Source organism: Mesorhizobium sp. DCY119, from assembly GCF_003590645.1.
Classification (GTDB): Bacteria; Pseudomonadota; Alphaproteobacteria; order Rhizobiales; family Rhizobiaceae; genus Mesorhizobium_M.
In genome coordinates, this window is the sequence record NZ_CP031834.1 from 961340 (window position 1) to 1297500 (window position 336161).

Genomic DNA, 336161 nt, shown 5'->3' on the forward strand with positions numbered 1-336161 from the left:
TGCGCGAGGAGCACTGGCTGCGCTATGGCGTGACGGCACGGCGCAAGCGCAACATGCGACGGCTGGGCGAGCTTCAGACGATGCGCCAGCGCTTTCGTGGCCACCGGGGCGCGGAAGGTGTGGCGACCATGGTGGCCAGCGATGCCGCGGAATCCGGCAAGCTGGTCATCGAAGCCAAGAACATCGAGAAAAGCTTCGGCGATCTTACTGTCGTCAAAGGCTTTTCGACACGCATCCAGCGCGGCGACCGCATCGGCCTGGTCGGACCCAACGGTGCCGGCAAGACGACGCTGCTGAAGATGCTGACCGGCGAGTTGCAGCCGGATTCCGGCTCGGTGCGCCTCGGCACCAATCTGGAGATCGCCACGCTCGACCAGAAGCGCGAGGCGGTCGATCCGCAGGAGACGCTTGGGCATTATCTCACCGACGGGCGCGGCGACAACCTCGTCATCAATGGCGAGGAGCGCCACGTCGTCTCCTACATGAAGGACTTCCTGTTCAAGCCGGAGCAGGCGCGCACGCCGGTGCGCGAGCTTTCCGGCGGTGAGCGGGCGCGGCTGCTTTTGGCGCGGGTGCTGGCGCGGCCGGCCAACCTTTTGGTGCTCGACGAGCCGACCAACGATCTCGACATGGAAACGCTGGAGCTGCTGCAGGAACTGGTCGCCGGTTTCGCCGGCACGGTCATCCTCGTCAGCCATGACCGCGACTTCCTCGACCGCACCGTCACCAGCATCATCGCGCCGGACGGCGAGGGGCGCTGGATCGAATATGCCGGCGGCTATGCCGACATGCTCGCCCAGCGCGGCGGCACGCGGCTGAACGACCGCCGTGCGGTGCAGAAGCAGGCCGGCGACACGCCGCGCGCCGAGAGCGCGTCGGAAGCGCAGAAGGGACCGGCGAAGAAGCTTTCCTTCAAGCAGAAATTCGCGCTGGAAAGCCTCCCCGGAAAGATGGCTGCCGTCTCGGCCTCGATCTCGGCGCTGGAAAACAACATCGCCGACCCGGCCTTCTACGAGCGCGACCCGAAGGGGTTTCAAAAAACCATCGCCGCCCTCGACAAGGAACGCGCGACGCTGGTTGCCATGGAAGAGGAATGGCTGGAACTGGAAATGCTTCGGGAGGAGCTGGAGGGGTGAGACATGTCCGACCGTAGGTCGGCGAAAAGCCAACGATTTGGCTTTTCGAATGTCGAACGCCCGGAGCCCTAGCGGAGGGCCGGGAGGCGTTCGATCGAAGGGCCTGTGCCCCGCCGACGCCTAAGATTCTCTTCCTGATCAAAGGTTCGCGCTGCCCCTCATCCCCCTGCCGGGACCTTCTCCCCGTAAACGGGGAGAGGAAGGCTGGCCGCAACCTTGCCGCTTCTCCCTTCTCCCCGTTTACGGGGAGAAGGTGGCCCGAAGGGTCGGATGAGGGGCAGCGCAAACCTATGCGAGTTCACGCCGTCTCAAGCCAAAAAAGAGTCTGACGCCATCACCCGCTGCGGGCAGCGTCCCAGGCCTTGATGGCCTCGTCGAAGGCCTTCTGGCCGGGAATGCCCTTTTCCATGGTGAACAGCGCGCGGCGGCCGGATTTGTAGACGATCGGCACGTCGATCCAGCTCTGGCGGCGCAGCAGGGCCATGTTGGCGTCCATCTCCTGCTTGCCGTCGTTGAGCGCAACGAGGAAGAAGCCGTCCGCGATCTTGGCCGGAATGCCGATCAGCGGGCTGCCGGCTTCCTGTTCCGACCCCTTCATCGATACGCGCAGGATGTTTTCGATGCCGCCGCCCTCGAAGCCGTCAGGCGTCAGGAAGATGACCTCGATGATGTGGCTCGCCGGCAGCGTCTGGTCCGCATTGCGGCGGATGGTCATGCGCAACTGCAGATCCTTGCCGGGAATGGTCGCCTCGGCGCGGATCGCCGGCTCAGGCGGCAGGTCGCCGCCCGGCGATTCCTGCACCACCGACCAGACGATGCTGCCCGGTTCGGCCGAACCCTCGGCGACGTTGGTGCGTTCCTCGTAGAAGATCGCGCGCTGCCCGACAGCCACGCCCGGCTGGGCGGCCGGCGCGCCGGGAGCGGCAGGTGTCTGGCCCTGCGCGGCAGGTGGCGCTGCCGGGTCCGTGGTTGCGCCGGGTGCTGCGGGGGCGGGCGTCTCCGGCGGCTGGGTCACCGCCGCGACAGAGGTTCCCTCGCCGATGGCGGCAGGCCCGCCGGCGGGGCCCGGGTCGATCTCCGAGCCGTCGGCGTTCAGGCGCTGGGTGAATTTGGGCTCGCTGTCCGTGCCGCCATTGGCCGGAGGCGGTGCCGCAGGCGAGGGTTGCTCCCCGGCCGGCGGATTGGCAGCGGTGTTGGTCTCGGGCTGTGCCGGGGTCGTCGCCGGCGGTGTCACCGAAGGCGTCGTCGTTGCCGTCTCACTTCCGTTCGTGCTGAACAGGTTGGCGAAGGCATCCTTGTTGAGCCAGACGCCGTAGCCGCCACCCGCGATCACGGCAAGGGCGATCACGGCGGCGATCAGGCCGCCATAGCCGCGCTTGCGGGTTTCGCTTTCCCGCTCGTCTGTTTGAATGTCGTCGTCGTCATTTTCCGGACCGAATACGTCTTCGCGGACCGAGGCTTCGCCCCTTGCAGGTGCTGCGGCAGGAGGCGCCGCCACGACAGGCGTGGTTTTGGGCCACAAGTCGCCCTTGGGGGCAGGCTCGGCCTTGGGTTCTGGTTTTGGCGAAGGGTCAAACGCGGCCGGCGCGGCAGGTGCAGCCGGCACGGGCGGCCTTGGCGCGCTGTCAGCCTTGAATGTGTTGTCGAAACGCGGCTTTGGCGGCTCGGTCTTCTGGCGCTCGATGGAGGCGAAGACGTTTTCCAGCTCCTCCAGCGGATCGCTGGAAATCTTCGGACCTGGACGCGGTGGGTATTCCTTCTCCACCGCCTCGATGGCGTCTTCCAGCGCGCGCTTCTGGCGGTCGACGACAGCCTGCGGCGGCGGCGGGTTTATCGCCGCGAGCTTCGCGGCAATTGTTCCGCGGGCCTTGTCGTAGACCTTCTGGCGCAGTTCGGGCGTAGCTTCGCTCAGCCCATCCAGCGTCTTCTTCAGAACCGCAACGAAATCTGCCATGCTTTTGTCGACCTGTGGTTTCCTTCCCGCCTTGCCGCGAAGCGGCGGGAAGGGGCAAAATTAGTCTTGAAAGGGATCGGTCACAAGTATTGTGTCGTCCCGCTCAGGGCTGGTTGAAAGGAGCGCCACCGGCGCGCCGATCAGTTCCTCTATATAACGAACATACTTAACAGCCTGTGCCGGCAGATCGTTCCAGCTGCGCGCGCCGGCCGTCGTTCCCTTCCAGCCTTCCAGCGTTTCATAGATCGGCACGACGCGCGCCTGTGCGCCCTGGCTCGCCGGCAGATAGTCGATCGTCTCGCCGTCCAGCGTGTAGCCGGTGCAGACCTTGATCTCGTCGAGGCCGTCGAGCACGTCGAGCTTGGTCAGCGCGATGCCGTTGATGCCGTTGACGGCGACCGCCTGGCGCACCAGCACCGCGTCGAACCAGCCGCAGCGGCGCTTGCGCCCGGTGACGGTGCCGAATTCATGGCCTTTGGTGCCGAGGAATTCGCCGACCTCATTGTCCTGTTCGGTCGGGAACGGGCCTTCGCCGACGCGCGTCGTGTAGGCCTTGGTGATGCCGAGCACATAGCCGATCGCGCCGGGGCCGACGCCCGAGCCGGGCGATGCCTGGCCGGCAACGGTGTTGGACGAGGTGACGAAGGGATAGGTGCCGTGGTCGATGTCGAGCAGCGTGCCCTGCGCGCCTTCGAACAGGATGCGCGCGCCGGCGCGGCGCTTGTCGTCGAGGATTTTCCACACCCGGTCCATATAGGGCAGGATCGCGTCGGCAACGGAAGTCAGCTCCTGCATGATCGTCTCATGTGCGACTTCCGGGTGACCGAGCCCGCGGCGCAGCGCATTGTGGTGCGTCAGCAGCCGGTCGACCTTCAGGGGCAGCGTATCCAAATCAGCCAAGTCCATCACCCGCACGGCGCGGCGCCCGACCTTGTCTTCATAGGCAGGGCCGATGCCGCGGCGGGTCGTTCCGATCTTCGTTCCGGAATTGGAGGCCGCGTCTTCGCGGAATCCGTCGAGTTCCCGGTGGAGGGACAGAATAAGCGCCGTGTTTTCGGCTATTTTCAGGCGTTCGGGCGTTACTTCCACGCCAAGCGCGCGCAATTTCTCCGCTTCGGCGACGAAGGCATGCGGATCGAAGACCACGCCGTTGCCGATGACGGAGAGCTTGCCGTCGCGAACGATGCCGGAAGGAAGCAGCGACAGCTTGTAGACCTTGCCATCGACGACGAGCGTGTGACCGGCATTGTGGCCGCCTTGAAAACGCACCACGACATCGGCGCGTTCCGACAGCCAGTCGACGATCTTGCCCTTGCCTTCGTCGCCCCATTGAGAGCCGACGACAACCACATTGGCCATGTTTTCTTCCCTTCCAGCACCGCGAAGCAGGCGGCGAACACGTAAAAATGACAGGCCTCTATAGCGTCAAGCGTTTTGGAAGGCGACCATTCTTTGCACGGTTTCTCGGCAGTTGTGGGTAATCAGGCACAACAATTTCCGCGTTTGGCGCTGTTTACGCGAACCCGCATCCATTCTACGCCGGTATCTCAAGCCCGCCGCCGGAAATTCCCATGCATCGAAACGCCTATCTGCTGCTTATCCTGACCACGCTGTTCTGGGGCGGCAATGCGGTTGCCGGCAAGCTGGCGGTCGGCCATATCTCGCCGATGCTGCTCACCACCATACGCTGGGGGCTGGCAATGACAGTGCTGCTCGTCATCGGCCGGGCGCGCCTGAAGCACGACTGGCCGGTCGTGCGCCGGCATCTGTGGCTGCTGACCGCGCTCGGAGGGCTTGGCTTCACCGTGTTCAACATGGCGCTCTATACGGCGCTTATCTACACCACCGCGATCAATGCCAGCATCGAGCAGGCGGGCATGCCGATGCTGATCTTCGCCGCCAATTTCCTGCTCTTCCGCCTGCAAGTCACCTGGGCGCAGATCGTCGGCTTCGTGCTGTCGGTCGTCGGCATTATCTTCACCGCGACCCATGGCGAGCCTCAGCGTCTGCTCGAGCTCGACGTCAATTTCGGCGACGCGCTGATGCTCATAGCGGTGCTGGTCTATTCGGCTTACACGGTGGCGCTGCGTTTCAAACCGGCCATCCACTGGCAGAGCCTGATGATCATGCTGACGGGAACAGCTTTCGTCACCAGCGTTCCCTTCGCGGTCGCCGAATTCTGGACGGGCAATGCGATCGTTCCGGATGGGCAAGGCTGGGCGATCGTCCTGTTCACGGTCGTCTTTCCGTCGCTCCTGGCGCAGATATTCTACATCAGGGGCGTCGAACTGATCGGCGCCAACCGCGCCGGCCTATTCATCAACCTCGTGCCGATCTTCGGAACATTGCTGTCGATCGTCATCCTCGGCGAAGATTTTCACCTCTATCACGCGGTTGCCATGGCGCTGGTGCTGGGCGGCATCGGGCTGGCGGAGCATAGCGGGCGGAAGATGGCGGGTTGAAACTCTCGACCCCCATGTCGATATTTGCTATCATGATAGCAAAGGAGAATTGCCATGGCGCAATTGCTGGTCCGACAGCTCGATGACGACGTAAAGCAGCGCCTTCAGGAGCGCGCGGCAAAGCATGGCGTCAGCATGGAAGAAGAGGTCCGCATGATCCTGCGGGCGACGGTGCTGAAGGATGATGGGCAGGAGTTTGGGCTGGGGACCAGGATAGCCGAATTGTTTCGCGACATCCCCGGCAATGACGAGCCGTTACCGGAATTTCCTCGTCAACCGTTCAAGCCGGTCGATTTCGGCGAATGATCGTTCTGGATACCAATGTAATCTCGGCGCTTATGCGGCCGGACATGAACCCTGCAGTCGTATCCTGGCTTGATCGTCAAACGTCGAGCATCGTCTGGATAACGGCCATAAGTGTCCTTGAGGTTCGATCGGGGCTGTTTCTTCTATCGGATGGCAAGCGCAAAAGCGGTCTCCTTGAACGCTTCGATCAGTTTTTGCGAGATGAGATAGTAGGTCGCGTTCTGCCGTTTGACCGAAACGCTGCCGAAGCCGCTTCGATTTTGAGCGCCAAGCGGATCGCCGTTGGTCGCAATATCGACAGGATGGACACGCAGATCGCCGGCATTGTCGTCTCAAGGCGAGCAGTTCTGGCCACGCGCAATATCAAGGATTTCAATGATCTCGATATTCCGCTGGTCAATCCCTGGCAGGATTGAAAAAGGCGCCGGTTGCCCGGCGCCTTCCAATTTCCTGAACGACTGAACGTCCGTTCTCAGATCCCGTTCACGTCGAACTGCAGCGGCTTGGCCGAATCGATCGACGGGTTGGCGCGGACTTCGGCCAGCGCCTTTTCCGGGAAGGGCGCATCGAGATAGAGCAGCGCGATGGCATCGCCGCCGGGCCGGTTGCGGCCGAGCTGGAAGTTGGCGATGTTGACGTTGTTCTTGCCGCACAGCGTGCCGAGCAGGCCGATGATGCCCGGTGCGTCGGCATTGGTCGTGTAGAGCATGTGCTGGCCGACCTCGGCGTCGAGATTGATGCCCTTGATCTGGATGAAGCGCGGCTTGTGGTCGGAGAAGCAGGTGCCGGCGATGGAACGCTCCTGCTTTTTGGTCTTCACCGTCAGCTTGATATAGCCGTCGAAGACGCCCGACTTGTCGCGCTTGACCTCGGCGACGATGATGCCGCGCTCCTTCACCATGATCGGCGCCGACACCATGTTGACGTCGGAAACCTGCGGCCGGATCAGGCCGGCGAGGGCGGCACTGATCAGCGCGCGGGTGTTCATCGTCGCAGTGGCGCCGTCGAACAGGATCTCAACTTCCTCGATCGGGTCTTCGGTGACCTGGCCGACAAAGGCGCCGAGCACCTCGGCAAGCTTGACGAACGGCTTCAGGCGCGGGGCTTCTTCCGCAGTGATCGACGGCATGTTGATGGCGTTCGATACCGCGCCCTTGACGAGATAATCCGACATCTGCTCGGCCACTTGCAGCGCAACGTTTTCCTGCGCCTCGCTGGTCGATGCGCCGAGATGCGGGGTGGTGACGACGTTTTCCATGCCGAACAGGGCATTCTCGGTCGCCGGCTCGGTCTCGAACACGTCGATGCCGGCGCCCGCCACCTTGCCGCTCTTGAGTGCTGCGATGAGGTCGGCTTCGACCACCAGCCCGCCGCGCGCGCAGTTGATGATGCGTACGCCGTCCTTCATCTTGGAGATGGCTTCGGCGTTGATGATGCCGCGCGTCTTGTCGGTCATCGGCGTGTGCAGTGTGATGAAGTCGGCGCGCTTGAGCAACTCGTCAAGCTCGACCTTTTCGACGCCCAGTTCCTCGGCGCGGCCTTCCGAGAGGAAGGGATCGAATGCCACGACATGCATCTTCAGGCCGACGCCGCGCGTCGCCACGATCGAGCCGATATTGCCGCAGCCGATGACGCCCAGCGTCTTCGAGGTGATCTCGACACCCATGAAGCGGTTCTTTTCCCACTTGCCGGCATGGGTCGATGCATTGGCTTCCGGGATCTGGCGGGCCAGCGCGAACATCAGCGCGATGGCGTGCTCGGCGGTGGTGATGGAATTGCCGAAAGGCGTGTTCATCACGATGATGCCTCGGCGCGAGGCAGCCGGAATGTCGACATTGTCGACGCCGATGCCGGCGCGGCCGATGACCTTGAGGTTGGTCGCGGCAGCGATCAGCTTTTCGGTGACCTTCGTCGCCGAGCGGATGGCGAGGCCGTCATACTGGCCGATGACTTCGAGCAGCTTTTCCTTGTCCTTGCCGAGATCGGGCAGGTAGTCCACTTCGACGCCGCGATCCTTGAAGATCTGGACTGCGGTGGGGGAGAGTTTGTCGGATACGAGAACGCGAGGCATGGTTGGATTCCTTGGCGCTGGTTCCCTCCCCCTTGAGGGGAGGGTGGTCGCGAAGCGACCGGGTGGGGTTGTTGCGGCAGTGCTCGACGTAAGTCCTGTGATGCCGCCTGGATTTTGTTGAGGCTGGCGAGGTGGAGATGACCCCACCCAGCTCACTTCGTTCGCCACCCTCCCCTCAAGGGGGAGGGATGCGCTACGTCAGGCCGCCGCCTTCAGCGATGCCTTGGCCGTTGCAAAAGCCCAGTCGAGCCAGGGCGTCAGCGCCTGAAGATCAGACGCTTCCACAGTGGCGCCGCACCAGATGCGCAGGCCGGGAGGGGCATCGCGGTAGCTGGCGATGTCGTAGGCGACTTTTTCCGCCTCAAGCAGGCCGGTGAACGTCTTCACGAAAGCCTGCTGGCCGGCGTCGTCGAGACCCGAGACCGCCGGGTCGACGAAGCGCAGGCAGACCGACGTGTTCGAGCGCGTGTCTTCTTCAGCAGCGAGGAACGCCACTGCCGGATTGTTCGCAACCCAGTCGGCCAGCACCTTGGCGTTGGCATCGGCGCGGGCGATCAGCGCATCGAGCCCGCCGATGGATTTCGCCCAGTCGAGTGCGTCGAGATAATCTTCCACCGCCAGCATCGACGGCGTGTTGATGGTCTCGCCCTTGAAGATGCCTTCGATGAGCTTGCCACCGGAGGTCAGGCGGAAAATCTTCGGCAGCGGCCAGGCCGGCTTGTAGCTTTCCAGCCGTGCGACGGCGCGGGGGCTCAGGATCAGCATCCCGTGGCCGCCTTCGCCGCCCAGAACCTTCTGCCAGGAGAAGGTGACGACATCGAGCTTGTCGAAATCTAGCTTCTGCGCGAAGGCAGCGGAAGTGGCGTCGCAGATGGTCAGGCCCTTGCGGTCTGCCGGGATGAAGTCGCCATTGGCGACCCGCACGCCCGAGGTCGTGCCGTTCCAGGTGAAGACCAAGTCGCGGTCGAAATCGACTGCTGTGAGATCGGGCAGCGCGCCATAGGGCGCGTCGAAGGTGCGGACGTCCGGCAGCTTCAGCTGCTTGACGACATCAGTCACCCAGCCGGCGCCGAAGGATTCCCAGGCGACCATGTCGACGCCGCGCTCGCCGAGCAGCGACCAAAGCGCCATCTCGACCGCGCCGGTGTCGGAAGCCGGTACGATGCCGATGCGATAATCGGCCGGAACCTGAAGAACTTCGCGGGTGAGGTCGATGGCGCGGGCAAGCTTGGACTTGCCGATCTTGGCGCGGTGCGAACGGCCAAGGGCCGCGTCGCGGAGGCCTTCAAGAGACCAGCCGGGGCGTTTGGCGCAGGGACCTGAGGAGAAATTGGGGTTTGCCGGACGGAGTCCTGGCGCGGAAAGCGTCGTCATCGTGGTTCTATCCTTCCAGATAGCTGGCCCCTCGTTGGGGAGGGGTGGCCCACGGCGGGAAATACAGAAAGGCGCGGAAGTTCGCAAGAGGCAAAAGAGTTTGCGACAAACTGTCTTGCAGATAAACGCAGAACGAAGATGGAAGGCGTCAAAAAAAGCGGCCCGTATTTGACATGCTCAGTTGGAGCGCAAAAAAAACCCGCGTGCTCCAGAATGAACACACGGGCATCAAGGGGCTTTAACAAGTGCTGAATAGCCGTTTCGAGCTATTCCTGCACCCTCCATTTTTGGGTGGAATAAACAGAAAACCCGCCACCCGTGAGGGTGGCGGGTTGTTGCCTGGGCGCTTGCGCGCCGCGGTACTCAATACTTTGCCGCTGGACCCGGAGGATGCATCTCCATGGTCAACGACCGGTTAATTAAACAGCTTGAATCCGACTTTATTTTGCAAGGAAATGTTTGCCGCGGCCAGGAACGGAAAAGGCGGACCGAAGCCCGCCTTTTTGTTGCCGGTAGTGATGTTGTAGCTCACCACAGGTCGTAGCGCAGGCCGACCTTGAGCTGGTGGTAGTCGATGCCTTTGCCGAACGTCGGGCCGTCGGCACCATAGGAAACATAGCGGGCGCCGGGCACGGAATAGTATTCGTAGCCGAGATCGACCGAGGTGTTCTGGCTGATGCGATAGTTGAAGCCGGCGCCGATCGAATAGGCCAGGTTGTACTGCCTTTCCGAGGTGACATCGCCCGAATAGGTGCTGGCGTCGTCGCATTCGAAGATCGTCGTCGTCGTTCCGCCCTGGCCATTGGGAACCGAGGTGCTCGAGCCGTTGCAGTGGCGATCACCCTTGGCGGAGCGATAGGAGGTGTACGCAACGCCGAGGCCGCCGCCGACATAGGGCGTGAAGCCGGCAAATGTGCCGAGATCGAAATAGGCGTTTGCCATGCCGTTATACGACTTGTTCTTGGCGTTGTCGGAACTCGGGCAATCGCGCGTGCTGCGGCCGGCGAAGGCACTGGTGTTGCCTGTGCCGTCGGTAACCGTAACGGTCTGCGTGCCGTCGCAGGAGGCGGTGTAGTTGTTGGAGAATTTGCTGCTCGGCAAAATGCCGAAATTCAGTTCTCCGCGCAGGTAGTCGTTGAAGTGATAGCCCATGCCGATGCTTCCCGACACGGGAATCTCGCTCGAGGTGAAGCCTGCGGGCGTCTCGAAGTAATCATATGGCTTGTTGAGACTGTAGCCGAGGTCGCCGCGCAGGTACCAGCCGGAGCCGACTTCCACGGGAACGTATTCCGGCGCGTTGTCGACGAAGATCGGAGGATCGTAGTCGGCGGCATTTGCCGCGTTGCCAGCCAGCGCCGCTGCGACGGCAAGCGAAAAGATCAAAATGCCATGCGATTTCATCACGCCAAACTCCCGCAAATGCGGCACGACCGACTGTCGTGCAACCGCCACCCGAGAGCATTGTTAACCATAGGGGTTAAGCCACGGTTAAGGATAACGGATGGTTAGCGGATTTATCGTTTTGGCGGCCTTGTTAAGGTTTGGGGCGGGTCATTGATCGTTGTTCAGACCAAGAAAAAACCGCCCGGCGAAGGCCGGGCGGTCGAAGTGGTGGGCAGGGTAATTACTTGTAGACGGGCTCGACCGGGGGCGGCTCGTAGGCCACCGGCTCGGGTTCGGCGCAATCGGCCTTGCCGCCGCCGAACTGGTAGCGCAGGCCGCCGCGCACTTCATGCACGTTGAAGCCCTTGTCGTAGCCGGGGCCGGCGCCCGGGCCGCCGGCCGAGGAGTCGACATAGTCGAACATCTTGCCGCCGTTGACGCGGGTGAAGCGATAGCCGGCGTCGAATTGCAGGTTCTTGGTGATGCAGTAGGAAGCACCGGCCATGAGCGCATAGGCGAAGCGCCATTCCTTGCCGCCATTATGGCTGTCGTCGACGCCCGGGAACTGGTTGCGCAGATTGTCCCACTTGACGTAGGCACCGCCGATACCGGCGCCGACATAAGGCGTCACGCGGTGCCAGGTGCCGAGATCGACATAGGCGTTGGCGAGCAGCAGCAGCGCGCTGTAGGACGAGGTGTCGGTCGAGGTGTTGACGCCGTCAGAGGTCTGGCCGTTGAATTTCGACTTGAACCAGTAGTCGGCCGTCACGTCGGTACGGAAGTAGTTGTTGACCTGGTAGCCGACGCCGCCGCCGAACGACATTGCGCCCTTCAGGTCGCCGAAATCGAACGAGTTCGAGCCGGGAACGGCAACGGGTCCGCAGCCTGTGTCGCAGACGCCGTAGGTGATGTAGTCGGCGCCGCGGAATTTCGACCAGCGATAGCCGAGGTCGCCGCGCAGATACCATCCGCCCGTCTCGACCGGCTGGTAGACGACTTGCGGCTGCGGCTCGACGACCGGTTCATAGAGGTCGGCGGCGACTGCGGGCGCGGCAAAGCCGGTCACCAACAGTGCGGCAAACACCCGCTTGGAAATGTTGAGCATTTTCATTACCCCTGCGAATCCCTCGCACCCCCACCGGGGCGAGATCGGTTGAATTCGACGTGGATAATGGAGTCCAAAGGTTAAGTTGTGCTTAACCCTGTTCCTTAACTATGACGAGCACCCGGCAGGTGCTTCCCGAACGGAAAAAGCCCGCCGGAGGCGGGCTTTTCAAAGGCCTTGTCTGTCGTGAATCAGGCGGCCGTCTTGAGATCCGAAATGACGCCGACGATGTCGTTGACCACGGTCTCGACCAGCTTGGGATCGTCGCCTTCGGCCATGACGCGGATCAGCGGCTCGGTGCCGGACGGGCGGATGACGAGACGTCCGGACTGGCCGAGTCGGTTGCGTGCGTCTTCGATCGCCGCCTTGACAGGGGCTGCTTCCAGCGGCTTGCCGCCGGAGAAGCGGACGTTTTTCAGAAGCTGCGGCACCGGCTCGAACTTGCGGCACAGCTCGCTTACCGGCTTGTTCTGGCGCTTGATGCAGGCCAGCACCTGCAGGGCCGAGACGAGGCCGTCGCCGGTGGTGGAGAAATCCGAAAGCACGATATGGCCGGACTGCTCGCCGCCGATGTTCAGGCCATGGGCGCGCATATGCTCGACGACGTAGCGGTCACCGACCTGGGTGCGGTGAAGCTGCAGGCCGATATCGCCGAGGAAGCGCTCCAGACCGAGATTGGACATGACGGTGGCGACGATGCCGCCGCCGACGAGGCGGTCGTTCTGGTTCCAGGATTCGGCCACCAGCGCCATGATCTGGTCGCCGTCGACCACGGTGCCGTTCTCGTCGACGATGATCATGCGGTCGGCGTCGCCGTCCAGCGCGATGCCGATGTCGGCGCGAACCTCATGCACCTTCTTGGCAAGGCTCTCCGGATGGGTCGAGCCGCAGTCCTCGTTGATGTTGAAGCCGTTGGGGCTGTCGTGAATGGCGATGACCTCGGCGCCGAGTTCCCAAAGGGCTGCGGGTGCTACCTTGTAGGCAGCGCCATTGGCGCAGTCGATGACGACCCTGAGGCCCGACAGCGACATGGAGCGCGGCAAAGTGCGCTTGGCGAATTCGATGTAGCGGTCATGCACGCCGTCGATGCGCTTGGCGCGGCCGAGCGCGTCGGCATCGGCAAGGGCGAGGTCAATGTCCTGATCGAGCATCGCCTCGATGCGCATCTCGATCTCGTCGGAGAGCTTGTAGCCGTCCGGGCCGAACAGCTTGATGCCGTTGTCGTAATAAGGGTTGTGCGAGGCCGAGATCATCACGCCGATGTCGGCGCGCAGCGAGCGCGCCAGCATGGCGACCGCGGGCGTCGGCACCGGGCCGAGCAGGAACACATCCATGCCGGCGGCGCAGAAGCCTGCGACCATGGCGTTCTCGATCATATAGCCCGAAAGGCGCGTATCCTTGCCGAGAACGACGCGATGGCGGTGATTGCCGCGCTGGAAGGAAAGGCCGGCTGCCATGCCGACTTTCATCGCGATCTCGGCAGTCATCGGAAATTTGTTGGCGCGTCCGCGGATACCGTCGGTTCCGAAATATCGTCTGCTCATACTCTACTATCCCCGGCCGAGGACTCATGTCCCGGCGCTGCTCTTGCCATAACAAGCCGGCCGCCCGATATCACATTATGTGATTATCTGTCATGAATCCTTCGAAATTCTTTCATTTTCAGTGACTTTGATTGCATAGACCCTTCACCGCCGGAGCGCCACATCTCCATTCGAATGCGCGAAGGTGTTCAGACACTTGCATTGGCGCATGATCCGGCCGGGAAATCGATTCCGATTTTCGGTGGATGGGCTAACGCATCGAGGCAATCCAGTCGCGCAACAGGGCTACTGCTTCCGGGTCTGCGACATGGCGGCCAAGCTCCGGCATCATGACGCCGGGCTCGGTGCTTTCGACGCGGTAGGGCAGGATCGAGCCGTCGGCATCGCCGGGCTTGATGTCGAAGGAGCGGTCGCCCGAACCCTTGCCGGCCGCCACCGGCCGCTTGCCGACGCCGTAGCGCACTCTGTCCTTCTCGCCCCAGGTCAGGAACAACCCTGAATTGCTGGCCGCCCCTTCCGCCCGATGGCAGTGAGCGCAATTGACGTCGAGCCAGGCGCGGGCGCGGGCATCGAGCGGGGCGGCGGCATCGCGCCAGTCCGGCACAGCGGGGGACGATGCCGGCAGGCCGGACAGGATTTTTGTCTCGGCCCAGTGGGCAAGCTGGTTCTGCAGGCCCGAGGCGTAGGGATAATCACCATTCAGGTTGCGCGCCTTGGGGCCTAGCGGCACGATCTCGCCGTTGAAGGCATGGCAGCCCTTGCACTGGTTCTTGTTGGGCACGGCATAGGTGAAGCTGAGCGGCGTGCCGTCTGCCTTGACCGTTGCGATCTCGACCTTGGCGCCGGTGATCTTCAGCGTCGCCTCGGTCTGCTCGTCGTTCCACAGATAGGCCCAGGCCTGCCAGCCGCCCTCATGCTTGAGCAGCACGCGGGTTTCGATCAGGCGTATGTCCTTTTCGGGCGCGGGGAAAGCAAAGGTTTTTATGAGTGCGGTGCCGATGGGGAAGTCGAAGGCTTCGGTGTCGTCGTAGGTCGCTGACTGGCCTTCGGGAAGGTAGACGAAGCGGTATTTCAGGGCATTGTCGGAGAAGAGCGGCGTTATCGGCGCGAAGGGGGTGACGTTCTCGGCAGCTATTTGCTTCGTGATATCGGTGAAGAAGCCGAATTCGGACAGGAGTTTTGGCGGGGTGTCGGCGAGGATGGCTTCGGGGGAGATGGCGAAAGCGGGGGAGGTGGCGGTGAAGAAGGCGATCGCCAGCAGCAAGAGAATGTAAGGGCTTGCTCGTCTTGCGCTGGCGCTGCCCCTCATCCGCCTGCCGGCACCTTCTCCCCGTATAGTGACGGGGAGAAGGAGGTTGCCCGCAACGTTGACGCTTCCTTCTTCTCCCCGTTCACGGGGAGAAGGTGCCGGCAGGCGGATGAGGGGCAGCGCCAAGCCAACAAACATTGCGCAAATCCTGTGAATCAAGCTTGCGATTGACCGCTTCATCGAGCGAGTTCCGCCTAAGCCCCGTTCTCCTGCGGCAGCTTCACCGCAGCCGGCTCCGGCAAACTCCCCTTATACGCCGAGATATCCGTATCCGGCGATGTCGACCACGGCAGCATCAGCTGCGAGATCATTTTCAGATTGGCAAATGTCGTGCCCTCGGCCTCGTCGACATAGATGCGGTCGGCGGCTGAGACCCAGGTGAGATATTCGGGAATGCGGGTGACGCCGTCCCAGATGATGCTCGGCACCGGCGTGCCGGAGACATCGGAGATGGTCTTGCCGACCTCGCCGTCCGGCGCGTTGCCGCCCTCGCCATAGGTGTTGCCATGGACGAAGACACCGCGCGGCACGAACATGTAGTTGTCGTCTTCGTATTTGTTGGGATAGGCGGCGATCAGCACATGGGTGGTGGCGTTGCCCGACAGGCGGTTGCCGAAGACATGGACGTTGCGGTTGGCCATGACCATGATGCCCATGCCCTTCGGCACCATGGCGACGGTGTTGCCCTTGGGCGCGAAATTGGCTGTATCGTTGTCGACCACGTCATTGTCGAAGACGCGGATGTCGTGGCCGCCCTGCACCGGCAGGTTGGGCAGGTCGAAGATGAGGATGCCGCCGGTGTTGTGGGTGGCGGTGTTCTTGTAGACGTCGGCCTTCATCGAATTCTCGATCTCGATGCCGGCGACGTTGTATTCGGCGCGCGAATTGCGCACCACGATGTTCTCGCTCTGGCCGACATAGATGCCGGCGTCCGCCGCCCCCTTCACCGTCACGCCATCGACCAGAATGTTCTTGGAGGTGACGGGATAGACGCCGTAGGCGCCGTTGTTGGCGTCCGGCCCGTTGGTCCATTCGACGCGCAGGTTGCGGAAGGTAATCTGGTCCGAGCCCTTGGCCTTGACGCCGTCGCCCTTGGAATCCTCGACGGCGAAATCCTCCAGCACCACCCGGTCGGACGTCACCAGCAGGCCCTCGCCCGAGCCGGTCTGGCCCTTGAAGGAGAGGATCGTCGCATCGGGCCCTGCGCCCTTGACCAGCACGTCGTCGACATCGAGCGACAGGCCCTCGGTGAGTTCGAATTTTCCAGCGCCGATGGCAATCGTGTCGCCGGGCTTGGCCATGATCAGCGCCTCGGTCAGGCGTTCGGCGGCACCGTCTCCGGCTTCGACAGGGATCTCTGCGGCCAGAAGCGGGCCGCAGGCGGCAGAGGTCAAAAGCACGGTAAGAAAGGCCGCGCGCGGCGACAATGAACGCATGAAAATCCTCCCTCTTTGCATTGACGATGCTCCCGCGATCCATCAAAGTCAATAAAGATGAAACAGTTTCAGCTTTTGCCGAAGCCGGAAGCCGGCGCACCCGCCACCGGTCCTGTGGTGCCGCGCCAGAAGCGAGCGCAGCGCACGCGCACGGCTCTGCTGGCGGCGGCGGAGGCGCTTGTCGCCACTGAGGGGGCGGACGCCGTGACGACGACGCGGCTCGCCGAGATCACCGGCGTTTCGGTCGGCACGATCTACCGCTATTTTTCCGATCGCGAGCAACTGCTGCTTGCCGCCTATGACGGCACCGTCGTGCGCATCGTCGAGACATGCGGCGAAGCCCTTGCGGATCTCGATCCCGGCATGCCGATGGCGGCGGCAGCAAGGAAACTGCTCGGGCTCTATCTCGATACCGCCGAGACCATTCCTGCGCATTCCGGTCTGTTGGCGGCCATGCGGGCGCTTCGTCCGATCGAGGCCGACCAGGGCGGCGGCAACGAGGCCAGCATCGTCGGCGATATCGTGGCGCCGTTTCTGCAGAAGTTTTCAGCCGGAAGCGGTGCTGTCGATCCTTCTCGCCTGCATTTCCTCAGCGTGCTGATGGGAACGCTGGTCGATCTATACCTCGTGACGCCGGATACTTCGGATCGGACAGGGCTGCGCGAGGAGATTGAAGCGCATATGTTGCTGGCGCTGGAGCGTCTTTCCGGCTGAAACCGCCAAGATCATGCCAGCGAAGTTTTAGTCATAACAACGTCCGAAATAGATAGTATCTGGCGCAACTGTCCGTTGCAGGGTAAAGATTTGCTCAGGGACGTTTTGTGGGCAGCATTTACGGAGAATTGCCATGCTCTTCAACAAACTAGTCACCCTATCGGGCTTCGCGGCCATCGCCCTGTTCATGGCCTCGCCAGCCAGCGCGCTGACCATGAAGGAATGCAGCGCCAAGTATAACACGGCCAAGGACGCCGGCTCGCTCGGCGGGCAGACCTGGAACCAGTTCCGCAAGGCTGAATGCGCGGCCGACGATGCCGCTGCAACCGCGCCGGCCAAGGCCGACACCAAGAAAGCTGCAAAGACGACCAAGAAGGCTTCCGACACGGCAGCTGCCGATGACGAGGCCAAGGGCCTGTCGATGAAGGAATGCAGCGCCAAATACAATGCCGCCAAGGATGCCGACGCGCTGAATGGCATGAAGTGGAACGACTTCCGCAAGGCCCAGTGCGGCCCGGGCGCCAGCACCACCGTAGCCGCCAAGCCGGCCAAGGCTTCGAAGTCGTCCGACACGGCAGCTGCCGGAGACGAGGCCAAGGGCCTGTCGATGAAGGAATGCAGCGCCAAGTACAACGCAGCCAAGGATGGCGACGCGCTGAACGGCATGAAGTGGAACGACTTCCGCAAGGCCGAATGCGGCCCGGGCGCCAGCGCCACGATGGCTGCAAAGCCGGCGGCAGCTTCCGACGACGACGCCAAGGGCCTGTCGATGCAGGAATGCAGCACCAAGTACAATGCCGCCAAGGACGCGAACGCGCTGAACGGCATGAAGTGGAACGACTTCCGCAAGGCCCAGTGCGGCCCCGGCGCCAGTGCCACGATGGCGGCAAAGCCGGCGAAAGCTTCGAAGTCTGACACCGCTGCTGCCGACACCGGCGGCAAGGGCCTGACGATGAAGGAATGCAGCGCCAAGTACAGCGCCGCCAAGGACGCCAATTCGCTCGGCGGCCAGAGCTGGAACCAGTTCCGCAAGTCGTCCTGCAGCGCCTCGGCAGCCGACGACGACACCGTGCCGAACCTCGACCAGGCGACCTACGATGGCGAGCCGGACCAGCCGACCGTCACCGCGCCGCGCGGCGTCAGCTTCCCGAAGGCCGTGTCGAAGAAGTTCGCCACCGAGACCCCCGGCAAGGCACGCATGCACACCTGCCTTGAGCAGTATTACGACAACAAGGACAGCGACAAGCTCGCCGGCCTGCGCTGGATCCAGAAGGGCGGCGGCTACTACAGTCTCTGCAACGCCCGCCTGAAGGCCAGCGTGTCCGGTTAAGCGCCGACCGTTTCAGGACAACGCAAAAGCCCGCGCACCGAAAGGTTCGCGGGCTTTTTGTTGGGTCCGCCCGAACGCAACGCCCTCGAGATCAAAATTCTTGCATAGTGTTTGCTACATCAGGCCGCCATATTCCATCATCTTCCTGGCCGATGAAACGGGAGGTGAAGCTCCAGAACCTATATGGGGCGAGAAGATACTCTCGACGCGATCATGCGTGTCGATCGGCGTCTTCCCGGAAATAGACGGCAGGACGCGGCTTGCGTTCGGCCCTGCACGAGAAGTGTGGTTGAGGCGAGACGCGGATTTCGACGACTTCATCGAAACACCGACCCGGACATTGTTCGTGAGCACTGCAACAGGTGTCGTGCTTGTGATGGGGTTCATCGAGACGGAAATAACGCGCGTGCGAATCTGGCGCAGCCATCCCGATTGGCCGACACGCGTAACGGTTGCCTATGGCTGACGCTGTTCCTTGATTACTTCACGGAGCATCCGCGTCTCTTTCCTCCACCCCCTGCACCAACTCCCGCAGCAGATCGGCAAGGGCGGCGCGCTTTTCCGGGCTGAGCTTTTCGAGGAACTGCATCTCGCTCGCCATGTCGGCGCGGAACGCTTCTTCCGCGCGCGTCTGGCCTTCCGGCGTCAGCGCGACGAAGAAGCTGCGGCCGTCCTCGGGTGATTTTTCGCGGGTGATAAGCCCTGCTTTCTCCAGCCTTCCCAGCCTGTGGGTCAGGCCGCCGGAAGAAATCATCAGCGATGTGTAGAGGTCGGTCGGGGTCAGCCTGTAGGGAGGGCCGGAGCGGCGCAGCGTGCTGATGACATCGAACTCGCCGCGGTCGAGGCCGAAGCCGGCGAAGGTCGCCTCTATGCTTGGGCGGATGAGGTTCGATAGGCGGTAGGCCCGCCCGAGGATCGTCATCGGCGTGGTGTCGATATCAGGCGCTTCACGGGCCCATTGGCCGCGCAGGCGATCGACATGGTCGGGTTTCGGCTTGTCGCTCATGCTTGTCTCCATGGAAAGCCTATAGGCTCATTATATCTTGACGTGAAGATATTTCTTCGCTAGATATCTTCACGTCAAGATAGTTTTGCCGCATCAATCGAACCAACCGGGAGAAGCAAGATGTACGAAGTCATTCGCCGCACCGAACCGAAGCCCGGCGCAAGCCGCACCGTTCTCTTCCAGGGCAACGAGCATGGCTCCGAAGTGTCGTTCTTTCTTGTCGACAACGATCCGGGGCAGGGGCCGGGGCTACATGTCCACCCCTATACGGAAACCTGGGTCGTGCGCTCGGGTGAGGCCGAATTTACCGTCGGGCGGGAAAAAACCCGCGCCACCGCCGGTGATATCGTCGTGGGCGCCGCCAACATCCCGCATAAATTCGTCAATGTGGGAACAGGCCGGCTGGAGATCGTCTGCATTCACGCCAACGACCGCGTCGTGCAGGAGTTTCTGGAAGAGGCGAATGCTTAGTTGAGCAGGCAGGGTTTGTTCGCATAAACCCCTCTCCGTCGCGCTTCGCGCGCCACCTCTCCCCCGCCTTGCGGGGGCGAGGAACCCAAGTTCTGAAATGTCGCGGCCTCGATGGGTACCGGTTCCTCGCCCCCATGAAATGGGGGAGAGGTGGCGCGCGAAGCGCGACGGAGAGGGGGCTGAGCGGCCAAACGAAAAACGCCGCCGGATTTTCATCCAGCGGCGTTTCACATTCCTTAAAAGTATTTAGTTTTGTGGCTGAGGCTCCATGCCGCCCTCGGGCTCCTCGCCCTTCTTGCGGCGGCCACCGGTCGAACCGGCCTTCGGCACGGCCGAACCGCGGCTCGGGGGCGTGTCGTCGCCGAGGTCGCGCGACGGCTTCTTGCCGGCCATCAGCTGCTTGATCTCTTCGCCGCTCAGCGTCTCGTATTCGAGCAGGCCTTCGGCGATCGCGATCCATTCCTTCTTCTTCTTGGTCATGATCCGCATCGCTTCGGCATAGGCCTCGTCGATCAGGCGGCGCACTTCGGCGTCGATGATCTGCGCGGTCTCTTCCGAGACGTTCTGCGTGCGAGCCACCGAATGGCCGAGGAAGACCTCTTCCTGGTTGTCGCCATAGGCGACGCGGCCGAGCTTGTCGGAATAGCCCCACTGGGTCACCATCGAGCGCGCCAGCTTGGTCGCCTGCTGGATGTCGGAGGAAGCGCCGGAGGTGATGTTCTCCTTGCCGAACTTCAGTTCCTCGGCGACGCGTCCGCCCATCATGATCGCAAGGCGCGAGATCATCCAGGTGTAGGTCACCGAGTAGCGGTCGCCTTCCGGCAGCTGCATGACCATGCCCAGCGCGCGGCCACGCGGAATGATGGTGGCCTTGTGCAGCGGGTCGGCCTTCGGCACGTTCAGCGCGACGACGGCGTGACCGGCCTCGTGATAGGCGGTGTTGGTCTTTTCTTCCTGCGTCATGGCCGAGGAGCGGCGCTCCGCGCCCATCATGATCTTGTCCTTGGCGTCCTCGAATTCGGCCATGGTGACGAGGCGCTTGTTGCGCCGCGCAGCCATAAGGGCCGCCTCGTTGACGAGGTTGGCGAGATCAGCACCTGAGAAGCCCGGCGTGCCGCGCGCGACGACCTTGAGGTCGACATTCGGGGCCAGCGGCACGTTGCGCACATGCACCTTCAGGATCTTCTCGCGGCCGACGATGTCGGGGTTCGGCACCACGACCTGACGGTCGAAGCGGCCCGGACGCAGCAGCGCGGGGTCGAGAACGTCGGGGCGGTTGGTAGCGGCGATCAGGATGATCGATTCATTGGCCTCGAAACCGTCCATCTCGACGAGCAGCTGGTTCAGCGTCTGCTCGCGCTCGTCATTACCGCCGCCGAGGCCGGCGCCGCGATGGCGGCCGACGGCGTCGATTTCGTCGATGAAGATGATGCAGGGCGCGTTCTTCTTGGCCTGGTCGAACATGTCACGCACGCGGGAGGCACCCACGCCGACGAACATTTCGACGAAGTCCGAACCCGAAATGGTAAAGAAGGGCACATTCGCCTCACCCGCCACCGAGCGGGCGAGCAGCGTCTTGCCGGTACCGGGAGGGCCGACGAGCAGCACGCCGCGCGGGATCTTGCCGCCCAGCCGCTGGAATTTCTGCGGGTCGCGCAGGAATTCGACGATTTCTTCCAGGTCTTCCTTGGCTTCGTCGACGCCGGCGACATCGCCGAAGGTGACGCGGCCATGCGCCTCGGTCAGAAGCTTGGCTTTGGACTTGCCGAAGCCCATGGCGCGGCCGGAGCCGGACTGCATCTGGCGCATGAAGAAAATCCACACGCCGAGGATGAGGATCATCGGCAACCACGAAAGCAGCATCGAGAACAGCGAGCCGGAGCCGTCGTTCTCAGGACGCGCCTGGATGGTGACGTTCTTGTCCTGCAGGCGCTGCACCAGTGTCGCATCGCCCGGAGAATAGGTCTGGAAGGCGCTGGCGCTGTCGTTATAGGTGCCCGAAATGCGATCGCCGGCAATCGTTACCGTCTTGACGCGGCCCGCCTCGACCTCCTTCAGGAAATCCGAATAGGCGACATCGTTCGATGCGCCCCGCGTCTGCGGCGTCTGGAACAGATTGAACAACGCGATCAGAAGAACGGCGATGATCGCCCAGAGCGCGAGATTACGATAATTCGGATTCATCGATTATCCTGTTCGTGCCCGCAAGCGGACACGCATTGTTGGTGAAAAGCTTGGCTCTAACATAGGCACCGTCTCGGCCAATGCCAAGCAGAAGAGCACGGATCGGTTAAGCTTTAGCTTTGTGGCCTCGCCATGGCGAAGCGGGCAGGGGCTCAGCGCCCAGCAGCGCAACGACGGCGCGGGCTGGTTCGAGATCGAAAGCCGGCAGAAAACGCGCCCACGGAGCCGCAACCGGCGTCGCCCTGAGCCCCCACAAAGCGGCGTCTGCGGCAATCCGGCCGAGGCATTCTTCGTCCTGCCACAGCGCTGGCTCGGCGGCCAGGGCAGGGCGGACAAGGCTTGCCGGCGGGTTTTCCGTCTGTGTCGCCAAGGACTTGGCCTGCAGCAGTCCGAGCGGCGCGACGGTGGCGCCGTCGACCGAAGCGGTGCGCGCGATGCGGTAGCGGCCGTCCCAGATCATGCCGTCATCGGGTATCGATAAGGCCGGCAGTCCGCGCGTCTCGCGGTGGAAAAAAATGCCGGTTCGCCGCTTGTCGATCACCGTCCGCGACAATGTGGCGCAAAAAGTGTCCCGCCCAAGATGGCCGAAAAGTTCGGTGGCGCGCGCTTCGTCGGGCAGGAAAGGCGTGCCGCCGACGACTGCAAGCAGGATGCGCAGCGCGTAGACGGCGGCGTCGCGATTTTTCGGCGCTGCGAAATCGCGGTCGAGCCGCAGAAGCCCGGGTGCCGGGCGGCTGGCAAATGCATCGATCAGGGCGGCGGCTTTGGCACCCAGCCGCATACGTTCGCCGGCAGCTTCACCGGCAATCTCCAGTGCTTCGGCCACCCGCTCGCTATCCTGTCTAAGTTCTGCCCGCATGCGCGGGCGCTCGAAGGTCTCGTTGGTGTTGGTCGGGTCGTCCAGCCATGCAACGCCCAGCGCGCGCAAAAGGTCGCGCAAGGCTTCGCGGCGCGTGCCGAGCAGCGGCCGGGCGATCCAGGCGCTGCTATCGAACAGGGTCGCCGGCGCCATGCCGGCAAGCCCGCGCCCGTCGTCCTGCCGCGCCTTGCGCATCAGCACCGTCTCGGCCTGGTCGTCGGCGGTATGGCCGGTGAGGACAAGGTCGGTGCCTTCGAGCTGTGCTGCCTGCGCCAGCAGCCTGTAGCGCGCCTCGCGCGCGGCGGCGGGAATGCCGGTCGCCGGCTTTTCGCCGGTCCATGTCATGGTGCGGTGGGCGATGCCGTGGCGGGCAGCGAGTTGCGCGACATCGTCGGCCTCGTCTGCCGAGCCCGGCCGCAGTGCGTGATCGACGGTCACCGCCACCAGCCGGGTCGCCGGGTCGGTCCGGTCGAGAAAGGATTTTACCAGGAGAAGAAGGGCGAGCGAGTCGCTGCCGCCGGAAACCGCTGCGATCAGCGCGCGGCGGGGCGCGACATCAAAATTCGAGAATAGCTGAAGCGGGTCGATACCCACCGGAGCGGTCAGCACGCGGCAAGCGCCTGTTCCTGCTTGATGCGCTCCTTGAGGGCGCCGGAAACTTCGGGATAGCGCTTGCCGATTTCGCCGAAGGTGGCGCAGGCAACGTCGCGCTGATGCAGGCCGACAAGCGAGACGCCGAGCTTGAACAGCATGTCGGGCGCTTTCTTGGCCTTGGGGAATTCCTTGTTGGCGGCGAGGAAGATTTCAGCCGCGTCGCGATATTTCTGCTGTCCGAGCAGGGCCTCGCCGAGCCAGTAGCGCGAATCAGCCGTCTTGGGGTCGGCCGGGAAACGCGCAATGTGATCGCGGAAGCCGGATTCCGCCGTGCTGTAGTCGCCCGAAAGAATGAACTGGTAGGAGTTGCGATAGACCTCGTCCGGATCGTCGGTCGCGGGCAATGCTGCGACGACCGTGCCATTCGAAGGTGCCGCGTCGTCGTTGTTGGCTGGCGCGTCCAGGTCGCTGCCGCCGACCGAAGCCTGGTCGCCGACGCTGCCGCTGGTGACGTTGCCATCGGCGTCGAAGGTGATCGTGCCGAAGGTCGTCGGGGCTTTTCCCGTTCCGTTGCTTGGCGGGGTGGTGGCGCCGCCGCCGTTCTCGCCGATGACCTGCTCGACGCTCTGCGATGACGAACCGCCGGTTGCGGCGGTCGTCTGCTTGTCGGAAGACGCCGCGGAATTCTCCGCGACGCTTCTATTGGTCTTGCCCGAGCCCGCGTCGGACTTCTTCTTGCCTTCAAGCTCCTGGAAGCGGAACTCGTTGTCTTCCTGCATCTTGCGGAGCTGTTCCTGCATCTGCAGAATCTGGAAGTTGAGTTCCTCGACCTTGCCGTTCAGCGAACGGATCTGCTCTTCGAGGCCGCTGACGCGTGGATCGCCGGCTTGTGCGACCTGATACGTGCCGCCGCTGCGGTTGCCGAAAACGCCCGGCAGGCCTGCGGCTGGCGATGGTGTGGAAATACCCGCGCCGTCGCTTCTGCCTGGGCCGTGTCCCGGTCCGGCGTCACGCGCAAAAGCCGCGCCTGAAAGCAATAGCACGGCAAGTGTGCCGCTCAGGATGGATCGAAAATACATGTGCCTCTCGCCATTGAAAAACGGGAAATCGCGCGGTTGCGCACCGCCTTTTATCAGGGAGCGAGACTTCGGCCAAATTTTGTTTACAAAATGTGGCAATGAAAAAGGCGGCCCTTGAGCCGCCTTTCCAAAACAGGTGTTGCTAATTTACCGCTTGTGGCGGGATCAGGCTCTCTGCTCGCGCATGATCTTGTCCGTAAAGTCTGCAACTTTACGGGATCAAGCGCTTAACTTCCGGCGCCGGAGAGCGTGGTGACGGCGCGACGGTTCTGCGACCAGCAGGAAATGTCGTCGCAGACGGCGACCGGGCGTTCCTTGCCGTAGGAGATCGTCTTCAGGCGGTTGGAGGCGACGCCGCGGGCGACGAGGAAGTCGCGGGCGGCGGCGGCGCGGCGTGCGCCGAGTGCCAGGTTGTATTCGCGGGTGCCGCGCTCGTCGGCATGGCCTTCGACGACGATGGCGTAGTTGCCATACTTGTTCAGCCACTGGGCCTGACGGGACAGGATGCCCTGCGCGTCAGCGCGGATCGACGAGGAGTCGGTATCGAAGAAGATACGGTCGCCGACATTGACGGTGAAGTCCTGGGCCGAGCCAGGCGTTGCAGCGCCCGCGCCGCCCAGGCCGAGATCGGCTGCGCTGTTAGGGGTTTTCTTGGAAGCACAGCCGGCGATAGCCAGCGACATCATCAAGGCGATGACCACAGGGTTGGTTGCTAGTTTAGCGATGCGGCGCATCCCGCCTCTCCTTCGCATTCGAGTGATTTCGTTGATCGATCAGTAACCACATCGCAGTTAACCGCCGGTCAAGAAACAGGGTTAATGATTGGTTGCCGGCGCCCGTCCGCGCCCGGCATACGACCCACATTCCATTTCCCGCGCACCGTAGGCCGAAATGCGGCGGAAACGCGGCGATCCTATGAACCGCCGCGTTCTGAAGGCTTTCGTTTTACTCAAGCAGCGGCGACCAGGCCGGGTCGGAGGCGTAGTTGGCCGTCGGGATGGCCTGTTCGTTGCGGCCCGTCAGGTCGATCGAGTGGAGCTTCGGTCCGCCCGCACCTGCGGCGTCGCGGAAGAACATCAGCACGCGGCCATTGGGCGCCCAGGTCGGGCCTTCCTGCTGGAAGCCCGAGGAAAGAATGCGCTCGCCCGAACCGTCGGTCTTCATCACACCGATCTGGAACTGGCCGCCTGCCTGCTTGGTGAAGGCGATCAGGTCGCCGCGCGGCGACCATACCGGCGTCGAATAGGTGCCGTCGCCGAAGGAGATGCGGGTCTGGCCTGAACCGTCCGCGCCCATGACGTAAATCTGCGGGCGGCCGCCGCGGTCGGAGGTGAAGACGACCTTGGAGCCGTCCGGTGAATAGGACGGCGAGGTGTCGATCGAGTTCGAATTGGTCAGGCGCGTGGTGGTGCGGCTGCGCAGGTCCATGGCGAAGACGTTGGAATTGCCGTCGTCGCGCAGCAGGCTCATGATGACCTTCTGGCCGTCGGGCGAGAAGCGCGGGGCGAAGGTCATGCCGGGGAAATTGCCGACGAGTTCGCGCTGGCCGGTCTCGATCTGAAGCAGATAGACCTGCGGCTGGCCGCTCTCATAGGACATGTAGGTGATTTCCTGGCGCGTCGGCGAAAAGCGCGGCGTCAGCACGATCGAACGGCCATCGGACAAATAGCGGATGTTCGCGCCGTCCTGGTCCATGATGGCGAGGCGCTTCTTGCGCTGGTTCTTGGCGCCCGATTCGTCGATGAAGACGACGCGGGTGTCGAAATAGCCCTTCTCACCGGTCAGGCGCTCATAAATGGCGTCGGCGATGATGTGGGCGACGCGGCGCGAATTGGCCCGCGAGGAGAAGAACTGCTCGCCGATAAGCTGCTGGCCGGCAAAGGTGTCCCACAGCCGGAACTCCGCCTTCAGCCTGCCGTCCGCTTCCTGGCTGACCCGGCCGGTGACGAGCGCCTGTGCGTTGATGACCTTCCAGTCCTCGAAGCGCGGGGCGGCGTCCGGATTGGAGATCTTTTCGATGAAGGCGCCCTTGTCGATCGGCGCGAACAGGCCGGAACGCTTCAGGTCGGCTGCGACGATGCTGGAAATCTCGGCACCGACTGCATCACCCGACAGGAAGTCGGTGATGGCGACCGGCAGCGGCTCGACCGTGCCCTTGTTGACGTCGATCTCGACCAGCGCATGGGCCGGCAGAGTGGCGACCGCGCTCAGCCCCGTGGCAAGCGCCCCCATCAGCATGATCGTCTTGAAAAAATTCTTCATGAAGTTCGGCCTCTTTGGTCCAGATGCGCGGATGTGGGTCAGAACATCTCGCTGGGGTCGAAATTGACGATGACGTCAGCCCAGGCGTCATATTTATCGGCGGGAAGATTGTAGGGCGAGCAACGCGAGACGGCGCGGCGGGCAGCTTCTGCGGCCGCACGTTCGACGCCGGAGCTGCCGCCACCGGAAATGATCTCGGGGCTGCCTTCCAGCGCGCCGGTGCGGTCGAGCTTGAACTTGACCGAGACTTTCAGCGTGTCGCCGTCGAGCGCGCCGGCCGGAATGTTCCAGCAGCGCTGCACCTGGCCGCGCAGCGCGTCCATTTCGCTCATCGACAGCTTGGAGCCGCCGGTGGTCTTTTCGCCGCCCAGCGATGCCTGTTCGGTCGAGCGCTTGGCGCCGCCACCGGAAGCCTTGTCCTTGTTGAGGAGGGCTGCGACCTCGTCGGCGTTGAATGACTTTTCCGTCGATTTCGGCTTGGCGGCTGCTTCCTTGGCCGGCTTTTCGGCTTCCTTGCGGTCCGGCGTCTTTGCCGTCTGGGCCTGTGGCGGCTGCGGCTTGGCCGCCGGCGAGGGCGCGGTATTCGGCAACTGGACGGTCTCGGCGTCGGGCTTTTCAGCCGCGATCGTCTCGGCCACCGGGTCCGGCTTCACTTCCTGCTTGGGCTGCGGCTGCGGCGTCACTTCGGTGGCGGGCACCGGCGTCGGCTTGGGCTCTTCCTGCTTCACCGGTTCGGGCTTGGGCTGCTCGGGCGCAGGCTTGGGTGTCGGCTCGGGCGAGGGCGGCGGCGCGTCGGCTGCTTCCACCGGCTTGGGCTTGGCTTCCGGCGTCGGCTTCTTGTCGGTGTCGACGGTGTTTTCGCCGACCTTCTGCGCGTCCGGCACGATGTCGGGGCGCTGCGTCGGCTTGGGCGCAGGCTTTTCATTGACGGCGGCGGTCTTGTCGCCCTGCTGGATCTGGGTGATTTCCTCGATCGGAATGATGTCGACCGGAAACGCCTCGACATCGGCGACCTCGAGGGCGCTCGGTGCCGACAGCGTCAGCATGCCGAAGGTAAGGACCGCGACATGCAGGACAACCGATGTGGTGAGACCGGCCTTCATCGAATTCTACTGGTCCTGTTCCTGCAGCGTCACAAGGCCGATCTTGGTGTAGCCGGCCGCCTGGATGCGGGCCATCACCTTCATGACCGTGCCGTAGTCGGCGGTCTTGTCGCCGCGCACATAGATGCGTTCCTCATAGCCGGCCTGCGCGATCGCGCCGAGCTTGGGCACCAGTTCCTCGATCGGGATCTCGGTTTCCTGGATATGGATCTGGCCGGCCTGGTTGATCGAGATGGTGATCGGCTGGGTTTCGGAATTCAGCGCCTTGGCCTGCGTTTCGGGCAGGTCGATCGGTACGCCGACCGTCATCAGCGGGGCTGCCACCATGAAGATGATGAGCAGCACCAGCATCACGTCGACGAAAGGCGTGACGTTGATTTCGGACATCAGGCCGTGATGGCGGCCGCGCCGCCTGTGGCCGCGCCCTCCGCGTCCGCCTCCCGCCGCTCCTACAGACATTCCCATGATTGCTCTACCTCAGGCCTTGGCCGCGACTTTTTCATCGATTTGGCGCGAGAGTATGGCGGAGAACTCGTCCGCGAACCCTTCCATACGCACCGCGATCTTGCTCGCGTCCGATGACAGCTTGTTGTAGGCGATGACCGCCGGGATAGCGGCGAGCAGGCCGATAGCGGTCGCCAGCAGCGCTTCGGCGATGCCGGGGGCGACGACGGCGAGGTTGGTCGACTTCGATCCGGCGATGGCCTGGAACGAGGTCATGATGCCGACCACGGTGCCGAACAGGCCGATGAAGGGGGCTGCCGAACCGATGGTGGCGAGGAAGCCGAGCCGGCCTTCCATGCGCTCCATCTCGCGGGTCAGCGCCAGGTCCATCGCCTTGTCGATGCGGGTCTGGAGGCCCAACGGTGCCTTTGCGCCCTTCTCAAAACTCTTCTTCCACTCGCGCATGGCAGCGACGAAAATCGCGCCCATGCCGGTGGTCTTGCGGTCCGACAGCGTGCGGTAAAGTTCTTCCAGCGACTGTCCCGACCAGAAGATCTGCTCGAAGCGGTTCAGTGCCGAGCGCATCCGGCTATAGGCGATGAGCTTGTCGACGACGATCGCCCAGGTCCAGACGGAAGCGCCGAGCAGGCCGAGCATCACCAGCTTGACGACCCAGCCGGCCTGCCAGAAAAGCGCCCAGATGGACAGTTGTGCGCTCGGTTCGGCGAGTGCGAGATTTTCCATGATAAGACAGTCCTTAATATTTCCGGGCGCCGCTCGCGGCCCGCCCTTGCGCATCATCCCATGTGGTCCGTTCGCGCGAAGCTTCCGGAAGTGCCCCAAAATGCGCCGTTGCCGGCCTTTTCAAGGCGAAATTTGGTCAAAGGAAGGCGTTAAAAAAAGACGCATTCCTAACGATCTTCTTCATGAACTGTTATGGTTAAGGATGAGTTAGTGTTTGCGGCGCGCGAATGCGAAGCTTTTATTTTTCCGCAAGTCGCTCTTCAGACCGCGTGGCTCAGCAATACAGTCAGCCCGATCGCCCCCAGCGCCAGCACCGCCAGCTTCCAGAAATCGCGCCGCTGCCTGAGGCCCGGCAAGCCAAGCGGCTTGATGAGCTGGATTGCCATTATGGCTATGATGACGAGCGACAGCGCCTTGGACATGGCCGTGTTTGAGCAGCAATGCGGGTGGCTGTCAAAGTGGTTGTCTGGTTGTCTCTGAACGCAGGGCAATTGCGCTTGAAGGACCCCCACCCCTAACCCCTCCCGACAAGGGGGAGGGGGACAATTTCGTCGCCATCGCCACGAGAAACAGTGAAGATTGGGGCGGAGCGCGCGGAAAATTTCCCTCCCCCTTGTGGGGAGGGGCTAGGGGTGGGGTCCTTCACCCGCTCAGACCCATCAGAATTCCCCCCGGCGATAGTCCGTTTATCCCTTAGTCAGATGGACGCCTGCCCTGATCTTCATCTAAGACGGCCACAGTCTGTCGCCGCTTGGGAGGTGTTGCGATGCGTTCGCGTTATCATGAAGTCTATGAAAGCTGGCAAAAGGACCCGGAGGCGTTCTGGGCCGAGGCAGCGCGCGACATCGACTGGGTAAAGCCGTGGGACGAGGTCTTTGATGCCGACGCCGGCGTCTATGGCCGCTGGTTCGCGGGCGCCGAATGCAACACCTGCTTCAACGCGGTCGACCGCCATGTCGCCGGTGGCCGCGCCGGCCAGCTCGCGTTGATTTACGACAGCCCGATCACCGGCACCCAGAAAAAATTCACCTATGCCGAGCTTCTGGCGGAAGTCACCGCACTCGCCGCCGTGCTCCAGGATCAGGGTGTGGAAAAGGGCGATCGCGTCATCATCTACATGCCGATGGTGCCGGAAGCGGTCTTCGCCATGCTCGCCTGTGCCCGCATCGGTGCCGTCCATTCGGTGGTGTTCGGCGGCTTTGCCGCGCGCGAACTCGCAACCCGGCTGGACGACGCGACGCCGAAGCTGATCATCTCCGCCTCCTGCGGCATCGAGCCGGGACGCGTGGTCGCCTACAAGCCGTTGCTCGACGGCGCCATCGAACTGGCGTGGCACAAGCCTTCCGCCTGCATCGTCCTTCAGCGCGAGCAGCAGACCTGCGACCTGATCCCCGGCCGCGATGTCGACTATGCCGAGACGGTTGAAGCTGCGAAGGCCTTTGGCCGCGTGGTGCCCTGCGTGCCGGTCGCCGCCACCGATCCGCTCTACGTGCTCTACACCTCCGGCACGACCGGCCAGCCCAAGGGCGTCGTACGCGACAATGGCGGGCACATGGTGGCGCTGAAATGGTCGATGGAAAACGAATACGGCGTCAAGCCGGGCGAGGTGTTCTGGGCCGCTTCCGATGTCGGCTGGGTGGTCGGTCATTCCTACATCGTCTATGCGCCGCTGCTGCATGGCTGCACCACCATCCTGTTCGAGGGCAAGCCGGTCGGCACGCCCGATGCCGGCACCTTCTGGCGGGTGATTTCCGAGCATGGCGTCGTTGCCCTGTTCACCGCCCCGACCGCCTTCCGCGCCATCAAGGGGCAGGACCCGAAGGGCGAGTTCGTGCCGAAATACGACCTCTCGAAATTCCGCACGCTGTTCCTTGCCGGCGAGCGCGCCGACCCCGAAACGATCAAATGGGCAGAGCGCAACCTCAACGTCCCCGTCATCGATCATTGGTGGCAGACCGAGACCGGAAGTCCGATCAGCCAGAACCCGGTCGGGCTCGGGCAGCTGCCGGTCAAATACGGCTCGCCCGGCGTGCCGATGCCCGGATACGACGTGCAGATCCTTGACGATGCCGGCCACCCGGTGCCGCGCGGCACGCTCGGCAATGTCGTGGTCAAGCTGCCGCTGCCGCCCGGCTGCCTGCCGACGCTGTGGAATGCCGGTGAGCGCTTTCGCGAGGCCTATCTCATCGAATTCCCCGGCTATTACAAAACCGCCGACGCCGGCTATATCGACGATGAGAACTACCTCTTCATCATGGCCCGCACCGACGACATCATCAATGTCGCCGGCCACCGGCTTTCCACCGGCGGCATGGAGGAGGTGCTGGCCGAGCATCCCGACGTTGCCGAATGCGCCGTCATCGGCATCGCCGACGCCATGAAGGGGCAGGTGCCCTGCGGCTTCGTCGTGCTCAATGCCGGCGTTTCCCGCGACGCCGCCGACATCGAGAAGGAAGTGGTGGCGCTGGTGCGCGAGCGCATCGGCCCGGTCGCCGCCTTCCGTATCGTGGTGGCAATCAAGCGCCTGCCCAAGACGCGGTCGGGAAAAATCCTGCGCGCCACCATGCAGAAGATCGCCGACCGCGAGGATTGGAAGATGCCGGCCACGATCGACGATCCCGCCATCCTCGACGAGATCAAGGCGGCGCTCAATGCGCGGGGGATCGGCTAGAACGATGGGAAGAACCGACAAGGCGTCTCGCATCGTCACGGCTTCGCCGGCTACTGTCTACAATGCCTTCGTCGATCCGGCTGCCCTGGTGGAGTGGCTGCCGCCCAAGGGAATGATTGCCAGGATCGAAACCTTCGAACCGAAGGCCGGCGGCCATTACCGAATGTCGTTGACGTATGATGCGCCCGATCCTTCGGTGCGTGGAAAGGCCTCCGAAGACACCGATATCGTGGAGGGACGCTTCGTCGAACTGGTGCCGAATGATCGCGTCGTGCAGATCGTGACGTTCGAATCGGACGACCCGGCTTTTGCAGGTGAAATGAAGATGACCTGGAGTCTCAGGCCTGTGGCCGGCGGGACGGAAGTCAGCATCGTCTGCGAGAATGTGCCGGAAGGCATACGTGCGGAAGATCATGCGGCAGGACTTTCCTCCACGCTCGACAATCTAGCGGAATTTGTCCGGCAGCTTGTATAGCGGAAACCCTGTTCCGATCGCCTTCGCGTGGATATAAACCGGCCAAGCGAACGGAGAATTCCATGGCCCTTACCGGCAAGACGGCGATCGTAACGGGTGCGGCGGGCGGCATCGGGCTGGCGATCGCCCAGCGTTTCCTGCATGACGGCGCCCGCGTGATGATCGCCGATGTCGATCACGAAAAGGGCGAAAAGGCCGAACGCGATCTCGCCAAGCTCGGCAAGGTCCAGTTCGTCAAGGCCGATGTCGGCAAGCGCCTCGACATCCACAATCTGGTCGCCGCCACCATCGATGCCTTCGGCGACATCGACATTCTCGTCAACAATGCCGGCATCGTCCACGGCGCCGATTTCCTGGAGCTCAAGGAAGAGGATTTCGACCGCGTGCTGCAGGTCAATCTGAAGGGTTCCTTCCTCGCCGGCCAGGCGGTCGCCCGCTTCATGGTCGAGAAAGTGGAGAAGGGTGGGTCTGCCGGCTCCATCATCAACATGTCCTCGATCAACGCCGTCGTGGCTCTCCCCGATCAGGTCGCCTATTCCGTCTCCAAGGGTGGCGTGAACCAGCTCACCAGGGCAATGGCACTGTCGCTGGCGCCTCATGGCGTTCGCGTCAACGCCATAGGCCCCGGCTCGATCATGACGGACATGCTGGCCAGCGTGAACAGCGACGCGGCGGCGAAGACCCGCATCCTGTCGCGCACGCCGATGGGCCGTGTCGGCGAGCCGTCCGAGATTGCAGCGATTGCCGCCTTCCTTGCCTCCGACGATGCCAGCTACATCACCGGCCAGACCATCTACGCCGACGGCGGCCGCCTGCCGCTGAATTACACGGTGCCGGTGAAGGGGGCCTGAGGACTCCTGCTGCTCAGGTGTCAGATACGCCACCGCAGTTCTGCGCCGATGGCGATGTTCTAACGTTCAGGCATGGATTCCCGACACTCTCCGCTCGTTCCTCGCTCACGAGGTCGAGAATGACGAATGCATTTAGGACGTTCGCTAATCTCCAAACCTTGGCGATCTGCGTAAGGGTCATAAGAAGCGTCATTCTCGACCTCGTGAGCGAGTGAAACGAGCGGAGAGGGTCGGGAATCCATGCCTCGCCGGAACATCACGTCAGAGCCGGTGCAGACATAGACGTCATGCATGAAAAGTCGAAGTGGTGCGGAATACTGCCATCCCCAAAACCCTCCTGACAGACTGCTGTCAGTACGGGTGTGGGATAGTGTCTCCGTTAACGAAGGAGAGCTGTCATGTTTACCACCGATATCTTCCGCACGCTCAAGCACTATGCCGGCAAGGTCCAGACCCTGCATGACGAGATCCGCACCGAGCGTTTCATCAATTCCCTTCCGCGCAGCATCCAGAAGGATATAGGCTGGCCGGATAATTACGCCGCCCGCCGCGCACGTCGCGGTTGAGCGGGGAAGGAGATGCTCATGTCCGCCGGTAAAACGATCGGGTTCCTGTTCATCGAGGGTCTTGCCGACTGGGAATACGGCCTGCTTTCCGGCTCGGCGGTCGAATGGTTCAGCGCGCGCGCCGTGTCGCTGACCCCGACCGGCGAGCCGGTGACATCGATGAGCGGCTTTCGCCTTTCGCCCGATCGGGGCGCCGATCCCGCGGAAAACGCCGATCTTGACGCCATTGCCGTCATCGGCTCCGACGGCTGGGCCTCGAAAAAGGCGCCGGACGTCTCAGCACTTCTGCACACCGTCGAGGAACGCGGCGGGGTGGTCGGCGGCATCTGCGCCGGCACATTGGCGCTGGCGCGTGCCGGCCTGTTCAGGAAAGCAAAGCACACCAGCAACGGCCGCGACTGGATCCTCCACCACGAGCCAGACTATGCCGGGAGAGAAAACTACCAGGACGTGCCGCACGCAGTGGTTGACGGCCGCATCGTCTCGGCGCCCGGTCCGGCGTCCGGCACATTCGCGCTGGAATTCCTGCGCACGCTTTATCCCGAGCGGGCGGATGCGGTCAGCGAAATGCGCTCGCTCTTCGCGCGCGAATATTCCTGACTATCCCGACGAGGCTCCTGACATTATGCTGTCAGGAGGATCATGCCATGTTGCCATTTCGGGATCGTGGAGGATGCTCGACATGAAAAGCTGGACCGACAGGCTCAACGCGCCGGCGAAAGTCGAGATCAAGCCCGCGCCGGTGTCGATTGCCGGCATGCGCAAGGGCGAGGTCATGCTGGTGCCGACGCCGAAGCTGGTCGACGATTTCATTCGCGCCATCCCCTCGGGTCACCATGTCGACGTCGTGACGATGCGCAAGACGCTGGCCCGGGCCCACAAGGCCGAGGTTACCTGCCCGATCTATACAGGCTATCATCTGCGCACGGTGGCCGAGGCGGCACATGAGGCGCTGGAGCGCGGCGTGGGCCTCGACGACATCACGCCGTTCTGGCGGGTGCTCGATGCGAAGACGCCGACCACGAAGCGGCTGACCTTCGGCGCGGGCTTCGTTGCCGAGCAGCGGCAGCGCGAAGGATTGACGGGATAACACCATGCGGCGCGCCGACAGGCTTTTTCAGATCGTTCAGCATTTCCGCGGCGGCCGGCTGGTCACCGCGCAGAAACTTGGCCAGTGGCTCGAAGTGTCGGAGCGCACGATCTATCGCGACATCGCCGACCTTCAGTCGACGGGCGTGCCGATCGATGGCGAGGCCGGCGTCGGCTACATAATGAGGGAGGGGTTCGACCTTCCGCCGCTCATGTTCACAAGAGATGAAATCGTAGCACTCGTTGCCGGCGCGCGCATGGTCAGGGCCTTCGGTGGCGCCACCATGGCGCGGGCTGCCGACGAGGCGCTGGTCAAGATCGGCGCGGTGCTGCCCGACGCCGAAAAGGACCGCATCGCCCGCACGGAAATCCACACGCCGATGTGGGTGGTCAGCGACGCCGACCGCAAGGCGATCGACATCCTCGAGCGCTCCGTCGAAAAGCGGGACGTGCTGACGCTGGACTACCGCGACGAGGCCGGCCGCACCACCGCCCGCGACGTGCGCCCGCTCGGCCTGTGGTTCTGGGGCAAGGTCTGGACGCTGGTTGCCTGGTGCGAAATGCGCGACGATTTCCGCGCCTTCCGCATAGACCGCATCAGCGCCATCACCCCCACCGGCCGCCCCTTCCGCCACGAACGCGGCAAGCAACTAGCGGACTTTTATCGCCGGGTGGAAAGGAACGAGTATGACGGGAGCGGGGCAAGATCGGCGGGCGCGTGAGGCATCTAGGATGTCTGACAAATTCCGCGGCATCATGACTAAATTCGCAGGTAAGTTCTTTTTTATCTGAGCGAGCGGGTGGTAGTAATTGCCGCTACCTCTAAGCAATCTCCGGCAGCGGCTTCGGCGTTTGAATTTCTTTGAGCTTGCGGTAGGCTGCCTTTGCTTTCTCAAGGCGCCCGTCGCTGGCTTTTTCGGGTTTACGGCGAGCGGTTTCCTCCCACGGGTCTCCACCGCCATCTCGGCCAAATCCTTCTTCATCAAAAAGAAAAGCTGCGGTGGCGGCTAACTCAAGCTCAATGGCTCCTACTTTCGCCGCAGCAGAAATAAATGCTATGCGCTCCGGATTAACGGCGTCTCTTTGTTTGACCGCCGTAAAAACTGAATACCAGCCGCCCCAATCAGTTTTACGCTCTTCTTCTGTTACCAGCTTAAGGTCCGTTGCTAACCGCATCGCATCTGCAAGTTCCTCGCTGAACGGACCGTAGTGACGATACTCGAATTCGAATTCATTCGAGAGCCCAGCTAGGTAGCAAAGATACGCGACTTTCTGAAGACGTGTCCGTCCAACTAACTCTCCTCCCGCATCTAAGACTAGGGATGCAGCTCGCTCATGGAGATCATAGGCCATTTATTTCTCTCCCATTGAATTCTGTAGAACTTTCTCGACCATCGCTCTGCCGTCAGCATCGTCTTCGCTTATGTAAATGCGACTAACTTCAAAAGATTCCGCTCCAGAAACCACAGATGAAAGATGAGCCATATCTTCAATAGAGCCTGCTTGTTTTATCAGTATTTGGTTTAACGGGGTCTGAGAGTCTTGAAATTTTTTGTATGGAGATCGCCTGTATTCATCAATTAGTATTTCATGACCATTATTCTTCTGACGATCTGACGCGTGCTCCTCTACTTCTTTGAGTATGGATTTGACCTTTATCGTAATTTTTGCTTCCCGCTCACGGCGATCATCTATTGTCATTCCGCGCCGCACCGGGACTTTTCCTTCGATTAATTGCCGTACGTCGAGGCATTTCAATAGTTGTCTGTTTTGAAGCCGCTTTGCGTATTCAGACACTAGATTGTCTTCTGAGTTGCACAGAAAATGTAAGCTCCCCCAGAAGACCGCGTCATCTAAAAGAAGAGCCTTTTCGATATTATCTGGATCAGAAAGAAACAAAGTTATTGGATGCTCATCTGGAAGGGCGTACGATTTTTTTTGGCCACTCTCGACAAGTTTGTGTATTCTCAAAATCAGAGATGAGAAAATCTTCTCGGCCCCGCGTGTAGTTTTGTGAAGATAGACATTTGGATAAAGTTGAAACAAAGAAAGAACATAATGTTCGGCAGCATGAAACGCTTTAGGGCCTAGAACAAGAGTTTTGACTTCGCCGGCAGCCTCTTCGTCGGCGTTTGTCGGAACCGTGCCAACTTCAAGATTGGCAAGAATCCAAGTGGCATCCACACCACTGCCTTGAACCCCTGTCATCAACCGATCACGTTGCATGTAGTCGAGTCGATCCGCATCGAACTGGCTAGAAACAACGGCGTCGAATAAATTTCCGGGGTTCTTGTTCCGAATTACGTCCGCCACCTCGTCAGAGAAGCTTCGGCCCAGTTCTTTATTAAGGACTTCGCTAACTTCGGAACTACGGATCAAGGCATCACTCACGTTTTCATGAATGGCCATTGACAGATTGAGCTTCTTGCCAACGTCTTCGAATGCGTGACTGAACATTCCGTGCCCCAAATCATGCACAAGGGCAGCGACAAGTGCTACGTGTGATTGATGCGTCCGCTTAGCTGGATCCCTCTCAATTATCGCCATAAGTTGGCGCGCAATGTGGAAGACGCCGACTGAGTGGGCAAATCGAGTATGAGTTGCACCAGGAAATACAAATTCAGAAAAACCGAGTTGGCGAATTCTTCTGAGGCGCTGAAACGGGCGCGTCTGAAGGACGCGCCACATTGTTTGCTCGAATTGCTCGCTGTCAAACTCGATTAAATTATGGAGCGGATCACGAATCCGCTGCGATTTCGATTGACTAGCCATTTCCCAAAAAACCCGCGCCGCCCCTAGCGAATCATATTCGCTTGCATCCTCTTGAATAGGAAATGATCGGCGCAAACGCATTCAAAATCTCTAAGCGTCTTAAATCTCGTAAATTAGTTACCGTCCACAGTATAGCGTCTTGCGAACAAAAGGGGAACATAATTTATTGAGCAATACGCACTACTGCTGTCATCGACCCCTCACCGATACCCCGTAGCATCCGCCGGCTTCCCCGCATCCTGCACCTCCGGCACATAGCGCCAGGCATCAGGCCTTGAGCCGTCGAGGTCTGTAAAACCGTAGACCTGCGCCAGGCCGCCGCTGGACAGCGACTGGCCGTTCCAGCGGGCGCGGTCGGGGTCGGTGGCTAGGGCTGCCACTGCGCGGCCGATGAAGCGCGGGGTTTCGGAGATGATGAAGTGCGGAATGTCTGCGGTGGCGTCGCGCCAGTTTTCTTCCTTCACGCCGAACGCTTCCAGCATCATTTCGGAGCGCAGCCAGCCGGGCGTGAGCGCAACGGACGTCGCGCCGTGCGGCGCAAGGTCCTTGGCATGCGCCCAGGCCATGCGCAGCACGGAGGCCTTGCAGAGGTCGTAGAAGGGCGACAGCCGGTAGTGCTCGGCATTGTACTCGGCGGTGCCGTCCGTCACCTCTACCAGCAGGCCGCCGGGCCGCTCGATCAGCAGGGGCAGGGCGTGGTGCGCGGTGATCAGATGGGTGTCGACGGCCAGCCGCAGCATGCGCAGGCCGTTTTCCAAATCGTGGTCCCACACCGGCTTGTTCCATTCGAACAGCTTTTCGCCGCCCCACACATCGTTGACGAGCACGTCGAGCCGGCCCTGCTCGGCGCGGATGCGCGCAACGAGATCGCGGACTTCTTCGGAAACCAGATGGTCGACGCGCGCCGCGATGCCCTTGCCGCCGGCGGCGGTGACCAGTTCGGCGGTTTCCTCGATGGTTTCGGGCCGGGCATAGTCGGACTGCCGCTCGCGCGTCGTGCGCCCGGTGACATAGACGGTGGCGCCCGCCGCGCCCAGTTCCATCGCGATGCCCCGGCCCGCACCGCGCGTTGCACCCGCGACAAGGGCGACTTTCCCGACAAGCGTCATCGAACTCTCCTGTGATCAACCATCATCGGCACTGGCCTTTACGGTTGGAATTATTTATAAGTGAATATTCGTTTATAAATGGAAGTCAAGATGCCCCGCCGCAAGTTGCTGTCCGACGAGCAAGTGCTGGAAGCCGCGCTGAAAATCATCCACGAGCGCGGGCCGGAAGCGCTGACCTTCGACAGCCTCGGCCGCGCCTGCGGCCTGTCGCCGGCGACGCTGGTGCAGCGTTTTGGCAACAAGGCGGTGCTGAAGCAGAAGGCGCTGCTGCATGCCTGGGACGGGCTGGACGAGAAAACCGAGCGGCTCGCCGCCAGCGCACCGAAGACGCCCGACGGGGCGATTGCGCTGCTGGTCGGGCTGTCGCAGGATTATGGCGGCATCGAAACCTATGCCGAGGGCCTGCTGGTGCTGCGCGAAGACCTGCGCGATCCCGCACTACGGGCGCGCGGTGCGGCGTGGAAAGCGGCGCTTTCCGCAGCATTGGACGATTGCTTTGCCGGCCTTCCCGATGCGCCTTCCGGCATAGGTCTGCTGATGGCCTCGCAGTGGCAAGGCTCGCTGCTGTGGTGGGGGTTTGACCCCAAAGGCGACGTGGCGGCTTTCGTGGAGGAGGGGCTTAGGGGCTTTGTTAGGGCCATCGTCACCGCCAGTCGATGACGATGGCAAGGGCTAGGCGTAGCCCACCCAGCCCCTGAAGCTCAGCCCGGCATAAAACAGGCTGACACCCGAAAACCCCGCCTCGCGCAGCATCGTTTCGTCCTCCTCGGGCGACAGGATGGACAGTTTGGTGCCGATCGCCCGCCGGGCGTTCTCTGCATTGGCAGGGTCGGTTCCGGCAAAAGCGATGTGGCGGTCGATCCATATCGACCGCTCGGGCTCGGCCTGCGGAAAGCTGATATGCGCGACGACGAAGGGCGCGCCCGGCAGCAGGCGGCGATGGATCTGCCTGAGGGTCTCGACGCGTTGCTCGCGAGGCACGAAATGGAGCGTCAGCAGGCAGGCGGCGCCGTCGAACGGCCCCTCTGGTGCTGCGTCGATGTAGCCTTCGTGAAGACGCATGCGGGCAGTGTGCGGTCCCACGATCTGCTCGGCCACCCGCAGCATGTCGGCCGATGGGTCGACGCCATCGAACGTCCAGCCGGAATGATCGTCGGCGAGAGCCTTCAGCTCAAGCCCGCCGCCCGCCCCGAGAACCAGAACACGCCCATTGGTTGGGACGCGCTCCGAAAGCAGCATCGAGGTCATACGATGAAGGCCGGCGAAACCGGGCACCTGACGCGGCGGCCCTTCCGCATAGGAACGCGCATGGGCCGCATCGAAGGCGGCAGCAGCTCTTTGGGAAAAATCGTCGCTTCCATTCATGTAACTTTTATTGTTACATTTCGCATCGCGATGTCAAGCCTCGCTACGGTGGTGGTAGGTTCGGGGCCTGGCTCAAACGGAAATCTGGGGCAGGAATGGGTGAAATCCCGAGCCGTCCTGAGACCCTGGCACCACACGCTCCAACACCGCAAATTTGATCGGTTCGTGATTGTCCCGGCCCCGTCTTCATCACAGTTGAAGCACCATCGAGGCGCATCCTTTGCCTACATCAGGAGGTAAGGACTATGCGTATGGCCTTGCTACTTTCACTGGGGCTGTTGTTGGCCCCGCTGGCGGGCTGCGTGACGGAAGACACCGGCTATTACGGACCGGGTTATGCCGCCTACGCGCCGCTGGGCTATTATGACGGCTATGACGGGTTCGCGTTCGACGGCGGAGGCCGTTGCGGTTGGCGCTGCCATCGCCTGCCACCGCCGCATCATCATGGCTCGGGGTTCCCCGGCCATCCGTTCCAGGCCTTTTCGGCGGGCGGCTTCCACAGCGTCGGCCGCATACCGATGCTGCCGGAGGCGCGCCGTTAGAACAGCGGACCGGAAGGTGCACGGCGGTCCATGCGATCGCCGCGCGGTTTTCGGAACGCGGCGAATCGGACATGCTGTGCCGACCCTGATGGAAATCGCGGATCGGCATGATCTGAATGAAAAACTGGTTTAGAAACTTGCTCGGGCGTACTCCGGTTGATCCCGAAACCCTGCGTGGGCAACAGAGTGACTGGATCAAGCAAAAGTTCGTGGAGTGGCAGGCGGCGTGGCACGATGCGTTCGACAAGGATGCGGCGCTGCGTGCGGCCGGGGAATTTGAGCGTCCCGATCCGCTTCCGAGTGAGGTTCAGACAGACTACCGGCTGATTTTCGGCATCGCTCGGGCGCAGCCCGAGACGCGACGGGTTTGCTTTGCTCTCTTTCCGAACGGAGCGGAGATGTTGCGGCGCTTCGAGAGTTACCTTGCCGGCCCCTCCACGTCGCTCACAGAAGGAGCGGCCCGCGATCTGGTGGCCGAGATTGCAAGACATATCGACAAGGCCGATCCCAACGAACAGGTTGCTTGGTCAAAGATCGAAATTGTGGACACCAACGCTCCCCATGCTCAAGAGGTTCTGGCCCGGACCGAGGCGATATCTATTCTGTTCGAGGGAAACTTGCTGAACCCTGTTCCCGAGAAGGAACTGCCCGCCATTGCCGCCCAACTGTTTCTGACTGAACCGCTCTACAGTTCAGCAGGCAATTGCTATGAGCTGCGCGACTGGGTGACCGCTGCCATGTTCGATGCGCGCCGCGACAATATCTATGAGCTGACCTACCGGCTTTGGCATGCGGGCTGGCGGCTTCATCTCGCGGAAAATGGCGTCGTTCTGGCTTGTAACCGCACGGATTGACGCCGTAGCTCTCCCGTTGAAAACGATGCTTTGCGTCTGATGCTGGCTGTGTTGCAAACCGGATTTTGCGACCATGGGTTTGGCCTGCCCGGTGTCCAAGTCAGGCCAATAAAAAAAGCCCGCTCGAAGCGGGCTTTTAAGGATCAGGGACGGTCGTCTTCGTCCTCGTCGGGGGTCTTCGACTTCAGCGCCGAAAGCTTGGCGAAGACGGCGTTGGCGTCGAGTTCCTTGTCCTCGTCGGCCACGGCTTCGATCTTCGGCTCCAGCCTTTCGGTCATGGATGCCGGCAGCAGCGTGTCGCCGGACGGTGCGGCAGCCGGGCGTCCGCTCGAGGCGCGCTGCACTTCAATGTCGAGGTCGATCTGCGAGCACAGGCCCAGCGTCACCGGGTCCATCGGCTGCAGGCTGGCGGAGTTCCAGTGCTTGCGCTCGCGGATCTGCTCGATAGTCGCCTTGGTGGTGCCGACGAGGCGAGAGATCTGCGCGTCCTTCAGCTCGGGATGGTTGCGCACCAGCCACAAAATGGCGTTGGGGCGGTCCTGGCGCTTGGACAGCGGCGTGTAGCGCGGGCCCTTGCGCTTGCTCTCGGGCACCCGCACCTTCGGCTCGGAAAGCTTCAGGCGATGGTTGCCGTCCTTCTCGCCGCGGGCGATTTCCTCGCGGGTGAGCTGGCCGGTCATGATCGGGTCCATGCCCTTGATGCCCTGCGCGGACTCGCCGTCGGCGATCGCCTTCACTTCCAGCGGGTGCAGGCCGCAGAACTGGGCGATCTGCTCGAAGGAAAGCGCTGTATTGTCGACCAGCCAGACTGCGGTCGCCTTGGGCATCAGAAGCGTGTTGGCCATCAGATAATATCCTCTCGTTCGCCCGCGTCCCTTGTGCGCGGGCGGTGGTTCAGACCACCGGAATTGGGAAATTCGAGGCGTATATAACCTTGTTCGTGGCCGGGAGCAAGAAAACTTCGCATCGGGCCGCGATGACGGTTCGTTGTCATCGAACTGTCACCTGTCCGTCATCGCAGTGAAATATCGATCGCCCAAAGCAGCATGGAACTCAGCAACCAGGAGAGGTTCATGATGCCCCGTCACTCCCGCCTTTTGATACTCACAGCGGCCCTTGCCGCGTCGGTCGCGCTGCCGGCCCATGCCGACAGTTTCTTCAACCGCGTCGCATCCTTCCCGGTCGCCTCGAACCTGCCTTCCGACATTGACCAGAAGTCGCCGACCTCGTCCGAAATCATCAAGGCGAGCGAAGACGGCAAGACACTGGTCTATTCCGACAGCCCGCTCGGCGCGGTCGGTTTCATCGACATTTCCGACGCCAAGGCGCCGAAGGCCGGCGGCATCGTCAAGATCGAGGGTGAGCCGACCTCCGTCGTCTTTGCCGGCACGAAAGTATTGGCCGGCGTCAACACGTCGGAGAGCAAGGCCAAGCCTTCGGGCAACCTCACCGTCATCGACGCCGCCACCAGGAAGATCGAAGCCACCTGCGATCTCGGCGGCCAGCCCGATTCCGTCGCCGTCAGCAAGGATGGCAAGTTCGCGGCCATCGCCATCGAGAACGAGCGCGACGAGGACCTGAATGACGGCGAGCTGCCGCAGCTTCCCGCAGGCTTCCTCAAGATCGTTTCGCTGAAGGACGGCACGCCCGACTGCGCCACCATCAAGACCGTCGAGATGACCGGCCTGTCGGAAATCGCCTCGGAAGACCCGGAGCCGGAATTCGTCGACTTCAACGACGCCAATGAAATCGCCGTCACGCTGCAGGAAAACAACCACATCGCCATCGTCAATGCCGAAACCGGCAAGGTCACGGCGCATTTCTCCGCCGGCTCGGTCGACCTCGAAGGCGTCGACACCAAGAACGACGGCGCGCTGAACTTCACCGGCAGCATGAAGGGCGTGGCCCGCGAGCCGGACGCGATCAAGTGGCTCGACAACGACCGTTTCGTCAGCGCCAATGAAGGCGACTACAAGGGCGGTTCGCGCTCCTTCACCATCTTCGACAAGACCGGCAAGGTGCTCTACGAATCCGGCCCGTCGCTCGAAATGAAGATCGCCGCCGCCGGCCATTACCCGGAAAAGCGCAACAAGAAGGGCGTCGAGCTGGAAGGCGCTGAAGTCGCCAAGTTCGGCGACACACAGTACATCTTCATCGCCAGCGAACGCGCTTCGATGATCGCCGTCTACAAGGACACCGGCGCCGAGCCGGAATTCGTCCAGCTGCTGCCCTCGGGCATCGGCCCGGAGGGTCTGGTCGCCATCCCCTCGCGCAACCTGCTCGTCACCGCCAACGAGACCGACCTGGTCGAAGACGGCGGCGTGCGCTCGCATGTCATGGTCTATGAGATGGGCGAAGGCCCGGCCGCCTATCCGATGATCGTCTCCAACACTGCCGAAGACGGCAAGCCGATCGGCTGGGGCGCTCTCTCCGGCCTCGCCGCCGACCCCAAGGAAGCCGGCAAGCTCTATGCCGTGTCGGACTCGGTCTACCGCTCGCAGCCGTCGATCTTCACCATCGATGCCACCAAGACGCCTGCCGTCATCACCGGCAAGCTGGTCGTGACCCGCGACGGCGCGCCTGCCCAGAAGCTCGACATCGAAGGCATCGCTTCCGATGGCGACGACGGTTTCTGGCTGGCCTCCGAAGGCGACGCCGCCAAGCTGACGGCGAATGCCATCTACAAGGTCAACGCCAAGGGCGAGATCAAGCAGGAGATCCCGCTTCCGGCCGAACTCATCGGCAAGGATGGCCGCTTCGGTTATGAAGGCATCACCACCATCGGCGAAGGCGACGACCTGACGCTGGTCATGGCCGTGCAGCGCGAATGGGCCGACGATCCGAAGGGTCAGGTCAAGCTGCTCGCCTATAAGCCGAAAGCCAAGGAATGGTCAGGCGTGCGCTATCCGCTCGAAAAGACCGAAAAAGGCTGGGTCGGCCTGTCGGAAATCACCGCCCATGACGGCAAGCTCTACATCATCGAGCGCGACAATCTCATCGGCACCGAAGCCAAGCTGAAGAGCATCCAGTCCGTCTCGCTCGACGCCTTCAAGCCGGCGAAGCTCGACGGCGAACTGCCGCTGGTCGAAAAAACGCTGGTGCGCGACCTCGTGCCGGACCTGAAGGCCGCCACCAATGGCTATGTCGTCGACAAGGTCGAAGGCTTCACCATCGACGCCAATGGCGACGCCTATGTCGTCACCGACAATGACGGTGTCGACGACTCGTCGGGCGAAACCCTGTTCCTCCGCCTCGGCAACATCGCTGCCATCAACTGATCGCGCGGAAATTTAGCCGGTAAACGAAACGGCCGTGGCGAAAGCTGCGGCCGTTTTGTTTTAGATTGGCTCAAAACGACAAAACCCGCCGGACAAGGTCCAGCGGGCTCGGAACCGGCGGGATGAACTATCCCAAACTGGCCGGCTCTGCTTTCAATCGACTTTAGATCGAGGTGCGGGCGATGCTTGCGATGTTGCCGCGGTTGATGCCCAGGTCGCCAAGCTGGCGATCGGTGAGACGATTCAGTTCGCGGACGGTTTCGCTGTAGCGGCGCCAGTTACGGAAAGTGCGGATCGGGTTCATGGTAGCCTCCATTGTTTCGGTAACCTATAGATGGGAATGCCCTTATCCGACTTGAACAGACGCTTTTGCATGGCGGGAATGCATTTATTGCATTGCAACATAAATCTCTGGTAACAGGTCCCGACCCTAAACTCGGTTGCGGCCATTTTTATTTGCCTTGCACCAAAGAAAGGGCGGATTAACCATTAATCGTCACAAAGAACAGTGGTTTGGACGCTGACCGCGTCTTGAGTTTGGGTGGGTGGACGTGGCGAATAGTCTTTTGCTGCTGACTGAGGCAGTGCTTTATTTCGGTGTCATGGCCTGCCTGTTTCGCCTGCGGGCCCGCGTCGGCCTCGGCCTGTTCGTCTGCGCGCTCGGCGTCATGCATTTCCTCGAGACCTATCTCGCCAGCGTCTTCTACATCGAGCTGCCCTTCGGCATGGTTTCGCCCGGCTCCACGGTGATGTTTTCCGGCAAGCTGGTGATGATCCTGCTTCTCTACATGAAGGAAGACGCCGCCACCGTCAGGCAGCCGATCTACGGCCTTCTCGTCGGCAATTTCCTGATGGTCGGTCTCGGCCTCATCCTGCGCCAGCATCAGGTGGTCGATCTCCCCAACGGGCAGTCGCCCGACATCGGTTTCCTCGACGAGATGGGCTGGCTGATGGTCTGGGGCACGACGCTGCTCTATATCGACGCCATCGCCATCATCCTTCTTTACGAGCGGCTCGGGCGCAGCCTCGGCCAGCATCTGTTCGCGCGCATCGCCGCCAGCGTCTGCCTCGTGCTCACCTTCGACCAGATCGGCTTCTATTCAGTGCTGCACATCGTCACCGGCGCGCCGCCCTCGGTGCTGCTCGGCGGCTGGATCGCCAAGATGTGCGCCGGCCTCGTCTTCAGCGCCATGACGGTCGGCTATCTGCGCTGGTTCGAGCGGCCCAGCCTGCGGCCGCAGCGCGGCCTCACCGACGTCTTCGAGACGCTGACCTATCGCGAGCGCTACGAAAAGCTCGTCGAGTTCGCCGGCCGTGACAGCCTCACCGGCCTTCTTCACCGCGGCCGCTTCGAGACCATGGGCGAGCAGGCGGTGACGGTAAGCGTCAAGACCGGTACGCCACTGACGCTGCTGATCGTCGATGTCGACCACTTCAAATCCATCAATGACCGCTTCGGCCATGCCGAGGGCGACCGCGTGCTGAAATGGATCGCCGAGAACCTGACGGTTGCGGTGCGCGCGCAGGATCATGTCTTCCGAATCGGCGGCGAGGAATTCGCCATCCTGTGCCCGCTGCCGCACAATGTCGCCCGTCTGCTCGGCGAAAACATCCGCCAGTCGATCCGCGCTGCGAGCGAAACAGGTCCCGTCAGCCTCACCGTCAGCATCGGGGTTGCCACGGTCGACGTTGCCAGGGCGAGCCTCGCCGAACTCTTCGCGGCAGCCGACAAGCGCCTCTACATGGCCAAGGATGCCGGCCGCGACCGGGTGATGGGCGATGTTGCCGAAGAGGCAGCGCCGTCTGGGGCGGCGCGTGCGCCTTCGGCCGGGTCTGCGGCGGGGTAGGGGTGTCATTTTCGCGCTCTGCGCATATCCCCCCTCTCCGTCGCGCTTCGCGCGCCACCTCTCCCCCATTTCATGGGGGCGAGGAATCCAGGTCCTGAAGCGTCGTGGCCTAACAGAATCCAGGTTCCTCGCCCCATGAAATGGGGAGAGGTGGCTCGGCGAAGCCGAGACGGAGAGGGGGCCTTAGTCCAAACCAAAACGGCCGCGATTTTCATCGCGGCCGTTTGCATGTCTTCTGCCGATCTACGCCGACAGGTTCTTGATCAGCGGCAGCTTGCGGATGGTCTTGCCGGTGGCTGCGCGCAGCGCATTGCCGACGGCCGGGCCGATCGGCGGTACGCCGGGTTCGCCGACGCCGGTCGGCGGCTCAGTCGAGGGCACGATGTGCACCTCGATGCGCGGCATCTGGTCGATGCGCAGCGGCGTGTAGGTGTCGTAGTTCTCCTGGTCGACCACGCCACCCGTCAGCGTCAGCTCTTCCTGCAGGATCGCACCGAGCCCGAAGCCGATGCCGCCTTCCATCTGGGCGCGGATCTGGTCCGGGTTGATCGCGGTGCCGCAATCGACCGCGCAGACGACGCGGTCGACGGTGAAGTCGCTGCCGCCCTTGTAGGTGATCTCGACCACCTCGGCGACGAAGGTCGAGAAGCTTTCATGCAGCGCCACGCCACGGAAGCGGCCTTCCGGCAGTGGCTTGTCCCACTCGGCCTTCTCTGCCGCCAGCTTCAGCACGGCGGCATGGCGCGGATGATCGCCCAGCATCGACAGGCGGAACTCGACCGGGTCGCGGTTGGCGGCGGCGGCGAGTTCGTCGATGAAGGTTTCCATGACATAGGCCGTGTGGGTCGAGCCGACCGAACGCCACCACAGGACGGGGATGTTCACGTCCGTCGTCGTCAGCTCGACCTTCATGTTCGGGATCGCGTAGGGCAGGTTCGATGCGCCCTCGACCGAGGTGGCGTCGACGCCGTCCTTGATCATCGCGGCCATGGGCGAGCCACCCAGGATCGACTGGCCGACGATGTGGTCCTGCAGGGCGACGATCTTGCCGTCCTTGTCGAGCCCGGCCTTGATCGCATGGACATAGGCCGGACGATAGCGCCCGCCACGCATGTCGTTTTCGCGCGTCCACTGCACCTTCACCGGCTTGCCGGGGCCGAGCGCCTTTGCGGTTGCCACAGCCTCGACCACCAGGTCGGCGTCCGATACCGCGCGGCGGCCGAAGCTGCCACCGGTCTTCATCACATGCAGCTTCACCTTGTCGGGCGTCGTGCCGCCGACCTGCGCTGCGGCAGCCTGATAGATGTCGGGCATCTGGTGGCCGCCCCAGACATCGATGGTGCCGTCCTCGTTGACGCGGGCGACTGCGTTGAGCGGCTCGATCGAGGCATGGACGAGATAGGGGAACTCGTAATGCCCCTCGATCACCTTGGCTGCACTTGCCAATGCGCCTGCCGCGTCGCCGTCATTGCGGGCGGTGGCTTTTCCCGGGCCGTCGGCTGTCTTGTTGTACTCGGCCATGATCTCTGCGGTGCCGCGGTTCTCGGCCTTGGCCTCGTTCCACTTCACCTCGACCAGATCGCGGCCCTTCATCGCCGTCCACATATTGGTGCCGACCACGGCGATGCCGCGCGGCGTCTGCACCACATCAACAACGCCGTCGAGCGCCTTGGCCTTGGCGGCGTCGAAGCTCTCGACCTCGGCGCCGAATTTCGGCGGATGGATCATCACGGCCGTCACCAGCCCGTCCATCTTCAGGTCGATCGTGTAGGTCTGCGTGCCGTTGGTCTTGCCGTGCGAGTCGTAGCGCTTGAGGCTGTCGGAGCCGATCTGGGTCCATTTTTCACGCGGCTTCAGTTCGACGTTGTCCGGGACGGGCAAGGCGCTTGCTGCCTGCGCCAGTTCGCCGAAGGTGGCGCGCTTGTCGGTGCCATGCGAGACGACACCGCCGGCAACCGTGATTTCACCTGCCGGCACGCTCCAGTTCTTGGCGGCGGCAGCCACCAGCATGGTCCGCGCCGCAGCACCCGCCTTGCGGTAGCGCTCCCATGACGAGGTCATGGAGGTGGAGCCGCCGGTGCCCTGCATGAACCCGCCCCAGGCGAGGTTGCCGTAGAGCGCGGTATTGCCGGCGCCGCCGATGACATCGACCTGCGCCCAGTCACCGTCAAGCTCTTCCATCACCAGCGTGGCGATGCCGAAATAGGAGCCTTGCCCCATCTCGAACTGCGAGGAGTGGATGATGATCTTGTTGTCGGGCGTGACCTCGACATAGGCCTGGAACGGGTTGGCCGCTGCTGCGGCAGGAGCCGATTGCGCGAGTGCAGGATCGGCAGCGATCAGCCGGTAGCCGACGGCGAGACCGGCGGCTGCCGCAGTGCCGATGAGGAACTGACGGCGTGTCGGCTGCACGGCTTCTTTCTTCATACGAAATTGCAACATGGTCATGCCTCCAGCCGGTGCGCGGCTTCGTGGATCGCGGCGCGGATGCGGTGATAGGTGGCGCAACGGCAGAGATTGCCGCTCATCGCCGAATCGATGTCGTCGTCGGTGGGTTTCGGCGTCTCGGCCAGAAGGGCGGTTGCCGACATGATCTGGCCGGACTGGCAGTAGCCGCATTGGGGCACGTCCATCTCGGCCCACACGGCCTGCACCGTCTCGCCGACCTTGCCGGAAACGCCTTCGATCGTGGTGATCGAGGCGCCTTCGATGTCGCTGACGCTGGTCTGGCACGAGCGCGTCGCCGTACCGTCGATATGGACCGTGCAGGCGCCGCATTGGGCCATGCCGCAGCCGAATTTTGTTCCCGTCAGCCCGATGACGTCGCGGATCGCCCAGAGCAGAGGCATGTCCGGATCGACGTCGAGCGTTTTGGCCTCGCCATTGAGTGTGAAAGCGACCATGGCTTGCTCTCCTTGTGTTCTGAGCTGGCTAGCGCGTCGCACCTACGCCGGCAGAAAACCGGGCGTTATTCGAATTAGGCGCAACGCTCACATTATGACTGTGCCGGCATGGCAACAAGCGCCGAGCGCCCCAATCGCGAGATCGTGAAGCGAGGCGTCAAGGGACACGAAAAATGTGATCAGTGTTGGCCGGAGCCGGTGCGCTATTGCCCGTTCACCAGGCGCAGGATGAGCTGGTGGACATTGCCGCCATCGCTCATTTCGACGCGGTCGAAATCGCGGCTGTGCTGACGCTGCGCCTGTGAAGCCGCCGCCAGCAGCTTCGTCAGCTCGACCCTGATCTTCTTGCAGCCGGGGTCGTCGGGTGCGGAAAAACCGACGCTGAAGCCGACGATCTCCGTCACCATGTCCTTGATGCGCTGGCCATGCACCAGCTCGTGCCTGCGCAGGCCCTCGGCGAAGGCGTCCCAATGCTCCTTCATGGGGCTTACGAGCTTTGCGGCCGGTTTGGGCAAGGTGTAGGTGATCACGAGATTGGGCTGCGCCGAGGCGAGCATGCAGCTGCCGTCGCTTTGCGGGCGGTAATCCCGACGCCAGGTCAGCTTGAAATTGGTGAGGGCAATGGTGCGTCCGACGCTGACCTTCGGGCCGTTCTGGCCGATGGATTCATAGAGCTCGGGCCCGGTCTTGCCCGTGACGGCGTAGGTCTGCACCTTTTCCACCGCCCGCCACTCCGCGTGGGCAACCACCGGCGCCGACAGGACGCAGGCCACCGACAGCCAGAACCGGACACTTGTCTTCACGCGAATCCCCGCAGCCGAACTTCGTTGGCGTCAGGCCTAACATATTGGGAATTGCGGGCAACAGCCTCATTCCGGCCGGCAAGGTCGCGATGACAGCTTCGGCCGGCTGAGACGGAAGACTATCTGAGATCGGCGGACGTCAATATATGCCGGTTCTTGCGATCGCGGGCATAGGCCTTCTGTGCGGCCTCATAAACGGAGGTGCGGGCCTCGTCGAAAGCCGCAAGAAGCTCTCTTTCGGTCGCCGCTGCCGTTGGCGGGAAAAATGCGCCTGCTTCCATGAAAAAGGAAATCTCGGCCATGCCGTCATAGCCGCTGAAGCGGATGCGCCGGGCGGCGTCGTCATAGCTCCGGCTGCGGTTGGGGAATTGCAATGCCATGGCAATGAACCCTAAAGTAATCGGCTGTTTTCAACGAGCTGACGCATGCGCCGCAGCGTGCCGTCGCTGTCGGCTCTCTTGCGTCTGGCTGCCGCGTCCTTTTCGTAACGCTTCCACTGCTCGGCCGACATTCGCTGTCCCGCCTCCGGCAGTTTCGTCAGAAACCTCGTCTTCATGACGGGCATCTTCACGACAGGTATCGCGTTCACATCAGGCATCGTTGTCTTTCTTTCGTTAAGGCGAAGCAGTCGAAGGGATCGGACTTTCGCGAGGCTCACATCTTGTGCGGCTTGCGCATGAGATCGCTGGTGGCAGCCTTGACCTGTGAGCCGGGTGCCGTTTCCACCTTCGCCGTCACTTTTTCCTTCTTGGGCTTCCTGGCTTCGCGATTACTGCGTTGTTGTTTCGCCATGGCGAAAATCTCCTTTCATTGCACGGGCTCCTGCGAAACCGGAGCGGCTTCGCATGCCTCGATGCTGTCTTCCGTCGTCACGCGCTCATAACGCTCTTCGTCGTTGCGAATGCGGTATTGAGGCGAATTGTTTCTCTCCGGCAGGGTGCCGGTGATGCGGTAGACTTCCTCGGTCGTCGGTGACAGGCCAAACCTGCCCTTGAGGCGGACCAACTGGTCGACGGCGAAACGATGGTCAGACATGTCCGTGCCCGTTCTTTGTCAGCCGCATGCCAAGCGCATGCGGGGTAGCGAGCAGGTTTGTTCCTTGTCCTGGCGCAATGCAGCGTCGAATTCGCCGGGATCGATCGAAAGCCAAGCGGCCGGCCGAGGATATCGCCGGCTGACCCCGCAGCGCGAAAGGCGCCGAGAAGTGCACGATTGAATGCCTGGTGCGTGTCGAGGCCATTGGTCTGCCCTCGCAAAGAAAAACCCGCGCGGCGATCGTTATCGCCGGCTTACATCTATCGGAAATCTGGAAGAGATTGGCGCGCCGAAGATCTTTGCGCCCGCAAAAGCCGAACCTGGCCCAAAAAAACGATATAATTTTCTTAGTTGTCAATTGAGGTTTAATTGCGGCTTTACATGTTTGAATTTGATTTCGACTTTTTTGGATTTAAAAATATTTGTGAGTTTTCCATCAATATTTGACGGGAATATCACAAAACGAGCTTTTCGTCGGGTGGAAAAGTTTCCTGCGTTTCGGGGTGTTTTCGTTGATTTTTAGCCGACTGCGCCGGCCATCACTTTGAAAATGTTCCGGTTTCTTTGGGGCGTTTTGCCGGCTGGAAGAATCTTTTTCCCCACCCCAAACGACGCCCGCATAATCTTCGCGTCGCCCTCACGGGAACACGGGTCATGAACCGGATGAGCGTGGAGGGGACGGCGTCCGGGCTGGTGGCACTGCGGTGGTGCTGCTGGGTGATGAACCCCTAAGCCCGGGTCTTGAGCTACGGCTGGCCACGCGAATGTGGAGGCGACTGAGCGGGACAAGAGCGTCGGCGGGCGCATGGCAAGCGTCACATAAAACTAAAAAGACAGGCGCAAGCCATGCGTCCGCTTTCCCACTTCATCCCGGCCTCGTTCGAGGCGCGGGCGTGTTCAACCATGTCTGGAGTTTCCCAACGGAGGATTTTTCGCATGACCGAATTTCCCAACATGCATCGCCGCGCCGCGCGCAAGAGGGCCGAGACTCGTCCAGCCGTCATGATCGATGGCAAGCCAGCGCCGAAACCGCTGTCCGATGGGCTGGTGCTTGCCTGGAGCATTGCTGCTTCGCTGGAGGGTGCGCATTTCCGCTGCCAGCGGCGTGAGTGCCGCATCGCCGGGCGCTGCTGCTCGGCTTCAGGGGTGAGCAAGGGTGCGCTGTGCGATGTGCCTTTGCCGGCCAGCGCCGACAATCTGGTGATCGGTATGATCCTCTTCGCGCACAGGCTGGCGAGCGGGAAGCGGTGAGGAGCGCCGGCGTCTTCTCCCCCCTCGAGGGGGAGATGGCGCAAAGCGCCAGAGGGGGTCGTTCATGCAGCACTCGGCGCAAAGGAAGGTCGAGCACTGCCGCAGCGACCCCACCCGGCCCTACGCTTACGCTTCGGGCGTTCGTCGCTTCAATCGACAAATCGTTGTCGATTGATCGCCTTTGGCGACCGCTTCTCACCTCCTCAAGGGGGAGGGGACGCAGCGCTACCCCACATCCAGCACGATCTTGCCGATATGCTCGCCTTCCTCCATGCGCTCGTGAGCGCGCCAGGCGTCGGTCAGGGGGAATATCATGTCCATCACCGGGGCAACGCGGCGGCTGGCGAGAAGCGGCCAGACCTGCGCTTCCAGCCCGGCGGCGATCTGCGCCTTCACCTCGATCGGACGGGGCCGCATGGTCGAGCCGGTATGGGTAAGCCGCTTGACCATCAGCTTGGAGAAGTCGGTGCTTGCCACCGCACCACCCTGCGTGGCGATCTGGACGATACGGCCTTCGATCGCCGCTGCACTGTAATTGCGGGCGACGTAATCGCCGCCGACCATGTCGAGGATGACGTTTGCGCCGCGCCCTTCGGTAGCTTCCTTGACCGCCTCAACGAAATCCTCCTCGCGGTAGTTCACCGCGCGGTCGGCGCCGAGCTTCAGGCAGGCTTCGCATTTCTCGGCACTGCCGGCGGTGGTGATGACATAGGCGCCGAAGGCCGAGGCAAGCTGGATCGCCGTCGTGCCGATGCCCGAGGAGCCGCCATGCACCAGCAGCGTCTCGCCGGCCTTCAGCCCGCCGCGCTCGAACACATTGTGCCAGACCGTGAAGAAGGTTTCGGGCAGGGCGGCTGCTTCCGAGAAGGTGAAGCCGGCCGGCACCGGCAGTGTGTTGGTTTCGTGAACCTTGGCGTATTCGGCATAGCCGCCGCCGGGCGTCAGCGCGCAGACCCTGTCGCCGACGCGCCAGCGCGTCACGCCCTCGCCAAGGGCTGCCACTTCGCCCGCCACTTCGAGGCCGGGAAGGTCGGAGGCGCCGGGCGGCGGTGGATAGGCGCCCTTGCGCTGCTGCACGTCGGGCCGGTTGACGCCGGCGGCCTTGACGCGGATCAGGATCTCGCCGGCTTCCGGCTTGGGCACGTCGCGCCTTTCGGCCTTCAGCACCAGCGGGCCGCCGGGCGTCGAAATCGCCACTGCCGTCATCTTGTCCGGAATTGCCGCCTTGCTTGCCATTTTTATCTCCCTTCCCACTGGTGTGGTGTCGGCCTACGTTCTTGCCCGTCCTTATGGAGCGTGTCGCCGCGACAGGCAAACAGCGATCGGGCAGCGAAAGGCTTCCAATTCGTCACGACTGCCCTAAGCTCTTGTTCCGACGTCCTATCCCGCCGGCAAAATCCGGGCTTTCGGGATCGGACAACAAGGAGACGAGACCATGGCGATCTTCGAGGACGAGCCGAAAATACCCGCAAGCGCCCATGTCATCGGGCAGGATCTTTCGCTGCTGTCGGTGTCGGAACTGTCAGAGCGAATCAGTCTGCTCCAGGCCGAGATCGTGCGGCTGGAGGCCGAACTGAAGACGAAGGACGCCACCAAGAATGCAGCGGAGGCGCTGTTTCGGCTGAAATAGTCGAAAGATGTCGTAAGCGCGCCGTCGAAAAACCCGATTATCGGTATTTTCAGGCAGCGGAAACCAAAGCCGGGGAGACGCATGTTCGCAGCCTACAGACCGATTCTCTCGCTCCTGCGCGGCACGGCCTTTCTGCTGGCGGCCTCGGGACTTCACGGTCTGCTCCTGCCATTGCGCGGGCAGGAAGAAGGTTTTTCGACCGCTGCCCTCGGCCTGATGGGCACTGCCTGGGCTGGCGGTTTCGTCGCCGGCTGCTTCTTTGCGCCGCGGCTTGTGCGGCGGGCCGGGCATGTGCGGGCCTTCGGGGCGTTCGCCGCTTCGGGCGCGATCGTTGCGCTGCTCACCGGGCTGATGATCGACGAATATATCTGGATCCTGCTGCGCGCCTTCACCGGCTTCACCATGGCCGGCGCCTTCATGGTCATCGAAAGCTGGCTCAACGAAAAAGCCACCAACGAGAATCGCGGCACCGTCTTCGGCCTCTATATGATGGTCACCTACGCCTCGATCATGGCCGGCCAGATGATCGTCGCCTTTGGCGACGTCAAATCGGCCTCGCTGTTCATGGTCGCCGGCATCTTCTTCTGCCTGTCGCTGATCCCGACCGCGGTCTCGACCGCCTCGACGCCGCTGCCCTTGCAGGACGTGTCGCTCGACCTGAAGGGACTTTACGCCAATTCGCCGGTGTCCTGCGTCGGCTGTTTTCTCACCGGCGTCGCCAACGGCGCCTGGGGTACGCTGGGTGCCGTCTATGGCGCGCGCATCGGCATTTCCACGCCCGAGATCGCGCTGATGATGAGCCTTGTCGTGGTTGCCGGGGCGGCCATGCAGCTGCCGATGGGCCGCATCTCCGACAGAACCGACCGCCGTTTCGTGCTGGCAGCAGCCGCATTCATTTCTGCGATCGTCGGCGTGCTGACCTTCCTCACCGGCCCCCGCACGGGCGTGCTGGTCATCACCATGACGGCCGCCTATGGCGCGTTTGCCTACACGCTCTATTCGCTGGCGGTCGCGCATGCCAACGACCACGCCCGCCCGGAGGATTTCGTAAAAGTGTCGGGCGGGCTTCTGCTGCTTTACGGCTTCGGCACGATGATCGGCCCGATCATCGGTGCGGCGCTGATGGGCTATCTCAGCCCGGAAAGCCTGTTCCTGGCCACAGCGCTCGCGCATTTCTCGCTCGCCGGCTACACGCTGCTGCGCATCAGCCGCCGCGCGCCGGTGCCGGTGGAGGATCGCGAGGCCTTCAAGACGCTGCCGTCCGAGCGCGGCGTGACCCCGGAAGCCGGCCGGCTCGACCCGCGCACGCCGCCAGAACCGGCGGAATAACAAGGCGGTTGAGATTGGCGGCAGATTGCCGCACAAATAGGGAATGATCCTTTCCGATGCGTTCCTGGCCATTGCGGATCCCAACCGGCGCCACCTCCTGGAGGAGTTGCGGCGCGGTCCCAAGACGGTCGGCGAACTGGCGTCCGGATTGCCCGTCTCCCGCCCCGCCGTCTCCCAGCATCTGAAGGTCCTGCTCGACGCCGGCCTGGTCAACGCAACGGCCGAAGGCACCAGGCGGGTCTATGCCGTCAGCGCCGGCGGCTTCCTCCAGCTTAATGTCTGGCTCGATCAGTTCTGGGAAGCCTGACCGGCAACGCCGTCGCGTCGGCCTGTGAATAACAGGTTGTGAATAGCGGGGAAATCTCAGCCTGAATCAGGATCGGACCGAATGCATGAAGCGGCTTTCGGAGGCTCCAAACAAACAGAGCGGCCGTGCTTCCATCTGGTCGCAGGCCGCTCCGTATTTCTGACAGGGATAAAAAAACCTACTGACCCGGCGGCTAACCGCGCCGCCGGCGGAAGAACGCGCAAAGTGCGCGTCTATGCAAAACTGATTTTAGTGGGTGGTCGGGTTTGCCTTCAGTTTTTCAATCTCGTCCTTGAGTGCCAGCTTGCGCCGCTTCAGATTCACGATTTCGAGGTCGTCCACCGATGGATGGTTCAGCGCTGTGTCGATTTCGCGCTCGATGTCGCCGTGCTTCCGCTGCAACTCTTCAAGATGGTTGGCAAGAGACATGATTGGAGCTCCCTTTCATGGTTTCCTCGATTGCGCGCCACAGACGGTTCCTCCGCAGGTCCCGTACTGTGACGGCACGATGACAGTCTGCCACCAGATGACCGGGATGTCGAATGTGGCGTGGTAGCATTTCCTGAAAGATTGAAATGTGGTATGGGCTTCGCGCCGGGGGGAATTCCACGTCCGGCCTTGCCTCTGGGTGCTTTCGGGCACCCGAAATTTTGCAGACGGTGGACATGTCAGATCAGGAACAGACCGAGATTCGTCTCGAGTTTGCAAAGCTAAAGCAGGAGCACGCCGATTTCGACGCGGCGATCAACGCGATGATTGCGATGGCTTGTGATCCGCTGCAAATTCAGCGCATGAAAAAGAAGAAGCTGCTGCTGAAAGACCGGCTGTCGAAGCTGGAAGATAAAATGATTCCGGACATCATCGCCTAGCGGCAGCGCAGCCGCTTCTCGTCGCAAGACTTCTTGCGGGACGCCGTTCATTTCGCTAATCGGCTGGCAGCAATTTCTATCGTGCCTGTTTCCAGCAAAGCAGAGGCCAGAGATTTGAGCACAGCGCGCGCCGACGTCGCCATCATCATGGGAAGCCAGTCCGACTGGGCGACAATGCGTCACGCCGCCGAGACGCTGGAAGCGCTCGGCATTGCGCATGACACGCGCATCGTGTCGGCGCATCGCACGCCGCAGCGGCTCTACGATTTCGCCAAGGGGGCTAAGGCCGAAGGGTTCAAGATCGTGATTGCAGGCGCTGGGGGTGCCGCGCATCTTCCCGGCATGACCGCGGCTTTGACATCGCTGCCGGTGTTCGGCGTGCCGGTCGAATCGAAGGCTCTTTCAGGACAGGATTCGCTTCTGTCGATCGTGCAGATGCCGGCTGGCATACCGGTCGGAACCTTGGCCATCGGCAAGTCCGGCGCAGTCAATGCGGCCCTGCTGGCTGCTGCCGTGCTCGCACTTTTTGATGAAAAGCTCGCAGAGCGCCTGGATGCCTGGCGTGCCGAGCAGACCGCCAAGGTCGCGGACCATCCCATGGATGACGCATGAGCGGACCTCTCCCCGCCGGCTCGACGATCGGCATCATCGGCGGCGGCCAGCTCGGTCGCATGCTGGCGATGGCTGCCGCCCGCCTCGGCTATCGCACGGTGATCCTTGAGCCGCAGGCCGATTGTCCGGCATCGCAGGTGGCCAACAGCCAGATCGTTGCTGCCTATGACGATAGTGCCGCCCTTGCCGAACTTGCACGCGCAAGTGCGGTCGTGACCTATGAGTTCGAAAACGTGCCGGTGTCCGCCGCCGAGCTTCTTGCGCGTTCGGTGCCGGTCTATCCGCCGGCCCGCGCCCTCGAGGTCTCGCAGGACCGTGTGGTGGAAAAAAGCTTTCTCAACGGCATCGGCATTCCAACCGCCGATTTTCGCGCCGTCGACAGTGACGAAGACCTTGGCGCGGCGCTCGAAGCCTTCGGCGGTGCCGGCGTGCTGAAGACCCGCCGCATGGGTTATGACGGCAAGGGCCAGCGCCTGTTCCGCAACACCCCGCCGGATGGCGCCGACGGCGCTTATACCGCCATGGGCGGCGTGCCGCTGGTCCTGGAAGCCTTCGTGAGTTTCGACCGCGAGATTTCCGTTATCGCCGCGCGCGGCCGTGACGGGGCGCTTTCGGCCTATGACCCCGCCGAGAACGTCCACAGCAGCGGCATCCTGCACAGCTCGACCGTGCCGGCGACGATCTCTTCGCAGACCGCCCGGAGTGCCACCGAAGCCGCTTTCGCCATTCTTGAGGCGCTCGACTATGTCGGGGTCATCGGCGTCGAATTCTTCGTGCTTCCCAATGGCTCGCTGCTCGTCAACGAGATCGCGCCGCGCGTCCACAATTCGGGCCACTGGACGGAAGCTGCCTGCGCCAACTCGCAGTTCGAGCAGCATATCCGTGCGATCGCCGGGCTGCCGCTCGGCGCGGCCGCGCGACATTCGGATTGCGTGATGGAAAATCTCATCGGCGACGAGGTCGAGCGCGCTGAGAGCCTGCTCGCCGAGCCGGAAGTGGTTCTGCATCTCTACGGCAAGGCGGAAGCCCGCCCTGGCCGGAAGATGGGTCATTTCACCCGGCTGAAGCGCTAATTTGACGGACAAGTGGCTGCCGGAGGTTGACATCGGCAAACACTCTCGTCTAAGAGCCAGCTACAAATTTGAGGCGCGCTGTTGGCGCGCTTTTTGATTAGGCCTTCGGGCCGCATTCGACAGGCAAGACCATGAAGATCAAGAACTCGCTCAAGGCCCTGAAAGGCCGCCATCGCGACAACCAGTTGGTTCGCCGCAAGGGCCGCATCTACATCATCAACAAGACTGCCCCGCGCTACAAGGCTCGCCAGGGCTGAGTGACCGACCCCGAAAGCAAAGCTTCTCGGGGATGACCGGTTCACGGCCTAGGCCTTCACGCGAAATTCAGTTTGACGTTCCGATGCGAGGGGATAGATTCTCTCGCATGCGGAACGTTTTTGCGTTTTTTCTCACCTTTGCTTTGGCCGGCGCTTTCGTGCCGGCGGTTTACGCACAGCAGACCGGACCGGCGACAAGCACGCAGGTGGTCGCCAAGCCCGATCGGCTCGACGCGCTCTTTGGCGACCTGAAGCGCGAGCGCAACGAGCGGGCGGCCCAGCGTATCGCCCAGCGCATCCGCGAGGAATGGAACAGGTCCGGCAGCGCCTCCATCGACCTGATGATGCAGTGGTCGCAAAAGGCGATGGGAGATCAGAAGTTCGATGTCGCGCTCGATTTCCTCGATCAGGTCGTGACGCTCGATCCCTCTTACGCCGAGGGCTGGAACCGCCGCGCGACCGTGCATTTCATGATGCAGAACTTCGGCAAGTCGATGTCGGATATCAACCAGACCCTGCGGCTGGAGCCACGCCATTTCGGGGCGCTGGCCGGCATGGCGCAGATCATGAAGGAGAGGGGCAACAAGCAGCTGGCGCTCAATGCCTGGCAGCGCGTGCTCGATATCTATCCGATGATGCGCAGCGCCCAGAACGAGGTTTCCACGCTTTCGGAAGAGCTAGCCGGTGAAGGCATCTGATGCATCGGCCCGCCGGCGATGCTGATTTTATGGTGCCCGTTTTCCACGCCGCCCGTCGACCGTCCCTGAAATGAACCTGCTCTACGCCGCCGCTGCCTTTCTGCTGGCGCTTCTTTTGGTAATGGTCGGCGTGACGCGCGTGGGCTCGTGGCTGATCGAGCGCCGCAACCCGCCGGTCGGAAGTTTCATCGATATCGATGGCGCGCGCATCCACTATGTTCACGTCCCGCCGGGTGCGAATGCCGATCTTCCGCCGATCGTGTTCATCCATGGCGCCAGCGCCAATCTGAACGATCAGATGGTGCCGCTGCGGCCGCTGCTCGAAGGCCGTGCCGAGATGCTATTCTTCGACCGGCCCGGCCATGGCTGGTCAAGCCGAGGGCCGGGAAACAACGAGAACCCTAGCGCGCAGGCTGCCACGATCGCAAAGCTGATGGACCGGCTCGGCATCAGGCAAGCGATCATCGTCGGCCATTCCTTCGGCGGTGCAGCCACCACGGCACTCGGCCTCGAACATCCTGAAAAAACGCGCGGCCTGGTATTCCTTTCGGCGGCTACCCATCCGTGGCCGGGCGGGGCGACGTCCTGGTATTACAGCCTGACGTCGGTTCCGGTGATCGGCCGGCTGTTTGCCGAAACCGTCACCACGCCCGCCGGGTTGATGCAGCTTGATGGTGCCACGACCTGCGTCTTTGCGCCCAACAAGGTGCCGGACGATTATGCGAAGAGGGCGTCGATCCCGCTGGTGCTGCGTCCGAGCGCCTTCCGCGCCAATGCCATCGATGTCGAGGGCCTCTATCGCTACGCCCTGGCGACCGCACCGCTCTATCGCGAGATCAAAGCGCCGACTGTCGTGGTCTCGGGGGACCGCGATACGGTGGTTTACGAGGAAATCCATTCCGTCGGGCTGGCCCGCGATATTCCGAACTCGGAACTCTTATGGGTCCATAATCTCGGCCACAAGCCGGACTGGATCGCGCCGGACCTTGTCGTCGCGGCTATCGAAAAACTTGCCGGGAAACCTGTCGATCTGCAGGCCACCGCGCGGACTGTGGAGGCGCGCATCGCCGGTGACGCCTATGGCGCGGGCTGCATCGACGAGACGGTTATGGACGGTGAACTCGCGCCGGAATGAAAAGCTGGCTGACAACTCGCCCTGCCGATCCGAATGGCCGGCAGGGCGGAGTTAGCGGGCCTCAAGCGCCGCCGCGGCCTTCCGCGCCGATATAGGCGATGCGCAGCATGTTGGTGGCGCCCGGCGTACGCAGCGGCACGCCTGCCGTGATGATGACGCGGTCACCCGGTCTGCCGAAATTTTCCTCGAAGGCGATGCGGCAGGCGCGATCGACCATGTCGTCGAGGTCGAAGGCATCTTCGGTGACGACGCAATGCGTGCCCCACACCAGCGAAAGCCGGCGCGCGGTTTCGACGACCGGCGAGAGCGCGATGATCGGCACTTGCGGCCGTTCACGCGCGGCGCGCAGGCCGGTCGTTCCGGAAGCCGTGTAGGTGATGATTGCCGAAAGCTTCAGCGTTTCCGCGATCTGGCGCGAAGCCAGCGAAATGGCGTCGGCGCCGGTCGCTTCGGGCTCGGAACGCTGCGCATTGATGATGCCGGGATAGGTGGGGTCCTGCTCGACCCGCTCGGCGATGCGGTTCATCATCGACACGGCTTCAACCGGATATTCGCCCGCCGCAGATTCGGCCGACAGCATGATCGCATCTGCGCCTTCGAATACGGCGATCGACACGTCGGAGACTTCGGCGCGAGTTGGCACCGGGGCTGAGATCATCGATTCCAGCATCTGCGTGGCGACAACCACGGGCTTGCCGGCGCGGCGCGCGGCGCGCGTGATCTGCTTCTGGATGCCGGGAACGGATTCGAGCGGCATTTCCACGCCGAGGTCGCCACGCGCCACCATCAGCGCGTCGGAGAGTTCGATGATCTCGGCGAGCCTCGCCACGGCCTGCGGCTTTTCGATCTTCGACATCAGGAGCGCGCGGCCGCGAGCGATCTTGCGCGCCTCGGCAAGATCCTCGGGCCGCTGGATAAAGGACAGTGCTACCCAGTCGACGCCGGTCGCCAGGACGGCGTCGAGATCGGCGCGGTCCTTCTCGGTCAGCGCGCCGACCGGCAGTTCGGTGTCGGGCAGGCTGACGCCCTTGCGGTCCGAGATGCCTTTGCCGGCAATCACCGTGCATACGATGGATTTTCCATCGCATTTGACTGCCTTCAGTTCCAGCTTGCCGTCGTCGATCAGCAGGCGATGTCCGGGCTGGACCGAGGCAAGGATTTCAGGATGCGGCAGGTGGACGCGCTTGGCGTCGCCCGGTGCCGGGCTGTCGTCGAGCGTGAATTCCTGGCCGAGCTCAAGCGCTTCCTTGCCGTTGGCGAATTTGCCGACGCGCAGCTTCGGGCCCTGCAGGTCGGCCAGAATGCCGATCGGCCGGCCAAGTTCGGTCTCTACCGCGCGAATGCGGCGGACGAGTTCGCGCATGAGCGGGTGGTCGGTGTGGCTCATATTGATGCGGAAGACATCCGCGCCAGCCTCGAAAAGCTTTCGGATCATCTCCTCGGAAGAGGAGGCCGGTCCGATCGTTGCGAGGATTTTTACCTTGCGGCTACGTCTCATGGAGAATTCGTTCCCGTGACGGCTGCTGCGCCGCCCGTTGCGGGCTCGTCGGTCAGCTGGACCATCCAGCTTGCCTGCTCGCCCGTGTCATATTCCTGGAAGCCCGCGCGCTGGAACCCGCGGGCGACGCAATCGGTCACGCCCGCAATCTTGAATTCCTTTTCAGCGACGCACATGTTGATCGGACCGTCCCAGCGCCCACCGCGCTCGGCGTCTTCTGCATAAAGATAGTAAAACCGTGATGACAGAGGACCCTCGATCAGGGTCTTGCAGGTCGAACCTTCGATATGCCACCAGCCTTCGGTGACCCATCCGGCCTTGGCGCGATAGCCGATGCCCACGCCGATCAGGCTCTGCGTGGCGTTGCAGACTCGGAAATCGGCGTGCGCATCGCTTGCGGTGGCAATTGAAAAAATAGGAATTGCGAGGAAAAGAAGCAGCGCCGTCCATGCAGAACGCATGCGCGATGCCCCGGCGAAATCCATCCTCGAACCCCTCTTGTCTGCTGTCAGCATTGTCGGATGCCCCTTTTCGGAAAAGTCCGTGCGCATGTCAACGCGCCCAAGCACGTCAATCCAATCGATTTAAGTGGCTTCATGTCGCATCCTTGATCGCTCTCGCATGATTTCTGCCAGAACATTGACCAAACAACGACATTGCACCCAGCCTAACTTCATGAAATGACGGGCCTATCCCCATCAACACCGGCAGACGGGACGTTTGCAAGCCCATGACGCGATCCGCAGTTTTTGCCCCCTATGAAATCATCGAGGGAGACCGCAAACGCGGCGTCGTCCTGCTTGGCGACCATGCAAAACGTGCTTTGCCCGACGAATATGGCGATCTTGGCCTGCCGCCTGCCGAATTCCAGCGTCATATCGCCTATGACATCGGCGTCGAGCAGGTCACGCGCAAGCTGGCGGCCCTTCTCAGCGCGCCGGCGGTGCTGGCAAACTTCTCGCGTCTGCTGATCGATCCCAATCGCGGCGAGGACGACCCGACACTGATTCGCCAGCTCTATGACGGCACCGTCGTGCCCGGAAACTATCCGATGACGCCGGAGGAGCGGGAACGCCGGCTCGATAATTATTATCGGCCCTATCATGACGCGGTCGGCGCCATGGTTTCCTCCGTCGCGCGGGAATCCGGCAAAGCGCCCTTCCTGTTTTCGGTGCATTCCTTCACGCCGGTAATGCAGGGCTATGTCCGGCCCTGGCATATCGGCCTCTTGTGGGACAGCGACGACCGGGCCATTCGTCCGTTGATCGAGCTTCTTGCCGAGGACGGCACCCTGACTGTCGGCGACAATGAGCCTTATGACGGCGCGCTCCGCGGCGATACCATGTTCAAGCATGCCATCGTCAACGGCTATGCCCATGCGCTGATCGAGATCCGCCAGGACCTGATCGCGGACGATGCCACCGCCGAAGATTGGGCAATCCGGCTCGCGCCGATCGTTGACGCGGTCAATGCGCGCGCCGATATACATGAGGTCAAGCTATTCGGCTCGCGCACGGGGCCAGTATGAAGGAGCCTTCCATGACCGATCTCAGCGAAGACCAGAAACGCGATTTCGAAGCCGCCGCCTTTCGCCGGTTGGTTGAGCATCTGCGCGAGCGCGGCGACGTCCAGAACATCGACCTGATGAACCTGGCCGGCTTCTGCCGCAACTGCCTGTCCAACTGGTATCGCGAGGCGGCCGAGGCGGAAGGGGTAGCCCTCTCCAAGGACGCATCGCGCGAAATCGTCTATGGCATGCCCTATGCCGAATGGCAGGCGCTGCACCAGACCGAAGCGTCGGAAGCCAAGAAGGCCGAATTCGAAGCGCGCCGGCCGAAAGACCACTAGATCGCCGTGCGTCCATTCGGACGCACGAAGGACGATCCAGCACTTGTAGTGAGCATCGGAATATTCCGAAAACCGGATTCCGCTTTTCGGTCCGATGCTGTGACGTTCAACTTTGGCAACAGCGACGATACGCTGCTTTTTCCGCCCTTGACCCCTCAGGCTGGGTAAGGCAATCGAACGCGACCCATCCGCGGCCCGAGTCGCCGCCTTTCATTCGGAGCAGGAAAAATGGCCGACGACATCACCGAAACCAGCCAGACCGTTGCCGCAGGCCAGTTGCGCGCCTTCATCGAGCGCGTCGAGCGTCTCGAGGAAGAGAAACAGACCATCGCCGACGACATCAAGGACGTCTTTGCCGAAATGAAGGGCACCGGTTTCGACACCAAGGCCGTGCGCACCATCATCCGCCTGCGCAAGAAGGACCAGGCCGAGCGGCAGGAAGAGGAAGCGATCCTCGATCTCTACAAGGCCGCCCTCGGCATGGAGTGAGCCATATCGCCGCCCGGCTCAGCGGTGAAACGCAGCCGGGAGCGGGACGATGGATGAATTTGACTTCAGCCGCCTCCGGGCGGCTGAATTTCGACATCGGGTCCGGATGCGGAACCCGCTTGATAAAACTTGAGGGCGCTCGAGCGGGAAATTGTGAAACCCGGCTTTGCTTCCATCCTGAACATGGGTAGAAAGTTGCATGCCGAAATTCAACCGCCGCAAGATACTGGTAATGGCTGCGACGAGCGCCGCGTCGACCGCGCTGGCCGCTTGCACGAGTGGTCCTCCACGCCAGGCGGGATCGTTCGTCCAAACCGCAGAACCCGCGCCGCTGCCACAGCCCGTCGTCAGTCCCAGCTTCGGCGATCCTCGCATGATGTATGCCGCCATGTCCGACGACGGTCATGACATTCCTGCCGTGCCTTTCGAAAAGATTAACCCGAAGTTCTATCGACAGGTCGTGCCGGACCCGACCGGAGAGCAGCCGGGAACCGTGGTCGTCGACACGGCAAACCATTTCCTCTTTCTCGTCGGCAACATGGGGCAAGCAATCCGATATGGTGTTGGTCTTGGCCGCCAGGGTTTTGAGTGGTCGGGCCAGGGGGTGATCCAGTGGAAGCAGAAATGGCCACGCTGGTTCCCGCCCAACGAAATGATCGATCGCCAACCCGAGCTGGAAAAATATCGAGCCCGGCAGATACCGCGGACTAACGATTGGGAGGGCGGCATGGAGGGCGGTGTCAGCAATCCGCTCGGCGCCCGCGCGCTCTACATCTTCCAGGACGGCAAGGATACGCTCTATCGCCTCCACGGCTCTCCGGAATGGTCGTCGATCGGCAAGTCGGTCTCGTCGGGATGCGTACGGCTTATGCACCAGGACATCATCGATCTTTATGACCGGGTTCCCGATGGCACGCCTATTGTTGTCACCGGCGGGTTGTCGTCGGCAGTCTAGAACGGTCAGTTCTTAACAGAACGCCAAACCGCTCTAACTGTCCTTGATCCTGTGCTTCGATCGGGCCAGCGCGCCACACCTGGCCTTGCAGGCGTTGAGGGAGCGGCGAGCGATGGAAGAATTCGACTTCGGCCCCCGCCGGGCGGCTGAATTCCGGCATCGTGCCTTCTGGGCGCTGTTCGAGGAGCGGCACCCCGAGGAAAAGTCTCGCCGGGCGCGGCACGGACCGTGGTTCTGGCAGCGCGGGCTGGCTGAATTCGGCCTCGTCATCACGATGTATGTGGCGCCGGAACCCAATCTCGTTGGCGTTTTCTTCGGCCGCAACGAGAAGCTTGGCGCGGTCGATGCCCAAGCGCGGCTGAAGCCTTTCCAGGCCATTATCGAGAAGCGGCTGAAGATCAGGCCCGAGCAGCGCTTCGATGGCACAAGCCTCGGCTGCACATGGCGGGTGAACTGCTTTGCCGAGGACAACTGGCCGGCCATGGCCGACTGGCTGGTGACCGAGGCCTCGCGCTTCGAGCGTGTCGTGACCGAACTGCTCAGCGAGCGCTAAACCTCAACCAAACAGCACTTCACGCAGCACAACGGCATCATTGTGCGTTTCGTCGCGGGCGGAATAGACCAGCGTCACCATGCCGGTCTTAGCCAATTCGCGCAGATGCTCGAGTTGCTCTTGATGCGTTTCGAGTTCCGCAATGTATCGCCGGCGGAATTCCTGCCACTTTGCCGGATCGTGCCCGAACCATTTTCGTAGCTCGGTGCTGGGTGCGATCTCCTTCATCCACTGGTCCAGCTTCGCGTCCGCCTTGCTTACGCCGCGAGGCCAGAGCCGGTCGACCAGGATGCGGATGCCGTCATCGGCGGACGGCGGCTCGTAGGCCCGCTTGAGCCTGATCCTGTCCGCCGCGATCTTGCTGGCCATGCCTCAAGCAGGCTGGAAGTTCAGCGCGACGCCGTTGATGCAATAGCGCAGGCCAGTCGGCGGCGGGCCGTCCTCGAAGACATGGCCGAGATGGCTGCCGCAACGCGCGCAGTGGCATTCGGTGCGCACCATGCCGTAGCTGCGGTCGACGGTTGTTTCCACCGAACCCTCGACCGGGTCGTTGAAGCTCGGCCAGCCGGTGCCGCTCTCGAATTTCAGCTTCGATTCAAACAGGGGCTGGTCGCAGCCGGCGCAGGTAAAAGTGCCGGCGCGCTTCTCGTAAAGCAGGGCGCAGCTTCCCGGCCGCTCGGTGCCGTGACCGCGCATGACCGCATATTGTTCGGGTGTCAGCAGCGCGCGCCATTCTGCGTCGGTGCGGGTGACGGGATAAGTGTGGGTGTCCATGAGGCCGCCTCCAGGGAAGTTTTGTTCCGGCCGAATGTAAGACCGAAAGTCGGGTTTACCAAGTGCATCCTCAATGCTTCCTCGACAGCTCCCTGGTTGCGCTTTCGAGGCCGGAGAGCGTCAGCGGATACATACGACCGGAAAAAATGTCGCCGATCATCTTGATAGAATGGGTGTAGCTCCAGTGCTTTTCGCGCGTCGGGTTGATCCAGATGGCGTTCGGCCATTGCGCGATGACGCGCTGCAGCCAGAGTGCGCCGGGCTCGGGGTTCCAGTGCTCGACGGAACCGCCGGCATAGGCGATCTCGTAGGGGCTCATCGAGGCGTCGCCGACGAAGATGACCTTGTAGTCGTGGCCATATTTGTGGAGCACGTCGTGGGTCGGGATGACTTCGGAATGGCGGCGGCGATTGTCCTTCCAGACGCCCTCATAGAGGCAGTTGTGGAAGTAAAAATATTCGAGCTGGCGGAATTCGGCGCGCGAGGCTGAAAACAGCTCCTCCACCACCTTGATGTGGTCGTCCATCGAGCCGCCGACATCGAAGAACATCAAGAGCTTGACCGCGTTGCGCCGTTCCGGCCGGGTCTGGACGTCGAGATAACCGTGCTCGGCGGTGGCGTGGATGGTGCCGGGCAGATCGAATTCCTCGTCCGCACCTTCGCGCACCCAGCGCCGCAGGCGCTTCAGCGCAACCTTGATGTTGCGGGTGCCGAGCTCGACGGAATCGTCGAAGTTCTTGAACTCGCGTTTGTCCCACACTTTCACCGCGCGGCGGTGGCGGCTTTCGTTCTGGCCGATGCGTACGCCTTCGGGGTTGTAGCCATAGGCGCCGAAGGGCGAGGTGCCGGCGGTGCCGATCCATTTCGAGCCGCCCTGATGCCGGCCCTTCTGCTCTTCCAGGCGCTTCTTCAGCGTCTCCATCAGCTTTTCGAAGCCGCCCAGCGCCTCGACCAGCTTTTTCTCGTCGTCGCTCAGGTGCTTTTCGGCAAGCCGCCGCAGCCATTCCTCGGGCAGGTTCTCGACATCGATTGCGCCTTCGCCGGCCAATGCCTCGATGCCCTTGAAGACATGGGCAAAGACCTGGTCGAAGCGGTCGATATGGCGCTCGTCCTTCACCAGTGCTGCGCGGGCGAGATAGTAAAAGCCTTCGACGTCGTAGTCGACCAGTCCCGCTTCCAGCCCTTCGAGCAGGGACAGATATTCCCGCAGGGACACAGGGACTTTGGCGGCTTTGAGTTCGAGAAAGAAGGGAATGAACATAGCTTGCTTCATGCCTCCTTCAGGGGCGATCGGGCAAGGGTCAACATGCGGGCAGCCCATAGGCCCGCGAACATTGCGGGCAGGAATACCAGCGCTCCGGGTGCGGCCAGACCAAGTGCCGTCAGCGCCGGCCCCGGACAGAAACCTCCAAGCCCCCAGCCAACGCCAAAGATCGCAGCGCCGGCAAGCAGGCGCGCATCCACATCCTTCGCCGTGGGCAGCCGGAATGCATTCGCCAGCAGCGGGCGGTCACGCTTCAGCACGACGCGATAGCCGAGGAACGCGACAAGCACCGCGCCTATCATCACGAAGGCGAGCGACGGGTCCCATGTTCCGGTGAGATCAAGGAAATTGAGCACCTTGGCGGGGTTCGACATGCCCGAGACGACGAGGCCGATGCCGAAGAGCAGGCCGAGCAGCAAATTGACGACGAATGTCATAGGCTCAGCCTCCAACCATGTGACGCACGACGAAGACCGTGATGAAGGCGGTGGCCATGAAGGTGACCGTAGCGACGATCGAGCGTGTCGAGAGACGCGATATGCCGCAGACGGCGTGCCCGCTGGTGCAGCCGCCGCCGAGGTTCGCGCCGAAGCCGACCAGCAAGCCGGCGATGGCCATGAGGGGCAGGTTCGATGAAACCGTCTGCAGGACGGGCTGGCCAGTCACGGCCATCACGACGAAGGGTGCACAGACGAGGCCCGCCACGAAAGCGAGCGCCGACAGGGTGCCTGTGCCATCCCGATAGGGCGGCAGCAGGCGCGCGGCTATGCCGCTGATCCCGGCGATACGGCCGTCCAGAGCCATCAGCAGCACGGCGGAAAGGCCGATGAGGGCACCGCCGATCAATGAAGCGAACGGCGTGAATTCAGTCATGGATACCTCCGATGGAGCCGATGGGCTTGCGTGGCCACGCGGCGGTCGATGCTACAGCAAATCGCATCCAATGAAATCGCCGGTATGCATGCGAGCATCAGTGTCTTTCGAGTTGTCGTGGTTAACGGGGGGATTCAACCTTTCTTGGTAATTTGTCGTTAGGAATTTCCGTCAGTGGGGTTCGATGGCGTTTTCCCTGGCTGTCGACGTGTTTGTTTGCGTGCGGGTGTCTATGCGTTTCTCAGGAGTTTCAGCAATCCTCTTCGCCTGCATGGCTTTTGCCGGCTGCACATCCAGTTCGGGCGTGGGCGACATCTTGGCGCAGCCGTCGCTTGAAACGACAAGTTCCGTCGTCAGGCCAAGCGGCCCGGTGCCGGCGGCTAGCGTGGGTGCGGTCATTGCCGATTCTCAGCAAACGCTGCCGCACCAGGCATTGGCGGCGGCTGCCCCGGTTCCGCCGGCTGCGGTGGCGCTTGCGGTCGAGTCCAAGTCGGCAGGAATGCCGGTGCCCGAGTTGAAGCCGGTCGCGCTGATGGTGCCTGCCAACCCATCGGCCGGTATGGTGCCGCTTGAGCGCAGCCGCATCTACAGCCGCCAGTTCCGCGACGCCAAGCCGATCAATTTCGGCAAGGCCTCGCCCAGGGCGCTGGCTGTGCACGGTGTCGATGTTTCGCGCTGGCAGGGCGAGATCGACTGGCAGAGACTGCGCAGCCAGGGCGCGAACTTCGCCTATATCAAGGCTACCGACGGCGGCGACCATCTCGACCCGATGTTCCGGAAAAACTGGCGCGGCGCCCAGGAGGCCGGGCTGAAACGCGGCGCCTATCACTTCTTCTACTGGTGCCGCACCGCCGGTGAGCAGGCCGACTGGTTCATCCGCAACGTGCCGAAGGTGGAAGGCGCGCTGCCGCCGGTCATCGACGTCGAATACAATGGCGAGTCGAAATGCCAGCGCCGCCTGTCGCGCGCCAAGGTGCTGGAGAAGATGCAGGTCTTCATGGACAAGCTGGAACGGCACTACGGCCAGCGTCCGATCATCTACACCGCGCCGGATTTCTACCGCGACAATCTCAGGGGCGAATTCCAGGATTATCCGTTCTGGCTCCGCGCCGTCGCCCAGCACCCGTCCAAGGTCTATCCCGGCCGCAAGTGGGTGTTCTGGCAGTATTCGGGGTCCGGGCTGTCGCATGGCGTTGCCGGGAAGATCGACCTCAACGTCTTCCACGGCAGCGAGAGCGACTGGCACCGCTGGGTGTCGAACCAGACCGCGGTGCTTACAGCAGATCGTACTCAATGAAGCCGGTGCGCCGCGCGACGTAGTCGTAGAGCTTGCGCGCGGTGGTGTTGGTCTCGTGCGTCATCCAGTAGACATTGGCGACGCCGATCTTGGCGGCTTCCTGCTTGACCGACTCGATGAGCGCCGCACCGACGCCCTTGCCGCGCACGTCAGGGTCGGCGAACAGATCCTGAAGGTAGCAGTTGTTGACCACCGACCAGCATGAGCGGTGGTACATATAGTGCGTCAGGCCGACCGGCTTGCCGTCGAGCAGCGCGATGAAACCCTTGGGCTCGTACTCGCCTTCGGTAAACAGCCGCTTCCATGTGGTCTGGTAGACTTCCTCCGGCACGGTTGCCTTGTAGAAGATCAGATAGTCGGTCCAGAGACGGCGCCATTCGGCATGGTCGGACTGTTCAAGCGGGCGGATGGTGACTTCGGTCATTGGCTGTCGCTTTCTATCGTCGTTGCTGGCGGTGAGCCTGCCCGAGTGCGAAGCTGTTACCAACGGTCCAGAGATGAAAAAGCGTTGTCCGCGCTTCAGCGCCCCCTCTCCGTCTCGCTACGCGAGCCACCTCTCCCCCATTTCATGGGGGCGAGGAACCCAAGTTCTGTAAAGCCGCAACCTCAATGGGTGCCGGTTCCTCGCCCCGCTTGCGGGGCGAGGTGGCTCGGCGAAGCCGAGAGGGAGAGGGGGACTTGCTACCCCTGCCGCCGCGCCATGAACGCCAGCCGTTCGAACAGGTGAACGTCCTGCTCGTTCTTGAGAAGCGCGCCGTGCAGTTTGGGCAGGGCGTTCTTCGGGTCGGCGCGCAGGTCGGCAGGGTCGATGTCGTCGGCGACCAGCAGCCTGATCCAGTCGAGCGCCTCGGAGGTCGACGGCTTCTTCTTCAGGCCGGCCACGTCGCGGATTTCGTAGAACTGGGTGAGGGCGGCGCGCACGAGGTTCTGCTTGATGCCGGGATAGTGGACCTCGACGATCTTGGTCAGCGTGTCGGCATCGGGGAAGCGGATGTAGTGGAAGAAGCAGCGGCGCAGGAAGGCGTCGGGCAGTTCCTTCTCGTTGTTGGAGGTGATGATGACGATGGGGCGCACATCCGCCCGGATCGTCTCGCCGGTCTCGTAGACGAAGAACTCCATCTTATCGAGTTCCTGCAGCAGGTCGTTGGGGAATTCGATGTCGGCCTTGTCGATCTCGTCGATCAGAAGCACGACCTTCCGGCCGGCGGCGAAGGCTTCCCACAATTTGCCGCGCTTGATGTAGTTCTTGATGTCGTTGAAGCGGTCGTCGCCGAGCTGGCTGTCGCGCAGGCGCGACACGGCGTCATATTCGTAGAGGCCCTGCTGGGCGCGGGTGGTCGATTTGATGTGCCATTCGATCAGGTCGAGGCCAAGGGCGGATGCCACCTGCTTGGCAAGCTCGGTCTTGCCGGTGCCGGGCTCGCCCTTGACCAGCAAGGGCCGCTCCAGCGCGATCGCCGCATTGACCGCGACCATCAGATCCTTTTCGGCAACATAGGCCGAGGTGCCTTCAAAACGCATTCCTAACTCCAGATTGGTGTTGGCCGAGACAGTAGGGGCGGGATGGTGACGGGGCAAGGGTTGTGCCCGCGTTTCCCTACCCCTTGAGGGGAGGGTGGCGGCGAAGCCGCAGGGTGGGGTCGCTGCGGCAGTGCTCGACGTTCTTTTTGCGTTGCGCTCGGCATGAACGACCCCCTCTGGCGCTGCGCGCCATCTCCCCCTCAAGGGGGGAGAAAACGCCGGCGCTTTCATCTAAATTTTTTTCCAAGCCGGCAATTCTCTGGCGTGCACCCTCGATGCGTCCTATATTCAGCGACGACGGTCTGTGCTTCCCGGCAGGAGAACATTTTCCCCGGGGCCTTAACGATCCTTAGGGAGCTGTCCCTGGGAAGACCCGTGGGTCTTTTCATACGGCGCCCACCTACTTTGTAGGTTCCCGGGATCGCTCTCTCCACCGGTTGTGTGGATCGTCACTTCCCCCAATTTCGTTGCGCTTTTCAAAAACGTCGCTTCCGCGATGGCATCCTCGAACTGGCATTTTTTATCCTGCCCCGGCATAAGGGGCGCGATGATGGAAAAAGCACTCAAGAAACAACTGCGCCTGGAAGCGCTGGCGCGCCGCGACGCGCTGCCGGTGGTGTGGCGCATCGAGGCGTCGCTGCAGATGGCGGATATGGCAGCTGCGATCCCGGTCGAGCCGGGGCAGATCGTCTCGGCTTTCTGGCCGATGCGCTCCGAGGTCGATATCAGGCCGCTGATGTTTTCCCTGCGCGAAAAGGGTGCGCGGCTCTGCCTGCCGGCGATCCTCGACAAGACGACGATCGTCTTTCGCGAACTGGTGCGCGGCGCCGAGCTTGTCGAGATGAGTTTTGGCACCGCAGGGCCGCCCGAGGATGCGGAAGTGCTCGATCCGTCGCTGATGCTGATACCGCTGGCCGCCTTCGACGCGCGCGGCCATCGCATCGGCTATGGCGCCGGCTACTACGACCGGGCGATTTCACGCCTGCGCGACAAGGGCCTGGACCCGCGCATGATCGGCATCGCCTTCGATTGCCAGGAGGTGCCGCTGGTGCCCGACGAGCCGCATGACGTGATCATCCCGGAAATCCTGACCGAAAGCGGCCTGCGCCGGTTTGGCGACGCTTGACCACCGGACAGAACAACGGTGGTTTACACGGAGCGCGGTGAGCGAATAAGACTGATTTCCAACGCGCCGTGAACAAAGAACATATGATCAGGAACGCCAAGGCTGAAATGAAGAGCGGTTGGGACCGGCTGCGGTCCATGGGCTTTGCCGAGGTGGCGGCTGCCCTCGACGACGCAGACACTATGCTGCTGGACGAAGCGCCGTTGAACACGCCTGGCCGTGTGCCGCGCGTGAAGATCATCAGGCGCGCGCTACATCTGTCACAGGAAGAATTTGCCAGCCGCTATCTGATCCCGCTGGGGACGTTGCGGGATTGGGAGCAGGGCAGGACGGAACCGGATCAGGCCGCGCGCGCCTATCTTCGCGTTATCGCCAAGGAGCCGGAAACCGTATCGCGCGCGCTCGGAACACGGGACGCTGCATGAGACTTCTTTTTCTCGGGGACATGGTGGGTAAATCCGGCCGCACGGCGGTGTGGCAAAAGCTGCCGGGGCTGATTTCCGACTTCAAGCTGGATTTCGTCATCGTCAATGGCGAGAACGCCGCCGGCGGCTTCGGCATAACCGAGGAAATCTTTCGCGAGACGCTGAATGCCGGGGCCGATGTCGTGACCACCGGCAACCATGTCTGGGACCAGCGCGAGGCGCTGACATTCGCACCGCGCGAGGACCGCTTCCTGCGCCCGGTGAATTTTCCGAAAGGCACGCCGGGGCGCGGTTCGGGCGTCTATATCGCCAGGAACGGCGCACGGGTGTTCGTCTCCAACATCATGGGCCGGGTGTTCATGCATCCCGAGCTGGACGATCCGTTCCAGGCGGTTGAGCGCGAGCTTGCCGCCTGCCCGCTCGGCGAGCAGGCGGATGCTGTGGTGATCGACTTCCATGCCGAGGCGACGAGCGAAAAAATGTGCTTTGCGCATTTCGTCGACGGGCGTGCCAGCCTCGTCGTCGGCACGCATACGCACCAGCCGACCGCCGACCACCAGATCCTCAACGGTGGCACCGCCTACCTGACCGACGCCGGCATGTGCGGCGATTATGATTCCTCGCTCGGCATGGACAAGGAAGAGCCGCTGAACCGGTTTCTTTCGAAAGTGCCGAAGGGACGTTTCGAGGCCGCGAACGGCCCTGCGACGATTTGCGGGCTCGGCGCCGATATATCCGACCGCACCGGGCTTGCCGAGAGGGTTGCGCCGTTGCGGCTCGGGCCACGCCTGGAAGAAACAATGCCTTCTTTCTGGTCTTGACGTTGAAGTAAGCCTGTAGCCTACCTACTTCTGCCGGAATATTTTTCTTTCAGATTGTCAGGGGACATTCAGCAGATGCCGATCATCGACTTTCTGGCGCCGCACTTCGCCTTCGTGAACGATCCGACGGCGTGGGTCGCGCTTGTGACCCTTGTGGTCATGGAGATCGTTCTCGGCATCGACAATCTGATCTTCATCTCGATCCTGACCAACAAGCTGCCGCCCGAGCAGCAATCGCGGGCGCGCAAGCTCGGCATTGGTGCTGCGCTCATCATGCGGCTGGTACTGCTGGCGACGATCTCCTTCATCGTGCAGCTGACAACGCCGGTATTCACCGCACTTGGCCACGGCTTCTCCTGGCGCGACATCATCCTCATCGCGGGCGGCCTGTTCCTGGTGTGGAAGGCGACCAAGGAAATCCATCACACGGTCGACCCGACCGACCATAAGGACGATATCGTCGGCAAGACGGTGAACCTGACCATGGGCGCGGCGATCTTCCAGATTCTCGTTCTCGACCTGGTCTTCTCGGTCGACTCGATCATCACCGCCGTCGGCATGACCGACGAGATCGTCATCATGTATATCGCCGTCATCGCGGCGGTGACGGTGATGCTGGTGGCAGCCGATCCGCTGGCGAAATTCATTGCCAAGAACCCGACCATCGTCATGCTGGCGCTGGGCTTCCTCTTGATGATCGGCATGACGCTGATCGCCGACGGCATGGGCTACCATGTGCCCAAGGGCTACATCTACGCCGCCATGGGCTTCTCGGCGCTGGTCGAGGGGCTCAACATGCTGGCGAGGAAGCGCAAGGCGAAAAGCGGCGGCGGGCACTGAGCATTGCTCAAATCCCCTCCAGCACGACAATCGTCGGCTGGCGCGGCAGGGTTTTCAGCGAGACCGTGAACGAGGGACTGTCGCGGAAGTCGACGGCGAAGCCTTCGCCCACGCGGCGGAGGAATTCATCCAGCGGCGTCGCGTGACGGTGCATGGGCAGTACGACTGACGAATAAAGCCGCGTCGTGATCTCGCTGATAGAGCCGATCGACTGGGTCAGGCCGCCGTCGATCGGCACCATGACGATGTCGAGGCGGCCGATCTGGCCATATTGCTGGTCGCTGAGGCGCGTATGCAGATGGCCGAGATGGCCGATGCACAGGTCTGCCACCTCGAAGATGAAGATCGAATTGCCGTCGCGTTCGAGCTCGCCGCCCCAGCTGCGGATGTCGGTCGGGACGTTGCGGATATAGACATCGTCGACGACGATCCTGTGCTTCGCCGGCCCGCCTTCAGGGTTCCAGCCGCGCAGCACGTGCTCGATGCCGGGGTCGGGCGCGTTGGTGTAGTGCGTGCGGTGTGCCTTGTTCATGGTGACGACGCGCGGCAGCGGATCGCTGCCATAGATGCCGCTGAAGTCGGTGGCAATGCGCACGCCGGCGGGGCTTTCGATGACGTAGGTGGAATGGCCGGCATAGGTGATCTTCACCTCGCCGCTGGTCTTGGCCTGCGCCGGCGTGAAATTCGCATAGGTGACGCCGGGCAGCGCCTGCGCGATGGCGATGCAGCGGCTCGGCACCGGGTCTTCCTGCGCGAATGCGGCCAATGGCCAGAGCAGGAAGGCGAGCAGAAAGGCAAGGCGAAAAGCTGGCATTCCAAGGCTCCCGTCGCAGGCGGCGATGAATGATGCGGCAATGCAATATGACCGGCTACGGGGCATTATCGGGAGTCACGTTTTCGCGAGGGCGGCAAACGCCGGTACTTCTGGACGTTCACCGTCATTCTGGTTTATAAGCCGGCCCATTCCAGATAGCCGAGTAAAGACTAAGGGGTCCCATGGCCGGCCATTCACAATTCAAGAACATCATGCACCGCAAGGGCCGTCAGGACGCGGTGCGCTCGAAAATGTTTTCCAAGCTGGCGCGCGAAATCACCGTCGCCGCCAAGGTCGGCGTGCCCGACCCGGCGATGAACCCGCGTTTGCGGCTGGCCGTGCAGAACGCCAAGGCCGTGTCGATGCCGAAGGACAATATCCAGCGCGCCATCAACAAGGCGTCGGCGGGCGATGCGGAAAACTATGACGAAGTGCGCTACGAGGGCTACGGCCCCGGCGGCGTTGCCGTAATCGTCGAGGTGCTGACCGACAATCGCAACCGCTCGGCGTCCAATGTGCGCGCGGCCTTCACCAAGTCCGGCGGGGCGCTCGGCGAAACCGGCTCGGTGTCCTTCATGTGGGACCGCGTCGGCGAGATTTTCTATCCGGTCTCGGCCGGCAGCGCCGACAAGCTGATGGATGCCGCGATCGAGGCGGGCGCCGACGATGTGCAGTCGGACGAGGACGGCCACACCATCCTCTGCGTTTTCGAGAATCTCGGTGAGGTTTCCAAGGCGCTCGAAGCCTCGCTCGGCGAAGCCGAATCGGTGAAGGCGATCTGGAAGCCGCAGAACAACATTCCGGTCGACGAGGATCGCGCCCAGTCGATCCTGAAGCTCGTCGCCACCCTCGAGGACGATGACGACGTGCAGAACGTCTACGCCAATTTCGAGGTCGACGAAGAGACGATGGCGAAGCTCAGCGCGGCATGACCGAAGCCGCGCCAAAAGCCCGCGTAGCAATCACCTACTGCACCCAGTGCATGTGGCTGCTGCGCGCGGCGTGGCTGGGGCAGGAGCTTCTTTCCACCTTCGGCACCGAGCTTGGCGAGGTCGCGTTGGTGCCGGGCACCGGCGGCGTCTTCGAGATCACCTGCAATGGCGCGTTGATCTGGGAGCGCAAGCGCGACGAGGGTTTTCCCGAGGCCAAGGTGCTGAAGCAGCGCGTGCGCGATATCATTGATCCCGAACGCGATCTCGGCCATTCGGACCGCAAGTAGCGGCCCGCTCGATCATTTGCCGCCACGCGGACCAAGTGCTGCGCCAAGGCCGGCGCCGATGGCTATGCCCATGCCGATGCCCATCGCCAGATCATCGAAGGCGATTCCCAGGGCTGTGCCCATACCAACGCCCAGGGCAATGCCGACTGCCATGTTGGAATAGGGGTCTTTCATCGCGAATTTCCTTTCGAGTGCCTTGAAACGACGGCGCCGAAGCAGTCTACCATATCGGCAACCCGTCACCTGATCCCGCACCGCCACAGAAAAGCGCATATAGGCTTTCATTCGATATGCGCCCCTGATTCTGGGGCGGCAATTCATCGTGAGGGGAACCAGGAATGACATCCAGACCACGCATCGCCATTCTCTTTGGCGGCCGCTCGGCCGAGCATGAGGTTTCAATCCTTTCTGCGAGCAACGTGGTCAAGGCGATAGACACCGCCAGATACGAGATCGTGCCGATCGGCATCGGCCGCGACGGCCGCTGGTTCCTGGCTTCGCTCGATGGCGACGGCGCGTTGCCTTCCTCGGTGCCCGAAACCGGCGCCGAGGTGAGCCTCCTGCCGGGCGGCAAGGGACGCCTGGTTGCCGTTCCCCATGCTGCTGCGCCTTTCGAACTGCCGAAGATCGACGTCCTTTTCCCGGTGCTGCATGGGCCGTTCGGCGAGGACGGCGCGGTGCAGGGCCTGGCCGAGACCGCGAATGTTCCTTACGTCGGTTGCGGCGTTCTGGGGTCGGCCAATGCCATGGACAAGGACGCGGCCAAGCGGCTGCTGAAGGCGGCGGGGGTGCCCGTGGCGCGTGGCGTGACCGTTCATGCCGGCGAGCGGCCTTCGTTCGAAGCGGTCAAGGCCGAACTCGGCCTGCCGGTTTTCGTCAAGCCGGCGCGCCAGGGCTCTTCGGTAGGCGTGAGCAAGGCCGAAACGGCTGCCGAGCTGGACAAGGCGCTGGACGAGGCTTTCAGGCATGACCGCAAGGTGCTGATCGAGGAATTCGTGGCGGGGCGCGAAGTCGAATTCGCAGTGCTCGAGCAGGCCGATGGGACGTTCATCGTTTCAGTGCCGGGCGAGATCGAGCCGGCTGCAAGCCACGGCTTCTACACCTATGAGGCCAAATATGTGGATGCCGATGGCGCTGCACTGCGCGTTCCCGCCGATCTGCCGGAAGCGACAACGACCGCGCTGCAGGAGATCGCCCGCAAGGCATTTTTGGCGCTCGGCTGCGAGGGCATGGCGCGCGTCGACTTCTTCGTGCGCACCGATGGCAGCTCACTCGTCAACGAGCTCAACACCATCCCCGGCTTCACCAATATCAGCATGTATCCGAAGACGATGGCCGCCAGCGGTATCGCCTATCCCGACCTCGTCGGCCGGCTGATCGATCATGCGGTGGCGCGCTGGCAGCGGCAGGGCTGACACGGCCCGCCGCAGCCTCCTTCTACCGCAGCGCCATGATGAAGCAGGCGAGCGAGGCTATGCCGCTGACCGTGCGAACATGGTTCCACGGCAGCCATTCGGCAAGGTAACGGGTCCACAGGCTGGCGCCTTCGCTGGTTTCCGGGCCGGCGGCAGCCAGCGCGTCGTTGAGCGGGACGTTGAAGATCATCGTCACCAGAAGAATGCCGACGATGTAGAGCAGGCTGCCGGCAAGCAGCCAGGCTGAGCCGGGTTCGCTCCAGCCGATGATCGCCTTGACGGCGAGGATCGCGCAGATCAGCGCCGTTCCCATGAAGGCTGTCAGGAACAGCGGGTTGAGGATGACGACGTTGATCGCGTTCATTGCCGCTGCGCCATCGCCTGCGGGCAGGCGCGCAAGGGCCGCCATGATGGTGGTCGAGAAGACGAAGAACAGGCCCGCCATGATGCCGCTGCCCAGCGCGGCGGCGAAGGTGAGGGCGATGAAGAGTGGCGCGATCATTTTTTCTCCTCCCAGATGCCGGTGGCGGCGGTGTCGCGAGCATAATCGGAAAAATCCTTCGGTGCGCGGCCGAGAATGCGCTGTGCGCCGTCGGAGACATGGGCGTTCCGGCCATCGAGCACTTCGGTAAACAGTTCCGTCATCAGGCCGAAGAACTCCGACGGTATGCCAGCCTGCTGCAGCGTCTCGAAGAAGACTTCGTGGGAAATCCGCTCATAGTGGATCTCCCTCCCGCTCGCCTTGCCGATTTCAGCGGCGGCCTCGGCGAAGGTCAGCAGGCGCGGGCCGGTCATCTCGTAGAGCTGTCCGACATGCCCGGGCTCGGTGAGAGCGACGACGGCAGCATCGGCGATGTCGTCAGCATCGATGAAGGGCTCCTTCACGTCGCCGACCGGTAGCGCGATCTCGCCGGCCAGGACAGGATCGATCAGGAAGCTCTCGCTGAAATTCTGTGCGAACCATGCGCAGCGCAGGATGGTCCAGTCGGCGCCGGAGGCCTTGAGTTCCTCTTCGGCGCGCTGTGCCTCCGGCTCGCCACGGCCGGAAAGCAGCACCAGCCGCTTCACGCCGTTTTCCACCGCCAGCCGCGCAAAGGCGCCGACAGCCTCGGTGGCACCCGGTACGGCGATGTCCGGATAATAGGTGATGTAGACGGCGCCAACTCCTTCAAGCACTGCCTTCCAGGTCTTGTCGTCGTTCCAGTCGAAGGGCGGCTGGCCGGAGCGCGAGCCGATGCGCACCGGCAGGCCGCGTGCGGTGAGGCGTTGGGCGACGCGGCTTCCGGTCTTGCCGGTGCCGCCGAGAATGAGGGTCGGTTTGGTGGTCTGGTTGATCGTGTTCATCACTTCCTCCATAATGTGAGTAATCCTCATATTTGCAAATGTGATAAACCCTCATATTATAGCTGTCAACCGGAATTGCATCGAGGACACTATGGAGCCGAGCCCAGCCCCTGCCGAAGACACGCCGACCATGCCGCGCCGCGCCCCGACGCAGCAGCGCAGCCGTGAGCGGGTGGAGCGCATATTGGAAGTCGCCTCCGCGCTGATCGCAACAACCGGCAGCGATGCCATGCGCATGAGCGAAGTGGCTGAAAATGCTGGGATTTCGATCGGTTCGCTGTACCAGTATTTCCCCGACAAGGGCGCGATCCTGCGCATGCTGGCCGAGCGCTACAACGCGCAAGGGCGCGAATGCATCGAGGCCGAGCTTGCCGATGTGCGCGATATGGCGGGGCTGCGTGTGGCCTTCGACCGGCTCATCGACATCTATTACGGGCTGTTCCTGGCCGAGCCGGTGATCCGCGACATCTGGTTCGGCACGCAGGCCGACAAGGGTTTGCGCGATGTCGAACTGGAAAGCGGCCGGCTCAACGGCGCGCTGCTTTCTGCCGTGCTGAAGCGGCTGCGGCCCGAGGCGGAGGAAGCGGAGCTTGATCGCTCGGCGTTTCTCATCATGTCGCTGGGCGAATCGACGATGCGGCTGGCGATCTCGGTCGAGCGTGAGGAGGGCGACGCGCTGGTGGAGAATTACAAGCGCATGGTGCTGCGGGAGATGGAGGCGGGGTGAGGGGAAAGGAGGCTTCTTCCGTTACGCCGGTGCTGCCCCTCATCCGCCTGCCGGCACCTTCTCCCCGTATAGTGACGGGGAGAAGAAGGCTGTCATTGCCGCTGGTGCAAATATTCTCAACGTTGATGATTATGCTAGCCGTAGCGGAAGTCCCCTTCTCCCCGTCACTATACGGGGAGAAGGTCGCGGCAGCGGGATGAGGGGCAGCGCCTACCTTTGCGAGTTGGTCCTTCTTGACCAGATCGCTGTTGCTGTGACCTGGGGTCCAAAACAAAAAACCCGCCTCGAAGGCGGGTTTTTCAATCTCGATCCGAAGATCCAGCTTACATGCCGAGGCCTTCGTAGCGCTTCTTGAACTTCGAGAGACGGCCGCCGCGGTCGAGCAGGGTCTGCTGGCCGCCGGTCCATGCCGGGTGGGTCGAAGGGTCGATGTCGAGGTTCATCGTGTCGCCTTCCTTGCCCCAGGTAGACTTGGTCTGGTACTCGGTGCCGTCGGTCATGACGACCTTGATGGTGTGGTAGTCGGGATGGATATCGGTCTTCATCGGTCTGTTCCTGGCTGTCGCGCTGCGGCTCACGGCTTGCGCCTGCGGCGATGCGCCTCTTTTGAAAACTCGAAGCCGCAGCTATTGAAGAGCCACGGCTTCTAAAACGGTCGCGGTGCCTATACATCAGGCGAAAATGAATCACAAGGCCGCACTCGGCGCTTTTGCCAGATGCGGCTGCACAGGGATGGCAACATGGCTGAGACAGGGCGCAGCGCGGAGGAAGATCGCCGGCGTTCGCTTCAGCCGCTGCGACGGCTTTCCCCTTATATCATGCGTTATCGCGGCATGGTGGTCGGCGCCTGTATTTCACTGGCGACCGCTGCCGGTGTGACGCTGGCGCTGCCGATTGCCGTGCGCCGGATGATCGACCACGGCTTTTCGACCTCCGATTCCGGCTTCATCGCCAATTATTTCTCGATGCTGGTGGTGATGGCGGCGCTGCTCGCGCTCGCCTCGGCCTGCCGCTACTATTTCGTCATCACGCTGGGCGAGCGGGTGGTGGCGGATGTGCGCCGCGACGTTTTTTCCCATGTGACCAAGCTTTCGCCGTCCTTCTTCGACACGGCGCAGTCGGGCGAGATCATCTCGCGGCTGACGGCGGACACGACGCAGGTGAAGTCGGCAGTCGGGGCAACCGCTTCGATGGCGCTGCGCAACGTCATTCTCGGCCTCGGCGCGGTCGGCATGATGGTGGTGACCAGCCCCAAGCTTTCCGGCCTCGTGCTGGTCGCCATTCCCGTCATCGTGCTGCCGCTGGTCGCCTTCGGGCGTTCGGTGCGGCGCAAGTCGCGCGCGGCGCAGGACACGCTTGCAGAAGCGACCGCCTATGCCAGCGAGCAGATCGGCGCGATGCGCATCCTGCAGGCTTTCACCAACGAGAAGCTGGTGACCGGGCGATTTGCGAAGGCCGTGGATACGGCTTTCGAGGCGGCGCGCTCGTCCGTCTTTGCGCGGTCGTTCCTGACCTTCTTCGCCATCTTCACCATCTTCGCCTCGGTCGTGGCGGTGCTGTGGTTCGGCTCGCGTGATGTGCTCTCGGGCACGCTGTCGGCCGGCACGCTCGGCCAGTTCCTGCTCTATTCGGTGTTCGCCGCCGGTGCGCTCGGCGCGCTGTCGGAAGTCTGGGGCGAACTGGCGCAGGCGGCAGGCGCGGCTGAGCGGCTGACCGAGATCCTGGCCGAGGAGCCCGCGATCGCAGCTCCTGCGAACCCGCTGCCGCTGCCAAGCCCGGCGCGGGGTCTCGTCGAATTCCGCGACGTTTCCTTCGCCTACCCGGCGCGGCCGGACCGGCCGACGCTGCACGGCGTCAGCTTCACCATCAATCCGGGCGAGACGGTTGCCATTGTCGGGCCATCGGGAGCCGGCAAGAGCACGATCTTCGCGCTGCTGCTGCGCTTCTACGATCCCGTTTCCGGCTCCATCCTGATCGACGGCGTCGATATCGCCAAGGCCGATCCGCAGGCCGTGCGCAACCGCACGGCGATCGTGCCGCAGGACGTCACCATCTTTGCAGCGACGGCGGGTGAGAATATCGGCTTCGGCCGGCCCGGTGCCGCGCAGGCCGAGATCGAGGTGGCGGCCAAGGACGCGCTGGCCGACGAGTTCATCGAAAAGCTGGCGCAGGGCTACAACACGCAGGTGGGCGAGCGCGGCGTCATGCTGTCGGGCGGTCAGCGCCAGCGCGTGGCGATCGCCCGCGCCATCCTGCGCGATGCGCCGATCCTGCTGCTCGACGAGGCAACCTCGGCGCTCGACGCACAGAGCGAGACGCTGGTGCAGACCGCGCTCGAACGGCTGATGAAAGGCCGCACGACCATCGTCGTCGCGCACCGGCTGGCGACCGTGCTGAAGGCCGACCGTATCCTGGTGATGGATGGCGGGCGCATCGTCGAAGAAGGCACCCATCGCAGCCTGGTGCGCAAGGGCGGCGTCTATGCCGGTCTTGCCAAGCTGCAGTTCGAGACGGGGGCGACCGCGTTTCAGGCGGCGGAATAGGATGCGCTGATATTCAGGCCATGACGGCCTGCAAATGGCGGCTTTCTGCGCTTCCGGTACTCACGTACCCAAACGTACGCTCCGTTCCGGTTCTCGAAATCCACCATTTTCGCCTCGTCCTGACCTGAATCTCAACGCATCCTGGGCGCATCCTAAACCTACGCCTTCAAGACGACCCTGCGTCGATCGTGGCGATTGCCTTTTCCATGGCCGGTATGCTTCATTCCGGGGAAAAATTGGCATGGCTTTGCATTTCAGGAAAGATTCGTGGAAAATAATCCTCTTGTTTCGGCGTTTTTCGATGAACGCACGTTTTCGGTCCAGTATGTCGTGGCCGATCCCGCGACGCGCAAATGCGCGATCATCGACCCGGTGCTGGATTTCGATGAAAAGTCCGGCGCGACCGGCACCGGCAATGCCGACCGGCTGCTCGACCATATCGCTACGGAAAAGCTGGAACTGGAGTGGATTCTCGACACCCATCCCCATGCCGACCATTTTTCCGCAGCTGCCTATCTGAAGCAAAAGACCGGCGCACCCATGGCGATCGGGGAGCGGATCGTTGAGGTGCAGAAGCTTTGGCGCGATATCTATAATTGGCCGGAACTGGCGGTTGATGGTTCGCAATGGGACCGGCTTTTCGCTGACGGCGAGCGGTTCAGGATCGGCAATCTCGACGTTTCCGTCATGCATTCGCCGGGGCACACGCTGGCCTCGATCACCTATGTCGTCGGCAATGCCGCCTTCATCCACGACACGCTGTTCATGCCCGACAGCGGTTCGGCGCGGGCGGATTTTCCGGGCGGCAGCGCGAGCCGGCTGTGGCGGTCGATCCAGGCCATTCTGGCGTTGCCGGAGGATACGCGGCTGTTCACCGGTCATGATTATCAGCCCAGCGGGCGCGAGCCGCGCTGGGAAAGCACGGTGGCGGAGCAGAAGCGGGAGAACGCGCACCTGACGCAGAATAGGACCGAGGCCGAGTTCGTCACCGTGCGCGAGGCGCGCGACAGGACGCTGCCGATGCCCAAGCTCATTCTTCATGCGCTGCAGGTCAACATCAACGGCGCGCGCCTGCCGGAGCCGGAGGCGAACGGCAAGCGCTATCTGAAGTTTCCGCTGGACGCGCTGGATGGGGCGGTTTGGTGAGGGAGCGGCCGGGCGGGTAGCGTCTAGGTTCCCCCTCTCCGTCTCGGCTTTGCCGAGCCACCTCTCCCCCGCTTTGCGGGGGCGAGGAACCTAGGTTCTGCGAGGTTGCGACATTTCAGGACTTGAGTTCCTCGCCCCATGAAATGGGGAGAGGTGGCTCGGCGAAGCCGAGACGGAGAGGGGCCTTTGTGCCCCGCTACCGCCCCGCATGCCTCCCGGCATTCCTGCCCGAAAATATGCAGCCGCCCAGAAAAGTCCCCTCCAGCGCGTTGTAGCCGTGATAGCCGCCGCCGCCGAAGCCGGCGACTTCGCCGGCTGCGTAGAGACCGGGGATCGGCTCGCCATTCTTGTCCAGCACCTGTGAGTCGAGGTTGGTGTGCAGGCCGCCCAGCGTCTTGCGGGTCAGCACGTTGAGCCGCACGGCGATCAGCGGGCCGTTGGCCGGGTCGAGGATTTTGTGCGGCTTGGCCGTGCGGATCAGCTTATCGCCGAGATAGGTGCGCGCGCCGTTGATGGCGGTGATCTGCGCGTCCTTGGCGAAGGGGTTGTCGATCTCGCGGTCGCGCGCTTCGATCTGCATCAGCAGATGGTCTTGGTCGATGAGTCTCTCGCCGGTCAGGGTGTTCATGGCCTCGACCAGATCGCTGAGATTGTCCCTGACGATGAAATCCTCGCCATGCTGCTTAAAGGCTTCGACCGGCGGCGGCGCGCCCTTGGCCCGGCGGCTTTTCAGCACGGCGCGCCAGCTTTTCGAGGTGAAATCCGGGTTCTGCTCGGAGCCGGAAAGGGCGAATTCCTTCTTGATTATCTTCTGCGTCAGCACGAACCAGGAATAGTCGTAGCCGGTCGAAAGGATGTGCTTCAGCGTGCCCAGCGTGTCGAAGCCGGGCAGGTAGGGCGCAGGCAGGCGATTGCCGGTGGCATCGAGCCACAGCGAGGATGGCCCGGGCAGGATGCGAATGCCGTGGTTCGGCCAGATCGGCGCCCAGTTCTTGACGCCCTCGGTGTAGTGCCACATGCGATCGCCATTGATGACCGCGCCGCCGGCCTTTTGCGTGATCGCCACCATGCGGCCGTCGACATGATGCGGCACCCCGGCAATCATGTTTTTCGGCGGTGGGCCAAGGCGATCCTTCGGCCAGTTCTTCCTGACCAGATCGAAATTGCCGCCAATGCCGCCGGAAGTGACGATGACGGCATTGGCATTCAGCTCGAACTCGCCGATCACGCTACGCCCGGATTGCTGGCCGCGCTCGACTGTCGATGGCTCGAGTATTTCGCCGGCAACACCGGTGACCGCGCCCCGGGTCTTGATCAGCCGGCTTGCCTGATGGCGGAATTTGAGTTCGATGCGGCCAGTGGAAACATGCTCGCGTACGCGGCGGACGAAAGGCTCCAGAACGCCGGGCCCGGTGCCCCAGGTGATGTGGAAGCGCGGTACGGAATTGCCGTGGCCATGCGCCAGCGCGCCGCCGCGCTCGGCCCAGCCGACGACCGGAAACCAGCGCATGCCCTGCGCATGAAGCCATGGCCGCATCTCGCCGGCGGCGAAATCGACAAAGGCTTCCGCGACTTTTCGCGGCCAGAAATCCTCGGCGCGGTCGAATTGCGCCGAGCCGAGCCAGTCCTGCAGCGCGAGGTCGCGGCTGTCCCTGATGCGCAACCGCCGCTGCTCGGGACTGTCTACGAAGAACAATCCGCCGAGCGACCAGAAGGCCTGCCCGCCAAGAGAGTTCTCGCCTTCCTGCTCGAGGATGATGACGCGCTTGCCGGCATCGGCAAGCTCAGCCGCCGCCACCAACCCTGCCAGCCCGCTGCCGACAATGATCGCATCTGCCTGTTCTGCCATCTTGCTCCCCTCCCAAGGCGGCTTGGTGCCGCGAGCAGTTTGGGGGAATGGGTTTTGAGATCAAGCGGGAAATTCTGGGAGAGGGGGTGACGGTGGGGAAGGGGCGTGCAGAAAGAAAGGGGCGCCTCTCCGTCTCGCTGCGCGAGCCACCTCTTGGATGTTTGAGTTGCGGTATAGACTGGATTGCCGGGTGGGTAGCAGCCCACCCGGCATCCGGTTGTCGGATCGTCCATCTCGAAGTCTTTTGGACTGCGGGGAGCAAGATCGCGACCGGTTCTTCATCAGGCCCGCATGGTTGCGTGAACGCTTCGGTTCGAATCCAAGACAGGGACGAGGAAGATGGTAGAGATTAGCATGATCTGCGCCGGATGCGATGTGTCCAAGACGAAGCTGGACATTGCGCTCTATCCCGGCACTGCGTTCCTGAGCGTGGCCTATGACGCGGCCGGGCTCAAACAGCTCGATGCCTTCCTGAAGAAGCATCGTGTCGCCCGTGTCGGCTTCGAGGCGTCTGGTGGTTATGAATGGCGGCTTTTGGCGCATTTGCGCCGTGGGCCGGTTGCGGCGGCGCGCTTCCAGCTCGGCCAGATCAGGCATTTCGCCAAGAGCCGGCTGCAATGGGCCAAGAACGACCGCCTCGACGCGGCGCTGATCGCCGCCTTCACGGCGAGTATCGAGGAACTGCCGCCGCTGCCGGATGCGCGCTTCGACGAGCTCAATGCCGAGATGACCTATCTTGAGCAATTGGAGGCGCGGATCGCCGTCTTGAAGACGATGGCGGAGACGACAATCCTCGCTCGGCTCAAGCGCCTGCACGAACACGACATCGCCCGCCTTGAGACGCGTCGCAAGGCCCGGATCGCGCTGATCGCCAGGCAAGCGGCCCAGGACGCCACGCTGGCGCATCGCCTCGACTTGCTCGTCTCCATCAAGGGCATCGGCCTGCGCACCGCACTGTCGCTCGCTATCCGCCTGCCCGAACTCGGCAGCATCGGCCGGGGCCAGATCGCCGCTCTCATCGGCGTGGCGCCCTACGACGACGACAGCGGTGGCAGGCGCGGCCGTCGACATATTCGCGCCGGACGCACACGGCTGCGCAAGAGCCTGTTCATGAGCGCGTTCACCGCATCCCAACATAATCCAGATCTCCGGGCCCACTATCAGCGCATGCGCGCCGCCGGCAAACATCACCTCCTGGCAATCGTCGCAGTAACCCGAAAACTCGCCATTCTGGCCAATGCCGTCATCGCAAGGGGAACACCTTGGACACCAGTCCATACGCGATGATGCAAACATGGTTGCTCCCCGCGAGCGGGGCGAGGAACCCAAGTTCTGAAATGACTCGGCCCCGCAGAATCTAGGTTCCTCGCCCCATGAAATGGGGAGAGGTGGCTCGGCGAAGCCGAGACGGAGAGGGGCAACTCCAGCGAGACGCCAGCGCCCGCCGTCTACCTCACCTCCCATACCGCTCCTTCAAATGGCTCGTGAAATACGCCGCATTCAGCTTTTCGCCAGTGGCGTGCTCCATGATTTCCGGCGTCGAAAAGCGCGATGCCTGCGACCAGATGTTTTGCCGCCGCCAGTCGGTAACGGCGTCGAACTTGCCCTTGGCGACATCGTCGTTGATGGAGGGATGCTGCTTTTCAAGTGCAGCCCATTGCTGCGCGGCCATCATGGCGCCGAGCGTGTAGGAGGGGAAATAGCCGAAGGCGCCGCCTGGCCAGTGCACGTCCTGCATCGGCCCATCCTGCGGCGTGTCGATGGTGGAAAGGCCGAGATAGTCGCGCATCTTTGCGTCCCACGCTTCCGGCAGGTCGACGGCGTTGAGCTTGCCGGAAACAAGATCCTGCTCCAGTTCGAAGCGCAGGATGACGTGCAGGGGATAGGTCACCTCGTCGGCGTCGACGCGGATCAGGCCGGGCTTGACCAGATGGACATGGGGAAGGATGTCGGCCTTGCTCCAGTGTTCGCCGAGGTGCTGCTCGACCAGCGGCAGCGCCCAGTCCCAGAAGGCCGGGTTGCGGCCGAGCTGCTTTTCGACGAACAGGCTCTGGCTTTCATGCATGGCCATGCCGCGCGCCTTGCCCAGCGGCCAGTGCGACCATTGCTTGGGCAAGTTCTGCTCATACATGGCGTGGCCGGTCTCGTGCAGCACGCCCATCAGCGACGACAGGAACTCGGTCGTCTTGTAGCGCGTGGTGATGCGCACATCGCTCGGCACGCCGCCGCAGAAGGGGTGATGCGAGACGGAAAGGCTGCCATGGGTGAGGTCGAAGCCGACCGCCGCCATCATGGCAAGGCCAAGCTCGCGCTGGCGCTCAATGGCATAGACGCCGGACAGTGGGCGAAGGGGTGTCTTGGCCAGCCGCTCGTCCTGGACGGCAAGGGCTTCGGGCACGAAGCCCTTCAGGAAGGTCTTGAGCTCGGAAAACACCGGCGTGATGTCGCCGGCGCGATGGCCGGGATCGTATTGCTCCATCAGCGCGTCATAGGGGGCGAGGCCGAGCGCTTCGGCACGCATGGCGGCCTCTTCGCGCACCAGCGCGATGACGCCTTCCAGTGCGGGCAGGAAGCCCGCCCAATCATTCTTGGCGCGCAGGTCGCGCCAGAGCTGCTCGCAGCGCATGCGCGCGGTGGTCTGGCGCTCGACGAACTCGGTCGGCAGGCAGGTCATGTTGGTGTATTGCCGCCTGAATTCGCGCAAAGCCGTCTGCTGTTCCTCGCTCAGCGTTTCGCCCTCGGCCGCTTCGATCCAGTCGGCTATTTCCGGCGCTGTCGCCTGGCGATGATGCATGCCGGCAAGGGCTGCCATCGCCTCGGCCCGCTTCTCGCCGCCGCCGACAGCCATGTGCGTGGCCTCGTCCGCACCGAGAATGGCAAGCGCATGCTCCAGCGCTTCGAGCTTGTGGCCGAGTTGGTCGAGTTTGGCGAAAGACATGGCTGCTCCGGATTTTTTGGAAGGCGGGAGAGGACACCAAGTCGGGGACGATCGCAAGCATCAAGCTTTCTCGTGTGATGCACCAGCTCTCCGCTGGGTCTTGCCGAACCGCTATCCTGCGTGATCATGATGGTGCTGGCGGGACTTGCCGCATGTCGCGAGGGGGAGACAAACGAATGATCGCCAATATTCTGATCGCGCTGGTGGCGGCGCTGCATCTTTATTTCATGTATCTGGAGATGGTTGCGTGGGACACGCCGGCGGGGCGCAAGGCGTTCAACCTGACGCCGGAGTTTGCCACCGCATCGAAAGTGCTGGCGGCCAATCAGGGGCTTTATAACGGGTTTCTCGCAGCCGGGCTGATCTGGGGGCTGTGGCTTGGGGAAGCCGGCTTTGCGGTGAAGACGTTCTTTCTGATCTGCGTCGTCGTTGCCGGCCTGTTCGGAGCGGCGACCGTCAGCCGCAAGATCCTTTTCATTCAGGCGGCACCGGCGGCGCTTGCGCTGGTGGCGCTGTTTGCCGGCTGGTGATTTCTGGCCGGCATTGCGGGCCGCTCCCCGCCAACTGGGAGCGGCCCGCCGTTTTGTATTTGCGCAATTCCGGACGGAAAACCGCTGCACACTTTTCCTGGAATTGCTTTAGCCGTCAGGCGTTGGCGACATCCCGGTGGATGGTGCGGTTAAGGTTTGCGATGCGGGTCTGCAGCCTGTCGAACCGGGCTTCAGGCAGGGCGCCGCGATGGTTTTCGGCAACCATCTGTGCGTCGGTGCGGATCATCCTCGAACGGTTTTCCAGGTTACGCGCCTCGGCGTTGTTCAGATATCCATCCCGCCGATCGAGCATGATGCGGTGGTTGACCCTGCTGATCTCGCGATCGATCCTGGCGAGCCGATCGTGATGGACCGCAGCCGTGGCTTGCGGGGCAGGCATGACCTGCGTTCCCAGGGCAGCGTCGGTTTGTGAGGCGATCGAATCCGGAGTGGATGGGTCGTCCCCGCTGCTGAATCGATCACCATCGAAGTTGTGTTCATGTCCATGGCCGCCGGAGTGATCTGCTGCGTAGGCCCCGGCAAAGGAGGTTGAAGCGAGGGCTGCGGCGAGTGCCGCCTTGATGAGAAAAGAGCGCATGATTTGCGTCCTCTGTTCTGCGCGGGCGGGCAATGTCGCCCGCAAGTCAGGCCGTCCGGTTCTGTCGCGTCGCGAATGGGAGTATCGCCGGCAGTTCCCGACCTGTGCGGCGAAGCTACGCCCGGCCTCCCATCACGCGCAAATTACAAAAAGATAATTCGCGTTTGATGGGAAATGCCGCATTTGCGAACATATTTGAGCGAATATGGCATGAATTCGGCGTTGTTTTCCTGCTTTAGCGCTCTGTCAGCTTCAGCTCGATGCGGCGGTTCTTGTTGCGCGCATCGTCCGTATCAGCGGTGTCGAGGGGCTGGAATTCGCCGAAGCCAGCGGCCACCAGCCGGTTGGCCGGCACGCCGTTTTCGATCAGGAATTTCACCACCGAGGTGGCGCGGGCGGAAGAAAGCTCCCAGTTGTCGCGATAGCGGCCGGTGCCGGAAAGCGGGCGGTTGTCGGTGTGGCCGTCGACGCGCAGCACCCAGTTGATCTCCGGCGGAATTTCCTTCTGCAGTTCGATGATGGCGTCGGCGAGCTTCTTCATCTCACCGCGGCCGGCGTCGTTGATGACCTCCGAGCCGACCGGGAACAGCACTTCCGACTGGAAAACGAAGCGGTCGCCGACGATGCGGATGTTTTCGCGGTCGGACAGGATTTCGCGCAGGCGGCCGAAGAAATCGGAGCGGTAGCGGTTCAGTTCCTGCACGCGCTGGGCAAGCGCGACATTCAGCCGTTTGCCGAGATCGGCAATCTTGACGTTGGATTCGCGATCCTTGGCTTCGGAAGCGCCGAGTGCGTCCTCCAGCGCGCCGATCTGCTTGCGCAGGGCTGCGATCTGCTGGTTGAGGAGTTCGACCTGGCTCAGCGCGCGCTGGCTGACCTGGCGTTCATTGTCGAGCTGGCCCGACAAGGTGCCGATCTGGGCAGTGGCGGCAGCACCCGCGCCGGCACCTTGTGACAGGAGCTGTTCGAGCCGGCTCTTCTCGGCTTCGGCGGCTGACAGGGAGGCTTGCAGATTGGCGAGCGAATCCTGCGCGTCCTGGGTGCTGGATTTCTCCAGCGCCAGAAGCTGCGTCAGCTCGTTGATCTGCGAGTTGAGGCGGTTCAGCACGGCGTCCTTGCCGGTGATTTCGCGGCTGAGCAGGAACTGCGCCAGCACGAACACCGATAGCAGGAACATGATGGCCAGAAGCAGCGTCGACAGTGCGTCGACGAAGCCCGGCCAGTAGTCGATGCGGCGGTCGGTGCGCCTACGACCAAGCGCCATCAGTTATGTTCCCGCTTCTTGAGCGCGTCGGCGATTTTCTCGAGCGTGTTGCGCATCGCCTTTTGTTCCTGCGACTGCGCCTCGACCCAGTCGCGCATGATCTGCTGCTCGGAACGCATGTTCTTGACCAGGCCGGAAATGCCGTCGGCGAGATTTGCCATGGCGGTGGCGACGCGCGGGCTGGAGCCGCCGGTTTCCTGCATGTTGCGCAGCTTCTCCGACAAAGCCCGGATTTCATCCGCCGAGCCGCTGCCGGTGGGCGCGACCACCTGGATGTCGGAGGAAAGGTCGGTGACGGAGGAGAGCCAGTTTTCCAGCTCGGTGTAGAAGCGCGTTTGAGCCCGGCCTGCCTGCAGATCGAGGAAGCCGAGCACCAGTGAGCCGGCAAGGCCGAAGAGCGAGGACGAGAACGCCGTGCCCATGCCGGCCAGGGGGGCGGAGAGACCGGCCTTCAGGGAGTCCAGCACGGCGGCGGTGTCCCCGGTGCCGGGGTCGAGCGACTGGATCGTTTCGCCGATCGAGCCGATCGTCTGCAGCAGGCCCCAGAAGGTGCCGAGCAGGCCGAGGAACACAAGCAGGCCGATGAGATAGCGCGAGATGTCGCGCGTCTCGTCGAGGCGGGTGGCGATGGAATCCAGCATGGTGCGCATCGAACTGGTCGAGAAAGCCATCGACGACGAGCGGCTGAGCAGCGCCTTCATCGGCGCCAGCAGCACCGGTTCTGCCTCCTCGGAGCCGGCGCGGAAGGTGTTTACCCAGCGCACTTCGCGGAACAGCCGCGTCACCTGCAGGAAGGCGAGCAGGATGCCGATGAGAAGTACGCCGAGGATGAGGCCGTTGAGACCGGGATTGGTGGTGAAGGCCGACGAAATCTGCCGCGTCAGGATCGCCGCGATGAAGGCGACGATGGCCAGGAACACCACCATGGAGAGAAGGAAGACCTGCGGGCTCGACAGCTTGTAGGGATCGTAGCCTTCGGCATCGGAGGCTTCGCCTATCCCGAAAATTCTCATGAATGCCATTGCCGCTCCGATTCCGTGCCCGCAATCAACTTGCCCGCGACTCTAAACGGAAATGTGACGAAATTGAAAGACGCAAGGCGCAGCTTGTCGCAAGCGAAGCGCGATATCAGAGCCGATTGACGACCAGAACATCCAATACGGCGGCGAAATGCAGCCCGGCGCCGGTCACCACGAAGCCGTGCCAGACGGCGTTCTGGAAACGCAGGCCCCGCCACGCGAAGAAGACCACGCCGCAGGAATAGACGATGCCGCCTGCCAGCAGCAGCATGAGCGTTGCGGGCGGCAGCGTATGCAGCAGGGGCTGAAGCACCACGACACCGCTCCAGCCGATGGCGAGATAGAAGCCGACGGCGATACGGTCGAAGCGGCCGGGGAAAAGCATCTTGAGGGCGATGCCGAGGGCTGCCGCCGACCAGACGAGAATGAGCATCCGGCGCGTCAGCGCGGTGTCGTTCAACTGGGCCAGGAACGGCGTGTAGGTCGCGGCGATGAGAAGATAGATGGCTGCGTGGTCGAAGCGCCGGAGGATCCATTTCGCCGGCGATATCGGCCACAGATTGTAGGCGAGCGAGATCGACAGGACCGTGAGCAGCGACACGACGTAGAAGACCGCGGCGATATATTCGCCCGGACCGGCGTGGAAGGCAGAGATTGCGAGAAGTGCGGAGCCGGCAGCGATGGCGAGCACGATACCGACCGCATGGACGATGCCGTCGGCGATCAGTTCGGCGCGCGAATAATGAAAGCGCCCGGGGAGAGGGAGGGCGCTTTCTGCATTCCGATCAGTGTTCGGTTGCGCGGCTTTCGTCATACCCGACGATATGAACGACTGAGGCAGGCTTTTTCAAGACGCCAATTGGGAGAAGACGGGGCGACGGTTTGCGCCTTCCGGCGGAGACATGCCGACGTTTCAGCGCGCCGCTACCGGCTTCTTCAGCGTCTTGAGCAGGGCACGATGGATCGTTTCGTTGCCGGCGACGATCGCGCCGGTGTCGAACATATCATTGCCGCCATTCTTGTCGGAGACGAAGCCACCGGCCTCGCGCACCATCAGGATGCCGGCTGCGACGTCCCAGGGCGACAGCGATTCTTCCCAGAAGCCGTCCATGCGGCCCGCGGCGACATAGGCGAGATCGAGCGCTGCCGAGCCAAGGCGGCGGATGCCGGAGACTTCGCCCATGACGTTGCGCAGTTCCACCAGGAAATTGCCGTGGTGACCGCGGCCGAGATGCGGCACGCCGGTGCCGATAACGCAGTCGGTGAGCTTGGTGCGACCGGCGACCCGCAGGCGGCGATCGTTCATGAAGGCGCCGCCACCGCGCTCGGCGGTGTAGAGCTCGTCCATTGCCGGGTTGTAGATGACGCCGGCGACGATCTGGCCCTGACGCTCCAGCGCGATCGAGATCGAGAAGATCGGGATGCCGTGCAGGAAGTTGGTGGTGCCGTCCAGCGGATCGACGATCCAGCGGTGCTGGTCGTCCTCGCCTGCCACCACGCCACGCTCTTCCATCAGGAAAGCGTAACCCGGCCGTCCCTTGGCCAGTTCGGCGTGGATGATCTCTTCGGCCTTGCGATCGGCCTGCGAGACATAGTCGCCGGGGCCTTTCATCGAGACCTGAAGGTTCTGGACCTCGCCGAAGTCGCGCGACAGCGAGCGGCCGGCCTTCATAGCGGCCTGGACCATGACATTGAGGATCGCCGAACGCGCCATCTGCAGGACTCCGAACGCTGCGCTTAGTCGGCGCGGCGGATATAGGTGATTTCGTTGGTGTCGACGACGATGCGTTCGCCCGAGCCGATGAAGGGCGGAACCAGAACGCGCACGCCGTTTTCCAGCACTGCCGGCTTGTAGGACGATGCAGCCGTCTGGCCTTTCACGACCGGGTCGGCTTCGGTGATCGTCAGCGTCACCTGGTCGGGCAGCGCGATGCCGATCGGGCGCTCTTCGTAGAGCTCGACGGTGACCATCATGCCGTCCTGGAGGAAGGCAGCGCGATCGCCGACGAAGTCCTTCAGGAGCTCGAGCTGCTCGTAGCTCTGGGTGTCCATGAACACCAGGGATTCACCCTGCTCGTAGAGGAACGAAAAGTCCTTCTGCTCGAGCCGCACCTTCTCGACGGTCTCAGCCGAGCGGAAGCGCTCGTTGAGCTTGGTGCCGTTGATGAGGTTCTTCAGCTCGACCTGGTTGTATGCGCCGCCCTTGCCGGGCTTGACGTGATTGGTCCTGACCGCCACCCAGAGGCCGCCATCGTGCTCGATGACGTTGCCGGGACGGATTTCGTTGCCGTTGATCTTGGCCATTGTTGTAAAGTTCCGGAGAGGTTTATCCGTCTGATCGACGGTTTCGGCGCTTCCAAGACCACAATTTGCGTGGAGAGGCAAGAGAGAGGCCTGAAAACGCGGTGTTTACGGCCTGAAACCGCCTGTGTCAGCGCAAACGGTTGGCCCGCTGCAGCGCCGTTTTCATCTCCTCGTCGGTCAGGCCGTCGAGAAAATCGTCCATCGCCGCATCCTTCAGCCCGGCCCGGCGGGCGAGCATGTACCATGCGGCGGCGCTGATGGAATCGGGATCGGTGCCCAGGCCCTGCATGTAAAATTTGGCGAGGCGGTTCTGTGCGGCGACGTTGCCGTCGAGCGCGGCGATCCGCATCCAGTTGAAACCGGCCTTGCGGTCGCGGTCGCCGCCGCGCCCGTCCATAAGCCATGTGCCGAGGTCGAGCTGGGCGGTGTCGTAGCCCTGGATGGCGGCGCGCAGCAGCCAGCGCCGTGCTTCGACGTCATCGTGTTTCTTGCCGCCGACGCCGTTGGCGAAGATCTGCGACATGGCATATTGCGCATCGGCCAGTCCGGCGTCCGCGGCACGCTGGTAATAGACGACGGCGTCGTCCATCCCCTTGCCTTCGGATTCGCGCCCGACCAGCATCTGCGCGAAGTTGAACTGGGCAAGCCGGTTTCCGGCCTCGGCGGCCGATTGCATCAGCGCGTAGGCGGCCTGAGCATCCTTTTTGACGAAATCGCCGTCGAGCAGCATCAGGGCATATTGGAACTGCGCTTCGGGAATGCCCTGCTCGGCAGCCAGCGCATACCATTTGGCCGCTTCCTTGTCGTTGCGCGGGACGCCGAGCCCGCGCGACAGGATTTCGGCGACCAGCGTCTGCGCGGCGGCATCACCTGCCGTGGCGCGCGGCAAAGCGAGATTGTAGGCTGTCATGTAGAGGCCGCGCTGGAACGCGCCATAGGCAGGGTCGGTTTTCGCGCCGCCGAAGCGATCCAGATCAGGCTCGCTGCCATTGCCTTTGCCGCCGCCGAAACGCTGCGGGTCGACCATATCGGTGGGCGCCGGCAGGCGTTTCATCTCGGCGGGAGCCGGCGTCGTCGTCGGCAAGGGCTTCGACTCGGTCGGCGTCGTCTTCGGATCGTCCACGGCAAGTGCTGCCGCCGGCGCAAGGCATAAAGCCAGCGTCAGGCAAAGGATGGCGCGGGAAGTCTTCTGGCCCCTCACGGTTCGCCCACTCCTCAATTACCCGCCGACAAGAAACTCGGCGCGGTTTCGTCGAGAATGGCATTGGCGCGGGCGATCGCATCCCGGGGGTCCACGCCTTCGCCGAATACCGCGCTCGACAGTGCGACGAATTCGGCCCCGGTGGCGGCGACCGCCTCGACGGAAGCGACATCGGAGCCGGCCATGACGATGCAGGGGATCTCGATCACCTCCGCCCACCATTGGCCGAGCGACAGGTTGCGATGATGCGGTTCTGGTTTGTTGTCGTAGCCGAAGCGGCCGAAGAAGATGTAGTCGGGGCGCAACTCGCCGAGTTCCAGCGCGTCGTCGCGCGTCTTGGCGCCACCAGCGCCGACCATCATTTTCTGCTGGTAGTGCTCGATCGCTTCTTCGAGCTCTGCCTTCTTCGTTTCCAGATGGAGACCGTCCGCCCCGACGCGGCCGGCGGCGCGCGTGTCATCGGCGATGATGGCCGCAATGCCGGCTTCCTGGGCGATCGGCACGACCTTTTCGGCAAAGGCCTGGAACGAGGCTTCGTCGAGATCATAGGGCGGCAGGATGATCGAGGCGATGTCGCCCCCGGCAATCGCCTGGCGCAGCCGCTCGACGAAATGGTCCGGCTTCTCACCTGACGGGGCGATCAGCACGATGCGGCAGCGATTGGGTGAGGAAGCTTCGGTCATTGTCGTCTTTCCAGAATGCCAGACCCCATGCAGGGTGATCGTGGTTGCATTTGGGCATAGAGGAAGACGGGCTGCTTGAACAGTCGCGAGGCTGGAGCGAGATGAAGCATGATCTTGTCCGAAAAGTCTGCAACTTTTCGGCATCGTGCTTTGATCGATCTCGCCAAGACGAAGGAACCGGGTTATTTCATCCGGCGAAAGGCATCCCTCCCATGAATGCGCTGCTTCTCGATCCGTGGTTCTACGCGGCTGCTCTTCCCGCTGTGATTCTCGTCGGCCTGTCCAAGGGCGGTTTCGGCGGTGCTGTCGGCTTCATTGGGGTGCCGCTGATGGCGCTGGTGATCTCGCCGGTGCAGGCTGCAGCCATCCTGCTGCCGATCCTGGTGCTGATGGACATCGTCTCGTTATGGGCGTGGCGCGGCGTGTTCGACAAGCAGACGCTTTTCGACATGATGCCGGGCGCGCTTGTCGGCATCGGCGTCGGCTGGCTGACAGCCGCGGCAGTGACGGTCGACATGGTGCGCTTCATCGTCGGGGCGGTTGCGATCGTCTTCGTCCTGCGCTGGGCCTGGCAGCAATTTCGCCACGGGGCCGAGTATTCGGCAGCACCCAATCGCGTGGCAGGTGCCTTGTGGGGTGCGATTTCCGGCTTCACCAGCTTCGTCGCACATGTCGGCGGGCCGCCCTTCCAGATTTATACCTTGCCGCTGAGGCTCGACCCGAAAGTGCTGTCGGGTACTGCCGCGATCTTCTTTGCCATCACCAATGCGCTGAAGCTTGTTCCCTACTTCGCACTCGGGCAGTTCGACACGACGAACCTGACCGCCTCGGCAGTGCTGATGCCGCTGGCGCCGCTATCAACTCTTGCCGGCGCCTGGCTGGTGAGGCGGATGCGGCCGGAGGTCTTCTATCCCTTTACCTACGCGACGGTGGCGCTGATCGCGGTAAAACTGATCTGGGATGGCGGGGCGCAATTGTTGCAGCCTTAAAACATTTTTTGACGGGAACCCGTCGAACCTTGCCTTCATTTGTGCATTTCCACGTCATAGCAACAGGTTCGAACTGGCATGCGTTGCGCTATGGGCGCCAGGCTGTCGCAAACCTGTAATACGCAACGAGTTTTATGGCAGCCATGACGAATATCGCATCAAATCAACGGGATACCCGTATAGACGTGTTTCGGGCTCTGGCCCTGCTCACGATCTTTATCAACCATGTGCCGGGCACGATCTACGAATATTTCACGCATAAGAACTTCGGCTTTTCGGATTCGGCCGAAGCTTTCGTGCTGATTTCGGGCATCGCCGTCGGGCTCGCCTACGGGACGAAATTCAAGCCGGGCAACCGGCTTTTGATCGCGCTGAAGGCGTGGCGGCGGGCTGGTGTGCTCTATGTCTCGCACATCATGACGACGGTGGCGACGCTGGCGATCTTTTCGGGTGCCGCACTCCATTTCGCGCGGCCGGACCTGCTCAAGCTGATCAACATCCAGATGATCATCGAGGACACGCCGGAAGCACTCGTCGGCATTGCCACGCTCAGCCATCAGGTCGGCTACAACAACATTTTGTCGATGTATGCGATCGTGCTCCTCATGATGCCGCTGTTCCTGCTTCTCGGGAATATCAGCCTGCTTCTGATGGTCTGCGTTTCAGGTGCCATCTGGCTTGTCGCAGGCGTCTACCAGATCGCGCCGGGCAACTTCCCCGGCGACGGCCTGTGGTTCCTCAACCCGCTGTCGTGGCAGTTCCTGTTCGTCATCGGCATTGCCGCGACCATGCATGTGAAGCGCGGCGGCGAGATCCGCTTCAGCCCCTGGCTGGCCGGTATCGCCGCGTTCTATGTGTTGTTGTCGCTAGCGTGGGTGCGGGTGCCGTTCTGGGGCGTCGATACGTCGCTTGGCCTGCCGATGGTGCTGACCGGCTTCGACAAGACCTTCCTGTCGCTGTCGCGCCTCGCCCATGTCCTGTCGCTGGCCTATCTCATCACGGTCATCCCGGCGCTTTCAAATCTGGCGCGGACCCGTGTGGATCATCCGCTCGCCATTCTCGGCAAGCACTCGCTGCCGGTGTTCATTGCCGGCACCTTGCTGGCAATGGTGGCGCAGGTGATGAAGATGGTCAGCCCCGGCGGGCTGTTCTACGACACGGTGCTGATCTCCACCGGCATCGCCCTGCAGTTCGGCTTCGCCTATTATCTCGAATGGCTGCCGAGGATCGGCTGGGGCGGCAAGGGTGCCGTGCAGCCGGCGAAAGCCGTGGCCGCCGCCCAGCGCCCGATGGGCGGCAAGACGCCGGCAGTTGCGGCGACACGTTCGCCCGATCGATAAAGACTGGCGCCGGATCGCTAAGACCGGAAAAGAAATCCCTTCCGGCCCTCCGGAAGGGATTTGCGTTCTCTGCTTTGACCGCAAGCCCTGCCGAAATCATGTTCCCACCATGCGGGATCATGGTCTAATGTCCGCCCGAATTGAGTGCCTTCGGGAGGTATCGTGGCAAGCATTTATGACAGCGGTCTGGACCGCAACCCCGCCAACCATCAGCCGCTGACGCCGCTGACCTATCTGGAGCGGGCGGCTGCCACTTACCCAAATCACGTAGCGATCATTCATGGCGCCCAGCGCGTCACCTATCGCGATTTCTGGCGCCGTTCGCGCCAGCTGGCTTCGGCGCTGGCCCGCCAGGGCATCGGCAAGGGCGACACGGTGACGGTGATGCTTTCCAACACGCCACCGATGCTGGAAGCGCATTTCGGCGTGCCGATGACGAAGGCCGTGCTGCACTCGCTGAACACCCGCCTCGACGCTGCCGTCCTCGCCTTCCAGCTCGACCATGCCGAGAGCAAGATCGTCATCGTCGATCGCGAATTCTCCGGCGTGATGAAAGAGGCGCTGGCGCTCGCCAAGGTGAAGCCTCTGGTGATCGACTATGACGATCCTGACTATGCCGCCGATGCACCGTATCCGAAGGGCGAGCGCATCGGCACGCTGGACTATGAGGATTTCGTCGCCACCGGCGATCCCGATTTCGCCTGGTCGATGCCGGACGACGAATGGGACGCGATCGCGCTCAACTACACCTCAGGCACGACCGGCAATCCCAAGGGCGTCGTCTACCATCACCGGGGTGCAGCCCTGATGGCCTATGCCAACACGATCCATGCCGGCATGGGCAAGCACGCCGTCTATCTTTGGACGCTGCCGATGTTCCATTGCAACGGTTGGTGCTTTCCCTGGACGCTTGCCGTGCAGGCCGGCACGCATGTCTGCCTGCGCTGGGTTCGGCCCGGCGCGATCTATGCCGCCATCGCCGACCATGGCGTGACGCATCTGTGCGGTGCGCCGATCGTCATGTCGGCGCTGATCAACGCCAAGGACGAAGACAAGCGCGAGTTTCCGCAGGTCGTTACCTTTAACACGGCAGCCGCTCCGCCGCCCGAGGCAGTGCTTTCGGGCATGGCCGAGGCCGGCTTTGCCGTGAACCATCTCTACGGCCTGACCGAGACTTACGGCCCGGCGGTGGTCAATGAATGGCATGGCGAATGGGACGCACTGCCTGCTGCAGAGCGCTCGGCAAAGAAGGCGCGGCAGGGCGTGCGCTATGCCGCGCTCGAGGGGCTGACGGTGATGGACCCGCAGACCATGGAAGAGACGCCGCGTGACGGCGAGACCATCGGCGAGGTCATGTTCCGTGGCAACATCGTCATGAAGGGCTACCTGAAGAACCGGCCGGCGACCGACGAGGCCTTCGCCGGCGGCTGGTTCCATTCGGGCGACCTCGGTGTGATGCACCCCGACGGCTACATCCAGCTCAAGGACCGCTCCAAGGACATCATCATCTCCGGTGGCGAAAACATTTCTTCCATCGAGGTCGAGGATGCGCTCTATAAGCACCCGGCGGTGGCTTTCTGCGGCGTCGTTGCCAAGGCCGACGACAAATGGGGCGAGACGCCCGTCGCCTATGTCGAGCTCAAGCCGGGCAAGGAAGCGACCGAAGCCGAACTCCTCGAGCATTGCCGCAAGTTTCTGGCGCGGTTCAAGATGCCGAAGACGGTGATCTTCGCCGAAATCCCGAAGACCTCGACAGGCAAGATCCAGAAGTTCCGGCTGCGGGACCTGGCGAAGGAACTCTGACGCAGCCGCGCAGGTTCAGGGCCGGACACCCTTTTGGCTGACTGTCTGGCTTTCTGCGCGCGTGCTAATATTTCGCCCCGCCGGGGGACAGGCGTTCTCCGGGCAATCAACCCATTCCCGCTTCGGGAAAAGGCAAATTGAGGGGACCGAAATGCAAGGCGTTGCACGCAATTTCTTCACCTTGGCGATCATCTACGCAATCTGCGGGATGATGCTCGGGCTGTCGATGGCGATGAGCCAGGATCACACCGAAATGCCGACACACGCCCATATCATGGTGGCGGGCTGGCTTATGTCGGCCGTCTTCGCCTTCTTCTATCATCTGTTTCCGGCGGCGCGTGCCTCGCGGCTGGCTGTGGTGCACTTCTGGCTGACGGCTTTGAGCGGTGTCGGCCTCGTGGTCGGGCTTTATTTCCTGCTTGCCGGACATGAGGCGGTAGAGCCTTTCGTCGCGATCAGTTCGATCGGCTTCTTCCTCGGCATGCTGCTGTTCGCATGGATCGCCCTGCCGGTGATCTACGGATCGCGGCCGGCTCGCGAAAATGTGCCCTTATGGGACAGGTAAGGGCGCTATCTCGAAAAATATCGAGCCGGTTAACCGCTCATTAAGCTTTACGGGCGTTTACTATGTTCATCCAGTTTACCTGGATTCTTACCGAGTGGCTGGAGCCACTTCGTTTGACGCCTCCCTGTTAACTTCTGAGAGCCGCTTTCCGCGGCTCTTTTTTTGCCCATTCTTATCCAGGCGTCCACGCTTTTGTCATATTAACCTTTTGTTAAACATGTGCTTGCGTTCGCGCCGGCTCGGGCGCATTTTCCACAGCCAATGAGGATGGGGCACGCGACCTGGGGCAACTTGTTATGGCACCAGTGCGCAGCAAGAGCGTGAGTACAGAGGCGTAATGATGATCGAGCCTTCGAAAGAAAGCGGTAATACAATCAAATTGGCGGAGCGGCGGGTTTTCTCCCACTCCTTCAAGCCGCTTTACGACGAAGGCATGGGGCTGGTCGAACAGACTGCCGAATATCTCGACGGCAAGGGCCGTGCGGAAGCCAAGAAGCTTTCGCGTCTGGCCGCCACGCTCTATGCCGCCGAATCGATGCGCCTGACGACACGGTTGATGCAGGTCGCATCCTGGCTGCTGCTGCAGCGCGCCGCCAATTCGGGCGAGATGACGCGCGATCAGGTCGCGTCAGAAAAATCCAAGGTGCGGCTCGACACGGCTTCCGCCCGCGAGGACGCCGTCGGCTGGAACGAATTGCCCGCCGCGTTTCTCGACCTGGTCAACCGTTCGCTCAGCCTGCAGGCGCTGGTGCGCCGCATGGACGACGAGATCTATGGCGACCGCACTGAGCTTTCGACGGCAGCTTCGATACGCCGGACCAATCCCGTCTCCGACCAGATCAGCCTTCTGAACACGGCCTTCGCCCGCGGCTGAAGAGACCGCTTGCTAACTCTACCTTGCCGGCCATCTGGCTTGCTTGTTTCCGGTTTGTTCACAATTTCCTGACATGCCGGTGCGGTGGAGGTACAGTCACCGCATGAAGCAAGCGATTCGCATCATAGGCATCGATCCGGGGCTTCGGCGCATGGGCTGGGGCATCGTCGAAACACTTGGCAATTCGCTGCGCTTCGTGGCGGCCGGCACGGTGCGTTCCGACGACAAGGCGGCGCTTGCGACAAGGCTCTGCCAGCTGCATGACGGGCTTGTCGATATCCTCCACAGCCAGGCGCCGCACGAGGCGGCGATCGAAATCACTTTCGTCAACAAGGATGCCGGCGCGACGCTCAAGCTCGGCCAGGCGCGCGGCATCGCCATGCTGGTGCCGGCCCGCGCCGGACTGGTGGTTGCCGAATATGCGCCCAACGCGGTGAAGAAGGCGGTGATCGGCGTCGGCCATGGCGACAAGAAGCAGATCCAGATGATGGTGAAGGTGCTGATGCCCAAGGCCGTCTATGACAGCGACGACGCCGCCGACGCGCTCGCCATCGCCATCTGCCACGCCCACCATCGCCAGAGCGCGATGTCGAGACTGGCCGTGCTGGCGGGGTAGTAGCAGCCGATGTTCTTGACTTGTTCTCGCCGCTGACGTAAGTAATACCAACGAGGTATTACCATGCGTGTGACGACCAAAGGACAGGTAACGATCCCCAAGGAGATCCGCGACCGGCTGGGTATCGAGCCGGGCAGCGAGGTCGAGTTTGTCGAGCGGGATTCGGCGGTGTTCCTGGAAAAGCGGGATGCCCCCACCCAGCAGGAAAACAAAACCTTTGAGGAATGGGCTGCAAGTGTAGCAGGCACATTCGATTCAATGGGTATGGACGGCAAGGCTTATATAGACTGGTTGCGGGGGCCGCGTGACGATCTCGACTCTCGTTGATACCAACGTCCTGATCGATATTCTTGGTCCAGCCGAGATGGATGCTCGCCGCTGGTCTCTGGCCGCGTTGAAGCAGACGCTTGCCGATGGACCGATCGTTTTCAGTGCCATTGTTTGGGCGGAGCTTTCGAAGCCGTCCCTCGGCGAGGATGCGCTAGCCCGCGCATTAGCCTGGCTACGGCCTCTTTGTGAAGATCTGCCATTCAGCGCCGCCTATCCGGCCGGGTCCGCTCACAATCTTTACCGCATGCGTGGCGGGCGGCGGGAAAGAACGCTGCCGGATTTTCTTATTGGCGCGCATGCTCTCGTTGCGGGGCATCGTCTGTTGACGCGCGATCCGGCCCGGTACCGATCCTACTTTCCCGGTCTCAACATCCTGAGCCCTGAAACATATCCCCTGGGGGACGACTAGATGATCGGCAAGCTCAAGGGTACCGTCGACGAGATCGCCGAGGATTATTGTGTCGTCGACGTGCACGGCGTCGGCTATGTCGCCTATTGCTCGGCGCGCACGCTGGCCGCACTTGCCGGGCCGGGCGAGGCGGTGGTGCTGTTCATCGAGACCTATGTGCGCGAGGACATGATCCGGCTCTACGGCTTCAAGACCACCCTGGAGCGCGAATGGTTCCGCCTGCTGCAGAACAATGTGCAGGGCGTCGGCGCCAAGGTGGCGCTGGCGATCCTCTCGACGTTGGCGCCGGCCGATCTCGCCAATGCGATTGCGCTGCGCGACATCGCCATGGTTTCACGCGCCCCGGGCGTCGGCAGAAAGGTCGCCGAGCGCATCGTCACCGAACTGAAGAACAAGGCGCCGGCCTATGCCGGCGAGGCCACCGGCACGATCGGGCTGAAGCAGGAACTCGGCGAGGGCGTCGCGCCTGCGCCGATCGCCGATGCCGTCTCGGCACTGGTCAATCTCGGCTATTCGCGCGACATCGCTGCCAATGCGGTCTCGGCAGCGCTGAAGACGGCGGGCGAGGATGCGGATTCGTCCAAGCTGATCCGGTTCGGGTTGAAGGAACTGGCGCGGTGATTCCTTGTTTTTACTCACTCTCCTTGCTATTCTTTGATGGTAAGGAATTTGTGCGAGGGCAATGATTTGGGCCATCAATCCAAGATCACGTCAAAGGGACAGACGACGATCCCGGTTGAGGTTCGGGACCATCTCGGTCTGAAGCCGGGTGACCGCATCAACTATGTCGTCGACGAAACCGGGGTGAGAATTCTGGCCAAGAACAGGCGCGCCGTCGATCTTGCCGCGATTCTTGGGCCGCCACCTCGTGGAGCCGGAGCAAGCATCGAGGAAATCGACGAGGCCATTGGCAGTGCCATTGCACAGGACGATGAGCGGATTGTCCGCGAATGGAACGAGACGCATGGGAACGGCCAGTGATCGGCGTGGATACGAATGTGCTCTTGCGTATCCTCGTGCGCGATGAGCCCGAGCAAACGCGCAATGCCTTGGAGTTCATTGAAAACCGCACTTCCGACGACCCGGCTTTCGTCAGTCTGATCGTGGTGGCCGAGTTGGTCTGGGCCTTGCGGCAGCGCTATGACTACCCCATGAAAGATATCCGCAGGCTGCTGTCGGCCATGCTCGAGGCAAGGGAGTTCATCTTCGAGGAGGAAGCTCTGCTTGTCGATCTGTTCAACAGCGCAGAGTCCGGCAGGGGCGATGTTGCCGACCACCTGATAGCTTACTCCGCGACGCGCGCCGGCTGCACCCATACCGTCACCTTCGACCAGCGCGCAGCAAAGGCCATCCCATCCATGGAACTCCTCGCGTGAACGACCGCCTCATCACGCCCGACAAGCGCGGCGAAGACACCGACACGACGCTGCGGCCGCAGAGCCTCGATGAGTTTGTCGGGCAGGCGGCGGCGCGCGCCAATCTCAAGGTTTTCGTCGAGGCGGCCAAAGGGCGCGGCGAGGCGCTCGACCATGTGCTGTTCGTCGGCCCGCCCGGCCTCGGCAAGACGACGCTGGCGCAGATCATGGCGCGCGAGCTCGGCGTCAATTTCCGTTCCACCTCCGGCCCGGTCATCGCCAAGGCCGGTGACCTTGCGGCGCTGCTCACCAACCTTGAAGAGCGCGACGTGCTGTTCATTGATGAGATCCATCGGCTGAGCCCGGCGGTGGAAGAAATCCTCTATCCGGCGATGGAGGACTATCAGCTCGACCTGATCATCGGCGAGGGGCCGGCGGCGCGCTCGGTCAAGATCGACCTGGCAAAGTTCACGCTGGTCGCCGCAACGACGCGGCTCGGCCTGCTTACCAACCCGCTGCGCGACCGTTTCGGCATCCCGGTCCGGCTCAATTTCTACACGGTCGAGGAGCTTGAGCAGATCGTGCGGCGCGGCGCGCGCATCCTCGGCATGCCACTCGGTGATGACGGCGCGCTGGAGATCGCGCGGCGTGCGCGCGGCACGCCGCGCATTGCCGGCCGCCTTCTGCGGCGCGTGCGCGATTTTGCCAGCGTGGCCGGGGCGGATCACGTCAACCGCAAGATCGCCGATGAAGCGCTGTCACGGCTGGAGGTCGATGCGCTCGGCCTCGACCAGCTCGACCGGCGCTATCTCTCGATGATCGCGCTGAATTTCGGCGGCGGCCCGGTCGGCATTGAGACGATCGCGGCTGGCCTGTCGGAGCCGCGCGACGCCATCGAGGACATCATCGAGCCTTATCTGATCCAGCAAGGTTTCATCCAGCGCACGCCACGCGGCCGCGTGTTGACGGCCAATGCCTGGAAGCATCTCGGGCTGGACGCGCCGAATGATCTGGCGCAGCAGCAGATCAGCCTGTTTCAGGAGGAGTGATGCCGTCCCGTCAAATGCTCATGCTCGACGGGGAGTGGGGCAGGTTCAATTTCCGTGTTGCCGGTATTGCCATCAGCGACAACCATGTGCTGCTCCAGCGTGTGCATTCATATGGTGGCTATTGGGTGCTTCCCGGCGGCAGGCTGGAACTGGGCGAAGACACAAAGACCGGCCTGGCGAGGGAGATGGCCGAGGAGCTTGGAGCCGGCGTGGAAATCGGCCGACTGGTCTTCATCGTCGAGAACTTCTTCGAAGAAGGAATTCTCTGTCACGAAATGGCTTTCTATTACGAGATGCACCTTCCATCCGACGTTCCGGACGCAAGGCAGACAATTGTGAAGCGTGTCGACCATGATGGCACGGAACTGGAGTTTGCGTGGTGGCCGGTCGATGAAGCAACGCTGACCGGCCTTTCGCTCTATCCAGCCTTCCTTCGCAAAAAGCTGACACAGATTCCGTCATCGCCAGAACATTTCGTCTGGCAGGGCTGACGCTACTCCAACCCCCGCACCATCTCCAGCACGTCCGGCTCGGCTGGTTTGCCGTCGAACTGCTCGACCACGCCGAATGCGCCGCCATAGGACCATACCGACCAGGAGAAGCCGTGCGCTTCGGCGCGGGCACTCATGTCGCGGACATAGGCGGCGCGGTATTTGGCCGGCATGACGTAAGGGTTGCCATATTCCTGGCGGATCATTCCGAACTCGCCGAGGAAGATGTTTTCCGGCTTGATGCCGTGTTTCCTGGCCCAGGCGTCCACCGTCTTGAACGGCGCGTCCATGACCGCCAGCAGCTTGTCTTCGGTGTCCATCGTCGCGATCTGTTCGTCGAGATAGGCGAGCATGCCGCTGCGCCGCGTCCACGGCGCCTCGGCCTTGATCTTGGCGCGCACCTTGTCGAGCGCGGCATCGAGCTCAGTGCGCGGCACGGCATAGGGCGGGTAAGGCAGGCCGGTGACATAGGGGATGAAATCGCCGGCCCAGGTCGCGCCCTGATGCGTCAGCAGGAACGGGTCGTAGGAGTGGAAGGTCCAGATGACATTGTCGTCCGGGATCGTCTTCGGATCGAGTTTGGCCAAGCTTTCGGCGTTGGAATAGCAGGCGCCGGTCAGCACCAGCGTCAGCCGCGTGGCCGAAGCGCGGGCGGCGGCAAACAGGCGTTGCAGCTTTTCGGGCCAGAGGCTGGTCTTTTCGTCCTTGCAGTCGATCACCGGCTCGTTCATCGCCTCGAAGGCGACGAGTGCCGGGTCTTCCTTCGACAGGCTTTTCGCCATGGCGCGGGTGAGATCGACATAAGCGTCGAAGAGTTTCGGGTCGTTCATCACTTCGGCCATGCCGAGCGAACGGTTGCCGCCTGCCGGCACGAGATGCATGTCGACGATGACTTTCAGGCCGCTCGCATTGACCAGCCGGACAGATTCCAGCACCGAGGCGAAGAGCTTGTCGCGAAGGCCAGTCGTCTTGCCCGATAGGAAGGGTGAAGGGTCGACCGGCATGCGGACGAAGTCGAAGCCGTTATCCTTCAGGCTTTTCAGGTCGGCCTCGGTCACCGACTTGCGCCATTCGGGAAAGGGCAGGATGGCCTTCTCGTCGCCCCATTGGCTTTCGTCCGGCCAGGTGACCCAGATGTCGAGATTGATACCGCGCTTCATGGAGAAGCTGGCGGCATCGGCGGCTGGTGCGGCGACGGAAAGCAGGGCGAGACCCAGAAGGCCAGCCTTGAACATCGACGCCAATGATGTCATCCGGGAAGTCATCGGGTTTGCCCCAAGCCCAATTCGACGGAATTACCCTCGTGTAATACCTGTCAGGTCGCCGGCGAAAAGGAAAGAGCGATGGACGATCATGGTGAACGCGAAAGGCTGATGGCGGGGCTGTCGGGCGAGCTGACTTCGTTCGGCCACCGCATCATGGCGCGGGTCTATTATGCCGACACCGATTTCTCCGGCGTCGTCTACCATGCGCGCTATCTCGAATTCTTCGAGCGCGGGCGTTCTGATTTCCTGCGGCTGGCAGGCGTCCACCACACCGAGCTTGCCGACGGCAAGCATGGCGAGAAGATCGTCTGGGTGGTGCGGCGCATGGAGATCGATTTTCGCGGACCCGCCCGCATCGACGATATCCTCATGGTCGATACCCGCACGGAAAAGATTTCGGGCGCGCGCATCTGGATGGGGCAGCAATTGAAGCGCGGTGACGATGTGCTGGTCGAAGCCCGGGTGGAAGCCGCCATCATCGGCGAGAGCGGGCGGCCACGTCGTTTCCCGAAGGAATGGATCGAAGCGTTTTTGCCGAAGGGGCAAGCCGGTCTGGATGCCGAATGAAAAAAGCCCCGCCGAAGCGGGGCTTTTTGTTGGTGCTTTTAACTCAGGCGGCCTTTTCGGCCGTCTGCTGCCATTTGCCGAGGGCGGCGAGGCTGTTCATCTGGGCGCGATGGGCGAAGGCGGCCTGGCCGGCGGCGATGTTTTCCACCTTGCCGCTCCATGCCTTCTGCGGGGCTGCCTGCAGCGCGCGGCCATAGGAGAAGGTCAGCTTCCACGGATGCGGGCCGATGGCGTTGATCGCGTTGAGGTTGGCGGTAGCCTCCTCGTCGGACTGGCCGCCCGACAGGAAGGCGATGCCCGGCACTGCGACCGGAACCGTCTCGCGGAAAAGCTTGATGGTCTTTTCGGCAACTTCCTCGGGGCTGTTCTTGATGCCCGACTTCTTGCCGCCGATGATCATGTTCGGCTTGAGGATCGTGCCTTCCAGCGACACGTTGGCGGCATAGAGCTCGGAATAGAGCTGCAGCAGCGTGACCTTGGTGATCTCGTAGCAGGTGTCGATGTCGTGCGAACCGTCCATCAGCACTTCCGGCTCGACGATCGGCACGATGCCGGCTTCCTGGCAGAGAGCGGCGTAGCGCGCCAGCGCGTGGCAGTTGGCGTCGATCGCGGTCGAGGAGGGAACGTTCTCTTCTTCGTTGATGTCGATCACGCCGCGCCATTTTGCGAAGCGGGCGCCGAGCTTGTAATATTCGGCGAGGCGCTCGCGCAGGCCGTCGAGGCCTTCGGTGATGGTGTCGCCCGGAAAGCCGGCCAGCGGCTTGGCACCGGCATCGACCTTGATGCCCGGAATGGCGCCGGTGGCCCGAATGAGATCGACCAGCGGCGTGCCGTCGGCGGCCTTCTGGCGGATCGTCTCGTCATAGAGGATGACGCCGGAAATGTGGTTCTTCATGGCGTTGGTGGCGCGGAACAGCATCTCGCGGTAATCGCGGCGGGAGTCGGCGGTGGATTCGACCCCGATCACGTCGAAACGCTTCTTGATCGTGCCGCTGCTTTCGTCTGCAGCCAGAATACCCTTGCCGTCGGCAACCATTGCGGCTGCGATATCTTCGAGACGTTCGCTCATTCAAAATCTCCTCTGTGATCAGCGGCGAATAACAGAAGTGTGTGACGAACGGAATGCCGCCGAAGTGCTTGAATCGATTGAAACTCGATCACACCTGCCAACGAAGTATTTCACCTCGCCAGAAGGCAGGCCAGCGGATTCTTATATCATGCCTTCAAGACGTCGACGCCGGGCAGGTCCTTGCCTTCCATCCATTCCAGGAATGCGCCACCGGCGGTGGAGACGTAGCTGAAATCGTCGGCAGCACCGGCATGGTTCAGTGCTGCTACCGTGTCGCCGCCGCCGGCGACCGAGACGAGCTTGCCTTCCCTGGTGCGGCTTGCTGCGTGCTTCGCAGCCGCAACGGTCGCGCGGTCGAAGGGCGCGATCTCGAAGGCGCCGAGCGGGCCGTTCCAGACCAGCGTTGCTGCACGGTCGATCCACTGGTTGACGGTCTCGATGGTCTTGGGGCCGACATCGAGGATCATGGCGTCGGCCGGCACCGCGTCGATGGAGACGGTCTCGTTGGCGGCATTGGCCTTGAACTCGCGGGCGACGACGCCGTCCGACGGCAGGATGATGGCGCAGCCCGATTGGGCGGCCTCGATCATGATCTGCTTGGCGGTGGGCGCAAGGTCATGCTCGCACAGCGACTTGCCGACGTCGCTGCCGCGTGCCGCCAGGAAGGTGTTGGCCATGCCGCCGCCGATGACCAGCGCGTCGACCTTCTTCACGAGATTCATGAGCAGGTCGATCTTGCTGGAGACTTTCGCGCCGCCGACGATGGCGACGACCGGACGAACCGGATTGCCGAGGCCCTTTTCCAGCGCTTCCAGCTCTGCCTGCATGGTGCGGCCGGCATAGGCGGGCAGCAGGTGGGCAAGCCCCTCCGTCGAGGCATGGGCGCGGTGGGCGGCGGAGAAGGCGTCGTTGACATAGAGATCGCCATTGGCGGCGAGCTGCTTGGTGAAGTCGGGATCGTTCTTTTCCTCGCCCTTGTAGAAGCGGGTGTTTTCAAGGAGCAGAATATCGCCGTCCTTCATGGCGGCGACTGCGGCTGCGGCCTTGTCGCCGATGCAGTCTGCAGCGAAGGCGACGGGCTTGCCGATCACCTCGCCAGTGGCTTTTGCGATGGGCGCCAGCGAGAGGGCGGGATCGGGACCATCCTTCGGGCGGCCGAAATGGGCGAGCAGGATGACCTTGGCGCCTTTGCCGGAAAGCTCGGTGATGGTGGGCGCGACGCGCTCGATGCGGGTGGCGTCGGTCACCTTGCCGTCGGCGACGGGTACGTTGAGGTCGACGCGGACGAGGATACGCTTGCCTTTGACATCACCGATATCGTCGAGCGTCTTGAAACCGGCCATGGCAATTTGTCTCCTCGCTGAAATCGGCGGAACCTTACCGTGCATTGCGCGCGATGCAAGATTGGCTTTGGTCTGAGGGACGCGGCGAATCGCAGCAAGCTGAGAGACCGCCTGCTAATTCTACCCTGCCGGCCATCTGACGCGGCTTTCTGCGCTTCCGGTGCTCATGGACTCAATGTCCACTCCGCTCCGGTTCTCGAAAATCCACGCCATATGTCTCGGCAGGGCGAATTATCAAACGATCTCTCGATCAGTCTTAAGCTTCTTCGCCAGCTTTCGCCTTCACCGGGCGGCGAAGGAGGCGGTCGAAAAGTCCGCCGAAGCGCTCGCGCAGGTTTTCCGGGATCACCGGCTGCGGGGGTGTCGGCTCGAAGGACAGGCCGACGCCGCTGATCTTGCCCTTCTCGTCGATGTCGCGGACGATGAGTTCGATCGGGCCGAGTGTCAGCCGGTCGGCGTATTCGGCGCGGCCGCCGAGCCGCGACAGCATCAGTTCGCCAATGGTCATCTTCATCTCGGCTTCAGCCAGGCCGGGCCCGTAAGCCGCCTCAAGCTCGGATGCCGGTCTTTCCGGGTCGACTGCGAAGGCGCCGAAGAAATCGGCATCCTCGGGGTCGACTTCGACGCGGCTGGCGAACAAGCGGTCGAGAAGGGCCGGATAGCGATCCGAAACGAAGATGTAGACGCGGTCGCCCGCGACCAGGCGGCCGAAGTCGGGGAATTTCATCGAGCGCCCCTCCCGGACGACCAGCGAAGGCCGCGCCCAGCGCGGCAGCCGCTCACCGCGCAGCACCGGGCTGCCGGGCACGACGCGGTAGCTCAGCAGTTCATGGTGCGCTGAGCCGGGCAGCTCCAGCTCGACCTTTTCGATCGGACCGGGACGCGGCGGCACGATCAGCCCGAGACGACGCGCAAGCGGCCCGACCGTCCAGCCCTGGACGACGAGCGAGACGAGGACGACGATGAAGGCGGAGTTGAAGATATCGCGGCCGTGCTCCAGCCCGCTGAGAAGCGGCGTGATGGCAAGCAGGATGGAGACCGCGCCGCGCAGGCCGACCCAGGAGATGAACGCCGTTTCGGTCTTGGGAAAGCGGAACGGCTTGAGGCAGAGCCACACCGCGAACGGACGGGCGACGAAAATCAGGAACAGGCCCAGCACGATGGAAACGCCGAGGATGGCCGGAAACTGCGACGGCGTGGCGAACAGACCCAGCACCAGGAACATGATGATCTGCGCCAGCCACGACATGCCGTCCTGGAAGCGCTTCAGCACCGAGGCCGCGCGGATGTTGGAGTTTCCGGCGACAAGTCCGGCGAGATAGACGGCGAGGAAACCCGAACCGCCGATCGCGCCGGCCCCGGCGAAGACGAGCAGCGACAGCGTCAGCACGAAGATCGGCAGCAGGCCGTGATCGAGATTGAGCCTTTCGACGAGGCGGACGATGGCAAAACCGCCGAGAATGCCGACGGCGGCCCCCAGGCCCATGGTGAGGAAGAAGCCGACGATGAGGTCGGTCACCAGCACCTTGGCTTCGGGGTCGATGCCCATGGCGATGATCTCGACCAGCGTGATCGTCAGGAAGATGGCGATCGGGTCGTTGGTGCCGGATTCGATTTCGAGCGTGGAGCGCACCCGGTCGCGCAGATGGATGTTGCCGGCGCGCAGCAGGAAGAACACGGCGGCCGCGTCGGTGGAGGCGACGGCAGCGCCGAGCAGGAAGGATTCGAGCCAGGTGAAATTGGTGAGATAGTGGGTGGCAACGCCGAAAATGGCCATCGTCAAGGAGACGCCGACCGTCGCCAGCGTCACGGCGGGCAAGGCTGCCTGCTTCATGACATTGACTGGCGTGCCGAAGCCAGAATCGAACAGGATGACGGCAAGCGCCAGTGAGCCGGCAAAATAAGCGACAGGGGCGTTGTCGAAGCGAAGGCCGAGGCCGTCGACGCCGCTGGCAAGGCCGATGCCGAGGAACAGGAGGAGCAGGGGGGCGCCGAAACGGAAAGCTATCAGGCTCGAAAACGCTGCGGCCAGCACCAAAGCTGTACCGACCAGGGTTGCGAGATAGATAACATGATCCATGAGCCGCCTTTTCTTCCGCCTGTGACTCTCCAGTTCAAGGTACAGTGCGGCGAAGACATGGCCATGCGCAAGCAAGTTGCGCATTTATATGAGAAATTTGTCGGGCTCATGCGGCGCCGGGCGGCTCTCCAGCGCAAACGAAAACGCCCGGCCGAAGCCAGGCGTTCCTGAAATATGAAGTGGACCGCAGATCAGCCGATGAGCTTGCCGACCGCAACCGCCGTGTCGGCCATGCGGTTGGAGAAACCCCATTCATTGTCGTACCAGGACATGACGCGGACGAGGTTGCCCTCGATGACCTTGGTCTGGTCGAGCGCGAAGGTCGACGAGGCCGGGTTGTGGTTCAGGTCGATCGAGACCAGCGGCTCGTTGGTGTAGGCCAGAATGCCCTTGAGCGGGCCGTCGGCGGCAGCAACGAGGGCTGCGTTGACCTCATCGACGGTCACATTCTTCTTGGCGACGAACTTGAAGTCGATGACCGAGACGTTCGGGGTGGGCACGCGGATCGAGACGCCGTCGAGCTTGCCCTTGAGTTCCGGCAGAACCAGGCCGACGGCCTTGGCGGCACCGGTCGAGGTCGGGATCATCGACATGGCGGCGGCGCGGGCGCGGTAGAGGTCCTTGTGCATCGTGTCCAGCGTCGGCTGGTCGCCGGTGTAGGCGTGGATCGTGGTCATGAAGCCCTTTTCGATGCCGAAGGCATTGTTGAGGACCATGGCGACCGGCGCCAGGCAGTTGGTGGTGCAGGAGGCGTTGGAGACGACGATGTGATCTTTGGTGAGCTTGTCGTGGTTGACGCCGTAGACGACGGTGAGGTCGGCGCCGTCGGCAGGCGCCGAGACGAGGACACGCTTGGCGCCGGCGGTCAGGTGGGCCGAGGCCTTATCCTTGGACGTGAAGATGCCGGTGCATTCGAGCGCGATGTCGACGCCGAGTTCCTTCCACGGCAGCTGCGACGGGTCCTTGATCGCGGTGACCTTGAATTTGTCGGTGCCGATGTTGATGGAGTCGCCTTCGACCTTGACCTCATGCGGGAAGCGGCCATGCACCGAGTCGTAGCGCAGCAGGTGGGCGTTGGTCTCGACCGGGCCGAGATCGTTGACGGCGACGACGTCGATGTCCTTGCGGCCGGATTCGTAGATGGCGCGCACGATGTTGCGGCCGATACGGCCAAATCCGTTGATGGCAACTCTGACGGTCATGCTTGTTTCTCCATTGGAGCCAAAGATCAGTTCGACTTCTTGTGAAGACGCGCTTCGGCGGCCTTCACGGTGGCATCGGCAGTGATGCCGAAATGCGGGTAGAGCTGTTCGATCGTGCCGCTGGCGCCGAAGCCATGCATGCCGATGAAGATGCCGTCCTGGCCGATGAAGCGGTCCCAGCCGAGGCGGATGGCGGCTTCGATGGCGACCTTGACCGGGGCGTTGCCGATGATGGCGGCCTGGTACTTCTCGCTCTGCTTCTCGAACAGTTCGAACACAGGAACCGAGACGACGCGGGTCGGGTGGCCATGTGCCTGCAATGCGGTGCGGGCGGCAAGCGCGATCTCGACCTCGGAGCCGCTGGCGAAGATCGTCACGGCTGCGTCGCCGTCGGCGGTCGCCAGTTCATAGGCGCCGTATCCGCAGAGGTTTTCCTCGACGAATTCGGTGCGCACGGCCGGCAGGTTCTGGCGGGTCAGCGCGATGGTCGCAGGCGTCTTGGTGTCTTCCAGCGCAAGCTGCCAGCATTCGGCGGCTTCGGTCGCGTCGGCCGGGCGGTAGACATTGTGGTTCGGAATGGCGCGCAGGGCGGCCAGATGCTCGACCGGCTGATGGGTCGGGCCGTCCTCGCCGAGACCGATGGAATCATGGGTCATGACGAAGATCACGCGGATACCCATCAGCGAGGCAAGGCGCATCGCCGGGCGGGCATAGTCGGAGAAGGTCAGGAAGGTGCCGGAGTAGGGGATGACACCGCCATGCAGCGCCATGCCGTTCATCGCAGCGGCCATGCCGTGCTCGCGGATGCCGTAATAGACATAGCGGCCGTCATACTTGCCGGGCGCGATCGGGTTGGTCTGGGTGGTCTTGGTGTTGTTGGAGCCAGTCAGGTCGGCCGAGCCGCCGATCGTCTCGGGCACCGCGCCGTTGATGACTTCCAGCGCCATTTCCGACGACTTGCGGGTCGCGACCTTGGGTTTGTCGGCTGCGAGCTTCTTCTTGTAGTCGGCGATCACGGTGTCGAAATTGCCCGGCAGTTCACCGCGCATGCGGCGCTCGAACTCGGCGCGGATTTCGCTCTCAGTAGCGGCGAGGCGGGTCTCCCATTCCTTGCGCTTCTTGGCGGCGTTGAGGCCGGACAGGCGCCAGGCGTCGAGAATGTCGGACGGAACCTCGAAGGGCGGGTAGTCCCAGCCCAGCGCCTTGCGGGCGCCGGCGATTTCTTCCGCACCCAGCGCCGAGCCGTGCACCTTGTTGGTGCCGGCCTTGGTAGGAGCGCCGAAGCCGATGGTGGTCTTGCAGGCGATCAGCGTCGGACGGTCGGAGCGGCGCGCGGCTTCCAGCGCGTCGGCAATCGCTTCGGGATCATGGCCGTCGACGCGCGAGGCGTTCCAGCCGGAGGCGGCGAAGCGGGCGAGCTGGTCGGTCGAATCCGACAGCGACACCGGGCCGTCGATGGAGATGTTGTTGTCGTCCCACATGACGATGAGCTTGTTGAGCTTCAGGTGCCCGGCAAGCGCGATGGCTTCCTGCGAGATGCCTTCCATCAGGCAGCCGTCGCCGGCCAGCACGTAGGTGTAGTGGTCGACGAGGTCGTCACCGAACTTGGCGTTCATGATGCGCTCGGCGAGTGCCATGCCGACCGAATTGGCAAGACCCTGGCCAAGCGGGCCGGTGGTGGTCTCGATGCCGGCGGCGTGACCATATTCCGGGTGGCCGGCGGTGCGGGAGCCGAGCTGGCGGAAATTCTTGATCTCGTCGATGGTGATGTCTTCGTAGCCGGTCAGATAGAGCAGCGAGTAGAGCAGCATCGAGCCGTGGCCGGCCGACAGCACGAAACGGTCGCGGTCGGCCCAGTGCGGCGCCTTGGGGTCGTGCTTCATGAAGCGGGTGTAGAGCACGGTGGCAACGTCGGCCGCGCCCATCGGCAGGCCGGGATGGCCGGAATTGGCCTTCTCGACGGCGTCCATGGACAGAAAGCGGATCGCGTTGGCCATCCGGTCGTGTTTTTCGCGTGATGTCATGATTGCTCGCCAAGCCTTGAATTTTGAGGGGGCAGACCCCTGGAGAAAGCACGGGGACACATAGCAGGCGCGCCGCGTGAGTCAACAAAAGCATGGTTTCCGGACACAGAGATGACCGTGATTTGGCATGTCTGCGCACGATAGCGGGGGAAAGGACGAATCGCTTTGTTGACGGTTCGTTTGCACGATGCCTAATGTTTCACTGGTAAGTCGTTCTGAATGCGAACGATTCGGTGATGGGCGGGAGTTTGACGGAGCCATGACCGGGGAAACGACACTCAAGGAAGTCATAAGCCGGCTCGGCAAGGCGATCGATGTGCTTGAGCACAATGTCGCATCGCGACTTGAGCATGAGCAGGATTACTCCGAAGCCGAGGCCGAAGTGCAGCGCATGAATGCCGACCGTGGCCGGCTCGCGCAGGAACTCGACAATTCCGAAGCGCGCGCCGAACGGCTGGAGGAAGCCAACAAGGAAGTATCGCGCAGGCTGGTGACGGCGATGGAAACCATCCGCGCGGTGCTGGACAGGTAGGTACGCCATGGCACAGGTTACGGTTACCATCGACGGCAAGGCCTATCGCATGGCCTGCGACGAAGGCCAGGAAGAACATCTGATCAGCCTGGCCGAGCGGTTCGACCGCTACGTCTCGCATCTGAAGGAATCCTTCGGCGAGATCGGCGACCAGCGCGTCACCGTCATGGCCGGCATCATGGTCATGGACGAGCTGTCGGAGCTTTCGAAGCGCCTCAAGGGCATGGAGAGCGAGATCAGCACGCTGCGCAAGACCCGCGACGAAGCCCTGCTGAAGGCCGACAAGAACGATGCCGCCCTTACCGGCGCGCTCAGCGGCCTTGCCCAGCGCATGGAAGACCTGGCGCAGAAGCTGGTTGCCCGGAAAGTTCAGCCGGAATCTTAAGATACAAAAGGACGTAAAAAAATCGCGCCGGCCGAAGCCGACGCGATTTGATGTTTCTGGCCTATGCCGTTGCCCGAAAGATCAGGCGGCCGGCTGGGCTTCGATGGTGCGCAGCGACTGCATCTGACGCTTGGCTGCCGCCTTGACGGCATCCTGCACCTTTTCGAAGGCGCGAACCTCGATCTGGCGGACGCGCTCGCGGCTGATGTCGAATTCGCTCGACAGTTCCTCAAGCGTCATCGGCTCGTCCGAGAGGCGGCGCGCCTCGAAGATGCGCCGTTCGCGATCGTTGAGCACCGACATGGCGCCGGCGAGCATGCCGCGCCGGTTTTCCAGCTCGTCCTGCTCGATCAGCATGGCTTCCTGGCTTTCGTGGTCATCGACCAGCCAGTCCTGCCATTCGCCCGACTCGCCTTCCGTGGCGCGGATCGGCGCGTTGAGCGAGGCGTCGCCCGACAGGCGGCGGTTCATCGAGACGACTTCCGCCTCGCTGACGTTCAGCCTGGTGGCGATCTCGGTGATCTGCTCGGGCTTCAAATCGCCGTCGTCGAGTGCCTGGATCTTGCCCTTGACCTTGCGCAGGTTGAAGAACAGGCGCTTCTGGTTGGCCGTGGTGCCCATTTTCACGAGGCTCCACGAGCGCAGGATGTATTCCTGGATCGAGGCCTTGATCCACCACATGGCATAGGTCGCCAGGCGGAAGCCGCGCTCCGGTTCGAATTTCTTCACGGCCTGCATCAGGCCGACATTGCCCTCGGAAATGACTTCGCCGATCGGCAGGCCATAGCCGCGATAGCCCATGGCGATCTTGGCCACGAGTCTGAGATGGCTGGTGACGAGCTTGTGGGCAGCGCCGGTGTCCTCATGCTCCTGATACCGCTTGGCGAGCATGTACTCTTCCTGCGGCTGAAGCATCGGGAACCGACGGATTTCTTCCAGGTAGCGGCTGAGGCCGCCTTCGCCGGAAACGATACTGGGTAGTGACTGGGCCATGATAGCGCCCTCCCTATTTGAAGCGGAATGTGCCCCCTGATAAAGGCAGGCATGTGTCGCAGGTGCTTCATGCACCCCTGCGACAGCCACCTTTATACAGGAACAAATCGAGAAACGCATCCATATTGTTCAACACGAAACAGTGTGTCACGCCGAAGTGAACAATGGTTGTCAAGTTTTCACAAAGTGCGGAAACCCCGGACGATCCCGTCCATATCCCCCGGCAGAGGCGCCTCGAACCTCATCAATATATGGGTAGTGGGATGGCGAAATGCCAGTAGCCTGGCGTGCAACATTTGCCGTGAAAGATTGTCGACCAGCAGCTTCAGTTGTTCGGGCAGGCGGTTGGCCTTGGTGCGGAAGGCCTGGCCGTAATCGGGGTCGCCGACGACCGGATGGCCGATATGGGCCATATGCACGCGGATCTGGTGCGTGCGGCCGGTTTCGAGCCGGCATTCGACAAGCGCTGCCTTCACCGTTTCCTTGTCCCGCTCGCCGAAGCGCTCGAGCACGGTGTAATGCGTGATGGCGTGGCGGGCGTCGTCGCGGCCCGCCGGCACCACCGCGCGGCGGACCCGGTCGGAAGCGCGGCCGAGCGGTGCGTCGATGACGCCGCTGTTCCGCGCCGGAATGTTCCAGACAAGCGCTACATAGGCGCGTTCCAGATCGCCGGTCGCTCCGTGGTCGGCAAAGGCTTCCGACAGCGACTTGTGGGCCTTGTCGGTCTTGGCCACGACCATCACGCCCGAAGTATCCTTGTCGAGACGATGGACGATGCCGGGGCGCTTGACGCCGCCGATGCCGGACAGGCTGTCGCCGCAATGGTGGATCAGCGCGTTGACCAGCGTGCCGGTCCAGTTTCCCGCGCCGGGATGGACGACGAGGCCAGACGGCTTGTTGATGACGATGAGCTGGTCGTCCTCATAGAGAATGTCGAGGGGAATATCCTCGCCCTGCGGCTCGGCCGGTTCGGCCTCGGGCATCTCGACGGTCACCGTTTCGCCCGCGGCCATCTTGCGCTTGGTCTCGGTAACGGCCGTACCGTTGACCAGGACCGCACCCTGCCGGATCAGCGCCTGGACGCGGTTTCGCGAGAAATCGGGGCCGAGTGCGGCGGAAAGCCACTGGTCGAGCCGGGTGCCGGCGGCAGCCGCCTCAGTGCTGAGCTCTTTCAATACGCCGCCGGCTTCGCTATCAGGGTCGCTCATTTGCGCTTCAAAAATCCGGAACTGTTGAGACGATGGCATCGCCGAACCTGAACGACGAAGACGAAAAGCCGCTCGACCCTGCGGTCGAAAAGGTCAGGCGCAAGCTGGTGCGCTTCGTCGCCATCAATCTCGGCCTGCTGTTTCTTGCCCTTATGGCCGTGCTGGGGGCGATTGTCTACAAATCCGGTTCGAAGAGCGAGACGCCGGTTGCCGTCAACGGCGCGACCGTGCCCTCTCCTGCCGAGGGCGCCTTCCTGTCGGGCGACATCGCGCTGCCTTTGGGGGCGAAGGTCGTTTCGCAATCGCTGTCGGGCAATCGCATTTCGATCGACGCGGAGCTTGCCGACGGCAGCCGCGCCATCTTCCTCTATGACATCGCCGAGCGCCGCGTCATCGGCCAGTTCAAGATAATAGCGCAATGAGCGCGGCTGTCCGCCGGATCGCAACGGTTGCGGTGGTCGTGCGCGACTATGACGAGGCGATCGCCTGGTATGTCGAAAAGCTTGGCTTCTCGCTGCACCAGGACATCGATCTCGGCGACGGCAAGCGCTGGGTGGTCGTCGGGCCGGGCGGCGAGGGAGCAAGGGTGCTTCTGGCGCAGGCCAAGGACGAGCACGAGCTTTCGCGCGTCGGCGACCAGACCGGCGGCCGTGTCTTCCTGTTTCTGGAAACCGACGATTTCGACCGCGACCATCAAGAGATGCGCGAACGCGGCGTGACGTTCAGGGAGGAACCGCGCCGTGAAGGCTATGGCACGGTTGCGGTGTTTTCCGATCTCTACGGCAACCTCTGGGACCTGATCGAGCCGAAGCAATAGCTCCCGGCCTTGCGAATTCCGGGCTGGATTTTCCGCGTCGCGCGTTGTGTAGCGTCCCTTCCAGAATCGCGGTTGCCTTTTCCCGAATGCTCGCCTATATCGCGGAAGTCTTCCGCGCCCATCGTCTAGCGGTCAGGACACCGCCCTCTCACGGCGGGAACAGGGGTTCGATCCCCCTTGGGCGTACCAACAAAATCAATGACTTAGACGTTTCGCGCGCCGACGCGTCGAATATCCGTCGAATAAACGCCTGCGGACGAAGATAAACAAGCGCGATTGCAGGTGAGCACTCGCCGCGTCGATCTCGCCCCATCTTGCATGGCGATTTGTAGTACGCCTCCGCTTTGTGCCGTGTCCGTCTCGCCTAGAGATGGCAGTTCATTTTCCCTGTGGCGTTCGGGGAAACGGGGCTTTCGCTCGTCGGCGAACTACGGCAAATCTAAGCTTCCTACCACAGGGAAAAATCGCAAGCGGACGGCATCCGAGCTTCGGCCCGGCTGCGTCCGATCGATCGAACCGATGGTAGGACATATGACGAATAACAACTTCCCCGAACTCATCTCCGCTCTGGAGGCCGCCCGGCGCTTTGGCGTCACGCGGCAAGGGGTTGGCCTGTGGGTCAAGCGTTTCCCCGAAATCGTTGCTGACAACGCGCGGCCTCGCCGCTTGCGGGCAGATTTGATCGAAAAGATCGTCGACGCCCGTACCGCCTTCACCCGGCTCTCTCTGTCGTAAATCGACGTTGACGGGACGCGAAGCGTGATGATTTCTACCGCTGCGACGGTGCGTTCGGATGCTGCAATTTTGCAATCAAGCTTCCGATCGCTGGCATCCAACGACAATCGCGATGAAAGCCCGGATTTCCGGCCATTCGTCGCGTCTATCGGAAGCTTCCCTCGCGGGCGGGCGCGTAGTGCGCGTTTGTGTCTACCAACTCTCACCCAAACCACAGCCCCTCATGGCCTGACATCGGCAGAGATTGCGCGCGCCAATAGTGCTGTCAAACACATGCTCGACGGTGGGCATCGGCTGTACTACGCGGTACTAGGCTTTCCGGGTCTGGATTTCACTCGGAAAGACTGCGAAGAGTTTTCCCGAAGCCTCAAAAACCTGCTGACGACAGCACAACGGCGAGCCGGCATCCCTCGCCATTGGGTCGAATTGATTGAGGTCGAAGGCGGCGCACACTTCAACATCATTTTTCCGGCTAACCGGGAGATCGTGGAGAGCCTTAGAAAATCGGAAAAATTCGCGCTCTGTACGCCATTCGGAAAGCCCATCCTGCGCATTGAGCGTGCGCCGACTGCGCTTAATTTAGTGAATGTCTACCTCGCGAAGGAAGCGACACCACAGGCGAAATATGCACTTGGCGCTGCAATCGGCAAGCGTCGGGATGGTTCGCATCGGCTCGAAGGCGGCGGCGATCGGGTCCGGCTCTCCAAAGCCCTGAAGGCTGATTGCAGCGAAGCTGGGCGCATCGAAGATTGGAAGCGGACGTACCGGGATCGGGTTGAGCCGCCGGACAGGCCGCCGCCCAAAAGAAAAACGACCTCACGGAAAAATCCGGAGGCCGTCAAGCGAACAAGTTCCCAAAAATGTTCAATCGCCAATCTAGCAGAAAAGACGCCGGAAAACCAAGGTTTAAAGCCGAAAACGTCGGAAAACCCCAGCCATTCGCAAACCATTGGTCGCCGCATTGCGTGCTCGCTGCCGTCATCGAGACCGAATATGCGTCGCCGGTACGTCTTCGCTCCGCCTGCATGGATGCTGCAACCGCCTGCGGGGCCGCTTGAGCGCGTTCGCCCGCCTCCGGTTCGCGCCACAAACCCGCCGGCATCGTAAACTCTTGAGAGCTATTGCGCTATCATCTACATGGGCGGGCTTCAGGTCACAGGCTGCGGCAAGGAAGGGAAAACGGGGCATGTTTGGGTTTGGTAAGAGGGCAAAGGAGAAGACGCGAGCAAAAGAGCTTTTGAACGTCGCGTTTCAGGTCCGAGAGTATTCCGAAAAGGTATCCGGCCCCGACGCTGTCGACTTCGTCGAGGCCGTCATGTGGGCTTGGAACCTTGTGTCTGGAGACGAGCCTATCGACGGCATTGATACCGATGACGATGTTAAACGCGATCTAAAGCTCGATGCTGCCGCTCGCCTTATCCAGCAGGCGTCCACCACTTCCAGCGTATCCCGCCGACTGGGCTATCTAAGTGTTGCGGTTGAACTTCAGGCACAATTCACGCCTCATCTCAACGCCGATCTCGCCAGAGAGTTCGTGAATGGCGTCATTGAACAAGCTCGGAGGAAGGCCGTCGCCATGGTCGCGGCGTCTGGCGGCAAAAATGAGGGGGAGAACGACGCTAAAGCCGTGATGCGGCACATCGGCTACGCCCGCGCTACGGGGGACCGTGAAAAATCGGCCGCCTTGCTCAAAGCGGCGTCCACCACTTAATCATGCATTGTCGAAATCTTGGAGTTTCGACAAGTTTTTATTCTCGAAACTCATTCGATAAAGAAGCTATTTTTATTAAGCGATTTCAGTTAGTTGCTCCAGGTGAAGACGTTGGAATTAATAGGAGTTTCCACGGTACGCTCGCGCACGCGCGCGAGGAAATTCCCAAAAAGGCGGCCTCTGTCCCTCGTGCGCGTGTCGCGATATACAGAACGGGGCACTCAACGCGCTTTCATCTCTTTGCATTCAGGTTCCACATCATGGCCGCACTAATCCCTGCCCTAGTCGCTCTCATCGGTGGCGTCTGGTACATCTTCAATCGACGTGGCGCGGGCGACAAGGTCGGCATGTGGTGCGGCATTTGGTTCAGCATGGGCGCGCTTATCGTAACCGTTAAGAACATGCCCGATGATGTGAGGTATAGCGCGGCATTCTATGCACCGACGGTCTCACCGAGCGTCAGCATTGGTGAACCAAGGGTTGCACCTAGCACGGCCATCGTGACCATCGATCCACCTGTTATGGGCGTTGCTGGCGTCGAAGTTCCCGCTTCACGTTGATCAGATGCAATCGCCCAGGCGTCGACCTCAACTACTCGGCCCGCGCTAGCACGCGGCTCACCTGTTTCGCCGTCCAGCGACCCCCGCGCGATGTTGGCTGGCCGGTTTCGTTCAAAATCGACGAAATCGCGCTTAGGCTCTGCCCCGCTGCCTTCAACGGTCCGATGATCTTCATCAGCTTCGCCGCTTCCGTAGCTGCCTTGGCCTGAATGGCCGCATTGCGCTTCATGGTCTTGTCGCGAAGGCCACCAATTTGCTTTGTATAGTTAGGGTCTTCCCGGCGCTTCATCTCATGACGATCCTTGGCGGCGGCGAGTGCGGCCTTCGTGCGCGCTGAAATGAAATCTCGTTCTTGCTCGGCAAGGGCGGCGTATATGTGAAGTTGGAATTTGTCGGCAGTCGGCATCTGCGCAACGCGGAGCCGCACTTTCGTATCGTCCATGAGTTGAGCGATAAAGGAAACTTTGCGGCTCAATCGATCGAGCTTGGAGACGAGCAATTCCGCGCCTGTCTTGCGAACCATTTCGAGAGCCAACAAGAATTCGGGACGATCGTTATCGCCGCCGGATTGCACATCACAGAAGCGACCGATCACTTCAAACGGCGCTTCTGAGAAATTGGCAAGGAATATATCGATATCCCGATCCTGTGCCTCAAGGCCGAGGCCGCTATCGCCCTGGCCCTTGGTGCTTACGCGGGTGTAAACGACATACTTCTTCACTGCTTTGTCTCCGCATAAGTGTTGTGCCTGACAAACTATATGAAAGTTCGCTTGTCAAATGTCAACGCTCGTTGTGGGTGACAAATGGATCGCTGACGGCGCGCGCCTGAAAGCTGAGAGTGCATCGGCGGCATTGATTTGTCGGACGGCTCGCGCGTACTGCTATGCGGGGCAATGGGGGGATCGAATGATTGCAATGCTGTTTGTGTTTGGAACGACGATGTCGCTCGCTTACTGGTTGTCCAGAAAGTCACCGCTTGGCTTCCGGTACTCCGTATTGATCGCTGCGATCGTTGCCGTATTCGCGCCCATCATCGGCTTTGCTTGCGGCGGATTGCTCGCCTACACCGGCCCCGCCGAGATCACGCCGAATGAGTATATCGCGAACGGCTTGGTCACTGGCGTCATCGCCATGATCGCCGCGCCGTTTTTCGTTGCCTATTGCCGACGCAAACCGCCCATCAACCGCGCAAAGTGAAATTCTTGCTGCTCTGAAGGCAACGCGCATTGTTGGCACTTCCGTGCGCCGCCATCACGATCTTGACCAGTCTACTTCCTTATGGCCCATTGGGCCTATGGGATAGGGGCGGGGAATTTAGATGAAGAGTATCGCATTCGCGGCAGTGCTCGTTGCGCTGTCGGGCAATTTTGCCGTGGCCGACACGATCACGGCCAAAGAGATTGCAGCCGGCGTTTCCGAAAGCAAGACCGAGCTTGAGCAGGAAAGTTGGTGGGAAGAACACATGGGCGGCAAGACCCATGAAATTAGTGGCAAGGTTGCAGAGGTGGAGAAAGGCACATTCTCCGGATATTGGGTCGGCCTGAACATCGGGCGCAATATTCGCGTGCAGTGTGGTTTCGGCGACGAATTCAAATCAACCGTGCAGTCCCTGCGAAAGGGAGCTAACTTCACCTGCAAGGGGGAAGTATCCAACACTTGGACCTCAATATTCGGCGTCGTGTTCACGATGGAGGGCGGCGCGTGAGGGGCAACCGTGACTATACTCTGCCGGTGGTCGATCGCAGGGGTTGAGCCTTCCTGATACCCCGGCAAGCCTTGCAAAACCGAAGTATGACATGGCAAAAAAGAAAAAACGGGTGCTTCTGTCCAAAGCGGACGCGATAGCTCGTCTCGATAAAATGATGCCGATCCTCTATCGGAACGTCGTCAATGCTATCCGCATAGAAGCTACGATGGAGGCGGGCAATAGTGTCGTACAGGCGATGCCAGATAAGGCGTTTCCCGGTGCAGACGCGTTTAACACCATCATGCAGAGCTTGGCTTTTGACCTCGCCATGCACCTTGCCCGGCTCTACGACGTAGGGAGCCGCAACCGTCCTGTGAATAGCCGGGACGTTGCCTCTATACCTCTCGCTGTTCGCCTCCTACGTCAGAAGCGATGCCAAAGGGAACTCAAAGCTCGCGCGCGAAAGTGGCTGCCCGATGATCGAACCTTCGCGAACATGTTTGAACAGGATTGTGCATCGGCGCTCGCTCGGGCATCCGCTGGCTATGCGGATACCTTCAGGGGTAAGTTTGGCCGAAGCGGCTTGAAGACATTGAAGGTGTTCCGCGACACGTTCATGGCGCATTCGCTGATGACCGACGTAGATGTGAAGCCGATCTACAATCAATTGTTCCGCCTGACCGATTGCGCCCGCGACTTCGTTGGGGATGCGCGACTAGCCGTGAGCGGAACCAATTCGAGCCTTGAGGATCAGGAGCGGATTTTCACAGAACGGGCTAAGAAGTTCTGGCGCATGGCCTTGTTGGGCGAACGCGATGACGATGACGCTCCCGCCGAATGGGCGACGACGCGTTAAAACGTAACGGGTCCAGACATCAAACTACTCCACGTCGCCGTAGGCCCCCCGGAGCGCGGCGCTAACCGAGTGACCTACAGCCGCGCCGATTTCTGCCGGGGCAGCATTGGTAACGGCGTGAACCGTCACGCTTATGACGTTAGCCGGCGGCGGGTTAGTCACCGTCACTTGCTGAATTCCAGACGGAACGGTCGTGACCGGGCCGGAGACGTTGACCGCCTGCGGGCCGGAACTGGAGCCTTGCTTCTGGCCGCCAACCGGCGACGCAAGATCGCGCCAAAGCTGACCCCATGAGAATGGGACCGGCTCTTGCGTAGGGCCGGCCTGTGGTGCCGGCAGTGTCGCTCCAGTCAACGGATTGCCGGTGCGCGCCGCGCTCTCGTTGCGATTGATTGGAGCCTGACCGGGGTGGATCATTCGAGGATCATTCGGACCCTTTTCAATCAGCGCCTTAGCTGTCACGGCGGCAGCGATAGCCGGAATACCGCCCTTGCCAATTGGCGATTTCAGGACGGCCCCAATCCATGGGGCGAGCGCCGCCAACAGGCCGCCGCCCTTGCTCGCACTCTTGGCGATGTCGGGACCGCCGCCCTTGCCGATAACGTCGAACAGCCACTTCGCCGTTCGCAGTCCGGACAGAGTGAGGGCAACGCCAGCGGTTGCCTTCAGCACGGCAAAAATGGCTCGGAGCGGGGAGAGCGCGAGTTTGGCGAGGAAGCCGAGTGCTCCTAGCCCCGCCGCGCCAGCCATGAGCCCGCTACCCAAGCCGCCGAGATCGGTGTTCTTGATGGTGTCGAGCGTCTTCGTGATCGGCGAATTCGCCATCTCTTCGCCGAACTTCCGCCAACTCTCAAAAATATGGAGGCCGCCGACGCCGAAGTTTGCATCACCCTGGACGCCGAAGAGCAAGTCGCGGATCGGAGCCATTGCATCGGCGATCCTCTCCAAAGCATCCGCCGTGCCGCCGGTATACCCAAGGCCGGTGAAAAAGCCGTTGGTCGCTTCGGACAGGCGCTCAAAGATATCGATGCGACCTTCCGCCGTGGCGAAGAAATTGTTGAGGTAGCCGAGGCCGCCATTGATCGCCGGCAGAAGCTTCGCACCCATCGCGGCGGACGCCATCTCGACGTTGTTTTTGAACGTCTTCCACTGGCCTTCGGTTGTCTTCTGGAAGATATCGAAGGTGCGCTGGACGGAGCCGACATAATTGGTGGCGTCGCCCAACTGCTCGACCGTCTGCACGACCTTGTCGATATTGCCGGCGAGCGCGTTCGCTTCATCCTGCGTTTCGAGGCCGAACAACTCCTTGAAGAACCCGGCGCGATCTGGCCGCGACATCTGCTTCGTCACGCGAAGCATGTCGACCAGCGCCTTGCGCGGGTTTTCGAAGAACTGCTTCTGGAGGCGTTTCGAGTAGCCCTTGCCGCCGATCTTGTCGAGGATCGTGCCTTTCTTCCCGACTTCCGTCATCTTGGTCAGCATGGCGTTGACAGCCGTACCGGATCGTTGCGACGACAGGCCGACTTCGGTCATGGCCGAACCGATCGCCAGTAGGTCTTTCGGATCGAGGCCCGCCGCCTTCGCGCCCGCGCCAGTGCGCAGCACGAAGTCGACTAGCTGCCGTTCGCTGGAGCCGTTCTTGTCGGCCACGTAATTGATCGCGTCCGCGTAATGCTCCATCTCGGTCATGGTCAGACCGAGAGCGTTGCGGATTTGCGATAGCGCCTCGCCGGTTTCTTCCGCGCCCATCTGGAAAGCTCCAGACGTTTTCGCGCCGAACTCCGCAAAGCGGGCCAAGTCTTTCGTCGGGATACCGAACTGACCAGCTTGCGCGACAAGACCGGCCATCTCCTTCGAGGCGATCGGCGTCGTGCTCGCGACCTTTTTGATCGCCTTTTCAAGCTGCGCCATCTGCTCCGGCGTGGCCTCGACCAGCTTGGCGACCTCCGCCATCGAGCTTTCGAACTCGATCGCGCCGCCAATCATGCCCTTGAAGCCGATGTACCCCGCCGCGCCGGCAGCAAACGTCATCATCGAGCGGTTGAGCGCAAGCATTGCGCCGTTGGCTGCGCGGGCTGACATGCCGGCGCTGTCGATCTCTCCACCGACGCGCTTGCCGGCCTTGCCGGTGCCGCCGAATATCCGGCCAAGGATGTTTTGAGCGGGACCGCTTGCCCTGTCGACGAGCGAAAGGATCATTTTTACGTCTAAGGCGGCACCCATTAGCGGGCCCCCTTCGGCTCGACAGCCTTCACAATCGACCAGCGGATGAAGGCCGCTCGCGTCATTCCGGCTTTCGCGGCGGCGGCGTCCAGGGCGGCAAGAGTGCTAACCTTAAGGGAAGTCGCGACTTGTTCGATATGGGCTTCTTTCACCATGTAATCCCCGGCCGGCGACAAAATTTTTTGTCGCTAAATCAATAGCTTGAACTTTATCACAAAATCTATTAGTTTCAACTTATATGTTTCATATGTAACTAGTTTGGAGAGCGACAATGAACACGAACGTCTATTGCGCCGAAGCCGAGGCCGCGCAGATCATGAGGATGGATGGAGAGGGATTTCACCGCCAACTTGAGCGCGACCAGCGTTCGCCAGTTGGCTTCACCGGGCCAGACGGCGGGCAGTATTTCGTTCGGGCGCTAATCGAGAACTACCGCAAGACGCTAGACGCACGGTTCGGCCAGCGCCTCTAATGCGCCCCGCATCGATCGCTTCCTATCGGTGCCCGCGATCCGTCCCGGCGATCCGGCTTGACCGGACGCCTTTGCGCCAGCAGACAGCATCGTGGCGCGCCGGCTTCGCCATTGGGTGCGCTGTCGGTCGCGTGCTTCCGTGGGGCTTGCTGGCGATTGCGCTGTTGCTCTGACGGCTGCTGTCGTCGCATTCGGGCAGAAACCGGCTTGTAGCGCGTTCGGCGCTTTGTCGCGCGGTCCAATTGCCGGAGAAGCGGCTTTCGCGCTCTGGCGGCGCTGCCTTCCGGCTTCCTGTGGGTTTTTTGGTTCGAGATCAGTCGAGAAAGTCTTCAGGGTCAGCCCGAGGCCAGTCGATCCGCCGTGCTAGTTCGCTATCGCGCTCCCACATCTCGTCGAACGCGCGATTGAGCGCCGTTTCTGCGGCCAGTTGGATTGCGATTTCCTCGCTAGACGCGTCACTGGGCCAGTCAGAGCCACCGCATCTGCCTCCATCCCTATATAGGGTCTTCACCGCATCCTCCACGCCATCCGCATCGAGAAAGGAGCTTGCACGAATGCGGCTTTCCACGTTCCGAGCCGACAGGAGCGCCTCATCGCTGCGCATTTTCAATCTGGCGAGCACTTCATCCGGCGAAGACATAAACGAGTTCTCAATGAGCCAGCTATGAAGGATGCGCCGGATCATTTCTGGTCGACTGGGAAGTTCCTCTTCCGAGCACTCGTGACGCGCTTCATCGAGCGCAGACCACAACTTGGGATGTATCCGAACGCCGATTAGTTCCCCTTTGCCGGTTGGAGCCGGCCCGCGCTTTTTTCGTGCTATCACAGTTTGCATTGCCTCTATTGTAAAACCGTGATAGCACAGTTTCGGGCCGATAGAAAGTTGCAGCTTTCGCATCGGCCCTAACCGAAACGACGATCGAAGGGATCATCGCATGGCTAATGCATCTGATATCACATCAGCGCCAGAAATTGACGACATCACCATTTCTCAAGGGAATATTATCGACATCCGGGATCGGCTAGCCGCTTCCGTTCGCAATCGCATCGATACCGCGACGAAAATCGAGGCCCTGTCTTTCGGGCCGATCCGCTTCGATACTTCCGGCATGCGGTTGACGCTCGAAGCTCAACTCTCCGCACTTACAGCCTAAGCCCGCATTTCCTGCCACAACGAGCCGCCTTCGGCGGAATTTGACATAGCTGCGAAGAGAAAAATCACATGAGCACTGTCGATATGTTGACCCCTTTCGACCGCGCTTCCGCTCTATGGGCGGAGCACGAAGCAAATCCTTGCGCCGCTGACGTGGAGCCCGGCGACCTTCTCGACATCACCACAGAACTTCAAATTGAGATCATGCGTGAGGCCGCTCGCGCGCCTGCGAAGAACGCCGCTGATCTTGCAGCCAAGAAAAAGATTGCCGACCATGTCGATCGCGTCCTGGCAGGCTTCGAAGACGACAGCGGCGATCCGCTCACCGCCGGCCTTCGCAGGTCCATTTCCGCCGATCTCATGCGCCTCGGTCGCGTCGTGCTCTTCGAGCAAGAGCCCGTCGCCGCTTAGATCGTCATCTCAATTCGCAATATCGAGGCCGGGTGAAGCCCGGCCTTTTCTTTGTCAGCTATATGCTGCGAAGCGCGATCCCGGCTCTATGTGCGAGCAACTGGCACGCGAGCCAGATGTATTTCGGGATAGGACGCCTCCCAGCTTCGTATTCAATGAGGCTCTGCCTTGCGACCCCAAGCGCCTTGGCCGCCCTGTTTTGCGATAGATCGAGGCTGTTACGCCATGCAATCAGATCGCCGGCCTTGAAGTCGTGATCGTGGCGCGGTGTCACCGCTTGGCTCTGGCTTTTCACGATGCCGCCCCGGCGCTGTGATGCTGAAGGCGACCCATTTCGACGCTGACGGCATCGCGTAAGGCGCTTAGCTCCCGTTCGATGGTCGGGCGCATGCTTCCACGTCTTGCCCCGAACGGCATTGCTAATCGCGTCGCCGCCAACACTGAACATGCGAGCGATGTCCCGATATCGCATGACCTCTGCGATGGCGCGGATCGACTTGATGCCCTCCAACGTCAGCTTCGGGCCGCGAGCCACAGTGCCGTGCGCGACGGCGTCGGATGCGTTTCCTTCCGGGGTCTTCCACGACAAGTGCTTCGGATTGATGCAGCCTAGATGGCCGTTCCCGCATGAGTGCGCCGCTTGGTGCTCCGGCGTGGGGCGCGTGCCGTGAGCGCGCTGACAAACGATCACGTGCCCGTAGGCGTGTTTCTCGCCGACACGAAGACGCGCGTAACCGGACGCATTTCGACCGTACGGAAACAGCACACAATCATCAGTGTCGAGTGTAAGGGCACGTTCGATAAAGGCCATAGCAGCGCCCGGAGGCGCAGGCCGTTTTCGAAATCGATAGGGATGATGAGCGTCTATCACCTTCGCCCGCCCGACCTTTCCGGAAGCGGGTTTACGGTTAAGCGGCACGGCGATTTTCACTCTGCAAGCCGTTGAACCATGTCAGCAGATCATCTTTCCTGAAGACGGTCTTCCTCCCAATCTTAGTCGGGCGAAGCCGACCGGCGTTGATCTCCATGTAGAGTTTGCTGCGGCAGATGTTGGCCCACCGAGCGGCTTCCGGCACGGTTAGCACGGCACGGTCGGAATAAGCGTCAAAGAAATTCAAGGGTCATCCCTCTCTGGACAAGGTTAATCATCAGAAGCGGGCCAGCGTCGCCCGTAGATCGCCTTGGAATAAAGGGTGATTTGCACCGAAAATGTCTACAGAAACAGAAATGCAACTTTCATCATAATTTCATTACTTGCCTATATTTAGGCCACAAGAAAGTCGGGTCGCCATCGTTGCACCGTGTGTCAACACCTTGATCGGGTGGCTGAATTCCAAGTTTGGGGCTTTAAGGCAAAAAAATTGCAACCCTTGGGAAATTTCAGTGGGGATTTATCGGGTCCATCACTCGCTATGGGCCGCCTTGCGCCGATGGTCAGCGAGTTGTGTCACGCTGCCGTCTTGCGGCAACAGCGGCACGACGGCCCGAGCCGCAAGCTCATCCAGCCCGTCAACGATCCACTTGGCGTAATGTTTCTCAATCATCGCGACGCTGGTATCATGCATGGCCGCGACTAGCCGGATCGGCAGGTTTGCCCGAATGCCGCGAACAATGCTCGAATAGCGTAGCGCGTAGGGGATCACGTTCGGCAGACCCGCCCTGTTCTTCAACGCGATCCATGGTCGGCGCAATTCGGCACCGTTAAGCCACGGTCCGCGCCCGGTGCGTTCCCATTTTGCCGGCCCAACCTGCTTTTGCCGCCAACGTTCGAGCAGCGGGGCGTCATTCGGACGCCCCGTAGAGGCAGGCAACAGCGCGTCGAGCACGTCGCTTCCAACGGGCACAGGCGTTGCGCCATTCTTGCCCCCACGTCCCTTGCGCGATACGGGGATCATGACCCGACCCTGGGCGCGCTGTACGTCGCCCACCTTTATCCGGACAACCTGCGAAAACCGTGCGCCCGTTGCCGCCAGTGAGACAATGAGCCGGAATAGGTCGCCTTCCCATCCATCTTCGGTATCGATTTCCCTTGCAGCCTTGAGCAGCCGTGAGATGTCGGCATCTGAGAGAATTTGGCCCTCGCGGACAGCTTCGCCATCGGCGACAGGATCGTCATGGTGAGCCGGCGCTGCGAAAGCATGCTTGATTGTTCCTGGCAGAGAAGCGGGCATCCTGGCGCGGTTCGCGTCGTAAGCTGCATTTAGTGCGGCCCGGAGATCGTTCATGAGCCGCCGCACGGTTGTTGCTTTCACGTCGGCAGGCAGGTTCGATCGCCACGTAGCTAGATCGCTGTCGCCTAGAGCATGGAGCGCCACGCCAGAGAGCGGCGAGGCAGGAATTGCGGCTTGCTTGCCTCGCTTCCCTTGGCCTAGCACATACCGGGATAGGCGTCTGTTCGCGTCAGAACGGCCCGCGCGCCCATTGCGCCCTTCGTCCCGCGCATCGCGCCGGGCAACGTAGGCCTCCATAGCCATTCGAACCGTGACGATCGGCCCCTCTGCTGCGGCCTTCGCGTCCGCCCGCGCCTTCTCGACATGCTCGCGTCCGGCCCTCTCGGCTTGCAGGTACGTTAGAAGGCCTTCGGCGGGCTTGTCGTTGATATCGTTCGCCGACCCAATGGGCGCTTGCTTGTAGTTCGCACCCGCCCCCCAATTTCGCCACCGAACAAACCACACGCCCGCCCGGACGCCCTTCCGGTAATAGAGGTGCGCCTCCGCATCGAGCCGCCGGGCATGCTCTCCCATGGGTAACCGCGACCTAGCCTTCGCTGTTGTGAGTTCGGCTTCTTTCAGAACCTTTGCCATTGCGCCTTTCCGGGAATACGTCGAATATTCATCGAATATAAAGCAGCGTACGGCAATGGACAAGCGTGCACGAATTCCCTCTAACCCATTGAGTATATTGGCGTCCACTGACGTTCGTTAATTGGATCGGGGCCCAATGATCACGCTCTCTCACGGCGGGAACAGGGGTTCGATTCCCCTTGGGCGTACCAAAGATTTTCAAGACCTTCGCGTGCTCGATCTCGAAAGCGGCAACAACGTTGCCCTTCGCAGCGCGTTTTTTCGCTTCCTATGTCAAATGAAATAGTCAGGGCTTTTCCACGCGAGTAAACCTTGCGGCAGAATGGCCCTTGGCCCGCTGCCGAACTCTGGTGGCGGGCCTTTTTTTGATGGGTCGAAAATCGAAAGTTTTTTGTCCCGCCACGCCAATCAACGGTTCTGGTAGTAGAAAATCCCGAAGTTCACCAGCAGCAGGGCCGCCAGCGCGGCCAGAAACCCGCGAAGCAACAGCCAGGCCTTCTGGCCTTTCGATCTCTCGCGGTTCTTTTTCGCGAATGTGACGGCAATCGCAACCCCAAAGGATATTCCGACGACTGCCGGGACGGACATGATTTGCATGCTAGGCTCCATTTCTGGAGCCGGGTTAGGAAAACACGGACGCCTGTTCAATCGCTCGATGTCTCTGTCCACATATCGCGCTCTACGTCGTTATCGGCTTCCAGTCGAAAGCCGGCATTTCTCGAAACGCAAAGGGCGCTGCAATCACGAGCGGCAGTCTCTCGAAAAATGGACGCCAACCGGCTGCAAATGATGAGCCCTATCCCTGCCCTTGTGCTGCCTCGCGCACCGTCTTGAGCAGGATGGAGAAGGCAGCCGAGGTTGCGGTGTCGGTGCGCATGGTCAGGCCGACCGGGCCTTTGGTTTCGCTGGTATCGATGGGAAGCGTCGTGAGCACGCCGGTCTTCAGGTCGTCGGCGAGGACCCCGGCGGAGATGATCCAGACGGCGTCGCTCTGGCGAACGAAGGCGCGGCCGAAGGAATCTGAGACGGTTTCGATCTCCGTCGGGATGGCGGCGATGCCATTGGTGATGAAGAAGCGCTCGACGAAGGGCCGGATGATGGAGCCGCGCGTCGGCATCAGCACCGGGTAGTCGCTGAGACGCTCGAAAACGTCCGCGCCGGCGCGCAGCAGGGGGTGCTTCGGCCGCACCGCGAAGACCACCTGCTCCGAATAAAGATGCTCGAAGAAGAAGCCTGTCATCTTGTCGGGCGCGGCCAGGCGGCCGACCACGAGATCGAGCTCGCCAAGACGCAACTGATCGAGCAGCACGGAATTCTCGCCGGTGACGATCTTGATCGTCGCGCCCGTCTTCTCCTTCAGGAACAGGCTCATGGCGCGCGGCATGATATGCGCCGAGACCGTCGGCAGCGCGCCGATGCGGATCGGCGGCCCGCCATCGGCGCCGGCATTGGAAACGGAATCGATGCCTTGCCTGAGTGCGGTGATCGCCATGCCTGCATGCTGCATGAAGATCTCGCCCGAGCGCGTGATCTTGATGCCGCGCCCGTCGCGTTCGAAGACGGCAACGCCGAGGGCCTGTTCCAGTTCTCGGATGGTCTTGGTGACGGCCGGCTGGCTGACATTGAGCAGCCCCGCCGCCTTGACCACGCTTTTCTGGCGCGCGACTTCAAGGAAGGTCTGGAGGTGACGAAACCTGACGCGGCTCTCGATCATGGATTTTCATAACCCCTGAGTTAAGAGAATGCCACAAAATATCATTTTACCAAACCAAACAACTAGGTCATTTTCCGAAGCGAGGAGCCAAGCCATTGCAATTCATCGAAATCGGCGGCGTTACGCTGCACTACCAGCTTATCGGCGGACCTGCGGACAAGCCGGTCATCGTCTTCGCCAATTCGCTTGGTACGGATTTCCGCATTTGGCGCGACGTCATCATCCGGTTTGCCGGCGATTTCCCGATCGTGACCTATGACAAGCGCGGCCACGGCCTGTCGGACGTGGGTGCTGCACCCTATTCGATCGACGATCATGTCGACGATCTTGCCGGGTTGCTCGATCATCTGAAGGTCAAGAATGCCATCATCTGCGGCCTTTCGGTGGGCGGGCTGATCGCGCAGGGGCTTTATGCGAAGCGTCCCGATCTCGTGCGGGCGCTGGCGCTTTGCGACACGGCGCACAAGATCGGCACCGCCGATAGTTGGAACACCCGCATTGCCACCGTCGAAAGCAAGGGCATCGAGGTTCTGGTCGAGCCGGTGATGAAGCTCTGGTTCACGCCGGCCTTCCACAAGGATCGCAAGGACGAACTGACCGGCTACAGCAACATGCTGATGCGCCAGCCCGCGGCCGGCTACACCGGAACCTGTGCGGCACTTCGCGACGCCGACTATACGCAAGCGGCGAAGGCAATCGCGGTGCCGACGCTCTGCGTCGTCGGCGATCAGGACGGCTCGACGCCGCCCGACCTCGTGCGCTCGATGGCCGATCTCATTCCAGGCAGCCGCTTCAAGATTATCCCCGGTGCCGGGCACATTCCTTGCGTCGAGCAGCCCGAAGCGCTGGTCGATCTCATTCGCGGCTTCATCGCCGATCTTCCATCCGGAGACTAAGACCATGCATCAACCGGCTCAGGACTCGGCCAGGTATCGCGAAGGGCTCGCCGTCAGGCGGTCCGTGCTCGGCGATGCCCATGTCGATCGTGCCTCGAAGGCCTCGACCGATTTCGACCAGCCGTTCCAGCAGTTGATAACGGAAGCGGCCTGGGGCACCGTCTGGGCACGACCGGGCTGGAGCAAGCGCGAGCGCTCGATGGTGACGCTGGCGCTGCTGGCAGCCCTCGGCCATGACGAGGAGGTTGCCATGCATGTGCGCGCCACCGCCAATACCGGCGCCACGCGCGAGGATATCTGCGAAGCCTTCCTGCATGTCGCGATCTATGCCGGCGTGCCGGCGGCAAACCGCGCCATCAAGATCGCCAAGGAAGTGTTTGCCGAAATGGACGCGCAGGGCGATAACGCAAAATGACTGCCGATCCACTGTCGAACCGCAAGCCGGAAACCGGCGCCTTCTTCCAGCGCGACCGCGCCTGGCATCCGGCGGCTTTCACGCCGAGCTACAAGACTTCCGTGCTGCGCTCGCCGCAGAAGGCGCTGCTGTCGCTCGACAACACGCTGTCGGAAATCACCGGGCCGGTGTTCGGCCATGATATCCTCGGCGAACTCGACAACGACCTGATCCATAATTTCGCCAGGCCCGGCGAGAGCGCCATCGGCCCGCGCATCGTCGTCTATGGCCGGGTGCTGGACGAGCGGGGCAAGGGCGTGCCCGGCGCACTGCTCGAATTCTGGCAGGCCAATGCCGGCGGCCGCTATCGCCACAAGAAGGAAGGCTATGTCGCCGCCCTCGACCCGAATTTCGGCGGCTGCGGCCGCACTATCACCGACGAGGACGGCGCTTATGCTTTCCGCACCATTCAGCCAGGCCCTTATCCCTGGCCGAACGGCCCCAACGACTGGCGCCCGGCGCATATCCATTTCTCGGTGTTCGGCCATGGCTTTGCGCAGCGGCTTATCACGCAGATGTATTTCGAGGGCGATCCGATGATCTGGCAGTGCCCGATCGTGAAGACCATTCCCGATCGGGCGGCGGTGGAAACGCTGATCGCAGCACTCGACATGCAGGCGACGATCCCGATGGATGCACGCGCCTACAAGTTCGACGTCGTGCTGCGCGGGCGGCGCTCGTCGTTGTTCGAAAACAGGCTGGAGGGCAATTGATGGCGCAGTCACTCGATCGCCTCAGGGAAAGCGCCTCGCAGACCGCCGGGCCTTACGTGCATATCGGCCTGACGCCGAATTTTTGCGGCATCGGCGGTGTCTACGACAACGATCTCGGCATCTCGATGGTCAACGACAAGACCAAAGGCGAGCGCATCAGCGTGCGCATGCGGGTGCTCGACGGCACCGGCACGCCGCTGAAGGATGCACTGGTCGAAATCTGGCAGGCCGACAGCGATGGGCTCTACAATTCGCCCTCGGAAATGCGGGGTGCTGCCGATCCGAATTTCGTCGGCTGGGGCCGCAAGGCGACCGACATGGACACGGGCGAATGCGTGTTCGAAACGGTCAAGCCGGGCCGGGTGCCGTTCAAGGACGGCAGGCTGATGGCGCCGCATATCACCGTGTGGATCGTGGCCCGCGGCATCAATATCGGGCTCCACACGCGCATGTATTTTCCCGACGAGGAAAAGGCCAATGCGGAAGATCCGGTGCTGGCCCGCATCGAACACCGCGTGCGCGTGCCGACACTGATTGCAGTCCGGCAAGCGGACGGTTCTTACGTCTTCGACATCCATCTCCAGGGGGAGAAAGAAACGGTCTTCTTCGATATCTGAATCATGACCGTATCGCCCTTCGATCACCCCTTCCTGTCCGGTCTGCTCGGCGACGAGGAGACCGCGCGGCATTTTTCGGCTGAGGCCGAGATCGCGGCGATGCTCGATTTCGAGCGGGCGCTGGCCGAGGCCGAAGCGGGCGAGGGGATTATTGGTGCGGAAGCGGCGGCGGCAATCGTGGCCGCACTCGGTGCGTTCAAGCCGGATATGGCAGCGCTGAAGGCAGGCGCCGCGCGCGACGGTGTTGTGGTGCCGGAATTGGTGCGCCAGCTTCGCGAGGCTGTCGGCAAGCCGCATGACAAAGCCGTGCATTTCGGCGCGACAAGCCAGGATGTCATCGATACCGGGCTGATCCTGCGGCTGAAGCCGGTGATCGAGCATTTCGACCGGCAGCTTGCGGGGCTGGTCGATGCGTTTGCAGCGCTTGAAGATCGTTTCGGTGTACGATCCTTGATGGGCAAGACCCGAATGCAGGCGGCGATCGAAATATCGGTCGCGGATCGGGTTCGTTCGTGGCGGGAGCCGTTGGTGCGGCATCGCGAGCGACTGGCGCAGCAGAAACAGGATTTGCTCGTCGTCCAATTCGGTGGCGCGGCCGGCACGCTGGAGAAATTCGGCGACAAGGCGCTATCCCTGCGCAAGGCGCTGGCGGCAAAACTCGGACTCACTGATGCGCCGCAATGGCACAGCCAGCGGGATCGGCTGGCAGATTTTGCGGGCTGGCTGTCGCTGGTGTCTGGTAGCCTCGGCAAGTTCGGGCAGGATGTGGCGCTGATGGCGCAGGCCGGCGGCGAGATCGCGCTCAAGGGTGGCGGCGGTTCGTCGGCCATGCCGCACAAGCTGAACCCGGTGGCGGCGGAGGTGCTGGTGTCGCTGGCGCGGTTCAATGCGACCCAGCTTTCGGGAATGCATCAGGCGCTGGTTCATGAGCAGGAGCGCTCGGGCTCGGCCTGGACGCTGGAATGGCTGATCCTGCCGCAGATGGTGGCTGCGACGGCTGCCTCGCTGCGGCTCGGCGGCGAGCTTGTGGGACAGATCGAGAGCTTGGGGACGTAGGGCGGGACCGGGCTCAGGCGGTTGTACCCCCACCCTAACTCCTCCCCACAAGGGGGACGGAAATTGTAGCGGTTGCCGACAGGCGAAGATTCGTGACGGCAGTCCAGCAAAGTTCCCCTCCCCCTTGTGGGGAGGGGTTAGGGGGTGGGGGTAGCCTTCGACCGACTGGATGCAGTGAATAAAGAAGGAAAAGAATGCGCACGCAGGTCGTCATCATCGGCTCCGGTCCGTCCGGCCTTCTGCTTGGGCAGCTTCTGGCCGGCATAGGCGTCGAGAACGTCATTCTCGAACGTGTCGACCGCGACTATGTGCTGGGGCGCGTGCGTGCCGGCGTGCTGGAGCAGGGGACTGTCGATCTTCTCGACGAGGCTGGCGCGGGTGCCCGGATGCATGCCGAGGGTCTGCCGCATGACGGCATCTCACTTGCCTTCGACAACCGCCTGCACCGCATCGATCTGGCCGCACTGACCGGCGGCAAGCGCGTGACGGTCTATGGCCAGACCGAGGTGACCCACGATTTGATGGACAAGCGCGCCGCTGGCGGGCTGCTCACGGTCTACGACGCCAAGAATGTGATGCCGCAGGACTTCGATACGGCGTTTCCGTTTGTCACCTATGAGAAGGACGGCGTCACCCACCGCATCGATTGCGATTTCATTGCCGGCTGTGACGGGTTTCACGGCGTCAGCCGCAAGTCGGTGCCGCAGGATGCGCTGAAGCTGTTCGAGCGCGCCTATCCGTTCGGCTGGCTCGGCATTCTCGCCGAAGTGCCGCCGGCCGATCACGAGTTGATCTATGCCAACCATCCGCGCGGCTTCGCGCTGTGTTCGATGCGGTCCGAGCATCGCAGCCGCTACTATGTGCAGTGCCCGATCGACGACAAGGTCGAGAACTGGAGCGACGAGCGTTTCTGGGACGAGCTGCGCCTGCGGCTGCCGAAGGAAGCTGCCGAAAAAGTCACGGTCGGGCCGTCCTTCGAAAAGTCGATCGCGCCGCTGCGCTCCTTCGTCGCCGAGCCGATGCAGTTTGGCCGGCTGTCGCTGGTGGGCGATGCTGCCCACATCGTGCCGCCGACCGGCGCCAAGGGGCTGAACCTCGCGGCAAGCGACGTGCGCTATCTGTTTTCGGGGTTGCGGGAGTTCTATCTCGACAGATCGTCGGCAGGCATGGACGCCTACTCTGGCAAGGCGCTTTCGCGGGTGTGGAAGGCGGTGCGCTTTTCCTGGTGGATGACGACGATGCTGCATCGCTTCCCCGACACGGACGCCTTCGGACAGCGCATTCAGGAGGCCGAGCTGGATTATCTCGTGCATTCCCAGGCGGCCGCTACGTCACTTGCCGAGAACTATGTCGGGCTGCCTTATTAGACGCGGCCATGACGTAGGGATGTATATCCCAGTGATTATGCATTGCTCGTTTCTTTTCATTTTACATTACCGTTTCGAGCATGACATTTGCGATGGTGGGTTTGGTATGGCTCGGTGGGAGGAGCCGCTGTGATCTGGTGGAGGAAAACATGAAAAAGCTTCTCTTGGCCGCGACTGCGGCACTCGCTCTTTGCGGGTCGGCCTATGCCGACACGATCAAGGTTGGCGTCGTTGGCCCGTTCTCGGGGCCGTTCGCCATTCAGGGCAAGAATTTCAAGGCTGGCATCGACGCCTGGATGGCGCTGAACGGCAGCAAGGTCGGCGACGACGACATCGAGATCGTCTATCGCGATGTGCCGCAGGCCGATCCGGCGCAGTCCAAGGCGCTGGCGCAGGAACTGGTGGTCAAGGAAGGCGTGCAGTATCTCGCCGGCTTCTACTTCACGCCGGACGCCATGGCGGTGACGCCGCTGCTCGAGCAGGCAAACGTGCCGCTGGTGGTCATGAATGCCGCGACCTCGGCGATCGTCACCAAGAGCCCGCTGGTCGTGCGCACCTCGTTCACAACATGGCAGACCTCCGTGCCGATGGCCAAGGTCGCCAAGGAGCGCGGCGTCAAGAAGGTGATCACCGTGGTCAGCGACTACGGTCCGGGCGTCGATTCGGAAAACGCCTTCGTTACGACGTTCAAGGCCGAGGGCGGGGAGATCGCCGAGTCGGTGCGCATGCCGCTGTCGACCAATGATTTCAGCCCGATCATGCAGCGCGTGAAGGATTCCGGCGCGGACGCCGTCTTCGCCTTCCTGCCGTCCGGCCCGACGACGCTCGGCTTCGTCAAGGCCTACAATGACAACGGCCTGAAGAACGCCGGCATAACCCTGCTCGCGCCGGGCGACCTGACGCAGGAGTCCGACCTGCCGGCACTTGGTGCTTCCGCAGAAGGCATGCTCACCACCTTCCATTACGCGATCTCGCACGACTCGGCCGAGAACAAGAAGTTCGTCGAAGCCGCCCACAAGGCTATCGGCAACCCGGCGGAACTGTCGTTCCCCTCGGTCGGCGCCTATGACGGCATGCATGTCATCTACAAGATGATCGAGGCGACCGGCGGCAAGCAGGATGCGCAGAAGGCCGTCGATGCGGTGAAGGGGATGGCGTGGGAAAGCCCGCGCGGCCCGGTTTCGATCGACGCCGAAAGCCGCCACATGACGCAGAACATCTATCTGCGCGAGGTCACCAAGGCCGAGGACGGCACCTATTACAACAAGGAAATCGCGACTTTCGAGAAGCAGCCTGATCCGGGTCTGGCTCACGTAAAGTAGGCGAAGCCGTCTAGGAAACGCGCCCGGTGGCCGAAAGCCGGCTTCCGGGCGATTGTTGGATCAAGCGATGCAGACTGTTTTCAGTGTTGGGGTGGACGCGCTTGCCTATGGCATGGTGCTGTTCGTCATCTCGATCGGACTGTCGGTGACCATGGGCCTGATGCGCGTGGTCAATCTCGCCCATGGTGCGTTCGCCATGATCGGCGGTTATATCGCCTCCTATGCGGCGCGCGACCTTGGCCTCGCCTACGGCTTTGCCATTCTGATCGCGGTTGCCGGCACGATCATCATCGCCATTCCGATCGAGCGGTTTCTCTACCGCCGCATCTACGGCGCGCCGGAATTGACGCAGGTGCTGATGACCATAGGCATCACCTTCTGCGTCATCGGCATCGCCAATTATGTCTTCGGGCCGACGCTGAAGACCATTCCGCTGCCCGAAACCTTGCGCGGGCCGGTCGATCTCGGCTTCCGCTCGATTGCCGCGCACAAGCTGTTCGCCATCGCCTGCGGCGTCGTGGTCGCGGGCGCGCTCTGGTACCTGATCGAGAAGACGTCCTTCGGCGTGAAGCTACGGGCTTCCGTCGACAATGCGGCGATGGCCGCATCGCTCGGCGTGCGCACCAAGATCGTCTATGCCGTCAGCTTCGCCGTTGCGGTCGGGCTGGCAGCCTTCGGCGGCATCGTCGGGGCGGAACTGCTGCCGATCGAGCCATACTACGCCCTGCGCTACATGGTGACGTTCCTCGTCGTCGTCTCGGTCGGCGGGGCAGGGTCCATTCCCGGCGCGCTGCTTGCCTGCCTCGTGCTCGGCGCCATCGACACGACGGGGCGCTATCTGGTGCCGGAATATGGCGAGTTCTTCTTCTATCTCGCGGTGATCGCGATCGTCTGCGTCTTCCCGCGCGGCCTTCTGGGCAGGAACAAATAGATGGCGGCGATCGAAAACACGGCTGCTGCCAGGCCCGAAACGGTGCGCCCGAACTGGCTGCTGCGTGATCTGACCGGCCTTGCCATCATCCTCATCGTTGCCGCGATCGGCTATTTTCTCTTCCCGAATAATCTCGCGCTGCTGACGCGCATACTCGGCATCGCCCTTCTGGTCCTGTCGCTCGATCTCGTCACCGGATATTGCGGTGTGGCGACGCTCGGCCATGCCGCACTCTTCGGCGCGGGCGCTTATGCGTCGGGCATTGTCGCCGTGCATTTCGGTATCACCGACCCGATCGCCATGGTCGGTGTGGGCGCCATTGGCGGGGCTCTAGCCGGGCTTGTTTCCGGGGCGATCATCCTGCGCGGGCATGGGCTGGCGCAGCTGGTGCTTTCCATCGCCGTGATCCACCTGTTCCACGAGGCGGCGAACAAGGCGTCGAGCTATACCGGCGGCAGCGACGGCCTTGCCGGCATTGCGCCCGATCCGGTGTTCGGCCTGTTCGGCTTCGACCTCTGGGGCCGCACGGCCTATGGCTTCGGCGTGGCGCTGCTGGTCATCGTCTTCATCCTGCTGCGCTTTCTGGTGCGCTCGCCCTTCGGCATGCTGTGCCGCGGCATCAAGGAAGACCCGATCCGCGTGAGCGCCATGGGCGCTTCGGTGCAGGGCACGCTGATCAAGATGTATGTCATTTCCGGTGCGGTCGCCGGCGTTGGCGGCGCGCTGAACGCCATCTCCACGCAGGTCGTCGGGCTGGACAGTCTGAGTTTCACCACTTCGGCAGAGGCGCTGGTCATGCTGGTGCTGGGCGGCACCGGCTCGCTCTATGGCGCGCTGATCGGCACGGTCACATTCATGTGGTTCGAGGATTTCGTCTCGGCGGCAAATCCGTTCCACTGGCTGACAATCGTCGGCGCGCTGCTGATCGCGGTGGTGCTGTTCGCGCCGAAGGGCCTCTACGGCACGGCTGCCCAGCTTCTGGATCGCTACAGGGGGCGTTCATGAGCGCGGTCTTCCAGGTCGAAAAACTGTGCAAGTCCTTCGGCGGGCTTGCCGTTACACAGGATGTGTCGATCTCGATGCAGCCGGGCGATCGTGTGGCGCTGATCGGGCCGAACGGCGCGGGCAAGACGACCTTCGTCAATCTGGTCACCGGGCATCTGGAGCCTGATGCCGGCAAGGTGATGCTCGGCGGCGAGGACGTCACCGCCCAGGGCCCGACGCGCCGCGTGCGGCAGGGGCTGGTGCGATCGTTCCAGGTGACGCGGCTGTTCTCGGAGATGACGCCGGAGGAGCATATTGCCATTGCGATCCTGCAGCGCACCGGGCGCTCGGGCCGCGTCTTCGGCAATTTTCATGCGATGCCTGACGTGATGAAGGAGACCGATGCGCTGCTCGCCACGCTCGGGCTCGACCATATCGCAACCCGCAAGGTCAGCGAGATCGCTTATGGCCAGCAGCGCCTGCTGGAAATCGCGCTGGCGCTGGCGCTCAAGCCGAAAGTGCTGCTGCTCGACGAGCCGGCGGCAGGCGTGCCGCAGAGCGATACCCCGCGCATCGAGGCGGCTCTTGCCGGATTGCCGTCGGACCTCGCCGTGCTGATGATCGAGCACGACATGGATCTCGTTTTTCGCTTCGCCAAGCGCGTCATCGTGCTCGCGGCCGGCGCCATTATCTTCGACGGCTCGCCGCAGGACGTGACCAGGGATGCGCGCGTGCGCGAGGCCTATCTCGGAAACTATGCCAATGCCAGCCACGCTGCTTGAAGTCACCGATCTCAGCGCCGGCTACGGGCCGACGCGTGTGCTGGAGGGCGTCAGCTTCTCCGTGCCGGCCGGCTCGCGCCTTGCCGTACTCGGCCGCAACGGCATGGGCAAGACGACGCTGCTCGCCACCATCGCCGGCCAGACCAAGCGCTATGGCGGCGCGATCCGCATGGGCGGCACCGAGCTGACGAGCCTCGAAAGCTCATCGCGCGCCCGAAGCGGCCTCGGCTATGTGCCGCAGGCGCGCTGCATTTTTCCGTCGCTGACGGTCGAGGAAAACCTGTTCGTCGGCCTGAAGGACCGCGACCGCTCGGCGATTTCGGAAGCCTATGAGATGTTCCCACGCCTGGCCGAGCGCCGGAAAAATCTCGGCTCGCAGCTTTCCGGCGGCGAGCAGCAGATGCTGACCACCGCGCGCAGCATTCTCGGCAAGCCGACCGTCCTCCTGCTGGACGAGCCGCTGGAAGGGCTGGCGCCGGTCATTTGCGAAGAGCTGATGGCTGCGTTCTCGAAGCTCGCTTCGGGCGGCGAGATGACGGTGGTTCTGGTCGAACAGCGCATTCAAAGCGCGCTGGATTTTGCTGATCGCGCGATCATCCTGGAGCGCGGGCGTGTGGCGTGGGCGGGAACGCCGGCGGAGCTTGCGGCGCAGCCGGAGGTGGTTGAGAGGCTGCTGGGGGTTGGCGGGCTGCATTGATGCAGATCGTGTAGGGAGCCGCTTCGTATCTCGCTATGCAACGTCGAGAGAATTGAAGAACCCCTCTCCGTCTCGGGCTTAGCCCGAGCCACCTCTCCCCCGCTTCGCAGGGGCGAGGAACCGGCACTCGCCGAGGTCGCGGCTCTCTCAGGACTTGGGTTCCTCGCCCCCATGAAATGGGGGAGAGGTGGTTTGCGAAGCAAATCGGAGAGGGGGTCTTCTGCAGCCCAAACCTATCCATTATTACACGAAAAAATCCTCGATGCGCGCCGCAGTTTCCTGCAACAGCGGCAGGAACTTCCGTTCCATTTCCGCCACCGAATAACGCGCCGACTGCGTCGAGACGTTGATCGCCGCGACGATGGCGCCGGAGCGGTCGCGCAGGGGGACCGCGACCGAGCGCAGGCCGATCTCGAGTTCCTCGTCGACGACGGCGTAACCGTCCTGCTTCACCCCGGCGATGATCGCGGCGAGTTGCTTCTTGTCGGTGACGGTCTTTTCCGTCTTGGGCGTGAGTTTCGCCCTGTCGAGAAATGCGGTCAGTTCTTCTGGCTTCAGACCGGATAGAAGGACGCGGCCCATGCCGGTGCAATAGGCCGGAAGATGCGCGCCGACGTGAAGCTCAAGGCTGACGATGCGCGGGCCCTGGACGCGGGCGACATAGACGACGTCCTCGCCCGACAGGATCGTCGCCGAGCAGGATTCCTGCAACGCCGTCGCCGTCTGCCGCATGAAGGGCTCGGCAAAACCCCACAGCGATGTGCCCTGCAGCCAGGTGCGCGCCACCGAAAGCAGGCGCGGCGACAGCGCGAACTGGCGGCCGGTCTGCGTGGCATAGCCGGTAGCCGTCAGCGTCAGCAGGAAGCGCCTTGCCCCGGCGCGGGTCAGCCCTGCCTTTTCGGCCATCTCCGTCAGCGTCAGCCCGGCCGGGTGCGCGGCAAGAATCTCCATCACGCCGAGGCCGCGTTCCAGCGAGCCGACGTGATCGCGGGCGGTCTCTTCATCGCGCATTGGCGTGGTTCCCGAAGTGGGGCTTCCGGCCAGGGAGCCGGATTGACTTTTCATCATGGTTCATTCACAAAGTATCGCATGTAAAACAAATGTTCGCAATACGAACTTTTTGATTGGTGCTGGCGAGATGCGAACGAGGCGGTAGCGGCGGTTTCCGGCTGCGGTTGTCGCCACTGCCAGTCACGATGGGTGAGGATCGACGATGAGCAAAATCAGTCCAAGCGTGGAGGAGGCGGTCTCCCACATAAGGGACGGCATGGTGGTGATGATTGGCGGGTTCGGTGGCGCTGGCGCGCCGATCGAGCTCATCCACGCGCTGGTCGAGCGCTACAAGAAGACCGGGTCACCGGGCCGGCTTACTGTCGTCAACAACAATGCCGGCAACGGCGCGGTCGGCATCGCGGCGATGATCTATGCGGGCATGGTCGCCAAGATGGTCTGCTCGTTCCCGCGCTCATCCGATCCCAAGGCTTTCACTGAAAAATATCTCGCCGGCGAAATCGAGCTTGAGCTGGTGCCGCAGGGAACGCTGGCCGAGCGCATCCGCGCCGGCGGTGCGGGCATCCCCGCCTTCTACACGCCGACGAGCTTCGGCACGCTGGTCGCGGAAGGAAAGCCGGTCGGCGAATTCGACGGCAGGAAATACGTTCAGGAGCGCTGGCTCAAGGCGGACGTGGCCCTGATCAAGGCCGAACTCGCCGACCGCAAGGGCAACCTCACCTATCATATGGCGGCGCGGAATTTTTCGCCGCTGATGGCGACGGCGGCGGCAGTCACCATCGTGCAGGCAAGCCGGATCGTGGAGCCGGGCGGGATCGATCCCGAACATGTGGTGACCCCGGGCATATTCGTGAACCGGATCGTGGAAGTGCCGAACCCGAAGCAGGAAGAAGCTCTGTTGCGCGAGGTGACCAAGTGATGACCGCCAAACTGACGAATGCGCAGATCGCATGGCGCGCCGCGCAGGACATTCCCAACGATGCCTATGTGAACCTCGGCATCGGCTTTCCCGAGATGGTCGCCAAGTTCAAGCCCAAGGGCCGCGAGGTCATCTATCACACCGAGAATGGCATCCTCGATTTCGGCGAGGCACCGCCCGCCGGCGAGGAGGACTGGGACCTGATCAACGCCGGCAAGAAGGCGGTCACCCTCAATCCGGGCGCTGCTTTCTTCCACCACGCCGACAGCTTTGCCATGGTGCGCGGCGGCCATCTGGATGTCGCCATTCTGGGTGCCTATGAGGTTGCCGAAAACGGCGATCTGGCGAACTGGAGCACGGGCCCGGGCTCGGTGCCGGCAGTGGGCGGGGCGATGGACCTTGTGCATGGCGCCAAGCGGGTTTGCGTCATCACCGACCACACGACGAAGGACGGTAAGCCCAAGTTGCTCAAGCAGTGCCGGCTTCCCCTGACCGGCGTCGGCTGCGTGACGACGGTCTATACCAGCCTTGCCGTGGTCGACATCGTGAATGCTCGCTTCGTTCTTCGGGAAAAACTGCCGAGCATCAGCCTGGACGAATTGCAGGCCTTGACCGAAGCCACGCTGGTGGTCGAAGGCACCGTCAAAGATCTTGTTGTTCCGGAGGTTTGAACATGGCTGACGCTTATATCTGCGACTACATCCGCACGCCGATCGGCCGTTTTGGCGGTTCGCTGTCCTCGGTTCGGGCCGACGATCTTGGCGCTGTGCCGCTGAGGGCCCTTATCGAGCGCAACGCTTCGGTCGACTGGGCGGCGGTGGACGATGTCGTCTATGGCTGCGCCAACCAGGCTGGCGAGGACAATCGCAATGTCGCGCGCATGGCGCTGCTGCTGGCCGGGTTGCCGAAGGACGTTTCGGGCTCGACCGTCAACCGCCTTTGCGGTTCGGGCATGGATGCGCTGACGATTGCCGCGCGCGCCATCAAGGCGGGCGAGGCGGAACTGATGATCGCCGGCGGCGTCGAGAGCATGAGCCGCGCGCCCTTCGTCATGCCCAAGGCCGACACGGCCTTTTCGCGCAATGCCGAAATCTACGACACCACCATCGGCTGGCGCTTCATCAACCCGGTGATGAAGAAGCAGTATGGCGTCGATTCCATGCCGGAAACCGGCGAGAACGTCGCTGCGGATTTCAACGTTTCCCGCGCCGATCAGGACGCCTTTGCCGTGCGCAGCCAGGACAAGGCGGTTGCCGCGCAGGCCAATGGCCGGCTCGCCAAGGAAATCACGCCGGTGACGATCCCGCAGCGCAAGGGCGACGCCATCGTCGTTGCCAAGGACGAGCATCCGCGCGCCGGCACCACCGTCGAGACGCTGGCCAAGCTGCCGACTCCCTTCAAGAAAGAAGGCGGCACCGTGACCGCCGGCAATGCCTCTGGCGTCAATGACGGCGCTGCTGCGCTCATCGTCGCCTCGGAAGCTGCGGTGAAGAAATACGGCCTGACGCCGATCGCTCGCGTGCTCGGCGGGGCGGCGGCTGGTGTCGCGCCGCGCATCATGGGCATCGGCCCGGCGCCGGCAACGCAGAAGCTCTGCGCCCGGCTCGGCATCAAGCCGAGCGATTTCGACGTCATCGAACTCAACGAAGCATTTGCCTCCCAAGGCATCGCCGTGCTCCGCGAACTCGGCATTGCCGAAGACGCGGAGCACGTCAACCCGAATGGCGGCGCGATCGCGCTCGGCCATCCGCTCGGCATGTCGGGCGCGCGCATTGCGGGTACGGCAGCGCTCGAGCTGCGGGAGCGTGGCGGCAGGCTGGCGCTGGCGACGATGTGCATCGGCGTCGGGCAGGGGATTGCGATCGCGCTGGAGCGGGTTTGAGGATTCGGCCGATTAATCTCGGTGGGCAATCGCACCTGAGGAACCCCCACCACTAACCCCTCCCCACAAGGGGGAGGGGAACTTTGTTGCGCTACTCACACCGATCTTCCGCGTTTTGGTCGCCAAGACGACGAAATCGTCCCCCTCCCCCTTGTGGGGAGGGGCTAGGGGTGGGGGTGCATCCGCCCGCTCAGCCCTGTAAGGAAACCTGCGCGGTAGCTTTAGAGCGTCCTAAGCCAGCTCGAACGCCACCGCCTTCTGCTCGCGTGACAGCAGCGTGCGCTTGCGCGTGAAACCCCAGCGATAACCGGACAGCGAGCCGTCCTTCTTCACCACGCGGTGGCAGGGAACGAGGATCGCGATCGTATTGGCCGCGCAGGCTTCCGCGACTTCGCGGGCCTCGCGCGGATTGCCGAGCTTTGCTGCGATGTCGCCATAGCTGGTGGTCTTGCCGGCGGGGATCGCGCGCAGCGCTTCCCATACGCGCTGTTCGTAGTCGCTGCCGTGCAGGTCTAGCGGTAGATCGATATCCTGTTCCGGGTGGTCGATCAGGCCGGCAAGCTTCGCGACTGTACCGCCAAGCCCAGCCGCATCTTCAACGATATCGGCGTTCGCGAACCGCTCACGCAGGGCATCGAGCGATGCCGCACGCCGATCTGAAAACTCGAACATGACGAGGCCGCGCTCGGAGCGTGCGGCGATGAAGTCACCGAGGGAGCTTTGCCCCCAGGCATAGCGAATTGTGGTGTGCATTTTTCCAATCCTTCGAAATTTTCAATGTGACTGGAAGATAAGCCCCTCTGCCGGCACAAACGACCCGATTCATGCGCTCCTGGCATTTGCTTCGTGGTCGAGCAGCCAGCGCTTGCGCTCGAGGCCGCCGCCATAGCGCACCAGGTCACCGCCGGCTCCGACAAGCCGATGACAGGGAATGACGATCGAAAGCGGATTGGCGCCGTTGGCGGCACCGACGGCGCGAATGGCCTTGGGTTTTCCTATGTGTGCGGCAAGGGCCGAATAGGCGAGCGGCTTGCCCGGTTCGACCCGGCGCAAGGCTTGCCAGACCGCGTTCTGGAAATCGGTGCCGCTCAAGTTGACGGTGATTTCGTCAAGGGCTGTTATTTTGCCGGCAAAGTAATCTGAAAATGCTTTTGTGGTTGCCGCCGGGACATGACCGGGCAACAGCACATAGCCATCGGGGCCGAAGCGTCGGCGCAGCCAGCGATCGAGGCGATGGCCGCAATCCTCGAATTCGGCAGCGCACAGGCTGCCGTCACCGTCAGCCAGCAGCACGAGGCGGCCGATTGGCGTGTCGATCGTCTCGGCGATAAGCGCCACCAAGGCTTTTTCGTCTCTTGCGGGTGCCTTTGCTCTCATCATGCTCATTTGGCGTCGTGAAAGATGATGCCAACCGTGTGACGCTTGCCCGAGCGGACCCGGCTGACGCCATGGCGCAGATTGACCCGGTAGCTGCCCTTCGTACCCTGAACCGGCCTGTTGTGCACGGCGAAAGCCACCGCATCGCCCTGGCGCAGCGGAACGACCTCGGCGCGGCTCTGCATGCGCGGGCGCTGTTCGGTCAGCACGAATTCGCCGCCGGTGAAATCCTTGCCCGGTTCCGACAGCAGGATCGCCACCTGCAGCGGGAAGGCGAGGTCGCCACAGAGGTCTTGATGCAGGCAGTTGAAGTCGCCGGGAACGTATTGAAGCAGCAGCGGCGTCGGGCGGGTCTGGCCAGCATCGTGACAGGCTTTCAGGAAATCGGCGTGGTTTTGCGGATAGCGCGCAGCGATACCCATGCGGGCGTTCCAGTCGTTCGCGATGGGCGCGAGACGGGGATAGAGCGCGGTGCGCAGGCCGCCGAGAACGTCCGGCAGCGGGTAGCGGAAGTAGCGGTACTCGCCCTTGCCGAAGCCATGCCGCGCCATATGGATATGGCTACGGAAATGTTCCTCATGCGGATAGAGTTCCGCGATGTCGCGGCATTCCTGCGGTGTCAGCAGTTTTTCCAGCACCGCGCAGCCATAACCGCTCAGATCGCCGGCAAGCGCATCCCAATCATATCCGGCGACGCGGTCCGTGGCGGTATTTGTCGGGGTTCCGGGTTCGGCGATTTTTGCTCGTGCGTTCATGGCCGTTGATCCTGTTCAGCTCGTTTCCGCAAGGTAGAGATCCATCTCGACGGCAACCACCCGAAACCTGCTTTGCCGGACGGCGCAAAAACTCAGAGCGCCTTGCGGAATGTCAGGTTGATGCGCTTGCGGCCCAGCGTTTCGTGGTCACCGTCCTTCAGCGCCAGCACCCCGTGATAGAACAGGCGCGAGGGGCCGCCCCACACGACAACGTCGCCATGGTAGAGCGGCACCTTGCGGATCGGATCGGTCCGTTTCAGGCCGCCGAACTGGAAGGTCGCGGGCAGGCCGAGCGAGACCGAGACAATGGGGTTGGCGTGGTTGCGCTCGTCCTTGTCCTGATGCAGCGAGAGCCGCGCGCCGGGCTCGTAGAGATTGATGAGGCAGGCATCGGGCTGGAAGCTCGGATAACCGGCATCAGCAGCCGCGTCGATCGCGAGCTTCAGGAACGAGGCCGGCATTTCCGGCCACGGCTTTCCCGTCAGCGGGTCGTGAGAATCGTAGCGATAGCCAGTGCGGTCGCTCACCCAGCCGGCATTGCCGCAATTGGTCATCGCCACGGACATCTCGAAGCCGCCCGGCGTCACCAGATGACGGAAGGGGGCGTTGGCAACGACGCCTTCAAGGGCGGCAAGCAGTTCGGCCTCGAATGGCAGTGCGCGCCTTCGCAGCAGGATCGCACCGTCGGCGAGCTGCTCGGTGGGCGGTTCATGAAAAGCTGTGTCGTCGAAAAGATCTCTCATGGCCTGCTCCTTTACCCTGCGTCGGCAGTGCTTAGCGATCATGCGCTGCCGGGCAACCCGTTTCCTGCGTTCCGGCTTCGGGGTCTGGATACGCAACGATAACGCTGTTTTTAATCTTCTGGTGCTGCCGCCGTAGAATCTGATAGCTGGCAGCGATCGATCAAGGCCATGCAAGGCGAATGAACAAAACCGCCGTGAGCGCGTTGAGGTCGACAAACGAGGAGCCTATCCATGCATTCTTTCATTCGTAATTGTGCACTTTCGGCACTCATAGGTGTCGGCAGCCTGTCTTTTGCCCCATCGCTGGCATCGGCCCAGACATTGCAACTCCAGCTCGGACAGGATGGTCCGCGCGTCCTGATGCGGCAGGATTGCGAGGGCCGTAATCGCAACGATCCTGGCTGCCGCGATCGCCGCGACAGGAGAGATCACCGCAGGGACGAACGCTACGGCAGCGATTCTCGCCGCGACGACAGAGGTCCGCGCTCCTGCACGCCGGACCGGGCGCTTGAAAAGGCCGAGCGCATGGGCGTGCGGCGCGCACGGATCATGGATGTCGGCCGTCGCACGATCGATGTCGGTGGCAGGTCGGAGGGCCGGCGGATTGTGGTCACCTTCAGCCGTGAACGCGGCTGCCCGGTTATCCGCTAACAGCCGATAGGCTGTGGCTCCGGTGTGAAAAGGTGCGGCGATCACATTTCTTTTCCAGCGGGGATACTGCGGTTATCATGACGATGGCTGGCCGACGTGAGTCGGCCGGTCATGAAATGGTTTAGGGGATACTTCGTGATGGTAGATCGCGTCTGGTCGATTCTGACTATCGCTGCCTGTTTCGGGCTCCTGGCGGCGGGCGGATGCTCGCGAACGTCCGATGGGTCCATCGAATTCCAAGGGCAGACGACCGACTGGTCCAATATGTTCAAGCGCCGGAGCGCGCCGGAACCGAGCCTGAGCGACGCGGTTGTCTATTCAAGTTTTCCCGCCCGTCCGGCTGAACCAGCAGTCGCCGCCCCGGCCACCAAACCCAAACCACGCGTGAAGGCCGCTCCGCGCAAGAGCAGGCCCGTTGCCCGTCCGGCGTCACAGCCAGCGGCCGCCGCCCCTGCCAAGCCGGTCTCCTGCAGCAATGTGTCCCGGCCGGGCACCCGCGTGAAATATGTCTGCAAGTAGATTTCGGCCTGCGCTGTATTCAAGCGCGGCAGGTCGTGCCTATCGCTGGTAAGGTCCGAAGCAGGCAGGATTGGTCGATACCCGGCAACCGGTATCGAAACGGGCTGAAGTGTCCGATAGATGCACGACGCCTGCGAAGCCGCCGGCAAACAGCGCTGAAATCAGGAAAACCACGCCTAGCCGGGTAACCATTGCCGCACTCCGTTTCGTCAACCGTCCCCAACGGTTTGCAATGTCACTTCGCCCGGATTCACTAAAGATTTAATCTAATTACGAAAAGCTTAACGCGCTGCGTTTCGCCACAAGAAAAAGCCGCCTCGCGAGAGACGGCTTTTCTTTGAGGCGGCGGGATAGGAGGGGACTTCACCCGCCGTTGCTGTCTAACAAGCTTCGGCCCGAAAGGTTCCATCGCGCGCGAAAGAAAGAAGTTCTGCGCCACGGGCCGTGCCGTGGAACTTTCATCGCGCGCTGCGGTTGCTGTGGCACGGGGCGATTTGGTGCCTCAACAATCCAAGGAGAATAATCATGGGTCGCGGAATCCTGCTGTGGCTGCTCGGTATACCTATCCCGATCATCATCCTCATCCTTCTGTTCGTTCGATAAGGGGTGGTCATGCAACAGACAATTTCATCGGCCGAGGCGATCGTTCCGAGCGAATCCTCGTCATCCGCTGTCTCCTGGGCGGCGATCATCGCCGGCGCGGTGGCGGCATCCTCGCTGACGCTTCTTCTGATCGTGCTGGGTTCCGGCCTTGGCCTGAGTTCCGTTTCGCCATGGTCCGGTTCGGGCGTCTCGATGACGACCTTCGCCGTATCAACCGCGATCTGGCTTATCATCGTGCAATGGTTTTCGTCAGCTTTCGGCGGCTATATCGCCGGGCGGCTGCGCACGAAATGGTCGGGCGTCCATGACGACGAGATCTATTTCCGCGATACCGCGCATGGGTTCTTGTCCTGGGCGCTGGCAACGCTGGTGGTCGCCGGCGTGATGGGCTCTGCGCTGACGTCGGTTGTGGGCGGTGGCGTGCAGGCCGCGTCGACGGTGGTTTCCGGCGCAACTTCAGCGGCTGGTGCCGGCGCAAGTGCGGCCAGCCAGAGCGGCATGGCTTCGCAGGCGAACGACATGACCTCCTACTTCGTCGATTCACTGTTCCGTCCGGCCGATCCGGCTGCGGCGAATGCGCAAGGGGCAGAAGGCAGTGCGGCGGCGGCAGGCCAGGCCACGCGCATCCTGCTTTCCAGTGCGGCATCAGGTGAAGTGTCAGCCGAGGACCGCACCTATCTCGCTCAGCTCGTCGCTGCGCGCGCCGGGCTTTCGCAGGCCGATGCGGAAGCGCGCGTCGATGGCGTCCTGAAGCGGATAGAAACCGCCAAGACCGATGCGAAACAGGCTGCGGACACTGCCAGGAAGGCTGCCGCGACATTCTCGCTGGTGACGGCGCTGTCCTTGCTGCTCGGTGCTTTCATCGCCTCGGTTGCCGCACTTATCGGCGGGCGGGGACGCGACGAGAACCCGGACGTTATGATCGTTCGATAACCAACGAGCGAGTGGATGCAAATGCCCGCCCCTTCACCGGGGCGGGCATTTGTTTGAGCAGCGCTCGATCATGAAAACATGAGCTTTTCTGGAACGTTCACTGCTCGGGGCAGTTGTCTTGCGAGTATCGAGTAAGCGTAGGAAGGGACGGATATGCAGGAAGATCGTAGACAGCTACGCGAGACGCTGCGCCAAACCTACGGCACCTTGAAGGAACTGCGTAAATCCCTTGCTGCGGTGGATGCCGACTATGCGCTGCACGACCTTGGCGCCCTGCTTTCGGTGGCGGAACAGGAAGCCTTGAACAGACTGCGCGAAAGCGAAAGCTGAGTTCCGGGACGCTGGCGTTATTCCGCCGCGAACTGGCTGTCGACCGCGTCGTCCGGCAGGTTCGGATCGCCCGGTGCGGTTTCGCAGCCGAGATCGGGGAAAGCCACCACCCGATTATTGCGGAAGTCGGTGCGTACCACCAGCAGGCCGCGTTCCTCGAAATAGGTCAGAAGCCGCCGTGCCCGCCGCGCCGAGTGACTGCCATAGACGCGGGCTATTGCAGCGTCGGAAGGGCAGGGCAAGCCGTTGACGGCTGCCTGTGCGACCGAGAGGAAAACGCCCTGCATGTCATCGGGCACGCTTGCCGATAATTCCAGTGCATGCTGCCAGGTCTCGCTCTCGGCTGTCGCGCCATCGACGCCAGCGCGGGCGACCGCCAGCTTGCGCCGGAAGGCCGGTAGTGCCAGCGGCTCGCCAGCCACGCGCCGGATGCGGCAGCGGACCAGAAAATCCTGATAGAGGATGGCGTCTGAGCGGAAGGAGGCGTCCACGTCCTCAAGAATTTCGCGCAGCACGCCTTCGATCTGCATGTCGCGCTCGGCCTCGTCGATGATGGCGAAGACCGGTTCGGCCGGGGCTTCAGGCGCTGGCTTGGGCTGCGAAAGCTGGGCCAGGATATCGGCGGTCGGGGTGGGAGCCGGCGGCGGAGGCGTGCGCCGCACGATCGGGCGTCGTTCTTCCGGGCCGGGCGTAAAAATCAGCTCGCTGAGGTCTTCGCCGGTTTCGGGAAGCGGCATCAGCTTCGGGCTGGTCGAACGCGGCGCGGTCTCGACCGTGCCGATGGTGACGGGCAAAGGCCGCCGCGCGATTGCGGGCCCGAGCGCCACGAAATGGCCGCGGCCGAGGTCGCGGAACATCTCGGCCTGACGTCGCTCCATGCCGAGCAGGTCGGCGGCGCGCGCCATGTCGATGTCGAGGAAAGTACGGCCCATCAGGAAGTTCGACGCTTCCGCCGCAACGTTCTTGGCGAGCTTGGCGAGGCGCTGCGTGGCGATGACGCCGGCCAGCCCGCGTTTGCGGCCGCGGCACATCAGGTTGGTCATGGCAGCGAGCGAAATTTTTCTCGCCTCGTCGGCAACCTCGCCGGCAGCGGACGGTGCGAAGAGCTGGGCTTCGTCGACGACGACGAGAACCGGATACCAATGGTCGCGCTCGGCATCGAACATGCCGCCAAGGAAGGCAGCCGCAGCGCGCATCTGCTGCTCGACATCGAGACCTTCGAGATTGAGCACGACGGAAACGCGATGCTGGCGGATACGCGCGGCAATGCGGGTGAGTTCGGCCTCGGTGCGCGCCGCGTCAACGACGACATGGCCGAATTTATCTGCCAGCGAGACGAAATCGCCTTCCGGATCGACAATGCATTGCTGCACCCACGGCGCACTCTGTTCGAGCAGGCGGCGCAGCAGATGCGATTTTCCGGAGCCCGAATTGCCCTGCACGAGCAGGCGGGTCGCCAGCAATTCCTCGAGGTCGAGCATAGCCGGCGTCCCGTTGGACGTCGCGCCCATATCGATGCCTACCTTCATTGCGCCTCCTCGACGCGCCGCATGATTCTCTTGTCCATTTTAGGGGTCTAGCACAGCGGGCGGGAACAGGCGTGACGGAGATTCAAGCCTGAATTTTTAATGCTCTTAGCATTGCCGTGACGACGAATGGTGGCGGTTTTGCCGAAACCCACAGATGATCTTTTGCCATGAGCTAGGCGCTGCGCTTGAAGCCTTCGCTGGCGACGAGCAGATTGCGCGTATAATCCTTGGCGACGCGGCGCGCGACGAGATCGGCTGCGGTCAGGCGTTCGACCTCTTCGCCATTCTGCATGACCATCAGCCGGTCGCACATATGGGTGATGACCGCGAGATCGTGGCTGACCATGATGAAGGTCAGCTTGCGGTCGGCGCGAATCTGCTCAAGCAGGTTCAGCACCTCGGCCTGCACCGAGGCATCAAGCGCAGATGTTGGCTCGTCGAGCAGCAGGATCGACGGTTCGAGGATCAGCGCACGGGCAATCGCGATGCGCTGGCGCTGGCCACCGGAAAGCTGGTGCGAATAGCGGAAGCGGAAACCGGAACCCAGTCCGACCTCGTCCAGCGCGCGCAGGATGCGCTTTTCGGTGTCTTCGAAACCATGGATGGCTAAGGGCTCCAGCAGCAGGCGATCGACAGTCTGGCGCGGATGCAGCGAGCCGTATGGGTCCTGGAAAACCATCTGCACCTGGCGGTAGAAAGCCTTGTCGCGCTTTCGCCCCAGCGGCTTGCCGTTGACGATGATGGTTCCGCCCGCGACCGGCGCGAGCCCTGCGACCGCGCGCAGCAGCGTCGACTTGCCGGAGCCGGATTCGCCGACCAGCCCGAAGGATTCGCCCGAAGCGACAGTGAGGCTGACATCGTTCAGCGCGACGAAGCCGTCGAAGGTGACGCGCAGCCGGTCCAGTTCAAGGGCTGCGGTCATAGCGCCCATTCCGGCTTGCGGTCGAGAACGGGCAGCGGGTGCCTGTCGGCGTCGATCTGCGGCATGCAATTGAGCAACCCGCGCGTATAGGGATGCTGGGCGTTGCCAAGCTCGGTCGCCGGCAGCTCTTCGACGATCCTGCCGGCATACATGACGATGACGCGGTCGCAGAAGGAGGAGACAAGCCGCAGATCGTGCGAAATGAAGATCAGGCCCATGCCGCGATCGCGCACGAGGCGGTCGAGAATGCCGAGCACCTCGAGCTGGACGGTGACGTCGAGTGCCGATGTCGGCTCGTCGGCGATCAGCAGTTCGGGTCCGGCGATCAGCATCATGGCGATCATGGCGCGCTGGCCCATGCCGCCGGAAACCTCATGCGGATAGAGCTTGTAAACCCGCTCGGGATCACGGATCTGCACGGCTTGCAGCATGTCCAGCGCCTGCTTGCGCGCCTCGGCCTTGCCGACCTTCTCGTGGGTGCGCAAGGTCTCGACGATCTGCCGGCCGATGGTCATGACCGGGTCGAGCGAATATTTCGGGTCCTGCAGGACCATGGCGATGCGCTTGCCGCGCAAGGTGCGCCGCTCACGCGCCGGCACGCGCAGGAGGTCGATGCCGCTGAACTCCAGCTTTTTGGCCGAAATCTCCGCGTGCTCCGGCGTCAGGCCCATGATGGCTCGGCCGGTCTGCGACTTGCCGGAACCGCTCTCGCCGACGATGCCGAGCCGTTCCTTGCCGAGCGAGAAGGAAACACCCCGCACGGCCTCGATGACGCCGGTTCGGGTCGGGAAGCTGACGCGCAGGTCCTCGACTTCCAGCAGCGCGCTCATTGGCTGCCTCCGCGCGGGTCGAGCGCGTCGCGCAGGCCGTCGCCGAGAAGGTTGAAGCCGAGGCTGACGATGAGGATGGCGAAACCGGGAGCGGCCGCCACCCACCACTGGTCGAGGATGAACAGGCGTCCCGCCGCGATCATCGCGCCCCATTCGGGCAGCGGCGGCTGTGCGCCGAGGCCGAGGAAGCCGAGGCCTGCGGCGGTGAGGATGATGCCGGCCATGTCCAGCGTGACGCGCACGATAAGCGAGGAGACGCAGAGCGGCATGATGTGGCGCAGCACGATGCGCGTCGGCGATGCGCCCATGAGTTGCACGGCGGCGATGTAGTCGGAATTGCGCACCGTCAGTGTTTCGGCCCGCGCGATGCGGGCATAGGGCGGCCACGAGGTGATGGCGATGGCGATGATGGCGTTGCCGATGCCGGGCCCGAGTGCTGCAACGAAGGCCAGTGCCAGCACCAGCTTGGGAAAGGCAAGGAAGATGTCGGTGATGCGCATCAGCACCGCATCGACCCAGCCGCCGGCATAGCCCGCGACCGTGCCAACCAGCAGGCCGATGGGGGCGGCAATGATGGCGACGAGGACGACGACCTGCAAGGTCAGCCGCGAGCCGTAGATGAGGCGCGAGAGGATGTCGCGGCCCTGTCCGTCGGTGCCGAGCCAGTGATTGGCATCGGGAAACAGCAGGCGCGAATTGGCGAGATCGCCGATATAGGGGGAATAGGGCGCCAGCACATCGGCCAGAGCCGCCACAAGGCACAGCGCGAGGATGATCAGCAGCCCGATAACGGCGAGCTTGTTGGCCGTGAAGCGCCGCCACGTCAGATAGGCGCGGCCGAGCCTTGCCTGCAGGCGCGAGGCCGGGCGCTCGGAAAGCAGCCAGTCGCGGCGGGATTGCATGGTTTCGCTCATCGTATCCGCGTCCTTGGGTCGAGTACGCGGTAGAGCAGGTCGGAGAACAAATTGAGCGCGATGAACACCGAGCCGATGACGAGCGTGCCGCCAAGCACTGCGTTCATGTCGGCGTTCTGCAGCGAATTGGTGATGTAGAGACCGAGGCCCGGCCAGGCGAAGACGGTTTCGGTCAGCACCGAGCCCTCAAGCAGGTTGGCATAGGACAGCGCGATCACCGTCACCAGCGGCACGGCGGCGTTGCGCAGCGCGTGGCCCCAGATGATGCGGGTTTCGGAAAGACCCTTGGCGCGCGCCGCGACGATGTATTCCTGCTGAAGTTCGTTGAGCATGAAGGAGCGCGTCATGCGGCTGATATAGGCGAGCGAAAAATAGCCGAGCAGCGAGGCGGGCAGGATGATGTGGGCGAAGATATCGCGAAACGCCGCCCAGTCGCCGCGCAGGATCGAATCGAGGAGATAAAAGCCGGTGATCGGCGTGAAGGTGTATTCGAAGACGACGTCGATGCGGCCGGGTCCGGCGGTCCATCTCAGCCGCGCATAGAATACCAGCAGTCCCAGAAGCCCGAGCCAGAAGATCGGCACGGAATAGCCGACCAGCCCGATGACGCGCACGATCTGGTCGGCGATGCTGCCGCGCCTGACGGCGGCAAGCACGCCGAGCGGAATGCCGAACAGCGCGCCGATGATGGTGCCGAGCGAAGCCAGTTCCATGGTTGCCGGGAAGACGCGCCTTATGTCCGACATCACCGGGTTCGTGGTCAGCACCGAGGTGCCGAAATCACCCTGCAGCGCGCCTTTCACATAGAGGAAGAACTGCTGGTAGTAGGGCAGGTTCAGTCCCATCTCGATGCGCGTGCGCTCGACCACATGGGCCGGCGCGCGGTCGCCGACGATCGCCAGCACCGGGTCGATCGGGATGACGCGGCCGATGAAGAAGGTGACGGCCAGAAGGCCAAGATAGGTCGTCACCACGATCACCACGAAACGGGCGATCGCAGCGGCGCGGGCGGAGGCGCGACCGCTTTCGCGTTTCGCCTCCGCGCGTGTTTGCGTGTTGCTCAACGAACCGATCTTCTCGGTTCTATTACTTCGAGACCGGTGCCAGGAAGTTGCTGTCGAAGCTCGGTCCGAGCTTGTAGTTCTTGACGTTGCCGCGCAGGCCGGCGACTTCCGTCTGCTGGAAGATCATCACGAAAGGGCTGGTCTCCAGCGATTCCTTCTGCAGCTTCTGGTACATTTCGGCGCGCTTGGCGTTGTCGCGTTCCAGAAGGGCTGCCTTGGTCTGCGCGGTCAGCTCCGGCACATCCCAGGAATTGCGCCAGGCCAGCGTCTTGGTGGCGGCGTCGTCCTTGTTGTCGGGATTGCTGGTGAAGGTTTCCGCATTGGAGTTCGGATCCCAGTAATCCATGCCCCACTGGCCGATATAGATGTCATGGTTGCGGGCGCGGTACTTGGTCAGCGTCTGCTTGCCGTCGCCGGGAATGATCTCCAGCTTGATGCCGGCCTGGCCGACGGTCTGCTGGATGGACTCGGCAATGCCGGTGACCGGCTGGCTGCTGCGCACGTCCATGGTGACGGAGAAGCCGTCCTTCAGGCCGGCCTTTTCCAGAAGCTCCTTGGCCTTGGCGACATCGAGCTTGAACGGCGCATCGTCGAGCGAACCGAGCACGCCCTTGGGCTGGTAGGTCTGGCGGATCTCGCCGATGCCCTTGATCAGCGTCGAGCCGATCGCGTCATAGTCGACCAGATATTTGAAGGCCTGGCGCACTTCCGGCTTGGCCAGCGTCTCGTTCTTCTGGTTCAGGCTGATGTAATAGACCGTGCCCTTCGGTGCGCTGGTGGTGGCGAGCTTGTCGTTCTTGGAAACGGCATCAAGATCGCCGGGTTCGAGGTTGCGGGCAACGTCGATATCGCCGGTTTCCAGCATCAGCCGCTGCGTGGCGCTTTCCTTGACATGGCGATAGATGACACGGGCAAGTGCCGGCTTTTCGCCGTAGTAATTGTCGTTGCGCTCGAGAACGAGCAGCTCATTGGCGCGCCAATCGCGGATCTTGAACGGGCCGGAACCGGCAAAGCCGGTCTTGAGCCAGCCATTGCCGAAATCGTTGTCGAATTTGTAGTCGTCGGTCGGCGTCACCGGCGCGACGTGTTCCAGCACCAGCTTCTTGTCGACGACTGCGCCGACGGTGGCGGTGAGGCAGTTGAGCACGAAGCTCGGCGCATAGGGTTTGTCGACGGTGAAGACGAAGGTGTTGGTGTCGGCGGCCTTGGCCTTTTCCGTCACGTTCTCGCCGGTCAGGCCGAACTGGGTGAGGATGAAGGCCGGGCTCTTGTCCATCTTGACGGCGCGCTCGAAGGACCAGGCGACGTCTTCGGCGGTGATGGGGTTGCCGGAAGCGAATTTGAGGCCGGGCTTGAGCTTGAAGGTATAGGTCAGGCCGTCGTCGGAAACGGTCCAGCTTTCGGCAATGCCGCCCTTGACCTTGGTGGTGTCGGCGATATCGAGGCGCACCAGCATGTCATAGGAATTGCCGATGAATTCCGCGGGGCTGATCTCGAAGGACTCACCCGGATCGAGCGTGATGGTGTCGTCGATGGCCCAAGCCAGAACCAGCGTGTCGGCCGGCGTCTCGGCGAATGAAGGAGCGGCGGAGAAGACCAGCATCGACATTGCCGCGCCGGCAAGCAGCGGGCGGAAGCGAGCGTTCATTTTTCCCATCATCATCTTGGTTGTTCCCTGTTTTGTTGACGAAGTTATTATTCTTGTTAGGCGGCTTCAGTCCTCGTGCCAGGCGGAGCGCAGGACACGGAACCAGTTTTCGCGGCATAGTTTCGCCAGTTCCGCGCCACCATAGCCCGCGCCCTGCAAGGCGACAACGAGGTTCTGAAGGCCCGCCGCGGTGCCGATTTCCCTGGGGATCAAGGCGCCGTCGAAGTCGGAGCCGATGGCGACGCCATCGATGCCGAGCTTGTCGACGAGATAGTCGATATGGCGGACCATGTCGGAGATCGGCGTGTCGGCGTTTTCCCGCCCGTCGGCGCGCAGCATGGTGACGGCGAAGTTCAGCCCGACCAGGCCGTTGCTTTCGCGGATGGCGTCGAGCTGTCTGTCGGTGAGGTTGCGCGCGACCGGGACCAGCGCATGCGGATTGGAATGGCTCGCCACCAGCGGCTGGTCGCTCAGCTTGGCGACGTCCCAGAAGCCTTTTTCGGTGATGTGCGACAGGTCGATCATGATGCCGAGGCGATTGCATTCGCGAACCAGCTGGCAGCCGGCGTCTGTCAGGCCGGGGCCGGTGTCCGGGCTCATCGGATAGGCGAAGGGCACGCCATGGCCGAACACATTGTTGCGGCTCCAGACCGGCCCGAGCGAACGCAGGCCGGCGGCGTAGAACACTTCCAGCGCGGCGAGATCCGGTCCGATCGCCTCGCAGCCTTCCATGTGCAACACGGCGGCGAAAGCTTCGTCGGCCAGCGCATTGTCGATATCGGCCATGGTGCGGCAGAGACGCCAGGCGCCGGCGCGCTCAAGCTTCAACGCGACCGCCGCCATTTCCAGTGCGATGTCGAGTGAGGGGGAACGTTCGAGCGGCTTGGAAAGCGGGGTCACATAGCTGCCGTCGGCGCCCGGTTCCTTCAGCACCAGATGACCGGAGGGAATGTAGATCGCGCACAGGCCGCCGGCGAGTCCGCCGGCACGGGCGCGGGGCAGATCGATATGGCCTTTGGCCGTGCCCTTGGCGAACTCGGTGACAGCGTCGCCGCCGTCCTTTTCATGCCGCCAGAGGCGAAGCAGAACGTCGTTGTGACCGTCGAAGACTGCGTGCATGGGCAACCCTTTTTGCATGGATGATGCAAATGGTTCGGGCAAGATCAAGAGATATCGGCGCGCCGCCTTTACTGGCTCGACCGAAACAAGCCGGCTGGTCTCACTGCCGTTGCGTCAATGCCGCGCCGGTATCTGCACGAGCGCGGCAAAGCAAAAGGCTGCTCAGTCCTCTTCATCGTCGGTTGCGGATGCCCAGGAATGTGGGTTGATCTTCTTCTGCGTGCTGGAATCGGTGAATGCCCACCAGCCCACATCGTTCTCGTCTCCCTCGCCGCCAAGCGCCTTCAGCATCTCGGCCGAGCGATACTGGGCGATGGATTCGTTCTCCTGCCCGTCGGCGTCTTTCCAGAAGACGCGGACCTTGCTGCCGTTTTTCGGCGCAGTGGCGATAGGCTTGGGATTCGGCATCTTTGTTCCTCCTGATGTCCGCATGAAGGTAAGGCCGAATTCGCGAATGGCAATCGGGTCGTTCATCACTGTGAAGGCTGGTTAAGGTTAGTCGATCGTTAAAACTTGTCGGGCACATTCCAGCGACGGGACGACCGCGGGGGCGGTCGGCGATGGATTCGCGGTGGGGTAACTATGCTGGATATCGTAGGCGCGGGAGTTTCGCCGGGAATGGGCGAATTGGCGTCAGACCTCGAGCGGGTCCTCGATTCCATGAAGATGGGCGTCGTGCTTGTCGACGCCGACCTCAACGCGCTGGTCGTCAACACGGAATTCTACAAGCTCTGGAAAATGACGCCGGACGATATCGGCGTCGGTTCATCGTTTCGGGCGGTGATGGACTTCAACCGTCACAACGGCATCTACGACGTCAACGACGAGAAGTGGGAAAGCTACGTCGCCTATCGGCTGAATGAAATCCGCGCCGGCGATGTCGCCCCGCGCGAATTCAAGCGCGCCGACGGCTGCACCATGATCTATTCGGTGACGGCACTTTCCGGCGGCAAGCGCCTCGTTTCCTACTACGACATCACCGAGATGAAGGAGCGTGAACAGCGGCTCGCCGAGACGGTGGAAAAGACCCGCCTGTCCGAAGCCGTCATCAACGGCATCAAGGACCCGATCTTCGTCAAGGACGCAGACCTGCGCTTCGTCTTCGTCAACGAGGCGTTTTCGACCCTGTTCGGCAGGAAGCCGCAGGACATGCTGGGAAAGGTCGGCGCTGATTTCTTTGCCGCCGAACAGGCCGAAGGCTTCGAGGACAGCGAGCGCCATGTGCTGCTCACCGGCCAGCCCTACGAAGTCGAGGAGAATTTCGAGTTTCTCGGCAAGGCCAAGTCGCGCATCGTGCGCAAGAACCGCGTCAGCGTCGACAGCGGCAAGAATTTCGTTGCCGGCTTTCTTTTCGATGTGACGGATATCAAGTCGCGCGAGAACGAAGCCGACGAGGCGCGCCGGCGACTGGCCAGTGTGCTGGAATCGCTGCCGGCAGGTGTCATCATCTACGATCGCCACGACAAGTTCGTGCTGGCAAACCGCAAGCTGCAGGCTTCGCTGCCGGGCATGGCGGCTGCCTGGGTGCCTGGCTGCACGCTGCGTGAGGCAATCGAACTGGCGCATCATGTCGGCTATTTCCGGCAAAGCGAAGATCCCGAGCTGGATGCGCTTTATGACAGCGATCCCGACGGCTGGGTGCGGCGTTATATGGGGCGCTACCACGTCAAACATTTGGCGGCAGAGCGCATCAACCCGGATGGGCGCTGGTTCCAGACATTCGACATGCGCATGGACGACGGCACCTATATCGGCGTGCGCGTCGACATTACGGAATTGAAGACGCGCGAAAAGGCGCTGCGCGACAGCATGCGCCAGATCGATCTCTTCCGGCATGTTCTCGATGAATTGCCGGTCTCGACCTACGTCAAGAATGCCGACCTGACTTTCGAGTTCGTCAACAAGGCCTGGAGCACCATCACCGGGGTTTCGCAGCAGGCGGCAATCGGGCGAAGCGACCGCGATTTCTTCGGCGAGGAAGGTGAGGGTTTCGCCGAGCGCGATCTCGACGTTCTGCGCAGCGGCAAGCTGAACGAGACCGAGGAGGTGCTGACCCATTCCGACGGCACCGTGCGCCAGCTTTACGCCAAGAAAAGCCGGCTTGTTTCCATCGATGGCTCCGTGCATCTCATCGGCTCCAGCACCGATGTCACCGAGCTGAAGGAGCGTGAGGCCGAGCTTGAAGAGGCCCAGCGCCGGGCCGTTCTGGCCGACCGTGCGAAATCGGAATTCCTCGCCAATATGAGCCATGAAATCCGCACGCCGATGAATGGCGTGCTTGGCATGGCCGAGCTGCTGGCAAAGTCCGACCTCGACCCGAAGCAGAAGACGTTTACCGACATCATCGTGAAATCGGGCAATGCGCTGCTGACCATCATCAACGACATTCTCGACTTCTCCAAGATCGATGCCGGGCAGCTGGTGCTCGATCCAGCACCCTTCAATCTGGCCGAAGCCATCGAGGATGTCGCCACGCTGGTGTCGACGCGGGCCAAGGAAAAAGACCTCGAACTGATCGTGCGTGTCGCGCCCAATCTCTACGATCTGTTTGTCGGCGACGTCGGCCGCATTCGCCAGATCATCACCAATCTGGTCGGCAACGCCGTCAAGTTCACGGATTCCGGCCATGTGCTGATCGACGTGACCGGCGAGACGGTGGACGGTATCGCCAGTCTGCGCATTGCGGTGACCGATACGGGCATCGGCATTCCGGCAGACAAGCTGAAGCAGGTGTTCGAGAAATTCAGCCAGGTCGATGCCTCGTCGACAAGGCGCCATGAAGGCACCGGCCTCGGCCTTGCCATCACCTCGCGGCTTGTCGGTCTTATGGACGGTGACATCGGCGTCGAAAGCACCGAGGGCAAGGGCTCTACCTTCTGGTTCACGCTGTCCCTGCCCAATGCGGGACGGCCGGAAGGCCGCAAGGTGACGCCGGTCGACGTCACCGGCGCGCGCATCCTCATCGTCGATGACAATGCGGTCAACCGCTCGATCCTGATCGAGCAGATGGCGTCCTGGACCTTCGATGCCTGTGCTGCGCAGAGCGGCGAGGAAGGGCTGAAGGTGCTGCATGCGGCTGCAACCCTCGGCGTTCCTGTCGATTGCGTGGTGCTCGACTATCAGATGCCAAACATGTCGGGCGCTGAAATGGCGCGCATCGTGCGCAACACGCCCGGCCTCGCAAACACGCCGATCGTCATGCTGACATCGGTCGACCAATCGCTCGTCAATGCCAGCTATCGCGATCTGGCGATCGACGCGCAGCTCATCAAGCCGGCGCGTTCCTCGACGCTTCTCGAAGCCCTGGTCTCGACCATACAGCGCCGGCGCAGCGCCTATTTTGCCGGCGAACCAAGGCGCGGCGCCGTTGCCGATGTTGCGGCGAAGCCGGTGTCCCAGCCTGCCGTCAGCCTGCGGACGCGCAGCCGGCCAGTCAGCTCGGCCGAGCACAGGCTCGATATCCTCGTGGCCGAAGACAATGAGGTCAACCAGCTCGTTTTCACCCAGATACTGGGCGAAACCGATTTCACCTTCGAGATCGTCGGCAATGGCAGGAAGGCGCTGGCCGCCTTCACCGAGATGCGGCCGCGCATGATCCTGATGGATGTTTCCATGCCGGAAATGAACGGGCTGGAAGCAACGGCTGCAATCCGCGAACTGGAAGCGCAGTCCGGAACGCGCATTCCCATCATCGGCGTGACGGCGCACGCGCTGAAGGGCGACCGTGACCGCTGCATCGAAGCCGGCATGGACGACTATCTCGCCAAGCCGATCAGCCCCAAGGCCCTGCTCGAAAAAGTCCAGCGCTGGGCATGGCTCGACGATCAGGACAAGCGCGAAGCCGTCTGAAGGCGGCAGCGTTAATTTTTTCTTGCTTCGCTCTTCTCCGCTCCTGCAGCGCTCGCCAGAGCCGCCGAGCGGCGTAACTGCTTGATTCCCGCACGGAACGCGCCGGGCATTCCATGGCATGCCGAAAACGCCTGTTTTCAGGCGTTACCGAGGTGACATGAAACTGTCATCTGACTGTTACAATCGGGCGTTAATGCCTCTCCCGACGCAAAGAAACGCGTTGAAGAAAATTCCCCGACAGGAGTTAGGCCCCAATGACCAAATTCTTTCTTACGGCGTCGGCCGCAGCGATCGCGCTTGCCGCTTCCGCCGGCTACGCCGCAGCCCGCGACCAGATCCAGGTCGCTGGTTCCTCGACCGTTCTGCCCTATGCAAAGATCGTTGCCGAGAACTTCGGCGAGACCTTCACCAACTTCAAGACCCCTGTGGTCGAGTCCGGCGGCAGCGGCGCCGGCATCAAGGAATTCTGCAAGGGCGTCGGCGAGAACACCATCGACATCGCCAATTCCTCGCGCAAGATCAAGGACGACGAAGTGAAGTCCTGCGTCGACGCCGGCGTCAAGGACATCCAGGAAGTCAAGATCGGCTATGACGGCATCGTCTTCGCCACCGACATCAACGGCCCGGATTGGGCGCTGGTGCCGGCTGACGTCTACAAGGCACTTGCTGCCCAGCTCGTCGTCGACGGCAAGCTCGTCAACAACCCGAACACCAAGTGGAATCAGGTCAACCCGAACCTGCCCGACTGGGACATCGCTGCCTACATCCCGGGTGAAAAGCACGGCACCCGCGAAGTGTTCGAAGAAAAGCTGATGACCGAAGGCTGCAAGTCCTCGGGCGCGATCGATGCCATCAAGGCCGCCGGCCAGGATGACAAGGCTGCCGCCAAGACCTGCGTTGCTATCCGCAAGGACGGCAAGGCTGTCGACATCGACGGCGACTACACCGAAACGCTCGCCCGCATCGCGTCCAACAAGACCGGCGTCGGCGTGTTCGGCCTCGCCTTCTACGAAAACAACGCCGACAAGCTGAAGGTCGCGACCGTCGAGGGCATCGTTCCTTCGACCGAGACCATCGCCAAGGGCGAATATCCGGTGTCGCGTCCGCTGTACTTCTACGTCAAGAAGGCTCACCTCGGCGTCGTTCCGGGTCTGAAGGAATATGTCGACTTCTTCCTCGACGACCAGATGGTCGGCCCGGAAAGCCCGCTTGCCGATTACGGCCTGGTTTCGGCTCCGGAAGGCGAGCGCAAGGAACAGCGCGAAGCCTTCGACGCCGGCAAGACCATGTAATCAGACGACATTTCGGGGCGCGGGATTATCCTGCGCCCCGAAACGCCTGCCATCCCGGAGTAGTCCATGTCCTTGATGCTCGTCTTCGCGCTCGTATTCGTCATAGGCGCCGTCGCCTTTTTCATCGGACGACAGCGTGCCGCCGCCCACGACAATGGCAAGGTCAAGCCGCACTCCCGTGCTCACTATCATGGTTGGTGGGCCTTCCTGCTCGCCACGCTGCCCGCACTTCTCCTGCTGGCCATCTGGAGCATCGGCTCCAGCGTCTATCTCAACAGCCATATCAATGGGCAGTTGCCGGCACAGACCGCCGAAAGCGCTGTTGCCAGCCGCACATTGGCTGCCAGCCTGACCAAGAGCCTCGCCAACGGCCTGCGCAAGCTTGAGCCGGAAGCGGCAAACAATTTGCCGGCTACCTTCGCCGAACTGCAGCCCATGCTTGCAGCGCGCGGCGTAGCACTGGCACCGGACACCCAGGACTACATGATACCGATCGCGGTGGATGCCAACCGCACGCAGGACACGATGCAGTTGATCGGCGGGGTCCTGGTTCTCGCACTTGCCGTCGCCGGTGCCGTCTTCGGCCTTTCTCAGATCAAAGTCAGGGCGCGTGCGCGCAACAATGTCGAAAGGCTCATTCTCTGGGGCCTGCTCGGCGCCTCGACCATCGCCATCCTGACGACGGTCGGCATCGTGCTTTCGATGCTGTTCCAGTCGATCAACTTCTTCGAGCGCGTGCCTTTCTTCAGCTTCTTCTTCGGCACCGTCTGGGACCCGCGCTTTGCTGCTGCCGGCGCCGGCGAGTCGGCTGGTCAGTTCGGCCTTATCCCGCTTCTTGCCGGCACGCTTTATATCGCGCTGGTCGCCATGCTGGTTGCCGTTCCGGTCGGCCTGATGTCGGCGGTCTATATGGCCGAATATGCTTCGCCGAAGGTGCGCGCCGTGGTCAAGCCGGCGCTGGAACTGCTCGCCGGCATCCCGACCATCGTCTACGGCATTTTCGCACTGGTGACGCTCGGACCCTTCCTGCGCGACCTCAGTGCAGCCCTTGCCGGCGGCACCTCCTTCATCCAGGCGCAGAGCATCCTGACAGCCGGCCTCGTCATGGGCGTCATGCTCATTCCGGTGGTCTCGTCGCTGTCCGACGACATCATCACCGCGGTGCCGCGCGCCATGCGCGACGGTTCGCTCGGCCTCGGCGCGACGCGCTCGGAGACGATCCGCAAGGTGATCTTGCCGGCTGCGCTGCCGGGCATTGTCGGCGCCATCCTGCTCACAGCCTCGCGTGCCATCGGTGAGACGATGATCGTGGTGCTTGCCGCAGGCGTGGCCGCAAACCTGACGCTCAACCCGTTCGAGGCGATGACCACCATCACCGTCAAGATCGTCAATCAGCTCACCGGCGACCTTGAGTTCAACTCGCCGCAGACGCTGGTCGCCTTCGCGCTGGGTATCACGCTCTTCTTCCTGACGCTGATCATGAACATCTTCGCCCTCTACATCGTGCGCAAGTACCGGGAACAGTACGAATGACCGACATTTCCATGGACACAGTGGCTGGTGCCGTCCCCCGTCCGCGCCGCGATATCGGGCTGAAGCGCCGCTACGCCGCCGAACGCCGCTTCCGCATCTACGGCATGCTGGCGATCTCGGTCGGCCTCGTCTTCCTGGCGATCATGCTGTTTTCGATCGTCTCCAAGGGCTACACGGCGTTCTGGCAGACGACGGTGTCCCTGCCGATCAATTTCGACGAGAAGATCCTTGATCCGGACAACAAGCGCGCCACCGATCCGAGCGTGCTGATCTCAGCCAATTACCCCAAGCTGGCCGAGAATGCGCTGGTCGCAAAGCTCGGCATCAACCCGGACGACAAGGTGACGATCCGCAAGCTCAAGGGCTTCCTGTCGGACGGCGCGCGCACGCAACTGCGCGATGTGGTCGCCGCCGACCCCTCGGTCATCGGCACGACACGCAACGTCGACATCCTGGCGGCCGCCAATCTCGACTCGGCCTTCAAGGGCCAGATCGATCTCAACGTCGATGAGGCGCGGCGCAAGGTTTCCGACCAGCAGGTCATCTGGATGAAGCAGCTGACGGCCGATGGTTCGATGGCCGAGCATTTCAACAAGGGCCTGTTCACCTTCGGCGCGTCCAGCCGTCCTGAAACCTCGGGCATGGGCGTAGCGATCATCGGCTCCTTCTACATGATGGTGATCGTGCTCCTGCTCGCCCTTCCCATCGGCGTTGCCGCCTCGATCTATCTTGAGGAATTCGCCAAGAAGAGCCGCCTGACCGACCTGATCGAGGTCAACATCAACAATCTGGCCGCGGTGCCGTCGATCGTCTTTGGCCTGCTCGGTCTGTCGGTGTTCATCAACTTCCTCGGCCTGCCGCGTTCGGCGGCCTTTGTCGGCGGCCTCGTGCTGACGCTGATGACCCTGCCGACGATCATCATCGCGACGCGCGCCGCCCTTGCCGCAGTGCCGCCGTCGATCCGCTCGGCAGCGTTGGGTCTCGGCGCATCCAAGATGCAGATGGTGTTCCAGCACATATTGCCGCTGGCTGCCCCCGGCATCCTGACCGGCACCATCATCGGCCTGGCGCGCGCGCTGGGCGAGACGGCGCCGCTGCTCTTGATCGGCATGGTCGCCTTCGTCGCCAATTATCCGACGACGCCTTTCGAGCCGGCGACGGCCTTGCCGGTGCAGATCTACATGTGGGCCAACGAGGCCGAGCGCGCTTTCGTCGAGCGCATGTCGGGCGCCATCATCATCCTGCTCATCTTCCTGATGGCGATGAACATCACCGCGATCGTGCTGCGCCGCCGCTTTGAACGGCGCTGGTAGAAAAGGACCATGTTATGAACATCATGACCGAGAAAGCACTCGAAAGCGCAGTGAGCGATAAAATGAGCGGCACACCCAACGAAATCATCAAGATGCGCGGCAATAAGGTCGGCGTGTTCTACGGCGAAAAGCAGGCGCTGTTCGATGTCGACCTCGACGTGCGCGAGAACCAGGTGACGGCGCTGATCGGCCCTTCGGGCTGCGGCAAGTCGACCTTCCTGCGCTGCCTTAACCGCATGAACGACACCATCGACAGCGCGCGGGTGACCGGCAAGATCACGCTCGACAACGAAGACATCTACGACAAGAACATCGACGTGGTCGAACTGCGCGCCCGCGTCGGCATGGTCTTCCAGAAGCCGAACCCGTTCCCGAAGTCGATCTACGAGAACGTCGCTTACGGCCCGCGCATCCACGGCCTGGCCAAGAAGAAATCCGAACTCGACCATGTCGTCGAGACCAGCCTGAAGAAGGCCGGCCTGTTCAACGAGGTCAAGGACCGCCTGCTCGAACCCGGCACCGGCCTTTCCGGCGGCCAGCAGCAGCGCCTGTGCATCGCGCGCGCGATCGCGGTTTCACCCGAAGTGATCCTGATGGATGAGCCGTGCTCGGCGCTCGATCCGATCGCGACTGCAAGGGTCGAGGAACTGATCGACGAACTGCGCCAGAACTACACGATCGTCATCGTCACCCACTCGATGCAGCAGGCCGCGCGCGTTTCGCAGCGCACGGCGATGTTCCATCTCGGCTATCTCGTCGAAGAAGGTGCGACCGACAAGATGTTCACCAACCCCGACGACAAGCGAACCCAGGACTACATCACCGGCCGCTTCGGCTGACGCGAACACGACGCGGATTGCAAGGACAGCATCATGGGCGAACATACCGTCACCTCTTTCGATGAAGATCTGGGACATATCGACCGTCTCATCCGGGATATGGGCGACCTGGCCGGCTCGATGGTCAGCGCTTCGATCCAGGCGCTGGTCCAGTCGGACAATGCGCTCGGCCAGCGCGTCGTTTCGGACGACGCCATCATGGACGCGCGCCAGCGCGAGCTCGATGAGCGCGCGATCACGCTGATCGCCAAGCGCCAGCCGATGGCGCAGGACCTGCGCGCCGTGGTCGGCGCCATCCGCATGGCCGGCGATCTGGAGCGAATCGGCGACCTTGCCAAGAACATCGCCAAGCGCGTCAGCGCTGTCGGCCAGAGCGCTACGCCGCGCGACCTTGCCCATTCGATCGAGGCGATGTCGGGCATGGTGCTGGATCAGGTTCGGGAGGTGGTCGACCACTATGTGTCGCGTCGGCCTGAAGAGTTGCAGGCGCTGCGCGCCGCCGATGAGAAGATCGACGTCAAATACACCGCCGTGTTCCGCGAGCTCCTGACCTACATGATGGAAGACCCGCGCAACATAACCGCTTGCACACATCTCCTGTTCTGCGCCAAGAATCTGGAGCGTATCGGCGACCATGTCACCAACATTGCCGAAAACGCCTATTATGTGATGACCGGCAAGCAGCTTCCGCTCAATCGGCCGAAGCAGGACGAAACTTCGATGACTGCACCGGCCGCGTGAGGCGGGTCGGCAGCGAAGCTTTAAAAGGGTAAGCTTGTTCCACCGGCGGTGCGAACCCGCCGGACACCATGCGAAAGGCGAGGGGGCTCGAACCGGATCGCGTTAACAGGACGGCAAATTGATGATCGCACCCAAAGTCATGGTGGTCGAAGACGAAGAGCCGCTGGGCGTGCTGCTTCGCTATAATCTCGAATCGGAAGGCTATCAGGTCGAGATCGTGCCGCGCGGCGACGAGGCCGAAATCCGGCTTCAGGAAAACGTACCCGATCTTCTGGTGCTGGACTGGATGCTGCCGGCGGTTTCCGGCATCGAGCTTTGCCGGCGGCTGAGAATGCGCCCCGAAACCGAGCGCCTGCCGATCATCATGCTGACGGCGCGTGGTGAAGAAAGCGACCGCGTGCGCGGGCTTTCCACCGGGGCCGACGACTATCTGGTCAAGCCGTTCTCAACGCCGGAATTCATGGCGCGGGTGAGGGCGCTTTTGCGCCGCGCCAAGCCGGAAGTGCTGTCCAGCGTGCTCAAGGTCGGCGACATCGTGCTCGACCGCGAGGCGCACCGCGTCTATCGCAAGAAGAGCGAGATCAAGCTTGGGCCGACGGAATTCCGCCTGCTCGAATTCATGATGCGCCATCCCGGCCGAGTCTTCTCGCGCAGCCAGCTTCTCGACAATGTCTGGGGCGAGACGATCTATATCGATGAGCGCACGGTGGACGTGCATGTCGGCCGGTTGCGCAAGGCCGTCAACACGGGCCGCATGCCCGATGTCATCCGCACCATTCGCGGCTCGGGCTACGCCATCCGCGAGGACTGAGCGGTTGCCTGACGCTTCTCAGGCAACCTTGTGGCCGGCTGCTGCCGGGCTTGAGCCCGGCGCAAAAATCTCCTGATCGACAAAGGTCAGCGCCTGCATGGTGCTGCCCTCGCGGATGAGTGGTAGCTCGTTCGGCTCTGTATCGAAGGAAATCGCCTTGTTGTGCTGGCCGCCGGCGGTCTTGTCGATCGCTTCGCGCAGCGCCGGCTCGATCAGGTCGAAAGCGGTCGCGCCGATGCCGACGACGGCCACCGGAGCAGGATCGATCAGCGCGAACAGGCTTCCCAAGCCGAAGCCGATCGCTTCGCCGGCCTTGCGGAACGCTTCGCGCTCGGGGCCGGGCCCTGCACGCGCCACATCTGCCAGCATGCGCATGTCGCCATCGCTGATGTCGGCAAGCGGCGCGTCGTCTTCGCTTGCCTGTTTTGCCTTACGCCATATTGCGTAGTTGCCGGCATAGGCTTCGACGCAGCCGCGGCGGCCGCAGCGGCAGAGCGCGCCATCGGGCCGGTGGATCATATGGCCGAACTCGCCGCCGGAGGATTGCGTGCCGGTGAAGAGGTCGCCCTTCAGCACCATGCCCATGCCGATGCCGTGCGAAAGCAGCACGGCGATGAAGTCGTTGTGGTAGCGCTCGGGCTTGCGCCATCTCAGCGCCACCGCGATCATGTTGCAGTCGTTCTCGACGGTCACCGGAATGCCGGTTGCTTCCTCGATGATGTCGGCGAACGCGATGTGGGTATGCGCCGTGATCGGCGTCCACAGCATGGCTCGGGAGGTGGAATCGGTGATGCCCTGCACGGCCATGCCGATGCGCATCACGCGCCGGCCGGCCGATTTACGCAGCGCGATCTGCCGGCGCACCATGGCCACGCATTCGCCGATCAAGCCGTCGCGCGACATGGTTAGCGTTTCAAGCTTGCGCTCTTCCTCGGACACGACCTCACCGGAATAGTCGACGATCGCGACCGAAAGGAAGTTCAGGGAAAGGACGACGGTGACGATTTCGGCGGCATCGGGGTTCAGTTCCAGCGCCACCTGTGGCCGCCCGCGCTTTTGTGACGACGCCTCGGGTCCCTTGGCCTCCAGCAGGATGCCCTCGGCGATGAGGTCCGACGAGATTGCGGAAATGGTCGAGTGGCTGAGGCCGGTCGAGCCGGCGATTTCGGTGCGCGACGGCTGTTGCGCCTGGCGCACGGCGGCAATGACCATGGCGCGGTTGCGCTTGCGCAGATCGTCGTGACGGATCGCGACCGACATGTTTTCGTATTCCTCCCGGGAGCCTGTTCATTCCGCCGAAGCGGAACGGCTCCTGCCTTGTTGTTGGACCGCGATCACTCCTCGGACGAGGGTTCCTGGCCTTTGCAACCGTTGCGAACCATCCCTTCACCAGACAGGCCCGTCAACAGCGGCACAAGGATATTGACAGAACTCTGCGCATGCGTCATTCTTTTTTTCGAGGCTCGAAAAAAAGAGCTTCTGGGTGGGCCCGAGGGCCAAAGTATCGTTGCGCTGTCATGGCGCCAGGGAGGAAATCATGAAGAAGTTTGCAACCGCCATGCTGGCGGGTGTTGCGCTGTCCATGTCGCTGGGCGCTGTTGCGCATGCGAAGGACAAGATCGTCGGCGTGTCGTGGTCGAATTTCCAGGAAGAGCGCTGGAAGACCGACGAAGCCGCGATCAAGGCTGCTCTCGAAGCATCCGGCGACAAGTACATTTCCGCTGACGCGCAGTCGTCGGCTGCCAAGCAGCTCACCGACGTCGAAAGCCTGATCAGCCAGGGCGCCAACGCGCTCATCATCCTGGCACAGGATTCGAGCGCCATCGGACCGGCCGTCGAAAAGGCCGTTGCCGAAGGCATTCCGGTTGTCGGCTATGACCGCCTGATCGAAAACAAGGACGCCTTCTACCTGACCTTCGACAACAAGGAAGTCGGGCGCATGCAGGCCAAGGGCGTGTTCGACGTCAAGCCGGAAGGCAACTACGTCTTCATCAAGGGCTCGGGTTCCGATCCGAACGCGGACTTCCTGTTCGCTGGTGCAATGGAAGTGCTCAAGGACGCGATCGACTCGGGCAAGATCAAGAATGTCGGCGAGGCCTATACCGATGGCTGGCTGCCCGCCAACGCGCAGAAGAACATGGAGCAGTTCCTGACCGCCAACGACAACAAGGTCGATGCAGTCGTTGCCGCCAATGACGGCACTGCCGGCGGCGCGATTGCCGCTCTCGACGCCCAGGGCCTGGCCGGCTCGGTTCCGGTTTCGGGACAGGATGCCGACCATGCAGCACTCAACCGCATCGCGCTTGGCACCCAGACCGTTTCGGTGTGGAAGGACTCGCGCGAACTCGGCAAGACTGCAGCCGAAATCGCCTCGCAGCTCGCTGACGGCACCGCGATGGACAAGATCGCGAACGCCGTGAAGTTCGACGGCGGCCCGAACAAGGTCGAGATGACCTCGGTGTTCCTGAAGCCGGTTCCGGTCACCAAGGACAATCTGAACGTCGTCATCGACGCCGGCTGGGTTTCCAAGGACGTCGTCTGCCAGGGCGTGAAGGCAGGTTCGGTTCCGGCCTGCAACTAAGCCATTCGGCTTGAATAGCGACGCCGCGGTTTGATCAGAGCCGCGGCGTTTTCTTAAGGGCTTTTGCTAGAAGGCCCGATGTTTTGAAACGACGCATGACCCCCTCGGGAAATCGTTCCGGTTTTCAGGGGCATGCGCTAGGATGAAGTCCGGCTATCGGCGAAAGACCGTTAAGGCCGGCGGGAGGAAGTCATGACCGACGTGACAACGAGCGAATCTGCGGATCGGGCTCGAGCATCCGAACTCGGCGCTGTCGCCCGGTTTCTCAAGGCCACAGAACTCGATACCCGCATGCTCGGCATGGTCGGCGCGCTCCTGGTTATCTGGATCGGCTTCCATATCCTGTCGAACGGGCTGTTTCTGACGCCCCGCAACCTGTGGAACCTCTCGGTTCAATCATCATCTGTAGCGGTCATGGCCACCGGCATGGTGCTGGTCATCGTTACGCGCAACATCGACCTTTCCGTCGGCTCTCTGCTCGGTTTCGTCGGCATGATCATGGGCGTTACCCAGGCGGTGTTCCTGCCGCGGGTGATGGGCTTTCCGCTCGGCGACCCGTCCATTTGGGTCATTGCGCTGGCTGCCGGCCTCGTCGTCGGCGTGGTGATCGGCGCCTTCCAGGGCTTTCTCATCGCCTATCTCGGCATTCCGGCCTTCATCGTCACGCTCGGCGGCCTGCTCGTCTGGCGCGGTGCGGCGTGGTGGGTCACCAGCGGCCAAACGGTCGCGCCCATGGATGCAACGTTCCGCCTGATGGGCGGCGGGCCTGAGGGCGCGATCGGTGCGACGTGGAGCTGGGTCATCGGCTTGGTCGCGTGTGCCGCCGTCATCCTGATGCTGCTTTCGGGCCGCCGCCAGCGCAAGCGCTTCAAGTTCCCGCTGCGACCGGTCTGGGCCGAAACGTTCCTTGGCGCTGTTACCTGCGCCGTCATCCTCGGCGCCGTCTGGGTCGCCAATTCCTATCCATGGCCGGCAGGCACGGTGAAGAAATATGCCGAGGCCAACAACATAACCATTCCCGAGGGCGGCCTGTTCATCGCCCATGGCATCGCCATTCCGGTGCTGATGGCGATCGCTGCCGGCATCATCATGACCTTCGTCACAACGCGCACCCGCTTCGGCCGCTACGTCTTCGCCATCGGCGGCAACCCTGAAGCGGCTGAACTCGCCGGCATCAACACGCGCTGGGTAACCATGAAGATCTTCATGGTCATGGGCTTCCTCGCTGCCATCAGCGCCGCGATCTCGACCGCGCGCCTGAACGCGGCGACCAACGCGCAAGGAACGCTCGACGAGCTTCTGGTGATCGCGGCAGCCGTCATCGGCGGTACGTCGCTGGCGGGCGGTGTCGGCACGGTCGCCGGCGCTATGCTGGGTGCTGCGCTGATGCAGTCGCTGCAATCGGGCATGGTGCTGCTTGGCGTCGACACGCCGCTGCAGAATATCGTCGTCGGTTTCGTGCTGGTCGTGGCCGTGTGGCTCGACACGCTCTACCGCCGGCGCGTGCAGTAATCTGGGAGGCAATCATATGGATCAGACAAGCACCCCGCTCGTCGACATGAAGAACATCTCGATCGCCTTCGGCGGCATTCGCGCCGTGGACGATGCGTCGGTCGATCTCCATGCCGGCGAAGTCGTCGCCCTGCTCGGCCACAATGGCGCCGGTAAATCGACGCTCATCAAGATACTGTCGGGCGCCTACAAGCGCGACGGCGGCGCCATCTTCGTCAATGGCGAGGAAGTCTCGATCGGCAACCCGCGCGATGCCAAGAAATACGGCATCGAGACGATCTACCAGACGCTGGCATTGGCCGACAATGTCGATGCCGCCGCCAATCTGTTCCTGGGCCGCGAGCTCAGGACGGCCTGGGGCACGCTCGATGACGTCGCCATGGAAGCCGAGGCACGCAAGGTGATGGGACGGCTCAATCCGCGCTTCCAGCGCTTCAAGGAGCCGGTGAGCAAGCTTTCGGGCGGCCAGCGTCAGTCCGTGGCGATCGCGCGCGCGATCCTTTTCAACGCCCGCATCCTCATCATGGACGAGCCGACGGCGGCCCTCGGGCCGCAGGAAACCGCGCAGGTCGGCGAACTGGTCAAGCAGCTGAAGGCCGACGGCATCGGCATCTTCCTGATCAGCCACGACATCCATGACGTGTTCGATCTCGCCGACCGCGTTTGTGTCATGAAGAACGGGCAGGTCGTCGGCACCGCGCGCACCCAGGACGTCACCAAGGACGAGGTTCTGGGCATGATCATCCTTGGAAAATGCCCGCCCGGTGCAATCCCGGGACCGGGAGCGATGGCCATCGCTGCCTGAAGCTGTTGCGCTGAGGCCACGACCAATCCATCGCATGGGCCTGTGCATTGCATTACCCCCGGCACCCTTTAATAAGGGGCTGGTATGAGCAATTCGCAGGCCCGGCCCTTGAAGAAATTTCTCTCCGTCGCGGTTTTCCTGGCTGTCGCGGCCGCGAGCCTGGCGATGGCTGGCTTTGCCTATCATTCGTCCCAGGAGGCCGCGCGTTTCAAGTTCGCGGCGACGGTGGACGATGCCATGAACCGCATCGAGAGCCGCCTCAATCTCCACCTTTCGCTGCTGCGTTCCACGCAGGCCCTTTTCAAGGTTCGCGGGCGTGAGATCGGGCGAACGGAATTCAAGGCATTCTTCGATGCGCTCGATGTTGAAAACAACTTCAAGGGCCTGAGGGGCATCGGCTTTCTCGAGATAGCCAAGCGCGGCGATGAAGCTCAGCTCCAGCAGGACATCCGCAGGATCGGGGGCACCGAAGGGTCGATCTACCCGCCATCGGAGCTGGAGTGGCGTACGCCGATAGTGCTCTACGAGCCGTTGAGTGAGGCCAACATATCCAGCCTCGGCTACGATATGTTCACGGAGGAAGCGCGGCGCGCTGCCATCGAAATGGCAATGACCAGCGGAGCGCCCCGCGCAACCGCACGGATCGTTCTCGGCGAGAATACCGGTTCGGCAGAAAAGGTGCCCGGGTTCCTGGTGTTTGCAAGCGTGGACGAAGATGAGGCGAATACCGGCACCGGAGGCGTCAAGCCAACCGTCTCGGGACTGGTCTATGTCGCGTTCCGCACCGGCGATTTGTTCGAGGCGGCGCTCGGCTCGGCTCCGCTATTGCCGGTTCATGCTGAAGTCTTCGACGGCGACGCCAGCGACGACAATCTGTTCTACCGCTCGCCGACGCCCCCGGGCGCTGCCTACAGCGAAGATTTTCGCGTGACGCGCAGCATCGTGCTGGCTGGCCGGCCCTGGACGGTCCGCTTCCGCCCGACCGCGGGGTTCTCTGAGCCGTCCTCGCCGACAATTCCGGTCATGCTCGGCCTGTTCGGGCTTCTGCTCGCCGGCGCGATTGCGATGGTCGCACGCTATCAGGAACGCACCTACGATGCCGTCGCGCGCCTGCATGAGACGACCGAAAAGAGCCTGCTGGAAAAGGATCTGATGCTTCAGGAAATGAAGCATCGCATCAAGAATTCCATCACGCGGGTTCTGGCGATGGCGCGGCAGACGGCGGCGCACGCGACCGATGTCAACGAGTTCTCCTCGTCCTTTGCCGCGCGGCTTCAGGCGATGGCCGCCTCGCAGGACATGCTGACGCGCTCTCGCTGGCAGAAGGCGGATCTCGGCGAACTCCTGCGCATCGAACTCGGGCAGGTCTTCGGCAAGGATCTGCCCGATGACATGCTGTCGGGCCCGGTCGTGCTCCTGAACGAAACCACGACGCAGGCGCTCGGCCTGACATTCCACGAGCTTGCCACCAACGCGCTGAAATATGGCGAGGCCGGCAACACGGTTGCTGCGTTGAAAGTGAAGTGGCGGGTTCATGAAGAAGGCGGCGAACGACGCCTCGGCCTGACCTGGACGGAAAGCGGCAACAAGGCGATCTCGCCGCCGACAAGAACGGGGTTCGGCACCAAGCTCATCGATATGAACATAACCCGGGAACTCTACGGCACCATCGAACGCGATTATCGCGCCGACGGCCTTCTGGTTCAGATCGATATCCCGCTGAAAGGTCTTTCAAAGACCAGGGAGTGACATTGGCGGTCACTCCTTCGAGGATCGTGCGATCCTACTGCTGGCGAACGGAATTCTTATCAGTGCGCGCCGGATTTGAGGCGACCACCACATTCGGTGCGCCGATTTCGGCGACCAGCTTGCCACTAGGCAGGACATCCCAGGTCAGCTCGGCGTCTTCCTCTTCCATGGCCGGATCGACCGGAACGCATGTCGCGAAAGTGCGCGTATGTTTGCCCTTGGCATCACGCAGAGCCATCGGAAGAACGCTCTGACATTCCTCGGCGGTCTCGAAAATGGTCACAGGCGCCGGCATCTCGGTGCATTGCTTGAGATCGCCTGAGCATCCAATTATCAGCAGCAGTGCAGCAATGTGTTCCATGGCTGGATCCTTTCGCCATGTAAACGAGCGAAGAGCCCTTTAAGTTCCAGAGCGGTGAGGCGCTTGTAGCTCTACTCTATCTCGAAGCTGCCGGCGGGAATCTCGAGCCGGTATTCGAGCGTATCGTCCTTGATCGCCAGGTTCGCCGTGCCGTTCATGGAAGCTGGGACGACGCGCTCAAGCGCCACGCTGCCGAACTTTTTTGCGCCCATATCCCTGACTTCCGGACCGATTGTTTCGGTCCAGGAAAAGGATAGGGCAGTGTCGTCCTTTACCGGGCGGGCAGAGACCGTGACGACGCCGCCAGGCCGTGAAAGGGCTCCATAACTTACCGAATTTACCGTCAATTCATGCAGCGCGAGGCCGATATGAAGTGCTGCATTGGGATTGAGATAGGGATTTACGCCGTCGAAGACGACCGAGCGGGACGCTCCCGGGCTATAGCGCCCGACCTGGCTGGTCACCAGCTCACGCAGATCCGCACCGCGCCAGTTCGACGAGGTTATCAGGTCCTGCGAAGAGGCCAGCGATTGCAGGCGGCCCCGAAAGCGCGACAGAAAGGTGTCGATCGTGCCTGAGTAGCGTCCGGTCTGGGTTGCGATGCTCTGGATGATGGCGAGCAGGTTCTTCGAGCGATGGCTCAGTTCCCGAAGCAATGTCTTGAGCGTCTGTTCCCGCCGTTTCTGTTCCGTCACTTCCACAACCGTGGTTATGACGCCAAGAACCTCGCCGGTCGCGCCCTTGTCGGCATCAATCCAGATATCGAACCATCGAGATCCTTCCTTGTCGGGAATATCGAGCACGAGTGTTTGAGGATTTGTGGTTGCCACCGCCGCGCGCTTTGCGGAAATCATCCGTTCTGCTTGAAGTGCGGGAAGAAAATCGCTGTCGGTGCGTCCGACGACCTCGCTCGGCGACCAGGGCGCCGGCAGGTTCTGCGTCCAGACGATATTCAGGTTCCGATCCTGGTAGATGACGGAAATTCCGGTGTTGCGCAACGCATGAAGAAGGCTTCTACCAAGCGGGGAGCTTTCTTCTGCGGAGGGGGCCAAAGAGGCGTTGCCGTCCTTGCCTCCTCTTTGCCCTTCCGTGAAATTCATCGTGCGGTATTCCCACTGGCAAGCTGAACGGTTCAATCTGCGATGAGTTCCCGAAAGGTCTGGCGTTCTCCCAAAAAGGTTCCGCCGAGCGGCGCCCTGTTGGGAAGCGCTGCCCGGCGGCTATCTGGAAACCGTTTGAGGGGTGCGGTTTCCAGCATCCCGTCATTTCTGGCGAATGGTCTCTATGCGCGGCGGAAAAGGCCCGCGATCAGCGAGATCACGAGGAACGCCAGGAAAATGAAGAACAGAATCTGCGCAATACCGGCCGAAGTGCCGGCAATACCGCCAAAGCCGAGCGCGCCGGCAATGATGGCTACGACAAGGAATACAAGGGCCCAGTACAACATGATCTAACTCCCTGAATTTCTATGTTTGAAAAACGCGCTACCGCGTTGTTGGTTCCAGAAACAAGATATTCTTAAAGAAAAAGGCCGCCACAGGGACGACCTTCTTCCCCTAAATCTGCGTCACGACTATGCGGCCGCTTTCGCCTGCCGGTCAAAGAACAGCGCCTGGCTGATCAGTGCCTTGACCATATCAGGATTGAACGGCTTGGTGACGAGGAATGCCGGCTCCGGTCGCTCGCCTGTCAGCAGGCGCTCGGGGAAGGCGGTGATGAAGATGACCGGCACGGCGGCGGTGGTCAGGATTTCGTTGACGGCGTCGATGCCCGAGCTGCCATCGGCCAGCTGGATATCCGCCAGCACCATTTTCGGCCGCGCCTTGTTGAACATCGCCGTAGCCTCGGTGTGCGTGCGTGCGGTGCCGACGACACGGTGGCCAAGGCTCTCGACCATCTCCTCGATGTCCATGGCGATCAGCGGCTCGTCCTCGATGATGAGGATGTCGGTAGCAACCTGCCGCGAAATCTCGTTGCTGGCCTGGGTCAGCAGTTCGACGAACTTCTCCTCGGTAACGCCAAGGATTTCGGCGCTTTCCTCATTGGTGAAGCCTTCGACCGCAACCAGCAGGAAGGCCTGGCGCGGCAATGGCGACAGCGCGGTGAGGTTGGCGGCGGCGCGCTGTTCCCACGCGGAGTTGGTTTCCTCCTGCGGTACGCGGATGGCGATCGACGTGAACAGCTTCGTGAAGACCTTGTAGAGCGCGATGCGATCGTTTGAAGCCTCAGGGAAAATGCTTATATCGGCAATGATCGCCTCTAGAACCGCCGCTACCAGCGCATCGCCGCTCTGCTGCGATCCGGAAACCGCACGGGAAAAACGCCGGAGGAAAGGCAAATGCGGGGCAATTGTTGCAGATAGACTCATGATAGGATGCTTCCCTCAACTGATGGGTCGAAATTGACTTAGTTTGAATGACCAGTCCCTTCAACGAGACTTTTACGAAAAAGTTCCCTCACACAGGGAACGAATTTCGGGCTGCCGCGTTTTTGGGGAAATTTGGGCAACCAGATGCCGATACCGTTCGCCTTGTTTTCTCTACAGCGTGACCGGAAGACGCAAGGCAAAAACAGGACGAATCGATAGCATGACCAAGCAAAAGACCGGGACAGAACCCGTCGATCGGCGCCGAAACGGGTCAGGTGATCCACTCGGAACCAACTCGGAAATTGGCCGCAAACTCAAGCAATATTATGACGAACTGGTCTCCGACGAGGTGCCGGATCGTTTCGCTCAGCTGCTTAGCCAGCTGGAACAGGCTGAACCTCTTCAGAAGAAGGGTTGATCAGCATGGCCGTTTCTCCGGCATTCAAGACGGAACTGCTCGCGACCATCCCGAACCTGCGCGCCTTTGCCGTTTCCCTTACCCAGAGCGCTGACAAGGCCGACGATCTGGTGCAGGAAACGCTCGTTAAGGCATGGGACAAGCATGAGAGTTTCCAGATGGGAACCAATCTCAAGGCCTGGCTCTTCACCATTTTGCGCAACGAATTCTATTCGCAGATGCGCAAGCGCGGACGTGAAGTGCAGGACAGCGACGGTGTGATGACCGAGCGCCTGGCGGTTCACCCCAGCCAGCATGGCATGCTCGATCTCAAGGATTTCCGCGGTGCGCTGGAACAGCTTCCGGAAGACCAGCGTGAGGCGATCATCCTGATCGGCGCATCCGGGTTTTCCTATGAGGAAGCGGCAGAAATCTGCGGCTGTGCCGTCGGCACCATCAAGAGCCGCGTCAGCCGTGCAAGAAACCGCCTTCAGGAAATCCTGGACATATCCGGTGAGGCCGAGTTCGGGCCGGACGCGATCTCGGCGCAGGTCATGGGCTCAAACGCCGCTTGAACCAGGCAGGCGGCCGGCGGTCGCTGCCAGCGCCTCGATCAGGTCGGTGCCGGAATAGGGTTTGCCGACGACGAGGACGCCGGGAAAGGCGGTAAAGATTTCATCGACATCCGCATAGCCCGACGCAAAGATGAACGGCACGCCGTTCTCATGGATTTTCTTCGCGAAAGGCAGTGTCGAGGCACCTCCGAGCATGACGTCGAGGATCGCGGCATCGAAGTCTTTCGATGCCTGCTCCTCGTCGATCTCGTCAAGGTTGCGGGCAATCACTGCATCTGCAGCGCCATTGTCCCGGCACAGCTGTTCGACATCCATCGCAATGAGGAACTCGTCCTCAAGGATCAGGATGCGCATACCGGAAAGCAAATTTGCCAATTCAAATCACCTTGTTGAAAGGCGGCAAGTCATGACGGGTAACACCCGCGCTGTCATTTAAAAAAGACATGTATCCGAATACGCGCAACTTGGAACTCACAGACCTCCAATGCGTTGAAATAAATCGGCTTTTGGGGAGAGTTCCGTGGCAGCACAGCAGGCTAGATCATTTTTGGCACGGCAATTTTCCTGCGAGAAGTGCCCGCTGCGGCCTCTCAAGGTGTTTCGCGAGTTCGAAAAAGAGGAGCTCGCCTTCGTCAGCAAGTTCAAGAAGGGCGAGCTGGCGGTAGACAAGGGCGCGACAGTTCTGGTCGAGGGGAACCACAGCGCTCACCTTTATACCGTGCTTTCGGGCTGGGGTTTTCGCTACAAGCTGATGTCGGACGGCCGCCGCCAGATTCTCAACTATCTGATGCCGGGCGACCTGATCGGTCTGCAAGGGAGCCTGATGGGAGAGATGCAGCATTCGGTCGAGGCGCTTTCACCGATGCTGCTGTGCGTGTTCGAGCGCGACCAGCTGCATGAGCTCTATCGCAACTATCCCGGCCTTGCCTACGACATAACCTGGATCGCATCGCGCGAAGAGCAGATGCTGGACGAAAACCTGCTGAGCGTCGGACGCCGCACCGCACTTGAACGCGCCGCCTACCTCATCGCCTTCATCGGCAGCCGGGCGAAGACCGTCGGCCTGAACGGCAAGCAGACGATGGAAATACCGATTACGCAGCAGCATATCGCCGACACGCTTGGCCTGTCGCTCGTCCACACCAACAAGACGCTGCGCAAGCTGATGGATCGCGAGTTGATCATCTGGCGGGACGGTGGTTGCGAAATCCTGGAGGTTGACGGCCTTATGACGCTGGCCCGGTGGGAGGGGTTGAACGAAGTGCTTCGCCCTTTGGTGTAGATTCAGGTGATGACGGCCTGACCTGAATCCGGGTGTGCTCACTCCGCGCCCCAGTCCAGTCCCGGAACGATGTTGCGGAAGATCGCGTAAACGATCAGCAGCGCCGGTATGGCTATGAAGCCGCCAAGGGCGCCCCAAAGCCAGATCCAGAAAATCAGTGCCAGAACCACGAGGAAAGGGTTCAGCGTCATCGTTCGGCCGATCACCATCGGCGTGACGAACTGCGCCTCGATGGTGTTGATGGCAAGGTAGATCGCGACCGGCAGGAAGGCCCCGCCCAGCGAATCGAATTCCGAGAGGCCGATCAGAAACAGGATGACGACCATCACCGCCGGGCCGATGAAGACGACGAAATTCGTCAGTATCGCCAGCGCGCCCCAAAGCAATGCCGAAGGTACGCCGATGAGATAAAGCCCGACGCCAACGGCCAACCCCTCGCCGATGTTGATGAGGCTGATGGACAGCAGATAGCGCGAGACCATCTGCTCGACGTCGCGGAAGATATGCGCGACGCGCCAGCGCAGCCGGCGATTGAAGCAAAGCGTGAGTATGGCCGTGCGTGTCTGGTGGCGGGTGGCGACGAAAAAATAGAGGCTGGCGAAAAAGATCAGGATCTGCCCGAAGACGGCCGGCGCCAGCGTCGCCATGCTTTCCACGCCCATGCCCTCATCCACCGATACGGTCAGGCCCTTGCCGCCGGTCAATTCGCGCAGCTGGTCGCGCATGCCGCGCATGGCGTCGAGAGGCCCCTTCAGCTCGGAAAGCTGATGCTGCAGATTTCCCCAGATCTGGGGCAGCCGCCCGATCCAGAAGGAAAGCGGTGCTGCGACCGCTAGCGCGAAGAGACAGGCGACGGCGACGAACAGAAGGACAACGAGAATGGCAGAGAGGCCGGGCAACAGGCCGCGCCGCTCGAGTTTCGAGGCAAGCGGCCCGAGCATCAGGCCGACGACGATGCCGAGCGAAACGGGTGCCAGGATATACTGGCCGGCCCACAAGGCGAATATGAAAGCGAGCAGCCCAACGAAGATGACCGACACCTGCGAGGACCGGCTAAGGAAGATCTCGATATTCGACTTTGGCGGCAATCTTACGATTGGCGCCTTCTTGGCCGTTCGTTCGGTCATTCAATAATTCCGGCTGGACTTGACCACGGAAACGCACTTTCATCGCGTTTCGTTCCTTCCCGGCGGAACCTCGCCGCATATGAGGCGTTTTGGACCGTACAAACCCAAGGAGTTGAACCATGGCCGCAGCTGCAGGCAAATCCACCCGGAACGACAATGATACGGTCACGACCTCGGATATCGAGGCTGACATCCGCCAGTTGCGCGCCGATATCGCCAAGCTGACCGAGCAATTGGCCACGACCGGGGAGCATTCCTATGGCGCCGCGCGCCGCGCAGCCAAGGAAGGCGTTGAACAGCTCCGGGCTCAGGGCGAAGCGACGATCGAAAGCCTGCGCGGCAATGCCAAGGATATCGAAGACCAGATCACCGCCGCCGTGCGGGAGAAGCCGGTCACATCGCTGGCCATCGCAGCCGGCGTGGGCTTCCTGTTCGCGCTGTTGTCGCGCCGCTAGAACGCGCGGCGGGGGACGCAGAGTATGCTCGCATCGCTTATTGCAAGTTTCGCTTCGGGCGAGACGCTCCATGCCGTGCGCCGCGCCAAGCGCGCGGCAATCGCCTATCTGCTGGCGGGCGTTGCCGCGCTTATCGGCCTCAGCTTCCTGATCGCCGGGGCCTATATCTGGACAGCGCACCACTACGGCTGGACACGAGCAGCCGTCGCGTTCGGCGTCGGCTTTCTCGTTCTTGCCGGGCTCGTTCTCCTCATCAACAAGCTGACATCCGGCGCGCAGCGCCGACGTGAAACGCGCAGGCGCAACAAGGATCTGACGGCGCTCGCAGCTGCTTCGGCTCTTGCGGTGCTGCCAGGGCTGTTTCGTGGCAAGGCCGGCCTGGGCGCGATCGTAGCGCCGGCCTTGGCCGTGGTGGCTTACGAAATCTATCGGGAAAACCGCAAATCGCGCCGCCGGTCGGGCGAACAACCGCTCGACGACGCGGACTGATCACTACATCAGTCTGCAAACTGCTCGAGCGGCATCGATATTTTCGCCTTCACGCCACCCGGCAGGAATTCGTGGGTCACTTCGCTTGAGATGATCTTCGACAGGCTGCGCCGGATCAGGATCGAACCGAAGCCAAAGCGTTGCGGCGTTTCGACCGCCGGTCCGCCGGCTTCCTTCCACGTCAGTGTCAGGCGTCGGGACTGGCGGGTTTTCTCGACCTTCCAGCCAAGGTTGACAGTTCCGCCGGGCGTGGAAAGCGAGCCGTATTTCATCGCGTTGCTGGCCAGTTCGTGCAGGATGAGGCCGAGCCCAAGCGCCTGATCGGGCGACAGAAAGATATCCTCGCCGGAAATTTTGATGCGTGGCGTTTCTTCGTCGTCGAACGGCTTCACTTCAAGCTGGATCAGTTCGTCGAGCGCTATGCCGCGCCATTCCCTGTCCGACAGCATGCCGTGGGCTAGCCCGAGCGCCTGTAGCCTGGCGCTGAAGGCGTCCAGAAACTCGCCGGGCTCGCGCGCGTGGCGCACGGTCTGCGTCGCCAGCGCCTGGACGGTCGCCAGCGTGTTCTTTACGCGATGGTTGAGTTCGCGCAGCAGCAGGCGCTGGCGTTCTTCAGCCAGCTTTCTTTCACTGATATCGTAATTGACGCCGAAGACGAGCGTGGCATTGCCAGCCGCATCGCGTTCGACGACCCGCCCGCGCGCGCCGAGCCAGCGTGCGGGTTCGACGCCGGCGATCCGGTATTCGCCGACATAGTCTTCATTGCTCGACAGGGCCTGCCTGAAGCTTCTTTCAGCCTGCCGCACGTCGCGGCGGTCGACTGCGCGGAAAATCTGCCGTGCGGTCAACCGTGTGGTTGGCGCCAGACCGAGCAGGACCGGGAAAAGCGTATCGCATTCGATCGCGCCGGTGCGCACATCCCAGGCCCAGCTTGCCAGCGACGCGGCCTCCACTGCAACGGTGCGGCGTTTTTCTTCACGCTCCAGTTCGGCGCGGGCAAGCGCGCCGGTGCGCGTGCCTTCCTTGAGCGCGAAGAGGCTGGAGGCGAGCCCGGCAAGCATCTTCAACTGGTTGAGTTTTTCCGGCGAGGGACGCTGTCGCGGCTTGCGGTCGATGACGCAGAGCGTGCCGATGCGCTCGCCGGAAACGGTGATCGGCGCTCCGGCATAAAAACGGATGTGAGGTTCGCCGGTGACGAGGCCGTTCGACGAAAAGCGCGGGTCGGCGGTGGCGTCCGGGATCACCATTACGTCGTCGCCGGCGGTGATGGCATGCGCGCAGAAGGAAAGGCTGACCGGCGTTTCCGTGCCCTCCATGCCGATGCACGACTTGAACCATTGCCGCTCGATATCGACGAGGCTGACAAGCGCGATGGGCACGTCCATGAGTGCGGCGGCAAGGCCGGTGAGGCGATCGAAATCGGGGTCGGAAGATGTATCCAGCGTCTGCAAGCCGTATAGAACCGCGCGCCTGTGTTCGTCGCCGACGATCTGCCTGACGTCTGCCGGCAAGGCGTCCAGCGTTTCCGAATTATCCCGATCTGCTTCGTGCATTTCTAACTGCCCAGGCCCGAACTGAAAAAATCCCGCGAACGTCGTCGTGGGAACCACCCCGGTCTGGACGCATTGACCACAAGGAGAAAAAGGCGCGCCTGCGCGCCGTATGGAGGTTTATCTTGCCCAAGACAATTCCGACCGACAAGGCGCGACAGGGCCGGCGCGGCTGGCATGTCCTCTTGATTTTGATATGCGCGTTGCTGCTTGCGGCTGTGGCCTGGTTTGCGGTCGAGTTTTACGGCAAATCCATCGAGCCGGCAGCCGATCAGCCGGCGCCGGCCAGCCAGACGAACTAGACCTGACGTCTCGTCCGGGATTGCCGATTTCAGGGAATTTCCAGTGTGCTGCGCAGAACTGGCGATTTCGCAAGCCGCACTCATATGCGGCAAAAATCCGCAAGAACGCGGAATGCAGATCGTGCTCTCAACCCGGTCGAGCACGGCAACAAAACCATTGGGAATGCTCCAGATACATCGAAGAAACGGCTACCCCACGCGCCGGCATAGATAATTGAAATCGTGGGCGCAACGCGCCGAGCGCTGAATGGTTCCGTCGCTGCGCAAATTTTCTGCTTGTCCAAAAGGACAATGCCGGGCGGCAAATTTCGGAACTCGATGGAAGTAACGGCGTTGTGAGGTTGTGATGCCGCGCCCGAGTTTTCCCTGCGACGGTTCGACCGGGGCGCGGCAGTGCATAAGAGATCACGCACAAGGAGAGACTATCATGTTCCGCAATCTTTTGGCTACGACTGCAATCGCCACCCTGATGGCTACCGCTGCATATGCGCAGGAATCCGCTACCCCGGCTCCTGCCAACCCTGCTCCGATGGCTCAGGAGGCCGCACCTGCCGAGACGCCGGTGACCCGCGCTGACGGTCATCTTGCCAGCAACATCATCGGCGAAACCGTCTACAACGGTACCGGGGAACAGGCTGAGAACATCGGCAAGGTCAACGACATCGTCATCAACAAGGACGGCGCGATCGAGTCGCTCGTCGTCGGCGTCGGTGGTTTCCTTGGCCTTGGCGCCAAGAACGTTGCCGTCAACTATTCCGAGGTCGATTGGGCCGAGCAGAATGGCGACCGCTGGGCCGTGGTGAATACCACCAAGGAACAGCTCCAGGCACTGCCTGACTTCGATCGCCGCGGCTATGATCCTGCACCGGCGCCTGCCGCTGCTTCGGATACGACGGCACCGGCAACTGACAATACTGCGATGGCTCCGGCCACCCCGGCACCGTCGAACGATAACACGGCCGCAGCCCCTGCCGCTCCGTCGAACGACAACACTGCGCAGGCTCCGGCAGCGACGGATACCACCGAAACCGCTGCAATCGACAAGTCGCAGCTGACCGAGGTGCCGGTCGGTGAAATCCGTTCGGAAGAGCTGACGGGCACCACCGTTTATGGGGCTGAAGACGCCAACGTCGGCAAGATCGGCGATGTCGTTCTGAAGGACGACAAGGTCGATGCAGTCATCATCGATGTCGGTGGGTTCCTCGGCGTGGGTGCCAAGGAAGTCGCCGTCGGCATGGATAAGCTGGCCTTCATGACCGACAAGGACGGCAACAAGTATCTCTACACCAACTTCACCAAGGACCAGCTCGAAGCGCAGCCCGCTTACGACAAGGCAACCTTTGGTGACAAGCGTGACGAGCAGCTTCTGAAGATGAACTAACCGTCGATCATTGTATCGGTGATTTTGGCCCGCGCCGGCAACGGCGTGGGCTTCTTTTTGTCACCCGCCATAGGCGATCACACCGTGTTCCGTCAGTTCGACCAAGGCCAGCGACTGGTCGAGATGGCGCGCACGCCATGAAAGCAGACGCTCGGCGAATTCGAGCCGGATGCCGAGAAAATCGGGCTGATTGGCGAGGTTTTTCAACTCGCCCGGATCTTGGTCAAGGTCGAAGAGAAGCGGTGGCAGGCCTCCGCCGAAATGCACATATTTGAACCGTTCGGAACGGACTACGGAGAGATTACATTCTTGCGGTCTGAGGCCAAAATGACGCTCCGCCGTGCCCTGCGAGATCGAGCGGAAGTCGAACTCCCAATGCGCCGCGTCGCGCCATGTTTCGGGCGTCTGGCCCTTGAGGAAAGGCTTCAGCGAGCGGCCGTCGAGATGTGCCGGGACGCTTTCGCCAAGCAGGTCGATCAGCGTCGGCATGATATCGACCGCCTCGGTGAACTGCGTCACGGTCGTTCCGGCAGCCTTGTTGCGCGCCGGGTCGCGGATGATCAGCGGGATGTGAAAACTCTGGTCGTAAAACCCGCCTTTGCCGAGCATGAAATGGTCGCCCATCATCTCGGCGTGGTCTGAGGACAGGACGATGATCGTGTCATCCCATGCGCCATCTGCCTTCAGCGCCTGCCAGATGCGGCCGAGCTGGGCGTCCACTTCCGAGATCATGCCGTAATAGAGCGCGCGGATGCGGCGGAAATTGTCCTCGCCCCAGTCGCGCACCTTGCCCTTTGCGCCGGGAATGAATTTCGAGCGCTTCTGCTGCTCATATTCATAGGCGAGATAGGGATGCGCCTTCGCTTCCTTCTTCCAGTCCTTGGCCCGGTGAAATTCCGGTCCGTCGGCTGGGTCGTACATGGTGTTGTAGGGTTCCGGCACGATGAAGGGCGGATGCGGACTGAGGAAGGAAACATGCGCGAACCATGGCTGCGCGTCCTCCTGTTCGCCAAGCCAGCGGATGAATTCGCCCGAAAGAAACGCAGCCGGCGTCTCGTCCTTCGAATAGACCGGCGGCGCGTTGGTGACGTCCTTGCCACTGGCGCTCGCGGGCCGATGGATATCGGGAAAGCCGGCGCTGGAATCGACGCCGCGCCCGGCAAGCCAGGACAGCCATTGCTTCTGGTGTTCGGGCAGAAGCTGGCGTGCCGTGAAGCCCGGCAGCACGCCTTCATAGGTGCGCAGAAACGGATCGCCCGGCGCGTGGAAATCCGGGTCGGGCGCGACGTCGGTATAGCCGAACAGCGTCGGGTCGTAGCCGAGACGGCGGGCGGCGAGCGCGATGTTATCGTGGCGGGCATCCAGCGGTGTGCCGTTGCGGCAGACGCGGTTGTTCATCTGGTAGAGGCCGGTATAGAGGCAGGCGCGCGCCGGGGAACAGGGCGCCGCTCCACCGAAATGCCGGCTGAACAGCACGCCCTCGGCGGCCAGCGCATCGGCATTCGGCGTTTTCACCGTAAGGTGGCCGGCGGCTGAAAGGCATTCGCCGCGCCACTGGTCGCAGGTGATCAGAAGGATGTTCGGACGTTTGCCTTTGCCTGCCACGCGCTGTTCCCCCAGAATGATGTTCCGCTCATGGAGCCGAAATTTTGGGGCCGCGCAAGTGTCATCGGATGACTTCGATAGTGAACAGTCTTCGACCAATCGTTCACAAAACGGATACAGTCCATTCTGTCATTGCCGTCTTTCCCCCGAGCCGGTTTGACCGACATATGGGTGCATGAAGCAGCAAGCGCTGCACGGCGAAAACGGGAGCAAAGAACATGCTTGACCAGATCAAAGGCCTGCACCACGTCACATCGATGGCGAAGGATGCGCGCCAGAACAACGACTTCTTCACCCACAAGCTCGGCCTGCGCCGAGTCAAGAAGACGGTCAATTTCGACGCGCCGGATGTCTATCATCTCTATTATGCCGACGAACTTGGCACTCCGGGTTCGGTGATGACCTATTTCCCCTTCCCGAATATCGGCAAGGGCAGCCACGGCACCGGAGAGGTCGGCACGACGGTCTATTCGGTTCCCGAAGGCACGCTCGGCTACTGGGAAAAGCGCTTTGCCGAGCAGGGCGTTACTGGCCTGAAGCGCGAGACCGTGTTCGGCGAGAACCGGCTGGCCTTCGACGGGCCTGACGGCGACGGCTTTGCGCTTGTCGAAGCCAAGAACGACAGCCGCGCACCCTGGACCAAGGGCGGCGTGCCCGGCGACGAGGCGATCCGCGGGTTCCATTCCGTATCGCTGCGCCTCAAGGATGGCGGCGCGACCGAGGAGCTGCTGAAGTTCATGGGCTACGAGGAGGTCGAGACCGCCGGCAATGTGAAGCGGCTGGCAGTAAGGGGCGGCAATGGTGCCGATGTCGTCGACATCGAAAGCCTGCCGGGTGTGGGTTTCGCCAATCTCGGCGCCGGCTCGGTGCATCACGTCGCCTTCGCCGTCGAGAACAGGGCCAAGCAGCTTGAAGTGCGCAAGGCGCTGATGGATACGGGCCACCAGGTGACGCCGGTGATCGATCGCGATTATTTCTGGGCGATCTATTTCCGCACGCCGGGCGGCGTGTTGTTCGAGGTCTCGACCAATGAGCCGGGCTTCGACCGCGACGAAGATACGGCGCATCTCGGTGAGGCGCTGAAGCTGCCGAGCCAGCATGCGCACCTTCGCGATTATCTCGAAAAGAACCTGCAGCCGCTTGGCGACTGACGGCCACACAAAAAAGTCCGAGCCGGATTTTTCCGGCTCGGTTAGGCTATGCCCATAATGCGAGGAACATCATGTCCAAGGATGCCTATACCTACACCTCATTGCCCGGCACATCGGGCGGGCCGCTCGCCTTTCTGTTCCATGGAACGGGCGGCAACGAAAACCAGATGCTGGGCCTGGCGCTCGACCTGCTGCCCGGCGTGGCAGCGATCTCGCCGCGCGGCGACGTCTCCGAGCTGGGTGCGGCGCGCTTCTTCCGCCGCACCGGCGAGGGCGTCTACGACATGGACGATCTGGCCGAGCGGACCAAGAAAATGGCCGGCTTCGTCAAGGCCCATATCAAGGAAGCCAAACCGTCGTCCGTGATTGGTCTCGGCTTTTCCAATGGCGCGAACATCCTGGCATCGCTGCTGTTTGCCGAACCGAAGCTGTTCGATGCGGTGGTGCTGATGCATCCGCTGATCCCGTTCGAACCCGAAGTGAAGGGCAGTCTGACGGCTAAGCGCGTCCTCATCACCGCCGGTCATCACGACCCGATCTGCCCGCCAAACCTGACCTCGCGGCTCGACAGCTATCTGCGCGCCGACGGCGCCGATGTCACATTGGAGTGGCACGAAGGCGGGCACGAAATGCGGCAGAACGAAATCGTGGCGGCCCGCGCATTTCTCGCACCCTATCGCGCCACGGCAAACACAGCAGGAGCCCGGACATGACCGACCAGACACCCGAAATCCAACTGGAAGAGACCGGCTCCAAGGGCCGCTACTTTTTGCGCGGCCCCGGTGGCGCGGAGGCCGAGATGACCTTCAGCAAAGCCGGCGAGCATCTGATGATCATCGACCATACCGAGGTGCCGGACGCGTTTCGCGGGCAGGGTGCCGGCTTGAGGCTGGTGACGCGCGCGGTCGAGGAAGCACGGGCTTCCGGCAAGAAGATCATTCCGCTTTGCCCGTTCGCCAATGCCCAGTTCAAACGGCATCCGGAATGGGCGGATGTGTTGAAGAGCTGAGGCTGGCATGGACGCGCAACCGGTCGATATCCAGTTCGAGCAGACGGCGAAGGGCGGGCGCTATTTTGTCTCCATGCCCAATGGCGAGGAGTCGCGCCTGACCTATGTCGACAGCGGCCCCGGCCATATCATCGCCGACCATACCTTCGTGCCGGTGCCTTATCGTGGCGATGGCGTTGCCGAGCAGCTTGTCGAAAGGCTGTTTGGCGACGCACGGGCGAAGGGGCTGAAGATCACGCCGGCATGCTGGTTCGTGGCCGACGAGTTCGCGCGGCTGAGCCCGGCTTGGGACGATGTGCTGAAGCGTTGATGGTTTGTGTGTCCCTGGAGGGACTGCGCCAACGTCAAGGTCATCCCGGCCGACCCAGCGAAGCGAGGGAAGAGCCGGGACCCATTCCGTGAGCCGGCAAGAGTACGGAATGGGTCCCGGATATGCTTGCTCCGCTGCGCTTCGCAGCGTTCCGGGATGACGCGCGCGGTTGGGCCGTCAAGTTTTACGGTTCACCCGCGATCTTCCTCAACCACTCCTTGCCCACTCCACGGTCGCGGATGATGGGCAGCGGGTCTTCGGCGTCGAGGCGCGCGCAGATGCGATAGACCTCGAGCGTTTCAGCGCTCATGTCGCCGCGCTTGTGGAAATACATCGCCGCCGCATATCGGGTGCGGCCCGACCAGTCCTCGCCGAGCGGCGTGTTGACCAGCGCCCACTGCTCGGCAAGTTCGGCGTCGGGCTCTGCCATGGTCAGAAATCCGACGGCGGATTGGCGGTGCGCCGGTCGAGCTTGATGAAGGGCCGCGGCACGATCCTGGCCCGCTTCATCAGTCGCTCATATCTGAGTTCGCGCATGGCATAAATCTCGACCCAGAGGTCGTCGGTGATCGTGTCGCCATAGGGTCGCGAAAGGCTCGCCAGCGCAATGTTGCGCTTGGCCATCGGCGACCAGATGGCGGCGCTGACCAGCCCGACCTCCTTCTTTTGCTTATGATAGACGATGGCGTGCTCGGCTGGAATGTTGCCCTCGATCTCCAGCCCGACCAGCACATGGCGCATCGAGCCCTTGGCGCGCGCCTGCGCAATGGCGCGGCGACCGTTGAAATGGCCCTTTTCCAGATCGACCATGAAACCGAGCCCGATCTCGTCGGGCATGCGCACGCGGTCGGGGCGGATTGCGTGTTCGGCCGTGACGAAATCGGCGTTTGCGACGATCAGCCCGGCTTCCAGCCGTGCGCGATTGAGCGCGGTGTAGCCGATGGCGCGGATGCCCCGAAGCTTCCCTGCTTTCCACAACCTGTCCCATAGGGAGAGTGCCAGTTCAGCCGGCGCGAAAAGCTCATAGCCGAGATCGCCGGTGAAGCCGGTGCGCGAGATGGTGATGCGGCTACCCTCATGCGGGAATTCGGCGAGGTCGAAGACCTTCAGCTTTTCGATACCGGCAAAGCCGGCCTCGCGCAGGACGGCAAAGGAAGTCGGGCCTTGCAGAGCCAACCCGGCGACGGTTTCGGTTTCCTCCGATAGGGAAACGTCGAAGCCGATGGCGCTGTCGAGCAGCCAGGGCAAATGCCGCTCCTGGCAGCACAGGCGGAAACGATCAGGCGCCAGCCGGAACAGCGTGCCGTCGTCGAGCACATGGCCTTCATCATCGCACCATGCTGTGTAATGGACACGGCCGGACTTCAGCTTTGCCACGTCGCGCAAGGTGACGCGGTTGAGGAAATCTTCCGCGTCCGGTCCCTCGATGCGGTATTTCACCATTGGTGAGATGTCGAACAGCGCGGCCTGGCTACGGATGGCGAAATATTCCAGTTCCTCGTCCCACAGCGACGCCGGTGCGCGATAGCCGCCCCAGTCGTACCAGTCGTTGGTTTTCATCAACGCGTCGATGCGCGGCTGGAACGGCGTGCCGAGGCGCAGCGTGCGGAAGTGGGATTGGGTGGCGAGGCGTGGATTTGCCATCGCCAGTGTCTTTGGCAGCGTTACGCGGTTCACGATGAAAGACCTCCGTGCTTGGGCACAAAAGGTTTGCGCTGCCCCTCATCGCCCTGTCGGGCACTTCTCCCCGTATAGTGACGGGGAGAAGGAGAAGCGGTAACGTTGCGGCCAACCTTCTTCTCCCCGTTTACGGGGAGAAGGTGCCGGCAGGCGGATGAGGGGCAGCGCTGACGTTCCATATCTACCCCCTCATCTGCAAAATCCGCCGCGCCGCGTTCAGCCCCGGCACGCCGGAGATGCCGCCGCCCGGATGCGAGCCTGCGCCGCAGAGATAAAGTCCGTCGATCGGCGTGTCATAGCCGGCGGCGCCGAAGGCCGGGCGCGACATCATCATCTGGTCGGCCTGCAGCTCACCATGGTGCCAGTGGCCGCCGGGCATACGGTAGCGTGTCTCGATGTCGGCCGGCGTCAGCAGTTCGGCATGACGCACGAGCTTGCCGATGCCGGGTGCGTAAAGCTCAAGCTGCGCCATGATCGCCTTGAGGAATTTCGGCTTGCCGGTCTCCCAACCCTCTTTCAGCGCATAGGGCGCATATTGCACGATGGCCGAAAGCACGCAGGCGCCGTTTGGCGCAAGCGATGTGTCGGCAAGGCTTGGCAGCGTGATCTCCATCACCGGCTCTGGTGAGAACTCACCATATTTCGCCGGGTTGAAAGCGCGCTCGACGTGGTCGGAGGACGGTGCAATGACGAGGCGGCCACGGTGGCCGGCTGCATCGACGCCTGCGAATTCGGGCGGCCGGTCGAGCGCCAGATGCAGCTTGGCGACGTTGCCCTTCATGCGGATATTGCTTACCCGCCGCACGAAGCCGGTATCGATCTCGCGGGTGCCGACGAGGTCGACGAAAGTGGTGCTCGGGTTGATCGCCGAGACGATGGTCTTCGCGCGGATTTCCTCGCCGCTGTCGAGAATCACGCCAGCGGCGCGGCCCTTCTCGATCAGGATTTTCATGGCCGGAGCATCGGCGCGGACGCTGACGCCGGCTGATTTCGCCGCGCTGAGGATCGCGGCGATGACCGCGCCCATGCCTCCGGCAGGCAGCGCCTGAGCGCCGGGCTGGCCGCCGATCTCGCCGGCGAGGCGATAATAAAGGCCGAGCAACGAGGTCGGTGAACGTGGCCCGAGATGGCTGCCCAGCGTGGCGTCGAAGGCGAGCAGGCCCTTCAGCCGGTCGTCCTCGAGATGCTCGTCGGTGACGTCGGAAACGTTCATCAGGAGCATGCGCAGGAAGTCGCGCATGTCTTCCTTGCCCAGCCGGCGCAGCGACAGGCCGGTCATGGCGAAGGCCGACGTCTCCATCAACGACATGTTGCCGAGGTCGGGCGGACGCCGCGCCAGCAGCGGCTTCAAGATGCCGGCGTAACGCAGAAGCTGCGCGCGGAATTCCGTCCATGCGGCCTGTTCGGAAGCGGACGTGCCGGTGAGCGTTTCGCCATAGGCGCCGTGCAATGTCAGCGGGTGGCGGTCGCGCGACAGCGCCACGCTGGGCACGATCGGGCCGAAGGACAAGCCGTGCCGTTCAAGCTCCAGCGTTTTCACCACCTCCGGGTGCAGCCGGTTCAGCAGATGTGCGGAGGAAACGCGAAAGCCCGGCGCGAATTCTTCAGTACGCGCCGCACCGCCGACTTCGATTGCCGCTTCAAGAACCAGCGTCTTGCGTCCGCTTTTGGCCAGCGTTGCCGCCGCGACCAGCCCATTGTGGCCGCCGCCTATGACGATTGCATCAAATGACGTCATGGGCCGGGCTCATATGTTTGGTGCCGCGTGACAGGTCGCGCAGAATTTCACTGGCTGCGTTGCGCCCCGGTGCGCCCATCACGCCGCCGCCGGGATGGGTGGAGGAGCCGCACATATAGAGCCCGTCGACCGGCGAGCGGTATTGCGCGTAGCCGGGCACCGGGCGGTTGAACAGAAGCTGGTCGAAGGTCAGCTCGCCCTGGAAAATGTTGCCCTCGGTGAGGCCGACTTCAGCCTCGAGTTCGCGTGGGGTGCGCACTTCCATATGCACGATGTGGTCGCGGAAGCCCGGCGAATAATCGGCGATCTGCGAGATCACCGTTTCGCCGAAGGCGTCGCGGTCGGCGTCCGTCCAGTCGCGGCCTTCCACCTTGGGCGGACAATATTGCACGAAGCAGCTCATGAAGTGCTTGCCGGGCGGAGCCATGGTCGGGTCGAGCGTGGTCGGGATGACCATGTCGAGGAAGGGGTCTGCCGACCAGCGCCCGGCCTTCCAGTCGTCATAGCCGCGCTCCATGCGCTCGACCGAGTCGGTGAAATGCATGTCGCCGCGATAGCAGGGCGAATCCTTCGGCAGGGCCGGAAATTCGGGAAGCGAATCCAGCGCGATGTTCACCTTGCCCGACGAGCCGCGCATCTTGAAGTTTTTCACGCGCCGCAGGAAGATTTCGGGCAGTTCCTTTTCCTCGACCAGCTTGAGGAAGGTGCGCTTCACATCGGCATTGGAGACGACGAGATCGCCGTAAATCTCCTCGCCGTCGGCCAGCACCAGCCCGCGCGCCTTGCCGTTCCTGACCAGAACCTGCTCGACCTCTGCCCCGGTGCGGATGGTGCCGCCCGAAGCGCGGAATGAATCTGCCAGCGCCTTGGTCACCGCGCCCATGCCCCCGCGGGCATAGCCCCAGGCCCCGACCGAGCCGTCGACCTCGCCCATATAGTGGTGCAGCAGAACGTAAGCCGTGCCGGGCGACATCGGCCCAAGCGCGGTACCGATGATGCCGGACAGCGCGAAATTGGCCTTGATCACGTCGGTCTCGAAATACTCGTCGAGGAAGTCGGAGATCGACATGGTCCAGAAGCGCAGTGTGTCGGCCATTTCGGCCGCGCCCAGCCCGGCGAATTTCTTGCCAAGATAGAGCAGCTCGGAAATATCGCGCGGGCGAAAGCTCGTCGGGTCGGGCGCGGTGCGCATCAGCAGTGGCTGGATGAAGCGGCACTGCCGCGTCACGTCGCGGGCGTAGCGATCGTAGGCCTCGGCGTCGCGGGCGGAGAAGCGGGCGAATTCGCGGCGATGGGCATGGTGGTCGCGGTAGTTGGCGAGATAGTCACCTTCCTGCGTGAACACCGCGCCGCCCTCATAGGAGATGACCTGAAGGCCGAAACGCGGCAGTTCCAGATCGCGCATGATCTCGGGCCGGAACAGCGAGCAGACATAGGAGCAGTTGGAGTAGAGGAAGCCCGGCGTCAGCGACCGGCTGACGGCGGCGCCGCCGATCCAGTCGTTCTTTTCCACCACCAGCACGTCGAGCCCGGCGCGTTGGAGATAGCAGGCGTTGACGAGCCCGTTGTGCCCCGCGCCGATGACGATGGCGTCCCATTTCTTCATGCAGGTTCCCGCTTTTATTTTCTGCAAATCTGGCACGGAGGTGGCGCCTCTGTCCAGAGATTTTGAATGAATGTTCAACAAATGACATTGCGTTTTGACGGGAGTGGAGTAGGCTTTGGAGAAATTTCGACGTTGAAAACCTTTGGCTTGGACGGGGAACAATGATCGAGACGGCAGACGCCGCGCCGGAATATGACGACACCGCCATCCGCTTCCTGGAGGCGCTGTGGGGCGAGGGCTATCTGTCGCCCGGCGGGCCGGGGGAAGTCGACCGCGTGGTCGAAGGCCTTTCGCTTGGCGGCAGGCGGATACTGGACATAGGCTGCGGCGCGGGCGGCATTGCGCTGCACTTCGTCGAGAACCATGACGCCGGTCATGTGACAGGCTTCGACGTGGAAGAACCCGTCATCGCCGTCGCCACAAAGCGCGCGGCTGAGCGCGGCCTGTCGGCGAGGACCAAGTTCGTGCAGGCGCCGCCGGGGGCGCTGCCTTTTGCCGATGCTTCCTTCGACATGGTGTTTTCCAAGGATGCGCTTCTGCATGTGCCGGACAAGCATGCCCTGTTTGCCGAAATCTTTCGCGTGCTGAAACCGGGCGGCGTGTTTGCCGCTTCCAACTGGATGATCGGTCATGACGGCGAGCCGTCGCCGGAAATGAAAGCCTATATCGCCGCTGAGGGGCTCTCCTTCACCATGCGCTCGCCGGCGCATTATCGAAAGGCGATGGAGGATGCGGGTTTCCGCGACATTGCGGTTACCGATCGCAATCCCTGGTATCGCGAGGTGGCGCGCGGCGAGCTGGCGCGGCTGAAGGGGCCGCTCTACGAGCCGGTCGCGGCTGCGGTCGGCAGCGATTATGTCGACAAGAACATCAAGACCTGGGAAGCCATGCAGAAGGTTCTTGACAGTGGCGAGCACCGTCCCACTCATCTGCGCGGATGGAAGCCGGACGAGGGACGTTAGCCGGCGATGTGGAGCATGGCAGCAGCGATGAAGACGGCAACAGTGAAGGAAGCAGGCCCCGAAAGAAGCGAGGCCGAAAAGCGTGGGCGCAAGGCGTCCAAGGAAACGCGGCAGCTGCAGTTGATCGAGGCGACGATCGATTCGCTGGCCAAGCGCGGCTATTCCGACACCACGATGGCCGATGTCGCCGATGGCGCCGGCCTGTCGCGCGGCATCGTCAACTTCCATTTCGAGAGCAAGGAAAAGCTGCTGATCGCGACCTTGCAGCATATGTATGACGAGTATTCCGCGCATTGGCGCGCAGCACTCATGAAAGCCGGCGACGATCCGGCGCGCCAGCTTCAGGCGCTGGTCGCCGCCGATTTCGACCGCTCGGTCTGCAACAAGCGCAAGCTGGCCGCATGGTGCGCCTTCTGGGGCGAGGCCAAGTCGCGCCCGACCTATCAGGCGCTCAGCGGCTCGCGCGACAAGGATTATCAGCAGACGGTCGTCGATCTCTGCGTCCGCCTGAAACATGACGGCGGCTATGGCTACGAGCCTGAGGCAACCGCGCTCGGTCTGAGCGCCATGCTGGAAGGCCTGTGGCTGCGCCTGATGATGGCGGCGGAAAACGTCACGCGCGAAACCGCGCATCAGGCGGCTACGGACTATCTCGCTTCGGTCTTTCCGAAGCATTTTTCGCGCGAGGAGGCTGGCGCGCGCAAGATCGCATGACCCCATAATCATAAGACAGAGGATGGAACGATGACGCGACTTATCAGAAGGCTTTCAACCACGCTTGCCCTTGCCGGCGCGCTTTCGGCCTATGCCGTGGGCATGGCCACTGCGGCCGACAAGGACCTGATCATCTTCGACTGGTCCGGCTATGAGGAGCCGTCCTTCCATCCAGGATATGTCGAGAAAAACGGCGATTCGCCGACCTTCACCTTCTTCGGCGATGAGGACGAAGCCTTCGAGAAAGTGCGCGCAGGCTTCAAGGCTGACCTCGGGCACCCCTGCTCGCAAAGCGTGACCAAATGGCGCGAGGCCGGCCTGCTGCAGCCGCTGGACACGTCGAAGATCACCGGCTGGAACGATCTCAACCCCGGCATCATGGCGATGAAGAACCTCGCCACCACCGAGGACGGCAAGGCCTGGTTCATGCCTTGGGACTGGGGCAACACCGCACTCACCTACAATTCCGAAAAGGTCGACGAGAAGGACGTCCAGTCGCTGAAGGCTTTCGCCGATCCGAAGTTCAAGGACCGCGTCTCGATCGGCGACAATGTCGACGACGCCTATGCGCTGGCGAGCCTCGTCATCGGACTGAAGGACTGGACGCAGATGACCGACGAGCAGTTCAAGCAGGCGTCCGATTTCCTGCGCGAGGTGCACAAGAACGTCCGCCTCTACTGGACCGACACCACCGAAATCGTGCAGGCGATGAGCGGCGGCGAGGTCGATCTCGCCTGGGCGTGGAATGACGCAGCGGTACAGTCCGCAGCCGCTGGCGCGCCGATCAAGAACAAGCGCGACACGGCGGAGGGCATTTCCACCTGGGTCTGCGGCTATGTCCGCTACAAGGATGCGCCGGGCTCCGAGCAAAAAGCCTATGATTATCTCAACGCGGTGAACGACCCCAAGGTCGCACAGTATATGGTCGGCGACTGGGGATACGGCCAGGCCAATGCCAAGGGCATGGCGACCGTCGATCCCGAAGTGCTGGCGGAAAAAGGCTATGCCGATGTCGACAAGTTCATCGACAAGACGCTGTTCCAGTCGCCCGTTCCAAGCGAACTCAAGCAGAAGATGATCGCCGAGTTCGAGAAGATCAAGGCCGGCTACTGAGCCGCCGGATCGTCAGCTTTCCTGTTGACGCGGTCAGCGGGAAAGCATTCTCTGGACGGGACGTTTCAGCGCGGGGGTGTTGTTCATGCAGCCAGTCGTTCGTCGTCTATTCCTTGCCGCGGCTTTCGCCGCGGGGCTGTCCGCCCCGGCCCTGGCGGCGGACGATCCGATCGTCTTCGAATGGTCGGGCTATGAGGACCCGCTGCTCAACCCGGCCTATACGGCCAAATATCCCGAGCCGCCGCAGTTCGCCTTCTTCGGCGATGAGGATGAAGCTTTTGAGAAGATGCGCGCCGGCTTCAAGGCCGACATAGGCCATCCCTGTTCGCAGAATGTGGTGAAGTGGCGCGAGGCCGGGCTGCTGCGCCCGCTCGACACCGCCCGCATTCCCGGCTGGAACGATATCCTGCCCGGCATCATGGGCATGAAGGACCTGATGACCTCGGATGATGGGCAGGCGTGGTTCCTGCCGTTCGACTGGGGCAACACGGCGCTCATCTACCGCACCGACAAGGTCACGCCCGAAGAAGCGCAGTCGCTGCGGATATTCGCCGACCCAAAGTTCAAAGACCGCGTCTCGATCGACGACAATGTCGACGATGCCTATGCCTTGGCCAGTCTCGTCATCGGCTTGCGGGACTGGACGCAGATGACTGATGAGCAGTTCAAACAGGCGTCCGATTTCCTGCGCGAAGTGCACAAGAACGTCCGCCTCTACTGGACCGACAGCACCGACATCAACCAGGCCTTTGGCAATGACGAGATCGACCTCGCCTGGGGCTGGAACGAGACGGTCGTTTCGGGGAAGAAGGAAGGCGTCGCGATCGACATGAAGCGCGATACCAAGGAAGGGCTTTCCACCTGGGTCTGCGGTTATGTGCTGCTGAAGGACGCGCCGGGCAGCCTCGACAAGGCCTATGATTTCATCAATGCCCGCAACACGCCCGAGGTTTCGAACTATATGGTCGGCGAGTTCGGATACGGCCATGCCAACGCCAAGGGCATGGCGGCGATCGACCCTGCCGTGCTGACGGAAAAGGGTTTTCAGGACATCGGCAAGTTCCTCGACAAGACGCTGTTCCAGTCGCCTCTGCCCAATGAACTCAAGGCGAAGATGATCGCCGAGTTCGAGAAGATCAAGGCCGGGTATTGAGCAGCAAGCGCTACGATGCCGTCATTGTCGGGGCCGGTTTCACCGGCCTGTCGGCGGCGCTTGAACTGCGCGACGCAGGTCGAAGCTTCGTCGTGCTGGAGGCGCGCGACAGGGTGGGCGGGCGCGTCGAGGCCATGGTCAACGGCCTTGGCGAGGCGATTGACACAGGCGGGCAATTCCTGTGCGAAGACATGCCGGAGGTGATGGCGCTGGCGAAGCAGCACGGAAAGACGCTGGTGGAATCCTATGTCCAGGGCGGCATGGCCGTTCAGCCAGGGCCGTCGGGTGAATCCGACTTCGACAATTTGTACGAACGCGTGACGGCGATACGCGATCGCATGAACGGTATCGATCCCGACGATCCCTCCATCGACGGTCTCAGCGTCGGCGCATGGCTGGACAAGCAGCCCGACCGCGCCGATGCGAAAAGCGGCTTTCAATCCTCCATCGAGGGCCTGTGGTGCCAGCCGATCGAGAATGTGCCGCTGTGGTATCTCATCAGCAATGATCGCCGCATCACCAATGAGGTCTTCGAACTCCAGTATTTCCTGAAGGAGACGATGCATTCGCTGGCCGCCGATCTGGCCCGCCCGCTGGGAGCGTCGCTGCGGCTTGGTTGTCCGGTCGATCGGATCGAAACCGGAGAAGATGGCGTGGTCGTGCATGCCGGCGGTGAAAGTTTTTCCGCCCGCGAGGTGATCGTGGCGGTGCCGCCGGTGGTGGCTCGGCGCATCGTCTTCGCGCCGCCTTTGCCAGCCGATACACGCCATGCGCTCGAAGTCTGGAAGAGCGGGACGGTGATAAAACTCCTGCTGCGCTACCGCGAGCCGTTTTGGCGTCGGGCCGGTCTCAGCGGCAGCGTTTTCTGGCTGGAGCCGCACGGGCTCTATGCCTGCGACGCCAGCCGCGACGATGACCATGCGGCACTCGTGGTATTCGTTGGCGGCAGGCTGGCGCTCGAATGGGGCGCGTTGGGCGAGGACGGTTTGCGACAGGCGTTGCTGGCGAAGCTATCGAAGGCATTGGGGCCGGATGCAGCACAGCCGCTCGACATGCTGTCGCGCGACTGGTCGAACGATCGCTGGAGCGGTGGGGCCTATTCCGACGTCGTCGCCGATGCCGCAGCGAGAGATGCGGAAGACGTGTTGCGTCGGGGAGCAGGGCCGGTCAGCTTCGCCTGCTCTGAACTGTCGCCATCCTTCCCCGGCTATATCGAAGGCGCGATCATTGCGGGGCGGATCGGGGCAAGGGTGGTGGTTGATCGGTTGAAGGAGCGGGTTTGAGGCTCTCTGCTGTTTTCCCAAGGTAGTTGGTGCGTCCTTCAAGGCTCGCTGCGCTCGCACCTCAGGATGAGGGAGGGAGTGCGCTTCAGGATGTGAGGGTTTGCGCGCTTCACCCCAAGGTCTGAAAAGTCTGCTCAACAGGACTTGGTGCAAGGATGGAAGCGCCAACCTCCCTTATCCTGAGGTGCGAGCGTAGCGAGCCTCGAAGGACGCACGGCCATTACAGCCGGCCAGCGTCTAGCCCTGGATCAACTCAATTCTGTTGCCGAACGGATCGCTGACGAAGCAGCGCTCGATGCCTTCCAGTGCGTCATCCGGGGTTACCTTACATCCCGCCGCCTCGAGCTTCTTCGACAAGGCTGCAAGATCGTCCACCAGCAACGCCGGATGCGCCTTGCGGGCGGGCCTGAAATCGGCCTCGACGCCGAGGTGGATTTTCACCGTGCCTTGCTCGAACCAGCAACCGCCGCGCGCTGCAAGCGGGGCGGGTTTTGCCACTTCGGGAATGCCGAGCAGTTCGTTGTAGAAACGCCGCGCCGAGCTTTCCTCGCCAGCCGGCATGGCAAGCTGGACGTGGTCGATGGCGGTTATGGTCATGGGGTGTCCGTCAATGATTGACCGGGTAGCGATCGGAAGCTTTCAGGATCGTCTGTCAGGGACGGTAACGCAACTGGCTGACGGCATATTCCCCTCTCCGTCTCGGCTTCGCCGAGCCACCTCTCCCCATTTCATGGGGCGAGGAACCTAGATCCTGACATGCAGCAGCCTTCCAAAACTTGGGTTCCTCGCCCCGCTTGCGGGGAGAGGTGGCTCGGCGAAGCCGAGACGGAGAGGGGAATTCGAAGGGCAAAACCGGCAACGAGAGACGCAATCAATCCGCCATCGCCACCAGCGCGTCGGGATCGTAGGCCAGCCTGATCGGCGCGCCGACCGGGATATCGTCGGCGCCGAAATTGTTGGTCTCCGTCACCGACAGCGGCTTTTCCAGCCCCGGTATGTCGACGATGAGGTGGGTGATCTCGCCGAAATAGTGCCGGTCGACAACCGTGCCCGCGACCTCGTGCTTGTCCTGGGCGTCGTCCCACAGCACCCGCAGCCGCTCCGGGCGGATGCCGAGCGTGGCGGCCTTGCCGTTGCGGACGAAGGCTGCCGGCTTCTCGGTTTTCACGCGGCCGAAGCCGAGTGTGTCGACGGTCATCGATGCACCGTTTTCCTCGACGATCTCGGCCTTGACGAAGTTCATGCCACCGAGGAAGTCGGCGACCTGGCGGTTGACCGGGCGCTGGTAGATCTCCTTGGGCGAGGCGACCTGGGCGATCTTTCCGCCGAACATCACGGCGATGCGATCGGACATGGCCAGCGCTTCATACTGGTCGTGGGTGACGAGGATGAAGGTGATGCCGACCGCCTGCTGGAGCCGGCGCAGTTCCACCTGCATCTGCTCGCGCAATTTCTTGTCGAGTGCCGACAGTGGCTCGTCGAGCAGCAGCACTTTTGGCCGCATGACGAGCGCGCGGGCAAGCGCCACGCGCTGGCGCTGGCCGCCGGAGAGTTCGGTCGCGCCGCGCTTGCCAAGCCCGGTCAGCGACACCTGCGCCAGGGCCTCCTCGACGCGGCGCTTCTCTTCCGCCGCTTCCAGCCGCAGGCGCTTCAGGCCGTAGCCGACATTCTGCTCTACATTGAGATGCGGAAAGATGGCGTAGCTCTGGAACACCATGTTGGTCGGGCGGCGGTTGGCCGGTATGCCCAGCATCTCCTGCCCGTCCACCGCAATGCTGCCGCTGGTCGGGTTGTCGAAGCCGGCGATCATCCGCAGAAGCGTGGTCTTGCCGCAGCCGGAGGGGCCGAGCAGCGAGAAGAACTCGCCTTCCCGGATCGTCAGCGAGGCATCGTCCAGCGCCTTGAAGGCGCCGTAGCTGCGCGTGACATGCGAAATCTCGATCATCGGCCGTTCGGATTTGGAACGTTCAGGCAAAGACGCCTCCCGTGTTCTGGGTGCGTCGCGCGGCGCGGCGGCGCAGGATTTCGGCAAGGGTCAGAAGCACGAAGGAGCCGACCAGCAGCAGCGTGCCGAGCGCCAGCACGCCGGGCAGCTTTGAGGCGAAGCGCAACTGGCCCCAGATATAGACGGGCAAGGTCGATTCCGTGCCGGTGAGGAAAAAAGCCATGATGAATTCGTCGAGCGAGATGGTGAAGGAGACGAGCAGGCTGGAGATGATCGCCGGTGCCACCATCGGCAGCGTCACGCGCCGGAAGGTGCCGAAAGCGGATTCGCCGAGGTCGGCGGAGGCTTCCTCGAGGCTGCGGTCGAAACCCTCGAAGCCGGAGGTCAGCACGCTCAGCGAATAGGGAATGCAGACCAGCACGTGGCCGAGCACGACCGTGACCAGCGACAGGCTGAGGCCCAGTTGCAGCATGACCAGCAGCATGGAAACCGCAACGATGATTTCCGGCAGCACCAGCGGCGCCATCAGCAGGCCGTTGATGGTGCGGCGGCCGGGAAAGCGGTAGCGCGTGATGGCACGCGCGGCACAGATGCCGAGCACGGTAGACAGGATGGCGGCGGAAACACCGACCATCAGGCTGTTCCAGGCCGCGTCCAACAGCGCCGGTGTGTGCGGCAGTTCCTCGTACCATTTGAGCGTGAAACCGCTCAGCGGGAATTTCGGCGAGGCCGATGTGTTGACCGAGAATATCGGCAGGAAGATCACCGGCAGGTAAAGGAAGACGATGTAGAGGAAGGCATAGGCCGGCAGCCAGTTCGACAGGATCTTGCGCAGCCCGCTCATCGCGCCAGCCTCGCTGCCGAGCGGATGATCAGCACGGTGGCAGCTGCCATCAATGTGACGATCGCCATGGTCGTCACCGAAAGGGCGGCCCCCAGCGGCCAGTTGGCGCCCTTGCCGAACTGTGCCTGGATGGCGTTGGCGATCATGACGCCATCCTTGCCGCCAACGAGGCGCGGAGTGACGAAATCGCCCACCGTCGGGATCATGACAATCAGGATCGCCGAGACGATGCCGGGCACCGACAGCGGCAGCGTCACGCGCATGAAGCGGCGCAGCGGGCCGTCACCGAGATCGGTCGCTGCCTCGATCAGCGTGCGGTCGATCTTTTCGAGCGAGACGAAGATCGGCAGGATGGCGAAGGCTGCCCAGGCGTGGGTCAGCGTGATGACGACGGCGCTGGTGTTGTAGAGCAGGGCGGTCGAGGGTTCGTCGATGATGCCGAGGCCAAGCAGGCCGGAATTGAGCACGCCATTGTAGCCGAGGATGACCTTCCACGACATGACGCGCAGCAGGTAGCTTGTCCAGAAGGGTATGGTGATCAGGAACAGCCACAGGCCCTTGTGCCGTCCGCCGTGGAAGGAAATGTAGAAGGCGATCGGGTAGGCCAGCACGACGGTGAAAAAGCTGACCAGCAGCGAAATCCACAGCGAGCGCATCAGGAGATCGCGGTAGATCGGCTCGGTCAGCGCGATGCGGTAGTTTTCCAGCGTGAAGGTGCGGTCGATGGTGAGGTAGTTCTGCGTCCAGAAACTATGCGCGATCACCACCAGGATCGGCACGACCAAAAGCACCAGCGCGTAGAGGAATGTCGGGCTGATAAGGGCAAAGCCCTGGGCCGATTCCGATTGCAGAAGGGAGGTTCTTCGAGCCCGCGCGGGTTGCAGCGCAGGTGCCCCTTCCGCAGCCGCCGTCATTGCAGGGGCTCACATAAAAATGCTGGCTCTGTGTCCGGCATGGCCATCCCATTTTTCGCGCCGGCGTCACGTTCCCTCGGTGCGCCGGCTTTCTTTCATCATGAGCCCATCCGTGGATTGAAATCAAGCGCTATTTCTGTGATATTGATTGAACGGACATTCAATATGATCCGAATGAAGGCTTGCTTCTGCATTGATGCCGGACTGCGGCAAATGTGACGGGCAGGCCGGGAAAGCGAGGGAAAATGGCTGCGGTGAAGGACATGTGGAAGGCCGGCGGCGGCATCGAGATGCTGGCAAGCGAGGATGCGGTCGATCTCGCCAAGCGCCATCTTGTTCAGCCCTGGCCGCAGGCCGGCGAGATCGGCGCGGAGGCGCGCAGCCTGATCGGCAGCGGCGACGGCATCTACATCACCGACGGCGACGGCAAGCGCCTGATCGACGGGCCCGCGGGCATGTGGTGCGTCAATGTTGGCCATCGCCGCGAAGAGCTTGCCCGCGTCATGTACGATCAGGCGATGCAGCTTTCCTACAACACGCCGTGGTACACGATGAACGAGCCCTCGGCGGTGCTTGCCGAGCGCATCGCGGGTCATGCGCCGGGCGATCTCAGCCATGTCTTCTTCACCACCGGCGGCTCGTCGGCGGTGGAAAGCGCGCTGCGCTTCATGCAGTTCTACAACAATGTCCGCGGCCGGACGGAAAAGAAGCTCATCCTGTCGCGCGGCGGCGCCTATCACGGCTCAACCTATCTGTCGGCATCGCTCAACGGCCGCCCGCGCGACCGTGACTGGATGGACGGCGCGGACGAGCTGATCGTCAAACTGTCGTCGCCCGATCCATTCCGGCGTCCCGCCGGAATGAGCGTTGCGGCCTTCTGCGACCGGCTGGTGGCGGAGTTCGAGGAAACTGTGAAGCGCATCGGCGCCGACAGGATCGGCGCCTTCGTTGGCGAGCCGGTGCAGGCTTCGGGCGGCGTCATCGTGCCGCCGGAAGGCTACCTCAGGTGCATCCGGAAAATCTGCCGCGACAACGATATCCTGTTCGTCGCCGACGAGGTCGTCACGGCCTTTGGCCGGCTCGGGCATGTGTTTGCGTCGGGAGATGTCTTCGGCATCGATCCCGACATCATCACCTTTGCCAAGGGCGTCACCTCGGGCTATTTCCCGCTCGGCGGCATGATCGTCTCGGAGCGGTTGCTTGAGGATTTGCGCCGCTCCAACCATCCGACGGCGATGTATGCGCACGGCCTGACTTACACCAGCCATCCCGTCGGCTGCGCCGTGGCGCTCGCCAATCTCGATTTGCTGGAAGGCGGCGTACTGGCCCATGCGCAAGAGGTCACGCCCTATTTCCAGGCGCAGCTGAAGACGCTGGAGGAGCTGCCGCTGGTGGGCGAAGTGCGCGGCGTCGGGCTGATGGCCTGCGTGGAATGCGTCGCCGACCGCGACAGCAAGGACCCGCTGGAGCTCGACCGCAATGTCGGCCAGCGCATCGACGCGCATTGCCACGAACTCGGCCTGCTGGTGCGCCCGCTGATCAACATGTGCGTGATGTCGCCGCCGCTCACCATCACCAGGGAACAGATCGACGACATGGTCGGCATCCTGCGCGAAGGCATTTCGCGGACTATGGACGATTTGCGGAAAGAGGGTGTGTGGCAGGGGTAGTGCTCTTTTCTCCGCAACGTCGGGGCGTTTGAAGCACCCCCACCCCTGACCCCTCCCCACAAGGGGGAGGGGACGACTTGAGCGCTTTTGCCAGCAAGAACGGTGAAGATCGGGGCTGGACGATCGTGCAGCAGAGTTCCCCTCCCCCTTGTGGGGAGGGGCTAGGGGTGGGGGTGCTTCCGATGCAATTGCCCCCAAGGGAGCAACTCACCCCCGCGATCGCAGGGCCTCATTCTGGCCCGCCATTTCCTTCTCGTCGGGCGCTGTCTCCAGATCGAGCACCGGTATCTGCGCGCGCAGGTGGTCGTGATGGGTGCGCACGCCGTATTCGAGGTCGGAGAGGTAGAAGCCGGCGAAGGCTTCCGACAGCATGGATTCATTCGACCAGACCGAAAGCTGCACGTCTTCCGACATGGTTTCGCGGTCGATGCGGAAAGACAGGTAGCGCGCAACGGCCTGTTCGCGCGTCTCGTCGCGGTATTTGTAGATCGCGCCGCGCAGCAGTGTCTCGCCGGTCGAAAGCGGGAACTCTTGATAGAACTGCACCGATTCCGGCATCACCGAAATCACCGCATTGGGAAACAGGCCGTAATAGACCCAGGCCTTCTTCAGCTTGTCCGGCAGGTGTGCCGGTTCGGGCGCGATGTTGACGTATTGCTTTACGCTCCAGCGCCGGCCGGCATGCGGGTTATAGGTTGCGAAGGAGCGCGAGACGCCCTTGACGAAGGGCTCGTCGAAATAGGTCGAGCCATAGAGATCCTGCAGCGCCGGGTGCGCCATGGCGACGTGGTAGCCTTCATTGTCGACATCGCGAACGGACTTCCAGTTGACCGGGCTGGTCTGCGTCCAGATGCCGTAGGAAGGCTCCATATCGGCGATGCCGTAGTGGGACAATTCCGCCTCGAAAGGCTTCAACAACTCGGCAACCGACGGCTGCGGCCCCTTGCGGAAGCGCACGAAGATCAGGCCCATCCAGATTTCGAGTTCCAGCGGCGTCAGGCCGAATTCGGCCTTGTCGAGTTCGGGGAAGCTGCCGGGGCGGGCGGCACCGCGTAGCGTGCCGTCGAGATTGTAGACCCAGCCGTGGAAGGGGCAGACCAGCGCATTCTTGCAGGTGCCCTGATTGTCGGCGACGACGCGGCTGCCGCGATGACGGCAGATGTTGTGAAAAGCCCGCACGACGCCGTCCTTGCCGCGCACGATCAGCGCGCGCTCGCCAACCACGTCCATGGTCAGGTAATCGCCTCCGTTCGGCACGTCAGAGACATGGCCGGCGATCTGCCAGTGATTGCGGAAGATATGTTCCTTCTCAAGCTCCAGCAGAGCGGGGCTGTGATAGGCCCAGCCGGGCAGCCCGCGCCGGTCCCAGTCGTTGGGAACCTTCACGTCACGAATATGCGGGTTCATCGGCGCGCCCCTTTTCTTATTGAATTATCATTCAATAAGATCATATTTCCCATTAAATTGCAATGCCTTACGGAAAATCATCCGATTTCAGGGATGACTGATGCAGCTCTTGCAGCCGGAAAAAGCTCGACTTTTCCGCGTCTTAACAGGGCGTCGCGGTCACAAAAGAAATCGCGCCGGCGAGGGGCCGGCGCGATGCCTGATTTCAGCGAAAGAGAGGGACGGCCTGTCGTCCTATTTCTGGATTTCGGCCTTGATCTTGGCGACCTCCTCGGCGCTCATTTCGCCGACCGTCTTCACCTCGCCGCCCTGGATGCGCCACAGCCGGAACGGGCCGGTGATGTCGCCATACTGGTCGAAGGTGACCGGGCCGATGACGCCTTCATATTTGATCGGCTTGCCTTCCTTGATCAGGCCGAGCGCCTTGGCGAACTCTTCCTTGCCGGCATAGATCGGCTCGCCGCCATCAGCCACGACTTCGGGGATCGCTGTCTTGATTGCAGCAGCCTCAGGTTTGCCGGCCTTGGCGATGGCAAGGGCTACGATCGCGCCGGCATCGTAGGAGCGGTCGGCAGCCGGTGCGTCGGGCTTGATGCCGCCAGAAAACGCCTCGTAATTGGCATTGAAATATTCCGTCGACTTGGTCGGGCTGGTGCCGGACGAGATGCCATAGGCTTCTTCCAGATATTGGGCGCCGACGCTGGAGATGAATTCGCTCGAATTCATACCGTCGTTGAGCATGAATTTCTGCGGCCCGCCGCCCGAAATCCAGGCGCGAGCGATCGTTGCGCCATCGACCGGGTAGCTGATCAGGTAGAGCGCTTCCGGCTCACCGGCCATGGCAGCACTTGCCTCTGACGAATAGCTTGCCTGCTTTTCGTTGTAGGGCGTGACCGAGGTGATGGTGCCGCCGAGCTTCTCGTAGACTTCCTTGAATTCGCGCACCAGGTTGACGCCGAAATCGTTGTTGACGTGGATGATGGCGATCTTCTTCAGGCCCTGGCCGAGCGCGTGCTTGGCAGCGGCGACGCTTTGCAGGGCGTCCGAGGTGATGGTGCGGAAGAAGACGCCGTTGGTCTTGCCGTCACGGCCAAGCTGGGTGAGCGTCGGCGACGACGATGCCGGCGAAACCTGCACAACGCCGGCCGGTCCTGTGACCGACGTCAGGATCGGCAGCGACACCGACGAGATGATGCCGCCGATGATGACCGGCACCTTCTTGATATTGACCAGCTGAGTCGCCTGATCGACCGCGACCGTTCCCTGGCTCTGGCTGTCGCGCGTGTCGGTCACCAGCTTGCAGCCATTGACGCCGCCGGCTTCGTTGAAATCGCGGAACGCCATGTCGACCGATTTCGCGCCGGCCTGGCCGTATTCGCCAGCAGGTCCCGTCAGTTCCATGACGAGGCCGACGGTGATGTCGCAATCGGCCGCAAGCGCGGGCAGCGCCGAGGCACTGAGTGCCGTCAGCATGCTGGTGAGCAGAAGCATTTTCCTCATGTTCGTATTCCCCTTTTTGTTCGGGCCGGCTCGTTGCACGGCCGCTTGCATCGTTCAGTTTCGGTCGTAGTGTCGCGCCGTCTCCCGAGGCGCGGTGGTCAGGCAGCTCCCTTGTTGAGATTGTATTTCATGATCGCGCCGTGGCGGCCGGTGCGGTCGCGCTCCAGCGTATAGACGTCGCCTTCGAGCGGGTTGGCCTGTGCCAGCACCGCGTCGATTTCGGCCTGATCCTCCGCCGTCAAAGCGAGATCGGAAATCGCCAGATTGGAAGGCAGATGCGTGCGGTTGCGTGCTCCGACGATGACGCCGGCTACGCCCGGCCGCGTCAGCATGGCAGCACTCGCCACTGTGGCGATGTCGGTGCCGTGCCGGTCGGCGATGCCGCGTAGCGTCTTCAGCAAGGTCTGGAACAGATCCCAGCCACCGAAATCGTCGATGATAAGCTTGTATTTGACGAGCGAGCGGTTCTCCAGCGCGTCATCCGGCTCGGCAACGCCCAGCCATTTGTCGCTCAGGAAGCCGCCGGCGACGGTGCCGTAGCACAGCAGCGAGACACCGTTTTCGCCTGCTGCCTTCACCATCCGCTTTGCCGGGCGGCTGTCGAGCAGCGAATACTGCACCTGCATGGAGACCAGCGGTACGCCGCCGCCGATGATGGCCAGCATATGGTCGGTGTCGAAATTGGTGCCGCCGATGTGGCGTATCTTGCCGGCCTTGCGCAGTTCCTCCAGCCATTGCGCGGCTTCCAGCCAGCGCGGCGCTTCATAGTCCCACCAGTGGAACTGGACGAGGTCGAGCCGTTCGAGGTTGAGCCGGCGCAGCGACTGGTCGATGACGCTTTCGACATAGGATTTGCTGATGCGCGGCAGTACCTCGAGATCGGGTACGAATTTGGTGTGCACGCCGATGCGGGCCAGCGCCTCTTCGCCGCGCAGGTCGCGGTAGCGCAGGCGGAAGCGGCCGATCAGCTCCTCGACGCCTGTATAGATATCGGCGCAGTCGAAATTGGTGATGCCGGCATCGGCAAAGGCGACCATGTCGGCGATCGGGTTTTCGCTGGCCAGCGCGCCATGGCCGCTGGCCATCTGCCAGCCGCCGCGGATCACCCGCGATATCTCATAGTCCGGCGCCAGTCTGGTTCTCTGCATGGGATCAGTCTCGATCGTCTTGAAGCGGCACGGCGGTTGTCTGCGCGTGGCTGAAGCGGCGCAGGCCGGTGCGGATGATGCGGAAGCGCGACGTGCAATTGGGGTCCGGGCAGGCGACCTCGGCGTCGGTCGTCATCCAGTCGTTCTTGTGGGTGGGGCGCTGCTTTGCCGGCAGCAGCGGCAGGAGCGAGGCCAGCGAATAGATGGAAAAGCCCTGGCCCGGCGGCAGGTGCAGCATCTCGCCGCGCATCTCGAAATAGTCGCCGACCTTGGCGCCACAATAGATGGCGCCGCCTTCCGGGGCCGTCACCTCGACCCGCAGGTCGTAAAGCTCGAAGGAATCGTCGTGCTCGTCAGCCATGGCGAACGGCCCTTTCCTCGGGATCGTCGACGTCGAGGCGCCCGCGTATCAGGTTGAAGGAGCGGGTGATGTCGTCGGTCAGCGCCTTGATCGAGCCTTTCACATCGCCGCGCTCCAAGGCATCGATCAGCGCCCAGTGGTGATGGGTTGCCGGAATGTCGCGATGCTCGTCGTGGATATGGGCAGCGGCGCGCACATAGGGGCCGGATTGCAGCCACAGGCTTTCGACGATGGGGATCAGCACCGCCGATCGGGCGGCGCGGTAGACGTAGAAATGAAAGGCGTGGTTCAGTTCGGACGTCTTGTGCGCCCTGTCGCCATCCTCGCTGCGAAAGGCCGTCTCGCAGGCGACGGTGAGCTGCTTCAGCTGTTCGAAATCCTCCGCCGAAAGGTTCGGCAGCGCCAGCGCCGTGATCTGCCCTTCGATCAGGCAGCGGGCGCGGGCAAGGTCATCCAGCCGCTCGCGAGTGATGGTGGGAACGCGGACCGAACGGTTGGGCAGCGCTTCCAGCGCCTGTTCCGAAACCAGCCGGCCAAGCGCCTCGCGCACCGGCATGGTGCTGGTCTGCAGCGTCTCGGCCAGATCCTGTATGCGCATCATCTCGCCGGCGTCGAACAGGCCGTGGATCAGCGAGCTGCGCAGCTCGGCATAGACGCGGTCATGCAGGGTTTCGCGCCCGACAGGGGAGAGGGCTCCGCGCCGGCTCATCGCCTCGATCCTTCGAAAATCCTGTCGCGAGGCTCGTCCCGCCCGGCGTTTCCGGGCGCGCGCAGTGCGTGCTGATTTTTCCGATCGGGCATGCTTGTCCGCCGTTCAAAATCGGGGGCCGTCATGCGGCCAACATTGATTTTTTTAGTTGCAATTCCGAAAGATGTAAAGTTTGATCAAACATCACCGATCAAAATATTTCGAATGAGCCCCGGATGCAGCCACCTGCGAATGCCCCGACCGGTTCGACAGAAACAGGGCGTTCGCCGCTTGTGGAGGCGCACGGTCTGGTCAAGCAGTTCGGCGGTCTGCGCGCGGTCGACGGCATGTCGATCACGTTGCATCGCGGCGAGATGATGGGGCTGATCGGACCCAACGGTGCCGGCAAGACGACGCTGTTCAACCTGCTCGCCGGCAGCCTCAGGCCGACTTCCGGCGAGATCAGGATTGCCGGCGAGGCGGTTTCGCATGAAGGCCCCGAGCGCCGTGTCGCGCGCGGCGTCGGCCGCACCTTCCAGATCCCGCGGCCATTCGCCGAAATGACGATTCTGGAGAACGTCCTGACCGGCGGTCAGCATCAGGCCGGCGAACACATCTGGAAGAATTTTTTGCAGCCCGGCCGCGTCGCTTCGCAGGAAAGGGCCGCTGTGGAGAAGGCACGTTCGCTGCTGGAATTCGTCACGCTTTCCGGCCTCGAGAGCGAGCCGGCGCGGGTGCTGTCCGGCGGTCAACGCAAGCTGCTCGAACTCGCCCGCATCCTGATGGCCGACCCCGAAACCATCCTGCTCGACGAGCCGGCAGCCGGCGTCAATCCGACGCTGCTCGAACTCATCATCGACCGCGTGCTGGATCTCAATGCGCGCGGCAAGTCGATCCTGCTGATCGAGCACAATATGGAGATGGTCGCGCGGCTGTGCGGCCGTGTGGTCGTCATGGCGGCGGGCAAACATCTGGCGGAAGGTTCTCCCGCCGAAGTGTCGCGCGACCGCACCGTCATCGAAGCTTATCTCGGCGGGGTGGCGGCATGACGATAGCCGGCCAACCCGTCGCCCTGTCCACCAAAGCGCTGGTCGCCGGCTATGAGCGCGACCTGCCCATCGTGCGCGGCGTCGATTTTTCCATCCGCTCGGGCGAACTCGTCATCGTGCTTGGACCCAACGGCGCCGGCAAATCCACCTTCGTCAAGGCCATCGCGGGTCTGGTGCCGGTCCATTCCGGTGCAACGTTCCTTGGCGATCGCGACATCACCACGGTCCCGGCGCACGAAAAAATCCGCCACGGCCTGGCTTTCGTGCCGCAGACCGAAAACATCTTCGCGACGCTGTCGATCAACGACAATCTTCTTCTGGCTGCAAACATCCTGCCGAAGGAGAATCGCAGCCGGCGCATCGCCGATCTCTACGCCATGTTTCCCGATCTTGCATCGCGGCCGTCGCTGCGTGCCGGCCAGCTTTCCGGCGGCCAGCGCCAGATGCTGGCGGTGGCGCGCGCGCTGATCGTCGAGCCGTCGGTGCTGATCCTCGACGAGCCGTCTGCCGGCCTGTCGCCCAAGATCGTCTCGGAGGTCTTTTCCAAGCTCAAGGCGATCAACGAAACCGGGGTCACCATCATTCTCGTCGAGCAGAACGTGAAGGCAGCGCTCGCCATCGCCGACCGCGCCGTCATCCTGGTCGAAGGCCTTCTGCGGCATGAGGGGCCGGCCGCGACATTGGCCGACGATCCCATCGTCGCCGAGCTTTATCTCGGCGCGCGGCATGAGCCGAAGGCGGTGGCGCCATGAACCCGCAGGCAATCATGGACGGGCTGATCACCGGTTCGATGATCGGGCTTGGCGCCATCGGCGTGACGCTGACCTATTCGATCCTGCGCTTCGCCAATTTCGCGCACGGCGAATTCATCAGCTGGGGCGCCTATTTCGCGCTCGCCATCAGCGGGGCGCTCGGTTCGCTGTCGGGTGGGTTTCTCACGCCGATAGGGCCGTTCTCCTTCGGCTGGTCGCTGCCCTTGGCGACCGTGATAGCCGTGGCGCTTACCGGTGGGCTGGCGCTTCTCGTCGACGCTCTTCTGTTTGGTCGCCTGCGCGCCCAGCGCGGTGCCGTCATCATCATGGTGATGGCGAGCTTTGGCGCCGCGCTCACCCTGCGCAGTCTGCTCGAATTCATCTTCACCTCCAAGCCCGCCTATTTCTCGAAGGCGCTGCAGATCGCATTGCCGCTCGGCGGCGGCTTGCGGGCGACGCCCGACCAGCTTCTGTCGCTCGGCATTGCCGTGCTGCTCGTCGTCGCCATCCACCTGCTGCTCACCCGCACTGCGATCGGCCGCTCGATGCGCGCCGTCAGCGAAAACCAGCAGCTTGCCGGCGTCGTCGGCATCGATGTGCGCAAGGTCATCCGCACGGTCTGGGTGCTTGGCGCGGGGCTGGCCTGCGTCGCCGGCGTCATGGCCGGGCTGCTGGTGCAGATCCGCCCCTATATGGGTTTCGATCTCCTGCTGCCGCTGTTTGCGGCGGCGATACTGGGCGGCATCGGCAGTGTGCCCGGCGCCATGCTTGCCGGCCTGATCGTCGGGCTGACGGAGGCCTTTGCCGTCCAGCTCATCGGGGCTGAATGGCGCGCGGCCATCGCCTTCGTGATCCTCGTCGCGGTGCTGCTGCTGCGCCCGCAGGGCCTGTTCGGGAGGCCGGAATGAGCGTCGAACTGATCGGCTATGGCGCCTTCTTCCTCACCATGGCGCTCACCTACGCCATCATCTGCCTGGGCCTAAACGTGCAGTGGGGGCAGACCGGCCTGTTCAATGTCGGTATCGCCGGCTTCGTCGCCATCGGCGCCTATGTCTCGGCGATCCTGACGACGCCGGACACTGCTAACCGCTTCGGCGGCTTTGACCTGCCGATCGCCGTCGGCTGGCTCGGGGCAGCGCTCGCCGCCGGCATCATCGCCTTCCTCATCGGCTGGCTGACGATCCGGCTGAGAGCGGACTATCTCGCCATCGCCACCTTCGGCGTTGCGGTCGCGGTCCAGCTTTGCGCCCTCAATCTGGAGCGTCTCACCGGCGGCCCCTTCGGCATCGGCTTCATCCCGCGTCCCTTCGCCAGCCTTGCCGGCGATCCGCTGGCCTTCAGCCTGCTCAATCTCGGCGTGCTCGTCGTTGTCGTGCTCGTGCTCTATCTCGCGCTGGAACGGCTGGTGCGCAGCCCGTGGGGACGCGTGCTGCGCGCCATTCGCGAGGACGAGACGGCAGCGCTGGCGCTGGGCAAAAGCGCGGTCAGGTTCCGCCTTCAGGCCTTCGCCATCGGGGGCGGCATCATGGGGCTGGCGGGTGCCGCGCAGGCGCATTTCATCGGCTTCATCGCGCCGGAAAACTATTTGCCTATGCTGACCTTCCAGGTCTGGGCGATGCTGATCGTCGGCGGTTCCGGCAACAATCGCGGCGCGATCCTTGGCGCGGTTCTGGTCTGGGGCATCTGGGCTGCTTCGGCGGCGGCTGTATCGGCCATCTTCCCGCCCGACCAGCAGGCGCGCGCCGCCGCACTCCAGATCGTCATGATCGGCGTCGCACTCTGTGCCATCCTGCTCCTGCGCCCACGCGGCATTCTGGGCGAGGTGCGGGTGGTTTCCCGCCATCTCGGCCGCCTCTCACCGCTCAAGCGCGCCACCTCGATCCCGCAAAACGATGAGCCTCAGCATGTCCAGAAGCCCTGACCACATCGCGCTCGGCGACACGCTTTCCATCAGCCGCCTGGTCTGCGGGCTGTGGCAGGTGGCCGATCTCGAAAAGGGCGGCACGCTGCTCGATCCAGAGCGCGCAGCGGATGCGCTTCAGGCCTATGCCGAAACCGGCTTCGACACCTTCGACATGGCCGACCACTATGGCAGCGCCGAAGTGATTACCGGCCGGCTTCTGGCGCGTTATCCCGCCAGCAAGCGTCCCGTCGCCTTCACCAAATGGTGCCCGGAGCCGGGGCCGATGACTGCCGAGATCGTGCGCAAAGGCGTGCAGGAACGACTCGACCGGCTCGGCGTCGACAAGGTCGATCTCCTGCAATTCCACTGGTGGACCTTCGAGCATCCGGCATGGCTCGATGCGCTGCATGAGATGGCACAGCTCAAAGGCGAGGGGCTGATCGGCGCGATCGGCGTCACCAATTTCGATGCCGCGCATCTGGCGCTGGCGCTGGCCGACGGCGTGCCGATCGCCACCAATCAGGTTTCCTTCTCGCTGATTGACCGGCGGGCAGCGGGCGCGCTTTCCGATCTCTGCAAGAAAACCAGCGTGAAACTGCTGGCCTATGGCACGCTTTGCGGCGGCTTCCTCTCCGAAAAATGGCTGGGCCAGCCGGAACCCTCCGAAATCGCCGACTGGAGCCGTTCGAAATACAAGCGCTTCATCGATACGGCCGGCGGCTGGGCCGGTTTCCAGTGCATTCTCGCTGCTGCAAACGAGATTGCAAAAAAGCATGAGGTCTCGATTTCCAATGTCGCGACGCGTTGGGTGCTCGAACATGAGGCGGTAGCGGCGGCCATCATCGGCGCGCGCATCGGCGAGAGCGAGCACCGCTCCGACAACCTCAACATTTTCGGCTTCTCGCTCGACGCCGAGGATAAGGCGCGGCTGGACCAGGCCTTCACTGCTACAAAACCCATTCCCGGCGATTGCGGCGACGAATATCGCCGCCCGCCCTATCTCACCGCGTCGGGCGACCTCAGCCACCACCTCGACGCGATCCCGTCGGTGTTCAAGGCGGAGCCCATGCCCGGCCGCCCTGATCGCCTGCGCGTTTCCTCCGGCAGCATCTGGGAGCCGATCGCCGGCTACAGCCGCGCCGTGCGGGTGAAGGACATGATCCGCGTCTCCGGCACGACCGCCACCCACGCCGCCGACCGTTGCGTGGCGCCCGGCGATGCCGGCGCGCAGACCACCTACATTCTCGACAAGATCGCCGCTTCCATCACGGCGCTCGGCGGCAAGATGGAGGATGTCGTGCGCACCCGCATCTATCTGCGCGACGCCTCGAAATGGGAGCCGGTGTCCCGCGCCCATGGCCGGGTGTTCGGCGCGGTGCTGCCGGCCAACACATTGATCGAAGCCGGCGATCTGATCGGCGACTACGAGGTCGAGATCGAGGCCGAGGCGATCGTCTGAGGTTCCGCGGCAAAGCGCCGGCTGACGAAGCGTGAGCCGGCAAGCCCGAAGCGCCATGGATAATCGACCGCCTGGCTGATGCCGATGCGTTTTCCGACGAGGATGCCGACATCCGCCGTCCTTGCCGCGATCCGGATTTCCGGACCGTCGAGCGGCAGCCTGTCATGCGAGCGGTCGATGGCAAGCGCCTGGCAAAGCCTGCCGGGGCCAGCGCAAAGCAGGCGAATATCGTCGAGACCGCGCCGTTGCCGCATCAGGTCTATGCCTTCAAGCGGCTCCAGCGCGCGGATCAGCACCGCACTGCCCGGTTCGCAGACCGTGTTCAGGCACCAGTGAATCCCGTAGGACCGATAGACATAGGCGCGTCCGGGCGGCCCGAACATCGCGGCGTTGCGCTCGGTCGGTCCGCGAAAGGCGTGCGAGGCAGGGTCGTCGGGGCGATAGGCTTCGGTCTCCACGATGATGCCGCCGACGCCATTGGCGTGCACGCTGGCGCCGATCAGATCGCGCGCCACAATCACGGCGTCGCGTGCGAAAAATGAGCTGGTCATGCCGGTCCGAAAAGGTTGCGGTTGGTACGTCAGGTGTCCGCGGCTACGCGTATCATTGCAAGGCTTTCCCTTCCACTTCGCAGTCACAAGAACCGGCGTCTCTGAAGTCGTTTCCGTCATGATGATGGCTTGAGCGCCATTCCCCGCACATATCGCCATCTCGATTCTTGCAATCGTCGGTAGAATCATTGCGTGAGTTTTGCGGCCTATGGCTCGCGGTCCTTTCGTACGAGGCGCGGTCCATTTCAAAAAAAGGAGCAGATAATGGGAAGCAATCTGAGGCTCGGCGTTCTTGCTGCCGCCGCAATAGTGGCCGTTCTGGTTGTGCTGGGGTCCTGGTACACGATCGACCAGGGCGAGCGCGGTGTCATCCTGCGCTATGGCGCCATTGCCGGCACGGCTGAACCTGGCCTCGGTTTCAAACTGCCGATGATCGACGCCGTCGTGCGCGTTTCCGTCCAGTCCAAGGCTGTCGTCTACGACAAGATGGAGGCCTACAGCCGCGACCAGCAGCCGGCCGACATCAAGCTTTCGGTGAACTATCGGATCCCGGTCGATCAGGTCGATACGGTCTATGAAAAATACGGCTCGGAAGAGGGGTTGTTGTCGCGCCTGGTCGAGCGCAAGGTTTTCGAGGAAACCAAGACGGTCTTCGGCCGCTTCAATGCGGTGACGGCCATTCAGGAACGCGGCCGCCTCAACCAGGAGATTGCCGAAGCCATTCAGCGAAGCGTTGCCGGGCCGGTGGTGATCGACTCGGTGCAGATCGAGAATATCGATTTCTCGGACGCCTACGAACAATCCATCGAGCAGCGGATGCTGGCCGAAGTCGAGGTGCAGCGTCTGCGCCAGAACGCGGAACGGGAAAAGGTGCAGGCCGAGATAACCGTCACGCAAGCCAATGCGCAAGCCGATGCACAGCGCGCTCAGGCCCAGGCGCAGGCTGATTCCGTGCGCCTGCAAGCCCAGGCCGAGGCCGAAGCGATCCAGCTTCGCGGCGATGCAGAAGCTCTTGCAATCAAGGCGCGCGGCGATGCCTTGCGCGATAATCCGGGCCTTGTCGCCCTGACGCAGGCAGAGCGCTGGAACGGCCAGCTTCCCCAGACGATGCTTCCGAATGGCAGCATTCCGATGCTGAACCTGGATACGCGGGCCGTGGCGCAGGATTGATTCCAACCTGTCGCATGGGCGATGCATATTGAAAAAGCGCCTCTCCCTGCCGGTGCCGGGAGACGGCAAAAAATGTCGAGACATTTCTGAATTTGTTGGTGATCCCGACAGGAATCGAACCTGTGACCTACAGATTAGGAATCTGCCGCTCTATCCTACTGAGCTACGGGACCAACCGAAACGACACATAGCCGCTTCGGCGCGTTTCGCCAACGGTTTTGGGCAGCAAAATTTGCGGCCCTTTGTCGACAGTGCGCAGGCCGGCCCGATGTTGGGCCGGCATTTCCAGGCGCCTATGCCGCCAGCGTGGTCTCGGCCAGGCGCACCCAATAGCTCATGCCGTGCGGGATGACCTCGTCGTTGAAGTCGTAGGCGGGGTGGTGGAGATTGGCGGTGTCGCCATTGCCGATGAAGATGAAGGCGCCGGGGCGGGCTTCCAGCATGTAGGAAAAATCCTCGCCGCCCATCACCGGCTGGATTTCGCGATGGACCTGGTTGCCGCCGGCAATCACCGCCGCGACGTCGCCGGCGATCACGGTTTCCTCGGGATGATTGAAGGTGACGGGATAGTTGGCGTCGTAGTGCACGTTGATCGTTGCACCATAGGCGGCAGCGATGCCTGAACAGATGGTTTCGATGCGCTCGCGGGCGATTGCGGCGACTTCCTTCTTCAGGGTACGCACGGTGCCGGCGAGTTCGACCTGCTCGGGAATAACGTTGTAGGCGTCGCCGCCATGAAATTTGGTCACCGTCACGACGACCGAATCGACCGGATTGACCGTGCGCGAGGCGATCGTCTGGAAGGCGGTGACGATCTGGCTGCCGATGACCACCGGGTCGATGGCGAGATGAGGCATGGCCGCATGGCCGCCCTTGCCCTTCACGGTGATGGTGAATTCTGCGGTCGCCGCCATGATCGGGCCCGGCCGGATGGCGAACTGGCCGACCGGCAGGCCGGGAATATTGTGCATGCCGAAGACTTTTTGGATGCCGAAGCGGTCCATCATGCCGTCATTGACCATGGCGAGGCCGCCGGCGCCGCCTTCCTCGGCCGGCTGGAAGATGACTGCGACGGAACCGGCGAAATTGCGGGTCTCGGCGAGATATTTGGCGGCACCCAGCAGCATTGCCGTGTGACCGTCATGGCCGCAGGCGTGCATCTTGCCGGGCACGGTCGAGGCATAGGGCTTGCCGGTGATCTCGGTGATCGGCAGCGCATCCATGTCGGCGCGCAGGCCAACGGTCGTGCCGGCACCGAGATTGCCGCGGATGATGCCGACCACGCCGGTCCTGCCGATGCCGGGCACGACCTCGTCGCAGCCGAAGGATTTCAGCTTTTCGCTGACGAACTCGGCCGTCTTGAACACGTCGTAGTTCAGCTCGGGGTTCTGGTGCAGCGTGCGGCGCCAGCCGGCGACTTCGTCCTGCAATTCGGCGGCTCGGTTCAAAATCGGCATGATGAAAGACTTTCGTTGTTCATGGTTTTCCCGGCATTACCCACAATCGTGATCGCAGATGCTTTGCCATCATGAGGTCACATAAGCTAAATAGCACCGCATGAACGTGGGTGCGGGACGATGACGGCCAATGCGTGCTGTCGATTATTGGCCCAGGCCGAAATCTTACGGACCACGGGGCGACCACGGCAAGAGGCGATTTCGGGATTTCTCATGCGGCATAGCTTTTTTCCAAAAGGACTTCTCGCCGGGCTGGTGGCGCTCGGTGCACTGGCGGCGGCGCCGGCATGGGCCAATCCGTCGATCCTTTTCGATCTTAACACCGGCAGGGTTCTGCAGCATCAGGATGCGTTCCAGCGCTGGCATCCCGCCTCGCTGACCAAGCTGATGACCGCCTATGTCACCTTCCGCGCCATCGATGCGGGGGAATTGACCCTGCAATCACCCATCAAGGTGACCAAGAAATCCGCCGCCGAGCCGCCGAGCAAGATGGGCTACAAGCCCGGCTCGGTGATGACGCTCGACAATGCGCTGAAGATGATGCTGATCAAGTCGGCCAACGACATCGCCTATGCCGTGGGCGAAAATGTCGGCGGTACGATCCCGGCCTTTGCCGACCGTATGAACACCGAGGCCGCGCGCCTGGGCATGACCGGCAGCCATTTCACCAATGCCAATGGCCTGCATGACCCGCTGAACTATACGACCGCGCATGATCTCGCGATTCTGGTGCGGGCGATCCGCACCGAATATCCGCAATATGCGCCCTATTTCGCAATCGAGGGCCTCAGCGCCGGCAAGAAGGTGCTGAAGAGCTTCAATCTGCTAGTCGGCCGCTATCCCGGGGCGGATGGCATGAAGACGGGCTTTGTCTGCGCCTCCGGCTTCAACATGATCGGTTCGGCGACGCGCAACGGGCATACGCTGGTCGCAGTCGTGCTGGGCGAGAAAACGGCGGTCAGCCGTGCCGAAACGGCTGCAAATCTGCTCAACCAGGGCTTTGCGACCCCAGATGCGGGCGGCGCAACCGTGGCGACGCTGCCTGTCTATGGCAACCCGACCGCTGCTCCGCTCGATATCCGCGACCAGATTTGCCCGAAGAAGCCAGCGGCGACGGCCGCCGCGCCGTCCGAGGATGCCGGCGAACAGGCGGCCACGGGTCCGAAGTCGCCTTATCTCGAAAAGCTGGATCACGAGCCGCGCCTCGTCGCGGTCGGTCTCGGCGGTGCCACCGGCCCGGTGCCGAAGGCATTCGCGGCGATCGCTGCCCAAAGCTATGCTGATGTTCCGATCCCGACCTGGCGTCCAGACCGTCCGGCTCCCGGCGGCACGCTGGCGGCCCAGGGCGACAGCCAATAGGCCAGGCGCTGACCATGAGCGAGCTTTATCCCATTCCCGTCTCGGTGCTGACCGGCTTTCTCGGCGCGGGCAAGACGACGCTGCTCAACCGGTTGCTGAAAGACGCCAGCCTTGCCGACACGGCTGTCATCATCAACGAGTTCGGCGACGTGGCGATCGATCATCTGCTGGTCGAGCAGGCATCTGACGGCATCATCCAGCTTTCCGACGGCTGCCTGTGCTGCACGGTGCGTGGCGAGCTGGTCGATACGCTGGCCGATCTCATCGACCGGCTCCAGACCGGCAAGATCGCCAGGCTGAAGCGTGTCATCGTCGAGACCACCGGCCTTGCCGACCCGGCCCCTGTGTTGCAATCGATCATGGGTCACCCGGCGCTGGTACAGGCGTTCCGGCTCGACGGCGTCATCACGCTGGTCGATGCGGTCAACGGCAATGCGACGCTCGACGCCCATGTCGAGGCGGTCAAGCAGGTGGCGGTGGCCGATCGTATCGTCATCACCAAAGCCGACCTTCAGGACGATCACGAGGCGCTGGCTTCGCTTCACGCCCGGCTGCGCCAGATCAACCCGTCAGCGCTGCTGCTCGACGTGACCGACAAGACGACCGGCGTTGCGGTCCTGTTCGAATGCGGGCTCTACGATCCGACGACCAAGACCGCCGATGTCCGCCGCTGGCTGGGCGAGGAAGCGGCGCATGCCGCGCATCACCATCACCACGGCGGTCACGATCATCACCACGATCATGAGCATGAGCATCGCCATGACGATCGCGTCCGCGCTTTCACGCTGGTCCATGACGGTCCGGTGCCGTTTTCGACCATCGAGATGTTCCTCGACCTCTTGCGCTCCACCCATGGCGAGAAGCTGCTGAGGCTGAAGGGCATCATCGAGATTGCCGAGGACCCGGGCCGGCCGCTGGTCGTCCATGGCGTGCAGAAGATCCTGCATCCGCCGGCGCGGCTGCCGTTCTGGCCGGACGCTGTTCGCGGCACGCGGCTGGTGCTGATCACGCTCGACATGCCGGAAGACTATGTGCGCCGCCTGTTTGCCGCCTTCACCAACAAGCCGGCAATAGACACGCCGGATCGTGCTGCGCTCGAGGACAATCCGCTGGCGATTGCCGGGATGCGATAGTTTCAACGTTGCCGCTTTCCCTTCTCCCCGTCACTATACGGGGAGAAGGTCCCGGCAGGGGGATGAGGGGCGGCGCCAACTTTCGACCGGAATCTAAAAGCAGTCATCTTGCGCACTAGATGCACGCTAGAAACGCCTAAGCCCCGCGCTCCACCAAAAACCGATGCCCGCCGCTCTCCGCCTGCGTTTCGACAAGGCGATGGCCGTTGTCGGCGCAGAAGGCGGGGATGTCGATGACGGCCAGCGGGTCGGTGGTTTCGAGCCACAGCAGGCTGCCGGGAACCATCTCGGACAGGCGCTTGCGCGCTTTCAGCACGGGCAGGGGGCAGTTCAGCCCCTTGAGGTCGTAGACGCCCGCTTCAGCCGACATCGCGCCTCAGCTGCCGAAAATGTTGGTGATGCCGGCGAGGCGCTTGCGCACATTGCCGAGAATGCCAGGCTGTTCGGCGGGTGCACCGGCAGCAGTGGTCGCAGCTTCCGGCGGCACGATGGTGATCTGGCCAGCGTCGGCGGTAGCAGGCTGGGCGGGCGCGGGAGCTGCCTTCTGCGCCTTGGCCAAAGCGATCGCGGCCTTCTTTTCGTCGGCTGCGCGCTGTTTCTCTTCGGCTATCTTCTTCTTTTCGGCCTCGGCGGCTTCAAGGGCTGCCATGCGTTTGCCGGCGGGCGAATCGATGCGGCCCATGCGGGCGGTTTCGACAATCGAACCGTCGGCCTGCAGTGAGGGCGGCTCGATCGGCACGCGCTCGCCGCGCGCACGCTTGTGGGTCCATTCCTGAACCAGCTTGGCTTCCTTGATGCCGGCAATCGCCGGCTTCGGCGCGATCTTTTCGCTCTTGCCTACGGCGCTGTTGAAAGCGGCGTCATAGCTCGACTGGTAGGACTGATAGGCCGTCTTCAGCGAATCGGGCTGGCTTGAGGCCGGGCAGGCGCTGGTCGGCGAGAAGGCCGCACCCCCCTCGGGTACCTGGTTGAAGACGTAGCGCTTCTCGCAGACATCGACCTTCGGCGGCACTTTGGTAATCTCGAAGTTGTCGTAGCCTTCCTTCAGCATCTTCCAGAACGCGTAGTTCGGGTCGTTGCGGTAGCGCGCCATGTTGGCGGCGGTCATGCGGAAGGGAAACGCCTGGATCTGGAACTCGGTCTGGCCGCCATTGAAGGCGTCGCGGCCGAAGGCATAGATCTGCTCGATCTGCTCATCGGTCATCGAATAGCAGCCGGAGGACGAGCATGCGCCATGCACCATCAGGTTGGTGCCGGTGCGGCCGTTGGCGCGGTCATAGGCGTTGGGGTAGCCGATGTTAAAGGCCAGATGGTACTGCGAATTCGGGTTCATCTGCGCCGGACGCACCGTATAGAAGCCCTCGGGAGCCTGGCGGTCGCCCTCGATATATTTCGGCCCGAGCTTGCCCGACCATTTGCAGATGTCATAGGTCGCGATGACGTCGTAGCGGCCGTTGGTCTTCTGCTTCCAGATCTCGACCTTGCCTTCTTCCTTGAAGACGCGCGCCATGATCGGCGCGTTGCGCTGCATGCCCTTAGCCTTCATTTCGGCCACGACTTTTGGCGACAACTGCTTGTTGGCCTTGGGCGATAGATCGGTGAATGTTGTCTGCTCATTGCAGCCAGCCACCATCAGCGTGGCAATCAGCAATCCGGCACGTGCGACATTGGCAATCAGCGGCATGAAAATCGTCTTCGTTTCCATCGGTCGCGGCGAGAAGGTTGTCTCCCGTCGTCCGGTCATTTCCAGGAACCGGACAATATGCCCGTTAACCTTGAAAATTGATTACCGCAAGGGTTAACAGCCCACTCTCACCACACGCGATACACGAAAAAGTGGCGGCAATTTTGTGGCAGAAATTTGGAACCCCGCCGTAATTCCCCAACGATCAGAGGCTGCGGCCGATGGCGAGGTATTTTTCGCGGCGCTGTTCGCGGAAATCGGTCGGCTTGGCGGCGAAATCGGCGAGCGTCTTGGCAATCAGGTCGCCGGCAGCCTTCATCACCGTTTCGGGTGCGCGGTGCGCGCCGCCGAGCGGTTCGGGAATGATCGCGTCGATCACCTTCAGGTCCAGAAGGTCCTGCGCGGTGATCTTCATGTTGGTCGCGGCGTCCTTGGAACGCGTGGTATCGCGCCACAGGATGGAAGCGGCACCTTCCGGCGAAATCACCGAATAGATGGCGTGTTCGAGCATGAAGACGCGGTTTGCCGTGGCAATGGCGATCGCACCGCCCGAACCGCCTTCGCCGATGACCACCGAGATCGACGGCACCTTCAGGCCGAGGCAGGCTGAGGTCGAGCGGGCAATGGCCTCGGCCTGGCCGCGCTCTTCCGCTTCGACGCCGGGAAAGGCGCCGGCGGTGTCGACCAGCGTCACGACGGGAATCGAGAAACGGTCGGCAAGCTCCATGATGCGCACCGCCTTGCGGTAGCCTTCGGGCTTCGCCGAGCCGAAATTATGCTTGATCCGGCTCTTGGTGTCTGAGCCTTTTTCCTGGCCGATGACGGCAACAGGCTCGCCGCGGAAGCGGGCGAAGCCGCCGATAATGGCCTCGTCCTCGCCAAAGGCGCGGTCGCCGGCCAGTGTCGTGAAGTCGGTGAACAGCGCATCGACATAGTCGAGGCAGTGCGGCCGGTCGGGATGGCGGGCCACCTGCACCTTCTGCCACGGCGTCAGCGCCTTGTAGGCATCGCGCAGCGCATCCTTGGAGCGCTTCTCCAGCCGGGCGATCTCGTCGGCGACGTCGACAGCTTCGCCGCTTTCGGCAAGCTTCTTAAGCTCGATGATCTTGCCATCGAGATCCTGCACCGGTTTTTCGAAATCGAGGTAATTGTACATGCGTGAGCGGACCAATACGCCTGAATTAAAACACAGCCAGAACCTTCAAAAGACAGGTTCGGCGCCGCGAAACTCGCCTCCACATAGCGTCAGCTTGTCTTGTCGGCAAGCGGATGATGGTCATTGACCAGTCGCATCAACCGTTCCTCGAGCACATGGGTGTAGATTTGTGTCGTCGATATGTCGGCGTGGCCGAGCAGTTGCTGTACGGCGCGCAGGTCCGCGCCATTCTGCAGGAGATGGCTGGCGAAGGCGTGGCGCAGCACATGCGGCGAGATTTTCGCAGCCGTTATTCCGGTTCTGGCGGCAAGCCCTTTCAGGTCGCGCGCAAACACCTGCCGCGGCAGATGGCCGCTTTCGGAAGCTGCCGGAAACAGGAACGGGCTTTCGGCAAATGCCGGCACCTTCTCACGTTCCGTGAGCCAACTGCGCATCGCCTCGCGCGCCTTCGCCGAGAGCGGCACCATGCGATCCTTGTCGCCCTTGCCGCGCACGATGAAGAAGCGCTCGTCGCGCAGCGCCACCGTCAGCGGCAGGCTGACCAGTTCGGAAACGCGCAATCCCGTCGCATAAAGCACCTCGACCAGCGCATGCATGCGCCTTGCCGCGATATGAGCGCTGTAGCCCGTCGATGCGTCATTGGCTTCGGTCGCCGCCCGGTCGAGCAGGCGGCCGGTCTCGGCCTCGCTCATGATCTTGGGCAGCGGCCGGTCTTTCTTCGGGCTGTCGAGCGTGCCGGTGGGGTCGTCCGTGCGCAGTCCCTCGGCATAGAGAAACTTGTAGAATTGCCGCAGCACCGAAAGTTTGCGCGCCTGCGAGGTCGGGGCAAAGCCGCGCCCGGCGATGTCGCCGAGATAGGCGCGGATGCTTTCGGTTGCCGCGCCCGCCAGGTCGCCGATGGTTTCGGCGGCGTCTTCCAGGTCGCGGCGGTAGGAGGAGAGCGTGTTGTTGGCAGCGCCCCGCTCGGCGCTCATCATCTCCAGAAAAGCCTCTATCCGCGCGCCGCTTCTCATGACCGCTATTTCTTCGGATTGATCTTGTCGGCGGGAATGCGGATGGTGATCTCGCCCTTCTTCGGCTCGACATAGGTGACCAGAGCGAACATTGCGCCGTAGGCAATGCCCGCCAGAATGCCCAGCGTCACCAGAAACCGGAATAAGGTCGGCATTGTTTGGTCGTGCCCTCCCTGTGCCGTGCCGTTATGGGACGCCCTTCATGTCATTTCAAGGGCGGGCCCTAACCCTTGACGCGCAAAGGGTTTTGATGTCGAAACGCCGCATGATGAGCGAGGCGCCCGAAAACACGGTTCCGAGACAGGCCGAACTGCTGAAGCAGCTCGGTTCGCGCTCTATCGTGTTCGTCGGTTTGATGGGCGCCGGCAAGACGGCGATCGGCCGGCGGGTGGCGAGCGTTCTGCATCTGCCCTTCACCGACAGCGACCATGAGATCGAAAGCGTCTCGCGCATGACCATCCCCGAGCTGTTCGAGCGCTATGGCGAGCCGGAATTCCGCGCTCTTGAGCAGCGCGTCATCCACCGCGTGCTCGAAAGCGGCCCGCAGGTGCTGTCCACCGGCGGCGGCGCCTTCATGAATGCACAGACGCAAGGCATCATCGCCGACCATGGCGTTTCGGTCTGGCTGAAGGCCGATATCGACACGCTGATGGAGCGGGTCGGCAAGAAGCCGACGCGGCCGCTGCTGCAAAACCCCGACCCGCGCGCGGTCATGGAGCGGCTGATGGCCGAGCGCTATCCCGTCTATGCCAAGGCCGATGTCACCGTGCCGACCCGCGACGAGCGCAAGGAAATCATTGCCGCCGAGGTCATCGAGGAACTCGTGTCCTATCTTTGCGGGCAGGGCCACCCCGCCACGGAGACTGCACAATGAATGACGGCGGCACCAACGGCACGGTCAAGGTTAGCGTCGGGCTCGGCGACAGGGCCTATGACATATTGATCGGCTCCGGCCTGATCGCACGGGCAGGTGCGGAAATCGCCGCACGCCTGCCGGGCATTCGTGCTGCAATCGTCACCGACGAGAATGTCGCCGCCGTCCATCTCGAGGCTCTTACCACCAGTCTTGAAAGCGCAGGCATCGCCTCTACGGCAATCACGCTGCCGGCCGGCGAGAAGACGAAGAGCTTCACCCATCTGCAGGACGTGGTCGACGGCGTGCTTGCCGCCCGGCTGGAGCGCGGCGACGCGGTTCTGGCGCTCGGCGGCGGCGTCATCGGCGATCTCACCGGCTTCGCCGCCGGCATCGTGCGGCGCGGCATGAATTTCGTGCAATTGCCGACCTCGCTGCTGGCGCAGGTCGATTCGTCTGTCGGCGGCAAGACCGGCATCAACAGTGCCCACGGCAAGAACCTCATCGGCGTCTTCCACCAGCCGCGCGTCGTGCTGGCCGATACCGATGTGCTCGACACGCTGCCCGTCCGCGAATTCCGTGCCGGCTATGCCGAGGTCGCCAAATACGGCCTCATCGACCGCCCCGATTTCTTCGCGTGGCTGGAAAAGAACTGGCGCGACGTGTTTTCCGGCGGCCCGGCTCGCACGGAGGCGATTGCACAATCCTGCCGCGCCAAGGCCGATGTCGTCGCCCGCGACGAATTCGAGACCGGCGACCGGGCACTGCTCAATCTCGGCCACACATTCGGCCACGCGCTGGAGGCCGCCACCGGCTATGACGGCGCGCGGCTCGTCCACGGCGAGGGCGTCGCCATCGGCATGGCGCTGGCCTATCGCTTTTCGGCACGCATGAACCTTGCCAGCCCGGACGATGCCGCACGCGTCGAGACGCATCTGCGCGATGTCGGCCTGCCGTGGCGCATGGCCGATATTCCCGGCGAGCTTCCCGATGCCGAGCGGCTGCTTGGCTATATTGCCCAGGACAAGAAAGTGTCGCGCGGCGCACTCACCTTCATCCTGACGCGCGGCATCGGCCAGTCCTTCATCGCCAAGGACGTTCCGGCATCCGAAGTTCTGGCATTCCTGCGGGAGAATCACCCGGGATGAAAGTCGAAGCGCTTGCCGCCGTCATCTGCGTCCTTCTGGCCCTGATCGCGCTCGCGCTGATATTTCGCACGCGGTTGCTCGCGGCTTTCGGCCTCGAATTGCAAAAGATCGAGCCGCAGCAATCTGCCCATGACGAGCTGCGCGGCACCGTCGCCGATCTCCATCGCGGAGGCGGCGTGGTCAAGCAGGACCGCGACCGCATGGGCGCGCTGCTCGACCTGCACGAGCTCGAAGTCTCCGACGTCATGGTCCATCGGCTGAACATGCGCTCGGTCAACGCCGACAATGCGCCCGAGGCTGTGGTTCGCGAAATCCTGCAAAGCCCGCATACGCGCATGCCGCTGTGGCGCGGCGCCACCGACAATATCGTCGGCGTGCTGCACGCCAAGGATCTGCTTCGGGCGCTCAACGATGTCGGCAATGATTTTTCACAGATCGACGTGATGAAAATCGCCTCCAAGCCGTGGTTCGTACCGGACACGACGACGCTTCAGGAGCAGCTCAACGCGTTCCTGCGCCGCAAGGCGCATTTCGCCCTCGTCGTCGACGAGTATGGCGAGCTGGAAGGGCTGGTCACGCTGGAAGACATCATCGAGGAGATCGTCGGCGAGATCGCCGACGAGCACGATGTCGACGTGCAGGGCGTGCGCCAGGAATCGGATGGCTCGATCGTAGTCGACGGCTCCGTCCCCATCCGCGACCTCAATCGTGCGCTCGACTGGGAACTGCCAGACGACGAGGCAGTCACCATCGCCGGCCTCGTCATCCACGAGACCCAGTCGATCCCGGAAGAGAAACAGGCCTTCACCTTTCACGGCAAGCGCTTCATCGTCATGAAGCGCGACAAGAACCGCATCACGCGCATCAGGATCAGGCCGGCGCTCGAGGTGACGGAAGCGGTTCCGCGCCAAACCTGAGATTCAAGCTCGCGCCATGTTATGTCCGAAAATGACCATAGTCATTGACCATGGTCATTCTGAAACCTATCTTTGACTGGATAGGAGCCCGGACCATGACGGAGCAGGTCTCGAAATCGAAATTCAAGGCGAAAGCGCTTGAGTATTTTCGCAAGGTCGAGGCGAGCGGCGAACCTGTGATCATTACTGATCACGGCAAGCCGACATTGGAGATTCGGCCTTACGCCGAAACGAAGCGAACGCCTCTCGAAATGCTGCGAGGCAGCGTGCTGCGCTATGACGATCCGTTCGAGCCTGTTGGGCTGGAGGATTGGGAAGCGCTCAAGTGATCGTCCTCGATACCCACGCTCTTGTCTGGTGGATCAACAAGGACGACAGTCGGCTTTCTTCCGTCGCAGCCGATGCGATCGAACAGGCACTGGCCGGTGACGGTGTGGTTGCATCGTCGATTTCTGCCTGGGAGCTCGCGATGCTTGTGTCCAAGGGGAAGCTGGACTTGACGGTCGACGTGCTGGACTGGCTCGAAGCTGCCGCCTCGATCGATGGCTTTGATTTCGTGCCGGTCGACAACATCGTCGCGGTGAAAAGCCGGACACTGCCCGGAGACTTCCATCCTGATCCTGCCGATCGCATCATCGTCGCCTTGGCGCGCGAGCTAGGCGCGCCCCTGGTCACCGCCGACGCCAAGATCACACAGTATCCGCACGTCGCGACGATCTGGTAGCTCGACGCGCTACCAGCGCGTCGCTTCGCCAGGTGCAGCCGGTTCGATCGCCAGCGCGTGCACGCCGCCATTCAGCTCGTCGGCCAGAAGTGCGTTGACCGAGCGGTGGCGGTCGATGCGGCTCATGCCGGAAAAAACATCGGAGACGATGCGGACGCGAAAATGCGTTTCGCCGGTGCCGTCATAGGTCACATGATGGCCCGAATCCTCGTGATGGTGGCCGGCGTGGAGATGGCTTTCGTTGAGGACGACAAGCCGCTCCGGCGAATATGCCTGTTTCAGCTTGTTTTCCATCGTTGCCTGTATGGACATTGCCGTCTCCTTCACCCAAATATGTCGCACTCATCATAAAAGTGCCGATCTAGCATTTAATCCGCGATTCAGCGGGTTAGGGCGATGATTGCTGAAATGTCAATTCTTGTTCTGTGACCCCAACATCCCCTAAATGGGAATAGATGAAACCCTATCCAAAATATTTCGACAAGATTCGCGTGCGCCCCGACCCGCAGGCCGAGGTGAAAGCGCGCGCGCCGATCTGCCAGTGGGATGGTTGCAATGAAGCCGGCACCCACCGGGCGCCTGTCGGCCGCCTGAAGGAAGGCGAGTATTTCCGCTTCTGCTTCGATCATGTGCGCGAGTACAACAAGGGCTTCAATTATTTCTCAGGCGTGCCGGACAGCGAGGTCGCGCGCTTTCAGAAGGAAGCGATGACCGGCCATCGCCCGACCTGGACCATGGGCACCAATGGCGGTGCGCGCACCTCCTCGCCCGATTTCGCGCAGCAACGTTCGGGCCGCGCCGGCTACTACAAGAATGTGCGCGATCCCTTCGGCATGTTCGGCGAGAAGGCCGCCCCGCGTGAGCGCAAGGCCAAGCCGCTTGAGGCCAAGGCGCTGGAAACGCTTGGCCTTACCACAAAGGCGACTGGCGCCGACATCAAGGCGCGCTATAAGGAGCTTGTGAAACGCCACCATCCCGATGCGAATGGTGGAGACAGGGGTTCGGAAGACCGGTTCCGCGATGTGCTTCAGGCCTATCGCGTGCTCAAGCAGGCAGGCTTGTGTTGAGCATCAGGTCTTAGGCCTTTCCGGAATGGCTTTCGCCCCGCCGGAAAAAGCTCTAAGACCGCTCCCGAACAAAATTGGATTGCCGGCGAAGCACGAGGCTTCGCGCGTGGAGATATGATGAACAAGGTCGATCGCGATATCGCAAACCTGCCCGACACGACGGCGTCGGTGAAAGAGAAATTCGGCTTCGATTCCAAGATGGTCGTGCCGGCCTATTCCGCTGCCACCGAACATGTGCCGGACATCGATCCCGACTATCTGTTCGACCAGCAGACGACCATGGCGATCCTGGCCGGCTTTGCCTACAACCGCCGCGTCATGGTGTCGGGCTATCACGGCACCGGCAAGTCGACCCATATCGAGCAGGTCGCCGCCCGCCTCAACTGGCCTTGCGTGCGCGTCAATCTCGACAGCCATGTCAGCCGTATCGATCTCGTCGGCAAGGATGCGATCGTCGTCAAGGAAGGCATGCAGGTCACGGAATTCCGCGATGGCATTCTGCCCTGGGCCTATCAGCACAATGTCGCGCTCTGCTTCGATGAATATGACGCCGGCCGCCCGGACGTGATGTTCGTCATCCAGCGCGTGCTGGAATCGTCTGGCCGCCTGACACTGCTCGACCAGAGCCGCGTCATCCGTCCGCACCCGGCCTTCCGCCTGTTCGCCACCGCCAACACGGTCGGCCTCGGCGACACGACCGGCCTCTATCACGGCACCCAGCAGATCAACCAGGCGCAGATGGACCGCTGGTCGATCGTCACGACGCTGAATTATCTGCCGCATGACAATGAAGTCGCGATCGTGCTGGCCAAGTCCAAGCACTACCGCAACGACAAGGGCCGCGACATCGTCAACAAGATGGTGCGTGTCGCCGACATGACCCGCTCGGCCTTCATCAATGGCGATCTCTCGACCGTCATGAGCCCGCGCACGGTCATCACCTGGTCGGAAAATGCCGAGATCTTCAACAATGTCGGCCTGGCCTTCCGCCTGACCTTCCTCAACAAATGCGATGAGCTGGAACGCTCGATCGTTGCCGAATTCTACCAGCGCGCCTTTGGCGAAGAGCTGCCGGAATCCTCGGCCAACGTCGTGCTGGGGTAAACTCGCGTGGCGGGTCCCGGCGACAACACACGCGGCAAGCCCAGGACGGGCGGTGAGGCGGACGCTTTCAAGCGTGCCGTGACCGTCTGCATGCGCGCTATTTCCGGCGACAACGAGATGGAAGTCGCCTTCGCCAAGGACAAGCCCGCACTTGCCGGCAACCGGGCGCGCCTGCCGGAACTGCCAAAGAAGGCATCGAAGACCGACATCGCAGTCACGCGAGGGCTCGGCGATTCCATGGCGCTCAAGCGCGCCTGCCACGATACGCGCATCCACACCAAGCTGGCGCCCGAAGGCAAACAGGCCCGCGCCGTCTATGACGCCGTCGAGCAGGCCCGCGTCGAGGCGATCGGTTCGCGTGCCATGGCCGGCGTTGCCGACAATATCGGCTCGATGCTGGAAGACAAATACGCCAAGGCCAATCTTGCCGACGTGCGCGATCAGGCCGACGCCCCGCTTGAAGAAGCTCTGGCGCTGATGGTGCGCGAGAAGCTGACCGGACGGCCCGCACCGAAGAGCGGTGAAAAACTCGTTTCGCTGTGGCGCAACTGGGTCGAGGAAAAGGCCGGCGCCGATCTTCAGGGCCTGGTCGGAAAACTCGACGACCAGCAGGCCTTTGCCCGCGTCGTGCGCGACATGCTCGCCTCCATGAACATGGCCGAGGAACTCGGCGATGAGGAGCAGAACGAGGACACCGAGAACAACGACGAAGACCAGCCTCAGGGTGGCGAAAAGAGCGAGGAAGGCGGCGAGGACGACACCGGCGCCGATGACTCGCAGCCAGAGGATTCGGAAGCCTCCGCCGAGGAAGACCAGTCCGGCGAGATGGAGGCGTCAGACGCCACATCGGACGACATGGCCGATGACGACGATGCCGACGCCGAGACGCCGGGCGAGGCGCGCCGCAAGGACGATCCTTTCGCCAACCTGCCGCGCGATATCGACTATAAGGTTTTCACCACCACCTTCGACGAGACGGTGGGGGCCGAAGAACTGTGCGAGGAAGAGGAGCTCGACCGGCTCCGCGCCTTCCTCGACAAGCAGCTCGCCAATCTGCAGGGCGTCGTCGGGCGTCTCGCCAACCGGCTGCAGCGCCGCCTGATGGCGCAGCAGAACCGCTCTTGGGATTTCGACCTGGAAGAGGGCTATCTCGATCCGGCTCGCCTCGTGCGCGTCGTCATCGATCCGATGCAGCCGCTGTCCTTCAAGCAGGAGCGCGACACCAAGTTCCGCGACACGGTGGTGACGCTGGTGCTCGACAATTCCGGCTCGATGCGTGGCCGTCCGATCACGGTGGCTGCGACCTGCGCCGACATTCTGGCGCGCACGCTGGAGCGCTGCGGCGTCTCGGTCGAGATTCTCGGCTTCACCACCCGGGCCTGGAAGGGCGGGCAGGCGCGCGAGAAGTGGCTGAAGGACGGCAAGCCGGCCAATCCCGGCCGCCTCAACGATCTGCGCCACATCATCTACAAGAGCGCCGACATGCCGTGGCGTCGCGCACGGCGCAATCTCGGCCTGATGATGCGCGAAGGGCTGCTGAAGGAAAACATCGACGGCGAGGCATTGCTGTGGGCGCATCAGCGCCTGATCGCCCGGCCTGAGCAGAGAAAAATCCTGATGATGATTTCGGACGGCGCGCCGGTCGACGATTCGACGCTGTCGGTCAATCCGGGCAATTATCTCGAGCGCCACTTGCGCGCGGTCATCGATCTCATCGAAACCCGTTCTCCGGTCGAGCTTCTGGCCATCGGCATCGGCCACGACGTCACGCGCTACTATCGCCGCGCCGTCACTATCGTCGATGCCGAGGAACTTGCCGGCGCCATGACCGAGCAGCTTGCCTCGCTGTTCGGCGAGGAGACCGTCCGCGACACCCGCCGCAGCGGCGGCCGCCGGCGGGCGGGATGAGGTCGGTTGAGCTGGACATAGCAGACCCCCTCTCCGTCGCGCTTCGCGCGCCACCTCTCCCCCGCTTTGCGGGGGCGAGGAACCCAAGTCCTGAAATGTCGCGGCTTCGGCTAGTGCCGGTTCCTCGCCCCGCTTGCGGGGAGAGGTGGCTCGGCGAAGCCGAGACGGAGAGGGGGAGTTGCCGTGATCGCGCAACCTCCTTCGGCGGAGTTTCGGCACTTGCGCGTTCGCTGTTTTGTGCGGTGGCCCTGGCCTTCTCCTTTGCTGGATCGCTTACCGCCCAAGCCGAACCCGCACCCGTCGAGCAGGTCGAAGTCAAATCCCGCCCCATCACCCGCTTCCACATCGGCCGCGACGAAAAGCAGTTCGGCCCGCTGGAGTTCGTTGGCGGGCTGGAGATGACCTCGCGGTCGCGCAATTTCGGTGCGCTGTCGGCCATGCGCTTCCGCAAGCCGGGCAGCGATTTCATCGGCGTTGCCGACACCGGCTTCTGGTTCTTCGGCACGGTGACACGCGATGCCGACCAGCGGCCCACCGGCATTTCCGATTTCCGCATGGTGCAGATGGTCGACGAGGCCGGAAATCCGGCCGACGAAAAATGGCAGGTCGACGCCGAGGGCCTCGCCGTCAAGGACGATGTCGCGACCGTCGGTTTCGAACGCAACCACCGCGTCGCCCAGTTCCACATAAACCCGAACGATATGCGCGCGGCGTTCGGCCAGCTCGATTTCCTCGTGCCGGCGCAGGAGCTGCGCCAGAATCGCGGCTTCGAGACAGTCACTTACGCGCCCGAGGATAGCCCGCTCAAGGGCGCACTGGTCGTCGTTTCGGAAAAGAGCCTGGACAAGCAGGGCAATATCTTTGCCGCCGTGCTTTCAGGCCCGCGCAAGGGTGTCTTCACCGTCCAGCGCAGCGGCGATTTCGACATCACCGACGGGGCGTTCCTGCCCGATGGCGACCTGCTTCTGCTGGAGCGCAGCTATTCCATGGCGCGCGGGGTGCGGATGCGTCTCCGTCGCATCGACGCGGCAACGATCGCCAAGGGCAATGTCGTCGACGGCCCGATCCTTCTCGAAACCGACATGAGCTACCAGATCGACAATATGGAAGCGATGGATGTCTGGCGGCGCGCTGACGGTGCGGTGATGGTGTCGATGTTTTCCGACGACAACCACTCGATCCTGCAGCGGAATCTCTATCTGGAATTTATTCTAAGGGAAGATTGAGGGTTCTTCCCTCTCCCCGTTTACGGGGAGAGGGTGGCCGCGAAGCAGTTGGGTGAGGGGCAGCGCAAGCCTTCAAACATTGGCTCCGACCCTCATCCCCCTGCCGGGACCTTCTCCCCGTATAGTGACGGGGAGAAGGAAGACTTCATCTCAAGCCGCCATGTGCGCCGCGCCGGCCTGCGCATAATTATGCCCGAAGCGATTGGCCAGAAACGCATCCAGCGCGATGTCTTCCTGCCGGATGAAGCCCTTCTGCGGCAGCACACCGGAAGCCAGCATGTCGAGCACGGCGCAGATGCCTGAAGCCGTGGTGATCTGGATGGCGCTGCGGGCGGCATCGCCGTTGCCGCGGCTGTAGATCTTGTTGGCGTAGCTTTCCTGCAGCAGGCGGCCATGCTTGCGGCCGCTGACGGTGACGAAGATCACCACCACGTCCTGCATCGTCGCGGGCAGGGCGTTTTCCAGAATGTCCTTCAGCACCTCGCGGCGATGGCGCAGGCCGAGATCGTTGAGCAGCGCCTTCATGATCGCGGCGTGGCCGGGATAGCGGATGGTGCGGTAGTTCAGCGTGCGCACCTTGCCGGCATAAGTCTCGCACAGCGTGCCGAGCCCGCCCGAGGTGTTGAAGGCCTCGTAGGTGATGCCGTCGAGCGAGAACTCCTCGCGCTCCTCCAGCGGCGGCACGTCGACCAGCTCGCCCTCGACGATCGCCTCGCAGGGCTCGCAATATTCGTTGATGACGCCGTCGGTGCTCCAGGTCAGGTTGTAGTTCAGCGCGTTGGACGGGTATTGCGGCAGCGCGCCGACGCGCATGCGCACGCTTTCCAGCGTGTCGAAGCGTTGCGCCAGATCGTTGGCGACGATGGAGATGAAGCCCGGCGCCAGCCCGCATTGCGGAATGAAGGCGCTGGTGGCCGTGGCGGCCAGCTCCTTGACGCGGCGGGTGCTGGCGACATCCTCGGTCAGGTCGAGATAATGCACGCCCGTCTTGGCGGCTGCCTCGGCGATCTTCGTGGTCAGGTGGAAGGGGGCGGCGCTCAGCACCGCAAATTTGCCCGACAGAACGGCCTCAAGCGCACCATCCTGGCCGATATCGATCTGCCTTGCGGTGATGCCATGGCCGAGGTCCAGCGCATCGAGCTGCGCCTGCGCGCGGTCTATGACGGTGACGGCATAGTCGCCGGTTTCCGCCAGCATGCTTGCAATGGTCGCGCCGATCTTGCCTGCGCCGACAACTACGATCTCTTTCATGGTGGTGCCCCTCAAAATGCTTTCAATGCAGAATCATAACGCCGGGCAGTGTCGAAAGGCAGTTCCGCTTTGTACGAAATAGCGGTTGAATTTCTCAATTCGCCGAAGGAATATATCACAATGACGACAGACGCTGATCGTGCCCTGATTGCGCTGCTGCGCGAGAACGCCCGCGCCTCGACCGCCGAGCTGGCGCGAAAGCTCGGCGTGTCGCGCACGACGGTGCAAAGCCGCATCGAGCGGCTGGAGAAGCAGGGCATCATCGAGGGCTACGGCGTCAGGCTGGCGGCGGACTACGAGAGGAACCTCGTGCGTGCGCATATTCTGGTGACAGTTCCGCCAAAGCTTTCGGTGGCCGTCGGCGCCGAGCTTCGCCGCATTCCGGAGGTGCGCACGTTGCATTCGGTCAGCGGCAATTTCGACATGATCATCGTCGTCGAAGCGCCTTCGGTACGTGATCTCGACCTGCTCATCGACCATATCGGCGCACTCGACGGCGTCGAGCGCACCCTGTCGTCGATCATTCTGTCAACGCGGATCGATCGATAGAGCAAGAATCAGCCCGGCTTGACGGCGAGCCAGATGACATGGCGTGCGCCGCGCTTGCCGGTGGCACGTACATTCACTTCTTCTGACAAGAAGCCGGCCTGCTTGAGCCGTTTCGTGAAAGCCCTGTCCGGTCCTGACGACCATACGGCCAGCACGCCGCCGGGCCGCAGGGCCGTGCGCGCCTTCTGCAGGCCGGCGAGGTCGTAGAGGGCGTCGTTGGCCTGACGCGTCAGCCCTTCCGGGCCGTTGTCCACGTCGAGCAGGATGGCGTCGTAGGCGGCTTTTTCGCCAGCTATCAGCAGGCCGACATCTGTTTCCCGGATGGTCACGCGGGGATCGTCGAGGCAATCGCCGAACACCTCGGCCATCGGGCCTCGCGCCCATGCCACGACCGACGGGACAAGCTCTGCGACGGTGACTTTCGCGTCGCTGCCAAGTTCGGCGAGTGCGGCGCGCAGGGTAAAGCCCATGCCCAGGCCGCCGATCAGGATATGCGGGGATTTGCGGGGGCCGATCTTCTGGCAGGACAGTTTTGCCAGCGCCTCCTCGGAGCCGCTGAGGCGGCTGTTCATCAGCTCGTTGGTGCCGAGCATGATCGAGAATTCGGCGCCGCGCCTTTTAAGGCGAAGCTCGCCGCCGCCCGGGGTTGTCGCGGAATCGAGCTGGACCCAGGGAATCACTACGCGGCCACGGCCTGCTGGCTCCAGCGCATGGCGATCAGCCGGTAGGGGATCAGCGCGAAGACGGCGATGAGGAGCTTGACGGTCAGGTCGCCCAGCGCCCAGGAAATCCAGCGCGCGGTCTCGACCGGAAGCACGCCGAGCAGCGGTGCAGGCTCAAGCGCGAAGGCGTCGCTCGGGCCGGCGAAGGCGAAGGCAGCCGAGAAGGCAATGGAGAAGAAAATCACCGTGTCGAACACGGAGCCGACCAACGTGCCGAGGATCGGCGCGCGCCACCAGCTCTGGCGGCGCAGCCAGTTGAACACGGTCACGTCGAGAAGCTGCGCGCAGAGGAAGGCGGCACCCGAAGCCATGGCGATCCGCACCAGCCGGTCAGAGGCGGTCTCGAACTCGATAAGGCCATACTGGAACAGCAGCGGCGGCACGACGATCGAGCAGGCGACGGCAATCATGAAGCCGACAAAGACCACGCGACGTGCCATTTTCGGGCCGTAGCGGCGGTTTGCCAGGTCGGTGACGAGGAAAGCGAATGGATAGGTGAACGCGCCCCATGTGAGGATGTCGGCGAGCGCCAACGATCCGAGCTGTCCCTGCATCGGGAACTGCACGAGGATGTTCGATGCCACGACGACAAGCGCCATGGCGGCCACGAAGGGCAAATAACGATATGAAAAATTCATTTTTTTAGCCTGGGTGATGGAACCAGTTAGAGCATGGCGAGCCATGCTCACGGGAAGGCGGTTGTCCCCCGCCTAATTCCGGATTCAGGCGGCTACTTCAGCCGTCTTCTTGGCGATCTGCTTCTTCAGGAGACGCGCGCGCTGCGACAGCTCGGCAACGTCAGCCTTGGCGAGGAAAGCGTCGAGACCGCCGCGATGTTCGACCGAACGAAGCGCGTTGGCCGAAATGCGCAGGCGCACGTTCTGGCTCAGGGCTTCCGAGATCAGCGTCACCTTGACGAGATTCGGCAGGAACTTGCGCCGGGTCTTGTTGTTGGCGTGGCTCACATTGTTGCCGGACATAACGGCCTTGCCGGTCAGTTCACAAGCGCGGGACATTTTTTACTTACCTTCGATTCTAGAACGGGCCATATGATCGCGACGCACCAAAAAGCGGATGGGCGCAGTCTTATCAAGCGGCCGCATGGAAAAGTTGGCGTTCCATAGTGGCATTTGGCCGAGGCGTCAAGAGTGGTGCGCCCGCGGATCAAGCGCAAGCCGCGTGTTCGCGTAGCCCTTGCCGGCTATTCCTGTGCACAGGTCGAACCATTCGCAGCCGCCGCAGGCCTGCCGCACCGTTCCGGCCTGAAAAGCCGAGCGCATCTGCGACAGCCGGCTGGCGTCGAGGATAAAAACCTCTCCGGGGCAAACCGCACTGCCGGTAAGCGCTTCGACAGCTGCGGCGGCGCGCCCGTCGCGCTCGATCACGCTTTCGCGCCGGCAATGCGCGTCATCGTCGCCCAGCAGCGGCTGGCAGATGTCGTCCGGCCCGGCGACGAGGAGCATGTCCTCGCCCTTGCCGAGCCTTTCGACGATCCCATTGTAATTGGCCGTAAATGCCGCGCTATAGCCCTTGCCGGCGTAGGTCAGCATGCAAAGGAGATGGTGCGCGCGAATACGGACAGTCATGGCAGTGGCTCAGGCTTTCTGCTTGGCGCGGCGCGTTGCCTCGACGCTTGCGGTGGCGAGTGCCGACTTGACGATCGCGCCGATGATGAAGGGCGTCACGCCGTAGGTAATGGCATCGCTGACGCCGATCATGGCTGCCAGAACCGCTCCGCCGATGGCGAGGATCAGCGCATTGCCGACGAGCATGGCGATGACGCTGGTGATGAGATTGCCGTTGGTCCAGCCGCGCTCGGCCAGGTAGCCGACAAGGGTTGCAGCGATCGGGAAGGCGAAGAGATAGCCCGCCGTCGGGCCAGCGAAGTGAACGAGGCCGCCGCCACCGCCGGCCAGCACCGGCAGACCGAGCGCACCCTCGCCAAGCCATGCGATCACGGTGATTGCGCCGAGACGCCAGCCATAGAGCGCGCCGATGAGCGTCACCGCGAAGGTCTGCATGGTCATCGGCACCGGAAACATCGGCACTTCTATCCACGACGATGCGGCAAGGAACAGCGTACCCAGAAGCACCGCGGCGGCCTGCAGAGCGAGCGGGCGATCGGTCAGCCGCAGCGGCACGAAGGCGCCCTGAACGGTCGCGGTGGAAGAGGGATTGGTCATGAATGTTTCTCCGGTTCTGGCTGCCCTGTGGCGCCGACGGCTTCTTTTGGCGCGGCAGCTATTCCACAAGCCTATGGTGCCGTGCAACATGGGCCGGTACCAAATCTGGTGCTCCGCAGGGCTTCCTCGGTCGGGCGGTTCACACAATCGCCGGATTTTCAGGGTTGAAGATATTTTTGGGGACGTCGCATCGAATCCGATCCGAAAGGGCAAGGGCGCCATTGATGGCAGGCATTTTTTACGCAATTCCGATCGTTCTCGCGCTTGCTGGCCTGTCGATCGGCGATGCCGCCGCGCAAGCTTTCCGCAGCGAATACACGGTCTCCCTGCTCGGCTTCACCATAGCGCGTTCCAGCTTCGACAGCAGTTTTCAGGGCGACAAGTTTTCCGTGCGCGGTACCGTGGCGAGTGCCGGTCTTGCCCAGATATTCGACAGCACCAAGGGTAGCATCTCGTCCTCGGGCCGGTTCTCCGGCAATGATCCCCGGCCTGCCGCCTATGTCACGGACTACACGTCAGGCCGCAAGAAACAGAAGACCCAGATCAGCTTTGCCGGCGGTAACGTCGCCAAGACGGTCAACATCCCGCCGCTCAAGAAGCGCGGCGACGAGTGGGTTCCCGTCGGTCCCGGCGATCTTCGCGACGTTACCGACCCGATCTCGGCGACCCTGGTGCGCGCCGATCGCATCAAGGATGTGTGCCGCCGCACGGTGAAGATGTTCGACGGTGAAATGCGCGTCAATCTGGTGCTCGACTACGTATCGACAGATCCGGTGACCTTGCCGGGCTACAGTGGCGACGCTGTCACCTGCAGCGCGCGTTTCGTGCCCGTCGCCGGCTACAAGAAAGACCACAAGTCGATCGCCTATCTCAGGAACAGCAGCAAGATCACGGTGATGTTTGCACCGGTCGGCACAACCGGGATATATGCACCCGTCTACGCCACGGTTGGCACGCAGATCGGCACGATCACCATCCGCGCGAAGAAGTTCGAAGCAGTCGATTAAGGGGTGACGGCCCCTTGCGGGGGACAAATGGGGCGCGCAACACTCATCGGCTTTTCGGCAGTTGCCATGTGGGCGCTGCTGGCACTTCTCACCGACGCTTCGGGACAGGTTCCGCCCTTCCTGCTGTCGGCGCTCACCTTCTCTATCGGCACGGCTGTCGGCCTCGTTGCCCGCCTGTTCATGACACCGCCGGCACAGCCGGTGAAAATCCCGCCGCAGGTCTGGGTCATCGGCATTGCCGGCCTGTTCGGCTACCACTTCTTCTATTTCACTGCCCTGCGCAACGCGCCGGCGGTCGAGGCGAGCCTGATCGCCTATCTCTGGCCATTGCTGATCGTGCTTGGCTCGGCGCTGATGCCGGGCGAGAAGCTGCGCTGGAACCATATTGCCGGCGCGCTGCTCGGCCTTGCCGGCACGGTGCTCATCGTCACCAAGGGCGGCGCGCTGGATTTCGACAGCCGCTATGCCTTCGGCTATGCCATGGCCGCCGTCTGCGCCTTCTTGTGGTCGGGTTATTCGCTGCTGTCGCGGCGTTTTCCGGCGGTGCCGACCAGCATCGTCACATGGTTCTGCGCCGCCACCGCGATCCTTTCCTTCCTCTGCCATCTGGCACTTGAGGAAACCGTGTTGCCCGCCACCACCGGTCAATGGCTGGCGGTCGTCGGTCTCGGGCTGATGCCGGTGGGTGCTGCCTTCTATGCCTGGGATCACGGCGTCAAGCGCGGCAACATCCAGGTGCTGGGTGCGGCAAGCTATGCCGCGCCGCTGCTTTCCACACTGGTGCTGATTGTCGCCGGTTTCGCGCAGCCCTCGCTCAATATCATCGCTGCCTGTGTGTTGATCACCGGCGGTGCGGTGCTGGCTGCCAAGTCGCTGCTGTTCGGCAAGTCTCAAGCGGCGAGGGCGCAGGCATGATGCCCTTTCCCGGCGGTATCGAAGCGACGGCCAACGGCACGCTGTTCTTCTCGGCAATGTCGGCGCTGGTCTATTGCATGATGCTCGACGCGCCGCCGGCGATCCGGCGCACCGGCGTGAAAACTGCGGCGGTCGCTCTGCTGGCCTTGCTCGCTTTCCAGCAGGGCGGGCCGTTCCTGCTCGTCGGCGCGCTGGCGCTGAGTGCTGTCGGCGACGCCTTTCTGTCGCGCGATGGCGACAAGGCGTTTCTCGGCGGGCTCTGCGCCTTTCTTGCCGGGCATCTGTTCTACATCGTCCTGTTCGTCGTTTCCGGCAGCACGATTGCAGCGTTTCTGTCGTCGCCCTTGCGCATCGCCGGCGCTCTGGCCATGGGCGTCTTCGCCTTCGGCATGCTCAAGACGCTATGGCCGCGCGTCGATGCCGGCCTGCGGCTGCCGATCGCGGTCTATGTCCTGGCGATCCTCGCCATGGGCGTCACGTCGCTGACGCTGGATTATTCCTGGGCAATTTTGGGCGCTGTGTTGTTCATGGCCTCTGACGCGCTGCTGGCCACGGAAAAGTTCCTGCTGCCCGCCGGCTCGCCGCGCGGCGTCTGGAGGCGCTATGCCGTCTGGGTGCTTTATTATGCGGGGCAGGCGCTGATTACGCTCGGGTTTCTGCTGGGGCGGTAGGCTCCCAGCCCTTCTCCGCCAGCTCGAACTGCGCGAACTCAAATCCCGGCGCTACGGTGCAGCCGACCAGCGTCCAGTCGCCAAGGCTTTGCGCCGTCTGCCACCAGCCGGCGGGCACGACATGCTGCGGACGCTCGCCTGCCGCAAGATCCGGCCCGAGGCGATGCTCGCTCACGCCGCCGCCTTCCTGATGCATGCGCAGCGTCAACGGTGCCCCGGCATGATAGTGCCAGACCTCGACGGCGTCCCGGACCCGGTGCCAGGCCGAAACATCACCCTTTTCGAGCAGGAAATAGATTGCCGTCGAATGGCCACGCGGATTGCGCGCCGTCGCGTCGCGAAAGGTCTCGGCATACCAGCCGCCTTCCGGGTGACGCTTCATGCCCAGCGTCTCGATGATCGACGCGGCGTCCATCGTCAGAATACGTCCTTGCGCTTGCGGATCTCGGCGAAGACCTCGACGTCGGAAGCCTTTTCCAGCCCAAGATTCTTGCGGATCGCCGGGTCGTGCCAGCGCAGGAAGGGATTGGTCGCCAGTTCCTCGCCGATCGTCGTCGGCAGCGTCGGCTTGTCGTCGGCACGCAGCTTTTCGATCCTGGCCGCACGTTCCTTCAAGGCCGAATTGGTCGGGTCGACCGACAGCGCGAAGCGGGCATTGGCCAGCGTGTATTCGTGGCCGCAATAGACCTTGGTTTCCGGCGGCAGTGCGGCGAGCTTCTTCAGCGATTCGAACATGGCCGCCGCCGGCTTCTCGAACAGCCGCCCACAGCCCAGCGCAAACAGCGTGTCGGCGGTGAACACCACCTTGGCGTCCGGAAAATAATAGCAGACATGGCCGGCCGTATGCCCCGGCGTCTCGATGACATGGACCTGCTGGCTGCCGAAGCTGAAAACCGAGCCGTCTTCCACCGTTTCGTCGATGCCGGGGATTTTTGCCGCTTCCGCCTCCGGTCCGATGATACGCAGGCCGAATCGCTCCTTCAGCGCCAGGTTGGCCTCGACGTGGTCGGCATGGTGATGCGTGGTCAGGATCACGTTCGGCGTCCAGCCGGTGCGACGCACCGCCGCCAGAATCGGCGCCTGTTCCGGCGCGTCCATGAGTGCGGTCTGCCCGGTTTCGCCGTCATGCACCAGAACGCCGAAATTGTCGCTCCGGCACATGAATTGTTCGATCCTCAGCGTCATCGGCAGTCTCCTTGGTTTGGTGGCGACGATAGGGCTGGCTTCAACCTGTGCCTAGTCCGGAAATGTTTCAACGCGTTGCGTGTAAATCTGAAACGCGGCGCGCCTATATGTCGATTGTGCCTTCGGATGATCGTGAGTATCGGTGTGAAGCCAGACGCGAGAAGGCGCGCGAGACCAGATTTCGCGAAGTGCGGTGTCCAGCAGATAGGGGCCGAGTTTTCGGCCCTGAAATTCGCCAATCAGGCCGAAGTGGGTAAGTTCTACTTCCGGGATTCCTACGCCATGAAATTCACAAAGGCCGGCGCTCTTTCCGATAACGCGCAGGACATAAATATGTGTGGCTGGGTTGCCGAGAAAATGGTGGAGCTCATCTGCCGGCATCCGTAACCGCTGGTCCCACTGCAACGGCTCACCAACGGCGCGATATAGAACCAGGTAGTCCGCCGGATCGAGGGTTTCCCGCCCTATGCTGACACCGGCGATTGGCATGGGGAGGGCCGCACCTCTCGGTGGCGCCACCATCTCCATGTATGTGACAAGAAGGTCGACCATGCTGCCTCAAGACCGGAGGGCCCATGCCGCGAGCCCGATGTTCCCACCGGTTAGTGCCTATCGCTGTTCGTCATTGCAACCCGGCTCGATCCAAACCGCGATTGGGCCAAGCCCTTTGTTGTGCTTGCGCGGCAAGGCCGCTACCGTCGCGCCATGAATTCGGACATTGTCGATCTTCGTTCCTTCTACAGCACCACGCTCGGGCGCGTCGCCGAGCAGTCGATCGGCATGGCGCTGGCCTCGGTCTGGGCCGGCATTCCCAATGAGCGGCTGGTCGGACTCGGCTATGCGCTGCCCTGGCTCGACCGCTTCGGCAGCGATGCCGAGCGGGTCTTTGCCTTCATGCCGGCAACGCAGGGGGCGGTGAACTGGCCGCCGTCGCGGCCGTCTTCCACGGCGCTGGTGTTCGACGAGGAACTGCCGCTGGTCGATTCCTCCATCGATCGCATGCTGCTGGTGCATTCGCTGGAACATGCGGAAAATCCGCGCGAAACGCTGAAGGAGGTCTGGCGCGTGCTGTCGCCGGCGGGCCGTGTCGTCATCGTCGTGCCCAACCGGCGCGGCGTCTGGGCGCGCTTCGAGCACACGCCCTTCGGCACCGGCCGGCCGTTCTCGCGCGGCCAGCTCAACGAGCTGCTGCGCGATGCCAATTTCACGCCCTCGGCCTGGTCGGAGGCGCTCATGTTTCCGCCCTCGCGCCGCCGTTTCATGCTGCGCTTCCACAATATACTCGAGCGCTCGGGCCGGCGTTTCTGGCCGATCTTTTCCGGCGTCATCGTGGTGGAGGCACAGAAGCGCCTCTACCAGGGTGTGCCAGTCGCCCAGCGCGCGTCGCGCCGCGTCTTCATGCCGGTGCTGACGCCGCAGGGCGCCGGGCGCCATGCGCGGGAAAGCACGGGTTCTGACCCTAAGCCGGCTGCATGACCTCTCTGCCTCGCGTTTCGGCCGGGTCGATGAGCAGCGAGAGCGCTGCGGCTGCTATTGCCGTCATGCCGGCGATCTGGAAGGCGAGAACGTAGTCGCCCTGCATCTCGCGCAGCGCACCGCCGAAGAAGGCAGCAGTCGCCGCGCCGACCTGGTGGCCGGCGACGATCCAGCCGAACACCAGCGGGCCGGAGCGGTCGCCGAAGGATTCATTGGCGAGGCGCAGGGTCGGTGGCACGGTGGCGATCCAGTCGAGCCCGTAGAGGATGGCGAAGATCGTCAGGCTCAGGCCCGAGAAGCCGGAATAGGGCAGGTAGATCAGCGACAGGCCGCGAATGCCGTAATAGACGCCGAGCAGTTTTCGCGGATCGAAACGGTCGGTGAGCCAGCCCGACAGCGTCGTGCCGATCAGGTCGAACACGCCCATCAGCGCCAGCAGGCCGGCGGCGCGAACCTCGGGAATGCCCATGTCGCCGCAGAATGCGATGAGATGCGTGCCGACGAGGCCGTTGGTGGTGAAGCCGCAGATGAAGAAGGTGGCGAAGAGATACCAGAACACTCGCGTGCCGGCGGCGCGGCGCAGCGTGCCGAGCGTCGTGGTGAGGAAATTGCCTTGGGTGGCGGGCGCGTCCTGCTCGTTGTCGCCTTCGGCCCCATAGCGCGCCAGGCCGATCGAGGAGGGCCGCTCCGGTACCAGGAAATAGACCAGCGGCAGGAGGGCGGCGGTCGCGATCGAAACCGTGATCACCACCGGCCGCCAGCCGCCATACTGCGCAAGCGCTGCCAATGCCGGCAGGAACACCAGCATGCCGGTGGCGCTCGAGGCCGACATCAGGCCCATCATCAGGCCGCGATTGGTCTTGAACCAGCGGTTGACGATGGTGGCGCCCAGCACCGAGGCCACTGCACCTGAGCCGATGCCGGAAAAGATGCCCCATGTGGCGACCAGGTGCCACGGCTCGGTCATGAACAGGCTGAGCGCGGTGGAGGCCGACATCAGCGCGATCGACGCCATCACCGTGCGGCGCAGGCCGACCCGGTCCATCAATGCGGCCGCGAACGGGCCGGCGAGACCGTAGAGGAAGATGCCGATGGCGGCTGCCAGCGAAATCGCGTCGCGCCGCCAGCCGAAGGCTTCCTCCAGCGGCAGCATCAGCACGCTGGGTGCCGAGCGCATGCCGGCGGCGATCAGCAGCGAAACAAAGATGACCGCGACAACCACGAAAGCATAGCGCTGGCCAAAGGGACGGTTCTGTATTATGTTCATGTTACTGACCGGTACGTTTCAGAATACGCATTGATACGTACCGGTCAGTAACATTGTCAAGCGAGTTTATTCATGTCACCCGAAAAAGCTGCTACGCAACTGTCAGAAACTGCCAATTCAGATGAGGCGACGCCACCGCTACGCGCTGCCGATCGCATATTGGGTGTGGCGCGAAACCTGTTCTATCGCGAGGGCATCCGCGCCATCGGCGTCGACGAGATCGTGCGCCAGGCCGGCGTCACCAAGCCCAGCCTTTACCGCAGCTTCCCGTCGAAGGACGAGCTCGCCGCGTCTTATCTGCGCGCCTATGAGGCCGAGTTCTGGGAGCGCTTCGACGAGGCAGTGGCGGCTCATCCGGGCGATCCGCGCGCGCAGATCAAAGCCTTTCTCACCCGCGTCGGAAAGCGGGCGGTGACGCAGGACTATCGCGGCTGCGGCATGACCAATGCGGCGGTCGAATATCCCGAGCATGACAATCCGGCCCGCCAGGTGGGCGAAAACAACAAGCGTGAATTGCGCCGCCGCCTGCGCGCCATGGCTGCCGAAATGGGCGCCGAGGATGGCGACACGCTGGGCGACGGCCTGCTGCTTCTGCTCGAAGGTGCCTATGTTTCGGGCCAGCTTTTCGGCCCCGGCGGCCCGGCGGCATCCGTTGCCGTCAACGCCGACCGGCTGATCGCGGCGAGTTTGAAGGGATAGGCTTCGGGCTCTATTCCGAGCCCACCAGCCGTCGCGGTTCGCGTTCGGGCAGAAGTTCGCCGGATATCTGTGTGACGTTTTCAGAAGGGCGTGTGTCCGCCTGCTCGACCTCGCGCAGCCATTCGCGCCAGATCGCAACCAGCAGCGCCATCAGCACCGGACCGATGAACAGGCCGAGGAAACCCATTGTCTTCACGCCGCCGATCAGGCCGAAGAAGGTCGGCAGGAAGGGCAGCTTGATCGGCCCGCCGACGAGTTTGGGCCGCAGCGTCTTGTCGACGATGAACAGCTCGATCGCGCCCCAGGCAAACAGGCTGATGCCGGCAATGGGCGAGCCGCGCGCCACCAGATAGGCCGAGACGAGCGTGAACGACAGCGGTGCGCCGCCCGGTATCAACGCCATGACGCCGGTCAGCACGCCGAGCGTCACCGGCGAGGGCACGCCGGCGATCCAGTAGGCGATGCCCAGCACCACGCCTTCGCCGATGGCGATCAGCGTCATGCCGGTCACCGTCGAGCTGATGGTTGCCGGCACCACGCCGGAAATCCGCTCCCAGCGCGTCGGCAATATGCGTTCGCCGAGCCGGCCGATCTGGGCTGCGAAACTCTCGCCGTCGCGATAGACGAAGAACAGCGCAATCAGCATGAAAAGCAACGTCAGAAGCAGGTTGAACGCCCCGCCGCCGGCGGCCAGAACGCCGCGATAGATGCTGCCGATATTGGCGCCACTGATGATCTGGATAAGTTCGCCAATCGCGCCGGGATGGCCGATATAGCGCGTCCATTGCTGGTCGAACCATTCGCCCGCGATGGGCAGGGCGACTATCCAGGCGGGTGTCGGCGCGCCGTGCTTGTTGGTCTCGACGGCCCAGCCGAACCATTCCCGCACCTCGTTGACGGTGTAGGTTCCGGCCAGCACGATCGGCACGACGAGGAAGGTGACGATGAACAGGATCGCCAGCGTGGCTGCGACTGTCCTGTTGCCGGAAACGGCGTCGAGAAGCCTGCGGTACAGCGGCCAACTCGCAAAGGCGATCACCAGCGCCGCCAGAACCGGCACCAGGAAACCGTTGAAGAAATAGATGCCGGCGGCGACGATCAGCACCAGCAGCCAGCGCGCTGCCGTCAGCGGCGGGATCAACGGAATGCGCGAGGGCGTGGAAAGGCCAAGCAGGCGTGGTTCCCGTCTGGACGTTCCGTATTCCGGGTCGCTCAAAAGCTTTTTCTCCTGCGGCAATGGCGCATCTTCATCTTCGTAACCCTTTTGGGTGGAGAGCACCAAGCGTTTTCGCGCGGGCGTCGGCATTTGCCAATCGCGCCTTGGCGATTCGCCGATGTCAGTGCGACCGTAGCCGGAGAATCGTACGGGGTTGTGACATGGCGGCGCTTTTGGGAATGGGTGCGTCCTTCGAGGCTCGCTGCGCTCGTACCTCAGGGGAGGGAGGGCAGCGATGAAGTGCGTCGGCGTATTCTCCCCCCTTGAGGGGGAGATGGCGCGCAGCGCCAGAGGGGGTCGGTTAAGGCAGCGCGCAGCGCAAAAGGAACGTCGAGCACTGCCGCAGCGACCCCGCCCGGCGGCTTTGCCGCCACCCTCCCCTCAAGGGGGAGGGAGAGGGCTACGCCCCTCCGACATCTTCCAGATTGAAAGACGTCGTCTGATAGACCTGGTTGATCCAGTTGCCGAAGAGCAGGTGGGCGTGCGAGCGCCAGCGGTTGAGCGGGGGGCGGGCAGGATCGTTGTCGGGGTAATAGCCGTGCGGGACGTCGATCGGCGTGCCGGCGGCGACGTCGCGGTCGTATTCGTCCTTGAGCGAGGTGGAATCGTATTCGATGTGGTTGAACATATAGAGCCGGTTGCCGGCCGTTTCAGCCAGCAGGCAGGGGCCGGTCGCGTCCGATTCCATCAGTAGGTCCAGGCCCGTGTCCGCTTTTATGTCGGCGCTGCGCACCTCCGTCCAGCGGGAAACGGGGATGGCGAAATCGTCCGAGAAGCCTGCAAGATAGGGCGAGGCTGGCGCATGGTTGCGATGGCGGAAGACGCCGAAGGCCTTCTTGTCGAGCGTGTATTTGGGAACCTGGTGGAAATGCCAGGCGGCGGCCATCGCTCCCCAGCAGATGAAGAAGGAGGAGTGGACGTTGGTCACCGTCCAATCGAGGATACGCTGGAGCTCGTTCCAGTAGGTGACATCCTCGAAGTCCAGCAGCTCTATCGGCGCGCCGGTGATGATGAAACCGTCGAACTTGCGGTGCCTGACTTCCTCCCAGGTCCGGTAGAAGGAAATCAGATGCTCCTCGGGCGTATTCTTCGCCACATGATTGCCGATGCGCACCAGCGTCAGCTCCACCTGAAGCGGCGAGGCGCCGATCAGCCGCGCGAACTGCGTTTCCGTGCGGATCTTGTTGGGCATCAGGTTGAGCAGGGCGATCTGCAGCGGACGGATGTCCTGGCGCAGCGCCGTGCGCTCGTCCATCACGGACACGCCTTCGCGTACAAGCACCTCACGGGCGGGGAGCTGATCGGGAATCTTGATCGGCATCGCACAAACTCCAAAACAAAAAAGACCGGCGGCGAAATCGCTACCGGTCCGAACGAATTGAGTCGTTATCGGTCCCTTTAGCGACTTATTTAACGTGGCTGCAAGCCGACCGGCCAAATCACCACGGAACGTGACAGTCTTTTACGACTGCGCCGGAGCGCCGTCAACGGGCAAGCTTTTTCTCGACAAGCGCACCGGCGACTTGTATTTCGCTTGCGTCTCGAAATTCCCCAAAAACCCGGACAATTCCCGCGATGACGAAAGCCAATGAGCCCAGCCGCCCCCAGCCGAAACCCGGCGTCATGGACATTGCGGCTTATATCCCCGGCAAGAGTGCTGCGCCGGCGGGGGTCACCAAGGTCTACAAGCTGTCGTCCAACGAGAACCCGCTCGGTGCATCGCCGGCAGCGATCGAAGCGGTGCGCGAGGTCGCGGGCAAGCTCGAATTCTATCCCGACGGCTCGGCTTCGAAGCTGCGCCAGGCGATTGCCGAGGCGCATGGCCTGAACCCGGCCAACATCGTCTGCTCCAACGGCTCCGACGAGATCATCGGCCTGCTTGCCCAGACCTATCTTCAGCCGGGTGACGAGGGCGTCTACACCGAGCACGGTTTTCTCGTCTACCAGAACTACATCAAGGCTGCCGGTGCTGTGCCGGTGGTGGCGAAGGAGACCGAGGAGCGCGCCGATGTCGACGCCATCCTCGCCGTTGTGACGCCGAAGACGAAGGTCGTGTTCCTCGCCAATCCAAACAATCCGACCGGCACCTACATCCCGTTCGAGGAGGTGCGCCGCCTGCACGCGGCCCTGCCCAAGAACGTGCTCCTGGTGCTCGATGCGGCCTACGCCGAATATGTGCGCCGCAACGATTACGAGGCGGGCGTTGAGCTCGTGGCCGGCGCGCAGAACGTCGTCATGACCCGCACTTTCTCAAAAATCCACGGCCTTGGTGGCGCGCGCATCGGCTGGGTCTATGCGCCTACGCACATCATCGAGGCGATGGAGCGCATGCGCGGGCCGTTCAACGTCAATGCCGTTGCCATCGCGGCCGGCGTGGCGGCGATGGGCGACCGCGCCCATGTCGAGCGCACGGTGGCGCATAACGAGAAGTGGCTCGGCTGGCTGAGCGAAGAGCTTTCCGGGCTCGGCCTGAGGGTCACGCCCAGCGTCGGCAATTTCGTGCTGATCCATTTCCCGGACGATGCCAGGCATTCGGCGGCAGCGGCGGACGATTATCTGAGTGCGCGGGGCTATATCCTGCGGCGCGTTGCCGGCTACGGTTTTCCCAACGCGCTGCGGATGACAGTCGGAACCGAAGACGCCAATCGCGGCGTAGTCGCCGCACTCACCGAATTCCTGAAAAGTTGAAGAAATGTCCGAACCCCTGTTTGAAAAGATAGCCCTTGTCGGCATCGGCCTCATCGGCTCGTCGCTGGCGCGCGTCATCCGCCGGGAGAGCCTTGCCGGCCACGTTTCCATCGCCACCCGCAGCCCTGAAACACTTGCCCGCGCCGAGGAACTGAAGCTCGGCGACAGCTACACCACCAGCGCCGCCGAGGCGGTGAAGGATGCCGATCTCGTCATCATCTCGGTGCCGGTCGGGTCTTCCGGCGCGGTCGCTGCCGAAATCGCACCCGCGCTGAAGGCCGGCGCCATCGTCACCGATGTCGGCTCGACCAAAGGCTCGGTGATTGCGCAGATGGCCCCGCATATGCCGGCCAATGTGCATTTCATCCCCGGCCACCCGCTGGCGGGCACGGAAAAATCTGGCCCCGATGCCGGCTTTGCCGACCTGTTCGAAAACCGCTGGTGCATCTTCACGCCGCTGCCGGGCACCGACCCGGAAGCGCTCGAAAAGCTGTCGGAGTTCTGGCGGCGCTGCGGCTCCAACATCGACACGATGGACCCCGAGCATCACGACATGGTGCTGGCGATCGTCTCGCATTTGCCGCACATCATCGCCTACAACATCGTCGGTACGGCGGACGATCTGGAGGCGGTCACCAAGTCGGAAGTCATCAAATATTCGGCGTCCGGTTTCCGCGACTTCACCCGTCTCGCCGCCTCGGACCCGACCATGTGGCGCGACGTGTGCCTGCACAACAAGGACGCGATCCTGGAAATGCTGGCGCGGTTCTCGGAAGACCTGGCGTCGCTGCAGCGGGCGATCCGCTGGGGCGATGGCGACAAGCTGTTCGATATGTTCACGCGCACCCGTGCCGTGCGCCGCTCGATCATCGAGGCCGGCCAGGAAATCGATGCGCCCGACTTCGGCCGCCAGGCGATCGAGCATCCAGCCAAAACGTCGTAAAGGCGCGCAGCGCTATTTCAGCGGCGGGACGTTCCCGAGCTTGATGAAGCCAAATGAAGCCCTGCCCTTGCTGATCTTCAGGGGCAAGGATGGCGCACTGCCGAGCATGGAAAGAGCTGCAAACCCCTGCTGAATCTGCTCGCTCTTTTCCGGGATCGCCTCGCTGAGCGCCATCGCCAGTCCCTGCGGGTCGCGGACGGTGAGCTTGAACTGCGCGTCCAGCAACCCGTCCTCGCCCACCGAGAAGGGTCCGCTCAGGGAGAGGCCGGCTGTTTCGCTGGTGGAGAGATCAAGCGAGCGGATCGTGCCGGACTGGCCGCGCAGCGACTGGGCCTTCTGGGCGATAAGCGTCACGCCGTTCTTGACGGTGAGGTCGGTGTCGCCGGAGAGCAGGGGCAGGGTTCTGCCCTCGACCAGCGAGGAATCCAGCGCCAATCCGGCGAAGCTGCCGGCGAGGTCGAGGTCCTGGCCGTTCGGGCGCACATGGCCTTCGAATGTATCGGCGGCGAGCAGAGGGGCACCGGCATCGGTAGCCGCCTTCAGCATCTTGCCCTCCACTGAAACGCGTTCCGGCAAAGGCTGCGCCAGACGCACGCTGGCGCGCAGATTGTCCCAGGTCAGCGCAAGCGGCTGGCTCTGAGGCACGTCGATGCGCGCCGGTCCGTCGATTTCAGCGATCAGGTGGGTCGGGTCGTAGATCTGCCCCGCCGAGCGGAAGTTGCCTGCCGAAACGCTGACGCCACGGCCGGCATCTTCGAAGGCGACGTGGTCGCAGAAAAGGCCGAGGCGGAACGGATAGCCGCGTGCGACCGGATTGGTGCATTCGGCAACCATGCCGTCGCGGTTCAGCGAGGCGATCTCGGCTTTGGCCTTGGTCTCGACCTTGCCGGCCAGATAGAACCAGCCGACGCTGTAGCCGCCGAACAGCAGCACGACGAAGGCCGCCAGCCAGAGGATGCGGCGGTTGTAGTTCGGCTTCGAAAGTTCGGTTGCAGTCATTGGCGCGTCGATCCCTTTATCTGCGCACTATCTTTTCCGGTCCATGTGACATGAGAGCAAAAAGCGGCTTCCCTTTTTGCCATCATGCTCTACCCATGACCCGAAGCGCAGTGCTTCGATTACGACTTGGCTTGGCGATATGGGCGATTTTTGGGTTTTTGGCTATGGCTCGCTGATCTGGCGGCCCGGTTTTGCACATACGGAGACCAGACGCGCCCATCTTTATGGCTATCGTCGCTCGCTTTGTGTCCGCTCTTTCGTTCATCGCGGCACGCCTCAGCGTCCCGGCCTGGTGCTTGGCCTCGACCGCGGAGGCTCCTGTGTCGGGCTCGCCTTTCGCGTGCCGGGCGAATTGCGCGACGAAGTGATCGCCTATCTGCGCGAGCGCGAGCTGGTCACGAATGTCTATCTCGAACGCACGCAAACCGTGCGCCTGGATGACGGCGAGAAGGTCGACGCTGTCTGCTACGTCGTCGACCGCGCGCATGAACAATATGCTGGCAATCTCGATGAAGCCGAGGCGGCGAGGATCGTCCTGGGCGCGGTCGGCCAGTCGGGCGCGAACGAGGACTATGTTTTGAGCACTCTGGAGCATCTGGAAGCCCTCGGCATCAGGGATCATTGGCTGGAGGATGTCGGGCGTCGGCTGGCCGTTTGACCGGCATGCTCGCATTTATGTGAGGATAAAAAAGGCCTTCCGGGTTTGAACCTGCCTGCTGCAAGGTTTAGCTTTCAGGGATGCCCGTGCGGTTCTCGCGCTGGCCCGAAAATCACGGAGTACCGATCTTGCAAAAACGTCGCCTTGGTCGCACGGACCTTTCAATCGCGCCGCTGGTTTTCGGTGGCAATGTCTTTGGCTGGACCGCCGACGAAAAGACCTCCTTCGACCTGCTCGACCGCTTTACGGATGCCGGGCTGAACACCATCGACACGGCGGATGTCTATTCGCGTTGGGTGCCCGGCAATTCGGGCGGCGACTCCGAAACGATCATCGGCAAGTGGATGAAGGCGCGCGGCAACCGCGACAAGGTCGTGGTGATCACCAAGGTCGGCGCGGATATGGGGCAGGGCAAGCGCGATCTTTCCGCTGGCTATATCGAGAAGGCGGTCGATGCATCGCTGAAGCGGCTCCAGACCGACGTCATCGACCTTTATCTTTCGCACTGGCCCGACGATGCGACACCCTATGAGGAGACGCTCGGCGCATACCAGAAGCTTATCGCTGCCGGAAAAGTCCGCCATATCGGCGCATCGAACCTCGACGCCGAGCAACTTGGCGAGGCCCTGAAAGTCTCGAAGGAAAAGAACCTGCCGCGCTACGACGTGCTCCAGCCGGAATACAATCTCTACGACCGCCCGAGCTATGATGGCGCGTTGCGCGATCTCTGCATGGCCGAGGACATCGGCGTCATCACCTATTACAGCCTCGCCAGTGGCTTTCTCTCCGGCAAGTACCGCAGCGAAGCCGACCTCGCCAAAAGCGCGCGCGGCGGTGGCGTGAAGAAATATCTCGACGCGCGGGGCCTGGGCATCCTTGCTGCACTGGACGCCGTTTCGGCCCGCCATTCGGCCACGCAGGCCGAGGTGGCCTTGGCGTGGATCATCGCCCGCCCGGGCGTCACCGCGCCGATTGCCAGCGCAACTTCGGTGGCCCAGGTCGACAACCTTATCAAGTCGGTGTCGCTGAAGCTCGATCAGGCCGATATTGCGGAACTGGATAAGGCCAGCGCCTAAACCTCGACGCCCAGCTCCTTTAGCCGCTTCACCGCCGTTGGTGGCAGTGCCGGCGGGTTGGGCGAGGTCGCGGCCTCGATCAGATACTGGTCGCAGGCCGCTTCCGTTTCGCTGATCAGGCGGCGCATGAATTCTTCCTTGCTCAATCCCGGCGGGATCGGCGGCAGGTATCGCGCCTTTATCGTGCCGGGATAGCGCATGAATTTGCGGCGTGGCCAGTAGAGCCCCGCCACATGCGCCACCGGCACGACCGGCACGCCAAGCTGGTTGTAGAGCTCGACGATGCCCCATTTATATGCCGGCTCGTCGCCGGGCGCGCGCCGCGTGCCTTCCGGATAGATGATCAACTGGCGGGGGTTGCGCGCCATTTCCGCCTTGGTGGCGGCAACGACGGCTTTCAGCGCCTTGGAGCGGCTGCCGCGATTGACCGGGATCATCCGCATCTTGAGGATGTACCAGCCGAAGAACGGTATCCATGTCAGCTCGCGCTTCAGAATGTAGAGGCCGTCGGGAATGTCCTGCAGGAAGGCGATGGCGTCCCAGAAGGACTGGTGCTTTGGCGCCAGTATGTAGGAGCCCTGCGGCAGGTTTTCCTGGCCGGTGATCTCGCTTTTCGTGCCGGCGACCTTGTCCTGCAGCCACAGGCTGGTGCGGCTCCAGAATTTCGGCACGAACCAGGCGCGGTGACGCGGCGACAGGAAATAATAGGGCGTCCAGAAGATCATCTGGACGATCAGATTGGCGTAGAAGAGGACGTTGAACGCCAGCGAGCGGATTTGGACCATGGGTGAAAGCCTGAGGAGGATATCAGCGCTGGTTACACCAACTGCCCGGAAAAGGAAAACCGGACTGGCCGGTTATCTCCAAAGGGCCTAGTTCGTCGCCCTGGTGGAAGCCTCGACCAGCACCACGCCGTCCGGCGTCGAGCGCAGGGGCACCACCGTGCGGGCAAGGGCGCCGAGATATTTGGTGTATTCGGTGAACAGCACGCGCACCGCTTCAGGCTTGGTCATCCAGGTGCCGTTGTCCAGCCGCGTATTGACGACCGGATAGGGTTTCAGGTTGGCCTTGTCGATGAACCGGCCCATTTCGAGCAGGCTGCGCGGCATGTGGTAATTGTTGGTGACGAGGATGACGCTGCCATATTCATGGCTCTCGACCCATTTGGCGCTTTCCTCGGCATTGCCGATCGTGTCCATGGCCGCGTAATCGATATCGACGCAGCAGGAAAACAGCGTCTTGTCGCCCCCCGTTGCCGCCTGGAGCGACTTGCGCCCCGCCGCAGGATTGACGCCGCTGATGAGCAGGCGCTGGCCCTTGCCAGACTTGAGCAGGTCGAGTGCTGCATCGATGCGCGACTGCCCGCCGGTGAGCACGATGATGGCGTCCGCGCTGGGTGGGTTCGCAGGCGTGCTCAGGCGGCTTACATAGTCGGCGAACCAGCCAAAACCGGCGGCAAAGACGACACCGGCGGCAACGGTTGCGAAGGCTGCAGCACGCAGAAATCTGGCAAAACGGCTCGACGGCTTGCGCCGGGGCGCAGGCATGAATGCCGGCGGAGTGCCGCCAACCGTCCGATCCGTTCCGAATCCGTCCATACCGCTATGGTCAGCTTTCATTAGCGTCTGTGCAAATGCCGCATTTGCACATTGCGTTACATCGCGTTGCCAATCGTGATTGCCAGCTCCGGAGGTCGCTATCGCTACGTTTCTGCGCATTCTAGCCTCCATCCGGATGGCTGACGTCGATGTCATTGAGATAGGCCACGACCGTCACATGTGAAGTGGCGGCGGTGAGCGCCCCGATGATGAGGACGACCAGCGCCACGCCGCCATAACCGGCGGCCCCTATGGAAAAATTGCCGAACAGGGCGGTCGCCTGGTCGGCCTGGGGGGTAGCCAGATTGCGCGACGACCAGAACCAGAAAAAGATGAAGACGATCATTGCCGCTATGCCACCGGCGGCCGCCCCCTTCATGCCGGTCAGCAGGAAGTGCGTGCGGAACTGGCTGGCGATGAAGCCGGCCTCCGCGCCGACGAAGTGCAGGACTTCGATGATGTGCCCATTGCCGGCCATGGCGCCGCGCGTGGCGAAGACCACCGTCAGCACCGTTGCCGACAGCATCAGCACCAGCACAGCCATGCCGAGCGTCACCGTGGTTCGCGCCATGGCGACCAGCCGGTCGACCCATGTGCGGTGATCGTCCAGCGTCGCACTCGGCACGTCCGGCTGCAGCATCTGGCGCATGGCGGCGAAATCGGGTGGATTGTTCTCGTCGATGGTGACGATCACCAGCCGCGGCACCGGCAGCTCGTCGATGTTCAGGCCGGAGCCGAGCCATGGCTCGAGCAGCCGTGCGGTGGCCTCGCGATCTACGATCTTGGTGCTGCGTACGCCGGCAAAGCCGCTGGCGATACGGGCGGCATTGGCAAGGGCGGCGTCCATGTCCAGCCCGTCGACCGGCTTGATCTGGATCGTCGCCTCGCGCGCGATCTGGTTCTCCCAGATCGACGCCGTGTCGCGAACCAGCGTGACCGCACCAAGCGTCAGGCAGGACAGGAAGGTCATGATGGCGATGACGAAGACAAGCGCACGCCCGGCGATGTTCTGCGGCGGCACGATCGGCGCTGTCTTGCGCTGGGCGCGGACCGGGCGGGCGATTGTTTCTTCTTCGTAGTTGCTGTCGGTGGCCTGATGCAGCTCAGTCATAGATATCGAGCCTTCCATTGGCCAGAATCATGCGCCGCGCGTCGACCTGCTCCATCAGGCCGAGATCATGGGTTGCGATGACCACGGCCGTTCCCAGCCGGTTCAATTCGATGAAAAGCCGCAGCAAACGCCGCGCCAGCGGCGGGTCGACATTGCCGGTCGGCTCGTCGGCCAGCAGGATTTCCGGCTGCTCGATCAGCGCGCGGGCAATCGCGGCGCGCTGTTTCTCGCCGCCCGACAGGACCGGTGGCAGCACATGCATGCGCTCGCCGAGCCCGACCCATTTGAGCAGTTCAGTCACGTCGTTGCGGTAGCTCGCCTCCTCGCGGCCGCGCACGCGCAGGGGCAGGGCGACGTTCTCATAGGTCGTCATATGGTCGAGCAGGCGAAAATCCTGGAACACCACGCCGATGCGCCGCCGCAGCAGCGGCAGTTCCTGGCGCGAGATGCGCGAACGATCCTTGCCGAAGACCGAGATCAGCCCGCGCGTCGGTTTCAGCGACAGGAACAGCAGGCGAAGCAGGGTCGTCTTGCCGGCACCCGAAGGCCCGCTCAGGAACTGGAACGAGCGCTCCGGGAGCTGGAAGGTGATGTCGCGGAGAATCTCCGGACCCATCCCGTATCGCAGGCCGACATTCTCGAAGCGGATCAAGTGTAAAAACCTTGGGTGTTGCGGGCCGTCATCGCGGCCAGTTCATCAAAAAGACCATCGGCTTGTATGGTTAACCCTTGGTTAATTTTCACGTCAAATCCGGCCCTGATTCGCCCACGGTTGCGAAGCATTAACCAATTCCGTTTACCTCCGGAATCGGGGAAGTTCGAAAGGATAGCCCATCCGCTATGGCAGAGGGTCGCACCGCACGCCCGGTTTCCGGCGAAATCATGACGGGCGCCTCGGTCGAGGCAGCCATTGTATGGCCTGTGCAGGACGCTGCCGATGTGGTCGATGCCGACTACGAGCTTGTTTCACCACCACGCCACGCACCCGTTGCGCCTGAAGCCGAGCCTGCAGTCTTCGCGCCCGCATCTGCGCCGGTCGACGGTATGGGAATGCTGCTGAGCGATCCGGCGCAGCCGACAGCCGGCCGGCGGGCATCGCGCGGCGGGCCGATCTTCTGGGTTTTCGGCCTCGGTCTCGCGGCTGGAGCCTTCTGGGTTTCCGGCGGGCATGAGCTGGTGCGGCAGGCATCGTTCCTCAGCACTGCGCAGGCTGCCCCCGGCTTCACCATTTCCGGCGTCACCTCGCGGATCGATACTATCGGCGCGCGGCCTGTTCTGTTCGTCGATGGCCAGGCCTCGAACAGCGGCAATATGGCAGCGCCCTTGCCGCCGCTGGAGATCCACGTCACCGGCACCGACGGCCAAATCGCGCGTTACAAGCTGGGGACAGCGGACAAGCCGTTGGCTCCCGGTGGCAGATTTACCTTTTCGAGCCGGCTCGAGGTGCCTAAGAACGGGGTAAGGACCGTTTCGGTCGCCTTCGGAGATTAAAACATGCCGGTTGTCCGCGACAAGGAAATCGAAGTGCTGTTCAGCGCCTCGACCATCGCCCGACGCAATCTCGAACTTGCCAAGGAGATTGCCGCGCACGACTACACCGATCTGCTCGTCATTTCGGTACTGAAGGGCTCGTTCATTTTCGCGGCGGACCTGATCCGCGCCATGCACGATGTCGGCCTGTCGCCGGAAGTCGAGTTCATTTTCATTTCCAGCTATGGCGCGGGCACCACCAGCGGCGAGGTGCGGGTGCTGCGCGATATCGACAATGAGGTGAAGGGCCGCGACGTTCTCCTCATCGACGACATTCTGGAATCGGGCAAGACGCTGTCCTTCACCCGTGATCTGATGCTGTCGCGCGGCGCGAAAAGCTGCTCCATCGCCGTGCTGCTGGACAAGCGCATGCGCCGCAAGACCGCGCTCGATGCAGATTATGTCGGCTTCGACTGCCCCGATTACTTCGTCGTCGGTTATGGCATGGACGTCGCCCACGCCTTCCGCGAACTGCCCTTCGTCGGCGTCGTTACGGGCGACGCCTGAGGCCGTGGCCTCCGTCACGCTCTACGGCTACCAGTACAGCGTCTACCTGCGCATCGTGCGCATGGCGCTCCTGGAGAAGGGCGTTTCCTGGACGCATGTCGAGATCGACCCCTTCGCCGAAACGATCGCGCCCGACTATCTCGCGCTGCATCCCTTCGGCCGCGTGCCGACGCTGAAGCATGACGATTTCGTGCTCTACGAAACCACCGCGATTACCCGTTACGTCGACGAGGTCTTTGCCGGGAAGCCGCTTCAGCCTTCCGACGTCAGAGCCCGGGCGCGGATGAACCAGATCATCGCGATCGCCGATTCCTATGGCTACTGGCCTATGGTTCGGCAGGTGTTTTCGCAGCGGGCCTTCAACGCAGCGCTTGGCCGAACGCCGGACGAGACGGCGATTGCCGATGGGCTCGCCGCTTCGCGCAAGGTGCTGGCCGCGCTTGAACCGCTGGCCGAGGGCGAGCGTTTTCTGGTCGGTAGCGCCTTGAGCCTTGCCGACCTGCATCTTGGTGCGATGGTCGCCTATTTTGCCGCTGCGCCGGAAGGCAATGCCGCCTTGGCGGATTTTCCGCGGCTCAGCGCGTGGTGGGCCGTCATGAAGGACCGGCGTTCGATGGCCGAGACCGCCCCCGGCCTTCCCCGCGCCTGACGCTTATTTCCGCTTCGGCACAAACACCGAGAGTGCCTTGGGCCTGATGCGGAAATGCGCCGGCGTGGTCGTGCACAATTCGCCGTCGGTGTTGACCGGGCGCGGGCTGCTGGTGCGGATCGTCACTTCCGTCGTCTGGAAGGCGCGCACATCGTCCCAGCGCCCTTGCGTGCCACGCCTCAGGCTCGGCAGCAGCCTCAGCAGCCGCCACCAATGGTCGACTTCGAGGCTGTAGAAATCGAGCTTGCCGTCGTCGGCGGTCGCGGTTTCCTCCACCGTCATGCCGCCGCCATAGTGCTTTCCGTTGCCGACGGAAATCTGCAAGGTCCTGATCTTCTCGGTCGTGCCGTCATGGTCGAGATGGGCGCTGAACAGTCTCGACCGGGCGAGCAGCCGCGCCGCCACGATGCCATAGCCGAGCTTGCCCCAGCGCTTCTTGGCCTCTTCGCTTAGATCGGCGGCCAGTTCGGCGCTGAAGCCGATGCTGGCGACATTGAAGAACAGGTGGCCATTGACCTCGCCGAGATCGATCGGCGCGAGCAGGCCCTGCGCGATCACTTCGGCTGCCTTGACCGGATCGGGAGGAATGCCGACCGTGCGCGCGAAATCATTCGCGGTGCCCAGCGGCAGCACGCCCAGCGGCAGCTCGAGGTCGACCAGGGCGGGGGCTGCGGCGTTCAGCGTGCCGTCGCCGCCACCGACGATGACCAGGTCGCATCCCGGTGCCTGCTTGCGGATGAGTTCGTCTATCGGCTGGCCCTTGCCGGCGGTCATGTCGACGACCTCGATGCCGGACGCCTTGAACACGTCGAGCGCAGGCGCGATGGTTTCCCCGCCGCGCCTGGCCTTGGGATTGACGACAAGCAGGGCGCGCTTCGTCGCTTTGGTTTTTTTCGGCAAGGGGTTCGGCCTCATCTGGTCGAGTGCGGTTCACGCCAGATAGGGCGGCGACAAGGCTAATTAAAGTCTCGACCCCGCGCGATGGCCGCTTTTCCTGTGCCGAGCCATCCGGCGATCAGGCGGGTGCCCGCGCTCCCAGTCGTGCATTGAGCGCGAAAAGACCGGCGCCGATGATCAATGCCGCGCCCATTATGGTCGCAGCCTGCGGCACCTCGGCGAAGAAGACAAAACCCCACAGCGGTGCCCAGAGGATGCCGGTATATTCGAAGGTCGCAACGATGTTGGCCGGCGCCAGCCTGTAGGCCTGCGACAGCAGGATCATGCCGGCCGAAGCAATGAAGCCGCAGGATGCCATCAGCAGGAAATCACTGAGCGTCGGCCAGATCCAGGGGCGCACCAGAAACTTCAGGCTCGGATGGGTGACGTTTTCCATGCCGATGGTCTGGAGCGCGAAACCGAGAACGGCGGCGCCGATGAGATAGGCACCATTCTGGTAAAAGCTCATGACGGTCGAGGATTCCGTCGAGCCGAGTTTTCGCGCCATGAGCTGCGAAAAGCCGTAGAGCCCGGCTGAAAGCAGCGAAAGCATCGCCGCCCATTCGAACACGCCCTGTCCCGGGCGGACCATCACCAGCACGCCGATCAGCCCGACGACGGCAGTAACCGCGCTCGGCCAGGAAATGTGTTCGCCGAGATAGGGGCGGGCCAGCATGATGATGAACAGCGGCGCCATGAAATAGAGCGCGACCGCGTCGGCCAGCGGCAGCGCCGCCAGTGCCAGATAATAGGCGGTGTAGGAGGTGAACAGGATCGCCGCGCGCAGGCCGAGCAGTCGGTAGTTCGGCGAGAACAGCGCCCTCAGCCCGACATCCTTGTGGACGATGATGAGCAGGATAGGCAGCGAGACGATGGAGCGGATCGCCATCACCTCCATCAAGGGATAGCGCCCGGAAACGGCCTTGATGACCGGGTCCTGCAGCGAAAACACCATGACGCCGAGGCAGAGTGAGATGATGCCGAGGAGGATACGGTTCTGCATGGCGTTCACGGCTTTCGATGCGACGTTAAAACCGTTCGGCATCCGGACAAAAAGAACCCGCGGCCCCTGTTTTGGGACTACGGGTGAGTGAGGACTTTTTGCCCGACCGGGTCGATTGTTGCCGACTCGGCTCATGCATTTCGGTTTCGTCTGTGATTATCGCCGTCTGATTGACATGTTTCAAACGAATTGGAATGATGCCAGCCATGAGAAACGCTTATGGCTGGAAGTCATGACTATCCATCTCGACAGTGACCTTCTGCGCACCTTCGTCGCGGTGGCCGAAACCGGCAATTTCACCAAGGCCGCCGACACCGTCAGCCGCACGCAGTCGGCCGTGTCGATGCAGATCAAGAAGCTTGAAGCGATGATCGGCGAGGTGCTGTTCGAGCGCGGCTCGCGTGGCGTGGCGCTGACACGCAAGGGTCAGGACCTGATCGTCAATGCCCGCCGCATCGTCTCGCTGCTCGACGAGACCGCAGCCTCCATGCGGGCGGAAGCGCTCGACGGTCCGGTCCGCATCGGCATCCCCGAGGAATACAGCTATTCGATCCTGTCGCGGGCGCTGAGCGCATTCGCCAAGATGCATCCCAAGGTCGAGATCACGGTCAAATATGCGCATTCCGCCTCGCAGATGGTGGCGCTCGAAGCGGGCGAACTCGACCTTGCCGTCGTGTTCGAATGGCAGGATTTTTCCGACGGCGAAGTGCTGATGCGCGACCCGACGGTGTGGGTGACGTCGAATCTGCATCTTCTGCATGAGGAGACGCCGCTGCCGGTCGCGCTCTACAGCCGCGCCGGCTGGTGCAAGGATTTCGCGCTCAGGTCGCTTGAGGATCGCGGTTTGCCCTACCGCGTCGCCTATACCAGCGACACGACCAGCGGGTTGAAGCTCGCCGTGGCCTCGGGGTTGGCGATTGCGCCGGTGTCGCGTTCCAACATTCCGCCCGATTGCCGTGAACTGACGGCTGCCGACGGTTTCGGCGATATCGATGCCTCGAACGTGGTGCTCCACCGCGCGCCCGGGGCGACCAGCGAGGCGATCAACGGTATGGCCGACGCCATTCGCGAGGCGTTTTTCTCGCAACTGACGATAACCGTGCCGCCGCCCGGCGCGTGATATGCTGACATGGCTCCTGACAAGAAGCTGTCAGGAGAGGGATGCTAGAAACCCCTCATTCAACGAGATGAGGAGGAAACGATGCTGAAATTCTACCATGCGCCCTGGTCGCGCTCTTCAGGCGTTCATTGGCTTCTGGAGGAACTCGGCGTGCCCTACGAGACGGAGATCATCGATATCCGCGCTCCTGGCGGCGTGCCCGAAAGTTACCGCGCCATACAGCCCAACAAGAAGGTGCCGGCGATCGATCATGACGGCACGATCGTCACCGAGCGCGCGGCCATCTGCATGTATCTCAGCGATACCTTTCCGCAGGCCGGGCTCGCTCCCGCGATTGGTGACAAGGCGCGCGCGACGTGGCTGACCTGGCTGGTCTATTCGGATTCGGTTTTCGATCCGGCAATCGCCGCGAAGGCACAAGGGTGGACATATAACAGCAACAGTTTCTCCTTCGGGGCCTATGACGACATGGTCCGGCATCTGGAAAAGACGCTGTCAGCGCGGCCTTACATTGCGGGAGACAGGTTCACGGCTGCCGACACCCAGATCGGCAGCGGAATCTATTTCGTCACGAACATTCTCAAGGCTTTTCCCGACAAGCCGGTTTTCCGTGACTATCTGGCGAGGCTGCAGGAAAGGCCGGCCTATCAGCGCTACCTCGCGAAGGATGCTGCGGCTACGCCACGCGGCGCATCTTGAAGCGCTCGGTTTAAGGGATGCGGACCGCGTCTCAGCGCATTTCGAGCAGGCGCTCGAGATAATTGCGTTCCAGCTCGGGGCTGAGCGCGTTGCCGAGCCGCTTGCGGATGGCATCGAGAATCTGGCGCGCGCGCTGCACGTCGATCTCGTCCGGCACCTTGACCGAATTGCCGAAATCCGGGCCGGTGGTGGCGCGCGGCCGGCCGAGCGGGTCGCGGTCGGCATTCTGCTGGCGCCCGCCTTCCTCGCTGCCGCCTTCGTCGCCCTGCATGGCCTGCTGCATCTGCTGCATCATGTCCTGCGCGCCCTTGCGCAGCGCTTCGAGCGCACGGCCCTGTTCGCCGACGGCGCGTTCGCCTTCGCCCTTGCCAAGCGCGCCTTCGGCCTCGCCCATCGCATCGCCAGCCTCGCCAAAACCTTCGCCCGGCTGGATGCCGAGGCCTTCGAGCCCCTTGGTCAGGCCCTGAAGGTCCTTCTGCAACTGGCCCTGGCCTTCCTGCAGCTGCTTCAGCGCATCGGCAAATTCTTCCGGCGTCATCGGACGGCCCTGATTGCCTTGACCCTGCCCCTGCTGGCCCTGACCTTGCTGGCCGGGTTCGCCCTGCTGGCCTTGCTGACCTTGTCCCTGTTGACCTTGCTGGCCCTGCTGCTCGCCGGATTGCTCGCCGCGCTGCATCTGGTCCATGCGGAAGGTCTCGTTCATCATCTCCTGCTGGCGCCGCATGATCTCGCCCAGCTTGTCCATCTGCTGGCGCATCTCGCTCTGGTCGCCTTGCTGGCCGGGCTGCTGCTGGCGGCCTGCCTGCAGGTTGTTCATCATGTTCTCAAGCTGGGATAGAAGCTCCTGCGCCTGATCGCGGTTGCCTGATTTGGCCAGATTCTCGATCTGGTCCATCATGCGCTCCAAGTCGCTCTGGCGCAGTTCCTGCCCGTTCTGCGGCATCTGCTGCTGGGCCATGTTCGGGTCGCGCTTGGCCCGCTCGGCGAATTCGCGCAGGAAGTCGTTCATCGCCTGGCGCAGCTCTTTCATGAGCTTGTCGATCTCTTCGTCGCTGGCGCCGTTCTGAAGCGCCTGCTTCAAGGCCTCCTGCGCCTGGCGCAGGCGTTTTTCAGCCGACGAAAGCGCGCCGTCCTCGATGGCCAGCGCCATTTCCCAGAAATAGTCGGCGGCTGCGCGCAACTGGTCGTCGTTCTCGGCCAGCTTCAACTGCGTGCTGCCCACCATCAGGCCGAGGAAGTTGGCCATGTTCTGGATCGTGTCTTCGGGCCGCAGCGTGATGGCGTCGATCAGTTCCAGCACATAGGGCTTCTTGTTGGTGTCGAGTGAGAAGATGCGGCGCTGTTCGACAACGGCCTTGGCGAGCGGGTTGGAGAAGGGCCGCTCCGGCAGCACCAGCGTCTTGGTTTCGCTGGTGGCTTCCTGCCCGGCGTCGTCCGTCGCCTTCAGCGTCAGCTTGACCGTGCTGCCGGCCCAGACATGGTCGGTCAGGTCGCGCGATACCTTGGCGGCAGCCGTGCCGCTGCCGCGGCGCGGCACCGTCAGCGGCATTTCGGGTGCCTTGTAGAGCGGATGCGCATCCTTGGCCTGTTCGTCGGCCAGCGCGAATTCGGCCTTGGCGGAGGCCGCGCCATAGTCGTCGACGATCTCGTAATTGAGTTCCAGCGCGCCATTAACCGCGCGCTTGGGCTCGCCGACGAAACGGATCACCGGCGGCTTGTCGGGGATGACGGCGAAGGTCCAGCTTTGCAGCTCCTTCTCGCCCGATTTCAGGCTGAGCACGCCGTCCTTGTCGAGCTTGCCGGCAAATTGACGCGCCACTGCCGGTGCGCCGGCGGCAATCGGCTTGGCTGGCGCGGGTGCTGCACCCGCCTTCGGCTCGATGTCGCGGGTGGTACCGCCGGAATCGGCGTAGGAAAGCGCCTCGTCGCCAGCACCGCCGGTCACGCGCAGCGAAACTTCACTGCCCTGCGGCACGGTGAAGGTCGGGTTCTGCCGGTTGGCGTCGGCGGTCAGGAACACCGGCGCCTTGCCGGTGTAGGCAGGCGGCGTCACCCAGGCATCGACGCGTGGCGGGATGGTCTCGGCTATCGCGCCGGCTTGAAAGGCATCGCCCAGGCGTCCGCCGAGCGGGCCGTAGGAGAAGGCAAAGGCAGTGACGAACAGCAGGGCGGCTGCCGCGCGCAGGCCCCATGGGTCGCGCTCCGGCACGCGGGTGCGCGGCAGGTCGCTGCCGACATCGCCAAGGCTTTCGGCCATGCGCTTCTGGTGCTCGCGCCACAGCGCCTGCGAAAACTCGCTGACCTTGCCGCTCGGCCGGTCGGTCTGCACCAGCACCGGCGTATGCGGCAGCTCATTCGCCGCTTCGATGCGACGGTCGATCTCGGCCGCGGAAGGGCGTCGAAAGAAGCGCAACGGGTAGAGCGCAGCCACGCCTGCAATGGCGAACAAAGCCAGCAGGCCGAAGCGCGGCACATCAGGCAGGAGACGGAAGACGCCGAACCAGGAAAGGCTGAGGAACAGGCTGACGACGACAAGCAGCGGCAATGCCAGGGGCCAGCCGCGTTCCACCATCATTGCGGCCAGCGTGGTGAACCGGGCGCGGCCAAGGCGCCGGGCGAAACTCTGTGCGCTGTTCGTTGCCGGTGTTTCCGCCATCAACCTTTCCAAACGAGACTCGCGCCGCATGCGCGATCTCCATGAAAAGAATAGCAGCAAACACGGCAAAGACGAGGCATGGTACGAAATCGTGATCGGCGGGCTTTTCCGCGCCGATCACAGCGCGATCGCGTCAGAGCCAGTCGGGCACCGAATCGAGGCCGATCAGCTCGTCATAGCTCTGGCGCGGGCGGATGACGTGGAAAGCATCGCCATTGACCAGCACCTCAGGCACCAGAAGCCTGGTGTTGTAGGTGCCTGCCTGCACCGCGCCATAGGCGCCGGCCGTGCCGACGGCGATCAGGTCGCCGGCCTTCATGCGCGGCAGATCGCGGTCAAGGCCGAGAAAATCGCCGGTTTCGCAGACCGGGCCGACGATATCGACGTTCATGCGCGGCGTGTCTGCGGGTGGCTGCACCACCGGGCGGATGTCGTGGAAGGCATCGTAGAGCGTCGGGCGAATCAAATCGTTCATCGCCGCATCGACGATCAGGAAGTTCTTGGCGTCGCCTTCCTTCACGTAGATCACTTCCGACACCAGAATGCCGGCATTGCCGACGATCAGCCGTCCCGGCTCGAACATCACCTTCAGCCCGAGCTTTGTGACGTGCTTCTTGACGATCGCCGCATAGGCGTCCGGCAGCGGCGGCGGTGAGTTGTCGGTCTTGTAGGGAATGCCGAGGCCGCCGCCGAGATCGACATGCTCGATGGCGTGGCCGTCGGCCTTCAGCATGCCGACCAGCTCGACCAGCAGCGCGAAGGCATCGTCGAAAGGCTGCAGCTCGGTGATCTGGCTGCCGATATGCATATCGATGCCGACGACCTTCAAGCCGGGTAGTTGGGCGGCGCGGGCATAGACCTCGCGCGCCCGCTGGCGCGGTATGCCGAACTTGTTTTCGGCCAGGCCGGTCGAGATCTTCTTGTGGGTCTTGGCGTCGACGTCCGGGTTGATGCGCAGCGAGACCGGCGCGACCTTGCCGGCAGCCACCGCGCGTGCAGAAAGCAGTTCAAGCTCCGGCTCGGATTCGACGTTGAAGCAAAGGATGTCGGCTGCCAGCGCGAAATCCATTTCCCGCGCCGTCTTGCCGACGCCGGAGAACAGGATCTTCCTGCCGGGAATGCCCGCGGCCAGAGCGCGGCGCAGTTCGCCTTCCGAAACCACGTCGGCTCCTGCGCCAAGCTTCGCCAGCGTCGTCAGCACGGCCTGGTTGGAATTAGCCTTCAGCGCGTAGCAGACGAGGCTGTCGAGGCTGGCAAAGGCCTCGCTGAACACGCGATAGTGGCGACTCAGCGTCGCGGTGGAATAGCAATAGAACGGCGTTCCAACGGCTGCTGCGATAGCAGGCAGGGGCACGTCCTCGGCGTGGAGCACGCCGTCACGATAGTCGAAATGGTTCACTGGTTTGGTCCGGTCAGAGCAGCTTGTCGAGGAGGAAGGGCTTGTCCGCCACCGGTTTCTGCGGCTCCGGCGGCAGCGGCTGCTCATTGGCCTTCTGCGCGTCCTTGCGGGCCTGCACGGCAGCTTCATAAGGCGTGTCGAGCCCCGACTTGCGCCCGCAGGCCGAAACTGCGCCGATCGCGGCCAGAAGCACGAGCGTGGTGAGAAGTCTGCTGCCGGTCATCCTGTCATCCGTCCGTGAGAAATACGTTGCCTGCTTCTAGCGAAATTCTTTGGCCTTTGCACCCCGGCAAATCAAGCGGCTAAAAGTTCACCAGGGCTGAAACGGGATATTCTAGACCTAGGCCACAGCCACGATTACGTGAGCCTGAATTTTGGCGGCAACCGCGCCGCTGCCATGCCTGTCCTGGATCGCGGATGCGGCGTGGTCGGTTGCAGCGTCCAGTTTTCTCGCGTCTCGGGCCTCGATTTCGCTGCGAAGGACAGTTCCCTGGCAATAGGCAACGGCCGGAATGCGTGGTGAGGGTGCACGGCTTAGTTCGGCTCTCGTCTCGATCACCACGTTGGAGAAACCTGCGTCCTCCAGCTCGCTGCGGATGAGTGCCGTATCGTGGTAGCCATGCGGCGTGCGTGCCAGAAAGCGCGGCGGATCGTTCGGAAAAATCTCTGCCAGAGCATTGGTCACCTCATCGGCAAATACATTCTCCTCGATGCGATCCCATACGTTGAACAGGAAATGTCCGCCGGGCTTCAGGACGCGCCTGGCCTCGCGGTAGGCAGATGCGCGGTCGGGAAAGAACATCGCGCCGAACTGACAACAAACGAGATCGAAGGCCGCGTTTTCAAACGGCAGTGCCAAGGCATCCGCCTGGCGCCATTCGATGCGGCTGTCGGGGCCTTGTCGCGAAGCGGCGTGGTCGAGCATCGGCTGATTGAGGTCGGTAACGACATAGCTTGCCCCGGGCGACAGTTTTGGCGCCAATGCGCGGGTGACGACCCCGGTGCCCGCAGCGGTTTCCAGAACCGCGCTCGGCGACAAGGACGCTGCCCGCCGTGCAAGATCTGCGGCGAACGGCTCGAAAATCAACGGCACCATATAGCGGTCGTAGTTTTCCGGAATCGAGCCGGCGAATACCTTGTCGGTTTCCAACATAGCTATCACCCGCCGTCCGTTTGATGGCTCGCGAGACCAGCATGAAATCCATCATACCAGTCGTGGCGGGTCGATAATAGCGCCCCGGCGCATGACTGAAGCTCCCGAACGGGAGCCTCGAACCACGCGCTACGTCCTCACGCCTTGGCGATGCGCTTCTTCCAGTAGCGGATCTGGCGGCGCACCTCGGCGGGCGCGGTGCCGCCGAAGGAGGTGCGGCTCTTCACCGAGTTCTGCACCGAAAGCACCGAGAAGATATCGTCGGTGATGCCGTCGTGGATCGACTGAAGGTCTTCCAGCGTCAGCTTCTCCAACCCGACCTTCTTGCCTTCCGCCAGCGCCACGGCGCGGCCGGTGACGTGATGGGCCTCGCGGAAGGGCAGGTTAAGCGTGCGCACCAGCCAGTCGGCAAGGTCGGTCGCGGTCGAATAGCCGGAACCGGCGGCCTTCTTCATCGCCGTTTCGTTCACCTGCATGTCACCGACCATGCCGGTCATCGCCGCCAGCATCAGGTCAAGTGTTTCGGCGGCGTCGAAGACGGCTTCCTTGTCTTCCTGCATGTCCTTCGAATAGGTCAGCGGCAGCCCCTTCATCACAGTCAGAAGGCCGATCAGATGGCCGTTGACGCGGCCGGTCTTGGCGCGCACCAGTTCGGCAGCATCGGGGTTTTTCTTCTGCGGCATGATCGAGGAGCCGGTCGAAAAGCTGTCGGACAGCCGAACGAAGCCGAATTGCGGCGTCGACCAGATGACGATCTCTTCGGCCAGACGCGACAGATGGGTCGCCGAGATCGCGGCGATGGCCAAAAACTCCAGCGCGTAGTCACGGTCGGAAACGCTATCCAGCGAGTTCCGTGTCGGCTCGCGGAAGCCGAGCGCCTTGGCGGTGCGGAAGCGGTCGATGGGGAAGCCGGTGCCAGCAAGGGCTGCTGCACCCAGCGGGCTCTCGTCCATGCGCTCGATGGCATCGCGGACGCGCGACAGATCGCGGGCAAACATCTCGACATAGGCCATGCAGTGATGGCCGAAGGTTACCGGCTGCGCCGTCTGCAGATGGGTGAAGCCAGGCATGACGGTGGCTGCATGTTCCTCGGCGCGCTTGAGGAAAGCTTCGATCAGCCCCTTCAGCGCTTCGGCTACACGATGGAACTCGTCCTTGACCCACAGCCGGAAGTCCACTGCCACCTGATCGTTGCGCGAACGTGCGGTGTGCAGGCGGCCTGCGGCGGGGCCGATCAGCTCGGCAAGACGCGCCTCGACATTCATGTGAATGTCTTCCAGCCGGGTCGAGAACTCGAACTTGCCGCTCTCGATCTCTTTCAAAATCGTGTTCAGGCCGTGAGCGATTTTTTCTTGATCTTTCTCCTCAATGATGCCCGTTTCCGCGAGCATTTCGGAGTGGGCGATCGAGCCGCGGATGTCCTGCGCGTAGAGCTTTTTGTCGAAGCCGATGGAGGCGTTGATCGCCTCCATGATCGCCGCGGGCCCCGAGGCAAATCGTCCGCCCCACATCGCGTTGCTGGCCTTCTTGTCGCTCATCGTGATAACCGGGCTCCGGAGAAAAAAGTGAATGGCTGACGGAAAGAAACTCATACCGACTGCGCGCCTGCTGGTCATGGCAGCGATTGCAGGCGCATTTGCCGGCGCGGTGGTGGTATATGCCAGCGTTACCTTGTCTGGCAACAAGGCTCCGGCATCGGCGCCTCAGCAGGTGGCCGTTGCCCCTGCCGCTCCCGAAAACACCGCCGACAACGCCGTCTGCGCGGCAAAGTCTGACAAGGTCAAGGTGGTCGGTGCGGCAGCCAAAGGTGAGGTCGCCGCCATGCTGCCGGCCGATCCGCCGCAATCGCTGAAGGGCCTCGCCTTCAAGTCTCCTGACGGCAAGCCGATGACGCTGGCCGACCATGCCGGCAAGACGCTGCTCATCAATCTGTGGGCAACTTGGTGCGCGCCCTGCCGCGCTGAAATGCCGGCGCTCAATGCGCTGCAAAAGGAAAAAGGCAGCGACAAGTTCGAGGTCGTCGCCATTAATGTCGATACCGGCGATGACGAGAAGCCGAAGAAGTTCCTCTCCGAGATCGGCGTCGATACGCTCGCGCTCTACCGCGACAACACGCTCGACCTGTTCAACGATCTCAAGAAGCGTGGGCTGGCGCTCGGCCTGCCGGTGACGCTGCTGGTCGATGGCGAAGGCTGCCTGCTCGCCAACATGAACGGCCCGGCCGAATGGTCGAGCCCGGATGCGGCAGCGCTGATCGAGGCCGCGGCAGGCGGATCAGACTGACCGCAGCACGATCGGCTGAAGTACCGCCACACGGGCCTTGCGGCTGGCCGTGGCGGTCTGGCCCGGGGCTGTGACCGATACGCCGGTCAGCTCGCTGAACATTTCGATCGGCCCCGGCTTGCCGAGATAGTAGCCCTGGCCGATCTGGCAGTCCTCATCATCCAGGAATTTCAGTTCGCCGAGCGTTTCGACGCCTTCAGCCAGCACCGGCAGGCCGAGGCCTCGCCCAAGGCCGAGAACGGCGCGCACGATCGCTGCGACCTGGCCGTTGGTGTCCACCGACTTGATGAAGGAGCCATCGATCTTGATCTTGTCGAAGGGGAAGGCGCGCAGGTTTGAGAGCGAGGAATAGCCCGTTCCGAAATCGTCCATGGCCACCCGCACGCCCAGCGCCTTGATCTTTCTAAGGGTTGCCAGTGCGCGCGGCATGTCCTTCACGAGGGCCGTTTCGGTGATCTCCAGTTCGAGCCTACCCGGCGCGAGGCCTGTGTGAACGAGCACCTCGTGAACCTTGCGGCTGAAATGCGGATTGTGAAGCTGCACCGCCGAGACATTGACCGCAACCGAAAGCGGGTTCTTCCAGCTGGCAGCCTCCTGGCAAGCCGTCGCCAAGACCCATTCGCCGATCTGGACGATGACGCCGCTGTCTTCCGCAACCGGGATGAACATGGCTGGCGAAACCTCGCCCCGTTCCGGGTGCTGCCAGCGGATCAGGGCTTCGAAACCGAGCATCTTGCCGCCGCTGATTTCCTTCTGGGGCTGGTAGACCAGGTAGAACTCGTCGCGGGCGATTGCCTGGCGCAGTTCGTGTTCCATCACGCGCTTGTCGCGTGCCTCGGCGCCCATCGACGCCTCGAAATAGCGGTATGTGTCCTTGCCTTCCGCCTTGGCGCGGTAGAGCGCGGTGTCGGCATGGCTGATAAGGGCGGTCTGATCGTCGGCATCCCGAGGATAAAGCGCAATGCCGATGCTGGTCGAAACCAGCCCTCCGCCAATGGAGCGCCTGTTTTCCTCGCGCATCGCCGCCAGCACGTCGTCGGCAATGCGGCCGGCGGCCAGAGGGTCCGAGAGGTTGGGCGCTATGATGGCGAATTCGTCGCCGCCGAGGCGCGCCAGCATCTGCCCGCTGCGCAGAACGCTTGAGACACAGCGCGCGACGGTCTGCAGCATGGCGTCACCCGCGCCATGCCCGAACAGGTCGTTCACTTCCTTGAACCGGTCGAGATCAAGCAGCAACAGCGCCAGATAGTCGCCTTTCCCGCTCAGTTTCATCGCTGCAATCTCGGCATCGAGCCGGCCGGAGAAATTCCGGCGATTGGCAAGCCCGGTGAGCGGATCGAAATGGGCGAGGCGCAGGATTTCCTGCTCCGCCGTCTTGCGTTCGCGGATGTCGCGGACGGCGACCACGGTATGTGGTTTGCCGCAATAATCGATGCTCCGGGCGATGAGTTCGACCGGAATGCTTTCGCCGTCACGGCTTTTCAGTTCGGCTTCCTGCGCCTGCTCGCCGAATTCCGGCAGGTTGGAGGCGGTGCGCTCGCCAAAGAGGTTGGAGAGCTGCATGGCGTTGAGCGTTTCGACCGGCTGACCGGTCAGCGTGGCAATGCTGTTATTGGCGCTGACGATGCGCGCGCCGTCGCAGACGATCAACCCCTCGACCGCGGCATTGGCCAGCCCGTGCATGCGCTCCGCTTCGATCTTCTGGCGGCGGAAGCGCAGGTCGATCGACAGGGCAATGCCGGAGAGAATGAGGATCACCAGGCTTGCGGCGGCAACAGCGAATGCCTGGGACAGGGGCTCGATCGTGGATTCGGAAATCTCGACCGAAGAATCCGGAATGATCGAGACTGCGGCCATCGCGACGAAATGCAGGGTGCAGATGGCAAGCGTCAGAAGCACGGCGCCGCCGAGTGTCGCCAGCGTGGACGGCCGACGGAGCACGACAAGGAGCGACAGCGCTGCCAGCGTTATTCCGCCCAGCAATGAAATGGCGACAAGAAGCTGATCCCAGACGATCCGCCCCTGCACCTCGAAAGCGGCCATGCCGACAAAATGCATCGACGCGATGCCCGCACCAAGCAGGGCGCCGCCGACGAGATAATAATCGATACCGCCCCGCAGTGTGGCCACCCACATGCCGGCAGCCGTCAGGAACACGGCGGCGGCAAGCGAAAGGGCGGAAAGCTCGACATTGTAGGCGTTCGGGATGCCGGGCGAAAATGCAAGCATTGCGATGAAATGGGTCGCCCAGATGCCGAAGCCGGTCGCTGTCGCGGAAATCATTAGCCAGGCAAGCCGGTTGCCATTTCTGGACTGACCTACGTGATGGAGCAACTTGACTGCAGAAAACGAAGATATGGCGCAAATGAGCGCGGCGAGCGCGACAAGTCTCAGATCGTGCTCGTTCACGATACAGTTGTAGACGGTCAGCATTTCCAATTCCACCCAATCTATTGGAAATAAACAAGCTAATGTTGAATATTAGCCGTATATAATTGAAGGATCGGTTAAATTTGCTTTCAACCTGTGGGCGTTACTTTTGCCGAATTCAAGCGTTTTCTGGCGAGGTGCGGATCAATTCGAAAGCCGGCTTACGAAAACGTCCGGAGCGAACAACGATGGGAAACGAAATCCACACGAAACTGAGGCGAAATTCATCGGAGTGTAACAAAACGGTTGTCGCACTGTCACAATCGACCGATACTCCCCGTTGCGAGACTAACCCTTTCGCCAAGTAAAAACGGGAGAGAAACATGAAATTTCAAGGCGTTGCGGCCGGTATTGCCGCGTCTTTCACCCTGCTTTCGACATCGTCCGCATTCGCCGTGACCGAGATTTCCTGGTGGCATGCCATGACCGGCGCCAACAATGAGGTCGTCGAGACGCTGTCAAAGGAATTCAACGAGAGCCAGAGCGAGTACAAGGTCGTTCCCGTCTTCAAGGGAACCTATCCGGAGACGCTGAACGCCGGCATCGCCGCCTACCGCGCCAAGCAGCCGCCGGCGATCATGCAGGTGTTCGACGCCGGCACGGGCGTCATGATGGCCGCCGAAGGCGCGATCAAGCCGGTCGCCGACATCCTCTCCATGGGCGGCAAGCCTTTCGACAAGAGCCAGTATCTGCCAGGCATCGTCGCCTATTATTCGAAGCCCGACGGCACCATCCTGTCCTTCCCGTACAATTCCTCGTCGCCGATCCTCTATTACAACAAGGATATCTTCCAGAAAGCCGGTCTCGACGTCGACAATCCGCCCAAGACTTGGCCGGAAGTCTGGGATGCGGCCAAGAAGATCAAGACCAGCGGTGCCGCACCCTGCGGCTACACCTCGACCTGGCTGACCTGGATCCACACCGAGAATTTCGCTGCCTGGAACAACCTGTCCTTCGGCACCAATGAGAACGGCATCGCCGGTCCGGACGTCCAGCTGAAGATCAACGCGCCGCTGTTCGTGAAGCATTTCCAGGAACTGGCAGACCTCGCCAAGGACGGCACGTTCAAATATGGCGGCCGCACATCGGAAGCCAAGCAGATCTTCCTCGCCGGCGAATGCGGCATCTTCACCGAATCCTCGGGCGGTCTCGGCGACATCGCAAAATCCGGCATGAACTACGGCACCGGCCAGCTTCCTTACGAGCCGGAAGCGCAGGGCGCGCCGCAGAACACCACGCCTGGCGGCGCCAGCCTCTGGGTCTTCGCCGGCAAGTCAGACGATGAATACAAGGGCGTTGCCGCCTTCTTCAACTTCCTGTCCACGACCGAAATCCAGGCCCGTCTGCATCAGGTGTCCGGCTATCTGCCGGTAACGCTCGCCGCTTATGAGAAGACCAAGGCCGACGGTTTCTATGACAAGAACCCGGCCCGCGAAATCCCGATCAAGCAGATGATGGGCAAGGCACCGACCGAAAACTCGAAGGGCGTGCGCCTGGCCAATCTTCCGCAGGTTCGCGACATCGAGAACGAGGAGTTCGAGAAGATGCTGGCCGGCGACCAGACCGCCCAGCAGGCGCTCGACAAGGCCGTCGAACGCGGCAACGCCGCGATCCAGCAGGCCATCGGCAACTAACGACAAGACCTCGACGAAAGCCATCCGCGCGATATCTCGTGCGGATGGCTTGACTATCAAGCGGAGGAAGCCCTGTCCCCACGCGTCACTTTCCCCAACAAGTTCCTGCCCTATCTCCTGGTCGCGCCACAACTCGCCATCACGGCGATCTTCTTCTATTGGCCGGCAGGGCAGGCGCTCTATCAGTCGATGCTGCGCGAGGACCCGTTCGGGCTGAATTCGAAATTCGTCTGGTTCGACAATTTTGCGCGCGTTCTTTCCGATCCCAACTACGTCAATTCGCTGAAGGTCACGGTGGTCTTCTCGCTGGCCACGGCCTTTGTCTCCATGGCAGTGGCGCTGCTGCTTGCGGTGATGGCCGACAAGGTCATTCGCGGGCGCGGCATCTACCGCACGCTGATGATCTGGCCCTATGCCGTGGCCCCGGCGATTGCCGGCATGTTGTGGCTGTTCCTGTTCAATCCGTCGATCGGCACGCTTGCCTACGGGCTGCGCTGGCTGGGATTCGACTGGAACCCGCTGCTCGACGGCACGGACGCCATGGTGCTTGTGGTGACAGCAGCCTCATGGAAGCAGATCAGCTACAATTTCCTGTTCTTCGTCGCCGGACTTCAGGCCATACCGAAAACACTGATCGAGGCGGCTGCCATCGACGGCGCCGGCGAGACGAAACGCTTCTGGACGATCGTCTTTCCGCTGCTGGCGCCGACGACCTTCTTCCTCCTCGTCGTCAACACCGTCTACGCCTTCTTCGACACCTTCGGCATCATCCACGCCGTCACCGGGGGCGGGCCGGGCAAGGCCACCGAAACGCTGGTCTACAAGGTCTACAATGACGGCTTCGTCAATCTGATCCTCGGCGATTCAGCGGCACAGTCGGTGATCCTGATGGTGATCGTGATCGGGCTAACCGCCTTCCAGTTCCGCTTCGTGGAGAAGAAGGTGCATTATGGGTGATCCTTCGAGGCTCTCCTTCGACAAGCTCAGGATCGCACCTCAGGATGAGGGAAGTTTGCGCGACGTTTCCCTCCCCCTTGAGGGGAGGGTGGCCGCGAAGCGGTCGGGTGGGGTCGTTGCGGCAGGGCGCCATCGCTTTGCCTGCTCGACCGTATGGGCGGTGCCTTCTGTGGTGACCCCCTCCGCCCCCTTCGGCGGCACCTCCCCCTCAAGGGGGGAGGAGGGCGCATGATCGGCTCATCCCCCATCCGCACCTTCATCGCGCATGCCGTGCTGATCCTCGGCATCCTGATCGTCGCATTCCCGATCTACTACACATTCGTCGCGTCGACCCATTCGCTGCAGACGATCCTGCGCCCGCCGCTGCCGCTGCTGCCCGGCGACCGCTTCTGGGAGAACTATTCGACCGCGCTGTTCGGCGGCATCGGCCGTATCGGCGGTGTGTCGGTCGGCACGCTGCTGTTCAACACGACGGTGGTGGCGCTGGCGATTGCCATCGGCAAGATCGTCATCTCGATCCTGTCGGCCTATGCGATCGTGTTCTTCCGCTTTCCCTTCCGCATGACCTTCTTCTGGCTGATCTTCATCACGCTGATGCTGCCGGTCGAAGTGCGCATCCTGCCGACCTACAAGGTGATGGTCGATTTCGGCCTGATCGACACCTATACCGGCCTGACGCTGCCGCTGATGGCCTCGGCCACCGCGACTTTGCTGTTCCGCCAGTTCTTCCTGACAATCCCGGGCGAACTGGTCGAGGCCGCGCGCGTCGATGGTGCGGGACCGTGGCGCTTCTTCAAGGATATCCTGCTGCCGCTGTCGAAGACCAATATCGCGGCGCTGTTCGTCATCCTCTTCATCTACGGCTGGACGCAGTATCTGTGGCCGCTGCTCGTCACCAACCGCAACGATATGAACACGATCGTCATTGCGCTTCGCAAGATGATTTCCTTTGCCGACGCCGACACGGAATGGCACCTCATCATGGTCACCTGCATGCTGGCCATCGCCCCGCCGATCCTCGTCGTCGTTCTGATGCAGCGCTGGTTCGTGCGCGGCCTCGTCGATACGGAGAAATAATGGCTACCGTCGATCTGAACGATGTGAAGAAGGTCTATGCGGGTGGCGTGGAAGCGGTGAAGGGCGTCTCCATCGCCATTCCCGACAAGGCGCTGTGCGTGCTGGTCGGCCCGTCGGGCTGCGGCAAGTCCACGCTTTTGCGCATGATTGCCGGGCTGGAGACGATCTCGTCGGGTGACGTGTCGATAGACGGCAAGGTGGTCAACACGATCGGCCCCGCCGAGCGCGACATCGCCATGGTGTTCCAGAACTACGCGCTCTATCCGCATATGAAGGTCTACGACAACATGGCCTACGGCCTGCGCAACCGCGGCATGCCGAAGGACGAGATCGACCGGCGCGTGCGCGAGACGGCCAAGACGCTCGAACTCGCCGCCCTGCTCGACCGTCGCCCGCGCGAGCTTTCCGGCGGCCAGCGCCAGCGCGTCGCCATGGGCCGCGCCATCGTGCGCAGCCCGAAGGTGTTCCTGTTCGACGAGCCGTTGTCGAACCTTGATGCCAAGCTGCGCGGCCAGATGCGGGTCGAGATCAAGAACCTGCAACGCTCTCTCGGTGTCACCTCGGTCTATGTCACGCACGACCAGCTCGAGGCGATGACGCTGGCGGACGTGCTGGTGGTCATGAATGGCGGTCTGGTCGAACAGTCCGGCAATCCGCTCGACATCTACGAAAAGCCGGCCTCGACCTTCGTCGCGAGCTTCATCGGCGCGCCGCCGATGAACCTGCTTGCGGTGCAGGCAGGCGGCAAGGGGCTTTCCTTTGGCGACGGTTCGCCTGTTGGCATCTCAGGCCCGGCCGGTGCCGTCACGCTCGGCGTTCGCCCGGAAGATGCCGATGTCGCCTTCGGACCGGATGTGCCGAAAGGTGCCGTGGTGCTCCCTGCAAAGGTGGAAGCGGTCGAGCCGGTCGGTTCGGAAAGTTTTCTATATTGCGCCGCTGGCGGTCAGCGGATCGTGGTGCGTGTCGGGGGCCGCGCTACCGCCAAGCCCGGCGATGAATTGCGTGTCGTCGCGAAGGCCGAAAAGCTGCACTGGTTCGATGGAGCGGGCAAGCGGGTGGAGTAGATCGCCCCTCACCCTTAGGGAGGCGTCAGCGTTGGAGCTTCGTCCTTCTCCCCGTTTACGGGGAGAAGTGCCGGCAGGCGGATGAGGGGCAGCTACAATAGGGATCGTATTACCGCGTCGGCACCGGGTGTTCGCCGCGATAGTCATAGAAACCACGTCCGGTCTTGCGGCCGAGCCAGCCGGCTTCGACATATTTCACCAGCAGCGGGCAGGGGCGGTACTTCGAGTCCGACAGTCCGTCATGCAGCACCTGCATGATCGACAGGCAGGTGTCCAGGCCAATGAAATCGGCAAGCTGGAGCGGGCCCATAGGATGGTTGGCGCCGAGCTTCATCGCCGTGTCGATCGCGTCGACCGAACCAACGCCTTCATACAGCGTATAGATCGCCTCGTTGATCATCGGCAGCAGGATGCGGTTGACGATGAACGCCGGAAAATCCTCCGAGACGGTGGTCGTCTTGTCGAGCTTGTGGACGAATTCCTTGGCGGCCTCGAACGTCTCGTTCTCGGTGGCGATGCCGCGCACCAGTTCCACCAGCTTCATCACCGGCACCGGGTTCATGAAGTGGATGCCGATGAACCGTTCCGGCCGGTCGGTCTGGGCGGCCAGCCGGGTGATCGAGATCGAGGAAGTGTTGGTGGCGAGGATCGCTTCCGGGTTCAGCTGCGGGCAAAGCTGCGCATAGATCTTGCGCTTGACGGTCTCGTCCTCGGTCGCCGCCTCGATGACGAGATCGGCGCCTGCGAGATCGGCCATGGTGGGGGCCGCTTCTATGCGCCCCAGCGCTTCCTGCCGGGCCTTGTCCTCGAGCTTTCCGCCGGCGACCTGGCGGGCAAGGTTACCGCTGATCGTGGCGATGCCCTTCTGGATGTTGTCGCCGGAAATATCGTAGAGCAGCACCTTGTAGCCCGAAAGGGCCGAGACATGGGCTATGCCGCTGCCCATTTGGCCTGCGCCGATGATGCCGATCGTCTCGATGGTAGCACTCATTACACTGATCCCGTCATGGAGCCTTTTTGGCTCGTCTTTTGTGCAGTGCAAACTAAAAGAGCGGGGAGACTTCGTCTACCCCGCTCCCATGATTTTGTGCGCTACCTGTTCTAAAGTCAAAGCGCCTTTTCAAGCTCCGGCAGGATGGTGAAGAGGTCGCCGACGAGGCCGTAGTCTGCGACCTGGAAGATCGGTGCTTCCTCGTCCTTGTTGATGGCGACGATGACCTTCGAGTCCTTCATACCGGCCAGATGCTGGATCGCGCCGGAAATGCCGACCGCGATGTAGAGGTCGGGGGCGACCACCTTGCCGGTCTGGCCGACCTGCCAGTCGTTGGGCGCATAGCCGGCATCGACGGCAGCGCGGGAAGCGCCGACAGCGGCACCGAGCTTGTCGGCAACCGGCAGGATGACTTCCTGGAACTTCTCCGAGGAGCCGAGCGCACGGCCGCCCGAGATGATGATCTTGGCCGAGGTCAGTTCCGGGCGGTCATTGTCGGACAGCCTGTTCTCGATGAAGGTCGACAGGCCCGGATTGGCGGCTGCATTTGCCGTCTCGACCGCAGCCGAACCGCCTTCGCCCGCTGCCTGGAAGGAAGCCGTGCGCACCGTGATGACCTTCTTGGCGTCGGTCGACTGCACCGTCTGGATGGCGTTGCCGGCATAGATCGGACGTTTGAAGGTGTCGGCCGAGACGACCTCGATGATTTCCGAGATCTGCGCGACGTCGAGCAGGGCTGCGATGCGCGGCGACACGTTCTTGCCCGAGGCGGTGGCCGGGGCGATGATCGTGTCATAAGAGCCGGCGAGTGCAACGACGGTCGCCGCCAGCGGCTCGGCGAGGCGCTGCTCGAGTTCGTCGGCCTCGACCAGCAGGACCTTGCGCACGCCCTTCAGCTTGGCGGCGGCATCTGCCGCTGCCTTGGCGCCCTTGCCGGCGACCAGGACGTCGACATCCGAGCCGATCTTCAGGGCTGCCGACAGCGCCTTGGCGGTCTGGTCCGACAGCGATGCATTGTCATGTTCGGCGATGAGGAGAATTGCCATTTTTGTTTCCCTTTCCTTCCGAACTCAGATCACGCCGGCGGACTTGAGGCTGGAAACGAGTTCCGCCACGTCCTTGACCTTGACGCCCGCCTTGCGGCCACCTGGCTCCTCGGTCTTGACGACCTTGAGGCGCGGCGTGACATCGGCGCCGAAATCGGCAGCGGTCTTTTCGTCCAGCGGCTTCTTCTTGGCCTTCATGATGTTGGGCAGCGAGGCATAGCGCGGCTGGTTGAGGCGCAGGTCCGTCGTCACGATCGCCGGAAGCTTGAGCTCCACCGTCTGCAAGCCGCCATCGACTTCGCGCGTCACCTTGGCCTTGTCGCCGGCAATCTCGACCTTGGAAGCAAACGTGCCCTGGCTCCAGCCGAGCAGTGCCGAAAGCATCTGGCCGGTCTGGTTGGCGTCGTCATCGATCGCCTGCTTGCCGAGAATGACAAGACCCGGCTGTTCCGCCTCGACAACACCCTTCAGCACCTTGGCAACGCCCAGCGGCTCGACTTCGCCGTCGACCTTGACCAGGATGGCGCGGTCGGCGCCCATGGCGAGTGCCGTGCGCAGGGTTTCCTGGGCCTGCTGGGGTCCGATCGAGACCACGATGATCTCTTCGACCTTGCCGGCTTCCTTCAGGCGGATCGCCTCTTCGACCGCGATCTCGTCGAACGGGTTCATCGACATCTTCACATTCGCAAGCTCGACACCCGAGCCGTCCGACTTCACACGGATCTTCACGTTGTAGTCGACAACCCGCTTAACGGGCACGAGAACTTTCATGTGCTTCTCACCTCTCTGATGACTTTGGAGCGCTCACTAGCAGAGCGAGGCCCCGTCCATTTGTCGAATGGCGACATATTGGACCAGAAAACGGAAATCCCTATGCGCACTTCCGGTGGCAACTAGGCTTCCGCAAGCGGGCGGACCCTAGTTAGCCGCCGAATGCACGTCAATATCCGCAACGAACCCAAATCGGTTGAATTCGAGCGATTACTGTCTTCCCCAACGCGTCGTCGGCTGTGCCTCGACAGGGGCGACCGCGCTTGGCTGTTCGACCTTGACCGCACGTGGCGTCACGATCTCCCGATCGAGGATCGGCACGTCGCGCCGGCGCAGGATCAGAACCAGGATCGCGCCGGCGATGATGCCGCCGGCATGGCAGGCCCAGGAAATCTGGTCTTCTCCGCCGAGCGCCAGCATCGAGAACTGGAAAATGATCCACAGTCCAAGGGTGATATAGGCCGGAATGCGCAGCGGTATGCGGGCGAAGGCCAGGATCCACACCTTCACGCGCGGGTGCAAAATGAGATAGGCGGCGACGATGCCGGCAATCGCGCCCGACGCGCCGATCAGCGGCATCTGAGACTCCGGCGCTATCAAGCCATGCACAACGGCACCCGAGATTGCGCACAGCAGATAGAAGATCAGATATTTGATGTGGCCGAGCGCATCCTCGACATTGTCGCCGAACACCCAGAGGAACAGCATGTTGCCGCCGAGGTGGAAGATGTCGCCATGCAGGAAGGCGTAGGTGACATAGGTCAGCGGCTCGGGCACCAGCGCGTAGCCGGGCGGCAGTTCGGCCAGGCCGAAGGACACGGAGGGAATGTAACCGAGGCCAAGCACCGTGGCCTGCGCTGCCTGCTCGCTCTCAAAGGCAGTGAACAGGTAGATGATGACGTTGGCCGCGATCAGCCCGATCGTCACATATTGATGCTTGATGTATTTGAGGCTGTTGGCGTCATGCAGCGGAATGAACATCGCGGTTTCTTCCGCCCCCTCAGCGCAGCTTTCCGCTCATGATCCTATCCGAAAACCGGTTCCCACTTTTCGGGATCATGAGTTACCTGTTCTTGCCCGGCACCCATAGCACATCGGCATTTCCGTTGTCATTGACGACACGGGCGGCAACGAACAGGAAATCCGAGACGCGGTTGATGTATTTTATGCCGTCGCGGTTGACGTGCTCGGCCGGATCCTGCGCCAGCGCCACCATGATGCGCTCGGCCCGCCGTGCCACGGTGCGGGCAAGATGAAGTGCGGCAGCCGCCGGCGATCCGCCGGAGAGCACGAAGGAGCGCAGCGGCTGCAGATCCTTGTTCAGGAGGTCGATGTCGGCTTCCACCCGTTCCACTTGCGAGGGGATGATGCGCAGCGGCTCATAGCCGAGCGGCTTGCCGTCGTCGGGCGTTGCAAGGTCGGCGCCGAGATCGAACAGGTCGTTCTGGATGCGGGCGAGCATGGCGTCGATTTCGGGGTGTTCGGCTCCCGTATGCACGCGCGCCAGTCCGATGCAGGCATTGGCCTCGTCGACCGTGCCATAGGCGTCGACACGCGTGTCCGATTTCAGCCGGCGCTCGCCGGTGCCGAGGCCGGTGGTGCCGTCGTCGCCGGTGCGGGTGTAGATCTTGTTGAGCTTGACCATCTGGCTCCCCCCGTCGGTCGAAAAATCAGCTGCGGTTGAAGTAGACCGCCAGCAGGATGAGAACCAGCGCAATGAACTGCAGGAGCACGCGCGCCTGCATCAGCTTGTTCGAGGTGGTGCTGGAGCCGCCGCGCATCATGTTGGCGAGGCCGCGGATCAGCACGATCACCACGATGACCATGACCATGACGGCAAGGATGTTGAAGACGGTTGCCATTGGATTTCCAGCTTCGTTTTTCAGGCCTGCGACGCGAGCACGCGGTAAAACAGCGAAGCGGGCAGGATACGTTTCAGGATAACGCCGATTTTAGCCGGCGTCGTCACCACATAATGCGGTCTCGGTTTGGGCGATAGGAGGGCGTGGCGCAATACCGCATAAACCGCGTCCGGCTTGAGCTTGAGCCGCGACTTCGATCCACCCGCCCGCAGGCGTGCCAGCTGGCCCTCATAGTCCTTCCGGTGCACCGAGTTCTCGTGATCGATGTTCTTCACGAACCATGCCAGCCCATTCGAGGCGATCTTCGATTCGATCGGGCCGGGTTCGATCAGCGACACTTCGATGCCGGAGCCTTGCAGCTCGGCCCGCATGCACAGCATCAGGCCTTCGAGCGCATGTTTCGATGCTGCATAGGCGCCGCGCCATTTGACGGGCGTCAGGCCGAGGATCGACGAGCAATGGACGATGCGGCCGTGACCTTGCGCCCGCATGACCGGCACGATGCGCCGGGTCAGATCGTGCCAGCCGAAGAAATTCGCCTCGAACTGCTCGCGCAGCGCCTCCACCGGCAAATCCTCGACGGCACCTGCCTGAGCATGGGCGCCGTTGTTGAAAAGCGCGTCGAGCGTGCCGCCGGTGCGTTCCAGCACCGCTTCGACGAGTGCGGCGATCGAATCAGCTTCGCGATAATCGAGATAGAAGGCCTCGAAACCTTCCGCCGTCAGTGCCGCGATGTCTTCGGGTTTTCGCGCCGTGGCGAAAACCCGCCATCCGTCGGATTTCAGGGCGCGTGCGCAATGAGCGCCGATGCCCGAGGAGGCGCCGGTCACGATAATCGTGCGCAACTTTTGCGTTGGCGCGGTCGTTGTTCCACCATCACTTGCCATTTGCGGCAAACCCTTCCCATATTCGCGGCCGGGACACAATCGAGGGAAAAGCGCGGATGCAGGCACGTTGAGGAAGATCGTTGCGATCAAGCGCGTGCTTTATGACGCGCTCGGCCATTTCAACTATGACGACGGCTGGTCTATGGCCAGTCATCTGGCGATCTCGGCGCTGATGGCGCTGTTTCCTTTCCTCATCTTCGCCACCACGCTGGCAAGCTTTCTCGGCGCGCAGGCTTTTTCGGAAACCGCCGTGCATCTGGTCTTCGACACCTGGCCGGAACAGATCGCCGCCCCTATCGCCCGCGAGGTGGTCAACGTGCTGACAGTCCAGCGCACCGACCTTCTCACCTACGGTGTGGTGCTGGCCGCCTTCTTCGCTTCCAACGGCATCGAGGCGCTGCGCACCTCGCTCAACCGCGCCTATCGCGTCACCGAAACGCGCACCTTCATCTACCGGCGTCTCCAGAGCCTGCTCTTCGTGCTCATCGCCACGATCGGCTTTGTTGCCATCAGCGTGCTGCTCGTCTTTGCACCGTTGCTGGCGCGGCTGGCAGAGGCCAATTTCGAGTGGATCAAGCCCTATATGGGCACGATCACGCTGTGGCGTTTCGTGATTGCTTCAACGGTGATCGTGCTCGGCCTCGTGGCGGTGCATTTCTGGCTGCCGGCGGGCAAGCGCCGGTTCGTCACCATCGTGCCGGGCATCATCTTCACGCTCGTGGCCTGGCTTGTCGGCTCGACGGTTTTCGCGACCTATCTCGACAATTTCTCGTCCTATGTGACGACCTATGCCGGCCTCGCCTCGATCATGATCGCGGTGGTGTTCCTCTATATCGTCTCGGCGATTTTTATCCTTGGCGGCGAACTCAACGCGTCGATCACGCGCTATTTGGAAGCGCGGGCCCGCGTTGGAGCCTGAGCCTTCGGGTTCGCCGCCGTGGCCAGCCCCACACCAAAAGTCGCCAGCGCCATGCCGGCAAGCTGCACCAGCGTCAGTTGCTCGCCGAACAGCGCCCAGGCCATGATCGCGGTGACCGCCGGCACGAGATAAAACAGCGATGAGACCTTCGACATCTCGCCGTCGCGGATCATCGCCATCAGCAGGAACACCGCGCCTATCGACAGCACCAGCACCAGCCATGCCATGGCGAAGATCAGTTCGCCGTTTATCGTCACCGTGTGCGTCTCGAAGGCGAGCGAGGCGAGCAGCATCACGGCTGCGCCGCCGACATATTGATAGAACGTACCCGTCACCAGATCACCGCCGGTGACGAAGCGCTTCTGCCAGATGGTGCCGGCAGTGATTGCGGCCATGCCGATGGTGGCGGCCGTCAGCGTCTGCCAGGTCACGCCGCCGCCAAGCGTGCCGAGTTTCGGCGACAGCACGACGATGACACCGACAAAGCCGACCGCCAGGCCGATCCAGTGGCGCGGGCGGATTTCCTCGCCGAGAAGCTTTCCGGCAAACAGCGCGGTCACCAGCGGCTGGAGGCTGGCGATGAGGGCGGCAAGCCCCGCCGGCAGGCCCTGGTGGATGGCCCAGAAGACGCCGCCGAGATAGACGCCATGTATCAGCGCGCCGGCGGTTGCCGCATGCAGCGCTGCGCGGCGGTCCATTCCGCGCGCACCAAGGATTGCCATCAGGGCGCCGAGAATGACGAAGGCGATCACGAAGCGCGCGGCCAAAAAGGTGAAAGGCTCCGCCCAGGGCATCGCATAGCGCGCGCCGATGAAGCCGGTCGACCAAAGCAGGACGAAAGTGGCGGGTATGAACCGCTTGAGCAGAGGCATTTCGTCGGGCTGGGTCCGTTTGTCGGTGAGATCGCTCTAATGCGAATCATTCGGGCAAGCAAAGTTAAACGGTTGATCCATAGTTTCAGGAGCGTTGAACCGGGTGGGGTTCAAGGGACATGCACGGTCGCCTTCGGGAGGGGCGCTGCATGCTTTGGAATCTCGAGTCGGGCTGGCTGATGATGGCCGTTGCCGCCGTTACCGTCATGGCCCTGTTCTTTGGAAGCGCACTTCACGCCATCATGCGCGATGACGGTTTTGGCCCTGTCGGTAACATGGTCATCTTCACCGCGGGTTTCTTCGCGGCGATCGTGCTGGTCAATTCCTGGGGCGTCAGGCTGGGCGACCTGACCCAGGCTATGGCGACGGGCCTCGGCGGCGCCTTCATCGGGATTGCCGTTCTGGCGCTGCTTAAGGCCGGCATTTCCCGCATCTGACCGTTTCCGTCACAGTCCGACGAGACGCCTTACTTCCGTGGGCGTCGCGCCATTTTCCCTGAGCGCCGCCAGCCCGGTGTCGCCAAAACTCTTCGATAGCTTTCGCCCGTCCGGCCCGGGGATCAGGCGGTGATGGAAATAGACGGGCGCGGGCAGGCCAAGCAGGTGCTGCAACAACCGCTGGATGCCGGTCGCGGCATAGAGGTCACGGCCGCGCACGACGTGGCTGACGCCCTGCAGCGCATCGTCCGCCACGACCGACAGATGATAGCTGGTCGGGATTTCCTTGCGTGCGACGATGACGTCGCCCCAGTCCTGAGGACGGGCTTCGATCTCGTTCGTGGCGCTCAGCGTCTCGTCGGTGAATTCGGTCCACGACAGGGGTTTGACCAAACGGGCGATTGCCGCTTCGGTGTCGAGCCGCCAGGCGAAAGGCACGCCATCCTCGATGCGTCTTCTGCGCTCGGATGGTGAAAGCGCCTTGTCGGTGGCCGGATAGAGCGGCGCGCCGTCCGGGTCGCGCGGCCAATCCCTGCCGCGCTTCTCGCTCTCGGCGATATGGGCGCGGATTTCGCCCCGGCTCATGAAAGCCGGATAGACGAGTTCCTCGCGGATCAGCCTTTGCAGCATGGCCTCGTATTCCGCGAAATGGTCTGACTGGCGGCGAACGGGTTCCTCCCATGTCAGACCAAGCCACGCCAGATCGCGAAAAATGCCGGCCTCGAATTCCGGCGTGCAGCGGATCGTGTCGATGTCCTCTATGCGCAACAGCAGGCGCCCGCCTTGGGCCCGGGCGAGCTTCGCATTGAGCAGTGCCGAATAGGCATGGCCGAGATGAAGCTCGCCATTCGGGCTCGGCGCAAAGCGAAAGACCGGTATGGCAGGAGTGTTGGTCACGGCAGCCGAATTCGGATTGAACGGTTCATCGCCCGATTGCTACTTTGCCGCGCCATAAGGAACAAGAAAAACCATGCGCCGCATCACCTCGCTTGACGACATTGCCGACGGGCTCGACGCGCTTTGCATCATCGACCCACGTCTGACGGCGGTGCGCGCGATGGCCGGAGAGGTGCCGTTGCGGCTGTCGGAGCCGGGCTTCGTCAGCCTCGCGTCGATCATCGTTTCGCAGCAGGTGTCGCGGGCAAGCGCCGACGCCATCTTCGGACGGCTGGTGAAGCTGGTCGATCCGCTGACGCCGCAGGCCCTGCTCGATGCCGGCGAGGACATGTTTCGCGAGGCCGGACTGTCGCGGCCCAAGCAGCGCACCCTGCTCGCCGTCTCGCAGGCCGTGCGCGACGGGCTCGACCTGCACCATCTCTGCGGACTCGATGCGGAGGAGGCGATCGGTCACATGACGGCGGTGTCCGGCATCGGCCCCTGGACGGCGGAAGTCTATCTTCTGTTCTCGGCCGGGCACCCCGACATCTTCCCGGCACGCGACGTCGCCCTGCAGACGGCGGTGGGGCAGGCGCTCGGCGTCGACCCCCGTCCGGGCGAGAAAGCGCTCATCGCGCTGGCCGAATCATGGGCGCCCTGGAGAGGGGTCGCGGCACGGCTTTTTTGGTCCTACTACCGCGAAACACGAGGTCGTGACGCCGCACCGCCGGTCGATATGCCAAAAAAAGCCTGAAATATATGGTTTTTTGGCCCCTCGGATGATGGTGAAACCGCTTCACATCCCTGTCATCTCGGGCTTACAGTATCCGCGCCGAACGGTTCGATGAGCAAGGAGGTTTAGAAGTGACGGTTGCCGTATCTCCGGATGGGCTTCCAGCGCTGGTGCTGAACGCGGATTACCGCCCGCTCAGCTATTACCCCCTGTCGCTCTGGTCGTGGCAGGACGCCATCAAGGCTGTCTTCCTCGACCGCGTGAACATCGTTGCCGAATACGAACATTCGGTGTCCTCGCCATCCTTCTCGATGAAGCTGCCGAGCGTCGTCAGCCTGAAAAGCTACGTCAAGCCGTCGCGTCACCCGGCGTTTACGCGCTTCAACGTTTTCCTGCGCGACCGCTTCCAGTGCCAGTATTGCGGCACGCCCGAGGACCTGACCTTCGACCACGTCATCCCCCGCCATCGCGGCGGCGCCACGACCTGGGAGAACGTCGTTGCGGCCTGCTCGCCCTGCAATCTGCGCAAAGGCGGCATGATGCCGGCCCACGCCAAGATGTGGCCGATGCAGAAGCCATACCACCCGACCGTGCACGACCTGCACAACAACGGCCGGATGTTCCCACCCAACTATCTGCACGAAAGCTGGATGGATTATCTATACTGGGATGTCGAGCTGGAGCCGTAAGAGACCGCTCGCTAACTCACCCTGCCGGCCATCTGACGCGGTTTTCTGCGCTTCCGGTGATCTCATGCTTTCCCGGTCGCGCCGCGAAACGCGATGATCGTCAGGATCAGGCTGGCGATGGCGTTCCAGCCGGCGAGCGACAGGCCGAGGATGCGCAGCGCGGCCTTGTCGCAGGATGGCGGGATGACGGTGTTGAGCGAATCGAGCACGCCGCCCGTGCCGCCGGTCGCGGGGGCCGAAACCGCGCCGCAATCGGTCGGGCCGGCCCACCAGGCCCATTCGACGCCGGAATGAAAGACGCCGAGGTAAAGCCCATAGGCCATCAGCAAGCCGCCGATGAGCAGCAGGCCGCGCGTGATCACCGCCGGCAGATGCAGCGCGGAAGACAGCGCCGCAATCGCCATCAGCGGCACGCCGACATAATAGGGCGTGCGCTGTTCGAGGCAGAGCTTGCAGGGCATGTAGCCGCCGAGATGCTCGAAACCGAGTGCCGAGCCGACAACCGCAGCCATGCCGACAAGAAGGATGAGCGCGGTCGCTGTCTGGACGCTGCTGGTGGGCTGGGTGAGGGTGCGCGACATGAGGGTCTGTGTCCGTTTCGGCGTCAGAGAACGTATTTGATCACGATATAGAGCAGGATGACCGCGCCGGCACCAGCACCGGCGATGAGCCCCAGCCGCTTTTCGATGAACTCGCGGATCGGCTCGCCATAGCGGCGCAGCAGCCAGGCGAGGAAGAAGAAGCGCGCGCCGCGCGCGATGATCGCCGAGACGATGAACAGCCAGATATCGACATGCATCACACCGGCCAGGATCGTCACCACTTTGATCGGCGGCAGATGCGCCAGCCCGGAAGTGACCAGCATGAGCAGGATGAAGCCCATGCCCGAACCGGTGCGCAGCGCCTCGAACTCATCGAACTTGCCGTAGAATTCCAGCACCGGCTTGGCGATGCTTTCATAGGCGAAGTAGCCGATGAACCATCCGGCGATGCCACCAAGCACCGATGCGACGGTGGCGATCATGGCATAGCGGTAGGCGCGTTCGGGCCGCGAAAGCGCCATCGGCAAATAAAGCACGTCTGCCGGAACCAGGAAGATCGAGCTTTCGACGAAGGCGATGAAGGCGAGCCACCATTCGGCGGATTTGCGCGCGGCCAGCGACAGGGTCCAGTCGTAGAGTCTGCGAAGCATGAAAAATTCCGTTGGTGGGTGGCTCTGTCTAGAAAGATTTGTATGGCCGCACAATGGCGGTTCCTTCACGAAATCGACAGGGGGCAGTTGACGACACGGGGTCGCACCGTATAGTCCGCAGCCGTCCGCCCGAAAGGGCCGGGCCCCCTTGGCGGAATTGGTAGACGCGCCTGACTCAAAATCAGGTTCCGAGAGGAGTGCTGGTTCGATCCCGGCAGGGGGCACCATCGACCGAAAGTCGTATCGCGATCTCAATCGTTTGAACTATGCGGCCGCCGTTGGCGTCCACCCCATTTGGGAGTATCGGGCACCTGCGCCTTGCGGCATTCTCGGCGTATGCAAGCGCGGGGAGCGTCTGCCTGAAACACTGAGAAGGATTGCGACGTCGTTCGCCGGCGGCGCCTTCCTTCGCGGCCTTACTGGCGGAATGGACTTCCCACGTTGGTGGCACAGCGCGGGAGATTTTTATGGCGACGTTGACGGTGAGTTTTCCAGGCGGGATCTATCCGCTGGGCCTCGACTACAATCCCAGCATAGGCGAGCTGGTCAATCTGAATAACGCCACGGTCGTGTCATCATCGGCCACGCAGCGCGTGCTGCAAATGGAAAACGGCCTCAAGCTCAAGCTCATCGGCACCGGCTTCACTTACGATGCCAAGGGCTATGTCACCGGCGGCACGCTGGCTTCGGTGCAGTTGCTGCAGAGCAATGGCACGACGGTCCTCCAGACACTGGCCGGGATCAACCGTCCATTTACGGACGTCTCGGACGCCGCCGACACTTTCAGCGGCTGGGATCTCAATGCCTGGCTGATGAGCGGCAACGACACGATCAACGGCTCGTCCGGGGCCGACGATCTCTACGGTCATGCCGGAAACGACACGCTGAATGGCGGCGACGGCGACGACTATCTCGTCGGCGGGGCCGGCAAGGATACGTACAACGGCGGCAATGGCTACGACCAGATCAGCTTCGCCGAATACGAGCCGACGGCATTGCGTGGCGTCAATATCAACGCGGTGACGCGTATTGCGATTGACCAATGGGGCAATAGCGAGAGCTTCACCAGTATCGAATCCTTCCGCGGAAGCCAGTTCGCCGATGTCATGCTCGGCTCGGCGGCCAATGAACAGTTCATGGGCATGAACGGGCGCGACCGCATCGATGGCGGCGCTGGCATCGACGAGGTCCGTTACCATCGCGACGCCAATTGGGGCGGCAATGCCGGCGTGAATGTCAATCTGACGACCGGCGTTGCCATCGATGGCTTCGGCAAGCAGGACACGCTTCTCAACATCGAGAACGTTCGGGGTACCGCCTCCAACGACGTGCTCGTTGGCAGTGCGGTCAGCAATGTGCTTCGGGGCGAGGCCGGCAACGACTCGCTCAACGGCATGGCGGGCGCCGACACGATGAAGGGCGGAACGGGCAACGACACCTATTACGTCGACAATGCCGGCGATATCGTCGACGAGCTTTCCGACGGCGGCAGCGGCACCGATACGGTGGTGTCGGCGATCAGTTTCAACCTCGCGAACACTACACAGGTGAAAGGCACTGTCGAAAACCTGAACTTGTCGGGGACGGGTGCGATCTCCGGCACCGGCAACGCCGGCAACAACACCATCAACGGCAATGGCGGCAACAACGCGCTGAACGGCGCTGCCGGCAACGACCTGATCAATGGCTGGCTCGGCAACGACACGCTGACCGGCGGTGCCGGCAACGATACGTTCTTCTTCAACACTGCGCTGAATGCATCGACCAACAAGGACACGATCACCGACTTCAATGTCGTGGCCGACACGATCCGGCTGGAAAATGCCATCTTCACCGGCCTGGCTGCCGGTACGCTGACGGCTGCTGCCTTCCATACCGGTTCTGCGGCGGCCGATGCCAGTGACCGGATCATCTACAACAAGACGACCGGTGCCTTGCTGTTCGACAAGGATGGGCTGGGCGGTGCCGCTGCGGTTCAGTTCGCGACCGTCTCTGCCAACCTTACGCTCACGAACGCCGACTTCTTCATCGTCTGATGCGGGCGGGGGCCTGCCGGAGCCGTTGTTGCAGTTCCTGCAGCAGCGGCTCCGCGTCCGCCCCGCGGCGACGCACTGATTCGATAACTGCAAACGGGCGTCAACGCCAGAGAGCCGTTGCGGATTGCGGCGGCAATCACCCTATGTTAGGCGACACGCGTTGAACGAGATAACGAGCTGCCACATATTGCAGCAATTCGCGTCGTTAACCCAACATCTGGCTGATTTCTGTGGCGAAGAAGAAACTCTTTATTGTCGGTAATGGTCCACTGCTCTCCGACATGTCGGAGCAGGTCGATGCCGCGGATCATGTGATCCGCTTCAACGAGCCGAAGGCATCGATCGGCATGAGCGGCACGAAGACCAACTGGCTTTTCGTCTGCAATACGGGCAAGCCCATGGAGCGGCGGCTCAAGGATCCAAAGTATCCGACATCGCCGATCGTCCAGGCTGCGGAGTTCGTGTTTCTCGTCTCGCATCCGACGGCCGTTCAGAAATATTCCCTGAAACCGAGCCTTTGGGCCCGGATCAAGGGACGGCGGGCGGAGTGGACCTGGGCTTCGCTGACGATGTATGGCGATGCCGGCAAGACCGTCGCGATCCTGCCCCCCGACAATTACGAGGCCGGTTGCCTTGAACTGGGGCTGGACCTTTCAGTCCTGCTCGACGACCGCACCTTCCCCACGACCGGATATTTCGGGATCCGCTACGCGCTGGAGCGCATGCCGGCGGAGACATGGGATGTGGAAATAGCCGGGTTCGGCTGGCAGGGCTGGAAAAACCACACCTGGGACCAGGAGCGGGAATGGGTTCAGCGCAAGGCCAAGGAACGCAACATCAAGATCTGGCCGGCCGGGGAAGACTGGAAACCGAAATACGCGAAAAAAGACAGGTACAGTCGAAAGAAATAACGTGATTTCGACGAACGGCGGCAGGCGCGGCAAATACATGAAATCGTTCGTTATCAATCTGGATCGCAGGCCGGACCGGCTGGCTCGCATGTCGGCGATTTTCGACAAACTGGGGCTCCAGTTCGATCGCGTCAGCGCCGTGGATGGCACGCAATTGTCGCGTGACGACCTGATCAGGCTGCGCGGCAACGACCAGGCGCGTGCCGGCGAAACGGCCTGCTTCCTCAGCCATCGGGAATGCTGGCGCCGCATTGTCGAAGACGATCTGCCCTGTGCAGCGATTTTCGAGGACGACCTGCACATAGCCGATGACGCCGCCAGGCTTCTCAGCAGCAGCGACTGGATACCTGCTGACGCGGATATCATCAAAGTTGAAACGATGAACCGCCCGACGAAGATCGACAAGTCGATGGCTGCGCTGGTCGGCGGCCGCAAGCTTCATCGGTTGAGGGACACCCATATGGGCGCCGGAGGCTATATCCTGACCCGGAAGGGCGCGGAAAAACTCCTCGAGAAAAGCAAGAGCTTTGACAATCCCGTGGATCATTTCCTGTTCAATTTTCAGCTGCCCTGGGCCGGTTCCTTCGTAACGTATCAGCTTTCCCCGGCCATCTGCGTCCAGGACTTTTTCCTCGACAGGCGAGCGACTTCCCCCATCGGCCTTGGCAGCGACCTGCATGATGAGCGGGTCGTGAAGCCCACCGGGCTGCGCAAGGCCTGGCGCGAGATCAAGCGGCCCGTCCTGCAACTCGCCAATTCCGCTCGAAGAACAGCCTCGAATGTTCTGACCGACAAGCGGTGGATTACCGTTCCCTTCCGGTAATTCGGTCGCACAGGGAGCGATGCATTTCCTGATACCGCCCGCCAGCGTAAGGCTCGTCGCCGTTCCAATGGAACAATCCTGATCGCATCGTCGTTTCTGACCTGCTCGCCGGCAACAGACTAGCCGGTTGGAGCTTCATGATCAGGACGCTCAAGCCATGTCGTTCAACAAGATGTTCACCAGCGTTGCCAACAAGGTTGCGCATGCAGCGGGCATGCCGGCGACCTTTGTCGGCTGTTGCGCCATCATTGTCGTCTGGGCGGCCAGTGGCCCGTTTCTCGGCTTCTCCGACACATGGCAGCTGGTCATCAACACCGGAACAACCATCGTGACGTTCCTGATGGTGTTCCTCATCCAGAACACGCAGAACCGTGACGGCGCTGCGATCCAGGCCAAGCTCGACGAACTCATCCGCGTCAGCGAAGGCGAAAACAAGTTCATCGGCATCGAGCATCTCACCGAGGAAGAGGTCGAGGACTTTCGGCTGAAATGCGAGCAGGCCGCCAAGCGCGCGGACCGTGCCGCCGACCGGGCAAATCGCGCGGCGGCCAAGCAGACCGCCAAGCAAGCAGCAAAGTAAGAAGCGGTTCAGGCTGCGGCCGGTCAGGCCTTTTTGAGGAAGGCCGTCTTAAGCACCAGTCCCTTGACCTTCTCGGCATTGCATTCGATTTCTTCGGCGTCGTCGGTCAGCCGGATGTTGCGGACCATCGTCCCGCGCTTCAGCGTCACCGACGTGCCTTTGACCTTCAGGTCCTTGATCAGCGTAACCGAATCGCCATCCTTCAGCACATTGCCGTTGCTGTCCTTCACCACGTCGGCCATGAAATTTCCCTTCCGCGCTTCATATGTCAGCGTCCCAGTAATGGGCACAGGCACCGCGCGCAACATGGCATGATCGCCGGCGTCGATTGACGGCGCTGCTCCCGGCGCGGTATCTGCCACCAGTCGCTCCATCCGGCGATGATTTCAGGGTTCAATCCACGGTCCATGCTCGAACGGCGCGACGACTATCAAAGTCTCTACCGCGATTTTCGCTGGCGGATTCCGCAACACTTCAACATGGGCACCGCCGTCTCCGATCATTGGGCGGCGCGCGAGCCTGATCGCGTGGCACTTCTCGATTATCGCGCCGAGGGCGAAGCCGAAAAGCTCACCTATGGTGAACTCGCCGCGAGATCCAACAGCTTCGCCAACGGCCTGCGCGCGCTGGGCGTCAGGCGCGGCGACCGGGTGGCGCTGCTTCTGCCGCAGTCTTTCGAGACGGTCATTGCCCATGTCGCCATCTACAAGCTCGGCGCCATCGCCGTGCCGCTGGCGCTGCTGTTCGGCGTCGAGGCGCTGGAATACCGCCTGCAGACAGCCGGCGTGAAGGCGGTGGTGACCAATTCGAGCGGCGCTGCAAAGCTCGCAAGGATCGGCAGCCGCCTGACTGATCTGGAGGCTGTCGTCTCCATCGACGGCGCGGAAAGCGGCGTTCGTGATTTTCACCGCATCGTTGCCGGCCACCCGTCGTCCTTCGTTGCCGAAGACACCACGCCGGACGATCCGGCGATGATGATCTTTACCTCCGGCACGACCGGACCGCCAAAAGGCGCGTTGCACGGGCACCGCGTGCTGCTCGGCCATCTGCCGGGCGTGCAGACGGCCTATGAATTCCTGCCGCAGCCCGGCGACCTGATGTGGACCCCGGCGGACTGGGCCTGGGCCGGCGGCCTGCTCAACGCGCTCTTGCCTTCGCTCTATTTCGGCGTGCCCGTTGTTTCCGCCCGCTTTGAAAAGTTCGATCCCGAAGCCGCCCTCGGTCTCGTCGAGAAGATGGGCGTGCGCACCGCATTCATACCGCCAACGGCACTTCGCATGCTGAAGAGCGTGGAGGATATCCGCAAACGCTTCCATCTGAAGCTTCGCAGCGTCGGTTCGGCGGGAGAATCGCTCGGCCGCGAGACCTATGACTGGGCGCGGGCGGAGTTCGGCCTGACCGTCAACGAGTTCTACGGCCAGACCGAGTGCAATCTGGTGCTCTCCTCCTGCGCGGCACTTGGCGTCAGCCGGGGCGGGGCGATCGGCAGGCCGGTTCCGGGGCATGAGGTCGCGATCATCGACGCCGAGGGGCAGCGCATGAAGCCCGGCGAGGTCGGCCAGATCGCGATCCGGCGGCCCGACCCGGTGATGTTCCTCGAATACTGGCGCAGCCCGGAGGCGACCGCCAAGAAATTCATCGGCGACTGGATGACCACCGGCGACCAGGGCATCGAGGACGAAGACGGCTATTTCCAGTTCTTCGGCCGCGACGACGATGTCATCACCTCGGCCGGCTTCCGCATCGGTCCCGGCGAGATCGAGGACTGCCTGACCGGGCATCCGGCCGTGGCGCTGGCGGCTGCCGTCGGCAAGCCGGACGCGCTGCGCACGGAGATCGTCAAGGCCTATGTCGTCCTGAAGGACGGCTTCGTTGGCGATGCAGCACTTGGTGACGAGATCAAGCTGTGGGTGCGCGAAAGGCTCTCCGCGCATGAATATCCGCGCGAGGTCGAATTCGTCGATTCCATGCCGCTGACCACCACCGGCAAGGTCATCCGCCGCATCTTCCGCGACAGGGCCAAGCGCGAAACGGGAGGCTGAACGGGCAGGCCGGAATCTCCGGCCCGCCAGTTCGCGAACCTTCACTCCACCGTGCACGCCACTTCGTAGAGGCCGGGATGCGCCTCTCCGAGCGCCTTGTTGCGCTCGAGGAAGCCGTTCGACTGCAGGTGCTCGAAGACGCGCCGCATCGCGAGCTGGTCGCGGGCCTGGGCATAATTGACCACGCGCCGGCCATCGAGACTGCGGTGAAGGCTGGCCGAGAGCCAGCCGGGGACGGTCCGGCAACTCATGGCTGCTTCCTGCAGTAGGTCGATCAGCGCCTGCTGGCCGCCTTCCGGTACGGTGAAGACATTGATCTGGGTGATGATGCCGCTGTCGGTGCGAATGATGGGCATTTGGTTCTCCTTCGGTAACGCCCGGCGCGAAGGAGTGCTGTTCGAGCAGAGACCTCCTGACACGCCAAGCCGGGGCGCAAAAGCGCGCCTCTGCTTGCCGTGGGTTTCCGCGTAGGGCGGAAAACGGAGCTTCCGTGGTGCGGAAGGGAGCGGGCTTACCTCTGCCGCTCCAGGTCCTTTTCGACGGCGATTTTTTATCACCGGCGATCGTTTGCGGCAATCACCGCCGCTTGAGCAGGCTGCGCACCCGGTTACGCAGGATGCGGGCTATGTTGCGCGTCTCGCGATAGAGGTGAAGCTGCGAGGCCGCCTGCCGCGCGGCGCGGTCGGCGTCGGGTGTCAGGCCGATCACGATCGTGCCCGTCTTCTTGCGCTCCGACCACAGCCGGCTCATCACCGGATGGTCGGGCACGGCGCAGGAATCGGTCATCATGATGTTGGGGTCGTCGAGATGCTGCCTCGTCACCTCGATCATCAGCAGCGTGCCGGGCGAATAGGCGGCATATTTCTCGTCATAGGCCGTCTTCCACGTGTAAGCGACGCCGGCCTCGACGAAGACGATCAGCGAAGCGATCACCTCGCCGTTGAGCAGCAGCGAATGCACCCTGCACATATCCTGCTCGGACAGCCGGTGCACCGCCTCGCGGGCGAAGGCGGCGCGGTAGCGATCGATCGCCATCGCCGTGCGCTGGCGGCCCTTCCAGCCGGCGGCCTCGAGCGTCAGGAAGGCTTCAAGGCCGTGGCGAATATCGTCCTGGCCGCGCGCCACGACATGCTCCAGCCTGCCGTGCTCGGCCAGCCGGCGCTTGAGCCGGCGGAATTCGCGATAGTGATGCGAGCGCAGCGACGCCTTCAGATAGTCGTCGCCTTCAAGCTCGCTCTCGAGCACGGGCCGTTCGGCCTCGCTGGTGATGACCAGCGGCAGGCCGCGCGCCTCCGAGACCGACCGCAGGACGCCGGCCGCGGCCCCTTCCAGCCGCATGTCGGGCAGCACGAAGACCTTCGGCAGCTTCAGGTGCGGACGCGCCAGGATGGCGAAGAAATCCTCCAGCACGCCCTGCGGATCGTCGCGGTCGACGAGCGGCATGCCGAGCGGGCCGAACGGGCTCGACCATATCCGCATGACGGGCACGCCGAGCGGCACGCCGGGCCTTTCCACCGAGAATGGCACCAGCAGGCGCAATCGGTTGCGGTACTCGTCGCCGTCGCGGATGACGGCGAGCCGCACCTCCCGGTCCTCGAGGCGCGGCATGGCCGGGGCGAGAAAGCGCGGATTGAAGAAGACGTTCGGCTCGATCGTGCGGCTGCACAGATGGTCGAGTTCCTCGATCAGGTCGAAGCCGGCTGACGCTGGGTAGATAGCCAGCCGGCGCGGTGGCCGCGTGCTTGCCAGAAGCTCGACATGCGCCGGGTCGACGGCCTTGGCCGGCAGCCCGGCAAAGCCGGAAATCATCGTGCCGGCGGGTCCGCCGCTGGTTTCCTCGAGAAGGGGAATTGCTACCATCAGCGGCCTCCCTGCATGGCCGTTGCCGGAATGAAGATTGCCATGACGATGCCGAGCTTTCGCCAGACGGTGAAGGAAAGGGCGCCGGCTTCGAATATCATCGCCACAGCCGTCGCGATCGCTGCGCCCCACAGCCCGAATTGCGGGATGAACACGACGTTCAGGCCGATGTTGATTGCCAGCGTCAGCGCGTAGACGAGGGCGCAGATGTTCTGGTTGCCGCTCATGGTGAGCAGGCTTTCGCATGGCCCGACCGCAGCGCGCGCCACCACGCCGAACACCAGCACGAACAGCAGCGGGTAGCCGGCATCGAAGCCGGGGCCGAACAGTTTCAGCATGGGCTCGCCAAGCGCAAGCACGGCCAGCGCCATGGCGACCGAAGGCCAGAAGGTCCATGACACCGTCTCGCGGGCAAAGGCGGCCAAGCGGCTGGGATCGCCATGGGTGAACTGCGCGTAGCGCTGCGCCACGCCGGCCTTGACCGCGAAATAGACGAAATGCACCAGCGCCAGCGTCTTCACCGTGGCAAAATAGACGGCGACGTCTTCCGGGTTCATGTAGGCGCCGACCATCAGAACGTCGGCATTGGTCAGGATGAAGAAGAAGCTCTCGACCAGGAAGATCGGCACCGAAACCATGAACCACTCCCGGAAATGCACCTTTTTCGGGCCGGCTGGAACCTTGGCGTCGACGCGGCGCGTGACGCTGACCAGTTGCAGGATGGTCGTCGCATAGGTCGCCATGATCGCGGCGATCACCGCCGTTGTAGCCGTCGGCGGATAGCCGAGCAGAAGCGCCCCGACCATGAAGACGAGGATCAGCACAGGCCGGGTCAGATAGGTCGGCGACAGCGCTGAAATCGCCCAGGAATGCGCCCGCGAAATGCCCTGCAGCACGTCCGACAGCGCGATCATCGGCATGCAGATGACGCCGAGCAGGAAGGGCACGACGTAGTAGTTCTCGATATGCGCCTCGAACAGCCAGATGGCGAGCGCGCCGAGGCCGGCCATCACCGTGGAGGCGACCAGCGAAAAGACGCGACTGGTGACAAGCACGCCGCGCAACTCGGCCATGCGGCCCTTTTCCCGGTATTCAGGGATGAAGCGGATAACCGAGGTGTGGAAGCCGAAGCAGGACAGGTTGCCGACGATGATCATCGTCACCCAGACCAGCACGAAGATGCCGTATTCGAAACTGCCCATCCAGCGCGCCAGAAGCACCTGGCTGACGAAGGCGATGAGGGCGCTGACGATGCGGATGGAAAAGGCGATCAGCGACATGCGGCCGGCTTCGCCGCGCTCGTCGGCGGAGAAAAGTGCTGCATCGATCTGGTCAAGCAGCGGCTTCGCGCGCAGCGCAAGGCGCGCGGGCAGCAGTCGCTCGGCAGTCGTTGCCGCGGAAAAACGCACCCCAAACACTCCGATTTCCAAAAAGGACGCTTACGCAAAAGTCTTTAAGAAACGGTTCGGCTTTGGGGTTTTAGCCGAAGCGTCTAGCGCTGCGCGGCCACCAGCAGCATCATCGGCCGTTCCATTTCATCAGTCAGATCTGGATTGGCGGCAAGCTGCCCGGCGGTCGGGCTCCACTCCTCGACATGCCGGATCGCGAAACCTGCGCCGATCAGCGTGTTGAGCGTCGTGCCGATGGTGCGATGCTGTTTGATGACGCCCTTGGCGAACCAGTCGGTTTCGCGGGGGCCTTCCACGGCATAGCGGTTGACCGGCCATGTCCTGTTGCCGTCGTCGTCCAGCGACCAGCCGGGATGCGCCGGGGCCATGAAGATCGGATGCTCGATGGTGAAGACGAAATGCGAGCCCGGCACAAACGCGCGGTGCACCGTCTGCACCAGCCTGCCGAAATCCTCGATGTAGTGGAAGGCGAGCGAACTGTAGGCGAAATCGAAGGATGCCGCTGGCAGTTCGAGTTTTTCCAGATCGGCGATCGCGTATTCGATGTTCGGGTCGGCGGTGTCGGCCCTGGCGCGGGCGATCATGTTCTCCGACAGGTCGAGCCCAAGGACGCTGGCCGCCCCGTGTTCGCGCGCCCAGCGGGCGAACCAGCCGAAACCGCAGCCGAGATCGACGACGCGCTTGCCCGAAAGATCCGGAAGCACGGCGCGGATCGACGGCCATTCCGGCGCGCCGTCAAGCCCGTGGACCGAACGGTTGAGCTGGCTGTAGCCGGCAAAGAACTCGGACTTGTCGTAGATATTCTGCGCCATTGTGAGCCTGATCGGTCAGCCACATGGCGCCGCCGGACGGCCAGCCAACCGGCAAGCCGCCTGAACGGTCAGGCGGCTTCGTTTGCTGGCTTCACGTCAGGCGAAAGCACCGTGGCAGTGCTTGTATTTCTTGCCCGAACCGCAAGGGCAGGCCTCGTTGCGGCCGACTTTGCCCCAGGTGCGCTGGTCGGTCGGGTCGCGGTCTTCGGCGGCGACGACGCGGCTGTCTTCCATGACCGCGGTCATGGTGTCGCCGAAATCGTCTTCGCCGGTTGAGGCGTCGATGTGCTGGCCGAAGGTCTGCGGCGCCTGCGGGGGCGGGGCGTCTGCCGCCTCGCGCACCAGCTCGACGCGCATCAGCTGTGCGGTGACTGCCTGGCGCAGATTGCCGAGCATGGCCTGGAACAGCTCGAAGCCTTCCGACTTGTATTCGTTCAGCGGATCGCGCTGGGCGTAGCCGCGGAAGCCGACGACCGAGCGCAGATGGTCGAGATTGACCAGATGCTCGCGCCACAGGTGGTCCAGCGTCTGCAAGACGACCGAGCGCTCGACATAGGCCATGACCTCGGGGCCGAAGCGGTCGGCGCGGTCCTTGGCGACGGCATTGGCCTGCTCGGTGATGCGCTGGCGGATGTCTTCCTCGGCGATGCCCTCTTCCTGCACCCAGTCCTCGATCGGCAGATCGAGGTTGAGATACTGGATGACGCCTTCCTTCAGGCCGGCCGCATCCCATTGTTCGGAATAGGCATTTTCGGGAATGTGCTTGGCGACGAGATCGTCGATCACGTCCTGGCGCATCTCGGCGACCGTCTCGGTCAGGCTCTCACCGTCCATCAGATCGATGCGCTGGCCGAAGACGACCTTGCGCTGATCGTTCATGACGTCGTCGTATTTCAGAAGGTTCTTGCGGATGTCGAAGTTGCGCGCCTCGACCTTCTTCTGCGCCTTTTCCAGAGCCTTGTTGATCCAGGGATGGATGATGGCTTCATCTTCCTTGAGGCCGAGTTTCTGCAGCATGCCGTCCATGCGCTCGGAGCCGAAGATGCGCATCAAATCGTCCTGCAGCGACAGGAAGAATTTCGAGCGGCCGGGGTCGCCCTGACGGCCTGAACGGCCGCGAAGCTGGTTGTCGATGCGGCGGCTCTCGTGGCGTTCGGTGGCCAGAACGTAGAGGCCGCCGGCGGCGAGCGCCTTTTCCTTCAGCACGGCGATGTCGTCGCGGATCGCCTTTTCCTTGGCCTCGCGCTCCGGACCTTCCGGCATGTCGCCGAGTTCTTCCTCGATGCGCATCTCGGCGTTGCCGCCGAGCTGGATGTCGGTGCCGCGGCCGGCCATGTTGGTGGCGATGGTGATGGCGCCGGGCTTGCCGGCCTGGGCGACGATCGAGGCTTCGCGCTCATGGTGGCGGGCGTTCAGAACCTGGAAGTCCTTGAAGCCGTCCTTGCGCAGGCGCTCGGCGAGCTGCTCGGACTTTTCGATGGAGGTCGTGCCGACCAGCGTCGGCTGGCCCTTGGAGCTTGCTTCCCGGATTTCCTTGACGATCGCCTTGTATTTTTCCTCGACCGTCCGGTAGACCTCGTCGTCCTCGTCGATGCGGAGCACGGCCTGGTTGGTCGGCACTTCGGTCACTTCGAGACCGTAGATGTTGCCGAATTCTTCCGCTTCCGTCGAAGCCGTACCGGTCATGCCGGCGAGCTTGGAGTACATGCGGAAATAGTTCTGGAAGGTGACGGAGGCCAGCGTCTGGTTTTCCGGCTGGATGGCCACGTGTTCCTTGGCTTCCAGCGCCTGGTGCAGGCCTTCCGAGAAGCGGCGGCCCGGCATCATGCGGCCGGTGAACTCGTCGATGATGACGATTTCACCATCCTTGACGATGTAATCCTTGTCGCGCTGGAACAGGCGGTGGGCCTTCAGAGCGTTGTTGACGTGGTGGACGATGGCGACGTTCTCGACGTCATAGAGCGACTCGCCCTTCAGGTGGCCGGCGTCGCGCAGCAGGTTCTCCAGCTTCTCGGTGCCGTCCTCGGTGAAGATCGCGGTCTTCTGCTTCTCGTCGACCTCATAGTCTTCAGGCGTCAGCTGCAGCATGAAGGCGTCGACGGTGTTGTACATCTCCGAACGGTCTTCGAGCGGGCCGGAAATGATCAGCGGCGTGCGCGCCTCATCGACAAGGATGGAGTCGACCTCGTCGACGATCGCGTAATTGTGATTGCGCTGCACCATCTGGGCGCGCTCATATTTCATGTTGTCGCGCAGATAGTCGAAGCCGAGTTCGTTGTTCGTGGCGTAGGTCACGTCGCAGGCATAGGCCTCGCGGCGCTCCTCATCGCTCATGCCGTGGACGATGACGCCGACGGTGAGGCCGAGGAACTTGTAGATACGGCCCATCCATTCGGAGTCGCGCTTGGCGAGATAATCGTTGACGGTGACGACATGGACGCCCTTGCCGGTCAGCGCGTTCAGGTAGACGGGCAGGGTGGCGACCAGCGTCTTGCCTTCGCCGGTGCGCATCTCGGCAATGCCGCCGCCATGCAGAACCATGCCGCCGATGAGCTGGACGTCAAAGGGACGCAGGCCGAGCACGCGCCGTGCGCCTTCGCGCGCCGTCGCAAATGCCGGGACCAGCAGGTCGTCGATGTCGGCGCCATTGGCCAGATCCTGGCGGAACTGGTCGGTGCGGGCGCGCAGCTCGTCATCGGTGAGCGCGCGCAGTTCATTTTCCATCGCATTGATCGCCTCCACCCTGGGGCGCGTCGACTTGACGCGGCGATCATTGGAGGAGCCGAAAATCTTACGGGCGATGCCGCCGAGACTGACCATCAAAGGGCCTTTCAATTCGAATCTTGCCGGCGGTGTGCCGACTTAACCCGCTATCCTACTAACCGGATCAGGTTGAAACAACGAAAAGCGCCCGGGAAAACGGTTCTGGACGCAAAGTCGAAGGACAGATAAGAGGGGGCCGAAGCGATGTCAACGTGGCAGCGTTGCTGTCTGCCGCGCCAAATTCGGCCACAATTGTGCTGATTTGAAAGTTCTTCCAATCCCCACCGGAGTGTTTCTGATGCCCTTTTCGTTCCGACGCGCCTCTTATGCCGGCCTGGGCGCCCTTATCGCGCTTGCAGTTCCGGCGGCCACGCAGGCCGTCGCGCAGGAAACCAAGCCGGCCGCAGCTGCGCCAGCACCAGAGGCTGCAAAGCCATTCGATCCCAAGACGGTCATCGCCACCGTCAACGGCCAGCCGATCACCGAGGCCGATCTCGAACTGGCCCTGGGCGATCTCGACCAGCAGTTCGCCCGGCTTCCGGCCGAGCAGCGCCGCGCCGCAGCGCTTTCTGCGACGATCGAAATCCAGTTGCTGGCAGCCGAAGCCCAGGCCAAGGGTCTCGACAAGGATCCCGAATTCCAGCGCCGCATGAAGTTCCTGCAGGAACGCGCACTGCACAGCGCCGTGGTGGAATCGGAAGTGTCGAAGAAGATCACCGATGAACAGATTCGCGCCCGCTACGACAAGGAAATGGCCGATACCCCGCCGGTCAACGAGGTTCATGCCCGTCACATCCTCGTGAAGACCAAGGAAGAGGCCGAAGCCGTCATCAAGCAGCTCGACGGCGGTGCGAAGTTCGAAGACATCGCCAAGGAAAAGTCCACCGATGCCGGCTCCGGCACCAATGGCGGCGATCTCGGCTTCTTCGGCCCCGGCCAGATGGTGCCGGAATTCGAGAAGGCGGCTTTCGCGCTCGACGTCGGCAAATATACCGAGCAGCCGGTGCAGAGCCAGTTCGGCTGGCACGTCATCAAGGTCGAGGACAAGCGCACCCAGCAGCCGCCGGCTTTCGAGCAGGTCAAGGATCAGGTCCGCTCGCTTCTCGTGCGCGACAATTATTTTGCCCTGGTCAAGTCGCTGCGCGGCGCGGCCAAGGTCGACGTTGCCGATCCCGAGCTGAAGAAGGCCGTCGATGCGATGGAACAGCAGAAGTAATTTTTGTCCCGCGCCTGACTAATGTTGGGCGGCAGGACGTTGTCAGGGCAGGGGCCGCGAGTTTTCGCGGCCCCTGTTTTTATGTGGGTAACCGGCCGTTCAAGCCTTTACCGCCGACCCGCTTAGCCGCCAGGCTGCCAGAAAACCGGCCAGCGCCATCGGCAGCGCGGTTATGAATACCCAGAATGCGGTCGCCTGCGCCGTCTCGACCGTCAGGCCGGCGCCGAACCCGACGAGATTTGCCGTTGCGCCGGCGATTGCCGCACCGACCGCGCCGCCCGTCTGGCGCACGGCGATGAAGGCCGAAGCGCCGATGGCGCGATCCTCGTTCGAGAGCGCGCCCAGAATCCGCCGGTTCATCAAGCTCGATGAGAAGCCGAAGCCTGCCCCCAAAGTGGCTGCGGCGAGGATTACGAACGCCAGCGGCGCCTGATGCAGCACCACCGCCAGCAGCGCCACGCCGACCAGGATGCAGCCGCCGCCGATGCGTATCCAACGCCGCTCGCCGGCTATGCCGGTGACGCCTGCCACCGCAACGGCGGCAAAAGTCCAGGAAAGCGCCTGCACGCCCACCACATAACCGGCGAACAGCGGCGAAAGGCCATGCAGGGTCTGGAGGATGGCCGGGCCGTAGACGGTCAGCCCCATGGACGACGCCATCAGCGCGAACATGGCGGCATAGCCGGCGCCGCTGATGGTTCGAAGGTCGCCGGCGCGATGCGGCAGCAGGCGCACTTTGGCCTTGGCGTCGATCCGCAGCACAAGGGCGAGGATCGCCAGCCCGACTGCTACGAGGCCGAGCGCGGCCAATGGTTGGCCCATCGTGTCGGCCAGCGAAATGGCGGCCACACCCAGCCCCAGCGTGCCGAGCTGCAGCCAGGGAATGCCGCTTTCCTCCTGGGAACGGACGGTGCCCATGAGCAGGAAGGGTGTCGCGGCGCTGAAGATCACCGCCTGGATGGCGAACATCCAGAACACCGATCGCCAGTTGCCGGTCTCGGCAAACAGCCCGCCGACCAGCGGCCCGAGTATGGTGGCGACGCCCCATACGCCGGAAACCGCTGCGAACACCCGCGCCAGATGCCGCTCCGGAAAGAGCACCGCGATGGCGACCATGGCAAAGCCGGCGGTCCAGCCGCAGCCTATGCCTTGCAGAAGCCGCCCGGCAAGGAAGACGCCGATGGTCGGCGCTGCAGCGCTGAGCACGCAGCCCGCCGCCAGCACAAGGCCGGCAATGGCGGTCGCAAGGCGCAGGCCGAAGATCTCGGAAAGCCGCCCGGCGCTCGCGCCCGCCAGGATGGCGCCGACGAGAAAGCCGGCGACCGCCCAGCTGAAATAGGCGTAGCCGCCGAGTTCGGCGCCGACGCTTGGCATGATCGTGGCGGTGACAAGCGCGTCGGCGGCATTCAGCCAGACGCCGAGGCAGATCAGCGCGAAGCGCGGCAGCCTGCCTTCAGCGAACAGGTCAGCCCAGCCGGTATTTGCCGGTGCCGGTGCTTCCATCGTTTTGTAGCCTCCACTTATGGAGACCGGCCTATCCCGGCATTGCCGGCGTCACAATGACTCAAGCTGGCCAAAACGGGTCGTCCAGCCGCGCGAACCGGGCAAGAGTCCTAGCCTACAAAGCCTTGCGCGGCGTCAGGAGGTGGCTTTCCCGCCTTGGGCCGGGTTCTTCACCCCACGCAAAATGACCCCGACCGCCTTGCGGATCGTCGCCTCGTCCTCGTCGGTTCGCCCCGTCAACAGGTGCACCCAGGCATAGGAAGCAACGAGATCGGCAACCAGTGTCGGCTCGACATCGGCGGCGACTTCGCCGCGTTCCCTGGCGCGCTCGATCATCAGCCCGGTGTGCTCGCGACGGCTGCGGCTGTAGTCGGCAAGGGCCGCCGCTGCGGCTTCGTCCGATTGCGCCTCGGCGATGATGGAGCGGAAAATGCTGCCCGACGGCGTTTCGCGCCAGTGCCGAAAGAGCGACTTCAGAAACAGCACGAGGTCTTCCTCGATGCTGCCCGTGTCCGGATTGTCGACGCGCTTCTGGCGCTGGTAGACGTCAATCAGCAGGGCAGCCTTGCTTGGCCACCAGCGATAGATCGTCGGCTTGCCGGCCCGCGCCCGGCGCGCAACCGCCTCGATGGAAAAGCCGGCATAGCCTGCTTCCAGCAATACCGCCTGCGCCGCCTCGCGAATCGCGTCCGCGCTTGCCGGGTTGCGCTTGGCGCCGATCGAGCGGCGCGCTTCTTCGGGGCTGTCTGACATCGTTTCCACCTCGCTCCTCATATTTCCTTAGCATGAGGTCTTGACGAAACGAAACGGTCCGTTTTATATAACGGAACGTTCCGTTTCGATTATATAGGAGAGGCGCATGTCCGCCACCACCAGTCCCAACCGCTTTTCCCGCCCGCGCTTTGCGCTGCTCGTGCTGCTCGGCGCCTATCCGCTGCTCACCACGCTGCTCTATGTCGTCTTCCCGCTGACCGATGGCTGGACCATCTGGCAACGCACGCTCATCGTCGTGCCGGTGATGGTCTCGACCATGATCTGGGTGCTCATTCCCGGCGTGCAGAAACTGTTTCGCGGCTTCATAAATCCGGCCCGTTCCTGATTCGCCGGCAGGGCCGATCCTAAGAAAACGCCTTGCGTCGGCACGCACTATCGGGCAAACGGGCACACGTTTTCTTGCGCTTTTGCCGGCAGAGGTGCCCATGTCGACCGCCATTTCCCCTCTCGCGCCCAAAAAATACCCGAAGATGCCGGTCATCGAGGGCGTGCGTATCGCCACTGCCGAGGCGGGCATCAAATACAAGGGCCGCACCGACCTTCTGGCCATGGTCTTCGATGCCGGGACGGCCGTTGCCGGTGTCTTCACCCGTTCAAAGTGCCCTTCTGCGCCGGTCGATTTCTGCCGTGACAATCTTGCCGGCGGCAAGGCGCGCATCCTCGTGGTCAATTCGGGCAACGCCAACGCCTTCACCGGCAAGAAGGGCCGCGAATCGACGGCGCTGACCGGCAAGGCTGCCGCCACTGCTGCCGGCTGCACGCCGGGCGAAGTGTTCCAGGCCTCCACCGGCGTCATCGGCGAGCCGCTCGATTCCGGCCGCTTCAGCCATCTGCTCGCCGGCCTCGTCAAGGACGGCAAGCCTGATCTGTGGACCGAAGCTGCCAAGGCGATCATGACCACGGACACCTATCCCAAGGTCGCCACCGCCACGGTCAAGCTCGGCGACACCGACGTCACCATCAACGGCATCGCCAAGGGTGCCGGCATGATCGCGCCTGATATGGCGACGATGCTGTCCTTCGTTGCCACCGATGCGCCGATCGCAGCCCCCGTGCTGCAGGCGCTGCTGTCGAAGGGCGTGGCGCCGACTTTCAACGCCGTCACGGTCGACAGCGATACCTCGACCAGCGACACGCTGCTGCTGTTTGCCACCGGAGCCGCCGCCAAGCGTGGTGCGCCGGCGATCACCGACATCAAGGATGCGCGCCTTGGCCAGTTCAAGCGGGCGCTGAACAAGATCCTGAAGAACCTCGCGCTGCAGGTGGTTCGCGACGGCGAGGGCGCGCGCAAGCAGGTGGAAGTCACCGTCACCGGCGCGAAATCCGCGCGCTCGGCCAAGCGCATCGCGCTTTCCATCGCCAATTCGCCGCTGGTCAAGACGGCGGTCGCCGGCGAGGACGCCAATTGGGGCCGTGTCGTCATGGCCGTCGGCAAGTCCGGCGAGCCGGCAGACCGCGACCTGCTGTCGATCTGGTTCGGCGACAACCGCCTTGCACACAATGGCGAGCGCGACCCGGATTATTCCGAGGAAGCAACCTCGGCCTATATGAAGCGCGACGAGGTTCGCATCCGCGCCGATATCGGCATCGGCCGCGGCAAGGCGACGGTGTGGACCTGCGACCTCACCAAGGAATATGTCGCCATCAATGGCGATTACCGGAGCTGATGGCGGGCGTGGACGACAAGCGGCCGACACCCGAACTGGCGAAAGTGCGCCGCTATGAGGCGGCGGGTTTTCGTGCATGGCCGGCGGCGACGGTTCACTATGACGGCACATGGGTGGTGCGGCTCACAGCCGGCCATCCGGCCAAGCGGCTGAATTCGGTCAACCCGCTCGATCCGGGCGATGTCGGCAATCTCACGGAGCGCATCGCGCGAGCGGCCCGCCGCTTCGATTCCTACGGCCGTCCGCTCACCTTCCGCATGTCGCCTCTGTCCGGCCCGGTGCTGTCCAGCCATCTCGACGATCTGGGCTGGGATGTTTTCTCCGAATCGCTGGTCATGCGGTTGCCGCTGGAAGGTGCAGGCGTGGAGAGCGCGCTGGACCAGATCCCGCTGAAGGATATCGGCCGCTTCATCGGCGCTGCCCTCAAGGTCCACGGCCTGCCGTCCTCGCTGCGGCCCGGCCTTTCCGAAATCATTGGCTCGATCCAGCCGGAGGCCGGCCTGTTCGTTCTGGAAAACGACAAGCCGCTGGCCACCGCGATCTGCGTGCAGGAAGGCGATCTTGCCGGCCTGTTCGAGATCGCGACGGATGCTGCCGAGCGCGGCAAGGGCCATGGCCGCCGCATCGTCTTGTCGGCGCTGAAATGGGCGCGCTCGCGCGGCGCACGCGAAGCCTGGCTCCAGGTCGAGGCCGACAACGAAGCCGCCCGCCATGTCTATGAGACGCTCGGCTTCAGGGAAGTCTACCGCTACCACTACCGCCGCCCGCCGGAAGCCTGAGTATGAGCAGCGAGGCGGGAAAGCGCATTCTTCTGGTCGCCGCCTGCGCGCTGGTCGACGTGGATGGCCGCGTGCTTCTGGCGCAGCGTCCGGAGGGCAAGACGCTGGCCGGCCTTTGGGAGTTTCCCGGCGGCAAGGTCGAGCCCGGCGAAACGCCGGAGGAAACGCTGATCCGCGAATTGCGCGAGGAGATCGGCATCGAGACCAAGGTGGCGTGCCTCGCGCCGCTCACCTTCGCCAGCCACAGCTACGAGACTTTTCATCTCCTGATGCCGCTCTATATCTGCCGGCGGTTCGAAGGCACCCCGCACCCGCGCGAGGGGCAGGTGCTGAAATGGGTGCGGCCCAAGCAGATGCGCGACTATCCCATGCCGCCGGCCGACGAGCCGCTGATCCCGTTCCTGATCGATCTTTTGTAAGCGGCTGAGCCGGTTCACGCCGGTTCGGGCAATCTTGCGCCCATCGCACCGGCGATCAGGTCGAAGTCATGTTCGGTCACCGAAAACAGCCCGAAGCGGAACTGGTAGCCCCAGTTGCGGTGCCCGGCGGTGAAATCCAGAGCATCCAGCAGCGGCCTGATCGGTGCCTCGGAAGCCGCAAGCCAATCCACGTCGCGGCGATAGGGGCGGAAACCGTCGCCCGTGTCGAACAGATAAGGATCGCCGCCGCGAGCCCTGCCGATAGCGGTGAAGGACTGCAATCTGTCATTGCCGCCGAACGTTTCCGAGGGCGAGTAATAGGCAATGCCGTCGCCCGCCGCGATGCGCTTCAGCGGTCCCGCCTTGCCATGGCAGACCTGCATGAAACCTTGTTTGCGTCCGAGCCGCACATGCTCGGCGGAGGCGATTGCTATCCAGTTGTTGGGCATGGGAGTGTTCCTTTGATTGGTTGACGCTTGTCAGAAGTTTCCCCTCTCCGTCACGCTTCGCGTGCCACCTCTCCCCCGCGTTGCGGGGGCGAGGAACCGGCACCCATCGAGGCCACGCCCCTTCAGGACTTGGGTTCCTCGCCCCATGAAATGGGGGGAGGTGGCTCGGCGAAGCCGAGACGGAGAGGGGCCTTTCCACTTGGCCGTCAGTTCGGCGCAACCACCCGTATCCGATGCCCGTCCGGATCGAGCGCGACAAAAGTACGGCCGAAATGCAGGTCGGTCGGTTCCATGGCGATCTTCAGCTCGCGTCCGGCCCAGTCGGCATAGTTGGCGTCCAGCTTGACCGCGCCGTCGACGGCAAACACCAGCTCAGTGCTGCTGCCGGTGAAATCGGCGGCAGGTACCGCGCCGTCCTTCGACCAGAGCGCGATGGTGAAGCCGTTTTCCAGTGTCAGCGTGACGAAACCGGGCGACGAGCGTTTCGGCTCGCGCCCAAGCAGGTCCTGATAGAAAAGCGCGCTCTTTTCCGCGTCGGTGACGTAAAGCAGCATGAAGGTGTTAGACATCGGTATGGTCTCCTGTTGGCGATGAGGAGATCATAGGTGCTGCCACTGTCAGATTCTGGCAGTAGCGATCACTGTGGTTGCGGAATGCCCTGGCTGTCGCGCCATTCCTTCAGCAACACCGGGCGCCGGCGCGGGTAGCGCATATCGGTCGCGGCAAGATCGGACATGCGGTCGGTGCGGAAGTGGCGGAAATCCTGCCGCAGCTCGCACCAGGCCACCAGCACGCGAACCCGGTCGAAATAGCCGAGCGCGAAGGGCCACACGGTGCGCCGCGTGCCCGCGCCGCCGCTGTCCCGATAGGTAAGCTCCAGCTTGCGCTCAGCGCGGATCGCCTTGCGAAGCACGCCGAGATCGACGTTGTCGGCAGCGGTCGCGTGCGGGCCGACGAGCAGCGTCGAGGCATCGAGGCTTTCGCGCAAGTCGGCTGGGAGCACCGCCGCGACTTTCACCAACGCATCGCTTGCAGCAGCCGACAGGCGGGCGTCCGCCTGCTTGGCCACCCAGCGCGAGCCGAGCACCAGCGCTTCGATCTCGTCTTCCGAAAACATCAGCGGCGGCAGCATGAAGCCGGGGCGCAGGATGTAGCCGAGGCCCGGCTCGCCCTCGATATGCGCGCCCTGCGCCTGAAGCGTGGTGATGTCGCGGTAGAGCGTGCGGATGCTGATGCCGAGTTCGGCGGCCAGCGTTTGCCCGCTCACCGGCTGGCGGTAGCGGCGCAAGGTCTGGATGAGGTCGAGCAGGCGTTCGGATCGCGACATGGCGGTTCCCATCATAGCGAACGATGGTGCCATATTCTGGCAGCAATGATGCCTGGCACAACTGCTTTTCCATCAGCTGCCGGAAATCATCCTTGCCAAAACCTGAGGCTCTGATTATGGGATGCCAAGTTGGGATACCAAGATGGCATCCCTCAAAATCTTGATAGCCGAGCGTCAAAGCCGGCGCGGCAGGTTCCCATGTCCCAGATGCTCCAGATCCACGACCAGTTGCGCGAAATGATCCTTTCGCTCGACCTGGCACCAGGCGAACGGCTGACCGAGCGCTGGCTGGAGAGCCGCTTCGGCGGCTCGCGCACGCCGGTGCGGGCTGCCCTCGTGCGGCTGGAGGCCGAGGAGCTGGTGCAGCGCGACGGCCGCAACTGGATCGTCGCGCCGATCGATCTCGGCGAGATCACGGCATTGACCGAGTTCCGCGAGGCACTGGAGACGGCAGCCGTGCGCCATGCCTGCGCGCGGGCGACCGATGCCGACATCGATGCCGTCGAGGACCTGTTGAACGCCTGCGAGCCGGATGCGCCGCGCGAGGAGTGGCACCGCGTCGGCACCGATTTTCACGTCGAAGTGGCGCGGCTTTCCGGCAACGAATTTCTGGTCAAGGCGATCTCTGCCGCGATGATCAAGCTGTCGCGGGCGCGCTGGCTGGAGGTTCGTACCGAAGAGGCGCGCGGCAATGCCTTTGCCGAGCATCGCCATCTGCTCGACCTCATCCGGCGGCGCGACGCCGAGGCTGCGACGCAGGCGATTTGCGGGCATATCCGCGATACGCGCGACCGGCTGCTGCGCTCGCTGGAGGATGACCGGCGCGGCCTCCGGGCGCGGGGCTTTGCCATCATCGGGGCGGCCTGACCATGGATGCCCGCACCGACAAGTCTTCCGAACCCGCCATTGACGAGGGCCATTCCGCACATTGGCGGAAGAACCTGTTCGTCTGCCTGATCGGCTCCTTCACCACCATCGTCGCCATGACGCTGCTGCTGCCGTTCCTGCCGCTCTATGTCGAGCAGCTTGGCGTCACCGATCACGCAGCGATCGTGCAATGGTCCGGCATCGCCTACGGCGCGACCTTCTTTTCGGCCGCGCTGGTTGCGCCGCTCTGGGGGCGTCTCGGCGACCGCTATGGCCGCAAATCGATGCTGATCCGCGCCAGCCTCGGCATGGCCGTGTCCATGTCGCTGATGGGCATGGCCGAAAATATCTGGCAGCTGTTGGGCTTGCGCCTCTTTGCCGGCATTGCCGGCGGCTACACCTCCGGCTCGATGATCCTCGTCGCTACGCAGACGCCGAAGAACAGGTCGGGCTGGGCGCTCGGCACGCTGTCGTCCGGCATCATGGCCGGCAATCTCGTCGGCCCGTTGATCGGCGGTGCGTTGCCGCCACTGATCGGCATCCGCCAGACGTTTTTCCTGGCCGGCGGCATCATCTTCATAACCTTCCTGGCGACGACCTTCCTCATCCGCGAGGAAAAGCGCCCGCAACGCAAGAAGGCGGCGAAGGAAAGCGCCGGCTGGTCGGCCGTGCCCGACAAGCGGCCGGTGCTGGCCATGATCGTGACCGGCCTCCTGCTGATGATCGCCATCATGTCGATCGAGCCGATCATCACCGTCTATGTCGCGCAGCTTGTGGCCGATGCCGGCAAGGTGACCATGATCTCCGGCCTCACCATGTCGGCGGCGGCCCTTGGCAGCATCGTGTCGGCCTCGCAGCTGGGCAAGCTCGCCGACCGCATCGGCCATTGGACGGTCATCACCGGCTGCCTCGCCGTCTCAGCTGTCCTGCTCGTCCCGCAGGCCTTCGTCACGGCAAGCTGGCAGCTGGTCTTCCTGCGCTTCCTCATGGGGCTGGCGCTGGGCGGGCTTTTGCCCTGCATCGCCGCCGTCATCCGTCACAATGTGCCGGACCGCATCGCCGGCAACATCCTCGGCATTTCGACCTCGTCGCAATATGCCGGGCAGGTCATCGGGCCGCTCGCCGGCGGCTTCGTCGGCGGCCATATCGGCATGCGCGCCGTCTTCCTCGGCACGGCGGTGCTGATGGCCGGCGGAGCCGTCTACAACTGGCTGGCGAGACCAAAAGCATGATGCCAAAAAGTTGCAGACTTTTTGGACACGATCGGGCGTGAACCGAAGGCCTTTCCGCGGGACGATCAACGTTAATCAATCCTTTATGCAATCGTGAAAAATTGAACGAGGGTTGCCGGCCGTTATCGGTCGGATTGGGTTTTGCGCGAGGGGAAGTGCGAATGTCACCTGAAGACCAGTGGGAAGCCGTTCGTGGCGAACGCGCCTGGCGCCTCGGAAGTGCGGGCATGGGCGTCCTGCGCATCAGCCTGCTGTTCGGCTCGGCGGCCATCGCCTTCGCGCTGCTGGCAACGCCGCTTCTCGACCAGCGCACGCGGCTCGACAGCGCGCGGGCAAACCTCGACATGATGAGCACTGGATCGATCGGCCAGGGCCACAGCTATACGGTTCGCCGCAGCGTGCTCCAGTCATCGCCCACTGCCGTCTGCGTCATCCGCGCCAACGGCGCCCGCAGCGGCGATTGCTGATTTCCACACAGCATTTCATCAGCCGTTAAGGCTGTTGCGTTAACCTTTCTTAACGGGTCGGCCCTATGCTGCCGGCAAAGGGATGAACACACGGATGCGACAGCTGTTCCAGCGGTTTTTCAGGGATGAAAGTGGCGCAACCGTTATCGAGTATGCGGTCATCGTCACCGTGTTGTCGCTGGTTATCGTCGGAGGCGTCGGCCAGGCCAGCAACGCGCTCCAGTATCTCTTCAGCAGCACCGACAGCGAACTTGTGAAAGTGCTTGGAAAGTAGCCGGCATCGCCAGCGCCTAATCGTCTTTCGCTTCTCCCAGAATCTTCGCCAGCGAAACCTGCGCCGAGCCCGGCTTGAGCGGCTTCTGCTGCGAAGCGTCCGGTGCCCATCCAGACAGCCAGATGAACGAAAACGTCGCCCGGATGCGCCCGTCCGGGTCGGAAAAGCGCTCGGCATAGATTTCGGCGGCGCGGCGGAACAGTTCGCGTGTCGCCGGCCTGCGCGAACGTGCGATCAGTGCATTGGCAGCACCCATGGCGCGCAGGTCGGCGATCAGCGCAAACATATGGTCGTAGCGCACCGTCACCGTCTCGACATCGGTGACTGGCAGCGCAAAGCCCGAACGCTGGAGCAGGGCGCCGGCGTCGCGTACGTCGGTGAAAGGAATGACGCGCGGGCTGACGCCGCCCAAAATTTCGCTTTCGGCTGCCAGCAGGCTCTCGCGCAACTCGTTCAGCGTGTCCGAGCCTGCCATCGCGCCCAGGAACAAACCGTCCGGCCTCAAGGCACGGCGGATCTGGATCAGCATGCCCGGAATGTCGTTCACTTCCTGCAAGGCCAGCAGGGAAACGGCCAGATCGACGCTTTCCGGCTCCAGCGGCAGGGTTTCCGGCTCGACGATCACGCCCGCATCGCCACCGAGAAAGGCATTGTCGGCCTCGACCCGCAGCACGCTTTGCGCCTTGCTGCTCGCAAGCACCGCATCCTTCGCAGCAGGCGTGACGCAGAAAACGGTTATCGCATTCTCGAAGCGCCGTTCGACCGCCGCGAGCCGCTCGGAAAGGTCCTCGGCCACCCGCGCCATCAGGAAGTCCGCGCCCTCGACGCCTTTCGCCAGCGCGCGGCGCTTGCGTTCGATCATGAGGCTGGTGTCGAAAATCGGCTGCAAATCCAGAGGTCCTTGATGTTTCCGCGCCATCCACCCTATGGTCAGGACAACGCTTGCTACGTCGTGGCCGATCCGATGCCGCAATTCAAGACCCTTGCCCGCGCGGCGCTGGATTGGCCGGCCCGTGTGCTGTTTCCGCCGGTCTGCGCCGGCTGCCGCCGTCAGGTGTCGCAGCCGGGCTCGCTGTGCCCGCATTGCTGGCCGCAACTGCGCTTTCTCGAAAAGCCGTGGTGCCAGGTCATGGGCACGCCGTTTCTGCACGACATGGGCGAGGGGTTTCTCTCCGCCGAAGCCATCGCCAACCCGCCGCCTTTCGAGCGTTCGCGCGCTGCCGTTTCCTATTCCGGTGTTGCCCGGCGCATGGTGCAGGGCCTGAAATATTCCGACAAGACCGACCTTGCGCCCTGGATGGCGCGCTGGATGCTGCGGGCAGGGGCCGAGCTCGTCACCGACGCCGATGTCGTCGTGCCGGTGCCGCTGCATTGGCGGCGCTTCCTGCAACGCCGCTTCAACCAGTCGGCCGAGCTTGCCCGCGTCGTAGCCACGCTTTCCGGCCTGCCTTTCGCGCCGATGGCGGTGGTGCGCGTGAAGGTCACGCGCCAGCAGGTCGGGCTTCCCCGGGCCGAGCGCGAGGACAATGTGCGCGCAGCCTTCCGCGTGCCGCCGGAGCAGGACATCGAGGTTCGCGGCCGCCGCGTGCTGGTCGTGGACGACGTCTACACCACTGGCGCAACCGTTTTTGCGGTTGCCAAGGCGTTGAAAAAGAACGGTGCCAGCGCCGTCGACGTGCTGACCTTCGCCCGCGTGCTGCCGGGGGACTTCCGGCCCGACGAGGCAGCCACTATATAGGATTCACAACGTCAGGATTACGATATGGTCGATGTGACGATCTATACCCGCGCCATGTGCGGTTTTTGCGTAGCTGCCAAGCGCCTGCTCGACAAGAAGGGCGTGGCCTACAAGGAGCACGACGCCTCGTTTTCGCCGGAATTGCGGCAGGAGATGATCGCGCGCGCCAATGGCGGCTCGACCTTCCCGCAGATTTTCGTCGGCGACGTCCATGTCGGCGGTTGCGACGATCTTCATGAACTCGATGCGCGCGGCCAGCTCGACGGCCTGCTTGCTACCGGCCGTTTGGGCTGAGGAGGAAACGATGAGCAAATTCAAGGCCGCCGCCGTCCAGATGCGCTCCGGCATCGATCCGAAGCGCAATGTCGAAACTTTTGAAGCCTTGGTGCGCGAAGCGGCAGGGCAGGGCGCTACCTACATCCAGACGCCGGAAATGACCGGCGCCATCGTAAGCGACAGCCAGGCCCGGCAATCGGCCTTCACCACGCAGGATCGCGACATCATCGCGGCAGCGTCGGCAAGGCTTTCGCGCGAGCTCGGCGTCTTCCTGCATATCGGTTCGACGGCCATCGTGCGCGCCGACGGCAAGCTCGCCAACCGGGCGCTGCTTTATTCGCCGCAGGGCACGTCGATTGCGCTCTACGACAAGATCCACATGTTCGACGTCGATCTCGACAATGGCGAAAGCTGGCGCGAATCGAATGCCTATGAGGCCGGAACCGAGGCGGTTGTCGCCGAGCTTCCCTTTGCCAAGCTCGGCTTTGCCATCTGCTACGACGTGCGCTTTCCGCAGCTTTTCCGCGCCGAGGCGCTGGCCGGCGCCGACGTGCTGACCGCGCCTGCCGCCTTCACGCGCCAGACCGGCGAGGCGCATTGGCATATACTCCAGCGTGCCCGCGCCATCGAAAACGGCGCCTTCATGATCTCGGCTGCACAAGGCGGCAAGCATGAGGACGGCCGCGAGACCTATGGCCATTCGCTGATCGTCGACCCATGGGGCAAGATCATCGCCGAGGCCGACCATGAAGAGCCCGGCGTCATCGTAGCCGAGATCGACACGGCGCTTTCGGCGGCTGCGCGCAAGAAAATCCCGAACCTCAAGAACGCGCGCGAATTTGCCGTGAACACCATCGCCGCGGAGGGCGTTTCGCTCCGGGGAGCGGCATCTTGATCAAGTTCTCGCTCACCTGCGAGCGTTCGCATGATTTCGAAGGCTGGTTCCGCAACAATGAGGACTTCGAGAAGCAGCAGAAGCGCGGCCTCGTCGATTGCCCGACCTGCGGCTCGCACAAGATCGAGAAGGCGCTGATGGCGCCTGCCGTCTCAACCGGCCGCAAGAAGGAAAAGATCGCGCTCGCCATGAACGAGCAGCAGCGCGCCGCCATGGCGCAGCTGAAAGCGCTGTCGGAAAAGATCCGCGAGAATTCGGACTATGTCGGCGATAAATTCGCCGAGGAGGCCCGAAAAATCCACTTCGGCGAATCCGACGCGCGCGGCATCTACGGCGAAGCGACGCTCGACGAAGCCAAGAGCCTTGCCGAAGACGGCGTCGAATTCATGCCGATTCCGACATTCCCCGACGACCAGAACTAGGGTGCATTGATATTCACGCCATGGCGGCCTGCAAACGGCGTCTCTCTGCGCTTCCGGTGCTCATGGACCTAATGTCCACTCCGCTCCGGTTCTCGAAAGTCACCGTTTTCGGCGCGCCCTGACCTGAATCTCAACGCACCCTGCCGATGCCCTCTTTCAAGTCCTGAAATTTGCAACCGCAGGCCGTTTACCCCATGAAAAACCTATGGAACTCGGCCATCGGCCTGCTGCTGGTCAATGGTGCTCTGCTGGGGCTGACGCTGCCCTTTGGCAAGATGGCGGGGCAGGCAGGCGTTGCGCCGATGCTGTGGGCTTTCGTCATTTCGTTTGGCGCGGGCGGCGTTCTTCTCTGCGTGCTTCTGGCGCGGGGGCAGCGCATTGCGCTCAATGCCCACAAGCTGCGCTATTTCGTCATCACGGCGACGATCTCCTACGCCATTCCCAACCTGCTGCTGCTTTCGGCCATCCCGCATCTCGGCGCGGGCTACACCGGCATCATGTTCACCCTGTCGCCTGTTATCACGCTGGTGCTTTCCATACTGCTCGGCGTGCGCCGCCCGAACGGGCTAGGCATTGCCGGCATAGCCGTCGGCTTCGTCGGGGCGGCAATGGTGGCGCTGACGCGCGGTGAGGCGGGCCAGCCGGCGGAATTGTTCTGGGTGATCATGGGGCTGCTGGTTCCCGTCAGTCTCGCCGCCGGCAACATTTACCGCAGCTATGACTGGCCGGCCGATGCCGGCCCGATCGAGCTTGCCGCCGGCAGTCACCTCGCCTCGGCGGCGATGCTCCTGATTGCGATCGTGACGGTTGGTGGCGGCGTCGCGTCTTTCGACACTCTGGCCGGTGCGCCCGTTCTGGTGCTGGCGCAGGTGGCTGCCGCCTCGACGATGTTTGCGGTCTTCTTCCGGCTGCAGGCGGTCGGCGGGCCGGTCTATCTCAGCCAGATCGGCTATGTCGCCGCCGCCGTCGGCCTGATTTCAGGCACGTTCTTTCTCGGCGAGCGCTATCAGGCGCTGACCTGGATCGGTGCTGCGATCGTCACCGTTGGCGTTTTCATGACGACGCGCGCGCAGAACGGAAAGGCTTGAGCGGTTCCGCCTCCGCAATTCCAGGAAAACCGCTACGCACTTTTCCTGGAATTGCTCTAGTTCGTCGGCGCGTGTTCCGTCAGGACCATGTAGTTGACGTCCATGTCCTTGGATTTCTGCCAGCGATCGGCAAGCGGGCTGTAGACGACGCCGGTGCGGTCGATGATGCGCATGCCGGCCTTGCCGAGCGAGCCTTCCAGCTCTTCCGGCCGCACCAGCTTGCCATATTGGTGCGTGCCGCGCGGCAGCCAGCGCAGCAGATATTCCGCGCCAACGATCGCCAGTCCCAATGCCTTCAGCGTGCGGTTGATGGTGGCGACGAACATGATGCCGTCCGGCTTCACCATCTCGGAGCATTTGGCGATGAACAGGTCGATGTCGGCGACATGCTCGACCACTTCCATGTTCAGCACGACGTCGAATTTCTCGCCGGCCTCGGCCAGTGCTTCGGCGGTCGTGGCGCGATAATCCACCGTCACGCCGGCTTCCGCTGCATGGAGCTTCGCCACCTCGATGTTGGTTTCCGAAGCATCCGCGCCCACCACTTCGGCGCCCAGCCGGGACATCGGCTCGCACAGAAGGCCGCCGCCGCAGCCGATATCGAGGATGCGCAGGCCCTCGAAGGGCTTTGCGGCATGCGAATCGCGGCCGAAGCGGGCCGCCACCTGGTCGCGGATATAGGCGAGACGCACGGGATTGAATTTGTGCAGCGGGCGGAACTTCCCGTTGGGGTTCCACCATTCGGCTGCAAGCGCGGAGAAGCGTTCCACTTCTCCGGCGTCGATCGTCGATCGTCGGGCCTCGGGCATAGATTTGTCTCCTTCGACGCAAGGAAGTCGGGTTTGGGGCGAAAAATGTCAAGGCAACAATTTTTATCGACATTGGAGAAAGAGTGGATCGGCTGTGGAAAGATTTTTGGGTGTTTTCAACCTAAGCGTTTGTTTTCGTTCAGGCCGAACATTTTTTTAGGCCTGATTTATCCCCACCCTATCGGCCTTCACCGATAATCCTCCCATCGCTCCTGCGGGACCGGGTCTGGAACCGGGATCAAGGGGGAGTGGCGGTGACCTCCCGCCCTGGTGTGGTAGCCAGGGACCCGAGGGCCCGACACAGGCCGGCGTGGAACGAGCACGGCGCAAATGCCACTGCCCAAAACCATGCGGAGAACCCGCGGCGTCTTGTCCATGGAATGTACATGGAGCGGGCGTTGTGACCGGCCAACTTCGGGACAGACACCGAGCGGGGCGCGGAAGCTGCGCCACGTACTAAACATTAGGAAGGCACGGCCAAGCGCCCCGCTTCCCGGCTCTTTGACAATGGCCAGACGGTGAAAACCGGGCGTGGCGATGATGAAGTGCGCCCTCTTGCCCTCTCCCCGTTTACGGGGAGAGGGAAGGCGGAGCCCGGTTTACCGGGCGGAGCAGGGTGAGGGGCAGCGCAGACGTTGCACAGCAATCACAAACGCTGGCGCCGCCCCTCATCCGGCCCTTCGGGCCACCTTCTCCCCGTGAACGGGGCGAAGGAAGAGTGAGAGGCCGCTCCCACCTTGCCTAACCCCATTGTTTTGGATAAGGAGGCCGCGACTTGGCAGATGCGGTTTCGCTCAGGCCTTCGTTTCGACTTTCCGGCGGCAGTGACAGGCCCTGGGCATAGCAAAGGGCATCCGGCTTCCATGGCGCGCATCGTGATGAAATTCGGCGGAACTTCCGTCGCCGACATCAGCCGCATTCGCAATGTGGCACGCCATGTCAAACGCGAGGTCGATGCCGGCCACGACGTCGCGGTCGTCGTCTCCGCCATGTCCGGCAAGACCAACGAACTGGTTGCCTGGACCCGCGAAGCCTCGCCGATGCACGATGCCCGCGAATATGACGCCGTCGTCGCCTCCGGCGAACAGGTCACCGCCGGCCTCTTGGCCATCGCGCTGCAGAATATCGGCGTCCACGCCCGCTCGTGGCAGGGCTGGCAGATCCCGATCAAGACCGACAACGCCCATGGCGCGGCGCGCATCATGGACATCGACGGCTCGTTCCTGATCCAGCGCTTCGGCGAGGGCCAGGTTGCCGTCATCGCCGGTTTCCAGGGCATCGGCCCGGACAATCGCATCGCCACGCTCGGGCGCGGCGGCTCGGATACGAGTGCCGTCGCCATCGCCGCCGCCGTCAAGGCGGACCGCTGTGACATCTACACCGATGTCGACGGCGTTTACACAACCGACCCGCGCATCGAGCCGAAGGCGCGGCGGCTTTCCAAGATTTCCTTCGAGGAAATGCTTGAAATGGCGTCGCTCGGGGCCAAGGTCTTGCAGGTGCGTTCGGTCGAGCTCGCCATGGTGCACCGGGTGCGCACCTTCGTCCGCTCGTCCTTCGACGATCCGGACGCGCCGGGAATGGGCGATCTTCTCAATCCGCCCGGAACGCTTATTTGCGACGAGGAAGAAATCGTGGAACAGCAGGTCGTCACCGGAATTGCCTACGCCAAGGATGAGGCCCAGATATCGCTGCGCCGCGTCTCCGACCGGCCGGGCGTCGCCGCCGGCATCTTCGGCCCGCTGGCCGAGGCAAACATCAATGTCGACATGATCGTCCAGAACATCTCCGAGGACGGCAAATCGACCGACATGACCTTCACCGTGCCGTCCGGCGATGTCGACAAGGCGCTGGCCGTGCTTGAAACGATTCGCCAGACGATCGGCTTCGACGCCGTCCAGCACGACGACGGCATGTCCAAGGTGTCGGTCATCGGCATCGGCATGCGCAGCCACGCCGGCGTCGCTGCGACCGCATTCAAGGCACTTGCCGAAAAAAGCATCAATATCCGTGCGATAACCACCTCCGAGATCAAGATTTCGATCTTGATTGACGGTCCCTACACGGAACTTGCGGTTCGCACTTTGCATTCCGTCTACGGTCTGGATAAGCAGTAGACAGATAGACTTTTTCGGTCCCCCATTAGCCGGCGTGTGGCATGATGCACGCCGGCCAATGATAGTTGGAGACGGCACCTGATGCGTGACACGGCCGGCGGTCCACGCGTTCTCTTGAAACGGCTTCGTGAGCTGATGGCGGAGCCGCTTGAAGCGCAGGAGCGGCTTGACCGGATCGTGCACGACATCGCCCAGAACATGGTGGCCGAGGTCTGCTCGCTCTATGTGCTGCGCGCAGACTCTGTTCTCGAACTCTACGCCACCGAAGGTCTGAACCCGGGCTCGGTCCACTTGGCCCAGTTGCGGCTCGGCCAGGGTCTGGTCGGCACCATCGCGGCCAGCGCGCGTGCGCTGAACCTGTCCAACGCGCAGGAGCATCCGGCCTTCGCCTATCTCCCGGAAACGGGCGAAGAAATCTACAACTCCTTCCTCGGCGTGCCGGTACTGCGGGCAGGGCGCACGCTGGGCGTGCTGGTTGTCCAGAATCGCACCCAGCGGCACTATCGCGAAGACGAGGTCGAGGCGCTGGAAACGACCGCCATGGTCATCGCCGAGATGATTGCCACCGGCGATCTTGCCCGGCTGACGCGCCATGACGGGCTGGAGCTCGATCTGCGCCGCCCGGCAAGCTTCAAGGGCCTGTCCTTCAACGAAGGCGTAGGGCTGGGGCATGTCGTGCTGCATGAGCCGCGCATCGTCGTCACCAACCTGTTCAACGAGGACAGCGAGCAGGAAATGCGCCGGCTCGAATCGGCGCTCGGTTCGCTGCGGCTTTCCATCGACGACATGCTGTCGCGCCGCGAGGTCGCATTCGAAGGCGAGCATCGCGAGGTGCTGGAAGCCTACCGCATGTTCGCCAATGATCGCGGCTGGGTGCGCCGGCTGGAAGAGGCGGTCAGCAACGGCCTGACTGCGGAAGCCGCCGTCGAAAAGGTGCAGAGCGACATGCGCGCGCGCATGCTGCACATGACCGACCCCTATCTACGCGAGCGGATGAGCGATTTCGACGATCTCGCCAACCGCCTGCTGCGCCAGTTGATGGGCCGTGCGCCGGAAGATGTTGCGGCTTCGCTGCCGAAGGATGCGATCGTCGTTGCCCGCTCCATGGGCGCTGCCGAACTGCTCGACTATCCGCGCGAGAAGCTGCGCGGTCTCGTGCTGGAAGATGGCGCCGCTACCAGCCACGTCGTCATCGTCGCACGCGCCATGGGCATTCCCGTCGCCGGCCAGATGAAGGGCGCCGTCTCGATGGCGGAAAACGGCGATGCGATCATCGTCGACGGCGAGGACGGCACCATTCACCTGCGGCCTCAGCCCGACCTCGAAGCGGCTTACGCCGAAAAAGTCCGGTTCCGGGCTCGCCGGCAGGAACTTTACCGCGAACTGCGCAGCAAGCCGTCTGTTTCCAGGGACGGCATTCATATCGATCTGCTGATGAATGCCGGGCTCGCCGTAGACCTGCCGCAACTGGCTGAGGCGGGTGCAAGCGGCATCGGCCTGTTCCGCACCGAGCTGCAGTTCATGGTTGCCTCGACATTCCCGCGCGCCGAAGCGCAGGAGCGGCTCTATCGCGATGTGCTCGACGCCGCGCAGGGCAAGCCCGTCACCTTCCGCACCATCGATATCGGTGGCGACAAGGTGCTGCCCTACTTCAAGGGTTCGGTGCATGAAGAAAACCCGGCCCTCGGCTGGCGCGCCATTCGCCTGACGCTCGATCGGCCCGGCCTCCTGCGCGCACAGGTCAGGGCGCTGCTCAAGGCTGCCGGCGGACGCGAACTGAAGTTGATGCTGCCGATGGTGACCGAGCTTGGCGAGATTGCACAGGCCCGTGAACTCATAGAGCGCGAGGTGCGGCATCTGTCGCGCTTTGCCCACCATCTGCCGACCAGCCTCAAGCTTGGCGCGATGCTCGAAGTGCCGTCGCTGCTGTGGCAGATCGACGAATTGATGCAGACGGTGGATTTCGTTTCCGTCGGCTCCAACGACCTGTTCCAGTTCGTCATGGCGACCGATCGCGGCAACACGCAGCTTTCGGATCGCTTCGACGCCCTGTCCGTGCCGTTCCTGCGCGTGCTCAAGCACATTGCGGACGCCGGCCATCGCAATCACACGCCGGTGACGCTTTGCGGAGAGCTCGCCGGCAAGCCGATTTCGGCTATGGCGCTGGTCGGCCTCGGCTATCGCTCGATCTCGATGTCGCCCGCCTCGATCGGCCCGGTCAAGGCGATGCTCGCCGAATTGCCGGTTGCGGAGTTGACGTCGTTCCTGCACGACAATATGTCCGGTCCAACCGTCGGCCTGCCTATGCGCGCGCTGCTGCAGACCTTTGCCGACGACCGCTCCATTCCGCTTTGAAATTCAGGTGAGGGCGGCCTGACGTGTATCTCGTCGAGTACAAATAACGATGATCAGCTTGCCCCGCGACCGCATGGACCAGGTAGTGAAGCGCTTCGACATGCTCGAAGCGCAGATGGCCGCCGGTCCCGACCCCGAAGCCTATGTGAAGATGGCTTCGGAATACTCCGACATCCAGGACATGGTCGCGAGGATCAGGGAGCTTCGCGCCGCCGAGCAGGAACTTGCCGATCTCGAAACCATGCTGGCTGACAAGGGCACTGATGCCGAGATGCGGGCGCTGGCCGAAGGCGAGCTGCCGGGGGTCGAGGAAAAGATCGAATCCTTGCAGAAGGATATCCAGATCCTGCTGCTGCCCAAGGATGCAGCCGACGAGAAGAACGCGATCCTCGAAATCCGCGCCGGCACCGGCGGCGATGAAGCCGCACTTTTCGCCGGCGACCTGTTTCGCATGTATGAGCGCTACGCCGCCGAGCAGGGCTGGCGTTTCGAGGTCGCTTCGGCAAGCGAGGGCGAGGTCGGCGGCTACAAGGAAATCATCGCCACGGTGTCGGGCAAAGGTGTCTTTGCCAAGCTGAAATTCGAATCCGGCGTGCACCGCGTCCAGCGCGTGCCGGCGACCGAAGGCAGCGGGCGCATCCACACATCTGCAGCCACCGTCGCGGTGCTGCCGGAGGCCGAAGAAGTCGATATCGAGATACGCTCCGAAGACATCCGCATAGACACGATGCGCGCCTCGGGCTCGGGCGGCCAGCACGTCAACACCACCGATTCCGCTGTCCGCATCACCCATCTACCGACCGGCATCATGGTGGTGCAGGCGGAAAAATCGCAGCACCAGAACAGGGCGCGCGCCATGCAGATCCTGCGGGCGCGGCTGTTCGACATGGAGCGGTCGAAGGCGGACGAGGAGCGCTCGGAATCGCGCAAATCGCAGGTCGGCTCGGGCGATCGCTCGGAACGCATTCGCACCTACAATTTCCCGCAGGGCCGCGTGACCGACCACCGCATCAACCTCACGCTCTACAAGCTCGACCGGGTGATGATGGGCGAACTCGACGAGATCATCTCGGCGCTGATTTCCGATCATCAGTCGAAGCTTCTCGCCGACATCGGGCTGGATGGCTGAGACCGCGAAAACCGCCACGCTGTCAGGCGCTTTCCGCGCCGCGCGCGACAGGCTTGCGGGAGCCGGCGTCGATAATCCGGCACTGGATGCGCGGCTGATCGTCGAGCACTTTTCCGGCACGACGCGCAAGGACGCCATATTGATGCCGGATCACGTGCTCGGCGCAGATGTGATCGCTGCGATCGATGCTGCGATAACCAGGCGAACCACAGGCGAGCCGGTTCATCGCATTCTCGGGTTTCGCGAATTCTATGGCCTGAAGCTTTATCTCTCGCCAGAGACGCTGGAGCCGCGCCCAGACACCGAAACGCTTGTCGACATGGTGCTGCCTTTCGTGCGCGAGACAGCCGAACGGGAAGGGGAGTGCCGCATCCTCGACCTTGGCACCGGCACCGGTGCGATCCCGCTCGCCCTGCTGAGCCAGGTGGAAAAGGCGGTCGCGGTTGGCGCCGATATTTCGCAAGGTGCGTTGACCACTGCTCGGCGAAATGCCGAGGAACTGGGGTTTGCGAACCGGTTCACTGCAAAAAAATCCGACTGGTTTGCAAAAATTTCCGGGCGCTTCCATTTAATCGTCTCAAATCCGCCCTATATACCTTCCAAAGACATTGATGGCCTTGAGCGAGACGTGCGAGACTTTGATCCGCATCTTGCGCTCGATGGCGGAGACGATGGTCTCGATCCCTATCGCATCATAGCCGCAGGAGCGGCACCCCATCTGGAACGAGGCGGCAAGATCGCCCTGGAAATCGGATTCGATCAGAGGATAGACGTTACAGGCATTTTCCGCGAGGCGGGATATGAGCTCGCAGTCGCAAGACATGATCTTGCCGGAAACGACCGTGCGCTGTTTTTCCAACGTTGAATCAAAGTGTTGTATTGAATCGAAAAAATACTTGGCAACTCCTGGGAATGCCGCTAGGTTCGAATTACCGGATGAGACGAAGCAGGCAGTGCTGTTATCGATTCGGTTCCCTTGGAAACAAACTGCCTTCTTGCGTAAACGACGCTTTTGCTTCGTGTGGGGATCGCCCGGCAAGTGACAAGAGACCAAACGGAATGGCACGTGACGCCAACGCAATTGATGCGGGCGAACACCATCGTAAGTACACGAAACGGCTGGCCGCCGAGGCGCCCCGTTTGCGCAATTTTTTCTAAATAATGAAGAGAGTCGGATGAGGCCACAACAGCAGAACAGGCGCATGCGCGGCCGCAACAACAATGGCGGTGGCGGTAGCAATAATAACAATAACAACAACAATAATAACAACCGCAAGGGACCAAACCCGCTGACGCGCAATTACGAAAGCAACGGTCCGGATGTGAAAATCCGCGGCTCGGCGCAACAGATCGCCGAAAAATACGCCACGCTTGCCCGCGATGCACAAAGTGCCGGCGACCGCGTGATGGCGGAAAACTACCTGCAGCATGCCGAGCATTACAATCGCATCATTGCCGCCGCCCAGGCGCAGATGCCGATCCAGCACGTGCAGCAGCAGAACCGCGACGACATGGACGACGATTCGGATCAGGATTTCGACAATGTCGGCAACGCGGTCAACGCTCCGCAGCACGGCAATGGACAGCAGTCCGGTGGCCAGGAGCCCGAGGCGTCTCAGGATGCAAGCGATGGTTCGGGGCCACAGCCGGTCATCGAGGGCACGCCCGCCGAAGTCGCACTGAACACCGAAACGGCAACCGAGCCTACGGCTGGTCGTGGCCGTGGCCGCCGTCCGAGGCCGCCTCAGGCAGCACCTGCGCCGGAACCGGTTGCGGAAGCTGCCCCGGCAGCCGAAGCTGCTCCGGTCGCTGAAGCGACCCCGGCGGCTGAGGCTGCTGCTGAAGAAGCTGCTCCGGCACCGCGTCGCGGCCGTCGTCCGCGCCGTGGCGAGCGTCTTCCCGACGAAGCGAAGGCCGAGGCTTCCGGCGAAGCGTCTGCCGAGGCCGCACCGGATGCGGATGGCAATACGGTTCTGGCAGCCGTCAACGGCTGATCGACCTTTCTATCGACAGGAATATGCGGCGGGGACTTTGTCTCCGCCGTTTTTGTTTGTACGGTTGGTTGATGCCGTCTTGAGGAATTTTCGCGCATTCCCATATCTGGTTTGAAATGAACCCGGCTCGATAGAGGGGGTTCGTCACCATAAGCTGATCCGGTGCCGCAAAGCGGGCCGGTGATGAAAGGAGACAGGTATGAATCTAGAGAAATACTCCGAGCGCGTTCGGGGCTTCATCCAGTCCGCGCAAACGCTCGCACTATCCAGAAATCATCAGCAGTTCACCCCCGAACATATCCTGAAGGTTCTCGTCGACGACGATGAAGGCCTTGCTGCGTCGCTGATCGAGCGCGCCGGCGGTCGTCCGCGCGACGTCAAGCTCGGCGTGGAGGCGGCACTTGAGGCGATGCCGAAGGTTGAAGGCGGCAACGGCCAGCTCTATCTGGCGCAGCCGCTGGCGAAGGTGTTTTCCACGGCGGAAGAACTGGCCAAGAAGGCCGGTGACAGTTTCGTCACCGTCGAGCGTCTGCTGCAGGCGCTTGCCATGGAAAAGTCGGCCAAGACCGCCGACATCCTGGCCAAGGCCGGCGTAACTCCCCAGGCGCTGAACCAGGTCATCAACGATGTCCGCAAGGGGCGCACCGCCGACTCGGCTTCTGCGGAGCAGGGCTATGACGCGCTGAAGAAATATGCGCGCGACCTGACCGCCGATGCGCGTGCCGGCAAGCTCGATCCGGTCATCGGCCGCGACGACGAGATCCGCCGCACCATCCAGGTCCTGTCGCGGCGCACCAAGAACAACCCTGTGCTGATCGGTGAACCCGGCGTCGGCAAGACGGCGATCGCCGAAGGGCTGGCGCTGCGCATCGTCAATGGCGACGTGCCGGAATCGCTCAAGGACAAGCAGTTGATGGCGCTCGACATGGGCTCGTTGATTGCCGGTGCGAAATATCGTGGCGAGTTCGAGGAGCGGCTGAAGGCTGTCCTGTCCGAGGTGACGGCTGCCAATGGCAACATCATCCTGTTCATTGACGAGATGCACACGCTGGTCGGTGCAGGCAAGGCCGATGGCGCGATGGATGCCTCGAACCTGCTCAAGCCGGCGCTTGCACGCGGCGAGCTTCACTGCGTCGGCGCGACCACGCTGGAAGAGTATCGCAAGCATGTCGAAAAGGATGCAGCACTTGCGCGGCGTTTCCAGCCGGTGTTCGTCGAGGAACCGACCGTCGAAGATACGGTCTCGATCCTGCGCGGCCTGAAGGAGAAATACGAGCAGCACCACAAGGTGCGCATTTCCGACTCTGCGCTGGTTTCGGCTGCAACGCTGTCGAACCGCTACATTGCCGACCGTTTCCTGCCTGACAAGGCAATCGATCTCGTCGACGAGGCCGCATCGCGGCTGCGCATGCAGGTCGATTCCAAGCCGGAAGCGCTGGACGAGGTCGACCGCCGCATCATGCAGCTCAAGATCGAGCGCGAGGCACTAAAGGTCGAGACGGACGAAGCCTCCAAAGACCGGCTTGTCCGGCTTGAGAACGAGCTCGCCAATCTGGAAGAGGAATCGACGGAGATCACCTCGAAATGGCAGGCGGAAAAGCAGAAGCTTGGCCTCGCCGCCGACCTCAAGAAAGAGCTTGAAGAGGCCCGCAACGAACTCGCCATTGCGCAGCGCAAGGGCGAGTTCCAGAAGGCGGGCGAGCTTGCCTATGGCCGCATCCCTGAATTGGAAAAGCGCCTGCAGGAGGCGGAAGCCCAGGACGGCAAGGTCGGCATGGTCGAGGAGGTGGTCACGCCCGACCACGTCGCCCATATCGTCTCGCGCTGGACTGGAATTCCGGTCGACAAGATGCTGCAGGGCGAGCGCGACAAGCTGTTGCGCATGGAAGACGAGATCGCCAAGCGCGTCATCGGCCAGGGCGAAGCGGTGCAAGCCGTTTCCAAAGCGGTGCGTCGTGCGCGCGCCGGGCTTCAAGACCCGAACCGGCCGATCGGCTCGTTCATGTTCCTGGGCCCGACGGGTGTCGGCAAGACCGAGCTGACCAAGGCGCTGGCGAGCTTCCTGTTCGACGACGAGAGCGCCATGGTGCGCATCGACATGTCTGAGTTCATGGAGAAGCACTCGGTGTCGCGGCTCATCGGCGCGCCTCCCGGCTATGTCGGCTATGAGGAGGGCGGTGCGCTGACCGAAGCGGTGCGGCGCCGGCCCTATCAGGTCATACTGTTCGACGAGATCGAGAAGGCGCATCCCGATGTCTTCAACGTGTTGCTGCAGGTGCTCGACGATGGCCGCCTGACCGACGGTCAGGGCCGTACGGTCGATTTCCGCAACACGCTGATCATCATGACGTCGAACCTCGGCGCGGAATATCTCGTCAATCTCGGCGAGGATCAGGACGTCGACATCGTTCGCGATGAAGTCATGGCTGTGGTCAAGGCGTCGTTCCGGCCGGAGTTCCTGAACCGTGTCGACGAAGTCATCCTGTTCCACAGGCTGCGCCGTCAGGACATGGGTAAGATCGTCGAGATCCAGTTGAAGCGGCTGGAAAGCCTGCTTGCCGATCGCAAGATCAGGCTGGAGCTGGATGCCGAGGCCATCGACTGGCTGGCCAACAAGGGCTACGACCCGGCCTATGGCGCACGCCCGTTGAAGCGTGTCATGCAGAAGGAACTGCAGGACCCGCTGGCTGAGAAGATCCTGCTCGGCGAAATCCTCGACGGCTCGAAGGTGAAGGTCACCGCCGGTTCGGATCGGTTGAACTTCCGTTCGAAGCCGGTAAAGGTCGAGGCCGAAAAGGCGGCTTAAAACGATGAACTGCCCCTGCGCGGCTCAGCGCGGGGGCAGTTCACATTGTTTCGATCGGAACTGGGTCATTTTGGTTTGCGCCGATATTTTCAGCGCGCAGATAGGCCCGTGAAAGAATGACCGAAGTCATGATGACCTGATACCCGCCTATGATCGCGGCTAGCAGTGCGGTGCATAGCAAAGCAAAATCGAAGCCACCAGTTGCCGGAAAATAATCTCCTCCCGCGCCGAGCACAATCGCGGCAATGAGCGCCACGACAAGCTGCACAATTGTCAGAAGTCCAAAGGACAGAATAAGTCTCGGGAATGCGTAGGAGAAACTTATGTTCCCACGCCGTCCTGCCTTTGAAAACGTCTTGTCATTTTGCATGAGTACGGCGGGGAGCATCGTTCCCCACTTTGCGAAAACGATCGCTGACAATAGGACTAGCGCCAGAATTGTCGTGGAAACGACGACATTTTTCCCCCAGCCTATCCCAGATAGAATTACTACCAGGAGAAACGTAGGAACAACCGAGATTACCCCCAACGCAATCGTCCTGAAAAAAAAGCCGATCATGTACTTTGGGTTTTTGCGTTGGAGTTCGCGCATCGCATCAAAAGCTCTAATGTTCGACAGAACTGACAAATGTGCTGGAATGGCTAAAATCACCGATGTGAACACAAGGGCGAAGTTATTTCCTGATGTTTGCTTAAGGAATTCTTGCAGAATGCCAATGGCTGGTAACACTGCACAATAAGCCAAGAATAATTCGCTATTTTGCCTTATGACCCATATCGATTTGGACCATATATTGGTGCCGTCATCCATTGATGATCTGCCCGCCGCGTTGCCTCACAAAAACATAAGTAAAATTCGATGCCTTGGATAGGTGTTTTTCGTGGTCACTTAAGCGGGTAAGTTCTAACGATATGCGACAAGGGCGACGATGACTTTAGACGATTACAACGGCTTCTGCGCCTCGCTGCCTTCCACCACCCATGTCGTTCAATGGGGTGGGGCGCATGTGTGGAAAGTCGGCGGCAAGGTTTTTGCCATCGGCGGGTGGAATGACGGTGACGGCCTCTTCGTCACCTTCAAGTGCTCCGAAATGGCCTACGATATCCTCAAGGAGCAGCCGGGCCTGCGGCCTGCTCCCTATCTCGCCTCGCGCGGCATGAAATGGATCCAGCGGCAGACCGGCGAAAGCATGGATGCCGACGCGCTGAAGGACTATTTGCGCGAAAGCTACCGGCTCATCGTGCAGAAGCTTCCGAAGGCTGCGCGCAAGGAACTCGGATTATAGCCATAGCGCGGCCATCTTCATGCCGGGTTCATATTGGAACTTCTAACCGTATCAACGCATTTGCGGGTATCCGTATGATTGAGCGCGGGATGCTGCCGGTTCGCGGCGGCAAGGACGAATCGGGGATTTTGGCTAGAATGGTCGGCAAACTCTTTGTTGTTTCGGCTTTTGCAGCAGGTTTTTGCACCCTCAGTGCGCAGGCTTCCGTAGCGTCGGATACGCGTTCGGAGGAGAATTCCCGGCGAATCACCGTGAATGGCGGCGACGTGCTGCTCGCCCAGGCCGGCGATGTCGAAGTCTATTTCGACGGCAACGGCAACAGGGTGATCGTCGATTCCTACACGGGTCAGGTGATCGCCATTCAGCCGCCCCGTGGTGTTGTCGGCCAGCGCGACAGGAGAGCCTTGCGTCAGCGCGAGGTGCGCCGTAGCGATCGCTATTATCAGGGCGATCCCGGCTATGGCGAACGCTCGCGGCGCGACGAACTGCTGGGCCCAGCTGACGAAGGCTATGACGAATATCCGAACAATGGCGGCTATTCGCGCAATGTGCCGCGCGAAGAATTCCCGCCCGCTCCGGGCCGGGCGTTTCCCGATGAGCAGGCCGATCCCAACGGCGGCTACGAGCCCGAGCCGCAGATCGTCCGGCGCGAGCCGATCGAGCGGTCTCCGCTGAACACTCCGGGAGTTGAAACACCACAGACGTCGCCATCGATCTCCGAACCACCAGCCATTGGTGGCGCAACGGTCGAACCGCCGACGACCTTCACTGCGCGCGAAGATGTCGCCGGCATGCAGATTCTGATGGATCGCGCCGGTGCGTCGCCTGGCGTCATCGACGGAAAGTTCGGCTCGAATGTCGACAAGGCGTTCGAGGCCTATCGGCAGCTGACGGGAACCAACCTGAAATCCACGGATACGGCCGCCATCAAGGAGGCGCTCGCTGCGTCCGGCGGTGATCCGTTTATCAACTACACCATCACGCCGGAAGATGCGGCCGGGCCGTTCGTGGCCTCGGTGCCTGCCGACTACAGCCAGAAGGCGCAGCTCGATCACATGAGCTACACCTCGGTTCCAGAGATGCTGGCCGAGCGGTTCCACATGGACGAAACCTATCTCAGGTCGCTCAACCCGCAGGCCAATTTCTCGCGGCCGGGTACGATTGTCCGTGTCGCCAATATAGGCAAGCCGGCCACGACAAAGGTTCAGCGCATCATAGCCGACAAGGGGCTCAAGCAGGTCCGCGCCTATGATGCCGAGGGCAAGCTTGTCGCTGCCTACCCAGCGACGATCGGCTCGTCGGATACGCCGTCGCCGACGGGTACGCATGCCGTGTCGCGCGTCGCGCTCAATCCGAACTACACCTACAACCCCAAGCTCAACTTCAAGCAGGGCGACAACGACAAGATCCTGACCATTCCACCCGGTCCTAACGGCCCGGTTGGTTCGGTGTGGATCGCGCTCGACAAGCCGACCTACGGCATCCACGGCACGCCCGACCCCTCCAAGATCGGCAAGACCGAAAGCCATGGCTGCGTGCGCCTGACGAACTGGGATGCGCAGGAACTGGCGAAACTGGTGAGCCCTGGCGTCACGGTCGAGTTCACGGATTGATAGAATAGTCGTTGGACTGCCGTTTCTTGTCGGCAGGTCGCTAACCGGTGTTCGGGCACGCGCATAATGTCGCTGTATGAGCACGCCCGAATCAGCAATCCTGAACAACGAACTGCCGCCGAAGGCGGCCCGGACGTTCTGTCCGCCGGCGAGCCGCCGCTTCGTCATGTTCTCGGCAATACTCGCCTCCAGCATGGGCTTCATCGACGGTTCGGTCGTGTCACTGGCAATGCCGGCGATCCGCGCCGATCTTGGCGCGTCGCTGATCGACGCCCAGTGGATCAGCAACGGCTACATGCTCTTTCTCTCCGCGCTCGTGCTGCTTGGCGGTGCGGCCGGCGATGTCTTCGGTGTGCGCAACATCTTCGCCGGTGGCATAGCGGTGTTCATGGTGACGTCGCTGCTTTGCGCCATCTCGACGGATGCCGACATGCTGATCGTCATGCGCGCGTTGCAAGGCGTGGGTGCGGCCTTCATGGTTCCGGGCAGCCTTGCCATCATCGCGAAATCCTTTCCGGCTGACATGCGCGGCAAGGCGATCGGCCAATGGGCGGCTTTCTCTTCGCTGACGATGGCGCTGGGGCCGTTTCTGGGCGGCATGGTTCTGTCGTTCGGCGATCCATGGATGTGGCGGCTGATATTTGCCATCAACGTGCCGATCGGCGTTCTGGCGCTGGTCATGATCTTCGGCAAAGTGCCGGCGGATCGGCCGTCGGAGACGCGCCGCCTCGATATTCCGGGCGCAGTTCTGGCGACGGTGGGGCTAGGCGTCATTGCCTGGGGCCTGACCAGTTTCGGCCTGCCCGCCGAAGGTCAGCTTGTCGCGCCGATCATATGGGTCGTGATCGGCATTGCGCTGTTTGCCGCCTTCATTCTCTGGGAGAGCCATACCCGTTCGCCGATGGTGAAGCTGGAGCTGTTCCGCTCGCGCGCTTTTTCAGGCGCCAATCTCTATACGCTGATCCTGTTCTTTGCCTTCAGTGCCGTGCTGTTCTTCCTGCCGATGACGCTCGTTTCGGCCTGGGGCACCAAGGAATGGCAGGTCAGTCTGCTGTTCATTCCGCTGTCACTGTTCATCGCGCTGCTTTCCGGTTCCGCCGGCAGGCTTGCGGATCGGCGCGGGCCGCGCCTGCCGCTTACCCTGGGCGCCGCCATCGTGACCGTGTCCTATACCGGCCTGGCGCTCACCATGCCCTTGATGCAGATATGGACGGTAACGCTTCCCCTACTGTTGCTGAACGGTCTCGGCATGGCAATCCTGGTATCGCCGCTTTCGGCGGCCGTGATGCTGGCGACGCCTGATGAGGATACCGGGCTGGCTTCCGGTGTGAACAACGCGGTTGCACGGGCGGCGGGTTTGATGGCGGTTGCAGCACTCGGCGCCGTGGCCGGTCTGGTTTTCGCGAAAGTTCTTGGGGAGGGCGCGCCGGGCGTCGAATTCGGTGCATTTTCGCCGACGCCTTTGACGCCGGCGATAGAGGCCCTGCGCGTCGAGGCAACGAATCGGGCGTTTCAGGCAATCGCCGGGATATCAGCGGCGATGTGCGCGCTGGCGGGTATCATAGCCTGGGTCACCCAGCCGGCATGGCGTGAGAAAAGATCTGATCTGCCAAGCTAGGCGAGCCCGATCAGCGGGCGGCACTTTCCTTGGCGCTCGCCACCTTCAGCGTTCCCGCATTTTCCTCCTTGAGCAGATCGTCGATCCGCTCGCGCTCGCGCTTGAAGGAAACGAGTTCGTCGCCGTTCAGAATGCGGCCAACCGGAAGGCGCACGCGCATCGGGTCGACCTTGGTGCCGTTGACGATGAGCTCGTAGTGAAG

At 62.6% G+C, this 336161-nt stretch carries 361 protein-coding genes, 3 tRNA genes, 1 other RNA gene and 1 riboswitch (2 of these 366 running past the window's edge); of the genes, 192 read left to right on the forward strand and 173 right to left on the reverse strand.

From position 1 onward, the window contains the following. Positions 1-1136: the 3' portion of an ABC-F family ATP-binding cassette domain-containing protein gene (locus DZG07_RS04560; RefSeq protein WP_119814655.1), read on the forward strand. The gene continues 679 nt to the left of window position 1, outside the view; the window shows 1136 of its 1815 coding nt (coding positions 680-1815); its start codon lies beyond the left edge, outside the window; its stop codon occupies positions 1134-1136. Positions 1137-1470: 334 nt separating this feature from the next. Here the strand turns inward: DZG07_RS04560 and DZG07_RS04565 are convergent, their stop codons facing one another. After that, complete coding sequence (locus tag DZG07_RS04565) at positions 1471-3090, reverse strand: hypothetical protein (protein WP_119814658.1); 1620 nt, start codon at positions 3088-3090, stop codon at positions 1471-1473. A 60-nt stretch (positions 3091-3150) separates the two neighbouring features. Then, complete coding sequence (locus DZG07_RS04570) at positions 3151-4449, reverse strand: adenylosuccinate synthase (protein WP_091909248.1); 1299 nt, start codon at positions 4447-4449, stop codon at positions 3151-3153. Between the two features lie 212 nt (positions 4450-4661). On the opposite strand from DZG07_RS04570, the gene DZG07_RS04575 reads away from it, so the two are divergent. The 3 genes from DZG07_RS04575 to DZG07_RS04585 are packed head-to-tail and all read left to right on the forward strand — an operon-like array spanning position 4662 to position 6274. Continuing rightward, positions 4662-5552 carry a DMT family transporter gene (locus DZG07_RS04575; RefSeq protein WP_119814661.1) on the forward strand — a complete coding sequence of 297 codons (891 nt, stop codon included), beginning with the start codon at positions 4662-4664 and terminating at the stop codon, positions 5550-5552. A 54-nt stretch (positions 5553-5606) separates the two neighbouring features. After that, positions 5607-5858: a toxin-antitoxin system gene (locus DZG07_RS04580; protein ID WP_119814664.1), complete on the forward strand. Its 252-nt coding sequence runs from the start codon at positions 5607-5609 to the stop codon at positions 5856-5858. Continuing rightward, on the forward strand, positions 5855-6274 hold the full coding sequence (locus tag DZG07_RS04585) for a type II toxin-antitoxin system VapC family toxin (protein WP_119814667.1): 420 nt from the start codon (positions 5855-5857) through the stop codon (positions 6272-6274). Before DZG07_RS04580 ends, DZG07_RS04585 begins: the two co-directional genes overlap by 4 nt. A 56-nt stretch (positions 6275-6330) precedes the next feature. On the opposite strand, the gene serA is transcribed toward DZG07_RS04585, so the two are convergent. The 7 genes from serA to DZG07_RS04620 all read right to left on the reverse strand — a co-directional run bounded on the left by serA (position 6331) and on the right by DZG07_RS04620 (position 16080). Then, complete coding sequence (gene serA / locus DZG07_RS04590) at positions 6331-7929, reverse strand: phosphoglycerate dehydrogenase (RefSeq protein WP_119814670.1); 1599 nt, start codon at positions 7927-7929, stop codon at positions 6331-6333. A gap of 198 nt (positions 7930-8127) precedes the next feature. Continuing rightward, a complete protein-coding gene (locus DZG07_RS04595) occupies positions 8128-9303 on the reverse strand; it encodes a phosphoserine transaminase (protein ID WP_119814673.1) in 1176 nt (391 codons plus the stop codon). Between the two features lie 528 nt (positions 9304-9831). Next, positions 9832-10704 (reverse strand): outer membrane beta-barrel protein, encoded by an 873-nt coding sequence (locus tag DZG07_RS04600; protein WP_119814676.1) that lies wholly within the window; start codon positions 10702-10704, stop codon positions 9832-9834. A gap of 223 nt (positions 10705-10927) precedes the next feature. Further along, positions 10928-11791, reverse strand: coding sequence for an outer membrane protein (locus tag DZG07_RS04605; RefSeq protein WP_091910240.1), 864 nt, complete (start codon positions 11789-11791; stop codon positions 10928-10930). 191 nt (positions 11792-11982) lie between these two features. Beyond that, positions 11983-13335 carry a phosphoglucosamine mutase gene (gene glmM / locus DZG07_RS04610; RefSeq protein ID WP_091909276.1) on the reverse strand — a complete coding sequence of 451 codons (1353 nt, stop codon included), beginning with the start codon at positions 13333-13335 and terminating at the stop codon, positions 11983-11985. Between the two features lie 250 nt (positions 13336-13585). Continuing rightward, positions 13586-14644, reverse strand: a complete 1059-nt coding sequence (locus tag DZG07_RS04615; protein ID WP_119814679.1) for an SO2930 family diheme c-type cytochrome — start codon at positions 14642-14644, stop codon at positions 13586-13588. Positions 14645-14838: 194 nt separating this feature from the next. Beyond that, on the reverse strand, positions 14839-16080 hold the full coding sequence (locus DZG07_RS04620; protein WP_119814682.1) for a parallel beta-helix domain-containing protein: 1242 nt from the start codon (positions 16078-16080) through the stop codon (positions 14839-14841). A 57-nt stretch (positions 16081-16137) separates the two neighbouring features. Between DZG07_RS04620 and DZG07_RS04625 the strand changes: the two genes are divergently transcribed. Next, positions 16138-16794: a TetR/AcrR family transcriptional regulator gene (locus tag DZG07_RS04625; RefSeq protein ID WP_119814685.1), complete on the forward strand. Its 657-nt coding sequence runs from the start codon at positions 16138-16140 to the stop codon at positions 16792-16794. 133 nt (positions 16795-16927) lie between these two features. After that, on the forward strand, positions 16928-18124 hold the full coding sequence (locus tag DZG07_RS24095; RefSeq protein WP_197716837.1) for a hypothetical protein: 1197 nt from the start codon (positions 16928-16930) through the stop codon (positions 18122-18124). Between the two features lie 484 nt (positions 18125-18608). Here the strand turns inward: DZG07_RS24095 and DZG07_RS04640 are convergent, their stop codons facing one another. Next, complete coding sequence (locus tag DZG07_RS04640; RefSeq protein WP_119821398.1) at positions 18609-19130, reverse strand: MarR family transcriptional regulator; 522 nt, start codon at positions 19128-19130, stop codon at positions 18609-18611. A 120-nt stretch (positions 19131-19250) separates the two neighbouring features. On the opposite strand from DZG07_RS04640, the gene DZG07_RS04645 reads away from it, so the two are divergent. After that, positions 19251-19601, forward strand: coding sequence for a cupin domain-containing protein (locus DZG07_RS04645; RefSeq protein WP_119814691.1), 351 nt, complete (start codon positions 19251-19253; stop codon positions 19599-19601). Positions 19602-19847: 246 nt separating this feature from the next. Here the strand turns inward: DZG07_RS04645 and ftsH are convergent, their stop codons facing one another. The 9 genes from ftsH to DZG07_RS23720 form a co-directional block, all read right to left on the reverse strand. Further along, complete coding sequence (gene ftsH / locus DZG07_RS04650) at positions 19848-21785, reverse strand: ATP-dependent zinc metalloprotease FtsH (protein WP_091909298.1); 1938 nt, start codon at positions 21783-21785, stop codon at positions 19848-19850. A 106-nt stretch (positions 21786-21891) separates the two neighbouring features. Beyond that, entirely contained in the window at positions 21892-23253 is a 1362-nt protein-coding gene (gene tilS / locus DZG07_RS04655; RefSeq protein ID WP_245429580.1) for a tRNA lysidine(34) synthetase TilS, read from the reverse strand. Then, entirely contained in the window at positions 23247-24317 is a 1071-nt protein-coding gene (ybgF, locus tag DZG07_RS04660) for a tol-pal system protein YbgF (protein ID WP_119814694.1), read from the reverse strand. Before ybgF ends, tilS begins: the two co-directional genes overlap by 7 nt. 227 nt (positions 24318-24544) lie before the next feature. Next, complete coding sequence (gene pal, locus DZG07_RS04665) at positions 24545-25051, reverse strand: peptidoglycan-associated lipoprotein Pal (RefSeq protein WP_119814697.1); 507 nt, start codon at positions 25049-25051, stop codon at positions 24545-24547. Between the two features lie 211 nt (positions 25052-25262). Continuing rightward, the gene (tolB, locus tag DZG07_RS04670) at positions 25263-26579 is read right to left on the reverse strand and encodes a Tol-Pal system beta propeller repeat protein TolB (protein ID WP_119814700.1); all 1317 of its coding nucleotides are present in this window, start codon (positions 26577-26579) and stop codon (positions 25263-25265) included. Between the two features lie 38 nt (positions 26580-26617). Further along, entirely contained in the window at positions 26618-27682 is a 1065-nt protein-coding gene (locus tag DZG07_RS04675) for a hypothetical protein (RefSeq protein WP_091909310.1), read from the reverse strand. Between the two features lie 6 nt (positions 27683-27688). Further along, positions 27689-28147: a protein TolR gene (gene tolR, locus DZG07_RS04680; protein ID WP_091909313.1), complete on the reverse strand. Its 459-nt coding sequence runs from the start codon at positions 28145-28147 to the stop codon at positions 27689-27691. Between the two features lie 12 nt (positions 28148-28159). Then, on the reverse strand, positions 28160-28870 hold the full coding sequence (gene tolQ, locus DZG07_RS04685; RefSeq protein WP_091909317.1) for a protein TolQ: 711 nt from the start codon (positions 28868-28870) through the stop codon (positions 28160-28162). A gap of 260 nt (positions 28871-29130) precedes the next feature. Beyond that, complete coding sequence (locus DZG07_RS23720; protein WP_162931547.1) at positions 29131-29292, reverse strand: hypothetical protein; 162 nt, start codon at positions 29290-29292, stop codon at positions 29131-29133. A 344-nt stretch (positions 29293-29636) separates the two neighbouring features. Here DZG07_RS23720 and DZG07_RS04690 point away from each other — a divergent pair, with 344 nt between their 5' ends. From DZG07_RS04690 to DZG07_RS04715, 7 genes are all read left to right on the forward strand, one after another. Continuing rightward, a complete protein-coding gene (locus DZG07_RS04690; protein ID WP_119814703.1) occupies positions 29637-31541 on the forward strand; it encodes a propionyl-CoA synthetase in 1905 nt (634 codons plus the stop codon). 4 nt (positions 31542-31545) lie between these two features. After that, positions 31546-32016, forward strand: coding sequence for an SRPBCC family protein (locus DZG07_RS04695; RefSeq protein WP_245429581.1), 471 nt, complete (start codon positions 31546-31548; stop codon positions 32014-32016). 62 nt (positions 32017-32078) lie between these two features. Then, entirely contained in the window at positions 32079-32867 is a 789-nt protein-coding gene (locus DZG07_RS04700) for an SDR family NAD(P)-dependent oxidoreductase (protein WP_091909330.1), read from the forward strand. A 398-nt stretch (positions 32868-33265) separates the two neighbouring features. Further along, on the forward strand, positions 33266-33433 hold the full coding sequence (locus DZG07_RS23725; RefSeq protein ID WP_091909333.1) for a hypothetical protein: 168 nt from the start codon (positions 33266-33268) through the stop codon (positions 33431-33433). A gap of 18 nt (positions 33434-33451) precedes the next feature. Next, positions 33452-34033, forward strand: a complete 582-nt coding sequence (locus DZG07_RS04705; RefSeq protein ID WP_119814708.1) for a DJ-1/PfpI family protein — start codon at positions 33452-33454, stop codon at positions 34031-34033. Positions 34034-34115: 82 nt separating this feature from the next. After that, the gene (locus tag DZG07_RS04710; RefSeq protein WP_119821402.1) at positions 34116-34523 is read left to right on the forward strand and encodes a hypothetical protein; all 408 of its coding nucleotides are present in this window, start codon (positions 34116-34118) and stop codon (positions 34521-34523) included. Positions 34524-34527: 4 nt separating this feature from the next. Next, positions 34528-35244, forward strand: a complete 717-nt coding sequence (locus DZG07_RS04715) for a YafY family protein (protein ID WP_091909338.1) — start codon at positions 34528-34530, stop codon at positions 35242-35244. Positions 35245-35344: 100 nt separating this feature from the next. Here DZG07_RS04715 and DZG07_RS04720 read toward each other — a convergent pair whose 3' ends face one another. From DZG07_RS04720 to DZG07_RS04730, 3 genes are all read right to left on the reverse strand, one after another. Further along, entirely contained in the window at positions 35345-35875 is a 531-nt protein-coding gene (locus DZG07_RS04720; RefSeq protein ID WP_119814711.1) for a hypothetical protein, read from the reverse strand. Next, the gene (locus DZG07_RS04725) at positions 35876-37375 is read right to left on the reverse strand and encodes an HD domain-containing protein (protein WP_119814714.1); all 1500 of its coding nucleotides are present in this window, start codon (positions 37373-37375) and stop codon (positions 35876-35878) included. 119 nt (positions 37376-37494) lie between these two features. After that, on the reverse strand, positions 37495-38403 hold the full coding sequence (locus DZG07_RS04730; RefSeq protein WP_119814716.1) for an SDR family oxidoreductase: 909 nt from the start codon (positions 38401-38403) through the stop codon (positions 37495-37497). Between the two features lie 90 nt (positions 38404-38493). On the opposite strand from DZG07_RS04730, the gene DZG07_RS04735 reads away from it, so the two are divergent. After that, positions 38494-39063 (forward strand): TetR/AcrR family transcriptional regulator, encoded by a 570-nt coding sequence (locus DZG07_RS04735; protein ID WP_119821404.1) that lies wholly within the window; start codon positions 38494-38496, stop codon positions 39061-39063. 12 nt (positions 39064-39075) lie between these two features. Here the strand turns inward: DZG07_RS04735 and DZG07_RS04740 are convergent, their stop codons facing one another. Continuing rightward, positions 39076-39768 (reverse strand): class I SAM-dependent methyltransferase, encoded by a 693-nt coding sequence (locus tag DZG07_RS04740; protein WP_119814719.1) that lies wholly within the window; start codon positions 39766-39768, stop codon positions 39076-39078. 245 nt (positions 39769-40013) lie between these two features. On the opposite strand from DZG07_RS04740, the gene DZG07_RS04745 reads away from it, so the two are divergent. Further along, the gene (locus tag DZG07_RS04745; RefSeq protein ID WP_133304724.1) at positions 40014-40310 is read left to right on the forward strand and encodes a hypothetical protein; all 297 of its coding nucleotides are present in this window, start codon (positions 40014-40016) and stop codon (positions 40308-40310) included. A gap of 116 nt (positions 40311-40426) precedes the next feature. Next, positions 40427-41164: a hypothetical protein gene (locus tag DZG07_RS04750; protein WP_133304725.1), complete on the forward strand. Its 738-nt coding sequence runs from the start codon at positions 40427-40429 to the stop codon at positions 41162-41164. 143 nt (positions 41165-41307) lie between these two features. On the opposite strand, the gene DZG07_RS04755 is transcribed toward DZG07_RS04750, so the two are convergent. Further along, the gene (locus DZG07_RS04755; protein WP_091909349.1) at positions 41308-42009 is read right to left on the reverse strand and encodes a DUF1013 domain-containing protein; all 702 of its coding nucleotides are present in this window, start codon (positions 42007-42009) and stop codon (positions 41308-41310) included. Between the two features lie 231 nt (positions 42010-42240). Between DZG07_RS04755 and DZG07_RS04760 the strand changes: the two genes are divergently transcribed. Continuing rightward, positions 42241-44442: an esterase-like activity of phytase family protein gene (locus DZG07_RS04760; RefSeq protein ID WP_119821406.1), complete on the forward strand. Its 2202-nt coding sequence runs from the start codon at positions 42241-42243 to the stop codon at positions 44440-44442. Positions 44443-44605: 163 nt separating this feature from the next. Here the strand turns inward: DZG07_RS04760 and DZG07_RS04765 are convergent, their stop codons facing one another. Continuing rightward, the gene (locus DZG07_RS04765) at positions 44606-44746 is read right to left on the reverse strand and encodes a DUF1127 domain-containing protein (RefSeq protein WP_091909351.1); all 141 of its coding nucleotides are present in this window, start codon (positions 44744-44746) and stop codon (positions 44606-44608) included. Positions 44747-44993: 247 nt separating this feature from the next. Here DZG07_RS04765 and DZG07_RS04770 point away from each other — a divergent pair, with 247 nt between their 5' ends. Beyond that, a complete protein-coding gene (locus DZG07_RS04770; RefSeq protein ID WP_245429582.1) occupies positions 44994-46289 on the forward strand; it encodes a GGDEF domain-containing protein in 1296 nt (431 codons plus the stop codon). 243 nt (positions 46290-46532) lie between these two features. Here DZG07_RS04770 and DZG07_RS04775 read toward each other — a convergent pair whose 3' ends face one another. The 7 genes from DZG07_RS04775 to DZG07_RS04800 form a co-directional block, all read right to left on the reverse strand. After that, on the reverse strand, positions 46533-48731 hold the full coding sequence (locus DZG07_RS04775; RefSeq protein WP_119821410.1) for a xanthine dehydrogenase family protein molybdopterin-binding subunit: 2199 nt from the start codon (positions 48729-48731) through the stop codon (positions 46533-46535). Between the two features lie 2 nt (positions 48732-48733). After that, complete coding sequence (locus tag DZG07_RS04780) at positions 48734-49192, reverse strand: (2Fe-2S)-binding protein (protein ID WP_091909358.1); 459 nt, start codon at positions 49190-49192, stop codon at positions 48734-48736. Positions 49193-49395: 203 nt separating this feature from the next. Continuing rightward, entirely contained in the window at positions 49396-49995 is a 600-nt protein-coding gene (locus DZG07_RS04785) for a DUF922 domain-containing protein (RefSeq protein ID WP_245429583.1), read from the reverse strand. 119 nt (positions 49996-50114) lie between these two features. After that, positions 50115-50375 (reverse strand): DUF1488 family protein, encoded by a 261-nt coding sequence (locus DZG07_RS04790; RefSeq protein WP_119814728.1) that lies wholly within the window; start codon positions 50373-50375, stop codon positions 50115-50117. Positions 50376-50386: 11 nt separating this feature from the next. Then, positions 50387-50593 carry a hypothetical protein gene (locus tag DZG07_RS04795; RefSeq protein ID WP_091909367.1) on the reverse strand — a complete coding sequence of 69 codons (207 nt, stop codon included), beginning with the start codon at positions 50591-50593 and terminating at the stop codon, positions 50387-50389. Between the two features lie 56 nt (positions 50594-50649). Then, positions 50650-50787: a hypothetical protein gene (locus DZG07_RS23730; protein WP_162931549.1), complete on the reverse strand. Its 138-nt coding sequence runs from the start codon at positions 50785-50787 to the stop codon at positions 50650-50652. Positions 50788-50802: 15 nt separating this feature from the next. Beyond that, complete coding sequence (locus tag DZG07_RS04800; RefSeq protein ID WP_162931550.1) at positions 50803-51030, reverse strand: hypothetical protein; 228 nt, start codon at positions 51028-51030, stop codon at positions 50803-50805. Between the two features lie 936 nt (positions 51031-51966). Between DZG07_RS04800 and DZG07_RS04805 the strand changes: the two genes are divergently transcribed. Further along, a complete protein-coding gene (locus DZG07_RS04805; RefSeq protein WP_119814731.1) occupies positions 51967-52281 on the forward strand; it encodes a hypothetical protein in 315 nt (104 codons plus the stop codon). 225 nt (positions 52282-52506) lie between these two features. On the opposite strand, the gene DZG07_RS04810 is transcribed toward DZG07_RS04805, so the two are convergent. Continuing rightward, on the reverse strand, positions 52507-53517 hold the full coding sequence (locus DZG07_RS04810) for an NAD(P)H-quinone oxidoreductase (protein ID WP_119814734.1): 1011 nt from the start codon (positions 53515-53517) through the stop codon (positions 52507-52509). Between the two features lie 199 nt (positions 53518-53716). Between DZG07_RS04810 and DZG07_RS04815 the strand changes: the two genes are divergently transcribed. The 3 genes from DZG07_RS04815 (at position 53717) to DZG07_RS04825 (ending at position 55547) form a co-directional block, all read left to right on the forward strand. Next, on the forward strand, positions 53717-53911 hold the full coding sequence (locus DZG07_RS04815) for a DUF1192 family protein (protein WP_091909376.1): 195 nt from the start codon (positions 53717-53719) through the stop codon (positions 53909-53911). An 81-nt stretch (positions 53912-53992) separates the two neighbouring features. Then, positions 53993-55240, forward strand: coding sequence for an MFS transporter (locus tag DZG07_RS04820; protein ID WP_091909379.1), 1248 nt, complete (start codon positions 53993-53995; stop codon positions 55238-55240). 43 nt (positions 55241-55283) lie between these two features. Further along, a complete protein-coding gene (locus DZG07_RS04825; RefSeq protein WP_091909381.1) occupies positions 55284-55547 on the forward strand; it encodes a metalloregulator ArsR/SmtB family transcription factor in 264 nt (87 codons plus the stop codon). Between the two features lie 249 nt (positions 55548-55796). Here the strand turns inward: DZG07_RS04825 and DZG07_RS04830 are convergent, their stop codons facing one another. After that, entirely contained in the window at positions 55797-55976 is a 180-nt protein-coding gene (locus tag DZG07_RS04830; protein WP_091909384.1) for a YdcH family protein, read from the reverse strand. Between the two features lie 236 nt (positions 55977-56212). Between DZG07_RS04830 and DZG07_RS04835 the strand changes: the two genes are divergently transcribed. The 6 genes from DZG07_RS04835 (at position 56213) to DZG07_RS04860 (ending at position 60191) form a co-directional block, all read left to right on the forward strand. Next, positions 56213-56416 carry a DUF465 domain-containing protein gene (locus tag DZG07_RS04835; RefSeq protein ID WP_091909387.1) on the forward strand — a complete coding sequence of 68 codons (204 nt, stop codon included), beginning with the start codon at positions 56213-56215 and terminating at the stop codon, positions 56414-56416. Positions 56417-56530: 114 nt separating this feature from the next. Beyond that, a complete protein-coding gene (gene purE / locus DZG07_RS04840) occupies positions 56531-57028 on the forward strand; it encodes a 5-(carboxyamino)imidazole ribonucleotide mutase (protein ID WP_091909390.1) in 498 nt (165 codons plus the stop codon). Then, positions 57025-58101, forward strand: a complete 1077-nt coding sequence (locus DZG07_RS04845; RefSeq protein ID WP_119814737.1) for a 5-(carboxyamino)imidazole ribonucleotide synthase — start codon at positions 57025-57027, stop codon at positions 58099-58101. The genes purE and DZG07_RS04845 overlap by 4 nt, the downstream gene beginning before the upstream one ends. 131 nt (positions 58102-58232) lie before the next feature. Then, on the forward strand, positions 58233-58358 hold the full coding sequence (gene ykgO, locus DZG07_RS04850; RefSeq protein WP_008834857.1) for a type B 50S ribosomal protein L36: 126 nt from the start codon (positions 58233-58235) through the stop codon (positions 58356-58358). A 107-nt stretch (positions 58359-58465) separates the two neighbouring features. Beyond that, complete coding sequence (locus DZG07_RS04855) at positions 58466-59056, forward strand: hypothetical protein (protein WP_119814740.1); 591 nt, start codon at positions 58466-58468, stop codon at positions 59054-59056. Between the two features lie 70 nt (positions 59057-59126). After that, on the forward strand, positions 59127-60191 hold the full coding sequence (locus DZG07_RS04860; RefSeq protein WP_119814743.1) for an alpha/beta hydrolase: 1065 nt from the start codon (positions 59127-59129) through the stop codon (positions 60189-60191). A gap of 61 nt (positions 60192-60252) precedes the next feature. Here the strand turns inward: DZG07_RS04860 and pyk are convergent, their stop codons facing one another. Together pyk and DZG07_RS04870 are read right to left on the reverse strand one after the other, a co-directional pair. Continuing rightward, on the reverse strand, positions 60253-61689 hold the full coding sequence (pyk, locus tag DZG07_RS04865) for a pyruvate kinase (RefSeq protein ID WP_119814746.1): 1437 nt from the start codon (positions 61687-61689) through the stop codon (positions 60253-60255). Beyond that, the gene (locus DZG07_RS04870; protein ID WP_244537709.1) at positions 61686-62150 is read right to left on the reverse strand and encodes a DUF1036 domain-containing protein; all 465 of its coding nucleotides are present in this window, start codon (positions 62148-62150) and stop codon (positions 61686-61688) included. The genes pyk and DZG07_RS04870 overlap by 4 nt, the downstream gene beginning before the upstream one ends. Before the next feature lie 269 nt (positions 62151-62419). Between DZG07_RS04870 and DZG07_RS04875 the strand changes: the two genes are divergently transcribed. The 5 genes from DZG07_RS04875 (at position 62420) to DZG07_RS04895 (ending at position 65534) form a co-directional block, all read left to right on the forward strand. After that, positions 62420-63217 (forward strand): N-formylglutamate amidohydrolase, encoded by a 798-nt coding sequence (locus DZG07_RS04875; RefSeq protein WP_119814749.1) that lies wholly within the window; start codon positions 62420-62422, stop codon positions 63215-63217. Positions 63218-63228: 11 nt separating this feature from the next. Further along, positions 63229-63537: a DUF1244 domain-containing protein gene (locus tag DZG07_RS04880; RefSeq protein WP_091910257.1), complete on the forward strand. Its 309-nt coding sequence runs from the start codon at positions 63229-63231 to the stop codon at positions 63535-63537. Positions 63538-63765: 228 nt separating this feature from the next. After that, on the forward strand, positions 63766-64026 hold the full coding sequence (locus tag DZG07_RS04885; protein ID WP_091909407.1) for a DUF2312 domain-containing protein: 261 nt from the start codon (positions 63766-63768) through the stop codon (positions 64024-64026). Between the two features lie 199 nt (positions 64027-64225). Then, positions 64226-64981 (forward strand): L,D-transpeptidase, encoded by a 756-nt coding sequence (locus DZG07_RS04890; protein WP_119814752.1) that lies wholly within the window; start codon positions 64226-64228, stop codon positions 64979-64981. 112 nt (positions 64982-65093) lie between these two features. Next, positions 65094-65534, forward strand: coding sequence for a hypothetical protein (locus DZG07_RS04895; protein WP_091909413.1), 441 nt, complete (start codon positions 65094-65096; stop codon positions 65532-65534). Positions 65535-65537: 3 nt separating this feature from the next. On the opposite strand, the gene DZG07_RS04900 is transcribed toward DZG07_RS04895, so the two are convergent. From DZG07_RS04900 to DZG07_RS24175, 6 genes are all read right to left on the reverse strand, one after another. Continuing rightward, positions 65538-65903, reverse strand: coding sequence for a DUF488 domain-containing protein (locus DZG07_RS04900; protein ID WP_119814755.1), 366 nt, complete (start codon positions 65901-65903; stop codon positions 65538-65540). 3 nt (positions 65904-65906) lie between these two features. Further along, the gene (gene msrB / locus DZG07_RS04905; RefSeq protein ID WP_091909420.1) at positions 65907-66308 is read right to left on the reverse strand and encodes a peptide-methionine (R)-S-oxide reductase MsrB; all 402 of its coding nucleotides are present in this window, start codon (positions 66306-66308) and stop codon (positions 65907-65909) included. A 70-nt stretch (positions 66309-66378) separates the two neighbouring features. Beyond that, positions 66379-67569 carry a VWA domain-containing protein gene (locus DZG07_RS04910; protein ID WP_119821414.1) on the reverse strand — a complete coding sequence of 397 codons (1191 nt, stop codon included), beginning with the start codon at positions 67567-67569 and terminating at the stop codon, positions 66379-66381. Positions 67570-67577: 8 nt separating this feature from the next. Beyond that, the gene (locus tag DZG07_RS04915) at positions 67578-68009 is read right to left on the reverse strand and encodes a DUF6691 family protein (RefSeq protein ID WP_119814758.1); all 432 of its coding nucleotides are present in this window, start codon (positions 68007-68009) and stop codon (positions 67578-67580) included. Between the two features lie 4 nt (positions 68010-68013). Beyond that, positions 68014-68445, reverse strand: coding sequence for a YeeE/YedE family protein (locus DZG07_RS04920; RefSeq protein WP_119814761.1), 432 nt, complete (start codon positions 68443-68445; stop codon positions 68014-68016). 171 nt (positions 68446-68616) lie between these two features. Beyond that, a complete protein-coding gene (locus DZG07_RS24175) occupies positions 68617-68844 on the reverse strand; it encodes a hypothetical protein (RefSeq protein ID WP_245429584.1) in 228 nt (75 codons plus the stop codon). Between DZG07_RS24175 and DZG07_RS04925 the strand changes: the two genes are divergently transcribed. Then, positions 68831-69742: a glycoside hydrolase family 25 protein gene (locus tag DZG07_RS04925; protein ID WP_245429585.1), complete on the forward strand. Its 912-nt coding sequence runs from the start codon at positions 68831-68833 to the stop codon at positions 69740-69742. The two genes, DZG07_RS24175 and DZG07_RS04925, sit on opposite strands and share 14 nt — an antisense overlap. On the opposite strand, the gene DZG07_RS04930 is transcribed toward DZG07_RS04925, so the two are convergent. Next, a complete protein-coding gene (locus DZG07_RS04930) occupies positions 69720-70166 on the reverse strand; it encodes a GNAT family N-acetyltransferase (protein WP_119814764.1) in 447 nt (148 codons plus the stop codon). The genes DZG07_RS04925 and DZG07_RS04930 overlap by 23 nt on opposite strands. A gap of 257 nt (positions 70167-70423) precedes the next feature. After that, positions 70424-71263 carry a MoxR family ATPase gene (locus DZG07_RS04935; RefSeq protein WP_119814767.1) on the reverse strand — a complete coding sequence of 280 codons (840 nt, stop codon included), beginning with the start codon at positions 71261-71263 and terminating at the stop codon, positions 70424-70426. 296 nt (positions 71264-71559) lie between these two features. On the opposite strand from DZG07_RS04935, the gene ssrS reads away from it, so the two are divergent. The 5 genes from ssrS to DZG07_RS04960 all read left to right on the forward strand — a co-directional run bounded on the left by ssrS (position 71560) and on the right by DZG07_RS04960 (position 74475). Further along, positions 71560-71715, forward strand: a non-coding RNA gene (ssrS, locus tag DZG07_RS04940) — 6S RNA. 95 nt (positions 71716-71810) lie between these two features. Next, positions 71811-72389 carry a 5-formyltetrahydrofolate cyclo-ligase gene (locus DZG07_RS04945; RefSeq protein WP_119814770.1) on the forward strand — a complete coding sequence of 193 codons (579 nt, stop codon included), beginning with the start codon at positions 71811-71813 and terminating at the stop codon, positions 72387-72389. 182 nt (positions 72390-72571) lie between these two features. Further along, a complete protein-coding gene (locus tag DZG07_RS04950) occupies positions 72572-72814 on the forward strand; it encodes a helix-turn-helix domain-containing protein (RefSeq protein WP_245429628.1) in 243 nt (80 codons plus the stop codon). Then, positions 72811-73635 (forward strand): YmdB family metallophosphoesterase, encoded by an 825-nt coding sequence (locus DZG07_RS04955; RefSeq protein WP_119814773.1) that lies wholly within the window; start codon positions 72811-72813, stop codon positions 73633-73635. The genes DZG07_RS04950 and DZG07_RS04955 overlap by 4 nt, the downstream gene beginning before the upstream one ends. Positions 73636-73710: 75 nt before the next feature. Next, the gene (locus DZG07_RS04960) at positions 73711-74475 is read left to right on the forward strand and encodes a TerC family protein (RefSeq protein ID WP_091909441.1); all 765 of its coding nucleotides are present in this window, start codon (positions 73711-73713) and stop codon (positions 74473-74475) included. A 7-nt stretch (positions 74476-74482) separates the two neighbouring features. Here the strand turns inward: DZG07_RS04960 and DZG07_RS04965 are convergent, their stop codons facing one another. Beyond that, a complete protein-coding gene (locus DZG07_RS04965) occupies positions 74483-75289 on the reverse strand; it encodes an MBL fold metallo-hydrolase (RefSeq protein WP_119814776.1) in 807 nt (268 codons plus the stop codon). A 182-nt stretch (positions 75290-75471) separates the two neighbouring features. Here DZG07_RS04965 and DZG07_RS04970 point away from each other — a divergent pair, with 182 nt between their 5' ends. Then, positions 75472-76221 carry a YebC/PmpR family DNA-binding transcriptional regulator gene (locus DZG07_RS04970; RefSeq protein ID WP_119814779.1) on the forward strand — a complete coding sequence of 250 codons (750 nt, stop codon included), beginning with the start codon at positions 75472-75474 and terminating at the stop codon, positions 76219-76221. Next, on the forward strand, positions 76218-76508 hold the full coding sequence (locus DZG07_RS04975; protein ID WP_119814782.1) for a SelT/SelW/SelH family protein: 291 nt from the start codon (positions 76218-76220) through the stop codon (positions 76506-76508). The genes DZG07_RS04970 and DZG07_RS04975 overlap by 4 nt, the downstream gene beginning before the upstream one ends. Positions 76509-76520: 12 nt before the next feature. On the opposite strand, the gene DZG07_RS23735 is transcribed toward DZG07_RS04975, so the two are convergent. Continuing rightward, on the reverse strand, positions 76521-76682 hold the full coding sequence (locus tag DZG07_RS23735; RefSeq protein ID WP_162931552.1) for a hypothetical protein: 162 nt from the start codon (positions 76680-76682) through the stop codon (positions 76521-76523). A gap of 164 nt (positions 76683-76846) precedes the next feature. Between DZG07_RS23735 and DZG07_RS04985 the strand changes: the two genes are divergently transcribed. Then, positions 76847-77923 carry a D-alanine--D-alanine ligase family protein gene (locus DZG07_RS04985; RefSeq protein ID WP_119814789.1) on the forward strand — a complete coding sequence of 359 codons (1077 nt, stop codon included), beginning with the start codon at positions 76847-76849 and terminating at the stop codon, positions 77921-77923. 22 nt (positions 77924-77945) lie between these two features. Here the strand turns inward: DZG07_RS04985 and DZG07_RS04990 are convergent, their stop codons facing one another. Next, a complete protein-coding gene (locus tag DZG07_RS04990; RefSeq protein ID WP_119814792.1) occupies positions 77946-78425 on the reverse strand; it encodes an anthrone oxygenase family protein in 480 nt (159 codons plus the stop codon). Continuing rightward, positions 78422-79267 (reverse strand): NAD(P)H-binding protein, encoded by an 846-nt coding sequence (locus DZG07_RS04995; protein ID WP_119821420.1) that lies wholly within the window; start codon positions 79265-79267, stop codon positions 78422-78424. Before DZG07_RS04995 ends, DZG07_RS04990 begins: the two co-directional genes overlap by 4 nt. Before the next feature lie 91 nt (positions 79268-79358). Between DZG07_RS04995 and DZG07_RS05000 the strand changes: the two genes are divergently transcribed. Then, positions 79359-79994, forward strand: coding sequence for a TetR/AcrR family transcriptional regulator (locus tag DZG07_RS05000; protein WP_119814794.1), 636 nt, complete (start codon positions 79359-79361; stop codon positions 79992-79994). Positions 79995-80317: 323 nt separating this feature from the next. Here the strand turns inward: DZG07_RS05000 and rpmE are convergent, their stop codons facing one another. After that, a complete protein-coding gene (rpmE, locus tag DZG07_RS05010; RefSeq protein ID WP_091909459.1) occupies positions 80318-80539 on the reverse strand; it encodes a 50S ribosomal protein L31 in 222 nt (73 codons plus the stop codon). Between the two features lie 195 nt (positions 80540-80734). On the opposite strand from rpmE, the gene DZG07_RS05015 reads away from it, so the two are divergent. Together DZG07_RS05015 and DZG07_RS05020 are read left to right on the forward strand one after the other, a co-directional pair. Next, positions 80735-82537, forward strand: a complete 1803-nt coding sequence (locus DZG07_RS05015; RefSeq protein WP_119821422.1) for an ABC transporter transmembrane domain-containing protein — start codon at positions 80735-80737, stop codon at positions 82535-82537. Between the two features lie 267 nt (positions 82538-82804). After that, on the forward strand, positions 82805-83683 hold the full coding sequence (locus DZG07_RS05020; RefSeq protein ID WP_119814797.1) for an MBL fold metallo-hydrolase: 879 nt from the start codon (positions 82805-82807) through the stop codon (positions 83681-83683). Positions 83684-83879: 196 nt separating this feature from the next. On the opposite strand, the gene DZG07_RS05025 is transcribed toward DZG07_RS05020, so the two are convergent. After that, positions 83880-85532 carry an FAD-binding dehydrogenase gene (locus DZG07_RS05025; RefSeq protein WP_119814800.1) on the reverse strand — a complete coding sequence of 551 codons (1653 nt, stop codon included), beginning with the start codon at positions 85530-85532 and terminating at the stop codon, positions 83880-83882. A gap of 339 nt (positions 85533-85871) precedes the next feature. On the opposite strand from DZG07_RS05025, the gene DZG07_RS05030 reads away from it, so the two are divergent. Next, positions 85872-86819 (forward strand): transposase, encoded by a 948-nt coding sequence (locus DZG07_RS05030; RefSeq protein ID WP_119814803.1) that lies wholly within the window; start codon positions 85872-85874, stop codon positions 86817-86819. A 166-nt stretch (positions 86820-86985) separates the two neighbouring features. Here DZG07_RS05030 and DZG07_RS05035 read toward each other — a convergent pair whose 3' ends face one another. After that, positions 86986-88470 (reverse strand): carboxypeptidase M32, encoded by a 1485-nt coding sequence (locus DZG07_RS05035; protein ID WP_119814806.1) that lies wholly within the window; start codon positions 88468-88470, stop codon positions 86986-86988. Between the two features lie 176 nt (positions 88471-88646). Between DZG07_RS05035 and DZG07_RS05040 the strand changes: the two genes are divergently transcribed. Then, on the forward strand, positions 88647-89000 hold the full coding sequence (locus DZG07_RS05040) for a DUF1304 domain-containing protein (protein ID WP_091909471.1): 354 nt from the start codon (positions 88647-88649) through the stop codon (positions 88998-89000). 115 nt (positions 89001-89115) lie between these two features. Here DZG07_RS05040 and DZG07_RS05045 read toward each other — a convergent pair whose 3' ends face one another. The 8 genes from DZG07_RS05045 to DZG07_RS05080 form a co-directional block, all read right to left on the reverse strand. After that, complete coding sequence (locus DZG07_RS05045) at positions 89116-89643, reverse strand: hypothetical protein (protein ID WP_162931553.1); 528 nt, start codon at positions 89641-89643, stop codon at positions 89116-89118. Positions 89644-89833: 190 nt separating this feature from the next. Then, positions 89834-90862, reverse strand: coding sequence for a peptidoglycan -binding protein (locus DZG07_RS05050; RefSeq protein ID WP_091909477.1), 1029 nt, complete (start codon positions 90860-90862; stop codon positions 89834-89836). After that, a complete protein-coding gene (locus DZG07_RS05055) occupies positions 90862-91884 on the reverse strand; it encodes a MotA/TolQ/ExbB proton channel family protein (RefSeq protein ID WP_119814809.1) in 1023 nt (340 codons plus the stop codon). The genes DZG07_RS05050 and DZG07_RS05055 overlap by 1 nt, the downstream gene beginning before the upstream one ends. Before the next feature lie 106 nt (positions 91885-91990). After that, entirely contained in the window at positions 91991-92695 is a 705-nt protein-coding gene (locus DZG07_RS05060) for a hemolysin III family protein (RefSeq protein WP_119814812.1), read from the reverse strand. A 99-nt stretch (positions 92696-92794) separates the two neighbouring features. After that, entirely contained in the window at positions 92795-93595 is an 801-nt protein-coding gene (locus DZG07_RS05065) for an inositol monophosphatase family protein (protein ID WP_091909486.1), read from the reverse strand. Positions 93596-93618: 23 nt separating this feature from the next. After that, complete coding sequence (gene efp, locus DZG07_RS05070; RefSeq protein WP_091909489.1) at positions 93619-94185, reverse strand: elongation factor P; 567 nt, start codon at positions 94183-94185, stop codon at positions 93619-93621. Between the two features lie 127 nt (positions 94186-94312). Then, positions 94313-95386 (reverse strand): tetratricopeptide repeat protein, encoded by a 1074-nt coding sequence (locus tag DZG07_RS05075; RefSeq protein WP_245429586.1) that lies wholly within the window; start codon positions 95384-95386, stop codon positions 94313-94315. Between the two features lie 14 nt (positions 95387-95400). Further along, positions 95401-96069 carry a thiamine phosphate synthase gene (locus DZG07_RS05080; RefSeq protein ID WP_119814815.1) on the reverse strand — a complete coding sequence of 223 codons (669 nt, stop codon included), beginning with the start codon at positions 96067-96069 and terminating at the stop codon, positions 95401-95403. A 212-nt stretch (positions 96070-96281) separates the two neighbouring features. Between DZG07_RS05080 and DZG07_RS05085 the strand changes: the two genes are divergently transcribed. The 13 genes from DZG07_RS05085 (at position 96282) to DZG07_RS05145 (ending at position 105890) form a co-directional block, all read left to right on the forward strand. Beyond that, positions 96282-97058 carry a sulfite exporter TauE/SafE family protein gene (locus DZG07_RS05085; RefSeq protein WP_119814818.1) on the forward strand — a complete coding sequence of 259 codons (777 nt, stop codon included), beginning with the start codon at positions 96282-96284 and terminating at the stop codon, positions 97056-97058. Between the two features lie 134 nt (positions 97059-97192). Then, positions 97193-98398 (forward strand): OpgC domain-containing protein, encoded by a 1206-nt coding sequence (gene opgC / locus DZG07_RS05090; protein WP_119814821.1) that lies wholly within the window; start codon positions 97193-97195, stop codon positions 98396-98398. A gap of 162 nt (positions 98399-98560) precedes the next feature. After that, entirely contained in the window at positions 98561-100201 is a 1641-nt protein-coding gene (locus DZG07_RS05095; RefSeq protein WP_119814824.1) for an acyl-CoA synthetase, read from the forward strand. 151 nt (positions 100202-100352) lie between these two features. After that, entirely contained in the window at positions 100353-100766 is a 414-nt protein-coding gene (locus DZG07_RS05100; RefSeq protein ID WP_091909506.1) for a hypothetical protein, read from the forward strand. Between the two features lie 340 nt (positions 100767-101106). After that, positions 101107-101640, forward strand: a complete 534-nt coding sequence (locus tag DZG07_RS05105) for a DUF1465 family protein (protein WP_091910280.1) — start codon at positions 101107-101109, stop codon at positions 101638-101640. Positions 101641-101743: 103 nt separating this feature from the next. Beyond that, entirely contained in the window at positions 101744-102256 is a 513-nt protein-coding gene (gene ruvC / locus DZG07_RS05110) for a crossover junction endodeoxyribonuclease RuvC (RefSeq protein WP_091909509.1), read from the forward strand. 63 nt (positions 102257-102319) lie between these two features. Then, complete coding sequence (locus tag DZG07_RS05115; RefSeq protein ID WP_119814826.1) at positions 102320-102583, forward strand: AbrB/MazE/SpoVT family DNA-binding domain-containing protein; 264 nt, start codon at positions 102320-102322, stop codon at positions 102581-102583. Then, the gene (locus DZG07_RS05120) at positions 102561-102995 is read left to right on the forward strand and encodes a type II toxin-antitoxin system VapC family toxin (protein ID WP_119814829.1); all 435 of its coding nucleotides are present in this window, start codon (positions 102561-102563) and stop codon (positions 102993-102995) included. Before DZG07_RS05115 ends, DZG07_RS05120 begins: the two co-directional genes overlap by 23 nt. Next, a complete protein-coding gene (gene ruvA / locus DZG07_RS05125; RefSeq protein ID WP_091909518.1) occupies positions 102996-103616 on the forward strand; it encodes a Holliday junction branch migration protein RuvA in 621 nt (206 codons plus the stop codon). Between the two features lie 66 nt (positions 103617-103682). Next, on the forward strand, positions 103683-103976 hold the full coding sequence (locus DZG07_RS05130; protein WP_244537711.1) for a type II toxin-antitoxin system PrlF family antitoxin: 294 nt from the start codon (positions 103683-103685) through the stop codon (positions 103974-103976). Continuing rightward, on the forward strand, positions 103946-104371 hold the full coding sequence (locus tag DZG07_RS05135; protein ID WP_119814832.1) for a type II toxin-antitoxin system VapC family toxin: 426 nt from the start codon (positions 103946-103948) through the stop codon (positions 104369-104371). The genes DZG07_RS05130 and DZG07_RS05135 overlap by 31 nt, the downstream gene beginning before the upstream one ends. After that, positions 104368-105399 (forward strand): Holliday junction branch migration DNA helicase RuvB, encoded by a 1032-nt coding sequence (gene ruvB / locus DZG07_RS05140; protein ID WP_091909527.1) that lies wholly within the window; start codon positions 104368-104370, stop codon positions 105397-105399. The genes DZG07_RS05135 and ruvB overlap by 4 nt, the downstream gene beginning before the upstream one ends. Next, on the forward strand, positions 105399-105890 hold the full coding sequence (locus DZG07_RS05145) for an NUDIX hydrolase (protein ID WP_119814835.1): 492 nt from the start codon (positions 105399-105401) through the stop codon (positions 105888-105890). The genes ruvB and DZG07_RS05145 overlap by 1 nt, the downstream gene beginning before the upstream one ends. A 2-nt stretch (positions 105891-105892) precedes the next feature. Here DZG07_RS05145 and DZG07_RS05150 read toward each other — a convergent pair whose 3' ends face one another. Beyond that, complete coding sequence (locus DZG07_RS05150) at positions 105893-107125, reverse strand: cellulase family glycosylhydrolase (RefSeq protein ID WP_245429629.1); 1233 nt, start codon at positions 107123-107125, stop codon at positions 105893-105895. 108 nt (positions 107126-107233) lie between these two features. Here DZG07_RS05150 and ybgC point away from each other — a divergent pair, with 108 nt between their 5' ends. Further along, positions 107234-107722: a tol-pal system-associated acyl-CoA thioesterase gene (gene ybgC / locus DZG07_RS05155; protein ID WP_119814841.1), complete on the forward strand. Its 489-nt coding sequence runs from the start codon at positions 107234-107236 to the stop codon at positions 107720-107722. 43 nt (positions 107723-107765) lie between these two features. Here ybgC and DZG07_RS05160 read toward each other — a convergent pair whose 3' ends face one another. The 5 genes from DZG07_RS05160 to tkt form a co-directional block, all read right to left on the reverse strand. Further along, positions 107766-108791, reverse strand: coding sequence for a class I fructose-bisphosphate aldolase (locus tag DZG07_RS05160; RefSeq protein ID WP_119814844.1), 1026 nt, complete (start codon positions 108789-108791; stop codon positions 107766-107768). A 146-nt stretch (positions 108792-108937) separates the two neighbouring features. Next, positions 108938-110134 carry a phosphoglycerate kinase gene (locus tag DZG07_RS05165; RefSeq protein WP_091909541.1) on the reverse strand — a complete coding sequence of 399 codons (1197 nt, stop codon included), beginning with the start codon at positions 110132-110134 and terminating at the stop codon, positions 108938-108940. Between the two features lie 256 nt (positions 110135-110390). Then, positions 110391-112214, reverse strand: a complete 1824-nt coding sequence (locus tag DZG07_RS05170) for a potassium/proton antiporter (protein WP_091909544.1) — start codon at positions 112212-112214, stop codon at positions 110391-110393. A 191-nt stretch (positions 112215-112405) separates the two neighbouring features. Then, complete coding sequence (gene gap, locus DZG07_RS05175) at positions 112406-113416, reverse strand: type I glyceraldehyde-3-phosphate dehydrogenase (protein WP_119814846.1); 1011 nt, start codon at positions 113414-113416, stop codon at positions 112406-112408. 26 nt (positions 113417-113442) lie between these two features. Next, a complete protein-coding gene (tkt, locus tag DZG07_RS05180; RefSeq protein WP_091909552.1) occupies positions 113443-115440 on the reverse strand; it encodes a transketolase in 1998 nt (665 codons plus the stop codon). Between the two features lie 259 nt (positions 115441-115699). Between tkt and DZG07_RS05185 the strand changes: the two genes are divergently transcribed. Both DZG07_RS05185 and DZG07_RS05190 read left to right on the forward strand, forming a co-directional pair. Further along, positions 115700-115972, forward strand: coding sequence for a DUF4164 domain-containing protein (locus tag DZG07_RS05185; protein WP_091909554.1), 273 nt, complete (start codon positions 115700-115702; stop codon positions 115970-115972). A 7-nt stretch (positions 115973-115979) separates the two neighbouring features. Further along, positions 115980-116357 carry a cell division protein ZapA gene (locus DZG07_RS05190; RefSeq protein WP_091909557.1) on the forward strand — a complete coding sequence of 126 codons (378 nt, stop codon included), beginning with the start codon at positions 115980-115982 and terminating at the stop codon, positions 116355-116357. 81 nt (positions 116358-116438) lie between these two features. On the opposite strand, the gene rpoH is transcribed toward DZG07_RS05190, so the two are convergent. Continuing rightward, a complete protein-coding gene (rpoH, locus tag DZG07_RS05195; protein ID WP_091909560.1) occupies positions 116439-117350 on the reverse strand; it encodes an RNA polymerase sigma factor RpoH in 912 nt (303 codons plus the stop codon). 179 nt (positions 117351-117529) lie between these two features. After that, positions 117530-118558 carry an RluA family pseudouridine synthase gene (locus DZG07_RS05200; RefSeq protein ID WP_119814848.1) on the reverse strand — a complete coding sequence of 343 codons (1029 nt, stop codon included), beginning with the start codon at positions 118556-118558 and terminating at the stop codon, positions 117530-117532. Between the two features lie 32 nt (positions 118559-118590). On the opposite strand from DZG07_RS05200, the gene DZG07_RS05205 reads away from it, so the two are divergent. The 7 genes from DZG07_RS05205 to DZG07_RS05230 all read left to right on the forward strand — a co-directional run bounded on the left by DZG07_RS05205 (position 118591) and on the right by DZG07_RS05230 (position 122381). Further along, positions 118591-118980 carry a fimbrial protein gene (locus DZG07_RS05205; protein WP_091909565.1) on the forward strand — a complete coding sequence of 130 codons (390 nt, stop codon included), beginning with the start codon at positions 118591-118593 and terminating at the stop codon, positions 118978-118980. Next, entirely contained in the window at positions 118977-119375 is a 399-nt protein-coding gene (locus DZG07_RS05210; protein WP_119814851.1) for a VOC family protein, read from the forward strand. The genes DZG07_RS05205 and DZG07_RS05210 overlap by 4 nt, the downstream gene beginning before the upstream one ends. A gap of 114 nt (positions 119376-119489) precedes the next feature. Further along, positions 119490-119564: transfer RNA gene (locus tag DZG07_RS05215), tRNA-Glu, on the forward strand. Between the two features lie 342 nt (positions 119565-119906). Continuing rightward, positions 119907-120110 (forward strand): hypothetical protein, encoded by a 204-nt coding sequence (locus DZG07_RS05220; protein WP_119920250.1) that lies wholly within the window; start codon positions 119907-119909, stop codon positions 120108-120110. A gap of 24 nt (positions 120111-120134) precedes the next feature. After that, positions 120135-121217 carry a hypothetical protein gene (locus DZG07_RS23740; RefSeq protein ID WP_133304726.1) on the forward strand — a complete coding sequence of 361 codons (1083 nt, stop codon included), beginning with the start codon at positions 120135-120137 and terminating at the stop codon, positions 121215-121217. Positions 121218-121296: 79 nt separating this feature from the next. Continuing rightward, positions 121297-121821 carry a hypothetical protein gene (locus DZG07_RS05225; protein ID WP_119814857.1) on the forward strand — a complete coding sequence of 175 codons (525 nt, stop codon included), beginning with the start codon at positions 121297-121299 and terminating at the stop codon, positions 121819-121821. A 260-nt stretch (positions 121822-122081) separates the two neighbouring features. Beyond that, on the forward strand, positions 122082-122381 hold the full coding sequence (locus DZG07_RS05230; protein ID WP_119814860.1) for a hypothetical protein: 300 nt from the start codon (positions 122082-122084) through the stop codon (positions 122379-122381). A 31-nt stretch (positions 122382-122412) separates the two neighbouring features. Here DZG07_RS05230 and DZG07_RS05235 read toward each other — a convergent pair whose 3' ends face one another. Next, on the reverse strand, positions 122413-123102 hold the full coding sequence (locus DZG07_RS05235; RefSeq protein WP_119814863.1) for a recombinase family protein: 690 nt from the start codon (positions 123100-123102) through the stop codon (positions 122413-122415). Positions 123103-123160: 58 nt separating this feature from the next. Here DZG07_RS05235 and DZG07_RS05240 point away from each other — a divergent pair, with 58 nt between their 5' ends. From DZG07_RS05240 to DZG07_RS05250, 3 genes are all read left to right on the forward strand, one after another. Beyond that, the gene (locus tag DZG07_RS05240) at positions 123161-123580 is read left to right on the forward strand and encodes a hypothetical protein (protein ID WP_133304727.1); all 420 of its coding nucleotides are present in this window, start codon (positions 123161-123163) and stop codon (positions 123578-123580) included. Positions 123581-123701: 121 nt separating this feature from the next. Continuing rightward, positions 123702-124088 (forward strand): hypothetical protein, encoded by a 387-nt coding sequence (locus tag DZG07_RS05245; protein ID WP_119814869.1) that lies wholly within the window; start codon positions 123702-123704, stop codon positions 124086-124088. Between the two features lie 91 nt (positions 124089-124179). After that, on the forward strand, positions 124180-124926 hold the full coding sequence (locus DZG07_RS05250; protein ID WP_119814872.1) for a hypothetical protein: 747 nt from the start codon (positions 124180-124182) through the stop codon (positions 124924-124926). A 24-nt stretch (positions 124927-124950) separates the two neighbouring features. Here the strand turns inward: DZG07_RS05250 and DZG07_RS05255 are convergent, their stop codons facing one another. Together DZG07_RS05255 and DZG07_RS23745 are read right to left on the reverse strand one after the other, a co-directional pair. Beyond that, positions 124951-127125 (reverse strand): phage tail tape measure protein, encoded by a 2175-nt coding sequence (locus DZG07_RS05255; RefSeq protein ID WP_162931554.1) that lies wholly within the window; start codon positions 127123-127125, stop codon positions 124951-124953. A 23-nt stretch (positions 127126-127148) separates the two neighbouring features. Further along, entirely contained in the window at positions 127149-127304 is a 156-nt protein-coding gene (locus DZG07_RS23745; protein WP_162931555.1) for a hypothetical protein, read from the reverse strand. Between the two features lie 116 nt (positions 127305-127420). On the opposite strand from DZG07_RS23745, the gene DZG07_RS05260 reads away from it, so the two are divergent. Next, positions 127421-127621 (forward strand): hypothetical protein, encoded by a 201-nt coding sequence (locus tag DZG07_RS05260; RefSeq protein WP_119814878.1) that lies wholly within the window; start codon positions 127421-127423, stop codon positions 127619-127621. A 313-nt stretch (positions 127622-127934) separates the two neighbouring features. On the opposite strand, the gene DZG07_RS05265 is transcribed toward DZG07_RS05260, so the two are convergent. Continuing rightward, a complete protein-coding gene (locus DZG07_RS05265; protein ID WP_119920252.1) occupies positions 127935-128519 on the reverse strand; it encodes a hypothetical protein in 585 nt (194 codons plus the stop codon). 37 nt (positions 128520-128556) lie between these two features. Here DZG07_RS05265 and DZG07_RS05270 point away from each other — a divergent pair, with 37 nt between their 5' ends. Both DZG07_RS05270 and DZG07_RS05275 read left to right on the forward strand, forming a co-directional pair. Further along, positions 128557-128775, forward strand: a complete 219-nt coding sequence (locus tag DZG07_RS05270; RefSeq protein WP_119814883.1) for a hypothetical protein — start codon at positions 128557-128559, stop codon at positions 128773-128775. Between the two features lie 68 nt (positions 128776-128843). After that, positions 128844-129185, forward strand: a complete 342-nt coding sequence (locus tag DZG07_RS05275; RefSeq protein ID WP_119814885.1) for a hypothetical protein — start codon at positions 128844-128846, stop codon at positions 129183-129185. A gap of 58 nt (positions 129186-129243) precedes the next feature. Here DZG07_RS05275 and DZG07_RS05280 read toward each other — a convergent pair whose 3' ends face one another. From DZG07_RS05280 to pcaQ, 5 genes are all read right to left on the reverse strand, one after another. Beyond that, positions 129244-129996: a helix-turn-helix transcriptional regulator gene (locus DZG07_RS05280; RefSeq protein ID WP_119814887.1), complete on the reverse strand. Its 753-nt coding sequence runs from the start codon at positions 129994-129996 to the stop codon at positions 129244-129246. A 97-nt stretch (positions 129997-130093) separates the two neighbouring features. Further along, complete coding sequence (locus DZG07_RS05285; RefSeq protein WP_119814889.1) at positions 130094-130303, reverse strand: helix-turn-helix domain-containing protein; 210 nt, start codon at positions 130301-130303, stop codon at positions 130094-130096. Between the two features lie 285 nt (positions 130304-130588). Further along, entirely contained in the window at positions 130589-131989 is a 1401-nt protein-coding gene (locus tag DZG07_RS05290; RefSeq protein ID WP_119814891.1) for an integrase, read from the reverse strand. A gap of 408 nt (positions 131990-132397) precedes the next feature. Beyond that, positions 132398-132586 (reverse strand): hypothetical protein, encoded by a 189-nt coding sequence (locus tag DZG07_RS05295; protein WP_119814893.1) that lies wholly within the window; start codon positions 132584-132586, stop codon positions 132398-132400. 199 nt (positions 132587-132785) lie between these two features. Next, positions 132786-133703, reverse strand: a complete 918-nt coding sequence (gene pcaQ / locus DZG07_RS05300; protein ID WP_119814895.1) for a pca operon transcription factor PcaQ — start codon at positions 133701-133703, stop codon at positions 132786-132788. A gap of 95 nt (positions 133704-133798) precedes the next feature. Between pcaQ and pcaD the strand changes: the two genes are divergently transcribed. The 11 genes from pcaD (at position 133799) to DZG07_RS05355 (ending at position 143522) form a co-directional block, all read left to right on the forward strand. Next, entirely contained in the window at positions 133799-134599 is an 801-nt protein-coding gene (gene pcaD / locus DZG07_RS05305; protein ID WP_119814898.1) for a 3-oxoadipate enol-lactonase, read from the forward strand. Positions 134600-134603: 4 nt separating this feature from the next. Then, a complete protein-coding gene (gene pcaC / locus DZG07_RS05310; protein ID WP_091909578.1) occupies positions 134604-135014 on the forward strand; it encodes a 4-carboxymuconolactone decarboxylase in 411 nt (136 codons plus the stop codon). Then, positions 135011-135766 carry a protocatechuate 3,4-dioxygenase subunit beta gene (gene pcaH / locus DZG07_RS05315; RefSeq protein WP_119814900.1) on the forward strand — a complete coding sequence of 252 codons (756 nt, stop codon included), beginning with the start codon at positions 135011-135013 and terminating at the stop codon, positions 135764-135766. Before pcaC ends, pcaH begins: the two co-directional genes overlap by 4 nt. Next, positions 135766-136383, forward strand: a complete 618-nt coding sequence (gene pcaG / locus DZG07_RS05320) for a protocatechuate 3,4-dioxygenase subunit alpha (RefSeq protein WP_119814903.1) — start codon at positions 135766-135768, stop codon at positions 136381-136383. The genes pcaH and pcaG overlap by 1 nt, the downstream gene beginning before the upstream one ends. Before the next feature lie 3 nt (positions 136384-136386). Then, on the forward strand, positions 136387-137439 hold the full coding sequence (locus tag DZG07_RS05325; protein WP_119814906.1) for a 3-carboxy-cis,cis-muconate cycloisomerase: 1053 nt from the start codon (positions 136387-136389) through the stop codon (positions 137437-137439). Between the two features lie 194 nt (positions 137440-137633). Next, positions 137634-138806, forward strand: coding sequence for a 4-hydroxybenzoate 3-monooxygenase (gene pobA, locus DZG07_RS05330; protein WP_119814909.1), 1173 nt, complete (start codon positions 137634-137636; stop codon positions 138804-138806). A gap of 149 nt (positions 138807-138955) precedes the next feature. Beyond that, a complete protein-coding gene (locus DZG07_RS05335; RefSeq protein WP_119821426.1) occupies positions 138956-140128 on the forward strand; it encodes an ABC transporter substrate-binding protein in 1173 nt (390 codons plus the stop codon). 67 nt (positions 140129-140195) lie between these two features. Next, positions 140196-141059 carry a branched-chain amino acid ABC transporter permease gene (locus DZG07_RS05340; protein WP_091910283.1) on the forward strand — a complete coding sequence of 288 codons (864 nt, stop codon included), beginning with the start codon at positions 140196-140198 and terminating at the stop codon, positions 141057-141059. Continuing rightward, positions 141060-142064 (forward strand): branched-chain amino acid ABC transporter permease, encoded by a 1005-nt coding sequence (locus DZG07_RS05345; protein ID WP_119814912.1) that lies wholly within the window; start codon positions 141060-141062, stop codon positions 142062-142064. It begins immediately after the preceding gene. Next, on the forward strand, positions 142061-142825 hold the full coding sequence (locus DZG07_RS05350; RefSeq protein WP_119814915.1) for an ABC transporter ATP-binding protein: 765 nt from the start codon (positions 142061-142063) through the stop codon (positions 142823-142825). Before DZG07_RS05345 ends, DZG07_RS05350 begins: the two co-directional genes overlap by 4 nt. Then, entirely contained in the window at positions 142806-143522 is a 717-nt protein-coding gene (locus tag DZG07_RS05355) for an ABC transporter ATP-binding protein (protein WP_119814918.1), read from the forward strand. The genes DZG07_RS05350 and DZG07_RS05355 overlap by 20 nt, the downstream gene beginning before the upstream one ends. 243 nt (positions 143523-143765) lie before the next feature. Here DZG07_RS05355 and DZG07_RS05360 read toward each other — a convergent pair whose 3' ends face one another. Beyond that, the gene (locus DZG07_RS05360; protein WP_119814921.1) at positions 143766-144533 is read right to left on the reverse strand and encodes an IclR family transcriptional regulator C-terminal domain-containing protein; all 768 of its coding nucleotides are present in this window, start codon (positions 144531-144533) and stop codon (positions 143766-143768) included. Positions 144534-144735: 202 nt separating this feature from the next. Here DZG07_RS05360 and DZG07_RS05365 point away from each other — a divergent pair, with 202 nt between their 5' ends. Genes DZG07_RS05365 through pcaF form a run of 3 tightly spaced genes read left to right on the forward strand, consistent with a single transcriptional unit; the run spans position 144736 to position 147334 of the window. Continuing rightward, positions 144736-145452 carry a 3-oxoacid CoA-transferase subunit A gene (locus tag DZG07_RS05365; RefSeq protein WP_119814924.1) on the forward strand — a complete coding sequence of 239 codons (717 nt, stop codon included), beginning with the start codon at positions 144736-144738 and terminating at the stop codon, positions 145450-145452. After that, positions 145452-146123, forward strand: coding sequence for a 3-oxoacid CoA-transferase subunit B (locus DZG07_RS05370; protein WP_091909607.1), 672 nt, complete (start codon positions 145452-145454; stop codon positions 146121-146123). Before DZG07_RS05365 ends, DZG07_RS05370 begins: the two co-directional genes overlap by 1 nt. 2 nt (positions 146124-146125) lie before the next feature. Beyond that, positions 146126-147334, forward strand: a complete 1209-nt coding sequence (pcaF, locus tag DZG07_RS05375; protein ID WP_119814927.1) for a 3-oxoadipyl-CoA thiolase — start codon at positions 146126-146128, stop codon at positions 147332-147334. Between the two features lie 231 nt (positions 147335-147565). Here pcaF and DZG07_RS05380 read toward each other — a convergent pair whose 3' ends face one another. The 4 genes from DZG07_RS05380 to alkB all read right to left on the reverse strand — a co-directional run bounded on the left by DZG07_RS05380 (position 147566) and on the right by alkB (position 150209). Then, positions 147566-148087, reverse strand: coding sequence for a methylated-DNA--[protein]-cysteine S-methyltransferase (locus DZG07_RS05380; RefSeq protein WP_119814930.1), 522 nt, complete (start codon positions 148085-148087; stop codon positions 147566-147568). Positions 148088-148156: 69 nt separating this feature from the next. Further along, positions 148157-148720, reverse strand: coding sequence for a methylated-DNA--[protein]-cysteine S-methyltransferase (locus DZG07_RS05385; protein ID WP_245429587.1), 564 nt, complete (start codon positions 148718-148720; stop codon positions 148157-148159). Then, positions 148717-149466, reverse strand: a complete 750-nt coding sequence (locus DZG07_RS05390) for a 2OG-Fe(II) oxygenase (RefSeq protein ID WP_119814933.1) — start codon at positions 149464-149466, stop codon at positions 148717-148719. Before DZG07_RS05390 ends, DZG07_RS05385 begins: the two co-directional genes overlap by 4 nt. Before the next feature lie 92 nt (positions 149467-149558). Then, the gene (alkB, locus tag DZG07_RS05395; RefSeq protein WP_119814936.1) at positions 149559-150209 is read right to left on the reverse strand and encodes a DNA oxidative demethylase AlkB; all 651 of its coding nucleotides are present in this window, start codon (positions 150207-150209) and stop codon (positions 149559-149561) included. 231 nt (positions 150210-150440) lie between these two features. Between alkB and DZG07_RS05400 the strand changes: the two genes are divergently transcribed. Beyond that, positions 150441-150860 (forward strand): hypothetical protein, encoded by a 420-nt coding sequence (locus DZG07_RS05400; protein ID WP_091909623.1) that lies wholly within the window; start codon positions 150441-150443, stop codon positions 150858-150860. Between the two features lie 558 nt (positions 150861-151418). Here the strand turns inward: DZG07_RS05400 and DZG07_RS23750 are convergent. Beyond that, on the reverse strand, positions 151419-151571 hold the full coding sequence (locus tag DZG07_RS23750; RefSeq protein ID WP_162931556.1) for a hypothetical protein: 153 nt from the start codon (positions 151569-151571) through the stop codon (positions 151419-151421). A gap of 420 nt (positions 151572-151991) precedes the next feature. Here DZG07_RS23750 and DZG07_RS05410 point away from each other — a divergent pair, with 420 nt between their 5' ends. Together DZG07_RS05410 and DZG07_RS23755 are read left to right on the forward strand one after the other, a co-directional pair. Next, on the forward strand, positions 151992-152915 hold the full coding sequence (locus DZG07_RS05410) for a hypothetical protein (RefSeq protein WP_119814941.1): 924 nt from the start codon (positions 151992-151994) through the stop codon (positions 152913-152915). A gap of 153 nt (positions 152916-153068) precedes the next feature. Further along, complete coding sequence (locus tag DZG07_RS23755; protein ID WP_162931557.1) at positions 153069-153245, forward strand: hypothetical protein; 177 nt, start codon at positions 153069-153071, stop codon at positions 153243-153245. Between the two features lie 17 nt (positions 153246-153262). Here the strand turns inward: DZG07_RS23755 and DZG07_RS05415 are convergent, their stop codons facing one another. From DZG07_RS05415 to DZG07_RS05450, 8 genes are all read right to left on the reverse strand, one after another. After that, complete coding sequence (locus DZG07_RS05415) at positions 153263-154774, reverse strand: ATP-binding protein (protein ID WP_119814944.1); 1512 nt, start codon at positions 154772-154774, stop codon at positions 153263-153265. A gap of 172 nt (positions 154775-154946) precedes the next feature. Beyond that, positions 154947-155696, reverse strand: a complete 750-nt coding sequence (locus tag DZG07_RS05420) for an ABC transporter ATP-binding protein (RefSeq protein ID WP_119814946.1) — start codon at positions 155694-155696, stop codon at positions 154947-154949. Further along, positions 155693-156526: an ABC transporter ATP-binding protein gene (locus tag DZG07_RS05425; RefSeq protein ID WP_119814949.1), complete on the reverse strand. Its 834-nt coding sequence runs from the start codon at positions 156524-156526 to the stop codon at positions 155693-155695. Before DZG07_RS05425 ends, DZG07_RS05420 begins: the two co-directional genes overlap by 4 nt. After that, complete coding sequence (gene nikC / locus DZG07_RS05430; protein WP_119814952.1) at positions 156523-157440, reverse strand: nickel transporter permease; 918 nt, start codon at positions 157438-157440, stop codon at positions 156523-156525. The genes DZG07_RS05425 and nikC overlap by 4 nt, the downstream gene beginning before the upstream one ends. Continuing rightward, positions 157437-158504, reverse strand: coding sequence for an ABC transporter permease (locus DZG07_RS05435; RefSeq protein ID WP_119814955.1), 1068 nt, complete (start codon positions 158502-158504; stop codon positions 157437-157439). The genes nikC and DZG07_RS05435 overlap by 4 nt, the downstream gene beginning before the upstream one ends. 22 nt (positions 158505-158526) lie before the next feature. Continuing rightward, complete coding sequence (locus DZG07_RS05440; protein ID WP_162931558.1) at positions 158527-160167, reverse strand: ABC transporter substrate-binding protein; 1641 nt, start codon at positions 160165-160167, stop codon at positions 158527-158529. A gap of 51 nt (positions 160168-160218) precedes the next feature. Further along, positions 160219-161271 (reverse strand): dipeptidase, encoded by a 1053-nt coding sequence (locus DZG07_RS05445; protein ID WP_119814958.1) that lies wholly within the window; start codon positions 161269-161271, stop codon positions 160219-160221. 162 nt (positions 161272-161433) lie between these two features. Continuing rightward, positions 161434-161679: a hypothetical protein gene (locus tag DZG07_RS05450; RefSeq protein WP_091909650.1), complete on the reverse strand. Its 246-nt coding sequence runs from the start codon at positions 161677-161679 to the stop codon at positions 161434-161436. Between the two features lie 210 nt (positions 161680-161889). On the opposite strand from DZG07_RS05450, the gene DZG07_RS05455 reads away from it, so the two are divergent. The 7 genes from DZG07_RS05455 to phoB all read left to right on the forward strand — a co-directional run bounded on the left by DZG07_RS05455 (position 161890) and on the right by phoB (position 171649). Next, positions 161890-165120, forward strand: coding sequence for a response regulator (locus DZG07_RS05455; protein ID WP_348626412.1), 3231 nt, complete (start codon positions 161890-161892; stop codon positions 165118-165120). A 254-nt stretch (positions 165121-165374) separates the two neighbouring features. Next, positions 165375-166412 (forward strand): substrate-binding domain-containing protein, encoded by a 1038-nt coding sequence (locus DZG07_RS05460; RefSeq protein WP_091909657.1) that lies wholly within the window; start codon positions 165375-165377, stop codon positions 166410-166412. A 66-nt stretch (positions 166413-166478) separates the two neighbouring features. After that, positions 166479-167945, forward strand: coding sequence for a phosphate ABC transporter permease subunit PstC (pstC, locus tag DZG07_RS05465; protein WP_119814964.1), 1467 nt, complete (start codon positions 166479-166481; stop codon positions 167943-167945). Continuing rightward, positions 167942-169258, forward strand: a complete 1317-nt coding sequence (pstA, locus tag DZG07_RS05470; protein ID WP_091909663.1) for a phosphate ABC transporter permease PstA — start codon at positions 167942-167944, stop codon at positions 169256-169258. Before pstC ends, pstA begins: the two co-directional genes overlap by 4 nt. 14 nt (positions 169259-169272) lie before the next feature. Further along, on the forward strand, positions 169273-170097 hold the full coding sequence (gene pstB, locus DZG07_RS05475; RefSeq protein WP_091909666.1) for a phosphate ABC transporter ATP-binding protein PstB: 825 nt from the start codon (positions 169273-169275) through the stop codon (positions 170095-170097). A 33-nt stretch (positions 170098-170130) separates the two neighbouring features. After that, complete coding sequence (gene phoU, locus DZG07_RS05480; protein WP_091909672.1) at positions 170131-170838, forward strand: phosphate signaling complex protein PhoU; 708 nt, start codon at positions 170131-170133, stop codon at positions 170836-170838. Positions 170839-170959: 121 nt separating this feature from the next. Continuing rightward, positions 170960-171649, forward strand: coding sequence for a phosphate regulon transcriptional regulator PhoB (gene phoB / locus DZG07_RS05485; RefSeq protein ID WP_091909675.1), 690 nt, complete (start codon positions 170960-170962; stop codon positions 171647-171649). An 18-nt stretch (positions 171650-171667) separates the two neighbouring features. Here phoB and DZG07_RS05490 read toward each other — a convergent pair whose 3' ends face one another. Beyond that, positions 171668-172909 (reverse strand): ROK family protein, encoded by a 1242-nt coding sequence (locus tag DZG07_RS05490; RefSeq protein ID WP_119814967.1) that lies wholly within the window; start codon positions 172907-172909, stop codon positions 171668-171670. A 277-nt stretch (positions 172910-173186) separates the two neighbouring features. Between DZG07_RS05490 and xylF the strand changes: the two genes are divergently transcribed. From xylF to DZG07_RS05510, 4 genes are all read left to right on the forward strand, one after another. Then, positions 173187-174230 carry a D-xylose ABC transporter substrate-binding protein gene (gene xylF / locus DZG07_RS05495; RefSeq protein ID WP_091909680.1) on the forward strand — a complete coding sequence of 348 codons (1044 nt, stop codon included), beginning with the start codon at positions 173187-173189 and terminating at the stop codon, positions 174228-174230. A 192-nt stretch (positions 174231-174422) separates the two neighbouring features. Then, positions 174423-175742, forward strand: a complete 1320-nt coding sequence (locus DZG07_RS05500) for a sugar ABC transporter permease (RefSeq protein ID WP_091909683.1) — start codon at positions 174423-174425, stop codon at positions 175740-175742. Between the two features lie 16 nt (positions 175743-175758). After that, positions 175759-176547, forward strand: coding sequence for an ATP-binding cassette domain-containing protein (locus DZG07_RS05505; protein WP_091909686.1), 789 nt, complete (start codon positions 175759-175761; stop codon positions 176545-176547). Positions 176548-176631: 84 nt separating this feature from the next. Next, the gene (locus DZG07_RS05510) at positions 176632-178296 is read left to right on the forward strand and encodes a CHASE domain-containing protein (protein WP_091909689.1); all 1665 of its coding nucleotides are present in this window, start codon (positions 176632-176634) and stop codon (positions 178294-178296) included. Between the two features lie 34 nt (positions 178297-178330). Here DZG07_RS05510 and DZG07_RS05515 read toward each other — a convergent pair whose 3' ends face one another. From DZG07_RS05515 to DZG07_RS05530, 4 genes are all read right to left on the reverse strand, one after another. Then, positions 178331-178657 carry a hypothetical protein gene (locus DZG07_RS05515; RefSeq protein ID WP_119814969.1) on the reverse strand — a complete coding sequence of 109 codons (327 nt, stop codon included), beginning with the start codon at positions 178655-178657 and terminating at the stop codon, positions 178331-178333. Positions 178658-178728: 71 nt separating this feature from the next. Beyond that, positions 178729-179709 carry a PAS domain-containing sensor histidine kinase gene (locus tag DZG07_RS05520; RefSeq protein ID WP_245429630.1) on the reverse strand — a complete coding sequence of 327 codons (981 nt, stop codon included), beginning with the start codon at positions 179707-179709 and terminating at the stop codon, positions 178729-178731. A 230-nt stretch (positions 179710-179939) separates the two neighbouring features. Beyond that, positions 179940-180104: a DUF1328 domain-containing protein gene (locus DZG07_RS05525; protein ID WP_018429836.1), complete on the reverse strand. Its 165-nt coding sequence runs from the start codon at positions 180102-180104 to the stop codon at positions 179940-179942. A 126-nt stretch (positions 180105-180230) separates the two neighbouring features. Then, the gene (locus tag DZG07_RS05530; RefSeq protein ID WP_091909699.1) at positions 180231-181025 is read right to left on the reverse strand and encodes a response regulator; all 795 of its coding nucleotides are present in this window, start codon (positions 181023-181025) and stop codon (positions 180231-180233) included. A gap of 220 nt (positions 181026-181245) precedes the next feature. Here DZG07_RS05530 and DZG07_RS05535 point away from each other — a divergent pair, with 220 nt between their 5' ends. Both DZG07_RS05535 and DZG07_RS05540 read left to right on the forward strand, forming a co-directional pair. Continuing rightward, positions 181246-181443, forward strand: a complete 198-nt coding sequence (locus DZG07_RS05535; RefSeq protein WP_162931559.1) for a NepR family anti-sigma factor — start codon at positions 181246-181248, stop codon at positions 181441-181443. Between the two features lie 5 nt (positions 181444-181448). Continuing rightward, positions 181449-181997, forward strand: coding sequence for an RNA polymerase sigma factor (locus DZG07_RS05540; protein WP_091910293.1), 549 nt, complete (start codon positions 181449-181451; stop codon positions 181995-181997). Here DZG07_RS05540 and DZG07_RS05545 read toward each other — a convergent pair. After that, positions 181983-182372 (reverse strand): response regulator, encoded by a 390-nt coding sequence (locus DZG07_RS05545; protein ID WP_245429588.1) that lies wholly within the window; start codon positions 182370-182372, stop codon positions 181983-181985. The two genes, DZG07_RS05540 and DZG07_RS05545, sit on opposite strands and share 15 nt — an antisense overlap. Positions 182373-182517: 145 nt before the next feature. Between DZG07_RS05545 and DZG07_RS05550 the strand changes: the two genes are divergently transcribed. After that, positions 182518-183279, forward strand: a complete 762-nt coding sequence (locus DZG07_RS05550; RefSeq protein ID WP_091909707.1) for a Crp/Fnr family transcriptional regulator — start codon at positions 182518-182520, stop codon at positions 183277-183279. A 38-nt stretch (positions 183280-183317) separates the two neighbouring features. Here the strand turns inward: DZG07_RS05550 and DZG07_RS05555 are convergent, their stop codons facing one another. Beyond that, the gene (locus tag DZG07_RS05555) at positions 183318-184406 is read right to left on the reverse strand and encodes an AI-2E family transporter (protein ID WP_119814977.1); all 1089 of its coding nucleotides are present in this window, start codon (positions 184404-184406) and stop codon (positions 183318-183320) included. Positions 184407-184525: 119 nt separating this feature from the next. On the opposite strand from DZG07_RS05555, the gene DZG07_RS05560 reads away from it, so the two are divergent. Both DZG07_RS05560 and DZG07_RS05565 read left to right on the forward strand, forming a co-directional pair. Beyond that, positions 184526-184861 carry a DUF883 family protein gene (locus tag DZG07_RS05560; protein ID WP_091909713.1) on the forward strand — a complete coding sequence of 112 codons (336 nt, stop codon included), beginning with the start codon at positions 184526-184528 and terminating at the stop codon, positions 184859-184861. A 24-nt stretch (positions 184862-184885) separates the two neighbouring features. Then, complete coding sequence (locus DZG07_RS05565) at positions 184886-185350, forward strand: hypothetical protein (RefSeq protein ID WP_091909716.1); 465 nt, start codon at positions 184886-184888, stop codon at positions 185348-185350. A gap of 8 nt (positions 185351-185358) precedes the next feature. Here DZG07_RS05565 and DZG07_RS05570 read toward each other — a convergent pair whose 3' ends face one another. Beyond that, entirely contained in the window at positions 185359-186903 is a 1545-nt protein-coding gene (locus DZG07_RS05570) for an HWE histidine kinase domain-containing protein (protein WP_119814980.1), read from the reverse strand. Between the two features lie 122 nt (positions 186904-187025). Here DZG07_RS05570 and DZG07_RS23760 point away from each other — a divergent pair, with 122 nt between their 5' ends. After that, entirely contained in the window at positions 187026-187202 is a 177-nt protein-coding gene (locus DZG07_RS23760) for a hypothetical protein (RefSeq protein ID WP_162931560.1), read from the forward strand. Between the two features lie 427 nt (positions 187203-187629). Beyond that, positions 187630-188583, forward strand: coding sequence for a PRC-barrel domain-containing protein (locus DZG07_RS05575; protein ID WP_119814983.1), 954 nt, complete (start codon positions 187630-187632; stop codon positions 188581-188583). A gap of 60 nt (positions 188584-188643) precedes the next feature. Here DZG07_RS05575 and DZG07_RS05580 read toward each other — a convergent pair whose 3' ends face one another. After that, positions 188644-190188 carry an alkaline phosphatase family protein gene (locus tag DZG07_RS05580; protein WP_119814985.1) on the reverse strand — a complete coding sequence of 515 codons (1545 nt, stop codon included), beginning with the start codon at positions 190186-190188 and terminating at the stop codon, positions 188644-188646. A 218-nt stretch (positions 190189-190406) separates the two neighbouring features. On the opposite strand from DZG07_RS05580, the gene DZG07_RS05585 reads away from it, so the two are divergent. The 4 genes from DZG07_RS05585 to DZG07_RS05600 all read left to right on the forward strand — a co-directional run bounded on the left by DZG07_RS05585 (position 190407) and on the right by DZG07_RS05600 (position 192658). Then, positions 190407-191339, forward strand: a complete 933-nt coding sequence (locus DZG07_RS05585; protein WP_119814988.1) for a VOC family protein — start codon at positions 190407-190409, stop codon at positions 191337-191339. A gap of 71 nt (positions 191340-191410) precedes the next feature. Beyond that, a complete protein-coding gene (locus DZG07_RS05590; protein ID WP_091909728.1) occupies positions 191411-192052 on the forward strand; it encodes an alpha/beta hydrolase in 642 nt (213 codons plus the stop codon). Next, on the forward strand, positions 192049-192348 hold the full coding sequence (locus DZG07_RS05595) for a GNAT family N-acetyltransferase (RefSeq protein ID WP_091909730.1): 300 nt from the start codon (positions 192049-192051) through the stop codon (positions 192346-192348). Before DZG07_RS05590 ends, DZG07_RS05595 begins: the two co-directional genes overlap by 4 nt. Positions 192349-192355: 7 nt before the next feature. After that, entirely contained in the window at positions 192356-192658 is a 303-nt protein-coding gene (locus DZG07_RS05600) for a GNAT family N-acetyltransferase (RefSeq protein ID WP_091909734.1), read from the forward strand. A 184-nt stretch (positions 192659-192842) separates the two neighbouring features. On the opposite strand, the gene DZG07_RS05605 is transcribed toward DZG07_RS05600, so the two are convergent. The 4 genes from DZG07_RS05605 to DZG07_RS05620 all read right to left on the reverse strand — a co-directional run bounded on the left by DZG07_RS05605 (position 192843) and on the right by DZG07_RS05620 (position 197682). Beyond that, positions 192843-193088 (reverse strand): hypothetical protein, encoded by a 246-nt coding sequence (locus DZG07_RS05605; RefSeq protein ID WP_119814990.1) that lies wholly within the window; start codon positions 193086-193088, stop codon positions 192843-192845. 2 nt (positions 193089-193090) lie between these two features. After that, a complete protein-coding gene (locus DZG07_RS05610; RefSeq protein WP_119821430.1) occupies positions 193091-194302 on the reverse strand; it encodes an aminomethyltransferase family protein in 1212 nt (403 codons plus the stop codon). 217 nt (positions 194303-194519) lie between these two features. Continuing rightward, positions 194520-196076, reverse strand: coding sequence for an NAD(P)/FAD-dependent oxidoreductase (locus DZG07_RS05615; protein WP_119814993.1), 1557 nt, complete (start codon positions 196074-196076; stop codon positions 194520-194522). Next, positions 196063-197682 (reverse strand): NAD(P)/FAD-dependent oxidoreductase, encoded by a 1620-nt coding sequence (locus DZG07_RS05620; protein WP_119814996.1) that lies wholly within the window; start codon positions 197680-197682, stop codon positions 196063-196065. Before DZG07_RS05620 ends, DZG07_RS05615 begins: the two co-directional genes overlap by 14 nt. Before the next feature lie 161 nt (positions 197683-197843). On the opposite strand from DZG07_RS05620, the gene DZG07_RS05625 reads away from it, so the two are divergent. From DZG07_RS05625 to DZG07_RS05645, 5 genes are all read left to right on the forward strand, one after another. Then, a complete protein-coding gene (locus DZG07_RS05625; protein ID WP_119814998.1) occupies positions 197844-198644 on the forward strand; it encodes a methyltransferase domain-containing protein in 801 nt (266 codons plus the stop codon). Between the two features lie 15 nt (positions 198645-198659). Further along, complete coding sequence (betI, locus tag DZG07_RS05630; RefSeq protein ID WP_244537714.1) at positions 198660-199358, forward strand: transcriptional regulator BetI; 699 nt, start codon at positions 198660-198662, stop codon at positions 199356-199358. A gap of 30 nt (positions 199359-199388) precedes the next feature. Further along, complete coding sequence (locus DZG07_RS05635) at positions 199389-200471, forward strand: extracellular solute-binding protein (protein ID WP_091909753.1); 1083 nt, start codon at positions 199389-199391, stop codon at positions 200469-200471. 85 nt (positions 200472-200556) lie between these two features. Then, on the forward strand, positions 200557-201624 hold the full coding sequence (locus tag DZG07_RS05640) for an extracellular solute-binding protein (protein ID WP_119821431.1): 1068 nt from the start codon (positions 200557-200559) through the stop codon (positions 201622-201624). Continuing rightward, on the forward strand, positions 201621-202907 hold the full coding sequence (locus DZG07_RS05645) for an FAD-dependent oxidoreductase (RefSeq protein ID WP_119815001.1): 1287 nt from the start codon (positions 201621-201623) through the stop codon (positions 202905-202907). Before DZG07_RS05640 ends, DZG07_RS05645 begins: the two co-directional genes overlap by 4 nt. Before the next feature lie 237 nt (positions 202908-203144). Here the strand turns inward: DZG07_RS05645 and DZG07_RS05650 are convergent, their stop codons facing one another. From DZG07_RS05650 to DZG07_RS05665, 4 genes are all read right to left on the reverse strand, one after another. After that, entirely contained in the window at positions 203145-203504 is a 360-nt protein-coding gene (locus DZG07_RS05650; protein ID WP_119815004.1) for a VOC family protein, read from the reverse strand. 274 nt (positions 203505-203778) lie between these two features. Next, positions 203779-204852, reverse strand: a complete 1074-nt coding sequence (locus tag DZG07_RS05655) for an ABC transporter ATP-binding protein (protein WP_119815006.1) — start codon at positions 204850-204852, stop codon at positions 203779-203781. 22 nt (positions 204853-204874) lie between these two features. Continuing rightward, entirely contained in the window at positions 204875-205696 is an 822-nt protein-coding gene (locus tag DZG07_RS05660) for an ABC transporter permease (RefSeq protein ID WP_091909761.1), read from the reverse strand. Next, a complete protein-coding gene (locus DZG07_RS05665; RefSeq protein WP_091909764.1) occupies positions 205693-206610 on the reverse strand; it encodes an ABC transporter permease in 918 nt (305 codons plus the stop codon). Before DZG07_RS05665 ends, DZG07_RS05660 begins: the two co-directional genes overlap by 4 nt. A gap of 245 nt (positions 206611-206855) precedes the next feature. Between DZG07_RS05665 and DZG07_RS05670 the strand changes: the two genes are divergently transcribed. After that, complete coding sequence (locus tag DZG07_RS05670) at positions 206856-208280, forward strand: aminotransferase (RefSeq protein WP_119815009.1); 1425 nt, start codon at positions 206856-206858, stop codon at positions 208278-208280. A 207-nt stretch (positions 208281-208487) separates the two neighbouring features. On the opposite strand, the gene DZG07_RS05675 is transcribed toward DZG07_RS05670, so the two are convergent. The 5 genes from DZG07_RS05675 to DZG07_RS05695 all read right to left on the reverse strand — a co-directional run bounded on the left by DZG07_RS05675 (position 208488) and on the right by DZG07_RS05695 (position 213405). Beyond that, positions 208488-209687 (reverse strand): aromatic ring-hydroxylating dioxygenase subunit alpha, encoded by a 1200-nt coding sequence (locus DZG07_RS05675; RefSeq protein ID WP_119815011.1) that lies wholly within the window; start codon positions 209685-209687, stop codon positions 208488-208490. A gap of 234 nt (positions 209688-209921) precedes the next feature. Next, on the reverse strand, positions 209922-211187 hold the full coding sequence (locus DZG07_RS05680; RefSeq protein ID WP_119815014.1) for an ABC transporter substrate-binding protein: 1266 nt from the start codon (positions 211185-211187) through the stop codon (positions 209922-209924). Between the two features lie 98 nt (positions 211188-211285). Further along, a complete protein-coding gene (locus DZG07_RS05685) occupies positions 211286-212335 on the reverse strand; it encodes an aldo/keto reductase (protein WP_119815017.1) in 1050 nt (349 codons plus the stop codon). A 4-nt stretch (positions 212336-212339) separates the two neighbouring features. Continuing rightward, entirely contained in the window at positions 212340-212696 is a 357-nt protein-coding gene (locus tag DZG07_RS05690; RefSeq protein WP_091909781.1) for a TIGR04076 family protein, read from the reverse strand. Continuing rightward, complete coding sequence (locus DZG07_RS05695; RefSeq protein ID WP_119815020.1) at positions 212689-213405, reverse strand: GntR family transcriptional regulator; 717 nt, start codon at positions 213403-213405, stop codon at positions 212689-212691. The genes DZG07_RS05690 and DZG07_RS05695 overlap by 8 nt, the downstream gene beginning before the upstream one ends. Before the next feature lie 215 nt (positions 213406-213620). Here DZG07_RS05695 and DZG07_RS05700 point away from each other — a divergent pair, with 215 nt between their 5' ends. From DZG07_RS05700 to DZG07_RS05720, 5 genes are read left to right on the forward strand one after another with little or no spacing between them, the layout of a single operon-like run. Then, complete coding sequence (locus tag DZG07_RS05700) at positions 213621-214433, forward strand: ABC transporter ATP-binding protein (RefSeq protein WP_119815023.1); 813 nt, start codon at positions 213621-213623, stop codon at positions 214431-214433. After that, positions 214430-215185: an ABC transporter ATP-binding protein gene (locus DZG07_RS05705; protein ID WP_119815025.1), complete on the forward strand. Its 756-nt coding sequence runs from the start codon at positions 214430-214432 to the stop codon at positions 215183-215185. The genes DZG07_RS05700 and DZG07_RS05705 overlap by 4 nt, the downstream gene beginning before the upstream one ends. Then, on the forward strand, positions 215182-216093 hold the full coding sequence (locus DZG07_RS05710; RefSeq protein ID WP_091909792.1) for a branched-chain amino acid ABC transporter permease: 912 nt from the start codon (positions 215182-215184) through the stop codon (positions 216091-216093). The genes DZG07_RS05705 and DZG07_RS05710 overlap by 4 nt, the downstream gene beginning before the upstream one ends. Then, complete coding sequence (locus DZG07_RS05715) at positions 216090-217106, forward strand: branched-chain amino acid ABC transporter permease (protein ID WP_119815028.1); 1017 nt, start codon at positions 216090-216092, stop codon at positions 217104-217106. The genes DZG07_RS05710 and DZG07_RS05715 overlap by 4 nt, the downstream gene beginning before the upstream one ends. Beyond that, positions 217090-218547: an aldo/keto reductase gene (locus DZG07_RS05720; protein ID WP_119815031.1), complete on the forward strand. Its 1458-nt coding sequence runs from the start codon at positions 217090-217092 to the stop codon at positions 218545-218547. Before DZG07_RS05715 ends, DZG07_RS05720 begins: the two co-directional genes overlap by 17 nt. Here DZG07_RS05720 and DZG07_RS05725 read toward each other — a convergent pair. Further along, on the reverse strand, positions 218511-219098 hold the full coding sequence (locus DZG07_RS05725; protein WP_119815034.1) for a DNA-3-methyladenine glycosylase: 588 nt from the start codon (positions 219096-219098) through the stop codon (positions 218511-218513). The two genes, DZG07_RS05720 and DZG07_RS05725, sit on opposite strands and share 37 nt — an antisense overlap. A gap of 264 nt (positions 219099-219362) precedes the next feature. Here DZG07_RS05725 and DZG07_RS05730 point away from each other — a divergent pair, with 264 nt between their 5' ends. Next, the gene (locus DZG07_RS05730) at positions 219363-220268 is read left to right on the forward strand and encodes a prohibitin family protein (RefSeq protein WP_119815037.1); all 906 of its coding nucleotides are present in this window, start codon (positions 219363-219365) and stop codon (positions 220266-220268) included. 96 nt (positions 220269-220364) lie between these two features. Here the strand turns inward: DZG07_RS05730 and DZG07_RS05735 are convergent. Next, a tRNA-Arg gene (locus DZG07_RS05735) sits at positions 220365-220441 on the reverse strand. Positions 220442-220561: 120 nt separating this feature from the next. Continuing rightward, positions 220562-221725 carry a M20 aminoacylase family protein gene (locus DZG07_RS05740; RefSeq protein ID WP_091909840.1) on the reverse strand — a complete coding sequence of 388 codons (1164 nt, stop codon included), beginning with the start codon at positions 221723-221725 and terminating at the stop codon, positions 220562-220564. Positions 221726-221938: 213 nt separating this feature from the next. On the opposite strand from DZG07_RS05740, the gene DZG07_RS05745 reads away from it, so the two are divergent. Beyond that, the gene (locus DZG07_RS05745; RefSeq protein ID WP_119815040.1) at positions 221939-223084 is read left to right on the forward strand and encodes a D-alanyl-D-alanine carboxypeptidase family protein; all 1146 of its coding nucleotides are present in this window, start codon (positions 221939-221941) and stop codon (positions 223082-223084) included. A gap of 14 nt (positions 223085-223098) precedes the next feature. After that, complete coding sequence (locus DZG07_RS05750; protein WP_119815043.1) at positions 223099-224217, forward strand: GTP-binding protein; 1119 nt, start codon at positions 223099-223101, stop codon at positions 224215-224217. 136 nt (positions 224218-224353) lie between these two features. Here the strand turns inward: DZG07_RS05750 and DZG07_RS05755 are convergent, their stop codons facing one another. The 5 genes from DZG07_RS05755 to DZG07_RS05775 all read right to left on the reverse strand — a co-directional run bounded on the left by DZG07_RS05755 (position 224354) and on the right by DZG07_RS05775 (position 228225). Further along, complete coding sequence (locus tag DZG07_RS05755; protein WP_091909850.1) at positions 224354-224587, reverse strand: sulfurtransferase TusA family protein; 234 nt, start codon at positions 224585-224587, stop codon at positions 224354-224356. A 6-nt stretch (positions 224588-224593) separates the two neighbouring features. Beyond that, on the reverse strand, positions 224594-225895 hold the full coding sequence (locus DZG07_RS05760) for a murein L,D-transpeptidase family protein (protein WP_119821433.1): 1302 nt from the start codon (positions 225893-225895) through the stop codon (positions 224594-224596). Between the two features lie 211 nt (positions 225896-226106). Further along, entirely contained in the window at positions 226107-227057 is a 951-nt protein-coding gene (locus DZG07_RS05765; protein WP_091909853.1) for an acetyl-CoA carboxylase carboxyltransferase subunit alpha, read from the reverse strand. 89 nt (positions 227058-227146) lie between these two features. Then, complete coding sequence (locus DZG07_RS05770; RefSeq protein WP_119815046.1) at positions 227147-228070, reverse strand: site-specific tyrosine recombinase XerD; 924 nt, start codon at positions 228068-228070, stop codon at positions 227147-227149. Positions 228071-228075: 5 nt separating this feature from the next. Continuing rightward, a complete protein-coding gene (locus DZG07_RS05775) occupies positions 228076-228225 on the reverse strand; it encodes a histidine kinase (protein ID WP_091909859.1) in 150 nt (49 codons plus the stop codon). Positions 228226-228320: 95 nt separating this feature from the next. Here DZG07_RS05775 and DZG07_RS05780 point away from each other — a divergent pair, with 95 nt between their 5' ends. The 5 genes from DZG07_RS05780 to DZG07_RS05800 all read left to right on the forward strand — a co-directional run bounded on the left by DZG07_RS05780 (position 228321) and on the right by DZG07_RS05800 (position 231712). Beyond that, positions 228321-228944, forward strand: a complete 624-nt coding sequence (locus DZG07_RS05780) for a shikimate kinase (protein ID WP_245429589.1) — start codon at positions 228321-228323, stop codon at positions 228942-228944. Then, positions 228941-230071: a 3-dehydroquinate synthase gene (gene aroB, locus DZG07_RS05785; RefSeq protein ID WP_119815049.1), complete on the forward strand. Its 1131-nt coding sequence runs from the start codon at positions 228941-228943 to the stop codon at positions 230069-230071. The genes DZG07_RS05780 and aroB overlap by 4 nt, the downstream gene beginning before the upstream one ends. Continuing rightward, complete coding sequence (locus tag DZG07_RS05790; RefSeq protein WP_119815051.1) at positions 230068-230988, forward strand: transporter associated domain-containing protein; 921 nt, start codon at positions 230068-230070, stop codon at positions 230986-230988. The genes aroB and DZG07_RS05790 overlap by 4 nt, the downstream gene beginning before the upstream one ends. A gap of 95 nt (positions 230989-231083) precedes the next feature. Beyond that, positions 231084-231317, forward strand: coding sequence for a type II toxin-antitoxin system prevent-host-death family antitoxin (locus DZG07_RS05795; protein ID WP_119815054.1), 234 nt, complete (start codon positions 231084-231086; stop codon positions 231315-231317). After that, positions 231314-231712 (forward strand): type II toxin-antitoxin system VapC family toxin, encoded by a 399-nt coding sequence (locus tag DZG07_RS05800; RefSeq protein WP_119815057.1) that lies wholly within the window; start codon positions 231314-231316, stop codon positions 231710-231712. Before DZG07_RS05795 ends, DZG07_RS05800 begins: the two co-directional genes overlap by 4 nt. A gap of 9 nt (positions 231713-231721) precedes the next feature. On the opposite strand, the gene DZG07_RS05805 is transcribed toward DZG07_RS05800, so the two are convergent. After that, positions 231722-232024, reverse strand: coding sequence for a BolA family protein (locus DZG07_RS05805; RefSeq protein ID WP_091909871.1), 303 nt, complete (start codon positions 232022-232024; stop codon positions 231722-231724). A 143-nt stretch (positions 232025-232167) separates the two neighbouring features. On the opposite strand from DZG07_RS05805, the gene DZG07_RS05810 reads away from it, so the two are divergent. From DZG07_RS05810 to DZG07_RS05825, 4 genes are all read left to right on the forward strand, one after another. Further along, positions 232168-232779: a J domain-containing protein gene (locus DZG07_RS05810; RefSeq protein ID WP_091909874.1), complete on the forward strand. Its 612-nt coding sequence runs from the start codon at positions 232168-232170 to the stop codon at positions 232777-232779. A gap of 117 nt (positions 232780-232896) precedes the next feature. Next, positions 232897-233883: a cobaltochelatase subunit CobS gene (cobS, locus tag DZG07_RS05815; RefSeq protein ID WP_091910318.1), complete on the forward strand. Its 987-nt coding sequence runs from the start codon at positions 232897-232899 to the stop codon at positions 233881-233883. Between the two features lie 6 nt (positions 233884-233889). Then, complete coding sequence (cobT, locus tag DZG07_RS05820; RefSeq protein ID WP_119815060.1) at positions 233890-235791, forward strand: cobaltochelatase subunit CobT; 1902 nt, start codon at positions 233890-233892, stop codon at positions 235789-235791. A gap of 248 nt (positions 235792-236039) precedes the next feature. Then, complete coding sequence (locus DZG07_RS05825; RefSeq protein WP_245429631.1) at positions 236040-237017, forward strand: esterase-like activity of phytase family protein; 978 nt, start codon at positions 236040-236042, stop codon at positions 237015-237017. Positions 237018-237167: 150 nt separating this feature from the next. Here DZG07_RS05825 and DZG07_RS05830 read toward each other — a convergent pair whose 3' ends face one another. Beyond that, positions 237168-238283 (reverse strand): saccharopine dehydrogenase family protein, encoded by a 1116-nt coding sequence (locus DZG07_RS05830; RefSeq protein ID WP_119815066.1) that lies wholly within the window; start codon positions 238281-238283, stop codon positions 237168-237170. Between the two features lie 105 nt (positions 238284-238388). On the opposite strand from DZG07_RS05830, the gene DZG07_RS05835 reads away from it, so the two are divergent. Then, entirely contained in the window at positions 238389-238817 is a 429-nt protein-coding gene (locus DZG07_RS05835) for an Lrp/AsnC family transcriptional regulator (RefSeq protein WP_091910321.1), read from the forward strand. Between the two features lie 8 nt (positions 238818-238825). On the opposite strand, the gene DZG07_RS05840 is transcribed toward DZG07_RS05835, so the two are convergent. The 5 genes from DZG07_RS05840 to DZG07_RS05860 form a co-directional block, all read right to left on the reverse strand. Further along, a complete protein-coding gene (locus DZG07_RS05840) occupies positions 238826-239497 on the reverse strand; it encodes a hypothetical protein (RefSeq protein WP_119815069.1) in 672 nt (223 codons plus the stop codon). Next, positions 239497-240177 carry a queuosine precursor transporter gene (locus tag DZG07_RS05845; protein WP_091909893.1) on the reverse strand — a complete coding sequence of 227 codons (681 nt, stop codon included), beginning with the start codon at positions 240175-240177 and terminating at the stop codon, positions 239497-239499. Before DZG07_RS05845 ends, DZG07_RS05840 begins: the two co-directional genes overlap by 1 nt. Before the next feature lie 84 nt (positions 240178-240261). Further along, complete coding sequence (rpmB, locus tag DZG07_RS05850) at positions 240262-240555, reverse strand: 50S ribosomal protein L28 (protein ID WP_091909895.1); 294 nt, start codon at positions 240553-240555, stop codon at positions 240262-240264. Between the two features lie 126 nt (positions 240556-240681). Continuing rightward, positions 240682-241125, reverse strand: coding sequence for a DUF1284 domain-containing protein (locus tag DZG07_RS05855; RefSeq protein ID WP_119815072.1), 444 nt, complete (start codon positions 241123-241125; stop codon positions 240682-240684). 9 nt (positions 241126-241134) lie between these two features. After that, on the reverse strand, positions 241135-241722 hold the full coding sequence (locus DZG07_RS05860) for a biotin transporter BioY (protein WP_119815074.1): 588 nt from the start codon (positions 241720-241722) through the stop codon (positions 241135-241137). A gap of 224 nt (positions 241723-241946) precedes the next feature. Between DZG07_RS05860 and DZG07_RS05865 the strand changes: the two genes are divergently transcribed. Genes DZG07_RS05865 through DZG07_RS05875 form a run of 3 tightly spaced genes read left to right on the forward strand, consistent with a single transcriptional unit; the run spans position 241947 to position 244315 of the window. Then, a complete protein-coding gene (locus tag DZG07_RS05865) occupies positions 241947-242729 on the forward strand; it encodes a DUF3108 domain-containing protein (RefSeq protein WP_091909904.1) in 783 nt (260 codons plus the stop codon). A 27-nt stretch (positions 242730-242756) separates the two neighbouring features. Then, positions 242757-243644, forward strand: coding sequence for an EamA family transporter (locus DZG07_RS05870; RefSeq protein WP_119815077.1), 888 nt, complete (start codon positions 242757-242759; stop codon positions 243642-243644). Next, positions 243641-244315 carry a lysoplasmalogenase gene (locus tag DZG07_RS05875; RefSeq protein ID WP_119815080.1) on the forward strand — a complete coding sequence of 225 codons (675 nt, stop codon included), beginning with the start codon at positions 243641-243643 and terminating at the stop codon, positions 244313-244315. The genes DZG07_RS05870 and DZG07_RS05875 overlap by 4 nt, the downstream gene beginning before the upstream one ends. Here DZG07_RS05875 and DZG07_RS05880 read toward each other — a convergent pair. The 3 genes from DZG07_RS05880 to DZG07_RS05890 are packed head-to-tail and all read right to left on the reverse strand — an operon-like array spanning position 244287 to position 246052. Then, positions 244287-244730, reverse strand: coding sequence for a cupin domain-containing protein (locus tag DZG07_RS05880; RefSeq protein WP_119815083.1), 444 nt, complete (start codon positions 244728-244730; stop codon positions 244287-244289). The genes DZG07_RS05875 and DZG07_RS05880 overlap by 29 nt on opposite strands. Positions 244731-244732: 2 nt before the next feature. Further along, complete coding sequence (gene gloB, locus DZG07_RS05885; protein ID WP_119815086.1) at positions 244733-245500, reverse strand: hydroxyacylglutathione hydrolase; 768 nt, start codon at positions 245498-245500, stop codon at positions 244733-244735. Positions 245501-245551: 51 nt separating this feature from the next. Then, positions 245552-246052: a GNAT family N-acetyltransferase gene (locus tag DZG07_RS05890; protein WP_119815089.1), complete on the reverse strand. Its 501-nt coding sequence runs from the start codon at positions 246050-246052 to the stop codon at positions 245552-245554. A 153-nt stretch (positions 246053-246205) separates the two neighbouring features. Here DZG07_RS05890 and DZG07_RS05895 point away from each other — a divergent pair, with 153 nt between their 5' ends. Next, complete coding sequence (locus DZG07_RS05895) at positions 246206-246976, forward strand: class I SAM-dependent methyltransferase (protein ID WP_119815092.1); 771 nt, start codon at positions 246206-246208, stop codon at positions 246974-246976. Here DZG07_RS05895 and DZG07_RS05900 read toward each other — a convergent pair. Then, the gene (locus tag DZG07_RS05900; protein WP_119815095.1) at positions 246960-248243 is read right to left on the reverse strand and encodes an MFS transporter; all 1284 of its coding nucleotides are present in this window, start codon (positions 248241-248243) and stop codon (positions 246960-246962) included. The genes DZG07_RS05895 and DZG07_RS05900 overlap by 17 nt on opposite strands. A 72-nt stretch (positions 248244-248315) precedes the next feature. Here DZG07_RS05900 and DZG07_RS05905 point away from each other — a divergent pair, with 72 nt between their 5' ends. Continuing rightward, positions 248316-248942 (forward strand): TetR/AcrR family transcriptional regulator, encoded by a 627-nt coding sequence (locus DZG07_RS05905; protein ID WP_091909927.1) that lies wholly within the window; start codon positions 248316-248318, stop codon positions 248940-248942. A 10-nt stretch (positions 248943-248952) separates the two neighbouring features. On the opposite strand, the gene DZG07_RS05910 is transcribed toward DZG07_RS05905, so the two are convergent. Beyond that, positions 248953-250158: an AI-2E family transporter gene (locus DZG07_RS05910; protein WP_244537731.1), complete on the reverse strand. Its 1206-nt coding sequence runs from the start codon at positions 250156-250158 to the stop codon at positions 248953-248955. Between the two features lie 400 nt (positions 250159-250558). Next, positions 250559-251479 (reverse strand): homoserine O-succinyltransferase, encoded by a 921-nt coding sequence (gene metA, locus DZG07_RS05915; protein ID WP_119815101.1) that lies wholly within the window; start codon positions 251477-251479, stop codon positions 250559-250561. Positions 251480-251535: 56 nt separating this feature from the next. Continuing rightward, positions 251536-251614, reverse strand: a riboswitch (SAM riboswitch). Positions 251615-251733: 119 nt separating this feature from the next. Between metA and hisC the strand changes: the two genes are divergently transcribed. Both hisC and DZG07_RS05925 read left to right on the forward strand, forming a co-directional pair. After that, on the forward strand, positions 251734-252846 hold the full coding sequence (gene hisC, locus DZG07_RS05920) for a histidinol-phosphate transaminase (RefSeq protein WP_119815104.1): 1113 nt from the start codon (positions 251734-251736) through the stop codon (positions 252844-252846). A 4-nt stretch (positions 252847-252850) separates the two neighbouring features. Next, positions 252851-253789 (forward strand): prephenate/arogenate dehydrogenase family protein, encoded by a 939-nt coding sequence (locus DZG07_RS05925; RefSeq protein ID WP_162931561.1) that lies wholly within the window; start codon positions 252851-252853, stop codon positions 253787-253789. Positions 253790-253801: 12 nt separating this feature from the next. Here DZG07_RS05925 and DZG07_RS05930 read toward each other — a convergent pair whose 3' ends face one another. After that, on the reverse strand, positions 253802-254788 hold the full coding sequence (locus DZG07_RS05930; RefSeq protein ID WP_119815107.1) for a DUF2125 domain-containing protein: 987 nt from the start codon (positions 254786-254788) through the stop codon (positions 253802-253804). Positions 254789-254927: 139 nt separating this feature from the next. Here DZG07_RS05930 and DZG07_RS05935 point away from each other — a divergent pair, with 139 nt between their 5' ends. Next, complete coding sequence (locus DZG07_RS05935) at positions 254928-255446, forward strand: gamma-glutamylcyclotransferase (protein ID WP_119815109.1); 519 nt, start codon at positions 254928-254930, stop codon at positions 255444-255446. A gap of 128 nt (positions 255447-255574) precedes the next feature. Beyond that, positions 255575-256522 (forward strand): aldo/keto reductase, encoded by a 948-nt coding sequence (locus tag DZG07_RS05940; protein WP_119821437.1) that lies wholly within the window; start codon positions 255575-255577, stop codon positions 256520-256522. On the opposite strand, the gene DZG07_RS05945 is transcribed toward DZG07_RS05940, so the two are convergent. The 5 genes from DZG07_RS05945 to DZG07_RS24330 form a co-directional block, all read right to left on the reverse strand. Then, a complete protein-coding gene (locus tag DZG07_RS05945; RefSeq protein ID WP_119815112.1) occupies positions 256519-257307 on the reverse strand; it encodes a 1-acyl-sn-glycerol-3-phosphate acyltransferase in 789 nt (262 codons plus the stop codon). The two genes, DZG07_RS05940 and DZG07_RS05945, sit on opposite strands and share 4 nt — an antisense overlap. 87 nt (positions 257308-257394) lie before the next feature. Next, on the reverse strand, positions 257395-258069 hold the full coding sequence (locus DZG07_RS05950) for a YdcF family protein (RefSeq protein WP_244537719.1): 675 nt from the start codon (positions 258067-258069) through the stop codon (positions 257395-257397). Between the two features lie 172 nt (positions 258070-258241). Continuing rightward, the gene (locus DZG07_RS05955; RefSeq protein WP_119815115.1) at positions 258242-259231 is read right to left on the reverse strand and encodes an ABC transporter permease; all 990 of its coding nucleotides are present in this window, start codon (positions 259229-259231) and stop codon (positions 258242-258244) included. Then, positions 259224-259883, reverse strand: a complete 660-nt coding sequence (gene ftsE, locus DZG07_RS05960; protein WP_091909963.1) for a cell division ATP-binding protein FtsE — start codon at positions 259881-259883, stop codon at positions 259224-259226. Before ftsE ends, DZG07_RS05955 begins: the two co-directional genes overlap by 8 nt. After that, complete coding sequence (locus tag DZG07_RS24330) at positions 259880-260014, reverse strand: hypothetical protein (RefSeq protein ID WP_280141809.1); 135 nt, start codon at positions 260012-260014, stop codon at positions 259880-259882. Before DZG07_RS24330 ends, ftsE begins: the two co-directional genes overlap by 4 nt. A 57-nt stretch (positions 260015-260071) precedes the next feature. Here DZG07_RS24330 and DZG07_RS05965 point away from each other — a divergent pair, with 57 nt between their 5' ends. The 3 genes from DZG07_RS05965 to DZG07_RS05975 are packed head-to-tail and all read left to right on the forward strand — an operon-like array spanning position 260072 to position 261917. Further along, on the forward strand, positions 260072-260722 hold the full coding sequence (locus tag DZG07_RS05965) for a hypothetical protein (protein WP_119815118.1): 651 nt from the start codon (positions 260072-260074) through the stop codon (positions 260720-260722). 3 nt (positions 260723-260725) lie between these two features. Next, complete coding sequence (gene hpt, locus DZG07_RS05970) at positions 260726-261268, forward strand: hypoxanthine phosphoribosyltransferase (RefSeq protein ID WP_119815121.1); 543 nt, start codon at positions 260726-260728, stop codon at positions 261266-261268. 4 nt (positions 261269-261272) lie between these two features. After that, on the forward strand, positions 261273-261917 hold the full coding sequence (locus DZG07_RS05975; protein WP_245429591.1) for a glutathione S-transferase family protein: 645 nt from the start codon (positions 261273-261275) through the stop codon (positions 261915-261917). Positions 261918-261920: 3 nt separating this feature from the next. Here DZG07_RS05975 and DZG07_RS05980 read toward each other — a convergent pair whose 3' ends face one another. Next, positions 261921-262817: a lipid kinase gene (locus DZG07_RS05980; RefSeq protein WP_245429592.1), complete on the reverse strand. Its 897-nt coding sequence runs from the start codon at positions 262815-262817 to the stop codon at positions 261921-261923. A gap of 115 nt (positions 262818-262932) precedes the next feature. After that, positions 262933-263856 (reverse strand): DMT family transporter, encoded by a 924-nt coding sequence (locus DZG07_RS05985; protein WP_119821439.1) that lies wholly within the window; start codon positions 263854-263856, stop codon positions 262933-262935. Between the two features lie 232 nt (positions 263857-264088). Here DZG07_RS05985 and DZG07_RS05990 point away from each other — a divergent pair, with 232 nt between their 5' ends. Beyond that, a complete protein-coding gene (locus DZG07_RS05990) occupies positions 264089-264976 on the forward strand; it encodes a LysR substrate-binding domain-containing protein (RefSeq protein ID WP_119821441.1) in 888 nt (295 codons plus the stop codon). Positions 264977-265057: 81 nt separating this feature from the next. Next, entirely contained in the window at positions 265058-265675 is a 618-nt protein-coding gene (locus DZG07_RS05995; protein WP_119815130.1) for a glutathione S-transferase family protein, read from the forward strand. Between the two features lie 31 nt (positions 265676-265706). Here DZG07_RS05995 and DZG07_RS06000 read toward each other — a convergent pair whose 3' ends face one another. The 5 genes from DZG07_RS06000 to argH all read right to left on the reverse strand — a co-directional run bounded on the left by DZG07_RS06000 (position 265707) and on the right by argH (position 272421). Beyond that, positions 265707-268331 (reverse strand): TIGR02302 family protein, encoded by a 2625-nt coding sequence (locus DZG07_RS06000; RefSeq protein WP_119815133.1) that lies wholly within the window; start codon positions 268329-268331, stop codon positions 265707-265709. 133 nt (positions 268332-268464) lie between these two features. After that, the gene (gene lysA / locus DZG07_RS06005) at positions 268465-269730 is read right to left on the reverse strand and encodes a diaminopimelate decarboxylase (protein WP_119815136.1); all 1266 of its coding nucleotides are present in this window, start codon (positions 269728-269730) and stop codon (positions 268465-268467) included. A 13-nt stretch (positions 269731-269743) separates the two neighbouring features. Beyond that, a complete protein-coding gene (locus DZG07_RS06010) occupies positions 269744-269953 on the reverse strand; it encodes a lipoprotein (protein ID WP_091909978.1) in 210 nt (69 codons plus the stop codon). A gap of 117 nt (positions 269954-270070) precedes the next feature. Beyond that, positions 270071-270883, reverse strand: a complete 813-nt coding sequence (locus DZG07_RS06015) for a class I SAM-dependent methyltransferase (RefSeq protein WP_119815138.1) — start codon at positions 270881-270883, stop codon at positions 270071-270073. 137 nt (positions 270884-271020) lie between these two features. Further along, entirely contained in the window at positions 271021-272421 is a 1401-nt protein-coding gene (gene argH / locus DZG07_RS06020) for an argininosuccinate lyase (RefSeq protein ID WP_119815141.1), read from the reverse strand. A gap of 31 nt (positions 272422-272452) precedes the next feature. Here argH and DZG07_RS06025 point away from each other — a divergent pair, with 31 nt between their 5' ends. Beyond that, the gene (locus DZG07_RS06025; RefSeq protein WP_119815144.1) at positions 272453-273166 is read left to right on the forward strand and encodes a TlpA disulfide reductase family protein; all 714 of its coding nucleotides are present in this window, start codon (positions 272453-272455) and stop codon (positions 273164-273166) included. Here DZG07_RS06025 and DZG07_RS06030 read toward each other — a convergent pair. Beyond that, the gene (locus DZG07_RS06030) at positions 273158-275599 is read right to left on the reverse strand and encodes an EAL domain-containing protein (RefSeq protein WP_119815147.1); all 2442 of its coding nucleotides are present in this window, start codon (positions 275597-275599) and stop codon (positions 273158-273160) included. The two genes, DZG07_RS06025 and DZG07_RS06030, sit on opposite strands and share 9 nt — an antisense overlap. Positions 275600-275919: 320 nt before the next feature. Between DZG07_RS06030 and ugpB the strand changes: the two genes are divergently transcribed. The 4 genes from ugpB (at position 275920) to DZG07_RS06055 (ending at position 280328) form a co-directional block, all read left to right on the forward strand. Beyond that, complete coding sequence (gene ugpB / locus DZG07_RS06035; protein WP_119815149.1) at positions 275920-277230, forward strand: sn-glycerol-3-phosphate ABC transporter substrate-binding protein UgpB; 1311 nt, start codon at positions 275920-275922, stop codon at positions 277228-277230. Positions 277231-277302: 72 nt separating this feature from the next. Next, on the forward strand, positions 277303-278187 hold the full coding sequence (ugpA, locus tag DZG07_RS06040) for a sn-glycerol-3-phosphate ABC transporter permease UgpA (RefSeq protein ID WP_119815152.1): 885 nt from the start codon (positions 277303-277305) through the stop codon (positions 278185-278187). A gap of 228 nt (positions 278188-278415) precedes the next feature. Beyond that, positions 278416-279264 (forward strand): sn-glycerol-3-phosphate ABC transporter permease UgpE, encoded by an 849-nt coding sequence (gene ugpE, locus DZG07_RS06050; protein WP_119815157.1) that lies wholly within the window; start codon positions 278416-278418, stop codon positions 279262-279264. Then, entirely contained in the window at positions 279264-280328 is a 1065-nt protein-coding gene (locus DZG07_RS06055; protein WP_119815160.1) for a sn-glycerol-3-phosphate import ATP-binding protein UgpC, read from the forward strand. Before ugpE ends, DZG07_RS06055 begins: the two co-directional genes overlap by 1 nt. A 109-nt stretch (positions 280329-280437) precedes the next feature. On the opposite strand, the gene DZG07_RS06060 is transcribed toward DZG07_RS06055, so the two are convergent. The 7 genes from DZG07_RS06060 to DZG07_RS06090 form a co-directional block, all read right to left on the reverse strand. Next, positions 280438-281319 (reverse strand): 3-hydroxybutyryl-CoA dehydrogenase, encoded by an 882-nt coding sequence (locus tag DZG07_RS06060; RefSeq protein WP_091910008.1) that lies wholly within the window; start codon positions 281317-281319, stop codon positions 280438-280440. A 116-nt stretch (positions 281320-281435) separates the two neighbouring features. Further along, positions 281436-282365, reverse strand: coding sequence for an electron transfer flavoprotein subunit alpha/FixB family protein (locus DZG07_RS06065; protein WP_091910011.1), 930 nt, complete (start codon positions 282363-282365; stop codon positions 281436-281438). A gap of 24 nt (positions 282366-282389) precedes the next feature. Beyond that, positions 282390-283136: an electron transfer flavoprotein subunit beta/FixA family protein gene (locus DZG07_RS06070; RefSeq protein WP_091910014.1), complete on the reverse strand. Its 747-nt coding sequence runs from the start codon at positions 283134-283136 to the stop codon at positions 282390-282392. A gap of 210 nt (positions 283137-283346) precedes the next feature. Then, a complete protein-coding gene (locus tag DZG07_RS06075; protein ID WP_091910017.1) occupies positions 283347-284117 on the reverse strand; it encodes a rhomboid family intramembrane serine protease in 771 nt (256 codons plus the stop codon). Between the two features lie 82 nt (positions 284118-284199). Beyond that, positions 284200-284781, reverse strand: a complete 582-nt coding sequence (locus DZG07_RS06080; RefSeq protein WP_119815163.1) for a cob(I)yrinic acid a,c-diamide adenosyltransferase — start codon at positions 284779-284781, stop codon at positions 284200-284202. 25 nt (positions 284782-284806) lie between these two features. Continuing rightward, entirely contained in the window at positions 284807-284998 is a 192-nt protein-coding gene (locus DZG07_RS06085) for a twin transmembrane helix small protein (protein ID WP_091910023.1), read from the reverse strand. Between the two features lie 20 nt (positions 284999-285018). After that, the gene (locus tag DZG07_RS06090) at positions 285019-285885 is read right to left on the reverse strand and encodes an SDR family oxidoreductase (RefSeq protein ID WP_119821443.1); all 867 of its coding nucleotides are present in this window, start codon (positions 285883-285885) and stop codon (positions 285019-285021) included. Between the two features lie 67 nt (positions 285886-285952). Between DZG07_RS06090 and DZG07_RS06095 the strand changes: the two genes are divergently transcribed. Next, positions 285953-286804 carry a YihY/virulence factor BrkB family protein gene (locus tag DZG07_RS06095; protein WP_244537722.1) on the forward strand — a complete coding sequence of 284 codons (852 nt, stop codon included), beginning with the start codon at positions 285953-285955 and terminating at the stop codon, positions 286802-286804. Here DZG07_RS06095 and DZG07_RS06100 read toward each other — a convergent pair. After that, positions 286771-287676, reverse strand: coding sequence for a DMT family transporter (locus tag DZG07_RS06100; RefSeq protein ID WP_091910030.1), 906 nt, complete (start codon positions 287674-287676; stop codon positions 286771-286773). The genes DZG07_RS06095 and DZG07_RS06100 overlap by 34 nt on opposite strands. A 149-nt stretch (positions 287677-287825) precedes the next feature. Here DZG07_RS06100 and DZG07_RS06105 point away from each other — a divergent pair, with 149 nt between their 5' ends. Then, entirely contained in the window at positions 287826-288113 is a 288-nt protein-coding gene (locus DZG07_RS06105) for a hypothetical protein (RefSeq protein ID WP_091910035.1), read from the forward strand. 9 nt (positions 288114-288122) lie between these two features. Here the strand turns inward: DZG07_RS06105 and gluQRS are convergent, their stop codons facing one another. Continuing rightward, on the reverse strand, positions 288123-289010 hold the full coding sequence (gluQRS, locus tag DZG07_RS06110; protein WP_245429593.1) for a tRNA glutamyl-Q(34) synthetase GluQRS: 888 nt from the start codon (positions 289008-289010) through the stop codon (positions 288123-288125). 73 nt (positions 289011-289083) lie between these two features. Between gluQRS and DZG07_RS06115 the strand changes: the two genes are divergently transcribed. Together DZG07_RS06115 and DZG07_RS06120 are read left to right on the forward strand one after the other, a co-directional pair. Further along, on the forward strand, positions 289084-289743 hold the full coding sequence (locus tag DZG07_RS06115) for a DNA-3-methyladenine glycosylase (protein WP_119815166.1): 660 nt from the start codon (positions 289084-289086) through the stop codon (positions 289741-289743). 110 nt (positions 289744-289853) lie between these two features. Further along, complete coding sequence (locus DZG07_RS06120; protein ID WP_091910042.1) at positions 289854-290411, forward strand: HNH endonuclease; 558 nt, start codon at positions 289854-289856, stop codon at positions 290409-290411. Positions 290412-290473: 62 nt separating this feature from the next. On the opposite strand, the gene DZG07_RS06125 is transcribed toward DZG07_RS06120, so the two are convergent. Together DZG07_RS06125 and DZG07_RS06130 are read right to left on the reverse strand one after the other, a co-directional pair. After that, positions 290474-290992, reverse strand: coding sequence for a disulfide bond formation protein B (locus DZG07_RS06125; RefSeq protein WP_091910045.1), 519 nt, complete (start codon positions 290990-290992; stop codon positions 290474-290476). Between the two features lie 23 nt (positions 290993-291015). After that, complete coding sequence (locus tag DZG07_RS06130) at positions 291016-291603, reverse strand: YqaA family protein (protein ID WP_091910048.1); 588 nt, start codon at positions 291601-291603, stop codon at positions 291016-291018. A 142-nt stretch (positions 291604-291745) separates the two neighbouring features. Between DZG07_RS06130 and DZG07_RS06135 the strand changes: the two genes are divergently transcribed. The 5 genes from DZG07_RS06135 to DZG07_RS06155 all read left to right on the forward strand — a co-directional run bounded on the left by DZG07_RS06135 (position 291746) and on the right by DZG07_RS06155 (position 295953). Continuing rightward, positions 291746-291830 (forward strand) — tRNA-Leu (locus tag DZG07_RS06135). A 240-nt stretch (positions 291831-292070) separates the two neighbouring features. Continuing rightward, a complete protein-coding gene (locus DZG07_RS06140) occupies positions 292071-293639 on the forward strand; it encodes a calcium-binding protein (protein WP_119815169.1) in 1569 nt (522 codons plus the stop codon). 230 nt (positions 293640-293869) lie between these two features. Continuing rightward, positions 293870-294550, forward strand: a complete 681-nt coding sequence (locus tag DZG07_RS06145) for a glycosyltransferase family 29 protein (protein WP_245429594.1) — start codon at positions 293870-293872, stop codon at positions 294548-294550. A gap of 37 nt (positions 294551-294587) precedes the next feature. Beyond that, complete coding sequence (locus DZG07_RS06150) at positions 294588-295373, forward strand: glycosyltransferase family 25 protein (RefSeq protein WP_091910338.1); 786 nt, start codon at positions 294588-294590, stop codon at positions 295371-295373. A gap of 157 nt (positions 295374-295530) precedes the next feature. After that, a complete protein-coding gene (locus DZG07_RS06155; RefSeq protein ID WP_119815172.1) occupies positions 295531-295953 on the forward strand; it encodes a low affinity iron permease family protein in 423 nt (140 codons plus the stop codon). A 23-nt stretch (positions 295954-295976) separates the two neighbouring features. Here DZG07_RS06155 and DZG07_RS06160 read toward each other — a convergent pair whose 3' ends face one another. After that, positions 295977-296195: an alkylphosphonate utilization protein gene (locus DZG07_RS06160; RefSeq protein ID WP_091910057.1), complete on the reverse strand. Its 219-nt coding sequence runs from the start codon at positions 296193-296195 to the stop codon at positions 295977-295979. Positions 296196-296360: 165 nt separating this feature from the next. Here DZG07_RS06160 and DZG07_RS06165 point away from each other — a divergent pair, with 165 nt between their 5' ends. After that, a complete protein-coding gene (locus tag DZG07_RS06165; RefSeq protein WP_119815175.1) occupies positions 296361-297995 on the forward strand; it encodes an acyl-CoA synthetase in 1635 nt (544 codons plus the stop codon). A gap of 41 nt (positions 297996-298036) precedes the next feature. On the opposite strand, the gene DZG07_RS06170 is transcribed toward DZG07_RS06165, so the two are convergent. From DZG07_RS06170 to secA, 5 genes are all read right to left on the reverse strand, one after another. Then, the gene (locus tag DZG07_RS06170) at positions 298037-298351 is read right to left on the reverse strand and encodes an antibiotic biosynthesis monooxygenase family protein (protein ID WP_119815178.1); all 315 of its coding nucleotides are present in this window, start codon (positions 298349-298351) and stop codon (positions 298037-298039) included. A 220-nt stretch (positions 298352-298571) separates the two neighbouring features. Next, entirely contained in the window at positions 298572-299855 is a 1284-nt protein-coding gene (locus tag DZG07_RS06175; protein WP_119815180.1) for a GNAT family N-acetyltransferase, read from the reverse strand. After that, on the reverse strand, positions 299855-301264 hold the full coding sequence (locus DZG07_RS06180) for a flippase (RefSeq protein ID WP_091910341.1): 1410 nt from the start codon (positions 301262-301264) through the stop codon (positions 299855-299857). Before DZG07_RS06180 ends, DZG07_RS06175 begins: the two co-directional genes overlap by 1 nt. Before the next feature lie 83 nt (positions 301265-301347). Continuing rightward, on the reverse strand, positions 301348-302076 hold the full coding sequence (locus tag DZG07_RS06185) for a class I SAM-dependent methyltransferase (protein WP_119815183.1): 729 nt from the start codon (positions 302074-302076) through the stop codon (positions 301348-301350). 96 nt (positions 302077-302172) lie between these two features. Further along, positions 302173-304896, reverse strand: coding sequence for a preprotein translocase subunit SecA (gene secA / locus DZG07_RS06190; protein ID WP_119815186.1), 2724 nt, complete (start codon positions 304894-304896; stop codon positions 302173-302175). A gap of 241 nt (positions 304897-305137) precedes the next feature. Between secA and DZG07_RS06195 the strand changes: the two genes are divergently transcribed. After that, the gene (locus tag DZG07_RS06195) at positions 305138-306055 is read left to right on the forward strand and encodes a peptidylprolyl isomerase (RefSeq protein WP_119815189.1); all 918 of its coding nucleotides are present in this window, start codon (positions 305138-305140) and stop codon (positions 306053-306055) included. 99 nt (positions 306056-306154) lie between these two features. On the opposite strand, the gene DZG07_RS06200 is transcribed toward DZG07_RS06195, so the two are convergent. Together DZG07_RS06200 and DZG07_RS06205 are read right to left on the reverse strand one after the other, a co-directional pair. After that, on the reverse strand, positions 306155-307558 hold the full coding sequence (locus tag DZG07_RS06200; protein ID WP_119815192.1) for an MFS transporter: 1404 nt from the start codon (positions 307556-307558) through the stop codon (positions 306155-306157). 135 nt (positions 307559-307693) lie between these two features. Further along, positions 307694-308311 carry a TetR/AcrR family transcriptional regulator gene (locus tag DZG07_RS06205; protein ID WP_119821449.1) on the reverse strand — a complete coding sequence of 206 codons (618 nt, stop codon included), beginning with the start codon at positions 308309-308311 and terminating at the stop codon, positions 307694-307696. 106 nt (positions 308312-308417) lie between these two features. Between DZG07_RS06205 and DZG07_RS06210 the strand changes: the two genes are divergently transcribed. The 4 genes from DZG07_RS06210 to mutT all read left to right on the forward strand — a co-directional run bounded on the left by DZG07_RS06210 (position 308418) and on the right by mutT (position 311197). Further along, a complete protein-coding gene (locus DZG07_RS06210; RefSeq protein ID WP_119815194.1) occupies positions 308418-308657 on the forward strand; it encodes a hypothetical protein in 240 nt (79 codons plus the stop codon). A gap of 100 nt (positions 308658-308757) precedes the next feature. Then, complete coding sequence (argJ, locus tag DZG07_RS06215; RefSeq protein WP_119815197.1) at positions 308758-309999, forward strand: bifunctional glutamate N-acetyltransferase/amino-acid acetyltransferase ArgJ; 1242 nt, start codon at positions 308758-308760, stop codon at positions 309997-309999. Then, complete coding sequence (locus DZG07_RS06220) at positions 309999-310778, forward strand: GNAT family N-acetyltransferase (RefSeq protein ID WP_119815200.1); 780 nt, start codon at positions 309999-310001, stop codon at positions 310776-310778. The genes argJ and DZG07_RS06220 overlap by 1 nt, the downstream gene beginning before the upstream one ends. A gap of 2 nt (positions 310779-310780) precedes the next feature. Then, entirely contained in the window at positions 310781-311197 is a 417-nt protein-coding gene (gene mutT, locus DZG07_RS06225; protein ID WP_119815203.1) for an 8-oxo-dGTP diphosphatase MutT, read from the forward strand. A gap of 14 nt (positions 311198-311211) precedes the next feature. Here the strand turns inward: mutT and DZG07_RS06230 are convergent, their stop codons facing one another. From DZG07_RS06230 to DZG07_RS06240, 3 genes are all read right to left on the reverse strand, one after another. Then, the gene (locus DZG07_RS06230; RefSeq protein WP_119815206.1) at positions 311212-311646 is read right to left on the reverse strand and encodes an EVE domain-containing protein; all 435 of its coding nucleotides are present in this window, start codon (positions 311644-311646) and stop codon (positions 311212-311214) included. A 206-nt stretch (positions 311647-311852) separates the two neighbouring features. Beyond that, positions 311853-312215, reverse strand: coding sequence for a VOC family protein (locus DZG07_RS06235; RefSeq protein ID WP_119815209.1), 363 nt, complete (start codon positions 312213-312215; stop codon positions 311853-311855). 68 nt (positions 312216-312283) lie between these two features. Further along, on the reverse strand, positions 312284-312973 hold the full coding sequence (locus DZG07_RS06240) for a YafY family protein (protein WP_119821451.1): 690 nt from the start codon (positions 312971-312973) through the stop codon (positions 312284-312286). A 198-nt stretch (positions 312974-313171) separates the two neighbouring features. Between DZG07_RS06240 and DZG07_RS06245 the strand changes: the two genes are divergently transcribed. The 4 genes from DZG07_RS06245 (at position 313172) to DZG07_RS06260 (ending at position 315813) form a co-directional block, all read left to right on the forward strand. Then, positions 313172-313840 carry a GntR family transcriptional regulator gene (locus DZG07_RS06245; RefSeq protein ID WP_119815212.1) on the forward strand — a complete coding sequence of 223 codons (669 nt, stop codon included), beginning with the start codon at positions 313172-313174 and terminating at the stop codon, positions 313838-313840. Between the two features lie 2 nt (positions 313841-313842). Beyond that, entirely contained in the window at positions 313843-315072 is a 1230-nt protein-coding gene (locus tag DZG07_RS06250; protein WP_091910108.1) for a multidrug efflux MFS transporter, read from the forward strand. 161 nt (positions 315073-315233) lie between these two features. Continuing rightward, complete coding sequence (locus DZG07_RS06255; protein WP_119815215.1) at positions 315234-315539, forward strand: hypothetical protein; 306 nt, start codon at positions 315234-315236, stop codon at positions 315537-315539. Positions 315540-315633: 94 nt separating this feature from the next. Next, positions 315634-315813, forward strand: coding sequence for a Flp family type IVb pilin (locus tag DZG07_RS06260; protein ID WP_091910114.1), 180 nt, complete (start codon positions 315634-315636; stop codon positions 315811-315813). A 16-nt stretch (positions 315814-315829) separates the two neighbouring features. On the opposite strand, the gene DZG07_RS06265 is transcribed toward DZG07_RS06260, so the two are convergent. Next, positions 315830-316702 carry a methyltransferase domain-containing protein gene (locus DZG07_RS06265; protein ID WP_119815218.1) on the reverse strand — a complete coding sequence of 291 codons (873 nt, stop codon included), beginning with the start codon at positions 316700-316702 and terminating at the stop codon, positions 315830-315832. 63 nt (positions 316703-316765) lie between these two features. On the opposite strand from DZG07_RS06265, the gene DZG07_RS06270 reads away from it, so the two are divergent. The 5 genes from DZG07_RS06270 to DZG07_RS06290 all read left to right on the forward strand — a co-directional run bounded on the left by DZG07_RS06270 (position 316766) and on the right by DZG07_RS06290 (position 320232). Continuing rightward, positions 316766-317551: a ComF family protein gene (locus DZG07_RS06270; protein ID WP_091910350.1), complete on the forward strand. Its 786-nt coding sequence runs from the start codon at positions 316766-316768 to the stop codon at positions 317549-317551. Between the two features lie 24 nt (positions 317552-317575). Then, positions 317576-317845, forward strand: coding sequence for a glutaredoxin 3 (grxC, locus tag DZG07_RS06275; protein WP_091910119.1), 270 nt, complete (start codon positions 317576-317578; stop codon positions 317843-317845). A 10-nt stretch (positions 317846-317855) separates the two neighbouring features. Then, a complete protein-coding gene (locus DZG07_RS06280; RefSeq protein WP_091910122.1) occupies positions 317856-318722 on the forward strand; it encodes a carbon-nitrogen hydrolase family protein in 867 nt (288 codons plus the stop codon). After that, positions 318719-319144, forward strand: a complete 426-nt coding sequence (locus DZG07_RS06285) for a DUF1178 family protein (RefSeq protein ID WP_091910125.1) — start codon at positions 318719-318721, stop codon at positions 319142-319144. The genes DZG07_RS06280 and DZG07_RS06285 overlap by 4 nt, the downstream gene beginning before the upstream one ends. A 194-nt stretch (positions 319145-319338) precedes the next feature. Beyond that, complete coding sequence (locus tag DZG07_RS06290) at positions 319339-320232, forward strand: DMT family transporter (RefSeq protein WP_119815221.1); 894 nt, start codon at positions 319339-319341, stop codon at positions 320230-320232. A gap of 56 nt (positions 320233-320288) precedes the next feature. On the opposite strand, the gene ubiG is transcribed toward DZG07_RS06290, so the two are convergent. Then, entirely contained in the window at positions 320289-321041 is a 753-nt protein-coding gene (gene ubiG, locus DZG07_RS06295) for a bifunctional 2-polyprenyl-6-hydroxyphenol methylase/3-demethylubiquinol 3-O-methyltransferase UbiG (RefSeq protein WP_091910132.1), read from the reverse strand. An 863-nt stretch (positions 321042-321904) separates the two neighbouring features. Between ubiG and DZG07_RS06300 the strand changes: the two genes are divergently transcribed. From DZG07_RS06300 to clpB, 6 genes are all read left to right on the forward strand, one after another. Continuing rightward, positions 321905-323158 carry an aspartate kinase gene (locus DZG07_RS06300; protein WP_091910135.1) on the forward strand — a complete coding sequence of 418 codons (1254 nt, stop codon included), beginning with the start codon at positions 321905-321907 and terminating at the stop codon, positions 323156-323158. A gap of 81 nt (positions 323159-323239) precedes the next feature. Next, a complete protein-coding gene (gene ptsP / locus DZG07_RS06305) occupies positions 323240-325513 on the forward strand; it encodes a phosphoenolpyruvate--protein phosphotransferase (protein ID WP_091910138.1) in 2274 nt (757 codons plus the stop codon). 49 nt (positions 325514-325562) lie between these two features. Continuing rightward, positions 325563-326642 (forward strand): peptide chain release factor 1, encoded by a 1080-nt coding sequence (prfA, locus tag DZG07_RS06310; RefSeq protein WP_091910141.1) that lies wholly within the window; start codon positions 325563-325565, stop codon positions 326640-326642. Further along, positions 326635-327507: a peptide chain release factor N(5)-glutamine methyltransferase gene (gene prmC / locus DZG07_RS06315; RefSeq protein ID WP_119815224.1), complete on the forward strand. Its 873-nt coding sequence runs from the start codon at positions 326635-326637 to the stop codon at positions 327505-327507. The genes prfA and prmC overlap by 8 nt, the downstream gene beginning before the upstream one ends. Positions 327508-327817: 310 nt before the next feature. Continuing rightward, positions 327818-328636 (forward strand): DUF4167 domain-containing protein, encoded by an 819-nt coding sequence (locus DZG07_RS06320; protein ID WP_119815227.1) that lies wholly within the window; start codon positions 327818-327820, stop codon positions 328634-328636. Between the two features lie 199 nt (positions 328637-328835). Beyond that, positions 328836-331442: an ATP-dependent chaperone ClpB gene (gene clpB, locus DZG07_RS06325; protein ID WP_091910149.1), complete on the forward strand. Its 2607-nt coding sequence runs from the start codon at positions 328836-328838 to the stop codon at positions 331440-331442. A gap of 40 nt (positions 331443-331482) precedes the next feature. Here clpB and DZG07_RS06330 read toward each other — a convergent pair whose 3' ends face one another. Continuing rightward, entirely contained in the window at positions 331483-332253 is a 771-nt protein-coding gene (locus tag DZG07_RS06330; protein ID WP_119815230.1) for a hypothetical protein, read from the reverse strand. Positions 332254-332371: 118 nt separating this feature from the next. On the opposite strand from DZG07_RS06330, the gene DZG07_RS06335 reads away from it, so the two are divergent. The 3 genes from DZG07_RS06335 (at position 332372) to DZG07_RS06345 (ending at position 335959) form a co-directional block, all read left to right on the forward strand. After that, a complete protein-coding gene (locus tag DZG07_RS06335; protein WP_119815233.1) occupies positions 332372-332728 on the forward strand; it encodes an MmcQ/YjbR family DNA-binding protein in 357 nt (118 codons plus the stop codon). A gap of 137 nt (positions 332729-332865) precedes the next feature. Continuing rightward, positions 332866-334341: a L,D-transpeptidase gene (locus tag DZG07_RS06340; RefSeq protein WP_119821452.1), complete on the forward strand. Its 1476-nt coding sequence runs from the start codon at positions 332866-332868 to the stop codon at positions 334339-334341. 76 nt (positions 334342-334417) lie between these two features. Next, on the forward strand, positions 334418-335959 hold the full coding sequence (locus DZG07_RS06345; protein WP_119815236.1) for an MFS transporter: 1542 nt from the start codon (positions 334418-334420) through the stop codon (positions 335957-335959). Positions 335960-335969: 10 nt separating this feature from the next. Here DZG07_RS06345 and DZG07_RS06350 read toward each other — a convergent pair whose 3' ends face one another. Next, positions 335970-336161, reverse strand: the end of a protein-coding gene (locus tag DZG07_RS06350; RefSeq protein ID WP_119815239.1) for a M23 family metallopeptidase. It continues 1773 nt past the right edge of the window; only the last 192 of its 1965 coding nucleotides appear in the window; the start codon falls outside the window, past its right edge; it ends in the stop codon at positions 335970-335972.

Bases quoted from the DNA above. Each gene is read 5' to 3' on its own strand.
- DZG07_RS04565 (WP_119814658.1), bottom strand. From the start codon at position 3,090: ATGGCAGATTTCGTTGCGGTTCTGAAGAAGACGCTGGATGGGCTGAGC.
- DZG07_RS04570 (WP_091909248.1), bottom strand. From the start codon at position 4,449: ATGGCCAATGTGGTTGTCGTCGGCTCTCAATGGGGCGACGAAGGCAAG.
- DZG07_RS04575 (WP_119814661.1), top strand. From the start codon at position 4,662: ATGCATCGAAACGCCTATCTGCTGCTTATCCTGACCACGCTGTTCTGG.
- DZG07_RS04580 (WP_119814664.1), top strand. From the start codon at position 5,607: ATGGCGCAATTGCTGGTCCGACAGCTCGATGACGACGTAAAGCAGCGC.
- DZG07_RS04585 (WP_119814667.1), top strand. From the start codon at position 5,855: ATGATCGTTCTGGATACCAATGTAATCTCGGCGCTTATGCGGCCGGAC.
- serA (WP_119814670.1), bottom strand. From the start codon at position 7,929: ATGCCTCGCGTTCTCGTATCCGACAAACTCTCCCCCACCGCAGTCCAG.
- DZG07_RS04595 (WP_119814673.1), bottom strand. From the start codon at position 9,303: ATGACGACGCTTTCCGCGCCAGGACTCCGTCCGGCAAACCCCAATTTC.
- DZG07_RS04600 (WP_119814676.1), bottom strand. From the start codon at position 10,704: ATGAAATCGCATGGCATTTTGATCTTTTCGCTTGCCGTCGCAGCGGCG.
- DZG07_RS04605 (WP_091910240.1), bottom strand. From the start codon at position 11,791: ATGCTCAACATTTCCAAGCGGGTGTTTGCCGCACTGTTGGTGACCGGC.
- glmM (WP_091909276.1), bottom strand. From the start codon at position 13,335: ATGAGCAGACGATATTTCGGAACCGACGGTATCCGCGGACGCGCCAAC.
- DZG07_RS04615 (WP_119814679.1), bottom strand. From the start codon at position 14,644: ATGAGGGGCAGCGCCAGCGCAAGACGAGCAAGCCCTTACATTCTCTTG.
- DZG07_RS04620 (WP_119814682.1), bottom strand. From the start codon at position 16,080: ATGCGTTCATTGTCGCCGCGCGCGGCCTTTCTTACCGTGCTTTTGACC.
- DZG07_RS04625 (WP_119814685.1), top strand. From the start codon at position 16,138: ATGAAACAGTTTCAGCTTTTGCCGAAGCCGGAAGCCGGCGCACCCGCC.
- DZG07_RS24095 (WP_197716837.1), top strand. From the start codon at position 16,928: ATGCTCTTCAACAAACTAGTCACCCTATCGGGCTTCGCGGCCATCGCC.
- DZG07_RS04640 (WP_119821398.1), bottom strand. From the start codon at position 19,130: ATGAGCGACAAGCCGAAACCCGACCATGTCGATCGCCTGCGCGGCCAA.
- DZG07_RS04645 (WP_119814691.1), top strand. From the start codon at position 19,251: ATGTACGAAGTCATTCGCCGCACCGAACCGAAGCCCGGCGCAAGCCGC.
- ftsH (WP_091909298.1), bottom strand. From the start codon at position 21,785: ATGAATCCGAATTATCGTAATCTCGCGCTCTGGGCGATCATCGCCGTT.
- ybgF (WP_119814694.1), bottom strand. From the start codon at position 24,317: ATGTATTTTCGATCCATCCTGAGCGGCACACTTGCCGTGCTATTGCTT.
- pal (WP_119814697.1), bottom strand. From the start codon at position 25,051: ATGCGCCGCATCGCTAAACTAGCAACCAACCCTGTGGTCATCGCCTTG.
- tolB (WP_119814700.1), bottom strand. From the start codon at position 26,579: ATGAAGAATTTTTTCAAGACGATCATGCTGATGGGGGCGCTTGCCACG.
- DZG07_RS04675 (WP_091909310.1), bottom strand. From the start codon at position 27,682: ATGAAGGCCGGTCTCACCACATCGGTTGTCCTGCATGTCGCGGTCCTT.
- tolR (WP_091909313.1), bottom strand. From the start codon at position 28,147: ATGGGAATGTCTGTAGGAGCGGCGGGAGGCGGACGCGGAGGGCGCGGC.
- tolQ (WP_091909317.1), bottom strand. From the start codon at position 28,870: ATGGAAAATCTCGCACTCGCCGAACCGAGCGCACAACTGTCCATCTGG.
- DZG07_RS23720 (WP_162931547.1), bottom strand. From the start codon at position 29,292: ATGTCCAAGGCGCTGTCGCTCGTCATCATAGCCATAATGGCAATCCAG.
- DZG07_RS04690 (WP_119814703.1), top strand. From the start codon at position 29,637: ATGCGTTCGCGTTATCATGAAGTCTATGAAAGCTGGCAAAAGGACCCG.
- DZG07_RS04695 (WP_245429581.1), top strand. From the start codon at position 31,546: ATGGGAAGAACCGACAAGGCGTCTCGCATCGTCACGGCTTCGCCGGCT.
- DZG07_RS04700 (WP_091909330.1), top strand. From the start codon at position 32,079: ATGGCCCTTACCGGCAAGACGGCGATCGTAACGGGTGCGGCGGGCGGC.
- DZG07_RS23725 (WP_091909333.1), top strand. From the start codon at position 33,266: ATGTTTACCACCGATATCTTCCGCACGCTCAAGCACTATGCCGGCAAG.
- DZG07_RS04705 (WP_119814708.1), top strand. From the start codon at position 33,452: ATGTCCGCCGGTAAAACGATCGGGTTCCTGTTCATCGAGGGTCTTGCC.
- DZG07_RS04710 (WP_119821402.1), top strand. From the start codon at position 34,116: ATGAAAAGCTGGACCGACAGGCTCAACGCGCCGGCGAAAGTCGAGATC.
- DZG07_RS04715 (WP_091909338.1), top strand. From the start codon at position 34,528: ATGCGGCGCGCCGACAGGCTTTTTCAGATCGTTCAGCATTTCCGCGGC.
- DZG07_RS04720 (WP_119814711.1), bottom strand. From the start codon at position 35,875: ATGGCCTATGATCTCCATGAGCGAGCTGCATCCCTAGTCTTAGATGCG.
- DZG07_RS04725 (WP_119814714.1), bottom strand. From the start codon at position 37,375: ATGCGTTTGCGCCGATCATTTCCTATTCAAGAGGATGCAAGCGAATAT.
- DZG07_RS04730 (WP_119814716.1), bottom strand. From the start codon at position 38,403: ATGACGCTTGTCGGGAAAGTCGCCCTTGTCGCGGGTGCAACGCGCGGT.
- DZG07_RS04735 (WP_119821404.1), top strand. From the start codon at position 38,494: ATGCCCCGCCGCAAGTTGCTGTCCGACGAGCAAGTGCTGGAAGCCGCG.
- DZG07_RS04740 (WP_119814719.1), bottom strand. From the start codon at position 39,768: ATGAATGGAAGCGACGATTTTTCCCAAAGAGCTGCTGCCGCCTTCGAT.
- DZG07_RS04745 (WP_133304724.1), top strand. From the start codon at position 40,014: ATGCGTATGGCCTTGCTACTTTCACTGGGGCTGTTGTTGGCCCCGCTG.
- DZG07_RS04750 (WP_133304725.1), top strand. From the start codon at position 40,427: ATGAAAAACTGGTTTAGAAACTTGCTCGGGCGTACTCCGGTTGATCCC.
- DZG07_RS04755 (WP_091909349.1), bottom strand. From the start codon at position 42,009: ATGGCCAACACGCTTCTGATGCCCAAGGCGACCGCAGTCTGGCTGGTC.
- DZG07_RS04760 (WP_119821406.1), top strand. From the start codon at position 42,241: ATGCCCCGTCACTCCCGCCTTTTGATACTCACAGCGGCCCTTGCCGCG.
- DZG07_RS04765 (WP_091909351.1), bottom strand. From the start codon at position 44,746: ATGAACCCGATCCGCACTTTCCGTAACTGGCGCCGCTACAGCGAAACC.
- DZG07_RS04775 (WP_119821410.1), bottom strand. From the start codon at position 48,731: ATGTTGCAATTTCGTATGAAGAAAGAAGCCGTGCAGCCGACACGCCGT.
- DZG07_RS04780 (WP_091909358.1), bottom strand. From the start codon at position 49,192: ATGGTCGCTTTCACACTCAATGGCGAGGCCAAAACGCTCGACGTCGAT.
- DZG07_RS04790 (WP_119814728.1), bottom strand. From the start codon at position 50,375: ATGGCATTGCAATTCCCCAACCGCAGCCGGAGCTATGACGACGCCGCC.
- DZG07_RS04795 (WP_091909367.1), bottom strand. From the start codon at position 50,593: ATGCCTGATGTGAACGCGATACCTGTCGTGAAGATGCCCGTCATGAAG.
- DZG07_RS23730 (WP_162931549.1), bottom strand. From the start codon at position 50,787: ATGGCGAAACAACAACGCAGTAATCGCGAAGCCAGGAAGCCCAAGAAG.
- DZG07_RS04800 (WP_162931550.1), bottom strand. From the start codon at position 51,030: ATGTCTGACCATCGTTTCGCCGTCGACCAGTTGGTCCGCCTCAAGGGC.
- DZG07_RS04805 (WP_119814731.1), top strand. From the start codon at position 51,967: ATGACCGAATTTCCCAACATGCATCGCCGCGCCGCGCGCAAGAGGGCC.
- DZG07_RS04810 (WP_119814734.1), bottom strand. From the start codon at position 53,517: ATGGCAAGCAAGGCGGCAATTCCGGACAAGATGACGGCAGTGGCGATT.
- DZG07_RS04815 (WP_091909376.1), top strand. From the start codon at position 53,717: ATGGCGATCTTCGAGGACGAGCCGAAAATACCCGCAAGCGCCCATGTC.
- DZG07_RS04820 (WP_091909379.1), top strand. From the start codon at position 53,993: ATGTTCGCAGCCTACAGACCGATTCTCTCGCTCCTGCGCGGCACGGCC.
- DZG07_RS04825 (WP_091909381.1), top strand. From the start codon at position 55,284: ATGATCCTTTCCGATGCGTTCCTGGCCATTGCGGATCCCAACCGGCGC.
- DZG07_RS04830 (WP_091909384.1), bottom strand. From the start codon at position 55,976: ATGTCTCTTGCCAACCATCTTGAAGAGTTGCAGCGGAAGCACGGCGAC.
- DZG07_RS04835 (WP_091909387.1), top strand. From the start codon at position 56,213: ATGTCAGATCAGGAACAGACCGAGATTCGTCTCGAGTTTGCAAAGCTA.
- DZG07_RS04845 (WP_119814737.1), top strand. From the start codon at position 57,025: ATGAGCGGACCTCTCCCCGCCGGCTCGACGATCGGCATCATCGGCGGC.
- ykgO (WP_008834857.1), top strand. From the start codon at position 58,233: ATGAAGATCAAGAACTCGCTCAAGGCCCTGAAAGGCCGCCATCGCGAC.
- DZG07_RS04855 (WP_119814740.1), top strand. From the start codon at position 58,466: ATGCGGAACGTTTTTGCGTTTTTTCTCACCTTTGCTTTGGCCGGCGCT.
- DZG07_RS04860 (WP_119814743.1), top strand. From the start codon at position 59,127: ATGAACCTGCTCTACGCCGCCGCTGCCTTTCTGCTGGCGCTTCTTTTG.
- pyk (WP_119814746.1), bottom strand. From the start codon at position 61,689: ATGAGACGTAGCCGCAAGGTAAAAATCCTCGCAACGATCGGACCGGCC.
- DZG07_RS04870 (WP_244537709.1), bottom strand. From the start codon at position 62,150: ATGCGTTCTGCATGGACGGCGCTGCTTCTTTTCCTCGCAATTCCTATT.
- DZG07_RS04875 (WP_119814749.1), top strand. From the start codon at position 62,420: ATGACGCGATCCGCAGTTTTTGCCCCCTATGAAATCATCGAGGGAGAC.
- DZG07_RS04880 (WP_091910257.1), top strand. From the start codon at position 63,229: ATGACCGATCTCAGCGAAGACCAGAAACGCGATTTCGAAGCCGCCGCC.
- DZG07_RS04885 (WP_091909407.1), top strand. From the start codon at position 63,766: ATGGCCGACGACATCACCGAAACCAGCCAGACCGTTGCCGCAGGCCAG.
- DZG07_RS04890 (WP_119814752.1), top strand. From the start codon at position 64,226: ATGCCGAAATTCAACCGCCGCAAGATACTGGTAATGGCTGCGACGAGC.
- DZG07_RS04895 (WP_091909413.1), top strand. From the start codon at position 65,094: ATGGAAGAATTCGACTTCGGCCCCCGCCGGGCGGCTGAATTCCGGCAT.
- DZG07_RS04900 (WP_119814755.1), bottom strand. From the start codon at position 65,903: ATGGCCAGCAAGATCGCGGCGGACAGGATCAGGCTCAAGCGGGCCTAC.
- msrB (WP_091909420.1), bottom strand. From the start codon at position 66,308: ATGGACACCCACACTTATCCCGTCACCCGCACCGACGCAGAATGGCGC.
- DZG07_RS04910 (WP_119821414.1), bottom strand. From the start codon at position 67,569: ATGTTCATTCCCTTCTTTCTCGAACTCAAAGCCGCCAAAGTCCCTGTG.
- DZG07_RS04915 (WP_119814758.1), bottom strand. From the start codon at position 68,009: ATGACATTCGTCGTCAATTTGCTGCTCGGCCTGCTCTTCGGCATCGGC.
- DZG07_RS04920 (WP_119814761.1), bottom strand. From the start codon at position 68,445: ATGACTGAATTCACGCCGTTCGCTTCATTGATCGGCGGTGCCCTCATC.
- DZG07_RS24175 (WP_245429584.1), bottom strand. From the start codon at position 68,844: ATGACCGCACCCACGCTAGCCGCCGGCACCGGGCCGCTTGGCCTGACG.
- DZG07_RS04930 (WP_119814764.1), bottom strand. From the start codon at position 70,166: ATGACCGAAGTCACCATCCGCCCGCTTGAACAGTCCGACCATGCCGAA.
- DZG07_RS04935 (WP_119814767.1), bottom strand. From the start codon at position 71,263: ATGCGTTTTGAAGGCACCTCGGCCTATGTTGCCGAAAAGGATCTGATG.
- DZG07_RS04945 (WP_119814770.1), top strand. From the start codon at position 71,811: ATGATGGAAAAAGCACTCAAGAAACAACTGCGCCTGGAAGCGCTGGCG.
- DZG07_RS04950 (WP_245429628.1), top strand. From the start codon at position 72,572: ATGCTGCTGGACGAAGCGCCGTTGAACACGCCTGGCCGTGTGCCGCGC.
- DZG07_RS04955 (WP_119814773.1), top strand. From the start codon at position 72,811: ATGAGACTTCTTTTTCTCGGGGACATGGTGGGTAAATCCGGCCGCACG.
- DZG07_RS04960 (WP_091909441.1), top strand. From the start codon at position 73,711: ATGCCGATCATCGACTTTCTGGCGCCGCACTTCGCCTTCGTGAACGAT.
- DZG07_RS04965 (WP_119814776.1), bottom strand. From the start codon at position 75,289: ATGCCAGCTTTTCGCCTTGCCTTTCTGCTCGCCTTCCTGCTCTGGCCA.
- DZG07_RS04970 (WP_119814779.1), top strand. From the start codon at position 75,472: ATGGCCGGCCATTCACAATTCAAGAACATCATGCACCGCAAGGGCCGT.
- DZG07_RS04975 (WP_119814782.1), top strand. From the start codon at position 76,218: ATGACCGAAGCCGCGCCAAAAGCCCGCGTAGCAATCACCTACTGCACC.
- DZG07_RS23735 (WP_162931552.1), bottom strand. From the start codon at position 76,682: ATGAAAGACCCCTATTCCAACATGGCAGTCGGCATTGCCCTGGGCGTT.
- DZG07_RS04985 (WP_119814789.1), top strand. From the start codon at position 76,847: ATGACATCCAGACCACGCATCGCCATTCTCTTTGGCGGCCGCTCGGCC.
- DZG07_RS04990 (WP_119814792.1), bottom strand. From the start codon at position 78,425: ATGATCGCGCCACTCTTCATCGCCCTCACCTTCGCCGCCGCGCTGGGC.
- DZG07_RS04995 (WP_119821420.1), bottom strand. From the start codon at position 79,267: ATGAACACGATCAACCAGACCACCAAACCGACCCTCATTCTCGGCGGC.
- DZG07_RS05000 (WP_119814794.1), top strand. From the start codon at position 79,359: ATGGAGCCGAGCCCAGCCCCTGCCGAAGACACGCCGACCATGCCGCGC.
- rpmE (WP_091909459.1), bottom strand. From the start codon at position 80,539: ATGAAGACCGATATCCATCCCGACTACCACACCATCAAGGTCGTCATG.
- DZG07_RS05015 (WP_119821422.1), top strand. From the start codon at position 80,735: ATGGCTGAGACAGGGCGCAGCGCGGAGGAAGATCGCCGGCGTTCGCTT.
- DZG07_RS05025 (WP_119814800.1), bottom strand. From the start codon at position 85,532: ATGGCAGAACAGGCAGATGCGATCATTGTCGGCAGCGGGCTGGCAGGG.
- DZG07_RS05030 (WP_119814803.1), top strand. From the start codon at position 85,872: ATGGTAGAGATTAGCATGATCTGCGCCGGATGCGATGTGTCCAAGACG.
- DZG07_RS05035 (WP_119814806.1), bottom strand. From the start codon at position 88,470: ATGTCTTTCGCCAAACTCGACCAACTCGGCCACAAGCTCGAAGCGCTG.
- DZG07_RS05040 (WP_091909471.1), top strand. From the start codon at position 88,647: ATGATCGCCAATATTCTGATCGCGCTGGTGGCGGCGCTGCATCTTTAT.
- DZG07_RS05050 (WP_091909477.1), bottom strand. From the start codon at position 90,862: ATGGCGCTTGGTCGTAGGCGCACCGACCGCCGCATCGACTACTGGCCG.
- DZG07_RS05055 (WP_119814809.1), bottom strand. From the start codon at position 91,884: ATGGCATTCATGAGAATTTTCGGGATAGGCGAAGCCTCCGATGCCGAA.
- DZG07_RS05060 (WP_119814812.1), bottom strand. From the start codon at position 92,695: ATGACGAAAGCCGCGCAACCGAACACTGATCGGAATGCAGAAAGCGCC.
- DZG07_RS05065 (WP_091909486.1), bottom strand. From the start codon at position 93,595: ATGGCGCGTTCGGCGATCCTCAATGTCATGGTCCAGGCCGCTATGAAG.
- efp (WP_091909489.1), bottom strand. From the start codon at position 94,185: ATGGCCAAGATCAACGGCAACGAAATCCGTCCCGGCAACGTCATCGAG.
- DZG07_RS05080 (WP_119814815.1), bottom strand. From the start codon at position 96,069: ATGACCGAAGCTTCCTCACCCAATCGCTGCCGCATCGTGCTGATCGCC.
- DZG07_RS05085 (WP_119814818.1), top strand. From the start codon at position 96,282: ATGAATGCGCTGCTTCTCGATCCGTGGTTCTACGCGGCTGCTCTTCCC.
- opgC (WP_119814821.1), top strand. From the start codon at position 97,193: ATGGCAGCCATGACGAATATCGCATCAAATCAACGGGATACCCGTATA.
- DZG07_RS05100 (WP_091909506.1), top strand. From the start codon at position 100,353: ATGCAAGGCGTTGCACGCAATTTCTTCACCTTGGCGATCATCTACGCA.
- DZG07_RS05105 (WP_091910280.1), top strand. From the start codon at position 101,107: ATGATCGAGCCTTCGAAAGAAAGCGGTAATACAATCAAATTGGCGGAG.
- ruvC (WP_091909509.1), top strand. From the start codon at position 101,744: ATGAAGCAAGCGATTCGCATCATAGGCATCGATCCGGGGCTTCGGCGC.
- DZG07_RS05115 (WP_119814826.1), top strand. From the start codon at position 102,320: ATGCGTGTGACGACCAAAGGACAGGTAACGATCCCCAAGGAGATCCGC.
- ruvA (WP_091909518.1), top strand. From the start codon at position 102,996: ATGATCGGCAAGCTCAAGGGTACCGTCGACGAGATCGCCGAGGATTAT.
- DZG07_RS05135 (WP_119814832.1), top strand. From the start codon at position 103,946: ATGGAACGAGACGCATGGGAACGGCCAGTGATCGGCGTGGATACGAAT.
- DZG07_RS05145 (WP_119814835.1), top strand. From the start codon at position 105,399: ATGCCGTCCCGTCAAATGCTCATGCTCGACGGGGAGTGGGGCAGGTTC.
- DZG07_RS05150 (WP_245429629.1), bottom strand. From the start codon at position 107,125: ATGTTCAAGGCTGGCCTTCTGGGTCTCGCCCTGCTTTCCGTCGCCGCA.
- ybgC (WP_119814841.1), top strand. From the start codon at position 107,234: ATGGACGATCATGGTGAACGCGAAAGGCTGATGGCGGGGCTGTCGGGC.
- DZG07_RS05160 (WP_119814844.1), bottom strand. From the start codon at position 108,791: ATGAGCGAACGTCTCGAAGATATCGCAGCCGCAATGGTTGCCGACGGC.
- DZG07_RS05165 (WP_091909541.1), bottom strand. From the start codon at position 110,134: ATGGCCGGTTTCAAGACGCTCGACGATATCGGTGATGTCAAAGGCAAG.
- DZG07_RS05170 (WP_091909544.1), bottom strand. From the start codon at position 112,214: ATGGATCATGTTATCTATCTCGCAACCCTGGTCGGTACAGCTTTGGTG.
- gap (WP_119814846.1), bottom strand. From the start codon at position 113,416: ATGACCGTCAGAGTTGCCATCAACGGATTTGGCCGTATCGGCCGCAAC.
- tkt (WP_091909552.1), bottom strand. From the start codon at position 115,440: ATGACATCACGCGAAAAACACGACCGGATGGCCAACGCGATCCGCTTT.
- DZG07_RS05185 (WP_091909554.1), top strand. From the start codon at position 115,700: ATGACCGGGGAAACGACACTCAAGGAAGTCATAAGCCGGCTCGGCAAG.
- DZG07_RS05190 (WP_091909557.1), top strand. From the start codon at position 115,980: ATGGCACAGGTTACGGTTACCATCGACGGCAAGGCCTATCGCATGGCC.
- rpoH (WP_091909560.1), bottom strand. From the start codon at position 117,350: ATGGCCCAGTCACTACCCAGTATCGTTTCCGGCGAAGGCGGCCTCAGC.
- DZG07_RS05200 (WP_119814848.1), bottom strand. From the start codon at position 118,558: ATGAGCGACCCTGATAGCGAAGCCGGCGGCGTATTGAAAGAGCTCAGC.
- DZG07_RS05205 (WP_091909565.1), top strand. From the start codon at position 118,591: ATGGCATCGCCGAACCTGAACGACGAAGACGAAAAGCCGCTCGACCCT.
- DZG07_RS05210 (WP_119814851.1), top strand. From the start codon at position 118,977: ATGAGCGCGGCTGTCCGCCGGATCGCAACGGTTGCGGTGGTCGTGCGC.
- DZG07_RS05220 (WP_119920250.1), top strand. From the start codon at position 119,907: ATGACGAATAACAACTTCCCCGAACTCATCTCCGCTCTGGAGGCCGCC.
- DZG07_RS05225 (WP_119814857.1), top strand. From the start codon at position 121,297: ATGTTTGGGTTTGGTAAGAGGGCAAAGGAGAAGACGCGAGCAAAAGAG.
- DZG07_RS05230 (WP_119814860.1), top strand. From the start codon at position 122,082: ATGGCCGCACTAATCCCTGCCCTAGTCGCTCTCATCGGTGGCGTCTGG.
- DZG07_RS05240 (WP_133304727.1), top strand. From the start codon at position 123,161: ATGTCAACGCTCGTTGTGGGTGACAAATGGATCGCTGACGGCGCGCGC.
- DZG07_RS05245 (WP_119814869.1), top strand. From the start codon at position 123,702: ATGAAGAGTATCGCATTCGCGGCAGTGCTCGTTGCGCTGTCGGGCAAT.
- DZG07_RS05250 (WP_119814872.1), top strand. From the start codon at position 124,180: ATGGCAAAAAAGAAAAAACGGGTGCTTCTGTCCAAAGCGGACGCGATA.
- DZG07_RS05255 (WP_162931554.1), bottom strand. From the start codon at position 127,125: ATGATCCTTTCGCTCGTCGACAGGGCAAGCGGTCCCGCTCAAAACATC.
- DZG07_RS23745 (WP_162931555.1), bottom strand. From the start codon at position 127,304: ATGGTGAAAGAAGCCCATATCGAACAAGTCGCGACTTCCCTTAAGGTT.
- DZG07_RS05260 (WP_119814878.1), top strand. From the start codon at position 127,421: ATGAACACGAACGTCTATTGCGCCGAAGCCGAGGCCGCGCAGATCATG.
- DZG07_RS05265 (WP_119920252.1), bottom strand. From the start codon at position 128,519: ATGCGAAAGCTGCAACTTTCTATCGGCCCGAAACTGTGCTATCACGGT.
- DZG07_RS05270 (WP_119814883.1), top strand. From the start codon at position 128,557: ATGGCTAATGCATCTGATATCACATCAGCGCCAGAAATTGACGACATC.
- DZG07_RS05275 (WP_119814885.1), top strand. From the start codon at position 128,844: ATGAGCACTGTCGATATGTTGACCCCTTTCGACCGCGCTTCCGCTCTA.
- DZG07_RS05280 (WP_119814887.1), bottom strand. From the start codon at position 129,996: ATGGCCTTTATCGAACGTGCCCTTACACTCGACACTGATGATTGTGTG.
- DZG07_RS05290 (WP_119814891.1), bottom strand. From the start codon at position 131,989: ATGGCAAAGGTTCTGAAAGAAGCCGAACTCACAACAGCGAAGGCTAGG.
- DZG07_RS05295 (WP_119814893.1), bottom strand. From the start codon at position 132,586: ATGCAAATCATGTCCGTCCCGGCAGTCGTCGGAATATCCTTTGGGGTT.
- pcaQ (WP_119814895.1), bottom strand. From the start codon at position 133,703: ATGATCGAGAGCCGCGTCAGGTTTCGTCACCTCCAGACCTTCCTTGAA.
- pcaC (WP_091909578.1), top strand. From the start codon at position 134,604: ATGCATCAACCGGCTCAGGACTCGGCCAGGTATCGCGAAGGGCTCGCC.
- pcaH (WP_119814900.1), top strand. From the start codon at position 135,011: ATGACTGCCGATCCACTGTCGAACCGCAAGCCGGAAACCGGCGCCTTC.
- pcaG (WP_119814903.1), top strand. From the start codon at position 135,766: ATGGCGCAGTCACTCGATCGCCTCAGGGAAAGCGCCTCGCAGACCGCC.
- DZG07_RS05325 (WP_119814906.1), top strand. From the start codon at position 136,387: ATGACCGTATCGCCCTTCGATCACCCCTTCCTGTCCGGTCTGCTCGGC.
- pobA (WP_119814909.1), top strand. From the start codon at position 137,634: ATGCGCACGCAGGTCGTCATCATCGGCTCCGGTCCGTCCGGCCTTCTG.
- DZG07_RS05335 (WP_119821426.1), top strand. From the start codon at position 138,956: ATGAAAAAGCTTCTCTTGGCCGCGACTGCGGCACTCGCTCTTTGCGGG.
- DZG07_RS05340 (WP_091910283.1), top strand. From the start codon at position 140,196: ATGCAGACTGTTTTCAGTGTTGGGGTGGACGCGCTTGCCTATGGCATG.
- DZG07_RS05345 (WP_119814912.1), top strand. From the start codon at position 141,060: ATGGCGGCGATCGAAAACACGGCTGCTGCCAGGCCCGAAACGGTGCGC.
- DZG07_RS05350 (WP_119814915.1), top strand. From the start codon at position 142,061: ATGAGCGCGGTCTTCCAGGTCGAAAAACTGTGCAAGTCCTTCGGCGGG.
- DZG07_RS05355 (WP_119814918.1), top strand. From the start codon at position 142,806: ATGCCAGCCACGCTGCTTGAAGTCACCGATCTCAGCGCCGGCTACGGG.
- DZG07_RS05360 (WP_119814921.1), bottom strand. From the start codon at position 144,533: ATGCGCGATGAAGAGACCGCCCGCGATCACGTCGGCTCGCTGGAACGC.
- DZG07_RS05365 (WP_119814924.1), top strand. From the start codon at position 144,736: ATGAGCAAAATCAGTCCAAGCGTGGAGGAGGCGGTCTCCCACATAAGG.
- DZG07_RS05370 (WP_091909607.1), top strand. From the start codon at position 145,452: ATGACCGCCAAACTGACGAATGCGCAGATCGCATGGCGCGCCGCGCAG.
- pcaF (WP_119814927.1), top strand. From the start codon at position 146,126: ATGGCTGACGCTTATATCTGCGACTACATCCGCACGCCGATCGGCCGT.
- DZG07_RS05380 (WP_119814930.1), bottom strand. From the start codon at position 148,087: ATGCACACCACAATTCGCTATGCCTGGGGGCAAAGCTCCCTCGGTGAC.
- DZG07_RS05385 (WP_245429587.1), bottom strand. From the start codon at position 148,720: ATGAGCATGATGAGAGCAAAGGCACCCGCAAGAGACGAAAAAGCCTTG.
- DZG07_RS05390 (WP_119814933.1), bottom strand. From the start codon at position 149,466: ATGAACGCACGAGCAAAAATCGCCGAACCCGGAACCCCGACAAATACC.
- alkB (WP_119814936.1), bottom strand. From the start codon at position 150,209: ATGAGAGATCTTTTCGACGACACAGCTTTTCATGAACCGCCCACCGAG.
- DZG07_RS05400 (WP_091909623.1), top strand. From the start codon at position 150,441: ATGCATTCTTTCATTCGTAATTGTGCACTTTCGGCACTCATAGGTGTC.
- DZG07_RS23750 (WP_162931556.1), bottom strand. From the start codon at position 151,571: ATGGTTACCCGGCTAGGCGTGGTTTTCCTGATTTCAGCGCTGTTTGCC.
- DZG07_RS05410 (WP_119814941.1), top strand. From the start codon at position 151,992: ATGCAACAGACAATTTCATCGGCCGAGGCGATCGTTCCGAGCGAATCC.
- DZG07_RS23755 (WP_162931557.1), top strand. From the start codon at position 153,069: ATGCAGGAAGATCGTAGACAGCTACGCGAGACGCTGCGCCAAACCTAC.
- DZG07_RS05415 (WP_119814944.1), bottom strand. From the start codon at position 154,774: ATGAAGGTAGGCATCGATATGGGCGCGACGTCCAACGGGACGCCGGCT.
- DZG07_RS05420 (WP_119814946.1), bottom strand. From the start codon at position 155,696: ATGACCGCAGCCCTTGAACTGGACCGGCTGCGCGTCACCTTCGACGGC.
- DZG07_RS05425 (WP_119814949.1), bottom strand. From the start codon at position 156,526: ATGAGCGCGCTGCTGGAAGTCGAGGACCTGCGCGTCAGCTTCCCGACC.
- nikC (WP_119814952.1), bottom strand. From the start codon at position 157,440: ATGAGCGAAACCATGCAATCCCGCCGCGACTGGCTGCTTTCCGAGCGC.
- DZG07_RS05440 (WP_162931558.1), bottom strand. From the start codon at position 160,167: ATGATGATGGGAAAAATGAACGCTCGCTTCCGCCCGCTGCTTGCCGGC.
- DZG07_RS05445 (WP_119814958.1), bottom strand. From the start codon at position 161,271: ATGCACGCAGTCTTCGACGGTCACAACGACGTTCTGCTTCGCCTCTGG.
- DZG07_RS05450 (WP_091909650.1), bottom strand. From the start codon at position 161,679: ATGCCGAATCCCAAGCCTATCGCCACTGCGCCGAAAAACGGCAGCAAG.
- DZG07_RS05455 (WP_348626412.1), top strand. From the start codon at position 161,890: ATGGGCGAATTGGCGTCAGACCTCGAGCGGGTCCTCGATTCCATGAAG.
- DZG07_RS05460 (WP_091909657.1), top strand. From the start codon at position 165,375: ATGACCAAATTCTTTCTTACGGCGTCGGCCGCAGCGATCGCGCTTGCC.
- pstC (WP_119814964.1), top strand. From the start codon at position 166,479: ATGTCCTTGATGCTCGTCTTCGCGCTCGTATTCGTCATAGGCGCCGTC.
- pstA (WP_091909663.1), top strand. From the start codon at position 167,942: ATGACCGACATTTCCATGGACACAGTGGCTGGTGCCGTCCCCCGTCCG.
- pstB (WP_091909666.1), top strand. From the start codon at position 169,273: ATGAACATCATGACCGAGAAAGCACTCGAAAGCGCAGTGAGCGATAAA.
- phoU (WP_091909672.1), top strand. From the start codon at position 170,131: ATGGGCGAACATACCGTCACCTCTTTCGATGAAGATCTGGGACATATC.
- phoB (WP_091909675.1), top strand. From the start codon at position 170,960: ATGATCGCACCCAAAGTCATGGTGGTCGAAGACGAAGAGCCGCTGGGC.
- DZG07_RS05490 (WP_119814967.1), bottom strand. From the start codon at position 172,909: ATGTCGGTCGCGATCCGTCACGACGATCTGCGCAAGCGCAACCGCGCC.
- xylF (WP_091909680.1), top strand. From the start codon at position 173,187: ATGAAGAAGTTTGCAACCGCCATGCTGGCGGGTGTTGCGCTGTCCATG.
- DZG07_RS05500 (WP_091909683.1), top strand. From the start codon at position 174,423: ATGACCGACGTGACAACGAGCGAATCTGCGGATCGGGCTCGAGCATCC.
- DZG07_RS05505 (WP_091909686.1), top strand. From the start codon at position 175,759: ATGGATCAGACAAGCACCCCGCTCGTCGACATGAAGAACATCTCGATC.
- DZG07_RS05510 (WP_091909689.1), top strand. From the start codon at position 176,632: ATGAGCAATTCGCAGGCCCGGCCCTTGAAGAAATTTCTCTCCGTCGCG.
- DZG07_RS05515 (WP_119814969.1), bottom strand. From the start codon at position 178,657: ATGGAACACATTGCTGCACTGCTGCTGATAATTGGATGCTCAGGCGAT.
- DZG07_RS05525 (WP_018429836.1), bottom strand. From the start codon at position 180,104: ATGTTGTACTGGGCCCTTGTATTCCTTGTCGTAGCCATCATTGCCGGC.
- DZG07_RS05530 (WP_091909699.1), bottom strand. From the start codon at position 181,025: ATGAGTCTATCTGCAACAATTGCCCCGCATTTGCCTTTCCTCCGGCGT.
- DZG07_RS05535 (WP_162931559.1), top strand. From the start codon at position 181,246: ATGACCAAGCAAAAGACCGGGACAGAACCCGTCGATCGGCGCCGAAAC.
- DZG07_RS05540 (WP_091910293.1), top strand. From the start codon at position 181,449: ATGGCCGTTTCTCCGGCATTCAAGACGGAACTGCTCGCGACCATCCCG.
- DZG07_RS05555 (WP_119814977.1), bottom strand. From the start codon at position 184,406: ATGACCGAACGAACGGCCAAGAAGGCGCCAATCGTAAGATTGCCGCCA.
- DZG07_RS05560 (WP_091909713.1), top strand. From the start codon at position 184,526: ATGGCCGCAGCTGCAGGCAAATCCACCCGGAACGACAATGATACGGTC.
- DZG07_RS05565 (WP_091909716.1), top strand. From the start codon at position 184,886: ATGCTCGCATCGCTTATTGCAAGTTTCGCTTCGGGCGAGACGCTCCAT.
- DZG07_RS05570 (WP_119814980.1), bottom strand. From the start codon at position 186,903: ATGCACGAAGCAGATCGGGATAATTCGGAAACGCTGGACGCCTTGCCG.
- DZG07_RS05575 (WP_119814983.1), top strand. From the start codon at position 187,630: ATGTTCCGCAATCTTTTGGCTACGACTGCAATCGCCACCCTGATGGCT.
- DZG07_RS05585 (WP_119814988.1), top strand. From the start codon at position 190,407: ATGCTTGACCAGATCAAAGGCCTGCACCACGTCACATCGATGGCGAAG.
- DZG07_RS05590 (WP_091909728.1), top strand. From the start codon at position 191,411: ATGTCCAAGGATGCCTATACCTACACCTCATTGCCCGGCACATCGGGC.
- DZG07_RS05595 (WP_091909730.1), top strand. From the start codon at position 192,049: ATGACCGACCAGACACCCGAAATCCAACTGGAAGAGACCGGCTCCAAG.
- DZG07_RS05600 (WP_091909734.1), top strand. From the start codon at position 192,356: ATGGACGCGCAACCGGTCGATATCCAGTTCGAGCAGACGGCGAAGGGC.
- DZG07_RS05605 (WP_119814990.1), bottom strand. From the start codon at position 193,088: ATGGCAGAGCCCGACGCCGAACTTGCCGAGCAGTGGGCGCTGGTCAAC.
- DZG07_RS05610 (WP_119821430.1), bottom strand. From the start codon at position 194,302: ATGGCAAATCCACGCCTCGCCACCCAATCCCACTTCCGCACGCTGCGC.
- DZG07_RS05615 (WP_119814993.1), bottom strand. From the start codon at position 196,076: ATGACGTCATTTGATGCAATCGTCATAGGCGGCGGCCACAATGGGCTG.
- DZG07_RS05620 (WP_119814996.1), bottom strand. From the start codon at position 197,682: ATGAAGAAATGGGACGCCATCGTCATCGGCGCGGGGCACAACGGGCTC.
- DZG07_RS05625 (WP_119814998.1), top strand. From the start codon at position 197,844: ATGATCGAGACGGCAGACGCCGCGCCGGAATATGACGACACCGCCATC.
- betI (WP_244537714.1), top strand. From the start codon at position 198,660: ATGGCAGCAGCGATGAAGACGGCAACAGTGAAGGAAGCAGGCCCCGAA.
- DZG07_RS05635 (WP_091909753.1), top strand. From the start codon at position 199,389: ATGACGCGACTTATCAGAAGGCTTTCAACCACGCTTGCCCTTGCCGGC.
- DZG07_RS05640 (WP_119821431.1), top strand. From the start codon at position 200,557: ATGCAGCCAGTCGTTCGTCGTCTATTCCTTGCCGCGGCTTTCGCCGCG.
- DZG07_RS05650 (WP_119815004.1), bottom strand. From the start codon at position 203,504: ATGACCATAACCGCCATCGACCACGTCCAGCTTGCCATGCCGGCTGGC.
- DZG07_RS05655 (WP_119815006.1), bottom strand. From the start codon at position 204,852: ATGATCGAGATTTCGCATGTCACGCGCAGCTACGGCGCCTTCAAGGCG.
- DZG07_RS05660 (WP_091909761.1), bottom strand. From the start codon at position 205,696: ATGAGCGGGCTGCGCAAGATCCTGTCGAACTGGCTGCCGGCCTATGCC.
- DZG07_RS05665 (WP_091909764.1), bottom strand. From the start codon at position 206,610: ATGACGGCGGCTGCGGAAGGGGCACCTGCGCTGCAACCCGCGCGGGCT.
- DZG07_RS05670 (WP_119815009.1), top strand. From the start codon at position 206,856: ATGGCTGCGGTGAAGGACATGTGGAAGGCCGGCGGCGGCATCGAGATG.
- DZG07_RS05675 (WP_119815011.1), bottom strand. From the start codon at position 209,687: ATGAACCCGCATATTCGTGACGTGAAGGTTCCCAACGACTGGGACCGG.
- DZG07_RS05680 (WP_119815014.1), bottom strand. From the start codon at position 211,187: ATGAGGAAAATGCTTCTGCTCACCAGCATGCTGACGGCACTCAGTGCC.
- DZG07_RS05685 (WP_119815017.1), bottom strand. From the start codon at position 212,335: ATGCAGAGAACCAGACTGGCGCCGGACTATGAGATATCGCGGGTGATC.
- DZG07_RS05690 (WP_091909781.1), bottom strand. From the start codon at position 212,696: ATGGCTGACGAGCACGACGATTCCTTCGAGCTTTACGACCTGCGGGTC.
- DZG07_RS05695 (WP_119815020.1), bottom strand. From the start codon at position 213,405: ATGAGCCGGCGCGGAGCCCTCTCCCCTGTCGGGCGCGAAACCCTGCAT.
- DZG07_RS05700 (WP_119815023.1), top strand. From the start codon at position 213,621: ATGCAGCCACCTGCGAATGCCCCGACCGGTTCGACAGAAACAGGGCGT.
- DZG07_RS05705 (WP_119815025.1), top strand. From the start codon at position 214,430: ATGACGATAGCCGGCCAACCCGTCGCCCTGTCCACCAAAGCGCTGGTC.
- DZG07_RS05710 (WP_091909792.1), top strand. From the start codon at position 215,182: ATGAACCCGCAGGCAATCATGGACGGGCTGATCACCGGTTCGATGATC.
- DZG07_RS05715 (WP_119815028.1), top strand. From the start codon at position 216,090: ATGAGCGTCGAACTGATCGGCTATGGCGCCTTCTTCCTCACCATGGCG.
- DZG07_RS05720 (WP_119815031.1), top strand. From the start codon at position 217,090: ATGTCCAGAAGCCCTGACCACATCGCGCTCGGCGACACGCTTTCCATC.
- DZG07_RS05725 (WP_119815034.1), bottom strand. From the start codon at position 219,098: ATGACCAGCTCATTTTTCGCACGCGACGCCGTGATTGTGGCGCGCGAT.
- DZG07_RS05730 (WP_119815037.1), top strand. From the start codon at position 219,363: ATGGGAAGCAATCTGAGGCTCGGCGTTCTTGCTGCCGCCGCAATAGTG.
- DZG07_RS05740 (WP_091909840.1), bottom strand. From the start codon at position 221,725: ATGCCGATTTTGAACCGAGCCGCCGAATTGCAGGACGAAGTCGCCGGC.
- DZG07_RS05745 (WP_119815040.1), top strand. From the start codon at position 221,939: ATGCGGCATAGCTTTTTTCCAAAAGGACTTCTCGCCGGGCTGGTGGCG.
- DZG07_RS05750 (WP_119815043.1), top strand. From the start codon at position 223,099: ATGAGCGAGCTTTATCCCATTCCCGTCTCGGTGCTGACCGGCTTTCTC.
- DZG07_RS05755 (WP_091909850.1), bottom strand. From the start codon at position 224,587: ATGTCGGCTGAAGCGGGCGTCTACGACCTCAAGGGGCTGAACTGCCCC.
- DZG07_RS05765 (WP_091909853.1), bottom strand. From the start codon at position 227,057: ATGTACAATTACCTCGATTTCGAAAAACCGGTGCAGGATCTCGATGGC.
- DZG07_RS05770 (WP_119815046.1), bottom strand. From the start codon at position 228,070: ATGAGAAGCGGCGCGCGGATAGAGGCTTTTCTGGAGATGATGAGCGCC.
- DZG07_RS05775 (WP_091909859.1), bottom strand. From the start codon at position 228,225: ATGCCGACCTTATTCCGGTTTCTGGTGACGCTGGGCATTCTGGCGGGC.
- DZG07_RS05780 (WP_245429589.1), top strand. From the start codon at position 228,321: ATGTCGAAACGCCGCATGATGAGCGAGGCGCCCGAAAACACGGTTCCG.
- aroB (WP_119815049.1), top strand. From the start codon at position 228,941: ATGAATGACGGCGGCACCAACGGCACGGTCAAGGTTAGCGTCGGGCTC.
- DZG07_RS05790 (WP_119815051.1), top strand. From the start codon at position 230,068: ATGAAAGTCGAAGCGCTTGCCGCCGTCATCTGCGTCCTTCTGGCCCTG.
- DZG07_RS05795 (WP_119815054.1), top strand. From the start codon at position 231,084: ATGACGGAGCAGGTCTCGAAATCGAAATTCAAGGCGAAAGCGCTTGAG.
- DZG07_RS05805 (WP_091909871.1), bottom strand. From the start codon at position 232,024: ATGTCCATACAGGCAACGATGGAAAACAAGCTGAAACAGGCATATTCG.
- DZG07_RS05810 (WP_091909874.1), top strand. From the start codon at position 232,168: ATGAAACCCTATCCAAAATATTTCGACAAGATTCGCGTGCGCCCCGAC.
- cobS (WP_091910318.1), top strand. From the start codon at position 232,897: ATGAACAAGGTCGATCGCGATATCGCAAACCTGCCCGACACGACGGCG.
- DZG07_RS05835 (WP_091910321.1), top strand. From the start codon at position 238,389: ATGACGACAGACGCTGATCGTGCCCTGATTGCGCTGCTGCGCGAGAAC.
- DZG07_RS05845 (WP_091909893.1), bottom strand. From the start codon at position 240,177: ATGAATTTTTCATATCGTTATTTGCCCTTCGTGGCCGCCATGGCGCTT.
- rpmB (WP_091909895.1), bottom strand. From the start codon at position 240,555: ATGTCCCGCGCTTGTGAACTGACCGGCAAGGCCGTTATGTCCGGCAAC.
- DZG07_RS05855 (WP_119815072.1), bottom strand. From the start codon at position 241,125: ATGACTGTCCGTATTCGCGCGCACCATCTCCTTTGCATGCTGACCTAC.
- DZG07_RS05860 (WP_119815074.1), bottom strand. From the start codon at position 241,722: ATGACCAATCCCTCTTCCACCGCGACCGTTCAGGGCGCCTTCGTGCCG.
- DZG07_RS05865 (WP_091909904.1), top strand. From the start codon at position 241,947: ATGGCAGGCATTTTTTACGCAATTCCGATCGTTCTCGCGCTTGCTGGC.
- DZG07_RS05870 (WP_119815077.1), top strand. From the start codon at position 242,757: ATGGGGCGCGCAACACTCATCGGCTTTTCGGCAGTTGCCATGTGGGCG.
- DZG07_RS05875 (WP_119815080.1), top strand. From the start codon at position 243,641: ATGATGCCCTTTCCCGGCGGTATCGAAGCGACGGCCAACGGCACGCTG.
- DZG07_RS05880 (WP_119815083.1), bottom strand. From the start codon at position 244,730: ATGGACGCCGCGTCGATCATCGAGACGCTGGGCATGAAGCGTCACCCG.
- gloB (WP_119815086.1), bottom strand. From the start codon at position 245,500: ATGACGCTGAGGATCGAACAATTCATGTGCCGGAGCGACAATTTCGGC.
- DZG07_RS05890 (WP_119815089.1), bottom strand. From the start codon at position 246,052: ATGGTCGACCTTCTTGTCACATACATGGAGATGGTGGCGCCACCGAGA.
- DZG07_RS05895 (WP_119815092.1), top strand. From the start codon at position 246,206: ATGAATTCGGACATTGTCGATCTTCGTTCCTTCTACAGCACCACGCTC.
- DZG07_RS05900 (WP_119815095.1), bottom strand. From the start codon at position 248,243: ATGAACATAATACAGAACCGTCCCTTTGGCCAGCGCTATGCTTTCGTG.
- DZG07_RS05905 (WP_091909927.1), top strand. From the start codon at position 248,316: ATGTCACCCGAAAAAGCTGCTACGCAACTGTCAGAAACTGCCAATTCA.
- metA (WP_119815101.1), bottom strand. From the start codon at position 251,479: ATGCCGATCAAGATTCCCGATCAGCTCCCCGCCCGTGAGGTGCTTGTA.
- hisC (WP_119815104.1), top strand. From the start codon at position 251,734: ATGACGAAAGCCAATGAGCCCAGCCGCCCCCAGCCGAAACCCGGCGTC.
- DZG07_RS05925 (WP_162931561.1), top strand. From the start codon at position 252,851: ATGTCCGAACCCCTGTTTGAAAAGATAGCCCTTGTCGGCATCGGCCTC.
- DZG07_RS05930 (WP_119815107.1), bottom strand. From the start codon at position 254,788: ATGACTGCAACCGAACTTTCGAAGCCGAACTACAACCGCCGCATCCTC.
- DZG07_RS05935 (WP_119815109.1), top strand. From the start codon at position 254,928: ATGGGCGATTTTTGGGTTTTTGGCTATGGCTCGCTGATCTGGCGGCCC.
- DZG07_RS05945 (WP_119815112.1), bottom strand. From the start codon at position 257,307: ATGGTCCAAATCCGCTCGCTGGCGTTCAACGTCCTCTTCTACGCCAAT.
- DZG07_RS05950 (WP_244537719.1), bottom strand. From the start codon at position 258,069: ATGCCTGCGCCCCGGCGCAAGCCGTCGAGCCGTTTTGCCAGATTTCTG.
- DZG07_RS05955 (WP_119815115.1), bottom strand. From the start codon at position 259,231: ATGACTGAGCTGCATCAGGCCACCGACAGCAACTACGAAGAAGAAACA.
- DZG07_RS24330 (WP_280141809.1), bottom strand. From the start codon at position 260,014: ATGCTTCGCAACCGTGGGCGAATCAGGGCCGGATTTGACGTGAAAATT.
- DZG07_RS05965 (WP_119815118.1), top strand. From the start codon at position 260,072: ATGGCAGAGGGTCGCACCGCACGCCCGGTTTCCGGCGAAATCATGACG.
- hpt (WP_119815121.1), top strand. From the start codon at position 260,726: ATGCCGGTTGTCCGCGACAAGGAAATCGAAGTGCTGTTCAGCGCCTCG.
- DZG07_RS05985 (WP_119821439.1), bottom strand. From the start codon at position 263,856: ATGCAGAACCGTATCCTCCTCGGCATCATCTCACTCTGCCTCGGCGTC.
- DZG07_RS05990 (WP_119821441.1), top strand. From the start codon at position 264,089: ATGACTATCCATCTCGACAGTGACCTTCTGCGCACCTTCGTCGCGGTG.
- DZG07_RS05995 (WP_119815130.1), top strand. From the start codon at position 265,058: ATGCTGAAATTCTACCATGCGCCCTGGTCGCGCTCTTCAGGCGTTCAT.
- DZG07_RS06000 (WP_119815133.1), bottom strand. From the start codon at position 268,331: ATGGCGGAAACACCGGCAACGAACAGCGCACAGAGTTTCGCCCGGCGC.
- DZG07_RS06010 (WP_091909978.1), bottom strand. From the start codon at position 269,953: ATGACCGGCAGCAGACTTCTCACCACGCTCGTGCTTCTGGCCGCGATC.
- DZG07_RS06015 (WP_119815138.1), bottom strand. From the start codon at position 270,883: ATGTTGGAAACCGACAAGGTATTCGCCGGCTCGATTCCGGAAAACTAC.
- argH (WP_119815141.1), bottom strand. From the start codon at position 272,421: ATGAGCGACAAGAAGGCCAGCAACGCGATGTGGGGCGGACGATTTGCC.
- DZG07_RS06025 (WP_119815144.1), top strand. From the start codon at position 272,453: ATGGCTGACGGAAAGAAACTCATACCGACTGCGCGCCTGCTGGTCATG.
- DZG07_RS06030 (WP_119815147.1), bottom strand. From the start codon at position 275,599: ATGCTGACCGTCTACAACTGTATCGTGAACGAGCACGATCTGAGACTT.
- ugpB (WP_119815149.1), top strand. From the start codon at position 275,920: ATGAAATTTCAAGGCGTTGCGGCCGGTATTGCCGCGTCTTTCACCCTG.
- ugpE (WP_119815157.1), top strand. From the start codon at position 278,416: ATGATCGGCTCATCCCCCATCCGCACCTTCATCGCGCATGCCGTGCTG.
- DZG07_RS06055 (WP_119815160.1), top strand. From the start codon at position 279,264: ATGGCTACCGTCGATCTGAACGATGTGAAGAAGGTCTATGCGGGTGGC.
- DZG07_RS06060 (WP_091910008.1), bottom strand. From the start codon at position 281,319: ATGAGTGCTACCATCGAGACGATCGGCATCATCGGCGCAGGCCAAATG.
- DZG07_RS06065 (WP_091910011.1), bottom strand. From the start codon at position 282,365: ATGGCAATTCTCCTCATCGCCGAACATGACAATGCATCGCTGTCGGAC.
- DZG07_RS06070 (WP_091910014.1), bottom strand. From the start codon at position 283,136: ATGAAAGTTCTCGTGCCCGTTAAGCGGGTTGTCGACTACAACGTGAAG.
- DZG07_RS06075 (WP_091910017.1), bottom strand. From the start codon at position 284,117: ATGTTCATTCCGCTGCATGACGCCAACAGCCTCAAATACATCAAGCAT.
- DZG07_RS06080 (WP_119815163.1), bottom strand. From the start codon at position 284,781: ATGGTCAAGCTCAACAAGATCTACACCCGCACCGGCGACGACGGCACC.
- DZG07_RS06085 (WP_091910023.1), bottom strand. From the start codon at position 284,998: ATGGCAACCGTCTTCAACATCCTTGCCGTCATGGTCATGGTCATCGTG.
- DZG07_RS06090 (WP_119821443.1), bottom strand. From the start codon at position 285,885: ATGGCAAGTGATGGTGGAACAACGACCGCGCCAACGCAAAAGTTGCGC.
- DZG07_RS06100 (WP_091910030.1), bottom strand. From the start codon at position 287,676: ATGCCTCTGCTCAAGCGGTTCATACCCGCCACTTTCGTCCTGCTTTGG.
- DZG07_RS06105 (WP_091910035.1), top strand. From the start codon at position 287,826: ATGCTTTGGAATCTCGAGTCGGGCTGGCTGATGATGGCCGTTGCCGCC.
- DZG07_RS06115 (WP_119815166.1), top strand. From the start codon at position 289,084: ATGCGCCGCATCACCTCGCTTGACGACATTGCCGACGGGCTCGACGCG.
- DZG07_RS06125 (WP_091910045.1), bottom strand. From the start codon at position 290,992: ATGTCGCGCACCCTCACCCAGCCCACCAGCAGCGTCCAGACAGCGACC.
- DZG07_RS06130 (WP_091910048.1), bottom strand. From the start codon at position 291,603: ATGCTTCGCAGACTCTACGACTGGACCCTGTCGCTGGCCGCGCGCAAA.
- DZG07_RS06140 (WP_119815169.1), top strand. From the start codon at position 292,071: ATGGCGACGTTGACGGTGAGTTTTCCAGGCGGGATCTATCCGCTGGGC.
- DZG07_RS06150 (WP_091910338.1), top strand. From the start codon at position 294,588: ATGAAATCGTTCGTTATCAATCTGGATCGCAGGCCGGACCGGCTGGCT.
- DZG07_RS06155 (WP_119815172.1), top strand. From the start codon at position 295,531: ATGTCGTTCAACAAGATGTTCACCAGCGTTGCCAACAAGGTTGCGCAT.
- DZG07_RS06160 (WP_091910057.1), bottom strand. From the start codon at position 296,195: ATGGCCGACGTGGTGAAGGACAGCAACGGCAATGTGCTGAAGGATGGC.
- DZG07_RS06165 (WP_119815175.1), top strand. From the start codon at position 296,361: ATGCTCGAACGGCGCGACGACTATCAAAGTCTCTACCGCGATTTTCGC.
- DZG07_RS06170 (WP_119815178.1), bottom strand. From the start codon at position 298,351: ATGCCCATCATTCGCACCGACAGCGGCATCATCACCCAGATCAATGTC.
- DZG07_RS06175 (WP_119815180.1), bottom strand. From the start codon at position 299,855: ATGGTAGCAATTCCCCTTCTCGAGGAAACCAGCGGCGGACCCGCCGGC.
- DZG07_RS06185 (WP_119815183.1), bottom strand. From the start codon at position 302,076: ATGGCGCAGAATATCTACGACAAGTCCGAGTTCTTTGCCGGCTACAGC.
- secA (WP_119815186.1), bottom strand. From the start codon at position 304,896: ATGGTCAGTCTCGGCGGCATCGCCCGTAAGATTTTCGGCTCCTCCAAT.
- DZG07_RS06195 (WP_119815189.1), top strand. From the start codon at position 305,138: ATGCCCTTTTCGTTCCGACGCGCCTCTTATGCCGGCCTGGGCGCCCTT.
- DZG07_RS06200 (WP_119815192.1), bottom strand. From the start codon at position 307,558: ATGGAAGCACCGGCACCGGCAAATACCGGCTGGGCTGACCTGTTCGCT.
- DZG07_RS06205 (WP_119821449.1), bottom strand. From the start codon at position 308,311: ATGTCAGACAGCCCCGAAGAAGCGCGCCGCTCGATCGGCGCCAAGCGC.
- DZG07_RS06210 (WP_119815194.1), top strand. From the start codon at position 308,418: ATGTCCGCCACCACCAGTCCCAACCGCTTTTCCCGCCCGCGCTTTGCG.
- argJ (WP_119815197.1), top strand. From the start codon at position 308,758: ATGTCGACCGCCATTTCCCCTCTCGCGCCCAAAAAATACCCGAAGATG.
- DZG07_RS06220 (WP_119815200.1), top strand. From the start codon at position 309,999: ATGGCGGGCGTGGACGACAAGCGGCCGACACCCGAACTGGCGAAAGTG.
- mutT (WP_119815203.1), top strand. From the start codon at position 310,781: ATGAGCAGCGAGGCGGGAAAGCGCATTCTTCTGGTCGCCGCCTGCGCG.
- DZG07_RS06230 (WP_119815206.1), bottom strand. From the start codon at position 311,646: ATGCCCAACAACTGGATAGCAATCGCCTCCGCCGAGCATGTGCGGCTC.
- DZG07_RS06235 (WP_119815209.1), bottom strand. From the start codon at position 312,215: ATGTCTAACACCTTCATGCTGCTTTACGTCACCGACGCGGAAAAGAGC.
- DZG07_RS06240 (WP_119821451.1), bottom strand. From the start codon at position 312,973: ATGTCGCGATCCGAACGCCTGCTCGACCTCATCCAGACCTTGCGCCGC.
- DZG07_RS06245 (WP_119815212.1), top strand. From the start codon at position 313,172: ATGTCCCAGATGCTCCAGATCCACGACCAGTTGCGCGAAATGATCCTT.
- DZG07_RS06250 (WP_091910108.1), top strand. From the start codon at position 313,843: ATGGATGCCCGCACCGACAAGTCTTCCGAACCCGCCATTGACGAGGGC.
- DZG07_RS06255 (WP_119815215.1), top strand. From the start codon at position 315,234: ATGTCACCTGAAGACCAGTGGGAAGCCGTTCGTGGCGAACGCGCCTGG.
- DZG07_RS06260 (WP_091910114.1), top strand. From the start codon at position 315,634: ATGCGACAGCTGTTCCAGCGGTTTTTCAGGGATGAAAGTGGCGCAACC.
- grxC (WP_091910119.1), top strand. From the start codon at position 317,576: ATGGTCGATGTGACGATCTATACCCGCGCCATGTGCGGTTTTTGCGTA.
- DZG07_RS06280 (WP_091910122.1), top strand. From the start codon at position 317,856: ATGAGCAAATTCAAGGCCGCCGCCGTCCAGATGCGCTCCGGCATCGAT.
- DZG07_RS06290 (WP_119815221.1), top strand. From the start codon at position 319,339: ATGAAAAACCTATGGAACTCGGCCATCGGCCTGCTGCTGGTCAATGGT.
- ubiG (WP_091910132.1), bottom strand. From the start codon at position 321,041: ATGCCCGAGGCCCGACGATCGACGATCGACGCCGGAGAAGTGGAACGC.
- DZG07_RS06300 (WP_091910135.1), top strand. From the start codon at position 321,905: ATGGCGCGCATCGTGATGAAATTCGGCGGAACTTCCGTCGCCGACATC.
- ptsP (WP_091910138.1), top strand. From the start codon at position 323,240: ATGCGTGACACGGCCGGCGGTCCACGCGTTCTCTTGAAACGGCTTCGT.
- prfA (WP_091910141.1), top strand. From the start codon at position 325,563: ATGATCAGCTTGCCCCGCGACCGCATGGACCAGGTAGTGAAGCGCTTC.
- prmC (WP_119815224.1), top strand. From the start codon at position 326,635: ATGGCTGAGACCGCGAAAACCGCCACGCTGTCAGGCGCTTTCCGCGCC.
- DZG07_RS06320 (WP_119815227.1), top strand. From the start codon at position 327,818: ATGAGGCCACAACAGCAGAACAGGCGCATGCGCGGCCGCAACAACAAT.
- clpB (WP_091910149.1), top strand. From the start codon at position 328,836: ATGAATCTAGAGAAATACTCCGAGCGCGTTCGGGGCTTCATCCAGTCC.
- DZG07_RS06330 (WP_119815230.1), bottom strand. From the start codon at position 332,253: ATGGATGACGGCACCAATATATGGTCCAAATCGATATGGGTCATAAGG.
- DZG07_RS06335 (WP_119815233.1), top strand. From the start codon at position 332,372: ATGACTTTAGACGATTACAACGGCTTCTGCGCCTCGCTGCCTTCCACC.
- DZG07_RS06340 (WP_119821452.1), top strand. From the start codon at position 332,866: ATGGTCGGCAAACTCTTTGTTGTTTCGGCTTTTGCAGCAGGTTTTTGC.
- DZG07_RS06345 (WP_119815236.1), top strand. From the start codon at position 334,418: ATGAGCACGCCCGAATCAGCAATCCTGAACAACGAACTGCCGCCGAAG.